Raw genomic sequence first — 461,373 nt, forward strand, 5'->3', positions numbered from 1 at the left:
ATAGTTGCTAATAGATTAGCCGATGAACTTTTGGATATAAAAGAGAAAGTTTATACAAGGGATATCTTTAATAAGGACTGATAATTTCAAATGAAGCTATAATCATTTTTGGATTAGCTTCATTTTTTTAACGGCATTTTAGATTAAGACACATATCCTAGGGTAAGTAATTATTAAAATAAAAGAAACGAAAGGAAGCCTATGACAGAGAAAAAAGAGAAATACATACCACAAGTTCATTCGAAATTAAGAAAATCATTCATTACTGTTCCTAAGGAAGTATACCAAGCCTCAGGAATCAAAATTTTTGAGAAAAGAATAAAATCCCTACTTTTTACAACAGATTTAGCTATCATCAGGAACACAAATGCAGATAGCATAATGGCTGTTTATCCCTATACTCCACAAAGCTCTATAGCAAATGCTATTTTAAGCGTTTCTAATGTTCCTTGCTTTATAGGTATAGGGGGAGGCGTTACCCAAGGTTTGAGATCAAAATATGTTGCAATAGATGCTGAACTTTCTGGTGCCTATGGAGTCGTAGTAAATGCACCGATGCCTAATGATGATATCAAGGAAATATCAGAATTTGTGGATATCCCACTTATAGCAACTATCACAACAGCAAAGGATGATTACATAGGTAAGATTCAAGCTGGAGCTGAGATACTTAATATCTCTGGGGGCAAATATACAGCTGACTTGGTAAGAGAAGTTAGAGAAAATATTGGAAATGCCTTTCCTATAATTGCGACAGGTGGTAAAGATGGTGAACAAATATTAGAAACCATTCAAGCTGGTGCCAATGCCATTAGCTATACTCCACCATCAAGTGCAGAAGTTTTTGGTCAAATGATGGATAAGTATAGAAATGAAGATATTGGAGAATAGCTAAAGGAAAAGATTATATGTACGAAGGATATATTACTGATATAAAAGGAATAAAGATAGGCCATGCTCAAAATTTAAAAGCTGGTACAGGTCTGACTGTTTTGATACCTCCAAAGGGCAATACTTGCTCTGTCGAAGTCAGAGGATCAGCACCAGGAAGTCGTGAAACTGATTTATTAGATCCAATAAATACTGTCGAATCTGTCAATGCCCTCATATTAAGTGGTGGATCAGCTTATGGCTTGGATGCTGCAAGTGGAGTGATGAAGGCCCTAGAAAAAGATGGACAAGGTTTGGATGTTGGAGTAGGCATAGTTCCTATAGTTAGCCAAGCTGTCCTATTTGACCTGGCCTACAAGGATTACAAGATTAGACCAGATGCGAAGATGGGAATCGAGGCTTATAATAATGCATCTTTTGATGAAAATAGGCAGGGGGTTATTGGGGCTGGAACTGGAGCTACAGTTGGCAAAATCCTAGGAATGGACCATATTATGAAATCTGGCCTAGGCTCTGCTACTATAAAAGAAGGTGAGTTAGTAGTATCTGCCATTGTTGCTGTTAATGCTTTTGGTGACATATATGATTATGATAAAAAGGTCCAAACAGCAGGTCCAATCGTAAATGGACAAATTCTAAAAACAACAGATGCCATGAGTAAGGTTATGGCTGATTTTTCAGATTTGGCCAATAGAAACACAACCATAGGTATAGTTGCAACAAATGCTAGTTTTGATAAGACTAAGCTTAAAAAGATTGCCCAAATGACTCACGATGGCTTTGCAAGAGCTATAAATCCTGTTCATACAGGCTTTGATGGTGATACAGTATTTTCTCTTTCTACTAATGAAATATCAGCTGATTTGAACATGGTTGGAGTAATGGCAGCAGATGCTATGAGCCGTGCAATTGCCAATGCAATTTATTTTTCAAAAGATTAATAAAATTTGCTCTGGTAATAAAGCTATGCTATACTAGGACAGTAAAATAGTATAATACTTGATATTCGGGGTGCGTTTTGCTGAGATTATACCCGCTAACCTGATCAACGTAATTGTTGCGAAGGGAAATAGTTTAATAGTGGATATCTCTTTTTCCGAATACAAGTAGGAAAAGGAGTTTTTTTATGTCAAAAATAGATTATGTAGATTATTCCAATACTAGTTGTGGTATACCCGGATCAAAGCTTGGAATATCAGGAGCGAGATTTAGCTTATCACCTATGTCTGATGATTTTATAGAAATTATCCTGGATTCTTTAGATAAAACTGATACCTCAAATATTTGGTCCCAAACGGATAACACTTCCACAGTCTATAGAGGAAATACAAAAGCTTTATTTGACGCTCTCAAAGCTTTTTATATCAATGCTTATAAAAAAGATGTTCATATGAGTATGACACTAACCTTATCCAAAGGATGTCCTGGGGATACTGATGCTGATTATTTATTAGAAGCAGAAGATAGAAAAATAAATGAAGAATTTATAAAAGATAAACACTTTGATCTTACAGGAAAATTTGCCCTATATATATTTGGTGATAACAATTATATGAGCGAGATAGAGACAGTTGTAAATAAGGGAATAGATATGGGTGTCATAGCAGGTACAGGTCATTATGTCACATTCCTTAAGGCTGATGTTCATGATATTTTCAATTACTTAGAAGAAATATATACTTACTTAGAAAATAGAGTTAGTCACTTTGTAATTGAATCCCAACTACTTTGCAATTTACCGGAAGAAAATTAGGAGGCTTATATGAATAAAAATAAATTTCAGACGCGTGATTACGTGTTAATGGGCCTTTTATCAGTTATCTATGGTCTTATATATCTTGGAGCAGTATACCTAGGTGCTTTTACAACAACAGCTCTGACTCCTTCTGGTTATGGAATATTAGGTTATGAGCCATATTATGGAATTTGGTTTATGGCTTCTGTAACAGCTACCTACATTATAAAGAAACCATTGGTAGGTGTTGTTACAGAAGTGATCGCAGCTCTAATAGAGGTTCTCCTAGGCAATATGTTTGGACCGATGGTAATTGTAAGTGGTATTATTCAAGGCCTTGGGGTAGAGCTTGCCTTTAAAATGGGTGGTTATAAGGATTATTCATATAAAACAACAATACTTGCAGCTATTTTTTGTACTATATTTACATTCTTATGGACAGGTTTTAGAAACCAATACTGGACACTTGACTTATCAATAGTTTTATTAATCTTTGTGATTAGATTAATATCTTCGCTACTATTCACAGGATTTTTATCAAAATTTATATGCGATAAGCTATATCAAACTGGAGTAATAAGTGAAAGAGCGAGCTAGTAGCCTGCTTACTATCGACAATCTTTCTCTTAAGATAAGTGATAAGAGTATACTAAAAAATATAAATCTTGATATTAAAAAAGGTGAGATTGTATTACTATGTGGCAAGAGTGGATCCGGAAAATCTACTCTTGCTTCAGTTTTAAGTGGATATTATAAAAATATGGCGGCATCGATTGAATATGATACGTTGTCTATATTGAATAATAACTTAGAATCATTTGAAACCTATGAACGTCATCCATATTTAGTGGTATCTTTTCAAAACGCAAGGCTCTCGTTATGTACACAAAACTTAAGAGAAGAATTAATATTCGTATTAGAAAATCTTGAAACTGATAGAAACTTTATTGATAAAGCTGTAATCAACCAGGCGGAGAAACATGGAATAGTAAATTTATTAGATCAAGATTTTGATACCTTATCAGGAGGGCAGTTACAAAGGGTAGCTTTTTGTGCCATAGATTTGATAGAAAGCAATCTTTATGTCCTTGATGAGCCATTTGCAAATATAGATGATAATTCCACCTACGATTTACAAAAAATTATTAGGGGAAGACTAGATGAAGGGTCATCGTATTTAATTATCGACCATAGACTCGAACTTTGGAATTTCGTAGATAGGATTGTTATTATAGACCATGACGGCAGAATAGTGGATGATAATATAAACCCTAAAAATATTAGTCAGAAGCAAAAAAAATTATTAATAGAAAATGGACTAATATTTGATGGTAAGATATCTCAGAAGAAAAATTTAAACACGGGAATTGAATTTTTAAAAACACATTGCTTAAGTTTATCCTATGATACAGATAAAGGACCAAAATCAATAATTGAAGATAGTAGTTTTTCTTTACCAGCAAATAAATTAATAGCTCTAACTGGAGATAGTGGAGCAGGAAAAAGCACTTTGTTTAAAGTTTTACTAAAACAACTTTCTTATAATGGGTCCCTAAAGATTTGGGATAAAGAACTTAAATCATATAAAAAAAAGGACTTGCTTAGTAGAATCGGCTTGGTTTTTCAAGACCCTACCCTACAGTTTGTAACAACAAATGTATTGGAAGAATTTACTGGTCAAAGAAATTATGAAGATGTTAGCCAAAAAAGCAAAGATTTACTAAAAACATATAGGCTTCACTCTTATACAGAGAAATCTCCATGGATGCTTTCCCAAGGTGAGCAAAGACGACTTGCGGTTATTACAATGCTTTCATTAGATAAGGATTTATTATTGGTTGATGAGCCTACCTACGGTCAGGATTTTAAAAATGCTAGTCTTATAATGGATGACTTAAAGAATCTATCAAAAGATATAACTATCATATTTACTAGCCATGATAAAAATTTGATAAAAGCATATAAAGATGTTGAGTACAGAATAATTGACAAGAAGGTGGTGCGGATTGATTGATAAAATGAACCCTAGCTATAAAACTATAAGTATATTTCTAAGCTCTCTTATAATAGGATTTTTTAATTCATATAAGCTAAACTTCATTGTTATAGGATTGGGATTATTATTCTTGATTACATCAAAGAGGGTCAAATTTAGAAGGCTTATCATAGCATTAATACCTGTCATTCTCCTATCATTAAGCTTCTTTATGGCTGGGTATAAATTTTCAGCATCAGGCCTTACTGCATCAGTAAATGATAATTTGGATGGCAATTTCTACAATGGTCTAGTACTAGGTTCAAGAATTGCAGCTTACGCACTATTAGGGATATCTTATTCGATGACAACAGACTCAAAAGAGCTGGTATATAGCTTTATTCAACAATTAAATTTATCTGATAACCTAGCTTTTGGTATTTTATCATCCATTAATATGATACCTAAACTTAAAGATGAATTAGAAATGATAAAGTTATCATATGATATTAGAGGGATTAGATATGGGTTTTTAAATATTAGACCAATTTTTACTCTTTTAGTTAGATCAGTTAGATTTTCTGATAACATCGCTTCATCTATGGAGGCAAAGGGATTTGGTGGTAAGAGGTCAAACTATGTAATTATGGAAGTTAGTACCAGTGATTATATCCAAGCTATAGCATTTCCACTTATAATATTAATATTAGGAATATTAGGAATATGATTATTAATAATCTTGACAATATTAATTGATGCTAGTAGAATATACCAGTAACACTCTACTCCGTAAGAAATTAACGGGGTCATAGACCATAGGGAGGTGAAAAAATGAATAAATACGAAGCAGTTATAATTTTTAAACCTGATATGACTGATCAAGGTAGAACTGACCTACTAGATAGATTTAAAACTATCATAGAAGAAAATGGTACAGTTACTAACGTTGATGACTGGGGAAAAAGAAGATTAGCTTACGAGATTAATGACATCAGAGATGGTTATTATTACATCGTAGAATTTGATTCTCTTCCAGACCATATCAGAGAATTTGAAAGAAGACTAAGACTTTCAGATTTTGTATTAAGATACATGGTTATCAGAAAAGAGGACTAATCAATGAATAGAGTTATACTTATTGGAAGACTTACTAGAGATCCAGAATTAAGATATACTCAAAATAACCAAGCAGTTGCTACATTTACCCTAGCAGTTGATAGAAGACTAAGCAGGGAAAAAAGACAAGAAGCAGAATCTCAAAATCGTCCAACAGCTGATTTTATCCGTATTACAGTATGGGGTCAGCAAGGTGAAAATGCATCAAGATACTTAAGAAAAGGAAGTCAATGTGCTGTAGAAGGTAGCATAAATACAGGTAGCTATCAAGACAAAGACACAGGCAAAACTATCTATACAACAGATATTTGGGCCAACAATGTCGAGTTTATCGGATCAAGATCTGATAACCAATCATCTGGCTACAATAATAGTAATTATGGTGATAACCAAGATTATGGCAACAATAATTACTCACAAACTGGCTACCAAAATAATAACAACAATAACAACAACTACAATAATCAAAACCAAAAAGGCTTTGATAGTAGCGATGATTTCTTCGATGATGACTTCACAGAAATTGAGGATGATGGTAGGATTCCATTCTAGAAATAATTTGAAAGGAATACCATGGCTCAAAATAGAAGATTTAGACCAAGAAAAAAGGTTGATCCATTTGTAAAAGATCCATCAAAAGTGATTGATTACAAGGATACAGAAACTTTAAAAAGATTTATCTCAGATAGAGGAAAGATCTTACCAAGAAGAGTTACAGGTCTTAATGCAAAACATCAAAGAGAAGTAACACGTGCTATTAAACGTGCTAGACAAGTTGCATTATTACCATACGAAGAAAACTAATTAAAATATAAAAAATACATTCAATAAGCATAAAAGCGCTAAAATATATGCAGTTGGCATTAATTTTAGCGTATTTTTATTTGATAATATAAATCTATATTGTAATATTGCATAAAGAATATTACAATATAACTAAATAATATTATATAAGGAGGGACTTATGTCTGTAGAGATTTTATCTCTTATCGTGGCTATTTTGGCGTTAGTATTTATGCTATTTACTATTAAAGCTAAAATAAACCCACTTGCAGCTGGAAATGACCGTATGGTTCAAATTTCTGGTTATATTAGAAATGGTGCAATGACATTTCTAAGCAGAGAGTACAAATTCATTGCAATTTTCGTAGCTATAGTATCAATACTTTTATTGATATTCTTTAATGTTAATATTATGATTTGCTATTTGATAGGATCAGCATTATCAATGCTTGCAGGTTTTATTGGTATGAGAGTATCAACTGCATCAAATGTTAGATGTGCTAACCAAGCCTATGAAAAAGGTCAAGATGATGCATTAAAAGTAGCATTCTCTGGTGGTTCTGTAATGGGCATGGCTGTTACTGGCCTTGGATTTCTCGGTATCATCATCACTTATATGATTTACAAAGATCCAACAATCTTAATGGGATACTCACTAGGAGCTTCATCTGTTGCTCTATTTGCAAGAGTTGGTGGTGGTATTTATACTAAAGCTGCTGACCTTGGTGCTGACCTTGTTGGTAAGGTAGAAGCAGGAATCCCAGAAGATGACCCAAGAAACCCTGCAGTAATTGCAGATAACGTTGGTGATAACGTAGGTGACGTTGCTGGTATGGGTGCTGACTTATTTGAATCATATGTTGGTGCTATCATTTCATCAATGACTTTAGGAATTGTGTATTTTGCAGAAGCTGGCCTTGGATTCACTCTATTTTTAGCTGCTCTAGGAATAGCTGCATCAATCGTGGCAAGTCTTGTATTTTTATCAAAATCACATCCAGATCCACAAAAATCACTAATGAATACTCTTTACATTTCAGGAGCCATTGTATTAATTGGTGCACTTATCTTATCAAATAAATACTTTGGTGATTTTAACGCAGCCTTTGCTGTAATAACAGGTCTTGTAGCAGGTATTATAATTGGACTTTTGACAGAAATTTATACATCTGATCATTACAGACACGTTAAATACATCTCAAAAGAATCATCAACTGGTGTTGCAACAAACATAATAGCTGGTCTTTCTACAGGAATGCTTTCAACAGTATTTCCAATAATAGTTATAGCAATTGCTATCATGGTATCATTTAAATTAATGGGAGTATATGGTATAGCTCTTGCAGCAGTAGGAATGCTTTCAATAACAGGCATCACAGTAACTGTAGATGCTTACGGACCAATTACAGATAATGCTGGTGGTATAGCAGAAATGAGCTACCTACCAGAAAACGTACGTGACATCACTGACGGACTTGATTCAATTGGTAACACAACAGCAGCGATTGGTAAAGGATTTGCTATAGGTTCAGCTGCTTTAACAGCACTTTCACTATTTATCACTTATGCAGAATCAATCAACCTCGATGCAATCTCAATACTTGATAGTAGAGTAGTAGCAGGCATGTTTATAGGAGCTATGCTACCTTTCCTATTTTCAGCTTTAACAATGAACTCAGTAGGAAAGGCAGCAAGCCAAATGATTGAGGAAGTAAGAAGACAATTTAAAGAAGATGATCAAATACTAGCTGGTAACAAAGAACCAGACTATGAAAATTGTATCCAAATTTCTACAACAGCATCACTAAGAGAAATGGTAATACCAGGAGTACTAGCAATCCTAGTACCAATTGTTGTAGGCTTCATCCTTGGACCTCATGCCCTAGGTGGACTATTAGCAGGTGCTCTTGTAACTGGCGTAATGATGGCAATCTTTATGTCAAATGCTGGTGGAGCTTGGGATAACGCTAAGAAATACATCGAAAGTGGTGTAGAAGGCGGCAAGGGATCTGATGCTCACAAGGCAGCAGTAGTTGGAGATACAGTAGGGGATCCATTCAAGGACACATCTGGACCATCTCTAAACATCCTAATCAAACTAATGACAATAGTATCTGTAGTATTTGCAGGTCTATTCATCTAAGAAAGATATTACCAGGATTTGTGAGGGGAACTCAATATATGGAGTTCTCTTCGAAAATCCTGGTTTTTTCTTGACAAAAATCATTTTTTCTAGTATATTTAATTAGTATTTACGCAGGATTGGCGGAATTGGCAGACGCGCAAGACTAAGGATCTTGTGGCCGCTTTTTAGGTCGTGGAAGTTCAAGTCTTCTATCCTGCACCAAATATTTAGTGGGTTTCCCACTTTTTTTTTGCCAATTTTTAACATATTTGTATAATTTATATTGAGGTTAAAAATGAAAAGAAAATGTTATGCAAAAATTAATCTTTCTTTAGATTCTTTATATCAAAGACCTGATGGCTATCATGAGATTGATACCATCATGGTTCGTATAAACTTATTTGATGAATTAATTATTAATAAAAATGATAGTGATAAGTTTTCATATTCTTCAAACGACAATAGCATAGGAGATATTGAGAACAATCTAATTTATAAGGTTTGGCATATGCTAAAGGATAGGACAGATAATCCTGGTCTTGATGTTAAACTTATTAAAAATATTCCAATAGCTGCTGGCCTTGCTGGTGGTTCTACTGATGCAGCAGAGATGATCAAGGGCCTAAATGAGCTTTGGAACCTATCTCTAACTAGGGAAGAAATGATGGATATTGGAGCAAGACTAGGAGCAGATATTCCATTTTTCTTTACCGATAATCCTGCTAGGGCTAGGGGTATTGGTGAGATTATTTCTCCATTTGAAAATAACTTGGATATGAAAATCTTGCTTATCAACGATGGCACACAAATTTCGTCGGCAGAAGTGTATAAAAATCTTAAAGACTATGGTCATATTGATAATGATCTGATAGTTAAAAAGCTAGAAGATGGAGATCATTCGGCTATTTTTTACTTTGAAAATGTCATGGAAGATGTGATCACAGATCTTTATCCACATTTGCTTGATATCAAGGGTGATTTTTTAGACAATGGGGCTGAAGTGACTCTTATTAGTGGTAGTGGTGCATCTATTTTTGGGATTTTTGAAGATGAAGAGACCTATAATCTCGCTTATGAGAATTTAAAAGATAAGTATGATTTTGTAAAAAAGGTGGAACTTATATGACAAATATTGGGGTATTTGACTCGGGCCTAGGTGGCCTAACCGTTTTACAAAAGTTAATAAAGACAAATAAGGCCAATTATTATTACTTTGGTGATAGCCTAAGAGCCCCTTATGGTAATAGGGATAAGGACGAGCTAATTAAATTTGCTGAAGAAATTGTAGATTTTTTACAAGACTTTGACATAGATTATTATATCATCGCTTGTAACACCCTATCAGTTCTTGCTAGTAAACATCTTAGTGAAAAGTATAAGAAGAAATTTTATCCCATTACAGATGCCGGGATAGAAGCTGGCAAATCATTTGATGGAGATTATTTGGTTCTTGGCACTAAGGCTACTATAAACAGCCATTATTATAAAAATAATATACGAAACAATAGTAAGGTCTATGAAGTAGCTGGAATAAAGCTTGTAGATTACATAGAAGATGGCATGATACATGGCTATGAATTGGATAAGGCCCTAGGCGAATATCTAGAAATTGCCAATAAGCAAAAGATTGAAAATATCATCTTAGCATGCACCCATTATCCGATAATTACAGATGCTATAAAGAAAAACCTTACATATAAGGCGAATATCATTGATCCGGCTGATTATCTCAAGTTAGATTTGCCAGAAAATGAAGATTCATCAGTAAATATTTTTATGAGTAAGATTGATCCTAGTACAGAAAAGATTATAAAAAATTTGATTGATTGCGATTATAATTTAGAAGAAAAGGAGTTGTAAATGATATATGCAGTCATAGATATTGGTTCAAATACTGTTAGACTTTCAGTATATAAGGTAGTAGGCCAAAAAGTAAGAAATTTATTTAATGAAAAAGAGCAAGCTTCATTAAGATCATTTGTTAAGGATGGAGTTGTTTCGGAAAAGGGAATCCAAAGGTTAATAGATGTTCTTCGAATGTTCAAGAGTGTTGTAGATAATTTTGAAGATATTGATGAACTTCACCCATTTGCAACTGCTACTATAAGGGAGGCTGCTAATAGGGTTGAAATATTAACCAGAGTGAAAGAAGAACTAGACCTAGATATTGAAATATTAAGTGGTGAAGATGAAGCAAAACTTGCCTTCATAGGAGCAAGCTCATCTATTGATGTATCTCGCGGTATCCTTACCGATATTGGTGGTGGATCTAGTGAGATTGTAATTATAGATCAAAATAAGGTTATAAAATCCACATCACTTTCTATTGGTTCCTTGTCAGCTTTTAATGACTATGTAGATCAACTATTTATGACTACAGCTGAGAAAAAAAGCATAGATGCTGATATGAAAAAGATGTTTGAAGAAAAGAAGTTTTATAGGGAAAAACACGATCTTCTTTGTGCAGTTGGTGGATCTGCTCGTGCTAGCCTTAAGTTTTACAATGAATACTATAAGCTAGATTCTTATAATACGACCATGCAAAAAGATAAGTTCAATTCTATGCTAAAAGAAATAATTGAAGAAGAACCTAGAGAAATACTTGATTCAATACTTGAAGTTAAACCCGACAGAATACACACTCTATTACCTGGAATGGCTATTTTAAATCGTGTAGCAAAATATTTTTATTGCAGTGAGATATCAGTTAGTCAAACTGGGGTAAGAGAAGGGTATGTATATAGTAAACTACTAGGAAGGAATTAATAAGTAATATGACTGATATATCTTTTACGCAAAACCGAGAGCTTTCTTGGCTGCAATTTGATCAAAGAGTACTTGAAGAAGCTAATGACAAAAGTGTACCCTTACTTGAAAGACTAAGATTTTTCTCTATATTTGACACCAACCTTGAAGAGTTTTTTATGGTTAGGGTTGGTAGTCTTACTGATTTTAAAAATCTAAAGAAAAAGCCTATTGACAACAAATCAGGTATGACCAGTGACGAACAAATAGATGCAATACTTAGAGAATGTATTGATTTATATCGCAAAAAAGACCAAGTTTATAACCAATTAGTTGATGACCTTAAGGTAAATGGTATCAATTTATTAAAAGTTTCAGAGTTAAGTGAAAAAGATAAAAAATACGTAGAGTATTACTTTAATACAAAAATTGAACCAATACTAAACTTTCAAATAGTAGATAGGGTTCACCCATTTCCAAGATTGCCAAATTTGGCCTTATCTGTCCTATTTTCTCTAAGAAAACAGAATGACGAGGTAAGCGACAGAGTTGGCTTAATCCAGGTTCCAGATAGGATAAAAAGATATCTTAAAATCAACGATACTACTATCGTATTCATAGAAGATATTATCAAAGAATATGGATACCAAGTTTTTGAGGGTTACAAGGTTGAGAATAAATATATCATTTCCCTAACAAGAAATGCTGATATTTCTTATGATGACGACGATTTTGATATAGACCAAGACTTTAGATCATATATGAAGACTCAACTTAAGAAAAGAAAAAGACTACATCCTGTTCGCCTTGAAGTTGACCGAGACTTAAGTGAGGAATCTATAGAATTTTTAAAGGCACAATTTGATCTAGATAAAAAGAATATTTTCTTGACCAAGTCTTTGATGCAACCAGGATTCCTCTTCTCTCTTGTCGAGGACTTGCCAGATAATATAATAAACAATCATACCTATGATAAATATTCTCCATTAGATTCTGCTATGGTTGATCCAAATGAAAAAATGATTGACCAGATTGAGAATAAAGACATAATACTATCTTTCCCATATGAATCTATGGATCCTGTCATAAGATTGCTAGAAGAAGCAGCAGAAGATGATAGCGTAGTGTCTATTAAAATCACCCTATATAGGATAGCAGAAGATAGCAAGATTGCCAAAGCCTTGATAAAGGCAAGTGAAAATGGCAAAGATGTCACTGTTTTGATGGAACTTAGGGCAAGGTTTGATGAAGATAACAACCTATTTTGGTCAACAAAACTTGAAGATGCAGGTTGTAAAATATTATTTGGTTTTGATAACTACAAGACTCACTCAAAAGTTTGCCTTATAACCAAGGTTGATGATAATGACAATGTAGAATATATTACCCAAGTTGCCACAGGCAATTACAATGAGAAGACTGCAAAGCTTTACACAGATTTTTCATTTATGACAGCAAGTGGACCAATAGGACAAGATACCAAGGAACTGTTTGATAATATCCAACTTGGCAATTTGGATGGAGAATATGATAATCTACTTGTTAGTCCAAAATCAATGCAAGAAGGTCTATCTAGACTTATAGACGAACAAATAGAAAGACAAAAGCAAAGTCACGATGGATACATAAGGATAAAGGTAAATTCTATTTCAGATAGAAAATTGATCGACAAATTATCCGAGGCATCAAATGCTGGTGTACACATTGACATGCTTGTTAGAGGTATTTGTTGCATACTGCCAAATATTCCAAATAGAACTGAGAATGTAAATATTTACCAGATAGTTGGAAGATTCTTGGAACACTCCAGGGTATATCAATTTGGTCGCGATTTGGATGCTAAGTTATATATATCATCAGCTGACTTTATGACTAGAAATATCCGAAATAGGATGGAAGTGGCTGTACCTATATATGATGATAAGGTCAAGAAGAGAATACTAGATTATCTGGACCTTATGTTTTCTGATGATGTAAAGATTAGGAAATTGTTGGCAAACAGTCAGTACACAAAGGTTCAAAATGTAAACAATATAGACGCACAAGATACATTGATAGAAAGGGCCAAGAAAAGAAATATTGATATAGAAGAAGAAAGGAATGCACAAAAAGTTGCAAGAAGAAATAAGGTAAAAAGAAATAGAGAGCCTATGAGTGAAGATAGGAAGAAATTGGTTTCTGAGAAAAATTATTTTAAGAGAATCCTAGATATCTTTAGAAGAAAATAAAAAAAATTAATAAATTTTCGAAAATTCGACCTAATTGGTCGTTTTTTTGTGAAAAATGTCTGATTTTAGCCGAATAACCCCTATGCATAATTACAAAGTCGTGTTATAATAATATTAACCAAGTATGTAAGGCAAACTATTTTAGAATTGGAATATATTTTATAAGTTTGTTAATATACTATCCCTTAGACTTACTGATATAAAACGATTGAAATAAATGAATAGGATTTTTATATGTCTAATAAAGGTATCAGAGAAAAAAAGAGAATTAAACAAAGAGAAAGAAAAGCAAGAACAAAAAAGATTTTAACAAGAACTACAGTCGCAGCCATAGCCCTTGCTGGTCTGCTACATTTTGGATTTAACAAGGAAGATGATTTCACTATAGCTAGACCTTCTGAATATAGGCAAGCATCAGGTGATATAAATAATTTATTAGAAGAAGTAGAAGAAGAAAATAATGGCAATATTCATGTAGCTACACAAATAGGATTTGCAGATACAAATATTGAAGAAAAATATCAAGTATCTGATGACAAATACCAAGATAGTCTACAAGAGTATTTGTATTGTGTAAAAACCCAATATGCCTACCAGTATCCAAATGACTTTTCAAAAACAGAGAAGTTTATCAAAGAGGGTACTTATGTGCCTAGCTATGGTACAGAAAATGGTTTCACTAAGGTTAAAATCGATGATGCCTATTATTATGTAAATAAATATGGTTTATCAAAACTTACAAGTGACAATCAGATTAAAGTTATAAATGGTCTAACTTATGTTAGTGATGATTATAAATTGCCTAGGGATTTTGATCCAGGTGTAGATAAGACAGCAAGACGTGCATTCGAAACCTTAAGACAAGATATGCAAAGAGAAGGCATGGATTTAAAGATAGCTTCTGACTATAGGGGCTATGACTTAGAGGAAAAAATGTACGCTGCAGGGGAGATTGATAGCTCTGCTGCTGGCACCAATGAGCACCAATTAGGATCAGCCTTTGACTTTTTTACAGAAGGAAACAAATATAACGAAAAGTTTGAAAAGACTTCTGAATACCAATGGCTTATTGAAAATGCCTACAAATATGGATTCATAGAAAGATATCCAAAGGGCAAAGAGGATAGGACAAATCACAAAGCTGAGCCTTGGCACTTTAGATTCGTTGGCGTTGAAAATGCCAAAGAGATTTATGAGAATAACTTGACATTAGAAGACTATTTAAAAATCAATTAAAGAGGAGAATTAATAATGAAAGCATATAATACAGACAAAGCACCAGCAGCAGTAGGTCCATATGTACAAGCAATTGGTACAGAAAACCTTGTATTTACATCTGGCCAACTTTCTATCAACCCAGAAAATGGCGAGTTAGTAACAGAAATAAAGGCAGCTGCAAGACAATCACTTGAAAATGTAAAAGCAATTCTTGAAGAAGCAGGTACAAGCATGGACAAAGTTATAAAATGTACAGTTTTCCTAGCTGATATCAATGATTTTGCTGCAGTAAATGAAGTTTACAAAGAATATTTTTCTGACCACAAACCAGCAAGATCTGCTATCCAAGTAGGGGCACTTCCACTTGGTGGGGTTATAGAAATAGAAGCAATAGCAACATTATAATAGATAATTTGGGCCAAGTTTAACTTGGTCTATTTTGTTGGTAATTTATGGGTATAAATATATAATAAATAGAGAAAAGGAGATTATAATGACAATAAAAGTTTCAGAAATGGCCCCAGAATTTACATTAAAAGATCAAGAAAAAAATGATATTAAGTTATCAGATCTAAAGGGTAAGAAAGTTATCTTATCATGGCACCCACTAGCTTTCACATCTGTATGTACAGATCAAATGAGAAGCTTGGAAAGAAATTATGATAGGATTCAAGAAAAAGGCGAGACTGTTGTAATTGGACTTTCTATTGACCCATATCCAGCTAAACAAAAATGGGCTGATATCTTATGCATTGACAATGTAAAAATTGTATCCGATTTCTTCCCATATGCAGAAGTCACCAAAGCTTATGGACTATTTAATGAAGAAAATGGTGCAAGCAAACGTGCCAATGTCATAATAGATGAAGATGGAAAAGTTAAGTGGGTAAAAGTATACGAAGCTAGCGAACTTCCTGACGTTGAAGAACTTATAGAAAACTTATAAAGTTACGATATAACTAAGCCTCAAAATCTTTATAATGGATTTTGAGGTTTTTAAATTGTACATTAAAGTAAAATTGTATCCTTGCTTGGGTATTAATATCCTAAGGACTTAATTACAAGACGAGGAGATAACAATGAATCTAGCAAATATAGTTAACTTACAAAGAGAATATTTTTATTCTGGTGAAACTAAGACATATGATTTTAGGATTTATAATCTTAAAAAATTGCGCGCCATAATAGAGATGTTTGAAGATAATATTTTGATGGCCCTTTCAAAAGATTTGGGCAAGTCAAATTTTGAATCATACACTACAGAAATACTCATGCTTTATGAAGAAATAGATATGGCCATAGAAAATCTAGAAGAGTGGATGAGTCCAATTAGTGAGAAGACTCCAATCACAGCTATGCCTGCCAAATCATACACCCTCTATGAGCCAATGGGACTAACACTAATTATATCCCCTTGGAATTATCCTTTCCAACTTGCTATGGATCCTTTGATAGGAGCAATAGCAGCTGGCAATACTGTAATAATAAAGACAAGCAGAAAGTCAAAAGAAACTTCGAAACTAATAAGATCAATATTAAATAAGAATTTTGATCCTGAATTTATTTATGTAGTGGATAATGACCAAGTAAGCCATGATGAGCTCTTAAGCTATAATTATGATCACATTTTCTACACTGGTGGAAGTGCTGTTGGAAAGACTATAATGGAAAAGGCAAGCAAAAATCTTTCAAGAGTTACTTTAGAACTTGGAGGTAAGTCTCCAACAATTGTAGAAAAAGATGCTGATATATCTCTTGCAGCAAGATCAATAGCCTGGGGCAACACTGTAAATGCAGGACAAACTTGTGTTTCTCCAGATTATATACTTGTTCATGGATCTATAAAAGAAAAGTTTATAGAAGAACTTCAGAAAGCGCTGTTTGAGTTTTATGGTCTAGATCCACTATTATCAAGTGACTATCCAAGGATTATAAATGATGATCATTTGTATAAATTGGTGGGACTGCTTGATGGGCAAGATATTATATATGGTGGTAGGTACAATTCTAAGACACTTAAACTAGAACCTACTATAGTAGATAATGTTGATTTCGATAATAAACTTATGGAAGAAGAAATATTTGGACCAATTTTCCCGATAATTACCTATACAAATCTAAATGAAATATTATATAAAGTTAAAACTTTAGCAAAACCATTAGCGCTTTATCTATTTACAAATGATGAGCGCATCAAAGAAAAGGTAATGTACAATATGGAATTTGGCAATGGCATGGTAAATGGAACACTTATGATGGTATCAAATCCAAACTTATCCTTTGGTGGGGTAGGTTTTAGTGGCCAAGGAGGCTACCATGGATACTATGGTTTCCAAAACTTCTCAAATAGAAAATCTATAATGCTATCAAACGGACACTTGGATATGAAAATGAAATATCCTCCATATGATAATGGTAAATTAAATTTGATCAAAAAATTGTAAAGTAAAAGGGGCTGTTGCAAATGTCCTAACATAGAAAAAAGACGAGGAAACTAAAAATCCTTGTCTTTTTCTGATAGAATGTATTTATGATAAACGTTAAAAACAATACATCATCACTAACTAATTTTACGTTAGTTGATGATACAATTCAATTAAAAATGAATTTTAACACAGAAATATACGTTTACGATGATGTTAAGTTAAGGCTTGTAAAAAATATAATTGAAAGGATAGACCTAACAGAATTAAAGAAAGTCTACTCATCATTTGGAAGAAAACCTACTGTTAACCCAGTAACAATGCTTCAAATAATAATATTCTGCTACTCTGAAGGAATATTTACATCAAGAGAAATAGAAAAATCATGCAAATATGATCTAAGAATAAAATATCTTCTTGATGGACAAACTCCACCAGATTACTCAACAATAAATAGATTTAGACAAAAAATAATAAATCTAACCCCCAATCTACTAAATGAAATGGTCCAAATATTAATAGAAGAAAATCAGATAGACCTATCAAGTATATACATAGATGGAACAAAAATAGAAGCCTACGCCAATAGATATAGCTTTGTATGGAGAGGAAGCATAGAAAAGTGGCAAGAAAAACTAAGGATGAGAATAATAAAACACTTCAATTTAAACAAAGACCTAACTGCAAGCCAAGTATTAGAAGTAGTAAAAATAGTATTTAATCAAGTTAGTAAAGAATGCATAGAAAAGAAAATCAACTTTGTATTTGGACAAGGCAAAAGAAAACATCAGCTTCAGCGTGAGTATGAAATGCTAAAAGATTGGAAAAGCAAACTAGAAACTTACCATAAACATCTAGAAATAATGGGCGATTACAGAAACTCCTACTCAAAAACAGACCATGATGCAACCTTTATGAGAATGAAAGAAGACCACATGAGAAATGGTCAACTAAAGCCAGCATATAACATTCAACTAGCAAGTGCCTCAGGTTTCATCATAGGAGAAAATGTATCCCATCACCCATCTGATATGTATACGCTAAAGCCATTCTTAACAAAACTACTAAAAAGTTACCCAAACAAACTAGACAAAGTAGTAGAAGATGCAGGATATGAAAGCGAAGAAAACTATGTATATCTTGCAGAAAATAACTTAACATCCTACATAAAGCCATCAAACTATGAACAATCAAAAACACGAAAATATAAAAAAGAACAAGAATTTAAACAAAGCCTAATATATGATGAAAATCAAGACAAATACATATCACTAGAAGGGAAATTCTTTGTAAGATGCAAAGATAGGTATGATACTAAGAAAAGTGGATATGTCAGTATGAGTAAAGTCTATAGGTGCTTCGACTGGAACAAAGACGGTCAAAAAACTAAAGGGATCTACATAGCAGAAACATTCCAAAAATATAGGAAAGAATCATTAGAAAACATAATATCCGACCAAGGAATAGAAGAAAGACTAAACAGGTCTATTCAAGCTGAGGGAGCATTTTCTAAAATAAAATCAGGGCTAGACTACAACAGATTCCATCATAGAGGAAAAGCAAATATAATAAGTGAAATATGTCTTCTATCAATAGCGCTCAACTTAAATAAACTGGCATCCAAAATAGAAAACAAAAACTTAGAAATCATAAAATACAAAGCTGCTTAAGAAAAAAACATTAATTTCATAAGCTCTATTAAGTGACCCTATTTTTAAGAAAAATGTGGAAAAGTTCACTCATATCTTAAAAAACTCTATAAAAATTAATGGCTTGATACAGATATACAAGAAAAAAAGTGATGAGCAGAATAGATTTATCTATTCTGCAACATCACCTTAAATTTTTAATATTCGCTATTGTCCAAGTCTTCTTTTATTGCTTTTGCTAAAGCTTTTAATTGTTCGACTTGTTCATCTTTTACACTAGAGTTTACTAGTACATCTTCACCTATATATTCGTGTTTACCTTTTTCTAGGATTTCTTTGGAAACTTTAAGGCTGGTACCACCCCAAGACCAGTTGTTTAAGAATGAGATGTGTCTGTTTTGGTAGCCTGTGCCAACTAATTCTGTCAAGAATGCTTCCATCTTGTAGTATAGGCCTGAGTTGTAGTTTATTGGTGCAAATACCGCATTAGAAAATCTGTGGCAAGCTGCAATCATATATGATGGGTCAGTATTAGATACGTCATAAATTTCTATATCTTCATTTACACCTAGGTCAGCAAGCTCAGCTGCAAGAATATCAGCAGCTTCTTCAGTATCTCCATACATTGAAGCAAAGCATATTACTACACCCTTTTCTTCTGGAGTATATGTTGCCCATTTAGTGTATTTGTCAAGGATAAAGTCGATTGATTCTTTATCGTCATATACAGGACCGTGTAGTGGAAGGATAGCATTTATTTCTAGTCCCTCTACTTTATTAAATAGGGCTTGAACTTGTTTGCCGAATTTACCTACTATATTGATATAGTATCTACGAGCTTGGTCTAACCAATCTCCTCTGTGGATAATATTTTTAGCCTTTAGGTGTCCCTCAATAGCATTAAATGATCCGAAAGCATCAGCTGAGAATAGGTAGCCATTGTTTGTTTCGTATGACATCATAACTTCTGGCCAGTGAACCATTGGAGCAAATACAAATTTAAGATTGTGTTTTCCAAGATTTAGTTCATCACCATCTTTTACTTCGTAGTATCTATCTTTGAAATCGTCGTTATAGAATTGTTCGTAAAATTGAAAAGTCTTAGCATTACCTACAAATTTTGCATTTGGGTATTTTTGTAATACAAAGTCTATATTTCTGCAGTGGTCTGGCTCCATGTGGTGGATTACAACATAATCTAAATCTTCGCCATCAAGAGCTTTCTCAATGTTTTGAAGATATTGTCTGGTAAAAGCAGATTCCACACTGTCAAGTAATACGTTTTTTTCATCTTTAATAATAAATGAACTGTATGCCACACCATTTTCTAATGGGAACATATTTTCAAATCTGGTAATACGTCTATCGTTTACCCCTACATAATATATATTGTCCAAAACTTCTCTAATGTTTTGCATAATACCTCCTATTTAAAACTTATAAATACTATACACTATTGGAGCAATATTTAAACAAAAATTTTCCCATTTAAACTTGGAATTTACAAAAATATTGGAAAATACTTTGCTAAACTAGTAAAGCAATATATTTTTAATTTTATTTGTAAATATATAGCTAATAGCTAAAGTGTCAAGTGGGTATAATAATAGAAAGCAAACAATTTCATATTTTGTTGTGCATATTTTTAATTATAAGGAGAGTATAATTATGGCTTTTAATTTACCAAAAGATTTAGAAGAATTTAGGACATATGTCAGAGACTTTGCCGAGAAAAAAGTTAAACCTATTGCATTTCAATTAGATCAACAAAAAGAGTTTCCAAAAGAAATAGTAAAAGAAATGGGAGAAATGGGATTATTAAGCATTCCATTTCCTGAAGAATACGGTGGAGCAGGACTTACAAACAAACACTATGCTATCGCTGTAGAAGAACTATCTCGCGTTGACGGTGGTGTTGGTGTTATTTGTTCGGCACATACTTCACTAGGAACATGGGGACTTAATGAATTTGGTACAGAAGAACAAAAACAAAAATACTTAAGACCACTTTGTGATGGAACACAAATTGGTGGATTTGGTCTTACTGAAGATAATGCTGGTTCAGACTCTGCAGGAACTGAAACAACAGCTGTAGATAAGGGAGACTACTACCTATTAAATGGCAAGAAAATTTATATAACAAATGCTCCAGAAGCACAAACATATCTAGTAACAGCAGTTACAGAACCTGGCAAGGGCAACCATGGTATATCAATGTTTATCGTGGATAAGGATTTCGAAGGTTTCACATTCTCAGAACCATACGACAAACTTGGTATTAGATCATCAGTTACAGCAGAACTTCACTTTAAAGATGTAAAAGTTCCAAAAGAAAACCTACTTGGAGAACTGGGCAAAGGATTCAAGTATGCAATGATGATTCTAGACGGCGGTAGAATTGGTATAGCTTCACAAGCCCTAGGTATAGCACAAGGTGCTTATGAATCAGCTCGTGAATATCAACTTCAAAGAGAACAATTTGGTAAAGCTATAGCTTACTTCCAAGCCAACCAATTCAAACTTGCTGATATGGCTACACAACTAAAAGCAGCTAGACTTCTAGTTTATGATGCAGCTGACAAGAAAGACAATCACGTTAAGGGTTATGGTAAAGATGCTGCTATGGCAAAACTATACGCATCTGATCTTGCAAACAAACTTTCAAGTGAAGCCCTACAAATGTACGGTGGATCTGGTTTCATCAAGGGTGTAGATGTAGAACGTCACTATAGAGACTCTAAGATTACTCAAATCTACGAAGGTACAAACGAAATCATGAGAGTGGTTATAGCAGGATATCTACTACCAAAACCAAATAAAGAAAAAACTGACCAGCCAAAACAAAAGAAATCAGTAGTTGGAGATAGAAAAAAACAAATCTTCAAGGGTGATGTAAAAGAATCTGTTAATAAGTTTGTTGAGGCTCTAAAAGCTGATGGATACACATTTGATAATCACAGAGCTGAAGCAGATACAGAATTTGAAGAATCTGACAGACTAGTAGTTGCTGGTATGGGTATTGGTGAAGAACAAAACTTAAATCTAGTAAAAGATTTGGCAAAAGCAGCTGATGCATCAGTTGGAGCAAGCCGTCCAGTATCCGAAGTTAAACACTACTTGCCACTTGATAGATATGTTGGACTTTCTGGTCAAAAATGGGCAGGAGACCTATATATCGGAGTAGGTGTAAGTGGAGCAGTTCAACACTTACTAGGAATCAAAGATGTTAAGACAATCTGTGTTATCAACAATGACGAAGCTGCACCATTCTTCGAAAATTGTGACTATGGTATAGTAGGAGACTTCCACGAAGTACTGCCACTACTAATCGAAGAAATCAACGGCTAATAAGAAATAATTGAGTCCGCAAATGCAGGCTCTTTTTTTGTGGTAAAATATGGATAAGAGGTGATATTATGCGAGAATTTATTAAAATAAGAACTACAAACTTTGATCTCGCCCTAGGCGATGTAAATAAAAACAAAGAAACTATAAAAGACTTGGTGAAAAAAGCAAATGAAGATGGTGTAAATATTTTATCCCTTCCAGAGTTATCTCTAACAGGAGCAAGTCTTTATGATGGATATTGGGATTTAGCAGAAATATGCGAAGATGCCATTATGGACTTGATAGAATTTTCTAAAAACTATAAGGTTCTATTTTCTGTTGGTTTTCCCTTTAAATACAATAGAAAAATTTATAATGCAATAGGACTTATTATAAATGGAAGTCTAACAGGCCTTACGACAAAGAAAAATTTAAGTACCATTGAAAAAAATGTTTTTTCAACTGATCTGCCAGATCATGATTTTTTAAACGCCTTTGATAGCTGGCCAAATATAAACATAGATTATAGTACAATAGATGGACTGGCAATTGATGTAACAATTGGAGAAGACGAAGAAATGATTATTCCTCGTAGTTTAGAGTATAAAGCAAAGCTAGGAGAAAGACATGAGATTATCCTACACCCTTGTGCCAATCCCAAATTTGCTCTTAATGAAGAAGATATAATAAATAGAGTTAAATTCTTATCCAAGGATGTGACCTATGTTCTTACATCTTCTGGCATGGGCGAATCTAGCACAGATTTTGTCTATGGCGGTCTAAATATTATAGCAAATGATGGAAAAGTATTTACTCATACATCAAATGCTCCTATTGATTATATTGGCAAATATTATATAAATGTTGACGAAGATAGTCTATTTCCGACAAAATTTACAAAAGAAGTAAATAAATGTGAGAAATTCCCTTATCTACCAGACTATGAAAAATCTGAAGCTTACGTCAATGATGTTTTAGACATCGGAGCAACAGGATTAATAACTCGAATGAAGCATATAGGCATAAAAGATGTATTTTTGGGAGTATCTGGTGGTCTTGACTCAACTATGGTCCTTTTAACATTGGTACATGCCTATAAGAAAGAAGGATGGGACTTATCAAATATTCACGCCTACACAATGCCAGCCTTTGGTACTAGCGATAGGACTAAGTCAAATGCCTACAAGCTTTGCCAAGCCTTGGGCTTGGAATTAGAAGAGATTAATATTTCCGAAGCTGTAAGTATTCACCTTAGAAATATAGGTCACGATGGAAAAACTAGCGATATAGCATACGAAAATGCCCAAGCAAGAGAACGCACCCAAGTCCTCTTTGACCTTGCTAATATGGGCAATGGCATAGTCATAGGTACTGGTGATTTGTCAGAAAATATGCAGGGATTTGCGACCTATAATGGCGATCATATGAGCAATTACTCACCAAATGCTACACTAATGAAAACTGAAATAAGATATATTGTAGGAGCAGTTGCAGAAAAAACTGACAATATCAAATTAAAAGATGTTTTGACAGATATATTAGACACTCCAATTTCGCCAGAATTAGTAAATGAAAATTCAGAAGAAATTAGCCAAAAAACTGAAGATATCATAGGACCATATGAACTTATTGATTTCCTTATCTACCACCATATGACTAAACATACAAGGCCAAGTGAAATCCTAGAAGATGCCTATAGCGCCTTTGAGGACACATATGACAAAGAAACCATTAGAAAATGGCTAATATCATATTACAAGAGATTCACATCTAGCCAATTTAAAAGGTCAGCTTCTGTGGATGGCCCAAATATAACAGGTAGATCCTTTAGCCCGAGAGCTGGATTTAAAATACCATCAGATATGGCATATGCTGCATACATTGAGGAATTAGATGAAAAAGAAAAATAAAATTATTACAGGCCTTGCACTAGCAGGGCTTTGCTTAGCCTTATATGTTGATAGACAATGTTTTGTTGCAAAAGAAGAAAAAGTTATACTAAAATCAGAAAAAATAAAAAATCACATAAAGATAACCCAGATAACAGATTTTCATTCAAATGCCATCAAAAACCTTGACGAAGTCATAGGGAATATAAAAAAGTTCAGTCCAGACCTTGTCATCTTGACAGGTGACATCATAGACTATGGAACTGATAAGAAAATTGAAAGATCTGTATATTTTTTAGAAAAACTAATGTCCTTAAACATAAAAACCTACTATATCACAGGTAACCACGAAGAAGCTGGACCAAATCTTGACAAATTCTTAAGTGAAATTGAAAGACTTGGCATCACATACCTTAAAAATGAGGGAGAGAGATTAAATATAAATGGCAACAAAGTTTATGTTTACGGTACAAGTATGTTTGATTTTTCATATGAAAATTACAGGAAAGATGATGAAAGCATAAACATCATACTTAGCCATTTTTCCAAAAATGTAAGAGATAACTACCAAGGTAGTGAAGACTTCATATTCTCAGGCCACACTCACGGAGGACAGGTCAGACTACCTATAGTAGGTGGACTAGTAGCACCAGGGGAAGGATTTTTCCCAGAATATGATAAGGGAGCCTTTAAATTCAATAATTCAATAATATATATAGATAGTGGCCTAGGAAACACCTTCCTACCCCTACGCTTCATGGACCAAATACAGTATAGTAATATAGTACTAGCACCAGTAGTTTAGTGGTAAAACAAAGGTGTCCGAAGCCTAAGATGGGAGTTCGATTCTCTCCTGGTGTGCCATAATGACCTATCACCATTTACGAAGTAAATGGATTGAAGGTCAGATGTCGCGGTGTTTCAAAGTTGATTTATCAACTTTGTCAACAAGCCGACCTAAAGCCTGCCCAGCTTCCTGTGAGGGTCCGCGCCCAAAAGGCACGGAATAACCACAGGAGTAAAGCGACGAGGACCAAAACATTAGTATTGTAAATAACTGGGCCTACTTAAACCAAGGAATAGGAGCTTTAAATAAAATACTAGTTGATAAAGCATTGGATGTGTAATAGAGAATGAAAAATAAATACAATAAGATGATTGTCATGATTTTGATAGGTATCGTGGTTGTTAGTGCTGGATATATGATTATGAAAATGAAATATGAAAAGACGAATGATATTTCTGAGATTCAATCAATCGTTAATGGATATGAATTAGAATATAGAAGCAAAAGAGCTTTTGGAAATGATAGATTTGACATTTATTCATTTTCTTTAAAAGAAAATGATATTGAGAAAGAATTCAAGCCTTATAATGAATATATAGAAAAAACATATACGACAAATTTTAAAAGTCTGATTATTACGATAGCTAATGATGATAGCTCGTTAAAAAAAATAGATTCCGCTATTGAGAAAATCATGCGAGAAAATGATAAAAGTTATAAGTATATAAGTGTAGATGGGACACAAAAATTGTATATATACAGTAAAGAGTTAAATAAGGGATATTGTTTAATTTTGACAATTTAATCAAGTATATTTAGGAGCGATTAAGAATTAATCTTAGTCGCTTCTTTAATTATGTATTATAACGTAAAATATAAAGAAATGAGTTATCCAAATTGTCAATAATTAATTCTGCCTTCATCACTTTTGCCAAGCATAATAATATACTAATTTGCTAATTTATTTCTTTTCCCCTAAAAGAGAGGTAAAATTATTTTAAATACAGTTTTTAGAAAAAGTTACAATAATATTAAGAATAAGGAGTTAATATGAGAATAGCAAGAGAAAAAATTTGGATAACTGGGTCTTCTGGAAGACTTGGTACATCCATGCTAAGACTGTTGGATCCTTTGGATTCAGAAATTATAGCTACCGACAAGCATGAAGTTGATATTACAAACCAAGATGAGGTTAGGAAGTTTGTAAGCCGTATTAGACCTAACGTTATTATCAATTGTTCTGGTATGTCAAATAGGGATAAGTGTGAAGCTGATCCAGATGGAGCATTTTTATTAAATTCTATTGGTGCCAGAAATGTTGCCATTGCTTCAAATACATTTATGGCAAAATTGGTGCAACTATCTACAGCTGATGTTTTTGATGGCACAAGCTTTAAATCATACAAAGAATTTGATAAGCCAAATCCAAAAAACATTTATGGCAAAAGCAAGTTTGAGGGAGAAAATTATGTTAGGGAATTTTCTAATTACCATTTTATCATTAGGGTAAGTAGGCTATATTCTCGTGAAAACCAATTTGTAGAAAATATCTTAAAACAGGCTGATAGCGGAAAAGTAGAGGTTGCAAAAGACTTGTATATGTCGCCTACTCCAGCTTTTGAGCTGGCTAATTTCTTAATTCCTTTGATAGAGACAAATTCTTTTGGCACTTATCATGCTTCTTCGGAAGGTTATACATCTATGTCTGAATTTGCCAAAGAAATCATAGATTATTGCGGGAAAGATGCTAAGATAATAGAAACAGATGACAATCCTAGTATGCTTGCAAGACCAGGATTTTATGCTTTAGAAGATTATATACTAAAAATCACTGATGGATACAAGATTCCACATTGGAAGGACACACTTCATCATTATATAGATAGGGAGGGATTGAATGAAAAAAAATAGAAGAGATATTTCCCAATCAAAAAAGATTTTTATCGCTCTTATAGCTGGTTTGATTTTTGGAATTGTAATGCATAGTTTTGTTCCAGATTCACACTTTAAAAATGAAATTTTGATAGAGGGTGTATTTTATACTATTGGCCAACTTTTCATAAGATTAATGCAAATGCTGGTTGTACCACTAGTATTTTTCTCCATAGCAGATGGATGTAGAAACCTAGGGGATACAGAAACTTTGGGTAAGGTTGGTGTGCGAATTGTAATTTTTTATATGTTCACAACAGCTCTAGCGATTATGATTGCTCTCGGTCTTTCAAGTATTATAGGACCAGGCAAGGGCATGAATATGCAAATCGGCCAGCAATCATATGAAGTTGCCAAAGCAGATATATCACTTAAAGATACCATTCTTGATTTCATTCCAACAAATCCAATAGGAGCTCTTGCAGAAGGTAATATGATCCAAATCATAATATTTGCAGTGCTCGTAGGACTATTGATTGCATCTATGGAAGATAGGTTAGTTTCTCTTGGTAATATAGTTACCGAGATGAATGATCTTATGATGGGTATGACTGCTTGGGTTATGAAGCTTGCACCAGTGGGTGTGTTTTTCCTAATATCTAGAACATTTTCTACTCTGGGATTTGATGCGATTTTATCAATGCTTAGCTACATGGGATCTGTACTAGGATCACTAGTAGTCCAATTATTTATTGTATACATGGTATTACTAGCAGGATTTGTAAGGGTAAATCCATTTAAGTTTATAAAAAAATATGCACCTGTTATGACATTTGGATTTTCAACAGCATCATCTTCAGCTACTGTTCCATTAAATATTCAAACCCTAGAAGATATGGGTGTTGATAGGAAGATATCATCATTTACAATTCCTCTTGGAGCAACAGTAAATATGGATGGTACAGCTATCATGCAAGGAGTTGCAGTAATATTTATAGCCAACGCTTATGGCATCACTCTTAGCTCGACAGATTTCCTAACAGTAATACTTACAGCAACTATCGCATCAGTTGGTACAGCTGGTATACCATCAGTTGGTCTAGTTACACTATCAATGGTTCTTGAATCTGTAGGACTTCCAGTAGAAGGTATTGCAATTATCATGGGTATTGATAGAATCCTTGACATGGCAAGAACGACAATAAACTTATCTGGTGATGCTACAGGAACAATCATTGTAGCTAACTCAGTTGGTGCCTTTGATAAGGAAAAATTTAATAGCTAAAAAAATACTGGTAAAAGATTTTATCTCTTACCAGCATTATTTTTTCTGACACTCTGGACATACTCCAGTAAATTCAAAATTGTGACCATTGATTACAAAGCCAGTTTCTTTTTCTATTTCTTCTTCTAGTTTGTAGACAGGGCAATTTTCTATGGTGAATTTTTTGTGGCATATGTTACAAGTTATGAAATGCTTGTGGTGGTTGTCGTTTATTTGATAGTAGCTTATACCATCAAGATTTGTAGTCTTTAGTAGGACGGACTTTTCTTCTAATATATTTAGATTTCTATAAATAGTCGATAGGTCCATATCATAATCTTTCTTTAGCTTATCAAAAAGTTCTTCTGCAGATATTGGATTATCGCAAAATTTCAAATTTTCTAAAATCAGTTTTCTGTATTTTGTTACCTTCAGGTTCTTGTCTTTTAAGAGTTCATTAATATTCATAATTACCTCCATTAATATTATTATACAATTATTTGACATATAAATAAATTGTTATATAATACTTGTTGCAAATGATTTGCATTATGAATGGAGGAGAATATGAAATACAAAAACCTAGCATTAGTATTAGCACTTGGATTAACTTTAGGTGCTTGTGGACAAAAAGAAGATGATAAGGCCAAGGCTCCATCAAATGAGCCAAAAACAGAAGAAAGTATCGATGAGCCAGCAAAAAAGGAAAATAAAGATGATAGTGCTTCTACTGACAATAAAGCAGAAGAAACAGTAGTATATACTTCATTTTATCCGATTTATAACCTAACAAAACAAATAGCAGGAGATAAGATGGAAGTTAAGTCTTTTACAAATCTAAAAGCTGAAAGTCACGGATGGGAACCTTCTGCAAAAGATATAAAAGAATTATCTAGTTCAAAATTAATGTTTATAAATGGTGCAGGTATGGAAGAATGGGAGTCTTCTTTAGAGGATTCTACTGATATAGAACTTGTTGATACAAGTGAAGGTTTAGATTTGATAAAAGCAAATCACGAAGACCACGACCACGACCACGAAGAAGCTGACGAAGATCACGAACACGAAGAAGCTCATGACCATGAAGAAGCTGACGAAGATCACGAACACGAAGAAGCTCATGACCATGAAGAAGCTGACGAAAATCATGAACACGAAGAAGCTCATGACCATGAAGAAGCTGATGAAGATCATGAACACGAAGACCATGACCATGAACACAACCATGGAGAATTTGACCCACACACATGGTTAAGTCCAAAAAATGGCCTTGCCCAAGCAAAGGTAATAGCTGAAAAACTTGGCCAAGTAGATCCAGCAAACAAAGATTACTATATGGACAATTACAAAAAAATAGAAGATGAATTAAATGCTATGATTGATGAATATAGCAAGAAATTCGAAGAAACTTCTAACAAAAACTTTCTTGTAAACCATAAGGCATTTTCATATATAGCTCGTGATTTTAACTTAAATCAAATAGCCCTTACAAGCCTTACATCAACAGATGATACAGATGCAAAGACTTTAAAAGAAGCAGCAGAAGAGGCAAAAGAGTTAAATATCAATACTATTTTCTATGAAATGGGTGGTTCTGATAAGAATGCAAAAACACTAGCAGATGAAATTGGGGCTGAGATAAAACCTCTAAATACCCTAGAACTTGCAACTGACGAAGATTTGGACAATAATAAGACTTATCAAGAGTTAATCAGATACAATCTAGAAGAAATTTACAAATCATTAGAAAAATAAAAAATGACCTTAATAAATATTAATAATCTAAGCTTTGCATATGATCAAAAAGAAATTTTAAAAAATATAAATCTAAAATTAGAAACAGGAGATTTCCTTGCTATAAGTGGTGAAAATGGATCTGGCAAGACCACCCTGGTTAAGATCCTAAGCAAAGAGCTTCCGGTTAAAAGAGGCTTTGTAGAAATCTTTGGTGAGGACATCAACGATTTTGACAACTTTCAAAAAATAGGCTATGTTCCCCAACTTAACGAGTCTTCGAATATTAGCTTTCCACTTACCTGTAGGGAGTATGTTATTTTAAATTTGTATAATAACTTTGGCAAATTTAAAAGACCTACAAGTGAAAATATGGAGGCTGTTGAAGATATATTTAGGATACTAAATATTGAAAATCTAATTGATAAACCCTTCAATAAATTATCTGGTGGACAGCAACAAAGAGTTATGATTGCTAGATGCTTGGTAAATAATCCTGAAGTTTTGATCCTTGATGAGCCAACTGTGGGTATTGACCAAGCCAATAAGGAAGATTTTCTAGACCTACTTTTGCATTTAAACAAAAAACACTCTTTGAGTATAATTATTATAAGTCATGAGATGGAATTTATAAAAGATTATGTCAATAAAGTTGTTGTATTAAAGGAAGGTATGATATTGGATGCTTGAATTTGCATTTATGAGAAGATCACTAATCATAGGAATAATGTTAGCTATAATCATTCCTATGATTGGGATTATAATGATAAATAGAAAAACTTCTATGATAGGAGATGCCCTAAGCCACTCATCCCTAGCAGGTATTGGTTTGGGACTTATATTTGGCATAAATCCCTTGTGGACTTCTCTTGTCATATGTATCATAGCAAGCTTTGCTATAGAAACACTAAGAAAGAAATTTCCCAAATATGGAGATATGGCAACAGCCATTGTCATGAGTACAGGTATTGCTATTGCTTCGATACTTTCTGACTTTACGCCAGGTGGGACAAGCTTTGAATCCTTTATGTTTGGTTCCATTACTACTGTATCTAGTGAAGATGTGTATATAGTATTATTTGTTTTTTTAATTGTTGCGATTAGCTCCCTATACCTTTATTACGGACTATTATACACATCTATAAACCCAGTATTGGCAAGGCTTGCTGGAGTCAACACCAGTGCTATCAATATATTTTTCACCCTACTAACTGCAGTTACTGTTGCTATTTCTGCAAAAACAGTAGGAGCATTGATGGTAACATCTCTTATGACAATTCCAGTTGCAGGAGCCATGGTTTTTGCAAAGTCGTACAAGAAAATGTATATTATTTCAATAATTTTGTCAGTTATATTTATGGTTTCTGGTATTTCTGCTTCCTATTATTTGGGGATCAAACCAGGAGGAGCCATAGTTATAATTGCGGTGATTTCATTTTTGATTATAAGCTTAGTAAATTACTTCAAAAATTAATATTTTATTTAGAAGAAGCAGGAATAGTCCTGCTTTTTTCTATGTTATAATATTTATAGACGGAGGATATTGATGAAAATAATTATTTCACCAACAAAAAGTTTTAAAGAAAATAAAGATATACCGACAGAAGACTTACTATTTAAGGATAAAACTCAATATTTAGTACATAAACTCAAAAAATATACTATGAATGAGATGGGCAATCTCCACGGAACAAACGATAAGCTTACAGAAAAAGCCTACTACGATTACCAAGAAATGGATTTGGATAAGCTTACAAACCCAGCTATTTTTGCCTATGACGGTTTGGTTTTTAAGCAGTTTAAAAGAGAAGATTTTGACGATCTAAATTATCTAAACGATCATCTTTACATAATCTCACCCTTATATGGAATATTAAAACCACTCACAGCAATCGCTGATTATAGGCTGTATTTTGACAATAAAGATATCAATCTTTACGAATTTTGGGGAGATTTGATCTACAAGGAAGCTTATAAAGACAATGATACAATAATAAACCTTGCTAGTGTAGAATACGCAAAGACAATTACTGATTACCTGAAAGATGGGGATAGATTTATTTCATTAGATTTTAAGGATGTGAGAGAAGGAAAGCTTAAATCAATTGTGGCTTGGATGAAACAAATGCGTGGGAAAATGTTAAAAGAAATTATTAGCCAAAAAATTGAAGATCCTGAAAAAATTAAAGCAATAGAAATAGATGGCTACAAATACGACCCATATAATTCTACTTCTGACAGATGGGTTTTTGTAAGGGATAAAAAATGAAATTACTTCACTTAGCAGACCTGCATCTGGGCAAAAATATAGGCAATTATTCTTTAATAGAAGATCAAAAATACGTCTTAGACCAAATATTAGACATAATTTCTAGGGAAAATGTCGACATTATTATGATAGCAGGGGATATATTTGATACTCAAGTTTCTAGTGTAGAGGCACTTTCTCTTTATTCTGATTTTATCGAAGACATTGTATTTAACAAGAAAAAAACAATTCTAGCTGTTAGTGGTAACCATGATTCTGGCAAAAGACTTGACGTCAATAGCAAATTTTATAAGGCTAAAAATTACCACCTTGCTGGTGAATATAAGAAAGAAATGCTTACATTTGAAGATGAGTACGGCAAGATTAATTTCCATCTTGTACCATTTATATCTCTAAATCAAGCCAGCATAATCTTTAACAAAGACATTACAAATTTCACTGATCTATACAAGGAAGTTCTAAAAGACTTAGCATACGAGGATAGAAACGTACTAATTAGCCATTGTTATGCTAATAATATTGCGATAGAAGATGATAATCTTTATACTGAGGGGCAAAAACCCCTTACTATTGGTGGGTCTGATGCAATGGATGCCCATCTTTTCGAAAGATTTGATTACGTTGCCCTTGGCCATCTCCACAACAGGCACTATGTTATAGATCCTAAGATTCGCTATTCTGGAACTTTTATGAAGTACTCCTTTGATGAGGAAAATAAAACTAAATCTGTAACTCTGGTAGATATTAAAGATAGGGTAGAAACTTACGACATAGACATCAAGGCCCTAAGAGATTTTAGGACTATTAGTGGGAAATTTGCTGATGTTATAAGGAAAAGTCCAAGTGATGATTACATAAAAGTAATACTAGAAGATGAATCGACTATAGAAAATGCTATGGCAAAATTAAAGGAAAAATTCCCTCATATTGTCCAAATATCCTACAAAAACAAGGGGATATTTGCTAGTGATAGCGAATTTGACATAGACCTTACTGGCAAAACTGCCATAGAATTGTTTGAGGAATTTTATAAATTCAAGATGGACGAAGAAATGACAGATGATAAGCTCAAAGCTTTAAAAAAGGTGATTGAATGAGACCGCTAAAACTAAAAGTTCGAGGATTTTTAACTTATAAAAATGAAATAGAAATTGATTTTACTAAGCTTTATGAAAAGAAAATTTTTCTTATAGCGGGAGATACTGGTTCGGGCAAAACCAGTATTTTTGATGCCATAACCTATGCTCTTTATGGACAAGTAGCAAGGGATATAGATCAGAACAGTTTGAGAAGTGATTTTCTAAACGAAGATGATCCCTACACTTATGTAGATCTTGTTTTTGAAGTTGATGGTAGGGATTACCAAGTAGAGAGGATACCAAATCAAACAGCCAAAAAAACAAAGCCTGGTCAAAATATCAAACCATCGGCAACTCTATATGATTTAACTGGTGAAAAGAAAATAATATCAGAAAAAAAGACTATAACTGATAAAAAGATAGTAGAAATAGTAGGACTTGATAAAAACCAATTTTCTAAGGTTATGCTCCTTGCCCAAGGGGAGTTCCAGGAATTTCTCCAAGCTAAATCAGATGATAGGACTAAACTTTTGGGCAATATTTTCAAAACTTATGAATACAAAAAAATTCAAGATAAAATCAAAGATCAGGCAAGACTAAAATCAAAGGATATGGAGATATTAGACGAAAGGCTTGAAACAATAATTTACCAATATCCATACATTGCAGAAAAAGTAGACAGGGACAATGTAATGGTCCACGATTTTGGTGAAATTTTACATTCTATAGATGACTTCAACAAAGCCTTGACTAAGGATTTTAATGATATTAATGATAGAGAAAATACCCTGGAAGCTAAGGAAAAACAACTAATTAGTGATAAAGAAAAGGCCAAGACTCTAAATACCAATATAGAAAAATATTTTGAGATAAATGATTATAGGATAAAGCTTTTATCAGAAGAAAAGGTCTATAAAGAAAAGAAAATTAGAATAGATAAATCTGATTTTGCAAAAAGTATTAAAATCTATGAGGATAGGTACAAGAAAGTACGCCTAGATGGGGAAAAGTCCAAAGAAGATTTGCAAATTTACTTCAAATCATTAGAAGAAATAGACAGCAAAATTAAAGGTCTAAAAAGCGCTTATGACAATATTTCTGAAAATCAAGAAAAAGTAAATTTTTTAATAATAGAATTAAATGATTTGACAAGCTTATCAGATCGCTACCAAAAATTTGTGACAAACAAAAAATCTTATGAAAAAATCAGAGAAAAGGAAAATATTTTAAAAGAAAAGAAGAAAAGCTTAGACCAGATATCTATCAAAATTGATAAATTAAATGATTTAATAAATACTAAAAGTGATGAGGAAGCTAAGTTAAGGGATGATATCTATGGGCTAAAAGAAAGACTGATGGACCTTAACAATTATAAGGCTATACTAGAAGATAAGATAGTTTTAAAAAACAAAAATATTGAAATCAACGAGAAAATTCTAGCAAATAAAAAATCTCTAGAAGATTTACATTTGGAAAAAATCGACCTAAAAAATAAGGTCAATGACTATTACCAAAACCAAAGACTAATAGATATGAATAAATTTATTGATGAGCTTAATGATACAAAAATTTGTCCAGTTTGTGGGGATAGGCATGAGGATAAATTTGAAAAACATCCTACAATAGAGATAGACATTGATCAAATTAATAATATTCTTTATGACATAAATTCTAAGATAGCAAGCTTAGAGTCACAAAACAAAATTTATTCTAAGTCACTAGTAGAAATAGAAGATGATGTTAATATCCTAGGCCTATTTGAAGAGCTTAAAGAAAATATCAAGCAAATAAATAATCAGATATATACAAATAACGAAAAGCTTGAAGAAATAAATAGTAAGAAGTCCATTGATAGAGAAGAATTATCTAAGGCAAGTGCAAGAGCAAATGAACTGAAAAGTCAAATAGAATCTCTTGATAAGATTATAAGCGATGGTGAATTAGTAAAGGCAGCCTATCTTTCTAATAAGGAGAAGCTTGAAGATCTAGACTTTGCTGACCTTGCTAATAAAATTCAAAAGATTAAAACTGAAATAAAAGATTTGGAAGAAGAAATTTCAACCATTAGTAGGTCATACAACGATTTGCTAACAAAAAAAGCTGAGATTAGTACAAATATTTCTAACACCCAAAATATGATTTCGCAATATAAAAAAGAGGAAGAAGAATTTTTTGACGAATTCGAATATAAATTGTTAGAACATTTTAAGGATAAAAGTGACTACAATAAGGCACTGGAAGATTACGAAGTAATTTATGATAGTAAAGAAGAGATTGAAAATTACTTCAAAGAATTAGAAAAAACTAATACCCTATATGAAAACTATAGGATATTTAAAGAAAAAGAACCTGTTGATATTAGCAAAGTAGAAGAAGAAATTCAAGATGTAAGTCAAAGATTAAAAAACTTAAGAGAAGAAAAATCTAACTTACAAATAAAAATGACAAATGTAAAGAGCTCTTACGATAATTTATCAGCTTTAAAAAAATCCTACGAAGAAATTAGTTCTGAGTCTCAAATACTTCAAGGACTTGCAAAAATAGCAGATGGTTCTTTTGCCAAAGTTGCTGGTAGGGAAAAAATCGACTTTGAGACCTTTGTCCTAACCTATTACTTTGATAGGGTCCTAGCTTATGCCAATAAGAGGCTTTATGCCATGAGTCATGGACAATTTTCACTAATAAGAAAGTCCTATGGAGATGATTTGAGGATGAAACAAGGTCTGGATATAGAAATCTTAGATGCAAATACTGGTAAGAAAAGACCGGCATCAACTCTATCCGGTGGAGAGTCTTTCTTGGCATCTCTTTCCTTGGCACTTGGGCTATCAGATGAGATTGCAGCTGAAAACGGAGGAATCAAGATTGATACTCTATTTATTGACGAAGGATTTGGAACTCTATCAGAAGATTATCTTAATAAGGTCATAGAACAAATTGAAAAACTATCCTATGAGAATAAGTTCATAGGGCTAATTTCCCATGTGGGCGAACTAAAGGATGCTATAGATGCAAAAATCATTGTCACTTACACCAGTGATGAAGGAAGTTTTATAGAGGTTAAACCATGATAAATTTAATCATATCGAAATCACCAAGTGCAAATTCCAAATATATTTACAAAAAAATAGAAGAAGATATAGCAAACAAACAAAAAAGTTTCCTAATTGTTCCGGAACAATACACCCTACAAACAGATATTAATTTGATGGAAAATATAAGCTATTCAACAGTTATGGATACCAAAGTCTTATCATTTTCCTCACTATCTAGATTTATACTAGATAGAATTGGGGGAATTGGTGGAGAAAATTTATCAAAATCAGGCAAAATTATGATCCTAAGTAATATTTTGAGGGACCTAAATGATGATCTAATTCTGTTTAAAAATAATTACCTCAATGCAGATTTCGTAGAAGACATAGAAAGTTTGATTACAACTATAAAGGACAATGATTTTGACCAGGAGTTTTTTGATAGTATTGACAGCGACCTTTCTGATGAAGTTTTAAAGCTAAAGTTTAGAGAACTAAAGCTGATTTATGATGCATATCAAAAAGAGATAGATGGAAAGTTTGTAGATAGTGAAGATAAGCTAAGTCAGGTTAGTGAGAAACTAAGCCAAGCAGAATTTTTAAAAGATACAAATTTTTATTTTGATAAATTCGACTATGTTTCCGATATAAAAATGGACTTTATAAATGCTCTTTTAGGATTAGGCTGTAAGATAACCATCAACCTAACCTTGGATATGACCTATATCAATAATCCTATGGCAAAAGATGTTGAAATTTATGATATGGCCATCAAGTTTTATCATAGGATAAATGAAATGAGTCCTACAAAAGAAATTATCTTAGATGCCCCAATCAATAAAAATGAAGATATCAACCATCTTTGCATTAATTATGAAAAATATAACAGAAAACCTTATGGGAAAATCCCAAGAAATATCCATGTTTTAGAGTCTACTTCAAGCCATAGTGAAGTGGAAAATATCGCACTAACTATCCGAAAACTAATCCATGAAGAGAATTTGAGATATAAGGACATATCACTTTATATAAGCGATCAGAATGAATACGAAAATGAGATTAAGAAGATATTTAATCGTTATGATATCCCTATATTTTTAAATAGGACCAACAAGCTTTCTGATAATCACATAGTAAAAACCTACCTATCAATCCTTCGCTTGCTTGTATTTGGCTTTAATGAGCACGATTTGAACTTTTTCTTAAGGTCAAATATATATGATTTTGGCGAGAATTCTGAAGAAAAAGTAATCGTATTTCAAAACTATATTAAAAATAGAAATATAAAAGGCTCTATGTTTTGGGATGATATATATTTTGAAATGGATAGAGATTTTTACGAAAATTATTATAAAAACGATCCTAAGAAAGATGCCAAACTTACATCCAAGGTCATAGAATTTGAAATGATAAATCAGATAAGAAATGATCTTATATCACTTATAGAGCCACTTTTTGCACTTTCTAAAAAAAAGATACAAACAAGTATCCTGGTAGATGAAATTTATAAAATGATGAGTCATCCAAATTTTATAGCAGACATTAATAATTACCAAACCATCCTAAAAGAAGAGAACGATTTGGATGATTATGAAGAAAATGCCCAGGTTTGGGATAAGCTAATGGCTATATTAGAGGAATTACATTCCTTGATGGGTCAAAGGGACAATGATATCAAAGGCATATATAATATCATAAAGTCTGTTGCAGAGGATATAGAAATTGGGATTATTCCACCAAGTAAGGACCATGTCACCATATCAAGCTTCAAATCGCCAAGGATTGCAGATACTAGGATAAATTTTGCCCTAGGCCTTAACGATACATTTTTCCCATCTAAATCTGCTGGTGATTTTATCATGGGCAAGGAGGAGAAAGAAAAACTTCAAGCTATTAATTTGGATTTGAAAATCTATGAAGAAGATCTAGAAGAAAAAGAAAAGCTAAATCTCTATAAGATGTTTGAAAAGTCCGATAAGATTTACTTATCATTTGCCCTAAGCGATAAAAGTGGAGCTGGGATAAACAAATCCCCAGTTTTAAATGGTATACTAAATGTTTTTCCTAAGTTAAAAATCAACGACCTTACTAGTCTAGAAGAAACTGACCTTATTTACTCCAAGGAACTTAGCCAAAAATATGCCATGGATAACTTGTGGAAGATTAGGCGAGGAGAAAACATTTCTGGCCTTGATTTTACAAAAACTTATAATGCCTATATAAAAAACTATGGTTCATATGATCTATTAATTAAGGGATTATTTCACACTAATGATAAGGCATCATTGCATTTAGACACTGCTCAAAAACTCTATAGCAAGAATCATTTCAATATCACAGAAATTGAAACTTATTCTAGGTGCCCATATAGATATTTTGTAAACTTTGGCCTAAGGCCTGATTATGATGAAAATTATGATGTCGATGCCAGGGAACTAGGAACCCTTGTCCATAATTCTTTGGAGGATATCTCAAAGACACTCATCAATACTGATCTTTATTCCATAGATTATGATGAATTTGAAGACCAACTTAGAAAAAATTTTGAGGACTCCATAAACAATATAATGGATAAAGCAAGAAAAGCCGACCCTAGAAATGTTTTTATAGTAAATAATATATTAAAAAATACCGAGGCCAATTCTAAGGAGATTATCAACCAATTAAAATCAGGCGAATTTAGGGTTTCAGATGTGGAAGTTGATTTTGGCTATGGCAAGGATGGAGACTTTCCTCCAATTTATGTTGATGAGGAGAATTATCTTAGAGGAAGGATTGATAGGATTGACCAGGCTGATGATTTTTTAAGAATTATAGATTACAAGACTGGTAATAAGGTATTTAAGTTGGTAAATGTCTTAAATGGCCTGGACCTACAGCTGTTAGTATATATGATGAGTGCTAATATCAAAAACGAAGATATTAAGCCTATAGGATCTTTTTATATGCCCTTATCGGATGAATTGGTCAAGCTTGACAAAGCCTATGACAAAGAAATTATATCAAAAATCTACCAAGATAAGTTTAAAATGAATGGTCTAATCATCAAATTGAACGAAGAAGTATTTAAGCTCATTGATAAAAACTATACTGATATAAAAAATATAGATGTAATAGACAGGAAAAACACCGATATTTTAGAAAATGATGAGAAAATCTTATTAGATAAATTTGTCAAAAATCTGGTCAGCAAATATATCAAAGAGATAAAAATTGGAAATATAAAGATTAATCCAATCAGATACTCTGAGACAACAAATGAATGTCAATATTGTGATTATAAGGGAATATGCAAGTTTGATGAGTCAATTGATAGTGACAAGTATAGGGATTTTGATAAGGATAAGAAACTAGAAGATTTGAGAAGTGAGGAGGAAGACTGATGGCTGATATTAAGTATACAGATAACCAGCTAATGGCTATAAAGGAGCGTGATAAGAATATAATAGTATCAGCTGCAGCAGGTTCTGGTAAAACTAGGGTCCTAGTTGATAGAGTCATAGATTTACTTATAAACGATTACATCGACATAGACAAAATGGTAATTGTAACCTTCACAAACAAGGCATCTATAGAGATGAAAGATAGGATAAGACTTGCTTTAGAGAAACTTCTTGAAAATGACCCATCAAATAAATTTATAAAAAATCAAGTCAAACTTATAAAACATGCTCACATCCAAACTATGCACTCTTTTGCATCAGATATGCTCAGAGAGTATTTTTATTTTTTTGACAATTTATCACCAAGTTTTAAGGTAGTAAGTGAATCTACCAATGTATTACTCAAAGAATCAGCCATAGACGAAGTTTTTGATGAGGAATATGAAAAAGGAAGAGAGGAGTTTCATAAGTTTATCCACAACTTCTCAACTTCTAGAAACGACCGAAATGCAAAAAGTGTTGTTCTTCAAACTTACGAAAAATCAACTTCACAAATTGACCCTATAGCTTGGTTGGGATCCAAGACTGAAAATTCCTTTGATTTTAATATTTTCATAGAAATTATAGAGAAAAAATTATCTGACATAGAAAAATCAATTCTAGATACCAATCAAATAGTAGAAAATGCCGGACTTAGAGAAGAGTATGCAAATCTATTTGCAAGTGACTTGGATATAGTTAGAAATCTTAGCGCACTTGCATTTAAGGACTGGGATCTTTTTATTGAGAAGATATCAAAGGTCAATTTTCCAACCATGGTCCGTGCAAGAAAAGACGAAAAGGACATCCAGACCATATTAAAGAAAAATAGAGATGCCTACAAGAAGGATATTAAGACCGTATCTTCTTTGGTCCTTAACACAAATTCTTCTATAATTGAAGATTTTTCAAAAAGAGAACTAGGTATTCTAAAAGAGTTAGCAAAGCTATGTAAATCTTTTATGGGAAAATACCAGGCAAAAAAGAATGAGAAGTCTTACCTTGACTTTAACGATATGGAAGCTTACTTCATAAAATTACTGGAAAATGAAGAGGCACTAGCTGTTATCAAAGATAGATTTACCTATATATTTTTTGATGAGTACCAGGATTCCAACGAAATCCAAAACTATATAATTGAAAAGTTAAAGACAGAGGACAATTTGTTTTTTGTAGGTGATGTCAAGCAGTCAATCTACGGATTTCGTAGGGCAAGGCCAGATTTATTTTTAGATAAACTTGACCAATATGAGAAATCTAGTAATAAATCCATGAGGATAAACCTAAATGAAAACTTTAGAACAGACTCAGATATACTAAAATTTGACAACTTTATCTTTGAAAGACTGATGACAAAAGATTCCTCGGGCATAGATTACAAAAACGGTGGTCATAGTTTAAACCCAACCCAAAGCTTTGACTATCCTAGTCCCAAAGCAGAGATTCACATCATAGATAAGGGGATAGATGAGGCAAATCATATAGCAGAAACCATCAAAGATTTATTAGATGAAGGCTACGAATACAAGGACATAGCAATACTTCTAAGGTCAGGAGCTAAGTCCTACATCTACGAAAATGCCTTTAAGGATGCGGAAATCCCATTTTTTAATGATATATCAAAAGTTTCCTTTGGAGCTGTTGAGGTAACATTTTTCAAAAATATCTTACATTTAATAGCTAATCCGAAGGACGAGCTTGCACTTCTATCGGTTCTTCAAAGTGAGATATATGAATTTAGCGAAGATGACTTAGCTCAAATTAGACTAAATACAGATGCAACAAGTTTTGCCAAAGCTTTTGACGATTATGCTATCAAGGGAGATATTTTAAATAAAATCATAGATTTCAAAACGGAAATGACGACCTATAATTATAGACTTTCTCTAATGAGCCTATACGAATTTGGAAATTTCATCTTTGAAAACTCTGGCTATTACAATTATCTAATGGCTAGAGATAGGGCAAATGACAGAATCGCCAATGTAGAGGCCTTCATAGATTTAATGGGTGAGTATGAAGAAAATAACGACGACGGTCTATTTGGCTTCCTAGACTATGCAGAAAATCTAAGTCTTTACCAAACTGATAATCTAAATGCAGTAAGAGATTTATCAGAAAATGAAAACCTAGTTAGGATAATGACCATTCACAAATCCAAGGGTTTGGAATTCCCAGTGGTAATCTTGGCTGATACGGCAAAAAGATTTAATATCAACCATCTTCGATCCAATATATCCTTTGACGATGATCTTGGTATAGGAATCAATGTGGCAGATTATGAAAATAAGGTCAAGCTTTCATCTATAAGAAGAGATATTATAAACGAGAAAACAACTATAGAAAATAGAAAAGAAGAGATCAGAGTTCTCTATGTTGCTCTTACCAGACCTATAAATAAATTAATTATAGTGGGGGAGAAAGATATAGATAAGCTTGGCAAATACATTGGCAGGAATGATTTTCTCAATATGACTTCATACATTGATTGGATAATTTCGATACTGTCTACTGACAAAATAGCAAGCGAAATAAATGATGGGAACTATGTATCAAATGAGCTGGCATCCATAGCAAGGCTTGATCTAGTAAAAGAAGAAAAAGAATATAAAAGTTTTCACATGGTTGATATAAAAGATATACTAGAAGATCAAAAAGTAAATGAGAAAATCTATCAGAAAATGTTAGAAATTTATGAAAATCCCTACAAAAACCTAGCAGATACACAGGAATCCATCAAAAAATCAGTAACAGAAATTACCAAAAACTTCAACCCAGAAGAAGATGGATACGAATTGCCAGCCTATGATCGCTTTAAGGAATATGGAGAATTTAGAAAGCCAAACTTTATCACAGAAATTAGAGACTTAAAGCCAACTGACATAGGAACTATCATTCACAAAGTTTTCCAAGCTTTGGAATATAAAGAATATGATATGGATAGTTTAGAAAAGAGTTTTGATAAGCTTATAAAAGAAAGGAAAATCAGATCTGAAGAATTAAAAGTAGTTGATAAGGAGAAAATACTTAGTTATTACGCACATCCAAATATAAAAAATCTCTATCAAAAGGCTAAAAATCTAAGAAAAGAAGAATCTTTTTTGATGAAATATGAAGACTATTATGTCAATGGGCAGATAGATTTGATATTTGAATTTGAGGATTATGCCATTCTTTTGGACTTTAAAACAGATGCTATCAAAAGAAGCGGATTTTATGATGATCAGCTTAGAGTTTACAAAAAGGCTATTGAAGAGGCTCTAAAAAAAGAGGTAAAGGAATCATTTATTTATTGGTATAATATGGGGGAATTGGAACAAATAAGATAAATATTAACTTGGAACATGGCTGTAGGCTTATGTTCATAAGAAAGGTATTGAAAGATTTTAATGTATAATAAGATAAATTTATATCAAATACAATCTATTGATAGGCTTTATAGTCTCTAGGGATAGAAATTAGGCCTTTAGAATCTCCTAAATCTCTATCCCCAATTCCCATAAGCCATATAGCTAATTTTCCTAATTCTTATGAGTGGTTTTTAATAAAAGCCACCATTAATATGAATAATATCTCCAGTTATATAGGAAGCCTCATCTGATATCAGATATTTCACCAATCCAGCTATTTCTTCGGGCCTAGCAAATCTGTTTGATGATACTTCCTTTTTTAACTCTTCAATCTCCTCATCTGTGAAGTCATTTCTCATCATATCTGTTTCTACCATACCTGGGGCTATGGCATTTACTCTGATGCCTGATGGCGCTAGTTCTTTTGCCAAAGCTTTTGTGAACGTATTGATTCCTCCCTTTGATGTTGAGTATAGGGCCTCCATGCTCGCCCCAAAATCACCCCATATAGAGCTCATATTAATAATTACTCCGTATTGGTTTTTTATCATATTTGGTATGGCTCTTTTGCTATTTAAGAAAACTGAGTTCAAGTTTGTATTTATTACATCCTTCCATGTCTCAAACTCTATGTCCTGAATCAGAGAAAAGTGGGAGATACCTGCATTATTGATCAGTATATCAACGTGACCAAAATTTTTTTCGCCTACATCAAACATCATATTGACATCATCTTCATTCGATACGTCAGCCTTTATGGCAATCACATTTGGATTTGTTTCCCTAAGTTCATACAAAAGCTCAAAAGCTTTATCCTTGCTGTTTTTATAGTTTATTATTATATTGTAATTATCGTTAAGTCTTCTAGCAATTGCAGCACCAATCCCCCTAGAAGACCCTGTTATTAATACTGTTTTCATAGTATGATTATACATAAATAAAGCGTTTTAATAAAGGAGGCAACAATGAAGTATTTTAAACTAAACGATGGGATAGAAGTTCCTGCTATTGGACTTGGAACATTTAAAATTACTGAAGAAAAAGACATGGACCATACAATAGAATCAGCACTTGAGGCCGGATATACTTATTTTGATACAGCAAAATACTACCATAACGAGGATATTCTAGGCAAATACCTTAAAGAGTCTGGCAAGAAAAGATCAGAATACCAAATAGCAACCAAGGTTTGGCCAAGTGCTTTTGGTTATGATGCGACCAAAAAGTCCTTGGACGACTCCCTAAAAGATTTAAAGGTTGACTATATTGATGTTGCACTCATTCACTGGTATGGAGAGGGCTATAAGGAAACTTGGGAAGTTTTCAATGATTATAAAGACCAAGGCCTTATCAAGTCAATAGGTGTATGTAACTTCTCTATTAATCAAATGACAGAACTTTTAAAAGAAGATCCGGCTCCTGTTCTTGATCAACTAGAAAGCCATCCTCATTTGCAAGATGTGGACACTCACAACTTCCTAAAAGAAAATAATATCCTCCACCAGGCTTGGAGTCCACTTACCCAAGGCAAGTCGAATATATTTGAAGAAGAAGTAATCAAAAATCTTGCAAAAAAATATGGTAAAAGTCCAGCTCAAATCATACTAAAATGGAATATCAGCCGTAAAGTCATGGTCCTTGCCAAATCATCTCATAAAGAAAGAATAATAGAAAATATTGATATCTTCGACTTTGAACTTACAGGTGAAGATATGAAAGCAATGGCAAGTCTCGACAAAAGGAAGAGATACTCTGCAGATCCAGAAGATAAAAAATGGCTAGAAGAAGCAGCACATATGTAAGGACTTTTAGATAAGCAAAGAATTAGACAAAATAATACACAAAATTCCTACATAATCATTGCAAAATGATTACAAAGGGAATATAATTATAGTAGTCAGATATACTATTATATTAATAGATTAAAGGAGAAAGTTATGAAAAATAGCAAAATCTTAGCAGTAGCACTATCTGCTGGATTAGTATTTGGTGGAGCATATACTGTTAAATCAGCAAATGTTTCTTATGCAGATGGGGATACTCCTGTAACAGAATATGTAGACCTAGTTGATATGGAAATAGAACCAAGCGAAATGGGAGAACAACCAGTAAAAGATATTCCTGGTTATGTTTACCTAAGAACGGAATCTGATGATGCTGGCAATGTTACTCATGTTTATCACAATGTAACAGGTACAGCAGAAGATGAAGAAACGGTGCCATCAGATGATAATAAAGATGATGTAAGTGACAAAGAAAAAGAAGCAAAAGACTTAACTGATAAATTAAACAAAATAACAAAAGATATTCAAGATACATTAATAGAAAATGAAAAGAATATCGATGACAAAAAACCATCTGATGATGAAAATCCAGATGACAAAAAACCAGAAGATGATAAGAAACCTGAAGACGACAAAAAGCCAGAAGAAGGTAAAAAACCTGAAGAAGATAAAAAGCCAGAAGAAGATAAAAAACCTGAAAACAAAAAACCAGCAGGTAATAAATCTGACAACCCAAAAACTGGCGTAGGTGAAATGACATCTGTTGTATCAACACTAGCAATCTCAATGGCTGGTATTGTAGCAACAAGAAAGAAAAAATAATTCAAAACTTATATTAGATAATATTGCGCAAATTATCTGACTAGAAAAACTCGAGTAAAAACTCGAGTTTTTTGTATCTTAATATTCATAAATAAATAGTAAGATTTAGTTTCAATCGGCGATAACAGATAATGTGCTTTAGCTAGTTCAAAAAAAAGATGCCCCTTTTTGATGTGTACCCATAAAACTGGACACAATATTTAATTAATTATTAGTGGATGCTAACCTATATTTTGTAGGTGGCATCCATTTTGTTTTTGATTGAATCCTTTCGTTGTTGTAATAGTAAATATATTCCTCTATTACTTTTGAAAATTCTTCAAAAGAGCTATAGCTCTTTTCATATCCATAATAAACTTCATTTTTTAGCCTTCCAAAGAATGTTTCCATTATGGAGTTATCATAGCAATTCCCTTTTCTTGACATGGATTGTCTTATACCATGTCTTTTAAGCTCATTTACATAATATTCATGTTGGTATTGCCAACCTTGATCTGAATGTAGAATTAAGTTATCTAGTTTTGGAAATTTATTAAATGCTTTTTCTAACATATTTGATATCTGATTTAAGTTGGGACTTAAGGATAGGTCGTAAGAAATAATCTCATTGGTATACATATCAAGTATTGGAGATATGTAGCACTTACCCCAAGAGAATTTAAATTCTGACACATCAGTAGTCCATTTTTGTAGAGGTCTATCTGCCTTGAAATCTCTATTTATTATATTATCAGCTACTTTACCTACCTTCCCCTTATATGAGTGATATTTTTCCTTAGATCTTTTTCCAAATAGTTTTAGCTCATGCATTATTCTTTGAACTCTTTTATGATTTATGACATAACCTTGATTTATCAGATCCATATATACTCTTCTTACTCCATATCTTCCTTTGTGTAAGTTAAATATTTGAGTTATTTTATCTGCAATATGACTATTCTTAATCTTTATATTATCAACTTTGTTTATTTCAAAATAGTATGTTGATCTTGGCATATCAATAGCTTTTAAAAGATATTTTAGTCTGTATCCTTCTTCTTTGAGTTCTTTGACAATCGCTGCTTTTTCGCCTTGAGTTGCGCAGCGTAACGTTCTTCTCTCAAGGCGATCTCTTTTTTTATTATTTCATTTTCTGCCTTTATATATTCATTCTCTGCTCTAAGCCTTACTAGTTCTTCTCTTTCAGATTCATTAAGTTCTTTTACTTTATGGTTATTTTTACTTTTCATACTTGTATTTTTAGATTTACGGCCTTTCTTTTTATTAACAAGACCATTATATCCATAATTTTTATACTTGTTAACCCATGAATAGAGTTGTCCATCATTAATTCCATTTTCAATTGCTACAGACTTTATTGAATTTCCAGCTAACACCTTAGATACCATTTCTAACTTCTCATCAGGTGTCCAATTGATATTATTTCCATGTTTTAAAATTTCTGGTCCATGAAGTTCTTCTAACTTAAACCATATTCTAATTGAATCATGAAAGTTTTTTTCGTTGGTCCCTTCAGGTGTATCAGGCCATTTACCTTCCCTATACAATTGTACGCATTCTTTTTTGAATTCATAACTATATTTCATAAAAATACCCTCCTTACTGGTTTGTCCAGTAAAGAGGGTACATATCATTTAGGGAGCATCTAATTTTCCTTATTTTTTTTATTTATTTTTCTTTGATGCAAAAACTCCTGCACTTGCAAGGGCTAGGGTTGCGTATACGCTTGCTAGGCTTGCTACTCCTGTTTTTGGGTTTGAAGATTTTTTAGCACTTTTCTTAGATTCTACTTTTTTACTTGTATTTTTAAGATTTTTGTTTGCTTTTGGAGCTTTAGGGGACTTTTGACCTTCTTCGCCTTTTTCAGTAAATTTGATGTCTGATAATCTTGTTTCTAGGACTTCTATAGCAGAGTCAATTTCTTCTTGGCTAGTATACTCGCTATTTAGAACTTCATTAGCTCTATCAAGAGCATCTTGATATAGTTTTACATTTTCTTCATCTTGAACTAATTTGAATGATTTAGCGTGATTGATGTAATTCTCAAGTTTTGTCTTGTCGACTTTTTTGTCATTCATTTTTGGATTTTCTATAAAATCATCTGTTTTGTTGATAGTGTAGGCGTCGACAATCTTTCCTTCTGGATCCATTGTTGTTAGGTTGAATTTGTTTTGAGCAAAGCTTAGGGTAGAGAAGAGTTGGCTACGGTCGTCCAAGCTTCTTACTACAAACCATTGGTCTTCTCCGATTGGATTGTAGAATTTTGCTCCTGCAGATGCAGACATAGTTAGGAAAAGTGTTCCACGTGGGTTAGTGACCTCTCTTTTGTCATAATCTAGTTTTATACCATCTACTATTACCTTGCCATTGTTATAAATTCTGTTGTTGTAGGTTTCTGAATAGCCTTCTTTGATGCCCGCATTTTCATTTTTTGAATCTGTACCATAGGCTTCTTCAAAGCTCATCACCTGTTCTCCAGCAAGCATTTGACCAGTTCTGGTGTAGATGTGATCGTGGCCGTTTAGGACTAGGTCTATACCATTTTCGTTAAAGATTTTTACAAGCTCGTGTCTTCTTTGAAGTATATCTTTGTCAGATGTATGGGTTGCTGTTGAGTATGGTGCGTGGTGGAATGATACTACCTTCCATGAGAAGTTTTTACCACGTTCTTTTGTTGCTTTTTCGATTGCATCTTTGATGAATGCTTCGTGTTCTTTGGAATCAAGTACATTTGAGTTAAGGTTTATAAACAATGTATCGCCATATGAGTAGTAGTAGTCTCCAGGAATATAGTAAGCAGTTCCATCCTCGTTAACTTTTGATATTGATCCTAATTTTGATTCGTTTGGTAGATAGAAGTGGTCAGCAAATACAGTGTTTCTTTGGCTATGGCCATCCTTATCATTGACATATGTTTCGTGGTTGCCTACTACTGATGAGAAGACCCTTTCTTTGTACAAATCATTATCCAAGAAATAGTCATATTCACCTTCTAAGTTTGCAATCTCTACATTATCTCCCATAGATAGATAGAAATGTGGGTCAATTTTACGAGCTTTTTCTATTGATTTGCCAAAGTCTACCTTGTCTTGGTCAACTTTTGCTTGGGTGTTTTTATTTAGGCCCTTTTTATCCCAAACACTATCTCCTGATCCCATTTGTGGGTCGCCAAAATATGCTATGGAGAATTCATTGTTTTTGCCAAGAGCTTTTGTTTGTAGCGTATAAATTTCTGACTTGTAAGAGCCTGTTTGAACATAGTATGTATAAGCTTTGCCAGGAGTGATATTTACTATAGCTGTGTAGGTGCTATATCCATTTTTGTCACCAGTTTTTCTTGATCTAATAGGTGTGTATTCTTTACCATCAAATACAAGCTTTGATTCTGTAACATCGCCTGTTGCAAACCATGTGATTGCAATTTCATTTTCATTTTTACCATTATTTACTACGATATTCTTAATTGGTGTTGTTATAGATTTCAAATTGTGGTTGGCGTATTCGCCATCTTTTTTACCGTATTCGCCATCTGTTTCTTCTAACTTTTTAGCTACTTCTGGGTCAAGGTTATTTACGTTTTGATCTTCGCCAAAAGTGTCTCGATCTGTTTCTGTAGCTCTATTAAATTTGTTTGTACCATCAGCTTCTCTTACATTTGCTTCATTTTTTGGAAAGGTAACTTCGTCGTCTTGGAAGTTAAAAACATTATCAGCTGAGTAATCAATGGCTTCATGACTAGTTTCGCTTGTTGCTTCTTCACTTGTTTCGATGATTGCTGCTTCTGGTTCTTTAATTTCTTCTGCTGCGTGGGCAGTAGGGAATATGGTTGTTGTAGCTGTTGCTAGAACTAGGGCTAATATTATCTTTTTGTTATTTTTCATAAATATCCTCCTATGTATAATCACTCTTATTGTAGGCCTCCTTTATTTAAATATTTATAAATTTTTGTTAAATCCATGTAAAAATAAAAAAGAACCCAAAAATGAGTTCTTTATTAGAAAGATAATATTATTTAGTAGTGTCGAAACTTATTATAAGCAATAATTATTCTTTAGATTTTTTTAGCTTTTATATATTTATCGATATTTTCTGCTGCCTTTTTTCCAGCTCCCATGGCAAGGATTACAGTTGCAGCTCCACTTACAGCATCGCCACCTGCAAATACTCCATCCTTGGTGGTCATAGTAGTATCTTCACTTATGATGATTCCACCCCAAGATTCAGTTTCTATGTCAGAGTTAGTTTGCTTGATAAGTGGATTTGGACTTTGACCAATGGAAATTATTACTGAGTCAAAATCAACTTCTTGATATTCTCCTGTTGGAATAGGACGACGACGACCGGACTTATCAGGCTCACCAAGTTCCATCTTTTCAACTTTGACAGACTTAACCCATCCATCTTCGCCGAGGATTTCTACAGGATTGTGGAGGTTTAAGAAATTTACTCCTTCTTCCATAGCATGGTGACTTTCTTCAACTCTAGCAGGCATTTCTTCAAAGCTTCTTCTATAAACGACAGTTACATCAGCACCAAGTCTTTTGGCAGATCTTGCTGCATCCATTGCTACGTTTCCACCACCAACAACGCAAACTTTTTTACCTACATTAACAGGGGTATCAAATTCTGGGAACTTATAAGCCTTCATTAGATTCATCCTGGTCAAAAATTCATTTGCAGAATATACGGCATTTAGGTTTTCTCCAGGGATACCTAAAAATGATGGTAGGCCTGCGCCAGTTGAAATATAAATAGCCTCAAAGCCTTGGTCAAAGAGATCATCTAGTGAAATGGTACGACCTACTATAGTATTTGTTTGAAGTTTTACTCCAAGTCCTATTACATTTTTTAGTTCTTTTTGTACAAGTGCCTTTGGCAATCTAAATTCTGGTATGCCATACATTAAAACTCCACCAGCTGTGTGGAAGGCTTCAAATATTACAACTTGATAACCCATTTTTGCAAGATCTGCTGCGGCCGATAGGCCAGATGGTCCAGAACCTATTACGGCTACTTTTGCATTTTGGCTTATTACTTCAACAGGTTTGTTGTAGGAGTTTTCCATATGCCAATCAGCGACAAATCTTTCAAGGCGTCCTATAGCAACTGGTTCGCTCTTAATTCCTCTTGTACATACGCCCTCGCATTGAACCTCTTGTGGACAAACCCTACCACAAATTGCTGGTAAGTTGTTAGTTTTTGCAATTGCATCATAGGCGCTTTCCAAATCACCTGCTACTAACTGGTTGATAAATTCCGGAATATGAACTGATACAGGGCAGCCAGCCATACATGGGGCGTTTTTGCATTGCAAGCATCTAGTTGCTTCTTCTTTTGCCATTTCCAAAGTGTATCCTAGTGTTACTTCGTCAAAGTTACTATTTCTTACGTTTGGGTCTTGTTCTGGCATTTTTACTTTTTCTTTTGCCATATTTATTTTGTAATCAGCCATTTCTTACCTCGCCAGTTAAGTTACACACATGCTCTCTTTCTTCTTTTATGTAGTTTCTAGATCTATTCATAGCCTCGGTGAAATCTACTTTGTATCCATCAAAATCTGGTCCATCTACACATGCAAATTTCATTTGTCCATCAACTGTAAGCCTGCAGCAACCACACATACCAGTGCCATCAACCATAGTTGAATTCATACTTACTGTAACTGGTATATCATAAGGTCTGGCTACTTCTACAACATTTTTCATCATTATTACTGGTCCTATGGCAAGAATATGATCATAATTTTTGCCAGAATCAATATTATTCTTTAAGATTTCTGTTACAAAACCAGCGTGACCATATGATCCATCATCAGTTGCTATGTACAAGTTTTCGCTAGATACTTTTAGTTCATTTTCAAGCAAAATCAAATCTTTGTTTCTAAAACCAATTATTACATCTACATGGGCACCAATATCGTGGAGATATTTTGCTTGTGGATAAGCAATAGCAGTTCCAAGGCCGCCACCTACAACACATACATGCTTTCCTTTTAGACTATCAAGTTCTGTTGGAACTCCTAGTGGTCCTACAAAGTCAAGGAAACCATCTCCAGCCTTAAGATTATCCATTCTCATAGTAGTTCCACCAACCACTTGAACAATGATTGTTACATTCTCATAATCTGTAGATGATATCGTAAAAGGTACTCTTTCTCCTTTTTCATCTAGTCTAAGTATTATAAATTGTCCTGGCAAAGCTCTTTTGGCAATGTTTGGAGCATTAACTACAAATTTAATTGTATTCTCATTTAAGTTTGTTTTTTCAATTATTCTAGCCATGTTGCCTCCTGTTATAATAATAACAAATCATACTTGTATTTTCAACTTTAGTAAATAGTAGATTAAAATGGTAAGGTATTAATATTGGAAAAATTTATTAAGGAGGCCAAATGAAGGAAAAATCATATTCTAATAAAAATTTGATAAAATGATTCTTACCTTATTATAGACCTTACAAAAAAATATTAGCAGCAGATCTATTTGCATCTGCTTTAACAACAGTCTCAGGACTGGTTTTACCACTTTTACTATCTTATCTAACAGATTGGGCTCAAGTGGGTCTACTTGATGCACATAGGGTAGTCAAAGTTGGAATTATTTTTGTGATAACAAAGATAGTTGAGGTTGCTGCGAGATACTTTATGCAATCATTGGGTCATATAATGGGAGCTAAGATTGAACGCGATATGAGAAAGGATGTATTTAACCATCTATTGACCATGGACACAGAGTTTTTTAATGAAGCTCGCATTGGTTCATTGATGAGTAGGCTTACAACAGACTTATTTGACATAACAGAGTTTTCTCACCACGTGCCGGAAGAAATATTAGTAGGTCTAATCAAATTAGTCCTATCTTTTATAGTCTTATTAACTATAAATTGGAAACTTGCTCTTATAATCTATGCAATTATTCCAATAATGTTCGTAGTTTCTGGTAGCAAACGCAGGGATTTTAGGAAAGCTACATTAAATGTAAAAAGGCAAATCGGGGAGATTAACTCAGGGGTAGAGGATACCTTACTTGGAATTTCTGTTGTTAAATCTTTTGCCAATGAAGAAATAGAAAAGAATAAGTTTAAAACTAACAATGATAAATTTGTCGATATAAAAAAGGATAGATATTTTGACATGGCAGGTTTCTTCATGATAAATGAAGCTTTTTCTGGTTTCATGTATGCCATATTAATATTTGTTGGCGGAATGTTTGTAGTAAATGATTATATAAGTCCGGGAGATCTTGTTGCATTTACTATGTATTTAAATATGTTAATAGCAACTATTGAAAGGCTTATAAACTTTACAGATGTTTACCAAGCTGGCTCTACAGGTATTGAAAGATTTGTAGAAGTCATGGATTTGAAAAACAATATATATGACCACGATAGTGCAGAAGAATTAGAAGATGTGCGTGGTGAGATAGAATTTAAAAATGTTTATTTCAAATATCCAGAGACAAGAGAAAACGAACCATATGTACTAGAAGATATAAACTTCTCAGTAGATGTAGGAGAAAATATTGCCCTAGTTGGTCCATCTGGTGCAGGAAAAACTACTATTTCTAAATTGATACCTAGATTTTATGATATAGAATCTGGATCTATTACCCTTGATGGCAAAGATATCAGAGACTTAACCCTAGAATCATTGAGAGATAATATAGGAATTGTTCAACAGGATGTCTATCTCTTTGGTGGCACGGTAAAAGAAAATATTAGATATGGTAAAGATGATGCTACAGATCAAGAGATAGAAAGAGCAGCAGAACTAGCTGGAGCAACAGAGTTTATCAAGGATTTACCATATGGATATGACACCCACATAGGTGAACGTGGAGTCAAACTTTCTGGTGGTCAGAAACAAAGAATCTCAATAGCTAGAGTCTTTCTCAAAAACCCACCAATCCTCATACTTGACGAAGCGACTAGTGCCCTTGATAACAAGAGCGAGGCCATAGTACAGAAATCCCTAGAACTACTATCAAAGGGCAGAACAACTATAACAATTGCCCATAGACTTTCTACTATAAAAAACGCTGATGAAATCTTAGTATTAACCTACGAGGGAATTGTCGAACGTGGTAGCCACAAAAATCTTCTTGATAAAAAAGGCATTTACTATAATCTATATAATAGTAACAATGAAGAATTATTTGGCTAAATATAAGTTATAATAGTTTACTAAAATATAAAATCTTTGATATAATCAAATTGAATGGAGATTTTGCTATGAAAATATTAGGAAAAATTATACATGGCTTAGCCACGGGACTAGGAACTATTTTTAATGTTTTAATCAATATAATGAATGTAATTGTAGTTACTTTTGAAGGGATTAGGCAATTATTATTTGGGATTTTTATTATTGGATGTTCCACTATATTCATATTTCCAATAATTCCTCTTATGCTTCCCAAAGATGTGACTTACTTCATATTAGCTGTAATATTTATACCTATTCTAGGACCAAAGTTTATATCCTTACTAAGATATATGAACTATACACTGACAGAATGGATGTATGATAGGGCAGATTCAATGATTACTGGTAAAAAAGTTGGTTATGAAAGTATCTCTGACTATTCTAACAAGTATAAGTACGAACAAGAACAAGCTAGAAGACGTGCCCAAGAAGAAGCGGCTCGTCGCCAACAAGAGGAGATGAACCGCAGATTCGAAGAGTTTGCCAGAAATTTTGGTGGTTATTCTAGAACTTATTATCAGAATACAAACCAAAACTATAATCAAGGTTATGGTGGATTTAATGGACCAAACGATATTGGATTTAAAGAAAAATATGAAAGAGCTTGTAATACCCTGGGACTTGCTTATGATACTGACATCTACCAAGTTAAGTTAAATTATAGGAAATTAGCCAAGAAATATCACCCAGATATCAATAAAAACCCAGATGCAACGGAGAAATTTACTAAAGTTAACGATGCTTACGAATTTTTAACAGAAGAAAATATTAAAAAATACAAGCAAAATTATATGTAAAGGAAGGCTTATGACATCAGAAAATATAACTTCAATTCACGATGCAGTCATCCTTTCGGAGCTGGCTGCAGAAGCAGGCGCTATTATGCTAGCAAATGGGGCAGAAATTTATAGGGTTGAAGATACAGTCGAGCGCATCATCAGATCGCAAGAGTCTATAAGGGATGTGGATGTTTTTTCTTCTTTTAATGTAATAATTATTTCTTTTTCATACAAAGGAGAAATTCATTCCAATATGAGAAGAGTAAAAACAAGGTCTAATAATTTGCATTATGTGGACAAAGTCAATACTTTTTCTAGAGAATTTTCTCAAGGGATGTACACTTTAGAAGAGGCTTTGCTAGAAATAAGAAATATTAAGAAGTCTGAAGGAACCAAAGTCTCACTAAAGGTACTCGGAGCAACTTTAGCAGCTGGAGCGTATTCAATCCTACTTGGAGCTGGAATGGCAGAGATTTTATCGTCATTTATTGTTGGATTTTTAGGATATGAGTTTTCACTAATATTAGAAAAAAACAAGCTAAATTATTTTGTTGTACATTTTTTCTATGGGATTTTTGTATCACTTTTAACTATAATTATAAACTCATTTTTACCTCTAAGTATAGATGTTGTTATAATCAGTTCTATGATGGCCTTTGTACCTGGAATTATGATTACAAATGCAGTTAGAGATCTTATGAGTGGAGATGCTACAAGTGGAATGACTGGCTCTGTAATGGCAATATTAATATCAACAGCACTTGCCCTAGGAGTAGCTGTTCCGATTGGAATATTAGGATTGGTGAAATAAATGAGATATATAATTGAATTTGTAGTTAGTATTTTCTCGTCAATAGGTTTTGGATTAGTATTTTCTATGCCCAAAAGAGCACTTTTAGTATCAGGAATAAATGGCGGAATTGGTTGGATAATCTACAAACTTGTACTAAACACAACATCAAGTATCTATGTAGCAAGCTTTCTTTCAGCCTTAGTCATAGCCAGCATATCAGAAATTCAAGCCAGAAAGTTCAAATTTCCAGCATCAATATTTATAATCCCTGGAGTAATAAACCTTTGTCCAGGAGAAGCAATATATAACACCATGAGATTTTTTATAAATAATCAAAACCAAAATGCTATTGCAAGCTTTTATAAATCAGTAGCAATAGCTGGAGCTTTAGCCTTTGGAGTGCTATTAGCAAGTTCCCTATCAACATCAATGAAAAAATTTAGGATAAGAGGAACAAAAAGAACAGATTACTTAAAGGAGACATGATGATTAAAGAAATATATCTAGCAGGAGGATGTTTCTGGGGGGTAGAAGCCTATTTTAAACAAGTAGATGGTGTAGTTGATACAGAAGTAGGCTATGCAAATGGCAGAACTGAAGACACAAACTATCAAAAGGTTGCCCTAACGGACCACGCGGAAACAGTTCATATTAAATATGATGATGAAATTACAAGCCTAGAAAAACTTTTGGAGTATCTATACTATATAATAGATCCATTTTCAGTAAACAAACAAGGAAATGATATAGGTCGCCAATATAGAACAGGGGTCTACTCAAAAGATATTACGGATTTAGAAAAGGCAAAAGACTTTATAAAAAATAAGCAAGAGAAGGCTGACAAAGAAATAAGAGTTGAAGTAGAAGAGCTAAAAAATTTTGTAATAGCAGAAGACTACCACCAAGATTACTTAGACAAAAACCCAAGAGGATATTGCCATATAAATCTAAATGATAGACCCAATTTCATCTAAAAATTATAAAGGTGCACATGTGTGCATCTTTTTTTATAAAAAATATTAAAAAAAGTGTTGACAAGATAAAAATACCATGGTATTATATATCTTGTCGTTAACAAGCGACGATGAACCAGATAGTTAAAATAAACTATCTACATTTAAATAGTAATTAAACTTTAAGCAATTAATTTGAGTAACCTTAACAATGAACGTTTATATAATAAACGGACAAATTTAAATCACGCATTGATTTTAGATCAGTGTAAATGAGAAGAGCTTGAATCAAAAGCTCTCATAAATATTTTTCATGAGAGTTTGATCCTGGCTCAGGATTAACGCTGGCGGCGTGCATAACACATGCAAGTCGAACGATGAAACTTAAATGAATTCTTCGGAATGATTTTAAATGGATTAGTGGCGAACGGGTGAGTAACGCGTGAGTAACCTGCCTTACACAAGGGGATAGCCTCTGGAAACGGAGAATAATACCCTATGACATTAATACTTCGCATGAAGTATTAATCAAAGTGTTAGCGGTGTAAGATGGACTTGCGTCTGATTAGCTAGTTGGTGAGATAACAGCCCACCAAGGCAACGATCAGTAGCCGGCTTGAGAGAGTGTACGGCCACATTGGGACTGAGACACGGCCCAGACTCCTACGGGAGGCAGCAGTGGGGAATTTTGCACAATGGGGGCAACCCTGATGCAGCGACGCCGCGTGATTTAGAAGGCCTTCGGGTTGTAAAAATCTTTTGTATAGGAAGAAAATGACAGTACTATACGAATAAGGTCCGGCTAATTACGTGCCAGCAGCCGNAGAGAAATCCAATGGGGGTACGCTCCCATTGGAAAGGAAACGATATGTTGTTTCCTAACTATATAGAAACAAATTAATTGGTACCTATTAATTGCTTGGACCTGTAGCTCAGGTGGTTAGAGCGCACGCCTGATAAGCGTGAGGTCGGTAGTTCGAGTCTACTCAGGTCCACCATAATGACCTATCCCAATTTTGCATAGCAAAATTGATGGAAGGTCAGACGTCAAAATTAGCCTGTGCGGCTGATGGAGCGCTTTCAAAGCTTCAAAGAAACTTTGTCAGCAAGCCGACGCATATCGTAGCTACTAGCAAGCCTAGTTAGCTACACAAATTACTATTTAAAAATATATGAACCACCTAACAGAGGAAAGGAAAGTACAAACAAAGTACTAGCGTATTTTTGCCTCTGATATCTAAAGATATCAGAAATCAAAAAGATTCGAAATCAAAGATTTTGAACTCTAAACTAGCCTGTCCGGCTGATGGAGGACTCTCCATGAAATGGTCGCAGGACGAAGTCCGAGAAAGTTAGGCACACAACTAAATAGCAAACAATATTTCCAGTCAAGAAAGAAAGGGCGCCAGGTGGATGCCTTGGCACATGAAGACGAAGAAGGACGTAAGTGAACGAAAACTAGGGTAAGCTCACAAAAAGCAATGACCCCTAGGACTCCGAATGGGGAAACCCGGCTGTGGAAGACACAGTCATCATTAAGTAAATACATAGCTTAATGAAGTAAGACCCTGCGAACTGAAACATCTAAGTAGCAGGAGGAAAAGAAAGAAAACTCGATTTTCCCAGTAGCGGCGAGCGAAAAGAAAACAGCCCAACCCAACAAGAAATATTTTAACCAGTCAAATCATTTGGGAAAATGAACCAAAGAAAGTGAAAGTCTTGTAGACAAAAGCTAAAATATTTTAGGGAGCAAGTAGCAGTGAACACGAGGAATTTGCTGTGAAGACAGGGGGCCCATCCCCTAAGGCTAAATACTAACATGTGACCGATAGCGAACAAGTACCGTGAGGGAAAGGTGAAAAGAACCCCGCAAGGGGAGTGAAAAAGAACCTGAAACCTAGTGCCTACAAGCAGAGAGAGCTCAAAAGAGTGATCTCGTACCTTTTGTAGAATGGGCCAGCGAGTTATCATACTAAGCAAGATTAAGCATCTAAGATGCGTAGTCCAAGCGAAAGCGAGTCTTAACAGGGCGGATAGTTTAATATGATAGACCCGAAACCGGGTGATCTATCCATGGTCAGAGTGAAGGTGAAGTAAAATTCACTGGAGGCTCGAACCGGGTACGGTTTAAAACGTATCGGATGAACTGTGGATAGGGGCGAAAAACCAAACGAACCCGGAGATAGCTGGTTCTCCTCGAAATAGCTTTAGGGCTAGCCTATGACCAAAGATTTAAGGAGGTAGAGCACTGAATGGCCTAGGGCGGCATACCGTACCAAAGCCTATCAAACTCCGAATGCCAAAAAATCAGGTCATGGAGTCAGACTTAGAGGGATAAGCTCCTAAGTCGAAAGGGAAAGAGCCCAGACCGACAGCTAAGGTCCCCAAATCTGGATTAAGTGGAAAAGGATGTGAACCTACCAAGACAACCAGGACGTTGGCTTAGAAGCAGCCATACATTCAAAGAATGCGTAATAGCTCACTGGTCAAGTGGGTTTGCGCCGAAAATAAACGGGGCTAAAATCCAGTACCGAAGCTTCGGATTGATAGAGAATTTAAATCTATTCACATAAAAGGAAACCATAAAAAAGGCAAAAGAAAAACTTAACTAGACTGAGAAATATAAAAGCAAAAAACAATCAAGATAAAACGAGTTATCAACTAATTAATTACGCAAAAATCACAAGTAAAAAGGTAAGTTGGTCTGCACTTTGACAAATCACTCCTCCCAAAGCCGGAGGGGCTAATTTTGAAACAGTGAGACATCTGACCTACCAACCAAAACAAGTTTTGGGGTTAGGTCATTAAAGAACTCAATTATCACCGAAACAGACATACGAAAGTATGGCTCTGGTTAAGCGTATTCAAAAACCAAAGTAATGGTTACTTATGTATAGATTTAAACTCTCTATCAGTGGTAGAGGAGCATTGTATTAGGGAAGAAGCCTAAGCGAAAGCAAGCGTGGACTTAATACAAGAGAGAATGCTGGCATGAGTAGCGAGAAGGAGAGTGAGAATCTCTCCCGTCGAAACCCTAAGGACTCCTGAGCAAGGCTCGTCCCCTCAGGGAAAGTCGGGACCTAAGGCGAGGCCGAAAGGCGTAGCCGATGGACAACAGGTTTAAATTCCTGTACCGCTTAAAGTCGTTAAAGAGAGATGTGATGACGCAAGAGGATAAGCTAGCTGCCCGATGGACGGCAGTCTAAGCACAAAGGCTTTTCAGTAGGCAAATCCGCTGATCAGCAGCCAATGTGTAATAGGCATCGAAAACATAAGTAGAGAAATAGCCGACTTCAAATTGCCAAGAAAAGTCACTATCAAGACCAAAGCGCCCGTACCAAAACCGACACAGGTAGGGAGGTAGAGAATACCAAGACGCGCGGAAGAACCTTTGTTAAGGAACTCGGCAAAATGTCCCCGTAACTTCGGGAGAAGGGGAGCCTGAGCGATCAGGCCACAGAAACCAGGCCCAAGCGACTGTTTACCAAAAACACAAGTTTCTGCAAAATCGAAAGATGACGTATAGGAGCTGACACCTGCCCGGTGCTGGAAGGTTAAGGGGAAGGCTTAGCTGTAAAGCGAAGGCTAGAACTTAAGCCCCAGTAAACGGCGGCCGTAACTATAACGGTCCTAAGGTAGCGAAATTCCTTGTCGGGTAAGTTCCGACCCGCACGAAAGGTGTAACGATTTGGGCACTGTCTCAACAAAGGATCCGGTGAAATTGTAGTAGTCGTGAAGATGCGACTTACCCACGCTAGGACGGAAAGACCCCGTGGAGCTTTACTGTAGGCTGATATTGGATTTTGAGATTAGACGTACAGGATAGTTGGGAGACTTAGAAACCTGCACGCCAGTGTAGGCAGAGTCACCCTTGGGATACCAACCCTCTAATATCAAAATTCTAACATTGACCCATGAATCTGGGCAATGGACATTGTCAGTTTGGCAGTTTGACTGGGGCGGTCGCCTCCCAAAAAGTAACGGAGGCGTTCAAAGGTTCGCTCAGAATGGACGGAAACCATTCGCAGAGTACAAAGGCACAAGCGAGCTTAACTGCGAGATATACAGATCAAGCAGAGTAGAAATACGGACTTAGTGATCCGGTGGCACCGCATGGAAGGGCCATCGCTCAACGGATAAAAGCTACCCCGGGGATAACAGGCTTATCTCCCCCAAGAGTCCACATCGACGGGGAGGTTTGGCACCTCGATGTCGGCTCGTCTCATCCTGGGGCTGAAGTAGGTCCCAAGGGTTGGGCTGTTCGCCCATTAAAGAGGCACGCGAGCTGGGTTCAGAACGTCGTGAGACAGTTCGGTCCCTATCCAGCGTGGGCGTAAGAAATTTGCGAGGAGCTGTCCCTAGTACGAGAGGACCGGGATGGACATACCACTGGTGTACCAGTTGTTTCGCCAGAAGCATAGCTGGGTAGCTAAGTATGGCATTGATAAGTACTGAAAGCATCTAAGTACGAAGCAACCCTCAAGATAAGATTTCTAAAAGAAGGTAAAGAAAATACCTTAGATAGGTCCAAGGTGTAAGTACAGTAATGTATTAAGCTAAAGGATACTAAACTTTAAATCTTGACTGGAAATATTGTTTCCTATTTGAGAGTCCTATCCCATTTTAGTAGAGCTAAAATGAAGGAAGGACCTCGTTCAGAATGTCCCAAGGTGCGAAGCAGCTTGGATGACATTTACGAACAGTTTAAGGTTCTATAATTAAATATATGGTGATGATGGCATGAGGGATACACCTGTTTCCATACCGAACACAGAAGTTAAGCCTCATTACGCCGATGGTACTCGGAGGGTGACCTCCCGGTAGAGTAGGAAATCGCCAAACATTTACTACTAGCTAGCCTAAAAGGCTAGGCTAGTGATAGATGAAATATAAATATGCTTAGGTAGCTCAATGGTGGAGCACCCGGCTGTTAACCGGTAGGTTGTGGGTTCGAGTCCCACCCTGAGCGCCAAGAAAAGCTATTTATTAGAGTATGAATTAATTAAATAAGTAGTATAGTTTTCTTAACATAAATGACGCGGGATAGAGCAGTCTGGTAGCTCGTCGGGCTCATAACCCGGAGGTCGTTGGTTCAAATCCAGCTCCCGCAACCAAAAAGCTTTTGCTTAATGATGGACATAGATATGATGCCATCAAAGATAATATATTTTTATATGGCGAAGTAGCTCAGTTGGCTAGAGCATTCGGTTCATACCCGGAGTGTCAAGAGTTCAAGTCTCTTCTTCGCTACCATTTTTTTATTAAATAATAATCGTGTCTTGTACACGATTTTGTTTAGCTCATAGTCAGCAGATTATTTCTTGCCAATCGGCTAACGCCTCTTGGGAAATAAGTTGCATGGAACCTACTAAAGCTCACTATTGTTCGCTAAGTTAGGTTCTTAAAGCGGTTTCTTGATCCTAACCCCAAAACTTGTTTTGGCTGGTAGGTCAAATGTCGCGCAGTCCAAATCTATGATTTGGTGAACGTAGCCGACTAAGACATCTCAAAGCGAAGCTTTGAAATAAAATTTAATAAAATATAGCAATATTCAAAAGAAATTTTGTTTGGCCCCATGGTCAAGCGGTTAAGACATCGCCCTCTCACGGCGGATTCTCGGGTTCGAATCCCGATGGGGTCACCATACTTTACTTATATATAATAAAGTAGTATAGACTTAATGCGAATGTGAGAAAGAGTCTTAATAGAGTATTGTTTAAATCGTATAGATAATAATTTTTCAGATCTAAATCGCTGATTTAGCAAACGAATCCGACCAAGAGAAATCATAATATATTAAAAGAAAAAAATAAGGCCCTATGGTCAAGCGGTTTCTTGATCCTAACCCCAAAACTTGTTTTGGCTGGTAGGTCAAATGTCGCGCAGTCCAAATCTATGATTTGGCAAACGAAGCCGACTAAGACACCTCAAAGCAAAGCTTTGACTATGTATAAGAAAATCATAATATATAAAAAAGAAAAAAATAAGGCCCTATGGTCAAGCGGTTTCTTGATCCTAACCCCAAAACTTGTTTTGGTTGGGAGGTCAAATGTCGCGAAATAGAAATCTAAGATTTCGTAATGAAGCCGACTAAGACACCTCAAAGCAAAGCTTTGACTATCTATAAGAAATCATAATATATAAAAAAGAAAAAAATAAGGCCCTATGGTCAAGCGGTTAAGACACCACCCTTTCACGGTGGTATCCCGAGTTCGAATCTCGGTAGGGTCACCAACAAGCCTGTCCGGCTCATAGAGGACTCGTGCCAAATAGTCACGAAATTACCGCAGAACGAAGTTCGAGGACTAATGTTTGAATTAAGTGTTTTGCGAATCTGGAAGTATAGCTCAGTTGGGAGAGCATCTGCCTTACAAGCAGGGGGTCACAGGTTCGAGCCCTGTTACTTCCACCAATAATCTAGCCCGTCCGGCTAGAAGAGGACCCTCCATGGAATGGTTGCACGAAGTGCAAAAGCCCGTGTGGCTCGTAGAGTACTATCTATGGTATAATCTTGCGAATTAAGAATACCAAGTGATAGAAGGGGATTCAAAAATAGATATAGTTAATAATTCATATATGGCCTGGTAGTTCAGCTGGTTAGAATGCCGCCCTGTCACGGCGGAGGTCGTGAGTTCGAATCTCATCCAGGTCGCCATAAAAAAATATATTTCTGGAGAAGTCGATTATAATCGCCGTAACGGCGGAGAGTTCTTTGGGTTCTTCAAAGCTTTTGCAATGATTCACCACAAAGATTTCAAATCTTTTTGATTTGAAACCCTACGAGGGACAAGCTCAAATCTCATCCAGGTCGCAATAAAAAATATATTTCTGGAGAAGTCGATTATAATCGCCGTAACGGCGGAGTGCTCTTTGGGCTCATCAAAGCTTTTGCAATGATTCACCTCAAAGATTTCAAATCTTTTTGATTTGAAACCCTACGAGGGACAAGTTCGAATCTCATCTAGGTCGTCGGTAAATTTTGCAAAGGAAATAAAGCGCTGATGTAGCTCAATTGGCAGAGCAATTGATTTGTAATCAATAGGTTGTAGGTTCAAGTCCTATCATCAGCTCCATTAAACTTTCAGTGAACATACTTATATGCTATAGTGTGCAAACTAATTATGCGGATGTGGCTCAGTGGTAGAGCATCGCCTTGCCAAGGCGAGGGTCGCGAGTTCGAATCTCGTCATCCGCTCCAATTATATATATGTTTAAATTTCTCTTGCATTAATTTTGCATTGGTGTTATAATAAAAGAAATCAAGTTATGCGCCTGTAGCTCAGCTGGATAGAGCAACGGACTTCTAATCCGTGTGTCGGGGGTTCGATTCCTCCCAGGCGCGCCATTTATTTTAAATAGAATATTTTGTATGTACCATTAGCTCAGCTGGATAGAGCGTCTGGCTACGGACCAGAAGGCCTGGGGTTCGAATCCTCAATGGTACGCCAATAATTTACAATCCTTGCAATTTCAATGTTTGCTTGGGTTGTTTTATTTTTTTGTTACGGAATTTGTTACGACTTTATGATGTTTGTAAGTATTCCTAATTATATTCCTCTAAGATTCATCATTTACTTTCACTTTTTATGCGTTATTATTCAGTAAATCCTTTAAGTATTATAGGTTGTTTATTGAAGTTGCTTGCTTTATCTTAAGAATACAATTCATATATGTAAAATTATTAGATTAATATAATATGTAAATGCTAAAATAAGAATGTACAAAAGTGGTCAAATAAAAATGTACAAATAAAAACTTAATTGGATAATACATTTAATAAAATAATCAGGAGAATATATGTATTACCAATTAGAACTAAAAGATTCAAAATATTTTGAAATAAAGAATCTAAATGACTTAAATAAATTAAAAGTTTTTGAGGAGGTGTTAAATATTAAAGTCAATTTTTCAGAAATAGCAAAAGATTTAGGTGTTGATAGAAGAACTGTAAAGAAATACTATGATGGATACAATAAAACTAATACTAAGGAGAAGGCGAGTAAGATCGATCCTTTTATCCCCTTAATTAGGGAGCTTTTATGTGATTCTAGTATACAGAAGTTTCACTACAAAACTAACTTGTATCAATACTTAGTTGATAATTATGGTTTAGATGTTGCATCATCCACATTTAGACATTTCATAAAAAATCATGAGGAGTTTAATCAATATTTCGTTAAGTCTAATAAAATTAGTTCTAGTGTCAGGTGTATGAGATATGAAACTGCCCCAGGAGAGCAAGCACAGGTAGACTGGAAAGAAGATTTTACCTTTTTAACTACAGATATAGGTTATGTTAGCTTAAATATCTTTGTCTTTATCCTAGGATACTCTAGATACTCTATCTACTATGCAAGCTTAGATAAAAGACAATCAACCATATTTTCCTTTCTAAGTAATGCTTTTGAAAAATTAGGAGGAGTGCCCAGTGTAATAGTTACAGACAATCTAAAGACTGTTATGGATAAAGCAAGAAGTGAATATCACAAAGGTGAAATTAATTCTAAGTTTTATGAATTTGCTAAAGATTATGGATTTAAGGTTCAACCTTGCATAGTTAAAAGACCACGAACAAAAGGTAAAGTTGAAAGCCAAATGAAAATATTAGATGAGTTAGATGCTTATCAAGGAAAGCTATCATACAAAGAACTGATAGATAAGGTTGGAAAGATAAATTTAAGAAAGAATATGAGTATCCACCAAGGAACATCTAAAACTCCGATATCCTTGTTAGAAAAAGATAAAGGCTCCTTAAAAGCTCTTCCATCTAAAGAGATTAGGAGCCGATATCAAAACCATCAAAGCATTGTCAAAGTTAACGAATCTTCGATGATATCATACAAATCTAACCAATATTCTCTACCAACTGAATACATCGGAAAGACCGTAACACTACAAGTAGAAGACAACTACTTGTACCTGTATGATACCACACAATTAATAGTTAAGCATAAAATTACCAATAAAAAGCTAAACTATCTTAAAGAACATTATCAAGAAATAACTAAAAAGACAATGCCCTACAAAGATGAAGTAGACATAAAAAAATTCTCAAAAGAAAACTTAAAAAAGATAGGAGCCTTGTTTGACAATTAAAGAAACCAGCAATTACCTAAGATTAAAAGAAAATTTAGAATACTTAAAATTAAAACAATTCATCTTACACATAGATGATCAAATAGCTGATAGAAATACATCTTTAGTAGAATCCTTGTTAAAATTAACGGATTATGAAGTAGATACAAAAAGAATAAACGCAGCCAATCAGATGGTAAAAACAGCAGCATTTCCTTCTTTAAAAGACATATCAACTTTTGATTTCTCCTTTCAACCTAGCATTAATGAAAGACAAATTAAAGATTTATGTCAATTAGGGTTTCTAGAAAACAATGAAAATATAGTATTTCTAGGATCGAGTGGAGTAGGCAAAACTCATTTATCAATATCAATAGGTATAGAAGCGGCAAGACAAAGATATTCAACATATTTTATCAAATGTGCAAATCTACTAGAAAATCTAAAGAAAGCTCAAGATGAAAATAGGTTAGAAGCAAGACTAAAGCATTACGCCTCTTACAAGCTTTTGATAATAGATGAATTAGGCTATCTGCCTATTAGTGAAGGAGATGAACGACTACTATTTCAACTAATAGACAGAAGATATGAGAAGAAATCAACAATAGTTTCAACTAATATTAATTTTTCAGATTGGGAAAGTATATTTTATGATACAAGAATAGCTAACGCTATACTTGATAGAATTCTTCATCATTGCACTGTTATTCAGATTGTAGGTGATTCCTATAGGCTAAAGGATATTGTTAACAAGGAGTAAATTGTACATTCATATTTAGCCAAAAATGTACATTTTTATATTGACATTTACAATATAATATGCAATTACTACAATTAATTGATCTATTTTTATAGTATTTTTATGACTAAATATGCAAAAAAGGGGCTGTTACAAATTGATAGATATCTAACGTGCCATCATTGGAGTGCACTCCCAGAAAGTTTGAGGATTAGCCCGCCGGCCCAGCGAGGTAATTAGTCCGTCGGCTGGCAGAGACCTTTCTGGGAGAGTGCTCGAATGATATAGGAACGATTTATCTATTTTGCAACAGCCCCTTTACTGTATAAGTATAAAGATGTTTTGAAATCATAATTTTAGATTATGATTTTACTTCTATTACATTATAGTTCCATCGTATTGTTGAAGGTTTATATTTTTTCTAAAATTTGATGGTGTTATTTGTAATATCTGATTAAATGCTCTCCTAAATGTCCTGCTGTTGTTATATCCCACTTTTATAGCTATATCTTCGATAGGATCATCGGTAGTTTTTAGTAAATTTGCCGCTTCAGTTACTCTAAGATAGTTTAAATATTCTGTAAAGTTTTTCTCAAATTGGAAGTTTAGGATTTTGTTTACAGATGAAGTTGTCATATTAAATTTCTTAGATACTAGTGAAATGGACAATTCTTCGTCATTAAAATTATTTTCTATATATCTGATGAGATCTTTTTTAGTGTCAGATTCAAAGAGCTTTAGTCTATTTTCTGTGTGTAGATAATCTTCTCTAAATTCACTTGGAGTAACTTTCTCTCTTTGTAGGAAAGAGTTTATGAAGTGAGAGTCGTCATTGTAACCAACTTCGCTTGCTATTTCACTAAGTGTTAGCGATGTATAGGCTAGCAAATCAACTGATTTTGAAAATTTCATATCATCTAATAATTCTTTGAATGTATAGTTGAGACTTTCTTTCAAATATTTGGCCATAGAAGATTTGCTCATAAAAAATACTGATGATACTTTTTCTAGTGTTAGTTTATCGGCCAAATGTGCGTACATATAACTTAATACTTCATTTATATTGACTGTTTTCTTTTTGCTATCAATTTCTTCAGTCACATTTATGGATCTAAGGAATTCAATCGTCAATTCTACTAATAATGTTAGCAAATAAATTCTAGAAAAATTATCCCTATTTGGTGTATGATATATAGAAATATCTCCAACTTCAGCTCTAAATTTTTTCATCGTTCTAAGAATGCTCTTAAATTCGATGTCATCTAAGTATTTTATTCTATTATCTTCTATTGCTGAATAAAAAGAGCTGCTTTTTTCTGTAAATATCTCTAAATCTGATAAATAATCGGTGAAAGCACTATAATTAAATACAATTTTGATAAATTCTAATTGTTCATCAACTTGTGTGATTTCTGTTATATCCCAAGGCACTATTAAAATGATAGATCTTTTTCTTACTTCGTACTCTTTTGAGTTTAGTGTTATTTTCCCAGAACCCTTTGTACAAAGTAGAAAACGTGCTTGTTGGTGAATCATTGGCTTTGTATTAGAGCTTTCAAATTCATATTCATATGTCAGAAGACTGGATAAATCTAAGTGGGATTCAAATTTTCCTTCTAAACGTGTATTACTCATTCTATCTCCTTACATTAAGTATACTACAATTTTACCACACATTTTAGTAAAAATTCTATATAATATACTTTTTTTTACAACTAATCAGTTCGAAAATGTCCTACAATTAATTTTGAAATGTCATATAATATATGTGTAAGGGAAAATGTTTCCCGAAAATTTTAGGAGGATTTTAATGACAGCTATACAAGTAACAAGCGAAATTAATAAACTTGAAAAAGTTTTAGTACACAGACCAGGAGATGAATTATTAAACTTAACTCCAAATACATTGGAAGAATTATTATTTGATGATATTCCAGATCTAAAACTTGCTCAAGAAGAACACGATAGATTCACAGATATTCTTAGAGATAATGGCGTTGAAGTACTTTATCTTGAAGATTTAGTTGCTGAAGCACTTGATCAAAATGATGGATTAAGAGAACAATTCTTAGATCAATACCTTGAAGAAACTGGTGTAACAGATGAAGAAATATTAAGAAAATCTAGAGAATTACTAGAAGGAATTTCTGATACTAAAGAATTTGTTGAAAAAACTATGGCTGGTATCACACTTCTAGAAATAGGCCACTTTAGTGAAGAAGAACTTAAAAACATGGGTGAAAAAGGTAACTACCTTGCAATCAACCCAATGCCAAACCTATACTTCACAAGGGACCCATTTGCTACAATTGGCAATGGTGCATCTATAAATACAATGTTCTCTGAAACACGTAATAGAGAAACAATTTATGGAGATTATATCTTTAGATACCACAATGATTATAAAGATCAAGTTCCAAATTATTATGGTAGAGGCAAAGATTACCACATAGAAGGTGGAGATGAATTAATCATTTCTGATAAAACATTACTAATTGGTATTTCTCAAAGAACAGAATTTGAAGCTATAAAAGATTTGGCTAAAAATATTTTCTTTGGCGAAGATGGAAATACAATAGAAACAATTTATGCACTAAACATTCCGGTAAATAGAGCATTTATGCACTTAGATACTGTATTTACAAGAATAGACCACGATGCGTTCACATACCACCCAGGTATTATGCAAACACTAAAAATCTACAAAATCACAAAAGGTGACAATGATATAAACATTGAAGAAAAATCTGGTGAATTTGAAGATATTTTAGCTGAAATCGCTGGTGTAGAAAAAGTTAGACTTATAGCTTGTGGTAATGGGGACCCAATTGCAGCTGAACGTGAACAATGGAATGATGGATCAAACACATTAGCAATTGCACCTGGTGAAGTAGTTGTTTATAAGAGAAATACAGTTACAAATGCTGCACTAAAAGAAGCAGGAATCAAAGTACACGAACTAGACGCATCAAACTTAACAGTAGGCCGTGGTGGTCCAAGATGTATGTCAATGCCATTTGTAAGAAGCCTAGACTAATTTTTTAATAATTAATATTGCAAAAACCTTAAAAATAAAATAAAATTATACGGTGACAAAAAAATAAAACTATAAGGAGAATTATATGCCAGTAAATTTACAAGGAAGATCTTTCCTAACATTAAGTGATTACACAGAAGCAGAAATAAACTATCTATTAGACCTATCTGCTCAATTCAAAAACCTAAAACTATCAAGAACACCACACAAATACCTAGAAGGTAAGAACATCGTTCTATTATTTGAAAAAACATCAACAAGAACACGTTGCTCATTTGAAGTTGCAGGTCGTGACCTTGGTATGGGAGTAACATACCTAGATCCAGGTTCAAGCCAAATGGGTAAAAAAGAATCAATCGAAGATACTGCTAAGGTACTTGGTAGATTCTATGATGGTATCGAATATAGAGGATTTGATCAATCACTAGTTCAAGCACTTGCTGATAACTCTGGTGTTCCAGTTTGGAATGGTCTAACAGATGACTTCCACCCAACACAAATGATTGCTGACATGATGACAATCAAAGAAAACTTTGGATACCTAAAGAAATTAAACTTTGTATTCATGGGTGACTGCAGAAACAACGTATCAAACTCACTATTAATCACATGTGCTAAACTTGGTGTTAACTACACAGGTTGTGGTCCAAAAGAATTATGGCCAACACAAGAGCTAATAGATGAAGCTAAGAAATATGCAGAAGTTCACGGTTCAACAATCAACTTTACAGAAGATGTTAAAGAAGGTGTAAGCGGAGCTCACGTTATCTATACAGATATCTGGGTATCAATGGGTGAACCAGACGAAGTATGGGAACAAAGAATTGAACAACTTCACCCATACCAAGTAAACCAAAAAGTAATGGACATGGCTGATGAAGATGCTATATTCATGCACTGCCTACCATCATTCCACGACCTTAAAACAGTAGTTGGTGAAGATGTTTACGAAAAATTCGGTGATAAATACGAATTAAACGGCATGGAAGTTACAGACGATGTATTCCTTTCAAACAAATCAAAAGTATTTGATGAAGCTGAAAACAGAATGCACTCAATCAAAGCTGTAATGTATGCAACACTTAAATAAGGATACTAAATGAGCAAAAAAAGATTAGTTATCGCTCTTGGGGGTAATGCTTTAGGCAAAACCCCTGAAGAGCAATTAGAATTAGTAACAAAGACAGCTGAATCAATTGTAGATTTATCAGAAGAATATGATCTTGCAATAGGTCATGGTAATGGTCCACAAGTTGGTATGATTAACAATGCTTTCGAATATGCAGCATTAAATGGAGCTGGCACACCGGCTATGCCTTTCCCAGAATGTGGAGCTATGAGCCAAGGATATATTGGATATCACCTTCAACAATCAGTAAGAAACGAGCTTAAAAAACGTGGCATTAACAAAAATGTTGCAACTGTATTAACTCAAGTTCTTGTTGATGAAAATGATGAAGCATTCAAAAATCCAACAAAACCAATTGGTTCATTCATGACTAAAGAAGAAGCTGACGAAATAGCTAAAGAAAAAGGATACACCTTTGTAGAAGATGCTGGCCGTGGCTATAGAAGAGTTGTAGCAAGCCCTATTCCAAAGGAAATTGTAGAACTTGATGTCGTAAATAGCCTAATCGAAAATGACAATATCGTTATAACTGTTGGTGGTGGTGGTATTCCAGTAATTGATAAAGAAGACAAATTAGAAGGAATCCCAGCAGTAATCGACAAAGATAGATCTTCTGCTCTACTTGCTGAAGAACTAGAAGCTGATATGCTTGTAATCCTTACAGCAGTTGACCAAGTTATGATTAACTTTGGTAAAGAAAATGAAGAAGCTATCAAAGAAATGACCCTAGAAGAAGCTGAAAAATATATTGGTGAAGAACAATTCGCAAAAGGCTCAATGCTACCAAAAGTAGAAGCTTGTATGGAATTTGTTGAAAACACTGAAAATGGTATTGCTCTTATTACTTCTTTAGAAAAAGCAGCAGAAGCTTTAAAAGGACAAACAGGAACAATCATAAAAAAATAATAACAAAATAAAATATAAGGAGGGGCAAAATGGCAGAAAATAAGGGGAAAAAGAAAAAACGTTCTCTTAGCGCTTTCTCAATACTGATGATAGTTCTTGCTGTTGTTTGTCTATTTTCATTGTTATTAAATGGATCCCCAATCAGTTCTAGCATTATAGAAACTCTAGATCCAGAAAAATACGGTGAAATGATAGATACAGTAAACAGTGGAGGAACTGTTGCAGTTCAAAGTGCAAGTCTATCAGATTTTGTTATGGCTATACCAAATGGTTTTATTAATGCAGCTGATCTTATTATCTTCATCTTTGGTATAGGTGGTTTCATCGGAACAATGATGTCAACAGGAGCTCTAGAAGCAGGAATTTATAACCTTGTTGGCAAAATGAAGGGTAAAGAAAATAAACTTATCGGCATTTTAATGTTTTTATTCTCACTCGGTGGAACAACTTATGGTATGGCAGAAGAAACAATTGGTTTCTATCCATTAATCACAGCAGCAATGGTAGCTGCAGGATTTGATACAGCAGTAGCTGCAGGTACTGTATTATTAGGTGCAGGAGCAGGTGTATTAGGTTCTACAATCAACCCATTTGCAACAGGTGCAGCTATGGGTGCACTTTCATCTGTAGGAATTGAACCAAATGCTACCACAATAATGATTGTTGGTGTTATACTTTGGTTAACAACACTAGCAGTAGTAGCAAAATTTGTAATTTCTTACGCTAAAAAGGTTCAGGAAAATAGAGCTAATACAGTTCTAAGCTCAGATGAAGTTGCTGAAATGGATGCAGTTTATGGTCAAGAAAAAGACCAAGGTCTTGTATTTACAAAACAACACAAACATGTACTTATAGTATTCGCAATTGCATTCGTAGTTATGATTCTATCACTTATTTCTTATGTTGATATCAACTTTGCCGGCGATGAAGATGCTTATATGAACGCATTTGGTTGGTCAAAATTCCTAACAGGACAACCTTTAGGTAAGTGGTACTTTGCTGAGCTAGGTTCTTGGTTTATACTTGCAAGTATCATAATTGCTATAGTAGCTCGTATGAGTGAAAAAGAATTTGTTGATCAATTCATAGCTGGTGCAGCAGACCTATTATCTGTAGCATTAATCATTGCAGTAGCACGTGGTATCACAGTTGTTATGAATCAAACTCACCTTGACTTCTATATCCTAGATAAAGCAAGCAATATGCTTAGAGGTGTACCAGCATTTGTATTCGTGCCACTTTCATACCTAGTGTATATGCTACTAAGCTTCTTAGTACCATCTACATCAGGACTAGCAGCACTATCTGTTCCAGTAATGGGATCACTTGCAAATGCACTTGGATTTAACCCAAGCATTATGATTATGATATTCTGTGGAGCTTGCGGTCTTATAAACTTTGTTACTCCAACATCAGGAGTAGTAATGGGTGGACTTGCAGCTGCAAGAGTAGAATACTCAACATACCTAAAATGGGTTAAAAAACCATTCTTTATAGTAATGGTTCTAAATATTATAATATTATCAATTTGTATGATGGTATTTTAAGCAATAATAAAAGCCGCCAATTCTTTAGTGAATTGGTGTTTTTTTTCTTTATGAGTAATAACTAAATGAGGAGATCAATGAAAGAAAAGAACAAGAAAAAGAAAAAAGAGTCTCTAACGGCCTTTTCTATAATAATGATAGTACTGGCCTTGGTATGCTTATCATCCCTATTTATAAAGGGAGCAAAAATCAATGATGCTATAATACTAGAGCTTAATAAGGATAAGTATGCTGAGCTTATAAATCAAGTTGAAAGTGGTAATCCTGTCAGGGTCAAATCTGCCCAAATATCTGACTTCATCATGGCAATACCTAGAGGATTTATAGATGCTGCTGACTTGATATTTTTTATAATAGCTGTTGGTGGATTTATAGAATTGATGATGAAAACAGGGGCCTTAGAAGCTGGGATAAACCGCCTTATAAGCAAGATGCAGGGATCAGAAAATAAATTAATAATAACCCTTATGAGCCTATTTTCCCTTGGTGGAACAACCTATGGTATGGGAGAAGAAGCCATAGGATTTTATCCCTTGCTAACAACTACCATGGTTGCCGCAGGTTTTGACTCGCTTGTGGGGATAGCGACTATCCTTTGGGGATGTACTGCAGGAACAATGGGATCAACCTTAAATCCTTTTTCAACAGGAGCTGCCATGAGTGCCCTATCATCAGTCGGAATAGAACCTGATACTAATCTGGTAATGCTAGTTGGGGCTATAATATGGCTAGTAACTATTATAGTGGCCATAGTTTTTGTAAATAGGTATGCAAAAAAATTATTAAAAGATAAATCAAAATCTGCTCTAACAGACCAAGAGCTAGAACTTATGCACAAAAGTTTTGATAGCAAAAATGACGATGACGTTGAATTTAACAAAAAACACAAAAGAGTCTTATTTGTATTTGCTATAGGCTTTGCAATAATGATATTATCCTTGATATCATATGAAGACTTATTTTTTGCAGGAAATAGGGCAGGATTTGAGAAGTTTTTTTCTTGGACTAGGTTTTTGACAGGTGAATACTTTGGTAAATGGTATTTTAAGGATTTGGGTGCCTGGTTTGTTGTAATGAGTGTAGGGGTTTCTCTAGTAGCTGGCCTATCTGAGAAAGAATTTATGGATACCTTTATCAAAGGAGCCCAGGGGATTATATCAGTTGGTATAATCTTGGCCATAGCCCGTGGAGTATCCATAGTTATGGCTGATACCCACATGGATTTTTATATCCTTGATAGGGCAAGCAAGCTTTTAAGTGGCATGCCTGGATTTGTCTTTGTACCCCTATCCTACATCATTTTTATGTTCGTAGGTATCTTGGTTCCATCATCATCTGGCCTTGCCGCCCTATCTATCCCGGTAATGGGTCCATTGGCTAGTGCTCTAGGCTTTAACCCAAATATAATGATAGGTATATTTACTGCAGGACTAGGTAGTACCCTTTTACTAGCACCGACATCACCAATGTTGATGGCAGGACTAGAACTTAGCAAAATAGAGTATGGGTCTTATCTAAAGTGGGCAATTAAGTATGTAATAACCATTGCAATAATCCATATCATAATCCTATCCATTGCCATATATATTTTATAGGCTAATATTGGATAAAAAAAGACAAGTCATAGGCTTGTCTTTTTCTAAGGCTATTTTAATGTTATTTCTGGTTCATTTTTTGTAAGAATCTTGATTTCTGTTTGGCAATTAAGATATTTTTCAAAACTTTTTGCCATAGTATTTAATGCTTCCTTATGGTCTTCGTCTCTATCTGGGTCAATGGATTCCATTATTAAAACAGCGTTTTTTGTATCTTCTGTAATCATTGTACGAACGCCATCTCTCCAGTTAAAACATCTGCAAATTGCACCGGTATCATCTACATATGCTAGTTCACCAGGATATGTTTCAGATTCGTTATCATCTCCCAATGCTTGGAATTTGTCTCCACCTTCAGTGATTTTTAATACCATATCACCATCAAACTTATCAAAATCTTCAGCGCCAGCCGGAATAGCGTAGGATAATGAAACGGCATTGTAAATGTCAACTAATGGGTTGATTGAACCAACAGGATTGCCTTTGTCTACTCTTTTTAGTAGGGCTTCTATAGCACATCTTGCACCTTTTTTGCTTTTAAATTTCTTGAATGCATCTCTCCATACCTTTATTACTTTATTTTCAGAAAAAACTGGTTCAGTTAAGTAATCATAAGCTTTTTCGTTTGCTTCATTAAGCATATCTTTTATTTCTCTACTAGAAGATTCATTGTTTTCAATTCCTTTTGCTATAACTACTCCAATTTTTGCATCTGGGAATAGTTCGAAAAAGGATGAATCTGCGATAAATTTGGTCATAAAACCCTCCTTAATCTTTTCATCCATTATATTAATAAGTTAAAATTAAGTCAAATAAAGATATGTATTTAATAAGATTCTTTATGTAAATTTAACAACAAAAGAAGTAATATATAAGCATAAATACAAAATGTAAACTACAAAAGAAAGGAAAAGTTATGGCAAATAGAGAAGATAAAAGAAAGAAGGGCCTTCCATCATTTGTTAGTGCCTTGCTTGGAGCAATAGTTGGTGGTTTACTAGTGTATGTATTAACCACGACAATATCAGTAAAAAGCAACAATCAAGAAAAGCAAGTAGCTAGTAATAAAGTGGAAGAAAATATCGATACAAAAACTAATAAACAAAAAATAGAAATATCTGACAATCCATCAATGGAATCAGTAGTAGTAAAAAAATCTATAGACAGTGTAGTAGGAATTACTACGGTATCTAAAGTTGTAGAACAAACTTTTTGGGGACCACAATCAGGCTATGCTGAAGGAATAGGATCTGGTTCAATTGTAAGTTCAGATGGTTATATAGTGACAAACTCTCACGTAGTAAGTGACGGGGACGCTAGTGAAATAAATGTACTCTTCAGCGATGGATCTACAGCAGAAGCTGACCTCGTATGGAATGATGCTACACTTGACCTGGCTATAGTAAAAGTTAAAAAGGATAATCTACCAGTAATGCAACTAGGTGATAGTGACAAGATGGGAGTAGGAGATAGGGTCGTTGCTATAGGTAATCCACTAGGATTGCAACTTCAATCAACAGTAACATCTGGTATAATATCAGGCCTAAATAGGAGCGTAAGCTTTAATACAGGTGCTCAGATGGATGGATTGATGCAAACAGATGCTGCTATAAATGCCGGAAACTCAGGAGGAGCTCTACTAAATTCAAAAGGTGAGCAAATAGGAATCAATACAGCAAAAGCTGGTAATAGCGACGGAATAGGATTTGCTATACCAATAAATCTAGTAAAGCCAATTATCGAGCAAATCAAAGAAAGTGGAGAATACCACTCAGTATACCTAGGCATCACTGGCCAATCATTAGACTACTTCTTACAATACCCTCAAGTAAATCTAGGAGAGTTAGAAGGCAAAGAAGGTGTATTTGTAACAAGCGTATTTGATGATAGCGAGGTTCTAGAAAAGGGTGATTTGATTACGGCCATAGATGGAAACAAAGTCACTGATATGCTTTCATTGAGAAAGAACTTACTAAGCTATAAGGTAGGTGACAAGGCAACTATTACAGTATTAAGGGATGGAAAATCAATCGATCTAGACTTTACATTCTCAATAGACTCATCAAATGTAGATGAGTATAAACAAGCTAAACCTGAAAATCAAATACAAAATGATAAGGATAATGATAGATCATTAAATCCATTCAAAAATCTACCATAAAAGTAAAAATAAAACTAGCAGTATGTAAAAATATTGCTAGTTTTTTAGTGAAAATAATCAAACAAATTATTGCAAAATCAAGGCTTAAATAAGTCAAGAAAAAACCTTGACATGATATTTATTGGAGTGTATAATATACAAGTCAAGAAATTATCTTGACAGGCTAATTATATTAAAATAACTTTTAATATAAAAAGTAAGGACCGATTATGGAAAAAATTGTTAAAGTGGCTGAATTATACGACATATATGGACCGCTACTAAATGAAAAGCAAAGAGATGTTATCAATTGCTATTATAACGAGGACTTGTCTTTACAAGAGATTGCAGAAAACAAAAATAAGAGTAAACAAGCAATTTCAGATATGATGACAAGGACAGTTGATAAGCTATTTGAGTTTGAAGATGAGCTTTCTTTACTAGAAAAAAAAGATGAGCTCAAAGATGCTCTTACGAGTATAAGAGAGCTGATGGAAAATTCAAAAAACAAAGAAGCAATTGAGAAGATAACTGAGACAATTGAAAGAATTTAGGGAGTGATAATATGGTGTTTGAAGGCCTAGCCGATAGGCTCCAAGAAAGTCTTGGAAAACTTACCGGAAAAGGAAAATTAACAGAAAAAGACATCGACAACGCTATGAGGGAGATTAGGCTTTCACTTCTAGAAGCTGACGTTAACTACAAGGTAGTAAAAGACTTTGTAAAGACTGTCAAAGAAAGATCCCTTGGCGAAGATGTAATGACATCCCTTACTCCTGGTCAAATGGTAGTTAAGATTGTAAATGAAGAACTTACCAATTTGATGGGTAAAGAAAATTCTAGATTAGATTTAAAAGGTTCTACCCCACACGTTGTAATGATGGTGGGACTCCAAGGTTCAGGTAAAACAACTCATTCAGGTAAGCTTGTTTATAAGCTAAAAAAAGAAAACAGGAATCCAATGCTAGCAGCCCTAGATATTTATAGGCCAGCTGCTATAGAACAACTTAAAGTTGTCGGCAAAAAGGCAGATACCTTTGTTTTCGAACAAGGTAAAGAAGATCCAGTAAAGATTGCCCTTGAAGCAAAAAATTATGCTAGGGCAAACAATTACGACACAGTAATCCTTGATACAGCTGGTCGTTTGCAAATTGACACTGATCTTATGGATGAGCTTAAAAAAATCAAGGAAGTAACCAAGCCTGATGAGATACTTCTAGTAGTAGATGCCATGACTGGCCAAGAGGCAGTCAATGTAGCAAAAACCTTTGACGACTACCTTGATATCACAGGTGTAATACTTACCAAGCTTGACGGTGATGCTAGAGGAGGGGCTGCCCTATCAATCAGACAAGTTGTAGGCAAGCCAATCAAATTTGTCGGAGTTGGAGAAAAACTAGAAGACCTAGAAGCCTTCTATCCAGATAGGATGGCAAATAGAATCCTAGGTATGGGTGATGTCTTATCTTTGATCGAAAAAGCTGAAGCACAAATCGATATGGAAAATGCCAAGGCTTTGGAAGAAAAGCTAAGAAATCAAGCATTTACCCTAGATGATTTTATGGATCAGATAAATCAGATCAGAAATATGGGGCCTCTGGAAGACTTACTTGCAATGATTCCTGGTGTAAACAATAAGATGCTCAAACAAGTAAATGTAGATGACACAGGTTTTGTGAAAATAGAAGCTTTGATCAATTCTATGACTAAAGAAGAGCGCGAAAAGCCAGAAATCATAGGCAAAAGACGAAAAGAGCGTATATCAAAAGGATCCGGTGTAGATGTCAGAGAGCTAAACAAGCTGTTAAAACAATTTAAAGAACTTAAGAAAATGATGAAACAGGTTTCTAATATCAATCAAAAAGGCAAAAAGGGTAGAGGCGGATTTAGGATGCCTAAATTACCTTTTTAGTAGAAACTAAGTAATCATAGGTCGAATTTTATAAAAGGAAAGGAAGAAAAATGGCAGTAAAAATTAGATTAAAAAGAATGGGACAAAAGAAAAAACCATTTTACAGAGTAGTAGTTGCAGATTCAAGAAGTCCACGTGATGGTAAATTTATCGAAGAAATTGGTTACTACAATCCTATAAGTGAACCAAAAGAATTCAAAGTAGACAATGAAAAAGCAAAACAATGGATTAAAAATGGTGCAAAACCAACATCAATCGTTGAAAAGCTATTCAATGACAACGATATATTAGCATAAGATTATGAAAGAATTAGTAGAAACAATTGTAAAAGAACTAGTAGAAGACAAAGAAGCTGTCGAAATCGAAGAAAATCGAAACGATGGAGAAGTAAATATAGTTATCCACGTTGCAGATAGCGATAAGGGTCGTGTTATAGGAGTTAGAGGAAATATCATCAATTCTATCAGAACCATAGCAAGATCAGCAGCTATAAAGGAAGATGTTAAGGTCAATATAAAAATATGAGGATAAGTGTAGCAGAGATTGTAACTACTCATGGGATTAGAGGAAATCTTAAAATAAAAAGCCTTAGTGATAATGAAAATAGGTTTAAAGCCGGGGCAAAAGTACTTATCGATGATAAAGAGCTAACAGTTGAATCATCCTTTGACCAAAAGGGACTTAAGGTTATAAAATTTGAAGAATATGACGACATTAATGATGTCATCAAATTTGTCGGCAAAGATATAACCATAGATGAAGCTGACCTAGGCGAGCTAGGAGAAGATGAGTACTACGTTTATAAACTAATAGGTCTTGATGTTTACGACAATGGGCAAAAAGTCGGCAATATCATAGACGTAATCACAGGTGTATATCCTAATGATGTTTATGTTATAAAGACAGACAAAGATGAAATTTATTTTCCAGCTTTAAATGCTACAACTAAAAATATTGATTTTGAAAAGAATATTATAGAAATAGAAAATTTTAGTGATTATGAATAAGATAACAATCCTTACCCTATTTCCAGAAAGTTTTGAATTTTTAAAAACTTATGGAGTAATAGGTAAAGCTATATCAAAGGGTTTATTAGAATTAGAACTTGTAAATATAAGAGATTTTTCAAACGATAAACACAACCACGTTGATGATACGGTTTATGGTGGAGCAGCGGGCATGCTAATGAAGCCAAAACCATTATATGATGCATTAATGTCTGTAAAAAAACCAAACTCCAAAGTAGCCTATATGTCAGCTGCAGGGAGAGTATTAAATCAGAAATTAGCAATCGACTTTGCAGAGATTAAAGATCTTATAATCATTTGTGGCCACTATGAAGGTATAGATGCAAGGATAACTAATCACTATGTCGACTACGAGATATCCATAGGAGACTATGTCCTAACAGGTGGTGAAATACCTGCAATGGTTCTAATAGACTCAATGGCAAGATTTATAGATGGAGTAGTTGGTAAGGAAGAATCACTAAAGACAGATTCTCACTACAATATATTATTGCAGCAAGATGAATACACAAAGCCACGAGAGTTTAATGGATACATAGTCCCAAATGAGCTTACAAGTGGTGACCATAAGAAAATCAAAGAATGGAACAGAAAATCTGCAATAGCAAAAACAAAAAAAGTTAGACCAGACTTATATGAAAAATTCCTAAGAGAGGAGAATGAAAATGGATTTAATTAAAAAAATTGAACAAGAAAACTTACGTGAAGATCAATATGACTTTAATGTAGGTGACACAGTTAGAATATCTTACAGAATCAAAGAAGGTGACAAAACTAGACTTCAAGATTTTGAAGGAACAGTTATTAAAATCAAAGAAGGCGGAATCAACAAATCATTCACACTAAGAAGAATTTCTTACGGTGTTGGCGTAGAAAGAACCTTCTTATACAACTCACCAAGAATTGAAAAACTAGTAGTAACAAGACACGGTAAAGTACGTCGTGCTAAACTAAACTACCTAAGAGGACGTCAAGGTAAGGCTACTAAAGTTAAAGAAAAAACAAATTATTAAAAATTTCTGGCTGTATGATTCATACAGCTTTTTTATTGAGGAAATTTTGATATAATAGACCTAGTATGTAGGGGGGTAAATTATGGCAATGAATATAAATTGGTATCCTGGTCATATGAAAAAGACCAAGGAGGATATTGAAAACAACCTAAAACTTGTAGATATTGTTCTTGAAATAATAGACGCAAGAATACCTTCTTCAAGCAGGAATCCAATGCTTGATGATATAATTGGTGATAAGCCTAGGATAATTATAATGAACAAAGCTGACCTTGCAGATAAGAGTATCACTAGTCAGTGGATTGATGAATTCAAAAACAGAGGAATATCTGCAATTAGAATGAACTCCAAAGAAAACATAAATGCTAAAAAAATCTATGATTTAGCAAGAGAATCATTGAGCGAGAAATTTGACAAGCACAAAGAAAAAAACATAGAGAACCAAACAATTCGCATGATGATTGTAGGGGTTCCCAATGCTGGCAAGTCAACTTTCATAAACAATATTTCAAAAAGGAAGGGCGCCAATGTAGGTAATAGACCAGGGGTTACAAAAACCAAGCAATGGATCAAAACAAATGCCAATATAGAATTATTGGATACACCGGGTGTTTTGTGGCCGAAATTTGACGAAGAAACTGGCCTAAATCTATCCTACACCCACGCCATAAAAGATGAGATACTAAATATAGAAGATTTGACCCTTAAATTTTTGGAAAAAATAAAAGAGGAATATCCAGCAAATTTACAAGAGCGTTATGGGGTGGATGTAGAAAAACCAGCCTTAGAAATCTACGAGGATATTGCTAGAAAAAGGGGAGCTGTTACAAAGGGTGGAGACTTTGACTACACTCGAACAGCTAATATAATTCTCACAGATTTTAGAAATGGAAAACTTGGGAAAATAAGCTTGGAAAGACCATGATATATTCAGAATATAACGAAAAGATTAAAAAAGAAATCTATGAAAAATATAATTTAATTGCAGGAATTGACGAAGTTGGAAGAGGTCCTCTAGCAGGACCTGTTGTAACTTGCGCTGTTATTATGAAAAAGGATTCTCATATTGAAGGCGTTACAGATTCCAAAAAACTTAGTAGAAAGAAGATGCTAAGGCTTAGAGAAGAAATCTTAAAAGATGCCATAGAAATCTCCTATGGTTATGCCAACAATAGAGTTATAGATGATATAAATATCAGACAAGCAACCCTTCTTGCAATGAAAAATGCAGTAGAATCATTGGAAAACAAACCCGACGTGCTTCTCATAGATGCAGAAAGGATAGATACAAAAATTCCTCAGCTAAATATTGTAAAGGGTGACCTCAATGAATACGCAATCTCCTGTGCATCAATACTAGCCAAAATTAGAAGAGATGATATTATGATTAATTTCTCAAAGATCTACCCATATTATTCTTTTCAAACTAATGTAGGTTATGGAACAAAAAAGCACTATGAGGGCCTTGAAATGTATGGTCCAACACCTATTCATAGAAAAAGCTTTTTGAGGAAATTCTACCAAAAACAGGAAAGTTTTCTATGAATGAGAAAAGAAAAATAGGTGATTTTGGCGAAGATTTGGCTGTTAGCTATATGAGCGAGAAAGGTTATGAAATTCTTTCCCGTAACTACTTAAAACCCTACGGAGAGATTGATATTGTAGCAATAAAAGATGATATAATATGTTTTGTAGAAGTTAAAACCCGTAAGTCATCGAACTTTGCTTATCCTAGAGAGGCTGTCAACTACCACAAACAGCAAAGGATTATCAAAGCAAGTCAAATGTATATGATGGAAAATAATATCAATAGTTACTTGATGAGATTTGATGTTGTGGAAGTTTTCACTGAAAGTAGAAAGATAAATTATATAGAAAATGCATTCTAAATATACCGATAGAGAAATTATTTTATATTTAAATTACATATACTTGGACAATAGACTTATTCATATGATCTATGAAAGAGTTGGCTTTAAGGATTTATTTGAAAGGTCGAGAATTGACCTAGACTTTATTCCTGACATTTCCTATGAGAAAATTGTATCTAATAAAAATTTGGAAAGTTTCAAATCATACTATGAAAAAGTTCAAAGGTATGGCTATACCTATGTGACTTTTCTTGACGATGAATATCCTATCAATTTAAGATACATAGATGATAGACCAACCTTGCTTTTTTATAAGGGGAGTTTAGATAGGGAAAAGGACAAGAACTCCATTGCATTTGTAGGAGCCAGAAAGTGCACAGACTATGGCAAGTGGGCATGCAAAAATCTTAGTCAAGACATAAGCAGGGCTGGAATTACAACAGTTTCTGGACTAGCCTATGGTATAGATGCCGCCTGTCACAAGTCGACTCTAGAAGTAGCAGGTAGGTCTATAGGAGTGATAGGCTGTGGTATTGACAAAATTTACCCTAAACAGAATAGGAAATTGTACCAAGCTTTAGAAGAAGATGGGCTGATTTTATCAGAATTCCCCCTAGAAACAGAACCTAGATCTTATAATTTCCCAAGGAGAAATAGGATAATCTCTGGCATATCTCTTGCTACCGTTGTCATAGAAGCTAAAGAAAAATCAGGTACTATGATTACGACAAGGTGTGCTCTGGATCAAGGCAAGGAAGTATTTGCAGTTCCTGGAAATATTAATTCTATATACTCTAGAGGTACGAATAAATTGATCCAAGAAGGGTCCAAGCTTATAACATGTGCAGATGATATCTTAGAAGAATTGGATTATCTATTGGAATATTCCAATATTAAAAATGAAATAGATTACTCTAGCCTTGAAAAGGATGAGCTAGATATAGTAAAGTATATCGAGGAAAATCCAAATTCCTCAGCAGATATATTATCAGCTGAACTTAAGATTAAGATTGATGAAATAAATTATCTTTTAACATCACTTGAGTTGAGAGATTTTATTGAGAATATAGGAAATAATGAATTCACAGTAAAGAGGTGAAATTTTGGCAAAAAATTTAGTAATAGTCGAATCCCCAACCAAAGCAAAGTCTATAGCAAAGATGCTTGGTAGCAATTATAAGGTAAAGGCTACTGTAGGGCACTTAAGAGATTTACCAAAGTCAAAATTCGGTGTTGATATAGAAAATAACTTTGAACCAGAATATATCAAGGTTAGGGGACGAGCAAAAACTATAAATGAACTTATAAAAGAAGCAGAGAAGGCAGACAAAGTTTATCTGGCAACTGACCCGGATAGGGAAGGTGAGGCTATAAGTTGGCATTTGGAATATATTTTAGGACTAGACCCAAGGGAGAAAAATCGTGTTGAGTTTCACGAGATTACCAAAGAAAATGTAAAAAATGCCATAAAAAATCCAAGGCAAATCGACCAAAACTTGGTTGATGCCCAACAAGCTAGACGTGTCATGGATAGGATAGTGGGCTATGAGATAAGTCCAATCCTATGGAAGAGGGTAAAATCAGGCCTTTCTGCAGGACGTGTCCAATCTGTTGCCCTTAAACTTATTGTAGATAAGCAAAGGGAAATTGACGCCTTTGTGCCAGAAGAATACTGGACAATAACAGCAAATCATAATGTAGACAAGATTGATTTTACTTCAGACTTTTATGGCAAGCCTAGCAAAAAGATGAAGATATCAAATGAATCTGGTGCCAATAAGGTTCTTGATAAAATTGATAAGGACTCTTTTAAGGTTATTGAGGTAAAAAAGACAAAGAAAACTAGAAAACCACCAAAACCATATACCACATCAACCCTCCAACAAGATGCATCTAATAAACTTGGTTATTCAACCAAATATACCATGCAACTAGCCCAACAACTCTTTGAAGGTATTGATGTAGGAGAGGGTTCTGTTGGTTTGATCTCATATATGAGAACTGATGCTACAAGAATTAGCAAAGAGATTGTAAATGAGTCTTTAAAATATATCAAGGGTAAATTTGGTGATGACTATGTATCTAAGGGAAATACTTACGGAGCCAAGAAAAAGGGCAGCCAAGATGCTCACGAAGCAATCCGTCCAACTTCTATATACAGGGATCCAATATCTGTAAGAGAGTATTTATCAGACCCACAATATAAGCTATATAAGCTAATATGGACAAGGGTTGTCCAATCACAAATGACAGATTACGAATATCTTTCAACTAGTGTATCCTTTGATAACAATGGATTGATTTTTAAATCCAATGGTAGGATAACAACTTTTGAAGGTTTCAACAAAATTAATCCAGGATTTGAAGACCAAAATATATTGCCTGAGCTAAAAGAAGGTGATGTAATTTCTGCCAAAAAAATCGTAAAAGCCCAACACTTTACAAATCCACCAGCCAGATACACTGAGGCTAGCCTTGTAAAAGTATTGGAAGAATTTGGTATAGGCCGTCCATCAACATATTCTGCAACTATAAATCAAATAGTAAATAGAAACTATGTGGAGTTTGAAGGAAGGTCAATATATCCAACAGAACTTGGATTTACAGTAAATGATTTCTTGCAAGAAAACTTTGACGATGTAATAAACGTCGAATTTACTGCAGAAATGGAAGACCAATTAGATAAGATTGCCGACCATGAGATTTATTGGAAAGATGTCTTATCAAATTTCTACAATGATTTTGAAAAAGATATGAAAAATGTCAAAAAAGATAGTACAGACTACAAGGTCAAAGATAAAGTCCTTGATGAGAAATGTCCAAAATGCGGCCATGCTCTTGCCATAAAACATGGTAGAAACGGCAAATTTATAGGATGTACAAACTTCCCAGCATGTGACTTTACAAAATCAATTGTAAAAACAACAGGTGTAGCTTGTCCAAAATGCAAAACGGGGGAAATTATAGAAAAAGTCAGCAAGAAAGGCAAAAGATTTTACGCTTGCAACAACTATCCTGACTGCGACTATGCCCTATGGGATCCACCAACAGGAGACAAATGCCCTGAGTGTGGAGATTTGTTAATCCATAAGAAGAATAGATCAGTTGATGAAATTAAATGTAATTCTTGCGATTATGTCAAAGAAAAGAGGAGATAAACTAGACTTTTATAAGTGCATCAATAATTCCAATAGCATGTGGATTATTGATGTTCTTTATTATTAAAAATAATATATAATATTATCGCTAACCTTACTTAGTCAAGTCCGTAATATTGTGTAAAATTTATTAGCATTATATTTAATATGTAACTCTAATGTATAATTTGGATTAATTTATCCAATCCTCATTGATATAAATGAGGATTGGTCTCTCAAAGCCAAGGGTGTAGTTATTCAACGCATATCTGAGACTTCATTAGGTAATATTCTAATTACTTTTTCTATTCCTCTAACTTCTTTATTCAATCTTCTATGAATTTCATTAGCTAGATATTCAAAAGCATATACAAAAACCTCAATCTAAGGCGCTTAAGCTGTTTTGAAAATTTTTTCATTTTCATATTTACTGAATATTTATCTTTGATTTTTCTTTCTAAATTGATATCTTGGATTTTAAATAGTGCCTTGATATTAGTTCTAAATTCTTCAGTGTTTTCTTTGGTCTTTTGATAGAATATTTTTTAGAAAATATATCTTATATCTCGGCTATATTACATTTATGAATATTTCTTTTATTGCTTATACTAGACCTTTATGGTTACCATTTTAAGTCCAAAAAAACTCTGGATTTTAAATATTCAAAGAAGTTTTATCACTTTCACTATCACTTATTGTCAAAGCCTATGATCTATATAATTTCCTCTTCATTTATCCCAATTGCAATATGGCAAGCTTTTGATATTAATTTATTGTTTTCTCTAAATTATATGTATATCCATCTACAATTAAATAAGCATATTTTATCGTACATATGTGGCTATTTTTACATAATTTTGATTTTTAATATAATAATTACGATACAAAGGACTTAGAGTATTTTTTACCACACATATTTACTATTACCTAGCATAATTTTCTATTTGATACTTCTTAAACATAAATTTCTAGAATTGATGTAAGTAGATCTTTATTATTTCTTGATTTCTTTCAAAGATTTATGTTGAGAATTAGCAATCTCTTGTTCTAGATACTATTAGGGTGCCTATTTTTATTGTTTAGTTACTTTCATAGTATCCATTACGTTAGGAGCTCTATTAAGATCTCTTTGTTAGGCTTCGTTTTCTAATTTTTCATCTCTTTCTTTTCTTATTTGTTCGTTAAATATTTTAGTTAGGGGTGTGCTATTAAAGGTTTCAAATGACATTTTCTTTTTAACAAATTATACATACTTGTAAATGTCAATATAAAAATGTACATTTTTGGCTAAATATGAATGTACAATTTACTCCTTGTTAACAATATCCTTTAGCCTATAGGAATCACCTACAATCTGAATAACAGTGCAATGATGAAGAATTCTATCAAGTATAGCGTTAGCTATTCTTGTATCATAAAATATACTTTCCCAATCTGAAAAATTAATATTAGTTGAAACTATTGTTGATTTCTTCTCATATCTTCTGTCTATTAGTTGAAATAGTAGTCGTTCATCTCCTTCACTAATAGGCAGATAGCCTAATTCATCTATTATCAAAAGCTTGTAAGAGGTGTAATGCTTTAGTCTTGCTTCTAACCTATTTTCATCTTGAGCTTTCTTTAGATTTTCTAGTAGATTTGCACATTTGATAAAATATGTTGAATATCTTTGTCTTGCCGCTTCTATACCTATTGATATTGATAAATGAGTTTTGCCTACTCCACTCGATCCTAGAAATACTATATNCATACTCTATCTATTAAATATCTTTTTAAGTCTTGCAAATACCTTTTATTAGGCAATTATCTAAAAAGTTCGGCCTATTTAAATTAATTAATTTAACTACCTCTAGATTTAGTTATGATTAATAAGGCATATATTTTATAAAAACTTATTAAATAAATATTAATAAAACTTTTTACGCTTTATTTACAAATGAATAATAAATTCTAAATATATATCAGCTAACATTATATATGCATTAGTTATATCTTATAGATAAGATAAAAATAAAATACATAATATTATATTAAAATATCAAAATATTTAAAACAATTCATACAATTAAATATGTAAATGAATTTTTTGACATATTTGGTTTTTAGTATATATGAGAGGTTGTTTATGAGTGAGTTAGTTAGAACAAAAAAATTAAATTTTGAAGACTTATTTTTCTTTGAAAGAGAAGTTACTCAGCCACAAATCATTAAAAAAGAGCTAGATAAAATTATGCCCAAACTTAGAAAAATTGGTGTAGAGCATAAAAATATTGTAATTAGCAAGGTTGTAGGTAAAAATCCAACTAAAAAAACTATGATGATTCAAATTCGCGTTCCAATTTCTGTAAATGATAAACTAAGTGATTTTTTAAAAGATTATCCACAGTATGAATTGGAAAAAAAATTTACAATAGATGAGGGGGTGAAATTAACTATCACAAATAATGAAAAAGAATTTCGTGAAGGCATAAAATTATTAATGAATCAAAGGCCTGGGCTGGATTTATCGAATAACTCTATAATAGAAGTATCTCAAATATCTTATTACGGAGATGTAATTGGTTTTGAATTATTTTTAGAAGATAAGTAGACATAAATAAGGGGATGTACATATATGATTAATTTATATAAGGATTTAGAATTCTTTCGTTGCACTAAAACAAATTACTTAATAAAAAAAGGTAGTATGTCAAATTACTCATTCAATATAATTGATGAAAATAATACTGATGTCTTGGAGTACATATTTGAAATTGAGAAATATCCTGTAGACGAGGAAAAATTTCTTAGTAATATTAATAAATATATTGGAGAAGAATCAAAAGAATTTATACAAAAGCTCTTAGAATTAGAAGTGATAAGGAAAGTTAACAATGATTCTGTTTCAAATAAAGTTATGGTTATCTCAACGAAAGAGGATAAAAAACTTATAGAAAATAAACTTAGAGAAATGGATTTTGTTATAGATTCTTTTTTTGAAATCGAAAATGTATCAGAAGAAAATGACGAATTAGAAAGATCTATAGTGAACTCAGAAATGATATTGGTATTTTCTAATAGTTTCCGACCAGATATTTTTTATACCATAAATTATTATATAGTTAATGAAAACAAATCAACTATCTTTTCATATATGGATGGAGATGAAGGAATAATATTACCATTATTAGAGCCTAAGTATAAAGGATGCTACAACGACTTTGAGCTTATAAGAGAATCATCTTTCCACAATTTACTAGAATATCAAGTTATGAAAGAAGAAATTATAAAAAATAAATTTATGAAAAAAAGTTCGTTTTATTCTTCGATGTTGTTAGATTGGTCAATAGTTATAATGAATTTTTTGAATAAACAAACACAAATTAATGATTTTGCTTACTCTATTGACTTTGAGAGAATGCATTTTTCTAAAACTAGACTTTTCCGCTTTCCTAAGTGTCCTAGTTGTCAAGCTGACTTAAATCTTACTCATCCATTTATATAGAAAGGTAGTTTAAGTATGGAGAATATTATACAAGAAAATAAACAATATGAGGATTTTACTGGAGAGCAGATAGCGACATTTAAGAGATATATAGAAGAAAATGATGTCTACAATGATAACGTATTTGAACTTTTTGAAAAAAATTTAGACTATTATGCTTCAAGATACACTAGAGATGAATTTGTATCATATGCAGAACTATTTCATGCAAATTCAGACTTTTGGAATTCAGATGAGATGCAAGAAAATATATCGTTATACGAAATATCTGTTGATTGGAGAAATAAAACAGTTCATCCACAAGATTCAGAATATGTTATTAAAGAAGAGAAATACGTTTTTATAGATTCTTTTACTAATAAAATTAAAACAATTCTTGAAAATTTCAATAAAGAGGACTTAGAACTTTTTTCTTCAGTGGATTTAATTTTTTATGTTGATGGTAGCCTCTATCAGTATTTGCCACAAAAGAATTTTGTATTTACGTGGGAAAAAAATGGTAAGAAACTTATAGATGATATTTCAAAAATTTTATCTGAAAACTTAACTGATAAGATAGTGATGATTCCCATATTTGTACCAATTAGGAAGATGCTATTTTTTGCTGAATATGGTTATAGAGAATCTCTTATAGACTATGGTAGAATACTTTCACTAATTGAACACAGTAGTGATGATGCCAAAATTATTCGAAGATTTGAGTCTAGATATATAAATGAAAAGTTCCGCATTGATTCAGTAGAAAAAAGTATTCTAAGTATCATTACATGTTAAGGAGATAAAGATGGAAGGCTTAAGAATAAATAAATACGCAGAGCAAATAAAAGAGATTTCTAATAAAATAGCCCATTTACCAGATATCGAACAAGTTGCTATAATCCATGAAGTAATTGACGATACTCCTTACAAAACAAAAGAATATAATAAATATTTTCATGATGAATACTATATTTCTCATAATAAGGAAAAAATAGTTAATAGCAATGCTAAGAGAATTAAATTAAAACCTTATGAGGATATGTCAGATTGTGATTTGAAAGAAATTATAACTCAAAGATATTCTATTCGTGACTATAAAAACGAAGAAGTATCTTTTGAACAATTTAGTACAATTCTACACTATAGCTTTGGTAAAAAGCGTACAGCAAGAGGAGCTTATAATCAAAGAGAATTCCCTTTTAAATTCATTAATAGCGCTGGTGGGCTAAACCATCTTGATTTGTATGTATTTGTAAATAATGTTACCGGAATAGAAAGCGGAATATATTATTATGATTTTATAAATGATGAACTCATACAAATTGAACATGGAAATATGAGATTAATAGTAAAATATGTAAATTATCAAAATGAATTTACAGTGTATTCGAATTTTGTTGTGACAATTGTATCTGATTTATCGAGGATAGTTCCTAAATATTATAAACGTGCATATAGAATGGTACATATGGATGCGGGAATTGCTACTGCATATATGCAATTAATTGGAGAATATCTAGGCATATCTTCATGTGTAGTTGCTGGTTTTTTAGAACATGAACTAGAAAAATTGCTTTCATTAACAGAAAATGATTATCCAATATCGACAATGTCCTTTGGAATAAAAAATTAATGTTTGAGTGTTTTCTATTAATTTTTCTATTATTTCCTTTAATCCAGAGGATAATTGATAAGTTAATTAATTCTCGCATGGTAGTACTTGTAGCTCATATTATTATGACAGCTACTATAGCAATATACATATTTCTATGTTATAGAATGCAATTTATAGTAGAAGCAACAAATACTAAATTTTTATTGTATTTAGCGTTTATCTTAATGGGTTTTGTGATTTATATGATGGACCTATTAATAAAAAATATTATATTAAATGATATCTTAATACTAGATTTTAAATTTTATACTAGTTTTAATAATATATCAATATTGAGATTGATTTTTTCTTTAATAATATCAATTGGTGAGGAGTTCATATTTAGATTTCCTATAGGTCAGTTTGAAATTGTGAGAGGAGGACTATTATTAATTGTAGGGTCAATTTCATTTGGTATAATTCACTTTTACTTTTCGAAGTATGATGGATTATCTAAGATAGTGATTGGGCTTATTTTTGGTACTATTATCCTTTTAACTAAGAATATTTATTATTCAATAATTACTCATATTACTTATAATATTGCTATTGAATTATTTGGTGGGATTAATAAAAATATGAATTAAGACTATATTTAGGAGTTTAGATATGAATTTACTAGTAGACAATGTAGTAAAAAAATATGATAAAGTCGTTTTAGATAATATAAATCTTGATATAAAAGATCCAGGTGTTTACCTGATAGCTGGCCCAAATGGTAGTGGTAAAACCACTTTATTGGAGATAATAGCAGGCCTTCGTAAAGCAGATAGTGGTGAAGTTTTAGTAAGTGGTCATAAGTCAGGAAGCTTGGAGGCAAAAAAAGAGCTTGGATTTTTATGTCAACAAAATGGTTTAAGAAAAACAGTTAAATTAAAAGAAGAGTTGGCTTTAGTAAAAGACATTTTTAGAATTGAAGTAGATGATATGGATTATTTAAAAAAATTTAATTTGGAAGAATATTATAATAATAAAACCAGCACTCTCTCTGGAGGAACAAAAAGACGTTTTTTAACTGCTATTTTATTTCTAGCAAATCAAAACATAATTATGCTTGATGAACCGGTTTCTGGCCTGGATACATATAGTAGAGATGAGATTTGGAATACAATTAGAGAATATGGGAAAGATCATATTGTAATTGTTTCTGATCATTATTTAAATCAAGCAAGACTTTATTCGGATATAATAATTTTGCTTAATAATGGGAAAATAGTTTCAAATGATACTTTTGAAAATATAAGAAAAGAGTGTCCTTTCGAGAAATTGATTAAAGTAAGAGATAAAAATATATCTTCTGTAAAGCAGATTATTGAAGAATTAGGTGGAATTTATGAACTTAAAGTATCAGGAACTGTAAATAATTTCTATATAAGAAATAATATTGATCAGATTTACGAGAAAGTAAAAGATTTAAAAGTTTCAGTCCATGATTTGGATTTGGAAGACATATATTTTTACCTAACTGGTAAAAAAAGTCATTCTGAGGAGACATTATAATGAATAAAATAAAACCATACTTAAAAATGGAAATGCTTGCATTATCACGTGAATATATTTCTCTTTTCTTTATGATTGTTTTGCCTATGGTATTAACAATAGTTTTTGGTGGTGCTTTCGGTAATGAAGTAACCAAATACGGACCAAATGTATTAGGGATAGATACAGTAATTCCTGTAAATATAGTATTTTTATTAGCTAATACAGGACTTATGGGAATTCCAATAACAACTCTAGAAGCAAAAGATCAAGGGGTATTAAAAAGATACATGACTTATCCTATTTCCTATGGCATGTATTTCTTATCACTTATGATGACTTTTATGATTGTTTGCATAATATCAACAATACTTTTTGTTTCAGTTTCATTTATTATATTTAATGCGAGATGGTTTATGGATATACAATCATTTCTAATATTCATAGTAGTATATTTTGATATAATGTTCGTATTTTTTATGTTAGGATATGCGCTAGCTTTGTTAATAAAGTCAACTAGAACAGCCAGTTTGGTAGCATCGGGTATATTTATGTTTTTAATATTTACATCAGGAGTTGCTTTGCCGGTAGACTCTCTACCTGAAGTAGTACAGAAAATTGCTCGTATTTTTCCGATGTATCATTCTATTGAGATTGTTCAACATGCTCGGATAAATGGATTCTCATTGGCTCAAAACGGAATAAATTGTCTCTATATGCTTGGATATACCATAATTGCAATACTAGTACTAAAGAATGTGAGGATAAAATGGGATTAAAGATAAAAGTACGAAATCATAAAAAAATTTCTGAACCATCAGAATTTCAAATTGAAGACTTCTTAAATTATAAGGAGATGATGAATTATCTGGGATATTTTAATTTAATAAAAAAATTGGATATTGTTATGGCTCCATACTCAGAACTGCCTTTATTTATAGGTAACTGTGAGTTTTCCAACATAGATTATATTTTCAATTATCTTCTAGGAAATACAGGCCAATCTTTATCACTTAGTGATTCTATATTTGCTGGAGGTAAGGGATTCACATATTATAAAGCAATATGTTCATCTCTTGGAGAGGCATTTGAAAGACTAATGGCATGTTTTGAATACTTTGAACAAGAAAAAAATTTAGTTGTATCTTCTTATAAAGATTTAATTAAAAAAAATATTAATGCAGCTAATCCTTCAGATTATTCATTATTTTCAAGAGAGCAACATGAAGAAAAAAACTTCTTGTTCGATGATTTTGATGAAGATAGTATAATTGGATGGGTTCCAATGAAAGAATACAGAACTGATGAAGAAATTTTATTTCCTGCATCATTAGTTTTAATGTATTATACTCAGCAAGCAAAAAATGAAGATAGAATAGGATACTCTACATCGGGAGGTCTTACCTCTCACTTTGAATATAATCGCGGTATTTTGCACGGGGTAGAAGAAATAATTGAACGCCATGAGATTAATTTATCTTGGTATTGTAAACATCCTCCAAAAGCTATTACATTAGATAAAGTAAAAAATCCTAAGCTTTTAAAATTCGAGGAATACATAAAAGATAAAAATATTAAATTTTATTTACATAACGTAGATCAACAAAATTTCCATGTTGTAACTGCTATGTCTTTTGATGAAGATATGACAAAATATTCTTTTAATGCTGGTGGTGGAGTTTCTAAAGACATAGAAAGTGCTATATTATCGTCCTTAGAAGAATATATGCAATCAATTAATAATACAAGAAAAATTGTCTACGCTCCTAATTGGATAACATCTCAATTCTCTAATCAGGTTCTAGATGTAAAAGAAGGTGATGATCCTAAAAATTTCAAAACATTTTATCAAGCTGTTTCTTACTATGGCTTATCTTGCTATAAGCATGAGTTGGACTGGTTTGTAAAAGGAAATAATAAAATAAAATTATCTGAAATTCGAAAAACACAACCAGGTCTTAGTGTTAAGGATTATGTTGAGAAAAATGATATAAAACCTGTTTATACTGCTCTTAAGATGCAAGATAGATTTAGGAGAATATATATAGCTAAAGTTTATATGAAAGAATTCTCTACGGCATTTATTGCAGGGGTTCCGGCTTTAGGTCATAAAAGTTACGCACAATACTTACCAAAAGATGAAACTATAAATAAAAGAATTTTACCTTTCCCATAAATATATAATGAATAAGTTTTTAGATAAAATTTATATTAATTTTCTCTAAAAGCTAAAAAACTTGGTAATACTTTTCTGCCGTAAATACATAAGAAAGGAGATATGCTCAATGAAAATTGTAAAAAAAATTGAAGATCAAAAAGATTTCAATGCTAGTGCACTTTCACCAGGTGGATGGTGCTGTAGCTGCTGCTGCTGGTGCTGGGCAAACATATTCGCTTAATCTATAGATATATACTGTTAACCATTTAATATTAAAATATGGCAGAAAAGATTACTTATTATGCTTGTCATAATAATATAATGTCTCCTTAAGCTTTAGTGCTAGAGGAGATATTTTTATTGTATACTTAAGATAATTGAACGAACGAATGTGAATGAAACAAAAAACCAAAAGCATAATTAAAACAAGGAGAATTCAATGGACAAGAATAGCTTATCACACACGAAATGGAGATGTAAATATGATGTAGGGTTTGTAAACAAATATAGAAGAGAAGTAATATAGGAAATTAAAAAAAGATATAGGACAAATGTTATGCGATCTATGTCACCGCAAGGGAATAAATATAATACAAGAAGGTCTCTGTGTGGATCTTGTTAATATGATGATAGAATCGCCTCCGAAATGAAAAAATGATAAAAAAATAAAAACCAAAGCAATTAAAAGAAGATTATTATGCGGACCACATTAGTATAAAAGAGTACTATGACCCCTTTAGGGGTTCATATGAGACTATGTAAAATTTTGTGTACAGAAACCTCCTGATTAGGGTAAAGAAAAACTAATCAAGTGGAATTTTTATGCCAAGAAAAAGACCGGAAACAAAAAGAAGCAAGATAGCGAAAATGTTAATTGAAGAATATCAGCCTCAAAGTGCGCAAGATATTCAAGAAGCACTAAAAGATCTTCTAGGTGATACCATGGAAGAACTTTTAAAAGCAGAACTAGATGAGCATTTAGACTATGAATATGGAGAAAAACCACTTTCTCTAAATACAAGAAATGGTTCAAGCAAGAAAACAGTTAGATCATCTTACGGAAATATAGATTTAAACATACCAAGAGATAGAGAAGCAACATTTGAACCACAAGCATTAAAAAATATGAAAAAGACATCTCAAACATAGAAAATCAGATAATATCAATGTATGGGAAAGGAACACCCTCGCCTAATAATATCATCAACTCATTTCATTCGTTGGATATTATTGGCTGGGGCAGGCTCTGACAACAAGAGACATATCAAGTCACATCAAAGATATCTATGACTTTGGAATATCAGAAACAATGGTAAGCAAAATAATCAACAAAATACTACCAACAATAGAAGAGTACCCTCGCCTCAATCTTTCTACAACTCATTACATTCGTTGGAAAGATTGGGCTGGGGCAGGCCCTGGCAAAATAGACCACTAGATAGAATCTATCCTATGGTATTCTTAGACGCTATACACTACCACGTAAGAGAAAACAACATAGTAGTCAAAAAAGCAGTCTACATAGCCCTAGGCTACAACCTAGAAGGCTTTAAAGAAATCCTAGGCATGTACCCAAGGGGCAGACCCTGGGTAGGAGAAAATGAATCAAGTAAATATTGACTTTTAGTACTAAACCAGTTAAAAGAAAGAGGACTAGAAGATGTATTAATATTCTCAACAGACAATCTACCAGGATTTAGTGAGGCTATAGAAGCAGTATATCCAAGATCAGAAATACAAAAATATATAATCCATCAAATAAGAAACTCCACAAAGTATGTACCATACAAAGACATCAAAGAATTAATGAAAGACCTAAAAGCAATATACAAAGCACCAACAGAAGACTTAGCCTTAACAAATCTAGGTATCTTTGAATAAAAATGGGATAAAAACATCCAATGTGTGTAAGCTCTTGGAAAAACAATTGGACAGAATTATCGACATATTTTAAATATCCAGAAGGAATAAGAAAACTAATATACACAACAAATGCCATGGAAAACTTCAATAGGCAACTAAGAAAAGTAACCAAAAACAAGACCATATTTCCAAATGACTATGCTCTACAAAAAAGCCTATATCTAGCCATGGTAGATGCTTCAAGTAAGTGGACCTATAGGATACGTGTAAATGATAAACTAAAAGTGGTCCAATAATCGATTAATTCTAATCGAAAAATGGTCCACTTGTTTTAGTTTGTACTCCGTATGTAAAGTATAGGTACGGAGGTATGTGAGGTGATTAAATTAATGGATAAGAATGCAATAATAAGACTTAAAAATCAAGGATATTCAAATAGAGAAGTATCTAGAATACTTAAGATTAATAGGAAGACTGTAGCTAAATATTGGAATAAGTACCAGGAAGATGTTAAGAATTTAGATAATCCTAATTTAGATAGAGCATTAGTTCAAGAAGAAATTGCCAAGGCGCCTTCCTACGATTCTTCTAATAGAAAGAAGATCAAATATACAAAAGAAGTAGATGAGTATCTTGATCAGATTTTAGAAAGTGAGAAAAGAAAGGATTCTATCTTGGGTAATCATAAGCAAGCTTTAAGCGTTGTTCAGATTCATAAGATGATTGTTGATAAGGGTTTTGATATATCTTATCCTTCAATAGCAGTTTATGTTAGAAAGAAAAGAGAAGCTTCTAAAGAATGCTTCATTAAGCAAGTATATGATTTTGCTGATAGGTTAGAATATGACTTTGGTGAACTTAAGCTTGTAATCGATGGCAAACTTGTTAGTTTAAATATGGCTGTTATGAGTTCCCCAGCATCTAATTTTAGATGGGCTTATCTATACACAAGTCAAAATCAAGATGTATTCTTTGATTCACAAGTAAGATTTTTTAATATGATTGGAGGAATGTATAGAGAAATAGTCTATGATAATATGAGAAATGTTGTTAGTAAGTTCATAGGTAGAAATGAAAAAGAACTTAACCCAAGATTAATAGAGTTTGCCAACTACTATGGCTTTTCAGTCAATGTAACCAATTGTTTTTCAGGAAATGAAAAAGGTCATGTTGAAGGAAGTGTTAGGATAATTAGAAAGAATGCTTTTTGTGAAAAATACGAGTTTGATTCAATTGATCAAGCACAAGAGTACTTAAATTCTAAACTTATCCAGTTAAATAAGGACTCTAAGATTAATGAGGAAAAGAAACACCTTCTAGTCCTAAGACCTACTTATGAACTATCAAAAGTATCTTTTGCTAAGGTAGATAAGTATTCTTTAATACAAGTTGATAAAAACAAGTATTCACTACCAGATTACATGGTAGGAAAAACTGTTCTTGTTAGAGCTTATGCTAGGGAAATTAAAATATATGTAAATGATAAACTTCTAGCCGTTCATAAAAGAAAAGATGGTGCTAATGAATATAGCATTGACATCACTCATTACCTAAAATCATTAGCACGCAAACCAGGTGCAATTCGTAATTCTCTCGCCTTAAAAAGTCATCCTGATTTAAAAAACATCTTCGATAAATACTTTACCTCTAACCCAAAGAAGTTCATAGAATTAGTAGAGCTTAACAAAGATAAGGATGTTGATAAAATAGTTGATATCTTAAATAACTATTCTAACACTAAGAAAGAACTTGATGTATTAGATATAGTGAAAACCGATAAAAAAGAAGCTGACATAGAAATAAAGGCAAGAAAAATAGTGTCCTCCTATGATAGCCTTGTAATTGGAGGCTAAGATGAATATTAAAGAAGCTTCTAACATACTTAAGCTCTCTTATCTAAGAGAGTCATATGAGGATTTAATAGAAGAATCATCAAATCTAAACTTATCTAACGAAGAATTCTTAAAACTTTTCTTAGAAAGAGAGGTAGAAAGAAGGAAAAACAACGGCATAGCAAGAAGAATAAGAAATGCCAAATTTATCAACAAGAAATTCTTAGAAGACTTTGATAAAACAAAATATTCTTTAGAACTAAACAAAAAATTTGGATATCTTGAAACACTAAAATTCATAGATAACAAAGAAAACATAATCATGATAGGGACACCTGGATGTGGTAAAACTCATTATGCAACTGCCTTAGGTATTAAGGCATGTATTGCTGGAAAGAATGTACTATTTACCTCTGTTCCTAACCTTGTGATAGAACTACAGGAGGCTATGAGTAAAAATCAAATTACTAACTACAAGAAGAAATTTGAAAAATATGACTTGGTGATCTTAGATGAGCTAGGTTATGTTTCCTTTGATAAGATAGGCTGTGAGATTCTTTTTAACCTATTATCATCAAGAAATGATAAGGGTTCAATAATATTAACAACGAATTTAAACTTTGAAAGATGGGAAGAAGTATTTAAAGATCCAATGCTAACTGGAGCTATAGTAGATAGACTTGCTCATAGGGCCCATATTATGGATATGTCTAGAGAAAAATCTTATATGATGGAAGATACAATGGAGTGGTCAAAGAATATATGAAATATATGTAAAAAGTCTTTCCCCTAGGGGAAAGGACAAGTGTGGTCAATATCTTTACTATATGTGGACCACTTTTCGATAATAACTGTGGACCATTTTTCGCTTGACATTTACAATACGAGGCTGGGATCAAATCTTATCCCAATTATCAATATATTTTGAAGGGAGGTTTTAATCAAGCTAAAAATTTAGCATGAAATCGGCTGTAAATTTTCATGAAAATTTGACAGTTTATTAAAGTTGTGTAAAATTAAGACAAACGCCATTCCTATAGGAATGGACAAACAATGATACATAAAAAATGTATCAACCCTTACCCTTTTATCAGGATTTAGGTTGATACACAAAATTATTTACAGACCCGTTCATAGCGTCGACGAAACCCACTTCATAAATACGATTTGTCGACGCTTTTTCTATATTTATTCTAAAATATATTATTTTTTCAAATAGTGATGCAATTCCTTCGGTAGATGGAGGAGTATCGCCTCTATTTTTATCTACTCTATCTAGTAATTTTGCTAGTTTTTTCATATTTAGGCATGCAAAAGTTAGTGGTGTTTCATACTCATTTTTGCTTTTCCTATCATGTTTGTATATCTGAAGCTATGGTATTCTTTTGCACTTCCGAATTGTCTTTCTATTGTTTCTTTTCTTTGCTTGTATTCTGATTTTCCCTCTTTGGTTAATCTATACCATTCGCAATAGTCTATGTATTCTTGCTAGATATGCCTGGTTATTATTTTTACCTTGCTTTTACTTTTTGTACATTTACTTAAAGATGGACAGTTTTCACATAAACTTTTCTTGCTTTGATATATTCTGTAGCCTTCACGGTTGGTTGTTGAGTAAAGGAGGATTTTTTTTCTGGGCATATGTAGCAGTCGTTTGTTTGGTCATATTTATATTGTTTTGGGTTTTGTATATGGTAAGACTGACATTATTCCTTTTTCTACTAGGTCTTTTGCTATTGATGGTATTTTGTATCCTGCGTCCATTACTATTTTTTCTGGCTTATATTTTTCTAGTTTTTCTTTGAAGAATGATGGGAAGCTTGTGGTGTCGTGTAGGTTTCCTGGGTAGGATTTGTATCCTAAGATCCATCCATTTTTGTCACATGATGTTTGAATTGATTAGGCGTATACTTCTTTATGGTTTCCTTTATGGAATAGTCCACTTTCTGGATCTGTTGTTGATTGGCTGATTTCTTTTTCTTCTAGTTTTTCACCAGCTGGGTAATCAAAGTCATCTTTGCCATTGTTGTTTCTGTCTTCGTTTACTTCTTTTTCTAATTTCCTTTGATATGATTTTACTTTTTTCTTTATTTTTAATTTTTGGTTTTTATGTCTGTTGGCGTGGGCTTTTACATGGGTTGAGTCTACAAATTGTATTTTGGTGTCTACGAATCCATAGCTCATTGCTTGTTCTAGTATGTTTTCAAATATTTGATTGAATATGTCTTTATTTTTAAATCTTCTTTCATAGTTTTTTCCGAAGGTTGAGAAGTGTGGGACTTTATCGTAGAAGTCAAGTCCTAAGTACCAACGATAAGCTATGTTTACTTCTACTTCTCTTATCGTTTGCCTCATGCTGTTTATGTTGAAGAAGTATTGTAGGATTACAAGTTTTATTAGTACTACTGGGTCTATACTTGGTCTGCCTGTTGTTTGTGAGTATTTATTTTCTACTAGGTCGTATATGAAGTTAAAGTCTATGTATTTATCTATTTTTCTTAATATGTGATCTTTTGGGACTAGCTGTTCTACTGACACCATTTGAACTTGCTCAGTATTATTTTTTTCATTTTTATTTAGTATATCTTCCTCCATCTTTAGTATGTTTATACCCTAAGATGGCTAGATTTAAGCGTTTGCCGCATAAAAAAAGTAGATGAATCTCTACTTTTCATCTACTTTGTCTACAGTCTGAGAGATGATTATTTTCATCTCTTTTAAATTGCCTAAAATCTAGCATCCAACTTATTAATAATATAAAATCTAAGAATTTGACCTACTAGGAAAAGAGCTATTACTAAGTACATATTACTTATAAAAGATATATTCATAATGTTTCCATTTAGAAATAGGGCAAAGGCAAAGATAATTCCAAAGGTAGAACCAATAATTGGCTCCACTTTAAATATGTAGGCAATAGATCCACTAATTAAAGATATAGAAGATATGCCAAGGACAAAGTTTATAATAAAGCTAGGACTCATAATCTTACCGAATGCTCCTAGGATTTTATCACTGACACTTGATAAGAGAAATTTAGGCACTAGATACATTAATATGCCTGATAGAATTAATATAAGTATATCTTTTAAAATAAGCCCTAAAGCTATATCAGATCTTTTGTTACCTAACTTACTTGCTAGAGGAAAAGTTTCACCAAGTGATTGGGCCTCTCCGATAGCCAAAATGACGCACACTACAAAAAGTATCATTACTACTATAATTATTTTAAGAAACTCTGGGAATGAAATACCTTCTTCTGCCATTACCGTTTTTGCTAAAAATATTGATAAGAAACCCACTCCTATCATAAGTCCTATTATGGCACCAGCAAGGTTTTCTGAGTTTTCTTTTATTTCTGCTTTTAATACCCTAATAATTCCGTTCATCTTATGCCTCCTTGTTAAATGCTCTAAATAGTTCTTGTAAGTTCATACGATCTACTCTTGCATTTAATCTTTCTAGTTCTTCACTTGTAAAGTCATCATAAACCATAACTACCAATTGCTTACCAACTTTTTTATAAGATAAAATATTTTTATTCTCTAAGTATTTTAAATGGTCTTCATCAATAGTAATCATATAAGCCTTTTCTTCTATGGATTCAACGGATTCGTTTAATGCTACTTTTGAATCTTTTAGAAAGATTATATCTGTAACAACCCTTTCTATGTCTGAGAGTATGTGTGATGAAACCATAATCAAAGATTTGTCTTGTTCTTGGTATTCTATAATTTTTTTGTAAAAGATATCTCTATTAATTTCATCTAGACCATTTGCTGGCTCATCTAAGAAAATTATTTTTGCGCCAGTAGAAAGACCAATAATACTCCTATAAAGTCCTTGATTACCATAGGATAATTTGTTATATCTGGTCTTTTCATTTAGCATAAAGATATCCATCAGCTCATCATATCTTTTTTGATTGAACTTAGGGGCGAGGATCTTAATAGTTGATGTTAGAGTTTTTAATTTGCTTGCCTGTTGCATATCAGATATAAAACCGTCGCTAATGATTACCAAATTTTCTTTAAAAGTCTTATCATTTTTTATATTTGATCCATCAACAAAAGCCTCCCCTTGGTAGTTTATTATTTGATCAGATAAGATCTTCATAAGTGTCGTCTTTCCAACACCATTTCTGCCTATAAGTCCATAAATTTTATTATCCTCTAGACTTAAGTTGATATTATCAAGAACAATATTATTGCCATAAGACTTACTTACTTTTTCTAATTTAATCATCATTTCCATCCTTTTTGTAAAGCTTCTCAATTTCTATTATCAATTCTTCTTTGGTAATTCCTAACATAGTCATATTTTTTATTAAATCTGGCAAAATATTACTTATGTATGCATCTTTCCTTTTTCTTATAATAATTTTTTTTGCATCTTGAGTTACAAACATTCCCATGCCTCGCCTTTTGTATAGTATTCCTTCATCAACCAGAATATTGAGTCCCTTTCTTGCTGTTGCTGGGTTTATAGAATAAACATTAGCAAACTCAGTTGTGGAAGGGGACTGGTCATCTGCTTTTAAGTAACCATCTAAGATTTGATTTTCTACAATTTCTGCTACTTGTTCAAATATTAGTTTGTTAGTATCCATCCATATGCACTCCTTATCACTTAGTTACTTGAGTAACTAAGTACTTATACTTAAATTATAACAGGTAAATGATTATTGTCAAGGAAAATTAGCAAAAAAAAGAACCACATTTGTGGCTCTAAATTAATAAATTAGTTTGTATGAACGTGAGCGTGTTCGTTGTGGTAACCTTCAAGTTCACTTGTACAATTTGGACATCTTGTTGCATCAATTGCAATTTCTGATTTACAGAATGGACATTCTTTTGTAGTTGGCTCGTCAGAAACTGGTTCTATCTTATTCATTGATTTAAGTATAGAAAATAGAACAAATGCTACAATTAAGAATGTTATAATGGCGTTGATTAAGTTACCGAATTTTAATGTAGCTCCACCAACATTAACAACTAAGTCCTCAAAATCAACTCCTGCAGTAAGGCCAGTAATAATTGGCATTAATAAATCTTCCACTAATGAGTTGACAATTGCAGTAAATGCAGTACCCATGATGATACCAACTGCCATGTCAAGGACGTTGCCTTTTTGAATAAATTGTTTAAATTCTTTCCACATATAAACTCCTTTAAAAATATTTATCATAATTTCTTTAGTATTATACCTCAAAATTTGACTATTAAACATTATTTTAATATTATTTAACTAAGAGGTAGATATGAAATCATTATTAGTCGATGACGAGTTTTATGAAAAAATAAAGAATTACGCTGTTTTTATACCTATTATTAAGATAGAAGGCAAAGACCACATACTCTTGGAAGTACGTAGTAAGCATATTTCCCAACCGGGAGAGGTTAGCTTTCCGGGAGGAAGAGTAGAAGCTGGTGATAGCTTTGAAGATGCTGCTATAAGAGAAACTATGGAAGAGTTGCTTCTTAATAGAGAGGATATAATCCTTGATGGATATTCTTCAATGATTTTAACTTCTTCATATAGGCATGTCAAAGCTTTTTATGGTAGGATTAATAAAAAAATGGAAGAAATAAAGTATAATGAAGAAGTAGAATCTGTTTTTGCAGTTGATGTTGACTTTCTAAAGAGTAATGAGCCTATAATGTATAGGGCTCCTTACAAAATGGAATTTCCTAGCGACTTTCCTTTTGATAAAATCCCAAATGGTAAAGATTATAACTTTACCTCCTTGTATCATGATATGTATTTTTATGACACAAGCCCAGTGATCTGGGGCCTTACTGCAAAACTTCTTAAAAACTTTATAGAAGGCTTAGATAAAGATGAATAAAGAGATAAGTAATAAAATCATTAACTATGCTAAAAATAATGAATCTATAGAAGCTATTTACTATATAGAAGATAATTCTTATGATTCATTCATACACATTTATACTATTGTAAATGAAGTTATAGTTGGAAAAATGGAAGATGAATTAGTCCAGATTTTTGACGATGTTATATTGCTTAATAGGCAAAAAAATGAGTTTACTTTTGATAAGGATAATTTTAATTATACTAGCTTAAATATTTACACATCAAATAATTTAAAGCTAACAGAATCAATAATTTCAGAAGATTTTGTAGATGCGTTTATAAAAAGCGTTCCTGGTCAGATAAAAGTTTTGTACAGTAAACCAGGCTTTTATAAGCTTGAAGTTAGTAATGACTTTAGCTATCAAAAGCCAAAGGAGTACGAGCTAATGTCAACTATAAAAAACTTCTTTGCTTCAGCCTATGAAACATCACTTTTTATAGATGAAAAAGATCCGATTGCATCTAGTTTGAAACTAGAAGAAGTTAGGAAATATCTAACAAGTATGGTTGATTTTTATGTCAAAAACAAATATGCCTATAAGCTTTCCATGGGAGATGATGGGCAAAACTTGATTAATACCTTGGAATATGACATAAAAGAAAATTATCTTTTGACATTTAGCCATGATGACTTGATGGATATATATTTTTCCTTGTTTAAAGCTTGTGTACTATTTAGAAAGATTGCTATGGAAATATGTAAGGACTTAGGATACGCGTATCCAAAAGAAATTGACGTAGAAACACTAAAAGTACTTAGAAAAAATTACAAAAAGCTAGAATCATTTATAAATTAGGAGAAAGCTATGAGAAAAAACAAAATATCATCAATAATTATAGTGCTATTAATCTTCTTATTTCCAATAAATGCTCTTGCAGCAAACCAAAGCCAAGTTGTTGGACTGGATGATAACGTCAGAGCCTACATTATCGGTAATGCGGAAAATGGAGATATATACTATGAAAAAAATTCATCTACTCCATATCCAATGGCATCATTAAGCAAACTAATGACTTACTTGATAGTTAAAGAAAAGATAGATGAAGGCAAGCTATCCCTAAATCAAGAAGTTACTGTTGACAAAGAGGCTGCAAAATTTCATAGCTGGGAATACTCTTACCTAGGCTTAGATGAAGGAGAAGTTTATACAATAGAAGAGCTTCTTCAAGGTCTAATGGTAGTAAGTGGTAATGACTGTGCATATCAGCTAGCAATTACCGTTTCTGATTCAGAAAGCGAATTTGCAAGATTGATGAATATGAAATCTGGAGAATTAGGTTTGGATAGCCAGGTTTATTACAATGCAAGTGGAGTCCAAACAGAATCTGGCAACCAAAACTCATCTTCAGCAAAAGATTTGTATGTATTAAGCAAGTATATAATAGACAAATATCCTGAAGTATTGGAATATAGCAAAGTTAGAAAAATTGAAGATAAGAGACGAGACATAGATGTAGATAGCACTATTCCATTGGTTGGCGAAATACCAGGAGTGGATGGCCTAAAGACAGGAAGTACAGAAGAAGCAGGATATTGCTTAGTGTCTACAGTTGATATGAAAGAGATTGACGGCAAAGATGACTTTAGGACAATTGCTGTTGTGCTTGGTGCAGATCAAAAAGATACTAGAGATAAGGCTATGAGTGATTTGATTTATTATGTATCAAGATATTACGATAAGGTCAAAGTTCTTGATACCAATGTTGCTTACGATTCACTTAAGGTAAACACAGCCAAACAAGGCTACGTTGACCTATATCCAAATCAAAATGTAGAAATGATTGTAAAGACTGGAGAAAGCCCAGCGGTAAAAACAAAACTACAAGAAAATATAAAAGCACCAATAAAATCTGGCCAAGTCTTAGGAAATGCTAATGTAAGTTATGAAGATAAGGAATATGATGTTTCCCTAATATCACCATCTAACCTAGAAGAAGCATCACTTTTTTCAAGAATAGTAAGGTCTCTTCAAGATTCAGCAGATTTCTTGCTCAAAGTTTTGATTGCAAGATAAAAATACTTGTGATATAATTTAAGTTAGTTTACACGAGGTCCTCGATAGCAAAGGACCTCCAATGAAGCTGATTAGATTTTAAATTAGTCTTAGGCTTTTATGATGGGCCTTCACTTCGTTGCGGTATTCCGTGATTGTATCACGGGTGCTCTAAGAGGCGCACGGCCTAGTAAAAATGAGTCTACGACGTTTTTGATAAGTCCTCACTTCGTTGCGGTATTCCGTGCTAGTGGCACGGGTCTTCTATTGGCCAGACAGGCCAGTTATCTGTTTCAGTAGCTCAGCTGGATAGAGCACCGCCCTCCTAAGGCGGGTGTCGGAGGTTCGAATCCTCTCTGGAACACCACTTTTTTGGATGATATTTTTATCATCCTTTTTTATTGCTTTTTTGGAGTTTTTATGGATAATATTTCTTTTTCTGATATTGATAAATTTTATATGAATGAGGCCTTATATGAGGCGCGCCTTGCTCGTTTTGTTGAGGAAGTGCCTGTAGGTTGTGTGATTGTTTATGAGGGAAAAATTATTGGCCGTGGACACAATTTCACCTACAAGGGTAAGTCTGCCCTATTCCATGCGGAGCTTATTGCTATAAAGGAGGCAAATGAGTATTTTGGTGATTTTAGGTTGGAAGATACTACTATGTATGTCACCATGGAGCCATGCTCAATGTGCGCTGGGGCAATTATCAATTCTAGGATAGGTAGGCTTGTAATAGGTATACCAGATTACAAAAGAGGTGCTTGTGGTTCTAATACCAATATCACAGGAGATAGGAGCCAACTACATTTCTTGGATGCTGAGTTTGGTTTGTTGGAAAAAGAATGCCTATTTGAACTCCAGACTTTCTTTAAAATGCTTAGAAAAAGATCTAAGGAAAAGAAAAAAATGGGTAAAGTCGATTAAACTTTATTTTTTGAATTTTATCTTAATTTATGTATGGATTTCGAGTATAGTTACATTAAGAAATTTAGGAGGACGAAATGAAAATTACATTGTTAAATCCCTTAGAAGTTAGCGAAGAAACTATTTTAAATAATAAGGAAAAACTTGAAGAAATAGGTCACGAATTTGTTTTTTATGATGATCTTGCAAAAGATGATGACGAAATCATAGAAAGATTAAAAGATTCTGACATTGCTATCATTACAAACAAACCACTTAGTGCAAAAGTAATAGATGCTTGTCCTAATTTGGAATTGGTAGATGTAGCATTTACAGGTGTTGATCACGTAGATTTGGATGCTATCAAGAAAAATGGAATCACTTTATTAAATGCTAGTGGATATTCTGATGATTCTGTAGCAGAGCTTGTAATAGGTCTTGCTATAGGAGTTTTGAGAAAATTTAACGAAAATCGTGAAAACATTTTTGATAATACCAGCCATAAATTACTTGGACAAACCCTAAAGGGCAAAAAATTTGGTGTTATTGGTACAGGCAATATAGGAATCAAATTAATAGAACTCTTACAAGTTTTTGGATGCGAAATTCTAGCATATTCTAGAACTGAAAAACAAGAAGTAAAGGATATGGGTGTCAAATATGTTGATCTGGATACACTTTTAGAAGAATCTGACATAGTATCACTTCACATTCCTAATAATAAAGATACTAAAAATTTCTTAGATAAAGATAAGCTTGACAAAATGAAAGAAAATGCGATTTTAATTAACTGTGCTAGGGGACCAGTAGTGGACAATGATTATTTGGCACAATTACTAAACGAAGAAAAACTTCGCGCTGGCATAGATGTATTTGATATGGAACCACCTCTTCCAGAAGACTATCCACTTAGAAATGCTAAAAATTGTATTTTAACAAACCATATAGCTTATTATACAGAAGAAGCTATGGAAAATAGAGCTGAAATTGTATTTAACAATATATATGAATATTTAGATGGAAATATTATAAACGAGATTAAATTATGACAGGTATCAAAATCATAGCAGTAGCTGGTGGATCTGCTTCGGGAAAATCCTCAATAGTTAAGCAAATTGGTGAGACTTTTGAGGATGACCTTATTGTTATAGGCCATGATAATTACTATAAGGCCCACGATGATATGTCTTTTGACCAGAGAAGTAAGCTAAACTACGATTATCCTGGTGCCTTTGATAATGAACTTTTTTATGAGGATTTATTAAAACTTCAAGATGGTAAGTCTATTGATATGCCAAGATATGACTACACTATCCACACTAGAAGCAAGGAAACTACAAGGATAAGCCCTAGTAAGATCATACTAATTGAGGGCATCTTAGTTTTGGAAGATAAGAAAATCAGGGATATCACAGATACTAAAGTTTTTATAGATGCCGATAGTGACGTAAGATTACAAAGAAGAATCCTACGCGATACAAAAGAACGTGGCAGAAGCCTAGAATCTGTTTTGGAACAGTATATAAAACAAGTAAAGCCAATGCATGAAAAATACGTAGAGCCTACAAAGAAATATGCCGATATTATAATTCCAAGAGGGGCAAAAAACTCCAAAGGAATAGAGATTTTAATTAAGCATATTTCCGATATGATCGAGAGCTAGATATGCAAGTAAGTTTAATTGATACAGAATTTGATGCTATAAAATCATATATAGCAGGCGATTCTCATAAGGGTCATGAAATATGGGGAGCCTTAGCTAGTGATGGCGGGTATATCTTTAGAGTCTATGCGCCTAATGCGGACGCAGTATATATTCAAGGTGATTTCACAAATTGGGAAAATGTCAATATGACAAAAAACGTCAATTTAGGATATTTTTTCATAAAACTTCCTGCAAAAGTAGGAGATTATTATAAATATGCAGTTGTAAAGGATGGAAACTGGGTCTATCATGCCGATCCTTTTGGTAAGGCCATGGATTATGAGGGTGACTTTGCAACACTTATCACTCAAGATTCATATGATTTTAATGATTCAGATTTTATAGAAAAAAGAGATAAGAATTTTGATAAGGCATTAAATATATATGAACTTCATATTGGTTCTTGGTTAAGATATGGTGGAAATGTAAACTTTCTTGATATAGTTGATAGGCTAATCGACCATGTCAAAAAGATGAATTATACTCATGTAGAGATAATGCCAGTAACTGAATATCCTTTTTATCCATCTTGGGGCTATCAATCGACAGGATTTTTTGCCACAAGTGCTAGGTATGGTAGGCCAGTAGATTTTAAGAAATTCGTCGACCTCCTTCATCAAAATGGAATAGGAGTTATATTAGACCTAGTGGCAGTTCATTTTGCCAATGATTACTATGGATTAAAGACCTTTGATGGGACCCACCTTTATGAATCACCTTATGATGGTCTAACTTACTCTGAGTGGGGATCAATCAATTTTGACTATTCCAAAGGACATGTAAAATCTTTTATGAAATCATCCTTTGCCTATTGGATTGAAAACTTTCACATTGATGGGATTAGAGTCGATGCAGTTTCCTATATGATTTATTATAATGGTAATGAAAATCGTGGCGTTCACTATGACAATATAAATTTCATCAAGGATGCAAATAAGGATTTACAAAATTCTTTTCCAGATGTTATGATTATTGCAGAGGACTCATCAGCATATCCAAAGGTTACAAGTCCTGTTGATGAAGATGGCCTTGGATTTGACTACAAATGGGACTTAGGTTGGATGAATGATACCACTAAGTATTTTAAGGTAGATTCCTACAATAGAAGCCAACACCATTCGAAAATAACATTTTCAATGTTTTATTTTTACAATGAGAAATTTATGTTGCCACTTAGCCATGACGAAGTAGTTCACCTTAAGGGTGCTATGGTAAACAAAATGAGTGGTTCGTATGAAGATAAATTCAAAGAGCTTAAAGTTTTATATACTTATCAAATGGCTCATCCTGGCAAGATTTTAAACTTTATGGGAAATGAAATTGCTACATTTGACGAATGGAACGAAAATGCAAGCATAAACTGGGACATTCTATTCTATCCAAAACATGATGATTTTAATAGATATTTGAGAGATCTAAATTACTTATATAAGGAAAATTATGCGTTTTTCAAATATGATTATGACCAAGCAGGATTTAGATGGATAATAGTAGATGATACAAATACATCAGTCTTTGCTTTTGAAAGGATAGCAGATGATAAGAGATTTTTAATTGTACTTAATATGGCTAATCTCTATCATGGTGGATATGAATTCCCATATGATGAGGACTTGATATTTATTGAGAGACTTAATTCTTTTGACCAGAAATATGGAGGAGCAAGAGGTAATTTAAGAAAGATAGAAGTTAAGAAAGGAAGTAATCTCAAATTAGAGCTTTGGGAATATGAAGCTGCCATATTTGAGATAAGAGCAAATGAACAAACCAATTAATTTATCTTGGTTAGTGGAAAAATGGACTATAATGGATGAGGACTCATACTTAAAAAGTATGTGGCTAAATACTGAAAGTCTTGATATTATCCGTATTAACCAAGGAGAAACTGAAGATGATATTATAAAAAATTATATAGATATAGATAGCGACATAGACCATTATGTTCTTATGCCTGGAGCTGATGCTTTTGATGAAGATAAAGCAAGATCTGTATTTATAGAAAAATTAGATAGACATGAAAGAGACCAAATTATAGATGAGTACGAGGGATTTGCACCAGCAGAAGAATTTCTAGATATAATCTATAATCTTGGACTTGAAGGCGAATACAATGATTTTAAGTCAAAAATAGCGGCCTATATTTTGTTGCTATGGGCAGACGATGAAAAAATCACCATAACAAAGGACATGGAGACAATTAATATAGACAAGTTATGAAGTTAAGAAGAATATTTTTATCCATATTTCTAATCGCAGGACTTAGCTCTTGCCAGAATAATGAATCAAATGATAATGTAAAAGAACCTGTAGTTGAAGTAGGCGATTCTACTAGCACAGAAGAAAACAAAGCAAAGTTAGAAAAGTTTGACAAGGTTTACTATAACTACTTTGATACTGTTACATCATTTACTGCCTATGCAGAAAGTGAAGAACAATTCAAAGAATATACTGACATCCTAGAAACAGAACTTGAAAAATACCATGAATTGTTCAACTCTTACTACGATTTCGAGGGAGTAAACAATATAAAGACCATCAATGACAATGCTGGCAAAGGACCTGTAGAAGTTGATCCTGCCATAATAGAGCTTATAGAATACTCATTGGATTTTGATGAAAAGACTGGTGGCAAGATCAATATAGGCCTTGGTAATGTTATAAAAATGTGGCATGATGCTAGGGAAGAGTCACTTGACAATCCTTCAAAAACTTGGGTACCTACGAAAGAACAACTAGAAGAGGCAGCAAGCCATAGTGACATAAGCCAGATAAAAATTGATGAGGAAAATTCAACTGTAGAAATCTTAGATCCGGAAATGTCTATAGATGTTGGTGCTATTGGTAAGGGATTTGCAACCAAAAAAGTTGAAGAAGCCCTAAGAAAAAATCGTGTATCAACAGCTATATTGTCTGTAGGTGGAGATGATGCAATAATAGGCGAAAATCCAAACAAAGAAAATGGTAAATGGAGGATAGCTATCCAAAACCCAGAACTTGAAGCAGAAGATCCATATTCAAGTGTAGTGGCTGTGAATAATACAGCAGTTGTGACAAGTGGTGACTATCAAAGATACTATGAAGTTGATGGTAAGAGATACCACCATATCATTGATTCTGATACACTTTTCCCATCTGATTATTTTAGATCAGTAACTGTAATTCAAAATGATATTGCTTTGGCAGATGCCCTAAGCACATATTTATTTACAGTTGACCTAGAGAAGGGAATGGAAGTTGCTAAGGAATTTGACGCTGAAGTCTTATGGATTGACAAAGATGGCAAGCAGTTTAAGACTCCTGGCTACGAGAAATTAGAAGATTAATCGGACCATGGTCCGGTTTTTTATTTTGATATAATTTTGGTATAATATAACAGGAAAGCTAGGAGGAAGAAATGAAAAAGATTGCCTTTGACAACGATAAATACATAAAACTTCAATCAGAAAAAATATTAGAACGAATAAGTCACTTTGATAAATTGTATCTAGAGTTTGGTGGAAAACTCTTTGACGATGGACATGCATCAAGAGTTTTGCCTGGATTTTTGCCAGATTCCAAGCTAAGAATGCTAGATAGCATCAAAGATAAAACTGAAATTATTATAACAATTAATGCCAATGACATAGAAAGTAACAAAATCAGAGGAGACAACGAAATCTCTTATGATACTGAAACCATTAGGCTAAAGCAAGCCTTTGAACAGAAGGGATTTTTAGTAAACTCCATTGTGATTACCCAGTTTAATAATGGAGAAAAAGTACTAAGATATGAAAAGTATTTGGATAATCTTTCAATAACCCACCACAGGACATATAATATCAAAGGTTACCCAAATGATATAGACCATATTTTATCTAAAGATGGCTTTGGCAAAAATGACTATGTCGAAACTAACAGACCCCTAGTCGTTATAACAGGCCCAGGACCTGGGTCAGGGAAGATGGCCACAGCACTTTCTCTAATGTATTTGGACTATGAGAGAGGCAAAAGATCATCTTATGCAAAGTTTGAAACTTTCCCAATATGGAATCTTGGACTTATGCATCCTGTAAATATTGCTTATGAGGCAGCAACTGCCAACCTAAACGATGTAAACATGATAGATCCTTATCACCTAGAAGCCTATGGGAAACTAGCAGTTTCTTACAATCGCGATGTAGAGGCCTTCCCAGTTTTAAAGAGGATGCTAGAAAAAATTATGGGGCAAACACCGTACAAATCTCCAACAGATATGGGTGTCAATATGGTAGGATTTTGTATAACTGACAATGAGGCCGCCATAAAAGCATCCAAGGAAGAGATAGTAAGGAGATACTATAATTCGCTAGTTGATGTTAGATATGCTAAAGAATCTTATTCTTGTGTAGAAAAAATACAAACCCTAATGTCAAACCTTGACATTAGTGCAGAAGATAGGAGGGTTGCACTAGCAGCTCGTGAAAAAGAGGAAATTACTGGCAAAGAATCCTTTGCTATTGAGTTAGCTGATGGAAGAATAATGAGGGGCAAAAAATCAAAACTATTTACAGCTCCTGCTGCTTGTATACTAAATGCCCTCAAAAAGCTAGGAAATCTTGATGATGAAATCCTACTTTTAAGCCCACATATTATTGAGCCTGTTTCTAACCTAAAGACCAAGTCCTTGGGAGAAACTGAACCGTCATTATCGATAAATGAGATGCTCATAGCCCTAGCTATTTCAGCTACAACCAATCCTTTGACTCATATGGCTATGGAAGAAATTAAAAATTTAAAAAGTTTAGATGCACACAGCACAGTCATTTTAAATGACAGTGAAAAAAGAATGCTTAGAAAATTAGGGATAAACTTTACCCAAGACCCAGTTTTTGGGGAAGACAGTGGATATTAAAAATACTTTAAAAGGGGCTGTTGCAAAAGTCCTAACATAGAAAAAAGACGAGGAAACTAAAAATCCTCGTCTTTTTCTGATAGAATGTATTTATGATAAACGTTAAAAACAATACATCATCACTAACCAATTTTACGTTAGTTGATGATACAATTCAATTAAAATTAAATTTTAACACCGAAGTATACATCCAAGATGACATAAAACTAAGGCTTGTAAAAAATATAATTGAAAGGATAGACCTAACAGAAATAAAGAAAGTCTACTCATCATTTGGAAGAAAACCTACTGTTAACCCAGTAACAATGCTTCAAATAATAATATTCTGCTACTCTGAAGGAATATTTACATCAAGAGAAATAGAAAAATCATGCAAATATGATCTAAGAATAAAATATCTTCTTGATGGACAAACTCCACCAGATTACTCAACAATAAATAGATTTAGACAAAAAATAATAAATCTAACCCCCAATCTACTAAATGAAATGGTCCAAATATTAATAGAAGAAAATCAGATAGACCTATCAAGTATATACATAGATGGAACAAAAATAGAAGCCTACGCCAATAGATATAGCTTTGTATGGAGAGGAAGCATAGAAAAGTGGCAAGAAAAACTAAGGATGAGAATAATAAAACACTTCAATTTAAACAAAGACCTAACTGCAAGCCAAGTATTAGAAGTAGTAAAAATAGTATTTAATCAAGTTAGTAAAGAATGCATAGAAAAGAAAATCAACTTTGTATTTGGACAAGGCAAAAGAAAACATCAGCTTCAGCGTGAGTATGAAATGCTAAAAGATTGGAAAAGCAAACTAGAAACTTACCATAAACATCTAGAAATAATGGGCGATTACAGAAACTCCTACTCAAAAACAGACCATGATGCAACCTTTATGAGAATGAAAGAAGACCACATGAGAAATGGTCAACTAAAGCCAGCATATAATGAACTAGCCCGTCCGGCTCGTGGAGGACCTAGCAAGTGCCTCAGGTTTCATCATAGGAGAAAATGTATCCCATCACCCATCTGATATGTATACGCTAAAGCCATTCTTAACAAAACTACTAAAAAGTTACCCAAACAAACTAGACAAAGTAGTAGAAGATGCAGGATATGAAAGCGAAGAAAACTATGTATATCTTGCAGAAAATAACTTAACATCCTACATAAAGCCATCAAACTATGAACAATCAAAAACACGAAAATATAAAAAAGAACAAGAATTCAGGAAAAGCCTAGTCTATGATGAAAATCAAGACAAATACATATCAGAAGAAGGTAAAGAATTCATAAGATGCAATGACAGATATAGAAAAAGAAAAAATGGATATGTAACAACCACAAAAGTCTATAGATGTTTTGACTGGAACAAAGATGGACAAAAAACTAAAGGCATCTACATATCAGAAACATTCCAAAAATATAGGAAAGAATCATTAGAAAACATAATATCCGACCAAGGAATAGAAGAAAGACTAAACAGGTCTATTCAAGCTGAGGGAGCATTTTCTAAAATAAAATCAGGGCTAGACTACAACAGATTCCATCATAGAGGAAAAGCAAATATAATAAGTGAAATATGTCTTCTATCAATAGCGCTCAACTTAAATAAACTGGCATCCAAAATAGAAAACAAAAACTTAGAAATCATAAAATACAAAGCTGCTTAAGAAAAAAACATTAATTTCATAAGCTCTATTAAGTGACCCTATTTTTAAGAAAAATGTGGAAAAGTTCACTCATATCTTAAAAAACTCTATAAAAATTAATGGCTTGATACAGATATACAAGAAAAAAAGTGATGAGCAGAATAGATTTATCTATTCTGCAACATCACCTTATTTTGTATCGTCATATACTACATAGTTAAAGTATTTTTCTAATTCATTTAATTCTTCATTTTGGTAGATTTCAACCATTTCATCACTCATTGAATTTACTAATCCTATAACAAATTGTCTTAGACTTGTTTGGCCAAACATTTGGTTAGACAAACTCTCCTTTGCTCTTCTTACAGCTGTAAGTTTAACAATTCTCTTGGCCAAATCTACACCTTTTATATCCTTCTTGCCAGTCAAAAACATTGAAAAGAAATCCAAGAGATCTCTTAGATTGTCTACTCGATATCTTAAATACTTGTAGGTAAGCTTTGATGCCCAGCCCTCTGTTTGGATCAAATTATCGAAGAATTTTTGCTTGCTTCCATCTTTTTCAAGTTTGATAGAGCTGGTAAAGCTATCAAAAACTTGATTAATTTCTACACTTGCATAATCCAAAACTATACCTATGATATCGTAGTCTGGATTATTGAGGTTATCAATCATTTTGTTAATATAAGCTGGTTTCTCGTCCTCACCGATTGGTTTGTATTGGTACATGTAGTTAACAAAGTCATAAAAAATATGTCCATCATCATCAATAGGCATAGACCAAACTTTATGAATAATCGTATCCAAGATTTGGACTATTTTGTAAGGTATGAGGATTTTATTTTCTATTTGGTCAAGGATTATATTTATTGATTCTTCCAAATTTGAGGCCTTAATATAAATATTATTGCCAGCTGCCCTTATAAGAAATTGAAACTCGCCATTAACTTTCTTAACAAAGACCCTAGCGCGTTTATTACCAAGAGGGAAATAGTCTTTGACCATTGGGAATATAATATCGTTGACATATCCTCTTTCAGGCACATCCATATTTAAGCGATTTGACAAAAGCCTTGAAGCCTCACTTTGTATATCTATGTGGCTATACCTAGGATTATTGGCCTGGATTCTAATGTAGTTGTGTACAACATCTTCTAGGCTCAGCTGCTTACCTAGAGTATAGTTTATGGCATCTTTGATAATTTCGTATTCGCCATGCAAATTCATATAGGTAAATTCTTTGATTAGTTCAGTTTTTATATAAACTTCATAGCCATTTTTTTCTGCAACCTGGTTTATGACTTTTATATGCCTGATTGGGAGAGGGTAGGTAACAGTAGAACCTGTTTGTATATCATATATAACATTTCCCATCTCTGAAATATATTTAGCTGTACCATTTTCGTGGAGGTGGCCAGTAAATACAAATTTGACACCATTGTCAGCAAGGACTTCTATAGGAGTCTTACCATTGATTCTAGGGTCATCACACTCATACTTACTTCTCCATTCTTTAATGATAAAAGGGGAGAATACCAGCTCTTGATTTCTAAAGTTTGGCATAAGGGCATGATGGGCCATGACGAAAATTAGATCATTTCTACTTTTTGCCTCATCAATTTTATCTACAATCCACTTCATTTGCTCAATAATAATAGATCCTGGTACATTTTCTCTATTATCCCTGTGATTTTGTTCTGTATCTGCAGAATATATTGAAGTATCTACACATATAAGGCTTAGGCCCGTGCTATCATTTCTACTGCTAGGAATCCTTGCTAGATAAGAAAAATATCCATGAGCGTAGTATGAATATTCTTCCTCTCTTTCGTATTCTTTGTTGATTTTATCCAAATAATTATGAAATATTGTAGAATCCTTGTACATTTCTAGGACATATTTGTTTTCGTAAACAAAGTTATATAGTTCATAAAATTCTCTTGGATTGGTATTTTTAGTTTTCTTATTATTTTTAAAATCGTAAGACCTATGGTTGTTCAAATCGTGATTGCCTGGAATTAGAAAGATTTCTCTATCTTTGTTTTTACTCTTCCAAGATAGCAAGTTTTCTCTTACAAACTCATGGGATTTGTATTCTCCTTCTTTTACCAAATCGCCTGGCAAAAATAAAAACTGGCTATTGGCCTTATCAACCATTGATAGGGCTTCTTTGAACAAGTCTTCACTTTCTACTGTTAGTTTTCTTTCTATTTTTATTTCTTTAATAAAATTTTCGCTATTGGATATCAAATCACTACTTAAAACATGTGGGTCAGAAATGATTGAAATATCATAATTTTGTAAATCCATGATTCACCTCTATAAATTTCACTTAATTATAGTATACCAGGTATTTTTTTAGAACTAAAGAGAAACATCACAACGGGAAAATATCAAATTATTTTAAAAATAAAATATATTTATAAAAATACTTGACTTTGTATTTTTGATGGTGTATATTTTTTAGTACATAAATAAAAACGTCGAAAAGAGAGAGTACATAGAATTTTTCTATTACAGAGAGATTTATTAGCTGAGAAAAATCATAGAAAGTCTGTGGAAGTGCATCTTTGAGTTTTATACCGAAATTATAGTAGGCTATAACGCTAGTGCCCGTTAAGCACATTGAGGTTTTAAGATTTTTTCTTAAAATAAATTAAGGTGGAACCACGATAAGCTCGTCCTTTTTTGGGGCGGGCTTTTTATTTGTTTATGTAAATTAATCTACAAAGGAAGGATGTGAAAAATATAAAGAAGTTTTATTTACTAGCTTTAATTTTTAGTTTTGTACTTAGTGGATGTAGCAACACTAATGCAAATAGCCCCACTGAAGTTAATTATATAGGCCATAATGGCCACATGGCAGATGACCTAGAAGTGGTTGATTTTATGGATGAGAACTTTGATATGAGTAAAATTGAACAACATAGCTGTTGTGATGAATAAATTAGGAGAGAATAATAGTGAAAAAAAATAAACTTTTAGCCTTCATTTTACTTGGAGGATTGACTCTTTCAGCTTGCGGAAATCAAAATGCAAGCAATGACCAAAAATCAGATACGAATGTTAGCGAAGATCAAAATGTTTCTAAGGCTGCTAGCCTAGAAGAAGAACCAAGATATGGTTCAAAAGTTAAAATTGGTTTTGATGGAGACCTATGTATAGCTGGTCAAAACCTTGCAGAAATTAATGGATACTTTGAAGAAAATGGTGTAGAAGTAGAATTTGTAAATACAAAAACTGGTAAAGATGCACTTTCAAGTGGTCAACTTGATGCTATGACTGGTGAGTTTGGTTCACTGATCGTTCCAGCTACAAAGGGACTACAATATGTATTCTCAACTGCTTCTCACTCAGGATGTAAATCACTATATGTCCTAGATGAAAGTAAATACCAATCAACAGAAGATATGGTTGGCCAATCAGTTGCTGTAACAAATGGTATTGGAAATAGTGGACACAATACACTTTTAAGATTTTTAATCCACGATGATATAAATCCAGATGATGTTACAGTAAAACCAGTTGATGCAGCTGCTGTAATCCAAGCGCTTGAAAGTGGAGAAATCCAAGGGGCAGTTCTAGATGACCAATTTGCTCAAGAATTCATACAAAGTGGAAAAATCAGACCAGTGAGATCTCTAACAACAGATGAAGACTTTGGTTCTGAAGTTTGCTGTGTAACTGCCTTTAACAAAGAATTTGTTGAACAAAACCCTATGCTTGCAGAACTTGTTGCAGAAGCTATTGAAAAAGGAAACCAATATGCAGCAGAAAACCCAGCAGAATCAGTAAAATTACTTCAAGATAAAAACCTAGCAGCTGGAGATCCAGAAGTAGCAACAGAATTATTAAAAGCATATGACTACACACTTACAAATGCTGACGGTGAAGAAACTATTCGTAGCTACTTTGATGATTACAAAGAATTAAATCTTATTGATAAAAATAGATCAACAGATGATTTAGTTAAAGAATTATGGAGACCACTTGGAAACGGGGAAGTTGAAGTAGTTAAAAAGAATTAAGGAAGGTATATGGATAAAGATAATCAATTAAATCCAAAAAAACCGAATAAAGAAGAAAAGGGAAGATTAACAAAAGATGAGTTAATTAAACTTGAATCAAAGCCAAGAAATAAAACTAATGAAAGATTTAGGTTAGCTCTACCAATAATTGCAGGTATCCTAGCCATTATTGAATATTACTTTTTACCAGAACAAAATTCTGGATTAGCAAAAACTAATATGTATCCAGGATTTCTGGCCATACTTACAAGTATTTATGTAATTGCTCTTCTAGTTTCCATAAAGAAGGAGAATTTAAGAGACCGACTACTTTATAAAGCACCTAGATATACATTTATATATGTTTTGCTAATGATTTATGATATTTTGACCTTAAAAACGTCAAAACTTGCCTTACCATATTTTCCATGGATAGATATGATATTTAATTCCATGAAGGCTGATGATGCATTTTTGGCTGAGTCTGTAATAAGTTCACTAAAACTTTTATTCACAGGCTATATCATAGGTGGCGTACTTGGAATAATTACTGGTATACTTGCAGGTTACTTTGATAAGGTAAACTACTGGGTAGATCCATTTTTAAAAATCCTTGGACCTATACCAACAACAACCTGGCTACCTGTTGTAATGGTAATTGCTATAAATCTGTTCCAAGGAGCAGTATTTATAATAGGGCTAGGTGTTTGGTTTTCAACAACACTTGCTACCATAACAGGTATGAGAAATGTCGAGCCTGCTTATTATGAGGCTGCCCAAACACTAGGAGCAACCAATACAGAGCTAGTAAAAAAGGTTGCAATCCCATCAGCCACACCAAATATTTTCCAAGGACTAATAGCTGGTATGTCTGCAGCTTGTAATGCTCTAATCGTTGCCGAAATGCTTGGTGTAGAAAGTGGACTTGGATGGTATATAACATGGAAAAGCTCTTGGGCTGATTATTCGTCCATGTATGGAGCTATAATTCTACTTGCACTTACCTTTATTTTGGTAAATATGATTATAAAACAAATTAGCAAAAGAGCTTTAAGATGGAGAGATGGAGGAGCTATTAGATGAGTAAATTAGAATTTAAAGATGTTTCAAAATCATTCGTAAGATCTGATAGTGAATTTATAACTACAGCTCTTGAGGACATCAATTTTTCCTTAAGGGAAAATGAGTTTGTAAGTATAGTTGGTCCATCAGGATGTGGAAAGTCTACAATACTTAGACTTATAGCTGGCCTTATAGTTCCAACTACAGGAAATATTTACCTAGATGGAGAAGAGATCACAGGTCCTTCAAGTAGAAGGGGAATGGTATTTCAAAAATCAACTTTATTTCCATGGCTTAGCGTAAAAGATAATGTGGGATTTTCTGCTAAGTTAAAAAGTGAAGAAAAAGTCGATGATAAGACAATCGATCAAATGTTAGAAAAAGTGGGTCTATTAGATTTCAAAAATTCTTACCCATCTAACTTATCAGGCGGCATGGCCCAAAGAATTTCATTAATCAGAACTATGGTAAACAAGCCAGAAGTCTTACTTCTTGATGAGCCTCTTGGTGCCTTGGATGCATTTACAAGGATGAACATGCAAGATGAGATACTAAAACTGTGGGATGAAGAAAAGAATATGACTATAATGGTAACTCATGATGTTGATGAGGCTGTTTATATGTCAACTAAAGTTATAGTCATGGAACCAAGGCCAGGAAGGATCAAAGAGATAGTTCCAATAGAAGTTGACTATCCTAGAAATAGAACAAGCAAAGAATTTACTGATTATAGAAATGAACTGTTAAATATTTTGGATATATAGATTAAAAGTGCTGAGATTTATTCTTGGCACTTTTTAAATTTATGTTTTATTTATTAATCAATTGAATGTGGGTAAAGAAATAGTAAGATATACAAAGCATAATTTTCTTGGATTGTTTATAATGGCTCTTTATGCTAGAATTAAGTGAAAGGAATTTTATGGAAATTAGTAAAAATATAAATAAAATTGTTGATTATCTTTCTATTGGAGCAATCATAACAGTTTTATTATTGGTGACTGGTGGCAATGTTTTGCTTTTTGCAACTTGTCCTATACTTTTAGCCCTAGTTTACCTTACAAAGGGTTTTAAAGAATTTGGCATATCTTTGCTAATGGCAATCTTAATTGCTTTTATGTTTATCAGTCCTGATGTTATAGCCTTTGATCTTGTTCCGATATTTTTGATAAGTCTACTTTTTATAGCAATGACTAGGTCTACTATAAGTGATAAGTATAAGATTTTGATTAGCTTTCTTATAATAAGCCTTATCCTTATAATAGTCTATAAGCTTGCCATGGTAAATGCTGGTTTGGATATAAAAACATTGGCAAATGACTTATATGAAGAGCTTAAGCTTAACACCACCTATGATTTAAAATTAGAGTACATAGAATCAGTTTTTGCCCTATATCCAGCTATGATTGCAAGCCTATCCTTAATATATAGTGCAATTAGTCTTAGGATTATAAGAAATTACCTAGCCTATAAGAAAATTGGCAAGGATATGGTAGCTTTAAGAGATATAAGACTGGATAAAAAGGATTTTTCTACTATAATAATTGCTTCTATTATTCTTTACTTCATTGCAAGATTTTTGGGCGTAAAGGATATATATATAAGAACAAATCTAATATGGATTTGCCTTAGTATTTTATTATTTAATGGTATGGGAGTATATGATTATATGCTAAGTATGAGAAAATCCTTATTGTCTAGAGGATTGCAGTGGTTCTTTGTAATAGTATTCTTCTATATATTTGCCGTATTTTTTGTAATAATAGGCTTTGCTGATATATTTATGGATATAAGAAACAAATCTAGGAGGTCTTATGGACAAATTTAGACCAAATGAAAAAGAAAAAATATTTTATGCCTTGGCTTTGCCAGTGGCCCTGTGTGTAGTCATATTTTTCTATAATAAGATTTTAGCTCTTATAGGACTTATACTGTGCTTGGCCTTGTATTTTTATCTAAGCAATTTAAGTGACTCTAATGAAAAGATGTTACAACGTTATGTTGACGAGGTTGAATCAAGTTTTGATAGCATAACAAAAAATTTGGTTTTTGAAATGCCTTTTCCAATTGTGGTTTTAGACGCTGAGGATAATATAAAATGGCACAACACAGATTTTAGGAATTTATTTCCAGAAGAAGAGCTCATTGGTAATCCTATAGATGATATTTTGCCTAGCTTAGCTGAAGTCGATTTTGAACAAAGAGATTTAACTGTACCATTTACAACTGAGATTGATGGCAGGGTTATACAATTTCATATTTCAAGTGTAAAAAATGATGAGCTTGATACTAGAGAGACTTTTTTATATGGAATCGATAATACTTATGATGAATCCATAAAACAGCTCTTTAAAGATAAGAGACTTGTATTTTTCACAGTGTTTTTGGACAATTATGAAGATTTGAGAAACTCCACTGATGCCATCAATAGACCACAGGTTTTGGGCACTATAGATAGAACTATTACCCAATATTTCAATTCCCATCATGGTGTAGTTAGAAAATATGAAAATGATAGATTTATGGTTGTCATGGAGTATCAAGACTACCAAGATATATATGATTCTAAATTCTCTATTCTAGATGATATTAGGGAAATATCCTTGGGCAATACTATTAATCCAACACTATCAATAGGAGCTGGCATTTCTGGATCATCACCAAATGAAATCTACGATGATTCCAGAGTTGCCATTGATATAGCCCTATCACGTGGTGGAGACCAGGCAGTAGTAAAAGTAAAAGACAATTACGAGTACTTTGGTGGTAAGAGTAAGGCTACAGAAAAAACCTCAAAGGTTAAGTCCAGAGTAATATCCGGTGCGTTAAAGAGAATGATCCTTGCATCATCAGAAGTATTTATTATGGGACACAATAACCCAGACATGGACTCTTTTGGAGCGGCTCTTGGTGTATACGAGGGAGTAAGGTTTTTAAAGAAAAAGCCATATATTATCCTAAACGAAGTTCCTAGACAAATTGAAAATATGTACTCATCTACAACTTCAAATCTAGAAGAACTTAGGGATAATATATTGACTGAAGAAGAAGCGCTTAATATATTAAGACCGTCATCGCTTGTAGTAGTTGTAGACAATCACAGGAAGAACTCTACAGAAGCACCAAGTATAATAGATAAGGCTGATCAAATTGTTATAATAGACCACCACAGACGTGGCAATGATTATATTAAGAAATCGACAATATCATATATAGAACCTTATGCATCAAGTGCATCTGAGCTTGTTACAGAAATCCTAAATTATTTGGATGAGAATTTTAAAGCAAGAACCCAAATAGCCGAGTCGCTTTTAGCAGGTATTACAGTTGATACCAAAAACTTTGTTTATCAAACAGGAGTTCGTACTTTTGAGGCGGCAAGTATACTGAAACGTTGGGGTGCCGATTCAGTTTATATCAAGCGAATGTTCAAAGATGATTTTGAAATTGTTAAATATAAGTCGGAAGTTATAGCTGATTCGAGTATAGTAAATGATATGATTGCTATTGGCCATTTCAATAGAGATATTGATGGATCAACACTTATAGCAAGTCAAGCAGCAGATGACCTTTTGACTATAAAGGGTGTAAAGGCAAGCTTTGTACTAACCAGATCTCACAATAAAATTCACATCTCTGGTAGAAGCTTGGGCGATATAAGTGTACAATTAATATTAGAGCGCATCGGAGGGGGAGGCCATCTAACAGCGGCTGCAACCCAGCTTGACATGAGCATGGAAAATGCTGAAGAATTGCTAAGAAAAGCAATAATTGAATATTTAAGAGAGGAAGAAGAAGATGAAAGTAATATTAACAGATAATATCGTAAGAGTAGGCGTTAAGGGAGACCTTGTAGATGTAAAACCAGGATATTTTAGAAACTACCTTAACCCACAAGGACTTGCGGTTGAAGCTAACAAAAAGAATATGGCTGAACTTGAAGAAATGCAAGCTAAATTAAAAGAAGAAGAAGCACAAAACAGAAAAGAAGCAGAAGAACTAAAAGAAAAAATCGAAGCACTAACACTTACACAAAAAGTAAACGTTGGTGAAGATGGCAAACTATTTGGTTCTATCACAAACAAAGATATAGCAGAAGCTCTAGCTGAAAATGGTATCGAAGTTGACAGAAAGAGAATCGAAGGCCTTGAAAAGATTGAAGGAACTGGCGAATTTAATCTAAATGTAAGACTATACCCAGAAGTAAATGCTGATCTTAAAGTAGAAGTAGTTGCTGAGGAAGCTTAATGACTGAGGCAAATAGGCCTCTTCCATATGACTTCTTAGCAGAGAAGGCTATTATCGGAAGTATACTTAAGAAAAATGAAACTTTCGATAGAGCAAATCAAATAATAAAACCTGTAGACTTTTATGATTCCAGGACCCAAAGGATATATAAGTCCATAGTCACCATGTTTGAAAAAGATATCAAGGTAGACGAAGTGAGCTTATTATCCCAGTTGAGGAATGAAAATATATTACAAGAAGTTGGAGGGGAGGAGTTTATCGCTGAGATTACCCTCTCCTCATTTTATACTCCAAATATTGATACATACGCAAAGACGGTCAAAGAAAAGGCGCTGCTAAGAAGTCTAATAGGGGCAAGTAACGATATAATGGAGCTAAGCTACAGGCAAAGTGACGATGTTTCTACAATATTGGAAGTAGCTGAAAGCAAAATATTTGACATATCTCAAGATAAGCTAAACGATGGTCTAACTAAAGTTGGAGATACCCTAGATGAGACAATACAGATAATCAACGAATTATCTCTAAACGACGGAGATATAACTGGAGTACCAACAGGACTATCTTCCATAGATATGAAACTATCAGGCCTTCAACCATCTCAACTTATCCTACTTGCAGCAAGACCAGCCATGGGTAAGACAGCCCTTGGACTTACTATGGCATGGAATGCAGCCAAAGAGGGCAAGTCAGTAGCCTTTTTTTCCCTAGAAATGTCTACACTTCAACTAAACTACAGGCTCATATCAATGGTATCTATGATTGACCTAGGGCAAGTTATGAATGGTAGGATAAAGGATGACGAATGGGAACTACTATTTAGGTCGGTTAGAGAGATTGTCGATAAGGACCTCTATGTAGATGAAACTCCAGCTATTTCCCTTTCTGAGATGAGATCAAAACTAAAAAGACTCAAAGCTGAAAGTGGTCTAGACCTTGTAGTTATAGACTATCTACAATTGATGAGTGCAGACTCCAACAAAGAAAATAGGCAAAACGAAATAGCATCCATATCTAGAGGGCTAAAATCTTTATCAAAAGAGTTAAATTGTCCTATCCTATCTCTAGCCCAACTTTCTCGTGAAGCTGATAAGAGGGCTGATCACAAGCCAATCCTATCAGATTTGAGAGAATCAGGAGCGATAGAGCAAGATGCCGATGTAGTAATGCTTCTATATAGGGAAGACTACTACGATGAGGAAGATAATCCAAATATAGCCAAGGTAATTGTTGCAAAACACAGGAATGGATCTACTGGAACTATAGACCTATTCTTTAACAAACCATGTACTACATTTAGAGATCTATCATACAGAGAAGAAAATGCCTACTAATAGTGAGAAAAAAAGAGTCTACCTTGAGAGAATGACAAGACCTACAGCCTACGAACTTAATAATTGGGCTGACTACGAAGATCCTAGGCTTTCTGGCTATAACTATGGCAATCTTTCAGATTTTGAAATAAACTTTTGGTACAATTCTATTTGTACACCAAGGAAAAAGTATTTTGCAGTAAAAAGATATGAAGATGATAGATTTATTGGCTTTGTCGGTCTAAAAAACTACAATCCCCTTACAAAAAAGGCACTTTTGGGCATAGTATTTGATGCGAATTACGTATCCCTTGGCTATGGTTATGATGCAATGCTTTGCTTACTTGACTATTATTTCAATGATTTGAAATTCAAAACAATGCTTCTTGAAGTTAATCTATTTAACCAAAGAGCCTTAAGTCTTTACCAGAAGCTTGGTTTTAAGGAAACAGGCTTTGATAGCGAGCTCTTTGAAAATCAAGACATAGAATTTGATGATAGATATTTTGAAATGCACGGAAATTTGATATATTCTAAGATACTAAAGATGAAACTTACAAAGGATGATTATTATGAACTTCACAGTTGAAAATTTGAAAGTTGATTTGGGAACCACACCTATTGAAAATATGTTTTTAAATACCTATCTAGGTATGGTGGATGGCGAGAATCTCAAGTTTTATCTCTTGGTATATAAGGACATGTATAACGAGGGCTCTGTAGATATTGATAAGATTAAAAAAATTCTAAAATATTCTGACGAAGATATCAAAAATGCTATAGATTATTGGATAAATATGGGAGCCTTCCGCAAGAAATTGGACATCAATGGCAGAGAGTACATAGAAATTGTTTCTTTTAGGCAAATGATCTATGGTGACAATAAAAAAACATATGATGAGGTCAATGAAGCTAGCTTTGACAAATCTAGCCGCAAGCAAATAATGTTTAACAATGTAGAAAACATCATTGGTAGAGCCCTAACTCCAGCAGATATAACAAGGATACATGAAACTATTGAAGAATATAATAGCGATCCAGAGCTTATCACAGAAGCTTTTCGCCAAGCCAAAGAGCTAAATAATGTCGATGTAAAGTATGTGATGGGTTTTATAAAAACATGGAGAGATCAAAATATATTATCGGTCAATGACCTTAAAATCCACCAAGAACGTCAAAAACTTGTAAGAAAAAAATCTCCAAGACAATATAAGAAAAATAATAGAAAAATTTCAAGTGGAGATGATTATAAATCATACGCCGAAGAAGCTAGAAAAAAACGCTTTGAAAAAATGATAGAACAGGGAAAATCTAATGAAAACATCCAATAAGGCTAGTGAAATACTGGCTAAACGTAGGCAAGAAAATGAAATAAATAGGCAAAATCGAATAGATGAAGTCTACAAAAATATTCCAACTATGGCTTCCCTTGAAAAAAACATCAAGGAATTGGGATTTACCATTATAAATCAGACCTTATCTGGTGGAGAAACTAGCAATTTAGAGGCAAAGTTAAAAAAACTTAGAGATTTAAAAGAAAAACTATTGCTAGAAAATGGATTTTCCAAAGATTATATGGACTTAAAATACCACCACGACCTTTGCAAAGACACGGGATTTGTAGGCAACGAAATGTGTTCTTGTAGAAAGCAGATTATAATAGATGAGAATTATAATCTATCAAATATTAAAAAACTTATAGAAAAAGAAAATTTCTCAAACTTTGATGATATGCTTTTTGATGACAATCCCTATGGAAACTACCCTCTAACCCCTAGAGAAAATATCAGGCTTGTAAAAAACAGTTTGATGAAATATATAAATAATTTCTCCAAGGAATCTACAAATATTTATATATTTGGCGATGTTGGTAGGGGAAAAACATTCTTGCTAAATTCTGTAGCCAAAGAACTTTTAGATAGAAATTACTCTGTCCTTTATATGACATCATCATCCCTTTTTAAGTTTTTAAATGACTATAACTGGGCTTTTGAGGAACAAAGATATAAGCACCAAGAGAAGTATGATTTTATCTTGGATTGTGACTTGCTAATTATAGACGATTTGGGTAGTGAATATCCGTCAAAAAATGATTCTGCCAATCTTTTTGATGTTGTTAATACTAGGATGATATCACAAAAACCAATACTGTTTTCTACAAACTTTGATGAGAGTATGTTATCTGAAACATACGGACCTAGAATATTTTCTAGAATTGTGGGTAATAGTCAAGTATACGAGATATTTGGAAAAGATTTAAGACTAAAAGATATGTAGGAGATTAATATGCTTGTAGTAGACAAAGAAACTATGCAGGCCATAGATACTTACGCAATCAATGAACTGAAAATACCTGCTTTGGCCTTGGTTGAGCGAGCAGGCCTTTCTATTATAAAAAACATCAATTTGAATCAAAGGCGAAGCTTTGCCGTAATTGTTGGCATAGGCAATAACGGTGCAGATGGCCTTGCCTGTGCAAGGAATCTCATGGCCAGAGATTATTATGTTGATATTTATATTATAGGAAGTTTGGATAAGTCAAGCTATGAGTTTAGGGCAAATTATGATGCTTGCTCTAAGCTTACAGATCGAATATTTTTTGTAGATACAATACAAGATTTGGAAAATATGGAAGAAAATATCAAGAATGTTTCTACTATCATAGAGGGAATATTTGGCACAGGCCTTGATCGAACTATTTCAGGAACCTATGCCTTCGTAATCGCTATGATAAATCGTTCTATGAAATATATTATTTCCATAGATATACCAAGTGGATTGGATTCAACTTCTGGAGATTCCTGGGGAGAGGTAGTAGATAGCGACCTAATAGTCTCTATGCAGCTTATGAAAAAAGGCATATATGACCGCAGCAGATATAGAGAAAAGTGCATAGTAGAAGATATAGGCATACCACAAAAGGCAATAGATCATATTTTAAAAGAGAGCTGAGGCTCTCTATTTTTTTGGGGTAAATACTATATAATAAAATGATAATCTAAGAGGGTGACTAATTATGGGATATGAAGAAGAAAAAATTTTAAAAGAGATTTTACAAAAAGATATTATAGAGGATAAAGAAGATTTGGACCTTATTTTAAAACAGCTCAGTAATAGGAAAATAAAGCAAAAAGATGATTATTCTTTTGGAGATAGGGCTGCAGATAAAATAGCAAAATTTGCAGGTTCTTGGACTTTTATAATCATATTTGTGTCTTTACTTGCTATATGGATGCTAATTAATAATAAAATGGGAGATAAAGCCTTTGACCCGTATCCATTTATACTGTTAAATCTTGTTTTGTCATGCATTGCAGCTATCCAAGCACCACTAATAATGATGAGCCAAAATAGGCAAGAGAAAAAGGATAGACAGAGGGCAGAAGATGATTTTATAGTTAATCTAAAAAATGAAATTATTATTAGGGATATTCACAAAAAACTAACTAATATCGAAAACAAACTTGGGGAAGAATCGTAGGAGGTAAGCTTATGAAAAAGCAAAAAAATATTTTAATTACTATCATTTTAACATTCGCTCTAGTAGCCTGTGGAGCAGGCAATTTTAATGAGGCTAGTGTAAAAAATGATAGTGCAAATTATAATCCTGGTGAAATTGCATCTGAAAGTATGAAAACTGAAGATATAGCAGAAGAAGAAACTATCGATGATGGCCAAAGTTTGGATTTGACAAATACTGACCGTAAGATAGAAAGGTTTTATGATTATACAGTTGAAACTACTGACTTTGACAAGGATTACCAAAGTATTGAAAATTTAGTTGGTAAGTATGGTGGATTTTTTGAATCATCTACCATTGACCGTGAATTTCCCAATGAATCTGATGATAGTATAAGAATTCTAAATTCTACAATAAAAATTCCAAATGACAAATCAGATGAATTTAGAGATGAACTTGAAGGCCATGGCAAAATTCTATCATCTAGCAATCACATCAACGATTTTACAAAATCTTATACTGATACTAGCATTAGGCTCAAATCCAAAGAGACCGAGCTTGATAAGCTTAATGAACTTCTAGAAAAGGCAGAAAATCTTGAAGATGTAATGGCTATTCAAGCAAGAATTCTAGATGTCCAAGCTGAAATTGATCAGATAAAAGCAGCTATTTCAGATATGGATAGTAGGGTATACTACGATACCTACAATCTTTACCTAAGAGAAGTATATAATTATAGCAATGTAGCCAATAGATCACCGGATTTTGCAGGAAGAATTTCTCAAGCCTTTGGCGATTCCATTCATATTTTTATAAATTTCTTCCAAGATCTAATGATAGCTCTAGTAACCCTATGGCCACTACTGTTAATAGTAATAGTGATTATTATGTTTGTGAAATATTGGAAAAAGAAAAAACTTGCAAAAATCAACAAAGCTAAGACCTTTAGCAAAGAATCAAAAGAGATTAGTGATGAAAAACTAGACTAGGTGTTGATAAAATATTGATTTCAATGTATACTATACTTAACTAAATATAGCTACGATAAGACATAGTAACTAGGGGAAGTTTGTAGAGAGAAGATGGTTGGTGCAAATCTTTAGCGGAAGCTAGTGAATCTACCTTTATGCTTTTTATTAATTAAGTTATAAATTGGGTGGCACCACGAGACCTTCGTCCCATGTAGGATGAGGTCTTTTTTATTTGCCAAAAAAGGAGTAAAAATGATAGATATTAAGCTATTAAGAGAAAACCCAGAAATGGTAAAAGAAAATATCAAAAAGAAGTTCCAAGATGAGAAGTTAGTTTTAGTAGATGAGGTCCTAGACCTAGACGAAAAGGCTAGAGCTGCAAAGACCGAGGGAGATAATCTTAGAGCAGAAAGAAATAAGGTTTCTAAACAAATTGGCGCACTAATGGGCCAAGGCAAAAAAGATGAAGCAGAAGAAGCTAAAGCTCATGTTGGAGAAATCAACGATAGACTAAGTCATATAGAAGAAGAAACTAGAAACTTGGCAGAAGAAGTCAAAGTTCGTATGCAAAAAATCCCACAAATCATCGATGAAACTGTTCCAATAGGCAAAGATGACAGCGAAAATGTGGAAAATGAGAGATACGGAGAACCTATAGTGCCAGACTATGAAGTTCCATACCACGTAGATATTATGGAATCATTTGATGGTATAGATTTAGATGCATCTCGCGAAACTTCTGGTGCAGGATTCTATTACCTAAAAGGTGACATAGCAAGACTTCACTCTGCAATAATTTCTTATGCTCGTGACTTCATGATTGACCGTGGATATACTTACTACATTCCACCATTTATGATTCGTTCAGAAGTTGTAACTGGTGTTATGAGCTTTGAAGAGATGGAAAACATGATGTACAAAATCGAGGGTGAGGACTTATACTTAATAGGAACAAGTGAACACTCTATGATTGGTAAATTTATCAATACTATCAACGAAGAAGATACTATGCCACTTAAGATGACATCCTATTCACCATGCTTTAGAAAAGAAGTTGGAGCACACGGTATAGAAGAACGTGGAGTTTACCGTATTCACCAATTCGAAAAGCAAGAGATGGTAATCATCTGTAAACCAGAAGATTCAAAAGAATTTTACAACGAACTATGGAATAATACAGTAGATTTCTTCAGAAGTCTAGAAATACCAGTAAGAACCCTAGAATGCTGCTCAGGAGACCTAGCTGATCTTAAGGTCAAATCTTGTGACGTAGAAGCATGGAGCCCACGCCAAGGAAAATACTTTGAAGTAGGATCCTGCTCTAACCTTGGAGATGCCCAAGCAAGACGTCTTGGTATTAGACTTCGTGGAGAAAATGGAACATACTTTGCCCACACACTAAACAATACCGTAGTAGCACCACCAAGAATGCTTATAGCCTTCCTTGAAAACCTACTACAAGAAGATGGTAGCGTGAAAATACCTGAACCACTTAGAATGTACATGGGTGGCAAAGAAAAAATCGAACCTAAGGCAAAATAGACCAACCTTTGCAAATAAATTGACCCCGCTAGCTTAAAAACTAACGGGGTCAGTTTGATTTTTTAATTATTGATTCCGAACTTATTAATCAACTTATCTATGTTATCTTTATCAAAATATTCTTCAGAATATCCACATTCGCTACACACATATCTATCAAATGATGCTGATGATAGAGCTGACTGGCCTATCATTATTGACCTTCCAGATTCAGCTGGGATTTTTTTACCAGGAACAATTATTATCTTATTTGATCCACACTTTGGACAAATTTTATTTCTTTTCACCTTTACCCTCCTATAGTGCATATACCCATCTATGGAGCTATCTTATTTACATTTAAAATCTTTCTCATAATAAGTTTGGCAAAGGCATCTGATCCAGGAATGTTTGGATGAGTCCTATCAGCTGCTAGATAATCAGGCTTATCTTTAATGTAGTTTCTCCAGTCAACCATATGAGCCTTATCGTGGCTATCGCAGTATTCCTTGATAGAATTATTTACATAGTCCATATATGATTGGGTGTGGGAAGTATTTACAAAATAAACATCACGGCCATCCGCAATTTCCATTATCTTATCCATATCATTATGGTTAGCAGAACCATTTGATCCAAGGGAAATCACAACTATATCGGCAAGTCCAACATTTTCCTTGATTGCTGATAGGATTTCTGGGCCACTAACCATATCACGACCAACCTCACCATCAAGGTAGAAGTTTGGTATATACTTTCTGATATAAGAATCAGCATTGATGATTACAGAATCACCGATAGAAGTAATAGAAATCTTGGACAAATAATCTAGTTCATTTTCTGTAAATTCGAAATCATCGTAAGCCTTTTCTTCAAAATCTTGATTATATTTTTTCTCTTGAGTATCTATTGTCTTTGTATCGACATTAGCTATAGATTTCGTGAGATTTTTCTCTTCTTTTTTATTGCTTGCTTTTTTCTGCTTATTTTTTCTGGCCTCTTCATTTCTTTTCTTGATCAATTCTTCATTGGCAGTTATCTCTTTTCTAAGCTCTGCTATTTCTTTTTCCTTGGCATTGCCAATTTTTGCTGAAGTAATTCTTAGGCCAATAAGAGCAAGTATTGATATCATAATCAAGCTAAGATTTATTTTCTTATTCTTAAATATAATATATGTTAGCTCAGATAATATAAATATGGCAAGAATTTCTATAATGACTACAAGAACATTATTCATTCCATGTAAGAAATACACAGAAAGTATCTGCACTACATATTGCCATAAGTATAGATAATATGATCTATCGCCAATATAAGAAACTATCTGGAACTTATTCTTCCTTGTCCTATAGTAGGTCCTTTCATAATTAAATAACACCAGGGTCAAAAGGCCAATAATTAGTGTATAAGCTATAAAGATAAACTTATATGAAGAAATCTCTTTACCATCTACAAAGAAGAATGGTATGACACTTAATAATCCTAGAACTAATGCAGAAACCTTTAGAAAAGATTCACTGTATTTAATCCTTGATAAGTAATTTTTGTTCAATAGATATAAGGATACGCCAAAAGCAAATGCCGATATCCTAGTATCAATTCCATTGTAGATTCTAGTAATATCACTATTATTTTTTCCTAAACTTATCATTAGGATAAAACTAACAATTGTGATTAGCAAATGAATTATAAGTTTTACATTATCATTAAGTTTTTTTGTAAATCCATCAATTACCATAAATATAGCAATAAATTGCATGTACATAGATACATACCATAAATGGTTAAAGATATTAAAATTACCAAGTTGATTGAAATAATCTTCATTTATAAGGATTTTTTGTATATTTTCAAAGTTTAGGGCAACAGGAATAACAGACTTGATGGAATCATCAAAAACTTCTCTAGCAAAGGCCAAAGAAAATCCCATAACTATTGCCATAATAAATAATACTGGGCCCAAAATCTTTATGTATTTATTAATAAAAATAGACAAAGATTTTTTAAAATCTATATTTTTTTTATTATCCGCTCCCATCATAGTTAAAAATCCTGATAGGAGTAGGAAAATTATTACAGCTAGATAGCCCCCAGGAAATATGTGAGAAAACCTATGAAATAGGCTGACTCCAACAAAACCTAGTGCACGTAGAGCTGTTAATAAATAATATTCTTTTTTTGTTTTTACTTTTCTTTCCATAATCCACCTCGTGAACTTAATCATTATATCAAATATACTATTAAATTAAAATTAAGGAATGGTTACAATTTACAAAATTTTATGATGTTTGGAAATTATTTGTAATATTGAACTGGTAGAAAAATTATAATATAATATTAAAAAACATTTTTTTTAGGAGGAAGTGTGCTTATAAAAATGAGGAAATTACTATTAATATTTTCGATACTACTTTTTACAGGATGTTCAAACATCCAAAACGCAGGAGAAGAGAAAGTTAGTGAAGTTGATAATTCTATGGAGCCAGCGACCTATAGTTTAAATATAGTAGATGATGTAAAGTTAGAAATTATATCATATGACATTGTGGATAAAGATAAACTCGATCAAAATGAAAGAAGCAATCTAAAAGAATATATTAAAGAAAATGACGATAAGGTTTTTAGAATTGAATATAGGATAGTGGATAGTAGAGATGAAAAAACTTCTATAAGCACACAAGCAAGTGATGGATCAGAAAATTATGTAAGAGTTAAATTAATTGATAATAATGACAATGAAGTTACTAATGTTAGTCAGTACTCCACTTGGGATGATGAAGAGGGGACAATCTACAATAAAGATTATTACATAATTAAAGATAAAAGTAACCTAAAGGGCATAGATATATCATATAATATCGATGGTCAAGAAGGCCATGATTTTGGAATAGAATTTTAAAATAACTAATTAAATTAGGCGTAAGAAAGCTTGCGCCTTTTACTTTGCATAAATCTATAATATAATATTTGCTAAAGACTCTTATAAAGGAGAAAAGAATGAAAAAATTTTTACCAATAATACTAGGATCAGACCTAAATACATATTCTATAGCAAGGGAAATCCACGAAGCTTATGGCATAAAGTCAGTTGTTGCAACATCTGCTATATTTTTACCTTGTATAGACTCTGAGATAATTACATTTTATAAAAAGAAAAATTTCTCAAAAGATAGGGAAGTATTCTCTAATCTTTTAAATAAAATTTACTATGATTACAAAGATTCATCTAATGATTTTATCATATTTTGTCCAGATGATTATATGAGAAATTTCTTAATTACTAATTTAGATTTACTAGATTTTAATCCAAAACTACCATATGCAAACATAGATGTTATAAATTCTATAAAGACCAAAGATGAATTTAACCAAAAAATAGCCCATCTTGACCTGGTCCCACAAACAATTTTGGCAAATGAGGGAAATTATAAAGACCTAGATTTTCCAGAAAATGTCTTCATAAAAGCAGATGATGATGTGTTTTATAAAAAACTTGATTTTGATGGCTGGCAAAAAGGCTACCATTCCAAATCAAAAGAGCAGACTATAAAAATCTTGGAAAATATTTTTTCTAATGGATATGATAAGAATATGCTGGTCCAAGAATTTGTAGCTGGAGGAGACGGAAGCGAATTTAGTATCGATGGCTATAGGTCAAAATCTACTTTCTCTATGTCAGCCTGTAAGAATGTCATGCTTGACAAAAGACCAGACTGGGTTGGCAACTTTGTAGCAAAAATTGATACTGACCAGGATATCTTATATGATTATGCAAGAAAAATAGTAGAAAGTCTTGGAGTTTATGGACTTTTTAATATTGATTTCAAAAGGGATATAAATACTGGAAAAATTTATGCATTTGAAATTAACCTTCGCCAAGGTCGTTGCCACTATTATGCGACCCAAAATGGGGTTAATCTATCAAAGATAGCAATAGAAGATTTGATTTTTGATAATCCTATGGAAGTTTTAGGTAATGTGCCATTTGCTTATTATAACCTAGACCTTGATCAGACTCTAGAAAATATGGCAGATGATTTGAAAGAAGAATTTACTAATCCAGTACGATTTGACAATTGTATCAATCCTCTAGTCTACGATAAAGATTGGAATAGGAAAAGACGTAAAAAAATAGAAAAATACTTGGATAAACTAGGCAAAGAAACTTTTGTATACAAGGAAATTTAAAAAACTCCCCGGCAGGGGAGTTAATTTTTTACAAACACTTTTTCATCTCTAAAAATAATAGGCTTTATTGGGTAATCATCATTGGAATAATCATAAAGATCCATAAGATAATCGTATAAATTATTTTCGTCATCAAAGATTACAACTTGGTAAGGAGCGGTAAAGGCTAGTTTTTCTACAAGCATCAATCTGCCATCATTAAGTTTAAACAATAGACCTGTGTGTCCGACAAAAAGTTCGTTCTTATTTTCATCTATATTTGAAAATTCAAATACTGATATGACTTCATAGATATCATTTTTATGAAATTTGATTCCGCTTTCCTTCCAAAAATTTACAATTTTATTTACCTGATAGTTAACATCGTTTTTGTTTTCAGTAGGAATGGCAGAGTAGAACTTATTAAACTTTTCAATTTCATCCTTATCTAGAGTATCGACAGGAGGATTGTTAAAGCTTGTATTATCGATTTCTACTACAGACATGTTTGGATTTGCTTTATTTTTAACTTCAATTTTGTCAGAAACTAAGCCAAAAGTTGTAATCCTACAATTGATACCTGTAAAATTAGGATCCAACTTATACAATTGATCTTGTATTGCATATACGTCATAATCTTTTACCTTGTCAGCTCTTACATAATCTTCTTTTACTAATAAATCACTTTTAACTCTTGAATTAAAGAATTCTACTTGCTTAAAAAATCTGTCAGTTTTCTTATGATCCAGGTCAGACATTTTAATAATACTTTTTAGATCATCTCTAGATTTTTTTGTAAGGAGATTATTGTACACAAGCTTGGAGCCATCGTTTTTAGGCATCTCTTTATTTTCACTACAAGAAGATAAACAAAGTATTGAAAGAATTAATATTAATATTTTTTTCATAATTAGTCATACTTTTAAAAGATTTCTTTTTCTGTAATGATATAATCAAGCTTGTGGTCAAATTCATCTGTTGGAATTTCTTCTACCTCAAATTCGCTTGCAAATAATCCTACTGATCTTGTTTCTGCCTTGTTTAGATACCTGTCGTAGTAACCACCACCATAGCCCATACGGTTTTTGCTTTTGTCAAAACCTAGGCCAGGAACAATAGTTAGGTCAGGATTTGCTATAGTTTCCATAGTATATGATGTCGGTATATCAAACTCCCCTGGGATTAGATTGTCCAAATCATAGATTCTTATAGGAATCATAAGACCCTCATCTCTATCGGTGATATATGGCACATATAAAGCTTTGCCCATTTCTAGTGAGTGTTTTATAATCTCAAAGGTATCTACTTCATCAGCCACAGAAACATAAATAAATATACTTTTTGCTTCATTAAACAAATCTGAATTTAGAAATTTTGTAAAAATTGCATAGTCTACCATACTTTTCTTAGCTGGGTCCATATGGTATCTTAACTCTCTAAATTGCTTTCTCAATGTTCTCTTATCTATTATTTCGTTGTTTTCTTCTTTTTTAATCATAGATTCCTCGATAGTTGTTTGTAGGCTTTCTTTGAAAGACTTGTTATTATTTTTAAATTCTCTAATCTCCTTATCAGAAGCTATTGCGAAATTTTCCTTAGTAGAGTCAATTAATTCAGCACCAAGGATAAGTATGGTGGATACTAAGTTAAGCCAAATAAATAGGGCCAATATACCAGCCAAGGCACCATATACTACAGATTGCTTGGAAAAATTGTTCAAGAAGAAAGAGTACAAGAAAGTTGCAATATAAATAGTTATGATTGCAAACAATCCTCCATAAAATGCATTTTTAAATGGAACTCTATCATTCTTATTATTTGGTGCAAACCTATAAAATACTCCAAAGGCTAGAGCAATTATTAGTATGGGTACTAATGTCAAAGTCAACCTAAATAGAGGAGATGAGAGGGCCTGTAATATACTATCAAACAAGCCCCCAAAGGCTTTGTCAGATATACGTGTTAGTATGTTGTTATTTATAAAAGTCAAAATACTAGGTCCATAAATCTGTGAAACCAAAATAAACAGTATAAAAACTATAAACATTATTGTATAAAGGAGTGAAAAAAGTCTCTGTTTGATATACTTATTTTCACCCTCAAGACCATAGGCTTTATTTATAGATGTGATTAGGTTATTCATGCCCTTGGTGGCAGACCAAAGGGCAAAAAGCACGGTAATAACAGTAACCGATGTTGAACTAGTATTGACAAACATAGTGTCAATGACCCATTTTACCATATCTTTTGAAGTTGATGGCAAAAATTCTAAGAGTGAATAAATAGCATCAACATTATTTTCCAAAATCCTAGAAACTACTGATACAAGCACCATTGATAGTGGTATAGATGCTTGTAAGAAGTAAAAGGATAAAGCAGCTGAGTTATTGGTTACCTCATGGTGCTTGAACCTATAAATCATATTGCTTATGGTCTTTTTAAATTTTACCTTTGTCTCTATCTTCATTATTTCAAATATCCATCAAACCATTTTTTAATTTCTTTAAGTCTCTTTAGCCTTGGCTTTGGTTTACCAGACCTTGATAGTTCATGATTTTCACCATGGAATATATACATTTTTGTATCTACACCATTTAGTTTAATCTTTGTATACATTTGTAGACCTTGCTCTAGTGGGCAGCGATAGTCCTCATCAGAGTGGATGAATAGGGTAGGAGTTTTTACCTTATCAGCATATTTTAGTGGAGATTGGTCCCACATCTTATCTAGATCTTCCCATGGATCCTTTGCTCCTGTTTGGTCGTTGGCAAAGTAGTAGCCTATGTCAGATACACCGTAGAAACTAATCCAGTTTGATATAGATCTTTGAGCACATGCTGCAGCAAATCTATCAGTGTGACCTATAATCCAATTTGTCATAAATCCACCATAAGAACCACCATAAACTCCCATACGTTTCTCATCTATTTGTGGGTACTTTTCTATAGCTAGATCAGTAAATCTCATCAAATCCTCATAGTCCTTAGCCCCATATAGGCCCCTAATATCGCTATAAGCCACGCCATTTCCAGATGAACCATGTGGATTTGTATATATTACAATGTATCCATCATTGGCAAAAACTTGGTGTTCGTGGTGGAAGATATCAGAAAACTCTGTCTTTGGCCCACCGTGGATAGAAAGTATTGTAGGATATTTCTTGTCCTTATCAAACTTTGTAGGAAGGAGCACATAGCCTGTTAGCGTATCTCCATTTGACTTAAATTCAAATGTTTCTATATTTCCTAGCTTTGTAGTGATTTTATTTTCAATTAATACCTTGTCAGAATCTTTTTTGTAAAGTTCGTATAGGCTATCCTTATCCATAGCAAAGTAGTATAAAGCATCGTCCTTTATAGCAAAGTCTTCCACTCTTGAGCCAATTTCTAGCTTAACATCACCGGTTTTATCTATAGAATAAAGTTTGCTGTCTTCTTTTTCTGTTACAACAAAATATAGTCGGTTATTGGCTATTGCAAAGGTCTTAGCTCCATCATATCTTGCATCAGTACCTATGCTATTGCCAAAGGCCATATCAAATTTATCGTCGGTTATTTTTTCATATGAACCGTCAAATTCACAGATATAGATAAAGGCATCTTCGTTTATTCCGCCTTTTTTCATATCAGTTGCTACAAAGATAATCTTATCTTCTATAAAGTTGGCATAGTAGAAAGAGAAGTTTGCATCTATTAGAAGTTTTGATTCTTTCTTTTCTATATCGTAAAGATACAAGGATTCACGCAAATCCATCACCCTTGCCTTATCATAATTGCCCTTAGCATAGACGATTTTTGTGTTATCTTCATTAATGTTTAAAAAACTAATATCGTGGTCAAAATCAGAATCTATGATTTTTGATAGCTTCTTATCTATGGCATCGTAGAAATAATAGGAACTTTTCTCATGTTTAAGATATCCAGCACCATTTAGCCAGAATGGCAAATCAATTACTTCTTTGTAATAATTATCTTCCTTATCTTTATCTTTTTCTTCTTTAGATTTTTTATCACTAGCCTTGATTAGGTAAAGGTCATCTTTTAGCCATTCTATATGAGAAACATTTTTTTCTATTGCAAAATATTCCTCTCCAACTCCATGATCGCTAACTTTATTGAAAATATCTTTATCATCGAGACTTTTAGCCTTGTAGATTAGGTTTGAGTCTTGGTCAAAAGTAAAAATAGAACTTTCTTTTGTATTTGTCACAGGGTAAGTTATATTTTCTTTTGCATCATATACCCAGATGTCATTCTCATATTTGTTTTGATCATAATTTGCCTTTGTCTTTGTGTAAGCAAGCTTACTTTTGTCACTTGATATTTCTAGTCCACGCAAAAAATCGTATCCTAGTATATCTTTAATCTTAGTTTTACTCATAATACCTCCATCATATTATTTTAATTATACAGTATTTTCCAAATCTTTGGAATGATATAGTTTTGTTTTTAACATTTTTGGGTAATAATATAAAAAGCATAAGGAGAGAGAATATGAAAATAAACTTAGTGGGAAAAAACATAAACATCACCCAAGACATCAAAGATGAAGTAGAAAAGAAATTCGATCGACTTAACAAATATTTTGACGACCAACAAACTATGGATGTCAAGATTTCCGAAGAAGGCAATGACTATAAGGTAGAATCTACCATAATTCTTGATGGAGGTACTATACTCAGAGCAGAAAATATGGAAGAGTCCTATCAAAATGCTATCGATAGAACCATGGATGCTCTCGTTCGCCAGATTAGGAAACACAAGACTAGATTATTAAAGCACAGGAACTCAGGCTCAATCAAGTTTGAAAGCTTCAACGAATCTTTTGACAGCGAATACAATATCGATGATTCTTATGACGATGATGAAATCAAGATTGTTCGTGAAAAGGAAGTAAAGATGAAGCCAATGAGTGACCAAGAAGCAGCAATGCAAATGGAATTACTTAACCACGATTTTTATGTTTACCAAGATGATCAAGATATGAATCTATGTATAGTATATCGTAGAAAAAATGGTGGTTATGGAGTGATAATTCCAACCCAAAGATAAATTCACAAGGGGGCGGTATATCCGCTCTTTTTTAATTGAAAAAAACTTATTTATAGGTATGATAGTAAACAGTAATTACTTATATAATTATAGATTACGCAGTCTCTTAAGTGGCTTAAGTTCTACTGCGTTTTTTATATGAATAAGAAGATAAGCTAGTCTATTATCTCGTAACTTTACAAAATAAAAGTTTTCATTTAATATATTAGTGAAATAATTTGATTATTTTTACCCTCATGGTTAATAGCTAAAGCCATGAGCCTAAGATGATTAGAAAATTGGAGAGTGAATAATTTGGCAATATTTAACCTATTTAAGTCATTTAGTCAAAAAGAAATAGACAACAATATGAAAATTGTTGACAAAATTCTTGCCCTAGATGAAAAAATGCAAAGTCTTAGTGACGAAGAATTAAGAAACAAAACAGAAGAATTTAGACAAAGATTAAAAGATGGAGAAACTCTAGATGATTTGCTTCCAGAAGCTTTTGCAGTTGTACGTGAAGCAAGTGACAGAGTTCTTAATATGAAACATTACCCAGTTCAATTACTTGGTGGTATTGTTTTGCACAATGGTCAGATAGCAGAGATGAAGACAGGTGAAGGTAAGACCCTTGTTGAAACTTGTCCTGCATACTTAAATGCCCTTTCAGGTAAGGGTGTACACATAGTAACTGTTAACGACTACCTAGCAAAGCGTGACCAAGAGTGGATGGGAAAAATCTATACTTTCCTTGGTATGACTGTTGGATGCATAATCTATGGTCTAACCAACTCTGAAAGACAAGAAAACTACGCAGCTGACATTACCTATGGTACCAACAACCAATTTGGTTTCGACTACCTAAGAGATAACATGGTTATCTACAAGGAAGATATGGTACAACGTGGCCTAAACTATGCTATAGTCGATGAGGTTGACTCAATCCTTATTGATGAGGCTCGTACACCACTTATTATTTCAGGCCAAGGTGATGAATCAACTGATACTTACAAAAAAGCTAACGAATTTATATTAACCCTAGAAGGCAGAATCCTAGATCCAAATGAAGATGCAGAAATCGATCCATTTGATAGGGAGTTTAAGGTTGAAGACGTTGACTTTATAGTTGATGAAAAGAGAAAATCTTCTAACCTTACAGAAAAAGGTACAGCTAAAGCTGAGCAATATTTTGGTATAGAAAACTTATCTGACAGTGAAAACCTAGAACTATCTCACTACATCAACAACGCCCTTAAGGCTAATACTACTATGCATAGAGATATCGACTATGTTGTAAACCATGGCGAAGTTGAAATTGTAGATGAATTTACAGGTCGTATAATGCAAGGCCGTCGTTTCTCAGATGGTCTTCACCAAGCTATAGAAGCTAAAGAAGGTGTAGAAGTAAAAGCAGAAAGTAAGACTCTTGCTACAATCACTTTCCAAAACTACTTTAGAATGTACGATAAGTTATCAGGTATGACTGGTACTGCAAAGACTGAAGAAGAAGAGTTTGACGAAATCTATAACCTTGACGTTGTAGAAATCCCAACTAATAAACCAATAGCAAGACAAGATGACGTTGACCATGTTTATATCAACGAAAATGGAAAATACAGAGCAATCATCGAAGAAATCAACAGAGTCCACCCAACAGGACAACCTATCCTTATAGGTACTATATCAATTGAAGCAAGTGAGAGGTTATCAGAAGCTCTAAAGAGAGCAGGTATCAAACACACAGTACTTAATGCTAAAAATCACGAAAGAGAAGCAGCTATCGTAGCTGAAGCTGGTCGTTTTGGTGCAGTAACAATAGCAACCAACATGGCAGGTCGTGGTACAGATATTATGCTTGGTGGTAATGTCGATGATATGGCTAAGCAAAAACTAAAAAGAGATGGTATGAGCGAAGAACTACTAGAACAAGTAGATAGCTTTGCAGAAACCAACGACCAAGAAGTCTTAGAAGCTCGCAAGAAATACAGACACGAAAAAGACATCATAAGACCTAAAGTAAAAGAAGAAGCCGAAAAAGTAAAAGAAGTTGGTGGCCTATACATCATAGGTTCAGAACGTCACGAATCACGCCGTATAGATAACCAGCTACGTGGTCGTTCTGGTCGTCAAGGAGACCCAGGACAATCAAGATTCTTTATATCTCTTGAAGATGACCTAATCAGGCTAAATGGTGGCGAACAAGTTGCCAAATTCATTGAAAGTGCAAACTTTGACGAAGATGAGCCAATAGTTTCAAAAATGGTTACAAGGTCTATTGAAAAGGCTCAAACCAGAGTAGAAGCAAATAACTTTGCTACTCGTAAAAGAGTATTGCAATACGACGATGTTATGAACAAGCAAAGAACCATCATCTACAACGAACGTAAAGATGTACTTTATGGTCATGACATGAAAGAAACCATCATCGCTATGATCAAAAATGTTATAGCAGATGCAGTTTATACATTTACAAACCAAGAAGTAAAACCAGAAAACTGGGAAATGGTAGCTCTACTTAACTATCTAAACAGCCTTGGTATACCAGTAACCCAACTACATTTTGAAAACATCAACAACTACAGCCAACAAGATTTGATTGACTATATTACAGAAGCAACTCTTGCAAAATACGAAGACAAAGAATCACAATTTGGATCTTCAAACATGAGAGAAGTAGAAAGAGTAATCATGCTTCGTGTAATCGATCAAAAATGGATGGATCACATCGATGCCATGGATCAAATGAGAAAAGAAATCGGTGTTCGTGCAATGGGTAACGAAGATCCAGTACGTGCATATACAAACGAAGGTTTCGATATGTATGAAGAGATGACAAGATCTATCCAAGAAGAAACTGTAAGATATATGATGAATGTTGAAATCAGACAAAATATCCAAAGAAAACAAGTTCTAGTTCCAGACAAGGAAGAGCAACCATCAGATGATGGCTCAAGTGATGTTGAAGTTCTATCAGCTAATGAACTTTCAGATGAAGATGACCAACTTTCTAACCTAAACAGGGCAGAACGTAGAAAACTAGAACGTATAGCTAAAAAATCTAAGGTTAAGAAATAATAATGGCAGAAATATACCAACTTAGAGAAACAATTGAAGAATTATCGGCTACAATGAAATTAATCGGAGACTCTCTTTGACCCAGAAAGTCTGAAAAAAGAAGTAGATTCTTTAGAAAAACAAACATATCAAGCCGATTTTTGGGACGATAGTGAAAAGGCTCAAAAAATAATGGCAGACTTGTCAAACAAAAAAGATGAGCTTTCAAACTACAATTCTATAATGGAAGGATTGTCAGATAATACCGACCTCATTGACCTAGTAGAAATGAGCGAAGAGTCTGAGACAAATACCTTAGATCAAATAGAATCTGACCTTAAAAAACTTTCTAAAAAAGTATCATCTATGAAGCTAACTACCCAGCTAGATGGAGAATATGACAAAAACAACGCATATATGTCTATCAACGCTGGTGCAGGTGGGCTTGAGGCAACTGACTGGGCGTCAATGTTGCTTCGTATGTACACCAGATATTTTGACCAAAATGGCTTCAAATACGAAATAACAGACCTAAACAACGAAGAAGCTGGCGGCATCAAATCAGCTACCATAGCTATCAAAGGAGCCTATGCATATGGTTATCTCAAAGGAGAAAAAGGGGTCCATAGACTTGTCCGTATATCTCCATTTGACTCCGGTGCAAGACGACACACTTCATTTTCATCAGTGGACATATTCCCAGAACTTGATGATACTACCGAAGTGGAAATCGACCCAAATGATTTAAGGATTGATACCTACAGGGCAAGTGGGGCTGGTGGTCAACACGTCAACAAAACTGACTCAGCAGTAAGGATTACCCACATACCAACAGGTGTCGTAGCTAGTTCTCAAGCCGAACGTTCTCAAACGCAAAACAAAGAAACAGCTATGAAGCAACTTTATGCAAAGCTAGTTCAAATTGCTGAAGAAGAACAAAGGGAAAAAATAGAGGACATCCAAGGCAAATACACACAAATTGCCTGGGGTAGCCAAATCAGATCATATGTATTCCAACCATACACCCTTGTAAAAGACCACAGAACAAACTACGAAGTAGGCAATGTGGAAAGCGTTATGGATGGCGATATCCAAGGATTTATAGACGCATATTTAGCAGAAAGCCATAAGGATAATAAATAGAGGGGATTTATCCTCTCTTTTTTAAAAGGAGAATATTTTGGACGAAAAAAATATAATTTTGACAGGAGATAGGCCGACAGGTCGTCTTCACCTAGGACACTATGTAGGTAGCTTAAAAAACAGGGTTAAAATGCAAAACGAAGGCAATTTTGACAAGATGTATGTTATGATTGCCGATAGCCAAGCTCTTACAGACAATTTTGACAACCCAGCAAAAATCAGAGAAAACCTCATCGAAGTTGCTCTTGACTATCTTTCTGTAGGCATAGACCCAGAAAAAGTCACCATATTTGTCCAATCACAAGTAGAAGAGCTAACAGAACTTACATTTTATTTCCTAAATCTAGTCACCCTATCAAGACTAGAACGCAATCCTACAGTAAAAAGCGAAATCAAACTAAGAAATTTTGAGACAAGCCTACCAGCTGGATTCTTGATTTATCCAGTAAGCCAAGCTGCAGATATCTTGCTTTTTGATGCAAATATAGTACCAGTTGGTGTGGACCAAGAGCCAATGCTTGAGCAAGCCCGTGAGATTTCTAGGTCATTTAACAACATATATGGCAATCTTTTTGTAGAGCCAGAAGCTGTTTTGCCGGAAAATGAAAATGCTCGCCGCATGCCAGGCATAGATGGTAATGCAAAGATGAGCAAGTCCTTGGGCAATGCTATCTACCTAGCTGATGATAAGAAGACCATCAAGAAAAAGGTCATGGCTATGTACACAGACCCTAACCACATCAATATAGATGATCCAGGCAAGGTCGAGGGAAATATTGTCTTTACCTACTTAGATGTATTTTCAAATGAAAGCCACTTTGAAAAATATATGCCAGATTATAAGAACCTAGACGAGCTCAAGCACCACTACAGAAGGGGAGGCCTTGGAGATGTCAAGGTCAAAAAGTTCTTGATCAAAGTATTGGAAGAAGAGCTAGAACCAATCAGGGAAAAAAGAGCCTACTATGAAAACCACATAGATGATGTCATAGCTATACTTGAAAAAGGTACAGCAGATGCTAGAAAAGTAGGAAGAGCAAAGATTGATTCTGTCAAGGCTCTTATGGGTATAGACTACTTTGCTGATGGTGGCTATATCGAAGAAATGAAGCAAAAATACAATAAATAGATTCCAAAAAGCCAATAATAAAATGTTATTGGTTTTTTATTTGACTTGTTTTATTAAGATAAAAAAATGATAGTGATAATTGTTATCTAATATCAGATATGGTTAAATATATATGGTAGAACATTTTAGAAAAGATAAGGAGTTAATATGAAAGATAGCAAAATTATCCTAATAGGAACTGGTGCTGTAGGCTCTTCCTTTGCCTATGCTTCTACACTACTTGGAGTAGGCAGAGAACTTGGCATCATTGACATAAACGAGAATAAAGTAGAAGGCGAAGTAATGGATTTAACAGATGCCATAAGCTTCACCAAACCTAAAAATATATACAAGGCTGATTATAGCGACTGCAAGGATGCAGAAGTAGTTGTAATCACTGCAGGAGCAGCCCAGAAGGAAGGCGAAACAAGACTTGATCTAGTAGAGAAAAATCTTGCCATTTTCAAAGATATGATAGGAAAGGTAGTTGCTAGTGGCTTTGATGGCATATTTTTGGTAGCTAGTAATCCTGTTGATATACTAACTTACGCAACTTGGAAATATTCTGGATTTCCAGCCTCTAAGGTCATAGGGACTGGTACAACCCTAGACTCATCAAGGTTTAAGAAAGAAATCGCCGGTCTAATAGGAATCGATCCAAGAAGTGTGGATGCATTCATCTTGGGAGAGCATGGGGATACAGAATTTCCAGTATGGTCACATACAAATATAGGTGGTCTTCCTATATATGAATGGGTCAAAAACCAAAGCGAACTTGATGAAAAAGCCCTGCTTGGTACCTTTGAGAAGTCAAAAAATGCAGCCTATGAAATAATAAAGAAAAAGGGTGCAACTTTCTACGGTATAGGTATGGCACTTACAGCTCTAGTAAGGGCTATCATAGACGATGAAAATTCAGTTTACTCAACATCATCATACCTAAATGGGGAATATGGACTCAATGATATTTATATTGGTGTTCCAACAATAATTGGCAAAGATGGTGCAAAATGGGTCATAGAAGTACCATTGATCGACATAGAAAAAGAAAATATGGACAAATCTGCCAAAACATTAAAAGATATCATAGAAGAAAGTAAATTATAGAATTTTGGGTCTGTTGCAGAATGAATAAATCGTCCCAAATCACTAGAGGAACCTTATGGGAAAATTTTGCCTCCATGAGCCGGCGGGCTATGCTAAAAATTTCCATAAGAACCCTTTAGCAATGGGACGAAAGTTATTCATAGTTTTGCAACAGGCCATTTTTTATATCTTTTATTTCGCTTTAAAGTGTGATATACTTTTATTAAAAATTTTAACTATGAGGTAAAAAATGGAAAAGAAATTTTCTTCAAAAATAGGATTTATATTAACAGCAGTAGGCTCAGCCGTAGGCATGGCAAATATATGGGGATTTCCTTATAAGTTCCAAGAGGGAGGACTAGTCTTCTTAATATTTTACCTAGCCTTTGTCATACTTTTTTCTTACGTGGGCCTAAGCAGCGAATTTGCCGCAGGAAGGATGAGCCGAAAAGGCTCGCTTGGTTCTTATGAGATTGCCTTTGAATCAAGCAACAAGAACAAAAGATTAGCGAGAATCTTAGGATATATCCCACTACTTGCACTTTTCTTGATAGCCATAGGATATTCTGTCATAGTTGCCTATGTATCAAAAGCTTTCATAGATTCTCTAAATGGACATCTTTTCATCATTCCAGCAGAAGAATGGTTTAACGGCTTTGCCAATAAAAATTATGGGGTAGTAATCTACCATATTGTCATAATAGTTATAACTATCCTAACTTGTATAGGTGGGGCAAATACTATAGAAAAATCCAACAAAATTATGATGCCAACTTTTTTTGTATTATTTTTCTTATTAGTAATCAGGATAATATTTTTAGATGGATCCATAGAAGGATACAAGTATATGTTTAGATTTGATCCTAGTAAAATAAATCTAAATACAATCATATCTGCCATGGGCCAGGCGTTTTTCTCCCTATCCTTAACAGGTGCAGCTATGGTAACTGTCGGATCATATACAGATGATAGTGTAGACCTTATGAATTCATCCAAACAAACAGGCCTTTATGACACAATTGCAGCTTTATTAGCTTCTTGTGTTATGATACCAGCCCTATCCGTATTTAATATGCAACAAGTGGGAGGACCTGGACTATTGTTCATATCCCTACCAACAATACTCCAAAATATAGCCTTTGGACGTGTATTTTCCATCATATTATATCTGGCTGTCATATTTGCAGGCATATCTTCCCTACAAAATATGTTCGAACCAGTTGTATCTTCTATAACCGGCAGATTTGACAAACTTAGCCGTAATCTTGCTTTATTAATTATAGGGCTTGTCACAATAGCCATAAGTCTAAATATGGAAACTATAGATAAGGTAGGTCATTACATGGATATAGTATCCATATATATAATGTCTATAGGAGCTTCTATTGGTTCTATAACATGGTTTTATATACTAAAAAAGGACAAGCTATTAGCAGAGATAAACAAATCATCCAAAAAAACATATGGAGATAAATGGTACAAAATTGGCAAGTATGTATACGTGCCAATAGCAGTAGTTTTGACATTGCTTGCTTTGATATTTAAAATATCTTTCTAATTGAATAAATTAAAATTTGTGATATAATTCCTTTATAAACACTATTGCTTTAAAGGGATAAATTATGAACAAAAAATTTTCATCAAGACTAGGTCTCATCCTATCAGCAGTAGGTTCTGCTATAGGAATAGCAAATATCTGGGGTTTCCCGTATAAATTCCAAGAAGGAGGCCTAGTATTTTTATTATTTTATATATTATTCGCTGGAATATTTTCCTATGTAGGCCTATCATCTTAGTTCGCAGTCGGTAGGATGGCAAAGACAGGTACCTTAGGTGCCTATGAGTATTCTTTTAAGTCAGCCAATAAAAACAAGACTTTGGGTAGATTTATAGGCTATGTACCACTTGTTGGAACTTTTCTTATAGCCATAGGATATTCTGTCATAGTTGCCTACATACTAAAAGGCTTTGTAGATTCGCTTACGGGTGAGATATTTAGGACGTCATCAGATATCTGGTTTGCTGGATTTGCAAATAGAAAGTATTCTGTGATGACCTACCATATAATCATCATTATAGTAACAATGTTAACCTGTCTAGAAGGGGCAAGTTCTATAGAAAAGACCAACAAAATTATGATGCCTACATTTTTTGTACTTTTCTTAATCCTTGCTCTAAAAGTATTAAGCCTACCAAACTCTTTGGAAGCTTATAAAGATATGTTTACTTATAGGCCAGAACATATGAATATGCAAACTATAGTAAATGCCATGGGCCAGGCTTTCTTTTCTCTATCTATAACAGGATCGGGCATGATAGTCGTAGGAGCATACATTGACAAAAAAGAAGACCTTATTCATTCATCAGTACAAACTGGAATATTGGACACACTCGCAGGCTTGATATCTTCTTTTGTGATAATTCCTGCTATCAGCGTCTTTAATATGGATAAAGCTGGAGGTCCTTCTTTACTATTTGTAAGCCTACCTACAATACTTAACAATATTCGTTTTGGGAGAATATTTGCAATCATACTCTACCTAGCTGTAGTATTTGCAGGCATATCCTCTCTACAAAATATGTTTGAAGTCATAGCAGAATCAATTACCCACAGATTTGGCAAACTGACTAGGAAGGAAGTATTTATATCTCTTGGACTATTAGTATTTTTGCTGGGAGTAAACCTTGAAACCATAGGATCTTTTGGACCTTATATGGATATTATATCTATCTACATCATACCAATAGGTGCATCAATAGGAGCTATTAGTTGGTTTTATATCTTGCAAAAGGATAAGCTACTTGCTGAGATAAATCAATCTGCCAAGAGAAATTACGGGCAAAAATGGTATAAAATAGGTAAGTATATCTACGTGCCTATAGCAGTAATCATAACTATATTGGCACTAGTATTGAAAATTTCATTCTAGAAAGGATAAACAATTGATAAAATATTTACTTTGGGATATTGACAATACACTTCTAAGCTTCGACTTGGCTGAAAGGGCATCCATGACAAAAGGCTTTCAATTATTTGACATAGACATAAGAGATAAAAATGCCCTAGACGTCTACAAAGATATAAATGATAAACATTGGAAGATGCTAGAAAAAGGAGAGAAAACTCGTGAGGAGATCTTGACGGGGAGGTTTGAGGAATTCTTTGACCTCTATGACATAGACTATGATGATAGCTTGGTAAATGATTTTAACCTCTTTTACCAAGAAGAACTTGGCAAGCAAGTATTTTTCAATGACTATGCCAAAGAAGTTCTCCAAAAATTAGGCAAAAACTACAAGCAATACGCTGTGACCAATGGATCAAAAGTTGCCCAAACTGGCAAACTCAGAAACTCAGGCCTAGATAAAATCTTTGATGGAGTCTTCATATCAGAAGACTTGGGCTATGACAAACCTAGCAAGGAATTTTTTGACATAGTTTTTGAAAGTATTGGTTCAAAAAATAAGGATGAATACATCCTAATAGGAGATTCTCTCACATCAGATATGCTTGGAGCAAACAATGCCGGTATCAAAAATATTTGGTACAATCCAAAAGATTTTGACAATAAGGCAAGTGTAAAAGTCGACTACAAAATAAATAATCTAAAAGAGGTCATCGAAATATTAGAAAATATTGAATAAATCAATGCTTTCGGTATTAATTAGTAAAATTATGTTTTCATGATTAAATATAAATATTTTGGGTACCTTATTATTGAGTGGTAAATCAATTAGCAAGTTAGTAAGATAAAACATTAAAATTATTTTTGATTAGTATTATAATTGTGAATAATTTCTAAATGTGAATCACCATAGTTATGTTATTTACTAAAAAATAGATTATATACTAATGATAATACGAAAATTGACCATATAATTATATATTAACTAGGAGAATAATAATGAAAATAAAAACAATAATATTTTCTTTACTAGCGATTTTAGCATTTTCAAGCATATCCTACGCAGGCAATAATGCTGATGTTGATTTTAAAGATGCCACGATTAAGACTTGGTACGACAATTTAAGCCAAGATGAGAAAACTTCAAAGAAAATAGTTATAGAAGAATTAATGGACTTAGATAATAAGAGAAGTGAATGGTTAGGATGGTATAATTCTTTATCTAATAAAGAAAAGCAAGCAGTTGATTTTGATGGTTATAGGTCAGCAATTGATTCTATTATAAAAAATAACAATATAGCTTATATTCATAGACTAAAAGAGGCCATAGATAAAAACAAAGAGCAAATTAAAATAGTAAAAGATTTGATGACAAATTATCCAAAAACTGTAAATAAGGTTAAAGATAAGCTTGAAAAATTAATTGACCAATCTTCAAAATTAATAAAAGAATCCGAAGAACTTTTATTAGAACTTGAAAAATAAAAATTTAAAAATTAGAGAAAATATTTTCTAATTTAAAACCTCATACCTTAATGGTTGTACAATAAATCGTGTTGGCAGAAGTAATGATCCTTCTTCTAATACGATTTTTTTCTTAAAGAGAGGAATACATCCTAATAGGAGATTCTCTAACATCAGATATGCTTGGATCAAACAATGCAGGTATTAGAAACATTTGGTACAATCCAGAGGGCCTAGCTAATGACCTAGGCATAAGAATTGATTATACCATCCACCAATTAAATAAGGTTGTCGATATATTAGACGACTTAAGATAAAAGTCCCAAATTTGGGGCTTTTTTGATATTTAAAATGTTGGCCTAAGAAATGGAATGTTGAAGTAAAAGTAAAAATGATTTTTTTATTAAAGCCATTATATTTCATTGTCAAATATAAGCAAAATGGTATAATATGTAACGAATATGTAGACTTATTTTATACTAGAGATTAGGAGTTTTAAAGTGATTAATAATAAAAAATCCATAATTCCTTTGTCCAATGAAACCATCAAAAAGGCACTATTGGGTGCTACTATTATTGCTGGTGGATTTGGCCTTATGGGGAATACTAATGAAGTATATGCTGATAGTGTTCCGTCTTATATTGCAGACGAACTAGACGGTGTATACGATGAAACTATCGTTATAAGCGATGATAGTGCAAGCACTACAAGTGCACAAAGCACACAGATAGAAAGAAAAGAACAAGCAGTAAGTGCTCAAACTTACAGCTCAAATGCGACCGAAGAAATAAGTACAGCTCTTGAAATGTCTGAGGCTAATGTTCCAGCTGCCCAAAAAGCATCAGATGAGCCGAACCATGCCGAAGATGATAAAAAAGTAGGAAAAGACTCAGACCCTAGCCAAATTGATCAAACAAAGGCTGAGACAGATCTAGCCCAAGGAGCAGAATTAGCTGGTGGGTCTGCAAGTACACGAATCAGATCAACCTATGCTGTCGCAGAGTCAAATGCGCCTAACTACAAGAAAGATGAAGAAAAGGTAGGAGAATACGCTGGTAACGACCTTGGCGATACAGGGCAATACCTCGGTAGCACACAGGAAGATGAAAAAGAAAGCATAAAGTACGTTATCTTTGAACCTTCTAAAAATCCTGGAGTTGACAAGAAAAAATTTGGCTTTGTTGTCCGTGTGGGTAAAGATCGTGATCGTACCTTTGCAGATTTATTAATTCAGGGGACAAACGCTTCTACTACATCCATTAGCACAGGGACTAAAGAACTTCTTGACATCGGAAAAGAGCCACTTGAAGGATACAAAGTAAACTACAAGCCAGGTGAAACAGTTTCGATTGGTCGAGAAGGTAGAGGGCCACTCACTCTTACCTTTGCTGGAACAGAAGAGCTCTTAAATTACATTAATACCCACAAGGATATCACCTTTGGTTTTGTTGACCACTATACTGAAGAAAATACAGATAAAACTAAGCAAATTTTTAGAGATGCAGATGTCAGCTTTATTATGAACCCATACCCTAACGAGAATGATGAGTTTAAGGTAATCAAGCTTAACGGAGCAGAAGCCACTGATCCTATTGCAGCCAAGGGTCAACTGGTTAAAACAGGTGCTCACATTGATAACTTAGATGAGAACGCCCTTGAAAGACTTGTAAACCAAACCTATGACTCCAATGGAAATGTTATTAGTGAAAAATATCTAAAGGCAGAAGTAGTAACTGCTTCTAATATAGGTGATCTAAAGGCAGAGCTAGGAAAAGAGGGTTCTGATATTAAAGTCGGAGATGTCCTATATCGTATGCCAAAAAGTTACTATGAGGATGGGTCCATGTTTAAGGAAGCCATCTATAAGGGACTAAAGGCTTTAGATGTAAGATTTTACGTAAGACCTAGAAAAGCAGAAGAGTTTAATAATGTTTCAACAGCTTATAACGAGTACGCAACTTATAAAGAGCCAACTTCTGATGCACAAGAAGATGATGGCAAATATGGCGAAGAGTCTATTAAGCAAGGCGATAAAGACGTAACAATCTCCAAACAAGGGATTGCCAGATACGACCACTATAACAGTGTGGGAAATATCTTAATCAACCTAGACGATACCCAATACTACGACCAAGTCTTTAAGGATGAAAAGGGAAAGATCCTATCCAACACCGAAGAATTCTACCCTATTAAGCCTAGCCAACCAGTGGAAGTAGCTATAAGAGATAAAAAGGGTGAATATGGCAAGGACGCGGCTGATATGAAAGAGGCTGAGGATAATGGTCTAGTAAAGGGAACAATCAATACAAAGGATGCAGAGAAAAATGGCTGGAAGATTGACATAACTCCTGGTGATAGTTCTAAATTTACGGTTACTCCACCTGCTACAGCTCAACCTGGCGATAAGATTGCCGTACCTGTAACCTACAGATATACTAATGGATCTATTGATGTTCACTGGTTCCACTTTGAGATACCAGAAACTGACAATAACCTACCATCCTATGATGTAAAGGTAGACTATCCAAGTAAATCTATTACTTCACCTATTAAGGTACAAAATCATCCTGAAAAGAATAATCCAAAAAGCTATACTATAGAAGATAAAATATATAAAGATGACAGAGGCAATGAGTGGACAGTATCTATAGATGATAATGGTAATGTAACAGCTACACCATCACCAGATGGAACTTATAATGGTGGAGAAAAACTAACAGTACCAGTAACAGTAGAATACGAAAATACAACACAAACTGAAACTACAAACGCAGAATTTGTCCTAAAAGAAAAGACAAACCTACCACCAGACTTTAATGCAAAAGCTGGTAAGACAGGTGATACATTAAAATCTGCACCAAAAGTAAATACAGAAGACACCTACAACAGAAAACCAGCTTCATATAGTTTCGAAAATGGAGAAACTACTAAAGATATTACAGATGATAAGGGTAATACTTGGACAGTAGAAATTAATCCAAAAACTGGTGAAGTAACTGCAACTGTACCAGAAGCTGCAGAAGGCAAGACTCTTGAAGGAGCAGTCCTAGATGTACCAGTAGTTGCAAACTACAAAAATGCTGACGGAACAGATGCCGGAACTGAAAATGCCAAGGTACAATTTTTCGCAGTAGAAGCAGGAAAATCTGAACCAGCACCACAATTAGCAGCTCCAAGATATGACGCAAAAGTGGTAGATGCAGGAGAAAGCCAATCAGCACCTGTAGATACTGGTGATGACGAAAATGCAACAAAACCAACAAGATACTCAATCCCAGAAGGAACTACCTACACAGATAGTAAGGGTAACACTTGGGATGTATCTATAGATGAAAAGACAGGTGAAGTAACAGCAACAGCACCAAATGCAGCTGAAGGCGAAACACTTGACCTAAACGGAGCCATCCTAGATGTACCAGTAACAGCACATTATGAAGATGCTGAAGGTAATGAAATTGCAACCAAAAAAGCATCAGTTCAATTTATAGGAACTGGAACAGAAGGTAAGCACACTTATACAGAAGAAATTCCATTTGTAACAACTGTAGAATACGACCCAGACTTCTATACAAACTACCCTGATGAAGAAAATAACTACAAGCTAGTGACTGAAGGGGTAAATGGATCTAAGAAAACTGAGTTAACTATTGTAGATTCTAAGGTTACAGATACTAAAGTAGTAGAAGAAACTAAGCCAACTAATGCAGTAATCAAAGTTGGTGAAAAAGACTACACAGGAACATTCGAAACAAAGAAAACAAGTCCAGTAGAATTCGAAACAGAATATGTAGTAGATAACTCCCTAGAACCAGGAACAACAGTAGTTGAACAAGAAGGATCTCTAGGAGAAGAAGAAACTACAGTAACTCATAAAATTGAAAATGGTAAAGTAGTTGAGTCAACAGAAGGAGAAAAAACTCAAACAAAGGCTCCAACTAAGAGAATAGTAAAAGTAGGACCAGCAAAAACAGATGGAACCCACACCTATACAAACAAAAAACCATTTGATGTAGAAGTAAGAGTAAATCCAGAACTTCCAAAAGGTGAATACAATGTAATTCAAGAAGGTGTAGAAGGAGAAGAAGAAGTAACAGTTACAATAGAAAACTCAAAAGTAACAGAAACTTCAGAACCAAAAGAAACCAAAGCACCAGTAAATGAAATTATTGAAATAGGAAGCGAAGACTACACAGGAACTCTAGAATATACTGACAAAGATCCAGTACCATTTGAAACAGAAGTAACCATAGATCCAAGCCTAGCACCAAATGAGATTGTAGAAGATCAAGCAGGAGTTCTTGGAGAAAAAGAAACTAAGATTACAAGAACAATCACAAATGGACAAGCAGGAGAAGAAGTTAGAGGAGAAGAAACTCAAACAAAAGATCCTGTAACAAGAAAGATTAGAGTCGGAGCAAAAACAGATGGAACTCACACTTATACAAACAAAAAACCATTTGATGTAGAGGTAAGAGTAAATCCAAACCTACCAAAAGGTGAATACAATGTAATCCAAGAAGGTGTAGAAGGGGAAGAAGAAATAACAGTTACAATAGAAAACTCTAAAGTAACAAAAACTTCAGAACCAAAAGAAACCAAAGCACCAGTCAATGAAATCATTGAAATAGGAAGCGAAGACTACACAGGTGTGGTAACACACACTGAACATTTTGAAATTCCATTTGAAGTAGAAGTTAGATACAATGACGAGCTTCCAGCTGGAACTAGCAAGGAAATTCAAAAGGGTGAAAAAGGCTCTTATGATGTGGAATACAAGCAAGCTATTAAAAATGGTCAAGCTGATGGAGAACTATCTAAGACTGAAACTAATAGAACAGAAGCTAAGAAACACATCATCGAAGTAGGAACTAAGGTTGAAACTCCAGAAAATAACTACTCAAAAGATGTCGAAGTAGAAATCGAATATGTATACGATGATACAAAAGACAAGGGTGTAGTAGAAACTGGTGAGTTAACACCAGGTAAGGTGGAAACTAAGGTAGTTGATAAGTATAACCCAGAAACTGGTAAGATCGAACAAACTACAGAAGAAGTTGTAACCAAGGCAAAACAAAAAGTTATCGTAGGTACTAAGGACTTTACAGGCACATACGAATACGAAGATACTTGCCCAGTACCATTCGAGGTAGAAATCAAAGAAGATCCAACTCTTGCAAAGGGTGAAAGAGTGGTAGACCAAGAAGGCGCACCAGGTTCTAAAACTACTAAGTATGAACAAGATATAGAAAATGGTAAGGCTGTTGGTGAACGTAGAGTAGTAGAAGAAAAAATTACAACAGAGCCTAAAAAACACATTGTTCGTGTGGGAACAAAACCTGCAGAAGGCTCTACAGAAAAGGTAGTGGAAAGAGAAATCCCTTATGAAACTAAGGTAATCTATGACGAAACTCTTGAAGCGGGAAGCCAAAAAATCGAAAACGAAGGAAAACCAGGCAAGGAAGAAGTAACTATTACTCAAAAGGTTAAGGATTCTAAGCCAGTAGGAGATCCAACAGAAACTACAAAAACTATCACTGAAAAAGAAGATAGGGTAGTAAGAATTGGTGTGAAACCTGTTGAAAAGATTGTTGAACTTGGTCACTATACTGAATACAGACACAACCCAGAACTTAAAGAAGGCGAAACAAAAGTTATCGAAGAAGGTTCTAATGGTTCTGTAAAATATACAACTACTTTCAACAAGGAAACTGGTAAACTTGAAGTTAAGGAAGAAAGAGTTGAACCAAAGAACAAGGTCGTAGAATATGGTTCTAAGACCGAAGGTGAGTTCAAATTCGAAAGCGAACAAGCTTTTGATATCATCATTAAAGAAAATCCAAACCTTGAAGCTGGAGAGACTAATGTTATCCAAGAAGGTATTGTAGGAAAAACTGAAACTACTGTTAAGATAGAAAACAGTAAGGAAGTAGATAGAACTACTAAGACAATAACTGAAAAACAAGATAAGATTATAGAAATTGGAACTAAGAATGTTTGTGAAATTCCACCAGTAGATCCAGAAAATCCAGACAAGCCAGCCGACAAGAATCCAGAAAATCCAGACAAACCAGGAGACAAGGATCCAGAAAATCCAGACAAGCCAGCCGACAAGGATCCAGAAAACCCAGACAAACCAGGAGACAAGGATCCAGAAAACCCAGACAAACCAGGAGATAAGGATCCAGAAAATCCAGACAAACCAGGAGACAAGGATCCAGAAAACCCAGACAAACCAGGAGACAAGGATCCAGAAAACCCAGATAAACCAGGAGACAAGGATCCAGAAAACCCAGACAAACCAGGAGACAAGGATCCAGAAAACCCAGACAAACCAGGAGATAAGGATCCAGAAGAACCAGGTAAACCAGGTGACAAAGATCCTGAAAAGCCAGGAAAACCAGGCGATAATGATTCTGAAAAGCCTGGAAAACCAGGCGAAGAAAAACCAGAAGAACCAGGCAAGCCAGGTGAAGAGAAACCAACCGAACCAGGCAAACCAGGTGAAGACAAGCCAACAGAGCCAGGCAAGCCAGGTGAAGACAAACCAGAAGAACCAGGTAAGCCAGGTGAAGACAAGCCAACTGAACCAAGTAAGCCAGGTGAAGAGAAACCAACCGAACCAGGCAAACCAGGTGAAGACAAACCAGAAGAACCAGGCAAACCAGGTGAAGACAAACCAGAAGAACCAGGTAAGCCAGGTGAAGAAAAACCAAATGAACTAGGCAAGCCAAATACACCAGAAACAGAGAATCCAAAATATCCAGAGAAACCAAACTATAATGGCAACAACAATATAGTTACTAATCCGGGTAATAAATCTGAAAATAATAAAACAGTAGAAACAGAAACTTTGAATAATCAAAAAACTCAAAAGGATTCAAGTTCAAAAGACGGCAACAAAACTGCTAACACGAACGTTAAAACAGGTGTAAGTGGTACAATTAGCGTAGCATCAATATTAGCAGCAGCAAGTGCTGGATTATTAGCTAGCAAAAAGAAAAAAGAAGATGAATAATGGTTCAGTATAAAAAGTGGAGTTTATCTCCACTTTTTATTTGCCCATTTATATATTGATTATGAACTGATCTTAATACTTTATTATTTGTTCATTAGTTCGGACATAAAAATACCCCCATAATATAGCAAAGTATGTACTGACCCCCAAAAGTTGGACTTAAAAACCAACTTAAGGAGGTCAGTTTTTTAATGACAAAATACAGCACAGAATTTAAGATGAAATTAGTAAAAGAATATCTTGAAGGAAAAATAGGATACAGAGAATTAGCAAAAAAATACAATATCCCAGACAAGCATACTATTAGAACGTGGGTTAATGCTTACCAATCCCAAGGTTATGATGGACTAAAAGTATCAAGAAAGAATAATAGTTACACTTTAGAATTTAAACTAAATGTAGTAAACTTGTATTTAACAGGAGAAATGTCCTATCAAAGCCTATCAAACAATCTTAAAATCAATAATCCATCAATAATCGCTCGATGGGTTAATGAATATAGAAAAGAAGGAATTGAAGGACTTAGACCCAAGAAGAGAGGAAGACCTTCAAAAATGGCAAAAACACCAGAGAAATCAAAAGATATAAAATTAGAATCAACATCACAATTAACCAACGAAGAAGATAATTCATTAAATGAAGCACAACTAAAAGAAAAAATAAAGAAGTTAGAAGAAAAAAACTATTGGCTTCAACTAGAAAATGATGCAATAAAAAAAAAGATAGAATTGTCTCAAATGACAGATGCAGAAATAAGACAATTGCTAAAACAATCGAAGTCTTAAGAAGTAAATACAAACTTAAAGATTTGCTAATCTACTTTAACCTTCCAAAATCGACCTACATGTATTGGCAAAAAAGGCTAGAGCTGCCAAGCAAAGACAAAGAAATTGAATCAAAAATATTAAAAATCAGAAAAGACAATCCAAACTATGGCTACAGAAGGATAACAGCAATATTAAAAAGATTAGGACTAACAATAAACAAAAAGAAAGTACAAAGGTTAGTTCAAAAATTAAAAATACAAGTAAAGAACTTTTCAAGGAAAACAAGAAAATACTCATCATACAAGGGAACTGTTGGTAAAGTAGCAGACAATAAGATAAAAAGAAACTTCAAAGTAGAAAAACCATATACCCAAATAACGACAGATACAACAGAATTTAAGTATTTAGAAAAAGATAAATCAGGAAACTATCAAATAAAGAAACTCTATCTAAATCCATACCTAGATATGTACAACAGTGAAATACTAAGCTATGAAATATCAAAGAAACCAACACTAGAACCAATTCTAAAAGCCTTAGATAGAGCAATAAAAATAACTAACAAAAGCAAGGAAGAAAGAATATTTCACTCAGATCAAGGCTGGGCATATCAAGTAAAGCAGTACACATCAAAACTAGAATCCAATGGCATAATCCAATCTATGTCCAGAAAAGGAAACTGCTTGGACAACTCACCAATGGAAAACTTCTTTGGAATACTAAAACAAGAAATATATTATGGAAGAAAATTCTACTCATATGAACACTTAAAACAAACAATTGAAGATTTTATAAAATATTACAACGAAGAAAGAATAAAAGAAAAATTAGGATATTTAAGTCCGGTGGAATATAGAGAAAAGAATGTAGCATAAAAAACTTCCACCCCTAGGGGTGGAAAGTAATAAGCTAATACCAGAACTAGTAAACTACAAGTTCTGGTATTAGGTCCAACTTTATGGGGTCACCTTAGTATTCAATAGAAAAATTATGGGGTTATAATATTAAATTTTATTAAGGTTTATATAGCAAGACTTATTTTCCAATGAATCAATGGCCAGAGCGATCTCGTTTAGCATGGCTATAAGCAGAGATTTATCATTTACTGACAATTGACTATCGATACTTTTATCTGACATATCTATGCCGACAACTCCATAGACTGCACTATTTTTTCTAATGGCAAAATATAAGCCATTAGCATTAGCTAGAGTATTTGTGCCTGCACCAGCACTATCATTATTTAAAAATACCCATTTTGCTACAGTTTTCTCGGAGTTTTGCAAATATATTTCTTTCATATTTGCGACGTTTTTTGGGTTATAAATTATTGGCGACAAAAGCGAGCTTTTGAAAACAGGATAAAATATTATTACCTTGTTTAGGAGCTTATATAGTTGGTAGCAGGTTTCATACATTACTTCATCATAGTTTTTGCTTAGCTGCAATCTCTGGCTTGTCTTAAGCAGAACCTCTAAGCTGTGTGACTGCTGAGTTGTTAGTATATTTTCCTTTTTTAGTCTATTTTGCATTAGGCTAATGAAAAAAGAAACTATGCTCATTATTATAAATATCATTAGATATTCTTTTGAGTAAATCCTCAAAGAATAATATGGTGGTATAAATATAAAATCTATAATAAATATATTTAGCAAGAGAGCAAGCATATTGTATATAGGGTGTTTTGTTGTGTATCCAACTATGCAGGATGATAGCGTATAAAGCAAAACTATGTTAGTTGTATTGAAATCAAAAATAAATAAGCCATAAGATAGTATAGTTGTAGCCAACATTATGAGCAAAGTTACTATCAGATCTTCGCTATCAAAATGCACAAATTCATCTAGACTTATATTTTTTTTCTTATACTCACTGTTAGCATCAGGGATTATGAATATATCAAGATTTGGAGCAGCCTTAGTAATTTCATCAATTATAGTTGTTTTATTCAGAAATGATATTTTCTGTGAGGATCTTCCCAAGACAAGCTTTGATACTCCACTAAGTTTTGCATATTGGCTAATTTGAAATGATATATCATCACCATAAGAAGAAACGATATTAGCTTTTAGATGTTTAGCCAAGTCTATATTTTTTTGTAAGTTATTTTTTTCTGTATTAGAAAAATCTTTGCTTTCAGATGTTTCTACATATAGGGCACTAAACTCTGCATGGAAAGAGTTAGCCATCCTATAAGCAGTTCGGATTACTTTTTGGTTAGTAGGTGATGGGCTAAGACACACTAGTATATGTTCTTTTAAGAATGGTTTATTTTTTTCGTCAGTATATAAATTTATCTTATCGGCACATCTTCTTAAAGCTATTTCCCTAAGCGAGATAAGATTATCTATAGTAAAAAAATTATCTAGGGCTTTTTTAGACTGGGAATAATTATATATTTTTCCTTCCTTTAATCTTTCAATTAATTGTTCTACTTCAATATCTATTATTTTTATATGGTCAGCATTATCAAAAACATAATCAGGTATACGTTCATTGACTTTTATATTAGTAATTGATTCTACTATATCATGAAGGCTCTCTAGGTGTTGGACATTTAATGTTGTGTATACATCAATGCCCGCCCTAAGTAATTCCTCTACATCTTGGTATCTTTTTTTATGTCTACTGCCTGGTGCATTGGTATGGGCAAGCTCATCTACTAATATGATGTCAGGTTTTCTATCTAGGGCCTTATCTATATCCAGTTCATTAAAAATATGATCTTTATAGTTTATTTTTTTATAGTCTATTATATCTAGACCATTCATTAATGCTAGAGTATCTTTTCTATCATGAAGTTCTACATAACCAACAACCACATCTATGCCTTCTAGGTACTTTTCGTGGGCAACTTCTAGCATATTGTATGTCTTTCCGACACCTGCACAGTATCCGAAGAAGATTGTCAATTCACCTTTTTTTTCCATAAAATTATCCTTCTTTATTTATTTCTGATTTTATTTTACTATATATATTTGAAAAAAAGGCAAAATCAGTGAATTTTAATACAATTTTAATGTCTATGGTGTATATTTTAAAACTATTTTAAGGTAAAAGTTGGTATATTACACATATAGTTAGAGAATAGGAGGAGTGATTAATGTTAGACCTTATTATGATAGCTATAGTAGTCATTTCATTTTTAATATTAAAAATATTTGTCCATTGGATAGATAAAAAAATTACAAGTAATTAATTATTGTGGAGGTTTATATGTTACTATTATCAATTGTTATTTTAGGGGTTTTATGCTATTTGTTTTATGCACTGGTTAACCCTGAGAAATTTTAAATATAGTTTTGGGAGATAAATATGGAGGAAGTTATGAATTTAAATAAATGTGATTTTAATAATTGTTTGAATGATTTCTGTTCCTTAATAAAATTAAAAATTGATGTGGGAAGCCTTGATGAATGTATAGAATTGGTAAAAGATAAAATGAAAGAATATCCACATAGTCCAGTTCCTCACAATTTGTTAGGTATTTTGATGGAAAAAAGAGGAAACCATGTGTTGGCTATGAAACACTTCAGGGCTGCTTGGGCATTAGACCCATGCTATATGCCTGCTTGTAAGAATTTAGAGAATTTAGCAATATATGGTAAAAATAAAAAATATGTATTTTCGTAATATTATTGTATGAGTAGGAGAGATTATGTTTCAAATATTATTAACAATGCTAATATTCTTTATAGTTATATTTCCATGTGGAAATTATTTATATAAAGTGACAAATGACAAAGAAACTTTTGCTGATCCTTTATTTAATAAAGTTGATTCAGGAATTTTTAAGCTTTTAAAAATAGATAAAACCGATATGGAATGGAAGGAGTATGCATTATCACTTATTCTGGTAAATGCTTGCTTAGTTTTATTTTCTTATGTGGTATTAAGGATACAATCTATAGGATTATTTAATCCAAATAAAATATCTTCTATGGAGGAAGGCTTAAGTTTTAATACTATAATATCATTTATGACAAACACAAATTTGCAACACTATGCAGGTGAGTCTGGCTTATCATATTTTTCTCAAATGTTTGTGATAACTATGATGATGTTTACTTCTGCAGCAAGTGGATATGCAGCTTGTGTCGCTATGATTAGGGGAATACTTGGTGAGAAGATGGGAAACTTCTACGTGGATTTTATAAAAATTATCACAAGATTTCTCTTGCCTGCTGCTATCATAGTAGGATTGCTATTAGTATCTCAAGGAGTTATACAAAACTTCAATGCAAATTTCGTTATAAAAACTATTGAAGGTAAAAATCAAGAAATAGGTGCAGGGCCAGTCGCAGCATTGGAATCGATTAAACATTTAGGAACAAATGGTGGAGGATTCTTTGGATCGAATTCATCAAACCCTTTTGAAAACCCTAATATTATTTCGAATATTATTGAGTTAATATCTATGATGTTGTTGCCAGCTTCTTGTGTTATCATTTTTGGTAAGATGGCATATGATAAAACATTCAATAAATTAGCAAGTGAAAGAGATCAATCACCTAGACAAATAGACAAGGCAGCAAACAAAAAAGTTTGGATGGGTAAGGAAGGTCAATCAATCTTTATTGCTATGTCAATCTTATTTGTTATAGGCTTAGGTATTTGCTACCACAATGAACTTACTGGTACAAATGGGGCAAATCTAGCTGGTATTTCTCATAGTATGGGAAATATGGAAGGTAAAGAAATGCGTTTTGGTCTTGCCCAGTCATCATTATTTACTACGGTAACTACATCATTTACAACAGGTACTGTCAATAATATGCATGATAGCTTAACTCCTCTTGGAGGTTTAGTACCAATGCTTCATATGATGTTAAATGTTGTCTTTGGTGGTGCAGGAGTTGGATTAATGAATATGCTAATTTATGCTATATTAGCAGTATTTATTTGTGGGCTAATGATTGGAAAGACTCCAGAGTATTTGGGCAAAAAAATCGAAGGTAAGGAGATGAAGCTAGCTGCTTTATCCATCATTATTCATCCACTTTTGATTTTGGGATTTTCTGCAATAGCTGTAAGTTGCACTTCAGGTCTTGCTGGAATTACAAACCCTGGCTTTCACGGATTAAGCCAAATATTATACGAATACTCTTCATCAGCAGCGAATAATGGATCTGGCTTTGAAGGCTTGAGTGACAACACAATGTTTTGGAATATTACCTGTGGCTTGGTTATGTTTTTTGGAAGATACTTAGCTATTATTATCCAGCTGGCTATAGCAGGAAGCCTTTCTAAAAAAATAGACATTAACGAAACAGCTGGAACATTAAAAACTAATAATTTAACTTTTTCAATTATTCTAGTGATAATTGTATATATATTTGCAGCACTAACATTTTTGCCTGTACTAGCTTTAGGACCAATAGCAGAATGGTTGGTACTATAGGAGGAAATATGGTTAATAAGAAAACAAAATTTGTAAGTAAAGATATAATGAAGACTTCTATTAAAGGGGCATTTTTAAAATTAAATCCCAAGTATATGGTAAAAAACCCTGTAATGTTTGTAGTAGAAATTGGATTTATAATTTGTCTATTACTTGCTTTTTTCCCAAATTTGATAAATGATGGAAGCGACAATGCAAGTAAATACAATATGCTTGTTTCCATTATTTTGTTTATAACTTTACTATTTGCAAATTTCGCCGAATCTGTAGCCGAAGGTAGGGGAAAGGCACAAGCAGAGACATTGAAAAAAACAAAAAAGGATACTAAGGCTAGAAAAATTTTAGATGATGGAAAAGAAATTGAAATCTCTAGTAATGACCTAAAAAAAGGAGACGTAGTTTTAGTAAAAGTAGGCGAAATAATCCCTAATGACGGTGAAATAATTGAAGGTATAGCAAGTATTGATGAATCTGCAATTACTGGTGAATCCGCACCAGTAACTAAAGAAAGTGGTGGAGATTTTTCTTCAGTTACAGGTGGTACACTTGTTGTATCAGACTGGATTAAAGTTCGTATAAGTTCAGATCCTGGTGAATCATTTTTGGATAAGATGATATCTCTTGTAGAAGGAGCCTCTAGACAAAAAACACCAAATGAGATTGCTCTAAATACTTTGTTGGTTTCCTTAACTATTATATTTTTGATAGTTATCATAACCCTATATCCAATAGCTAACTATTCTAATGTAAAAATTTCAGTTTCTACATTGATAGCTTTAATGGTTTGCCTAATCCCTACTACAATTGGTGCATTACTTAGTGCAATCGGTATAGCTGGTATGGATAGGGTTACTAGATTCAATGTCATAGCAATGTCAGGCAAGGCTGTAGAAGCTTGTGGTGATGTTGATACAATGATTCTAGACAAAACAGGAACAATAACCTTTGGAAATAGGCTAGCTAGTGATTTTATAAATGTCGATGGAATCGACAAATCAGATTTAATAGACTATGCCATGATATCATCACTAAAAGATGACACCCCTGAAGGTAAATCTATAGTCGAACTTGCAAAAAAATTGGGTTCGAAAGTTAATCCAGCAGATTACGAAGATGCGTCTTTTGTAGAATTTACCGCAGCAAGCAAGATGAGTGGGATCGATTTAAAAAACGGTCCAATGATTCGCAAGGGATCTGGGGAAGCGATAATAAAGTTTATTACTGAAAGAGGTGGAGATGTACCAAGCGACCTACAAGCAAAAGTAGAAAGTATTTCCAAATTAGGAGGTACTCCACTAGTCGTTTGTGTAGATAATGTAATTTATGGAATTATCTATTTGAAAGATACGGTTAAGCCAGGACTTAGACAAAGGTTTGAAAGACTTAGAAAAATAGGCATAAAGACCATAATGTGTACTGGTGATAACCCACTTACTGCAGCAACAATTGCAGCAGAAGCAGGTGTTGATGGATATATAGCAGAATGTAAACCTGAAGATAAGATAGAAGCCATAAAAAAAGAGCAAGCTCTTGGAAAAATTGTAGCAATGACAGGTGATGGAACCAACGACGCTCCAGCCCTAGCTCAAGCTGATGTCGGTATTGCAATGAATTCTGGTACAAGTTCAGCTAAAGAAGCAGCCAACATGGTTGACCTAGATTCTGATCCAACCAAAATATTGGAAGTTATAGAAATAGGCAAGCAATTACTTATAACAAGAGGTTCATTGACTACATTTTCTATTGCCAATGATATAGCTAAGTACTTCGCAATAATTCCAGCTATCTTCACATTGGCTATTCCTCAAATGAAGGTTTTAAATATAATGTCATTGCACAGCCCATCTAGTGCTATTATTTCAGCACTGATATTTAATGCAATCATCATCCCTTGTTTAATACCTTTAGCAATGAAGGGTGTAAAATATGAACCAATGTCAGCATCAAAGATGCTAGGCAAGAATATGTTGATTTATGGATTTGGTGGAGTGATTTGTCCATTTATTGGTATAAAACTAATAGATATAATAGTATTTCCATTACTTGGCGTATTAGGAATATGAAGGAGATTAAATGAAATTGATAAAAAAATATAAAAGTGCATTTTATTTAACAATATTTGCATTTATAGTATGTGGAATAATTTATCCACTTCTTATGACGGGAATAGCTCAATTAATCTTCCCAAAACAAGCAAATGGTAGTTTAATAAAAGTAGATAATGAAGTAGTTGGATCTGAATTAATAGGCCAAGATTTTACCGATCCTAAATTATTTCATGGCAGACCATCAGCTGTCAACTACAATGTATATGAAGGAAAAGCTGGGTCGCTAGCCTCTGGTAGTGAAAACTTCGCGGTAAGTAATCCTGATTTAAAAAAGAGAATTGATAAGGACGTTGATAAGTTTTTGAAAGAAAACCCAACTGTATCAAAAGAGGATATTCCAGAAGATATCATCAGTCAATCTGCTTCAGGGCTTGATCCTCATATTTCCTTAAAAGCAGCCGAGTTACAAGTTGATAGGATAGCAAAAAATACTGGACTTTCTAAGGAAAGTATAGAACAATTAATCAAGAAAAACACAAAAGAAAAAACATTGGGAATCTTTGGTGAACAAAGAGTAAATGTATTGGAACTAAATATAGATTTAATCAGTGAAACGAAAAAATAAATAGTACAAAATTGATAAAGGCCTCATGAGATTATATCTTGGGGCCTAAATTCATTTTTTCACAAAGTATACTTTAAGAAGGTAAGTAAATATGAATGAAAATATAAAGATATTAGTTGTAGAAGATGACAGAGCTGTGAGAAACTTGATATCGACAGCATTACAAATAAATGATTATGAATATGACCTAGCGATTGATGGTAAAAATGCTCTACAGCTAATGACTTCAAATAAATATGACATAGTTTTTATTGACTTGGGCTTGCCTGACATTGATGGAATAGAAATAATAAAAAAATTCAGAGATTTTTCGACTACTCCAATTATAGTAATTAGCGCTAGGACCAATGATGAAGATAAAATAGAAGCCTTGGATGCAGGGGCAGATGATTTTTTAACCAAACCATTTAATGTTGACGAACTTCTTGCAAGAGTTAGGTCAACCTTAAGAAGAATAAATTATGCTGAGAATAATAGTGTTGAAGACAAAATTTCATTTGAAAATGGAGATATAAGAATAGATTATCCTTCGAGAAGCGTATTTATTAAAGGTGAAGAAATACATTTAATGCCAATAGAATATAGCTTATTATGTTTATTAGCAGAAAATGTTGGCAAGGTTCTCACACATCAATATATCCTAAAAAATATTTGGGTCAATTACCTTGAATCTGATCTTTCTTCTTTGAGAGTATATATGACATCTCTTAGAAAAAAGATAGAAAAATTAACCGACGATAAGTATATCCAAACTCATGTTGGAGTTGGCTACAAGATGATTAGAATCAATAAATCAGGGGAAGATGAAATAAATGGATCTAATTGATAGAGATTTGGTATTAGTTTGTATCTCTGAATCCCAATCTAATAGTCAGGTAATAAAAGAAGCCAATGAGATAGCCAAAAATGAAAAAGCTAAACTAATTGCTCTATATGTATCTGATAGAGATAAGTTTCAGGAAAAAAAGGACAATGACTACCTACAAGACAATTTAAGTCTAGCGGAAAACATGGGGGCCATGGTTGAGATTATATATGATGACGATATAGCAAGCCAAATAGTAAACTTTGCAAAACTATATAAAGTAAAAAAAATTGTAATAGGAAAAAACCGAAATGATTTTAATCTATTAGCTTTAAATACCAGCATATATGATCAAGTGGTAAAAAAATCTGACAGAATTGATATTTACGCTGTTCCAATAAATGATAAGGTCAAAACTTATGGGTTTAAAGAAAACAAAAATATATCGAAAGATTTGTTAATTGCTTTTATAATACTAGCAATCAGCACTCTAATAGGTTATATATTTTATAATTTTGGCTACAGTGATGCAAATATAATAATGATCTATATACTAGGTGTTTTTTTTATTGCCCTTGTAACTTATGATGAATTAGTGAGTTTTATTTCATCTGTAATATGCGTATTAGCCTTCAATTATTGTTTTACTCAGCCAACTTTAAGTTTATCAGTATATAATCCTGAATATATTATTACTTTTTTAGTCTTATTAATAGTATCATCTTTGACAAGTAAGCTAGCAAGCCAGATAAGAAAAAATGCAAAGAATTCATCAAATATGATATATATAACAAAGCTTTTGTTAGAAACGAATCAACTTTTACAGACTAAAATATCCAAATACGAAATCATAGAAACAGGCTGTAATCAATTATCAAACCTACTAAATAGAAATATAGTTTATTACGATATAGTAGATGGGAAAATTCAGGATCCACTAATATTCAATGATGACCTTAGGGATGTTCATAAAGAATTTCTCAAAGAATTAGAAATAGTAAAGTGGGTATTTGCCAAAAACAAAAGTGCAGGTGCTGGCACAGAATATTTGCCAGATGCCAAGTACTTATATTATGCAATCAGATTTAATACAAGCGTGTATGGGGTTATAGGTATACATTTGGGTAAAGATAGGCTGGATTCCGTAGAAAATAAAATTTTACTAGCTATCCTTGGAGATATGTCTTTGGCTTTAGAGAAAGAAAAAATTTTAAAAGATAAAAACGAAGCTAATTTGAGAATAAAAGATGAGCAATTGAAAACAAATCTTTTAAGATCAATCTCCCATGACTTAAGAACACCCCTAACTACTATTTATGGTAATTCTGATATACTACTTAATAATTCGGAAAACTTGACAGAAACAATGAAATTAGGGCTATATAGAGATATTTATGATGATTCCCAGTGGCTACTGAATCTTATAGAAAATTTACTTTCAGTAACTAGAGTTGAAGAAGGTAAAAGCAAACTAAAAATAGAGCCACAAATGGTTGAAGAAGTCATAGAAGAGGCCCTAAAGCATGTAAGCAGAGATAAAAAAAATCACAATATAACTGTTGATATAGATGATGACTACCTAATGGCTGATATGGATGTGAGGTTAATAATACAAGTCATCATAAACCTTGTAGACAATGCTATAAAATATACTTTTGAAGGGTCAAGTATCAATATAAGAGCCTACCAACATGCAAACAAAGTCATAATCCAAGTGGCAGATGATGGAAAAGGAATTGAGGATACCGATAAGAAAAAAATATTCCAAAAATTCTATTCGGCTAATAACAAAATCATCGATAGCAAGAGGAGTATAGGTCTAGGCTTATATCTTTGTAGGATTATAGTTAAGGCCCATGGTGGCGAAATAAGTGTAACGGATAATATACCAAGTGGATCTATATTTACTATGGTTTTGAAAGCTAGCCAATAAATGATAAACTATGTTTTATACTTTGTACAAACATAAAAGAATTATAATATGATACAAATAAAAAGGGGGCTGTTGCAAAATAGATAAATCGTTCCTATATCATTCGAGCACCCTCCCAGAAAGTTTGGCCTCCCTGAGCCGGCGGGCTAAACCTCAAACTTTCTGGGAGTGCACTCCAATGATGGAACGTTAGATATCTATCAATTTGCAACAGCCCCTCTTTACTTATTTACTATATGATTTTGCTAGATGGTAAAGAGTTTTGACGTGGACTCCTGTACCACCAACTTCGTTTAATCCTTGAGATTTTGATAGGTAGGCTGTTCCTGCTATGTCTAGGTGAACCCATGGATAGTCTTCAACAAAGGCTCCTACGAATTGGCCAGCTGTGATTGAACCACCGTATCTGCCACCAGAGTTTTTGATGTCAGCGACTTTTGAATCGTTGTAGGTTCTTAGGAAGTCATCATTTGGAAGTTGCCAAATCTTTTCGTCAGATTCTTTTGAAGCTTCCATAACTTTTTCAAAAGCTTCTTGGTTGTTGGTAACAGCACCGGTGTAGGTTTCTCCAAGGGCTACTAGAACTGCTCCAGTGAGGGTTGCAAGGTCTACGATAAGTGCTGGTTTGTATTCTGTAACACCATAATTTACTGCATCTGCGAGGGTGATACGACCTTCAGCATCGGTATTGTCTACTTCAATTGTCATGCCATTTCTTGCCTTTATAACATCACCAGGTTTGTAAGCTCCTCCAGATATGCTATTTTCACAGGCTGCTACTATAGCAACTACATTTACCTTTAGCTTGTTTTTCGCTATAGCTTTCATAGCACCGATAACAGTGGCAGATCCACCCATATCAGAGTTCATAGTTTTCATTCCCTCGCTTGTTTTGATAGAGTATCCACCTGAGTCATAGGTAAGACCTTTGCCTACATATACTAGTGGTTTATTATCTCCGTGTAAGTATTCCATTACTATAAAGCGAGGCTTGTTAGACGATCCCTTGGCAACTTCAAGATAGGCTGTAAGTCCCATCTGACGGATTTGTTCTTCTTCATAAATTTTTACATCAACACCAAGGTCGCTAAGTTCATCATTGGCGTATTTTGCTAGTGTTTCTGGATAGATGTCATTTGAACGTAGGTTAATGAGATCACGGGCTAAGAATTGACCGAATAATGTGTCCAAAAGTTCTTTGACATCATTTTCGTATGATTTTAAACTAGCTGGTAGATTTATGCTTTCAAGATTATTCGCGCATTTTTGGCTCTTATAATGGTCAAAATTATATGTTGAAACTTGTAAAGCTTCTACAAGTCCAAGGACATAATCTTTTTCCTCTAGATTTAGGTCAGATTTCTCAAAAGAAACCTCATTGATATCCTTATCTGCCAAAAATCTTCCTAGTTTATAAACAGCTTCTTTGAAATTTTCCTTAGAAAACTTATCCTTATCACCAAGACCTAGAAGAATTGTTTCTTCCCCGATAAGTGGCAAAACTGAACCATTTGATCCACCAAAAAATGGATTAGTAGATTCATTCTTAAAGACAAATATTACTAAGTTGTTCTTACTATCATTAAAAATAAATTTCATATACACTCCTTTATATTATTATAGTACATGGGAGGAAGTTTTGCATTTATGATCAATAGAATAAAACATAGATAGGGTATCTTATATTATAAGATGGAGGTAAAATTATGAAATTAATTTGTTATAAGAGATGTACAACATGCAAGGGTGTTGAAAAAATGTTAGAAGAAAAAAATGTTTCCTATGAATATAGGGATATCAAGGAAGATAATCCAACAGCGGCCGAACTAAAACAATGGCACGAAAAGACTGGACTTCCAATCAAGAGATTTTTCAATACTTCTGGCAAAATCTACAGGGAAGAAAATATAAAAGATAAATTGCCAAATCTTACAAATGATCAGGCTTACGAACTTCTTGCAAAAGATGGCATGCTTGTCAAAAGACCTATATTATTTACAGATGATGGGGAAATTTATGTTGGCCCTGATGTAAAAAAATACATCGAAAGATTGTAGGAGATGAGATGACTTTTACCTTAAAAGGCATGGACAAGATGGATGATAAAGCTCGCATGTCCGAGTTTTTAAATTTTGTCAAAATACAAGTAGACGATGAGAAGGATCCACTGGCACTTATGAGCAATATTTCTGCCTTTATTATGTCTTGTACTAGAAAGCTCAATTGGGCAGGCTTTTATTTGCTCAAAGATGGACAGTTGGTCTTAGGACCTTTTCAAGGATTGCCTGCTTGCACTAGGCTAAGCTTAGATAAGGGAGTGTGTGCCAAGGCCTTTAATGACAAGAAAATCACAAAAGTTGATGATGTCCACGAATTTGCTGACCACATAGCTTGTGATAGTGCATCAGAAAGCGAACTTGTTATACCCTTATTTAGAGATGGCAAAGTATATGGAGTCCTAGACTTAGATAGTCCAGAAAAGAATCGATTCACTGACTTGGAAGTTAAAACTTTTGATCAGCTAGCTAGGTTAATAGAAAAATTTTTATAGTCCATATATGGTATTATCATTCATTTTATGATATAATTATTCATTATGAAAGAAGGATACTATGAAAAAAACTTTAAATTTTAAACAAACCCTACTTATAGGATCGCTTTTATTTGGCTTATTCTTTGGGGCAGGGAACTTGATATTCCCACTAAAAATGGGCCAAGATGCTGGTTATAATATAGGACCTGTCACTTTGGGATTCTTACTATCTGGTGTTGGACTTCCAATACTTGGAGTTGTGGCTGCAGCTATGTCTGATAGTCAGTCACTATTTGATATAGCAAGACCAGGTGGAAAGAAATTTGCATATTTTTTCACAATATTGCTATATTTAACCATAGGGCCAGGATTTGCAATACCACGTACATCTACAGTTTCCTATGAAGTATCATTTGCATCATTTCCCATAAATCAAAGATTGGGATTATTTATATTTTCATTGATATTTTTTGCCCTAGCCTTGCACTTTGCCCTAAATAAAGGGAAATTAATTGATACTATTGGCAAATATCTGACACCTATGTTTTTAGTATTGTTGGGAATACTAGTTTTACTGGGGATATTTAAGCCGATGGGGCCAATTGGTGCAATCAAACCAACTGATAATTATGTTAGTGCACCTTTTTTGAAGGGCGTGATTGATGGCTATAACACTTTAGACGCTCCGGCTTCCCTTGCCTTTGCTGTTATAATAATAGGAGTTATCAAATCTTTTGGCCTAAAAGATCCACAAAATATAGCTAAGCAAACACTAAAGGCAGGAACCATATGTTTATTGGCTATGGGACTTGTTTATGTGTCCTTGGCCTTGCTTGGAGCTGCTTCAACTAATATCATGGAACCTGTTGCCAATGGAGCGATAATTCTTGCGAATATAAGTAAGTACTATCTAGGAGCTGTGGGCCATATCCTACTTTCTCTAATTGTTATAGTTGCTTGCCTAAAGACATCAATAGGACTTATATCAGCCTGCTCTGAAATGTTTAGTGAAATGTTAAGCTTTGATATATCCTATGAAAAATACTGCTACATATTTGCAATAATCTCTTTTGCTATTGCAAATCTTGGCCTTGAAACGATAATAAGCTTATCACTTCCAGTCTTGCTATTTTTGTATCCTTTGTCTATAGTTTTGATAATTCTATCAATGCTATCAGTAAAAATAGGCAAAAACGAAATAGTTTATAAATGGACAATAATTTTTACGGGCTTTGCTGCTTTTTTTGACTTGCTAAAGGCAAGCCCATTTTCAAAAACAGATTTAGTAGTAAATATACTAAAGTTTCCAGAAAATTTTCTGCCTGGATTTGACCTAGGATTTGCCTGGATAATACCAGCAGCTATAGGCTTTGCTATAGGAACAATTATTGATAAAACAAATAAAAATAGTAAGATAAGTAAGACCACTGGCGAGTAAAATTGCCAGTTTTTTTAAGGAGTATTTTATGAGATTGAGATTTAAACCAAATGCAATTCCTGAGATGAAGGAAAATGATAATATATATTTTTACCCCAAAGATATGAGGGGAAAATGGGCTAGTGTTTTTGCCAACGACAATCCTATATACCTTGAAATAGGAGCTGGTAAGGGAGATTTTATCATTGAAATGGCAAAAAGAAACCCAGATATCAATTTCATAGCTTTGGAAATGAACACCAATGCTTTTGTAATTGCTAGTAGGAAAATCGAGGAAGAAGGGCTAACAAATGTGATTGGCCTTGTTGACTATGCAGAAGACTTGGAAGAAGCTTTTGCTTGTGGTGAGATTGATCGAATCTACATAAACTTTTCTACCCCATGGCCAAAGAATAGGCATCACAAGAGAAGATTAAGCCATCCTAGATTTTTAGAGATATATAAGAAGATTATGATTCCTTGTGGTGTTGTCGAACAAAAAACAGATGATAGGCCATTTTTTGACGATTCGTTAAAATATTTTGAAGATTTTGATATGGAGATTTTGGAATACGAGTATGATTTAGCTGAAGAAGACTCTATTGTAACAGAGTATGAAAGAAAATGGAGAGATAGGGGCATTCCAATAAATTACGCGAAAGCTAGATTTAAGAAATAATAAATTTAAATTTGATTTCTTGAAAAATATAGTATATTATATTTGAAATATGAGAAAAGGAATGATAATAAATGAATAAAAAAGAAAAAAGAGGACTCAAACAAGGTCTTATAGGTGGCCTTATAATAGCTATAATCTTAATTGGTGGTAGCATCTATGTCAAAAACAACTTTGTTCCAAAGGAAGAAACTCTTATTAGTTCTGAAACTGTTGAATCTTCGCTCAAAGAAGCCAAGGAGCTCACTACACTCAAATACCACTACAAAAATATTGCGTCTTTTGAAAATAGCCAAGAATTTCAAGGTTTCAAATTACCATTTACAACAAAAAGTTTTTTGTATACTTACGAAGGAGTAATTCACGCTGGTGTAGACCTGGATAAGGCAAAGATAGATGTCAACAACGAATATAAAACAATAAGTGTTAGTCTACCAAAATCCAAGATTTTAAGTCACGATATTGATGAGAATTCTGTAATGTTCTATGATGAGAAGAATTCAATCTTTAATCCCTTGGAGATAGAAGATTATTCTAATTTTAGAAAAGAAGAAGAAGCAAAGGTAGAAAAGGAAGCTATTGACAAGGGCTTGTTGGATGAAGCTTATAAACAAAGCAAAAAATCAATCGAAGATATTTTAAATATCAACCCAGAAATAGCAGAACATTATACAATAAATGTAAAATAAGGCGAAAGCATTTGCTTAAGCCTTATTTTTGTGCCAAATTATAGATAAGCGTCACAAGAGGATAAAGAATTATCTGATGGGCCAGGTAAATTTCCATAGAATGGCGGCCGATTTTTGCTAATAATGAGTCATTAGCTTTTGAAGATTTATCTTTAATTCTAATAAATTTTCCAAGCAAATATCCTCCTATAAATATAAAAAGCCAAGGAATTATAGGGAAATAATCACTAGAAGTAAAAATTTCTCCTGGAAAACCTAGGATAAATAGGTTCTTATCATATAAATTCTTGATAAAATCAATATCATACAAGGATCCTCTTGGCACATTGTATGTTATGATAAATAATAAGAAAAATACAAAAAATAACTTAGGATTGATCTTAATATATTTTTGCAAAAGCCCTGTTATTATCATACAAGCCCCAAGTCCATTTAGGACTCCCCAGATTATTAACTGTTCTCGCGCAAAGAGGTAGGTTACTAGGCTTATAGCAAATCCTATAATTGAAGTGACCATGCCTCTTTTGATATTTTTGCTTGGACTTAAAAAATTGGATGTAAGGCCAGAAATAGTAAAAAAAGATGTGGCGATAGACATTTGCCATATCTTATTTATAAGGGTCCCGTCATACCAAGAAACTTGCCAGTAGTAGTTGATGTTATACATAAGGTGGAATAATACCATAGATACAATGGTAAATCCACGCAATTTGTCTATAAAATAATTTCTTTTCATAGTAATATTATAGCACGAAGTTAATTCGATATGTTATAATATATAATATATTATTATATTTGGAGGCCATATGTACTCCTATGAATTTGTCGATGTTAAAATTTCAAATGGACTAAAGGAAACTAAGGATAATAATATCAAAGAATGTGAAAAAATCATAAAGGAGAAAGCATCTGAGGGCTACAGACTAGTTCAAATAATTCCTGTTCCTAATGAAAAGTGGCAATTATATAGTGCACAATATTATAAAATAATTTTGGAAAAAGAAATATGAAGAGATAAAAAAGGACCTGGTGAAGCAGGTCCAAAATTTTATTTGTTAAGTTCTTCTACAAAAGATTTGATTTGAACTGGCAAGTCTTTTGGTGTTCTTGCTGTTATAATATTTTGGTCGACTACAGTTTCTTCATCAACCCAGTTTGCACCAGCATTTTTCACATCTGTACTAATAGTTTTAACTGATGTTGCTTTTACTCCTTTTAGGATATCTGCCTCTACTAGAACCCATGGACCGTGGCAAACTGCACCAACAAGTTTTCCAGCTTCGTGCATTTCTTTTACAAATTTTACTGTGGCTTCACATTTTCTCATGGAATCTGGAGAATAACCACCTGGGATGTAGACAGCATCGTAGTCACTAGCTTTTACATCTTTACTTGCTAAATCTGATTTTACTTTTAATCCACCAGACTTGCCTACATATTCGCTATCTGCTTCTGTTCCTACTAGGTCGACTTCAAAATCTTCTCTAAATCTATGGTATGGATAAAGCAATTCACTTTCTTCAAAATTATTTTCAATTAGTACTGCTATTTTTTTCATATTTATCTCCTTTGTTTCTTAAATCGGCTCCTTATATACTTACCCAAGTTATTGATTTTTAATATATAGGTAGAAAGGAGAAGGCTCAACCTTGATTCCAAAGCGATTTTTGATGCTTACTAAGTGAAGATTTTCTCTGGCCCTAGTCATAGCTACATAAAAGATTCTACGTTCTTCTTCAAGCTCATTTTCCTTATCATCTTGGTAAACTATCATGGGGAACTCATTCTTGACTAGATCTACTATAAAAACATTGTCGTATTCTAGACCCTTGGACTTGTGGATGGTTGATAGGATTATATTGGCATTTTTGTTTGTATTTACATAATTCTTGTAAGCTATAACCTTATCATAAAATTCATCAATAGTTTTTAGTCCCTTAGTAAAATTGATTATACTTTCGAGATATAAGTCCTTGTTAAAAATAACTTCCTTGTACTTACTAGAGAACATTTTGATGTAATCCTTATAGCCCATATAGGAATAAATATATGAGATTTTGCGATCTATAGTTAGCCTTCTAATGTGTTTTATTTGCTTTTCTTTAGCCATGAGATTGTAGGCTTTTTCATCATCGACTATTTCATATAGATGATCAAATATACTAGAATTAATAGGTTTATATTCTAATTTCCTCACTTCTTCTTTTGTTAAGTAAGTTTTGATTTTGTAATAAATATCATAAAAAACTTCGACGTCGTCCGGATGTTCTGAAAAATAAATTATTTTTTCCATATCTTTGATGATTATAGAGTCAAAAAAATCATAAGATCCACTATTTATAGCAAATTTGATCTTATCTTCCATGAGAAAACTCACAAGATTTAGAGAAGAAATGTTGTTCCTATATAAAATAGCATTTGTTTTGCCATCTTCTATGTGATTTATTATGTATTTGTAGGCATCATATGAATCTTTTCTGTATACTAGATTTACCTTATTTTTTTGAGGGTTTTTAGTAAATATATTTTTTTCATACCTATTTTTATTAAGCTTTATGAAGCTATCGCTAACATTTACTATTTGAGTAGAAGACCTGTGATTTTCATTCATGGTAATAATCTTTGCATCTTTAAAGACATTTGTGAAATTTAATAGATACTCAGGATTTGCAGCCCTGAAGCCGTATATAGACTGGTCATCATCAGCTACTACCATGAGATTGTTTTCTGGAAAAACTATTTTTTCAAGAATTTTAAATTGCAAGATAGAAGTATCTTGTCCCTCGTCTAGTTGTATGTACTTATATTTGTTTTTAACAGATCTCAATAAACGACGATCTTCGGATAAGAGTCTATAAGCTAAGGTCTGCATATCATCAAAATCTATATAAAAATTTTCTTTTTTGAAATTTTCATATATCCTATAAATTTTTTCTATATTTTTGATATCAGATTTTGTAAGATAGGATATGTCAGATAAGGAATTTCTCATGTGACCCACATAGGAAAAAAAGCTTTTTAGATCTTCATTGCTCATAGTGCGATTATTTATGTCAAAATATATTTTTTGTATGAGATTGTACTTGTTGTAGCTATCATCACTTTCCAAAATTTTTAGCCTGCGATTTTGACTTTTGTAATAATTTCTAATTACCAGGTAGCAAAAAGCATGGATAGTCATAAAGTTTGTTTTGTAGTCTATGTCTTCTTTTCTTTCAAATCTTTTTTTCATATCCATAGCCTGGGTTCTGGAAAAAGTTAGAGATAGGATTTTTTCTGGATTAATTTCTTTGGAAAGTTCATCAATTCTCTCCAAAAGCATGGTTGTCTTTCCTGCTCCAGGTACTGCTAGGACCATACAAGGGCCATTTTTGTGATTTTTTGCTAAAATTTGTTTGTCTGTAAGTATCATATCTTTATCATACCATATAAAAATTCATAAAAATATGGTATGATGATTATAGAATACATACACGGGGGGATAAGAATGGAAACCAAAAATTTTTTGAAATATAGGATTTCTACTAGAGATTATAAGAATGAAAAATTGGCCGAAGATATTAGCAAAAAAATCTATGAGATCGTAGATGCTCAAGCAGAAAAATTAGGCAAAGAAAACCTAGCTTTCCTACTAAATACAGATGGAGAATCTGTATACAAGGCTCTTGATGGAGTTGCAGGCTATAGGGGTGTTATGATAAAGGCACCAGCTTATATTGCTATTGATGCACGTAACAACGATCCAGCGACCATAGTCAAGGGAGCTTATGGAGCAGAGGCTATCATTACAGAACTTTCTAAGCTTGGTTTGGGAACTTGCTGGATTACAGTAAGTGAAGTGGATGAACTAGTAAAACAAACTGCATTTAGCTATTCAGAAGGAGATATAAATATATTGCTTGCTGTTGGCTATCCTTTAGATGATGAGGCTCATGAACATAGTTATTTTGACAGAGGCGCTACAGAAGACTTGGTATTTTTAGGTGATTTTGATACACCTGCTACAGATGAGGATCTCAAATATAGGGGATTAGGTCATATATTTGACTACGCAAAATTTGCACCATCAACCAATAACCGTCAACCATGGAGATTTTTGATAGTAGATGATGAAATGCGTCTATATATAGAAGATTACAATGGATATGAAAATTTAATAGATGCAGGTATAATGATGTATTATATAGATGAATTAAGCAAAGCATATGCTATGCCATTAGGATTTGAAGTTGATCCGAAAATAGGAAATGATAAATACACATATATCGGAATGACAAAAATGTAAGATATGGCGCTTAGGCGCCTTTTTTTATTGAGAGGTTAGAATGATAAGATTATATACAGAAAAAGATTTTGAAAAGATGAGAAAGGCAGCAGAGATTTTATGCCAAACTCATCTAGCGCTTAGAGAAGTTATAAGGCCAGGAATGACTACAAAGTCCCTAGATGACTTTGCCAACAAATTTATAGTTGACCACAAAAAAGCAATACCAGCTCAACTTGGTTATAGTGGCTTTCCATATACCCTTTGCATATCAGTAAATGATGAGATCTGTCACGGTTTTCCAAGCGATTATGTCTTAAAAGAAGGGGATATAGTGTCAATTGACAATGTAGTTGACCTTGACGGAGGACTTGCTGATTCTTGCTGGTCATACAAAGTTGGAGATTTGGCAGACAGAGATCAAAAACTAATGGATGTGACACTAGAAGCCTTAAATCGTGGGGTAAAAGCTGCTGTAGTTGGCAATAGGATAGGTGATATTGGCCATGCTATCCAAGAATACTGCGAAGTAGAAAATGATTTTTCAGTAATACGTGATTTTATAGGCCACGGTATAGGCAAAGAAATGCACGAAGATCCACAAGTTCCTCACTATGGCAAGGCTCACAGAGGTCCACGTATTCAAGCTGGCATGGTCTTTACTATAGAACCTATGATAGCTAGTGGAAATTGGCCAATGGAACTAGAGGACAATGGTTGGGTTGCCAAGACTCGCGATGGCTCAAATGTTTGTCAATTTGAACACCAACTAATAATTCACGAAGATGGTCCTGAAGTAATCACTGACCAGAGCAAATATGCCTTGACTGAGGAAGATATAAACTTTATTAAATCATATAAATTTTAATGGGTGGCATCATGGACTTAATAAATACTCCCAGTCAAAAGAATAAAGAATTTTTTGAAAATTTATATTTTTCTGCATTTCCAGAAGATGAACGCATAGACACTTCTGATCTCTATGAACTGTATAATCAGGGTTTTATAGAAATAGACCTTATTAATCATAATAATAAAAATGTTGGATTTGCAGTAATTTACTTAAATGAAAATATTCACTTGCTTTCATACTTTGCCATTGACCCAGGATTAAGAGGTATGGGCTATGGTAGCAAGTCCTTAAAGTTATTAAAGGAAAAATATGATGATTTGATGATTGAAATTGAGTCTACTAAGTTTAAGGACGCAGATGACTATAGTTTGAGAAATAGACGAAAGGCCTTTTATATCAAAAATGGCTTCAAAATTCTAGATACTCAAGTCGATTATTTTGGCATAGAGATGGAACTTATGGCAACCACAAAAGATGCCGGTATAGACGAGTATATGGAGACCTATTTAAATATCTTTGATGATGATTTTGTAAATGATAATATAAAACTGTTGAATATGTAAAAGCCCTAAAGCTAAAAACTTTAAGGCTTTTTTCTTGGCTTTATAATCATTGGTCTATATTAATGATTAATTATCCTATATTAAATACTTTTGACAAAAAAAGAAGAATAGAGTTAATTGTCTAATTCTTCTAGTGAAATTTGGTTTTTGGTTTTTTCTCTTTCGCTCATTTTTTGATTGTAACATTCTCTGCATAGGGGCTCGTACTTATCTTTGGATCCTATTTGAATCCTAGATTCATCAGCAGACTTCCTATAAGATGCCCAAGCATCTTCACCACATGATGCACAGATGGCATGGTGTTTGGTTAGCTCATCAGCTATAGGCATGATTTCTTTTATAATCTCAAATGGTCTAGTCTTAAAGTCCATATCTAGTCCTGATACTACTATGGTTATATTTTTATCCATTAGCTTGTTAAAAATATCTATAACTTCTGTAGGATCATTTGGGAAAAATTGAACTTCATCGATGCCAATTGCATCAAGTTCGTGGTTTGTTGCATAGTCGAAAATATCATTTAAATCTTCCACCTTTATTGCATCTAGTTCTAGATTGTCATGACTAACTATTTTTCTTTCATCATCTCTGTCATCAACTGCTGGTTTAAAGGCTGCTATTTTGTAATTTGCTATCTTCATCCTATAAAGCTCACGCCATAGAGAAGTAGTTTTGCCTGAGAACATCGAACCGGTATGAACTATTAATTTTCCTTGTTTCTTCATTTTACATCCTAAACATTAAAGCGGAAGTTTACTACATCGCCGTCTTTCATGATGTAATCCTTGCCTTCCATCCTCAATAGACCTTTTTCCTTGGCATTTAGTAGGGAACCAGAGTCTACTAATTCATCATATGATACGATTTCTGCTTTAATAAATCCTCTAGAAATATCTGAATGGATTTTGCCAGCGGCATCTACTGCTTTTGTACCATTTTTTATAGTCCAAGCCCTAGTTTCCATTTCACCTGTTGTTAAGAATGAGATCAGGTTTAGAGTTCTATAAGAATCACGTATTACCTTATCAAGTCCAGATTCTTCAAGACCAAGCATTTCTAGGAAGTCTTTTTTCTCCTCTTCCTTTTCTAGTTCAGAAATTTCATACTCGATTTTGGCAGATACTATAGTTACTTCTGCGTTTTCTCCCTTGGCAAAGTTGCGAACTTTTTCTACATAAGGGTTGGACTTACCGTCATCTGCAGCGTCTTCTTCGTTGACATTGCATACATATATTATTGGCTTATTTGATAAGAGTTGGTAGGCCCTAAGAAGTTTTTTCTCATCATCAGTTAAGCTTAAGGTTCTAGCAGACTTTCCTTCTTCCAGTACGCTATGAACTTTTTCTAAGACCTCAACTTCTCTAGCAACTTCTTTATCATTTCTGGCTACTTTTCTACGTTTTTCTAGGACCTTATCAACCATTTCAAAGTCAGCATAGATAAGTTCTAGATTTATAGTTTCTATATCGCGGATTGGATCAACAGATCCATCAACGTGGGTCACATTTGGGTCATCAAAACATCTTAATACTTCTACGATAGCATCTGTTTCTCTGATATTTGACAAAAATTGATTACCAAGTCCCTCGCCCTTGCTTGCTCCTCTTACAAGTCCTGCTATATCATAAAATTCTATAACAGCTGGTACGATTTTTTTTGAATTGTTCATATCGGACAAAACTTCAAGTCTTGGGTCAGGAACATTTACAAGGCCAACATTTGGATCTATAGTAGCAAAAGGGTAATTTGCAACCAAAGCCCCTGCCTTAGTAATAGCATTAAATAAAGTTGATTTCCCAACGTTTGGCAAACCTACGATTCCAAGTTTCATATACTAAATCACCTCAATTTTCTTATTTACACGATGTTAATATTATAATTGATTTGTAGCAAAAATCAATCAAGTAATATGCTAGGAAAAGGAGGTCATATTAAGTATAGTTATCCTATAAATAAGTTTATATGATAGAAATATAAACTTTAAGATAAGGAGTTTAAAGGAGTATTTATGGATATCAATCAACGTATAGAATCTTTAAGAAAATTGATGAATGATAGAAAAATTGAAGCTTACATTATCCCAACTTCTGATCCTCACCAATCAGAATACTTGGGTGATTCATATAAGGATAGGGAATTCATATCTGGATTTACTGGATCTGCTGGAACTGCTGTAGTTACAACAGATGGGGCAAAACTTTGGACTGATTCAAGGTATTTTTTGCAAGCTGATAAAGAATTAGCTAATAGTGAATTTGAACTTATGAAAATTGCTGATGACAATTACCCAACTTTAGAAGAATACTTAGACGAAGTAGTTAGTGAATTTGGCAAGATAGCCTTTAATGGCAATGTATTTTCTGTCAAAGAATACAAAAAACTAAGCGAATCAATGGGATCTAGGACCTTGGTTTCTGATGTGGACTACATATCAAAACTTTGGAATGATAGGCCAGCTTTGCCAGAGGATAAAGTTTGGCTATTAGATGAAAAGTACGCTGGTGATAGCGCAGAGACAAAAATATCTAGAGTTCGTGATGTCATGGATGCAAATGGTTATGATTACTATTTTATTGGTGCAGTTGAAGATATTTGTTGGCTGCTAAATATTAGGGGAAATGATATAGACTACAATCCTGTTGTTTTATCATATTGTTTGATTAGCAAAGACAGAGTTTACCTATGCATAGATGAAAACAAGCTTGATGATGAAGTTAAGGCTTATCTTGATGAAAATAATATAAAAATCCACTCATACGATTATATTTTCACATTACTTAAAAATATCCCAGGGAAAAATAGGATTTTCCTAGATCCAGAAAGATGTAATGTTGCTATTTACGACTCAATTAATTCCAATGTAAAGATCTCCACTGGCACAAATATTACAGAAAATATGAAAGCTATTAAATCTGAAACAGAGATAAAAAATACAAAGGAAGCTTACATTATCGATGGAGTTACTCTGGTTAAATTCTTTAACTGGTTAGAGGTTGGAGCAAGCACAGGAACACTAAACGAATATGTGGCTAGCAAGAAACTTCATGAACTTAGAAGTGAAAATGAAACTTTCATTGAAGATTCTTTTGAATCTATTGTTGGATATAAGGATAATGCAGCAATTGTTCACTATGCACCATCAGACATTGGCTCAAAAACAATTAGCAAAGAAGGAATGATTTTGATAGACTCTGGAGCTCATTACCTAGAAGGAACTACAGATATTACAAGAACTATAGCCCTAGGTAATCTCAAAGAAGACGAAAAAATTGACTATACACTAGTTTTAAAATCACATATTGCATTATTTTTGAGCAAATTCAAAAACAAGACTACAGGACAAAGACTTGATGCTATCGCAAAAAATCCACTATGGAAAGCAGGGAAGGATTTCTTCCACGGAACGGGACACGGGGTAGGATACCTACTAACAGTACATGAGGGACCACAAAGAATTGCCCAAGGCTCTGACATTGAGTTTAAAGAAAATATGTTTACTTCTGTAGAACCAGGCCTATACATTGCAAACAGCCATGGAATTAGAATCGAAAACCAAGCTGTAGTTAAGAAAGCATTTGAAAATGAATTTGGCAAATTCTTAGAATTTGAAAACCTAACCTATGTACCTATAGATACCAGACCAATCAAAACAGAAATGTTAACAAATGAAGAAATTGATTGGATCAATGACTACAACAAGAAATGCCAAGAAGTTTTAAGTCCACACCTAGAAGGATCTGACCTAGAATACTTGAAAGAAAGTTGCAAAGAAATTTGACAAACAAACAAGTTAAGGACAAGTTAAAAGAACTTCCAGACCTACCTGGCGTCTATATAATGAGGGATAAGGATGATGAAATCATCTATGTCGGTAAAGCCATATCGCTTAAAAAAAGAGTTCGCCAATACTTTGATAATAATAAAAACAAGGGGGCCAAGGTCCTTGCCATGGTCTCCCATATTGACCATTTTGAATATATCATAGTAGAAAATGAAGTGGAGGCTCTGGTTTTAGAGTCAAACTTAATAAAGAAAAATAGGCCAAAATATAACATTGTCCTTAGGGATGATAAGCAATATCCATATATCAAAATTACCAATGAGAAATTTCCGAGGATACAAAAGGTAAGGCAGATATACAATGACAAGGCCCTATACTTTGGCCCATATCCAGACGCCTATGCAGTAAATGATGCCATAGACTTATTCTATTTGTATTACCCCTTTAGGACATGTAATCTAGACTTTGATAAGGGTCAGACCTTGCCAAGACCATGCTTAAATTACTTTATCAAAAAGTGTAATGCCCCTTGTATCAAAAATGAAGATGAAACTAGATACATGGATGCAATTACAGATGTTAGATTGTTTTTGGAAAATAAATCATCTAAGATTGCTGACTGGGTTTTAGCTAGGATGAATGAAGAAAGTTCTAAGCTAAATTTTGAAATGGCAAGTATGTACAGGGACTATTACAGGGCCTTATCTGTAATATCTGAAAGGCAAAATGTAACGGACCAGTCAGCTGAAGATATGGATATTATTGCCATGAGCAAGGGTTCTGCTGCCATAGTAATGCAGGTGTTCTTGATGAGAAATGGAAAAATTGTCGATAGGCAACACTTTATAATCAAAAATGATTACAAGGAAAATGATGATGAAATTTATTCATCATTTTTGAAACAGTTTTACCTTGATATAATGTATGTACCAAAAGAAATCTTGATAGAAGTAGAACCAAATGATTTGCCAACTATCAATGAGTTTTTGAACCAAAAAAAGGGAAGAAAAGTATATATACACAAGCCAAAACTTGGTAAGAAAAAAGATTTGCTAAATATGGCTATGAACAATGCCAATGATATGCGCATCAAATATGAAAAGCGCATAGAAAAAAAAGAAAGAAAGAAGTCTGCAGGTTTAAGTCAGCTTAAAGAAATCCTTGCTATAGATGATATCTATAGGATAGAAGCTTATGATATATCAAATACTTCTGGTGTCCAATCTGTAGGATCTATGGTTGTTTTTGAAGATGGCCTTGCCAATCCGAAAGAATACAGGAAGTTTAAGATAAAAACTATAGAAGGTCCAGATGACTATGGTTCACTAAAGGAAGTTATAGATAGACGCCTCAAAAACGGCCTAAAAGAAATTGAAAATGACAACACTAAAACAGGTTTTGGAAAGATGCCAGATCTGATTTTGATGGATGGGGGCAAGGGTCAAGTTTCTGCTGCAAAGGAAATATTAAAAAAGTATGGACTTAATATTAACATTGCAGGTCTTGTCAAAGACGACAAGCATACAACTCGTGCTATAATCTATGAGGGTAAGGAGATTTATATAAATAGGCGTGATCCTGTTTATAAGTTGATTTATGAAATCCAAGAAGAAGCTCACCGTTTTGCTATAAACTACCATAGGAAACTTATGCAAAACACCATGAAAAAAAGTGAGCTTGATAATATAAAAGGCGTTGGTGAGAAGACTCGTGCTAATTTATATAAGCACTTCAAATCCATATCCAATATCAAAAAAGCTAGTGTAGAAGAACTTATGGAAGTTCCCTTAGTTGGCAGAACTCAAGCCTTGGAAATATACAAGTATTTTAGGCTAAAAGGTTAGTAATAGGAGATGTTTTGACAGAAAATAATATAAATGAATATACCAACAGTAGTTTTGATAAAGTAGCTGAAGAGGTCGATGAGAGCAAAGTCATAGTCAAAGAACTTATAAATGCCAACGAAGAGCGAAGTGTCAAACTTCACAGCATTGTAGAAAGCTTAGGTCTTGAGATTGTACACCAGTCTTCTGATTACTATGATATATCCCTATCAAGTGCTGATGTAAATAGACCTGGTCTGCAATTAACAGGATATCTTGTAGAGTTTCCATATAAGAGGCTTCAAATAATTGGTTCTGTAGAATACACCTACCTTACCAGTCTTGATAGCAAGCTCCAGTATGAGAGATTTAGGGGCATATTATCTTATAAAATACCAGCTTGCATATTCTCATATGATGCTGATATAAATCAAGATATCCTGGATTTGGCTGATTATTATGATAAGACAGTCCTAAGATCTCCTGCTAAAACTACAAAATTGATTTCTGATTTGTCAGATGAGCTAGAATACCAATTATCTCCAAGAAGCAATGTCCATGGAGAGCTTCTTGAAGTATTTGGTATTGGCGTACTTATAATGGGTAAATCCTCAGTGGGTAAGTCAGAAACTGCCCTTGATTTGATAAATAGAGGCCACAGGCTGGTTGCTGATGATATGGTAGATATAGTTGCAACTGATAATAAACTTATGGGCTCAGCACCTGATAATATTCGACATTACATGGAGATTCGTGGACTTGGAATTGTAAATGTTAGACGATTGTATGGTACAGGCTCTGTTAAAAAAGTTACTCAAATTGAACTAGTCATCGAACTAGAACAATGGAAAGAAGACTATGAGTACGATAGGTTGGGCCTTGACGAAAATTATATAAAAATGTTGGATGTCAAAATTCCACACTTAGTTGTGCCTGTTAGGGCAGGTAGGAACCTTGCTATGATAGTAGAGGTTGCTTGTATGAACCAAAGAGAGAAAAATTTTGGCTACAATGCAGCAAGGGCTATGACAAACAATATATTTCACAAAGAATTAGTAGATGAAAGCGACGATTTGGTTTAAATTGTCGCTTTTTTGGAGATTATTTAAAAAAATATAAAACCTTGTTTTTGATAAACTGTTGACATTTGATATAAATATCATTATACTTAAAGTAGTGTTAACGATAATAGCTTATATTATTTTTAGGAGGTCTTAATGACAATTAATAGAGCGATGAAGACTATGGATGGTAACACCGCTGCAGCTCACGTATCATATGCATTTACTGATGTTGCAACAATTTACCCAATCACTCCATCTTCACCAATGCCAGAAGCAGTAGACGTATGGTCTGCTAATGGACGTAAGAATGTTTTCGATAGAGAAGTAATGGTAAAAGAGATGCAATCTGAAGCAGGCGCTGCTGCAGCAGTTCACGGTTCACTTGCAGCTGGAGCACTAACTACTACATATACAGCCAGCCAAGGATTATTACTAATGATCCCAAATATGTACAAAATAGCTGGAGAAAGATTACCAGGTGTATTCCACGTTGCAGCTAGAACTGTAGCAACACAAGCTCTTTCTATATATGGCGACCATTCTGACGTTATGGCAGCTAGACAAACAGGTTGTGCAATGCTTTGCTCAAACTCTGTACAAGAAGTTATGGACTTATCTCCAGTAGCTCACGCCGCTGCTATCAAAGGTAGATTACCATTTGTTAACTTCTTCGATGGATTTAGAACAAGCCACGAAGTATCAAAAATTGAAGTTTGGGACTACGATACATTAAAAGAATTTGTAGACTTTGATGCTGTTGATGCATTCAAAAATAATTCACTTAACCCAGAAAGACCAAAACACATGGGTACAGCAGAAAAGAACACATTCTTCCAAAGAACAGTTGCTTCAAACCACGCATATGAAGAAATTATTGGCATTGTAGAAGGTTACATGAATCAAGTAAACGACTTACTTGGAACAAACTATGGACTATTTAACTACTATGGTGCTGATGATGCTGAAGAAGTTATCATTGCAATGGGTTCAATCAACCAAGCAGCTAGAGAAACAATCGATGTATTACTAGAAGACGGATATAAAGTAGGTTTAGTAGAAGTTCACCTATACAGACCATTCTCTAAAGAACATTTACTAAAAGCTATTCCAAATACAGTTAAAAAAATCGCTGTTCTTGACAGAACAAAAGAAAAAGGCGCTGAAGGCCAACCACTATACCTAGACGTTAAATCAGTATTCTACGGTATAGAAGATGCTCCAGAAATTTATGGTGGAGTTTATGGTCTTGCTGGTAAAGATACAATTCCTGCTGATATTAAAGCAGTATTTGATAACCTAAGAAGTGAAAATACAAAAGATCAATTCACAATGGCTATCACAGATGATGTTACAAACACATCTCTAGAAAGAGATGATTTCAAAGTACGTCAAGAAGGAACAACAAGATGTAAATTCTGGGGATTCGGTTCAGACGGTACTGTTGGTGCTAACAAACAAGCTATCAAAATCATCGGTGATAACACATCTATGTATGCACAAGGATACTTTGACTACGACTCTAAAAAATCAGGTGGTCTAACAGTATCTCACTTAAGATTTGGTAAAGATCCAATCAGATCAACATACTTACTTGATGAAGCAGACTTCATTTCTTGTTCAAAACAAGCATATGTTCACCAATATGATCTTTTAGCAGGACTTAAAGATGGTGGTACATTCCTACTTAACTGCGTATGGAGCGAAGAGGAACTTGACCAACACTTGCCAGCATCAATCAAAAGATATATAGTAGAACACAACATTGATTTCTACATCATTGACGCAAGCCACATTGCTCAGGAAATTGGACTTGGTTCAAGAACAAACATGATTATGCAATCAGCATTCTTCAACCTATCAAAAGTACTTCCAATTGAAGAAGCAGTTGGATACTTAAAAGACTCTATAGTTAAATCTTATGGTCATAAGGGTGATGACATAGTTAACATGAACTATGCAGCAGTTGATGCAGGACTAGAAGCAGCTCACAAAGTAGAAGTTCCAGAAATCTGGGCAAATGCAGAAGATCCTGAAAAAGAAGAAGTAGAAATGTCTGAATTTGTTAAAAACATCTTAAGACCAATGATCGAACAAAAAGAAGATCAAATACCAGTTTCTGCATTTACAAACTTAGACCTTGAAAATGGTGAATTCCCATCAGGTACAACAGCATACGAAAAACGTGGTATAGCTCTAAACGTACCAGAATGGCAAATAGACAATTGTATCCAATGTAACCAATGTTCATTTGTTTGTCCACACGCTGTAATCAGACCATTCTTAGTAACAGCTGACGAAAAAGCAAATGCACCAGAAGGCTTTGAAACAAAGAAAGCTATTGGTAAGGGTATGGATGAATATGAATTTAGAATTCAAGTATCTCCACTAGATTGTACAGGTTGTGGTAACTGTGCTGATATCTGTCCAGCTCCACAAAAAGCTCTTCTAATGAAACCATTCGAAGAACAAGTAGAAAACCAAAAAGACAACTGGACATACGCTCACGAAGAAGTTGGATATAAAGAAGATGTAATGGATGATATGACACTTAAAGGTAGTCAATTCAAACAACCATTACTACAATTCTCTGGCGCTTGTGCAGGTTGTGGTGAAACACCATATGCTAAACTAGTTACTCAACTATTTGGTGACAGAATGTACATTGCAAATGCTACAGGATGTTCATCAATCTGGGGAGCAAGTGCACCAGCTATGTCTTACACCAAAAACCTTGAAACAGGTAAGGGTCCAGCTTGGGGTAACTCACTATTTGAAGATGCAGCTGAATACGGTTATGGTATGAAATTAGCAGCAGAATCAAATGCTCACCTACTAGAAAGCTACATGAACAAATTCCTAGACCTAGGTATTGAATCTCCATTTAACGAAGCATTCAAAATGTGGGTTGAAGGAAAAGATGATGTTGCAAAATCTAAAGAAGCAACAGCTAAAATATTAACACTTCAAGATGAAAAAGTTGAAGGTGAAGAAGCATCTGACCTAGTTAAGAAAATTCTAAACCTAAAAGACTACATGATCAAAAAATCTATGTGGATCTTTGGTGGTGACGGATGGAGCTACGACATCGGATTTGGTGGAGTAGACCACGTATTAGCAAGTGGTGAAAACATCAATATCCTAGTATTTGATACAGAAGTATACTCAAATACAGGTGGACAATCATCTAAAGCAACACCACTATCAGCAGTAGCACAATTTGCCGCTTCTGGTAAGAAAGTACGTAAAAAAGACCTTGGTCTAATGATGACAACTTATGGTTATATCTATGTAGCTCAAGTTGCTATGGGTGCTAACCAAAACCAAACAATCAAAGCTATCAAAGAAGCTGAAAGCTATGATGGACCATCTCTAATCATTTGCTATGCTCCATGTATCAACCACGGTATCAGAATGGGTATGGGCAAATCACAATACAGAGAAAAACAAGCTGTTGAAGCTGGTTACTGGCACTTATGGAGATTTGACCCACGTCTAGCTGACGAAGGAAAGAATCCATTCCAACTAGATTCTAGAGAACCATCTGAGTCCTTCCAAGAATTTATCCAAGGTGAAGTAAGATACTCATCACTTAAGAGATCATTCCCAGAAAGTGCTGATGAATTGTATGCTGAAGCAGAAAAAGCTGCTAAAGAAAGATACGAGACATACAAAAGACTTGCTGGAAAATAAGAATAAATATTAAGAAAAAGTCGCCATTCATTTGGCGATTTTTTTTGGTATGACGGGCATGTTCTAATGCTGAGGTGAAAATCCCTACAGAGCGTAGTTACCGACGAATCTAATAGCGACTTGCAAGTTTTAGGTGGTGACATCTAGGAGAGAGGAAGCAATAGCGAAATCGTGGCTTGACGAACAGGAACAGAATACAAGGCGTAACAGGTGGGCAAGCTAGCCAAAGATAGCGAAGACCCAAAAGGTAACCGTAAACCCAAAGCGTAAATTCTGCAAGTAAACGATGAAAGTATTAGGACTTATCCCGTGAGATCTCATAGACGACACAGTAGTAACAACGAACTATGAGAAGTTAGCAGAATCCATAGTAGCGAAGAAGTTTCTGTAATGGAAATGGAGCGAAGGGAGGAACAATATTTATTGTAATATTTGAAAAGGATGAACTATGACTTGATGGAACACAAGAAATGACGTATTCATTTCTCAAGGTTTGGATAGAAAAAGAATAAAGTTAAATAGTTGCATCAGAAATAAATAATATAATACAAGAAAATATTGAACCGCCGTATGCCGAACGGCACGTACGGGTGGTGTGAAAGGGGCTAGATCTTAGCCCCTATTCGATTTCATATTAGCTTTAAAATTTATAAATAAAATTATGGTATAATATTAAATAAATGTATAAGTTCAAATAAGGAGGTAGCATGGCTATCAAATATGTCAATAATTATGGTAAGGTTACAATAGATGATTCTGTGCTTGCAAATATTGTTGCAGCAACAGTTATGGAATCTTATGGAGTAGTTGGCCTTGCACGCCGTTCAGCTAAAGATGATATCTATGAACTTTTGAGATTAGATAATATGAGCAAGGGTGTTCAAATACAAAAAAATGATGATGGAACTATAAATATTTATGTATCCATATTTATCTTATATGGAGTAAGAATAGCAGTAGTTAGCCAAAACATAATTGACAATGTAAAATACAAGGTAGAAAAATCACTTAATGTTAGAGTTAAGGAAGTGAATATATTAGTTCAAGGAATTGGTGAGTAGTAAATATGAGAGAAATTGATGCAAGTAAACTCCAACAGATGATAATTGGAGCTTATGAACTGTTAGATGAGAATAAACAATTAGTAAATGAACTGAATGTATTCCCAGTGCCAGATGGGGATACAGGAACAAATATGACTATGACGATGAGATCTGGTGTTGATAGGGTAAACGGCCTATCAAATGCAAGTGTAGGAGATATTACAAAGGCTCTATCTCAAGGAACTCTTATGGGAGCTCGTGGTAACTCAGGAGTTATTTTATCCCAATTAGTTCGTGGTCTTTCAAAGGCATGTAAGGGTAAGGATAAAATTTCCACAGCAGATATCAAGGAAATTTTTGATACCGCTAACCAAACTGCATACAAGGCAGTAATGAAGCCTACTGAAGGTACTATATTGACAGTTAGCCAAAAAATGACAGATAAGGCAGCTGAAATTTATAGCGATGATATAACCTTTGACCAATACCTATATGAGATTATAGCAGAAGGTCAAAAGGCCCTTGATAATACACCAAATCAACTACCAGTACTAAAAGAAGCTGGAGTAGTGGACTCTGGTGGTCAAGGTCTTATAATACTACTTAAAGGTGCTTTTTCTGCCTTAAATAGTGATATTGATATTAATGATATTAAGGATAAAGAAGCTAGCAAAGAAGATTTACAATACCAATTAAATATAGAAGTAGCAATAGACGAAGATTCTTATAAACATGCCATGGAATCTGTAGAATCTTTGGCAAATGTTAGTGATTCTTCTTATGAAGATGATATATTAAAAATAAATCTTACAACTGATAATTTTTTTGGCTTACTTCAAATGCTTACCGTTGATGGTGTAGTGATAAAAGCAGAGCTTTATAACCTTAAAGCTGACCAAGAAAGAAAAGAAAAATTAAAATCAGCTCCTCAAAAGAAATATGGTTTCATAGCAGTAAGCCGTGGTGAGGGATACGATGCTATTTTAGAGAGTATGGGCGTAGATGAAATCATTTCTGGTGGTCAAACTATGAACCCTTCTACAGAGGATATATATAATTCTTTGGATAGGATTAATGCTGAAAATATTATTATATTTCCAAATAACAAGAACATAATCATGAGCGCTAAGCAAGCTTGCGACATCACAGATAAAAACGCAAGAGTTATAGAAACTAGATCAATACCTGAGACTTTTACTGCTATGCTTGAATTTGACGAAGGTAGTAGCATAGAAGAAAATGCTCTAAGTATGCAAGAAGCTATTGAAGATGTTCATGTTGCAGAATTTTCTATATCAATTAGAGACACTTCTGTTTCAGGAGTTGAGATCAAAAAGGATGACTATCTAGGGATATTAGATGGCAAAATTTTGGTAAGTGAAAAAGATTTGGAAAAATCAGTAGAAAATACCCTAAAGATAGCCTTAGAAGATTATCAAGACTCATCACTTGTAACAATATATTATGGTGAAGAAATAGAAAAAAGAAAAGCAAAAGATTTGTGCAAGAAACTAGGCAAAAAGTTTAAAGATATAGATATAGAATTAGTTTACGGTGGACAACCAGTTTATTATTACACAATTACTATTGAATAATGGAACTTACTGATCTAAAGGGAATTGGTCCAAAGAAAAAAGATTTATTAGCCAAAATTGATATCCATAGTGTCAGTGATTTATATAACTATTATCCAACTTCTTTTGAAGATAGGAGAAAAAGAGGCGTTATTCCCAATGTGAAGGAAGACGTTAAGTATTATTTCATCTGGCAAATAGCTAGCAGATTATACCAAAACAGGACAAAAAATGGATTCATATCATATATTTATGCCATTGAACCAGATTCAGGCCAAAAGATAAAAATCATATATTTTAATGATAGATTTACACCTACTAAATTTAAAAATGGAGAGACTTATAAATTTTTCACCAAAGTAAAATTTGAAAATGGAACTTTTGAAGCTATCAATCCTATGACTTGTGGTCTCTACGATGATAATATTGGATCAATTATACCAATTTATCCTCTTACAAAAGGTTTAAGTCAAAAAAATATATCTAATTTTATAGGCGAAGCCTTAAAAAATTATGACGAAGATGAAGAAATTTTCGGAAAAACAATACTGAATAATTTTAAATTCTCATATAAATATGATAATTTATTAGAAATCCATAATCCTAGTGGCATTGATAAGCTTATGAAAGCGAAATCAGAGTTAAAGGTCTTGGATTTTGCTAAAGACCTAGTCTATATAGACTATATTGGCAAAAGATATGAGGAAAATCAAGATTTAGGACTAAAATATAATTTGGATGATATCTTAGGTCATATAGGATTTGACTTAACTAGGTCCCAATTTATAGCTCTAAAAGAAATTCTATCCGATTGTTCAAGCAATTTGGTTATGAATAGGCTTTTGATTGGCGATGTTGGATCAGGCAAAACTATAATTGCCATTATTGCCATGATAGTATTTGGTCTAAATGGCTACCAATCAGCAATGATGGTTCCAACAGAAGTCTTAGCCAACCAACAATTTGAAAAAAACTTAGACTTGATTGAAAGTTTCGGACTAAAAGCCCAAGTTTTGACTGGTTCTAGCAAAGATAAAAATAAGATAAAAAATGATTTGGCAGAAGGAAGGATTGATATAATTATTGGCACCCATGCCCTTATCCAAGATGATGTTATTTTTAAGAATCTAAAGCTTGTTATAAATGATGAACAGCACAGATTTGGAGTTAATCAAAGACAAGAGCTGGGCCTAAAAGCAGATGGTGTCAATTACCTTTCCATGACAGCGACACCGATACCAAGGACTATAAGCCTAAGACTTGCTAAAATCTTAGATTTATCAATGATTACTGAACTTCCCAAGGGAAGAAAACCAATAACAACCAAAGTTATAGCAGAGTCTTTGGAAAAGATATTGTTTGAAGAGATAGAGGCTAACCTATCCCAAGGTAAACAAATCTATGTAGTATCAAACAATATTGATTCTGATGATAAAAATAGTGTCGAAAACCTATTTAAGAGATACAAAAAATTTTTTAGAACTAAAATTATCAAGAAACTTCATGGGGATATGAAGGCAAGTGATAAGGATAAGACCTTAAAAGACTTTGCAGATGGAAAAATTGATATACTAATATCTACAACTGTTATAGAAGTAGGGATAGATGTAGCAAATGCCAACACTATGGTAATTTATAATGCAAATAATTTTGGTCTATCATCCCTCCACCAGCTTAGGGGTAGGGTAGGGCGTGGACCATATGATTCCTATTGTTATCTAATAAATAAGAATGTAGACAATAATTCTAAGCTCAATATCCTAGTAGGCAATGAAAATGGTTTTGATATAGCAAAAAAAGACTATGATTTACGTGGCGGTGGCAAAATTTTATCTGCAATCCAACACGGTAGAAATCTCAACCAGATCGAATATCTATCTATGAGCCAAGATGAAGTTGATAAGAGTTTTGAAATTCTAGATTATATAAAAGCTAATGACTATAAAGATGTAAATTTTTCTTACATAGAAAAGTTTTTTAAAGAAGATAAAAGGATAATATTAAATTAATGAGAGTTGTTTCAGGTATATATAAGGGTTTTAACCTAAAGGCACCAAAATCAAATACTACAAGACCAACGGACAATAAGGTCAAAGAAGCTATTTTTGATATGCTTTTTCCTATCAAGACATTTGGTATTGCCCTAGATTTGTTTGCGGGCAGTGGACAAATGGGTATAGAATTCATATCAAGGGGCCTAAGCAAGGTTTATTTTAATGATAAAGATCGAAATTCTTATAAAATAATAGAAGATAACCTTGAGAAACTTAAGACAGATAAATTTGAACTTACAAAACTAGATTTTAAGAAAGCCTTAGAATCATACAAAAACAAAGGCTTATCCTTTGACTATATATACTTGGACCCTCCTTATTGTACTGAATTTTATGATGAGGCCATAAATCTTATCATAAGTTATGAATTGTTAAGCGAGGATGGTATAATAATAACAGAATCAGATAAAGAATTAAAGTTAGATGACAAATATGATATTAACCTTTTAAAAGAAAAAAAATACGGAAGGAAGATAGTAAACTTTTACACAAAATGAAAGTAATATACCCAGGAAGCTTCGATCCACTTACACTTGGACACATAGATGTCATAAAAAGGCTAGACAATATGTTTGATGAAGTGATTGTAGCTATTCTAATAAATGAAGATAAAAAATCACTTTTTACTCTTAGCGAAAGAGAAGAAATGATTAAAGAAGAATTACAAGCCTATAATATTACAAATGTGACTATCAAATCCTTTGAGGGACTTTTGGTTAACTTTGCAAAGGAAGAAAATTGCAAAATTATTGCTAGGGGTCTAAGACTTGTTGCTGACTATGAATATGAGAAAAATATAGCTAGAATAAACTCATCCTTATATGAGGGGTTAGAAACTATATTTTTACTTGCTAATACCAATTATTCATTCATTAGCTCAAGCGGAGTCAAGGAAGTGGCAAGTTTTAAGGGAAATATATCACCATTTGTAACAAAAAATGTAGAAAAAAGATTAAAAGAAAAATATAATTATTAAGAGGGGGGCAAAATGGCTAGTACTTTAACACAATTGATTAACGAGATGGAAGATGTAATGGATGAGGCATCTGCTGTACCTTTTTCTAGGAAAGTATCAGTAGATCCAGATGAAATTTACGAAATCCTTGCTGAGATGAAAGATTCCTTGCCACAAGAAATCAAGCAAGCTGAGTGGACCTATCAAGAAAAAGATAGAATAATCGGTGAAGCCGAAGCAGAAGCAAAAAGAAGACTTGAACAAACTGACAAAGAGATTTCTCAATTCAAAGATCAAGCTAAAAACCAATATCAAAAGATGATTTCTGATCATGAGATTACTCAACAAGCAAGAGCCGAAGCTGATAGAATCTTACAGGAAGCGGCAACCGAAGCAAACAAACTTCGCCAACAATCATATGAGTATATCGATAAACTATTCTCTTCATCAGCTGAAAACTTCAGCACTCTAGCTCAACAACTAGAGAAAAACAGAAGAAGTATATTAGAATCTAGATAAAAATAAAGGGACGCATTATAGCGTCCCTATTTTTAGAATAACTTCCTCTAAAATATTAAATTTTGGCAAAAATTCTAATCTTACTACTTATATTCGATACTGAATATATCATAATTTAGGAATAATGCATATATTATTATAAAGGCTAATATTGCTATTAATTTTATAGCTAGATTAAAGCTTAAAAAATATCTTTCTATAGTGAGGTCAAGGGATATAGCAAGTACAAGTAATAGTAAAAATGCTATTATTTTTTTCTTATTTGTACTCATCTTCCTTATATCTAATAATAAAATAGCAATTCCTAAACATATATTAAATATTAGAAGTAAAAGTTCAATCCATTTTAGATTAATATCATTTACAAATATAAACATAATATAATATGCTAAGATAAGTATTGCAAATAGAACAATCCTTATATTTCTATATGTCTTCTTCATTGTATAATTCACCAGCCTTATAAATTATTAAATGCTACTCTGAATAGGGTTTGATGATCTTTATAAGTTACAGCTCCGCTTTCTCTAGTTTTAATAAATGGACTTCATTTAAAAAGCTTTTTTATGATTGGAATTTTATTAATATTTAGAAATCTTTTTACTAAAGTCTTGAACAATTTTAGCTTTTGTTGATAGCTTATATAAGTTTGATGCATCAATCATTTGTGATAAGATCAATTGGTCTGTAAAGGAAAGATTGTCAAAATCTTTTTTTCTTATTACAGGTTTACTTCTTGTATTTTTAAAGATAAGTTCAGACTTATTGTTAAAGGCTAGGACCTTGTAAAAGTTGATATCATATCCATTAAACGAAGATCTGTTCTCCAATACATAATTTATCATCAATCTTTTAATCCTAGATGAGGTGTATCTTTAATTTGTAGCTTCATCGATAAAGCTAGAAAAATTATGGTTATTCTGACAAACTTTAGTCAAATAGTTTTCTAATCCCTCTTCATATGCCAAGATCCCCGCCATAGGGCGTCTTTCTAATAATAACAAAAACCTAAATATGTCGTAAATAATATCCATATTAGGAATACCAAATTTATTTTTACTTTCTTCTATTAATTCATAGGAATAGGCTGGTACATGGTCTTTGTAATTAGCAAGTATGTTATTACGAATAGCTGTTGATGAAGAAATTTTGCTATCAAGTAAACTTGTATCAGCATTAGTTGATGAGATTCGCTTGATAGGAGTAGGGGTCATGGTAGAACCAATCTTTCTTATAGCTCTTATATATTCCAAGGCAAGAATATTATTAGACGTTATAAATCCATCGTTTCCTAGAACTTCAACTGTTGCATCATATCTTGCCTTTGTGAAGGAAGAATTTTCTAAATGTTTCCTTGTAAGCTCTTCTAAAAGATCTTCTTTTTCTAATAATATATGAGATTTTTCTAGGAAATCTTCAGACTCCATATTTTCTATTCCAAAGCATAGATAGTCTACATTTAATTTATCGAGGATATTAACAGATCCAAGAGCAAAATATTCTGCCGACTGTAAAGATATGTGGGTGGGCATTTCAACTATCATATCAAAGCCAGCCTTCATAGCCATATCAGCCCTAGAGAATTTATCGACAATAGCAGGCTCTCCTCTTTGGACGAAATCTCCACTCATCAGGCTAATCGCTAAGTCTGCTTTTGTTAGCTCTTTTGATTTTTTTAATAGATATTCGTGTCCATTATGAAATGGATTAAATTCTGAAATAATTGCTAGTGTTTTCATACTTGATATATACCCTAATAATGTATATATTTTCAATGTTTTATATAAAATTGGGTAAATTAAGTCAACAAAGTTTTCAAAGCTATAGGTCATATGGTATAATAATGTAAGAAAATATTAGGAGGATTTATGATTTCTGCAAATGATTTAAGAAAAGGTGTAACCTTTGTTTATGATAATGATGTTTACCAAGTGGTTGATTTCCAACACGTAAAACCAGGCAAGGGAGCAGCTTTTGTTCGTGCAAAGATTAGATCAGTAATGAACGGCGGCGCTAAGGATGTAACATTTAACCCAAATGAAAAATTTGAAAATGCCGTTATTACAACAAAAGAAATGCAATATTTATACAATGATGGCCAATTATATTATTTCATGGACCCAGAAAGCTTTGAACAAATTGGATTAGACTACGAAACAGTTGAAGAAGCTATTAAATACGTTCGTGAAAATGATACAGTTACTATGAGAATTTACCAAGGCAAACCATTTGATGTTGTTGCACCAAACTTTGTTGAACTAGAAGTAATTGAAACTGAACCAGGTATCAAAGGAGATACTGCAACAAACGTAACAAAACCAGCAACAGTTGAAACAGGAGCAGTTGTTAACGTGCCAGTATTTGTAAATGAAGGCGATACAATCAAAATCGACACAAGAACTGGGGATTATTTATCCAGAGTTTAAGGAGAAAATAATGGCTAATACATTTAGACATGGACAAGTAAAAATTGCCAATGAAATTTTAGACCAATTGGCTATTAGAGCTTGTAAAGAAATCAACGGAGTACATAACAGCGATGACTCTAACAATAAGATTAACCTTCAAAACCAAGATCCTAAGGCAAGCATAGGATTTATTGAAGATAAGCTTAACATTGACCTTACAGTTTTTCTTGATAAGAATGTAAATGTGAGAAAAACAGTAAAAGATATCCAAGAAAATGTGATTAGAATTATTGAAACTATGACTGGACTATCTGTTGGTCGTGTCAATGTTAATATTGCGAAACTAGAAATCTAATGAATAGGACAGAGCAAAGAGATTGGGTTTTTAAGCTGATTTTTGAAGATAGCATTAACAAAATAGAAGATGTTGAAAGGTCCCTAGTCAACCACGACTTGGATGGGGAGGAATTCATCATCAATTCTTTAAAATCTTATAATAAAAATTATGAAAAAATTGAAGAAATTGTAAGAAATGCTAGTAAGAAAAGATACAATCGTTTATCCAAGGTGGAAAAAGCTATATTATTTTTATCCATAAATGAAATTTATTTTATGGATATTCCCCATCAAGTTTCTATAAATGAGGCTGTAGAGTTAGCAAAGACTTATAGCAACCAGATGGATTATCAAATGATTAATTCTATTTTAGGAAAGATTGTAAGAACTGATGCTTAAAGCCCTTACAGTTAAACAATTTAATGAGTATTTTAAAACAAGTATAAAGCACGATCCGATTTTCACCAAAGTCTATATCACAGGGACCCTATCAAATATAAAAAATAACGGTAATCACATATATTTCTCCTTAAAGGAAGGTTATGATGTTATTGATTGCGTCATATTTTATTATGAAGATAAGGACATAGATTTTACTTTCACTGATGGTATAGACGTTTTGGTTAAGGGTAATCTTAACTTAAATAACTATTCATCTAGGATTAATATTGCTGTTAGTTCAATTACAGAAAAAGGCCTTTCTGAAGAGTATCTAAAATTTTTAAAAATGAAAGAGGACTTCAAGAAAAGGGGTTTTTTTGATTTGGATAAAAAGAAAGAGATAGCAAAGTATCCCAAAAATGTTGGTTTAATTACTTCGGCTGATGGGGCTGCAGTTGTGGATTTCCTATCGGTAATAAACCAAAAGCCAAATGATATTAATATCAAACTTAATCCTGTAAAAGTCCAAGGACAAAGCTCATTTCAAGCCATAGTAAATGCTATTGAAAGACTTGATAAGATGAATTTGGACGTGATTGTAATCACTCGTGGTGGTGGATCTTCTTTGGATTTATCAGTTTTTAACGACAAGGATATAATAGAAGAAGTTTTCAGAGCCAAGACTCCAATTATATCGGCCATAGGACATAAGATTGATAGCACAATTTTGGATTTGGTCGCAGACCTATCATTGCAAACACCGACAGAAGCAGGTTCATATATTATTGCAAACTATGCCAATATAGGCAAGGATAGTAAAAGTATTTTGACTCAGATGAAAGACATGGTAGGTAGGATAGTAGAGATAAATTCTCTAAAGTTGATGACTTTAGAAAGTAAACTTAAATCTTTCAATCCACAAAATGATATTAGGCTTAAGGAAAAAGATATTAATAATATTAAAAAATCTCTAGATAGAGCTATTATAAATAAGATAAATTACCAAGAGCAAAGGCTTGACATAATTGAAAATAGGCTAAAATCAGCTGATAAAATCATACAGCTTAGGAAGAAAAATATCAGCATTTTAGATGATGAAAATGTACCTATTTATTCAAAATATTCATTAAATGAAGGTGATAAGATTGATATAAGATTTTCTGATGGATCTATAAAGGCGGTAGTGATAGATGGATAAATCTTTAGATAAAAATTTCAAAAAATTGGAAGAATACCTAACTAGTCTTGAAGAAAACAAGGATAATCTGGACGAGTCTATCAAAATTTATGAAAAGGCCAACAGCTTGTACAAGGAAATGCAAGAACAACTTAAGGACTACAAGGCAAAAATAGAGGTTATAGCTAGTGATGAATAAGAAAGATTTTGAAAGTATACTTTTATCCAACAAAAAAATCATAGATGAAAGGTTTAATGACTTTTTTGATATTTCATATAATCTATACGAACCTTTAACCTACGCCGTTAGATCTGGAAAGAGGATTAGACCAAACCTTTTCTTTGAAACACTTAAGATGCTAGGCAAAGATATTAACGATAATGACATAAGATTTGCCCTAAGTCTAGAGATGATCCATGCATATTCCCTAGTTCACGATGATTTACCAGCTATGGATAATGATGATTATAGAAGGGGAGAATACTCTTGCCATAAAAAGTTTGGTGAAGACATAGCTATATTAACTGGAGATGCCCTTATTACAGAAGCTAGCCACACTCTATTTGAAATTTGCAAGGAAGATTTTACATACATATATCCTGCATCCTTATTGATGCAAATGGCTGGCTACAAAGATATGATTTATGGGCAAGTGTTGGATATAAGAAATAATGATAATATCGATTTAGATTATATTCTAACTGTTTATGAGAAGAAAACAGCTGATTTATTCAGGGCAGCAATAGTAGGTGCAGCTTTGCTAGTTGATAATAAGTTTGATAAAAATAGGGAAAAAGACTTCTATAATCTAGATCAATACGCAAGCAATTTAGGTTTAGCCTTTCAAATTCAAGATGATTTACTAGAAGAAAATTACCAAGATGAATTAAATATTTTAAATCTTATTAGTAGAAATGAAGCTTTTGATTTGCTTTATGATATTAATAAAAAGGCCAAGGAGAATATTAGTCACTTTAATGATAATGAATTTCTCTTATACCTTGTTGATTACCTTACAAATCGTAACAATTAAGGATTACATATGAAAAAATACACTAGACAAAGACTTATTCTTGATATTATACAAAATAATGAGGTCAAAACACAATCACAATTATCAGATATGCTAAAAGACCATGGAGTTGATGCTACACAGGCGACAATTTCAAGAGATATAAAGGAACTTAGGATATCCAAAGTTCAAACTGACGATTATGAGTACAAATATACAGTTGTAGACACTGTATACGATACCTTAAATGAGAGAATGGAAAAAATTTTCAAGGAATCAGTACTTTCTGTTGAAAAATCAGCTCAATTATGTGTCATAAAAACTATATCATATTGTGCTACAGTATGTGGCCAGTATATTACAAATTCTAAGCTTGAAAATGTAGCTGGTATGGTAACAGGGATTGATACTATATTTATAACGCCAAAAGATTTTGATCGCTTGGATGAATTAATAGAAGATGTGAGGGACATGGTTAGATAATGTTAGCTGAGCTTTTTATAGATAATTTTGTAATTATAAAAAGAAATCACATATTTTTTGAAGATGGCTTTAATGTACTAACTGGAGAGACCGGTTCTGGTAAATCCCTTATACTTGAAGCCATCAATTTGTTATTGGGAAAAAAGGCTAACAAGGATATTGTTGGTCGTTTTGCCGACTCAACAACTATTGAAGGTATATTTATAGTTGATTACGAAACTAAGAAAATACTCGAAAATAATACTGTTTTATTTGATGAAAATGACAACAAACTAATCGTAAACAGAACCATTACTCAAAAATCATCTACCCTTAGGATTAATGGTAGAGTAGCAAATTTGACCATTCTAAGAGAAATTTCACCAATATTAATCGATATATATAACCAGGGTGATTCAAATGCTTTTATGAACAAGGCAAATTATGTATATCTTATAGATAACTACTCTAATGACAAAAAAACTGTCGATTTAAGAAATATGATAAAGGCTTTAAATAATCAAAAACATGATTACTTAGTAAAATTTGCAAATCTATATCTAACTGATGAAGAAATCCAAAGAGAGCGAGATTTGATTAAGTATCAAATTGAAGAAATTGAAGCCATTAACCTTTCTTCTATAAATGAAGAGGAAATCGATGAAGAATATAAGAAACTAAATAACATAAATGACTTAAGAAATGCCGTTGGATTAGCGAAATCTATACTTGATTCCACTGACTATGATCAACAATCGCTTACGAGTATGCTAGGAGCTTCTCTTTCCGAGCTATCAAATTTCACCCAAATTGATAAGAAAATTAGTGACTTTTATGATAGACTTTCTGCTATAAATGATGAAATCAACGAATTATATTCTGATATGGACCTATATGAGGAAAGTCTAATAGGTGATCCAGAAAGAGAAGAAGAACTTGAAGAATTGATGCAAATATTGTTTAATCTAAAACGTAAATACGGACAGAGTATAGAAGATATATTAAACTATTATGAAGAGATTTCAAATAGACTAAAAGAACTTGATGAGATAGAAAATCTACGTTTGAGCAAAGATCAAAAAATAAAAGAAATAGACCAAAAGCTTGACACACATGCAACAATACTACATGAAATTAGACTTGAAAAAAGCAAGACCTTAGAAAAAGCAATTAATACTTCTATTAGAGAGCTAAATATCAAAAATGGAATTTTTAAGATAGATTTTTCAAAAAAAGACCATATTGATATGACAGGTTATGATGATATAGATTTCCTAATCAGAACAAACAAGGGAGAAAAGCTAAAATCACTTTCTGCCACAGCTTCTGGTGGGGAAATATCCAGGATTATGCTTGCTTTTAAGGAAATATTTGCAGACTTCGATAATGTTGATACAATGATATTTGATGAGATAGATACCGGGATTTCTGGTAGGACAGCCCAAGTGGTAGGAGAGAAAATCCTAGATCTATCAAAGAAAAGACAGGTGATATCTATCAGCCACCTGCCTCAAATAGCTGCTTTGGCACAAAATCATATACTTATTACAAAAAGTGATGAGGGAGATTTTACAATATCAAAGACAGAAAAAATTGAAGACGAAAAGAGAGTAGAAGAAATCTCAAGGCTAATAGGTGGAGTAAATATCACAGATATTACCTTACATTCGGCAAGAGAAATGCTAACAATGGCAGAGGAGTTAAGAAATGACCGAAGATAAATTTTATGAAAAATCAATCAAATCAGATACCATATATGATGGTAAAATATTAAAGCTTAGAGTTGATACTGTAGAACTTCAAAACAAAAAATATTCCAAAAGAGAAATAGTTGACCACCAAAAAGGTGTTGGAATCATAGCTTATGATGGAGATGATAGACTTTGGATGGTTAGTCAATATAGGATAGCTGTGGATAAGGTAATGCTTGAAATACCTGCAGGTCTTGTAGAAAGCAACGAAGCGCCGATAGAGACAGCAAAAAGGGAACTTCAAGAAGAGATAGGTTATTACCCAGAAAAGATTGACTTCTTATTTACCATGTATGCATCTCCGGGATTTACTAATGACAAACTATCATTTTTTGAAGCTCATGAACTCGTAGAGTCAAAATTGGACTTGGATGAGGATGAATTTTTGCATGCTGAATCTTTCCCAATAGATGAGTTATATGAGATGGTTTTAAATGGTGAAATCACCGATGCAAAGACGATTATTGCAATACTTCATGCAGTAAATAACAGAAACAAATGAATTTAAATGTTGAATTTGAGGGCTTTGAAGGCCCTTTTGATTTGCTATTAAAATTAATAGAAAAAGAAAAGATAGATATATATGATATCAACTTAGGTGATATCACTAATAAATACCTTATCGAAATCGAAAAACTTGATAGGGAAATTGATGACATAAGTTCATTTATTTACATTGCTTCAGTACTTCTTAGTATAAAGTCAAACAAACTCTTGCCAAAAGATGACGAAGAAGATCTGGAAGAAGATTTTATATCTTATTTAATAGAATACAAAAAGATAAAATCTGTTCAGAACGACTTAAAATACTTGGAAGAAGAAGCTTCCAAAATTCACTCCAAATACCAGGAAGACTTATCTCAGTTTGAAACTTCTGATCAAATAATAGCAAAGGATGTAAGGATACTTGCCAAACAATTTGAAAAGTTGTTAAATAAGCTAAATGAAGAGCCTAAGACCAATAAGAAAGTTGAAATAGTTAGCTTGCCAGATATCAATGATTATATAGGCAACTATAGGAAGGCTTTGGAAATACGAGGAGACTTAAGACTTGATTTGATAATAAATAATATTCACTCTAAGGCAGAGTGCATAGCAAGTTTTTTGGCTCTATTAGAACTTTTTAAGTTAAAAGAAATATTTTTATTTCAAAAAGATGGAAACAAATTTCACATTAAAAAGAGAATGTAGGACATATGGAAAATGATTATCTAAAAGGCTTAATAGAAGAAATTTTATATGTGTGGGGCCAGCCCATTGATATTGATGATTTAAGCAAGATTATTAAAGATAGTGATAAAAATCAAATAAAAATAGCCTTAGAAGAAATGATTGATCAGAGGAATTCTAAGGATAGTGGACTTATAATCAAAGAATTTGACACCTCTTACCAATTTGTAACAAGGGCCAAGCATGACAAGTATTTTGAATCTTTAGTAAAGCAAAGCCCCAAGAAACTCACTTCATCAGCCCTAGAAACCCTATCAATTGTTGCCTACAAACAGCCAATCACAAGGACAGAGGTAGATAAGATTAGGGGGGTAAGTTCACAAACAACCATAGACAATCTTCTTGATAGGGGACTGATTAGAGAAAATGGTAGGCTTGATAAAATTGGCAAACCAATAATATATGTAACTACCAATTTATTTTTACAATATTTTGATATAAAAGATTTGTCAGAGCTTCCAGAAATTAAAGAAATCGAAGAGGATAAGTATGAGGATTAATAAGTTTATAGCCCAAGCTGGATACTCATCTAGGAGAAAAGCTGATGACTTGATAAAATCTGGCAAGGTTAAAGTAAATGGAAGAGTTCTAGAGCAAATGGGCTATGATGTAAGTGAAGATGACATAGTTTCTATTGGCGGAGATATATTAAAATTGGAAGAATATTTCTATTATAAGCTAAATAAACCAGTAGGATACATTACCAGCAACTTCGATCCCCACAATGACAAGGATTTAAATGACCTTATTGAAATTGACGAGAGATTTTTTGCAGCAGGTAGGCTTGATAAAGATAGTCATGGACTATTAATAATTACAAACGATGGTGATTTTACAAACTCTCTGGTCCATCCATCATCTGGTATAAGCAAGGAATATATAGTAAAAGTTGATAGATTATTGAATGATGATCAAATCAATAGCTTTAAGACAGGTCTTGATATTGGAAATAATCAGATCACATCTAAGGCTGTTATTAAATTTTTGGGAGAAAATACCTATAGGGTTGTCATTAGACAAGGATACAACCGCCAAATAAGACGAATGTTTGATGTCCTAGGTTCAAATGTATTGGATCTTAAAAGAGAAAGAATAGGGGCAATTTACCTTGATGATTTAAAAGAAGGTAAATACAGAAAGTTTAATAAAAAAGAAATGGAATTTGTATCATTAATAAAGGAATAGTTATCTATTTCTTTTTTTTATGGTAAAATTTTTATAGTATATGAAAAAAATCGGAATTATAGGAGCTGGAGCAAGTGGACTCTACGCTGCCGTAAACTTAAAAAATGAGAATAATCACGTTACCATATTAGAGAAAAATTCTGAAATAGGCAAGAAGATTCTTATGACAGGCAATGGTAGGTGCAATATTACTAATGGCAAATACTATGATGGCTTTTTAGACAATATTGTTACTAACAAAAAGTTTATATACTCTGCCTTTAATCTTTGCGATAATTATGCTAGTATTGAATTTTTTGAAAATAATGGCCTAGAACTAGTGAAAGAAGATGATGATAGGATTTTCCCTAAGTCACAAAGAGCAGAAGATGTACTTAGTTTCTTTGAAAAATTAATAATAGAAAAAAATATTAAACTTGTGACAGATGCTGAAGTCTTAGATGTCAAAAAAACTGATAAATTTCTTGTAAAAACCTTAAAAAAAGAGTATCAATTTGACTATCTTATAATAGCAACTGGAGGACTATCCTATCCAAACACTGGTTCTAGTGGAGATGGATATAATTTTGCTAGAGACTTTGGTCATAGCATCACAAAGTTAAGACCATCTTTAGTACCTATATTTTTTAAGGATAATGATTTGTTAGCCATAAAGGCATTATCTTTCGAGAAAATAGGTATGAAACTTATATGCGATAATGGATCTATATCAGAGCTTGGACCGGCACTAATAACAAAAAATTTTATAACAGGTCCTAGTGTTTTGAAAATATCATCTGTGGCTATCAATGAAAATATCAAAGAGATATTACTTGACTTTGTATGCAAGAATTTTGATCAGCTTGATAGTGAAATTATAGAATTATTAAATGAAAATCCAAAGAAAGATGTGGTAAATATTCTTAAAGAATATATAGCTGAAGCACTTTGTCCTATTATTTTACGTAGATCAAGGGTAGATTTGTCTAAGAAAGCATCCCAGCTTACAAGAAAAGAACGCCATAGTATAATAGAAAATATTACAAACTTTAAATTGATCTTTGATAGATTTGGTGGATTTAATACTGCTGTTATCACAAAGGGTGGAGTAGATGTAGATGAGATTAATCCAAAAACTATGGAATCAAAAAAGGTTTCTGGTCTTTATTTTATAGGTGAAATTCTTGATATAGATGGATTAACAGGTGGATACAACCTACAGCTAGCCTTTACCAGTGCATATGCAGCGGCAAGGGCTATAAAGGAGAAATTATGACATATATTATTGCAATAGATGGACCAAGTGGTTCCGGCAAATCAACAATATCAAATGAATTAGCTGAGATTTTAAAAATACAATATTTAAATACAGGGGCAATGTATAGAGCCGTTACTCATTTTTTCTTAGAAAATCATATAAATGAAGATGCAAGTGATGAGCAAATACTTTCAATGCTTGATAAAATAAGTATAAATTTTATAGACAACGATATTTATTTAAATGCTAAAAATATTGAAAAAGAAATAAGAACTGATCAAGTTACCAAAAATGTATCTTGGGTTTCAGCAAATGCCCTTGTAAGAGAAAAGCTAGTATCAATGCAAAGAAACATAGCCAAAGAAAAATCTTTTGTACTTGACGGTAGGGACATAGGCACAGTTGTATTTCCTGATGCAAAATATAAATTTTATCTGACAGCCTCAAGCAAAGAAAGAGCTAGGAGAAGATTCTTACAAAATGAGTCAGATTTAACAATCGAAGAAATTGAGAAATCAATAATAGATAGGGATTTATATGATTCATCTAGGGACATTTCGCCTCTTAGAAAGGCAGACGATGCAATAGAAATTGATAGTTCTATGCAGAGTATAGATCAAACTATAGATACTATCTTAAGTCATATGGATAAAGAAGATGTTATATAAAGTTTTAAGGGCTATCTTGATAATTTTTATCAAGCCTATTATGAGAGTTCATGTAAATGGTCTTGAAAATTTGCCGGAAAATAATGACTATATCTTATGCGCCAACCACAAGTCCAATTGGGATCCAATATTTTTGGCCATATCTATTCCAAATCAAATATATTTTGTGGCCAAAAAAGAAATCACTACTTGGCCAATTGTAGGTTGGATTACAAAAAAACTTGGTGTAATCCCAGTTGAAAGAGATGGTAGAGACTTGGCAAGCCTCAAACATAGTATCAAGTTGCTTAAAGAAGATAAAACTGTAGGGATAATGCCAGAAGGAACGAGGACTAAGAATATTGATAGGGCAAATATGAAAGATGGTGTCAGTTTTATGGCTTTAAAAGCAAAAGCTGATATCATTCCTGTTGAAATTATTTCAACATTTAAGCCCTTTAGAAAAACTTTAGTAAATATCCATCAGCCAGTAAAAGTTGATAAGTATTTGGATATGAAAACAAAGTTTGCTATGAAAGAGATGACCGATGAAGTGTTTACAAAAATTTATACTAGTAAACTTGAGGAAATAGAAGGTAAAAATGCAGATAATTATAGCTGAAAATTCAGGATTTTGCTTTGGCGTAAAAAGATCAGTAGATTTGGCAAGCCAGGCACTTGATAGCAAAAAAGACAAGTATACAGTAGGACCCTTAATTCATAATCCACAGCTTGTAGGAAAATTAGAAGAAGAGGGGCTAAAGGTAATTACAAAAGAACAAGCTCTAGAAATAAAGGATTCCTTGATCCTCATTAGGGCTCATGGAGAAAGCGCAGATTTCAAAAAAGCTTTAGTGGAAAATGGCAATGAAATCTTGGATGCTACTTGCCCTGTTCTTAGAAATATATATAAAAAAATAATGGAAAAAGAAGATGAAGGATACCAGGTAATTATCATCGGAGATAGGAATCATCCAGAGATAAAAGCTATGGACTCTTATTTAAAAGATGGTATAATAATTATGAATGAGACTGAAGCAAAAAATATTAGATGTAAGAAGCCCATCTATGTAGTAAGTCAAACTACAAATAGAAGGGATTTTTACTACAATGTTGCGAACATCTTAAAAGATAATAATGATAGTGTAGTAATAGATAACACAATATGTAATGCTACAAAACTAAGGCAAGATTCGGCAAAAGACCTTGCCAAGGATGTAGATTGTATGATTGTAGTTGGTGGTTTTAATAGTTCTAATACAAATAAGCTTTTTGACGTGGCAAGTTTGTATAATAATAATGTTTTTAGGATTGAAACTGTTAAAGATCTACCTTTGCAAAAGCTCTCAGAATTTAAAAAAATTGGAATAATCGCAGGTGCGTCCACACCTGATGAGATTATTGAGGAGGTAGTAAGTAAAATGGATGAATTTACAAAAGAAGATTTTATGAATAGTCTTGAAGATAGTATGAAAAAAATCTATCCAAAAGATATTGTAACAGGAACAGTTATCGATGTTAAAGAAGATGAGGTTTTTGTTGACATTCAATACCGTGCAGATGGTATCATAAAACTTGATGAAATGACAGAAGAAGAAAGAAAAAATCCTAAAGAACATTTTGAAGTAGGATCAGAACTTGATGTTTATGTTATTAAACTTGATGATGGTGAAGGAAACGTATCACTATCAACTAGAAGAGTTCTAGGAATGAAGAGCTGGAAAGAACTATTAGAAAAATATGAAAACGACGAAATAGTTGAAGGTCATATAACAGGATTTAACAAAGGTGGTCTAACTGCTGAAGTTAACGGAATCCAAGGATTCATTCCTGCAAGCCAAGTTGCAACATATTTTGTTAAAAACTTCAAAAAATTCGTTGGTGAAACATGGGATTTAAAGATTGTTTCTATTGACGAAAGAAAAAATAGATTAGTTTTATCTCGTAAAGACGTTCTTGAAGGAGAACTAGAAGAAAGATGGGGAGAACTTGAAGAAGGTCAAGTAATAGAAGGTGAAGTAGCTAGACTTACAGACTTCGGTGCATTTGTTGAAGTAAATGGACTTGACGGATTACTTCACGTTTCTGACATTGCTTGGAGCAGAGTTGAAGTTCCATCTGATGTACTTAATGTAGGAGATAAAATCGAAGTTAAAATATTAAAATTAAACCAAGAAAAGAACAGAATTTCTCTTGGACGTAAACAATTACTTGACAAACCATTCGATTCATTTGTAAACAGCCACGAAGTTGGAGATGTAGTAAAAGGTAAAGTAGTTAATCTACTAGACTTTGGTGCATTTGTTGAAGTAGCTGACGGAGTTGAAGGTTTAGTTCACGTTTCTGAAATTTCTTGGGATCACGTTGAAAAACCATCTGATGAACTTAATGTTGGTGATGAAATCGAAGTTAAGATTATATCAATTGACAAAGAAGAAGAAAAAGTTGGTTTATCAATTAAACAACTAGAAGAAGCTCCAGAAAGACCAGAAAGAAAACCTAGAAGAGAAAATAGATCTAACAATAACCAAAATAGACCAAGAAGAAAAGCAGAAAGAAGTCAAAACCAAAACTTCTCTTCAGATGCGGACCTAAATAACAACCTAGGTAATCTTCTAGAACAAGCTCTACTTGGTGCTGGTGAAACAAATCTTATCGGCGAAGAAAATGAAGTTGATGGAGTTATAGATGATATTGAAGTTAACGAAAATGTTGAAGAACAAGAAGAAGTTAGCGAAACAGAAATCAACACAGAAGAAGCTGCTGAATCTTTAGTTGAAGAAGAAGCAAGCGAAGCTGACGAAGAATTAGAATAAGAAAATCTATAAAAATAACAATAAAAGAAGATGATAAAAGTCATCTTCTTTTTTCAATGAGGAGTAAATGGAAATTAAAGAAAAATATAAAGATTATTTTAAAGGTAAAAAATACAATATAACAACGTTTGGTTGCCAAATGAACGAACATGATTCTGAAAGGATTTCCTATATCCTAGAAGATTTGGGCTATACTTATACAGAAATTAGAGAAGAAGCTGATTTTATCTTATTTAATACATGCTTAGTACGTGAAAATGCAGAATTAAAATTATATGGTCAGGTATCTTCACTAAAGAAACTCAAGAAAGCCCATCCAGAAAAGATCATAGCAGTATCTGGTTGTATGATGCAAACATCTACAGCAAGAGAGGTCATAGTATCAAAACATAGAGAAGTTGATATAGTATTTGGTACAAAAAATATCAATTCACTTGCTGATTTAATATATAGGTATCTTGAAACAGGGGAAAGAGTTGTTGACGTATCGACAGATGATGTCAAAGATGACTTTGAAAAATACAACTCTACCAATAACTTCCAAGCCTATGTAAATATAATGCGTGGTTGTGATAATTTCTGTTCATATTGCATAGTTCCAGAATCAAGAGGTAGAGAAGAATCCAGAAGGCCCTATTCAATTATAGAAGAAGTTGAATATTTAGCTAGTCAAGGTTTTAAGGAATTCACATTATTAGGACAGAATGTAAACTCATACGGCAATAAGTCTAACGATGGATTTACTTTCCCAGAACTATTAAATAGGGTTGCAAAAATTCCTGGTGTAGAAAGACTAAGGTTTACATCAAGTCATCCAAAAGATTTGTCTGATGAGTTAATATATGTCATGCGCGATAATGACAACATATGCAATTATTTCCATCTTCCTATGCAATCAGGATCAAATGAAGTACTAAAAAAAATGAACCGTCACTACACAATAGAAAAATATATTGAAAGAGCAAATAAATTAAAGTCAGAAATACCAGGTATAGCACTTTCTACTGATATTATAGTAGGTTTTCCTACAGAAACAGAAGAAGATTTCCAGGCAACAATAAATGCTTGCAAAGAAATTGAATTTGATTCAGCCTTTACTTTTAAATATAGCCCTAGACCAAAGACAGTGGCAGCTAAAATGCCTACAATAGATGAAGCGATAGTCCAAGATAGGTTCCAAAGGCTCTTAGATGAGCTATATCCAATATTTAATCAAAAGAACAAGGAATATATTGGACGAACTGTAGAAGTTCTCATAGAAGGAGAGTCAAAAAATAACACTGATATCCTAACAGGTAGAACTGATACTTTTAAGCTAGTTCATGTTAAGGCTCCAAAAGACTTAATAGGACAAATTGTAAAGGTCAAAATTACAGATAATACTTCATTTACCATAAGTGGTGAATTGGTTAACTAATAATCAATTAAATTATAAATGATATAAAATATTTATTATGCTTTTATAACTATTATAAAAGTGATATCATTTATATGTTAAAGGAGATGACTTAAATGAGAGATGTAGTTGTTAAAGCAAAAGCTAAAATGGGAAAAATTCCCGATAATGATCTTTACTTAAATCTTGCAAGCTATGGTGACTTTGATAAAAAAGTTGATATACTTTCAAAAGCTTATCCCGACATTGATTACAGTAGGGAGAAAGTAAATCTTGAATCTAATAACTTTAAGAGGATTTTTGCAGAGATTAAAAGTATAGATTATTTTCTAACAGGTCTTGAAAGTGACTTCTTTAACCTATATTTTTCTAAATATGAGATTTTGTTTTTACAAGAGATTATTGAGTCTCTTGTGAATGACAATTTTGCTGGGAACTATCTGACTTTCAAATCAAATCCTCTATCTGATAATTTTGTTATAGATAGCAAGATGGATTTGGAATCTTTTATAAAGTCTAATCAAAATAGCAGATATTATAGGACCCTGCTACCATTTTTAAATAAAAATATGCAGGCTGAAAACTTGATATTTCTAACAAGTAATGCTCTTATGAAATTTTATTACAGATCTTTGTTAAAATTATCTAAGAAATTAAAAGAGCATAAACTTGTTAGGAATTTTTTGGGTGAAGAGATAAATCTACTAAATTTTGAAATGCTTTATAGGCTCAAGAACTACTATGACCTTAACGATGGTGATATTTTCAATTATCTAATCGAAGGTGGCAATAGTTTTAATGGAGAGAGATTAAAAGAACTTTCTCTTTTATCAAAAGATGAGTTTTTAGAAAAGATGAGATCGGGCAAATATAGGAAAGTCTTTGCAAGTACTGATAATATTCATAAAGAAATTAGAAAATATGAGCTGAAACTTTACAAAAGTGAAATAACTAAAGAAGAATCAGACATATTATATGTAATTTCTGCGATGAATATTATTTTTATTAGTGAAGAAAATATAGAAGCCCTCATGGAATTAGATGATAGTTTCAATAAAGATGAACGTTTAGAATATTTAATAGTGAGGTAACAATGGCAGTTGAAAAAATGTATCTGGTAAATATGATATCTAACTTGGATAATTTGGATAACTTCCTAGAAGATGTTATTAAAATTGGTGAAATAGAACCAGTTGATGCCTTTAACCAAGTAACAAATAGGACATTTAACATACGTGCAAGCGCTGAGAATGTAGATATTACAGAAGATATCAATAAGCTATCAGGCTTTCAAAAAGACGATGATGGCTACAATGAGAAATTAGTTGAACTTAAAAATTCACTAAATCTAGCCGATAAAAAGGATGGTAATCTTGTAGATCCTCAAAGAGTTAACGAATTCTATGATAGGTTAAAGTCATTAATAAAAGAAAAAGAAGAGTTAGAAGAAAAATCTAGGCAACTAAACATTTACAAAGAAAATGTAGACAAATTAAGAGAATATAATATTGATATAGAGAAAATCCAAAATCTAAAATTTTTTGATTATAGATATGGTTCTGTATCTGAAGATGGCCGTTTCATATTAAAAAACAACTATGAAAATATTCCATCACTGATTATCCACTTAGATAATGATGTTGATAGGGCTAGTTTAAATGCTATAGAAGAAATCTATGCCCTAGATGAGACTACTAATAATCTAAATGATCAGACAGAAAAAGTTCTTGCAAATGAGAGATTAAATACAAGAAATGTATCTCTTTCTCTTGACCAAGAATACAACAAGAAGACAAAAGAAGAGTCAGAAAAAATCTATAATAAAATAATGGAAGATGCTAATAATAAAATCAATAGTATAAACGCTGACTACCAATCCAAAATAAACTTTATGGACAACATCTATAAAGAACACAAGGGTGAGGTTATTGATAAAATTGTCGATTCTCTAATTGAAGATAAAGATTTTGAGATGTAAAGTTTATGGCAAATAGATTTAATAAGCCTAGAATTAATGGTCAGGTATATGATGAGGAGAGTTATCTATTAGTCTATCCAAAGAAAGTTCAAGAGGATATATCAAGAACAATTAATTCATTGGGTTTTGTAGATAAGGAAATTTCATCAAAACAAGATGACTATGATATAGAAAATGAATTATGTGTTACGAAAAGGGACCTAGAAAATATAGATCACAAAATTGATGATTTAATAAACGCTTATAAAGATATAGTTAATAACATATCTTATAACATCAATTATCAAAACAAGGCCAAGAATTTTGAAGAGTCTATGGCCTATGGTGAAAAATATTTCTACTTCTCAGCCCAGGTTCCTGAAAAAAAGTTAAAGGAATTAGAAGATATGGCAGACAAATATCCTGATACTAGGATAAGTAATGATGATAATTCTGATTTTAAAGTAAATTCTGACAAAGATAATAAAAAACTTTCAGATGAAGAAGATTACTTATTAATTTATCCTAAAAAGGTAAGAAAGGATGTATCAAGGTCTGTAAATACTTTGGGTTTTGTTAATAAAGACCTGCCTAAAGATTTGCTGATCAAAGATATTGATGAAAAACAAAGTCAAACTAATAAAAGACTTGATGAAATAAATAGTCAGATAGAAGAAGTCAATAGAGATTATCAAGATATTTTGGGTAATATTTCCTATTCTATTGAGTATGAGAAAAAATCTGACGAATTGAAAAACAATATGGCTCATGGTGATTCGTATTTCTACTTATCCGGATGGGTACCAGAAAGCGAACTAAATAAGCTTGAAAGCTTAGAAGATAAGTATGATGATACCATTATCACAACAAAGGATGTGGATAGTGTAGACGAACAACCGCCTACTAAACTTAAAAACAATAAGTTTGTAAGACCTTTTGAATATATGGTCAATATGTACGGCGCTCCAAACTATGATGAGATTGACCCGACTCCATTTTTTGCAATAACATATATGTTATTATATGGGCTAATGTTTGGTGACCTTGGTCAAGGTTTAGTTTTCCTAGCACTTGGCTTTTGGTTATCAAAGAAAAATGAGACATTTGGAGCAATACTCAAAAGAATTGGTATATCAGCATCCATTTTTGGACTTATGTATGGATCGTTTTTTGGTAGAGAGGATTTGATTCCTGCCCTGCTTATAAAACCCTTTGATAACATCATGACAGTTCTAATAGCATCAGTTGTCTTTGGTGTAACTTTAATGGTGATTTCATATATAATTGGTATTTATAACAAAGTACATCTTCAAAATAATATTGAAGAAGGAATCTTTGGTAAAGAAGGTCTTGCAGGACTTATGATGATGTCATCATTTATCATAATAGTTCTTGCGATTGTAAATGTAGGTCCAGTTCCAAAAAATCTTGGTATAGTCTTACTTATACTTTCAATAGTTATGATGATATTTAAGCAACCTATAGCAAGAAAGATAGAAGGAAACAAGAGGCTATATGACCAAGCAAAGGGAGATTACTATCTTGAAGGTTCATTTTCTGTGATAGAAGCTTTGCTTTCAGTATTTTCAAATCTTGTATCATTTACAAGAGTTGGAGCCTTTGCAATAAATCACGTAGGTTTATATATGGCTTTTGAAGTTATGGCAAAACTTGCTGGTGGTGGCATCAAGGGATTTATAATATTAGTCGTAGGAAATATATTTATAATCGGCCTAGAAGGCATGATCGTTGGTATCCAAGGATTAAGACTAGAATTTTACGAAATGTTTAGCAAGTATTATGAAGGAAATGGTCATTTATTTAGGCCAATCAGTCAAAGAAAAATTAACTAGTAGAAAAGGAAAGATAAGGAAAAATTATGATAAAAAATATTGGATTTTTAGCACTAGCTGTAGTAGTAATTACAATTTACTCAGGTTTATATTTATTAAAAAATAATGAAGATGCCTCAAAAGATAAAATTAGAAAAGCACTTAAAATTAATTTGTTCACTTTTGTTCCAGTAATGGCAATGATAGTAGTATTACTATTGCCAGCAAACTCATCAGCGGCAGCTGACGCAGCAGGTACTGCAGCAAGTAGTGCTGATGGACTAAAATACATTGGTGCTGCACTATCAACAGGTCTAGCTACTATTGGTACAGGATTTGCAGTAGGTAATGTAGGTTCTGCAGCACTTGGAGCAATTTCTGAAGACCAATCTATCCTAGGTCGTACAATTATCTTCGTAGGTCTAGCAGAAGGTATCGCTATTTTTGGTGTTATCATCTCAATCATGATTCTTAACGCTTAAAATGAAAGCAAGAATATTATCTAACGACCCAAGTCTTATTGTAATGTTTAGGCTTGGGTCTATTGAAGGGATACAAACTTCTACTTATGAACAAGCCAAAGAAAAGTTTTATGATTCAATAAAAGAAGATGACCTTGCAGTCTTGATTCTTACAAAAACTGTTGAAAGCTGGCTTATAAAAGAAGTAAAAGAGCACAAAGAAAGTGAAAGTATTCCTTTGATTGTTGTAATAGATGGTTAATTGGAGGTAATATGCTCGATTTAAATGCCAAACTCTCAACCTTTAGAAAAATGGTTTGGGATGAGGAAAAAGCAAAAAGTGAAAAAGAATTATATAATTCTACTCATATAAATAGTTCACAAATTGATGAAAAGAAAGATAATCTAGAAAAAGATTTGAAAAAGACCTTAGAATCTAGAAAATCTTTTGCACAAATTCGTGGCAATGAAAAAATTTCAAAATTAGAAGAAGAGCAAAAAACTAATTTTTATTCTCATAAGGAGTATCTATTAAATGATATGGTTAGTGAGATTAAGAATAAGCTTAAAGAATATACAAAAACAGAAGATTACAAAAAAATCCTAAAAGAAAATATTGAAAAAGCACTAAAAGACCTAGATGAAGATTCTAGTGACTTTACAATACTTGTAAAGGAAGCTGACAAAGATATATTGTCTTATCCTAATCTTGGAACAATGGATGATAAATATATCGGAGGCTTTATCCTCAAGGCTAATGATGGTTCTTACCAATATAATAGGACATATTTGGCAAGAATAGAAGATAATAAGTATGGAATAGGAAGAACTTTGTACAAGCTGTTTGAAAGAGAGAGTTTTAATGAATCCAAAAATTAAAACAATAAATGGACCAGTAGTAGTAGCTAAAGATGCCAGCAGCCTTAAAATTCGTGAGATGGTATCTGTAGGAAGTTTAAAACTTATTGGTGAAGTAATTTCAGTTGAAGGTGATTTTGCAACAATAGAAGTATACGAAGATACTTCTGGTCTTAAAGCAGGAGAAGAAGTAATTTCAACAGGTAGACCCCTATCTGTAAGACTTGGTCCTGGTCTTTTGAAAAATATGTTTGATGGTATAGAAAGACCTCTTGAAAAAATTCAAGATAAAAATGGAGCTTTTATACCTTCAGGTATTGGTTTTGAAAACCTAGACGAAGATAAAGATTGGGAAGTTGAAATTAAAGTAGCTGTGGGTGATAAGCTTCATGTTGGAGATATCTATGCTACTATAATGGAAACAAAAACAATAGAACATAGGCTTATGAGTACTTTCGATGGTACAGTCAAAGAAGTAAAACCATCAGGAACATATAAGATTGAAGATACTGTAGTAATATTGGATACAAATGATGGCGAGAAGGAATTAAAACTATACCAGTACTGGCCAGTAAGAAATCCTAGACCAGTTAAAAAAGTTCGTCCATTAGAATTACTTTTAAATACTGGACAAAGAGTACTTGATGTATTCTTCCCAGTTGCCAAGGGTGGTACTGTAGCTATTCCTGGAGGATTTGGTACAGGAAAAACCATGCTCCAACACCAATTTGCCCAATATGCAGATGCTGATATTATTATCTACATTGGCTGCGGTGAACGTGGAAATGAGATGACCCAGGTACTTGAAGAATTCCCTGAGCTAATAGACCCAAATACAGGCTATGGTCTAATGGAACGTACAATTCTTATTGCAAACACTTCAAATATGCCAGTAGCAGCCCGTGAAGCTTCTATATATACAGGTATCACTATTGCAGAATACTTTAGGGATATGGGCTACCACGTTGCCCTTATGGCCGATTCCACATCTAGGTGGGCTGAGGCCCTTCGTGAAATATCTGGACGTCTAGAAGAAATTCCAGCAGAAGAAGGCTATCCGGCATATCTAGGAAGTCGTCTTTCACAATTTTATGAAAGAGCGGGTTACTTTACAAATCTAAATGGATCCGAAGGTTCAGTTACTTTAATAGGTGCAGTTTCTCCATCTGGTGGTGACTTCTCAGAACCAGTAACAGAAAATACTCGTAGGTCAGTAAACGTGTTTTTAGGTCTTGATAGAAAACTTGCCTATTCACGTCACTACCCAGCTATCAACTGGATGACATCTTACTCAAACTACCTAGATACAATGAGAGCCTACTATCAAGAGAACACAGGAATAGATATTATCTCTATAAGAAATGAGCTAATGAATGTTCTTTTGCAAGAAGATGAAGTAAGATCAATTCTTATGCTTGTAGGTCAAGATGCCCTATCTGATAGTCAAAAAAATACCCTTGATGTGGCAGAACTTATTAGAGTAGGATTCTTGCAACAAAATGCCTACAATGATACAGATAAGTACGTACCATTAGAAAAACAAATAAAAATGCTTGAAGTGATCAAGAATTATTACAATTACTCAAAAGATGCCATCAAAAAAGGTATCCAATACAAGAACTTGTACAATCCAGATTTGATCAATGATATCACACAGATGAAATATACAATCAAAAATGATGATTTAGACAAATTTGTAGACTTAAATAACAAAATTGAATCTCATTTTGTGAATTTAAAAGGAGGAATTAATGCGTAAGGAATATACCAAAGTAAAAAGAATTGAATCCTCCATCATAGAAATAGAAAAAGTTGCTGATATTGCCTATAACGCTGTTGTGTCAGTTCATGCTTTAGGTATGGACTTTGTAGGTCAAGTTGTAAAAATAGATGATGATACTATTTCAATAGAAGTTTTTGGCAATACCCAAGATTTCTCCCTAGATGATATAGTAATCAAGTTTGAAGAGAAACCATTAGCAATACCACTTAATGAAAATATCTTGGGAAGAACCTTCAATGGACTAGCACGTCCTATAGACAATGGTGGGGAAGTATACGCAGAAAAAACCTGCCCAGTAGAAGGTGAACCACTAAACCCAGTTGCTCGTGAGTATCCAAGAGATTTTATCCAAACAGGTATATCAGCAATCGATACCCTAACAACTCTAATCCGTGGACAAAAACTACCGATATTTTCAGGCTATGGTCTTTCACATAACCAAATAGCAGCGCAAATTGTAAGACAAGCAAAGCTAAAAACTGACGAAGACTTTGCCTTTGTATTTGCAGCAATGGGAATCAAAAAAGACGAAGCTATGTTTTTTGAAGATGCATTTAACAAGGCTGGTGTCCGTGATAAGGTGGTAATGTATCAAAACCTTGCAGATAGCCCAATAATGGAACGTCTTATAGCTCCAAAATGCGCCCTAACTGCCGCAGAATATTTAGCCTACGAAAAGGGCTACCATGTTTTGGTAATAATTACAGATATGACTTCATATTCTGAAGCATTGCGTGAGGTTTCATCAATTAGACAAGAAGTTCCTTCTCGTAAGGGTTACCCAGGCTACCTTTATTCAGACCTTGCAACCCTATACGAAAGAGCTGGTATGATTCGTGGAACAAAGGGATCTGTTACCCTTATTCCAATATTAACTATGCCAAATGACGATATAACTCACCCAGTACCTGACCTTACAGGATATATAACAGAGGGACAAATAGTAATTGATAGAGGACTATTTAATAAGGGGATCTATCCACCAATCAATGTTCTTCCATCCTTATCCCGTCTTATGAAAGATGGTATTGGAGAAGGATATACCAGGGCGGACCACGAAGACTTAATGAACCAAATTTATGAGTCATATTCTCACGTTGGAGAAGTAAGAAATATAGCTCAAATAGTTGGCGAAGATGACCTATCAGATATTGATAAGAAGTATTTGGAATTCGGGGATGAGTTTGAAAGAAGATTCCTATCCCAAGATCCGACCGAGAATAGAGAGCTTGATCAAAGCTTAGATTTAGGTTGGGAAATCCTAAATATATTGCCAAGAACTGAACTACACAGGGTGAGTCCTGAAAATTTGGATAAGTTTATAGGTAAGTAGTATGGAAATAAAATCAACAGCCCCTACCAAGGCCAATTTGATTGCAGCCAAAGACCAATTAAACTTATTAAACACAGGACTTGATATCCTAGATAAGTCTAGAAAAGCTCTAATAGGAGCCCATGACTCTAAGATTAAGCAAAGAGATGAGCTAAACACAGAAGTAAATGAAACAATAGAAAGAGTTAGCAAAAACTTTAAAAAAGCTATGGTTACTATGGGAGAGGCAAAGCTAAATGATATAGCAAGCCTACTTCCAGTTGATAATAGCATCAAGCTTAAGGAAAGTGAGTTTATGCAGACAAAGGTCTATGACATAGATTTTACGCCTCAAAAGCTAAGCTTATCATATTCATTTTATGAAACAAACGAGACATTTGACCAAGCTGTACTATCGTTTAATGAGCTTAAAAGCAAAATTTTAAAATTAGCAGAACTTGATACGACTATAAATAACCTTGATAGGCAAATCAAAAAAACAAGTAAAAAAGTAAATTCCCTAGAAAAAGTTCAAATACCAAAACTAGAGGATAGAATAAAAGAAATATCTTCTTTAATCGAAGAAAAAGAAAGAGAAGAGTTCTCAAAAACGAAGATGGTTAAAGATAGGAAATTAAAAGAAAACACCGAAGTTTAAAAACTTACGGTGTTTTAATTTGTCTTTTTTTAGAAATTGCAATTTTTGCTGGGTCAATTATCGAAATAACTTCTTCATCTAGGGCATCTGGGTCTCTCATAGTTTTTTGCATTGATGCTGATAAGGCAAGGCCGATTTCTGCCAAACATATCAATTGGAAGGTACCACCTGATGATAAGAAAGGTAGTGGAATACCAGTTACAGGCATAAGTCCAATAGTCATTCCAATATTTTCAAAAATGTGAATAAATAGCATGGCAGCTATTCCTGTTACTAGAATACTTATAAAAGTATTTTGAGAATTCTTTGCTATAGCCACTAATCTTAAGATAACAATAGCAAATAGAACAATAAGTATGATTGCACCTAGGAAGCCCATTTCTTCAGCAAGAACTGAAAAGATAAAGTCTGTTTCTTTTTCTGGTATATAACCGTATTGGGATTGGGTTCCTTTCATATATCCTCTTCCATTAAACATTCCAGATCCTATAGCTATCATTCCTTGCTGTTGTTGCCAGTTTGATCCTGATGTATCTCTAGTAGGGTTTAGGAAGTTTTCAATCCTATCAGCCCTATATCCAGAAAGATTTGTCAAGACTATAAAACCTGTTGTAAGACCAATAGCTGCAAAAATCAATATCCATTTCCAAGAAATACCAGCTACAAAAAGCATAGCAGCTATGAAAAAAATATATACCATTGCTGTACCAAAGTCAGGTTGTAGGAGTATCAAAGCAATAGGTAATCCTACAAAAGCTAAGGTTATCACTAATCTTTTTACTTCGTTGATAGATAGTTTATATTTATCAAGATAGGCTGCAAAGGAAAATATTAATAGTATTTTAACTATTTCAGATGGTTGGATAGAAAATGATCCAATATACACCCATGATTTAGCACCCCATTCATCAAGTCCTCTACCAAAAATCAAGGTAATAATTAGTAAAAAGATTGAAAGCCCATAGACTATCCATATAGATTTTTTAATAACATCTAAATCCATGGTACATATTAAGGCTATGGTCAAAAAACCAATTATAGTCGATACTAGTTGTGTCCTTATTGGTGCAAAATCTCCACCATAAGCAGAATACAATACAACCAAGCCATAGACACAAAGACCAATGGTTGCCAATAGTAATAGTATATCCAAATCTTTTAAATTCTTCTTTTTTAAATTAAACATTAAATCACTCCATATCTAAGTAAACATTATACCACGCTTATAAGTTTTTAGAAATATGCCATAAGATTAAAGAAAAGTATAATTATTATAAAGGTTAAGGTGATATTATTTTAGAGCAGCAAGAAATTAAAGAAGTTTTAGATATCCTAGATGAGCTTTATCCAGATACTTCTAATCAATTTTTAAATTTTACAACACCTTTTGAAGCTCTTATTGCTACAATGCTTTCAGCGCAAACTACCGATATTAGAGTTAATGCTGTAACAAGTGAGCTTTTTAAAGTTGCAAATAAGCCAGAAGATTTTTGTAAAATGGACATTAGAGAAATTGAAAATTGGATAAAAACAGTTGGGATATATAAAAATAAAGCAAAAAATATAAAGAAAACATGTGAAATACTAGTCAAAGAATACAATAGCAAAGTTCCAAATAAAAAAAGTGAACTTATAAAATTACCAGGTGTAGGAAACAAGACTGCCAATGTAGTTTTGGCCAATGCCTTTGATATACCAGCTTTTCCTGTAGATACTCATGTTTTTAGACTTTCAAATAGGATAGGAATGGCTGATGCCAACAATGTAGAGAAAACAGAGAAAGATCTAGAAAAAAATGTTCCAAGAGAAAAATGGAATATAACACACAAAAAGCTAATATTACATGGAAGAAAAGTATGCAAGGCTAGAAAACCTCTTTGTGAATCTTGTGATCTTAACAAACTTTGCTTGTATTATAGGAGTTTAAATGATTAAGTTATTTGCGATAGATATGGATGGCACCCTCTTAAATAGCCAGGGTAAACTTAGCCCAGATACAAAAGATGCCCTACAAAAGCTAAATGAGAGCGGAGTAAAGTCAGTGCTTTGTTCAGGAAGGGTGGCAACATCAATTGAGTATTTTAATGGGCTACTTCAGCTTGATAACCCAGTTATAGCCAACAATGGAGCTATAGTAAAGATAAATAAAGAAAAAGTATTATTTGCACATCCGCTAGAAGACCAACATTTAAAGGAGCTGATTGATTTTTGTACTGAGCATAAGTGCATATATCATTTCTACGATGAGGATACATTTTATTCAAACAGCTTAAACCAAAAAGGCATTAATCATCTTTTGATAGAAAATGATTATGGCATAAATGTCCAGTGCTATTTAAATATTTCTGATGATCCCTACCAAAGATTAAAAGAAAGAAACAAAGAAGCCTATAAAATCCTTGTAGGAAATCTCAAAGATCATCCTTATGGAGAAGAAAAAATTGTAGAGATTTTCAATGATAGATTTGGCAGAGATCTTTATATTACATCATCGGGTATGAGTAGTATCGAGATTATGGAAATTGGTGTAAATAAATGGACTGGAATCTTAGAGCTGGCAGACTTTTTGGGTATAAGTAAGGAAGAAATTGCTGCAATAGGCGATTCTCATAATGATATCCCAATGATAGAAGGAGCAGAACTTTCATTTGCTATGGGAAATGCTAACCAAGAATTGAAAGATTTTGCAAAATATACTGTATCTGACAACAATAATGCTGGGATTGCTGATGCAGTAGATAAGATACTTAAATATAATAAGGAAAACCCAAGTGTTTAATATAGTACTTTTAGCCCCGGAATATCCTGGCAATGTCGGAAATATTGGTAGAACTTGTGTCCTTACTAAATCGAAATTACACTTGGTAAGACCATTCAAATTTGACCTGTCTGATAAGTCCCTTAAAAAAGCAGGAATTGACTATTGGGATAGACTAGATTTGACCATACATGATTCTATAGAAGAATTTTTGGAATTTATTAAGGATAATAACTTCTACCTAGTGGAAACAGGAACAGATAAAGTTTATTCTGATGTAGACTTTAAAGACGGAAATTATCTAATATTTGGCAGAGAAAGAGAAGGTATTGATAAAGATTTATTAGACAAATATTATGAGAGAATAATTACTATACCTATGACAAAAGAGATTGATAGGTCTCTTAATCTAGCAAATTCGGTATCAATTGTCCTATATGAGGCACTTAGACAAAATAAATTTAATTTTTAGGAGATGATAGTATGTACGATGTAATAATATTGGGAGCAGGTCCAGCAGGACTTACAGCAGGACTATACGCTGGTAGATCAAAGCTTAAAACTTTAATAATAGAAAGGGCGATTCCAGGTGGTCAAATTGCAACAACTGCCTTTGTAGAAAATTACCCAGGTTCCATAGAAGAAGCTTCCGGAATGGGTCTTTCTGATAGGATGTATGAACAAGCAAAGGAATTTTGTGAATTTAAAACGGCAAATGTCACAAAGGTAGAACTTGAAGGTAAGGTTAAGAAAGTTTACACAGAAGATGGTGAGTCAATAGAAGCAAAGGTTATTATAATTTCTACAGGTGCAAGCCATAGGAAACTTGAAGTCAAGGGAGAAGACGAATTTGCTAATAGGGGAGTATCCTATTGTGCAACTTGTGATGGACCATTTTTTACAGGACTTGATATATTTGTAGTAGGTGGAGGAGATAGCGCCCTCGAAGAAGCCCTATACTTAACAAAATTTGCCAAATCTGTAAGTATTATCCATAGACGTGACGAATTTAGGGCAAGCCAAGTGGTTGTAGATAAAGTTAAAGAAAACGAAAAAATAAAACTTGTACTAGATTCTGTTGTAAGGGAAATCAAGGGTGAAAAGGATGCCACATCGATAATTGTTGAAAATGTAAAAACTAATGAAATTTCTGAACTAAAAAGTGAGGATAATGGTCCAATTGGGGTATTTATATTTGTAGGGTATATTCCACAAACAGATATATTCCAGGGTATTATCGACATGGATCATGGCTATATAAAAACCGATGACGATATGAAAACAGAAATCGAAGGTGTTTTTGCAGTCGGTGATACTAGAGTTAAGAGTGTAAGGCAGATGGTTACAGCAGCTGGTGATGGATGTATAGCAGCAGTAGTAGCAAATAGGTATTTGGAAGGTCAAGCTTGGTAATAGTTTATTTAGGAAAACTATTACCTAGTTATATGACCTTGACAAAATCATAACACATAGTTAAGTATTATTATAGATACAGAAAACTTATAGGAGGAATAATGACAACTAAAGTAGCAATTAATGGATTTGGTAGAATCGGACGTTTAACACTAAGAAGAATAGCAAAAGTAGAAGATGATATCGAAGTAGTAGCTATCAACGACCTTATTGACAAACACGGCCTTGCTTATGCTTTTAAATATGATACAGCACAAGGAAGATTTGACGGTGATTTTGAAGAAACAGAAGATGGTTTCAAAGTAAATGGTAAAGACATCAAAATCTTTGCTGAAAGAAACCCAGAAGACCTACCATGGGAAGAACTAGGAGTAGATGTTGTACTTGAATGTACAGGATTCTTCACAGAAAAGGAAAAAGCAGAAGCACACATTAAAGCAGGTGCTAAAAAAGTTCTAATTTCTGCTCCTGGTAAAGGTGACATGAAAACTATCGTTTACGGTGTAAACCATGAAATCCTTGATGGTTCAGAAACAGTAGTATCAGCAGCAAGCTGTACAACAAACTGCCTTGCACCAATGGTAAATGTACTAGCAAAAGAATTTGGATTTGTTACAGGACAAATGTCAACAATCCACGCATACACAGCAACACAAGCTATCCAAGATACACCAGCAACTAAAAAAGACCTTAGAGGTGGACGTGCAGCTGCACAAAACACAATCCCAGCTTCAACAGGTGCTGCTAAAGCAGTAGGTAAAGTACTACCAGAAGTTGAAGGTAAAATTGATGGTACAGCTCTAAGAGTTCCTACAATTACAGGATCTGTTACAGAACTTTACTCAATTCTTGAGAAAAAAGTTACTGTAGAAGAAGTTAATGAAGCAATGAAAAAATACTCATCTGATGCATTTGCTTATGAAACTGAAGATGTTGTATCTAGCGATATAATCGGCTACCCAGCAGGATCTGTTTTTGATTCACAACTTACAAAAGTTGTTGAAAATGGCGACACACAAATCGTTAAAACAGTAGCTTGGTATGATAACGAAGCAGGTTACGTATCTAACCTAGTAAGAACACTTGATTATTTAGCTAAACTTTAAGAGATAGTCTAGGGGCGGAGATATTTATCTCTTGCCCCTTTAATTTTGAGGTGAATTATGAACAAAAAAACTGTAAAAGATTTAGATGTTAAGGGAAAGAAGGTTCTAGTCAGAGTTGATTTCAATGTCCCTCTTTCAAAAGAGAACAGGGGCGAAATTGCTGATGATACAAGAATTAAGGCAGCTCTTCCTACAATCGATTACTTATTAGAAAATGATGCTAAAGTTATCTTGATGAGTCACTTGGGTAGACCAAAGGGAGAAGCAAATCCAGATTTTGCCCTAAAACCAGTTGCAGAGTGGTTAGAAAATCACTATGGTGCCAAATTCCACTTTTTACCAAGTCCTGAAGTAGTAGATGATAAGGTAAAAGAAGAAGTAGAAAACCTTAAAGAAGGTGAACTTGCTTTACTAGAAAATACAAGATATGTTGGTGGCGAAACTAAAAATGATGAAGAATTTTCAAAGAAATTAGCTTCACTTGCTGACCTTTATGTAAATGATGCCTTTGGTACAAGCCACAGAGCACACTCTTCAAACGTTGGTGTTGCAAGTATTCTTCCTTCAGCAGTAGGTTTCTTGATTGAAAAAGAAATAGATGTAATGGGCAAGGCTTTAGAAGACCCAGAAAAACCATTTGTATCAATCCTTGGTGGTGCAAAGGTATCTGATAAGATTGGTGTTATTGAAAATCTACTTACAAAAGTTGATACTATCCTAATCGGTGGTGGTATGGCTTATACTTTCCTAAAAGCACAAGGCAAGGAAATCGGCAAATCTCTTCTAGAAGAAGACAAAATGGATCTTTCTCTTAATCTACTAGAAAGAGCTAAAGAAAACGGAGTAGAAATCTTACTTCCAGTTGACGTAGTAATTGCAGATGAGATTGCTCCTGGAGTAGAAACTCAAATAGTTGACATAGATAGGATTCCTGCTGACAAAGAAGCTCTAGACATCGGACCAAAAACTGCAGAATTATTTGCTGAAAAAATCAAAGCAGCAAAAACAGTTGTTTGGAATGGACCAATGGGAGTATTTGAAATCAAAGAATTCTCAAATGGAACCAATGAAGTTGCAAAAGCTTTATCTGAAGCTGATGCTACAACAATAGTTGGTGGTGGAGACTCTGCTCTTGCTATTGAAATGGCTGGACTAAAAGATAAGATCACCCATGTTTCTACAGGTGGTGGAGCAAGCTTAGAGTTCCTAGAAGGAAAAGACCTTCCAGGTATTTCTGCAATCGAAGATAAGTAAGGAGATATTATGCGTAAACCAGTAATCGTTGGAAATTGGAAGATGAACAAAACTGTAACAGAAGCAAAAGAGCTACTAGAGGCAATAAAAAATGCTGACCTTGATAGCGAAGTAGAAGCAGGAGTTTGTGTACCAGCAATAGACTTATGTGCTGCATCTAAAATTCTAGATGGAACTGATATAAAATTTGGTGGCCAAAATATGTACTTTGAAGAATCAGGTGCATTTACAGGAGAAATATCTCCACTGATGCTAAAAGATATCAATGCTGATTACGTAATTTTAGGTCACTCTGAGCGCCGCGATATATTTGGAGAATGCGATGACCTTATAAATGAGAAAGTTCTATCTGCTTTTGACCACCAGCTAACACCAATTCTTTGCTGTGGCGAATCTCTAGAAGAAAGAGAAGCTAACAAACAAGAAGAAAAGGTAAAATCACAAATTGGAGCAAATCTTAAAGATGTAAGCGAAGATGATGTTAAGAAATTAATCATCGCTTATGAACCAATTTGGGCAATAGGTACAGGAAAAACAGCATCAGCTGATGATGCAGAAGCAATGTGTGCATTTATTAGAAATCTAATTGCAGAACTTTATTCTAAAGAAACAGCAGAGGCAGTTCGCATTCAATATGGTGGATCTGTAAAACCAGCAAATGTTAAAGAACTAATGGCAAAAGAAAATATTGACGGTGCCCTAGTAGGTGGAGCAAGCCTAAAAGCAGAAGATTTTGCTGCCCTAGTAAATCACAGAAAATAATTAATTAATAAAAGGAGAATATTTTAAATGAGCTTAATTACAAGTGTATATGCAAGACAAATCTTAGACTCAAGAGGAAACCCAACAGTAGAAGTTGAAGTAGAAACAGAACTTGGAGCTTTTGGTCGTGCTTCTGTACCAAGTGGTGCATCAACAGGTGAATGGGAAGCTGTTGAACTTCGTGATGGAGATGATAGCTACTATTTAGGCAAATCTGTTCAACAAGCAGTAGAAAATGTTAACGAAAAAATTGCTGATGAATTAGTATTTGTTTACGATGTAACAGATCAAGTTGGTATTGACCAAGCTATGATCGAACTTGATGGAACAAAGAATAAGGGTAATCTTGGAGCAAATGCTATCCTTGGTGTATCTCTTGCCGTAGCAAAAGCTGCAGCAGATGAATCTGGTCTCCCACTATATGCATATCTAGGTGGACCAAATGCAAAACTTCTTCCAACACCAATGATGAACATATTAAACGGTGGAGAACACGCAGATAACTCTGTAGATATTCAAGAGTTTATGATATTCCCACTAGGCGCTGATACATTCTCACATGCCCTACAAATGGGTACAGAAGTATTCCACAACCTCAAAAAAGTACTAAAAGATAAAGGTTACAATACAGCTGTAGGTGATGAAGGTGGATTCGCACCAAACCTAAAATCAAACGAAGAAGCTCTACAAATAATCGTTGAAGCTATAGAAAAAGCAGGATATGTTCCAGGAAAAGATGTATTTATAGCTATGGACTGCGCTTCAAGTGAGTTCTACAACAAAGAAGATGGAAAATACCACCTAGAAGGTGAAGGAACAGTTTACTCAGAAGATGAAATGATCGACTGGCTAGAAAGTCTAGTAGAAAAATATCCAATCGTATCTATCGAAGACGGGCTAGACGAAAACGACTGGGAAGGTTGGGCAAAACTTACAGAAAGACTTGGCAACAAAGTACAACTTGTAGGTGACGACCTATTTGTAACAAATACAGAAAAACTTGAAAAAGGTATCAAAGAAAATGTAGCAAACTCAATTCTAATCAAAGTAAACCAAATCGGTTCCCTTACAGAAACACTAAATGCAATTGAAATGGCAAAACAAGCTGGATACACTGCAGTAGTTTCTCACAGATCTGGTGAAACTGAAGACGTTACAATTGCTGATCTTGTAGTAGCTGTAAATGCTGGACAAATCAAAACAGGTGCACCTTCAAGAACAGATCGTGTTGCAAAATACAATCAACTATTAAGAATTGAAGATGAACTTTGGACAAATGCAGAATTTAAAGGTCTAAAAGCATTCTATAACCTAAAAGATAGATTCAATGACTAATAAAAATTAGAGAAGCGGGGGTGACCCCGTTTTTTCTTTATAAGAAAATATTTCGGGTATTATATTAATAACTTAGTCCATATAAATTGCGTAAGATGCCTAATAGTGGTATACTATGAAAAGATGAAATCGGAGGTGTCTTAATGGAAAACTTTTTAGCAGTTGTTTTGATGATTGCATCGCTAATAGTTATAGTAGCTGTAACAATGCAAGATCCAAAAACTGATGGTTTGGGAACACTAGCTGGCCAAGAAACTAACGTATTTGGTAGAAGTGCTCACAAAACAAAAAACGAAATGTTAGATAAAGTAGTTGTTGCTGGTGGAGTTTTACTTTTCCTAGCAAGTATAATATTTCTAATAGTAATGTAGGGGCTAAGGATAGGAAAGCTATCTAGCCTCTTTTTTTATAGTTATAAAAAGAAACGAGTTAATAATGAATTTAAGAGACCTTATTTTAAATATAGTTTATGATGAAGATTACAATCCAATTACAATACAAGAATTGGCCGCCTATATGAAGGCAGACAAGTACACCAAAGGTGTTGTTTATGATGAAGTAAAAAAACTTGAAAAAGATAATAAAATTCATATCAGCCATAAAAAGAGAATTCTGCCTATAAGTGATGAAGAACTATCATTAATAGGAACAATTTCTCTTGCTCAAGGAGGCTATGGATTTTTCATATCCGAAAATAAAGATATGAATGATGTGTTTATATCAAAAGACAATCTAGGGGATGCCTTTGATGGTGATAAAGTCAAAATTGAAATAACAAAAGAAGCCTCCAAGGGCAAAAATGCCGAAGGCCGAGTTATTGATATAATCGAACGAGGAAAAACTAAGATTGTAGGTACATTTCAGGAATCCAAAGGCTTTGGCTTTGTAGTAGCTGATAACAAGTCTATAGGCAAAGATATCTATATAGAAAAGAAATATACTAAAAATGCTAAAAATAAAGATAAGGTTATAGCTGAAATTATAAATTTCCCTAAAAAAGGTAATCCCGAGGGTAGAATAGTTGAAATCATAGGTCATAAAAATGACAAAAATGTCGACATTTATTCTATAGTAGCTCAACATGGGATCCCATATCAATTTTCAAAAGATGCAAAGAAAGAAGTTTTATACGTAGATACTGAAGTTAAAGAAGAAGATACTAGAGCTAGAGAAGACTTTAGAGATCTTTTTACAGTTACCATTGACGGCAGAGATTCCAAAGACTTTGATGATGCGATTTCCATAGAAAAAAACGGTGATAAGTACGACCTATATGTTCATATAGCTGATGTTGCTCACTATGTAAAAAGAGGAACTGCTATAGATAGAGATGCCTATGATAGGGGAAACTCTACTTACCTATATAATGTCGTAATACCAATGCTTCCAGTTGAACTATCAAATGGTATATGTTCTCTAAATCCAAATGTAGATAGGCTAAGCATAAGTCTTAAGATGACCATAGATGGTAAAGGCAATGTAATTGCAAATGACTTTTACGAATCTGTAATAAATTCTGATTATAGATTAGTTTATGATGACGTCAATGCATTTTTGGATGATGGCGATGATGAAATATACGATGATGATTATCTTAAGGAGAAGTTATCACTATTTGATGAACTTCACAAAATTTTAAGACAAAAAAGAGAAGATAGGGGAGCAATAGATTTTAACTTTAGAGAAAGTCAGATTGATACAACGGATGATGGTAAAGTTTTAAATATCTCTGTCCATGAGCGTGGCACAGGTAACAAAATGATAGAAGAGTTTATGCTAGTTGCCAATGAAACAGTTGCAACTCTATTTGGCTACATGGATTTTCCATTTATTTATAGAGTTCACGAAAAACCTTCAGAGGAAAAATTGGACAATTTCAAGCGTGCTCTAAATACAATGGGCTACAATATCAGAGGAAGTGAACTTCACCCAAAAGATTTTCAAAAAATACTAGAAGATGTTAAGGGTGAAGATGAAGAGAGTATCATAAATCTTTTAATGCTTAGGACTATGCAAAAGGCTAAATATAGCAAGAAAAGAGATATACACTTTGGCCTTTCCACTGAGTTTTATACACACTTCACAAGCCCAATCCGTAGATATCCAGATTTGATTGTCCATAGACTATTAAAAAATTATATAAAAAACAAATTAAACAAATTTAACCAAGCAAGCTTAGAAAATAGCCTAGATAATTCCAGCGAGCACTTATCAATGACCGAACGTAGAAGCGAAGATGCTGAACGCGAGGTAGAAGATTTGATGAAGTGCAAGTATATGAGAAGATTTATAGGCGATGAATTTGAAGGAAACATCAGTTCTATCACAGATTTTGGGATTTTCGTAGAGCTTGATAATACGGTAGAGGGCTTGTTTATGTATAAGTTCTCGGATGACCACTTTGAATACATTGAAGATAGTTTAAAAGCATTTAATACAGGAAATAAGAAATTCTATTCCATAGGGGATAGGGTCAAGATAGAAGTAAGAAATGTAGATATTTATCAAAAAAATATCGACTTTGATTTATTGGAGGAAGATGAAACAGTTAGCAAATAATAAAAAGGCCTTTCATGATTATTTTATAGAAAAAAAATATGAAGCAGGTATTGAACTTAAGGGTGATGAAGTAAAAAGCATTAAACAAGGCAAGGTGAGTATCAAGGAAAGCTTTATTGGAGATAAAAATGGAGAGATTTATATATACGGCATGCATGTAACACCATTTAGCGAAGCCTATGATAAAAAAATCGATCCTACTAGGACTAGGAAGCTATTGCTCCACAAAAAAGAAATAAGTACTCTAATTGGCAAGAAAAGTCAGGCTGGTTTTACAATAGTGCCTCTTTCTATTTATGAGAAAAATGGCCTAGTAAAAATAGAAATTGCCCTAGCTAAGGGTAAAAAACTATACGATAAACGTGAAAGTTTAAAGAAAAAAGACGACAAAAGAAGGATAGAGAGAGCCTTAAAAAACTATTAAAGACTAATTTATTTTATATAATAATTTTGTTTACATTATCTAACATTTAGTTGTAAAATATATTAGATACGGAAATATTACATTTATGAAAGGAAGGTTGAATGAATAATACGTATAACAATTTATTTAAATTTGAAGCTGATGTTCCTAATAAAGAATCCTTGCCCCTAGCCTTACAGCACGTTATAGCAATGATTGCAGGCTGTATAGCACCACCAATAATATTTGCTGGTGTTATAGGTTTATCTCCAGAGGATTCAACTATTTTAGTTCAAATGTCACTAATAGGATCAGCTCTTACTACACTATTGATGTTATATCCAATTGGGAAAATTGGATCAAGGTTGCCTATGATATATGGTGTTAGTTTCTCATACATACCTACAATGCTTGCTCTGGGAAGCCAATATCAAGATTTGGGTCCCCGAAATATAGTAGCTATTATCTTGGGTGCTCAACTAATAGCTGCCCTAGTCTCAATTTTATTTGGTTATGGACTAAAATACATACTTCCATATTTTCCACCTTTAGTATCAGGAACTGTAGTTTTGTGTATAGGTTTATCCTTGTATCCTGTAGCTATCCAAAACATGGGCGGAGGTGGAGACCTAACCATGGCCGGATGGGGTGCTTGGCAATATTGGTTAGTTGCTATAATAACACTAGTAGCAAATATAGGATTTACACATTTTGGTAAAGGATTTTCAAAACTAGCCTCAGTATTACTTGCAATGATAGTAGGTTACATAGTGTCATTTTTCTTTAATATGGTTGACTTATCTTCTGTGGGTACTGCACCAATGTTTTCACTTACCAAACCATTTCATTTTGGTATCAGATTTAACGGATCTGCTATTGTTTCTTTTGTAATTATTTTTATAGTAACAGCTATAGAAGGTATTGGTGATATGAGTTCAACAACAATTGGTGGCATGGATAGGGTTCCTACAGATCAAGAGCTTCGTGGTGGAATAATTGGTTTTGGAGTTGCCAATGTAATTGGTACGATTATTGGAACATTACCTACTGCAACTTTCTCACAAAATGCAGGGATTGTTTCAATCAACAAAGTAATAAACAAAAAAGTTTTTACCCAAGCTGCAATAATAATTCTTGTAGCAGGACTTTTTCCAAAACTTTCAGCATTTTTAACATCTATTCCAGCCCCTGTAATAGGAGGAGCAACTCTATCAATATTTGCTGCGATTACTATGAATGGTATACGTATGATTGCAAATCAACCCCTAACACTTAGAAACACTTCTATAGTTGGTGTATCTGTAGCCATAGGTTTTGGATTTACAACAGTAGTTACAGCGGCAAATGCGGCTGGTGTTTCATTTATGCCAAATAGCCTAGAAGTTGCTATAGGTGCATCTCCAGTAGTATTATCCGCTATTTCTGCAGTATTAATGAATATCATAATTCCAGAAAAAGAAGAGGATAAAAAAACAAGTGATAGTTTAATTGGATAAGATATACCATAATTCTATATTAGTATCTTATAAATAATATTAGAACAACTAAATAAAATAATTTTAAGATAAATCAAATGGAGCTTTATATACTAGATATATACCTATACTAGTATTAAGCTCTATTTTTTTAATTTATAATATAAATATTTTAATACTTTGATATAATAAATAGAAAGAATAAAGGAGTGAGAAATGAAAAAATATATAAATAAATTTTTGTTAATTATAATGCTATTCATACTTTCAGCCTGTTTAATAGAAGATAAAAATGAAGACTCATATTATCAAAAGGGCGAAGTAGAATGGATAGTTGATGGGGACACAGCTCATATTATAATCGATGGAGAAAAACAAAAGGTACGTTTTACAGGAATAAACACTCCTGAATATAACCCCAAAAAGGGAATCAGTGAACACTATGGAAAAGAAGCCTTTCACTATACAAAAGATATGATTAAAAACAAAACTGTTTACCTAGAAAAAGACATATCAAACACCGATAAGTACGGCAGACTTCTAAGATATATATGGTTAGAAAAACCAGAAGATCCAACAAATCCAACAAAAGAAGAACTTGGAAATATAAATCTAAATGGGAAATTAGTAAAAGAAGGCTACGCCTTTGCTGGAAACTACAAACCAGATGTTAAATATAAAGATGTATTTGATGAGTTTGAAACTTATGCCAAGGAAAATAATAAGGGAATGTGGAAATGACAATAAACAAGAACTTTTGGGCTAAAAAACAGGATAATAATGGCTCATTTGAGTGGTTGCCCCTATATATTCATCTAATAGATACAAAAAATGTAGTTGCCTTCTTATATGATCATTGGCTAAGCGAATCGCAAAGAAGACTTATAAATAAATCTATAAGCAATGATGATGAAGATATGGGGAAAAAACTAGCTATGTTTGTTGCAGCCTGCCATGATTTAGGAAAAGCGACCCCTGCTTTTCAACTAAAAAAGGGCTATGCAAACTCAAGTGATTTGGATAGTGTGCTTATAGAAAAATTAGCAAATGATGGATTTGATGGCATATTTGACAGCAAACTAGCTTCGGCTAATAAAAGCCATCATAGCCTTGCTAGTCAGTATCTATTAGAAAAATATGGGGTAAATAGAGATATCGCAACAATTGTTGGTGCTCATCATGGAAGCCCCGTGGAAGTATCTAGTCAAGTTGATAATCAATTTGCCTATCCATCAAATTATTATCAAAATGAAAATAAGAATAATCAAACACATAAGTTGTGGGAGGATAATCAGAGAGAAATATTGCTATGGGCTTTAGAAACTACTGGCTTGAAAGATATAAAATCCCTCCCTTATATAAACCAAGTGGGCCAAGTAATCTTAACCGGATTGTTAATAATGGCAGACTGGATTGCTAGTAATACAAAGTATTTTCCCTTAGTGTCTGTATACGAAGATAAAGAATTTGATACAACTAATAGAGCTTATAATGGATTAAATGCTTGGATAAAAACAGAAACATGGCAAAGTTCATATAAAATAGATTACATAGAAGAATTTAAAGAAAGATTTATGACTGGCAATGATTCATTTTACCCAAATCACTACCAAGATAAATTCATTCAAACCATTATAAATACAGACGATCCGGGGATTTTGGTATTTGAAGCACCTATGGGTATAGGAAAAACTGAAGCGGCGCTTTTTGGCCTTGAAGTCTTAGCTCAAAAAAAGGCTGCGAGTGGTATGTATTTTGCCCTACCAACCCAGGCTACATCAAATGGTATTTTTCCAAGAGTCGAAAAATGGCTTGAATCTGTAGCTAATGAATTTGACGATAAATTGTCAATAAGGTTGATCCACGGCAAAGCATATTTAAACGAAACATTCAACGACCTTGCTAAAAATATTAACCAAGATGACCCTACAGAAAATTCTAATGTAATAGTCAATGAATGGTTTTCAGGTAGGAAATCCTCAATATTAGATGATTTTATAGTAGGAACTATAGATCAGTTTTTACTTATGGCATTAAAACAAAAACATCTATTTCTTAGACATTTGGGCTTTAGTAAGAAGGTTGTAGTTATAGATGAAGTTCATGCCTATGATGCATATGTGAACCAATATCTCTACCAAGCATTGAAGTGGCTAGGAGCTTATGATGTGCCAGTAATAATATTATCTGCAACTCTTCCTGCCGGTAAAAGAGAAGAATTAGTCAAGCAATACTTATTAGGTAAGGGAATAGCAAAGAAAAAGCAAATTCACGAAAGAAATGTAGCTAGAGATAGTTACCCACTTATAACTTATAACGATGGTTCCACAATAAAATACGAAGATAAATTTACAAAGTCAAAAGCAAAAGAGATAAAAGTTATAAAAGAAGATGAAGAAAATTTATTAAATCTTCTAGAAAATCTCTATAATCAAGGTGGTAATATTGGAGTCATAGTAAATACTGTAAAAAAAGCTCAAAACTTAGCTAAAGAAGTAGAAGAAGTCCTAGGAATAGATTCATTTGAGCTTATACATTCTAGATTTATTGACAGTCAAAGGATAGAAAAAGAAAATCAACTATTAAAGATGATTGGCAAAAAAGCTAATAGACCTCAGCAAAAGATATATATAGGTACTCAGGTTATAGAGCAGTCTTTAGACATAGATTTTGATGTGATGATAACAGAACTCGCACCAATAGATTTGATTTTACAAAGAGTTGGTAGATTACAAAGACATGATATTAAAAGACCAAAATATTACAAAGAACCAATTCTTTATATTGTTGGGACATCAGATAGTTTTGACTTTGATAAAGGTTCTGCAAGTGTTTATAGCCCATATTTATTAGCACGAAGCCAATACTTTTTGCAAGATCCAATCATTATTCCTGATGACTTATCAACGCTTGTTCAGAAAGTTTATTCAGAGGATGAGATTCATTTATCAGATGATCTAAAAGAAAAGTACCATAACTTCAAAAAAGAGCACGAGATTATAATTGATGAGAAAGAAAATAGAGCCAAGGTATTTAGGATAGCTAACCCAGACCGTGACTTCCTGGATGATGAAGGAGAGACTATAATGGGTTGGCTTAATAATAGCAATGAAGTCATAACAGAAGAAGAAACCTTTGCCCAGGTGAGAGATAGTAAGGAAACAATTGAAGTAATAGCCTTACAAAAAAATGAAAAAGGAATAGGGTTGTTTGGGACAGATTATGATATAATGGATAAAATTGAAGATTACAATTTTTCAAAAAAAGTTGTCTCTAACACTCTTAAATTACCACAAGTTTTAAGTGAAAAATATAATATAAGTCAAACAATAGAGTTTTTAGAAAAATACAATATAAATTACTTATTTGGATTTCAAAACAACGTGTGGCTTAGAAGTTCTATGGGTATAATTTTTAATGAAAACGATATTTTTGAAATTGGAGACTATATTTTGAAATATTCTAATAAATATGGCCTATCTTATGAAAGGAAGTGAGGTATTGGGAAAATTTAATTTAATTGATGAAAACTGGATTTTAGTTTTAGATAAAACTGGGGATACAAAAGAAATCTCTCTATCAGAAGTATTTGCCAATGCACAAAACTATAAGTGCCTTGCGGGAGAGATGAAGACACAAGATTTTGCCATCCTTCGTATATTGCTTGCTGTTTTACAAACAGTATTTTCAAGATTTGATGCCGATGGAAACCCTTATGATTATGTAAAGCTAGATGAGATATTCAAACAAATAGAAGATGTAGACGAGGATGAGCTTTCTGCCTATAAAAAAGATCTTAAGAGAACTTGGAAAAACTTATGGAAAGCTGGCGAATTTCCTGAAATCGTAAATGAGTATTTAGAAAAATGGCATGATAGGTTTTATTTACTTGATGATAAGTATCCTTTTATGCAAGTTGGTGATGAGATAATTAGAAAAAATACCAAGAACAAAAAAGGTACAGCCATTAGTATAAAAAATATCAATAGAACTATTACAGAAAGTAACAATAAAACTTCTTTATTTGCTAGCAAAGATAATGCAAACAAAAATTTAACTACTGAAGAAGAAATTGCAAGATGGCTAATTACTTACCATGGTTATACTGGAACAGGAGATAAGACAAAATTTACTAATATTGGAGATAAGTTTTCTCCGTCAAAGGGCTGGCTATATGATCTTGGAGGTATATATTTTACAGGAAATAACTTGTTTGAAACATTGATGCTAAATTTAGTATTAGTTCATCCACGAGAATTTAATGAATTTAGACAAAGACCAGCTTGGGAATTTTCAGTATCGGAAAATGTAGACCAAGCATTAACTGTTTCCTTGATAAATAATTTGGCTGAGCTTTACACTAGATATTCTAGAGCCATATATATAGACCCTGATGTAGATTTAAGCAAAGACTTTTCCTTTGAAGTTGTTAAGTTATTAGATGTAGAACATCAAAATCAAAACTTAGAATTAATGACCACCTGGAGAAAAAATGAAAGTGGAGCCAATAAGGGAACATTTACACCAAAAAAGCATAGACGAGATATTAGTTTATGGAGATCATTTGGCTTACTTGCCCTAAATCCTAATACAAATGATACATGGAAAGTAGGACTTATGGATCATTTGGAATCTATAAAAAATACACTCGGTGATTACAACTTTACCATAAACTCTGTAAGCATGGAAGATGACGGTAATGCAACAAGTTGGGTTCCAGTTAATGAAATATACGATTATTTAAACATTAACGACTTTGTAGCCAGTGACATATCTGAAAATGGTTGGGTTATAAGAATTGATGACACTATCAATGAAACTAAGGATATTGTAGATGTAACTTATAAAAGATTTTTAAGAGAAATAAAATTGATTAGAAACCAGCAATCAGATAATTTTATAGAGCAAAAGGTAGAAAATGTATATTTTCTCTTAAATGACCCATTCAAAAATTGGCTTATTTCAATAACTGTTGATGATGATAAAGACCAAAAAATAGAAGAATGGAGAAAGACTCTAGAAAAAATTGTAAGGTCTGAGGCTGATAAGCTCCTAGAAAATGCCAATCCAAGAGATTATACAGGGATAACAATAGATGATAAGAACCATAATATAGTAACCGCTTATAATTCATTTGATTACTTTTTAAATAAAAAACTTAGAAAGGAGGACTAGATGATTGATAACAAAGATGTAAAAAAAGTTTCGGTTTATGGTGTAAGTGCCAATATTTTGGAACAAATTGCTAGAGATTTGGACTCATCAGCTACTAAGGCAACATTATCAAATCTAAGAAATTCAATATCAAAACCATATTCTCAGACTATTGATGTTTTTGCAACTCTTTATAGATATCTGCCAGATTCGTTTATTAGTGAATATGGAGATTTGTCATATGAGGAAAAAGCAATTATTACAGCCCTACAAATATTTGCCATCCATCAGCAAGGAAATAGCAAAAGTGTTCTATTAGAAAATATTGATGAAGAAAAATATAAAAATATGGGATATGCACTAAAAGTACTTAGAATAGATGATAATGTTAAGTCAACTGATAGAAGGTTTAATACAATGATAACAGCTGATACTTTTGAAGAATTTGTATTTCACTTAAGACAGTTGGTCAATTTACTTAAGTCTAGATCAGATCAAAAAGTAAACTACGCTAAACTTGCCCAAGATTTATACTATTTTCAAATCTCTAGTACTCGTGAAAGTATAAAACTAAGCTGGGCCAAAGAATACTACAGATATACAAATAAAGAAGAAAAAGGAGAAGAAAATGAGCAATAATAGACTGTTTCTTGATATTCACGCAATTCAAACCTTGCCACCATCAAATATTAATAGAGATGACACAGGTAGTCCAAAGACTTGCCAATACGGTGGAGTAAAAAGATCAAGAGTAAGCTCTCAATCTTGGAAAAGAGCTATGAGAACCTATTTTTATGAGCAGAGCGAACAAGAAAATGTAGGCGTTAGAACAAAAGATATTGTTCAATTTGTTGCAGACAAAATTATTGAGATTGACTATTCAAAAACTGATGAAGCATTCGACCTCGCAGAAAAGATCATAAATGCTGCTGGTGTTAAGACAAAAGATGGTAAAGCCAAGGCCTTATTTTTCTTAGGAGATAGTCAGGCTAGAAAATTAGCTAGAGCTGCTATTGACAAAAATAATGACAAAAAATATTTAAAAGAAATATTAAAAGATAATCCTGCAATTGATATAGCTTTGTTTGGCAGAATGGTAGCTGATGATCCATCATTAAACGAGGATGCCTCAAGCCAAGTAGCACACGCCATTTCTACTCACTCAGTTGACACAGAATTTGATTTCTTTACTGCAGTAGATGACCTTGCACCAGAAGAAAATGCGGGTGCTGGTATGCTTGGAACTGTTGAATTTAATTCATCTACTTTATATAGGTATGCTAATGTTGCTATTCATGAACTATATAAGCAATTAGAAAATGAAGAAGCTGTACTAAATACAGCTAAGCTATTTGTAAAATCATTTGCTAATAGTTTACCTACTGGAAAAGCAAATACCTTTGCCAATCAAACTCTTCCACAATTTTTAATGGTATCTATTAGAGATGATAGGCCTGTAAACCTTGTATCTGCTTTTGAAGATCCAATAAAATCTAAAGATGGTTATGTGGAAAAATCTACTAGAGCTTTGGTTAATGAATATGAAAAAGTTCAAAAAATAGTAAATAAACCTCTAAAAACTTTTGTTTTAGATATAAATGAACTAAACATAAAGACAAATGATATTGAAAATGAAAATTCTTTAAATGCTTTGATAGAAAATCTAGCTAGCTTCTTGGATACTGAGATTACAAAATGGTAGGGTGATTTTTTGAAAACTATATTACTTAAATTTGCAGGACCTCTCCAATCACGGGGAACAAGCTCTCATTTTGAAACTAGGCAAACTGATCTGTATCCATCAAAAAGTGCAGTAATCGGATTTATAGCTGCAAGCTTTGGATATAGAAGATGTGAAGATGAAAAAATCAAAAAATTAAATGAACTAAAATTCGCAGTAAGAATTGATCAACAGGGAAATTTGCTAAGAGACTATCATACAGCACAAAAATATAATAATAACGGAACATTTGAAAGAACCTATGTAACTAATCGTTATTATCTAGAAGATGCAATTTTTCTAGTAGCTTTAAGTCATACAGACAATCAATTTGTAGAAGATATATACGACAATCTACAAACTCCATATTTTCAAACATTTATGGGCAGAAGATCATGTCCACCAAGTGCAGATTTTTTAGTTGGAATATATGAACAAGATATTTTACAAAGTTTAAAATCCTACCCATGGCAAGCAAAAGCTTGGTATAGAAAAACACATACAAAACAGCTTTCTTGTTTTATAGATTCAGACCTAGATTTAAATTTAAACACTTATCCTAGAAGAGATGACATTTTATCTTTTTCTCAAAAAGATAGAAAACATAAGTATAGAAATGAGTCTCATTTTTTAATAGATGTACGTGATTGCGATAGTATCAAAAATGATAATATTATCAATAACGACCACGATGCTTTTTTAAATATTTAGGAGCCTTATATGTACATGTCAAGAGTGGAAATTGATTTTAATAATAGATTAAACCTTAAGAAATTATCAAGTTTGAAAGCTTATCATAGTTGGGTGGAAGAAAGTTTTCCTCAAGAAATCGAATCTAATAGTCGAAGTAGAAAACTCTGGAGAATAGATCATCTGTATGGTAAAAACTATTTATTACTAGTAAGCGAAGAAAAGCCTGACCTAAATTTGCTTGAAAGATATGGGGTAAAGGGAAGTGGAGAAAGCAAAAATTATGATCATTTTTTGGGGAAATTAGAAAATGGAATGCACGCAAAATTTAAAGTCTGTCTTAACCCGACTATTGCCACAAAAAAAGATCCTGATAAAAATAATAGAGGCAAAATAGTTCCCTTAAAATCAGAAGACTTTGAAAAGTTTCTTTTAGATAGGTCAGAGAAAAATGGATTTACGCTTAAGGAAGATGACTTTATCATTAGTGATAGAAAATATGTTGACTTCCAACATAATAAGAATGCCAAAAGAATAAAGCTTGATATAGTGACTTATGAAGGCAGGTTAACAATTAATGATAAGGAAAAAATGATAAAAACCCTTACAAAAGGCATAGGTAAGAAAAAAGCTTATGGCTTTGGTCTTATGACAATTATATTGGAAAATTGATATGAGAGAATCTTTTGGTGCCAAAAAAGCTGAAATTAGCGAATTACCAAGGATTTCTGATAGAGTAAGCTTTATTTATGTAGAACATGCCAAAATCAACAGAGAAGATAGTGCCATAGTATTTTTGGATAAACGAGGCATAGTTAAAATTCCTTGCGCAATGATTGGGGTATTACTACTTGGACCTGGTACAGACATAAGCCACAGGGCAGTAGAACTCATTGGGGATATGGGATGTGCTATGGTCTGGGTAGGTGAAAATGGGGTCAGACAGTATGCCCACGGCAGGAGCCTTAGCCACTCATCAAGATATCTAGAAAAGCAAGCCAAACTTGTATCCAATACAAGATCTAGAGCTGCTGTTGCAAGGAAAATGTATCAGATGAGATTTCCTGGTGAAGACGTAAGCTCACTGACTCTCCAACAATTGCGAGGTAGAGAAGGAACAAGAGTACGTAGAAGCTACAAAGAAAACTCCAAAAAATACAATGTAGAATGGACTGGAAGAAATTATGATATAGATGATTTTGATAAATCAAATCAGGTAAACAAAGCTCTATCAGTAGCAAATGTTGCCTTATATGGTTTGGTTCACAGTATAGTGGTAGCCTTGGGCCTATCTCCAGGACTCGGTTTTGTCCATACTGGCCACGATCTTTCATTTGTATACGATATAGCAGACCTATACAAGGCGCAAATTACGATACCCATATCATTTGAGATTGTTTCATTGAATCCAGAAAGTGAAGATATTGAATCTCTAACTAGAAAAGCTATACGAGATGTGATTCGTAAAGAAAAATTAATGGTACAAATAGTAAAAGATATCCAATACTTGTTAGATATTCCTACTGAGGAAGAAATAGACATTGACCAAATCCACCTACGGGATGATAAAGAAGATTCTGTGAGATATGGTGTCAATTATAGCGAGTTCTAATGCCATTAACTGTAATAACACTTAAAAAAACACCAGCTTTTCTTAGGGGTGATCTAACTAAGTGGATGCAAGAAATATCTACTGGAGTTTACGTAGGAAACTTCAACAGCAAAGTTAGAGAAGAGCTTTGGAAAAGGGTAATAGAAAATGTCAAAGAAGGAGAAGCCACAATTTGCTACGCCTATCGCAACGAAATTGGATATGAATTTAGGACAAATAGTAAAGAAATATCCATAGCTGACTTTGACGGCATACCCCTAGTAATGGTAGAGCATAAAGAAAACATAAGAGAATCTAATAAAGGGAAACTTGGATATAGCAAAGCATCAAAACTTAGAAAAGCCCATCAATATCAAAAATACTCTGCAAAAAAACCTTCATATGTAGTAATAGACATAGAAACAGATGGCCTAGATTTTCTAAAAAATTCAATCATAGAAATAGCTTGTATAAAAGCAATAGATGGAAAATTAGAAGAGTTTGAAAAAGCTATAAAACTGGACTCAAAACTACCAGAAAACATAAAAAAATTAACAGGACTAAATGATGAATATCTAGAAAAAAATGGAGTAGACGAAAAACAAGCTTTGACAGAATTTTTAGAATTCATAGGAGAATTGCCAGTAATAAGCTACGGTAATAACTTTGATATCAATTTTATAAACCATGCACTTAATAAAAATGGATTACAAACAATAAAAAATCAAACAATAGATTTAATGAGATGTGTAAAAAAAGAAAAAAGGTTTATAGAAAATTACAAACTACAAACTATATTAAAAGCTTACGGTATAGATAAAAACATACCACATAGAGCATTAGAAGATGCGAAATTAACCTATGAGCTTTCTACAAAAGTGAATATTTTAAAAGAAAAATTAAAATAGAATGGCTAAAAATACGGATCAAATAACTGTCTATCCCGCACACGCGGGGGTGATCCTTTGGGCTGGCTGTATGATTGCATATAAGGTTGGTCTATCCCGCACACGCGGGGGTGATCCTTTGGGCTGGCTGTATGATTGCATATAAGGTTGGTCTATCCCGCACACGCGGGGGTGATCCTAACCTTTGCTAATTTCTTATTAGTATCATTAAGTCTATCCCGCACACGCGGGGGTGATCCCCAACTTTAATGAAAAAACCAATAGGTATAAAAGTCTATCCCGCACACGCGGGGGTGATCCTAAATATATAACTTTTGCTGGAAATATTACTAAGTCTATCCCGCACACGCGGGGGTGATCCTATCTGTAATTGGTGTAAAATCCAATGAAACAGGTCTATCCCGCACACGCGGGGGTGATCCTATCCAGTCTATGTCTTCAAAAATTTCTTCACTGTCTATCCCGCACACGCGGGGGTGATCCTAAATGCTTTTGCTATATCCATACTAGAACGTAGTCTATCCCGCACACGCGGGGGTGATCCTAGCAGCTAACACATCGACTACGATTGCATTACGTCTATCCCGCACACGCGGGGGTGATCCTCCTACGTGGCGGTAGAGTTGAGTGGGATTTGCGTCTATCCCGCACACGCGGGGGTGATCCTATATCATCTGTGGTAATGCGACTCAGGCTGCGGTCTATCCCGCACACGCGGGGGTGATCCTGCTCAGACTGTTAAGCAATTGCTTGATGCTGGGTCTATCCCGCACACGCGGGGGTGATCCTAGTCTATAAATCTTGGTAGATAGGTGAGGATTGTCTATCCCGCACACGCGGGGGTGATCCTTACCGACACTACCGGGAAAGTAGGAGGAGAAAGTCTATCCCGCACACGCGGGGGTGATCCCTTATTAATTTGGAGTTGGAGAGAAGATATAAAGTCTATCCCGCACACGCGGGGGTGATCCTATACAAGGGTGATGGTTATAAAGAAACAAAAAGTCTATCCCGCACACGCGGGGGTGATCCTAGTTACTCTTACATCATAATCAAGGTAATTAAGTCTATCCCGCACACGCGGGGGTGATCCTATCCAAGAATCCAATAAAAAAATATTTGGTCGGTCTATCCCGCACACGCGGGGGTGATCCTATTTTTCTAACACAACCCAACAATATATTTGAGTCTATCCCGCACACGCGGGGGTGATCCCTTAATGATGAAACGGGTCATTATTTCGCTGGCGTCTATCCCGCACACGCGGGGGTGATCCTCTTAAAGATGAAACCTACAAGGCTAGAGAAGCGTCTATCCTGTAAATGTCAATATAAAAATGTACATTTTTGGCTAAATATGAATGTACAATTTACTCCTTGTTAACAATATCCTTTAGCCTATAGGAATCACCTACAATCTGAATAACAGTGCAATGATGAAGAATTCTATCAAGTATAGCGTTAGCTATTCTTGTATCATAAAATATACTTTCCCAATCTGAAANTGATGGAAGATACAATGGAGTGGTCAAAGAATATATGAAATATATGTAAAAAGTCTTTCCCCTAGGGGAAAAGACAAGTGTGGTCAATATCTTTACTATATGTGGACCACTTTTCGATAATAACTGTGGACCAATTTTCGGTTGACATTTACATATGTTGAATATCTTTGTCTTGCCGCTTCTATACCTATTGATATTGATAAATGAGTTTTGCCTACTCCACTCGATCCTAGAAATACTATATTTTCATTGTTTTCTAGAAACCCTAATTGACATAAATCTTTAATTTGTCTTTCATTAATGCTAGGTTGAAAGGAGAAATCAAAAGTTGATATGTCTTTTAAAGAAGGAAATGCTGCTGTTTTTACCATCTGATTGGCTGCGTTTATTCTTTTTGTATCTACTTCATAATCCGTTAATTTTAACAAGGATTCTACTAAAGATGTATTTCTATCAGCTATTTGATCATCTATGTGTAAGATGAATTGTTTTAATTTTAAGTATTCTAAATTTTCTTTTAATCTTAGGTAATTGCTGGTTTCTTTAATTGTCAAACAAGGCTCCTATCTTTTTTAAGTTTTCTTTTGAGAATTTTTTTATGTCTACTTCATCTTTGTAGGGCATTGTCTTTTTAGTTATTTCTTGATAATGTTCTTTAAGATAGTTTAGCTTTTTATTGGTAATTTTATGCTTAACTATTAATTGTGTGGTATCATACAGGTACAAGTAGTTGTCTTCTACTTGTAGTGTTACGGTCTTTCCGATGTATTCAGTTGGTAGAGAATATTGGTTAGATTTGTATGATATCATCGAAGATTCGTTAACTTTGACAATGCTTTGATGGTTTTGATATCGGCTCCTAATCTCTTTAGATGGAAGAGCTTTTAAGGAGCCTTTATCTTTTTCTAACAAGGATATCGGAGTTTTAGATGTTCCTTGGTGGATACTCATATTCTTTCTTAAATTTATCTTTCCAACCTTATCTATCAGTTCTTTGTATGATAGCTTTCCTTGATAAGCATCTAACTCATCTAATATTTTCATTTGGCTTTCAACTTTACCTTTTGTTCGTGGTCTTTTAACTATGCAAGGTTGAACCTTAAATCCATAATCTTTAGCAAATTCATAAAACTTAGAATTAATTTCACCTTTGTGATATTCACTTCTTGCTTTATCCATAACAGTCTTTAGATTGTCTGTAACTATTACACTGGGCACTCCTCCTAATTTTTCAAAAGCATTACTTAGAAAGGAAAATATGGTTGATTGTCTTTTATCTAAGCTTGCATAGTAGATAGAGTATCTAGAGTATCCTAGGATAAAGACAAAGATATTTAAGCTAACATAACCTATATCTGTAGTTAAAAAGGTAAAATCTTCTTTCCAGTCTACCTGTGCTTGCTCTCCTGGGGCAGTTTCATATCTCATACACCTGACACTAGAACTAATTTTATTAGACTTAACGAAATATTGATTAAACTCCTCATGATTTTTTATGAAATGTCTAAATGTGGATGATGCAACATCTAAACCATAATTATCAACTAAGTATTGATACAAGTTAGTTTTGTAGTGAAACTTCTGTATACTAGAATCACATAAAAGCTCCCTAATTAAGGGGATAAAAGGATCGATCTTACTCGCCTTCTCCTTAGTATTAGTTTTATTGTATCCATCATAGTATTTCTTTACAGTTCTTCTATCAACACCTAAATCTTTTGCTATTTCTGAAAAATTGACTTTAATATTTAACACCTCCTCAAAAACTTTTAATTTATTTAAGTCATTTAGATTCTTTATTTCAAAATATTTTGAATCTTTTAGTTCTAATTGGTAATACATATATTCTCCTGATTATTTTATTAAATGTATTATCCAATTAAGTTTTTATTTGTACATTTTTATTTGACCACTTTTGTACATTCTTATTTTAGCATTTACATCTATCCCGCACACGCGGGGGTGATCCCGGGGACTTATATGATTTTTTGGAGTTCTTCGAGTCTATCCCGCACACGCGGGGGTGATCCTGTCATCCGTATCCCTTGATTGGTTGTTTGTTAGTCTATCCCGCACACGCGGGGGTGATCCTAGCTTCAAAGTCTTCAGCTGTTTCAAATGCTTGTCTATCCCGCACACGCGGGGGTGATCCCAAAGTAAAAATTTATATAATGAAACTTTTACTGTGTATCCCGCACACGCGGGGAATTTCTAATATCAAAAAGGGGGCTGTTGCAAATTGATAGATATCTAACGTTCCATCATTGGAGTGCACTCCCAGAAAGTTTGAGGTTTAGCCCGCCGGCTCAGGGAGGCCAAACTTTCTGGGAGGGTGCTCGAATGATATAGGAACGATTTATCTATTTTGCAACAGCCCCTTTTATTTTATCTTATTCTATTTTTTGTTGATTATTGGATATTGTCAAAAAACACCATAGAGTGCTCTATATCGTGATACTTATATCCTAGGTCGAAGGCTTCTTTTCTTTGAGCTGATGAACCATGAGTGAATGTATCTACATTAACACTTCTTCCTGACATCTCCTGTATTCTGTCATCTCCTATAGATGCAGCTGCATCCATTGCTTCTCCTATATCTCCTGGGTCGAGGTATCCACGTTCTTCTACATAGTATGCGAATAGTCCTCCAAAATAATCTGCCTGTAACTCTTGGGCTACAGAGTATTTATTGTATTCTTTTTTAGATAAAGTTTTTCTCAGTTTGTTAGTCTGATCTAATATGCCCAGTTGTTTTTGCACGTGGTGGCCAACTTCATGGGCCAATACATATGCTAAGGCAAAATCTCCACCTGCTCCAAACTGACTTTGAAGTTGGTTGTAGAAGTCTACATCAATGTATATGCTTTCATCTATGGGACAATAAAATGGCCCCATATTTGATTGTGCTACCCCACATGCTGATCTTGTTGATCCTTCATAAGGAACCATAGTTGGTTCAACATAGTTAGCATCCATTTCGTTAAATTTTTGATGCCATACGTCTTCAGTATCTTTTAAAACAACTGCAAGAAAATCTTCTAGTCTTGCTCGTCCCGTACTCTGATTGTTGATTTCTGTTTGATATTGTCCTTTTTGTTGGGGTAGATTTTGATTAGTATTAGTCCCTGTACCAATTCCACTTATACCTCTGAATATAAACATCAATATAAGGAAAAAAATGATTCCACCAAGGCCACCTTTACCAACACGTGGTATAAAAATCGGTCCTCTATAGCCTTGGTTACCTCCAAAACCACCGCCTCTATTAGCGCTTGGGCCTCTCCTAACATTGGAGCTTCGCTCTCTATTTTCCCATTTCATAATTTCCTCCATAATTCTTAATATTAAATTATTACCCAAAATCACCTAAAAATAATGAACAATTTATTAATGATTCATAATATATAAATACAAATGTTTGATAGAGTCCGTATAATTGTGTAAAAAGAAAAGGTCATTTGAAACCTAAACTAGTACAATGTTTTCAACGACAAAAACCAACTAGGAGGAACAAATGACCCAATTACACTTTACAATTAATCAAGAAGAAATACAAAATTTAATTAATGAATCTGTAGATAATAAAATTGCTAAATCTATCTTAACAAAAGTTTTTAATGAACTTATGGAAAAAGAAAGAGACGAATATTTAGAAAATACAGCCTATCAAAGAGATCCTAGCAGAACTACTTATCGCAATGGATACTACGAACGTGACTATACAACAAAAATAGGAACATTAACTTTAAAAGTACCTAGAACAAGAGATGGTAAATTCTCGACAGAACTATTCGAAAGATATCAAAGAAATGAAAAAGCCCTACTTGCAACCATGCTAGAAATGTATATTCAAGGAGTATCAACAAGGAAAGTATCCAAGGTAATAGAAAACATGTGTGGTAAAACATATTCTAAATCCTTTGTATCATCCCTAACTAAAGAGTTAGACGAAGAAGTAAAACTATGGAGAAATAGTGACCTAAGTTCGATTAAATATCCTTATGTAATTGTAGATGTAGTATACATAAAAGTAAGAGAAAACAATCGAGTAGTATCAAAGGCCTGTCATATTGCAATAGGAATAAATGAAAAAGGAAATAGAGAAATAATAGGCTTAGACTTAAGCTCTAGCGAAAGTGAATACTCTTGGTCAAACTTCTTTGAATATTTAAAATCTAGAGGGCTATGCGGCCTTAAAATGGTCATATCAGACGCCCATAAAGGCCTAGTAAAAGCAATAAAAGAAACATTCGTAAATGTAATATGGCAAAGATGTCAGGTACATTTCTTAAGAAATATCCTATCAAAAGCACCAAAGAAAAACACTGAAGACTTTAGAACTGATATAAAAACACTATTTAAAATCCAGGATATAAACATAGCAAGAAAAATGAAGGATGAGATCTTCTTAAAATACGAAAACGAAAAGAAATTTGAAAACTCATTAAACGCCTTAGATGAAGGATTTGAAGATACCTTTGCATACCTAGCTAATGATGTAATTCATAGTAGACTTAGATCAACAAATTGCTTAGAAAGATTAAACGAAGAAGTTAGAAGACGAGAAAAAGTAGTTAGAATATTCCCAAATGAAGAATCAGCTATACGATTAATAGGCGCAATCCTCATTGATATCAATGAGGATTGGATAACATCTTCTAAATTGTATATTAAAATGAAATAGTAATTATTGTGCTAGTAAATTTTACACAATATTATGGACTTGACTAAATGTTTTCTTGATTTATTTTTACATATATTTTATATTAATAATATCAATATAAAGGAGGTAAATATATGAGTAAGGATTATAAGTTTGGAATCTCGCTTTTGTTAGCTTTATCAATTAGCTTTGTACCTTTTGGTGTTTCAAAAGCAGAAACTATGGAAGAAAACGAACTTGTAACTTATGAGTCAGCAAATTTAGATCAACTTTTGTTAAATGATGATAGTTATGAAGAATATAATCTAAATGTTAGTGATAGTGTAATCGAAAATGATGACTATGCTGCTGAAGGTGATAAAGCAAGCTATGAATTAGAACAGATTTCTAACGATGAAAGTACAAATGACGATAGTAAAAAAGAGAACTTTAATAAAGAGGATCTAGAAGATAACATAGAATACAAGGCTAATGAAGAAAGTTCTAATGAGCCTAAAAATAAAAAAATAGAAGAAAAAATCTCCCACATGACCTTAGATGAAAAAATAGGTCAAATGTTAATGCTTGAATTTAGAAATTGGGAAGATGAAAATGGTGAGCTAAAGGAAGTAACAGAATTAAATGATGATATCAAAAATGCTATTAAGAAATATAGGATTGGTGGAATCATACTTTTTGCAGAAAATGTTAGAGATACTGAACAAACTACTAAACTTACACACAATATTCAAAAAACGGCTATAGAAAATGGACTTGATCCACTTTTAATTTCTATAGATCAAGAGGGTGGCATAGTTGTAAGACTTGGCGCTGGTACTTCCTTGCCAGGCAACATGGCTTTGGGTGCTACTAAAGATAAGAAATTAGCTTATGAATACGGAAAAATTATTGCAGAAGAAATAAAAGCTTTAGGAATAAATGTTAACCTCGCGCCAGTTATGGATACAAATAACAATCCGAATAACCCTGTTATTGGCTTAAGATCTATTTCCTCAGACCCAAAATTGGTAGGAGAATTAGGAAGCGAAATTGTAAAAGGATTACAAGAAAATGGAGTATCTGCTGCAATAAAACACTTCCCAGGTCATGGGGATACAGCAGTTGATAGTCACCTTGGATTGCCAGTGGTTGATAAGTCATATAAAGAAGTAGAAAACTTAGAACTAATTCCATTTAATAAAGCTGCAAACGAAGGTGTTGATATGATAATGACAGCGCACATATCTTATCCACAGCTAGAAAAGGATACTGTAATTTCCAAAAAAGACGGCTCAATTATAGGAATACCAGCAACTCTTTCAGATGATATTATTACAGGAATAATAAGAAAGAAAATGAACTACAAGGGCATAGTTATCACAGATGCTATGAAGATGCAAGCAATAGCTGACAACTTTGGGGAAGAAGATGCTGTTATAATGGCTATCAGAGCAGGGGTGGATATACCATTAATGCCAGCATTATTGCAAAATAATAAAGATTTACTCAAATTAGATAGTATAATAAATAGAATAAAAAATGAAATTAAGCTAGGAAATATTAGTGAGAATCAACTCAACAACTCCGTATACAGGATTCTAGATCTAAAATACAGGAGAGGAATCTTAGATTTAGATCAATATGATATTCCAATTGAAGAAAAAATTGAAAATGCTTTTAGTATAGTAGGAAACAAGGAACATTTTGAAAAACAAAGAGAGATAACCGATAAGGCAATAACAGTAACTAAAAATATTAACAATGCTTTGCCGATTTATCCCCAAAAAGGCGAGAAAGTACTAATTTACACACCTTATGAAAATGAAATTCCAGGTTTTACCTATGGCTTTGAAAAATTACAAGCAGAAGGAGTTATAGAAAAAGATGTAAAACTAGATGTTTTCACCTTTCAAAATTATAAGGATAAGGTAAAAGAAGCAAGAGAAGTATTGGAAAATTACGCCAAGGAATATGATTATATAATAGCTGTAAGTGAAATAGGCAGAGCTAGTCAATTGAGCAAAAATGATTGGTTAGCAGAAATTCCAGATATGTTGACTACTTTTGCTAAAGAAAATAATAAAAAATCTGCTGTTATAAGTATTGGAAAACCATATGATTTGGATAGGTATAAAAATTCTGATGCTCATGTACTAGCATATGGCTCAAAGGGGATGGATCCAACAGAAAAAGGCAAAGATCCAGTAAAGACATTTGGTCCAAATATACCATATTCTCTAGATATTGTATTTGGTAAAGTATCTTCGACAGGGCAATTACCAGTAGACGTACCAGCACTAGGTGATAATTACGAATATACAGATAAGATCGCTTATAAAATTGGTTATGGCTTGGCAACAAAACTCGAATCTGATAATGCTAAAGATTCAAGTCCAGTTTCTGATGAAAATAGTCCAATAGAAAAGCCTATTATAAAAGAAAAACAAGGTGAAAAAATTAAACTTTCACATAAGTCAAGTAAAGTAGAAAATCCAAAAACAGGTATTAATGGGTTAAATGAAGTTATATTAACTTTATTTTCATCAGCTTCAACCCTAGTTTTAGTAAAGAAAAATAATAAATAACAAAGATAAATCAAAATTACCATTTACTTGGTAATTTTGATTTTTTTGCATTAAAAGAGAAATATGATCAAACTAAATCTTTAAATATTACATAAGTTATAATAAAACAAAAAAACAATAAAAGACCATGATAATTATAAAGAATAAGATTGGAATTATAAGATTTAGTCAAAAAAATGGAGCCACTTCCCGGGATCGAACCGAGGACCTCATCCTTACCATGGATGCGCTCTACCTACTGAGCTAAAGTGGCATTACTTATTTAGTGTACCATATATTTTATCTTTAGGCAAGGATATCTATCATAAATAATATCTAGTATTTTTTGTCAATGTATGGTAGAATACTGGTATATGATTCATTAGGAGGATAAAATGTCTAAACAACAATTTGAAAGAAGCAAACCACATATTAATATCGGAACAATCGGTCACGTAGACCACGGTAAAACAACAACAACAGCAGCAATCACTCAAGCCCTAAACAAAAAATACGGCACAGGTGAATACGTAGACTACGAACACATCGACAAAGCTCCAGAAGAAAGAGAGCGTGGAATCACAATCAACACATCAGTAGTAGAATACGAAACACCAAATAGACACTACGCACACATCGATGCCCCAGGCCACGCTGACTACGTTAAAAACATGATTACAGGAGCAGCCCAAATGGACGGCGCAATCATCGTAGTATCAGCAGCAGATGGTCCAATGCCACAAACAAGAGAACACATCCTACTAGCAAGACAAGTAGGCGTACCAAAAATAGCAGTATTCCTAAACAAAGAAGACCAAGTAGACGATGCCGAACTAATCGAATTAGTAGAAATGGAAGTAAGAGACCTACTAAACGAATACGAATTCGACGGAGACAACTGCCCAGTAGTAGTAGGCTCAGCCCTAAAATCCCTACAAGAAGGTGGCGAAGGCCCATGGACAGACAAAATCCTACAACTAATGGAAGAAGTAGACAACTACTTTGACATCCCAGAAAGAGACAACGACCAACCATTCCTAATGCCAGTAGAAGACGTAATGACAATCTCAGGCCGTGGAACAGTAGCAACAGGAAGAGTAGAAAGAGGAACCCTAAAAGTAGGCGACACAGTAGAAATCGTAGGCCTAACAGAAAAAACAACAAGCGCAGTAGTAACAGGCGTAGAAATGTTCCACAAATCACTAGAACAAGCAGAATCAGGCGACAACGTAGGAATCCTACTAAGAGGAGTACAAAGAGACGAAATCTCAAGAGGACAAGTACTAGCAAAACCAGACAGCGTACACCCACACACAGAATTCGAAGGCCAAGTATACGTACTAACCAAAGAAGAAGGAGGCCGTCACACACCATTCTTCAGTGGCTACAGACCACAATTCTTCTTCAGAACAACAGACGTAACAGGCGACATCCAACTAGAAGAAGGCGTAGAAATGGTAATGCCAGGCGACAACGCAACATTCAAAATCAGCCTACAAAAACCAATAGCCCTAGAAGAAGGCCTAAGATTCGCAGTACGTGAAGGTGGAAGAACAGTAGCATCAGGCGTAGTAACAAAAGTAATAAAATAGTCCCACCATCTTGGGTGACAAATGCAAGCATTTGTCATCTGCGAGATAAGCGAAGCTAAGAATTAGCAAGCGAATCCGCAGAACTAAGCGAGATGTCCACGAAGTGGTCATCGAGAGGACTAATCATCTTGGGTGGAAAATCCAAAGGATTTTACATCACTGAGGCGAACGAAAATGCGAAGGTCCTCCTCTAACCGGACCGGCCTGTTTCAAGCCCAGAGAACTAAGCACATAAATGAGCATTGAGTTTGGTCATTTATGCCGAAAAGTAGTGTGAAAGCACGGAAAGCAACAATAGTTGCGATTTTCGTGGAACCACGAAGTGGTCATCGAGAGGATTCATCATCTTGGGTGGAAAATCCAAAGGATTTTACATCACTGAGGCGAACGAAAATGCGAAGGTCCTCCTCTAACCGGACCGGCTTGTTTCAAGCCCAGAGAACTAAGCACATAAATGAGCATTGAGTTTGGTCATTTATGCCGAAAAGTAGTGTGAAAGCACGGAAAGCAACAATAGTTGCGATTTTCGTGGAACCACGAAATGGTCATCGAGAGGACCCCACCATCTTGGGTGACAAATGCAAGCATTTGTCATCTCTGAGGCGAACGAATAAGTGCAGGTCCTCCTCTAGCCGGACGGGCTTGTTTCAAATCCAGAGAACTAAGCACATAAATGACCATTGAATTTGGTCATTTATGGCGAAAAGTAGTGCGAAAGCACGGAGAGCAACAATAGTTGCGATTTTCGTGGATTACCAAAAAGTATCTCGAGGAGATGATTTCCTCATTTAAAAAAATAGCAAAGAGTGGGCATTTTGCTCGCTCTTTATTTATTAAGGAGTGCTTATGAAAAAAAATAAGTGGATTTTATCCCTTGTTTTTGCCATTATCCTAGGTCTATCTTCTTGCACTAATAGTAATACCAAAGAAAATATTACTGAAAATAAAGAGATTAGTGATAGTCTAGAAAAGACTGGCGAAAGTAAGACAGATCAAGCTAAAAGTGAAGAAGATACTACTAACTCTAGTGGTCTAATCAATGAGGCCGTCGAAAGAGAAGTAGGTAAACCTTATGAAGTGGGTGTCACACCTGATGATTACAATATGGACTATGACACTTCACGTATGCACGATCTGAAAGCAAAAAAATCAAAATATTATCCAGAAGATGGAGTTAAGGGTTTATACTTAAACTCTTACAGTGTAAATAATCCAGAAGTATACAATAAGATTATAGAGAAACTTGAAAGTACAAAATTAAATTCAGTTGTTATTGACATCAAAGATGATTGGGGCAATGTCACCATGAATTTTGATACAGATGATGAGGATATAAAGTACTCAAAAATTGATATAATTGATCCTAAGGCTTTCTTAGAAGAAATGCATTCTAGAGATATATATGTAATAGGAAGGGTTACTACTTTTAAAGATAGTATCATAACAGAAAAATATCCAGACTGGGGATTCACCTTAGATGATGGAAGTCTTTGGAAAAATGGTCATGGAGAAGCTTTTATGAATCCTTTCTTAAAGGAAGTTCAAGATTATGATATCAAAATTGCAAAGCTTGCTGCAGAAGCTGGATTTGATGAAATTCAGTTTGACTACGTCAGATTTGCCGAAGGATTTGAAACCTTTGGAGACACTCTTTCTTATTCTAGGGGTGAATATGAAGATGAGACTGACATGGACGATGGACAGAAGAGAGTTGCAGCTATAACAGGCTTTGTACAAAGAGCTCGTGAAGAGTTACAAAACTATGGCACACCGATATCAATAGATGTGTTTGGATATGCCCTCCAAGTAAGAAGAGCTGAAGGTATAGGCCAGGATTTTGACGAGATGGCTAATCAAACTGATGCTATATCATCAATGATTTATCCATCCCACTGGGGCAAATGGTCATTTGACATAGAAAAACCTGACCTAGAACCATATAATCTAGTTTATAAGTATCTAGAAGCGGAGCAAGAGGTATTGGGAGCGCTTGAGCACCCACCTGTATCTCGTCCATGGATTCAAGACTTCACAGCTAGTTGGATTGGAGAAGGAAACTGGATGGAATATGATGGAGAAGCAGTACAAGCCCAAATAGATGCTATTTATGACAAAGGACAAAATGAATATCTAATTTGGAATGCTTCTAGTGAATATTCCGATGGCGTAGATTACTAATATAAACTGTAGTGAAACTTATGTTTTGCTACAGTTATTTCTATTTGTAACATATGTTACTGATAGTGATAATCATTTATGATACACTTTTTGAGGAAGGTGATAATATGAAATTAGATATTAATGAAAATTTAGAAAGTTTAATAAGTAAGAATCCTAAGTTGAAAGATGAATTATTAAAGCTTGGCTTTGTTGGTCTTGATAATCCTATAATGATCAAAAAAATGGCATCTAAAATGTCAATAAAAAGAGGAGCTAAGATATTAGGAATAAAGGATATAGAATCAAAATTGCAATCACTTGGTTATGAAATTGAAGATTCATCTTTTGACAAAGAAATAATAGATAGAAAAGCAAATATTAAATCCTATATAAAAAGATTGTCAGATGGTGAAGATCTTGAGTCAGTAAGAAAAGATTTTAAAGAGAATTTTGAAGGTGTCTCTTCCTCAGAAATTATGGATGCAGAAGAATCACTATTAGATGACGGTATGGATAAGCAAGAGGTAAGAAGATTATGTGATGTACACTCTGCCTTATTTCATGGTATGACTATTGAAGAAGATAAAAAAATAGTATATGACAATCCAGTACTTAATCTATTCCAAGATGAGAATAATGAGATTAAGAATCTAATTGCAAAAACAAAAGCATATTTTGATGGAGAAATTTGTGAAAATTCATTGGAAGAATTACAAAGGCTTTTAAATAGTCACTATAGAAAAAAGGGTGATCTATTATATCCGCTACTAGAGTCAAAATATAATAAATCTGGTCCATCAGAAGTTATGTGGGGTGTTGACTATGAAATTTTAAGAAATATAAAAAAAGCCCTCAAAAAGAATGACAAAGACATGTTAGAGGAAACTATAGTAAGAGCAGAAGAAATGACTTATAAAGAGGAAAATATACTATATCCTTTGATAGCAGATAATTTATCTGATGAAGATTACTCAAATATATATAGTGATTTGAAAGAATATGATCAAGATAATGAATACGGCGATAATAAATTGTCAAAAGAAATTGATGGTACAGATGATAAGTATATATATTTTTCAAAAGGGAAAATGAGACTTGATCAACTTGAAGCAATGCTTGATACTTTAGAAATTGAAATTACTTATGTAGATGAAGAAGATATCAATTCTTATTATAATAATCCTAAGGAAAACAAAATCTTTAAAAGACCAAAGTCTTCCCTAGGAAGGAAGGTATATTCATGTCATCCACCTCAAGCATTACCAAAAGTAAAAAAGATTATTGGAGACTTAAAATCTGGTGTTCGTGATAAGGTCGTTGTAATTAGAGACATAGGTGGAAGTGATTACACAGTAACATATTATGGAGTTTGGGACAAAGAAGGTAATTACAAGGGGATTTTAGAAACTGTTCAGAATATGGATTTTTATAAGAATTACCTCAAAAAATGGAATAAGTTGTAAAAAAAATCGTTTCATTTAAACTTTAGTTAAGTAAATGAAACGATTTTTGCCTATAGTCTATGTTTTTTTCTAAATTGCGATGGTGTTTGCATGGTTTTTTTCTTGAAAACTTGGTTAAAATACGATTGAGAATTGAAACCAACTATGGTTGATATTTCTTCCATGGAATGATTTGTTGAAATCAGTAAGTTTTTAGATATCTCTATTCTTTTTAATATTAAGTATTCGATAGGAGTGACCCTATAAGCTTGTTTAAACTCAGATATTAAATGAAACTTGTTCATGTAAGCCATGGTAGATAATTGTTCTAACTTAATATCTTCAGCATAGTTGTTATCAATGTATGACTTAACATAATCAATTTGATGGTTGATTTTCCTATCGTGTTGAATCACAACTTTATCTTCGTTGGCCCTTAAGAGATTGATAATAAAAATAGATGCCAAAGAATTTGCCATAGATTTAGAAAATAGATTTTTGCTTTTATATTCATCTAATATATTTTCAAAAGTTGACAAAGCTTTATATTCATTAGCTAAATTTATATGAAAAAAGTTAGTTGGATTGACACTATTTGTTTTCTTATTTACTATAGAAATAGAAATAGACTCTACACCAAAACCAATAACTTCACAATTATCAAAATTCCCATCAATATACATAGTATGGCCAATATTTGAATTAATGATAATAAGGTCATTTTGCCTAATATCTATTGCTTCGTTTTCAATAGAAAGTTTGCCCGCGCCATTTATTAGAAAATAAAAATAAGTAAATGGATGGAATTGAATTCTTGAAGAATAATTCTTATTAAAAATAAATTTCTGGCTATCTAATACTTTTATTCCAAGATCTGATATGTCATTTTCTCTATCGATATCATTTGTATTGAATGTATCCATAATTTTTCTCCTGAACTTCTATCCTTTATTACAATAATATATAATATATATTATTATATTACATTTTAGAATTAATTTAAAGTAATAATTATAATATAATTTTAACATCGTGTTCTTCCTATTATAACAATTATATCATTATAACTATAATATTTCTGCATAATTTATAAAAAGATGAAAAATTGAAAAGTTTTCTTGCCTTAGTATAGTTTGATTAATAGGGGTGATATTATGGCTATGATTTCAGATACGACAATAGAACTAATAAGGTCAAGGGCTAATATAGTTGATATTATCAGTGAGTATACTGACTTAAAGAGGTCGGGTTCTTCTTTTAAAGGCCTATGTCCATTTCATAATGAGAAAACGCCATCATTTACTGTTGATGATAGGAAACAATTATTTCACTGCTTCGGTTGTGGTGCAGGTGGAGATGTTGTTTCTTTTATTATGCAAAAAGAGGGCCTATCATACAAGGAAAGCCTAGAATATTTGGCAAATAAAACAGGAGTTACAATTACCTACAATGATAGTTCATCACAAAATCCCAAAAATAAAGAACTTTATGAAATAAACAAAGATGTGATGATGTTTTATTATAAAAATTTGCTAACAAACAAGGATGCCATAAATTATCTTAAAAAAAGAGGATTATCATCTTCTATTGTTAATAAATTTATGCTAGGATTTGCCAAAAATTCTTGGGATGACTTGTTAAGTTACGGTGAATATAAGGGCTATGACAAAAATGATTTGGAGGATATTGGACTTATTAAAAAGTCAGCTAAGGGCAAATATTATGATAAATATAGAAATAGGATAATTTTCCCAATTATAAATCATTATGGTAATGTTATTGGTTTTGGTGGAAGAAGTATCGATGATCAAATGCCCAAATATCTTAATTCCCCAGAATCTAGTATTTTTAAGAAAAGGTACAATCTTTATGGCCTAAATGTCTATAAGAGGCAAAAAAAGAAAGATATAATCCTTGTGGAAGGTTATATGGATGTCATTGCTTTAAATAACCATGGTATAGACTACGCTGTAGCTAGTCTTGGTACTGCTCTAACAGATGACCAAGCAAAGCTTATAAAAAGATATGCGGATAATGTCTATATTTGCTATGACAGAGATGGGGCAGGAATGAAAGCTACTGACAAAGCTTGCGATATTTTCCTAAATAATAAAGTAGTAGCTAAGGTTATTATTCTAGAAGAAGGCCTTGACCCAGATGATTTTATTAAAAAATACGGCCAAGAAAAGTTTTTAGAAAAAAAGAGCCAATCTTTAGATGTTTATAATTATAAATATAACAAAATATTGGATTTATATAGTGAGGCAAACGAAAATGAGAAGTTTGAGAAGTTGGATTTATTTATAGAATTTCTTGCAAGTATAGACAAAGACCTAACTAGAGAAATATTCATAAACAACGTATCAACTCTATTTAACATTGATAAAACTACTTTAAATGAGGCCATAAACAAGTATAGTACTGATACTGGCAATAGAGCGAATTATTCAAATAAAAAGAATAAAATAATTATTCCAGAGAAGAAAAAATCCTTTAATACTATCGAATTAGAAATACTTAGATTAATTTTTAATCAAAAAGATGATTATTTATTTAAGAAAGATTTTTTTGATCAACATCTAAAAAATGAAAAAGTATTAAACGTTAAAGATTTTATTATAAATAAAGATGTTAGTAAGTTTGACCAAAATGATGATGATTATAATTACATTTTTGACTATATAAGTGATGATACCAATCCAATACAAATAATTGAATTGATTGATAAAATAAGGCTTTTTGAAAAAAGACAAAAGTTATTTGAGCTAAAAGCCCATAGAAAAAAAGCCAAGAGGAGTACGAATGAGTAGCCAGAGCGATAAGTTGCTTGATGAAGATGTTTTAAAAGAGATAATAGAAGAATTTCAGTCCATTAGTGAAAATCAAGATGGACTTATAACTTATACTCAAATATATACTTTTGATTCATTTAAAGAAGTAGAAGAAGATAGCAAAAAATACGTCATATCTCAAATTTTAAGTAGTGGAATCGAAATTGTAGAAAAATCCGAAGCACAGTTAGACGAAGATTTGGATGATGGTGATTTGGATGATGATATAGATGACGAAAAGCCACTAGATGAAGAAGATATTAACGAAGAAGATATAGATGAAGAAATAGATGATGACGTCGAAAATATTTCTGGTATTAAGCTTGATGACCCAGTTAAGATGTACCTTAAGGAAATAGGAAAAGTTTCATTATTGACTGCTAAGGAAGAAATTGACCTATCTAGAAAGATGGAGTTGGGTGAGATAGCATACAAAAAATTAGAAGGTATAAATTTAAATAAGCAAAATAAAATTGAATTATCCAATACTATATTTTTTGGAAATCTTGCAAAAGCCTTACTTATTGCAAATGATGAATACCAGAATGATGGAAAACTAAGCGAAGAATCAGGATACAATCTAAATGGGATCATTGCAATGGGCAAACTTTTCGAAGAGATTACGGTTGAAGAACCTGATTTAGAAAAGATAGAGGCGCTAAAAAACAAGGTATTAATTTGCAATATAGCCCAAAAATCTGTAAATGACAAAGAACTTAGCGAAAATGATGCAAATTCACTTTGTGATTTATTTGATTCCTTTGATCACATACTTAATGTAAACGTAGATGAAAATGTGCTTACCTTTGTATATGAATCATTTACTAATCTATTATCTAAGGCTTTAAATGAAGAATATCTAAAAACTTTTGATAAGATGACCATTGATTCATTAATTGAAGCTGCAAATAGATCTAAACAATTATCTATAGACAATTGTTTAAGTATAGATGAGGTTAAAGAATTAAATGAACTGGTAGAAATGAGCAATGTTGCTCATATAATTTTTGAAAATGATCAGCTTAGCCAAGACGATATATTAAAACTAAAAAAAGCTGTTCTACTTTCAAAAAGAGCTAAACAAAAATTGGCTGAGACAAACCTAAGGTTGGTAGTTTCTATTGCTAAGAAGTATGTAGGTCGTGGTATGAGCTTCTTGGATCTAATTCAAGAAGGAAATATGGGGCTTATGAAGGCTGTAGACAAGTATGACTACAATCGTGGATTTAAGTTCTCAACCTATGCAACATGGTGGATACGCCAAGCTATAACACGTGCTATAGCTGACCAAGCAAGAACTATTAGAATCCCGGTTCATATGGTTGAAACTATAAATAAGTTAGTGAGAACTCAAAGACAATTAGTTCAAGAACTGGGTCGAGATCCATCTAATGAGGAAATAGCTGAGCAAATGGGCATAGAGGTTTCAAAGGTTCAAGAAATCAGAAAAATTGCCCAAGAACCAGTATCTCTTGAAACTCCAATTGGTGAAGAGGAAGATTCACACTTAGGAGATTTCATAGAGGATGAATCTGCAGTAAATCCTGATGAAGCAGCGAACTACACTATGCTTAGAGAGAACTTAAACGAAGTCCTATCTTGTCTAGGGGCTCGTGAAAAACGAGTATTGCAGCTCAGATTTGGGCTTATAGATGGAACTCCAAGAACACTAGAAGAAGTTGGCAAGGAATTTGATGTAACTCGTGAAAGGATACGTCAAATCGAAGCAAAGGCTCTTAGAAAGCTAAAAAGTCCGAATAAGAGCGAATCATTGAAAGACTTTTTATAATGAATGATAAAAAAAGATTAATGGATATCATAAATTTGATAGATTATGGCAAAAATGTCATAGATGTAGGAACCGATCATGGATTGGTTCCTTTATATTTAGCGAAAAATAATATCAGCTCAAATATTTGGGCTACGGATATATCAGCACCATCTTTAAAAAAGCTTGAAGACCAATTGGATAGTAAGCTGTCAAAGATAATAAAAACTAAGGTGACAGATGGATTTAAGGGTATAGAAAAAGAAGATAATCAAATCGCCATCATTGCAGGCATGGGAGGAAATACTATTGTTGAGATTATACAATCGAGTATGCAATTTGCCCAAAATCTTGACTATATGATTTTAGAATCAAATATTGCAAGTGAAAAACTAAGATTATTTTTATACGAGAATAACTTTGATCTTATGAGAGACTTTTTATCCTTTGAAAATGAAAAATATTATGATATTTTGCAAGTAAAATATGGGAATAGGAAAGAAATGAAAATTTCTGATATGTATTATGGCTTTGAAAATATTGAAAATAGGAATCACTTATTAGAAGAAAAGTTAGTTATTGATCGTAAGAAAAATTTAATCTTTAGAGAAAATATCATTAAAAATTCTAAAAATAATGATGGTTTAGAAAAAATAAACGAAAGATTAAAAGCTATAGATGAGGTTTATGAAAGATGGAAATTAGAGAACTAATAGATAAATTATGTGAAAAATATCCACTGGATTTGCAAGAAGACTGGGATAATTCAGGGCTTCAGATTGGGAATCTGGACAAAGAGTTAAAAAATGTATTGATTAGTTTAGATTTGGAAGAAGAGGGTGTGGATATGGCTATAGAAAATGATTGCAACCTAATTATCACCCATCATCCATATTTATTTAATGGCACAAAATCAATAGATTTTACTGATTCTTTTTACAATCGCCTCGAAAAAGTAATAAAAAATGACATCAGTGTCTTTGCTATGCATACAAATCTAGACATTGCAGCAGATGGCCTTAATGATAATCTTTGTCAAATACTAGATATCCAAAAAGCACAAGTCTTAGAACTAGATAAGGATCTAGGATTAGGTAGATATGGAGAGATAGAAAAGACAAAGGCAAAAGATTTTGCTAGGAAAGTAAAAGAAATCCTTAAAGCTAATGAACTAGTATGCTACGGCGATATGGAAAAAGAAATTTCAAAAGTAGCAGTTTGTGGGGGAGCTGGCTCATCGCTCTTTGATGATGCTATTATCCAAGGATGTGATCTAATGATTACAGGTGATGTTTCTTATCATATGGGTATGGACTATGCTAATAGGGGTCTAGTAATAATTGATCCAGGTCATTTTGCTAGCGAAAATCATATAATTTACAAACTAGAAAATATCATAAATGAAAAGACTAAAAATAAAGTTTACACATATTCTAAAGGGGATTATTTTAGAACCTTTATTTAATATATATTTTACAAATATATTATAAAGAGTAAAATATAGTTTGGAGTAGATCAGACAATCGCGGCATAGTACGAGGAAAGTCCGTGCACCACAGAGCAGGATGCTTGATAACGTCAAGTAGGAGTGATCTTCAGGCAAGTGCAACAGAAAGTATACCGCCAAATTTTTGGTAAGGTTGGAATGGCGAGGTAAGAGCTCACCAGCTATATGGTGACATATAGGCTATGTAAACCCCATCCGGTGCAAGAACGAAGGGATGACAAACAAAGCTTGCTCGGCTTTGATCCAGAATGGTTGTTCGCTTGAGCTTATTGGCAACAATAAGCCTAGATAGATGATTGTCTAATACAGAACACGGCTTATAGATTTGCTCCCTACATAATAGTTACAAATTGTAACCAAAAAAAATCGAAATATTTTTTATTTACACTTTTGGCAAATAATTTACAATTTAAACTTAGGTATAAAGCTTAAAATTGTAAGTTTTTACCCTAAGTGTAATTTTTTTGTAACTAATTGTTGACTATTTTGTTAATTTGGTATAGAATATAGTAAGATTTTAATTCATAAAGGAATACCAAACTATTTAAGGAGAGGATTTTACACTAATGAATAAAAAAAATATAGGAGCTGCTTTATCTGTTATAGCAGCTGTAACTGCAGGAGCAACAGCATATGCTTCTACAGTAAATAATTTAGATTCTGATAAAAATACTAATTCTATGATTAGTCCATCTTATACAGAAAATAACGATTATCTTAACTTTATACAAGCTGACTATACAAAAGATCTTAAAAATACAGCAATAGCAAAAGAAAAAAGAATTCACAAGAATACAAAAGACGATGAAGAAAAAATTGCTAAAATAGAAGAAGCTGCCAATAAAATCGTTGCTGAAAAACTTATTTCAATTGAAGAAACTACATATGAAGATGAAGAAAATGCAGATGTAGAAAAAGAAGACATAGTATCTACAGAAGAAGTTTCTGAACAAGAAGTCGCTGTAAATGAAGAAGTTGACGATAATCAACTAGTAGTTTATAAAGACGTAAATCTTGATAGCGCAATCGAAAATATCAATGAAGAAGAATTGGTTGAAAATGGACAAAGTGATATTGAATCACAAGTGGAATATCTAGATAGCAATGAAGCTGTAAGCACTGAAGCTGAGAACAATGAAGTTTTAATTAACGAAAGTGAAAATCAAGTAGATGACAGCAATACAGAAGTTATCGAAGAAACTCCAGCTGAAGTTATAAATGAACTTGTAAAATACATCAACACTCAAGCATTAAATGTAAGAAGTAGCAAATCTTTTGAAGATTCTTCAAACATAGTAAAAACATTAGCAGCTGGTGAACAAATCAGTGGAACAGTTGATGGTGAGTGGTTTAAGACCAATGACGGTTATGTTAAACTAGCTTATTTAAGTGATTCATACCCACAAGAACTTATTGATTCATTAAATAATAACGATAAGCAAGAAGAAGTTTCTGAAGTTGAAGAAACAAATGAAGCTAATGAAGAAACTCAAACTGAAGAAGTAGTAGAAGAAAATTCAACTAATACAGAAACCCAAGTAGAAGAAGTAGTTGAAAATAACAAGGCTAGTGAACAAGTGCAAGAAGAAGTTATTCCTGAAGTAAAAGGCCAAGCATTTACTGGCTGGGTTTACAATACAAATGTACTTAACGTACGTGACAAAGCTGTTAGCGGAAATATTGTTGGTACACTAAGTAAGGGTACAAAAGTTTCTGGTGAAATAGCTGACGGTTGGGTTAAATTTGATTTTAATGGAAAAACTTCATACGTTTCTTCAAGCTATCTAACAACTGAAGAAATTAAGGAAGAAGCAAAAGCACTTGCAGAAGAAGTAAAAGATGAACAAGAAGTAGCTGTAGAACAAGTACAAAAACCTGCAGTAAATAACAATGGCCTTTCAGCTGCAAATATTGCTGGCCAATTTGTTGGCTATCCATATGTTTGGGGATCATCTAATCCATCTGTTGGTTTTGACTGCTCAGGCCTAGTAGTTAATACTTATAGGCAGCTTGGGGTAAGCTTACCTCACTCTTCAGCTGCACAGTTTAATACTGGATATGCTGTAGACTACAATAGCTTACAACCAGGAGACTTAATATTCTTTGCCATCAAGGGCGGTGGAATTGACCACGTTGGTATTATAACAAGCTCAGATGGTACATTTATTCATGCTTCAACACCAAGATCTGGTGTAAGATATGATAATGTTTATAATAATTATTATCAAAATACATTCAGAGGTGCTAGAAGAATTTTCTAAGAAAACAACATTTAAAACGTCCATATGGGCGTTTTTTTAATGGAGATATGATGGAATTATTAAATACTGAAAAATTAAAAAAGCAGATAATTGATAAATTAGAAAAGACCCAAATAAATAATAAGATACTTATATTGTCAATGAATCCAAGTAGTGAGGAGATGTCATATAAGAATTTTATTATAAAAAAATGCCAACAATTCGGTATTGATTATGTGGACAAAGAATTCGACTCGGATGTCAATCCTAGTGAGATTATCGATTTTGCTAATGGTTTTGACAAAGAAGATGGATTTATATTATTGTTACCATTCGATAATTATAAGTTCTTAGATGAAGTACGTACAGGAATTAAAATAAAAGACTTAGATGGATTTACCTACACTTCTCAAGGTAAAGCATTGAATGGATATCTTGAATATCTGCCAGCCACCCCCAAGGCTATAGCCAAGTTTTTACAATCTATTACTGATGTAAAAGGGAAAAACATCACTATAGCAAATAGAAATACTCTAATAGGTTTGCCATTAGCAACCTATTTATCAAGATCTAGAGCTACGGTTAGCATCATAAATAGTATAAGCAAAAATCAAAAAGATTTAATATATAATTCTGATATTTTCATATCAGCAATTGGTAGAGCTAATCACTATGATAAATCTTATTTTAGAGATGGACAAATCCTCATAGATGTTGGAACATCCTATGTTAATGGTATGATAGTAGGTGATATTGATTACCAAGATTTAAGTGATTTAGATATAGAAGTACTAACAAGCAAAAAGGGGATAGGGGCTTTAACTACCCTAACCCTCATTGAAGGCTTAATAAATTAGGAGAAATAATGCCACTAGTTGAAACAGATAAACAAATGGAAAGATACAAAGACTTTGTCAGAAATTCTCAATATGGCAAAGCAATGCAAGATCCAAATTGGTCTAAGATTAAGGCTAATTGGACAAATGACTATGTATATGTTGAAAAAAATGGTCATATTGCAGGAGCAATGAGTATTATAGGCATAAAAAATGACAATGGCAAGCATTTCTTATATGCACCTAGGGGACCAGTTTGTGATTTCAAAGATTACGACCTTGTAGTAGAATTAATTAAGGAAGCGGAAGTATTAGTTGATAAATACGATGCCTTTCTTTTGAGAATGGATCCAGAAGTAGATTTTAATGAGAAGATAATCTATGAATATGAGAAAAGAGGGTATGATTTTAGGACCTATGGCCTAGATAATCACGCCTTTACCCAACCTAGATATAATATGATTCTTGAAATTGCAAGTAATGATGAGGATACTTTATTTGAAAACTTTTCATCTGCTACAAGAAGAAACATAAGGAAATCATACAGAAATGAGATAAAAACAGTCAGAGAAACTAACGAAAAGACAATTGATACCTTCTATGAGCTTACAACAATTATGGCTGATAGGCAAGGGATAGGCCATAGACCGAAAGATTATTTCCAAAGATTATGTGACCATATGGGTGGCGAAATTTTCACTTCGTATTATAAGGGCGAGCCACTATCATCTTCGCTCTTAGTTGCTTATAACGACAAAGTATATTACCTTTATGCTGCTAGTTCTAACGACCATAGAAATAAGATGCCAAATTTCAATATGATATGGGAAGAAATAAAATGGTCAAAGGAAAATGGATATAAATACTTTGACTTTGGTGGAGTATTTTCTGTTGATAGCAAAGATGGTCTCTACAGATTCAAAGAAGGCTTCTGCTATCCAGATAAGTACACTGCCTTTATAGGTGAACTAGATGTTGTTTATGATAGAGATAAGTACAATGAATTTATAACAAAATAACCCTAAGGATTAAGAGAGCATATTTCCTAAGGTTGGATTATTATATCCAGCTTTAGGATGCAATCTAGTCCTTAGGATTTTTTTATAGACTTTTTGCAACTTCTAATGCCTTTGTTATATCAGGCAAGTTTGTATTTTGATTTAGGTATTCAAGATGGCGAATTATTTTATTTTCATCAATGACAAATATAGCTCGATTTAACAAATTATATTCTTCTATCAAAACTCCATATGATTTTGCAAAGTCATTATATAAATAGTCAGACAAAAATACTATATTTTCAGATCCCTTTTCTCTAACAAATCTTTGCTCAGCAAAGGGTAAATCATTAGAAATTGATATTATATAAAGCTTATCTTCCTTGCTAGCTTTATTTAACATGTAAGTTTGTAATTCACAAATAGATGTATCAAGAGATGGAATAACTGATATAATAGTTACTCCGTGCATTTCTTTATAAAAATCATAATCTTCTAAGTCTTTAGTTAAAGCTTTGAAATTGGGCGCTTTATCTCCTAATTTTAATTCTTCGCCAGCTAAGCTAATATCAAAGCTTCCAAACTTAGCTTTTCTTTTAGTCATAATATTCTCCTTTTTGATATTAAATACTACTACCACATATCTTATAATAAAAATTTATCATTGTAAAGATGTGAGAATTAGGGTATAATTAGTCAGTATGAAAATATTATTAAGGAGGGAATATGGCAGACTTAGTTTTAAACGCAAATAATCGCCAAGCTATTGGAAAAAATAAAGTTAACAAATTAAGAGCTGAAGAATTAATTCCAGGCGTTATCTATGCCAAAGGTGAAGATAATCTTAATGTACAATTCACAACAAGAGATTTCGATAAAATATTAAGGCAAGCTGGTACATCAACAATTATCACATTGGATATTGAAGGTGATAAAAGAGATGTACTTATAAAAGATTACCAAACACACCCATACAAAAATCAATATCTACACGTAGATTTCCAAGCAATCAACCAAAACGAAACAATCAGAGTATCTGTACCAGTTATTCTACTTGGTAGAGATGATATCAAGATTGATCAATCAGTATTGGTTCAAAATGTAGATACAATCGAAGTTGAATGTTTACCAAAATACATTCCACAAACAGCAGAAACAGATGTTACTGATATTCAAATTGGTGATATAAGAACTGTAGCTGACCTTGATATCTTTGGAAATGAAGACATCACAATACTAGCTGAAGACGACGATGTTATCTGCTCATTACAAGAAGTTCAAGAAGTTGAAATTCCTGAAGATGAAGATAGCGAAGATGTAGATGCAGCTGATGTTCCAACTGTTGATGAAACAGAAGAAGGCGAAGAATCAAGTGAAGATGCTGAATAATTAATTTAAAGACCTCAGGGTCTTTTTTTATTTCCAAAAATTGCAAGCATTTGTTATAATAATAATATGAATGGAAAATTAATTGTTTTTGAAGGACCAGATGGTTCAGGCAAAACTACAATCTTAAATAAAGTAAACGAAATATTAATATCAAAAGGATACAAGACAAATTTACTAAGAGAGCCTGGTGGAACATTCATATCAGAAAAGATAAGAGATATAATCATTGATAATGAAAATATAAATATGGATGCGAAAACTGAGGCCTTGTTATTTGCAGCAAGTCGAGCTCAGCTAGTAAGTGAGAAAATAAAACCACTTATAGACGCTGGTGAAATTATTTTATGTGATAGATTTGTCCTAAGTTCCCTCACTTATCAAGGAGTAGGAAGGGGTCTAGGTATTGAAGAAATAAAAACCATTAATGATTTTGCAACTGGTGGCTTAAAAGCTGATTTAACCGTATTTTTTAACATTGATTACAAAGAAGCCCTTATCAGAAAAAGAGCAAATTTCACTGCTGACAGATTAGAGAATGAAGAATTTGACTTTCACAAAAAAATCTTTGATGCTTATCTTGATATGGCAAAACTTTACCAAGACGAAATATGTGAAATAGATGCGAGCAAATCAATTGATGAAGTAAGTAAATCCGCTTTGGATTTAATATTAAATATACTGGAGGATTAAATGAAATTATTATTAGCCATTGTACAAGATGCAGATGTAAATTTTTTGATGGACGCTCTAACAGAAAGTGGATATAGGGTAACCAGACTTTCTACAACGGGTGGTTTCTTAAAAAAAGGCAATACAACACTTTTAATAGGTGTAGAAGAAGAAAAACTTGATGAAGTATTAGCTGTTATAGAGAAAAATTGCAAGAGGAGAAACACTACAACAACAATTATCAACCCTTCTGCAGAAAGCTCACTTTTGACAAATACCGTACCTGTTGATATAACAGTTGGAGGAGCAACTATATTTATCCTAGATGTAGATCAATACATTAGATTATGAGTATCCTAGAAAGTCAGCTTAATAATAATCAATTATTTCATGCTTATATATTTGAAGGAGATAATGATAGTGATAATCTAAGCTTTGCAAAAGAATTTGCAAACCAAGTATTTAAAACAAAAGGATTGGACATAGTTGGTGATTCTAATCCCGATTTATTTATAATTGACAACGATGATAATATCATAGACATAAATACCATTAGATTATTAAGTAAAGACATATCCCTAAGCCCAACAAATAAAAAGATAAAAATATATATAATACACAATGCTCAAAACTTAAGAGATGAGGGCTCAAATGCCCTATTAAAAACATTAGAAGAGCTCAAAGATTATAATATGATTATCTTTACCACGACTAATAGTAATCTGATGTTAAAAACTATTAGGTCAAGGTGTCAGATTATTAGCTTAGCCAATAACAAAAAAATATTTAATGTGGATATGGTAAAACTGTCATCAATCATAAAAGATATCTACCAAGGAAAACTTATTAGCTTTTATAAAAATAAAGATTTTTTCTCAAGCTTCAAAGAAAATAAGCTAGATATTTTTGATGGATTCCTAGATTTATTTCAACTAATATTATTATATAAGTACAAAAAAGATTTAAAAATAGGAGAAGATGTCAAATTTAATGTAAGATACTTAGAACAAATGACTTTTGATCAAATTGAAAATCATATTGAATTAGTAAATAAAGTAAAAAAGGGACTAAAAACAAATATTAATTATGATCTATCAATAGAAGAGATTATATTTAATATTTATAGGGGAGGAATGCTGCAAAGTGAACGTAGTTGGCGTTAGGTTTAGAAAAGCCGGTAAAATATATTATTTTGATGCGGGAAGCGAGAACTATAAATATAAGCAAAATCTGGTCGTAGAAACAGAAAATGGCTTGGAAATAGGAGAAGTAGCCCTCATTAATCTTGAGATAGACGAAGAAAAATTTAATAAAAAATTAAAAAAAGTTGTAAGAATTGCTAATGACCAGGATTTGAAAAGAAAAATTCTAAACAATATTGAAGCTAAAGAAGCTTTAAAAGTTTGTCAAAGCCTAGCTGATTCATATAAACTCAATATGAAATTAGTTGATTCTTATTATACCTTGGATAAGAACAAGTTAGTTTTCTTCTTCACATCTGATAAAAGAGTAGATTTTAGAGAGTTAGTAAAAGATTTGGCCCAAAGATTCAGATCTAGAATAGAATTAAGGCAAATAGGGGTGAGAGATCACGCAAAACTCATCCAACACTTTGGAACTTGTGGCCAGCAATGTTGTTGTTCGAGGCACCTAACTGATTTTGTACCACTATCTATAAAATATGCTAAAGATCAAAACATAAGCCTTGATCCTGCAAAAATTTCTGGTGTATGTGGAAGACTAATGTGTTGTTTATCTTTTGAAGAAGATAATTACACGTACATGAAAAAAATAATGCCAAAATGTGGCCAAAAAGTAAATACTGAAGAGGGCTGTGGAGTTGTCCTAAGAAATGACTACGTAAAAGAAGAGTGTAGAGTTAGGATAAAATCTGACGATGAAGAAAATATAGAAAAGATTTTTAAGTTATCAGAAATAAACCTAGATATGTAATTGATAACAATTATCATTTTGTATAATTTATCGAAATTTAGCCGTTTTAAGTATAAATATTAGCTTTTAGTTGACATTTTTGAATTAATAATGTATACTCATATTAGTAAAACATTAGGAGGTAAAATAATGGCTTACGTAATAGACGCAGATACATGCATTTCATGTGGAACATGTGCAGGTGAATGTCCAGTAGACGCAATCTCAGCTGGAGATGATGCTTATGTAATCGAAGCAGATACATGTATTGATTGTGGAACTTGTGCTTCTGTTTGTCCAGTAGACGCAATTGATCCAGAATAAAAAGTACATAAAAATTTGACATATTAAAAACTACCAAGCTTGTCTTGGTAGTTTTTTGTAAATATAATAATATTTTTGATAACAAACAAAAAAGACTTAGATAAGCTATTTATATGAAGCATCTAGGTCTTTTAAAATTCTTTGGAGCTTCAAACAGGAATTGAACCTGCAACTTACGGTTTACGATACCGTTGCTCTGCCAATTGAGCTATTGAAGCTTATAATAGGATATTATACTGATATATTGAAATAATCAAAGTTGGTTTTTAAAAAAATATTTGTATGTAATTTCTAATTTGATATAATTATAAAAGGAGTTACTATGGATTTATCATTTATTCTTAGACAATTACAGACTTTATCAACAGATTATAAAATAGCACTAGTCCCACTTGCAATAATTATTTTAAACTTGCTTATTTTTTTAGTGTCCAAAACATTTAGAAAAGCAGGACTCTTTGTGCTTGTTTTGGCTTTTGCTATCGATTATGCAATTAAGATGCTTCCTTTTGACCTTTATGGTCAGATAGCTTGGTTATATAATGCTGTAACTGGTCTTTATATTCTTGGTTTTATAATATTTTTCTTAAAAGTGTTAAAGATGTCAATAAGAATTAATAATAACGCGAGAAAATCTGAGACGAATGAAAATTCTAAGTTTAAAGATTTTCTTAAATTCACTGGGGTTATGCCCTTTGTTTTGATGCTTGTAATTAACTTGTTTAACTATAATGATATAATTCCAAAAAATATATTAACTATTCTAACTTCTATTAGTTTTATTTATATGACCATAAAAACTGTCTATTCTACATCAAAATACTTATCTAGCAAAGATAATTTTATCTTAAAAGATAGGATGGATTTTAAAGAAATTCAAGAGTTTTTGGATGAGGACGAGAAGCTAGAAAATAAAACCAATTCAAAGAATCAAGGTAGAAGAACGAGGAAATTTTCTGATATAGATGATGATGGTGATGAAACTATCAAGATATATGAAAAGCCAAAAAAATCTAACAGTTCTCACTTAAACGCAAATGATTATAAATTTGTAAAAGTTCCTAGCTCAAAAAATGAATTTCATGGAAGTCCAGCTACTAACAAACTTTCAAATACTGATATAATCAAACTTGTATCTGGAGATTTTGAAGATAGTAAAAATATAACGGTTATGTCTATTACTGACCTTAGAAGTGGGGAAGTAACTAGCTATGAAAGTAAGAGGCCGATTTTGAAAATTCACGAAGAAAACGAATATAAAATCGATTTAGAATTTGAGACTGTGAATGAATATGACTATGGTAGATTTATTGATATACTTTTACTTTACTCTAAGGATAAGGATAGATATAAATTTGAACTTGAAGTAGCGCCATCGAAAGCCCCTAACAATAAGATAATATTTTTTGATCCGTCAAATGTATATGACATAGATGAGAGTGACTATGCTAATGTTGGGGGAAAGATTATTAGTATGAATTTTCCAAAATATAAGATAAATTTCATAACTGGTAACTAGGAGTTTTATGGATATACTAAAGGTAAATTCTTTAGAAGAATATAATAGAATTTGGAATAGAGATAGGTCGTATTTAAGTGCAGCCCATCTAAAATGGATAGCTATTTTTACTATGCTCTTATCTCATCTTGCCCAAACGAATTTAATGTATAACATGGGCGAAGAATATTGGTTTATGGCTGATATTTTTGTTTTTATCGGCAGAATAGCCATGCCAATATTTTGCTTTTTTACTGTCCAAGCTATAATTTACACAAAAAACTATAAGAAATATTTTTTTAGACTTTTAGCTTTTGCATTGGTCGCTGAAGTTCCTTATGATTTAGCATTTTACGAAAAGCCTTTTTACTTATATGGACAGAATGTTATATTTACAATCTTAATTGCAGCTTTTGCTATTTTTTTGATTGACAAGCTTTTAAAGCGAGATGAAAACATTATAATAAATATTGTCGGTATTATTTTAATAACTATAGCTGCAATGTACTTGGCCGCATTATTAAGGACAGATTATTCATCCATGGGTGTAGTAGCTATAGTTTTAATATATTTGGCAAGAAATAATAAAATATTAAGTGCTTTAGCCTTGATGATAGGATTTTTGTTTGAATTTGAAGTATGGGGATCTGTTATACCAATTAGTTATGGATTTGTATATTTAGCTATCCCCTTAATTATGTTATATAACGGAAAAAGAGGGAAACAAAATAAATGGGCTTTTTATATTTTTTATCCAGCTCATTTATTAGTAATTTATTTGTTGAAACTATTAATTTTATAAAAGGAAATTATGGATATAATACATATTTTATCAGAGCAATTAAATCTAGAAGAAGAAAAAATTAAAAGTGTTAGAGACTTACTAGATGAAGGTTCTACAGTAGCCTTTATTGCAAGATATAGAAAAGAAAAAACTGGAAATTTAACTGACGTTGAAATTAGAGAAATTGAAAAGAACCTTAATAAACTCAGAAATGTTGAGAAAAGACAAGAGGAAATAATAAATTCTATAGAATCTCAAGACAAGCTTACAGAAGAGCTTAAGGAGCAAATCCTATCTACTAATTCTCTAACTTTGCTAGAAGATATCTATAGCCCTTATAAGAAAAAAAGAAAGACAAGGGCTGATGTTGCAAGGGAGATTGGTCTTGAAGACTTATATAAGTATTTATTTTCCGAAGCTAAAGATCAAGAAGATGCATTAAACGCTGCCAAAGATTTTATAAATGATGATGTGGAAAATTCTGAGCTAGCTATTGAAAAAGCTCTTGACATTATGGCTGAAGATATTTCTAACAATATAGATGCTAGAAATATTACAAGACGTGATGGAATGATAAGAGCAAGAATAATTGCAAGTGAAAAAGAAGATCCCGAAAATCTTTACCAAACTTATTATGATTTTTCTAAAAAACTAAAAGATATGAAGTCTTATCAAATCTTAGCCTTAAATCGTGCTGAAAAGGAAGGCGCTCTTGTTATAAAAGTTGAGTTTTCAGATGATTATAACAAGAAATTAATCAGCAACTTATATGAAGTAAATAATGACTACCAAAAATCACTGCTTGATAAGTCTATTGATGATGCATATAAGAGATTGATATTGCCATCTATAACAACAGAGCTTAGAAATTTCCTTACAGAGAATGCAGAAGATGAATCTATAAAGGTATTTTCGAATAACTTAAAACCTTATTTATTACAAAGACCTATAAAAGGGAAAAATGTAATGGGACTTGATCCTGGCTATAGGACAGGTTGTAAGGTAGCAGTAGTTGACCAAAATGGTAAATACTTAGACCAAGCTGTTATTTACCCAGTCACACCCCACAAGAAAGAAAAAGAATCTATTGCTATATTGAAAAGCTTAATAGAAAAGTATGATGTTACTCTAATAGCTTTGGGAAATGCAACTGCTAGTAGGGAAACAGAAGTTTTTGTAAATAAGTTATTAGAAGAAATAGATAAAGATATAGCGTATGCTGTAGTAAACGAGGCGGGGGCTTCTGTATATTCTGCATCAAGTCTTGGTGAAGAAGAATTTCCAGACCTTGATGTAACTATCCGTGGAGCTATATCCATGGCCAGACGACTCCAAGATCCTATGGCAGAACTTGTAAAAATTGAGCCGAAACATATTGGTGTAGGCCAATACCAACACGATATTAACGAGAAAAAGCTTGATGAAGAGCTCTCAAAAGTTGTAGAAGATGCAGTAAATGAAGTTGGAGTTACTATTAATAATGCCTCATACAAGCTATTGTCATATGTATCTGGTCTTAACTTAACAATTGCAAAACGTATAGAGGACGAGTTTAAAGAAGGAAATCTAGTCTATAGAAAAGATTTGAAAAAAGTTAAGGGTCTTGGAGATAAAACATTTAAACTTGCAGCAGGATTTTTGAGATTTCCTGATTCACCAGAACTTCTAGATAATACAGGTGTCCATCCTGAAAGTTACAAGATAGCAAAAAAGGTTAAAGACTTAGATTTAAACGAAATTGATATAGAAAAGCTTGCTGAAAAATTGGAAGTTGGAAGGCCGACTTTAGAAGATATAGTAAGTGAGCTTAAAAAGCCTGGAAGAGACCCTAGGGAAGATAATCCAGAAATCCTCACTAAATCAGAAATAATGACCATTGACGATTTGAAAATAGGGGATGAACTTACAGGTAAGGTTAGAAATATAACAGATTTTGGGGCTTTTGTAGATATAGGAGTTGGAATTGATGGACTAGTCCATATTTCAAATATCAGCAATAAATTCATCAAAGACCCAAATGAAGTTTTAACTAATTCAGAAATTGTAAGAGTAAGAATAATAGAGATAGATAAAAAAAGAGAAAGAATTGGTTTATCCATGAAGGATATTAATTAAGGAGAATTATGAGATTATCAAAGTATTATATGCCAACACTAAGGGAAGACCCAGTTGATGCAGAGACAGCAAGCCATAAGCTCTTAGTAAGAGGAGCGTTTATTAGAAAACAAGCTAGTGGTATCTATTCATTCCTACCATTAGGACAAAAAGTTAAAAATAAGATCATAGACATAGTAAAGGAAGCTATGGATGGACATGATTCTATAGAAATTTCTACATCTATATTACAAGATAAAGAAATTTGGGAGAAAAGTGGACGTTGGGATACTTTTGGTCCAGAAATGTTCAAGATAAAAGATAGGAACGAAAGAGAGTACGCCCTAGGACCTACAGCAGAAGAAGCTCTAACAGATTTAGTTAAAAACGAACTAAATTCTTACAAGCAACTTCCATTAAATTTATATCAAATAGTAGATAAATTTAGGGATGAAAAAAGACCTAGATTTGGTATCAACAGAAGCCGTGACTTCTTGATGAAAGATGCTTATTCTTTTGACAAAGATCAAAAAGGCTTGGAAGAATCCTACCAATTGATGTGGGATGCCTATGTAGAGGCTTTTGATAAGATGGGTCTTGATTACAAGATTGTAGAAGGTGACACTGGTTCAATGGGTGGAAGAATGTCCCATGAATTCATAGCACTAGCAGAAACAGGTGAAGGAGTGATTTTCTTTACTGAAAATTCTGACTATGCCGCTACTGATGAGAAGGCTCGCTTTAAATTTGAACCTATAGTAGAAGATTTAAAAGAGCTTGAACTTGTAGAAACACCAAATGTAACTACTATAGAAGAAGTTAGTGAATTCTTAGCAATTCCATCTAATAAATTTGCGAAAGTAGTCGACTTGATGGTAAAAAATGAGCCGATCTTTGTAGTGATTCCTGGTGATCGCGAATTAAATGAAGCAAAACTTTTGTCATATTTAAAGGTTGCTGAACACGATATTGAGATGATGGATGATGAAACCATAGAGAAGATCACAGGAGCAAAAGCAGGATTTACAGGACCTATTGGCTTAGAAGATGTGAGAGTACTTGTTGATGAATCTATAACAAAAATAAACAATGTTGTAATAGGTGCAAATAAAACTGATCACCACTATATAAATGCAAATTTTGCTAGAGATTTTGAAGGTGAAGTTGTAGAAGACCTACTTACAGCCAAGGAAGGTGATATGGCCTATGATGAAACGGGTATATTAAAATCTGCTCGTGGTATAGAAGTGGGCAATATTTTCCAATTAGGTACTAAGTATTCTGAGAGTCTAGAAGCATATTTCCTAGATGAAAATGGCAAACAACAACCATTTATTATGGGTAGCTATGGTATAGGTATATCAAGATCAATTTCAGCTATTGTTGAACAAAATTATGATGAAAAAGGAATAATATGGCCAACATCTGTAGCACCATTTGAAGCTATGATTACTATCATAAATATTAATGATGAAAATCAAATGAGGCTTGGAGAAGAAATTTACCAAGAATTAAGGAAAAAAGGTATAGATGTTCTCCTTGATGATAGAAAAGAAAGAGCTGGAGTTAAATTCAACGACCGAGATCTCATAGGTATTCCATATAGGATAACTGTAGGAAAAGATGCAAAAGATAATGTAGTTGAATATTCTACAAGAAAAGAAATGCAAATTGAAAAGATTGATAAATCAAAAGCTATAGAAGAAGTTATTTCATCTGTAAGAGAAGACTTGGCAAGATAAAAAGGGTATCATCTTAGTAGTAAAGAAACTTATTTAAATTATAAGGAGAAAATAATGATAGTTAATGCAAAAGAATTCTTAGACAAAGCTTATGAAAATGGATATGCTATAGGACATTTCAACACAAATAACCTAGAATGGACTAGAGCAATCCTTGAAGCAGCAGAAGAAAAACAAACTGCTGTTATCATAGCATCATCTGAAGGTGCTGCAAAATACATGGGTGGATTTAGAGTAGTAGCTGACCTAGTTCGTGCTATGCACGATGAGTTAAACATAACTGTTCCAGTTGCCATACACCTAGACCATGGAACATATGAAGGCGCAAAATCTTGTATAGAAGCAGGATTTACTTCAGTAATGTTTGATGGATCAAGCCTTCCACTTGATGAAAACCTTGAAAAAACTCGTGAAATAGTAGAACTTGCTCATGCTAAAAACATTTCTGTAGAAGCAGAGGTTGGTGGCATCGGTGGAGAAGAAGATGGCGTAGCAAGCGAAGGAGAACTTGCAGATGTAGAAGAATGTAAGAAGATAGCTTCTTGTGGTATTGACTTCTTAGCTGCAGGTATAGGTAATATTCACGGAGTTTATCCAGAAAATTGGAAAGGATTAAACTTTGATAGATTAAAAGAAATTTCTGATGCAGTAAATATGCCAATCGTACTTCACGGTGGTACAGGTATACCTGAAGATCAAGTTAAAAAGGCCATAGAACTTGGTGTTTCAAAGATCAATGTAAATACAGAATGTCAAATAGCTTTTGCTAAAGAAACTCGAAAATACATCGAAGAAGGCAAAGACCAACAAGGTAAAGGCTTTGATCCAAGAAAACTACTAGCACCAGGAACAAAGGCTATCAAAGAAGTTGTTTATGAAAAAATAGCTATGATGGGTTCAGAAGGCTCTGCTAATAAATAGTAAAAAAAGATTTAAAGTAAAGGGCCTTTGGGTCCTTTATTTCTATTAAGGAATATATGACAAATTACCAAGAAAATACAGTAGCTGAACTGAGAGAAATTGCCAAAGAATTAGAAATCTCTTCAGTTACTAAATATAAAAAAGATGAATTAATAAAACTAATCGAGCAAGCTCAAAAAGAAAATGAAGAAGATAAAAAAGAAAAACAAGACAATGATCTGGGAGCTAAGTTTGATTGTGAGGGTGTGCTAGAAATCTTACCAGATGGTTATGGATTCCTAAGATCTGACCTTTATGAGCAAGGTGACGATGATATATATGTACCTCCTAAGCAAATAAAGATGTTTAGACTAAAAACAGGAGATTACATAAGAGGAATCGCCCGTGAAAAACATGACAAAGATAAATTTGCTCCATTAATATTTGTAACAGATGTAAATGGTATAAAACCTGGCGAAGCCTTTAATAGAATAAGTTTTGAAGACTTAACACCTATATATCCAGATGAAAGATTACAATTAGAAAGATCTAAAGATAGTTTATCAGGCAGAATTATTGACATCATATCTCCTATAGGCAAGGGACAAAGAGGTCTGATAGTTTCTCAACCTAAGGCAGGAAAGACAACCTTAATTAAAGAAATAGAAAGATCAATTGAGAAAAACTATGATGATGTAAAAATTTTTGTACTCTTAATTGACGAAAGACCAGAGGAAGTTACAGACTTTATTAGATTTGTAAATGAATACAGGGATCCTTCAAACGATTATATGAGAACAGAAGTTGCCTCATCAACATTTGATATGCATCCACAAAATCACGTAGATATTGCAGATATGATTTTGGAAAGAGCTAAGAGGTTTGTAGAAGATAAAAAGGACGTTGTAATTCTACTTGACTCTATAACAAGGCTTACAAGAGCTTATAACATAGTAACTCCTCAGTCAGGCAAAACTTTATCTGGTGGACTTGACCCAATGGCTCTTGTTGGGCCAAAACAATTTTTTGGTGCGGCAAGAAATATTGAAGGTGGTGGATCTCTTACAATACTTGCGACAGCCCTAATTGATACTGGCTCTAGAATGGATGACCTCATTTTTGAGGAATTTAAAGGAACTGGTAATATGGAAGTCCACCTTGATAGAAGATTATCTGATAGGAGAATCTTCCCGGCTATAAATATAGAAAAATCATCTACTAGAAGGGAAGACTTACTACTAAATAAGGAAGAATTAGAGGCAGTATATAAGCTTAGAAAATCAGAATTAGATAAGACAGGATCAATTATTGAGCTCATTGACTTTATGAAAAAAACCGATTCTAATGATAAATTTGTAGATTTTATAAATAGAACACTTTAACTTGATTATAAGCTTTATACATGGTATAATCTTAAATGCTTATTGAATGAAGAAGATAGAGGTGTTTATATGAAAAAAGAATTACATCCAGAATACCACGAAGCTAAAGTAACATGTATTTCTTGCGGTAATGAGTTTACTGTTGGATCTACAGAAGAAGAAATAAAAGTAGAAGTTTGCAACAATTGCCATCCATTCTACTCAGGTAAACAAAGAACAGCTGAACGTGGTGGTAACGTAGAGAAATTTAACAGAAGATACGGTAGAAAATAATAAGGTTAGGAAACTAACCTTATTTTTGTATGCATAATGAAAGTAAAAGATGTTATAAACAAGGCAAATGATGATTTAATAATAGGATTATCATATCTAATGGATAAGTCAAAATCATACTTATATTTAAACCCAGAATCTCAATTAACAAGTGATTTAGAAGATAAGATTTTATCCATAGAAGGAGATCTCAATAATGGAATCCCCTTGCAATATGCCTTAGGGTATTGGGAGTTTTTAAATATAAGTTTAATAGTCGACAAGAGAGCTTTAATACCTAGGTTTGAAACTGAGATTATAGTCGACTATATAATAAAATCTGATTTTAAAAAAGATAAAATCTTGGACATAGGATCAGGATCTGGTGCCATAAGCCTAAGCTTAGGGAAGAATCTGCCTGATTCGCTAGTACTTGGAGTAGATATTAGTGAAGATGCACTAAGTCTTTGTAATGAAAATAAAGATAATTTGAACCTTACTAATGTTAATTTTATAAAGAGTGATTTGTTTGATAATATAAGCGATACATTTGATATTATAGTTTCAAATCCTCCCTATATTAACGAAAAGGATTATCTTGCCTTGGATAAAAAGTTATACCATGAGCCAAAGTTAGCCTTGTATGGTGGAAAAGATGGTCTGTATTTCTATAAAAAAATTATTCACCAAGCTAGTGATTATTTGAATAATAATGCACACTTAATTTTTGAAATTGGATATGATCAAAAGGCTCCAATAAATGAACTATTGGTCAAATCTGATTTTAAAAATATAATAAATTTGAAAGATTTTAATGGGTTTGATAGGTTTATCATTGCCCAGAAAGGATAATTATGTTCGAAAATTTAGATCATATTAGAGAAAATTTTAAAGACCTCGAGTTAAAACTTGCAGATCCAGAAATTATTTCTGACATTGAAAAATACACAAAGATATCTAGAGAATACAATTCACTTAAACCAGTAGTTGAAAAATACGAGGATATCTTAAATTCTGAAGCAACCATTGAGGAAAACCAAGAATTGCTAGAAGAAACTAATGATGAAGAAATGCTTGAAATGTTAAAAGAGCAAATCAACGAAGAAAAGAAAAACCTGGAAGTTTATAATGAAGAGATGAAGATTCTACTAATTCCTAAAGATCCTAACGATACAAAAGACGTTATCGTAGAGATTAGACCAGGAGCGGGTGGAGATGAAGCAGGTCTTTTTGCAGGGGATTTGTACAGAATGTACAATATGTATGCTGATAAAGCAGGCTTTAAAACCGAAGAGATTGATGTGACTACCCAGGGAGTAGGGGGCATAAAGGAAGCAACCTTTGTTGTAAAAGGTGAAGGTGCCTACTCAAAACTAAAATATGAATCAGGTGTTCACAGGGTCCAACGTGTACCAGAAACAGAATCTGGTGGTCGAATCCACACATCTACAGCAACAGTAGCAGTAATGCCAGAAGTTGATGAAGTTGATATAAAACTTGATCCAAATGATATAAGGGTAGACGTTTATAGGTCTTCTGGTAATGGTGGTCAATCTGTAAATACAACAGACTCTGCAGTAAGACTAACTCACGAGCCAACAGGTCTCGTTGTAACCTGTCAAGATGAGAAAAGTCAGATTAAAAACAAAGAAAAAGCAATGAGGGTATTGAGAGCTCGCCTTTATGAGATAGAAGAAGAAAAAAGAAACAAAGAAATTGCTGATAACAGAAAATCTCAAGTCGGAACAGGTGACAGGTCTGAAAGAATTAGGACCTATAACTTCCCTCAAGGTAGGATTACAGATCATAGAATCAATAAAACCATCTACCAACTAGAAGACTTTTTGAATGGCAATATTGAAGAAATGATTGATGCATTAACAACTGAAGATCAAACTAGAAAACTAGAACACATAGGTGAATAAATTGTTTAATCTATTAGCTAGTAAATTTGTAGATGATTATAAGAATGAGGATAATCCACACACTAGATTGGCCCTGATTTCTCTCTCATCTATAATATCGATAGTAATTAATGTCTTGCTTAGTGCAGGTAAATTAATAGTAGGGGTAATAGTAAACTCTGCTGCAATTATTAACGATGGTTTCAACAATTTATCAGATACAATTGTAGCTATAATGGCTTTTGTGGGGGCAAAAATAAGTAGAAAGCCAGCTGATAAAGAACATCCTCACGGCTATGGTAGGGGAGAAGCCCTCATCACCCTTCTAGTAAGTATACTAATAATGTATGTTGGATTTTCTTTGCTTATAAATTCATTGGGAAAATTTAAGGAAGATAACATAGTTTCAATTAACTTGCTAACTATGGGAGTACTTATCATAAGTATATTGGCGAAAATCTATATATATTTTTTAAATAGAAGACTATATAGAAATCTTGATTCTGAACTGAACTTGGGAGTAATGATAGATTCAAGGAATGACATATTATCAACTCTTGCAATAATTGTATCTTTGTACCTACAAAAATATATAAACTTTAACCTAGATGCCTTAGCAGGTGTTATCCTATCCGGAGCAGTATTTATGCCAGGATTTAATATGTTTAGGGATACAATGAACTATCTACTAGGCCAAAGACTTAGCCCAGAAGTTGAGAAAAAGCTTGGGAATATGCTTATGGATAATCATTTTATAGTTGGTTATCATGGGTTAGAAATACACGATTATGGCAAAGGTCATTTGGATGGAACTGTTGATGTTGAAATAGCACAAAATATTTCACTTTTAGCAGCCCATCAATTAATAACTGACATACAAAAAGAAGTAGAAAAAGAAACAGGAATTAGACTGAATGTACATTTAGATCCAACCTATTCACTAACTTTTAATGACAACTTAAGAAAAGAAATTGAACAATTAGAAAAACAGGCAATAAATGAATACGACGATTTCTAAAATAGATCGAAAAAATATTGACAATAAAATTATAAATAATGCAGGCAAAATCATCAATGAAGGCTCTTTAGTAGCTTTTCCTACTGAAACTGTTTATGGTCTTGGTGCCGATGGCTTAAACGATGAAGCGTGCAAGCACATCTTTGAAGCTAAGGGTAGACCAAATGACAATCCACTGATTTTACATATTTCTAATATATCTATGTTATATAATTTAACTGATGAGATAAATGAAGAAAGCAAAAAATTAATGGAAAGTTGCTGGCCGGGACCTCTTACTATTATCTTTAAAAAATCTGATAAGGTTCCTAGTGCAGTTACAGCAGGGCTTGATACAGTTGCAATCAGATATCCCAAAGATGAAATAGCGCTAGCTCTAATAAGTGCGGCAAATACTCCAATTGCTGCTCCTAGTGCTAATTTGTCAGGCAAGCCTTCACCTACTAGAGCTATTGATGTATACCAAGACCTTAATGGCAAGATACCACTTATAATTGATGGTGGAGCTTGTGATATAGGCATAGAATCAACGGTAATAGATCTTAGCGAAGAAGTACCAACTATACTTAGACCAGGCTTTTATACTTACGAGTATATCAAAGATATTTTACCAAATGTAAGACTTGATGATTCAATAGTAGATAGCAAAAAAATACCAAAATCTCCAGGTCAAAAATATACCCACTACGCTCCAAAAGCAAAGATGGAAATTTTTGTAGGAGAAAAAGCTTCTGATGAAATTCTAAAGAAGGCTTTAGATGAGAAGAGTAAGGGTAAAAAGGTAGGTGTACTCGTATTTGAAGACCAATTAAGTAAGTTTAAAGATTTTAAGCTTATTAGTCTTGGTAATAGATACGATTTGACATATATGTCCCATGTTTTATTTACATCGCTTAGATTGATGGATGATGAAAATGTTGATTTAATTCTAGCTGAGGGTGTAAGTGAAGAAGGCTTGGGTAAGAGTATAATGAATAGAATGAAGAAGTCAGCATCTTTTAATGTAAACTATGTATAGGAGAAATTAATGCAAGAACATGTAAAAATTTTGGACCATCCGGTAATTAAACACAAGATATCTATTCTTAGAGATATAAATACAGGATCAAATGAATTTAGATCTATTATAAAAGAGATAGCTATGATTCTAGCATATGAAGCTACAAAAGATTTAGAACTTGAAGAGTACGAAGTTGAAACTCCAATTACAAAAACAACTGGATATAAGCTTTCTGGCAAGAAACTTGGTATAGTGCCAATATTAAGAGCTGGTCTTGGCATGGTTGATGGTGTCTTGGAAGTATTTCCTGCAGCTAAAATTGGACATATAGGCATGTACAGGGATGAAGAGACTCTAAACCCAGTTGAATATTATTCAAAATTACCATTAGATGTTGAGAAAAGAGATATTATTGTCATTGATCCAATGCTTGCAACAGGTGGATCAGCTTGTGATGCAATAGACAATTTAAAAGCTAAGGGCTGCAATAGTATAAGATTACTTAGTATAATAGCAGCTCCAGAAGGAATAGAAAAATTAAGAGAAGCGCATCCTGATGTTGAAATCACTGTTGCACAACTTGATGAAGGATTAAATGAAAATAGTTACATTGTACCTGGCCTTGGAGATGCAGGAGATAGACTATTTGGTACAAAATAAAGGAAAAATAATGGATAAAAAAGAGATTTTGCTTATAAACGGTGGTGGACCATTAAGAGGGGAAGTTCTTATATCAGGAGCTAAAAATTCTGCCTTGCCAATACTTGCCGCTTGTGTCTTGGGTACTGAAGAGATAATTCTAGATGGTGTTCCTAAGCTAAAAGATGTTGAGATAATGATAGAGGTATTAAGACATCTGGGTAGTAAGGTTGAATATATAGGAGATGAATCCTTAAGAATTGATTCATCAGGCATAAACACTTGCGAAACTCCTTTTGAACTTATGGATAAGATGAGAGCCTCATTTGTCGTAATGGGACCATTGTTATCAAGGTTTAAAGAAGCCCACACCAAAGCTCCTGGAGGCTGTAATATTGGCGCTAGACCTATAGACCTTCATCTAAAGGGATTTGAAGCTTTAGGAGCTCATGCTTTAGTAAATGATGAAGCTATATCAATAACAACCAATGGAGAACTTATTGGTAATGAAATTTATCTGGACTTCCCATCTGTAGGTGCCACACAAAACATAATGATGGCAGCCTGCCTTGCTAAGGGCGAAACCATCATAGAAAATGCTGCTAAAGAACCAGAAATTGTAGATCTTGCATCTTTCCTTTCAAAAATGGGAGCAAAGATTAAGGGAGCTGGAACATCAACTATAGTAATAGAGGGTGTAGAAAAACTTACTGGTACAAGTCATACTATCATTCCAGATAGGATTGAAGCTGCAAGCTATATGCTAGCAGCTGTGATGACTAAAGGTGATGTTACAATCAAAAACGTGATTGGATCACATATCAGGCCGGTAATAGCAAAGCTTATTGAAATGGGTGCTAGCGTAGAAGAAATTGAAGAAGAAGATATTATTAAGGTTTCAGCAAATCAAAAGCTAAAGCCAACTAATATTCAAACTCTACCATATCCTGGTTTTCCTACAGATGCCCAAGCTCAATTTATGGCATTGATGACTGTCTGCGATGGAGAAAGCAAGATTCAAGAAACAGTTTTTGAAAACAGATTTATGCATGTAGAGCAATTAAATAAAATGGGAGCTGCTATAGCAACAAGTGGTAATAGAGCTACTATTGTTGGAGTAGACAAACTTCATGGTGCTGATGTAAAAGCAACAGATTTAAGAGCAGGAGCTGCCCTTGTTATGGCAGGACTTACAGCTAGTGGCCAAACAAGAATATCTGATATCTATCACATAGATAGGGGTTATAGCAACCTAGTTGAGAAATTTACTAAGCTTGGTGCTGATATTAAGAGAGAAACAATAGATTAAATGAAAATAGAAGGCATAGTTACAAATATAATTTATAGAAATGAAGAAAATGGCTACAATATTATTGTTGTGGAAACTTCTGATTCTGATATAACTTGTGTGGGTACTATGCCCTTTTTTGAGCCTGGAGATAATTTAGAGATTGAAGGCGACTTTACCTATCATGATAAATATGGTGAACAAATCCTTGTAGATTCAGTAAATTTGAAAAAACCTACTGGTAAAACTAGCATTATAAATTATTTGGCCAATGCAAATATTAAAGGCATAGGCAAAAAAACTGCATCAGATATCTACGATAGATTTAAAGATGAGTCTATAGACATTGTCTACAATAATCCAGATAAGCTAATAGAAATAACTGGTATTGGCAAAAAGAAAATAGCTGATATTAAGATGACCTCAGAAGAATCTAGAGATTCTAGAAATACCATGCTATTTTTGCAAGGCCTAAATATATCATATAATTTGTCTATGAAGATTTTTAAACATTATGGTAATGATGCTATAGATATTATAAAGACAAATCCCTACCAACTTATGGAAGATATATCAGGTATTGGATTCAAAATGGCTGATAATATTGGCCAAAATATGCAGATGAAGTCAAACTCTAAGTTTAGGATATCTGCTGGAATATCTTACATATTAAATTACGAATCTGAATTTAATGGACATACAGCCCTAAAATATGATTATCTAGTAGATAATGTAAGTAAACTTTTGAGAGTAAAAAAAGAAGAAGTGGTAAAAGAAATAAATGACGATGCTATTGAGGGAAAATTATACAATGTAATCATAAATGAGCATAAATTTATTTATAAAAACTCATTATTTAAAGCAGAAAAATCTGTTGGTTTGGAACTTTCTTACAAGAAGAAGACGCCATATGCCTTTGATGTGACTATTGATGAGGATTTATCAGTATTTTCAGATGAACAGAAACTTGCCATAAAAGAAGCTTTCAAAAATATGCTCTTAGTGATAACTGGTGGTCCAGGCACGGGAAAAACTACAATAATAAAAGCCATAACATCAATATTAAGGTCTAATAATCTTACCTACGCTCTATTAGCTCCGACAGGGCGTGCAGCAAAAAGAATGCAAGAATCGACTAATGATGAGGCTTACACAATCCATAGGATGATAGGAATAAGACCTGATGAACTTATATCTGAATATAACGAAGAAAATCCTATAGAAAAAGATTATATCATTGTAGATGAGATGAGTATGGTAGATATATACCTTATGAAGACCTTACTTGCTGCTATATCAGCCAATACGGCCCTTATTTTGGTAGGGGATAGCGACCAATTGCCATCGGTTGGACCAGGGAATGTATTAAAAGATATTATCGAAACTGATATAAAAACCATAAGGCTAAAAAAAATATTTAGACAAGCAGGAGAATCTAATATAGTTATAAATGCCCACAGGATTAATAATGGAGAATATCCAATACTAAATGAAGCAGGCAAGGACTTCTTTTTTGTAGAAGCAAATAGAAATAATTTTAATGATACACTATTAGATTTAGTAAACAATAGATTGCCAAAATTTTATGGTATAGACAAGGTTAAAGATATACAAATACTTTGTCCAAGTAAGAAAACTCCGTGGGGATCAGCATATATAAATGAAAATATGCAAAAAGCTATAAACCTATCTAAAGATAAGCTAGAAATAAATAAACAAATTTTTAAAATGAATGATAAGGTTATGCAAATTAGGAATAATTATAATCTTATACCAGAAAATTCTATTTATGAAACAGAAGGTGTCTATAATGGTGATATTGGATTTGTTAGTGAAATTGATCAAGAGTATGAGAATCTAGAAGTTGTATTTTACGATGGATCTTTTGTAAAATACAAAAAAGAAGATATAAAGGATCTTGATTTATCTTATGCTATAACAATTCATAAGTCTCAGGGATCAGAATTTGATTGTGTCATTATACCCATGATGCAGGTGGCTCCAATGCTTTTGACTAGAAACTTATTTTATACAGGTGTAACACGTGCCAAAAAACTTGTGATTTTAGTTGGGGAGAAGAATATTATCAAAAAAATGGTTGATAATAATTCTTCCAATAAGAGATACACAAATTTATCATACTGGATAAATGAGATGGGGGATGTTATTGATGATTGATTGGTTATTTCTCGACGAGAATACCTGTTTTAATTGCAAATCTAAGAAAGCTGTTGCACATTTTTTATGCGAGGATTGCCTAAAAAAGCTAGACTATGTTGCAAATGAATTTAAGATAGATAAATACCAAGCTCATGCTGTTTATTTTTATAATGATACAATGAAAAAATTAATTGCTGATTATAAATTCAATAGGAATACATCCCTTAGTAAGGTATTTTCTAGTATTTTGTATGATTATGCTAGGGTCCACAATCTATTTGAAGTTGATTATATCCTGCCTTCACCAAGTTCCATACAGACTATCAATTATAGGGGATTTGATCACATAAAGATAATTTGTGATTATTTTATTGATGATATTAAACCTGGCTATTTGAATACTTTTAAAAAAGAGCGTGACACGAAGGCTCAACATACACTCTCTAAAGATGAGAGGTCTTATAATCTAAAGGGGGCCTTTAAATTTGATGGTGATTTGACAGGTAAGTCAGTTTTAATAATAGATGATCTTATAACTACTGGCAATACCGTAAAGGAAATAACAAAAGTTTTGGAAGATTCCAATGTAAAAGAGGTGACAGCCTTGGCCATCACCTCAGAACAGCGCTTAAATTAAACATATAAAAGAGTTTCTAAGAACGCTGTTGTTGTAGTATCTTTGTTAAAGCCATATTTCCATAATAGGAATAATAGAATTACTATAAGCACCCAGAACCACCATGTTGAATAAAATGGTTTTTCCGCTTTAACAGCTTTCTTTTCTCTAGAATTCATACGATTAGGACTTTGACTTGCGCTAGTCCTGTTTGCATTATCATGATTTTCATCTTTATTGTAGTCAAAAGATTCTTTGTTTTTCTTATTTTTTATGTTTTCAAAATCTTCCGCAACATCATTTTTAATATTATCAAAGTTTTTTTCTACTTCTTTTTTGGCATTGTTGAAATCTTCTTTTGCGTCAACTTTTGCCTCATCAAAATTAGTTTTTATTTTTTTAGAAGTATCTTCAAAACTTTCTTTGATGTCATCGCTTGCCTCATCAATTGATTCTTTTATACTTTCACCGGTTTCCTTTACTTGGTTTTTAACATTGTTACTGTCTCCGGCTTCAAAGGTTCTTTTTTTATCGTCAGTCATAATTATCCTCCGTACTAATAAAATACCCAATAATTAGACTTTTACTCAGTCTATTATTGGGTAGTGAATTTATTATAATTATGCTAAGGATTTTTCTTTTTCCGTTTCGTTCATATACTCATATATTTTAATTGCTATGGCCATTTCAATTCTTTTTCTAAACAATTTACAAGAATACTCGTGAATTTGGTTGATGTCTCCATTTGCGTTGTAGTTGTTTGCAGCACATCCACCAGAACAGTACATATTTGCCCAGCAAGATTTGCACTCTTCTTTTGAGTAGCAGTTGCAGGTCTTAAACTGATTTACTAAATCATCTCTTAATATACCACCTTTAAGATTACCTATTATAAAGTCCTCATTGCCTACGAATTGGTGGCAAGGATATAATTTACCGCTAGGGGTCACTGCCATATATTCTGTACCAGATCCGCAACCTGATAACCTTTTGTGTGCACATGGTCCATTTTCTAAGTCAATCATATAGTGGTAGAAGATGAATTCATCGTTCTTATCAATAGCTTCGATCATCATATCAGCTAATTTTTCGTATTCTTCATATAAGATTGGTAAGTCTTCTTCTTTTAGTGCGTATTCTGACTCTGAGTTACCTACAACAGGTTCTAGAGAAGTTCTCTTAAAACCAAGATCTAAATAAGTTTTGACATCCTCAGTAAAATCAAGATTATTAGCAGTAAAAGTACCACGCATATAGTATTCTTTGTCGCCACGTTTTTCTACAAAATTTTGGAATTTTGGAACTACGGTATCAAATGATCCCTTTCCACCAATAGTTTTTCTGAATTCATCATGAACTTCACGTCTTCCATCTAGGGATAGGACTACATTTTTCATATTTTCATTTAAATAGTCGATTTTATCATCATCTAAAAGCATACCGTTGGTAGTGAGAGTGAAGTTAAAGTGTTTGTTATAAACATCTTCTAGACTCCTGGCATAGTCTACAGTTTGTTTGACTACATCCCAGTTCATGAGTGGCTCGCCACCAAAAAAATCGACATCTAAATTGTAATGGTTGCCAGAATTTTCAATTAGAAAGTCAATAGCATCTTTTGCTGTCTCTACTGTCATAATAGCATCAGGTCCGTGATATTTTCCACCTTTAGCAAAGCAATATTCACAAGACAGGTTACAAGTGTGAGCTACATTTAAACAAATAGCTTTGACATTTGTAGGTCTTTTTGTGACATCGATAGATAGGTCAGCAAAGTTATCTGTAGTAAATAACATTCCTTCTTCTTCTAATGCCTTAACTTCATCATAGGCTTCTTCAAACTGATCATCAGAAAGATTGTATGTAGATAATTTATTTTTAATCTCTTCTTTTGTGAATTCCTCATACATTGAGATAATTTGATAGGTCACATCATCTACTGCATGAACTGAACCACTATATGTATCTAAAACTATATTAAAGCCCTTGGCCTTATATTGGTGTATCATAAATTCTCCTTAATTTTAATATATAGTATTATACTAAAACACTAGGTTTTTAAAAGAAAAAAATAAGGGATAATCCCTTATTTATTCTTTTTGCTAACACATTCTTGGTTAGCTACTCCACAGCTTGTTTTGCAAGCAGATTGGCAAGATGTTTGGCATTCGCCACATCCACCAGTTTTCTTGCTATTGTGAAGATTTCTGGTATTTAAAGTTACAATTCTTTTCATATGTATACTCCTTTGTATAATTCCTATACAAATTAATATTAACAGTTATGAGATAATTTGTCAATCTAGGATAAGAATTGTATCATATATATTCAGTTTAGTTTGATGATTTGCCATGTAATTCATAGTTGATATTATATCTTCATCAATTATTTCACCTGGACTTAGGATGGGTATTCCTGGTGGATAGGCATAGACGAACTGTCCACAGATTTTACCATCCAAATCACCTACACTAACTTTAGATTTTTGCCTTAGTATAGCATCAGATATTTCCAATGCTTTATCTGGTATCTTATAAGTAAAAGAATAGCTAGTACTGTCCTTTTTGATATTTTTATCAATATCTAAGAGGGCAGCTTTTAAGCGCTCAAATCCAATTTTACTATCAAAAATACTTGCAATAAGAAGGGCATAAGTAGGATATGACATTTCAATTTCAATTTTTCTATCCCTTAGCATTCCTTCCAAAATAAAACCATCTATATTTGTATTAGCAGTAGAAATTAAAATTTTGCTCTTATCTTTTCTATCATCGTCTATAATTTCTAAATGATTTAAATTGAGCTGATAAATTGTATCCAAGTTTTTTTCTAAGTCACTATACATATGATAAAACTCTGTAAATTTATCAATCATTTCATCAATAGATTGTAATATTACATATGAAGGTGATGACGTTTGGAATATAGCCATATTTCTGCGTATTTCCTTAGAATAATTCATATTATTTATAAGAACTGCAGAAGATGGAGTTAGGGCAGATAAGTTTTTGTGAAAGGAAGTTATAGCGACATCAAAATAATTATTATAATTACCAGATAAAATACTGTGAGATCCATGGGCCATATCTACAACCAGATGGGTAGAATTTTTTCTGGCAAGTTCATATATTTTTTCTAAATTTATATAGTAACCTTCATATGATGGTGAAGTAACGATTATAACACCGTAATTTTTCTTTTTCAATTTCTCTTCTAAGTCCTCATAATCAATGTCAATTATTGCTCCCACATTATTTAAAATAACATTAATATAATCAGCTTTTAAATTATTTAATTCAATAGCATTGTAGACTGATTTATGGGAAGACCTTTGAATTAGTATATTTTTATTTTTATAAGTCAAAGCTCTAATAGTTGACAAAATCCCAGCAGTAGAACCATTTGTAGAAATAATTGCATCATCTACTTGATAAATATCAGATATTTTTTCTTCCATTTGAGAAAAAATCTCTTTAGGGTCATTTAGGTTATCAAAACCATATATTTCTGTCAGATCTCTCTTATAAGGAATATCATCTCTTAATATATTAGTTCTTTTTGATCCTGGCATATGAAAGGGATAGTAATCTTCTCTTAAATATTGGTCTAATTTTTCATTAAGCATTAAGTTCACCTCTAATATTATTTTACACTAAATCTAATTAATTATTAAAGGTATAATAAGGGTATAAAGATATTTGGAGGATGGAATGGATATTAAATCAAAAATCAGAGTAATTGAAGACTACCCAATAGAAGGTATTTCATTTAAGGATATTACTACACTGTTAAAAGACAAAGATGCATTTGAAGAATCATTAAATATGCTGGAAAAAGAGCTTGAAGGCATTGATTTTGACTATATTGTAGGTATCGAATCAAGAGGATTCATATTTGGAGCACCACTTGCTGATAGGCTAGGAGTAGGGTTTGTTCTTGTAAGGAAACCAGGTAAACTTCCAGGAGAAATCGAAAAAGTTTCCTATGAGCTAGAATATGGTAGCAATGAACTTGAAATGCACAAGGATGCTCTTAATGAAGGCGACAAGGTAGTAATAATAGATGACCTTATAGCAACAGGTGGATCTGCAAAAGCATGTGCTAAGCTAATTGAAACCCTTGGTGCCGAAGTAGCTGCATTTGAATTTTTAATAGAACTAGAAGAACTAAATGCTAGAGAAGTCTTAAAAGATTATAAAGTAATATCACTCGTAAAATATGATCATTAAACAAAGGCCATCTTACGATGGCTTTTATAAGTTTGTATGTATTTTTAACTTATTTAAAAGAAATCTTTAGATAGTAAAAAATTATATTAGAAAACTTGAATAAGAAATATGCCATAGTATAATAAGACTAAGGTCAGAGATGGTCAAATAACGATAAAGGTGGAGGCATACATGAAATATAGAGATTATTACGAATTACTAGGAGTGGATAAAAAAGCAAGTGATGCTGATATCAAAAAAGCATACAGGAAGCTTGCTAAAAAGTACCACCCAGACCTTCATCCAGATGATAAAGATGCACACGAAAAATTTAGTGAAATAAATGAAGCATATGAAGTGCTTTCAGATCCTGAAAAGAGAAAAAAATACGATATGTTTGGTAAGAACGCTAATTTCTCTGGTGGACAAAACTTCAATCCAAGTGATTTTGGTTTCGATTTTGGAAATTTTGGTAGAGGTGCAAGCTATAGCTATTCTACAGGTGGAGATAGTGGATTCTCAGATTTTTTTGATACACTTTTTGGTGGCATTGGAAGGACAGCTTCACAAGCTAAATCTAAAAGATTTACCAATAGCCAAGGCTTCAATGCGAAGAAAAAGAATACTTTAGATGCAAAAATAGAAATATCAATAGATGAAGCAATCAATGGTACTAGTAAAACAATAGCTATCAAAGATGGTAATACTACAAAAAATGTAGAAATTTCTATACCAAAAGGAATAAAAAACAATAATAAGATTAAGGTAAATGGTTCAAAATATGGTATTAATTCTTATATTTTGGCCAAAGTAATAATTAAGGAAGAAGATAACCGTAGGGTCGAAGGCAATGACATCTTACAAAAAGAAAAAATAATGCCATGGGATGCCTATTTTGGAACAAAGAAAAAGATATCAACCTTAGATGGAAGTCTTATGGTGACCATACCTGAAAAAATTCACTCTGGACAAAAGATGAGACTAAAAGGTTTTGGTTACAAGGATAGAAAAGGTAAGAAAGGCGATTTAATCTTAGAACTGATGGTTGATAACCCAGAAAATATGAGTGAAGAAGCAAAAGAACTATATGAAAAATTAAGTGAAATAGAGGGATAAGTTATGGATTATAAAAAATTTACACAAAAGTCATTAGAAGCAATAAATGATGCAAATAGCATAGCAATTAAAAACTCCAATCCAGAAGTTAATGAAATTCACTTAAACTATGCTAGTATTGAAAACTCAGATTCTATAGTAGCTCAAGTGATTAAAACTATGGATGTCGATTTCAATGCTTATAGAAACGAAATAAAGGATTTAGTAGAAAGACTTCCACAAGCAAGTGGAGGCTCTGATATATATCCAACACAAACATTTACTAGGATACTCCTTAAGAGTGAAGATGAAGCCAAGGATATGGGAGATAGTTTTGTTTCCCTTGAGCATATATTTTTGGCTTTATTGAATGAAAAAACTAAAGTTAGCGATATTAATAAGAGATATGGTTTGACCTACAAGTCTTTTAAGAATTCTATTGAAAAGGTCAGAAAAGGTCAAAAAGTTACTAGCGACAATCCAGAAGAAACTAATAATCCATTGGAAAAATTTGGTCGTGATCTTACTCAGGAGGCTAGAGAGGGTAAAATAGATCCAGTTATAGGTCGTGATAGTGAGATAAGAAATGCTCTTAGAATTTTATCAAGACGTAAGAAAAACAATCCAGTATTGATTGGTAATCCAGGTGTTGGTAAAACGGCCATAGTAGAGGGATTAGCACAAAGGATTGTAAATAACGACGTTCCAGAGCCACTTCAAGGTAGAACTATATTTTCTCTTGACATGGGTTCTCTTGTAGCAGGTGCAAAATATCGTGGTCAATTTGAAGAAAGACTAAAGGCAGTAATTGAAGAAGTACAAAATTCTGATGGTCAAATAATAATGTTTATAGATGAAATCCACACTCTAGTTGGTGCTGGAAAATCAGAAGGCGCTATGGATGCATCAAATATTATGAAACCAATGTTAGCACGTGGTGAGATAAAGGTGATCGGTGCAACTACCTTAAACGAATACCGTGAATATATTGAAAAAGATGGTGCGCTTGAAAGACGTTTCCAAAAAGTAATGGTCAATGAACCGAGCGTTGAAGATACTATTAGTATCCTAAGAGGTATCAAGGATAAGTACGAAATATTTCACGGCATTAGAATACAAGATAGTGCTGTAATAGCTGCAGCTCAATTATCTGATAGGTACATTAGCGATAGATTTCTTCCAGATAAGGCCATAGACCTTATGGATGAGGCTTGTGCTACCGTTCGTACAGAAATAGATACAATGCCAACTTATCTTGATGAGGCAAAGAGAAAATTATTACAATTGCAAATAGAAATCACTGCTCTTAAAAAAGAAGAAGATGAATCGTCAAAAGAAAGATTAAATATTTTAGAAAGAGAATTAGCTGACCTATCAGAAAAATATGATGCGGACTTTTTAAGATGGAAAGAACAAAAATCTTCAATCGATGATGTAAAAAATATCAAAGAAGAGATAGACAAGGTAAAGGTAGAAATAGATAAGGCAGAACGTAATTATGACTTTGAAAAACTTTCTGAACTTAGATATGGAACTCTTCCAGGCCTTGAAGAAAAATTAAAGAAAGCTAGTGACTTATCACAAAATGATAATGAGGATTCTATAAAAGAAGTGGTAACTGATGAAGATGTTGCAGATGTAGTAAGCAACTGGACAGGAATACCAGTATCAAAACTTGTAGAGAGCGAAAGAGAAAAGATATTATCTTTGCCAGAGAAACTTCATCAAAGAGTAATAGGACAAGATCAAGCAGTGGAAGCTGTTTCAGATGCTATAATTCGTGCTAGAAGTGGCCTAAAGGATGCATCTAAACCAATTGGGTCTTTTATATTCTTAGGTCCAACTGGTGTTGGTAAGACAGAACTTGCAAAGGCATTATCTGAGGCTATGTTTGATGACGAGAACCATATGTTAAGAATTGATATGAGTGAATATATGGAAAAATATTCAGTGTCAAGACTTATTGGTGCAGCTCCTGGTTATGTGGGATACGAAGAAGGTGGCCAACTAACAGAGGCCGTAAGGCGTATGCCATATGCAGTTATCTTATTTGATGAGATTGAAAAAGCCCATCCAGATGTATTTAATATATTATTACAAGTCTTAGATGATGGTAGACTAACAGATAGTATGGGCAGAACAGTAGATTTTAAAAACACAATTATAATAATGACTTCAAATATAGGAAGCCAATATTTATTAGATGGTCTAAAAGATGATGGTAGTATTGATGATATGAATCAAAAATTAGTAGAAGAAGCTCTAAGAACTTCTTTTAAACCAGAATTCTTAAACCGTATTGATGATATAGTTATGTTTAGTCCACTAACTAGCGATCAAGTTTATAAGATTATAGACTTACAAGTGGCTGATATTAGTAAACGATTAAAAGACTTAAATATAGACTTGGATATCACTCCAGCAGCCAAAGAATATATTCTTGCTAATTCTTACGATGTAGACTATGGTGCTAGACCGGTAAAAAGATACTTACAAAAAAATGTTGAAACAAAACTAGGTAAGCTCATTATTGAAGGAAAAGTAAAAGCAAAAGACAAGGCAATTCTAGACCTTGGTGAAAATAATGAATTAACATTCAAAGTTTGATAAGGACGGGCTTGACAGCCCGTTTTTTATACCCTAGCAAAACACTATATATAGTATGCCATTTACAAAAGATACTACATATGGTATACTTTTATAGAAATTGGAGGGGTAAATATGACTGAAGTAATAAAAAGAGACGGTAGAAAAACTGAATTTAAAACGGAAAAAATAATAATAGCTATAGAAAAAGCAATGAAAAGCCCAAGTGGTATATACATAGAAAATCAAGCAAATGAAATTGCAAATGAGATTAAAAATGAAGTTAAAAATAAAGAAGTATCCATATATGATATAGAAGAATTAGTTTACTATAAATTAATTGATAGGAATAACCCAGCTACAGCCAGAGCATATGAATCTTATAAGTCCATACAAACATATAAAAGGGAACAAAACACTTCAGATAAAGACATATTATCTCTGTTAAATATGACAAATATTGACGTGATGGAGGAAAACTCTAATAAGAACGCTGTGATAGCATCCACTCAAAGAGATTTAATAGCCGGTGAAGTTGCAAAAGATATAGCAAAAAGAAAGCTTATACCTGCTGATCTGGTAGAAGCTCACGAATCAGGGGCAATCCATATACACGATCTTGACTATCTTATCCAACCAATATTTAATTGTTGCTTGGTCGATATGAAAGATATGCTTGACAATGGCACTGTAATTAATGGAAAAATGATAGAAAGTCCAAAGTCTTTTCAAGTAGCCTGCAATGTGATGACTCAAATTATAGCCCAGATTGCATCAAATCAATATGGTGGACAATCAATAAATATTTCATGTCTAAGTCAATATCTAAAAAAGTCCTACAAAAAGAATATTAAATTAGCTAATGAGACTCTAGAAGATAGACAAAAAGCTGAGTCGATGGCAACTGCTATGACCCAAAAAGACTTGGAATCAGGTATACAAACTATCCAATATCAGATTAATACCCTTATGACTAGCAATGGACAAGCTCCATTTGTAACATTATTTATGCACACAGATGAAAGCGATCCATACATAGAACAGACAGTAAAAATAATAGAAGAAATTCTAAAACAAAGGATTCAAGGGATAAAAAACGAAGCAGGTGTATACGTTACGCCAGCCTTTCCAAAACTAATATATGTCTTAGATGAGAATAATATCCATGAAGATAGCAAGTATTATTACCTAACGGAACTTGCAAGCAAATGCACTGCAAAAAGAATGTATCCGGATTATATTTCAGCTAAGAAGATGAGAGAGAATTACGAGGGCAATGTATTTTCTCCAATGGGATGCCGAGCATTTTTGCCTCCATATAAAGATGAAAATGGTAAATATAAATTTGATGGTAGATTTAATATGGGGGTTTGCACCATAAATCTCCCACAAATAGGAATCCTTGCTAGAAATGATCAAGATAAATTCTTTGAAATTCTTGAAAAAAGATTAGATCTTGTCAAAGAAGTTGGACTATTAAGATATGATCATCTATCAAAGGTAACAAGTGATAGTTCCCCAATCCACTTTAGCCATGGAGCTATAGCAAGACTTCCAAAACACACACCTATAAAGCCACTTCTTGAAAATGGATATGCTACAGTTACCATTGGCTATATTGGAATATATGAAGCAAGTATTCTTGTTACTGGAAAGTCTCATACAAGTGAAGTAGGCAAAGAATTTGCAAAAAAAATAATGAAATTATTAAATGATAAGAAAGAAGAGTGGACTAAGGAATACGGTATAGCTTTTGCTGTATACGGCACTCCAGCCGAAAGTTTGACCCATAGATTTTGCTCAATAGACAAAAAAAGATTTGGTGATATAAAAGATGTAACAGACAAGGGATACTATACAAATTCTTTCCATGTTGATGTAAGAGAAGAAATTTCTGTATTTGATAAGTTTGATTTTGAAAGTGAATTTCAAGCTCTTTCAACAGGTGGATGCATCTCTTATGCCGAAATACCAAATATGACAAAAAACCACCAGGCACTATTAACTATGATTAAATATATTTATGATCATATCCAATATGCTGAGTTTAATACAAAATCTGATTATTGTGCTAATTGTGGTTTTGATGGGGAGATCCTACTTAATGATGAAAACGAGTGGTACTGCCCAAATTGTGGTAATAAAGATCGCAGTACACTTACAGTTGTGCGTAGGACCTGTGGATACCTTGGAGAGAACTTTTGGAATGAAGGAAGAACTAAGGAAATAAAAGCTAGGGTGCTTCATATATGAATTATGGACAAATAAGACAATATGACATAGCAAATGGACCAGGAATAAGGACAAGCATATTTGTAACAGGATGCAGTCTAAATTGCAAAAATTGTTTTAATAAAGATTATCAAAATTCTAATTATGGTAGTCCTTGGACAGAAAAAGAAGATGAATTAATAATTTCCTACCTAAGTGATCCAAATGTGGCAGGCCTAACCATACTTGGTGGCGAACCTTTCGAAAATACCCATGGTCTAATTTCTTTATTAAAAAGAATAAATACAAATAAATCAATTTGGATATATTCTGGATATACTTATGAATATTTAATAAAAAATTATAAAACTTTAGAACTATTAAAGCTTGTAGATGTTTTAGTCGATGGACCATTTATAGAAGGTCTTAAGGATCTAAACCTCTATTACAGAGGTTCTAGAAATCAAAGAATAATTGATGTTAAAGAAAGTTTGCTAAATGATGAACTTATCCTCCACGATGGGTATATATAATATATAGACAATAGGAGGAAATATGAGAATTAAGAACAATAAAAAATCAGGTTTTGGAGCTGTAGGAATAATTATTGCCATAGTTGTGATTCTATTAGTCCTAACAGTTCCAACCTACAATAGACTTGCAGGGGCTCGTGAGGATGTAAATGAAGCCTACGCACAAGTACAAAATGTTGTACAAAGAAGAGCTGACTTGATACCAAACCTTGTAAATACTGTTAAGGGATATTCTGATTATGAAGGAGAAACTCTAACAAAAGTTACTGAAGCAAGAGCTGGGGTTAAAAATGCATCTTCGCCACAAGAATTGGCAGATGCTAATGAAAAAGTTAGCCAAGCTATAAGAGATATTAATGTTGTTGCAGAAGCATATCCAGACCTAAAAGCAAATACTCAGTACACACAACTAATGGATGAGCTTGCAGGGTCTGAAAATAGAATTTCTGTCGAAAGAGGAAATTATAACAGCGCTGTGAAGAAATATAATTCTGATATTAAAAAATTTCCAACTAATATCATAGCTGGAATTACTGGTTATGACCAAGCAGAATATTTCCAAGCAAGTGAAGGAAGCGAAAACGTACCAACTGTCGATTTTAGCAAAGATAATTAGAGGTGAATTATGAAAAAGGGAAAATTTGTAGGAATAAATCTATTAATATCTTTACTCATCTTACTTTTTCCCCTAAAATCTATGGCGTCACTACCAGCTATACCGAGTGACTTTTACTATGATGAACTTGGCATGTTAGATTATAGCACTAAGGAAAATATTACCAAGACTAACAGAGAATTAGTAAGCAAAACTGGATCTCAGGTAATGGTCGCAACTATAAAAAATACAAATGGACTTCCAGCAAGTGATTTGGGACCACAAATTTTTAATAAGTGGAAAATAGGTGATCAAGATAAGAAGAATGGTGTTTTAATATTAATAAGCGAAGATGACTTATCAGGCAAGAGAGAAGTTTTCATAACTACAGGTTATGGCATCGAAGGTAGACTCAACGATGGAAAAGTTGGTAGAATCATTGATAATTTTATGCTAGAAGATCTAAAAGATGGTAGCTATTCAAAGGCAATCAATGAAGGATTCAATGCTATAGTAGCTGAAGTAGCTGATGAGTACAATGTTAAGCTTGATGGAAATTACGATTATTATCTAAATGAAAATGCTGGATCTGGCAATGAGATAAGCTTTGGAACTTTGTTTATGATGCTTGTAGTATTTATTGTGATTTCTAATATGCTCAATAGATCTAGATTCTACGGTAGAAATAGGGGTAGATACTATAGAGGCTATCCACGCTATAGAAGGTACCACAATGACCCATTTGATTCCTATACTTGGACAAATTCTTCCAATTCATTTGGAGGATCCTCATCAAATTCTAGCTTTTCTGGAGGATTCACAAGTGGTGGTGGTAGCTCTGGTGGCGGAGGAGCTGGCAGGAGTTTTTAAGGAGAAAGGATGTATGGATATTTAGCAAGCCATTTTTTTAACGATGCCATGTTTAGATGGACTGAAAATTTGGCTAAAATTATCGAAGATAGAACTGAGTTAGAATTATATGTGCCACAAAGAAATGCAGATATAAATGATAAGAAAAATAATGATGACATCATTACAGATATAAAAATTGCTCAGGCTGACACAGCAGAACTAAAAAAATCCAATGTACTTATAGCTTGCCTTGATGGGCTAACTATAGACGATGGAGTTGCCGGAGAAATAATGGCCCATGGGGTCATGGCAGAGATGGAAGAGGAAAATGGTGTAGATTTCCCAAGACTTATCATAGGTATAATAACCGATATGAGGTATCTTGGTACAGGTGAAAACAAACTCTATAGAAATCTAATGATAGTAGGCAAGGTAAAGGAGCATGGTCATCTAGTTGTTGGTTATGCTGGAGATGATTCATATGTTGACGAAGTCATAGATCATATAAATAAATTTATAGAAGAAAATAAATGAGGGGCTAAAACTTAGCCCCAATTTTTATGCATAATTTTTGATTCTTGGAATTAATATACTTAAAACCAAGACATTTATAATTGTATCAATTATCTGTTTTGGAATTCTTCTAAGTACATATATCCAATATGGGTTTTTAGAATATTGTTGTAGCCAAACAGAATCTAAAAATAACTTTACTCCCAAAAATACAACAATAGCACTTATAACAATTATCCATATTAGCTTTTTGTCGTAGTCTCTCCTAAAAACATAGTATGATATGACTCCTGGCAAAAATCCTGTCAAAAAAGCAGTAAAGGTAAATCCTGGGTGGAACACCCCATCTGGACTTAAGAGCATCCCAACAATATCTGCCAAAGCTCCAGTTATTCCTCCAAGGATAGGACCATAGATAATTCCTGAGATCATAATAGGTGCATCTCCTATTCCTATTTTTTTGTTTACAGGAATTGTAATAGTAAAATACCTTCTTAGTACAACTGCTAGAGCTGCTAAAATTGCAATTTTGGTTAGCATATTAACCGTTAGTTTTTTATTCAATTTTATCCCCTTTCTATCAGAGGCAGCGGTTGCGATAGAAAATCATAGCTTAAGCTTCGTCTAAGAACAACAACCCATTTCTTAGCACTTGATGCTTCCTATCTACTCTGATGATTATATGATAACATATAAGAGAAATAATTAATATATGGAAGGATAAAATGTTAGACAAAAACTTTTTTAATAGAGATACATTAACCGTTGCGAAAGATTTATTAGGCAAAATAATAGTAAGAAAAACTCAAATTCATACATATAAAGCTATGATTGTAGAGACTGAAGCATATTTAGGTATCAAAGATAGGGCTTGTCATACATTTGAAGGCAGAAAGACTGAAAGAAACAAAACTATGTATGAAGATGCTGGAACTATATATGTATACCAAACTTATGGCATACATTACTTGATGAATTTTGTAACTTTGGATAAAGTAAATCCAGAAGCTGTGCTTATTAGAGCTCTTGAACCAATTGAAGGTGCTAACCAAATGAGTATTAATAGATTTGGAAAGAACTATATAGATTTGAACAAATATCAAAAAAACAACCTGACTAATGGACCTGGTAAACTCACCAAAGCATTAGAAATAGATAAAAATTTAAATGGCAAGAATTTATTTGACCAGCAAATTTATCTAATAGATGGTAAAAATGATTTTACGATAGAGACAGATGTAAGGATAGGAATAGATTATGCAAAAGAAGCTAGGAATTATCCATACAGATTTTACATCAAAGACAATCCATATGTATCCAAAATAAAAAGATGAGCTTAGCTTAGCTCATCTTTAAAGTTTATATTAAAACCTTGATTTAATAATGTTTCAAACATTTTTCCTCTGTTTTTTATGACAATTCCTTGTTTTTTAGGGATTTGCTTGCTGAAGGAATCTGACCTACGATTAGAATCTCTCAAATCATAATATGTTATCATTTCTTTGTCATAATCTTTAATCATTTCATTGTAGCTGTCATAAATTTTATAGGAATTTTCAAAAGTTTTTAGTTTTATATCAAGTCTTGGCTTTAGTTGTGGTTCTTGATTTGGTATACCAAAAGAAAGTCCTACAGCAGGATAAGTAAGCTTTGGCAGGTCTAATAGTTCTATAACTTTTTGGGTGTCATTGTGGATATTTCCAAAATAATTTGTTCCAAGTCCTAAACTTTCGGCAGCGATTGTGACGTTTTGAGCAGCAATAATTGAATCAGTCATAGCTTGGATAAATTTATCAAAACCTATCATTTCATCGTTTTCTTGGCCATTTTCTTTGGCAATATTGTAATTTCTATATAAGTCTGCAACAAAAATCCATAGGTGTGGTGCACGTGCCATATATTCTTGGCTACCATTTTCTGCCAATTGATCTTTAATAGCTTGGTCAGTTATATTGATTATAGAAAAAAATTGCATACCATTGCTTGATGCAGATCTATTGGCAACTTCTAATAGTTTATTAATCAGACTTTCATCTAATTTTTCGTTCTTAAATTCTCTAATTGTCCTGTGATTTAATTGATTTTCAATACTTGTATTCATAATATCTCCTTATACTTATTTTTACCTATATACCCAGCTTATGGTATATTAAATTAAAGGTGATAAAATGCTTGTAAAAATTTCAGTTAGAAATTTAATAGAATTTGTAATGAGATCTGGAGATATAGACAATAGATTCCGTGATAATGCTAGGTTGATCGAAGGAATTAAAGCCCATCAAAAAATACAGTCTTCCTATGGCAAAAATTACAAAAAGGAATTTTCTTTAAAAAATACTACAATTATAGATGATGTAGAGTTTAAAGTCGAAGGTAGGGCGGATGGCCTTATTAAGGATGGAAGTATTTATACTATCGACGAGATAAAATCAACCAGTAGAAATCTAGATGAAATTGATGATTCCAACAAATTACATTGGGCGCAAGCTATGTGCTACGCTTATTTCTATTGTTTAGATACTAATTTAGATAGTATATTTATTACTTTAACATATGTAAATATCGAAGATTACACTAGCAAAATTTTCAAAAAAGAATTTGATTTTGAGACATTAAAATCTTTTTACTATGATTTACTAGATTCATATTTGAATTTTTCAAAAATTTTGGCTAATAACAAAGTTAAAAGAGATGATACTATAAGAAATTTAGACTTTCCTTATAAAGATTATAGGAAGGGTCAAAGAAAGTTAGCTGTTGCAGTATATACTTCTATTATGAAAGAAGACAATCTGATTGTAGATGCCCCCACAGGAATTGGTAAGACTATATCAACAGTTTTTCCTTCTATAAAATCAATGGGAGAGGATTTTTCTGATAGAATATTTTACCTTACAAGTAAAAATACTCAGGCAAAAGAAGCAATGAAATCGATTAAGCTACTCAAAAATAGGGGAATGTTTATCAAAGCTTTGACTATTACTTCTAAAGAAAAAATATGCCTAAATGATGAAGTAAAATGTAATCCTGTTGATTGCCCTTTTGCTAAGGGACATTTCGATAGAGTAAACGATGCTCTTTTAGATATAATTTCAAAAGAAGAAATTATTGATTTTAATACTGTCACTTCTTATTCAGAAAAATATCGAGTTTGTCCGTTTGAATTCCAACTAGATATCTCAAACTATGCTGATTTTATAATATGTGATTATAACTACGTATTTAATCCAACTGTATACCTTAGGAGGTTTTTTGACGAAATTGTTGATAGATACATATTTTTAATAGACGAATCTCATAACCTTCTAGAAAGAGCTAGAGACATGTATTCATTTAGATTTACTGAGACTCGCTTTAAAATTCTTTGGGACAAATTGGATAAGAAAAAATATAAAAGTCTAAGAAAATACTTAAAACAAATTGTGGAAGAATTTAATAATCTTTATTCTAAGCATGGTAAAAAATTGTTCTATTACCAGGAAAAACAAATAGATGATTTTGATGATGTATTTGCAAAACTTATAAAACCCCTACAAAAGTATTTAGTCGAAGATAGGGAAGATGAAAACTACGACGACTTATTAAATTTGTATTTTGATATAAATAGGTATTTTAAAATAACTGATAACTACACAGAGGGATTCTATTCAATAATTGCCTATGATGAGATAAATGATGAAATTTACTTTGAAATAAAATGTATCGATCCATCACAAGTCTTAAAAAACATATATAGTTTTGCAAAAACAACAGTGTTTTTCTCAGCTACACTTTCACCAATGGATTATTTTATGAGGATGCTTGGTGCCAATGATGCCTTAAGACTTAAACTTGATATGCCATTTTCTAATGACAATTATGCTATTTTTGCAAAGGAAATATCCACAAGGTATAAAGATAGGAATTATAATCTACCTATTATTAGTGAGTCTATAAAAGAATTTATAAAATCTAGAAAAGGCAATTACTTTATATTTTTTCCATCATATTCATATATGGTAGATGTCTATGAAGAGTATTCGTCAAGATATGATGATGAGATTTTATTACAAGATAGGTTTATGAATGAAACAGATGCTCATAAGTTTTTGAGCAAATTTGACAAAGCTTCAAGTAAGACAGCTTTTGTAGTACTAGGTGGTATCTTTTCCGAGGGAGTAGATTTAGTTGGAGATAGACTTATAGGTGCAATGGTAATTTCTGTAGGTATGCCAGGGGTCGGTTATGAGAGAAATTTAATCAAAGAACATTTTGACAAATTGGGTCTAAATGGATTTGACTACTCATATACTTATCCAGGTATAAACAAAGTTTTTCAAGCTGCAGGTAGAGTTATAAGAAGTGAAGATGATAGGGGAATAATTTATTTATTAGATGATAGATTTACTAGCTACAAATATAGGATGCTTTATCCTAAGCATTGGAGAAAAAAAGACATAAAAATTGTAAATGAATCTAGAGATTTTAGAAAAGAAATAAGTAATTTTTGGGAGAATGATAGTGAGAAAAAAGAAAACAGTTGATGTAGATATATATGATATGAAATACCCTAATATTTCCATAGGGAAAACTATTGATGATCAGATAGTGGAATTTAAGGGTGGATTACTAGGACAAAAAGCAAAAATTAAAATTACCAGAAATAGAAATGGATATAAAAAGGGCAAATTTTTAGAATTAGTGGAAAATTCATATCTGGAAAATAATAAAAATTATTGCCCTAAGGCAGATATATGTGGTGGCTGTGCGTATCAAAAATTGGCCTATGAAACAGAGCTAATGTTAAAGCTTGACATGATTAAAAAGCTATTTGCTGATAATGATATCGACTATGATGGAGATATTTCAATCAACAGGGCAGATCCTATAAGCGGCTACAGAAATAAGATGGAGTATACCTTCGGTGATAGTAAAAAAGGTGGTGATTTAGTCTTAGGCCTTCATAGGCAAAATAGGTTCTACGAGATAGTAGATACTATTGACTGTAATATTGTTGATGATGATTTCAATAAAATAAGAAAAGAAGTACAAAAATATTTTAGAGACAGGAAAACTAGCTTTTATCACAAATCTACAAGAGAGGGACTTTTACGTCATTTAATAATTAGAAAGGCTCTAAGAACTGGTCAAATTATGCTAGTGCTTGTTACAACAAGTGACGATAGCTTTGATGAGATAAGAAAAAAGTTATTTGTAAACTTCGTAAAAGATCTTGAATTACAAGGGGAGATAGTTTCTATATTTCATGTTATCAATGATTCTCCAGCAGATGCAGTCGTTGCTGAGACAATCAATCTAATCTTTGGAAAAGACCATATAACAGAAGAGATGATGGGACTTAAATTTAATATATCGCCATTTTCATTTTTCCAACCCAATGTATTTACCGCAGAAAAAATTTACAAAAAAGCATTTGAACTTGGAGAAATAGATCAAGATACAAATGTGTTAGACTTATATTCAGGAACAGGAACAATAACTCAAGTAATGGCAAAGGCTGCCAAAAAGTCTACAGGAATAGAAATAGTAGAAGAAGCAGTGGACAAGGCATATGAAAATGCAAAAATCAACGAAATAGAGAATATAGAATTTCTATGTGGAGATGTTCTAGAAGAAATTGATCATATTAAAGGAGATTTTGACCTAGTAATCCTAGATCCACCTAGAGTAGGAATAGCTGCTAATGCACTAGAAAAAATTTTAAAATTAAATCCAGAAAAATTTATATACATTTCTTGCAATCCAAAAACTCAAGTAGAAAACTTGAAAGAATTTATAGCTAATGGATACAAAATAAATAAATACGAAGTGATAGACCAATTTCCAAGATCTAGGCATGTGGAGACGGTAGCTCTATTGTCCAAACTAAACACAGAGAATCATTTAGATATAGAAATAGGTGAAGATGAATTATCTGAAATTGACTTTTCAAAAGATGCAACCTATGGAGAAATTAAAAAGTATGTGTTAGATAAATATGGACTAAAAGTTTCAAGCCTATATATTGCACAAATAAAAAGGAAACATGGTCTAATAGAGAGAGAAAATTATAATTTTAGTAAGAAAGAAAATCAAAGAGTGCCAAATTGCCCAGAAGAAAAAGAAAAAGCAATCGAAGATGCTTTAGAGCATTTTGGAATGATTTAAATAATATCTAAGATTGAAAATTTTAAAATTAAGACTTAAAAACTTTAAGATTAAAAAGATATGTACTTCTTATATAACCTAAGAAGATTAATTGAAAATCAGGGGAACGATGATGGTAAAATAAAAAATTTTAACAACTAAAGAAGAATTAGGCATTATTGCCAAAGAGGTTTTTATGAAGTTAAAAATACTGAAAAAGACTTGTTAGAATTGAAAATTTTAGATCATTGTGCAGGGTTTCGTGTCATAATAGTGATAGAGGCAAATAGTTATGTAAATATAAAGAGTTCAAGACTTCTACCAAAGTTTAAAACTCAAAAAATAAATAGTTGGTGTGCTGCTTAGAGTAACCATTTTGATAATGTGGATGCGAAACAAAAAGAGATAATCAGACTTCGTAAAAAATTGAAACAGGTTGAAATGGAGAATGATATTTTAAAGCAAGCTGAACTACTGTTAGGCAAAAAATAGACCTCATTATCTCGAACCGAGATAAATATAGCATTAGTGCAATGTGTAGACTACTTGGGGTCACAAGAAGTTTAGTCTATTATCATTTGAACAAAGAAAAAGATGTGAAATTAGATGAAGATGAAAAACTAATAGAAGAAATAAAAGAAATATTCAGAAGAAGTAGAAACAACTATGGAACACGCAAAATAAAAAAAGAACTAGGGAAAATTGGATATAAAATATCGAGAAGAAAAATAGGCCGAATAATGAAGAAAAATGGCCTAGTCTCAAACTATACAGTAGCACAATATAAAGTAATAAGATCCAAATGCAACGAAGAAGACATCCCTAACCTTTTAAATAGATAATTTGACAATAGAGACTATTTAGAAGCAATAGTAAGAGACCTAACATATGTAAGAGTAGGAAAAAAATGGAATTATATATGTTTAATAATAGACTTAAACAGCCGTGAAATAATAGGATACTCATCAGGTAAAAACAAAGATGCAAATCTAGTAGCAGAAGCATTTTACTCAATAAGGCAGCCACTAAATCGTATAAAAATATTTCACACAGACAGAGAAAGAGAATTTAAAAATATAAAAATAGAAGAAATATTAAAGGTATTTGGGATAAAAAGATCGCTAAGTAAAAAAGGAAGCCCATATGATAACGCAGTAAGCGAAGCAGTCAATAAAGTAATGAAGACAGAATTCATATATCAGGAGAACTTTACTAATTTCCAAGAACTTAATCTAAAATTAGCAGAATACGTATATTGGTATAATAACCTAAGAATTCATGGATCTTTAGGATATAAAACACCAGTAGAATATAGAAAAGCAGAATAAAAAGCTCTGGAAGTTTCATAAATTAAATAAAATATATGAACAGACTGTCAAGGGCAAATTTCAATGAAATTTGGGCGAAGCCTTTACCCTTGATTGTCTGAGAATATATTTTATAATCTAAAGAAACTTTCAAGCTTGATAATGTTCGGTTATAAATTGTCTAAAAAAGGGTTGCCATTCCATGTATTTGGGTTCATTAGAAGAATGCCGAGCAATGGGTAACATGACGCTGATGTGTTTATACACAAAAAAGCTACACGTGCGTTGGCTGACAACAGGGAGCTAAGTAAATTAACACCAGCTAAAATGTTTGACGCTATTAATAAATGACAAGTATATGAAATTGGTTTTACCTAGTTTAAAAAAGAAATTATAATGAAAATATGGAGGCTAAGAATATGAAGATTAATAATGAATGTTGTTGTGGATGCAAAACAGAAAAGCCGGATCAAATTAAAGACAATTGTCCTGTATGTAATAATGAAGGGATTTCCGTTAGTAAAGTAACTGTTGAACATCTAGTGGTAGATGATTATCGTAATGCTGTTAACGGAGATCAATATAAGATTTGCATGAACGAGGACTGCGACGTTGTTTACTATAACTTAGATAATGAAATAAAATTCTTGAAAGACCAAGTTAGAGTTCCTATCTGGTTTAAGAAAGATGCAGATCCTAAGTATGCTTGTTATTGTAGCGAAGTCACAGAAAATCAGGTAATTGAAGCAGTTGTAAAGCATGGCGCGAAATCCGTAAAAGAAGTAAATGCCATCACTGGGGCAATGAAAAATTCTAATTGTAAAGAAAACAATCCGTTGGGAGTTTGTTGTCATAAGATTATTCAGGAAGCTATCGATAAAGGCTTGAAAATGAAATAATTACAGTCGATATGTTCCTACAAACGAGAGCCAATCTTTGATATGTTTCCATCTACGAGCGTGGATATGTTCCCCATAACCTTAGGGGTTGAGAATGCAGTTTTGATAGCTATCAAGGCAACTCGACACACGTTGAAGCAGCAATTCTGATGACGTATTGTGGTTTGGACAAGGAATAATAGGAGTCAACCACAACATGTAGTGGTTTGAGTACGAAAATCGGGTCAAAAACAGGCTAAAAAATACCGTTTTTTGACCCTTTTAAATAGGGCATTTGACAGATGACATTTGATGTTTCGGGATTAAAAATCCATAGGGTGAGGTAGATTAGCACAGAACTTTATTGAATAGAGAAATTAAAAGTGATATAATCAGTTGCATAAGGAGGAGTTAAATATGTGTACATGTATTGCAGTAGTAGATATTACTTTATCTCATTTATAATGAAAAAAATTAAAGGAGGTAAAGGTATGGGTATGTTTTCTATATTTGTTATTGAGAGATTTCATTATCAACTAAACCAAAAATAATTGGTTATAATGAGCTCTTAAGATTAGTTCATTATAACCGGCAAGGAGAAGGTTATAATGAAACAGAAAAACCCGAAAAATACGCAAAATTTCATTACATCTAAAAAGCATGTAAAGGAAATATTAAAATATACGAATATCAATAAACAAGATAAAATAATAGAAATTGGGTCAGGAAAAGGACATTTTACCAAGGAACTTGTGGAAATGAGTCAACGGGTGAATGCTATAGAGATTGATGAAGGTTTATGTCATGCCACGAAAAAAGCAGTTGAACCTTTTCAGAATATAAAAGTTATTCATGAGGATATTTTGAAGTTTAGCTTTCCTAAAAATACAGACTATAAAATATTTGGTAATATTCCCTACAATATTAGTACTGATATTGTAAAAAAGATTGCTTTTGATAGTCAAGCGAAATATAGCTACCTTATTGTAGAGAGGGGATTTGCTAAAAGGTTGCAAAATACCCAACGAGCTTTAGGTTTGCTGTTAATGGTGGAAATGGATATAAAAATTCTTAAAAAAGTGCCACGAGCATATTTTCACCCTAAGCCTAATGTAGATTCTGTATTGATTGTACTTGAAAGGCATAAACCATTTATTTTAAAGAAGGACTACAAAAAGTATAGATTTTTCGTTTATAAATGGGTAAACAGGGAATATCATGTTCTTTTTACTAAAAATCAATTAAGACAGGTGCTGAAGCATGCGAATGTTACTGATCTTGATAAATTATCCAATGAACAATTTTTGTCTGTTTTCAATAGTTACAAATTATTTCAATAAATTAAAAATAATTAAGCGTTCTCTAACTTTAAGAGAACGCTTAATCTTATTACATTGAAAAATGCATTCTATTATTTTCAATTATTATGATATAACATAACTATCATTTTACTTATTTGCATATTTGCACGAAAATATAGTTATCGACGACTATTCTGATAATAGCAACTAATATAGTCAATGATAACTCAAAATTTATTGATATAGTAGGTATATGTGCAACTAATTAATGAAGAAATAATATTTAAAGGAATTTGAAATGTAGCAAATAGATGTATTAGAATATCTGATATTCTAATACATCTATTTGTATATAAATCAAGATTAAATATCGAGAATATGGTGGCGAAGTTTAGGTCAACTAAAGACCAATAAACTTCGTCATTTTTTTATGCTTAAAAATAGAAAGAAAGGATTGGGAACAATGTCAAAATTATTTATGTATGGTACATCCTTGGAAGGAATAGAGCAATTGATGGTTATGGTTCCAAATTTCCAGCCAAGAGGAAATGGAATAATCATCAATAATTATTTTAATTGCCAAGGGGGTGATGGAGATTGCAAGATTGGTGTGATTAATGTTGATGATGATTGTAAGGAGTGTGGACACATTGGTTCAAACTTCAAAATCAATGTGGATAGATGTAGATATAAGGATCTAGTCAGAGAGTGCTTTGGAAAGATAAATAATTATTATTTAAAGGAAAGATTAGAAAGTCTAGCAAATAATTTCAAGGGGGAAATCTTTTTAAATCATAACCACAAAGAAAGATTCTATAATTTTCTTCGAAACCAAGATCTAGATATTCATGATATATCCCCAAGATTTATTGCTATCCTATTTTTACTTACTGCCGATGAAAATCTATGGAAGGTTTCTGAAAATCATATTTTAAATGTTAAGTTTGGCTTAAAACAAATATGTCTTCGGGATATAGATACCAATGGCTATGCCTTATACCAAACTGCAAAGACCCTATCAACTGGAAAGGAGTGTATAAGAATCAATGAGCTAGCAGATAGGGAATTAATAGATGACTATATATTTAAATCAATAATTAACTCTGCCTTAATCAATAGATACGGGACAGAGTTATTTTTAATTAATAAATAGAATGGAGGAAAAAGATTGAATATAACTATTAAAAAATCAAGGGATGATGATAAAAGAAAAACCATATGGATTCCAATGGAGGAAGATAAACTACAAGAGGTATGCAATGAATTAGGAATAGAAATGAGTACAAGGTCAAACTGTTATATAGAAGGCAGTAGGGATGAAAGATTTTCAAATATACTGGCTGATAAAAATGTAAATATAGATGAACTAAACTATTTAATGAAAAGATTTGATGGGTTCAGTCCAAGGGAAATAGAAAAGTTTTGTGCTGCGACCTTTACAGAAGAACCTAATACAATGGCAGATTTAGTAAGCCTAAGTTTCAACTTGCATTGCTATAGCCTTATAAATAACTTCAGCGATTTTGATAAGCTAGGCAAGGATCTATATTAAACTGAGAAAATGGCAGTAGCAACTAAAGAATTAGATGAACTAGATGGAGAAGAATATGCAATGGAAGTAATAAAAAACAATAAAAGTGCTAGAGTAACTCCTTATTTCGTCTTTTGACTCATCAAGTATTTTTAATATTCTTGGTGCCTATTTTTGTATTAAATGTAATAAATGAAAAGTTTATATGTATACAGAAAGACTATATGGTAATATATTCAATTAACGAGAAAAAGAATATTAGAAAGATATTTTATATTATTTTGGGGACTGAATTAATATTTTATATTTTGGGACAAATTTTTTTTCAAGGAATTAATTATTTTATAACAGGTGAAGTGTATTTAATTAGTATTAAGTTTAATGTATTAACAATTTTAGAAATTCTATCTGCAAGTTATATAGTTCTATCTATTTTATTACTATTAAAAAAGGATTTGTTTACTTATATAAACTATTACATTTTATTAATGGTACTTTTAGTAGTTAATAGTGGATATATTACATTTCCGATGACTATAAAAGTTTTAAGTTTACTACAACATGATTATATAAAACTACTACTATCAAGAACATTTTTGTTTTTGTTAACCTTCTTTATTTTTAAAATGTCTCTTAAAAGATATAGTAGTAAATTTTATGGTGGATAATAATGGATAAATTGGCATATATTGGAGTTATAAATCATGATGAAAATGTTGAATATCCATTAAATTTTTCCAGTGATGGTATTTATGAAGTTGTTTGTAAATTTAATGGTGGATGTGAAATAAAAATCAAATCAAGTAATTATATAGATGCTCATGAAATTCATAAAGATTATTATAAATTTCACATTAATGTTTTTCTGCCAATTATTGGACTAATAGGTTTAGTATATGGGGTAAAGGAAAAGGATAAGTTGTTTATGGCATTAAATATCCTTTTGATTTTATTACTTCCTATAACAATGTTCGTAGGTCATCTAGTAGGATCTCCTTAAGTAATATAATAAGCTTAGAGTAAAATTTTGTAAATAATCTTAAAAAGATATAAGTTTATCTGCTTATAGCATTTTATCTCTCCACTTCCTTCCCATAAGTGATTTTCATAGTTTTTCCTATACTGAAAAAGGTCAGAAAATTCTTCTTTATTCAAAGAATGCTCTTGCATAAGGGTATTCTTTTTTATTGCAACTTATCGAGTCTGATTAATATTTCTTTTATGTTTGGTAATATTTTATAGATTTCTAAAATTTCATTAGTAGCTATTTTATAAATAGAAAGTTCGATATAATACTTCTCTGTAAATTGGTTTTATTCAGTTTTTTTACATTTTTATACTTCATGATGTAAGATCTTTATTTCAGTTTCAATTTTTTAAAATTTATTCAGTGGATGTTGTATATCATAAGAAAATAACTAGCTTTAAATCAATTTCTCCAAACCTAGATTTTATATCTACATCTATTTATTTTAGTACAGATAAGATTGAGCGATTACATCAATACGATTATGTCCTAAGTATTTGCTGGTTATTAACATAGCTTTTCGATCTAATATTTCTCCAGCTCTATCATTTCTCATGATGTATCTTTCTCCTCCTTCTGAAATTAAACCACCAGGTATTTCATCTATTGGTCTTGCATAATGATTATAAATTCTCTTGGCGTATACTGCTCTGTAGTGGTGGTTGTCATAATGAGAAGGTAATTTTGGTGCTATTTTAAGCTCTCCAGCTTCTTTAAAAATATTTATTATTTCATCTGTTTCTTCTTTATCTTTGCCCATGATTAAAGCTAAGCGTTTTTTTCCACCTTTTCCTTGTCTAACTTTTACATAATATTTTCCGTTGATTTCTTTTAAATCAACCCCTCTTACAGCTTCCATTTCTTTTTTTCTTAATCCTGTAGAGCTTGTTATTTTAGAAAATTTTCTTTCTAGCTCTTCTGATATGTGTTTATCTCTTTTAGTTTCATATCGACTTCTTTTAATTGATTTTCTTGTCCTTGGAGGTGTCGCTATAAAGTTTGTAGATGATGTTCTTAAAACCTTTGCTATAGCTGATTTAGATGTGCTAATTGAGTAAGCAGATAAGCCTTGATTTGTTAAGTTTTTAAGATATTCATTTACGTGTTCTGTTTTAACTTGTTGTATTTTCTTTATTTCAGGATTATTTTCTTTCAAATATTCTGCAAATTTATAACATTGTTTTTTATATGTCTTATAGGTTGTAACGCTATAAATTTTATTTTTTGTTGTAGTTGATAAATCATTTTTATCGTCATTTCTTGATGTACTCATACCATCATTTAACATTCTTGTTAATCTATCATAAATCTGATTTTTTAAAATGTTTTTTTGCTTTCTTTTATCCCATTTTTTAGTTTTTTTCTTTTCTTCATCTATTATTCCAAATTCTTTGTTAAAAGCTTTGTTTGTGATATTAAAAGACATAGAATGCTCCTTTCAAATATATAACTATCTTTTTAAAATTAAAGCTCTTAAAAACGATTCTAGAGCCTTATTTGTTACTCTAATTGTTAAGACTAAGCTTTTTATACTACCGAGTCCGTAGAAGCTTCTAAGTTGTCCAATCTAAGACAAAACACATTTTTTAAAGAGCTTGGCTTGCTCTAAAGTACACATTTTTAGATTGATAGCTTGGCTTGCTATTTAATGCTTTTGTAAGTGAATTCCTACACTATACATTTTTTTACATACTTAAAATTTTTGCTCTATAAATCTTTTTTATTTTTTTCTTACTTCATATTTTGCGACTTCCTCTCTTTGTTTCCTCATTTTTGATCACTTATCTTTTTTATTTTCTCCATACCATCAATCTTCTATTTATAATTTGTCAGAAAAGGTTCTTAATAACAAAAGAGTTTAAAAACTTATCCTTGGTAAATACCCTAAATCTGTTTATACGTCCATAAATGGACCGTATAAACAGATTTTATTTATTGAAAATCCTGTGTGTAGAAAATAAAAACATCAACTTTTCTTACATATAAGAGACAGAATAAAAACTTTCTTTTATATGGGGGAATTATGAAAATGGGAAAAAACATCGTAGTAAGATATGAAAATTTTAATAGATTTGGTTTTGATAGAGTAAAGTTCAAAAATATAAGAGTTATAAAATATGATATTGATATGTTAAAGGATTGCCATCACAAATCATATGGAGTAGCGAAAATCAAGTATAATTCAAAAAATCTAAAATCTCTTCGCATCGAAAGAAGAGGCATTGGGAGATTAGTGATAAGTAGAGAGAATAGTTACAACATAGATTGGGGCTTATATGCAAGAATAGATTTTTCTCCAACGGACATTCTAGGACAAAATATAGAAAATTTTTCTTTAGAAGAATTAAAAGATGTGGTTGTGGAAATTAAAAATATATTATACGAAGATTATAAAATTGAGATAGACATATCAAATGTCATTTTTAGCTATTGTGAAATTAACTACAATTATTTGACGACGGGTAATACTAAAGATTTTGAAGACCCATTACGTACTCTGCTTAGATTTATCCCGTATATGAAAATTTGCATAGATATTGAAAACCATAAAGAGAAAGACGGCTATGAATCCAAAACAATAACAGCACAAAATCAACGACATAAAATTACATTTTATGATAAATCAAAAGAAACAAAAAAGAAGCATAAAAATAAAGAAATCGTCATCGTTGATGAAAATGGAGAGATATTAAATGGGAGTATTTATAGATATGAGCATACAATAAAAAAAACAGATAAGTTTAAAAATGTTTTTGAAGGAACAAATCTTTTTAATTTAAATGAAGGAGTGTTTCGTCAAAAATTATTCTTATATTTAGAAAAAAATCTTTTTAAGCCATATGAAAAGCAAAAATTAATGTGTAGAGACCTTCTTGTGAAAGCCGTTAAAAAATATAGGGAAAAGGATCGAAGGGGAAAAGAGTGGGGAAGCTTGATGATTAGCGATATTCTAATTCAAGAAAGACAATTAGGTTATCAAATACTTTTTGATTCAGAAGATTTGTTAGAAATTGTTAGTGAAGTTTTTTTAAAAGATAAAAACAAAGGGCGCATTTTAGGATATATAAAAAGACTGTTTTGCAAGGTGATGTGTACCCATAAAACTGGACACAATATTTAATTAATTATTAGTGGATGCTAACCTATATTTTGTAGGTGGCATCCATTTTGTTTTTGATTGAATCCTTTCGTTGTTGTAATAGTAAATATATTCCTCTATTACTTTTGAAAATTCTTCAAAAGAGCTATAGCTCTTTTCATATCCGTAATAAACTTCATTTTTTAGCCTTCCAAAGAATGTTTCCATAATGGAGTTATCATAGCAATTCCCTTTTCTTGACATGGATTGTCTTATACCATGTCTTTTAAGCTCATTTACATAATATTCATGTTGGTATTGCCAACCTTGATCTGAATGTAGAATTAAGTTATCTAGTTTTGGAAATTTATTAAATGCTTTTTCTAACATATTTGATATCTGATTTAAGTTAGGACTTAAGGATAGGTCGTAAGAAATAATCTCATTGGTATACATATCAAGTATTGGAGATATGTAGCACTTACCCCAAGAGAATTTAAATTCTGACACATCAGTAGTCCATTTTTGTAGAGGTCTATCTGCCTTGAAATCTCTATTTATTATATTATCTGCTACTTTACCTACCTTCCCCTTATATGAGTGATATTTTTCCTTAGATCTTTTTCCAAATAGTTTTAGCTCATGCATTATTCTTTGAACTCTTTTATGATTTATGACATAACCTTGATTTATCAGATCCATATATACTCTTCTTACTCCATATCTTCCTTTGTGTAAGTTAAATATTTGAGTTATTTTATCTGCAATATGACTATTCTTAATCTTTATATTATCAACTTTGTTTATTTCAAAATAGTATGTTGATCTTGGCATATCAATAGCTTTTAAAAGATATTTTAGTCTGTATCCTTCTTCTTTGAGTTCTTTGACAATCGCTGCTTTTTCGCCTTGAGTTGCGCAGCGTAACGTTCTTCTCTCAAGGCGATCTCTTTTTTTATTATTTCGTTTTCTGCTTTTATATATTCATTTTCTGCTCTAAGTTTTATTAGTTCTTCTCTTTCAGATTCATTAAGTTCTTTTGCTTTATGGTTATTATTATTTTTCATACTTGTATTTTTAGATTTACGGCCTTTCTTTTTATTCACAAGACCATTATATCCATAATTTTTATACTTGTTAACCCATGAATAAAGTTGTCCATCATTGATTCCATTTTCGATTGCTATAGATTTTATGGAATTTCCAGCTAACACTTTAGATATCATTTCTAATTTCTCATCAGCAGTCCAATTAATATTATTTCCGTGTTTTAAAATTTCTGGTCCATGAAGTTCTTCTAACTTAAACCATGTTCTAATTGAATCATGAAAGTTTTTTTCTTTAGCTCCTTCAGGTGTATCAGGCCATTTACCTTCTCTATACAATTGTACGCATTCTTTTTTGAATTCATAACTATATTTCATAAAAATACCCTCCTTACTGGTTTGTCCAGTAAAGAGGGTACATATCAAGGAGCCGTATCTTTATTATTCTAAAAATAAAAAAGAGAAAGTTGAAAATTTAGTTTATAGTATAAAAAGTCAATTTCAGGGTCTCATTAAATGAGGATAGAAGTGATATGTATTGTGAAAAAGGATAGATATTTGATTGGTGTAAGTAGCAGAATTTAAAGAAAGTATTACTTTCTTTAGTTAGTGTAAAAGATAAGTAGCAATCTCTTATAATAATAGGAAGAATTTTCAATGACGACAAGTTTGTTATTGGATATTAATTCTTACATATAACGACTGTAAGACGTATCTAAATTTATTAGGAAAGGAAATTATTATGATGCTAGAAAAAGAAGAATTTTTGGATAAGGTTTTTAAAAGTATAGTCATGGATATCATGACTATAGAAAGATCTCTTATAAATGGAGAAGGATGGTTAGATATTGGAGGACACTTTTATTGTGTAGATGGCGTTAGAGATATTTTACTAGAAAGAGAAGGTGAGTCATTTCAGTACTTTTTAAGCGATATGATAGTAACCATAAGATGCTATGCAGAAGTTTATGGAAGTTTTGATATAGAGCTTGATTTAGAGAGTATAGGCTTTAAAAACTTCATAAAGTTGTCCCATTTGTTTAATGAAAAATTCTTTAATAACTGGAATAGCTTTGTGCATGAAATCCAAAGAGATGGGCTAAAAAATTATAAGTAAATTTAGTAAGAATAAAAGCTTGAGATTATACCTCAAGCTTTTATTTTTTAATTCACAGCTAAATCATCCACGATTAAATCCTCATAGTCAACTGTAATCCCATCATAATTTTTCCTTGAAGAGACCACTATTGCCGATACGAAAACAAAGTCATTTATTTCGAGCGAAACATCATTTACACGCATGTTTTTAGAGTATTGAAGTGTAATGACTTGCTCCCTATAGTCTCGCACTTGAATCGTAATCCAATTATTGAACTCTTTGATGCTTAAGACAGAACCGCTAAGAAAAACTCGTGAAAATGGGTTTTTAAAAGAAAAACCTATATTTTCTATTTCAAAGGCTTCCGATAACAAAGTGTTCTCTAAGACTATTTTTTCACCAAGAAAATACTGTTCTTTCCTACCTTCATATAAATAAGGAATGACAGGGCTTTTCACAAAACCTGTAATAAAAACAGTTTGATTCATTTTAAAATCATGAATATCTACAGATTCAAAGTATACTTTCATATAATTGGGCTCTTTTTTTCCTTTAATAAAGATTGTTAAATATGGATTTCTTTCTTTAAAACCTCCTTTTCCTACAATTCTTCCTCGACAATAAAATTCATTTAACAATGGGATTTTCCTATCTTTTTTCATTTTTTCTCCTTTCTTCAATTAATCGTTTATTATGTGCATTAAAAGTTTTTCAATAAAAAAACCTGTGTGTAGGAAAAGGCTAAGCAGTATTTTCTGACATATACAAGTTGAAATTAAAATATCGGAGGATTTTAACTTGGATAATATATCAAATAAAAATAATCAATTAGATTCATTGGCTGTGCTTCTTCAAGAATTAATAGAAAAGTATGCAGATCAAATAGACTTTGAAAAATTGGAAGTACCGCCAAGATGTTCAGAAAAAAAATGATGATAATATTAATTCATCGGATTAGGGTACTGCATTGACTTTTATATTATGATTTATGTAAAATATAAGTATAATAGACGTGAAAATATGTCCAAACTTTAGGTGGTAAAAATGAAGAAGAAAAAGGCGTATGTATATACTAGGGTGTCAACATCTATCCAAATTGATGGTTACTCACTTGATGCTCAGGAAGAAAGAATAAAACAGTATGCAAAAGCTTATGGTATAGAAATAATAAAAACCTATAAAGATGCTGGAAAATCAGGAACATCTATTTCAGGTAGAAATGAATTCATAGCTATGCTTAATGATATAGAAGCTGAAAAAGATAAAGTTGATTATGTAATGGTTTTTAAATTATCTAGATTTGGAAGAAATGCAGCGGATGTATTGCAGTCATTGCAAGTCATGGAAAATCATAATGTAAATCTGATTTGTGTTGATGATAGTTTAGATAGTTCTAAAGATTCTGGAAAGCTTGTTATAACAATTCTTTCAGCAGTAGCAGAAATGGAACGTGAAAATATACTTTCTCAAACTATGGAAGGTCGAAAACAAAAGGCTAGAGAAGGTAAATGGAATGGTGGTTTTGCTCCAATTGGCTATTCCTTAGATAATGGAGAATTAGTTGTTAATGAAGAAGAAGCTAAAGCAGTAAGGATGATTTTTGATTTATATGCTAATTCAGATATGGGAGCCAATGGAGTATCTAAGTATTTAGTTTCTTTAGGTATTAATAAACCTATAAGACAAAATGGCAAGAATCCATATTTTTCAGCTAGTTTAGTAAGACAAATATTGGACAATCCTGTATATAATGGGAAAATTGCATATGGAAGAAGAAAAACGATTAAAGATAAAACTACTGGTAAAATTAAATTAGAAAAATCTGATCATTATATTATAGCTCAAGGAAATCATGAACCTTTAATTGACGATGAGTTGTGGAATGAAGTACAGGAAAAAAGAAAATCTCAAGCTAAAAAGTATGAAAAGGTAAATAGAGGAAAAGATGAAAGAGTTCATATCTTATCAAATCTAATAAAATGCCCATATTGTGGTGCTGGTTTATATGGAAATAAAAGCCGAAAACGTAATAAAAACAAAGAAGGAGAGCATTATAAAGATTATTACTATTACGGTTGCAAACATCGACAAATGATGAATGGACATACATGTACTTTTAATAAACAAATTAGGGCTGAATTAATTGAAAAAGAAGTTGAAACAATAATTACTCAAATAGTTAGCAATCCTACTTTTGCCAAAAAAATTGAAGAAAAAATCAATATTAAAATAGATACTAAAGAGATTGACGAAGTTATTAATAAGCACTTAGCGAAGATTAGGCAATTAACAGGTACAAAAGCATCACTAATTAATCAAATAGACTCTTTAAATTTTGAAGAAAAACATTATGATAGAAAATATACTGATTTAAATCTCAGACTTGATGCAATATATGATCAGTTAGAATATGCAGAAATGCAGTTAAATGATAGCAGAAAAAGGAAAGAGGCGATCCTTGAAGAAAAAATAACATCAGATAATATTTATAAAATCCTTGTTAATTTTAATAGCCTTTATACAGTCCTTTCAGATATCGACAAGAAGAGATTACTTAATGAATTGATAGAAGAAATTCAAATCTATGACGAAAAACCTAAAAATGGAACTTGGATAAAATCGGTTGTTTTCAAGCTTCCGCTTATAGATCATGACCTTGATTATAGTTTGGACAAAATAGATAATGTCGAGACTATAGCGTTGATACAAAAGATGTAAACTTAGAAATCCTGCATTTTAAGCAGTTTTATAAGCATTTTGTCTTCGATAAAGATGAAGAAGGATACGTCAAAAAGACTCAAAAAAACTACATGGACGTAAGAGTAGTTTTGCAACTGGTATGAGGAGACACAAAGAATATAATTAACTCATTTTGTACTTTCTATAAGAGTAGCTTAAAAGGCTGCTCTTTTTGCAATTAGAATATCCAAGGTTGTATCAGGACTTTATGTTTATATTTAATTATGAAAAAAGACCTACATTTTAAAATAAACTTGCGTATTAATCAGAAAAAATAATAAGAGATTTATATGAATAAAATCATATAAAGAAAAAATACTTGATAAATAAGTACTGTCAGAATTGTATTAATATAATTTAATAAAAAGTCTAATAAAATTATCTAAGCATTATAGGTTTAAATTATATAATTTTCTTGATTATGTAACTATATAGAAATTAAGAAACAAGAGAATGAAGAGAAAATTAGGAACTATAGTATTTTAAATTTGATTGCTTATGTAAGAATATGTTACTTATTGTATGTTGACTAATTGTATTCAACAGTGATAAAATTTTAAAAAAATAGAGGTAGTGTATAATGGATATCATAGAAGTTTTTTCTAAAAACGTAAAAAATATCGAAATGAAATGGGTTTATCGCAAGAAGCTTTTGCTGAAAAATCCGGATTGCATAGAACATATATAAGTGCATTAGAGTGTACAAAAAGAAGCATTGCGTTGGATAATGTACAAAAAATAGCAGATGCTTTAGAGATAGAACCATATTTATTATTTAAGGAATAAATAGTAAGAAATAGGATGGTATTAAGTGAATAGGACAAATTATTTTAATTACATAGAAGAAAAATTAAATACGCTAGCATATAGAATAGAAGTGAGAAGTAAACTAAACCTTTTGGAACTTAATATCCATTCTGAAAATTTTTTCGCCAATTTGTGTAATATTATTTTTGGTTTAGAATTAGAAAATTTAAATTTTTCATACCAAAATATAGATGGTATAGATTTAATAGATCATAAAAATAAAGTTGTTGTGCAAGTTTCTTCAACCTGTACAAAAACAAAAATTGAAAATTCTCTAAGCAAAAATGTATATACTAAGTACAAAGATTATAAATACAAGTTTATGTCTATTTCTAAGGATGCACCTTCTTCTCTAAAAAATAAAACTTTTCAAAATCCATATAGTATGCAATTTAATCCAAAACAAGATATATGGGATATTGGGTTACTTCTTAAAAAAACTTTAAATCAAACAGTTTCTAAGCAAAGGTGTTTATATGATTTTATAAAAGCTGAGTTAGGGCAGGATGTTGATTGCGTTAAAATTGAGTCAAATTTAGCCAAAGTTATTAACATTTTAGCAGAGGAGACACTTGATATTAATGCTGGTTCTCCAGAAATCAACTCTTTTGCTATAGAGGATAAAATTTTATTTAATGATTTAGAAGATGCTAAAGACATAATTGATGAGTATAAAATTTTTTATCACAGACTTGATGAAATATACAGTGAGTTTGATAGAGAGGGTAAAAATAAAAGTTTTTCTGTATTACAGGAGATTAGAAGGCAGTATATAGAATTAAATAGATTAAATTATACTCCTACAGACATTTTTTATGAAATAATTAATTGTGTTATGAAAGTTATAATTGGAAGTAGTAATTATATAGAAATACCGATGGAAGAACTACAATTGTGTACGGATATACTGGTTGTAGATGCTTTTATTAGATGTAAAATATTTAATAATCCGGAGGGATATAATCATGTTATTACCAGATAATATTCATCCTGAACTTAGTATTTATTATAATGGTTATGTTATTTTAACAGAGCTTGAGAAGAAAACAGAACAAATGATTTTAGAATTATACTATAATGTAAAAAAGTCAAGTAACATGTCATTTTCCGTGTTCGTATTGAGTCTTGACTGGTTATATTTAATACAATTAGCTCAAATAAGTGAGAAGGGGGTAGTAAGAAAATGTTTATAGAAAAACTGAAAATTTCTACTAAATATGAAACAATTCGAGAGATGAAATTTCATACAGGTATGAATTTAATAATTGATGACACCCCTTTAACAGATGACTTAAAATCAACAGGGAATAATGTAGGTAAAACGACAGTTTTAAAATTAATTTATTTTTGCCTGGGAGGAGAAGGTAAGGATATTTACACAGATGAAGAAAATAAAAATAAAGTATATGAAGAGGTCAAAAGTTTTTTAATAAATCAGGAAGTGTTAATAACATTAACCCTTGTAAATGGATTTAACATGCAAGAAAAAAAACGATTAGTTATTGAGCGTAATTTTCTATCAGGGAAAAATGCTATAAGGAAAATAAATGGTAAATCGATATTGAAAAAAGATTTTGAAAATGAACTATTAGCAAAAATATTTCCAGAACATAAAAATGAAAAACCTTCTTTTAAGCAAATAATATCTCATAATATTAGATATAAGGACAATAGTATTAATAAGACATTAAAAACATTAAATTCTTTTACTACTGATGTTGAATATGAAACTCTATACCTATATCTTTTAGGATGTGGATTTGATAGTGGAGCCAAAAAACAAGCGCTTACTAATAAGATAAAGCAGGAAAATGCATATAAAGAGAGGCTTGAAAAAAAACAAAAGAAAAATTCATATGAGGTTGCATTAGCTATAATTGAAGATGAAATAGTTGAGTTAAATAACAAAAAATCTTTATTAAATATAAATGAAAATTTTGAAGAGGATTTAAATAAATTAAATGAAACAAAATATAAAATAAATAGGTTAAGTTCACTTATTACTAAACTAGAAATAAGAAGGGACATGATCATTGAAGCCAAAAACGAGATGGAAAAAGATGTGTCTACAATTGATTTAGATCAATTAAGATTGCTGTATAGTGAATCAAAAGAATATATCCCTAATTTGCATAAAACATTTGAAGATTTAGTTGTATATCACAATAAAATGATAGTAGAGAAGATTTCATTTATAACAAAAGAATTACCTGTTTTAAATGATAGAATTAAAAATGAGAAGAGAACTTTAAAAGAATTGTTAAGTGATGAAAAAAAATTATCTATAAAAATTTCCAAGAGTGATTCATTTAATGATTTAGAAAATATTATTTCTGAAATAAATGAAAAATATAGATTAAAAGGCGAGTATGAAAATACAATTTCACAAATAAACGAGGTAGATTCAATTCTCGAAACAACAGAGAATGAACTTAAAAACATTGATCAATATTTATATTCTTCTGATTTTCAAGAAAAACTTAAGAAGCAAATAACGAAATTTAATAGATATTTTTCTTCGGTATCATATGAGTTATATGGAGAAAAATATGCGCTGACATATGAGATTATTAATAATAAAAAGACAAATAAGCCAGTATATAAATTTAGTACATTTAACTCAAATATGAGTTCAGGCAAAAAACAAGGAGAAATTCTATGTTTTGATTTGGCATATATAATGTTTGCAGATGAAGAAGGAATATCCTCTTTGCATTTTTTATTAAATGATAAAAAAGAATTGATGCATGATAATCAATTGTTGAAAGTTTCGGATTTTGTTATTAAAAAAGACATTCAATTGGTAATTTCAATATTGAAAGATAAGTTGCCTGAAGATCTATTGAGTAAAGCGAATATTATTGTGGAATTATCACAAACTGATAAATTATTTAAAATTGAACAATAGTATAGAAGAGTAAGAATTTCTTACTCTTTTATATTGTAGAAAATATGTATGTAAAACTTGATACAATGTAGGAATTGTATATTCTATATAGAACTTAAACCAAAATACAAGACAGAATATTTTATGTGAACAATAGATTAGAGTATTAAGCAAACAGTATAGTTGTAAATAAATAAGTAGAATAGAAGTTAAAGTATGTAAAACCTTAAACACATATTACTAGAGATATATACTAAATTAGAATATTGAGTTAAGAAAGAATAATTTTAGAAAGGGTGTAAGGATTCGTTACATCCTTTTCAAAATACAAAACAATCACGAGCCAACTTTACATATACGCTTTTATAACACATAATAAAAGCGTAAACGAGAGGAGGCAGACTATGAATACACTTAAAGAGTATATACAAGAAAATTTAATAATAACTAACAAAGAAGCAGAAGAACTTGGATATACTAGGCATAATTTATCAGAATTAACAAAAATCGGACAATTAGAAAGATTAAGACCAGGACTATATCAATTAAAAGGAAAAATAATAGACGATTTTGTTTTAATATCATCCAATAGTAATCGAATAATATTTTCCAATCAAACAGCCCTATATCTCCACGACCTATCAGATAGAACTCCAAATGTATTTCATATATCTGTACCCCAAGGCTATAATGCAAGTCATATCAAGAAAAGATACGAAGATCTACAAGTTCACTATGTAAAAAAAGATTTATACGAACTAGGAAAGATAGAAATAAAATCACCACAAGGCAACCTTATTCCAGTTTATGATATTGAAAGAACAATATGCGATATCATAATCGACAGAGAAAAAATAGATAAGCATATTTTTACAGAAGCCATAAAAAGATACTTTAAATCACCAAATAAAAATCTAAGACGACTCATAAAATACAGCAGACTATTTAAAATAGAAGATGAAATTAGAAAATATATGGAGGTATTATCAAAGATTTAATTTTCAAAGGTTGTATTGAAGGAGATGAACAAAATCTTATTGAGACACATAAAAGAATTAACATTATAACGTTTGTAGTAGATGCATTAAATTAGCAGAAAAAACCAAAGAGTTTGAGAATTGAGCTATCATATATTGCGCAAGGAAAGTCCGCAAAGAAAAAATTTTATTAGTGATTGAAAACTATATAAAAGAAGTGGTTTAAACCTATATAAAGTAAGATGATTCTAATATCAAGGACGAAGAAGCAATAAAAATTCAACATTATAAGAATATACAAATTTTTAAGGAGACGAGTAAATATGGAATGGGATGAATTTATTGATAAAGTAAAGTTTATATTAAGAAGATTTAATAAAGAATTTAATATAGATTATAGCGAAGATAGTATTAGCTATACTGTGGGTGAAAAAAGTTATGAATTTAGTAAACCTGACTATAATAATATTACCAATGATGCAATAAAATCGGATTTGTCGCAATTTACAGTTTCAACTAATAATAGCTATGAAGTTATTATTTATCAAACAAATAAAATGGTTCGAAGACTATTGCCATATAAACTTGAGGAACGAGTAATATCTACTAATATTAAAGACTCCATGAATAATATTGAATATAAATTTCAAGAAATATCAGATGTAATGGTATGGAATATTATTAAAGAAATAGACTTGGAAAGTTTAAAAAGAACTTTTATGATTTTTCCTCCTAGATTGCGAGGAGATGAAGGCGAGAATTTATTTAATTTATTAAGAGTTTGTTTTAGAAATCCTTATTCACTAATTGTTTCATATAAAAAAGATATTGATAAAAATAAACTTAATGATTATATTAATTCATTTTTATTTAACTTTTGCTATAACTATGGATATTCCTTCAGGATTATGAATAGCTTAGATGAATTATTAAATATTAGGTATAGGAATAAAAATAGCTCTTACAAGAGCGAAGAGTTAGATGCACCAAGATTATTATATAAACAAGATTTAACAGAACAGTACCATATGGCGGTCTCTTCAGAAGATCCGTTTGTACAATTCATAGGATTTTATCACATTATGGAATATTTTTATGAAGAAATATATAAAGAAGGTGTTGTTAATAATGTTAAGGAAATATTGTTAGATCCGGGATTTTCTACAAAAAGAGAAAAAGATATAATGAAACTTGTAGATTTAATTAATAAAAAGAGAACTGAAAGTACAGTAGGAAGTGAATTGGAAGCACTGGAATTAACATTAAGAAAGTATATAGATATTGAAAAGACAATAGAAAAATTGGATGAAATTGATGAAGATGTTATAGAATACTATAAAAACAATAAGGTTAATTTTTCAAATGGAGATGCAATAGATTTAATAGGAGACAAAAAACATATATTTAAGAAATTGGCTAATAGAGTATATAAAACTAGAAATTCACTTGTTCACAGCAAGTCAAATGAAGTTAGATTGAATGAAAGAGGAATTTATAAGCCTTTTAAAGATTCTAAAGCCTTATTAAAGGAAATACCATTACTTAAAGTGATATCAGAAGAGATTATTATAAAATCAGCGAGTGAATTATAGTATAATAAAATTAAAAGAAGATACATAAGACTAAAATGTCTTGTATCTTCTTTTATAGAAGGTCAAATTGGTAGTGGGTCTGTGAAAAGTTTTGTGTATCAGCCCTCCTAATATGATGTATCTTTGTAATTGCCATACTGATCACCAGAACTTTCTTTTGATTTATTAAGAAGTAGGGAATGGATCTGCCATATTTCTTTTGATAATTTTTCTATCTGTTTATTCATTGATTCAATTTCATTTTTGTAAATAACACCAGTTGTATTAGTAGTTTTTGCAATCTGGTTTATATTATTTGTTGCATTCGAAAGTAGCCATTGTAGGTTTCTAAATGGTTCTAAATCTACAACGTAGATCTCTTTTTCTAATACACATTTTCTAAGAAAGTGGGACATAGTTTTGCAATTAGCAAGTTTCATTTTCTTTTCAAAAACTTCTTTTTCTTCATCTGTTAAATATATTTTTAGTTGATTATTTCTTTTTCTATTATCCATAGTATATCTCCTTATCATAAAATATTGGGGTCTTAGGGTTCTCCCTAACAAGGTAAAATTGATAAAAAAAGAAGCAGTCCATAAAGGTTCTGCTTCATCAATTTTTCGTAAGTGGGTACTCACTTACTGTGCTTGCTATTAAAGTTATAAGCGCTAAGCGTGTTATTTATAGTAAATAAAATTATACCATACTCAGAATATAATTTCAGGGCACTATTGACAAAAGTATAAGAAAATGATAATCTTTATTAAAGAACGAGTGTCGGTCAATAGGTGGTGAGGTTTTGGCAAAGAGAAATGTAAAAGATCCAGAAGAAAGAAAACAGGAACTTATAAACATAGCATCCAGACTTTTTGAAAAGTATGGGTATGAGAAAGTTTCTGTTAGAGATATTCTCGCAGAAGTTAATGGAGCGCCGGGAATGTTTTATTATTATTTCAAATCAAAAGAAGATATTTTCTTGGCGTGTATGGAAACTTACTTTGATGAAAAATTAAAAAATAAGTTAGGTATCCTTCAAAACAAGGAAATAGATTACGAGGAAAGAATAAAAATTCTAAGAGAACTTATAGTAAAAGATATCGGTCAGTTCACGACTAGATATAATTTTTCAAAAGAGAATTCAATTACAGATAACTCGTACAGGCTATGGGAATTGATTCATTACATTGGGAAATTTATAGATGTCTATTCAGAGTTTATAATGGAAGGAATTGAAAATAAAAAAATAGAAAATAATATGGGAATAAACAGAGAAAATGTGAGAAGTTTCGCAGCTTTTATTTTATACGGAGCTGTTGGAACAATATATAATGACTATATTATTAAGGGAGAAAACAAAACAAATTCAAGTGAAGCCTTTGGAATAATAAGCGAACTATTTCAAAGACCTCATTAGAAAAAAATAAAATATAAGTATTTTACAAGGGAAACATCAATGGTGTTTTCCTTGTATTAGTTTTAAGGTAAATGAACGAACTCGTTCGGTAAGGAGGCATGTTTTAGATGAAAAAGAAGAAATCAATCAAAGATATTATTTCCTACAGTGAAATAAAAAAAGGACAACTTGTAGGAGGAATATTATTTGTTAGTCTTGGGATGCTATTAAGTATTTGTCCAATTTTGGTGATATACAAAGTCATAAAATCTCTATTTTTATATGGAAAATTAGAACAAAGTACAATACAGTTCTGCATCTATGGACTTGCAGCAGTGGTACTGTCATATTGCTTAACTTACATTGGCGGTATTTTATGCCATAAGTTTTCATATGTTTTAATAGCTAACTTAAAAAAGAAGATATTATTTCATATTGGAAATCTTCCTTTAGGGTTTTTTACCGGAGACAACAAGTCAAAAATAAGGCAAGTATTAGGATCGGACATGAATCAAATTGAGGGATATTTTTCTCATCAATTACCAAATTTAATTTCAACTTTAGCACTAATTTTAGCAATGATAATTGTTATGTTGAAGATAAATTTAATATTAGGTCTTACGACTTTGTTAATTATATTTGTTGGTTTAGGAATTCAGATTGCAATCATGGCAAAGATTATAAAGTCGGGTGGACTTGAGAAGAACTTTGCGATTTTGGATCAAATTAATTCAGCAACTACTGAATACGTTAAAGGTATGCCGGAAGTGAAAATATTTGGAACAGGAGCAAAATCATTTAAAACTTTTTCAAAGTCAGTAGGAGAATATAGAGACTTTACAAGTTCGATTACATCAATGATAAGACCGGGATTTGTTTCATTTAGAATGTTTATTTTATCTGTTGCTACATTCATAGTTCCAGTAGGAATACTTTTAATGTCACGAAATAATAACTTGGATTTTGCTACAGTTTTTATTTTCTATTTGATTCTTGCACCTGCCATTAGCGTACCTGCATTAAAACTTAGAGATTTTGCAGAAGGAATGAATTTACTAAATGAAGTTGTTTTGAGAATCTACGAAATTATAGATCAAAAAGAATTGGCAATTGAAAATAGCGAGGAAGAGATAAAAGGTCATAATCTTGTATTCGAGAATGTAAGCTTTTCTTATGGAGATGAAGAGGTTTTAAAGAATATAAGCTTCTGTGCTAAACAAGGAGAAGTTACAGCATTAGTTGGCTATTCAGGAGCAGGTAAATCTACCATTGGAACGCTAATACCGAGATTTTACGATCCTTCAGAAGGCTCTATTAAAATTGGTGGGGTTAATATAAAAAATATTCCTATAAACGTCTTAATGGACAAGATAGCATTCGTTTTTCAAGACAGCGATCTTATTACAGATACAGTATTCAATAATGTTGCTATGGCAAAGACAGGTTCTACAAAAGAAGATGTTATAAAAGCCTGCAAAAAAGCAAGATGTCATGATTTTATTGTAAAACTTCCTGATGGGTATGACACTGTTTTGGGTAAAGGGACTTATTTATCTGGAGGAGAGAAACAACGTATTGCTGTAGCAAGAGCGATTTTAAAGAATGCACCAATATTAGTATTAGACGAGGCAACAAGTTTTGCAGACTCTGAAAATGAATATCTTATGCAGGAAGCTTTATCTGAATTGGTTAAGGATAAGACGGTTATCATGATTGCTCATAGGTTAAATACCATAGAGCATGCAAATCAAATTTTAGTAATATCTGATGGAAAAATTGCAGAAAGAGGTAAGCATGAAGATTTAATCGTTGCAGATGGAATATATAAGCGACTCTTTGATATTTATAAGAAGACAAATATTTGGCAAATGGACATAGAAGGGAGTGAGAATGAATGATAAGAAATATTACATTAGGAAAGATGAATAATATAAGAAAATCAATTATTTTAAATGTTTTGGCATCTATTTCCAACCTTATACCATTTATTGCTTTGGCGAAAATTGTAGAAACACTATTTTTAAATAGAGGTTCAGATAGTATAGATACGAGCCTTTTATGGAAGTATTTTGGGATAATGGCAGTATTTTTCTTAATAACATTCTTATTGGAAAATTTAGCCACAAAATATACCTATGAACTTGGATACAAGACAAGTGCAGATGGAAGAATAGAGCTTGCAGACCACATAAGAAAACTGCCAATAGGTTATATTTCAGGGAAAAGTTCAGCAGAGATCTTAGATACATTAATGAATGATTTTTTCAAAGTTGAAACGGCAGTAACTCATCAATTACCTCAATTTTTCAGTGGTATATGTGTAGCGGTTCTTTGCTCAATATTATTTTTGATAATTAATGTAAAAATGGGAATAGCAACTCTTATTGGACTACCTATTTCTGTTCTACTTCTTACACTCATGCAAAACTTTCAGAAAAAAATTTATTTGAAAACAAAGAAAATGAGGATAAAAGAGGAAGAAGATATAAACGAATATTTGGATGCCATTAAGACTCTAAAAGCTTATAACAGCTTAGATGATACATTAATAAAACTTGAAGAAGATATAGATAACTCAAGAAATGCAAATATTAAGAGTGAGAAAGGGGTTGGTTCATTAACTACTATAGCAAGTATGATTTTAAGAATAGGACTTCCTTTGATGAGTTTAGTTGGTTCCTATTTATTTATAAATGGATCTTTGGAAATTGATACATTTTTAATGTTCTTATTTGTAGGCACAAGGATTTTTGATCCCTTGGAGCTTGCACTTGTAAATTATACAGGTCTACAAATGGCATCAGTTTCAGGAGAGAGAATCATTAACTTACTTAACGCTAAACCTATGTCAGGAAATTCCGATGTAAACGAAAGCAACAAAATTGAAATCTGCGATGTTTCATTTTCTTACAAGGAATCTAAGGTTATCGATAATGTTTCATTAGACATTAATGAAAATGAATTAACTGCTTTTGTTGGTTACTCTGGCTCTGGAAAATCTACACTAATTAAATTAATTTCCAGATTTTATGATCCTAATGAAGGGACAATTAAAATTGGTGGAGTAGATTTGCTAACAGCCGACCCTGATAAATTAATGGATAAATTTTCTGTTGTTTTTCAAGATGTGTATCTTTTTAAAGACACAATTTATAACAACATAAAATTTGGAAATGAAGATGCAAGTAAAGATGAAATCATGAATGCTGCAAAAATGGCAGGAGCTTATGACTTTATAGTCAAAAAAGATGATGGATTTGACACTATGATTGGACAAGGAGGAGCGACTCTGTCTGGAGGTGAGAAACAAAGAATATCAATAGCGAGAGCAATATTAAAAAATGCACCAATAATACTACTTGATGAAGCAACATCTTCACTTGATCCTGAAAATGAACTTATTATACAGGAAGCAATATCAAATTTAATTAAAAATAAAACAGTTGTGGTTGTAGCTCATAAATTAAGGAGCGTAATGGGAGCTGATAAAATTGTTGTTTTAAACAAAGGAAAGGTAGAGGAAGTTGGGAAGCATGAAGAACTTATAAAAAATGAAGGACTATATAAAGACTTATGGAATTATCAAGAAAAGTCTAAAGAATGGAAGATTGTACAGTAACAATCAATTTTAAAGGAGGAAACTTATGAAAACACAAAAGAAATCATCAAAAAATGCAGTTACAGCTGGTGTTTTAATTGCACTTTACTTTGTAACATATGCAGTTATTGGGGTAATATCTATGCCTGTCCCTGTTTTGTTTTTACTAATGCCTATGCTTGTAGCACTACTTGCTGCACCAACCTATCATATGCTTCTTGCAAAAACAAAGTCAGCCACTGCTATTGTAATCGCAGCTATATTACCAAGTATTTTATTAGTTGCAACTGGACATATTCCAATTGCACCATTAGTGGCAGTGCCTGCCGGAATAATTGCTATGTTCATAGCAAAAGGTGGGAATTATACAGACTTTAAGAAAAATACAATTAGTCATATGTTTTTTTCTCTAAACTTATTTGGAGGATTTTTACCAATTTGGGTTATGAGAGAAGCATTTTTTGAAAGTGTAATAAAAGGTGGCTTAGATCAAAGCTTTTGTAACACAGTAAGGGCATGGACACCGATATGGATGTTACCAGTTATGATTATAGGAACATTTATATTCTCTTTGATTGGTTCTTATTTTACAAAAAAAATATTAAATAAAAAGTTGGAATCCGCAGGAGTTTTATAATGGAAAATTCAAAGTTTGTTCTGGGGTCAAAATATGACCTCCGAACAAAACTTATCTTGCTTATAGGTGCGAATATTTTAATTTTTTTAGGGTTTGATTGGATTTATCAAAGCCTTATTACATTATTTTTCCTTGTCATCATTATTAGCGATGGTTATAAAAAATCCGCTATAAGGTATATTTTATTTTTTGTAATAAGTGTAGTATTGGAAAAATCTTTAGACTATTTTAGTATGAATTTTCTTTTGAATTTAATTTTATTTATCTTGGCAATTGGAAGAAAATTTCTGCCATGTATTATCGTGGGTAAATGGATTTTAAATTCAACATCTGTTTCCAGTGCAGTGGCAACTTTACAAAAAATAAAACTTTCAAAAGACTCCCTCATAATGATTTCTGTAATATTTAGATGTTTGCCTACTATTAAAGACGAATGGAGCCATATAAATATGGCGATGAAAACTCGAGGTATTAATTTTAACTTAATAAATTTAACAAGAAAACCAACATTAATTATGGAATATTTTTTTGTACCATTATTCGTAAGTGTAATAGAAATTGGGGATGAGCTCTCTCAATCAGCCATTATAAGGGGACTCGATGCTCCTGTTAACAAAACAAGTAGACACCTAATTAAGTTTAGAAAAAATGATATTGGTGTTCTAATTCTTATGATTTTAATTTTATCAATAGTAATATTTATGAAAGTATCAGGGTGGGAATTATGATTGAAATTAGAGAATTAAGTTTTAAGTATAAGGGAGGATCTGATTACTCATTAAAAGATATAAATTTGGAAATCAAAAAAGGGGAATGCATTCTTCTGTGTGGTAGGAGTGGTTGTGGAAAGTCCACTCTATTAAAGCTTATGAATGGCATAATACCTGAGTTTTATGATGGGGACATTTCTGGCAGCGTTATGGTCAATGGTATGAATACATTTACCACACCAATTTATAAATTATCTAATAATGTAGGCTCGGTTTTTCAAAATCCTAAAACACAGTTTTATACAACCAATACAACCGATGAAATTGCTTTTGGTTTAGAAAATTACGGAATAGAAAGAGAAGTAATTAACAAAAGGATTGAAGAAGTTGAAAAAGAGCTTCATCTTGAAAACTTGATGAATAAAAATATATTCAATCTTTCTGGAGGAGAGAAGCAGAAGATTGCTATAGCAAGCATTTACGCATTAAACCCTGAGATATTTATTCTTGATGAACCATCTTCAAGCTTAGACATAAAGTCAATGAAAGAATTATCGCTTACAATAAAAAAGCTTAAATCTTTAGGAAAAACTATTATTATTGCAGAACATAGGTTGTGGTATTTAAAAGACATTGTTGATAGAGCAATATACTTAGAGGATGGAAAAATCATCAGAGAATATAGTATGGACGAAATTGAAAATCTAAGTGAAGATGAACGAATGAGAACAGGACTTAGGCATTCTGATTATAAAGCTATTGAAAGATTTGATGATTTTGAAACTTCAAATAAAGGGACTGTATTAGAGTTAAAAAATCTGATATTCAAAAGAAATACCAAAATAATTTTGTCCATTGAGGATCTTAAATTTTGCTATGGGAATATTATTGGGATTGTTGGAGAAAATGGAATTGGGAAGTCTACATTAGCAAAAATCATATGTGGCTTATACAAAGAAAATAAAGGTAAAATTTTAAAATATGATGAGAATTTAAATATAAAAGGTAGGCTAAATGAGAGCCTGCTTATTATGCAGGAAGTGAACTGTCAGTTATTCACAGATAGCGTTAAAGATGAAATAGTATTAACATCAAATATTAAAGATGATTATGTTTTAGATAGTTGGCTAAAAGATATGGAATTGAAAAATATCAGTGATAGGAATCCTCACACCTTGTCAGGAGGACAAAAACAGAGAGTAATTATCTTATCCGCTTTACTATCCGACAAGAAAATTCTATTTTTCGATGAACCAACCAGTGGATTAGACTATAGAAATATGAAAATAGTAGCTAAAAACATAAAGAAAGTAAAAGAAGAAGATAAGTTGATTTTAATAATATCACATGATGTTGAGTTTTTAGAGTCAGTTTGTGATAAAGTGATTGATTTTACTTACTTATGAAAATGCATACATTAGTAAATTACAAGAGGGACACATGATAAATAAGCAAGAAAAACGAGAAGTCGTAAATAGTATTTTTCATGATACTCCATAATATAAACTTTATAATATTTTTTTATTTTTGAGGATTTATGCCTAATAGCATAAGTCCTCATTTTTTATATTCAAATTAATTATTAAAACTCAAAAATACTATAAAAAAATAAAAATTCTGGTTACCAAAGAGGGCAAATTTCACTTTATAAAGTGAGGGGTGTTTTATCATCTTTCTATAAAAATCAAAATACTTTGAAGTGTGAATATTCTTGAAATTGATTATGTGAGATTAGCATATTTCAAATTTAATCCACTTATCAAGGTAAAAAAATAATTTACATAGGAGGTAAAATGCAAGCAATAAAGATTTATAGTATGAGAGTTGCTATGTTATGTAGACTTTATGATCTTAAATTAATTAATGATAAGGAATATACAAAAATAAAAAATAGAATAGAAAATGATTATAAGAAGAGAGATAGAAAGTAGTTAAATTTGTGATATAATAACACTGTAGAAAGATACAAAATGGGAAGGAGGTAAAATGAATACTAAAGTAAAATTAATAAAAGCTTCAAATACAGGAGCAAGAAATAGAAATGCACTACATTTAGATTTAAAACGAGTTGCAGCATATTGTCGAGTTAGCACTGATAGTAAAGACCAACTTGAATCATACAAATCGCAAGTTGATTATTATACAAATCTAATAAAAAACAATAAGAACTGGACTTTAGCTGGTATATACGCAGATGAAGCAACAACAGGAACAACTGCTACTAAAAGAGCTGATTTCATGAGACTGATTAGCGATTGTCAAAATGGAGATATAGATATGATAATAACAAAATCTATATCAAGATTTGCTAGAAACACATTAGATACTTTGAAATATGTAAGATTATTAAAGGAAAATAATGTTGGTGTAGTATTTGAAGAAGAAAATATAGATACTTTGACAATGGATGGAGAGCTACTATTAACAATATTAAGTTCAGTAGCTCAACAAGAAGTAGAAAATACCTCAGCCCATGTGAAAAAAGGACTAAAAATGAAAATGGAAAAAGGGGAGCTTATTGGTTTTCAAGGTTGCCTTGGATACGACTATGACCCTATAACAAAAAGTGTCTCTATAAATGAAGAAGAAGCTAAGATTGTTAGATATATCTTTAAAAGATATTTAGAAGGCAATGGTGGTTCGGTCATTGGTAGGGAACTAGAAGAACAAGGATATCTCACTCCTAGAGGTAAAACAAAATGGTCTGACACTACAGTGTTAGGAGTAATTAAAAATGAAAAGTATATTGGCGATATACTAATGGGAAAGACCTTCACAGTTGATCCCATAACAAAAAGAAGACTAGCAAACTTTGGTGAATCTGATAAATATCATATTGAAAATCATCACGAGCCAATTATATCAAGAGAAGATTTTGAAAAAGCACAGGAGATTAGACTAAGAAGAGCACAAAACAGAAACACAATTGCTAATAAGGATAGGAAGAGAGAAAAACTATCAAGGCAATACGCTTTTTCAAGTATGTTAGAATGTGGATTTTGTGGAGAGATACTTTCAAGAAGAACATGGCATACAAGTTCAATTTATAAAAAAATTAACTGGCAATGTGTAAAGTCAACAAAAAAAGGTAAAAAATATTGCCCTCATTCAAAAGGAATACAAGAAGCAGCGATAGAAAAAGCTTTTGTTGAAAGCTACAGACAATTATGCCATGCAGATTCAACAGTAATAGATGACTTTTTAAAAATTGTAGAAGAAGAAATAAATGATAATACTTTAGTCAAAGATTTGAAAAAGTTAGAAAACCAATTAAACAGAATCATTAGTCAAGAAAGAAAGTTAGTTGATCTGCATTTAGAAGATAGTATAGACGAAGAAGTTTATGCTAAAAAGTATAAAAAACTAACAAAACAAAAAGAAGAATTACTTGATGAAAAGAAAACATTGGAACTAACGATAAAAGATGAAAACTCTATTAAAGAAAGATTAAAGCAATTTAAAAAGGTCTTAGAAAATAAAGAAATTATAGAGGAATTTAACAGAACAGTATTTGAAAGCATAGTTGATAAAGTTGTGGTTGGAAGAATTGACAAAGACGGAACAATTCATCCTTATGACTTAACATTCTATTTCAAAACAGGAGTTAAAGATAGTCAAGATTCTAGTGATTTCAAAGATAAAAGAAAAAATGCCAAAGACAATGATATTGATAAATTGTGCTCCTGCAAGAATGACGAGGATAAAAAATTATGTTCCCAAGCAAAAGACAACGCATGTGGAGGCAATCTGTTTGTTAACTAGAAACTAAGACATGTATTATAGAACTAAGTAAAAATTGTTAGAAAATATTTAAAAATATAAAATAACTGAAATAGTATAATTAGTGAAGATACAAGCTGAGGTATGTTAGAGTCCAAATCAGGGTCTGATTTATTTTATGAGATTGATAGTAAATTCTTGTGGTTTTATTATTGATAAAGACAAAGATAGGGTAAATATTAATAGAGATTAATTTACAAAGGAGATATTGTGTACGATTTTATTTTTAACATACCAACAAAGGTTCTATTTGGAAAAAAACAACTTAAAAATTTGCCGGAGGAGATTAAAAAATATGGTAGTAAAGTTATTTTGGTTTATGGACGAAATAGCATAAAAAAGATTGGTCTTTATGATGATATAATTAAGTTATTTGATGAAAATTCAATTGAAGTTTTTGAGCTGTCAGGAATAGTTCCAAATCCAAGAATAGATAAAGTTCGTGAAGGTGTTAAGATTGCCAAAGATAATGACATTGACTTTATCCTTGCTGTTGGTGGTGGATCTACTATTGATTCTGCCAAGCTTATTGCAGTAGGTGCAAAATCATCTGCTGATCCTTGGGATATAGTTATAGGCAAAGAAAAACCTAATGATGGTATTGCTTTAGGAAGTATTTTGACCCTTGCTGCTACAGGATCAGAAATGAATGCAGGATCTGTAATTACTAACGAAGAAACTGGACAAAAATTAGGTTGGGGCTCAGAATATGCAAGACCAAAATTTGCTCTAATAAATCCAGAGTATACCTACAGTGTAAACAAATATCATTCAGCAGCAGGAACTTGTGACATAATAAGCCATACTTTGGAAAATTATTTCACTTTAAACGATGGGGCATATTTAGATGATAGATTTGCAGAAGCTATTTTAAAAACTTGTATAAAATACGGACCTATAGCGCTTAAAGAACCAGAAAATTATGAAGCTCGTGCCAACTTAATCTGGGCAAATACCTGGGCAATCAACGGCCTTCTAAATGCTGGTAAATCTACAGCTTGGTCAGTTCACCCAATTGAACACGAACTTTCTGCCCTAAGAGATATAACTCATGGCGTAGGACTTGCAATACTTACTCCTTATTGGCTAGAATATTGCTTGGATGATGAGACAAGCGAAAAAATTGCCACATTTGGATATAATGTATTTGATATAGAAAAGACAGGCTCTCCAATGGATGATGCTAAAAAGGCTATAGATGCTCTAAGAGAATTCTTTATTTCAATTGGTATACCAGAAAACTTAAGAGCTGAAGGATTTAGCGAAGAAGATCTTCCTATAATGGCGAAAAATTGTGTAAATAATAGAGAAAAACCTCAAATAGATGGATTTAAACTTCTAAAAGAAGAAGATATACTAAAGATATATAAGATGGCCCTATAAATATATGGTAGATATTGAAAAATTAGCCAAAGATATTGTAAATAAAGGTGATTCTTCTGAAAGTATAATTATTTTTGACAATAAAAACAATAAGACCATAGAATTTGCAAAAGATAAAGTTTTTGATGTTAGATCAATATCAAAAACAGTCTTATCCTTAACATGTGGGATTTTAATTAACCAAAGTAAGGAAAAATTTAACCTAGATACTTATATATATCCAATTATTAAAGATAAGATAAAGCTAGAAAACAAAGAGAATTTATCTTATCTTAAGGAAATTAAAGTAAAACATCTACTCACTCATACTACAGGATACAGAGACTTGTTCCTATATAGCAAAGATATAATAGAAAGTGATTATGATGACTTATTTGCCTATGTAGTAAATTATCCACTTTATTATAAACCTGGAAGTCACTTTCTCTACTCAAACGCAGGTTACTATCTCTTAGCTATAGTTATGCAGGAGTATATAAAATATGATCTATTTGATTTTGTAGATGAAGAATTATTAAAACCTTTGGGTATAAATGATAGGTCACGGGGAAAACTTGGTGACTATATTGCAGGTGCTACAAAAATAAATTTAAATGCTTACGATATGTTAAAAATAGGACAAGTTATAATAAACAAGGGCCTATATAACAACTTGCAGATAGTGGATAGCGCGTATATAGATTTGATGCAAAAACCCTACCAAAAATCCATAAATGAGGTTAAAAGAGAATATATTTCTGAAGACTACTATGGTTATGGTATGTGGATATCTGAAAAGGGGGTAGTATTTGCATCAGGAACTGGAGGACAACTTATTGTTCTTTTAAAGGACTTGGACCTACTAATAGTGTCTACAAATTCTTGTTCTGACAGTAGAAGCTACCAAATAAAAACTGATATTGATAATTTGATAAATATTATTTATGAAGATAGGAGATAAAATGGACTACAAACACATTGACCAATACACAAAAATTTATGAAGACCACAAAGAATTAATTGAAAATCTAGCTAAATCTTTAGAGGAATTTAAAGATCATCAAAAAGAATTAAATAAACTAGAAAAATATTATTACTCTGAAGAATTTATGAAAGATTATGATGCATCTAATAAAGGGGAGATACCAGACGATATTATACAAGGTATACTTACAGAAGATGCAATATACGATCTATTAGGCGACAATTATTTTATGGCAAAAGATTTATTAGATCTTGCAAATGATATAATCCAAGATAAATAATAAAAAAATAAGACCTTAGCACTAGTGCTAAGGTCTTATTTATATTTGGTGCACCATCAGAGGCTCGAACTCTGGACACCCTGATTAAGAGTCAGGTGCTCTACCAACTGAGCTAATGGTACTAAAGAATACTTTTCTATTATATAGCACCATTATATTTTTGTCAAGTTAATATATGGACCAAATTTTTACAATTTGATTACTTATTTGATCAAATGTCCATTCTATCTTAGAATTTCTTATACTATTTGGGTCATTTATAAGAAACTTGCCATCTTTGTATGAGTCTATTACAAAAATATGCCCAAATAGAGTGAAGTATCCTCTATTTACAGAAACTAATAGGGGACCCTTGTCCAAAGCTTTTTTCATAGCTTCCTCATTTAAGGAAACATCTTCTATTTTATAATTATATTTTTTTGCTCCATCATAAAAAAAGTTCCAAGAAATTCCTTCATTGCCCATATAATTTTTAGCATCTACTGTTATTTTATCAGGCGTGATAGAACTATCTTTCTTTAACCTAGATAAAATCATAGCCATAGATGTAGGACCACAGCCACTAATTCCAATATTTCTATCACCTAAATCATTGTATGCCCATCTATTATCCCATTGGATGTAGTATGGGGTTTTTCGTCCTAAGTCGACTGATTGGCCAGGTGTGTTTGGGAAGTTAGTAAGTCCGTTGTTCATATTATAAACGAATTCAATTGTGTCCTCATCGTTACCTGCCAAATATGCATCTATATTATTCAAATCATCAAAGTTTTCATAAATCCACTTTGCTTTTGGATTTTCACCAATCCATGATCCTATATTTTTTTTAAGTTCCTCTTTGTTATCAGACTTAAGTTTTGGATTGATATTTTGGTAATTGTCTAGATCATTATTAAGAGTAAGCTCCTTTTTTGGAATAAATGTATCAATAGCAAGCTCATTTATGCTTGTAAGAATATTTAAATTTTCTTCATTAACTATGCCTTCATTCTCTCTAATGTCATCTCTAGAACAAGATGTTAATAGGGGAATGAGAAGAGCTATTATTAGATATTTTTTCATAAGATTACTTTACTACTATAAAGATTTGCTTCAATATCTGTGATAAATATAAAATTTATGATATAATGAGTCGGTAATGTTTCTTGGCACCCATTATAAAAAATATCAAGGAGAGAAAAATGAATAAGAATTTTACAAAAGATACTAATTTTTTGGTTAGATCTGCAGTAGTTGCTGCACTTTACGCAGTACTAACTTTAGTTGTGCCTATGCCACAATACGGACCTATACAATTTAGGTTTTCAGAAATTTTAGTACTATTAGTTTTCTATAATAGAAAATACATACCAGGACTAGTATTAGGATGTGCTATAGCAAATCTATTTAGCCCAATGGCATGGTTTGATGTTATATTTGGTACTTTATCTTCATACATTGCATTTAGATTGATGGAGAAGACAGATAAGTTATTTGTAGCATCTTTATTTCCAGTACTTATGGTTTCTGTACCAGCAATTGGAACTTACCTATTGCTAGATAACTCAGGAGCATTTATAACTATGCTATTCTCATTTATGGCAAGTGAATTTGTAATGGTTTCTATCATTGCTGTTATTATTTTTAAAATCCTAGAACAAAATACTGGTTTTATGAAAATTATTACAGAATTTTAAAAAAGCTCCCGACTGGGAGCTTTCTTATATTTTATTTAGTTTATCAATTATAGCTTCAATTTCTTCTATTTTCTTTAGGCCATCTTCCTTATCTTCATTACTAATAGCATCATATACACAATGCTCTAGGTGTCCTCTAAGAACATCTTTATTTACATTTTTTAATATGGAAATTGATGCCATCAATTGATTACTTATATCTATACAATATCTATCATCTTCAACCATTTTTATTAATCCATCGATTTGTCCACCGACAGTTTTTAATTTTCTTATGGTTTTTGCTTTATCAGCATGCATTATTTATATTCGATACCCTTATATTCATAACCTGCTTCACTTATAGCATTTCTAATTGCTTCTTCATCTGCTGATCCAAAATATTTAACTTCTGCGTTTTTAGCATCTAGGTTTACTTCAGCATCTTCTACAAAGGATAGGCCTTTTAGAGCTTTTTCTACGTTTGCCTTACAGTGGTTACAGGTCATTCCATTTACATTTACTAATAATTTGTTTGTTTCTGCCATTTTTTCTTCTCCTTTATTTACATTTTCTCTTAGTTTATTTTCTTCTTTATTTTGAAGTTTTTCGATTTCTCTTATTTTATTTTCGTTTTTAAATTGAGGCTTAAAACCTCTTAGCCTTAGTGAGTTAAGACATACAAATACTGATGATATACTCATAGCAAAGGCTGCAAACATTGGATTTAAGGTAATTCCAAAACTTGGATATAGTAAACCAGCTGCAAGTGGGATTAGTATTACGTTATAGAAGAATGCCCAAAATAGATTTTGCTTTATGGTCTTAATGGTTGCCTTAGATAGTTCAATTGAACTAACTATATCAAGCAATGAATTTCTCATTAAAACTACATCGGCTGAATCTATAGCAACATCAGTACCATTACCAATAGCCATACCTATATCACTTCTGGCAAGCGCTGGTGCATCATTTATACCATCACCTACCATGGTTACTTTATTACCCATATCTTGGAGTTCTTTCACAACTTTATCTTTATCTTGAGGAAGAACTTCAGCAAATTTTTTATCTATATTAAGCTCAGATCTAATTGCTTCAGCAGTTGTTTTATTATCTCCAGTTACCATAGTTACTTCATAACCTAAATTCTTAAGCTCATCAATTGCAATTTTAGATGTGTTTTTAGCAACATCTTTTACAGCTATAATACCAATTACTTGACTTTGATCAGCAAAGTACATAGAAGTTTTGCCTTGGCTTGCATATTTTTCAGCAATATTTTTATAATTAGCGAGGTCAATATTTTCTTCCGTCATCAACCTAAGGTTACCAGCAAAATAAGTATTATTATCTATTATAGCTTTGATACCCTTACCGGATATAGCATTAAATTCACCAACCTTAACTGGGTGTATATTATTTTCACCTGCATAAGAAGTAATAGCTGTACTTAATGGGTGTTCTGATGAACTTTCTATACTTGTAGCAAGCTCTAAGAAGTCTTTTTCACCCATACTTGTTTCTATATCGGTAACAACAGGCTTTCCTTCAGTAATAGTTCCAGTTTTATCTAAAAGTATTGTATCTACCTTGTGTAAATTTTCTAAGGATTCTGCGTTTTTAAATAATAGTCCAAGCTCAGCGGATTTACCAGTAGATACCATTATTGCCATTGGTGTAGCAAGACCCAGTGCACAAGGACATGATATAACTAGTACCGCGATCATAAGATTTAAGGCAAACTCGAAGTCATAACCTAAAAGCATCCATATAGCAAAAGTAAGTATGGAGATAATAATCACAACTGGTACAAATACAGCTGAAATCTTATCTGCCATTTTTGCAATAGGAGCCTTTGTTTCGTTAGCTTCATTAACTAGGTTAATGATTTGGGATAAAGTAGTATCTTCACCTACAGCAGTTGCCTTAAACTTAAACGATCCATCTTTATTTATGGTAGCTGTCACTACTTGGTCATCAATACTTTTAGTTACTGGTATAGATTCACCTGTAATAGCAGATTCATCAACAACTGAAGAACCTTCTACAATGACACCATCAACTGGTATAGAATCACCAGGCTTGATTAAGATGATATCCCCTTTATTAATTTGATCTACATCAACAATCTCGTGTTTACCATCAACAATCCTGGTAGCTTTCTTTGGAGCAAGGTTCATAAGGTTTTCTAAACTCGCCTTAGTTTTACCTTTAGATCTTGCCTCAAAATATTTTCCTAGGGTTATTAGGGTCAGAATCGTTGCCGCCGACTCGAAGTATAAACTGTGCATATAGGTATGAACTAAATCAAAATCCCCAATGCCTAAACCATAGGCCATACGCATTATTGAGAATATCCCATAAACTGTTGCTGCACTAGAGCCTAAGGCTACTAGGGTATCCATGTTAGGAGCCTTATTTACTAAACCCTTGAATCCTGATATAAAGAACTTTCTATTTACGAATATAACAGGAATACTTAGCAAGAACTGTAAAAATGCATTATTTAAAGCACCCTCAGGGCCTGTAATAAAGTCAAAAACTGGTAATCCTACCATTGGTCCCATAGCTAGATACATAAGTGGAATCAGAAAAGCAAATGATACTTTTAATCTATGTTTAGTTTCATCTTCTAATGTATCTTCATTTTTTTTCTCACTTGTTTTTGGTGTATCTGATGATTTTAAACTAGCTCCATAGCCGATATTTTCTACAGCATTTATTATATCATCATCTGAAATCATGCTTTCGTCATAATCAACACTCATAGATTCGTTGATAAGATTAACATTGACATCATTTACACCGAGCTTTTTTACAGCTCTTGTAACATTAGCCTGGCAAGCGGAGCATGTCATGCCTGTTACATCATAACGTTGTTTCATCTAACCTCCTTCTAACACCCATAGGGGGTGTTAGTATTACTAAACAATTTTTAGTTATTTTTGTCAAGCTAGGGTATCTAAAAATAAATAGACCAGCTATCAAATGTCAAGAGAAAATAAAAAATAATTTATCTTGAAATTTAATGCACGTCAAACAAGCCTAAAAATTTAGGCTTAGAAAAATTAAATAACAACTAAATATTCGGTACGTAAGTTTTGTTATCTCTTAAAACTGCAAAAATTATGTTAGTAAGTTTTCTAGCAACAGCACCAATAGCTGTACCATGAGCCTTACCCCTTTGTCTAAGTTTTTGATAGTAAACAGACAAAGCAGGGTCCTTAAAGGCAGCTACACTAGCAGCAAGCCAAATAGCACGTCTAAGATAAGGAGAGCCACGCTTAGAAATCTTCGTATCGGTTGCATTAAAATTACCAGATTGCTTAACAGCAACATCTAAACCAGCATAAGCAACTAACTGGTTAGCTCTCTCAAAACGAGAAATATCACCAATTTCTGAGAAAATAGCACCACCTAAGATATCGCCAATACCAGTGATAGAAGTAATAACAGGGCATAAAGAATTAATCATAGAAGAAATTTCATCTTCAATATCAGCTATCTGATCTTCAAGAAAAGAAATTTGAGCAATAATCTGTTTAATTTGAAAAGAAAAAGACTTCAAAGCAAACTTAACACCAAAAGAATTAGAAGCCTTCTCTTGAATTTCTTTAGCCTTATCAAGGCCAAAGTGCCCCTTACTACACTTAGACAACATCTTAGCAAGCTCATCAGCAGGAATAGAAATCATATCTTCAGGTAAAGGGAACTTACTCAAAAGCTCTTTAGAAGCAACACCATAAATATTAGAAAAAAGCGAAGAATACTCAGGGAAAACCTGATCTAAAATAGCAACAAGCTTTCTTTTCCAATCAGAAGCTTCATCAACAAGAGCAAACCTAAACCTAGAAAGATTTCTTAAAGCAAAAGTATCCTCATCAGAAAAATGAGAAACAGAAAACTCACCAAACCTAAGAATTTGAGCAATAACAAAAGAATCAACAGAATCATTCTTAGTCTGTCTAATATACATCTTTCTAAAAGCATCAGACTGAATGGGATTAATAACAACACAAGAAAAACCTAAATCAATCAAGAAAGAATAAAGAGAAAGCCAATAATGCCCAGTAGCTTCCATACCAATAATACAATTGTTAGAATCAATCGAAAAAGAGGAAATAAATTTCTGAAACTTCTCTAAACCCCTAATAGAATTAGAGAAAGAAAAAGACTCAGAAACAAGTTTCCCATTAGAATCAATTATTGAGGCTTCGTGGTTGTTCTTTGCAATATCAACACCAATGTAAAACATAAAATCACCTAGCTTAAATATAAATTTAGATAGAGAAAGAACCCTCAATAACTTTACGACAATCAAACCTCGTTAGACATACAGCAACGAAATGTGCTATCCAGCTCATACTGATAAAGACGTAAAGAAGAGGCGTAACCCTTTTTAAGGAAGACTAGCTTCAAGGAGGAAATCTACGACCTCTATCTATACAATTATTATCCCACAAGAAAGTGGGATAGAGAACAAAAAGTAGTATTAAATACTACAACTATAATATACGAGGAGGAACTTATGAAAAGATATAGGATTTTGTTTAAAGGAAGAGTTCAGGGAGTTGGTTTTAGATTTACTGCAAAGATGATTGCAGATAGATTAAATCTAACAGGAAGTGTCAAAAACTTATATAACTATGATGTAGAATCTTATGTACAAGGAAAAGTAGAGAGTATAGAAAGATTCATATATGAACTAGAAAACCAAAGATTTATTAGGATTGAATCTATCGATAAAACTGAAGTTGATATAATTGAAGACGAAAATTCTTTTGATATAATTGGCTAACTATTGATTAACTGTTATTATAAGATATATTAAAACTATGAGTTTTAAAAATAAATTTTCAAAAGTAATAGCAAAAATAGTTAGGGCAGGTCTTAGGCTTACAAAACATAATGCCACTAGTCTGCCAGGATATGTAGCTTATAAATTAGATAAAGATATACTAGATGAGTTATCAAAAAACACCAAATTTATTTTCGTGACAGGAACAAACGGAAAGACTATGACAACTCATTTTTTAGTAAGCATACTTAAACAAAGATATGACAAGGTCTATACAAATGAATCTGGATCAAATATGATTCAGGGTATTATCACAACATTATTAGATAATCCTGCTAAGGAAGATACAATAGCAGTACTAGAAGTTGATGAGGCTAATCTAGTTAAAATTGGTAAAAATATAAAGGCTGATTATGTCGTATTTACAAATATATTTAGAGACCAAATGGATAGGTTTGGCGAAATCTATAATATTTACGCTAAGCTAATTGATGGAATGAAAGTTATGCCAGATGCAAAAATAATTGCCAATGGAGATCTGCCTATATTTAATTATAAAGAAATGAAAGATTTTAACAAGTCTTACTTTGCAATAAGAGATTATTCAAAGGCTAGTGATTACTATGAGCTTGACGCAGAACTTAATTCAGATGGGATATTGTGTCCAAACTGCCATAGCGTACTTAAATACAGATTAAATAATTATGCTTCTTTGGGTGATTATGCTTGCCCAAATTGCGATTTCCATACACCTGAGATCACATATAGCATAGATGAGCTTATAAAGCTAGATGCTAATTATTCTGAATTTCTAGTAGATGGTAGCAAATACGAAGTTAATGTTGGTGGCTTATATAATGTATACAATGCCTTGGCTGCTCTTAGTGTTGCAAAAGAACTAGGACTAAGTGATAAAGAAATTTATGATGGCTTAAAAAGTCAAAAAAATGTATTTGGTAGGCAGGAAAATGTAGTTATTGATGGTAAAAATTTAACTATAAATCTAGTGAAAAATCCTACTGGTCTAAATCAAATAATAGATCTTATGATGTTAGAAAAAGAGGAAATATCTCTAATTTGCCTATTGAATGACAAATATGCCGATGGAACTGATATTAGTTGGATTTATGATTCATATTATGAAAAATTAAAAGACCTAGATATCAAAGATATTTACGTTTCAGGTATTAGAAAAAAAGACATGAAAAGGCGTTTAGAAATAGCAGAAATATTTGATGGTGAAATTTCTGAATTTGATTACGAAAAAGAAATTAATGCTGTAATTAAAAATTCTAAGACACGAAACATCTATGTATTATCAACCTACACAGCTATGTTAAAACTAAGGGAGGTATTAGGTTTATGAAAAGAATAAATATATGCCACCTCTATGGTAATTTACTAAATACCTATGGAGATATTGGAAATGTTATGGCTATTAGCCACGAAGCCCACAAAAATGGCTATGAAGTAAATACCAAGATAGTTACTGTAGGTGATGATTTTAATCCTAATGATTATGACTTTGTATTTTTTGGCGGGGGTCAAGACTACGAACAATCAATAGTTCAAAAAGATCTAGGAGATAAGGCTAACAAACTTAAAGAATTTATTGAAAATGATGGAGTATTACTTGCTATCTGCGGTGGCTATCAGTTGTTAGGAAAGTATTATTATGATGCTTACAACAACAAGATAAAAGGGTTATCAATATTCCCTCACTATACTAAGAATCAAGAAAATAGTAAAAGATTCACAGGACCCATAAAAATAAAGGACAGTTTATCAGGAGATATCTACGAAGGTTTTGAAAATCACGGTGGTGTTACATTTTTATCAGAAGATCAAAACCCCTTTGCCATTGTATTGGATGGAAATGGAAACAACGGATCAGACAAGACAGAAGGATTTAGATACAAAAATACTATTGGTACCTATCTTCACGGACCTTTACTTGCCAGAAATGAAGTATTATGCAAGAATTTGTTTAACTTGATAGAAAAAAATGCCAATTCAAGCAGATAAATACTTTAGTATAAAATAAGCATAAATTTATTAGTTAAATACTTTTTAAAATTTATACCAATTTAAAAATAATGTAGTATACTAATAAAGAAAAGAAAATACCTTTTTAGGGGGGAATATGACAGATTCAAAATTAAGAAATGAACAAACTGATGAGCTTTTTGAAGCAATCTTGATGCTAAAAGATGTTGATGAATGTTATAGTTTTTTTACAGATATATGTACAGCTAGAGAAATTCAATCAATAGCTCAAAGGTTACACGTAGCTAAGCTTCTAAAAATAAGAAAAACATATAATGTAATTGAAGAAGAAACTGGGGCATCTACTGCAACTATCTCTAGAGTTAATAGATCATTAAATTATGGTCTAAGTGGTTATGACCTTGTTTTGGATAAGCTTATAGAAAAAGATTTAAAGAAACAAAGAGAAAATAATAAATAGAAAATAATAGATTTCTAAGATACAATATAAGAGTTGGCTTATGCCACTCTTTTTTTGTAGTATAATTAATAGGTAGGAAGGATTTAATTATGGAATTTGAAGGATTAAATGATAAGCAAAAACAAGCCGTATTACATAAAAATGGCCCCTTGCTGGTATTGGCAGGAGCAGGAAGTGGTAAGACTCGCGTATTGACTACTAGCATAGCAAATTTAATCGAAAATGAAAATGTGGATCCAAGAAATATTTTAGCAATAACTTTCACAAATAAAGCAGCAAATGAAATGAAGTATAGGATTTCAAATCTATTAAATATGGACGTAAGTCATTTATGGATAGGAACTTTCCATTCAATTTGCGCAAGAATTTTGAGGATGAACATTGAAAAAATAGGATATACATCAAATTTTACTATATATGATACTAATGATCAGAAAACCTTAATTAAAGATATAATAAATGAATTAGGTTATAAAGACACAATTAGTCCTAGAAGTGCCCAAAATTTAATTTCTTCTCTAAAAAATAAATCTATTAGCCCAAAAGAATTTCTAATTATAGATGGTTACTATCAGAATAAGAATGAGTATTACGAAATATATAAGCTATATGAAAAAAGAAAGTTTGAATACAATGCTCTAGATTTTGACGATTTGATTGAAAAAGTACTGGATTTATTTGCTAAAGATAAAGAAATGTTAAAGTATTACCAATACAAATTTTCTTATGTATATGTGGATGAATACCAAGATACAAATAAGTCCCAATATGAACTAATAAAGTACTTTGCTGGCTACCATAATAATGTTGTAGTCGTAGGAGATGCTGACCAATCAATATATTCTTTTAGGGGAGCGAATATTAATAATATCCTTAACTTTGAAAAAGACTTTGAAGATGCTAAGCTAATTAAGCTTGAGCAAAATTATAGGTCAACTTCAAATATACTAAATACTGCAAATTCTTTGATTGTAAATAATATAAATCGTAAGGATAAAAAATTGTGGACAGATAATGATAACGGTGATGAAGTTATATATAAGAGCAACTCTGTTGAAAGCGAAGAAAGTAAATTTGTAGTTGATGAGATTAAAAGTCTACAAAATCAAGGTTATGGCTTAGAGGATATTGCGATTTTATATAGAACTAATGCCCAGTCTAGGTCATTTGAAGAAGCTCTTATGAAAAATCTGATTGACTACAAGGTAGTTGGTGGACTTAAATTCTATGATAGGAAAGAAATCAAGGATTTGATTTCTTATCTAAAAATTATTGTCAATCCTAAAGATGATTTGGCTTTAAAAAGAATAATAAATGAACCAAAAAGAGGTATTGGAAATAAGAGTATTGAACAAATGGAGAAGATCGCTACTAATAACGAAATATCCATCCTAGATCTTATAAGAAATCCTCTTTATGACTATCTACTATCAGATAGGCTAAAAAATTTAGCAAAAAAGTTTTACACTCCACTAAGCGACATATTTGATAATGTGGATAAGTATAAAATCACAGATTTAATAAATGAAACTTTAGAAAAATCTGGCTATCTAAAGGCCCTTGAATCTAGCTATTCTGTTGAAGATAGGTCTAGAATTGATAATATAAATGAGTTTATATCAGCTGCTAGCGAATACGAAGAAAATAATCCAGAAGATACAATATATGATTATCTAGAAAATTTAAGCTTGATATCTGACTTGGAAAAAACTGAAGACAGTGACCAATCAGTTTACCTAATGACCATGCATGCGGCAAAGGGACTAGAATTCCCGGTTGTTTTTGTGGTTGGCATGGATGAAGGATTGTTTCCAGGCAAAAGGTCCATTGATGAAGGAAATATTGAGGAAGAACGTAGATTGTTTTATGTAGGAATTACAAGAGCTAGGGAAAAGTTATACTTAACTAGTAGTCAAGTTCGTAGAGCCTATGGGAAGCCAATATACTACAAGCCATCTCGTTTTATTGACGAAATCAGAGAAAATATAAATGAATTAGAAAATTCATCAATTGGACAATTCACCTCTAAATCTTTTGAAAGAGCATCAAATGAAGATTATATGAGGGAAAAGACAAGACAATCAGTACTTGATACAAAGTTAAAAGCACATAAAAAAAATGATGAAAACTACAAAATTGGAGACAAGGTAATGCATTCAAAGTGGGGCCAGGGCATGATTGTTCAGATAAAAGAAAATGAAGATGGTAATGAGTTGGTTGTTGCTTTTGAAAAAAAGGGATTAAAAAAACTTAACCAGGACTATGCTCCAATAATAAAGGTGTGATTATGGGAAAAATAGAAGAAATTAATGAATTAATAGAAAAAATAGAAGAATTAAACTATCATTATTACACCCTCGATGCACCCTTGGTTTCAGATGGTGAATATGACAAACTATACGATAGGTTAAAAGAACTTGAAGAAGAAACCGGATTTTCTCCAGACAATTCGCCTACCAAAAAAGTTGGTGGACAAGTACTAGAAAAGTTTGAGAAACACTTTCATATTTCAAGGCTATATTCTCAGGATAAGGCCCAGTCATTTGAAGATTTAGAAAACTGGATAGGAAGAATAAATAGACTTCGTGATACTTATAATGAAAGCCACGAAGATAAGCTTGATGATATAGAATACATCTTAGAATATAAATTTGATGGTCTAACAATTAACCTAACTTATGAAGATGGTAAATTAATAAATGCAGCTACTAGGGGTAATGGCAGTGTTGGAGAAGAGATATCTGCCCAGGTACATACTATAAAATCAGTGCCCAGAACTATCAAGGAGAAATCACTTTTAGAAATTCAAGGTGAAGCTTTGATGCCATTATCTGAGCTAGAAAGATATAATAAGGAAAATGAATTTCAGCTAAAAAATGCTAGAAATGCAGCGGCTGGAGCTCTCAGGAATCTAGATACAAATGAAACAAAAAAAAGAAATTTAACAGCCTATATATACAATATTTCAACTACAAATCTAGAATTTGATACTGAAGAAGAAATGTTAGATTTTTTAAAGGATCAAGGTTTTATCGTTCATCCCTACCATAAAAAAGTTAAAACTTATGATGAAATAATCAAAGAATTAGATAAAATAGAAGAAGAACGCAAAACTTTGGACATCTTAACAGATGGCGTTGTAATTAAGATTAATGATAAGAAAACTCAACAAGCTTTGGGTTATACAAACAAATTTCCAAGATGGTCACTGGCTTATAAGTTTGAAGCTGAAGAATACACAACAACGCTTTTAGATGTGGTTTGGAATGTTGGAAGGACTGGAAAAGTTACACCATCTGCTATTCTTGAACCAGTTGATTTTTCAGGAGTCACAGTATCTCGTGCAACATTAAATAATTATGATGATATATTAAGAAAAAAAGTTAAACTTGGGTCAAGAGTATTTATAAGAAGGTCAAATGACGTTATTCCAGAAATACTGGGAGTTGTTGATGAAAATCAAGAGGGTACAAAAGTAATAGAAAAGCCAAGTCATTGTCCGTATTGTGGCAGTGAGTTAATAGAGGGAAATGTTCATATTATTTGCCCAAACTCTTTATCTTGTACTCCACAACTACTAGCCAGGATTGAACATTTTGCATCTAGAAATGCCATGGATATTGAGGGACTTTCTGAAAAAACCATTGGTCAATTAATGGATGAACTTGGTATAAAAGAAGTTTATGATCTCTACGATCTTACCTATGATGATCTTATTGATTTAGAACGTTTTGGTCCTAAGAAAACAAAGAATCTATTAGATGCAATTGAAGCTAGTAAAGATGTTGATTTAAATAGATTTATATATGCAATTGGTATACCAAATGTAGGGGAGAGAACAGCTAGAGATTTAGCAAGTAAGTTTAAAAATTTTGCTAGTCTAAGAAAAGCAGAAGCTGGTGAATTAACACAAATCCCAGACATTGGAGAAATAACGGCAGAAAACATTGTGGAATTTTTTGCTGATACAAATATCAATGAAGCAATTGACTTGCTCTTATCAAAAGGAATAAAGATAAATGAAGATATCAATAAGGATTCAACAAATAAGCTAGAATCTTTAACCTATGTAATTACTGGAACTATTGATAACTACAAAAGAGATGATGTTAAAGAATTAATTGAGAAAAATGGGGGCAAAGTCACAGGCTCTGTTTCAAAAAAAACTGACGCTTTAATTTGTGGGGAAAACGCAGGTTCCAAGCTTGATAAGGCAAAAAGTTTAGATATTAAGATAATTGAAGGCAATGAACTAAAGGAATTTATGAACGAACTAGAAGGGAAGTAATATGGATACTAAAGAAGTTGAAAAGATTTATAATCTTTCCAATCTGAGCCTAGAAGGTAAGGATTTGGAGTCTATAACTGGAAAATTCAATCAAGTATTAGATTTTATTGAGGGGATTTTTGATGTAGATACTGAAGGTGTTCCTATGACAGAAAGTATTTATAATCACAAAGCAGTATTTAGAGAGGATGAGATTTTTGAAGAAATTTCAAGAGATGAAGCTCTTAAAAATGCTGGTGATAAAGAATTTGGATATTTTAGATTGGATTGGAAGTTATAGTGGAAATGATGAATATAGAAAATTTAGTAAATAAGTTTAAATCTGGTGAAATCTCAGTAAGCCAATATACAAAAGAAACTTTAGAAAAAATAAAAGAAAACAAATATAACGCATATATTTCTTATGACGAAGAAGATAGCTTGAAAAGAGCTGAGTACCTAGAAGAAAAACTTAAAAGTGGCGAAGAACTTGGCAAGTTATTTGGTCTGCCAATCACTATTAAAGATAATATTTCATATAAAAATATGAAAATGACCTGTGGATCAAAAATGCTTGAAGATTTCACACCAATATATAATGCCACAGTCATAGAAAATCTTTTGAAAGAAGATGCTATTATAATAGCAAAAACTAATATGGATGAATTTGCTATGGGAGCAAGTTCAAAAACATCATATTTTGGTATAGTAAAAAATAATTTGGACACTGAAAGAATCCCAGGTGGATCTTCATCAGGATCAGCCGTATCCGTATCAAGTGATGATGTTCTAGTATCAGTTGGAACAGATACAGGTGGATCAGTTAGGGGTCCAGCATCATATACAAATATAATTGGTTACAAACCAACTTACTCTCTAATGAGTAGGTATGGTGTAGTATCTATGTCAAATACCCTAGATCAAGTTTCATTGTTTGCAAAAAATATCGATGATTTAAGGACTTTGGCTAGTGTATCTTCATCTGCTGATAAACATGATATGACCTCTATACTAGAGCCATATGTTTACCAAAAAGAAAGCTATGATTTTAAAGGCAAAAAAATTGGATATATCTCCACAGAGAGTCACTTATACAATGGTATTGATGATACAGTAAAAAATGACTACCATAATGCCCTAGATAGACTCAAAAAACTTGGAGCAGAATTAATTGAAATAGAATTAAAATATGCTAAATTTGCCAATCCTGTTTACAATGTTGTAATGAGTTGTGAAGTTTCTTCCAATATGAGCAGATTTGATGGTGTGAGATTTGGCCATCAAACTAAAGATTATAAGGATGTAAATGAACTTTTCGTAAAATCAAGATCGGAAGGTTTGGGAGAAGAGGTCCAAAGAAGAATTGCCCTAGGTACTATGTATCTATCTGCCAACGATGGTCAAAAAATCTATAAAAAAGGTCTACAACTTAGAACATTGATAAAAGAAGAACTTGAAGAGTATTTCAAAGAATTAGATTTGATTGTTACTCCAACAACAACTAATCTACCACCAAAAATCAGCGAGAATAACGATGATCCACTAAGCGATTTCAGAGCTGATGGTTTTAACGTAATTGTAAATTTGGCTGGAATGTGTGGTATTTCCGTTCCAGTAAGAGATGGAATTTCAGGATCTATCCAATTCATAGGAGATAGATTTGATGATAATAGCATTATCAATGCTGCACAAGGATTTTTAGAGGAGGAATAATGACTACAAAAACAATAATAGGACTTGAAATCCACGTAGAATTATCTACAAAAACAAAAATGTTTTGCTCCTGTAAAAATGAATTTGGAGCAGTACCAAATACTCATGTATGCCCAGTATGTTTAGGTCATCCTGGTGCGCTTCCTGTAGTAAATAAAAAGGCAGTTGAACTTGCTATTACCGCAGGTCTTGCATTTAATTGCGATATAGCTAAAGATCAAAAAATGGATAGAAAAAAATATTTCTACCCAGACTTAACTAAAGGCTATCAAATAACACAATTTGACAAACCATTTGCTACTAATGGATATATAGAGCTTAAAAATGGTAAAAAAATTGGTCTTATAGAAATTCATATGGAAGAAGATACTGGTAAGTCTAACCATGATGAGGAAAATAGAGCTCTTATGGACTATAACAGAGCAGGAGTTCCATTGATTGAAATAGTAACAAAACCTGACATAAATTCACCAGATGAGGCTCGTGAATTTGTAGAAACATTAGCATCAACTTTAAAATTTTTAGGGATTTCTGATTGTATAATGGCTCAAGGTTCTATGCGTGTGGATGTCAATATAAATATGGTTGACGAAGAAACTGGTAATAAGACTGCTATCTCTGAAATCAAGAACATGAACTCTATAAAGGCTATAGAAAATGCTCTAGCATTTGAAGAAGAACGTCATAGGGGACTTTTAGCAATTGGAGAAAGTGGAATAAAAGAAACTAGACGTTGGGATGATGAAAAGCTTCAAACAATCCACATGCGTGATAAACTTCTTGAAAATGATTATAGATTTTCAGTAGATGGAGATATACCTGAAATAAAAATTGAAGACAGCTTCATTGAAAATTTAAAAAATAATCTACCAGAACTCCCAAACAAAAAAGAAAGAAGATACATTAAAGAATACTCTTTAAGTGAATACGACGCTAACCTTTTAGCAAATGATAGAAACCTTGCTAATTTATTTGAAGAAACTAATAAAATAATAAAAGATCCAAAAATAGTAGCAAATTGGATACTTACAGAATTATCTAGAAGACTTAATGAAAATGAAATATCAGCAGATCAAATGAACCTATCAATTGAAAACTTCGCTAAGCTAATTAACCTTGCCAAGGATAATAAAGTCAACAATAATGTTGCTAAAAAACTTCTAAGAGAAATTTTCGAATCAAACGAGGATCCTGAAAAATTAGCTGAAGACAGAAATCTACTACAAATTTCTGATAGTAATTTCTTAGAAGAAATTGTAGATGAAGTTTTAGCTGAAAATCCAGAATCTATTGAAGATATAAAAAATGGAAAAGATAGAGCCTTTGGTTTCTTAGTAGGCCAAGCTATGAAGAAAACTAAGGGTAAGGGAAATCCTGTCGAAATAAATGAATTGCTTAAAGAAAAAATAGGAGAATAGGAGTGGGTTACACTCCTTTTTTGGAATATGAAAACACTTATCAAAAATACATCAATCCTTGATATGCTTAGTCCCGATATTATAAAGGGAGATATTTATATTGAAGATGACAAAATAATAGAAGTGGGATCTTTAGAAAAATTTAAAGCTGATAAAGTCATTGATGGTACGAATTTTCTAACCATGCCAGGCTTTATCAACTGCCATACCCATGTTGCTATGAGTTACTTTAGAAATTATGGCAATGATACTGATTTGATGACATGGATAAATGATTATATATTTCCTGCCGAAGAGAATCTAAATACAGATATTGTATACAATGCATCGCTTTTATCTTTCGCTGAGATGATAAAATCTGGAACAACAAGTTTTGCTGATATGTATTTTTTTGAAGAATCTACTATAATGGCTTTGGAAAAAGGGAAATTAAGAGCTCAAATTTCAAGAGGCCTATCTTCACCCGATTCTAGTGACTTTAGGATTAATGAAAATATCAATTTGTATAAAAATTTTAACGGCAAAGAAGGTAGAATTGAGGTCGCTTTAGGTCCACATGCTGTCTATACAACTGACAAGAAATATCTTAAAAAGATTGCAGAATATGCAAAAAGATATAAAATGCCTATACATATTCACCTATCAGAAACTAAATTTGAAAATGACCAGTGCATGAAAAAATATGGTCAAAGTCCAACAGAAGTATTTGATGAATGTGGGATATTCGAAAATAGGACTATAGCAGCCCATGGTGTATATCTAAGCGATAAAGATATAAAAATTTTAAGTGAAAAAAATATTTCTATAGTGCATAACCCATCAAGTAATCTAAAGCTATCATCAGGTATATTAGATGTAAAGAGACTGATGAGTGCTGGAATAAATGTATGTTTAGGAACAGACTCAGCAGCAAGCAACAATAAGCAATCAATGCTAAAAGAAATTGAATTGGCTGCACTTCTCGCAAAGTACCATTCTCCAGATGCTTTAAAGGCATTTGATATTTTGAAGATGGCTACTATTAATGGTGCGAAAGCTTTGGGTCTTTCAGATGAAATTGCTAGCATAGAAAAAGGCAAAAAAGCAGATCTTATAATGTTGGATTTAGATAACATAAATCATTTACCATCCAATGATATACTAAGCTCTATTTGTTATTCAACTTATGAAGAAGATATAAAATATGTGTTTATAGATGGGGATTTAGTCTTAGATAATAGAAAACTAATATACTTAAATGAGGATCAGATAAAAGAAAAAGCAAAAAGTCTATCAAGGGAATTAATATGATAGGCATAGATTTAGTTAATATAGAAAAATTTTCAAAAAAAACCAACATTTTAAATACTTTTACCGAAAATGAAATTTCTCATGCAGCAAGTAAAGTAAATACAAATGAATCTTTGGCCGGTATTTATGCCGCAAAAGAGGCTATAATAAAGGCATGTGGATTGAATCTATACTATATATTAAGAAAAAAAATCGAAATTAAGTATGAAAACGACAAGCCAGTTGCCTATATCAACGGTCAAGAAAGTAAGGTAGATATTTCCATAAGCCATGACGGATCTTATGCTATTAGTGTTTGCTCTACTACGTATAATGGTTTACACTTAGTAGATGATGAAGTTAAAAATATTTTACCAAAAAGAAATTCGGATACTCACAAGGGAACATATGGTAAAATTGGATTTTTAGGCGGAAGCCCTGGTATGGCAGGATCAATATATATGGCAAGCCTTGCAGCCCTAAGATCTGGTGCAGGCCTTACTTATATTCTTGCCCCAGAATCTATAGCAGATATTCTTGCTATTAAATCAAATGAACAAATAATAAAAGAAATATCTTGCAATAGTTTTTGCTACAAAGAAAACATAAAAGCTCAGATAATATCTGCTAGCAAAAATTTAGATGTTCTAGCTATTGGTCCAGGTATGGGTCAAGCTAAGGATTTACATATATTAATTGATGAAATTATCAAAAATACCAAAATGAAACTTGTCATTGATGCTGATGGTATCAATGCTATTAGTAATGATTTAACTATACTAAATGTAAATAGAGAAATTATATTAACACCACATTTAGGTGAATTTTCTAGATTAATCGGACTTTCTATTGATGATATCAAGAAAGATAAAATAAATTTAGCGAAAAAGTTTGCAAAAACTTATAATGTCATTTTGGTATTAAAAAGCAATGAAACAATTATAACTGATGGTGATAGATTGTACATAAATAAAATAGGAAATCCTGGGATGGCAACAGCTGGAAGTGGAGATGTTTTAACTGGTATAATCTCTTCGCTGTTAAAAAGACTACAAGCCTATGATGCTGCCCTTTTGGGGGTATATATCCATTCATTAGCTGGAGATTTAGCAGCTGAAGATCTAGGCGAAGAATCTATCATTGCAAGCGATGTAATTAATCACCTAGCAGATGCATTTAAATTATTAAGGAATTCATATGGAGTCATATCTTAATGTTAATTTAGATTACATAGATAAAAATATAGATAATATAAGAGCATTAAAACCCAATAAATTATTTTGTGCAGTACTTAAAGCCAATGCATATGGTCTAGGTCTTGTTCCTATAGCTCAATCAATTGAGGGTAAAGTTGACTACTTTGCAGTAGCAAGGTTGGAAGAGGCAATTTGCCTTAGAAAGAGTGGTATAAAAAAACCAATCATGCTATTAGGTTATGTAGCCTACAATGAGGTTGATGAATGCATTAAATATGATGTTGATATACCAATCTACGACCTTTCATATGCTAAAAAGATCAATGATAATATAAATAATCAAGTTAATGTACATATAGCTATTGATAGTGGACACGGGCGATTGGGTTTTAGAGAAAATCAGACTGACGATATTTTAGTTTTGAAAAATCTACATAACTTAAATATTATAGGTATTTTTAGCCATTATTCAACAGCTGATGAACCGGACTCTACATTTACAAATTTACAAAATGAAAGATTTCAAGAAATCTTAAGAAATACTAGTAGTGAATTTAATTTTAAGTACATACATATAGAAAACAGTGCTGGATCCATAAATGTAAAAAGCCAAAGCAATATGATTAGAGTAGGCTTGGCTTTATATGGATTATATCCATCTGTCGACATGAAAAATAAGGTAAAATTATATCAGTCTTTTGAATTGAAAACACATATTTCTTTTGTAAAGAATGTAGAAAAAGGAATCCCAATTTCATATGGTCGTACTTATGTAACAGAAAAAAATATGAAAATCGCCACCATTCCTATAGGATATGCTGATGGTTTTTTAAGAGCGTTTTCTAATCTAGGAGAAGTTCTAATCAAGGGTAAGCTTTGTAAGATCCTAGGTAGGGTATGCATGGATCAAATCATGGTTGATGTTACAGGTCTTGATGTAAATATTGATGATGAGGTTATCATATATTCTGATATATATAAAGAAGCTAATAAAGTCAATACCATTACATATGAACTATTGACAGATATAGGTATGAGGATACCACGCGTCTATATAAAAAATGGTAAAATAATAGATATAATTAATTATTTAGGAGAAATCTATGAAAATTAAAAGAGGAGATTTATTCTATGCAGATTTATCTCCCGTGGTTGGCAGCGAGCAGGGGGGAGTAAGGCCTGTAATTGTCGTACAAAACGATGTAGGCAATAAATATTCGCCAACTATTATAGTGGCTCCAATAACTAGTCAACTAAATAAAGCAAAACTTCCTACTCATGTGAAGATTAAGGGCAATGAATTTGGTCTTCCAAAAAATAGTGTAGCTCTTCTTGAACAATTAAGAACAATAGATAAGAGAAGGTTACGCGAAAAAATAGGTGCATTTGATAACAATGTCATGGTAAAGATTAATGAAGCCATAGCTATATCCTTAGATATAATAAGTGATTATTAAAAAAGGTGCCGTTGCAAATATATAAACTGCAACAACACCTTTATTTTTATGCACCGATTTTTACTTGATCATCTACAATCATATGAGCTAGGACATCGGGGTTACCACAACCTGTAGTAAGCACTACGTCCATATCGCCAGCTATATCGTATATATAATCTCTTGCTTTTTCAAAAGTTCCAATATATTTAGCATTTATTCCTTTTTTTACTAAGGCATCAACCACATCTTTAGAATGGATTGTCGGGTCAAACTTTTCTCTAGCCGCATATATATCTGTAATGATGACTTCATCACAAGCATCAAAACAATTTAAAAAATCGTTAAACAATGTTTTGGTCCTACTATAAGTATGTGGCTGCCACACACAAACTAACTTACCTTCTGTATGTTCTCTTAAAGCTTCTAAGGTTACTTCTATCTCTGATGGGTGGTGGCCGTAATCAGTCATAATAGTTGCAGTATTAACGTGTCCTATTATTTCCATTCTTCTTTTCAAACCAGAATATTCTTTGATATTTTCTTTTATAGTTTCTAGATCTATGCCGTTTTCATATGTTGAAATAATAGCGGCCATGGCATTGTTAATATTATGTCTACCAATAACTCCAAGTTCAAAATGTTCAACTAAGCCATTTTTCATCTTTAAATCAAAGTTAGGCCTACCAATTTCATCAAATTTAATATTATGTGCCACATAGTCTGCATCATAATTTTCTTGAGCATAGGTTATTAGCTCACCCTTAACAGAATCAATTATTAATCTATTGTTAGCTTCATTTAAATTTAGAATTGTTTTGGAATTTTCATCTTGATTTTGCAAGTAATATTTAAAAGTGTCAACTATATCATCTAAGTTTTTATAATAATCTAGGTGGTCTTCGTCTATATTTAAGACAATTACAGTCTGAGGATAATAATATCTAATATTGCCTTTGTATTCACAAGCCTCTGTAACAAGATATTTTTGATCGCCTACATGTACATTACCTTTCATTTCATCTAGTTCTCCACCGAGAAGAATAGTAGCATCCTCTTTGGAGTTTAGCAAGATTTTTGAAATCATACTAGTTGTTGTAGACTTGCCGTGAGAACCAGAAACGGCAATTGAATTTTCGTAGTTTCTCATTAATGCACCTAGAAAAACTCCTCTACTAACAACAGGTATATCTAATTTTCTAGCTGCTATAATTTCCTCATTATCATCTAAAATAGCATCAGTGTAAATCACTAAATCAGGATTATCTATATTATCCTTGCTCTGGCCTATATAAATTTCTGCACCCTCATCTTTTAGATGCTTAGTAATTTCTGTAAGTGACCTGTCAGAGCCAGACACTTCATATCCTTTATTTAACAACAAAGAAGCGATACCGCTCATCGAAATACCGCCTATTCCTATAAAATGAACCTTTTTAAAATCATGTTCATTTAAATTAAATTCAAACATTATATCTCCTAATTAGTTTATCTTATGGGTTTATATCATATATCATATGCTTTTTTAATTTACTTGTAAAGTACTTTGACCTGTGTTAACATAAAATTAGAAAATTATGACGGAGGCTTAAATGAAATATGTAATTGGAAATGATCATGGTGGTCTAGATTTAGTTGAAATAGTAAAGGAAACATTAGAGTCGCTCGGACATGAAGTTATTCACGTTGGCACTACCGGTAAAGAAAGTGTTGATTATCCGGATTATGCAAACCTTGCTTGTCAAAAAGTTTTAGATAATGAAGCTGATTTTGCAATACTTATTTGTGGTACTGGCATAGGAATGAGCATATCAGCAAACAAAATATCTGGTATTAGAGCTGCTGCAGTCTCCGAAACTTATTCTGCAAGAATGAGTAGAGCACATAACAACGCAAACTGTCTTTGCATAGGAGCTAGAGTTATAGGCAGTGAAACAGCAAAAATGATAATAGAAGAATTTGCTAAGACAGATTTTGAAGGTGGACGCCACCAGAAAAGAGTTGACAAAATTACTAATTTAGAATCTAATAATTAAGTTGTATTTAAAAAATTAGTTAAAAATGATATCATATAATTAATGAAGTTTTAAAAAGGAGACTTAAATGAATATACCTACACCACATATTTCGGCAAAAAGTCCAGATGAGATAGCGAGCACTGTATTAATGCCCGGAGATCCTCTTAGGGCAAAATATATTGCAGAAAACTTCTTGGAAAATGTAACTCAATTTAATAATACTCGTGGAATGCTTGGTTTTACTGGATATTATGGAGGAAAGAGAGTTTCTGTAATGGGTTCTGGAATGGGAATTCCATCATCAATGATTTATTATAATGAATTATTTGGTGGATATGATGTTGATACAATTATTAGAATTGGCACAGCTGGTTCAATGCAAGAAAATATAAAACTACATGATATAGTAATTGCTACAAGCGCTTGTTCAGAAAGCTCAATAAATGATAATCTATTTGCAAATATAAACTTTTCACCAACCCCAGATTTTGACTTAATGCTAGAAGCTTATAATAAGTCAGTAGATTTAAATTACACAACACACTGTGGACAGGTTCATAGTTCGGATCAATTCTATAGTGAATTACCTGAAGGTGTTTTTGAAAATCTAAAAAAATACGGGGTTTTATGCGTTGAAATGGAGTCATATGGTCTATATATGACTGCAAGAAAATATGGTAAGAAGGCACTAGGTATATTTACTATTAGTGATTCACTAGTTGAAAATGTAGCTGATAGTGCAGAAAACAGAGAGAAATCATATACAGATATGATGAAGTTAGCATTAGAAATCGCTTAGGAAAATTTATGATAAAAACAATAATATTAGCAGCAGGTGAAGGGACTAGGATGAAGTCCCACAAATCTAAAGTATTACACAAATTACTCAATAGAGAAATGATAAAATATGTAGTAGAATCTTCAAAATTAGACGAATCTCAAACTATTATCATTGCTGGCAAAAATAAAAACGACTTAGAAGAAATTTTTACAGATGAAATTATTATTGAACAAAAAATAGGGGAATCTTATCCTTATGGAACTGGCTATGCTGCCTCTCTTGCAATAAATAATATTGAAGATGAGGATACGGTTTTAGTTTTAAATGGGGATATACCACTAATTACAAAAGCTTCCATCAAAGAATTTGTAGACAATCACATTTCATCAAATTCTTGCGCTTCTGTATTATCTACTAGAGTTATTAATCCTATAGGATATGGGCGCATAATAAGAGATGAAAAAGGAGAATTTATTGGCATAGTTGAGCATAAAGATCTTGATTTATCCCAGAATTCTATTGATGAGATAAATACAGGAATATATGCTTTTAATGGTAAATGCTTTAAAAAATCAGTAACATGCTTGGAAACAAACAATGAGCAGAATGAACTTTATTTGACCGATTGCATAGATATTTTATACAATCAAGGTGAAAAAGTTATGGCCTTTACAGCCCATGATCCTAGCGAATTTTATGGAATAAACAATAAAAAAGAGCTAGCAGAGGCAAGTAAAATTTTACAAAAACGAGTAAATGACAACCATATGCTAAATGGAGTTATAATAGAAAATCCAGATATGGTTATCATAGATCCGTTAGTAAAAATTGGCCAGGATACCGTAATCTCTGGTCCAGTAAAATTATTGGGTCAAACAGTTATTGGAGAAAACTGTATAATAGAAGGATCAACAAGGATTGAAGATTCCAAAATCAGTAGTGATGTAAAAATTGACAATTCAGTGATAGAATCTTCAAGTGTTGCCGAAGGAACAGATATAGGACCTTACTCTCACTTAAGACCAAAAGCTAATCTGGGCAAGAATGTTCACATTGGTAACTTTGTAGAGGTTAAAAACTCAAATGTTGGAGACAATACAAAAGCTGGTCACTTAGCTTACATTGGAGATAGCGACTTAGGTAGTGGCATCAATATAGGATGTGGGGTTATTTTCGTAAATTATGATGGGAAATTTAAACATAGATCAATAGTTGAAGATGATGCCTTCATAGGATCAAATTCAAACATAGTAGCTCCCGTTAATATAAAGAAAGATGCCTATATAGCAGCTGGTTCAACAATTACAAAAGATGTTAATGAGGGTATGTTATCAATAGAGAGGGCTGAGCAAAAAAATATTGCTGGTTACACTTATAAAAAACGTAAAAGAGATATAGAAAAATCAAAGGAGAAATAATGTCATCTAAAAATTCACAATCATTTATCCAAAGAGGAGAACTAAAACTACTAAGCGGAAATGCCAATCATAAGCTTTCTGCATCTATAGCTAAAGCTTTAGGAGTTGAGCTTGGAGAATCCGAGATTGAAAAGTTTAGTGATGGTGAAATAAAAATCAAAATCAACGAATCTATTAGGGGAAAAGATGTATATATTGTTCAACCTACATCTTATCCAACTAATGATAATCTTATGGAACTACTAATTATGGTAGATGCTTGTAGAAGAGCTTCAGCAGGCTATATCAATGCAATAATTCCATATTATGGATATGCTAGACAAGACAGAAAAACTAGAGGTCGTGAACCAATAACTGCAAAACTTGTTGCTAATCTATTGACAATAGCTGGAGTTGATAGAATTATCACAATGGACTTGCATGCTGGACAAATTCAAGGTTATTTTGATATACCAGTAGACCACTTTTCAGCTATAAGACTTCTATCAAGCTACTTTACAGACATGGCTTTTGATAAACCAGATGACTTTGTTGTAGTAAGCCCTGACTTGGGTGGAGTAAGAAGGGCTCGTGAATTTTCAGATTATTTAAAACTTCCAATAGCTATTATTGAAAAAAGACGTCCAATGCCAAATGTATCTGAGGTAATGAGTGTTATAGGCGATTTCAAAGGCAAACATGCAATTCTAGTAGATGACATGGTTGATACAGCAGGAACCATTACAAATGCAGCAAACTATTTGATTGAAAATGGAGCAAAAGACGTATATATAGCTGCAACTCATGGTGTATTGTCAGGAAAAGCAATTGAAAGACTTTCTGATTCTAGTGTAAAAGAAGTTATTATAACAAATACAATCGAACTTCCAAAAGAAAAACAACTTGATAAGATAAAGCAATTGGAAGTTGGACCATTACTTGCCGAAGCAATTCATAGAATCAATACCTATGAATCAATAAGTGGTCTTTTTGATGATGGAGAATAAATGTATTTTATAGTAGGACTTGGCAATCCAGGTAGGCAATACGAAAATACCAGGCATAATGTTGGATTTTTAACTATTGATTACCTTGCCAATAAACACAACATTGACGTTAAAAAATCAAAATTTAAAGCCTTATATGGCCAGGGAGAAATTTCTGGCCAAAAAGTCATGCTCATAAAGCCACAAACTTATATGAACAATTCAGGTGAAGCAGTAAGGGATTTTAGAAATTTTTATAAATTTGAGGAAGATAAGCTAATTGTTATTGTAGATGATATAGATATTGATTTTGGAAAAATAAGGATTAAACAAAAGGGTTCAGCTGGAACTCACAATGGAATGAAGTCAATCATTTATCAACTGCAATATGATACTTTTCCAAGGATAAAAGTTGCAGTAGGCAAAAAACCAGATTATATGGACCTTGCTAACTTTGTATTAAGTGGTTTTAGCGAAAAGGAAGTCGAGATAATAAGAGAAGAAATAAAGCTAGCTTCTCAATCTATTGAAACATTGCTTGAAAGTGGAATTGATAAAGCAATGAACAAGTTTAATTCTATAAACTTGTTGGAAGAGTAGTAATGAATCCATTAATAAATAGATTAATTAATTTAGATCAAATTAAAAATGTAAATGAAAATATTGTTAATAGCTCTCCAATATATATTCATGGACTTACAGAAGGGATAAAAGCACATTTGGTTTTATCTCTTTTTAAAAGTTTAGGTAAGAATATTATTTTAATAGCCGAAAATGAAAAAAGAGCAAAAGAATATTTAGATGACATCAATAGCATGGAAGATATAGGTCTTTATTATCCATCTTATGATATTAACTTTTATAATATAAAGTCGATTGATGATGAAATTACCTCAGATCGCATGCAAATTTTGATAAAACAGGCAAAAAAACAAAAATTCATTACAGTTACCACTATTGATGCTATAAAAAATAAATTGACGCCTTTACACAAATTTAATGAGAGCTTTGTTAATATAACAAGCGAGGATGTGATTGATGATTTTAAGCTAATAAAGACTTTATCTGATTTAAACTTTACAATTACATCTTTAGTTGAAAACAAGGGTGAATTTTCTAGACGTGGATCTATAATAGATTTTTGGCCAGTTGATTATGACCATCCAATACGTCTGGAATTGTTTGACGACGAGATTGATTCAATAAGAATTTTTGATGAAAAAAATCAAAGAACTATTGAAAATATTGATAAAGTTACGATTTCACCCTTAAATGAGCTTATTTATGATGAAGATGATTTTGATAGCGCAATAGTTGAGATCAAAAAAGAAATTAGCAAAATAGGCAAAGTTGATAGTAATGATCAGAAGTTAGTTGATAAATACAATCAAATAATAGATTATCTTACAAATAGTCGATATGTTTCAAATTGGGACTTGATAAATCCTTATAGAAAAAAGAACTATGAAGTATTTACAGATTACTTAGCAGAAGATACAGTTTTTGTATTTGATGATATTTCAAGGATAGCTTTGGCAGAAGAAAGCAATGTAGATAGTTTTATAGAAGATATTACCTACCAAAGGGATAGGGGTGAGGTATTTAATAGTTTTAAAGATTTGCTGATAGCAAGTGATGATATATACAAAAAAATAGAAGATTTTTCTATAGTTAACCTCACATCTTTATTAAAAAGATCCAAGCTTTTTAATCCAAGACTTTTAGTGGATTTAAAGACTATGGAAGCAGAAAATTTTAATAAAAACTTAGATGTTTTTGTTGAATTTGCACAAAATCTAGAAAGTAAAGCTAAAGTGTATGTTCTTACTTCAAATGAGGATAATAAAGAAAAGCTTTATGATGTATTTAGCTATAATAACTATAGTAATGCTAGCTACAAAGACACTAGCCAAGTTACTATATCAGATGTTTTTGCCAAAGAAGGTTATTATATACCAAGTGAAAATCTCTATGTTTTTACTCAAAAAGAGTTATATGGTCATGGCAAGAATAAATCTCATAAGAAAATTAAAAATAAATTATCTTCATCAGATATCATAAACTATTCTGATTTAGATATTGGAGATTATGTTGTACACGAGAATAATGGTATTGGTATATATAGTGGCCTTGAAAAAATTGAAGTTAACAATATTCAAAAGGATTTTATTGTCATAAATTATAAGGGCAATGATAAGGTATATGTCCCAATTGATCAGATGAATCTTGTTTCAAAATATATTGGTAATAAGGGAGAAAAACCTAGACTATCCACACTCGGCTCGCCTACTTGGACTAAGGCTAAGCAAAGAGCCAAAAAGGCTGTAGATGAAATTGCTGACGACTTGGTAAAACTCTATGCGAAAAGATCAAAAATTAGTGGACATGCCTTTGGTTCAGATACACCATGGCAAAATGAGTTTGAGCAATCTTTTCCTTACGAAGAAACTTATAGTCAAATACGAAGTATCCGTGAGATAAAAGATGATATGGAAACTGATAAGCCTATGGATAGGCTTTTGACAGGAGATGTTGGATATGGTAAAACAGAAGTTGCCTTAAGAGCAGCATTTAAATCTATTGTAGACGGTTATCAAGTAGCTTTTCTAGTACCAACCACAATTCTTGCCAGTCAACATTATGAAACAGCTAAGGATAGATTCAAAGATTTTCCCATGGATATAAGATTATTGTCTAGATTTAATAGCAAGAAAGAACAAGATCAGACGGTTAAGGACTTAAAAAATGGTAAAGTAGACTTTGTAATAGGTACTCATAGAATTTTATCAAAAGATGTTTCATTCAAAAAATTAGGTTTATTAATAATTGATGAGGAGCAAAGGTTTGGTGTTAAAGATAAGGAGAAATTAAAGGGACTAAAGACTAACTTAGATGTTCTTACTCTATCAGCAACACCAATACCTAGAACCTTACAAATGTCATTAGCTGGTATAAGAGACCTATCAACACTTGATGAACCACCTGAGGAAAGACTTCCTGTTAATACCTATGTCATTGAATACGATGAAAATATTATAAAATCTGCCATAGAAAAAGAATTAAACAGAAATGGTCAAGTCTACTTTGTATATAACAGAGTCCATAATATAACTTTATTGTACAATCACCTAGCTGAGCTAGTTCCAAATGCAAGGATAGAGATAATTCATGGCAAATTAACTCCTAAACAAATCGAAAATATAATGAGTGATTTTGTAATTGGTGATATTGATATTTTGCTTTCCACAACCATAATAGAAACTGGTATGGACATATCAAATGTAAATACACTCATAGTATATGATTCGGATATGATGGGTCTTTCCCAACTTTACCAGCTAAAGGGTAGGATAGGTAGAGGTAATAGGTCTTCCTATGCTTATTTTACATATAGGAGAGGCAAAGTCTTATCTGAAATAAGTGAAAAGAGGCTCAAATCAATTAGAGACTTTTCTGATTTTGGTAGTGGTTACAAAATTGCAATGAAAGACTTAGAACTAAGAGGAGCTGGAAATCTACTAGGTGAAAGCCAAAGCGGCCATGTTGAAGCAGTTGGTTATGATCTCTATGTCAAGTTCTTACAAGAAGCAGTAGAAAAAGCTTCGGGTAAAGAAATAGATATCAAAAAGAAATCTGATGTGTATATAGATATTAAGGTCGATGCTTATATTCCAAACTCATATATAAGTGATGGAGCTCAAAAAATTGAAATGTATACAAGGATTGCAAGAATTAGTGATAGTGATGACTATAATATTTTGGTCGAAGATTTGATAGATATTTATGGCGATATCCCAATAATGGTGGATAATATAATGTATGTATCTCTTATTAAATCTCTAGCTGAAAAAATAGGCTTTAAGGAAATAAGAGAATTGAAAGGTTTTGTTAATTTATATTTTGAAAATAGAGAAGATTTTTCTTTTGAAGAACTAAAGGAAATTAGCGCATCTTTTAAAGGTGATATGCAGATGGATTTATCAAATAGACCATCTTTTAAGATTCCAATTTCAAAAACAAAATTAATTGATACCTATAATCTTTTAGAAGTTATTGATAACATAAGGAGTAATGATGAAAAAAACAAGTAAATTAGTAGCACTTTTATTAACAAGTTCAATGTTTTTAGCAGCTTGCAATAACAATCAAGATGCAAATACAAAAGAAGAAGCAAAAGTAGAATCAACAGAAAAAGCAACAAAAGAGTCTAACTCACAATTAGATGATAAAACAGTTGCCATGGTAAATGGAGAAAAGTTGAGTAAGGATGACTATAAAAAAGAAATTTCCTTCTATGGAGCAACTCTTGCAAGCCAACAACAACTTAAAAATTCAGTTATCCAAATGATGGTACAGGATAAACTTATTGCTGATGATTCTGCAAAAAATGATTTAAAAGTAGATGATAAAGAAGTTTCAGATGCATTTTTACAACAAGTTGATAGACTTGGTGGCAAAGAAACATTCGATAAGATGTTGGATGATTACAACATGGATGTAGAAATGTTCAAGGAAACCATCAAGAAAGATTTGATGTATAAAAAACACAAAGAATGGTTTGACAAAAATCATGAGGTAACTGAAGATGAAATCAATAAATACTATGAAGAAAATAAAGATCAATTTAAGAAAGTTGATGCATCTCACATCTTAGTAGAAGATGAAGAAACTGCTAAAGAAGTAAAACAAAAATTAGACGCTGGAGAAGATTTTGCAAAATTAGCTAGCGAATACTCTAAAGATACTGCCAACAAGGACAAGGGTGGAGATTTAGGAGAATTTGCAAAAGGACAAATGGTAAAAGAATTTGAAGAAAAAGCTTTTGCAATGAAAAAGGACGAAATAAGTGATCCAGTTCAAACTCAATTTGGTTGGCATATCATAAAAGTTAATGATATTAAAGAATCTGCAGAAGATTCAAAAGAGGAAATCAAGACTTTATTAGCTAACGAAAAATACAAAAATTACCTACAAGAATTAAGAGATGGAGCAGATGTAGTTACTGAAGATTCTAACAGCACGGAAGAAGAGAATGCTGACAGTGAAGAAAAAGAATCAACAACAGAAGTTGAAACAGAAGAAAATGCTGATTCTAAAGAAAAAGCAGAAACTGAAGAATCTGATGAAGCAGACAAAGATAAAGAAGACAAAAACAACTAAGCTATTATTAGCTTTACTTGTAATAATAAGCCTAAGCTCTTGTAATAATAAAAAGGAATATAAAAATAGTATAGCCGTGGTTGGTGATGTTCCTATTAGTCAGGAATTATTTACTAAAGAACTTGAATATTATCAAAAGTTTTATAGCAAAAAATACGGTGAAGATTATTTGGATATTGAAATAACTAAGGGTAAGACCAATAATGATATTTTACAAGAAGAATTGACTGATTCTTTGATTAAAGATCAACTTATGCTAAATGACCTAAAGGCAAACAATATTAAAGTAGATGATTCAAAGGCAGCAGAATTAAGAAATGACTTGGAAGATCAGCTAGGTGGGAAAGATTCCTTAAAAGCTAATATTACTGCCATTGACTTAAGTGAAAATGACTTTAGTGATGTTTTGTATAGAGATGCAATCAGAAAGCAACACTATGATTATTTCATAAACCATAACAAAATAAAAGATAGTGAAATTTTGGATTACTACAAAAAAAACGAAAAATACCACAGGATGTACAAGTATGATGTCCTAGTTTTTGACAATGAGAATGAAGCAAAAAGGTTTAGAGAAAATATTAAATCATCTGATGATTTTTACCAATATGTCAAAAATCCTATAAAAAATTATGATGTTATAAGATCGGATTTTGTATATATAGATGATCCAAAAATAGAAAAAGCAAATGTTAGCAAAAAAGATGAGCTAAGTGATGTCTTTGAATTTGATGATAAGTTTATGATTTTGATGATTAATTCTTACAATGAAAACGAGAATGAATTATTAATCAAGCTTAAGGAAATATATTTGAAAGAAAGTTACGAAAAATATCTAAATAATTTGACGAAAAAGACTAAAATTAGGCTTTTTGTCTAATATAAGTCTTGAAAAAAGACAAATTGTTTTGTATAATCAAGTATAGAGTTAAACAGAATCATATATTTGATTTATAGGAGGAAATATGAATAAATCAGAATTATTAGTAAGCATTTCAGAAAAAAGTGGACTTAAAAAAAGTGAATCTGAAAAAGCTTTAAACGCATTGATAGAAACAATTACTGAAACATTAGCAAGTGGTGAAAAAGTACAGTTAGTTGGATTTGGAACATTCGAAACAAGAGATAGAAAAGCTCGTGAAGGTAGAAACCCAAGAAAACCTGACGAAGTTATTAAAATTCCAGCTTCTAAAGCACCAGTTTTCAAAGCAGGTAAAACATTAAAAGAAGCTGTAAACTAAAAATATAAAAAAACAAACCGGAACTTGAAATAAAGGTCCGGTTTTTTATATTTCTTTATATCTATCTTCTATATTAAGATTTGAATCGACAGTAATGGTTTTAAAATCTTCATAATATACCATGCCAGGAGCAGCTCCTTTGGCTTTGTTGACATTTTTCTTTTCAGTATAATCTATATCTATTTTATTATCATTTGAGATTGATGAGTTTATAGCGGCAAGATATGAAGCAATTTCTATATCTTCTTGATTTATATTATCTGATCTTAATATTACATGGCTACCAGGAACATCTTTTACGTGGAACCAAAGATCATTTTTATTTGCTAGTTTCAGTGTAATGTAATCATTTTGTTTAGAATTTTTTCCTACATAGATATCTGATCCATTGTTAGTCTTATAATGGTATGGTTTGGATTTTGTATTTTTGATTTTTTTCTTATTAGACTTTTTTATCAAAGCATTTTCTATCATTTCTTCTTTAAGATCATTTATATCTTCAATACTCTTAGTTCTTGATATAAAGTATTTTAGCTGTCGTAGATACTCTAAATGACTTATTTGCTTAGGTAAATCCTTTTTGGCATATTCAACTGAATTTTTAATCTTTTTAGCTCTGTTATAGAAGCTTTCAGCATTTTCCCAAGGAGTTTTGAGCGGATCTATTTTGATTGCGACTTCTTTATTAGCATCGTAGAAATCTGATACGACTATTTCCTTATCACCTTTTTTAATTCTATGAACATTTGCAGATAATAGATCTCCATTTTTTCTTAAATCAGCGAGTTTTCCTTCATTTAATATATTAGTATTTAGTATGTCGATTTTCTTTTCAGTTTGTTTTATATGAGAATCGACTTTTCTAATATAGTCTGTTTTGAGTTGATTTAACCTATCGTTGGTTTTGTTATATTCATAAAAATGCTCTATGGCTTCACTCATCAGATCATATTGGATTTCTTGGTAGGCAAGATGGCTTAATTTTATTGTATGAAATTCTTTGACTTTTCCGTCTTCTTCGTAAGAGTAGGATTCTAGATTATCATTTATAATTCTATCTTTTAAGTCATATAATAAGTCGTTTAGTCTATCTTTCTCATCCTCACTTACTAAAGCCCATTTAATTTTTGGGTCTATACCAGTCCTATAGATTAATTCTTCTCCTATAATAGGGGAGAATCCCTGATAATTTTGATAGAAGATCTTATAGGGAACTGCAGTATCTGCTAGTCTTTGATCTAAAGTTTTAATATCATAATCTTCTAAACTAATATCGTGTTTGCTATCTTCTATGAATTCATATTTCAAACCTGGCAATAATTGTCTGACCTGGCTCATAGAAAGATTAACTCTTTTTATTGAATCAATTATCCTATAGTCATCGTCCGTTAGAATAATATTTGAGTGTTTGCCCATAATTTCAACAATTAATTTTTTGGATGTATCAAAACCCATTTCATCAATTGAACTAATAGAGAAGATAACTACTCTGTCCAAGCCTTTTTGTTTGATATCAACAATCTTACCTTGGTTTATATGTTTTCTAAGTACCATTGTAAAATTCGGTGGTACGTCTGGGTTTTCATATTTCTTATTTGTTAAATGGATTCTAGCTTCATTGTTATTTGCACTAAGCAACAATTTATAAGCCTTACCCATTGAATAAACATTAAATACTATGTCATTTTTAGAAGGTTGGGTTATTTTCTGAATCTTACCTCCTAAAAGTTTTTCTTTTAGTTCATTTACTATTTTTCTAGTAACTATTCCGTCATAACTCATTTCTTCACCTCCTTGTTATTATACTTTATTTTCTAACTTGTAATAAGAAAGGCTAAAAGTAAAATAATTATAATAAGGAGGCGTAATGAAGAAAGGTTTTTTACTAGTAGTATCTGGTCCTTCAGGAGTTGGAAAAGGTACTGTCCTTCACGATCTTATGAATACACAAAAGAATCTTGTTTATTCAGTTTCAGCAACGACAAGAAATAAGAGAGATGGAGAGATTGAAGGAGTAAGTTATTTTTATAAGACTCATGAAGAATTTAAGCAAATGATTGATGAAGATGAATTTCTTGAATATGCCGAGGTACATAATAATTATTACGGAACTCCAAAAGAATTCGTAGATAGAAAAATCAATGAAGGCAAAATCGTAGTTCTTGAAATAGATGTCCAAGGGGCAGTAAATGTCAAGAAAAACACTGATAATGCTGTTTTCATTTTTTTAGCTCCGCCGAGCCTATCAGAACTGAAAAATAGAATAGTAGGTCGAGGTACAGAAACGGAACAAGATATCAATGTTAGAATGAAAAATGCTAGAAAAGAGTTAGAGTATATCAAGTACTATGATTACCTTGTAATAAATGACCACATTAATTCAGCAATTAACTCAGTAAATGAGATAATTAATGCTGAAAAGCATAAAGTATTTAGAGAAGAAGATTTTGATATAAAGGAGATTTTAGATGAATAATCCGTCTTTTAAGAAGCTATCAGAAATAAGCCCAAGTAGATACGACATCTGTATGATGGTATCAAAAAGGGCAAGAAGAATTGTTAGTGGTTCTGCTCCACTAACTAAAAAACTTGAGGCAAAACCTGTAACACAAGCCCTAAACGAAGTAGTTGAAGGTAAAGTTTGTAAGAAATGATTAAAGGGAAAAATATTTTACTTGGAGTTACTGGAGGCATAGCTTGCTATAAAGATCTTGAGCTGTGTTCAAGACTAATAAAAAAAGGTGCCAACATAAAGGTGATTATGACTCCTAGTGCGACAGAATTTGTAAGACCCTTAGCTTTTGAAACCATGGCTAGGTCAGAAGTTTACTCAGATATGTGGGAAGGTCACCATGATATAGTTCATCATATTGACCTACCAAAATGGGCTGATCTTATGCTTATAGCACCAGCTTCAGCTTCAACTATTGGTAAAATGGCAAATGGAATTTCAGATAATTTCCTAACAGCCGCTTATTTGGCTTGTGCTAAGGATGTTATAATAGCTCCATCTATGAACACCCAAATGTTACACAATCCTGCTACTCAAAAAAATATTGATACTTTAAAATCATATGGCGTTAAGATCATAGCTCCAGAATCAGGAATCCTTGCTTGTGATACAATCGGTGATGGTAGAATGGAAGAACCTGAACAAATTGTAGAATACTTGGAAGACTACTTTACAAAGAAAGATTTACTTGGCAAAAATATTATAGTTACTGCAGGACCAACCATAGAGCCTATAGATTTTGTAAGATATATTACCAATCATTCGTCAGGAAAAATGGGCTACAATATAGCAAACGAGGCTAAAAAAAGAGGAGCTAATGTAACACTTATATCTGGACCTGTTAAACCTTTTGATATAAGTGGCGTTAATCGTATCGAAATAAAAACTAATGATCAGTTAAAAGAAGCTATAGAAAAAAAATTCGATGATGCAGATGCGCTAATAATGGCTGCAGCGCCTGTAGATTATAGGGCAAGTGAAGTTAGTGATAAAAAGATCAAAAAATCAGGATCCAATTTAGATATAGAATTTATCGAAAATACTGATATTCTTAAACATTTTGGATTAGTGAAAACAAATCAAACAATTATTGGATTTGCCGCTGAAACTGATGATTTGATCGATAATGCAAATAAAAAACTAATTTCCAAAAATGCTGATTATATTATCGCTAATGATTTGAAAAAAGAAGGTGCAGGTTTTAACACCGATACCAATATCGCAAGTATTATTTCAAAAGAAAATGTCATAAATCTTGATATAATGACAAAGGTTGAATTAGCAAATAAAATATTAGATTTAGTAAGGTGAGATTATTTACGCTAAAGTTATAATCGATAGTAAGAGTAGATTTTTAAATAGACCCTTTACCTATCGTATTCCAGAAAAATTTAATAAAAAAATTGACATAGCAATGAGAGTTTTAGTTCCCTTTGGTAAGGGAAATAAAACTAGCGTTGCTTTTGTTTATGAAATTTTAGAAGATGTAAATCTAGATTTTGAGACTAAAGATATATTAGAAATTATTGACCAAAAACCTCTTATATCAAAAGAGCTTATTGATTTGGCTTTCTTTATGTCCCAAAAATATATGTCACCCATACAAGCTTCTTTAAGTCAGGTGATGCCACCAACTGAAATAAAGAATATTATGACCTTTTATCAATCAAATGGTGAGGATATTGGTGAATTTACAGAATTTTTAAAAAAACCAAGAACTATGGAAGATATAATAGAGGAATTTGGAGATGCAAAAGATGATATTATATCTTTACTTGATGATGAGAAGATTCTAGTTTCTTATGATATTAAAAAAACTCAAAAGATATCATATGATCAGTATGCTAAGCTAGTAGACAATTCAAATGCAAAAGTCAGTGGTAATGCAATTAAGCAAAAAGAAATAGTAAAATATTTGAAAGAAAATGGACCATCCAGCGTTAAAGAAATATTAATGCAAACTAAGTCTAGTAAATCTAGTATAAATTCATTAGTAGAAAAAAATATTGTCGAATATTATTATATAGAGTCAAAAAAAGAACTTACTAAAAATTATAAAAAATATGATAAATTCAATCTAAATGAAGAACAAGAAAGAGCTTATAACGATATAATTGCTAACCCATCGTCTGACTTTTTGTTGTATGGGGTTACAGGATCTGGTAAGACAGAAATTTTTCTACAAGTTGTAGAGAAAGTGATAAAAGATGGAAAGGAAGCTATTATTTTGGTTCCAGAAATATCGCTTACTCCCCAAACTATTGAAAGATTTAAAGGTAGATTTGATGAAAAAATTGCGATTATACACTCTAGATTAACCCCTAAGGAAAGATTTAACCAATGGAGAATGATTAATAATGGAGAGGTTAAAATAGCAATTGGGGCAAGATCTGCAATATTTGCGCCTTTTAAAAATCTAGGTGTAATAATAATCGATGAAGAACATGATCAATCCTACATATCATCTAAAGACCCCAAATATCACACAGATGAGATAGCAAGGTTTAGGTCTTCATACAATAACTGTAATCTTATATTAGCAACGGCAACACCGTCCATAAAAACAATGAATAAGGTGAGCGAAGGCACATACAAGCTTATACACCTAAAAAACAGAGTTAACAAGAAGCCACCGACAATAGAAATAGTAGATTTAAAAGAAGAATTAAAAAAGTCAAATTACTCAATTATTAGCATGAGGCTTAGAGAAGAGATTGAGAAAAACTTAAAAAACAGAGAACAAACCATCTTATTCTTAAATAAAATAGGACACGATTCTTTTACGTTTTGTAGATCATGTGGTTATGTTGTAAAATGTGAAGCCTGTGATGTGGCTATGACTTATCATAAAAGGGTTGATAAGTTAGTTTGTCACTATTGCGGACGAACTGCAAATCAACCTAAGGTTTGTCCTGTGTGTCATTCCAAAAAGATTAAAGAATTTGGTGCAGGAACAGAAAAGCTAGAGGAGGAAGTAAGAGAGTTATTTCCACAAGCAAGAGTTCTTAGGATGGATAGTATGGTTGCAAATCAGAAGAATTCTTATGATAAGATGTATACAGCTATGAAAAATAATCAGATTGATATACTGCTTGGAACTCAGATGATAGCAAAAGGGTTGGACTTTAAAAATGTTACGTTAGTTGGCATAATATCTGCAGACTTGTCTTTAAATGTTGGGGATTTTAAGGCTCAAGAAAATACCTTTCAACTATTAACTCAGGTTGCTGGAAGGGCAGGTAGAGACAAAAAGGACGGAAGAGTCATAATTCAAACATACAGGCCAGATAACTTTGTAATACAAGCAGTAAGAAATAATGATTATGAAAGTTTTTATAAAAATGAGATTATTGAAAGAGAAGCTTTTTCATATCCACCTTTCAAAAATATAATTACCGTAAAAATAATAAACATTTCTAGAACTATGTGTGCTAATATTTCTAAAGAATTTGTTGAATGCTTAAAAAAGAAATTATTTTCTAAGGAATCTATTGAAGTAATAGGACCTAACCCTTGTAAAATTTCAAGAATTAATAATAAACATAGGTATAATATCATTATAAAAGCTTTTGATGGTGATCTTAAAATTACTATTGATACAATTAATCAGTTAAGAAATACATTTATAAAAAAATATAAGGATACTAGTTTTATCCCAGCCCTAAACCCTAGCATTATTAATTAAGGAGTGTATATGTTTGATTTTTTTAGAAGAAAAAAGGATAAAGAGAAGACTGAGGAGATAAAAAAAGAAAGTGAAAATTTAGCTTTTGAAGATGAAATTGAAGAAAATGTTCTAGATGATGATTCCAAAATTGAGGATAAGCAAAATAATATTGGAGACAAAGATAGATTAGTCTTTGAATCGGGCTCTATATCAAATGAAGTAGAAAAAACTATAGATAATGAAGATACTAGTAAGTCAATTGATGAAGATAGTATTCGCGAATACGACAGTAAAAATCATATAGAGAATAAATTTGTAAAAATGGACGAAGAAGATTTATCAAATGATGAAGGAACTTATGCATCATCAGAAGATGAATTTAATGAAACAGATCAAAATTTAGAAAATAGTGATGACGAAGTTAAAAAAGTAGGATTTTTTGACCGTATTAGAAATGGATTAGTTAAAACTCGCGACCAATTTTCATCTCAAGTTAAAAATCTATTTACTGCAAATGTAAAGATTGACGATGAATTGTTTGAAGAATTAGAAGAAATACTTATCTCTGCTGATATAGGTATGGATACAACTCTTGCTATAGTTGATAGTCTTCGCTATGAGATAAAAGAAAGAAAGATCAAAGATTCAGACCAAATATATCCACTTCTTGAAGAAATAATGGTAAGACATTTGGATAGAGATAATCTAAACAATGATTTAAACATAAATGATAATGACCTTGCTATAATTTTAGTTATAGGAGTAAATGGTGTTGGTAAGACAACAACAATTGGTAAACTTGCTTACAATCTTAAAAACGAAGGCAAGACTGTTATGTTAGCTGCTGCCGATACTTTTAGAGCAGCTGCTATCGAACAACTTGGAGAGTGGGCAGATAGGGCGGATGTAGAAATGATAGCCCACAAGGAAGGGTCAGATCCATCAGCAGTTATATTTGACGCTATTCAATCAGCAAAAAATAAAAATGTTGATGTATTGATTTGTGACACCGCTGGTAGACTTCACAACAAGAAAAACTTGATGAAAGAGCTGGAGAAAATCAATAAAACAATTGATAGCCACGCCGGAAAAGCAACTAGGGATAACATCCTTGTTTTAGATGCCACAACTGGACAAAATGCTGTTAGCCAACTTAGAGAATTTAAAAATGTTACAGATATCACTGGACTAATATTGACTAAGCTAGATGGAACTGCAAAAGGTGGAATAATATTCCCATTACAGTATGAACTCAATGTACCAGTTAAATATATAGGTCTTGGTGAGGGTATTGATAATTTAGAGAAATTTGATTCAAAAACTTTTGTTGATGCTCTATTTTAACTATTGAAATTTTAACAAGTCTATAGTAGAATATAACAGTACTACAAAAATATACACATTCCTGGATAGGTGCTTCGTTGCCAGATAATGGTTAAGTATCTATAAGAAGGGAATGGAAGAAGAAAACGGAGGAAAATATATGGCAGTAGTTTCAATGAAAAAATTACTAGAAGCTGGTGTACACTTTGGACACCAAACTAGAAGATGGAATCCAAAAATGTCTAGATTCATCTTCACAGAAAGAAATGGAATCTATATAGTAGATTTACAAAAGACATCTACTCAACTTGACGAAGCATATGCAATGATTAGAGATATTGTTGCTGATGGTGGAAATGTCTTATTTGTAGGAACAAAAAAACAAGCACAAGATTCTATCGAACAAGAAGCAAAAAGATCTGGTCAATTTTACGTATCTAACAGATGGTTAGGTGGTATGTTAACCAACTTTAAAACTATTAGAAAAAGCATTGACAAACTAAAAAGATATGAACAAATGGAAGAAGATGGAACATTTGATCTTCTACCAAAAAAAGAAGTACTACAATACCAAAAAGAAATGGATAAACTAGAAAAGAACCTTGGTGGTATCAAAGAAATGACAAAACTACCAGATGTTCTATTTGTAGTTGACCCAGGTGAAGAATCAATAGCTGTTCATGAAGCAAGAATTCTTGGTATCCCAGTTGTAGCAATTGTTGATACAAACTGTGACCCAGATGAAGTTGATCTAGCTATCCCTGGTAACGATGATGCAATCCGTGCTGTAAAACTTATCACATCAGTAATGGCAGATGCAGTTATCGAAGCAAACCAAGGAAGTGAATTTGCTCCAAAAGAAGAAGATTTTGAAGACCAAGAAGATGATGATTTAACAGAAGAAAATTCTGATGAAGATTTAGAAGTTGTTGACGAAGACGAAGAAGAAAACGAAGAAAATTAAGGAGTATAAGATGGCTATAAGTGCAAGCTTAGTAAAAGAATTAAGAGAAATGACTGGCGCTGGAATGATGGACTGCAAAAAAGCTCTACAAGAGACAGATGGTGATATCGACGCAGCAGTTAAACTATTAAAGGAAAAAGGACAAGCTACACTTGATAAAAAAGCTGGACGTATTGCAGCTGAAGGTGTTATTGGTTCATACATTCACAACAATAAAATTGGTGTTATTGTAGAAATTAACACAGAAACTGATTTCTCTGCTAATACTGATACTGTAAAGGACTTTGCTCGTGACATAGCAATGCACATTGCAGCATCAAATCCACTTTATATTTCTGAGGAAGATGCTGATGAAAAAGATATAGCTGAACAAAGAGAAATCCTTACAAACCAAGCAATCAACGAAGCAAATGAAAATATGCCAGAAGATAAAAAGAAAATGATTGCTGAGAAAAAGGTTGAAGGAAGACTTAAAAAATACTTCTCAGAAGTTTGCCTATTAGACCAAGCTTATATTAAAAATCCTGACCAAACAGTTGAACAATATCTAAGGGATACAGCTAGCAAGGTTGGTGAAAACATTAAAATTAGAAGATTCGCTAGATTTGAAGTAGGCGAAGGTCTTGAAAAGAAAGAAGAAGATTTTGCAGCTGAAGTAGCTTCACAAATGAACGCATAATAATTTAAAATTACTAAAGTGTCACCTATATTTATTATAGGTGACACTTTTTAAATAAAAGCTAAAGTTATATAAATACGGAGTATATATGTTTAAAAATTTTAAATGGTTTCTAAAGTACTCGAAGAAAAATTATATTATAGGATCTATATCTCTCATTGTTACAGATATAATATCTCTATTTTTACCTTATTTGACAGGTAAGCTAATAGATATGGTTTATCTTGGAACTCTTACAATGGACACATTCACTAAGATGGTGGTAATAGCTTTTATAATGATTATTTTAAAATATATAACAGCTATGGCTTGGTCTTACAATATCTTTAAATCATCATCATTAATGGAATATGTTACAAGAGATAAACTAATGAGTAAGTTTTTGAAACAATCTCAAAGATTTTTTGAGTTAAATTCAACTGGATCTCTAATGAGTAAATCTACCCAAGATGTAGGCCAAGTTGCAATGTTTGCTGGTTTTGGAATATTAGCTTTTTTTGATGCTTTAGTTTTCCCTATATTTATTTTGATTATGATGGTAACAACGATTGATTTTAAATTGACTATTTTTTCAATTTTACCTATGCTTATATTTTTGATTACTTATTCTAAGCTCGTAGGAAAATGGTATATAAGATCAAAAGCAGTTAATGAAAGCTTTGATGACTTAACAAATAGGGTGCTAGAGGATGTCGAGGGCATAAGAATTATTAGGGTTTTTAATATTGGCGAAACTAGATACAATAATTTTAAAAAGTCTGCAAGAAAACTAGCTGATAAGAGTATTGACTTAGCTAAGCTTCAATCATGGATGGAGCCATCAGAAAGGCTTACAGTATCTTTAGCTTATATGATTTCTATTGGCTATGGAGCGGTTTTGATTTCTAGAGGTGATATAAGCGTAGGCCAAGTAGTATCTTTTACTTATTACCTAAACATGCTTATCTGGCCAATGTTTGCCTTTGGTGAGTTTATGAATCTAAATCAACAAGCAAATGCTGCAATGGATAGGATAATGGCCGTATTAAATTACAAGGAAGAAATATATAATTCTGATAGTTTGGAAAAGGTAGATAATAATCCATCTATTAGTTTTGTAGATTATAACTTTACTTATCCATCAAATAATGAGAAAGCCCTAGAAGATATAAATTTAATGATTAAACAGGGAAGTTCTTTAGGGATTATAGGTAAAACTGGATCTGGAAAAACAACTTTGATTAGGCAACTACTTGATACATATAAGGTTGATAAAGAATCTATTATTATTTCAGATGACAGATTTAGTGAGATCTCATCAAAATCTTTCAAGGATAAAATAGGATATGTTCCACAAGAACATATGATATTTTCTGATACGTTGAAAAATAATATAAGATTTTCTAAGCTAAATGCTAGTGACAAAGAAATAGATGAAGCAATATCTATTGCAGACTTTACAAAAGATATAAAAGAGTTTTCTGATGGTCTTGATACATTAACTGGCGAAAAAGGCGTTTCCTTATCTGGTGGACAAAAACAAAGACTTGCTATAGCAAGAGCTGTTTTGAAAGATCCAGATATCTTGATACTAGATGATGCTATGAGCGCTGTAGATGCAAATACTGAACAGAATATTATTAAAAATCTGTCCACTAGTAGGAAAGGTAAAACTACAATAATCATTGCCCACAGAATAAGTCAGGTACAAAACTGTGATAATATAATTATTATAGAAGATGGTAAAATAGTCGATTCTGGAAATCACGATGATTTGATGAATAGAGAGACTTGGTACAAAGAACAATATATAAAACAGATAAGTGGAGGTAATAATGGCTAATGCAGATAAACAAGTAAGAAATTTACTTAAAAATTATGCCTTAAATGAAAAAGCGTCCTTTATCAAAGGATTTGTTCTTTCACTTTTAAATACTATATTGCAATTACTCTCGCCACTAATTATAGGATACATTATAAATAATCTTTTGAAAGAAGGTATTACTAGCGCTGATTTTGCAAATATAATAAAATATTTGATGCTTTATTTATTAGTTAATATGCTTGCTAGTTTCTTTTTAAATAGAGCTTTCATTACTTTTCAAATTGCATCAAATGATATAGCTTATAAAATGCAAAATGATGTGTACAATAAGGTAAATTCTTTTCCTATTGCTTATTTTGATAACCTGCCAGCGGGGAAAATATCATCAAGGATCACAAATGATACTAATAAAGTAAAGATGCTTTTTAAGTTAATAATAACAGATATTACAACCTCTATGATCCTTGCTGTTGGATTAGGCATTACTATATTTATCACTAACCCTATTGCAGGCTTAATGCTAATACCATTAGCTCCTATCATATATATAATCTATAAGTCTTACACTTCTTACACGAGAAAATATACAGGAGAAATTAGGAAAAATACTTCTGAGATTAACGCTCAAATTAATGAGTATATTCAAAATATGGAAGTTATCCAAGTTTTTAATAAAGAAAATTATATAAAAGAAAAATTTGATAAGACTAATAATCGTATATTTTCTTTATCTAAGGAGCTTGCAAAAATAAGGTCCTACTCAGGTTACAGGGCCATGGATATTGTTTCCTACTTGGCATCATTAATAATATTGATATATTTTGGTTTAGGTCAAATCACTGATTATTATTCAGTAAGCATTGGTAGTTTATATGTGATTTTTGAATACACTTCAAGATTGTTTAATGAAATAAGATTCATAATAATGAGAGTTGGTGAAGTCAACGAATCAATGGCAAGTGCAAGCCATATTTTTGAAATATTAAAGCTAGAAAGTCAGGAAGAATTATTTGACACAATTGATGATATAAATCAAGAAATTATTTTTTATGATGTAAGATTTTCTTATACTGAAGGCGAAGAAGTGATAAAAGGTATATCATTTCATGTTAATCCAGGAGAATCGGTAGCTTTTGTTGGACAAACTGGTTCTGGAAAATCTACTTTAATAAATCTATTATTAAATTTCTACTCTCCCCAATCTGGCAAAATCACTATAGGGGATAAGGATATATCAAAAGTTAATAGAGATGATTTAAGGCGTGAAATGGCTGTAGTCCTACAAGATGCCTTCCTATTTAAAGGGGATATTGGCGAAAATATATCTTTAGGATATGACTATAGTGATAAAGAAATTAAAGAAGCTCTCAGAGCCGTAGGTGGGGATAGGTTGATTATAAAAGGCATACACACAGAAGTTATGGAAGGTGGATCAAACTTATCTCAAGGGGAGAAACAACTGATAAGTTTTGCCAGAGCATATATCAGAAATCCTAAGATATTAATTCTAGATGAAGCTACTAGTAATATAGATACTGAAACAGAATCTATAATTCAGCAGGGTATTAATAAACTAAAAGAGAATAGAACAACTTTTATAATAGCTCATAGACTTTCTACAATTAAAGAAGTAGATAATATTATAGTACTATCTCACGGGAAGATCGTAGAAATGGGAGATCATAACAAACTTATGAGATCTACTGGTTATTATAAAGAAATGTATAACAAACAAATGAAAGAAGATTATAGTCTCTAATTTTGTTATAGGATATTTCTTTTGCTAATAAAAATCATTTTATGGTATAATTATAAAGGAATGTAAATTCCGAGTAAAATTTTACAGGAGGTGATAATAAATGGATAATCCAGTTGTTATAATCATTACTGTCGCCTTCGTATTGTTAGCTTTTATTTTAGGCTTCATATATCATAAAGTAACTAGTGAAAAAAAGATAGGTGCAGCTGACGCATTAAGTCGCCAGATCATCGAAGATGCTAATAAACAAGCGGAAACTTTAAGACGCGAAACTCTTAAAGAAGCAAAAGATGAAATATCTAAAATCAAATTAGAAAATGATAGGAAGTTAAACAAGCGTTCTGATGAACTAGATAAAAAAGAATCACGTTTGTTTAAAAAAGAAGAAAGTCTTGACAATAGAGCTTTATTGATTGACAAAAAGGCTGATCAGATCTCTAGCGATCAGAAGAGGTTAAAACAAAAAGAAGACAGCATTGATAAACTGATTGAACAACAACAGTTAGAATTGCAAAATATCGCAGGTCTCACAAACAACGAAGCTAAAGAAATTATACTAGAAAATGTCAAAAACGAAACTATTCACGAAACTGCCAAACTAATCAAAGAAAGTGAAGAACGCATAAAATCTGAAAGCAAAAAAATTGCAACAGAAATACTTGCTACTACTATACAAAGATACGCAGCCGAACAAGTTGCTGAAAATACAGTATCTGTAGTTTCTCTTCCAAATGATGAGATGAAAGGTAGAATTATAGGACGTGAAGGTAGAAATATCAGAGCCTTTGAACAATTATCGGGAGTTGATCTAATTATAGATGATACACCTGAAGCGGTTGTTATTTCATCCTTTGAACCTGTTAGACGTGAAATTGCAAAGGTAGCACTAGAAAGATTGATCCAAGATGGCCGTATAAATCCATCTAGAATTGAAGAAACTCTTCAAAAAGCGGAAGAAGAAGTTGAGCAAAGAATCATAGAAGATGGTGAAGAAGCTGCTGATGCTGCTGGAGTTCATAACCTACATCCACAACTCATTAGAATGGTTGGAAAGATGAAGTTTAGAACCAGCTATGGTCAAAATGTTATGAAGCACTCGGTTGAAGTGGCAAATCTTGCAGGAATGCTTGCTGAAGAAATTGGTGCAGATGCACAAACAGCAAGACGTGGCGGACTTCTACATGACATAGGTAAATCTATAGATCAAGAAGTAGCAGGAACCCATATAGAACTAGGTGTAGATGCAGCAACTAGATACGGTGAAAACAAGTATGTTGTAAATGCTATCCAATCACACCATGGTGAAGTTGAGCCAAATTGTGTAGAATCTATATTAGTCCAAACCGCAGATACAATATCTGCCGCAAGGCCAGGTGCTAGGCGAGAAAGCTTAGAAAATTACATTAGAAGATTAGAGTCTCTTGAAGAGATAGCTAATTCATATCAAGGAATAGAAAAATCATTTGCTTTGCAAGCTGGTAGAGAACTTAGAATTATGGTTAAACCAGAAAAAATAACAGATGATGAAATGATTGTAGTTGCTAGAGAGATTGCAAAAAGAATTGAAGATGAATTAGAATATCCAGGAGAAATAAAAGTAAATGTTCTTAGAGAATCAAATGCGATAGAATATGCAAGATAATTATTAAGAGTAATTATGACAAACTGCCATTAATATAAATAGTGGCAGTTTTTTAGTTTTTGAAAGAGAGAGATTTTAGAATATAAATTATTGCACAAAATAATAATTTTGTGCAATAATTGTAAATATATAAAGTATCAGTACAATAATATTATGAAAACTATAATTTATGCTATTTGGAGCAATTTATGAATCAACCAATACTACTTATAGACTATTTAAATTTCTTAAAATCAATTCGAGGTCTATCTCCCAATACAATTAAAGAATACGGATATGATTTAGAAGTTTTTTTCAAATATCAAATTCTAAGAAAAGTTTATTATGGAGATCAAAGCTCATTTGTGAAAGAATTTAAAGATACAGATATGAAAAAAATAATTGATGCTAAATTCTTAGCTAATCTTACGATTGCTGATTTTTATGCTTATCTCTCATATTTAGATAATGAAAAAAATGATAATCCTACTACTAGGTCGAGAAAGATTTCAGCTATAAAATCTTTTTATAAGTACCTCTATCAGGAAATTGAAGTTATTGACGAGAATATTACAGAGAAACTGAGAAATCCAAAAATCAGCCAAAGGCAGCCCGTCTACCTCACTTTGGATGAAACTGAAAGATTATTAACGGTAGTCAATGCTGAAAAGAACGAATTTCTGAGAGCTCGTGACTTAGCTATTATATTCACATTCCTTACAACTGGAATGCGCTTATCTGAGCTGGTATCTATAAATGTATCAGATATAGAAAATGATCACTTTAAGATAATTGGAAAAGGAAATAAAGAAAGAACTGTTTACTTAACTGAAAATGCCCTTAAACTAATTCATAATTATTTAAATATAAGAAATAAATATTTGGATGGTATGTATATAGATGCTTTATTCGTATCTACTAGAAAAAATCGAATTTCAAATAGAGCTGTACAATCAACTATAGAAAAATACCTTAACAAGGCTGGATTTGACACTTCTTTGTACTCTACCCACAAACTTAGACATACTGCTGCAACTTTGATGTATAAGTATGGCAATGTTGATATAAGAGCCTTAAAAGATATTCTAGGGCACACAAATATTTCTACAACACAAATTTACACTCACTTAGATGATGAAGATTTAAAAGATGCTGTCAATAAGAATCCACTTTCAAAATTAGACATATAGATAAAAAATCAAGGGTACCTATATGTATCCTTGATTTTTAAAACGGCTTAAAACGAGTTTTAGAGCGAGCTTTCCATGGTAGTAATTTAATCCACCCTGTAAGTATGCTATATATGGACTTCTTAGTGGACCATCAGCAGATAACTCTGAAGTTGATCCTTCTACAAATCCACCTGCAGCCATTATTACAGGATCTTCATATCCTGGCATAGGAAAAGGTTCTGGGATTAAATTTGAATCAACTGTAGATGCTTCTTGTATAGCTTTACAAAATGTAATGACCTTGTCCGGATCTTCAAATTTTATAGCTTGAACTACGTCACTTTGATGGTCTCCGATTTTTGGAATTACTTCATAACCAAGTTCATTAAATACTTTCCCAAACAACATCCCTACTTTTATAGCCTCTTTAACAATTTGTGGCGCAAAATATAGGCCTTGCAATACTTGTCTAGTTGTACCAAAGCTTAATCCTTCGTCCTTACCGATTCCTGGGGCTGTTAAAGTATTTGAACAATACTCTATCAAATCCTTTTTTCCTACAATATATCCACCAGTTATTGCAATACCACCACCAAGATTTTTAATTAATGAACCAGCTAGAATATCAGCTCCAACTTCTATAGGTTCTTTATCTTCGGTAAATTCTCCATAACAATTATCAACAAAAATAATTGTTTCAGGATTCGCTTTTCTAATTTCATTAACAGCTTTTTCAATTTCTTCTATTGTAAAGGCGCGTCTTTGAGTATAGCCAGTAGATCTTTGAATTAGTGCTAATTTAGTCTTTTTATCAACAACTTTGTGAATATTTTGATAATCAATTTGATTATTTTCATCTAGGCTCAGTTTGTCATAAGAAATTCCCTTTGAAATCAAATTACCTTTTTTATTGCCTACAATTCCTATTACTTGTTGCATGGTATCGTAAGGATCATCAGTTATGGCAACCATTTTATCTCCATAATTTAATAGAGCAAATAAGACCAATGATAAAGCATGTGTTCCTGCAACTATACTTGGTCTTACTAAGGCATCTTCAGCCTTAAAGATATCAGCATATATTTCTTCTAACTTTGCCCTACCTGTATCTGCATAACCATATCCGGTTGCACTAATAAAATCTTGAGTATTAAGATTATTTTTATTGAATGCTTTTAATACTTTTACTTGATTGATTTCAGCAATTTCTTCTAATTTATTAAAATCATTAATTAGACTAGCTTGAGCCTTATTTATAATATTATCAAATGAGCTATCTATATTATAATGATTATATATTTCGTTAAAATTCATAAATATCCTTAATTGTACTAATAATTATATCACTAGCATCATTTTTGCTTAGATTATCCATAATAATCTCATGGGCAAAGTCATAATTTAGGTATCTTTTCATCCATGTTACTTGCCTTTTTGCGTAGTGCCTTGTATTTTTTTGTATCAAATCTATAAGTTCATCAATATCTATTTCATCTTTTATAAAAGGAAAGATTTCCTTATATCCAATAGCTGACATAGATTGTGATTCTCTATCTAGCCTATAGGCCTTAACTACGTTTACAAATTCTTCTATTAGACCGTTAGAGATCATTTCGATAACTCTATTATTAATCTTTTCGTAAAGACCAGATCTGTCTTTGAAATTTAAGAAGAATAAAATCGGATCGACTTTTTTGTTTAATGCTTTTTCACCACTTCTTACATCAGAAGGCTTTTTACCTGTAAGTTCATATATCTCAAGGGATCTTATTATCCTATTTCTTTCGTTTTCATGGTATTTATCAGCTGTAAGGGGATCAATATACTTAAGTCTATCATATAAATATGAGTTTCCCTTATTATCAGCTATTGCTTCTAGTTCATTTCTTAGATCAGAATCTCTGGGAGTTGCTCCATAATTCATATCAAATAAAATAGAATCTATATAGAATCCAGTACCACCGGTAAGTATTGGAATATCCCCATATTCATTAATTTGATGAATCAATAATCTTGCTTTTGAAGAGAAATCTTCCACTGTAAAGTTTTCATTTGGATTAATTAGATCAATTAAATGATGATTTATGCCGTAAGTTTGATCTATTTTATTTGTTCCTATGTTCATATCTTTATAAATTTGCTGGCTATCGGCAGATATTATTTGTCCACTAAAAGCCTTGGCAACATTTATTGATATATCACTCTTGCCACTAGCTGTAGGCCCTGTTATTATAATTACTTTATCTTTCAAAATATCTCTCCAAATCTTTGTCAGTTAATTCTATAATAATAGATTTACCATCATAAGTTTTGTATGGATTGTCGAGCTTTAATAGGTCATTTAGGTATTTCGTGGCTTCTATTTCTCTTAGCTTATAGCCCTTTCTAAATGACTTAGATTTAATATACTTTCGTATATTTTTATAAAATAAATCACCTTTATTCGCTAAATCTAGATCTAGTAAGTCATAAAAGAAATTATTGTAATTGTCATTATCAAATATTTTAGGAATTGATCTTATTATAACTTCATCCTCAGTAATCAGGTCAATATCAAATCCCATATACATTAAGTAATCTTTTTTATCCACAAATTTTAACTTATCATTAGCTTTTAACTTAATGACTATAGGATCTAATAATAATTGCTGACTGACATTACCATTTTCTAACTCTTCCAAAAACTTGTTATAAAGTATTGCTTCATTAGCTCTTCTTGCATCCATCAAAATAATTTTACCATTAGAAGATTCAAACAATGAATATCTAGAAAAAACACTAGTTAGGTAAGCATATGATTTTTCTTCGGTAAAAGAAATGATATCAATATCCTCAGAAACAATGTCATTATTATTGGAAGTATTAACCTTTTTATCAGATAATTGATTCATATTTTCAAAAAAATTATTATCCTCATAGGAAGGCTTATTTTCCTTTACAATAGAAGAATTTTGATATTTCTCTAAGACACTTGTATAATCACTAAAATCTAACAAAGACTTAGTCTTATTTTCATTAATTGGCATTTTATTTGGGTAAATATTTTCTGCCAGAGATTTATATACACAATCACTAAGCAAGGATAATAAATTATCTTCATAAATAAACTTTATGGTTCTCTTGTTAGGATGCACATTTATATCTAGATTCTTTGGATTAGTGCAAATAAATAAAAATAAAGCTGGAAATCTTCCATTAGGTATATAAGTCTTATATTCATTTTCAATTGTATTAATGATTAAAGGACTATCAACTAATCTATTATTAACATATAGATACTGAAGGGATCTGGATGCTCTGTAGTAGTTTGAATTTGAAATATATCCTTTCACAGTATAAATCTCATTGCTTTCATCTATCTCAATCAGCTCATCCTTTAGATTATCATCTAGCAAGTTATAAATCCTAAGATCAAGCGGTTCGTTAGCTGAAGTTTTAAATTCTAATCTATCATCTTTTACATATTTAAATCCTATGTTATTATAGCCTAAAGCTAAAGAATACATCAATTTAGTAATCGCATTTGACTCAGCTAGGTCTGATTTTAAAAATTTATATCTAGCAGGAATATTAGCAAAAATATTTAAGACTTCTATACTTGTTCCTATATTTGTAGCAATCGATGATTCTTTGACTTTGTTGTTTGCAAACTCAATTTTACTACCAATATTAGTATCAGAAGTTTTAGTAATAGCTTTGACATTTGCAACACTAACTATAGTGGATAAAGCTTCGCCCCTAAAACCTAGAGAATAAATATCATATAAATCTTCAAAATGTACTATTTTTGATGTAGTGTGCTTTTCAAATGCAAGTTTGAGGTCATCTTTAGCTATACCACTTCCATCATCAGTAACTCTTATATAAGTTTTTCCACCGTTTTTAATTTCAACTGTAATACATTTTGCCTTAGCATCTATCGAATTTTCTACCAGTTCTTTTACAACAGAAACAGGTGATTCAATTACCTCTCCTGCTGCTATCTGTTCTATTGTATATTGGTCTAATTTTCTAATAGTCATTATGCTAAACCATTAATCCTTTCTACTAAGGAATTAAGCTTATTAATTGCTTCTAGAGGAGTTAGGGCGTTAACATTAATATCCTTTGTTAGAGATATAATTTCTTCCATATTTTTTAAATTTATATCATCTATAGTATCTACAATATTCTTAGTCTTATTTGTTTGAAAATAATCATCATCCGAAATTTTATCCATAAAGACTTTGGCATCCTCTATTATTTCAACAGGAAGACCACTTAGTTTGGCTACTTCAATTCCATACGACCTGTCAGATTTTCCAGAAGATATCTTCCTAAGGAATATTAGATTGTCATTTTCATTTAATATTTCAATTTTAAGATTTTTAACATTATCTAGCTCGTTTTCAAGAATTGTTAGCTCATGAAAATGAGTTGCAAAAACAGTCTTAAATTTCTTAACTTTCGATATATATTTTACTAAAGCCATAGCAATACTTAATCCATCATCTGATGAAGTTCCTCTTCCAACTTCATCTAAAATAACAAAAGACTTAGGGCTTGCATTTTTTAAAATATTGCTTACCTCATTCATTTCTAGCATAAATGTAGATTCGCCCTTGGAAATATTATCGCTTGCTCCAATCCTAGAAAATACCTTATCACATATAGCTATATCGGCATAGCTTGCTGGTACAAAAGATCCCATTTGAGCCAGTATTATTATAATGGCCATTTGTCTCATATAAGTCGACTTGCCAGCCATATTAGGGCCGGTAATTATTTGAATCAAATTATCGTCTTCACCTATATCAGTATCATTAGCAATAAATTCATTTTCTTTAAGTTTACTTTCTATTACAGGATGCCTACCATCTTTTATTATGATTTGGTTGCCATCATTAAGCTTTGGTCTAACATAATTATTGAAATTAGCAACTCTAGATAAGGTGTTTAGGCAATCAATATTAGCAATCATTTTTGCCAAGGCTTGGAGCATTAAAGTTTTTTCTAATAAAATATCCCTTATTTCATTAAATAATTGGTATTCAATCTCATTAACTTGATCCTTGCCATTTAAAATTAAGCTGCTTAGTTCTTCAAGTTTTTCAGTGGTATATCGTTCCTGATTCTTTAAGGTTTGTTTTCTTATGTAAGATTCGGGAACTTTGTCTAAGTTGCTTTTTGTTATTTCTATAGAATAACCGTTATTTTTATTAAAAATTATTTTGTAATTTTTAATACCGGTTTTTTCTCTTTCTTCACTTTCATAAATTGTAAGTTTTGTTAGAGCTTCTTCTGAGGATATTTTTAAATCATCAAGTTCATTAGAATATCCTTCTTTTATTATTCCACCTTCTGTTATAGATATAGGTGGGTCGTCCACTATAGATTTTTCAAATAATTTATATATATCTGATATATCAGGTAGGTTAATGCCAAGATTTCTGATTATTTCATCATCTGAATCTTCTAGATAAGATTTTAATCTAGGAATATCTTCTAGAGAGTTTTTAAGTGATATAAAATCTCTAGCATTGGCTCTTTTATAAGATATTTTTCCTATTAATCGTTCTAAATCCATAACATTTTTTAAAAAGTTAGAAATATTTTGTGAATCTATTGGATTATTATAAAAATATTGAACTATATCAAGTCTTCTGTCTATCTTTTCTTTGTCGATGAGAGGCCTTTCTAGCCATTGATTTATCAGTCTAGAACCCATTACTGTATCGCATTTATCAATAATGTTTAGTACAGTATCTTCTTTGCTATTATTATTATTAAGATTTCTGTGTAATTCTAAGTTTTTTCTAGTATTTGCTTCTAGCTGTAGATAGTTATTTATTTCTAAAATTTCAATATTGTTGATATGGATGAGTTTATCGTCATAAAATTTATAAATATAGTCGAGTAAGTTTGCCGTAGAAACAAGGCAAAGTCGTTTGTTCTCTATTTTTTTAAAGTTATCTATTGATAGGTATTTTGTAATTTTTTTATTAATCTTACAGTAATTATTATCATCATCTATATAGTTTAAAAATACATCTGATTCTTGCTTTAAATATATTAAAACATCTTTTAAACTAAAATTACTATTTATTATTATTTCTGAAGGATTGATTTTTTCTATTTGGTCTATAGTTCTTTTCGCTATTAAATCTTTTGATCCTTTAATTTCAAAACTTGTTAATTGACCTGTAGATATGTCACAATATGTAAGTCCAAGGCCAAAATCATTTTGAAAAATTGATAGCAAGTAATTGTTTTCTCTATTATCAAGTGTATCTATATCTGTAATGGTTCCTGGCGTTACAACTCTAGTTATGGCTCTTTTAACAAGTCCTTTAGCTTCTTTAGGATCTTCTACTTGATCACATAAAGCAACCTTGTATCCCTTTTTTACAAGTTTGCCTACATAGTTATCAATTACATGGTGTGGTACTCCACACATTGGAGCTTTCTTATCATGTCCACATTCTTTGCCTGTTAGGGTAAGTCCCAATGTTTTGCTAATAATAATGGCATCGTCAAAAAAAGACTCAAAAAAATCCCCCACCCTATATAAGAGCAGTGCATCTTTAAAAGAATCTTTTACATCTATGTAATGCTTCAACATTGGTGTTAGTTTTTCATACTTAAAATTGTCCTTCATAGCCATCCCCTATCTTTAATAATATTATACCATAACAAAAAGACTCACTATAAAGCTATATCTTCTTACTTTATATCTAGAGTCTTAACATTCGTTATCCATTTTGCTGATGAATTTGTTGATGTATCTATGATTATCATTTTACCATAGCCTGGATTTGCATCATAAATTGGTTTACCATCAATTCTGTATACCAGATATATTTTTCCTGGCTCTAATACATCTGACATAGCTACCCTTTTTGAGTTTCCTTCATCATCCTCAATTACCATTACGCCACTATCTTTTAGGTTGTAGTCAAGCTTTCCAATAATCTGCTCTATAGATATTCCTTCAACCGGTATTGTCTCAAGACCATTATTAATGCTAACATCAAGTTTTTGGCTACCTATACTTCTTAATTCTTTTAAGGTTAGAGAGTCAAGCTGGTCACCATTACCTTTTACTATCAATATCTCATTATCATATTTTGCAATTTCGTTCTCGCTACTTACTTTTTTAAAGACTGTAAAAGCTAAACTAAGGATTAGTATGGTGGCTAATATTAAAAATATACGATATTTATTCTTTTTAAAAACTTTTGAAAAATTATTATTCATTAATTTCCAGTGGAACCAAAGCCACCATCACCTCTATCCGTTTCTTCTAAGTTATCAACTTTGATTAGTTCACATTTTTCATAAGGTTGAATTACTAATTGAGCTATCCTATCACCTTTTTTAATAGCTTGGGGGCTTTTACCATAGTTATACATAAATATCATAATCTCCCCTCTATAGTCTGAGTCTATAACTCCCACAGTATTTGCTAGCATCAGATGTTTTTTAACTCCAGTTGAAGATCTAGGATATACTGCACCAAAAAAACCTTCAGGAATTTCTAGCCTGAGGTCTGTATTTATTTTTTTCATTTCTCCAGGTTCAATTATTACGTCTTCATCATTTGAACAATATAAGTCTATGCCACATGAACCCGATGTCTGATAAGATGGCATTGGGCCATCTGTCATAATTTTAAATTTTTTATTCATTTTATCACCTTCACTACACAATAATATACCAATTTTCACCTATAATTACAAAGAGATTAAAATAAAATTTGGAATTATTTTAGTTAATAATGTGATAATAGCTCAAAATCTTAATAACTATTACAGAATTTGTTAAAGATATTGCAATAAAAATCTAAGTGTATTATAATTATATTAAAGATAAAATGTACATATAGAAAAAGGGAGTAAATTATGACAGAAAAGAAAAAAGATAAAGTAATTGATCCAAAAACAGGTAAAGAATGCTGCTCTAGCCAATATGACGGTAATGATGAACTTGATAAAAAATCTCGTGCATCAGAAACATCAAAGGGTGGAGATGATATAGATAATAAATATTCTCCTGACCAAGAAGAACTAAAAACAGAAGTTGATGAAGCAGATCAAATCTCTAACGTTGGAGTTGAAAGCAGAAGAACTCGTGAGGATGATTTATCTGAAAATCCTTCTAAAGATAAATAGTTTATAATACTTACATAGGCCTCCATTTCACTTATGAATTGGAGGTTTTTTATAACAAAAAACCAAGCTATTGCAACTTTTGCAATGCTTGGTCAATTTTCAAATCAATATTGGTTTATTAATTATCACTTTCTGATGGATTTTCTGAAAGTTCGTCAACTCTTGTTCTTCTTCCTTCAGCACTTGGCGCAGATACTTGTCCTGCCTCATCAATTGTAGTGTTTCTATACTCTGTGTCAGTAGTATATTTGTCATCAGGATCTTCGAAATTTAAGTTTTGATCAGTAGATTTTACTTTTTCTTCTAAAGATTCATCACCTTCAAATTGACTAGTTTCTTCTTCTTTTCCAGTTTCAGGATTGATAATTTTTTCGTTTTCTTTTTTATCTGTCATTTTTAACTCCTTTTCTCTTGCAATATAATTTATACCCAAATAAAGATAATTTAAAATTTATTATGTTTATTTTCTAAAAAATCAGTCATTATCTTCGATAATGGCTCTTCTTAGTAGGTCTCCTTTCTCAAGTGGATGATCAATTGTCATATATATTTTTTCTTTGGCTTTGTTAGCAACTTCAATATCTTGACCTTTAGAGTCCCTCATATTATCGATTTTAAATTCAACAAAATCTTTGCTATTACCAAATATTTCAATCTCTTCGCCTAGTAAAAATCTATTTCTTTGTTCAATTATAGCTTCTTTAGTATCTTTATTGTAATCTAATACCTTGCCTATGAAGTCATATTTTCTAATATATGATGAAGTCTCATAGATTTGACCATCTCCATCAGGTTTGTTATTAAAGAATCCCTTTGTATAGTGCCTGTGACTTGCTTTCTCAACTTCATTAAAATACTTTTGAATAGTCTCTTTATTATAATTGCCTTCATAAAAAGCATCTATAGCTTGTCTATAGCTTCTTATAACGGTTGCAACATAAAACTCTGTCTTCATTCGTCCTTCGATTTTAAAACTATCAATACCTGCTTCTATTAGCTTATCAAGTTCATCTATCAAACATAGGTCCTTAGAGTTCATTATATAAGTTCCTGATCCATCTTCTTCTATAGGGTAATATTCTCCTGGCCTATTTTCTTCTTGTATGCTATATTTCCACCTACAAGCTTGAGCACAATCCCCTCTGTTGGCATCTCGTCCTGTCATATAGTTAGAAAGTAGACATCTACCTGAATAAGATATACACATTGCTCCATGGACAAATACTTCTATTTCCAAATCTTTTGGAGTATTGTCTCTAATCTCAATTATTTCATCTAAAGATAGTTCACGAGCTAGTATGACTCTTTTTGCGCCCATCTTATACCAGAAATTAACAGTTGCTGTGTTGGTTACAGAAGCTTGTGTTGATATATGAAGATCTATATTGGTTAGTTCCTTAGCCAATGAAAAAATACCAGGATCTGAAATTATAAGAGCATCAACGCCTATTTCATCAAGGAACTTTAAGTAATCTTCAATACCGTTCATATCTTCATCGTGAGGTACTATATTCATTGTTATATGAACTCTAACATCATTATCATGGGCAAATTTCACAGCTTCAATCATAGCTTGTCTATCAAAATTTTTCGCATTTGCTCTAAGTCCAAAGCTATCTCCAGCCATAAATACAGCATCTGCACCAAATTTTACAGCAGCTTTTAATCTTTCCATATCACCAGCGGGGGCAAGCAATTCTACTTTTTCTTTATCCATTATTTCTCCTTAACGCTTATAGTTAAACCATCACCTATTGGAATGATAGAAGTTGTGAAGTCTTTTCTATCGGATACATAGGATAGGTAATTTCTTAATCTTTTTACTATAGTGATCATTCTTTTATTTATCAAATCATCATTTAGGACCATACCTTTGAATAGAACATTATCAGATATTATTATCCCTCCATCATTTAATAAATCAGCACAAATTTTAAAATAGTCCTCATAGTGAGCTTTATTGGCATCAATAAAAACAAAATCAAAGCCTTGATTTATATTATTCAAGGCTTTCATTGCATCATCGTTTATTAAATTTATTGGAGCATGGAATTTATCAAAATTATTTTGGGCTATTTTTGATGTAGATTCGTCCAATTCTATAGTAGTAATATCAGCTTTAGTATATTTATAAAAAACTAAGGACGAATATCCTATAGCCGTTCCTAGTTCTAGGATAGATTTTGGTCTTTGAATAGCCAATATACTTTTAATAAATTCTTTGCTCTCGATATTCATTATAGGAACATCATTTTTTAAAGCATATTCTCTTAGGTCTAAAAAGTCCCTATCTTCAATAATGTTTTCTAAATAATCACTAGTGTGTTGGTAATTAATATATCTCATTATTTTCTACTTCTGATATTACTGGTAATATCATAGGATCACGGCCTAGCTCATTGTACAAATAAGATTTTAAGTCTTCTCTAATTTGATATTTTATTTGACTTAAAGCTCTAATTTCTTCTTTTTGACATTTTTCAACAGATCTCAGTACTACTTCTTTTGAGTTTTCTATAATATCTTGGTTTTCTTTCACGTAAACAAAACCACGAGATACTATTTCTGGACCTGCCAGTAACGCTTGGGTATTTCTATCAAAAGTAATGGATACTACCATAAGACCATCTTCTGATAGGTGTTTTCTATCTTTTAGTACTATATTGCCTACATCACCTATACCAGAACCATCTACTAAGATTTTTCCAGCTGTTACTTTTCCTGTAACTTTTGCCGTCTTTTTAGTAAACTCTAGTACATCACCATTTTCTAGAATAAATATTTTATCTTTATCCATTCCCATGTCTTCGGCTATCTGTTGGTGAGTTTTCAATTGACGAGCTTCTCCATGGGCAGGTAGTAAGTATTTTGGTGTAGTTAGTTGGTACATTAATTTTATTTCTTCTTGGCAAGCGTGACCAGATGCATGGACTTTTGCCAAAGATGCATAGATTATATTTACACCAATCTTTGTTAGTTTATTAATGGTATTATTGATAGCTATCTCATTGCCTGGAATAGCTGATGAAGAAAGTATAACAGTATCTGTTTCATTTAGGTGAATTTGTTTGTGTTCTCCATTTGCCATTCTAGTTAGAGCAGATAGTGGCTCACCTTGAGTACCTGTCGATAGGACAACTATCTCATCATCAGCATAGGATTTGATATTTTTCATATCAATTAGTGTATTGCTCTTAACCTTCAAATATCCTAAATCGCTAGCAATTTTAACGTTATTTAGCATTGATCGACCAGAAAGAGCAACTTTTCTGTTGTATTTTTCAGCCGCATATATTACCTGTTGAACTCTGTGAAGGTTACTTGCAAAGGTTGCAACAATTATCCTACCACTTACTTGTCCAAAAATCCTTATAAAGGTATCTCCAACTTCTTTTTCACTTAGTGAATGGCCTGGTCTTTCAACGTTAGTACTATCAGCATAAACTGCTAGTAGTCCTTTTTTTCCTAGTTCTGCCAGTCTTTGTATATCTGTTGGGTCTCCATCAATTGGAGTAAAGTCCATTTTAAAGTCGCCTGTAAATAGTATTGTACCTACAGGTGATTTAACTGCTATAGAACATGAATCTGGTATAGAGTGGCTAACCCTAATAAATTCTACACTTAAATCCCCAACATTAACTTTATTGTTGACGTTTACCATTTTGATTCTATTTGGATTTAATCCATGTTCTTTGAATTTATTTTCTAAGAGTCCTTTTGTCAATTTTGAACAATATACATTTGTATCAACACTCTTTAAAAAGTAAGGTATAGCTCCAATATGGTCTTCGTGACCGTGGGTTACAAATATACCTCTTAGTTTATCTTTGTTTTCTTCTACATAGGTAAAATCTGGTATTACTATGTCTACTCCAAGCATATCTTGGTCAGGAAATGTTAGACCACAGTCTATCATAACCATGTCATTTCCGTATTCAACTATAGTACAGTTCTTACCAATTTCTTGTAATCCCCCAATAGGAATTAGCTTTAATTTTTTCTCATGTCTCATTTATACTCCTTAAGTTTTTGACATTCGGAGCATGTGCCATAAATTCTAAGAGAATAATATTTCATATCAAAATCATACATATCTTTTAATGACTTTGTCAATTCATTTTTATTTATACATTCATCTTCTATTATTTTCCCACAACTAGTACAAATAATATGGTCGTGGTGGTCATTTAGTGAATCTATAAGCTCATAAGTGTAGGCATTGTCAGTAAACTCTTGTTTGTTAACAATACCTAATTCTTCAAAAATATTTAAAGTTCTATATATTGTTGCAATTCCTACTTGCTTATTATCCTCATGAACAATGGAAAATAGCTCTTCTGGTGTAACATGCTTTGGAGAGCTATCTTTTAGAACATTAAAAATAATCTCTCTTTGCTTTGTGAACTTTTGATTATGATCTTCAAAAATTTTTCTAACTTCTTTAGTTTCCATTGGTTTCTTCCTTCATTTCTTCATACAATTTGATGATTTCATCTAATTCTTCTTGATCTTCAATTGCTTTAAAAATGACTTCATCGTCATTATTTATTACTTCAGCTATAAGTATTAAATCATCATCGTATTGTTGAAGGGCACAGTAATTTTTGTCATCTACTCCGAAAGTATCTATTATATTAAATTTGACTTCATTATTATCTTCATCATATAAAACAATACTATCCATTGTTTCTCCTGTCTAAATAGCTTTGCAAGATAAATGTAGCTGCAATTTTATCTATATACTTCTTCCTATTTTCTCGTCTAACATCCATATCAATAAGTACTCTTTCTGATTGAAGAGTAGTCATTCTTTCATCCTCATAAACAATCGTTTTGTCAGTTTGCTTTCTTAGCAAATCTACAAAACTCATTACTTTCATAGATTGAGGGCCTATGGAATTATTCATATTTTTAGGAAGACCTACTACAATTGTTTCTACATCCTGTGTTTCTATAATTTCAACTAGCCTTTGAATGTCTAGACTTGCTTTTCTTCTTTTTATTGTTTCTATAGGATGAGCCATCAAAAACATAGGGTCGCTAAGAGCAACCCCAATAGTTTTATCACCTACATCCAGACCCATTATCCTAGTCATTGATATAGCTATTTAATAATTCTTCAAGTATTTCATCTCTATCTACAACTCTTATTAGTTTACGTGCACCATTATGAGCTGTAATATAGGTAGGATCGCCAGATAACAAATATCCAACAATTTGCCCTGTTGGCTTATAACCTTTTTCTTCTAGGGCATTATAAACAGTTGTTAGAATCTCTCTAATATCCTTTTGGTCATCTCTTTCAGGTTTAAAAGCAATAGTTTCGTTAAAATTATTATTTTCAGTCATTTTAAAACTCCTCTATATAATCTGATGAGCTCTTTCTAAAGCAAGATCTACCTTAGAAATATCTTTTCCTCCAGCTTGTGCGAAGTTCTTTCTTCCCCCGCCGTTTCCACCAGTTAACTGACTTATCTCTCTTACTATTTTTCCTGCATCATATCTATTAGTTAAGCTATCATCTACAGATACTGTAAATATCAACTTATTATTACTTAGACTTGCAAAAACTATGACTAAATTATCAAATGTTTGCTTTAATCTATTTTCGTAATCACGCATCTGATCTGTAGTCGCATCTTCAAACTTATAAATAAGTAGATTTATATCATCTTTCTTTTCAACTGCTTGCTTTAATTGTTCAAAAGTATCTTTATTTGAAGATGATTTTAATCTTTTTATTTCTTCTTTTTGATTTGAGATTTCTTCTTTAATAGCTCTGATTCTGTTTTCAATTAAATCTTCTCTAGTTCCTAAATCATTAGCTATTTGTTCTAGGTCACATTTTTGTTTTTGTATAAGCTCGTAAACTTTTTTTCCGCTTATGGCTTCTATTCTACGAACGCCTGCAGATACTGAAGACTCGCTTATTATTTTAAACATTAAGATTTCAGATGAATTGTTAACATGACATCCGCCACACAATTCTTTAGAATAATCTCCTATGGAAACAACTCTAACTTCGTCTTTGTACTTATCTTCAAATAGTCCTATAGCTCCCATTTCTTGAGATTTTTTAAATGGAAGAATTTCTTTTCTTACATCTAACTGTTCTCTTATTTTTTCATTAACTACATCTTCTATTTCCCTTTTTTGGCTAGCTGTAAGTGATCCATTATAGGTAAAATCAAATCTTAGCTTCTCATCATCTACTAAAGAACCTGCTTGGCTTATACCATCTCCTAATACATCTCTGAGAGCTTGATCTAATAAGTGAGTTGCTGAGTGATTTCTTGTTATATCTAAGCGGCGAGTTTTATTTACCTCAAAAGTGTATTCTTCATTTACATGAATTTCTCCATCTATGATTTCTACATAATGAAAATAAATATCATTTTTCTTTTGAACATCTGTAACTTTAGCTTTAGCATTTTTATTATATATATAACCTATATCAGCAACTTCACCGCCGCCTTCAGCATAAAATGAAGTCTTATCAGTTACTATTATACCTTCTTCGCCCTCTTTTAGCGATGTTACTTGGCCATTTTCGTCAAATATATTAATAATATTAGCATTTACTGATAAATTATCATAACCAACAAATTCTGTAAGATTTATTCCATCAGTAACTATATTATCAAGTGACCAACCAGCATCTTTTTTCCTTGCATTTCGGGCTTTTTCTCTTTGATCTGCCATCTCTTTGTTAAATTTATCTTCATCTACATCGTAGTCTTGTTCATTTAATATCTCTTTTGTTAAATCAAGAGGAAATCCATAGGTATCGTACAATTTAAAAGCTTCAGATCCATCTAAGATCTTCTCACCATCTTTTTCCATTTCAGATATTAAACTATTTAATCTATCCAAGCCTTGGTCTATAGTTTTTTGGAACCTGTCTTCTTCTTCAATGATAACTTCAAGTATATGATCTTTATTATGAGCTAATTCTTGATATTCGTCTTTATAGGAATCGATAACTTTACTTACAATTTTAGTTAAAAATTCACCTTCTATACCAAGAAGCTTTCCGTGTCTGTAAGCACGCCTAATAAGTCTTCTAAGCACATATCCACGTTTTTCATTTGATGGAACTACGCCATCAGAAACAAGGAATGTCATAGCTTTGACATGGTCAGTTATAACTCTGATTGAAACATCATCTTTTGGATTTTTCTTATATGATTTACCTGATACTTTTTCTATTTCACTTATAATATCTTGGGCTATATCAATCTCAAATATATTATCTTTTTGTTGAAGAACCATGGCAATTCTTTCAAGTCCCATTCCAGTATCTATATTAGGATGAGCTAAAGGTGTATAATTTCCTTCACTGTCCTTATTAAATTGAGTAAATACTAGGTTCCATATCTCTAAAAACCTATCAGAGTCATCATTTCCAGGAGCGTTGTCATTTTCATCTACTGCTTTGCTAGGCCCCCTGTCTACGAATATTTCAGAACATGGTCCGCATGGACCAACTTCTAGTTCCCAGAAGTTCTCATCCTTATCTTGACGTAGTATACGTTCTTTTGGCATTCCTACTTCATCTTTCCAAATATTATAAGCTTGCTCGTCATCTTTGTAGACAGTAACCCATAATAAATCCTTAGAAATATCTAGATGTTTGGTCAAGTATTCATATGCCCATGTTATAGCTTCTTTTTTAAAATAATCCCCAAAAGAAAAGTTGCCCAACATTTCAAAATATGTTCCATGGCGTTCAGTCTTTCCGACTCTTTCAATATCTCCTGTACGAACACATCTTTGTGAAGAGGTTGCTCTATTATTTTTCATGCTTTCTTCACCAGTAAAATATTTCTTAAGTGGTGCCATTCCTGCATTGATTAAAAGCAAAGATTCATCATCTTTTGGTATTAGGGAAAAAGATTTTAAAATTGTATGATTTTTTTCATTGCCAAAAAAATCTATATAAGATTTTCTAAGCTCGTTAACTCCTAAGTTTTTCATCGACTCTCCTATTATTTTGATTTACCATAGTATCTAAGGTTATGGAATCAATAGTATCATTTATAGCTTCATCTAATTTATTGAAGGCAAAATATGCCCTACATTCATTGTCACAATGACTTCCATCTTCAAGGCATCCTGTAACATTAAAAGTACCTTCTAGAACTCTTAAAACTTCACCAACCGTTATTTGATCAAGTTTTTTTACTAGCTTATAGCCACCTTTTGGCCCTCTAGTGGACTCAACTATATTAGCGTTTTTAAGTAGCCTTATAAGTTGTTCAAGGTAGTTATCTGATAAGTCAAGATTTTCTGATATTTCAGAAACAGATATATATCCTCTATCTTCATTTTCTGCCAAGTAGCATATAGCTCTTAGACCATATTTACTTCTAGTTGATAATTTCATTATATCTCCTATACAGTTATCAAATCTTTAAGAGATTGATAAAATTTCTCTCCAATTCCATTTACATTTTTCAAATCTTCTATAGATTCAAATTTGTTAGATTCTCTATATTCTAAGATCGAATCAGCTCTCTTGTCTCCAATATTTGGCAAGGTCATCAATTCTTCCTTGCTGGCTTTATTAATATCTACCTTATTCTTGCTAGAATCGTTACTATCAGATGTTATAATTGGTATTGTATCATTAGCATCATCGCTACTTACTTCATAGATACTAGGTATGTATATCTTCATCTCATCTTCAAGTTTCATAGCAAGGTTTAAATCTTTTGCATTAGCATTTTCTGTCAAACCACCAGCTTTTTTAATCAGATCATCTAGCCTGTCACCATCTTCAAATTCGTAGACACCTTCTTTACCAATCTCACCAGAAATGTAGACTTTCATTTCATCTATTTCAACGTTTTCGTCTTCATCTGCAGGTGATATTGCATCTGAGGATGTATCAAGTAAAGAAATTTCTGATTTTAATAAATCATCTTCGTTATTCTTAACATAGTTATTAGCAATTAAAGCTACAATAACTATGATTAGACCCATTATAATTTTATCTTTTCTCTTATCATCCATATTGAAAACCTAGCAATTTATGAGAAGGCTATTCTTCCCATAAATCGTCTATTCCATAAAATTCTCTTTGTCTTTGTGTGAATATGTGGACAATAATATCATCTGCATCCATTAGTATCCATTCCCCTTCACGCAAACCTTCTTTAGATAGCAATTCATATCCGTTTTTGCCAAGCTCTTCTTCAATATAGTCTGCTAGAGCTTTAGTTTGGATGACTGAAGTACCTGTTGCAATTACAAAGGTATCAGCTATAGAAGAATCGCTAAGTTCTAAGACTTTTACATCTTCAGCTTTTCTGTCATCTAAAACTTTTAAAATAATATCTAATTTATTCATTTTTCTCCTTAATCAAGTAGTTATAAGCACTTATAGTTAAAGGATGAATCAAGCTTAGTTTGTTTGTTAAAAAGATTATATTGTGACTTAAGCTATATAGAATTGCTTGGTCTATATCTTTTTTTGCCAAATCTCTTAATTCATCTACGCCAGGATAAGATCTTTCAGGTTCAATAGCATCAGCCAAGTAAATTATTTTTTCTAATTCACTCATATTTTCTTTACCTGTAGTATGGTATCTTATAGCATCAAGTACTTGGTAATTATCTACATTATACACTTTTTTAGCTACTTCCGCTCCTAAAAAAGAGTGCAAAACAGATTTATAATTAATAGTCTCAGCGCTTATATTATCAGCAAATAATTCCAGATACTTATCCTCATTGTATTTTGCACAGTCGTGAAGTATCGCTGCAGTTTTAACCAAATCATCATCTACGCTTGTGTTAAGTTTTAGAGCGGTTTCCATGACTCTTTTTGAGTGTTTGAACCTTTTTAACCCAATATCTTCTATCAAGTTATTTTTCCAATTTTTCAAATCATACATATAGATTATGTTCTCCTATAAAATCTATAACTTCATCGGTAACTAGGTATTTTATACTCTTACCCTCTTTTACTAAATTTCTTATTAGGGTAGATGATATATTTATATTTAGGTTATTTATAAGATATATTTCTTTATTATCTTTTTTTATTTGATCAACTTTTTTCACAAGATCACTGTCACTATCAGTGTTTGATCTTGTAAATACAATTAACCTATCATTTAAAATATTTTCGTAATTTTTCCAAGTGTCTATTGTCATAAAAGAGTCTTCTCCCATGATATAATAGAATTCATCTTCAGGATATGATTTTTTGAAGTAATCGAGCGCTTCATGGGTATAAACAACATCATCATTTCTTGCTTCATAGGTGGAAAGTTCTACTCTTGGGTTATCTGTAATCGCTCTTTTCACCATCTCAACCCTGAGTTCAGTTTTTGTTTTTTGTTTATTTACCTTGTGAGGAGGATTGGAACTTGGAAGAATTATTATTTTATCTATGTCTAGAAAATTAAATACATTTTCCATGACTATTAAATGTCCAACATGTATTGGATCAAATGTTCCTCCATATAAACCAATTTTCATAATTAATCCTAACTATATTTGATATTTATTATCGTCATTTTTTCTATAGATAGTAATAATACTGCCTAGGTGATTGACAAACTCAGCATTCAATTCTTCTAATAGAGTTTTTACTATCTCATCTTGGTCATCAAGATTATTATTTAAAACTTTAATTTTTATAAGTTCACGAGCCTCTAAAACTTCGTCTATGGCTCCTAAAGTTTCTTCTGTAAGTGAGTTTTTACCTATATTAATAACTGGCTTAAAATCATGGCTAAGTGCCTTTAGCTTTGCTCTTTGTTTACTACTAATCATTATTTCTCCTATTCATAATACTCAAAGACAATATCGCCAACTGCAACACTATCTCCTTGTTCAATTCCCATTTCTTTTAATTTATCAAAAACTTCCATTTCTCTAAGTGTTTTTTCAAAGAACATACGGGAATCATAATCTTCAAGATTTATTTTTTCTAAAAGGTTGTCAACTCTTTTGCCAAATACAACGAAGATTTCATTATCTTTTGCAAATTGCAAGTCGTAATCTATTTCTTTGTTATAATATTCTTCCAAGAAGTTCTCATCAACATCTTCCATAAGATCAAACTTCTTATCTTCACTTTTTAATAATAAATCATAAGTCGCATCTAAAAGTTTCTTGATTCCATCAGTTGTTGCTGCAGAGATTTGATATATATCATAAGTATCTCCAAAAGTTTTGATAAAGTTTTCTGCATTATTATTAGTATCTAGGTCAGTCTTATTTAAGGCAACAATCATTGGTTTGTTGGCTAGATTCTCATTATATAATTTTAGCTCTTCGTTTATAAGTCTAAAATCTTCTATTGGATCTCTAGCTTCTATTCCAGAAATATCAATAAGATGAATGAGCACCCTACATCTTTCTATATGTCTTAAAAAGTCATGTCCAAGACCTTGACCTTCGTTGGCTCCTTCTATGAGTCCTGGGATATCGGCTACTATAAAAGATCTTTCATTATCGATATTTACTACACCTAGGTTTGGATCTATGGTTGTAAAATGATAGTTTGCAATCTTTGGTTTAGCAGAGGATATTACAGATATCAAAGTTGACTTTCCAACATTTGGTAGGCCGACAAGTCCAACATCTGCCAAGACTTTTAGTTCAAGAAGCAAGTCTATCTCTTGTCCCTTTTTGCCATTTTCTGCAAAACGAGGTGCTTGACGAATGGAATTTTTGAAATGAACATTTCCTCTACCACCTTTGCCCCCTTTTGCTATTAAAAACTCTTCACCATCTAGCTTGAAGTCTTTAATAATTGTATTAGAATTTGCTTCTCTTAATATTGTTCCAACAGGAACCTTGATGATTAAATCGTCACCTTTTTTGCCAAACTTCTTTTTTTTGCCACCAGGCTGGCCATTTTGTGCTTTATATTTACTTTTGTATCTGAATTCATCAAGGGTAGATAGGTTTCTTGTTGCTTTAATAATGATGCTACCACCATTGCCTCCATCTCCACCAGCTGGTCCACCTGTAGGTTCGTATTTTTCCCTACGCCAAGCGACAGCTCCATTGCCTCCATCTCCAGCTTTTAGACTAATTTTAGCAAAATCTATCATAAAAATTTCCTTTCATATGAAAAAAACCTGCCGAAAAGGCAGGCTAAGTGTTTCTTAGGCAATATCTTGTTTTGGATAAACAGAAACTTGTTTTCTGTCGCGTCCTTTTCTTTCAAATTTTACAATTCCTTCGCATGATGCGTATAGAGTATCATCTCCACCTTTTTTTACATTGTTGCCTGGGTGGATTTTTGTTCCTCTTTGTCTAACGATGATTGTTCCAGCGTTTACAAATTGACCATCAGCTCTTTTTGTGCCTAGTCTTTTACTTTCTGAATCTCTACCGTTCTTTGAAGAAGATACCCCTTTTTTACTTGAAAATCTTTGTAAGTTAATATTTAAAATCATATTATATCTCCTTATAATTTAATTTTACAAAGTTATTATAACTTTGCTCTAAGGTCCATATTCCTGTCTTAAAACTAGTAAATACCACTTCTGCCTTTTCATTTGTTTGATAGGCCATTAATTTCATAATTTCATCGTCATCCGTAAATGAAAATTCATCAATATATAACTCTAGAGTATTAACACAGGTGTAAGCAAGTATACTTACTGCTGAACAAACTATGTCTTTGCCATACTCATCATAATCGGCATGGCCACTTATTTCAAATCCTACAATGTTTTCTTTTTTTAATAAAAGATTAACATTAATCATTTATTATAAAGAAATACTGTTAATTTTAACTAAAGTATATGGTTGTCTGTGACCTTGTTTTTTTCTATACATTTTCTTAGGTTTGTATTTGAATACTACGATTTTCTTATCTTTTGCTTGGTCTTCGATTGTAGCAGAAACTTTAGCATTTTCTACTGTTGGAGCTCCAACTTTTACATCACTATCTCCACCAACTAAAAGTACTTCGTCAAATTCAACAGTTTCGCCTACTTCGTATGGTAGTTTTTCAACTCTAACTAGGTCGCCTTCTGATACTTTATATTGTTTTCCACCTGTTTTTATAATTGCGTACATAGGTGTCCTCCTAACTTCTAAAATTCTCGCCAGCGTAGGTGATCAGTACCCAAACTGAGCGGTTTACCTTATAATAATACTAATATAATAGTATTTTGTCAACTATTTTATCTTATATTCTTATAATTTCTATTGTTTCTAGAGCTTCATCTACTAATTTGTCTATATCAAGCTTTTCTTCGCTCATTTTTATATAGTGAAGTTTAGGCTTAGTTAATGGATTGTCAGGTGCGAATATTGAACAACAATCATCAAATGGTTCAATTGATTTTTCGTATGAACCAATTTTTTTTGATAAATCAACTATATCTTTTTTATCCATTGCTATTAATGGTCTTAGTAATGGTAAGTTTGTTGCTTCTTCTACTACAGATAGGGATTCAAGGGTTTGACTAGCTACTTGACCTAAACTATCTCCAGTTATTAATGCCTTATATTCGTATTTTTCTGAAAGCTCTTCTGCAATTCTTACCATAAATCGTCTAGATAAAATGGTTGTTTCACGTCTGTCGCAATTAGTAGCTATAGATTTATAGATTTCAGATAAATTTATCATAAATAAGTTCATTGGTCCGGTGTATTCACTCATTATTTCTGCCAATTCTACTGCTTTTTGTTTAGCTTTAAGAGATGTATATGGATAGGAATGGAAGTGCAATGCATTGACTTTCATACCACGTTTTGCCATCAAGTATCCAGCAACAGGTGAATCTATCCCTCCTGATAGCATTAATAGTCCATTTCCACTAGATCCTATAGGAAGTCCTCCAAGACCAGCATATCTTTTTGAATATATATAAGCATTGTTCTTAATATCTATAAATACCTTGAAGTCTGGATTATGGATATCAACCTTTAAATTAGGAAATTCATCCAAAATCTTATCACCCATCAACATATTAAATTCAGGTGATTGGTATTTAAAGGACTTATCAACTCTCTTTGTTTGTACTTTGAAAGTTAATTCTTTTTTTCCATAAGCATCTATAATAGATTTTTTGATGGCCTCAAATATATCTTCTTCATTTTTTTCTGTCCTATATACTATATCTATATATGCTATACCAAAAACTTTTTGTAATTGTTCAATAATAGCTTCAAAATTCTCTTCATCAGCTTCTATATATAACTTTGCACTTTCTGTATAGTACTTATCGTAGCCAATAGATTTTATATTTTTAAATATATGGGATAGGGCGTTGTTATAAAATTGCTTCCTATTTGCTCCTTTGAGAAATAACTCTCCAAAACTAACTGATATCAAAGCTTTCATATCATAACCTTTCTAATTTCACTAATACTGTTTTTTAAAACCTTAATAGTTTTATCAATATCTTCCTTTGTAGTTGTATCTGTAAAAGAAAATCTAATTACACCATCTTTGTAATCATCATCAACACCAAGTGCTTGCAAAATCCTATTATTGTTTCCCTTAGAACAAGCTGACCCACTTGAGACATATATCTCTTCTTGCTCTAACATATGGAGCAAAACTTCAGATTTAATGTTTTTAAAAGCTACAGATAGTATGTGAGGAGCAAAAGTATCTTCTGGTGAATTAATTTCTATATCTTCAATATTATTTATTATCTCATTTCTCATATATAGATTTAAGTTTTTGACAGATTCTCTATCAAAATTTTCCATATGCTCATTTAGGGCGATACCCATGGCGTATATAGCAGGGTGATTATCTGTCCCACTAGATATTATTTGTTGACGACCACCAAATAAAACTGGTTTTAATTTTGATAAAATATTTTTCTTAACATAGAGGCCACCTACTCCCTTTGGACCGTGAAACTTGTGAGCAGAAAAACTCATTAAGTCAATTCCAAGTTTTTTTACATCGCAATCTACCTTCCCTAAGGCCTGGGTTGCATCTATGTGTAGGATGATATTCTTATCCTTAACAATTTTACTAATTGAGGAAATATCTTGGATTGTTCCAATTTCATTGTTTACATAAATTATTGAAACTAGTTTGACATCATCATCTATTTTTTCTTTTAATTCTTCCAAATCTACGAATCCATGCCTATCCGTTTTTAAATAAATTACTTCTTTGTAAGGATATGAATTAAAGCTATCGAAAACAGATGAATGTTCAATAGAAGTTGTAATTGCCTTTGAATTTTCACCACAAAAGGAACTTATAACTATATTATTAGCTTCAGTGGCTCCCTTAGTGAAATATATTTCGTTAGGATTGGCATTAATAACTTTTCCGATTATTTTCTTTGATTCGTCAATCAATTCTTCAGATTTCATACCAAAAGAATGCAAAGATGAAGAATTTGAAAAATATGTATTTTCAGCAAAATCTCTTGCTTCTTGGCTTTTTTTTGAAATTTGTGTAGTAGCTGCATTGTCTAAATATATCATAGCATCTCCTTTAAGTATATAATTATATTACTAACTTTAATATATACAAATCAAGTATAATATAAATATGATAACGTATAAAAAATTATATAGAGCAGATAACTTAAGAAAAAATGAAATAGTATTAGATATAGAAACGACAGGATTGGATTCTTCTAGTGATCGACTAGTACTTCTAGGCACTATTGTCTATGAAAATGAAAAGCCTTATATTAAACAATATTTTGCTGAAAACGACCAAGAGGAAAAGAGACTATTAAAAATCTATCTTAGTCTGATTAATGATAAGACGGTTATTAATTTTAATGGAGATATCTTTGACATTCCCTTTTTAAATAATAGACTCTTAGCAAATGAACTTTTCCCGGTATTTCCTAATTCATATGATTTACTAAAAGAAATTTATTCAAGACGTAAGTTTTTTGTATTTGAATCCATGAAATTAGTAGATCTAGAAAAAAAGATAGGCATCTATAGAGATGATCCAAGCAGGTATAAAGTCATAAGTAAACTAACAGATGATATAGTTAAAAGAGATAAGCCCAAACCTATAATGGTCCACAATGAAAATGATTTAATTGCAACTGAAAAACTTGCCAACATAAGCGATTATTTTAACGAAGAACTCTCTATCAACCTATTAAATAATAAAATCACCTTAAATTCTTCATTTATTAATAATGACATTGGCAAATTTATTCTAACTTCAGAAAAACCTTTTGTAAATTCTTATTTTAACGGCCCAAATTATGAGCTAAAAATTGAAGAAGATAAAATCGATATAAACTTACAAGTTTTATATGGCAAATTTGATGAGAATACCAAAGGTTTCGTTGCTCTAAACACTTTTAACCTAAATAATAAAAGCAATCTAAATGTAGATCCTAAACTATTTGTTATTAAGGAAAATTACACTTATAATTACAAAAATATACTAATTTTAAGTAAAAAAATAATAGAGACCCATTTATAGGTTCTCTATTTGCCAATCTATAGGTTCTTGACCTGTAGATTTTAAGAATTTATTTGCTTGTGAAAAAGGTTTTGAACCGAAAAATCCCCTATATGCCGAAAAAGGTGATGGGTGAGATGATTTTATTATTAAATGCTTGGGATTAGTAATAAAGGCTTCTTTGCTTTGGGCATTTCGTCCCCAGAGAATAAAGACAATTGGTTTTTGTCTATCATTTAATAATTTGATTATCTTATCTGTAAGTATCTCCCAACCTAGTTTTTCGTGAGAATTAGGCTCACCTGCTCTAACTGTCAAGGATGTATTTAGTAGTAGAACGCCTTGATCTGCCCATTTTTTAAGGTAACCATTATCAGGGATATAAGTTCCTATGTCCTCGTGCATTTCTTTATAAATATTTATAAGAGATGGTGGCGTCTTTACTCCTTTCTTGACGGAAAAAGCATAGCCATGGGCCTGTCCTTTGCCATGATAGGGATCTTGCCCTAGTATTACAACCTTACAATCTTCATAAGATACAGATTTTAATGCATTAAATATGTCATACATATCTGGGTATACCTTATAATTTTTGTACTCTTTTATAAGTTCTTTTCTCAAATTTTGATAGTAAGTTTTTTCCCATTCACTAGCTAATAGTTGGTCCCAATCATTGCCAATAAATACACTCATTTTAGTTCTTACTTTCTTCAAAAAACAATAAGTAGATAATAATTAAAAAACTTCCCACAGTAACCAATATATCCGCCACATTAAATACAGGGAATTTAATAAAGGCAAATTCTAAGAAATCAACAACATATCCTTGGATAAGTCTGTCATAAAAATTACCTATAGCTCCTGATATTACAAAGGCAAGTGCTATATTTAATATTTGTGGATTTGTTTTATAATTTTTTATAAAATAATAAACTAATCCAGCTACAATAACAGTGGTTAATAGAATAAAAAATATTCTATTATCCTGCAATATACCAAAAGCTGCTCCCCTATTTTCCAAGTACGTAAAATTTAATAACTTTCCTTGGTGGGGATTTTCTATAAAATTATTTATAGCATAATTTTTGCTTACTCTATCTAGTACAATTCCAATAATTATAATTAAAATATATATCATTTCAACTTCCTATAGTTAATATGTAAGTTACCTTTTTTGCTTGATCCAGTAATCTCATCAAATATGAACCTACCTTCTTTTCTGATAGAAATCATAGATCCCTCATCAATATTTTTACCAGGATCATCTATAAGCTCATAATTAACTTTTACATTTTTATTTTTTATTATATCTTTAGCCTTTGACCTTGACCTGTTTAAAAACAATGAAATAAGATTATCTAGTCTGAGAGAAGATACAAAACCACTAAATTGATCAAACTCATCTTCTTTAATATCAAGATGTGCTTGATTTTTTATTTCTATATCTATTCCCTCTCTTTTTATTTTCGTTAAATTATATTTTGCAAAATTTGCCTCATCTTTTAAGATAGCAAACTCACAAAAGTCATCAGCAATTACTATATCTCCTACCTTAGTCCTGTCTATATTAAGACTCATCAAGGCACCTAGAACATCTGGATGGCTTAGGGAGCTTTGCCTAAATCTTAATATAGATATATAGTTTTCTTCTGTTAATGGTAGGTAATAATAATTGGATACAAATATTTTTCTTTCAGCAAGGTCATTACCCCCGATAAAACGTATATCTATTCCATTTTTTAAGGCTATTGATCCTATAACGTCTTGCTCATAGGGGTCTAAGAAAAAGCTTGATTCTTCTATGTTTTTATAATAGGATCTTTCAAGGACTGCTATGGCTTTTTTTATGTTACTTTTCTTTGATTTGTCTGTTATAAAGTCTAAATTAAATTCTAAGCTCATAAAAAATAAAAGGGCTGTTTTTTAAATCAAACAGCTCCTTATCCTTCACCTATAATTGGTTGTAGTTTCCTTCAGAGATTTGTTCTGTGACTGTGTTGTCAATCTCAACACCATTTGGTGTTATTACAAATATTCCTTTAGTTACTTTTTCTACAGTTCCATCTAGGGCATATACAGCACCTGAAACAAAGTCAAATATTCTTCTTCTCATATCTGTATCTACCATTTCTAGATTTAAAACAACTACTTTTTTATTAATAATATCATTTATTACACTTGGAGCATCTTGTTCATAATCAAGTGGTTCTTGGATACTGATTCTTAAAGATGATCTGCTGGTAAAATTATTTTCTGTCATATTTCCTACTCTGTCTCCTCTTTTTGATGGTCTTTGGTAACGGTTACTTGTTGGCTCGTAATCATTTGATGAGTAGCTATTATCAAGGTAATCTGAAGAATAATTATATGAATCACTTGAAGATGATCCCCTATATTCACTTTCATAGGTCTTAGTGTTACTATCAAAAGATGATTTATCACCATCTAATAAGCTTGCATAGCTTTCCCTATTTGTTAGATCTTCTTCTTCCTCTTCTTCGTAATAAGCTTGATCCTCATCGTAATCATCATAGTTATCGTCTATACCAATAAATTCTTTAAACTTGTCAAACATATAAATTCCTTTACTTTTTTACTTCTATATATTATTATAACTCAAATTATTCAAAATGAAACATAATTATATGAATTCACTTTTTAAATTTCTACCCATTAATTCACTAATTGATTCATCAGCCGATTTATTTTTGTAAAGAATTTCATAAATTTCTCTTGTTATTGGTAGTTCAATATTTTTTTCGCTTGCTAATTCATATATTGCCCTGGTAGTAGGTATACCTTCAACTACCATATTAATCTCATTATTAACTTCTTCTATGCTTAGGCCCTTACCTAATAGAATACCTGCCCTATTGTTTCTCGAATGCATACTTGTTGCTGTAACAATAAGATCTCCAATACCTGCAAGACCGTTTATAGTTTGTTGATGTGCACCAAAAGATTCAGTAAATCTACTCATCTCATGGATTCCCCTAGTCATTATTGCAGCCTTTGTATTATCACCATAGCCAAGTCCAGAAACTATACCTATACCTAAGGCAAGAGTGTTTTTAATAGCTCCACCGAGTTCAACTCCTATTACATCTGTTGAGCTATATACTCTAAAGAAATCCGTATTGAAAATTTCTTGGATTTCTTTGGCTACTTTATCATCCTCACAAGCACAAACTATGGCTGTAGGCATTTCTAATATGACTTCTTCAGCATGAGTTGGGCCACTTAGGATAGCATAGGTAATATTATTTCCCAGGATATCATAAAATATCTCAGATAGGCGGAAATGCGTCTTAAGCTCAAGTCCTTTGGATAAATTAATAAATATATGGTCTTCACTTACAAATTGCTTTAGCTTTTTAAGAACACTTCTACTACTTTGGGTAGGTATTGCATTAACAATATATTTATTGGCAAATATATCTTCTAAATTATTTGTAGCTCTAATATTTTCTGTTAGTTTAAATTCACTTAAGTATTTTCTGTTTACATGATTTTGATTGATGCTTTCAACATCGTCCATATTTCTAGCATATAGAAGGACATCATGTTTTTTTGATAGTACATGAGCTATAGCAGTAGCCCATGATCCTGCACCCAAGATTGAAATTGCCATAATCTACCTTATTTTTGATTCCTCTCTATTAATTATTCTCTTAATATTTGACTTGTGTTTATAAATAATTAATAAACATACAACAATTAAAGTCCAAAAAAGCTTACTTGGATAATAGTTGATGTAGGCTAGTACCATAACGCTAATTGCTCCAAGTATTGATCCAAGTGAAACCATCTTACTTATTAAAACAGTTAATATAAATACTATTAAGCCAATTAGCAGAATAATTGGATTTACAAATAACATGGCTCCTGCAGATGTTGCGACACCTTTACCAGCTTTAAATTTAAGAAATACACTATACATATGTCCTATTACTACTAGAAGAAATCCAACACACATACCATCATAACCGGCTAATTTTTCACCAATCAAGACAGCTAAATAACCCTTTAGCATATCAAGTATTAATGTTATTATTGCTGGTTTCTTGCCGTAGTTTCTTAAAACATTTGTAGATCCTACATTACCTGAACCTAGAGTTCTAATGTCGGATTTGTGGAAATACTTACCTATTATATATCCGTTTGGTATAGAACCTAAAAGATATGCTATTAAGCCAACTAGGAAAATCATTTGTCAGATCCTCTCTCTTTTAATATGAAGCTAAATGGTACTCCTGTCAGATTATAATTACTTCTTATTTGATTTTCTAAATATCTCATGTAAGAAAAATGCATCAAGTCTCTATCGTTTATAGATAACATAAATTTAGGCGGTGCCACATCTACTTGAGATATATAAAAAATTTTCAATCTCTTACCCTTATCTTGAGGTGGTTGGTTTAGCATTATTGCATCTTGCAAAATTGTATTTAAGACGCCGGTGCTAATTCTAGTATTGTAGTTGTTGTCAACCACTTCAATCATATCTAAGAGATTATCTATTCTTTGGTTCTTTAAAACGGATACAAAAAGTACTGGTGCATATAAGGCAAATGATAATGACTTTCTAATGTCTGCTTCCATCTGCCTCATGGTATTAGTATCTTTATCTACTAAATCCCATTTATTAACTACTATTATCATAGCTTTTCTATTGTTGTGAGCGTATCCTGCAATCTTTGTATCTTGTTCGGTAACACCTACGGTTGCGTCTATGAGAAATATGCATATATCAGCACTGTCTACAGCGTCAAAAGTTCTTTGATTGGCATAAAACTCTACGTTTTCTCTAACTTTGCTTTTTTTCCTAAGACCTGCTGTATCGATTAAGACATAGTTGTGGTCATTGTAAGTCCAATAGGAATCAACTGCATCTCTTGTAGTACCAGCTACATTAGTTACTATCATCCTATCTTCATCAAGCAAAAGATTGACCAAAGAAGATTTACCAGCATTTGGTTTACCAATAATAGCTATCCTTGTTTCATCTTCTATTGATTCAAAAGATGAGAAGTCAATATGATCAACTATAAGATCTAGCAAATCACCAAGACCCTTTGATTGTTCCGCAGAAATGATAGCCAAATCGTCAAAACCAAATGTATAGAAATCATAAATATCATCAGGAACTTTTTGACCATCTATTTTGTTTGCAACAATTATAATTGGTTTATTATATCTTCTAATAACATTAGCTATTTCTTTATCATATGGACTTAGACCAGATCTACCATCAACTACGAACAATATTAAATCAGTTTCTAAGAGGGCTTTTTCAACTTGTGATTTAATCTCTTGATTCATCATTTCTTTATTTGAAATATCAAGACCACCAGTATCCACTAGAGTAAATTCATTTCCTTGCCATTCGACCCTATCTACAATGCGATCTCTAGTTACACCACTAATATCTTCAGTGATGGACTTTCTTTTGCCGACAAGTCTATTAAAAAGTGTACTTTTTCCTACATTAGTTCTTCCAACTAATGTTACTATTGGCATAGCCATAATTAACTCCTATAAACAGGAAATTGTGCTGTTAGATCGAGTACTTCTTTCCTTATATTTTCGATACTATCTTTTCTTTCAAGTGTTCTAGCGATTAAATCTACAATCTTCCTTGCTTGATCTTCTTTCATACCCCTAGTTGTAATGGCAGCTGTACCTACCCTTAGTCCGCTTGTTACCATAGGTGAAAGCTTCTCATTTGGGATAGTATTTTTGTTTGTAGTTATACATACTTGATCAAGAAGATTTTGCGCATCTTTTCCTGTAATATCTTTGTTTGTCAAATCTAAAAGCAATAAATGGTTGTCAGTACCGTCAGAAATCATTTTGAAATCATGGTCTCTAAAAGCTTCTTCCATAGCTTTTGCATTTCTCTTGATTTGCTTAGCATAATCTTTCCATGATGGATCTAAATTTTGCTTAAATCCTAGAGCTTTTGCTAAGATTATGTGTTCAAGAGGTCCACCTTGAAGGCCTGGGAAAACCGCCTTATCAATTGCCTTGGCATATTCTTTTTTGCATAAGATAATTCCAGATCTTGGCCCCCTAAGTGTTTTGTGAGTAGTAGAAGTAACAACATCACAATATGGAATCGGATCCATATGTTCTCCAGCTACTATAAGACCAGCTATATGAGATACATCAGCCATTAATAAGGAACCTACTTCATCTGCTATCTCCCTAAACTTCTTAAAGTCAATTTCGCGAGGATATGCACTAGCTCCACATACTATAAGTTTTGGCTTAACTTCTTTTGCTTTTTCTAAAACTTTATCGTAATCAATTCTTCCTGTTTGATGATCTACTCCATAGTGATGAAAGTCATATAGTTTACCAGAGAAATTGACAGAAGAACCATGGGTTAAATGTCCACCTTCTGTCAAATCCATAGCCAAAACCTTATCTCCAGGATTTATCAGTGCAAAATAGGCTGCTATATTAGCATTTGCACCAGAGTGAGCTTGAACATTGGCATGATCTGCCCCAAATAATTCTTTAGCACGATCTATAGCTAGTTGTTCGATAACATCAATGTTTTCACAACCACCATAGTATCTTTTATCTGGTAAACCTTCTGCATATTTGTTTGTAAGTAATGAGCCACAAGCTTCAAGAATTTCCTTGCTAACATAGTTTTCTGAGGCAATTAATTCTATATTTTCTTCTTGCCTTTGAACTTCACTTGTCAGTGCCTGATAGGCCTTAGGATCGAATTCTTTTATAAGTTCGTAGTCCATCATATTTTCCTCACTTTCATAACATTATTGTCTTTTATTTTCCTATCAATTCCCTTGACTATGAAAAATGATAATGCCATAAATATGACAATTGATAAAAGTGTCAATAAGCTTAAATCCAATCCTTTATCTTTTAATAATAGATTAGGTAATAGTGCGCCTAAGATCATTAAGACAACTGGCAAAATATAAACATACATAGAATATTTTGTGATATCAGATGACTTACTTTCGAGGAGAATCCTATCTCCTTTTTTGATATCATCAGCAGAAAATATCTCTATTATAGTTTCAGACTTTTGCCCACATGATCCTTTTGCAGCACATGCTCCGCAGGCTTCATTTCTAGGGATACTTACAGTAAGGTTGCCATTTTTATTTTCAAGAACTGTTCCTTCTTTAATCATTGTCGCCATTAGATTCACCTCCTATAGAAATTTGTAATACATCGAGGACGGACTCATCTACTTTTGTTGGAGCCTCACTTAATGGACAAGATGCTGATTGAGTTTTTGGAAATGCAATAACATCCTTTATATTATCTGTTTTCGCAAACAACATCAATAATCTATCAAGTCCATATGCAAGTCCAGCATGAGGTGGAGTTCCGTATTTTAGAGCTTCGATAAAGAATCCAAATTTCTTATTGATATCTTCATCATTTAGTTTTAGAGCTTCAAATACTTCTTTTTGTAAGTCAGAATTGTTAATTCTTACTGATCCTCCACCCATCTCGTCACCGTTAATAACAATATCATAAGCTTGAGTTCTTACCTTTTCCGGATGAGTTTTTAGTAGTGGTATATCTTCTTCATTTGGCATAGTAAATGGATGGTGTTGAGCTACATACCTGTCTTCTTCTTCACTATATTCAAACATTGGGAAGTTTACTACCCAAGTTAAGGCATAATCTTTTTCATATAGACTATTGTCCTTTGCCACCTTATTTCTTAAGGCACCAAGACCTTCAAGAACTGTTTTATCTTTATCAGCTGCAATCAAAACTAAATCATTATCTTCTATTTCTAGTTTTTCTACCATTTTATTTAAGATATCGTCAGTTAAAAATTTAGAAATTGAAGAGTTTATTTTTTCTTCGTATTTGATATAAGACAAACCACCTAGACCATAATCTTTTACAAAATCAGTAAGTTTATCAAGTTGTTTTCTAGAATATTTATCTGCAATGTTCTTAAAGTTTATTGCCCTAACAGATTTTCCATCACTTGTATTATTAGCAAAGACTTTAAAGTCGCTGTCTTTCCAAATTTCAGATATATCGTTAATCTTATAGCCAAATCTTAAATCTGGTTTGTCTGAACCATATGAATTCATAGCTTCGCTATAGTCCATTCTAGGGATAGGAAGTTTTAGATCATAATCAGTATATTTATCAAACAATTCCTTTAAGAGGCCTTCATTTACTGCTATTACATCATCTTGGTTTGCAAATGATAGTTCCATATCTACTTGGGTAAATTCTGGTTGTCTGTTTGCCCTTAGATCTTCGTCCCTGAAGCATTTTACAACTTGAAAATATCTGTCAAGAGATCCAATCATCAAAATTTGTTTAAATAATTGTGGTGATTGTGGTAGTGCATAAAACTCACCTGGTTCTAGACGAGATGGAACTATGTAGTCCCTTGCTCCTTCTGGAGTTGGTTTAGTTAAAAATGGGGTCTCAACTTCTGTAAATTCGTTATCATACATGTATTCTCTGATAGTTCTAATGATATCTGATCTTAATTTAAGATTTTTTTGAACAGAAGGTTTTCTCATATCCAAGTATCTATATTTTAATCTAAGATTTTCTGCTACATCATCGTAATCTTTTATATATATTGGTGGTGTATTTGCTTTATCTAAGATATTAATTTTACTTGCAACAATTTCTATATTACCTGTTGGTATATCAGGGTTTTTGCTCTCGCGTTCACGAACATTTCCCTTTACTTCTACAACATATTCACTACCTAAGTGGCTGGCAATATCATGGTTAATTTCATCATCTTCTCTTACTACTACTTGGCTGATGCCTGTTTTATCTCTTAGGTCGAAAAATACAAGAGATCCTAGATTTCTCTTTTTTGCGACCCATCCCATTAGAACAACTTCTTGACCAATATTTTCTTCTCTTAATTGTCCACACATGTGGCTTCTTTTAAATTCCATCATTACTCCTTATATTAAAAACGGATTATTTTTAAATTCAAATTCTAGTGTAGTTTCGTTTCCGTGTCCTGAATATACAATTGTTTTTTTGTCTATATTACTATATTTGTTTCTTATAGATTCTATTATTGTTTGATAATTTCCTCCTGGAAAATCAGTCCTGCCTATGGACATATTAAATAAGGTATCTCCAGAAAAAAGAACATTACCTAATTTATAGCTAGTTGAGTCTAATGAGTGGCCTGGTGTTTTTAAAACTTTTATTTCAAAGTCTTTTATTATCTCGCTATCTTCCAAATAACAATCTATTGGTACATGAAGATTTGGATAATCAAATCCTAGATTATACATCTTATCATTTGCAATCTCTTTGGCCTCACTGGCCGCATAGACTTTTGCACTATACTTATTCTTATAAAATTCTAAGCCCAAGACATGGTCAAAGTGGGTATGAGTTTGTAATATAAAATCTATTTTTATGTTATTTTCTGATATATAATCACATACATCCTTGCTTTGATCAACAGCATCTACAATAAATCCGTGACCATTTTCACTAACAACATATAAGTTGGTCATGACAGGTCCTAAGATAAATCTTCTAATCTCCATTTAAAATGTCCTCTCACTATCAAGTAAGATTGTCACAGGTCCATCGTTAATTAGAGAAACTTCCATATGTGCTTGGAACTTTCCTGTATCTACCTTAAAACCATCAGCTATTAACTCATCTCTTAGAATCTCATAGTATTGATTTGCCTTCTCAAGACCTGCAGATTGAGTAAAGCTAGGTCTATTGCCCTTCCTCACATCTCCGTAAAGTGTAAATTGGGAAACTAGTAAAATTTCTCCACCAACATCTTTGATAGAATGATTCATCTTACCTTCTTCATCTTCAAATACTCTTAAGTTTTCAATTTTTCTCTTTATATAGGCTAAATCATCTTTAGTATCAGTATCTTTTACTGCTAGAAGAATTAAATATCCTTCTTTAATATCTCCTATTATTTCATTATCAACTGTCACATTTGAATTTTTAACTTTTTGAATTACTGCTCTCATTAATTATTCACCCTGTATACACTATATAAAGCCGTAATCGACTTTAGTTTACTCATTACTTCATCAAGTTGGTCAATGCTATTTACTTCTACAGACAAGTCAATAACTCCCTCGTTATTGTCATTTACTCTAGCATTCATTCCAACAATATTGACATTTATTGCTGATAAAATCTTACTTACATCAAAAATCACCGAAGGAGAATTATTTGATATAAGCTGGATTTTTACTGGGAACTTATCTGTTTCATCATTTTGCCAGTACACATCAATCAATCTTTCTGGATGACGGTTGTTTATAATGTTTGGACAAGATTTTGTATGGACAGATATACCATTTCCCATAGTTATAAAACCAATGATTGGATCGCCAGGAACCGGAGTACAACATTTTGCAAACTTGACTTCAATATCATCTTCCAAGTCAGAAACCTTTACTTCACCCTTAAAAGTTTTGTTAGTATTAGATCCTTTGTTAATATTTAAAGATTCCTTTAAATCAGTTTCTTTCTTTTCATTTTCTTTTTCTTTTTTAATAAGTTTTTGAACTACCTGTTCACTAGTAATTCTACCGTAACCAACTGCTGCATACATTTCATCTTCACCAGGAAAACCTAACTCATTTGAGATTTCATCTATCCACTCATCTTTTAATAATGACTTATATCCAGTTCTATTTTTTTTGATATCTCTAATAATCTGGTTTTTTCCAGTTTCGATGTTTTCTTCTTTATTATTTCTTTTAAAAAATTGTTTGATTTTGCTTTTGGCTTGGGAACTTTTCACAATGTTTAGCCAATCTCTACTAGGACCAACTGAGTTTTTGGATGTTAAAATTTCAACAACATCTCCAGTTTTAAGTTTATGAGCTACGGGCACTATGGAACCATTTACCTTCGCTCCTATACATTTATTCCCAACTTCTGTATGAATTTTATAGGCAAAATCTATGGTACAAGATCCTAATGGTAGGGAATATATTTCTCCAGCAGGTGAATAAACATAAATTTCTCTAGAGAAAAAGTCTGTTTTTAGTGTTTCCATAAATTGCTGGCTATCAATATCTGCTGCCCCATCTCTTTGCCATTCCATGATTCTTCTTAGAAATTCCATGGCAGAATCAAATTCTGTTTCTTTCTTGTTATTTTCCTTATATCTCCAGTGAGCAGCAACCCCGTATTCACATTCTTTGTGCATTTGACGAGTTCTTATTTGTACTTCAAAAGGTTTAGAATCTTCTCCAAAAACTGTCGTATGCAAGGACCTATATCCATTCGGCTTTGGTTGGCCAATATAATCCTTTATCCTATTTGGAATAGGTCTCCATAAAGAATGAACCTTACCCAAGACTTCATAACATTCAGCAATTGTATCAACTAAAACTCTTACAGCTGTTAAATCGTATATCTCCTCAAAAACAATGTTATTGCGCTTCATTTTTTTATAAATTGAGTAAAGAGATTTAGGTCTACCAGATATTTCATAATTAATTTTACTGCCTTTGAGACTATCAGTAAGAGTTTCTATTATTTCATTTATGTAGGCTTCCCTCTCTCTTCTCTTACTGGCTACCATCTCTGCAAGTTCATAGTATTTCTCTGGTTCTTGGTATCTGAAGCATAAATCTTCTAATTCCCATTTGATAGAATAAATACCAAGCCTATGAGCAAGTGGAACATATATTTCAATGGTCTCAGTAGCAGTTTGGATTTGTTTTTCACGAGTCTTATATTCCAAAGTTCTCATATTGTGAAGTCTATCTGCTAGTTTTATAAGTACAACCCTAACATCATTACTCATGGCCATTACCATTTTCCTAATGTTTTCAGCTTGTTTTTCTTCTCTTGATGAATAATTTAGATTTTTAAGTTTGGTAACACCTTCTACTAAGAAAGTAATCTCTTCACCAAATTCTTCTTTCATCTGATCATAGGTTATAGGAGTATCTTCTAAGACATCATGCATTAGTCCTGCACAGATAGTTTGATCATCAAGTTTCATATTAGAAATAGTCTTAGCTACGGCAATTGGATGTATAAAATAATCTTCACCAGAGTTTCTCTTTTGTCCTCTATGGTTTACTTCACCAAAATAATAAGCTTTTTTTATCAAAGCTATATCAGAGTTAGGATTATTTTCTAGTATTAATTTTTCAAAAATTTCATATTCTTTATTAAAATCAGTTGTCATATCAACTCACCTAATATCAACTAGTCTAAGTTGAAGAGTTCTATTGCCCCTAAATTCATTAATATCAGGGTAGTAAACTATATCAATCTTATTGCCAGTAATATTCTTTCCAAATTTATCAACTAAGTAATTTGCTGTATCTATAGCATTAAACTTAATAGCATTTATTATAATATCATTTTTTCTTAAAGATAATTTCAAGGTATTTTTATTTTTACCAATCATGGCTATGCTTTCAATAATAACATCCTTGTCGGCAAATATAGGTTTCTCAAAATCTTTGCCGAAGGGTTTCAAATTATTTAAAGATTCTGCAAATTCCAAAGATAGCTTGTCGATAGAAATGGCAGTATCAATATTAATAACTTTTTCCTTATCTTTTTGGGTCATTTTAGAATTTTTATTTAGAAATTTTCTAAAATCATCAATTCTAGAGACTTCAATCGACAGTCCACAAGCCATCTTGTGACCTCCAAAAGACTCTAAATTATCCTTATATTTATAGCAAGCTTCGTGGATATCAAAACTTTCTATTGATCTGCCTGAACCTTTAGCTATGTTATCATTTAGAGAATTAGTCAAAACTATGGTAGGTCTATAGTATTTTTCCTTAATCCTACCTGCAACTATCCCACATATGGATTCATTAATGGATGGCTCGTATACGACTATGACGTCATCATTCTCATAGTTATTCTCTTCTATGATTTCTATACATTTATCAAGGCCTTCTTCAGTAAGCTTTTTTCTTTCGACATTTAATGAAACTAATTCTTTTGCTATTTCATATATCCTGTCTATATCTTCTTCCATCAATAATTCTATTGCAAGTTTAGCTGAAGCAAGTCTTCCTGCTGCATTCATAGTTGGGCCTATGATAAAGCCAAGTGTGTATTCATCAATTGGTTTATGCCAATTCATTTCATCCAAAATAGCCTTTATACCAATTTTTTCTGTATAATTTAATCTCTTTAGGCCTTCTATGACAAAAATACGATTTTCATCAGTCAGGGAAACAATATCACAGACAGTTCCCATTGCAACATATTCTAATAGGCTTGCCAAATATTCAAAGTCACCACCTATATTTTGATATAGAGCCTGGATTAATTTAAAGCAAACACCAGCGCCACACAAATCTTTAAAGAGGTATGAGCTATCAATTCTTTTTGGATTAATAACAGCATCAGCCTCTGGAAGTTTCTGAGCTTGCCACTCTCCATCTGTAGATGTTTCTATCTCATGGTGATCAGTTACTATAACTTTTATTCCGGCTTTTTTAAGGCCATCAACCTGATCAAAACCTGTTATGCCATTATCACAAGTAATTATTAATGAAACACCATCTGCTATTGCTTTTTCGACCATTCCATCGCTCATACCATAGCCATCTTCAACCCTGTGTGGAATATCGTAGGACAAATTATCATAAAAATATAAAAATCCATCAAGCAATGTCATTACAGATGCAATTCCATCTTGATCGTAATCTCCAAATATACGAATTTCTCCACCATTTTGCATAGTTTCTATAATAAGACTTACAGCCTTATCCATATCAGCAAGTAAAAACGGGTCGTGCAATTTTCCTAAATCAGGATTTACAAACATTTCCACTGTTTCTTTGTCTGTAATATCTCGATTTGCCAAAATTAGGGCTTGTAATTTTGTAATGTCTTTATTTTTTAAATTTTCTATATAATTTGATTTTTTATTATAAATGAACCAATTTGCCATTGCATCACCCTTCCATACTATAAAAACTATACCTTTTTGCTTAGATATATAAAGAAATAAGGCCATTATGGCCTTAGCTTATAATATTTGATATTTCTTTTTTAAGAAGCCTTATATATGAATGATTGTCAGCTGATCCTGTAATCAAAATGACAACTTCGTCATCTATTTTTACAACTTCTCCAACTATACCTTTATCTGTGATTATTTTTGAACCTATTTCTAGATTATTTTCTACAAATTCTCTGTTTTTCTTTTCTTTAATTTCAGATTTTATACTTGTTTCATAAAATCCCAATGCAAGGATGACAAGTATTAAATATTCTAATCTCATAGGTATCCATATTTTTTGTAAAACTCTTCTTTGTATTCCAAGAACCTATCTTCCATTATAGCTTGTCTAATATTTTCGCAAAGTTTTAATAAGAAATACAGGTTGTGATAGCTTAGTAGCCTTGCACCAAGAATTTCATTAACGTTTACCAAATGTCTTAGATAAGCTCTACTGTAGTTTTTGCAAGTATAGCAATCACACTCATGGTCAAGTGGTGTAAAATCATCCTTGAAAGATGCGTTTTTTACAACTAATCTACCTTCTGATGTTAGAGCCGTACCATGTCTTGCCATTCTTGTAGGAAGTACACAATCGGCCATATCAATACCTGCTTGGTAGGATTCAAACAAATAGTCAGGAGTCCCTACTCCCATGTTGTATCTAGGCTTGTTCTCTGGTAAAAGAGGTGTTGTAAAGTTTAGGATGTCTATCATTTCTTCCTTTGTCTCACCTACTGATAGACCACCTATTGAAAATCCATCAAAATCCATAGCTGTGGTTTCAATTACAGATTTTTCCCTTAGATCCTTAAACAAACCACCTTGGACTATGCCAAAAAGTGATTGGTCTTTGTGAGAATGTTCTTTGTGATAATCTAAGCCTCTCTTAGCCCATCTTATTGTTCGCTCCATAGATTGCTTAACATAGTCATAGTCAGCTCTTGCATCTACACATTCATCAAAACTCATCATAATATCAGAATGAATGTCATTTTGGATTTCTATTGATTTTTCAGGGGTAAAAAAGTGTTTAGAGCCATCAATATGACTTCTAAATTCCACTCCATTTTCATTTATTTTTCTCATATCAGATAATGAAAAAACTTGAAATCCACCAGAGTCTGTGAGTATTGGGCCATCCCAGTTCATAAACTGGTGAAGGCCACCAGCTTTTTTCATAATATCCATGCCTGGCTTTAGATATAGATGATAAGTATTGCCAAGGATAATCTTGGCATCCATTTCTTTTAAATCTTCTACAGTCATAGTCTTAACTGTTCCAAGCGTTCCTACCGGCATAAAGATTGGAGTAGGTATATCTCCGTGTTCAGTGTGGATCACACCTACTCTAGCATTGGAATATTTGTCCTTTTTTATTAATTCATATGTTAAAGCCATATTACTCCTTAGTGAATAAACATTGCATCGCCAAAGCTAAAAAACCTATATTTATTATCTACGGCGTATTTATAGGTGTCTAAAATCATTTCTCTTGATGTAAATGCAGCTACTAGCATAACTAGGGTTGATTTTGGCAAGTGGAAATTTGTTATGAAAGCATCTACCACCTTATATTCAAAACCTGGATAGATAAATATATCTGTCCAGCCTGAATCTTCAGTAATTTTCCCACACTTTTTATAAACTGACTCTAAAGTTCTAATACTTGTTGTACCAGTTGCTATAACCCTATGACCAGATTCACGTGCCTCATTTATAATATCAGCAGTTTCTCGAGACAAAGTGTAAAACTCGCTGTGCATTTTGTGCTCGTTCACATCTTCTACACTTACTGGTCTAAAAGTCCCAAGCCCTACATCTAATGTTAAATATGCAAGCTTGATGCCCTTTTCTTCAATCTCATCTAATAAATCTTTTGTAAAGTGAAGACCAGCAGTTGGTGCTGCAACAGATCCTGGATTTTTTGAATATACTGTTTGATACTCCTCAGCTTCTTTTAGCTCTTCTTTAATATATGGAGGTAAAGGAACATTTCCAAGCTTATCAAGGATCTCATTAAATATTCCTTCATAAGAGAATTCTATAATTCTGTTTCCGTCTTCTTTTATATCCTTTACAATACCTGAAAGCTCATCTGAAAAAATAACTTTTGTTCCAATTTTCATCTTTTTTCCAGGACGAACTAAACATTCCCAGGTTTTTCCTTCAGTATTATGAAGCAAAAATACCTCTATGGATTCTTCTTTGTCCTCTCTATGGCCAAAAAGCCTGGCGGGTATAACCCTAGTATCATTCATTACTAGAACGTCTCCTGGATTTAAATAATCTATAATATCATAGAAGTACTTATCACTAACATCTCCAGTTTCTTTATCTAAGACGAGAAGCCTAGCGTGGTCTCTTTTTTCTGCTGGGTGTTGAGCTATAAGCTCTTCAGGTAAATAATAATCAAAATCGTCTGTTTTCATCTATTCCTCGTATCTTAATCCATAATGTTCATAAGCTTTTCTAGTTAAGACTCTTCCTCTAGGGGTCCTAGTTAAAAATCCAATTTGAAGCAAATATGGTTCGTAAACATCTTCTATAGTAACATTTTCTATTCCTGTTGATGCTGCTATTGTGTCTATACCAACAGGGCCTCCATTAAAACTACTATACATGGTAAGTACTATCTTCTTATCCATAGGATCTAATCCCATTTCATCTATTTCTAGGAGTTTGAGACCTTCCATACTAGTTTCATGGTCAATTATGTGATCTTTTTTTACAATAGCATAATCTCTTACTCTTTTTAATAATCTATTAGCAATTCTTGGTGTACCTCTAGATCTTTTTGCAATCTCATAGGCCCCTTTGTCGTCGATTTCTATATCCAAAATATTTGCCGATCTTTTAATAATTGTCGTAAGATCTTCAGCTGTGTAAAGATTTAATGAAAGCATTACCCCAAATCTGTCTCTTAATGGAGCAGAGAGCATACCAGATCTAGTAGTAGCACCTATTAGGGTAAACTTTTCTAGGTCGATTCTTATAGATTGTGCATTTGGTCCCTTTCCTACAATAATATCTAGTACAAAATCTTCCATAGCAGAATATAAAATTTCTTCAACAGACCTATTGATTCTATGAATTTCGTCTATGAATAATACATCACCATAGGATAGGTTGGTAAGTATACTTGCAAGATCTGATGGTCTTTCTATAGCCGGTCCACTTGTCACCCTTATATTTACACCTAATTCATTAGCTATGATGGTGGAAAGTGTAGTTTTTCCCAGACCTGGTGGTCCTTGCAAAAGAACGTGGTCAAGTGGTTCCTTCCTTGATAAGGATGATTCTATGAAAATTTCTAGTTTTTCCTTAACTTTATCTTGACCTATGTATTCACTTAGCCATTTCGGTCTGATAGAGTTTTCGTTAGTTAAATCTTCCTTTAACTCGTTTGATCCAACTATTCTTTCGTTTTCATCGTACATTTGCTTCCCCTATATAAGTCTTTTTAGACTTTCTTTTACAAGTTCTTCCAATGATAAATCCATATCTTTAAGTTCTAACAAGACATTATTGATGTCATTTTGTGCGTAACCTAGGTTCATTAGTGCTTCTTTTGCTACATCAAAGTCCTCATTAGTGTAAGTTATAACTTTTGATGGGCTTGTATTATCCTCAATAGGCATCTTTTTAACCTTGTCCATAAGTTCTAAGATTATCCTACTGGCTGTTTTCTTGCCAATACCTTTGGCTATAGTGAGCTTATCTATATCACTATTTACTATGGCTAGTTTTATATCGTTTACACCCATAGATGAGAGAATGCCAATAGCATTTTTTGGTCCGATTGAAGAAACTGATGTTAATAGTAAAAACATTTCTAGTTCTTCCTTGGAATAAAAACCATACAAACTCATATCATCTTCTCTTACTTGTAAAGATGTGTATATCTTATACTCATTATTTAATTCTAGAAGTGCAAGTGTTGATAAGGAAGATTTGATAAGATAACCCATCTGATTATTTTCTAATACAAAATCTTCTTCGCTTATACTTCTCACATATCCAATTATATATGCTATCATCAGTTCATCCTAAAGTTTTCTTTAAATCTCTGGCTTAAAGCATGACAAAGAGCAACAGATAGAGCATCTGCTGCATCGTCTGGCTTTGGTATTTCTTTTAAATTTAAGAGAGTAGTTACTGTCTTTTGCATTTGCATTTTGCTAGCTCTTCCATAGCCTGTAATGGCTTGTTTGATTTGCAGTGGTGTGTACTCAAAAATAGGAAGATTATTTTCCTGGGCGCACAGTATTTGTATACCTCTAGCATGACCAACTGTTATGGCTGTCTTTACATTCTGGTTAAAGAATAATTCTTCAATAGCAAACTCATCTGGCTTATGCTCTCTTATAATTTCATTTAAATTGTTATACAAAATACTAAGCCTTTCAGGAGTTTTTGTTTTGCTAGACGTTGTAACTACACCATTTTCTATTACTTTAACCTTATTTCCATCAAATTCAACCACGCCATAACCCATGATTGCAATTCCTGGATCTATTCCTAATATTTTCATAATTCTAATAAGTAAAAAAGAGCTTATATAAGCTCTATTGATACCTTTCTAATACTTCTCTTATAAGTCCCCTAAAATAATATTCTGCATAAACGTCTACTATTGACTTATACAAATATGATAAGGACTTATCGTAAATCTTTCTTGTTTGATTTAATGTAATATCTTCAGTATATATAAAATTACTTGTATCAAACCTAAGCTGCTTGTGAGTGCTTTGGTCAATATTTAATATACTGGATCTTATTTTTAAATCGCAAAACTTTCCCATATTAGCCTTTAGGTTTGAAACCAAGCTTTTGTCAGCGTAAATATTGTCCATAAACTTTTCACCTATTTCTCTAACTTTTGGATCAGTTTTGCTAGAATAGTAGGAGAAATTACGCATCATATATGATACACCAAAACATTCGATAAGCTCATATTCCAAATTATCCACCATCTTTTTATCTCTAAATGCCCTGTATTGAGCCTTGATAGATATAAGATATTCATATCTATTAATATCACTCGTGATAGAAGCTTCAAGATAATCTATGATTTGATCGATGTTGGATAAATCCCAAAAATATTTTTTAAGATTCTTCATAAAGTAATCTTTAACATAGTAGTCATTTTTGGAAAATTTTACGAAATTTTTATCATATAATAAAGACATAAGAGTGTTCAATGAATATACATCTTCATTTATCAAAAAATTGTATTCAAGTTTTTCAATTATAGGATATTGTTCACTAAACTGTGCCTTCATCATTTTATTACCTCGTTATACTATTCTATCATAGATTAGCTTATATTTATTTAGATATATTTTCGACCAAAATAAATAAAGCTAAATTATTAGTAATAATATACGTTTAAATCTAATTTTTGCATATAATACTAATGATTTAGCCTATAAGATTTTTAAAATAAAATTTTATTCATTATAAAATTTAAAACTTTTTGAATATTACATTCAAATCATAAAGATTAAAACTATAGTTAACATCTTTTCTTTCTATATCTATGACTGTCTTGGATCTTAATTCGTCGTCCATATATAATTTGTCAATAAGTTCATAAGAAGGATTTATAGCGTGTGGATTTCCAACTAACTGAAACATAGTTATATCGCCATTAGTATCACCATAGGCATAAGAACTTTCCAAGTCCAAATTATATCTTTTGGTTAGGTCCATCACAGCACCAAGCTTGCTTCTGCCATCCCACATTGGACTAACCTTTCCTGTAAATTTTTTTTCTGAATCAAATTCGTATTTGGTTGCTATAGATTCATCAGCACCGTAAATTTGAGCAAATTGGTTTACAAGAAATTCTGGCGATCCGGATATAAAAAAGATCTTATAGCCATTATTTTTGTGAAAGTCTACTGCCTTTTTTGTTGTCATATACACTTTGTTTTTATTTTTTTCTATAACTATGTCAGAATATTTGTTGATGGTATCTTTGTCTATGCCAATTAATTTTTGTTGGTATACTAAGCTTGCCTTATCTAGGTAATCTTCATAGGCTCCTAGTCTATTTTGATATTTTTCAAAAAGCGGGCCTATCTCTTGGCTCCAAGCAGATTCAGGAATAATACCATCAGCTGTTAATAACAAAAAATGTTCTATCAACAGACTATTTCTGAACAAAGTACCATCAATATCAAAAAATGCAGCCTTATCTCTTTTCACAATAGCTCCTCTTATTTATCTTTAGCCTCAAAAGTTTGTTTTTTACTTTTTGAGGAATTATCTATTCTTTTAGCTTTTACATTATTTTTTGTATTTATCTTTTTTGTCAAATATTTACTTTCTTGTTCTTTGCCTTTTACTTTTGGTCTTTTTTTCTTAGCTACTCTAGTTTTGTTAGTTTTATTGGTTATAACTGGCTTATCTTCTTTGGATGATTTTTTATCTTTTTGATTTGATATTTCCATTTCAGATGTTTGTTTTCTTATGGATATTACCAAATCTATTATCAAGCAAGTGAAAAGTCCTACTAGGGCTGCTGTTCCCAAAAATACAGCTATCCATGATAAATCTAAGCCTCTAGCAGATGTAAATTGTCTTAAACCAATAAAAAGTATTATCAAAGAAGCGACTCCCAAGCACAATGATGGTATATATTTGATAATTTTTTTCTTATTTAGAAAATGTATAAGGATTGTAATTATTATATTCATCACTACTATTATTGGTAAAATATTTAGTTTTGATGAGTGTTGACTTATTAAATTGATTATACCTGACATTGATTCTCCTTTATACATTTATTCTTTTTATATCTATATTGTCATCTTCTATATTCATTATCAAGAAACCTGGATTATTATCTCTCGGCAGAAAGATTGTACCTGGATTTATTATTAGCATATTACCTATATACTTATTTACATATACATGGGTATGGCCATGGATTATAATGTTACACTTATTTTCTTTTGCTTTTTCTATAAGCTTATCATAAGTATAATCTACACCATACTTATGGCCATGGCTTAAAAAAATCCTCTGATTTTCTATATCAATTATTTTATCATAAGATTCATTTGAGAAAAAATCATTATTTCCTTTTACTACAAAATAGGATATGTCGGTTTCATAGTGGATATTTTCGACATCTTCTACGCCATCTCCGGCATGTATTAAAAGATCAATATCTTCATTTTCTAAAATATAATCGCTAATTGGACCATAATTTCCGTGTGTGTCTGATGTTACTAATACTTTCATATGTGCTCTTTATAAAACTTAACAAAGCTTTCAATAGCTTTTGACCTATGAGATATTTGGTTAATCTCTTTTTTTGTCATCTGACCTAAAGTTAAATCTGATTCCTTTGGTAAAAATATCTGATCGTAGCCAAATTCATATTGGCCAATTTCTTCTTTAGTTATTGTTCCTTCAAGTATTCCCTCAAAGTAATAATCTTTGCCATCTGCACCAATATAGCATACGATTGTCTTAAAATATGCATTTCTATTATCTTTATCTTTAAGTTCTGAAAGCAGTTTATCCCTATTATCCTTATAGGTTGCATTTTCTCCTGCATACCTATGAGCATATATGCCAGGCCTATTCTCCAAGGCTTCTACAAATAGTCCTGTATCATCAGATATAGTTGGCACCTTTGTTAGATCAAAGTAGGTTTTTGCTTTTTTATAAGCGTTTTCTTTTAAATTTTTTCCATCTTCCACTACATCTATATCTTCTAAATCAAAGTCTCTTGGTGACTTCAAATTATCAATCATAAGTTCTACTTGTTTTAATTTATCTATGTTTCCCGTTGCGAATAATAGGGTCATATTTGCTCCTTTCATAATAACATTTTAGCTTATCTCTTTCAATGATTCTAATTACTTTCTATAATTTTGTTGTTGTTTACAAATGCCTGGTCTAGAGTATCGGCATTTTGGCCACTTTGCTGATCTATTGAGATAAATGCTGTTGAATTTGGTGTTGGTATAGAGAAAAGCGGTTCTTTTTCTATATTTCCATTATCAATCTTATGAATTAATATCTCATCTGCACTTTGAATTACTATGTAATTATCATTGTTTAATATATGATAATCGATAAATTGATTATTTATATTTCTTACTTGGTCTCTGGTAATATTAGAATGTGTATCTTCTTCCACATAATTTCTCATTGGAATCTGAGTAGCTGCTTTTAGCAAGCTATTTTCAGTATATATAGATGTTTGGCTAACCCAAGATCCCGAATCTCTTACCAAGCCAAAGTTTGTGCTATCAATTTTAATATCAGATTGATCTATCTTAGAGTCCAGGTTAGTGGCTTCGTTTACTACCATATATTCGAACTGTTCATAGGCATCCTTATCACCGGTAAACTCATCTATAGTTATAAGCCTATTATCTTCCAATTCATTTGTAGCAACAAAACCATATTTGTTGATGGTGTTGTCAAACAACTGCCTTTGGTATGAGAATGATATATAGTTTTTGTCGACAAAGTTTAGCCTTATATTCATATCAAAATCTTTAAAGGAATATCTATCAAGATTAGTCTGATCATCCATTTTTTCTTCTAATCTTACAGGAAAGGCCTCTATATTATCATATAGACCACTTAATGTACTTTTCTTGCTTCTGACTTTCCAAAACTCATCTTGACCACGCAAAAAGATATCATTAGCTTTAAGATATTTGATGTCCTTATCTTTTGGTATTTTAATAAGATAAGTATAGTAGTTGTACTCTACTTGCTTGTTTGATAAGTCTGTTCTTTCCCTTACTCCAAGGAGTAAAGAAGTATCTTCCTTGATAGCTGAATCATAACTTTCTTTATCTCTATCATCTTTGGCAATTTCTTCGTAAGAATTTATTATATCTGAGTTGACATCATCAGAAACCTTAGATAGGTAAACTAAATTATTATCAGCTATATAAAATATTTCTTCATCACTTCTTTTAACAAAATCTCTTGAAAAGAACTGACCCTCTGATGCATTGACCACTACGACATTTTCATTTATGTCAATATTATCAAACGAATACCCTTTATTTTCTAGGTACTTATTGAGGTTTACATATTTTGAACTAAAGGATGGTGGATAGGCATATTCATTTTTTATGGCTACAAGGTCTTTGTTAATATAAAGCCTATCTCCAATTTCTGGGGGCTTAGTATTACTTACACCAGTAATTTCTTCGACTTTTGTAACTTGCCATGTTCCTTCAAGAATAGGAGAAGTAAGTTCAGGCGTTACTATCAAATCATTTAGCTCTTCTGGCGAATTCTTATTGCAGGCTGATATAATTATTCCAATAACAAATAAACAAAAAATCTTAATTGTCTTTTTCATCATTTAACCTCGGAATTTCTACAATAACTGAAGTGCCAGATCCATACTTACTTTTTATAATCATATTACCATCATGAGCCTTAATAATCTCTTCACAAATAGAAAGACCAAGACCCGTTTGAGATTTGGAAGAAGAACCTTTATAGAACTTACTAGCAACATATGCTATTTCGTCTTCTTTTATTCCTTCGCCATCATCAGTAATACTTATAGATATTTTGTCTTGATTAACTTCAATTAATATATCAATATTGCCATCCTTGTCGGTAAATTTGATGGCATTGTCGATAATATTTATAAAGACTTCTTTCATTCTATTTTTATCTGCATATACCATAAGTGTTTTATAAACAGTGGTGAAGGTAAAATTAATATCCTCATTATTGGCCCTAGGACTTAGCTGCGTGTGTACTTCTTTTACAAGTTCTACTATATCTATATTTTTCTTATCATACTTAAATTTGCTTGATTGAAGTCTTGAAAAGTCCAGCAAATCTTCCACCATCATGGAAAGCCTATCGCCTTCACTTTCGATTATGCTTAGTCCTTGGTTAAGCATATCGCTATCGTTTTGAATTTCTTTTGATTGGAGAGTAATAGCCCATCCCTTAATAGATGTAAGTGGCGTTCTAAGTTCATGAGATACTGAAGATATAAATTCATTTTTCATATCTTCTCTTCTAATTATATTTTCACTCATAAAATTAAGGGTTCGGCCTAGTTTCGAAAGCTCATCTTTGCCAGTAACTTCTGCCTTGGCATCAAAATCACCTTGTGCTAATTTTTCTGATACATCAATTAGCTTTAATATCGGTTCAACTAACTTTTTAGATGCAACAAGGGATAGAAAATAAGCTCCTATAAGTACAAATATTCCAAATAAAAAATAAAAAAACATATCAGCTTTAACTTTTTTCTTTACCTTGTTTAATGATGAAGTTAGTCTTAGAATACAAGCCTGTTGGTCATTTACCATTAATGGATAGCTAATAGATAGTAGTTCTTCTTTAGTTTTCTCATTGTAGGACTTGTATATGCCTTGTTTTCCTTCTTTTGATGATAGTACATCAGCTTTCATTAACTGAGAGCCTACTTCATTAGAAGCTTGCGAATCAAACAAAACTATGCCAGAATTGTCTAGTATTTGAACTTGGCTTACATTGCCCCTATAAAAGGCGTTTTTGTCACCTATTATGATATCCGACAAATCATATTTATTTGTGTAATTGTCAAATATAAGCTGATTAATCTTTGCTTGGTTGAGCATAGAACCTACTAGGTTTTGCTTGTAATAATTTTGGATACTATTGTAGGCAAATATTTCAAAACCAATGACAACAGTCAGTACAAAAAACATTATAAATCTAATAATTGTTGACCTGTATGAATTATTAATATTTATATTATAATTATTTTTTATTTCCATCTATAACCTGTTCCCCATACAGTTTCAATATATTGAGGTTTTGCTGGGTCTTCTTCTATTTTTGATCTTATTCTTCTTATGTTTACATCAACTATTTTTGTATCATTGCTATAATTTTCACCCCAAGTTTGAGCCATAATTTCATCACGAGTCATAGCCTTGCCTTTTGATTCTATAAAATTCTTTAAAATCGTAAATTCCGTTGGAGTCACGTCAATTTCCTTGTCATTTTTATAAAAAGTTTTTGCATATATATCTAGGGTAAATGGTCCATCTGAAAGTGCATTCTTATCTTTTTTATCTTCTACTGATTCTGTTAAGTTAACCCTTCTCATCAAGGACCTAACCCTTAATATTAACTCTTGTGGATTGAAGGGCTTGATTATATAATCATCTGCTCCTCTTTCTAGTCCCAATATTTTATCTATGTCTTGGCTTTTTGCAGAAACCATAATTATGCCAACTTTTGGAGATTTTTCTCTTATAGCTTGGCAAACTTCATATCCTGATATACCTGGAAGCATAACATCTAGTATAGCTACAGCTGGTTTTTCCTCTTCAAAAACCTTAATAGCTTCTTCACCTGTAGCCGCCTCACAAGTTTGATATCCTTGATACTCTAAATTTATTTTCATAAATTGTCTTATTGAACTTTCATCATCAAGGATTAAAACCTTATTATTTTCCATTGCTCATCCTTTCAAAGGCAATTTTCCCTGCACCTATTACTCCTGAATCATTCAAGAACCTAGCTGGTATAACACTTATATTTAGGGTGTTGTTACAATAATCATTGAATTTTTCAATCATTCCATCCCACCAAACTTCTTTGGAGTTTATTACTCCACCGCCTATTACGATTACTTCTGGATCAAAGATATTTCTTAGACTTGTCAAATAATAAGCTAAGTTAGTTTGATAAGTTTCAAGAACTTCCATTGCCTTTGGATCTTCATTAACTCTAGATAATATTTCTTCACCAGATAAATCTTCCCCAGTAAGTTTTTTGTAAGTTTTTCCTAGGGCTGTTCCAGCGCAGTATGCTTCTGCACATCCATGTTGGCCACATGTACAATAATCTCCACCTGGGTATAATATCATGTGTCCAAGCTCAGCACCTTGGAAATGAGATCCTGCCAATAATCCACCCTTTTCGTTATATACTGCTCCACCTAAGCCTGTACCAAGAGTAATAATTACTATATCTTTGGCATTTTGTGCTGATCCAATCCATTTTTCAGCAACTAGGGCAATGTTTGCATCATTTTCTACGAATACTGGCACATCGACAAATTCTTCAACCGCTTCTTTCAAATTTAGGCCTGTCCAGCCGTCGATGTTTCCAGCGAAAGTTACAACCCCATTTTCTGAATCTATAAAGCCAGGGGTTCCTATACCAATTGCTTTTGCTTCTTTGAAATCAAGACCGTAGATTGCCTTTCTAATATTTGATAAAACAACATCTCTACCTTTTTTAGCTTCTGTTTCTATGCTATTTCTCTCAACTATATTGCCGTCTTGGTCAATAAGACATGCATTTATCTTAGTACCACCTAAGTCTATTCCTATTACTTTGTCCATTAAATTCTCCTACATTTTAAATAGTTCATTTTTCAAATTTTCGATATCATCTATTCTTTTTGACTTGAAAGTTTTACCTCTAAGATAATCTAGCTGGTCGACATGGTCAAAACTAACTTTGTAAGCTAGTAAAACTTGATTGTTTAGATCAAATCTTTTCTTTACAATTTCGTTAGTTTGTCTATCCCCATATTTTCTATCACCTATGATTGGAGTTCCATTTTTCTTTAAAGAATATCTGATTTGATGAGTTTTGCCTGTTATTAGCTCACACTCTAACAAAGTGTACTTCTTATTTGTTTCTAAGGGTCTAAACTTTGTTACAATTCTAGAACCATCTTTAGATGATTTGATCTTATTCTTGTTTTCATTTTTTGATATTCTAGTATCAATGGTAAAGGCTTCTTTGATTTCACCCTTTACTAAGGTTAGGTAATATTTTGATATTTTATTTTCCCTTATGGCTTTATTTAAGCTCCTTAAAGCGTTAGCATTTTTTGCGCCAATAACCAGACCTGCTGTATTTCTATCTAGCCTATTTACTACGGCCGGATTAAAGGTCCTATCAGACTTGTCTACTTGATTGGTTTTATACAAATATGAAAGCATATAGTCAACTAAATTATGGCCGTAATCTTGCTTTTTTGAGGAGTGAGTCAAAAGACCAGACTCCTTATCCATAATTATAATGTTTTTATCTTCATATACTATATCTAAATTAAAATCACTATCCTTAAAATCAGTTTTTGTAAGCCATTTATTATAATTTTCATCAGATATATACATCTTTATCTTATCATTTTCGTAAACATAGTCATCTGCTTTGGCTCTCTTATCGTTAATTTTAAAATTCTTTTTTCTGATATTTTTCTGTATAACAGATAAGGGTGCATTTTCAAAATATTTTCTTAGAAAACGATCAAATCTTTGGTTTCCTTGGTTTTTGTTTAATGTTATTTCAATCATACTAATAAGATTTATTGACGTAAGAATCAATAAGTGATGGTCTCAAACTTTCATCAAATACATTATTATCTCTAAGTTTTTTGAGTAAAACTTTGGATTTGGAATGTAGTATTACCTTGTCTATAGACTTAATATTTATCTCAAAAATTACACCTTTTAATCTTCTAGATTTTAGGTCAATAAAATAGCTGTCAACATCCTCATAATTAATCATTTCTAATAGTCTCATGCTAGCTATATCTTTCAAATAATAATAATTTTCTCTTTGATTTATTAACCTAATATAATTCTTTTTCTTTTTCTCATTGTGACTAATCTTATTAGCCTCTATATTTACTTTCTTTGCCAAAAGATTGTAGTATTGGTAATTGTATAAGGACTGGCTTATATTATCGATTGTGGAAAAAGGTTTTAAATCTAGTTTATTTATATAATTTAAGTTTGCATTTAAGAAAGATTGTTTATCAAGTTTTGATTCTTCCAATAAATCTATGCTTTCCTTTCTAAATGTCTCAAATGACTTTAGCTTTTCCTTTTCATTCATCATAATAAAAAACCGCCTCAATAGAGACGGTCATTTGTCAATATTATTGATTAAGTTCAATTATTGTTGCTTTATCTGACTCAGGAATATCTTCTTTTGACCAGTCTAGACTAAGGTAAATATCTGCTTTTGCATATTCTGATAGTTCACTTAAACTGTCTGTAAGTTTTTCAAGTTTTTCTTTATCAAAATCTATAATATCGTAAATTCCATCTACATATACTTTTCCAATATCATAGTCACGAGCCAAGATTCCTGCAATGAATCCTTTTAGTGCACAGTGGCAGTTAATATTGTAACTTTTTGCATTGATGAGTCTAACTTTGTGATCAGATATTCTAGTTCTATCCTTATCAGTTGTGATGAAAACTATATTGTTGACATTGTTTTCTTTTTCTTTGTTAGCCTCATCAACTAGATATTGTGTCTTACCTGTTCCTTCTTCTCCAATTACGTAATAAAGCATTTACATATCCCCCTTAATTTTATTAAACACTACTTTTTGAGACTTATCCCCTTGAACAAATCCATTTCTATTCATTTTTTCTATTATTTCATCTCTAATTAACCACCATGATGTATCCCAATTACAAAAGGCTGTTTCTTCCTTTGGTGCTCTCCCTACAAGCCTTTGAACGGCAACATCTTTTTTTATGATTCTTAGAAACTCGATAACATTTTCTATATACTCTTCCTTGCTCGGCATTGTAAATTCGTTATTTTGGTACATTTGGTATAATTTTGTGCCTTTAATAACAAATAGTGAATGTATTTTAATTTCTTTAACATTGAGAGCGTTGATTATCAAAGCTGTTTGTCTGACATCTCTTATATCATCCCAGGGTAGGGATAAGATAACATGGGTGCAAATACGAAAATCGTACTTATTAATCAAATTGCAAGCTTCGATAAATTCTGCTAAAGTTTCGCCCCTATTTAATATATCTAGGGTCTTATAATTCGCAGTCTGTAAGCCTAGCTCAAAAGTTATATCCTTACCATACTCATCACTCCATTTTTTAAGAAACATAAGCTTATCTTCAGTCACACAATCAGACCTAGTTGATATTGATACACCAACTATATAGTCTTTTTCGCAAGCTCTGATGATTTCCTTAAATTCTTCTAAAGTCATATAAGTATTGGTAAAGTTTTGAAAGTAAGCAATAAATTTATTTGCTTTGTATCTTTTGCCAATATAATCTTTATTTTGGCTAAGCTGGGCATCGACACTTAAATATGATGGCAAATTTTCAAAAGAGCCACCACTATCACCGCAAAATATACATCCACCATAGCATTTGGCCCCATCTCTATTTGGACAGGTCAATGATAGCTTTACAGGAAGTTTATAGACTTTTTCACCATAGGTATCTTTGTAGTACTGACTGATAGAATAATACGGATTATTCATCAAAATCTTCTACATCTTCCTCTTCTGATTCATCTTCAATTTCTAAGTCTGAATTGTAATCTTCTACAACTTGATCTATAGCTTCATCATCCCAATAGTGGGTGAATAAATGGAAAACTTCTTCTAATTCTTCCTCATCATCTATTAATCTTAGGTCAATTTCTTCTTCTTCGAATGAATCCTCATAGTAGAATAAATAAATTTCATAGCTTTCACTAGAAATCAAAGCCACATAATCTGTGCCATCAACTGAAAATATATCCAGTAAATAACACTCATCGCTAGCATCACCTAAATCGATTTCAATTATAGCCTTTCCTTCATTTTTTAAAAACTCTACTTCATGATCATGCAATTCTAATTTTTCTGTCATAAGCTACTCCTTATAGTTTTGCTAAATGGGTTAGGGCAGTATCCACTAATTTTATTACATCTGCGATATCTTCTAGTGGAGAAAAATAATTGCCACTCTCCCCTTGTTTATATTCTACCCCTAATGAAATCAAGTTAACATCTAAATTGTTAAAAATTATACTTGAATCTAGTGAATATTGTGTTTTTGCCACATCAAGTTCTTCTCCTGTTAAATCATTGAAAGCTTGTTTGAAGACTTCAGTTAAGTTATCTTTACTGTTTTTCCACCTTGGTATTATTAAACCACTTTCTATATTAGCCGAACTAATTTTTGCAGCCATTTTTGTTGTTTTGAGCATTTCTTTCATTGATTCACTAGTCAAAGACCTATAAACTATGATGAAATTGAAAAATTCTTCACTGGTTCTAGATATAGATAAATTGATAGATGATATAAGTTCGTTATTCAAATTATCAACAGCATATGCGCCAGATGGAACAAGCTCTATAAAGGAAGACAAGTGTTCAAATGATACTTGAGTAATTGGGTTAAATTCACTTAGATTGATTTCTTCCATAGTAAAATCCATATTAGGCTCATGCTTTAAATTCTTTTCCATATATTCATTTTTAATTAAATCAAAAATATCTTCTAGGTCACTAACAAAGTCAGATTTGATTACAAAATCTATATGGCCAAAACTTGGTATCCTATCGTACCTATCTCCTGCTTGAAGATTTATAATATTAAGGTCTACTTTAGCTTTCATTTTTCTAATAAAAGTGACTAGGGATTTTATAGAATTTATCCTAACCTTATCAAGGTCAGATCCACTATGTCCACCTATCAGATTAGATAGACTAATTCTAAAAATCTTATAGTCATAGTCTGGATAAAACCTTTCTACTGGAATATTTATTTTCGACAAAATCAAAGAACTAAATTCATTTGCTAAGCACCTTGATTGTCTAAGGTTAAGATTGATAATATTCTTACTCCTCAAAAGAAAATACAAAGCCTTGTAGTCTCTATTCTCTTTTTGAATATTATTTTTAGTAATCAAAACATCAAAATCATTAGAAGATTTTTGTAAAAGCTCATTAATCGCTAACAAGGAATTAACATAGTTTAAATCATTGCTAGAATACAGATAAAGACCATCTTCGCTCAATGATATTTGAGAATCTTTTATATTTGAATCAATATTTAGATGCAATACAGCTTTGGGATTGTCACCTTTTTTGATATAAATGGAGTCATCAAAGTAAGAAACATCATATTTAGATGAATGAATTATAAATTGATCGACATATGACTTTTCACTTGTCAAAACTCCTAAAGATTCAAATTGTCTTAAATTTTCTTGAAGATTACTTATCGTATTTGCATAATCCATAACTTTTGCCTAATAGTATTTTTTGACCTCAGATTCTTTATAAAGATCATTTACTAGTTCTAAATATTTTTCCTGTCTTTTGATCATTTCGTAGGTTGATCTAACATTATCTTTAATGTCTTCAAAGTTTTGTTCATTTATATTTTTGTCATCAAGTTTTATCAAATGATAGCCAAATTGAGATTTGACTGGTTTTGATACTTCTCCTATAGATAGCTTATCTAGTCCTTCTTGAAATTCAGCAACCATAACTCCTTTTGGAAATGTTCCTAGAGAGCCACCATTATCCTTTGATGGGTCAATGGAGTATTTTTTAGCAGCTTCAGCAAAATCCAGACCATTTGCTATCTCTTCTAGTATTTTATTAGCTTCCTTTTCATCTTCTACCAAGATATGGGAAGCTTTATATGTGGTCGGACTGAATAATGTATCCTTGTTCTTATTGTAATAATCAAGGACTTCATCATCGTTTATAGTTACTTCATTGAAAATCTTATGCATAGCATAGTTTTTTAGCATATCATTTTTGACTTCTTCGAGTCTGTCGATAAACTCTTCTTCTTGGTCAAAATTATTTTCTTTGGCGTTTTGAAGTATAAGTTCCTGGTTAACAAGTTCATCAGACAATATATTAAAACCTTCTTTGGAATTAAATCTTTGCTTATCTTCTATGCCAGCCAAAAGATGAAATACATCATCTTCGTATATTTTTTTGCCATTTACCTCTGCCAATAATTTATTTTCGCTCATTGGTTCCTCTTTACTAGTTCAATTTTGTTGTTATATATCTTGATATCGTTATTTTTATAAAGTCTGCCTATGGCTCTTTTAAAGGATGATTTGCTTATGCCAAATATGGCATTAATTTTATCTGGACTAGACTTATCAGATAGATTAAGTAATCCATCGTGGTCTATTAGATAATCCAAAATCATGTCACTGTCATTATCAATTTCTAGGTAAGCCCTTTGTCTTAAAGATAGTTCAATCTTTCCATCATCTTTGACTTCTTTAACCCTAGCTTCAATTAGTTCACCTTCAACGTGAACTCCCCTTAATTCGTCCATCCTTAGTAGGGAATCGTACTTATTATCTATTGCAACAAAAGCACCAATTGACTTATTTATAGAATAAATTCTGCCAGTAACTTCATCATTTTCATTAAATTCGTGATCAGTTGTAAGTAAATCACGGATTTTGCTAGTTAGATAAATAAAGCTGTTACTATCTAACTTGAAAGCAACAGGATAGGTCATATGCATGATAAGTCTATAAGTTCTTTCTGTAAAAGGCATAAAAACATGGTTTCCTCCTTCTATTTCAAAGTAGACACCCTTCTTATCAACTTTTACAGCTTCTAGATCATAAATTTTATCAACTTCATAGGGAAAATCTCTACTAGCTCTTATTAAATTATCGTAGTCTCTATATAAATAAGCTTCTACTTTTTCCCCTTGATGAAAATCTTTGACTTCTTTCTTATCTATTGCGGCATCTCCAAACTTAGTCTGTAAATATGCCTTATTTTTTGTAAATCTTTTTATCTTATATTCTTTGATAACAAACTCCTAATTTAATTGTTTTAATGTGAATCCTTCTCCAAATACTTCAGATATAGTATTTGTGAATATAAATGCCCTGTCATCAACCTTTAATATATCATCTTTGATAAGTGGATATCTCCTAAAGGTAGAAACAGTTAGAATAAGCTTTTTTTCTCTTCCTGTATAACCACCTTCGGCATGGAGGAGTGTTACCCCCCTATGGTATTTTTTAATAAGTATATTATTGATTTCTTCATATTTATCGCTAATAACATATACAGCAATCTTCCTTCCAAGACCTTGCATAACATAATCTAGGGCAATGGATTGGATAATTATTGCAAGTGAAGCATACATAGATTTTTCTATACCTATTACAAAAGCTGATAATATTACTACTGTAAAATCGGCAAAAAATAGAGAAATGTGTATAGGAACACTTGTATATTTATTAATAATAGTTGCTATAACATCTGTTCCGCCTGAAGAACCACCATTGTAGAATATTAGGCCAAGACCAGCCGCAATAACTATAGGTCCACACAAGGTATTTAATAGCGCATTACTAGAAAGGCTAAAATCAGGTAGAAATCTTTCAAATAAAATTATTTCTATTGATACAGTTACAGCAGATAGAAGAGATTTTTTTGCAAAATCTATGCTTACAAATATGCCACCCAAAACCAATACCAAGGCATTTAAGATAAAGTTGATTATTCCTAGGTCAATATTGAACAGGTTTGAAAATACAAGCGATAGACCAGATACTCCACCAGCTGAAATATCATGGATTAACAAGAAAAAATAAAGGCCTGCACCTAAGATCAAAGATCCTACAAAAATCGATATATTCTTTTTCATCCTCTACCTCCACTATCTTATAGTAAAAGCTTATCATAAAAATTTAATTTCGTAAATGAAAATAAAAAAGAGAGCCAAAGACTCTCTCATATCCACTGAGGAATTTCTTGATTATAATTATCATACATCAAAAGTAATAATTTTTCCTCTTCCTTGCTAAATAAGCAAGGCTTTGATGATCTAGCATTTACAATATTTTCTAGTATCAAATAAGCCTGGTAGAGGGCGAGGAGTCTGAAAAATTTAATGGGGGCTTTTTTCCCGTCAAAATAACCATTAATAACTCCTCTAGAAAACTCTGGTTTTTTTATAGCAATTCTGTTTATACTTGTAAAATCAAATATAGGATCACCGACATCTTTAAAGTCTGTGGCTAGGATATTAAATTTGTCGTCAATAATAATATCATCAAGGCTAATGCCGCTTAGCAAATAGCTTGTTTTAACAGACCTGGTTATGTGCTGATTGTGGCTAATGTAGTCTGCCAGTATATAATCATTATCTCCGATAATATCACAAAGACCATGCCTATAAAAAAGATAGTTGGATTTTGTCTTGCACAGTTTATACCAGTTGATATCAACACTTGTTGGTAGGCTATGAAATTCTTTTAAAAATTCACCAAACTTATGACCCATGTCATATTGATCTTTTTCATTAGATTTATCTAAGTATTCTCTTAAAGATATAAAATTGTCAAAATCATAGATATAATAGTATTGATTTAATTCTTCCAAAAAATCTTCATCAATAGGCTTTGAAAATTTATCAAATTTATTTATAGATTCACTATAATTTTTATGTGAATTATCATATAACTTCAGCAAATAAGACCTATTATCAGCCTTTATTTCATAATTATTCTTAGAAATATAGGTGATATCTTGATTGGATAATTCATAATCGAAAAATTCAATTTTTTTAAGTGTATCTATTATTTTTTTATCCATTTTATTTATTTTTATTAATTTCTTCTTCCACTTCTTCTGGGCCTTCTAAATCTAAGAGCCTATTAGAAAAGTCTTCGCATTCTTTAAAAGATGAGTTTATTATGATATCCTTAATTTCTGCTACTTTTGCTGATGCTGATGAGAACTCATCTAAACCTAGGCCTAGTAATAGTTCTGTTGCAAATGTATCAGATGCGAACTGTCCACACATACCTGTCCATTTGCCAGCCTTGTGAGAAGTATCTATAACGTGTTTAATAGCTCTTAATACGGCAGGGTTATAGTTAGAATATAGCTCAGAAATAAATTCATTGCCTCTATCTACAGCTAGTGTGTATTGTGATAGGTCATTTGTTCCTATTGAAAAGAAATCGACATATTTTATTAGCTTGTCTGCCATAAATACTGAAGCAGGTGTTTCAACCATTATTCCAACATCAAGGTCTTTGTTATAAGCGATGCCCTCTTTGTCGAATTCTTCTTTGATTTGTTCAATTAATTCCAAACTCCTCTTAATCTCAGATACACTAATTACCATAGGTATCATTATTTTTAGATTTCCAAAGGCAGACGCACGAACTAGAGCTTTTAATTGGGTTATAAATATATCTTCCCTATCTAAGCAAAGTCTTATTGCCCTATAACCTAAAAATGGGTTATCTTCTACAGGGAATTCAAAGTAATCTAATCCTTTATCTCCACCAATATCTAGAGTTCTGATTATAAGAGGCTTTTCACCTAGCATCTCTGTAGCTTCTTTGTATACGTCAAATTGCTCTTCTTCTGTTGGGAAGTGGTCATTTTCCATATATAAGAATTCTGTTCTAAATAGTCCTACTCCATCGCAGCCATTTTCAATAGCAATTTTTAGGTCTTCAATATTTCCAATATTTGCAGAAACTTCTACATGGCGATTATCTTTTGTTACTGCTTCTTTATCTTTTATCGAAGAAAGTCTTTCTTTCTTTTCTTTTTGTTCTTTGATTTTAGATTCATATTCGGATATTAATTCATCAGATGGGTCTATAATTATAAAACCTTCATTTCCATCTATTATGGCTTTTTCTCCACCCTCAATCTTTGTTGAAATATCTTTCATACCAACTAAAGCCGGCATATCTAATGTTTGGGCAATGATTGAAGTATGACTTGTTTTACCACCTAGATCTGTAGCAAATCCAACTACATTATCTTTGTTCATATTTGAAGTATCAGATGGAGTTAATTCTTTAGAAATCACTATAGAATTTGGCTCAATTAAAGATAAATCTTTTGGCTTGATGCCCTTTAATTTAAACATCAATTGATATCCTATATCTTTGTAATCGCTTGCTCTCTCTTTTAGATATTCATCATCTATTTGACTCATTATTTCTACCATTTCATTGATGGTTTCATTTAGAGCAAGTTCAGAGTTCTTGAATTCATTGGAAATTTTACTTTCAATTGTGTCTGAGAAATATGGGTCTTGTAATAACTCTTTGTGAGCATTAGCAATATTAATTTGAGCTTCATTTGCTCCATTTGTATCACTAAGTTCATCTAGATAAGAGTCTAGTGCATTATGAATTCTAGTTTTTTCTTCTTCGACCATATTCTCACTTATTTTATTTTGGTCTACAGCCACTTCTTGCCTATTAAAAAGGTAGATTGTACCTATAGCAAGTCCACTAGAAGCCTTGATTCCTTCATATTTGGTATTCATATTCTTCCCTTCTAAACAAAGTATAAAAAAAGGATACTTAATCAGTACCCTCTTACTAGTTAAATTATTCTGATAAGTTTTCTATAAAATCTACTAATTCGTCAACAAATTTTTCTTCGTCTTCACCTTCTGCAATTAGAGTAATTTCTGTACCTTTTGCAATTCCAAGGCTCATAACGTTGAAGATTGATTTTGCATTAGCTTCTTTACCGTCTTTTATAATTTTAACTTCACCAGGATAGTTTTTAACAAATTGAACTAAACTTGCTGCTGGTCTAGCGTGTAAACCTGTTTCATTGCTTACAACAACTTTTCTTTCTGCCATAATAATAGCCTCCTATATTCTTTTTCTATGTTTATATTATAATTGAAATTGTTTATATTTTCAACTTAAAGACTTGCTTGATTCTCTTAATTTAAGGTTTGCATCTATTATCCAATCGTCAGTTAAGATGTCATCTTCTTGACGAATTCTCTTTATCAATGCTCTTATAGCTATTGCACCAATATCATAGTATGGAATAGCCATAGTTGTAAGATTTGGCCTATAGATACTTGCTATTGATCCATCTCCAAATCCTGCTACAGATAGGTCATTTGGTACATTGATTGCATTGTCAGTACAATAATCTATAAAACCTATAGCTAGCTCATCAGAACAACAAGCTACCGCACTGATATCATTTTCTTTGCAAAGAGCAATGGCCTCTTTTCCAATCTCGTATCCATCATTACTTGTCTTGCCATTACATTCTAAATAGTAGGAATTTTTGCCAAGCTCATTACAAGCTTTTTCATATCCAGATTTTTTGGCTTGTTTTAGGATATTGTCGGCACTATCGTTTAAAAACAATACATTTTCATGACCTGACTCAAAGAGATGCTTTACTAGCCTATATTGTTCTGTTTCATAGTCGATTCTTACTGTATGTAGTGTTTTAAATGAATGATACTTATCTAATAGAATAAATGGAATTCTTGTTTCTCTAAGTTTTAGAAGTGTCTCATCGCTAACATCTTCTGCTATGATTACCAAGCCTTCTACTTGCTTAGTAGCAAGAAAATCAATAGAATTATTAATTTGCTCTTCTTGTCCATAAGAAGAAGTTAATAGCATATCATACTTATAGAGCCTACCTATTTCTTCTATACCTCTTATAAGCTGTGCCATATATTCTATACCAATATCTTGAACTATAACACCAACTAAGTTTGACTTTCTCATTACAAGTGATCTTGCAAGTTCATTTGGCTTAAAATCAAGCTTATTAATGGCATCAAGTACTTTTTGTTTAGCTTCAGGGCTTACTGGTTTTGAATTATTCATTACCCTAGATACTGTAGATATAGATACTCCAGCCAATTTTGCTACATCTTTTATTGTTGGTTGACCCATATTTTCACCTTCCTAAGAAAAAGAGTCATCGTTTTGATGACTCTTGATTCATTATCTACCAGATATTACATTTCTTACTATATCTATTACATCCATAATCAATGATGAATAATCACCAACAGATGCGATTCCAGCTCCTACAGTATCAATACTATCAACAGCTGTTTCACCGACATAGTTTACAGTGTCTCTGATGTCATCAGTTATACTATTGACATTTGTCATAGTATCGTTAGCCTTTGCTATAGCCATTCTTAGATTTGGGTCTTGAACAACTGTGTTAACATTTGCTACTAACGAGTTTGCTTGATCAACTACTCCAGGAAGTTTTTCAATAACATCATCTAAATTGTCTGCATTCTTATCTAAAACTTCTTGGACTGAGCCAACTAACTTGTTTACACTTGCTAAAGTTTTAATCAAAAACACTAGTGCAACTATACCTACTATAGTCAGTATTATATTTCCAAGAAGATTAAAATTAATAGTAACCATTTAAAACTCCCTAGTTCTTTTTATTTTTCTTATCAATCTCAATTTTTACTTTTTTATCAGCGCTTTTAGTTTCCTCAGCTTTATCTTTTGCAAGTTCTGCTGTTTTATCAGCGCTATCTTTTACTTCTTCCTTTGCATTGTTAGCTTCTTTTACGTTTTCTTCGTGTTTTTCACTAGTTACTTCAGCAGCTTCTTTAGCGCCTTCTTTGACATCACTTGCTACATCTGTTGCAGTATTAGAAATAATCTTTCCTAATTCTTCTGCACCTTCTGAAACGTTGTCTTTAACATTTCCAGCTGTTTCAGCTAATTGTTTACCAGTTTGTCTAGCAATTTCTTTGCCATGGTCAAATCCTTCTCTAACTGGTTCAAGGTCTGTATATGCTCTATATTTCATATCTTCATAAGAATCTTTAGCATTGTCAACCATATCAGCTGCACTATCTACTAAATCATTTGTAGTATCTTTTACAGTTTTAACTGTTTCATCAAATGCATCACTGATATCTTCTCTAGTTTCTTTACCAGATTTTGGAGCTAATAGTATACCAGCGGTAACACCAACTAATGCTCCAAGTAGAGCACCTTGGGTTCTCATTCTACTGTCGTGATTTTTAGCTTTCCAAATCTCGTATTTGATTTCTCTTTGTTTAGCGCGTGCTTTGTCTTCAATATAATCTGTTATTGACATATATTTAATCTCTCCTTTTAAGTTTTGATATCTATTATATACCCACAAACCATAGGTATATAACAATAATTATAAAAAAATCCTAAGGTGGCCCTACATTATAACCTTCGCTTTTGTGAAGGTGGGCAAGCCGTCTAGAATTTCTGAAGTCCACTCTCTGGAGGCATTCCATCCAAACTAGAACAAAGCAATCCCTTATAATTGTTGTAGGTTTAAATTCGGACCTGTCTTCCTTAGGATGTCTTAATTATAATATATAGGGAAAAGTTTTTCAAATTAAATATTGACTAAAAGATGGCTTAGACTTTATATCTATAAACTTTCGGTCAATAAATCTTTTAAATTTTATCTCATAACAATGTAGCAAAAACCTATCCATTTCTATATTTGAACCATATAGCATATCGCCTATTATAGGATGACGCAAATATGATAGTTGTGACCTGATTTGGTGGGTTTTGCCAGTCTTTATGTCTACTTTTATATAGCTAATATTATTTTTCTGATCGTATTCGATAGTTTTAAACTGACTTACTGCAAGTTTTCCATCTTCGCCCACTTCATATCTTTTCCTATCTTCATTGTAAGTAAGTTTAGTTTTAAGAGTCCTATTAATATTTACATTGCCATTTACTACTGCCATATAATATTTATAAAAATCATTGTTCTCTATTTGCTTTTGATAGTAGGCAAAGGCGTAGGGATTCTTGGCAACCATCAATAAACCCGAGGTGTTCATATCAAGTCTATTTATAAACCTTACCTTGGACTTAATATCATTTTCTTTAAAATAATAGGCTATATGATTTGCCAGGGATTCTTGACCTTTGGAGTTTACAGTGAGATTTGCTGGCTTGTCTACTACTAATATATGAAAGTCTTCATAGACTATATCTAACTTAGCTTTAATAGGTTCGTAGTCCAAGTTTTCATCTTCTATGGGAATCTTTAATATATCACCACTTTTTAAATCCTGGTTATTACTAGTATTAATATCATCAATAATGTATCCTGCTTTTACTATGTCAGTAATTGCTCTTTTTGAGAAAGCATTTTTTTCTAAAAATTTTTTAACTTTTATGTCTTTGTTTATTTTAAAACTAATGTAATTCATTTTCACCTCTATGTTATAATACTATAAGAGAGGATTTTTGATATGACAAATTTTATTAATATTTTTAGAAATAAATCAAAATTTAGCAAAAGTATATTTTTTAAAACCAAGGATATCTTAGAAGATTATGGATTTGAAGTTTCTAGTAGCTTTAATAGTGATGCTATTTTAAATCTTGTTATTGGTGGTGATGGCACTTTCTTAAAGGCAGTTCATGATACAAACTTTACCAATATTCCATTTATAGGGATAAATACTGGGCACTTGGGATTTTACCAGGAAGTTGAAGTTGGTGAGATTGAAAACTTTGTGAAAGCTTTTAAAGATGGCAATTACAATGTAGAAGAGCTTACTATTCTAGAATCTCAGGTTAATAAGAAACACATGGATTCTCTTAATGAAGTAGTAGTTAAGAGTAATAAAAATCAAATAGTTAGGCTTAAGGTTTTTATAGATGGCAATTTTGTAGAAAATTTCCAAGGAGATGGCCTGATTATTGCTACCCCACATGGTTCTACTGCCTACAACTTATCTTGTGGTGGATCTATCTTGCACCAATCTTTGAAGGGCTATTCACTAACTCCTATTGCGCCTATTTTTTCAAATTTGAATAATGCAATTATTTCGCCAGTTGTCTTGCCTGAAGATGCTACTATCGACATCTTAGTTTCAAAAAGAGACAATTACCACACTGTCTTTATCTTTGATGGCAAGGAATACAATACTAAGGACTACAAAATCAGTATAAAAGTTTCAAATAAGACAATAAAAAAACTTATTCTCGATAAAAATCACTATTGGACTAATATCAAGAATAAGCTTCTATAATTAATCTAGATTAACTTGGTTAAATATATCTCTAATAAGATTTCCTGCAATAGGGGCAACTGTCACACCACCTGTGTCAGCTGAATTTTCTACAACTATTGCTACTGCTATCTTTGGATCATAAGCTGGAGCAAAACCAACAAACCATGCATCTATAAATCCGTTGGCCTTATCTGCTGTTCCAGTTTTACCTGCAACTTGTATGCCATCAACATATGCACCTTTTGCAGTTCCCTCATTTACTACATCCACCATCAAGTCACGAATGGTATTTGCATTAGTCATATTCGTAACCTTTGATAAGATTTCCTTTTTGTTTTCATAAATTACATTCTCGTCTTTATCTGTGATAGTTGAGACCAAGCGAGGCTTCATCATAACACCACCATTTGCTATAGTTGATGTAATCATCGCCATATGGAGAGGTGTCACTTGAGTTTTACCATAGCCAAAACCTGTCATAGCTAGGTCTGCTTGATTTAGTTCCTTGTATGGAATAACAGAATCATATTTTTCCAAATCAAATTCATAAGGTTTGTTAAACATATACTTATCAGTCATATTCATCAAACTTTCTTTGCCCATATCGTTAGTTTTTTTTGCAAAGTAAGTATTAACAGAATATATGAAGGCATGTCTTAAGTCTAGTGCTCCAAAGACTTGATTGTCAAAGTTTGTAATCTCAAAGTTTTGTATCACTTCTGATCCTGTATCTTCGTATGACTGGTCAATATTTGAATCTAGTATAGCATTGGTTGTTACAATCTTAAATGTCGATCCCGGCCTATAAAGTCCAGCAGACGCCCTATTAACTAAGGGTCCGTTGTTATTTGCTATAAGATTCTCCCAATCTGCATCTACAGAATTTGGATTAAATGTCGGTAGAGAAACCATAGCAAGTATTTCTCCTGTCTTTGGATTCATAACAACTGCCGCTCCAGTGTATTGGCTCATATAATTATAGGTTAAATTTTGTATATTTTGATTTAAGGTAAGGTGCAAATCGTTGCCCTTATCATTATTTACAATCATCTTCCTAAACTGACTTAAATTATCATCGTGAAGATTTAATAACCACTTGTTGTAGGTCTTTTCAAGACCAGTCTTGCCATAAGTCTTGGAATTATAACCTGTTATAGTAGAACTTATAGCTCCATAATTATAAATACGAGTTTTTGAACCGTCGGAATTTTCCTCATCATAGGCCAAAAGATTGCCTAAGCTATCATAAATATCTCCCCTGTCTATGGCATCTTCATTTATCCAAAGTCTTCTATTATTCTCATTTTTTGCTATTTCGCTTGATTTAAAAAGCTGGAAATATACCAAATAGATGGCAAGACCCATAAATAGGACGACAAAAAATATCATAACAAAAAGAAGCCTTTTATTTAGGGTAGATTTTGATAGGACTTTTAGCTCTTTGCTATCTTTGATCCTATACTCTTCTTCTTTTTTTATTATCTTTTTTAGAAAAGTTTCATCTGTCTTTCTTTTTTTACTAGCTCGGTATTTTTTATCTTCACTCATCTATTTCATCTCCATATTTAATGTCAGATGCACAATATTGCAGACATCCAAGTAGGATAAAACCAGATAACATGGATGATCCACCTTGGGATATAAATGGCAAAGTTACACCTGTAAGTGGGATAAGTTTTAAAACTCCACCAAGTATTATAAATGTCTGTATGGCAAATAATACTCCTATACAAAAGGCAAGAGTAGAAAAGAACTTGTCCTGTTGTATCAGGGAAATTTTAAAGGCCCTATATACCAAAATCATAAATAAAAGTATTACAGCAATTCCCATAAAGACTCCCATTTCTTCAGATATGGCTGAGAAAATAAAGTCAGATTCTGCAACTGGTATATAGTCTGGATGGCCAAGACCAATGCCTGTGCCAAAAAGTCCACCACTTGCCAAAGCAAATAGAGCTTGGGTAATCTGGTAGCCTGTCCTATTTATATCAGACCATGGGTCAAGCCAGGTTGCAACTCTTATTCTAACGTGACCAAACATAAAATAAGCCAAAATAGAACCTAAGATCATGGCTATTATATTAAAGGTAATTAAAAATCTATCCTTTTCGAAGACAAATTGGCTTAGAATCATTAGGCCAAAAAATATCAGGGCCGTTCCCAAGTCTTTTTGCAAGAATAGGAATCCAATGTATACAAGGATTACAAATTCCATGTAAAATCTTCCAAAAGGTTTGCTAACGATTTGGTTGTAATTGCTATAGAAACTTGCAATAAAAAATGCTAGTGGCACTTTTATAAACTCAGAGGGTTGGATAGTAATTATATTTTTAATGACAATCCAGTTTTTTGCCCCACCAATGTAAGTACCAAATACAAGGGTCGCCATAAATAGTCCTATTGAAACTACTACATAGAATATAGAAATCTTGGACCAAAACTTAAAGGCTTTCAAAATAAAAAATGTAAGGAAAAATAGGACCATACCTACTAGGTAAAATTGCAATTGTCTTTTGCCATAGGCAGGATCAAGCCTATAAATCATAGATACACCTATTGAAAAGAGCATATTTACAATCATTAGCAAAATATTGTCAGCCTTGGTAATCTTGCTTACCAAACTAGTCGATAAGATAACGACAAATAAGATAGCAAGATAAGTATATAAATCAGTCTCCCCTATGTTTTGAATGTTATATATCAAAGATAGGGACAAAGACAAAAATGTAAATATAAGCAACAACACCGCTGATTTTCTGGTGTATTTTTTTTCATTTTCTACTAATGCTATGTCCTTATTCATTTTCCTCTCCTTGGATAAATAAGAACTGCAACTGGCCAATATGAATTATGTCATTTGATTTTAGCTCAATTGCGTCATAAATTCTCTCATCGTTAAGATAGGTTCCATTGGCTGATTTTAAATCCTCCAAGAAATATATATCCTCATCTTGGATAATCCTAGCGTGGAATTTCGATAGATATTTGTCCTTAATGCAAATAGTATTTCTCTCATCTCTACCAATTGTATCTTCTTCTCCTATGAAATAATACTCTTGGACTATAAATCTAAAGCCATCTTCTCTATTTAATAATTTAAGATATGTATCGGATTCCTTTTCTTTTTTAAGAGTTGTCCTCACATCATAATATATTATTCTAATGATTGAATATATGAAGTAAAATACAACTACGACAAATACGTATTTAAGTATTGTTGAAATCAATTGATATAAAGTTAAGTTTCCAAATACATTTATTGAAAAAAATTTATCTATAAAATTAAAAAAACTTTCCATAATATCTTCCTTTTCTTTAGTACCTATATTTTACCACATAAAAATCTTTTTAAAACAAAAAAACTAGGGCAAAAGCCCTAGAAATTTTATTCTACACTATCAATTACTTCTTTCATAGCCTTGATCATTTCATCTTTCTTTGTATCAGAACCATCTTTGCTATCACTTATTGCATTGACATAAATCTTGATTTTTGGTTCTGTTCCAGATGGTCTAAGTGCAAGCCATGAGTCATCTTCAAAGTAATATTTCAAAACATTTGATTTTGGAAGGCCAGTATCATCAAATTTGTAGTCAATAATCTTAGCTGTTTTTAGGCCAGCAAGTTCATCTATAGGATTGTTTCTAACTTCTTCCATAATTCTTCCGATTCTTGCTTGTCCATCAAGGCCGGTTAGGGTGATTGATACAACTTCGTTGGCATAGAATCCGTGTTCTTGATAGATATCTTCAAGTACATCTAGCAAGGATTTGCCTTGTTTTTTGTAGTATCCTGCCATCTCAGATATCATCATTGCAGAGTTTACAGCATCCTTGTCCCTTACAAAATCCTTGTAGTTATAACCTATAGATTCTTCAAAACCAAATACGAACTTACCTTCACCAGTTCTTTCTAGTTCATTTGCTACTGCATAAATGTTTTTAAATCCTGTTAGAACGTCATATTTTTGAACTCCGTATTTTTCACAAATAGGACTAATCAAATCTGTTGATACAAGAGATTTTACTACAGCTGGATTTTCAGGAAGTTCTCCATTTTCCTTTAAGGCTGATAGGATATAGTTGGTTAAAAGTGATCCAATCTTATTGCCTGTTAAGAATACATACTCTCCATTCTCATCTTTTATTTCTACAGCACATCTATCTGAATCAGGGTCTGTTGCTAGTAATAAATCTGCATCTAGTTCTTTGCCAAGTTTTTCTGAATACTTGAAAGCAGCTGGGTCTTCTGGGTTTGGATATCCTACTGTTGTAAAGTTTGGATCTGGATTTTCTTGTTCTGCGACAACGTATATATTTTTAAATCCACGTTCGTCTAATATTCTTCTAACTAGTTTGTTACCAGCTCCATTTAGTGGAGTATAAACAATTTTGATATCTTTATCTATATCTTCATTAATTGTACAATCAAGTACTTCTTTTACATAGTCTTCTATCAAGTCATCACTAACCCATTCGATTATGCCATCTTCAATCCCCTTTTCAAAGTCTATACGTGGAATTTCGAAAAAGTCAGGGTGCTCAGCAATGTGGCCTAAAATTTTGTCTGCAGTTTCATCTAGGATTTGGCTGCCTTCGCTGTTGTATGCCTTGTATCCATTGTATTCCATTGGGTTGTGGCTTGCTGTAATCATTACTCCGGCAGCTGTTTTAAGGTGTCTAACTGTGTATGATAAAACTGGAGTTGGTTGAATTTCCTTGTGAATGTAAACCTTGATGCCATTAGCAGCAAAAACTTCTGCTGTTACGCGAGCGAATTCTTCTGATTTGTGACGTACGTCATATGAGATTGCAACTCCTGCTTTTTTAGCATCCTCGCCCATTTCAGCAACTGTATCGGCAAATCCCTGGCTTGCTTGAGCAACCATGTATTCGTTCATACGGTTGGTTCCTGCACCTAGTTTGCCACGAAGACCTGCTGTACCAAATTCTAAGGAAGAATAAAACCTATCCTTGATTTCTTCGTCATTGTCTTTGATCTCTTCTAGTTCTTTTTTTGTCTGATCGTCAAATTTGTCATTGTTGTACCACAAATTAAAAGATTCTTTATAGTCCATTTTTTCCTCCTAAATGGTAAACATTTATTGATAGACCATCTACATATAGGTCTGCTTCTATCTTCTTACTTGTATTTTTACCCTCTTTGTTAAAGATATTGTCAATTCTAAGTTTTTTATCTCCTATAAAACTTTCTATTGATCTTCTTGGGATTATTTCTCCATCTTGGCCGACATTTATTACAACGAGATTCTTTAAACCTTCATATTCCAAACTATAAATTATCATAGAATCCTTTAATCCATCCATAAACTTTAGATTGCTGCGAATAAATGTTGGATCAGTTTTTGTAAAGGCCTTCAATGATTTTCTTAGTTCTATCAAATCTTTGGTGTAGTTGAAGATATTCAGGTGGTCTTCTTTTTCCTTCCAATTAATAGCATTTACAAAAAGTGGTGAATTGTAAGAATTCCTGTCATTTTTCTTAGTATGGTTAAATTCATTTCCCTCATATAAAAACACCTTGCCAAATGATAGGAAAATCATTCCTATTGCAAGCTTCACATAATCATCTATTTGATCCAAGTTTTTAAGAGAAATCTGCAATTTGTCATATAAAATCAAATTGTCGTGGCAATTAAAATAATTTATTGACTCGCTTGCATCATCTGCAAAACCACTCCTTAGGTCATCATAGGCGATAGAGCCAGCTATGGATTGTTCTATAATAGGCTTTAAATAATAGTCCCCCTGGATGTAGCCTGTCCCATAGGAATCAGTATCGCCCTTTATTGCATCTCGAAAAATGTCATTAAAGACTCCAAAACCATTAGATCTTTGTGAACCTTTAATAGTGTGAAGATCATATGGAAGGGTTGTTTCAAGAGCCATCCATGGTTCTCCATAGATAATTATGTTGGGATTAATCTTTCTAAGTTCTTTAACAGCAAGTTTTATGGTATCAAGGTCTATTACGGCCATAAGGTCAAACCTAAAGCCATCAATCTTATACTCCTTAACCCAATATTTCAAAGAGTCAATTATTAGTTTCCTTACAA

The 461,373-nt window shown here is 32.4% G+C and carries 425 protein-coding genes, 18 tRNA genes, 2 rRNA genes, 1 other RNA gene, 6 pseudogenes, 1 CRISPR repeat array, 2 riboswitches and 2 other annotated features (2 of these 457 cut by a window edge); of the genes and pseudogenes, 314 read left to right on the forward strand and 138 right to left on the reverse strand.

Annotated features, from left to right (window positions below; translation table 11 throughout):
* From BQ7474_RS02380 to BQ7474_RS02480, 21 genes are all read left to right on the forward strand, one after another.
* On the forward strand, positions 1–81 hold the 3' end of the coding sequence (locus BQ7474_RS02380; protein ID WP_073997448.1) for a nucleotide sugar dehydrogenase. Its footprint begins 1,077 nt before the window's first position; only the last 81 of its 1,158 coding nucleotides appear in the window; its start codon lies off the left edge, out of view; it ends in the stop codon at positions 79–81.
* Between the two features lie 120 nt (positions 82–201).
* Complete coding sequence (locus BQ7474_RS02385) at positions 202–891, forward strand: hydrolase (protein WP_073997449.1); 690 nt, start codon at positions 202–204, stop codon at positions 889–891.
* A 17-nt stretch (positions 892–908) separates the two neighbouring features.
* Positions 909–1,832, forward strand: coding sequence for a P1 family peptidase (locus tag BQ7474_RS02390; protein ID WP_073997450.1), 924 nt, complete (start codon positions 909–911; stop codon positions 1,830–1,832).
* 56 nt (positions 1,833–1,888) lie between these two features.
* A riboswitch (TPP riboswitch) is annotated at positions 1,889–1,976 on the forward strand.
* A 41-nt stretch (positions 1,977–2,017) separates the two neighbouring features.
* Positions 2,018–2,644 (forward strand): YkoF family thiamine/hydroxymethylpyrimidine-binding protein, encoded by a 627-nt coding sequence (locus BQ7474_RS02395; protein WP_073997451.1) that lies wholly within the window; start codon positions 2,018–2,020, stop codon positions 2,642–2,644.
* Positions 2,645–2,653: 9 nt separating this feature from the next.
* Positions 2,654–3,223, forward strand: a complete 570-nt coding sequence (locus tag BQ7474_RS02400; protein ID WP_073997452.1) for an ECF transporter S component — start codon at positions 2,654–2,656, stop codon at positions 3,221–3,223.
* Complete coding sequence (locus BQ7474_RS02405) at positions 3,207–4,640, forward strand: ATP-binding cassette domain-containing protein (protein ID WP_073997453.1); 1,434 nt, start codon at positions 3,207–3,209, stop codon at positions 4,638–4,640. Before BQ7474_RS02400 ends, BQ7474_RS02405 begins: the two co-directional genes overlap by 17 nt.
* Entirely contained in the window at positions 4,633–5,328 is a 696-nt protein-coding gene (locus BQ7474_RS02410) for an energy-coupling factor transporter transmembrane component T (protein WP_073997454.1), read from the forward strand. Before BQ7474_RS02405 ends, BQ7474_RS02410 begins: the two co-directional genes overlap by 8 nt.
* A gap of 104 nt (positions 5,329–5,432) precedes the next feature.
* Positions 5,433–5,717, forward strand: coding sequence for a 30S ribosomal protein S6 (rpsF, locus tag BQ7474_RS02415; RefSeq protein ID WP_073997455.1), 285 nt, complete (start codon positions 5,433–5,435; stop codon positions 5,715–5,717).
* Positions 5,718–5,720: 3 nt separating this feature from the next.
* On the forward strand, positions 5,721–6,269 hold the full coding sequence (locus BQ7474_RS02420; RefSeq protein ID WP_073997456.1) for a single-stranded DNA-binding protein: 549 nt from the start codon (positions 5,721–5,723) through the stop codon (positions 6,267–6,269).
* Between the two features lie 21 nt (positions 6,270–6,290).
* Entirely contained in the window at positions 6,291–6,521 is a 231-nt protein-coding gene (gene rpsR, locus BQ7474_RS02425) for a 30S ribosomal protein S18 (protein WP_044567459.1), read from the forward strand.
* Positions 6,522–6,681: 160 nt separating this feature from the next.
* Complete coding sequence (locus BQ7474_RS02430) at positions 6,682–8,643, forward strand: sodium-translocating pyrophosphatase (protein WP_073997457.1); 1,962 nt, start codon at positions 6,682–6,684, stop codon at positions 8,641–8,643.
* Positions 8,644–8,756: 113 nt separating this feature from the next.
* Positions 8,757–8,847 (forward strand) — tRNA-Leu (locus BQ7474_RS02435).
* A 73-nt stretch (positions 8,848–8,920) separates the two neighbouring features.
* On the forward strand, positions 8,921–9,751 hold the full coding sequence (ispE, locus tag BQ7474_RS02440; RefSeq protein ID WP_073997458.1) for a 4-(cytidine 5'-diphospho)-2-C-methyl-D-erythritol kinase: 831 nt from the start codon (positions 8,921–8,923) through the stop codon (positions 9,749–9,751).
* Positions 9,748–10,485, forward strand: a complete 738-nt coding sequence (murI, locus tag BQ7474_RS02445) for a glutamate racemase (protein WP_073997459.1) — start codon at positions 9,748–9,750, stop codon at positions 10,483–10,485. Before ispE ends, murI begins: the two co-directional genes overlap by 4 nt.
* On the forward strand, positions 10,486–11,391 hold the full coding sequence (locus BQ7474_RS02450) for a Ppx/GppA phosphatase family protein (protein ID WP_073997460.1): 906 nt from the start codon (positions 10,486–10,488) through the stop codon (positions 11,389–11,391).
* Positions 11,392–11,399: 8 nt separating this feature from the next.
* A complete protein-coding gene (locus BQ7474_RS02455; RefSeq protein ID WP_073997461.1) occupies positions 11,400–13,598 on the forward strand; it encodes an RNA degradosome polyphosphate kinase in 2,199 nt (732 codons plus the stop codon).
* A 234-nt stretch (positions 13,599–13,832) separates the two neighbouring features.
* Complete coding sequence (locus tag BQ7474_RS02460) at positions 13,833–14,834, forward strand: M15 family metallopeptidase (RefSeq protein WP_073997462.1); 1,002 nt, start codon at positions 13,833–13,835, stop codon at positions 14,832–14,834.
* A gap of 15 nt (positions 14,835–14,849) precedes the next feature.
* Positions 14,850–15,221, forward strand: coding sequence for a RidA family protein (locus BQ7474_RS02465; protein ID WP_044567477.1), 372 nt, complete (start codon positions 14,850–14,852; stop codon positions 15,219–15,221).
* An 88-nt stretch (positions 15,222–15,309) separates the two neighbouring features.
* Positions 15,310–15,762 (forward strand): redoxin domain-containing protein, encoded by a 453-nt coding sequence (locus BQ7474_RS02470; RefSeq protein ID WP_073997463.1) that lies wholly within the window; start codon positions 15,310–15,312, stop codon positions 15,760–15,762.
* A gap of 133 nt (positions 15,763–15,895) precedes the next feature.
* On the forward strand, positions 15,896–17,260 hold the full coding sequence (locus BQ7474_RS02475) for an aldehyde dehydrogenase family protein (RefSeq protein WP_073997464.1): 1,365 nt from the start codon (positions 15,896–15,898) through the stop codon (positions 17,258–17,260).
* A gap of 86 nt (positions 17,261–17,346) precedes the next feature.
* A complete protein-coding gene (locus BQ7474_RS02480; protein ID WP_073997465.1) occupies positions 17,347–18,909 on the forward strand; it encodes an IS1182 family transposase in 1,563 nt (520 codons plus the stop codon).
* 176 nt (positions 18,910–19,085) lie between these two features.
* Here BQ7474_RS02480 and BQ7474_RS02485 read toward each other — a convergent pair whose 3' ends face one another.
* Positions 19,086–20,306: an FprA family A-type flavoprotein gene (locus BQ7474_RS02485; protein ID WP_073997466.1), complete on the reverse strand. Its 1,221-nt coding sequence runs from the start codon at positions 20,304–20,306 to the stop codon at positions 19,086–19,088.
* A 250-nt stretch (positions 20,307–20,556) separates the two neighbouring features.
* Between BQ7474_RS02485 and BQ7474_RS02490 the strand changes: the two genes are divergently transcribed.
* From BQ7474_RS02490 to BQ7474_RS02520, 7 genes are all read left to right on the forward strand, one after another.
* A complete protein-coding gene (locus BQ7474_RS02490) occupies positions 20,557–22,236 on the forward strand; it encodes an acyl-CoA dehydrogenase family protein (RefSeq protein ID WP_073997467.1) in 1,680 nt (559 codons plus the stop codon).
* 68 nt (positions 22,237–22,304) lie between these two features.
* Positions 22,305–24,125, forward strand: coding sequence for an NAD(+) synthase (gene nadE / locus BQ7474_RS02495; RefSeq protein WP_073997468.1), 1,821 nt, complete (start codon positions 22,305–22,307; stop codon positions 24,123–24,125).
* Positions 24,109–24,909 (forward strand): metallophosphoesterase, encoded by an 801-nt coding sequence (locus BQ7474_RS02500; RefSeq protein ID WP_073997469.1) that lies wholly within the window; start codon positions 24,109–24,111, stop codon positions 24,907–24,909. The genes nadE and BQ7474_RS02500 overlap by 17 nt, the downstream gene beginning before the upstream one ends.
* Positions 24,895–24,968 (forward strand) — tRNA-Arg (locus tag BQ7474_RS02505). Before BQ7474_RS02500 ends, BQ7474_RS02505 begins: the two co-directional genes overlap by 15 nt.
* Positions 24,969–25,237: 269 nt before the next feature.
* A complete protein-coding gene (locus BQ7474_RS02510; RefSeq protein ID WP_073997470.1) occupies positions 25,238–25,696 on the forward strand; it encodes a hypothetical protein in 459 nt (152 codons plus the stop codon).
* Positions 25,697–25,941: 245 nt separating this feature from the next.
* Positions 25,942–26,802 (forward strand): SDR family oxidoreductase, encoded by an 861-nt coding sequence (locus BQ7474_RS02515; protein WP_073997471.1) that lies wholly within the window; start codon positions 25,942–25,944, stop codon positions 26,800–26,802.
* A complete protein-coding gene (locus BQ7474_RS02520; protein WP_073997472.1) occupies positions 26,789–28,048 on the forward strand; it encodes a dicarboxylate/amino acid:cation symporter in 1,260 nt (419 codons plus the stop codon). Before BQ7474_RS02515 ends, BQ7474_RS02520 begins: the two co-directional genes overlap by 14 nt.
* A gap of 36 nt (positions 28,049–28,084) precedes the next feature.
* On the opposite strand, the gene BQ7474_RS02525 is transcribed toward BQ7474_RS02520, so the two are convergent.
* The gene (locus tag BQ7474_RS02525; protein WP_073997473.1) at positions 28,085–28,495 is read right to left on the reverse strand and encodes a Fur family transcriptional regulator; all 411 of its coding nucleotides are present in this window, start codon (positions 28,493–28,495) and stop codon (positions 28,085–28,087) included.
* Positions 28,496–28,594: 99 nt separating this feature from the next.
* Here BQ7474_RS02525 and BQ7474_RS02530 point away from each other — a divergent pair, with 99 nt between their 5' ends.
* From BQ7474_RS02530 to BQ7474_RS02565, 8 genes are all read left to right on the forward strand, one after another.
* On the forward strand, positions 28,595–29,782 hold the full coding sequence (locus BQ7474_RS02530) for a metal ABC transporter solute-binding protein, Zn/Mn family (RefSeq protein ID WP_073997474.1): 1,188 nt from the start codon (positions 28,595–28,597) through the stop codon (positions 29,780–29,782).
* Positions 29,783–29,785: 3 nt separating this feature from the next.
* Positions 29,786–30,451, forward strand: a complete 666-nt coding sequence (locus BQ7474_RS02535; RefSeq protein WP_073997475.1) for a metal ABC transporter ATP-binding protein — start codon at positions 29,786–29,788, stop codon at positions 30,449–30,451.
* On the forward strand, positions 30,444–31,235 hold the full coding sequence (locus tag BQ7474_RS02540) for a metal ABC transporter permease (RefSeq protein WP_073997476.1): 792 nt from the start codon (positions 30,444–30,446) through the stop codon (positions 31,233–31,235). The genes BQ7474_RS02535 and BQ7474_RS02540 overlap by 8 nt, the downstream gene beginning before the upstream one ends.
* 72 nt (positions 31,236–31,307) lie before the next feature.
* Complete coding sequence (locus BQ7474_RS02545) at positions 31,308–32,030, forward strand: YaaA family protein (protein WP_073997477.1); 723 nt, start codon at positions 31,308–31,310, stop codon at positions 32,028–32,030.
* Positions 32,027–33,127: an exonuclease SbcCD subunit D gene (locus tag BQ7474_RS02550; RefSeq protein ID WP_073997478.1), complete on the forward strand. Its 1,101-nt coding sequence runs from the start codon at positions 32,027–32,029 to the stop codon at positions 33,125–33,127. The genes BQ7474_RS02545 and BQ7474_RS02550 overlap by 4 nt, the downstream gene beginning before the upstream one ends.
* The gene (locus BQ7474_RS02555; protein ID WP_073997479.1) at positions 33,124–36,180 is read left to right on the forward strand and encodes an AAA family ATPase; all 3,057 of its coding nucleotides are present in this window, start codon (positions 33,124–33,126) and stop codon (positions 36,178–36,180) included. The genes BQ7474_RS02550 and BQ7474_RS02555 overlap by 4 nt, the downstream gene beginning before the upstream one ends.
* Positions 36,177–39,527: a PD-(D/E)XK nuclease family protein gene (locus BQ7474_RS02560; RefSeq protein ID WP_073997480.1), complete on the forward strand. Its 3,351-nt coding sequence runs from the start codon at positions 36,177–36,179 to the stop codon at positions 39,525–39,527. Before BQ7474_RS02555 ends, BQ7474_RS02560 begins: the two co-directional genes overlap by 4 nt.
* Positions 39,527–42,895: a UvrD-helicase domain-containing protein gene (locus BQ7474_RS02565; RefSeq protein ID WP_073997481.1), complete on the forward strand. Its 3,369-nt coding sequence runs from the start codon at positions 39,527–39,529 to the stop codon at positions 42,893–42,895. Before BQ7474_RS02560 ends, BQ7474_RS02565 begins: the two co-directional genes overlap by 1 nt.
* A 212-nt stretch (positions 42,896–43,107) precedes the next feature.
* Here the strand turns inward: BQ7474_RS02565 and ymfI are convergent, their stop codons facing one another.
* Complete coding sequence (ymfI, locus tag BQ7474_RS02570; RefSeq protein WP_073997482.1) at positions 43,108–43,836, reverse strand: elongation factor P 5-aminopentanone reductase; 729 nt, start codon at positions 43,834–43,836, stop codon at positions 43,108–43,110.
* A 45-nt stretch (positions 43,837–43,881) separates the two neighbouring features.
* Between ymfI and BQ7474_RS02575 the strand changes: the two genes are divergently transcribed.
* Together BQ7474_RS02575 and BQ7474_RS02580 are read left to right on the forward strand one after the other, a co-directional pair.
* The gene (locus BQ7474_RS02575; protein ID WP_073997483.1) at positions 43,882–44,718 is read left to right on the forward strand and encodes an aldo/keto reductase; all 837 of its coding nucleotides are present in this window, start codon (positions 43,882–43,884) and stop codon (positions 44,716–44,718) included.
* Positions 44,719–44,853: 135 nt separating this feature from the next.
* Complete coding sequence (locus BQ7474_RS02580) at positions 44,854–45,522, forward strand: hypothetical protein (RefSeq protein WP_073997484.1); 669 nt, start codon at positions 44,854–44,856, stop codon at positions 45,520–45,522.
* 204 nt (positions 45,523–45,726) lie between these two features.
* On the opposite strand, the gene BQ7474_RS02585 is transcribed toward BQ7474_RS02580, so the two are convergent.
* The 5 genes from BQ7474_RS02585 to BQ7474_RS02605 form a co-directional block, all read right to left on the reverse strand.
* Positions 45,727–46,578: an IS3 family transposase gene (locus tag BQ7474_RS02585; protein ID WP_073997485.1), complete on the reverse strand. Its 852-nt coding sequence runs from the start codon at positions 46,576–46,578 to the stop codon at positions 45,727–45,729.
* Positions 46,542–47,108, reverse strand: coding sequence for a helix-turn-helix domain-containing protein (locus BQ7474_RS02590; protein WP_073997486.1), 567 nt, complete (start codon positions 47,106–47,108; stop codon positions 46,542–46,544). The genes BQ7474_RS02585 and BQ7474_RS02590 overlap by 37 nt, the downstream gene beginning before the upstream one ends.
* Before the next feature lie 78 nt (positions 47,109–47,186).
* The gene (locus BQ7474_RS02595; protein ID WP_073997487.1) at positions 47,187–49,403 is read right to left on the reverse strand and encodes a metallophosphoesterase family protein; all 2,217 of its coding nucleotides are present in this window, start codon (positions 49,401–49,403) and stop codon (positions 47,187–47,189) included.
* Positions 49,404–49,573: 170 nt separating this feature from the next.
* Complete coding sequence (gene gltA, locus BQ7474_RS02600) at positions 49,574–50,974, reverse strand: NADPH-dependent glutamate synthase (protein ID WP_073997488.1); 1,401 nt, start codon at positions 50,972–50,974, stop codon at positions 49,574–49,576.
* Entirely contained in the window at positions 50,967–51,803 is an 837-nt protein-coding gene (locus tag BQ7474_RS02605; RefSeq protein ID WP_073997489.1) for a sulfide/dihydroorotate dehydrogenase-like FAD/NAD-binding protein, read from the reverse strand. The genes gltA and BQ7474_RS02605 overlap by 8 nt, the downstream gene beginning before the upstream one ends.
* A 182-nt stretch (positions 51,804–51,985) precedes the next feature.
* On the opposite strand from BQ7474_RS02605, the gene BQ7474_RS02610 reads away from it, so the two are divergent.
* The 21 genes from BQ7474_RS02610 to istB (BQ7474_RS02715) all read left to right on the forward strand — a co-directional run bounded on the left by BQ7474_RS02610 (position 51,986) and on the right by istB (BQ7474_RS02715) (position 66,085).
* Complete coding sequence (locus tag BQ7474_RS02610; RefSeq protein ID WP_235821525.1) at positions 51,986–53,683, forward strand: ABC transporter ATP-binding protein; 1,698 nt, start codon at positions 51,986–51,988, stop codon at positions 53,681–53,683.
* A gap of 68 nt (positions 53,684–53,751) precedes the next feature.
* Positions 53,752–54,522, forward strand: a complete 771-nt coding sequence (locus BQ7474_RS02615; RefSeq protein ID WP_073997490.1) for a DnaJ domain-containing protein — start codon at positions 53,752–53,754, stop codon at positions 54,520–54,522.
* Between the two features lie 10 nt (positions 54,523–54,532).
* The gene (locus BQ7474_RS02620) at positions 54,533–55,315 is read left to right on the forward strand and encodes a threonine/serine exporter family protein (RefSeq protein WP_073997491.1); all 783 of its coding nucleotides are present in this window, start codon (positions 54,533–54,535) and stop codon (positions 55,313–55,315) included.
* A complete protein-coding gene (locus tag BQ7474_RS02625) occupies positions 55,316–55,783 on the forward strand; it encodes a threonine/serine exporter family protein (protein WP_073997492.1) in 468 nt (155 codons plus the stop codon). It begins immediately after the preceding gene.
* Positions 55,783–56,271 carry a peptide-methionine (S)-S-oxide reductase MsrA gene (gene msrA / locus BQ7474_RS02630; RefSeq protein ID WP_073997493.1) on the forward strand — a complete coding sequence of 163 codons (489 nt, stop codon included), beginning with the start codon at positions 55,783–55,785 and terminating at the stop codon, positions 56,269–56,271. The genes BQ7474_RS02625 and msrA overlap by 1 nt, the downstream gene beginning before the upstream one ends.
* Positions 56,272–56,567: 296 nt before the next feature.
* Positions 56,568–57,100, forward strand: a sequence feature (16S ribosomal RNA rRNA prediction is too short).
* 71 nt (positions 57,101–57,171) lie between these two features.
* Positions 57,172–57,248 (forward strand) — tRNA-Ile (locus BQ7474_RS02635).
* Between the two features lie 388 nt (positions 57,249–57,636).
* A 23S ribosomal RNA gene (locus BQ7474_RS02640) occupies positions 57,637–60,838 on the forward strand.
* 137 nt (positions 60,839–60,975) lie between these two features.
* Positions 60,976–61,092: ribosomal RNA gene (rrf, locus tag BQ7474_RS02645) — 5S ribosomal RNA — on the forward strand.
* A 55-nt stretch (positions 61,093–61,147) separates the two neighbouring features.
* A tRNA-Asn gene (locus BQ7474_RS02650) sits at positions 61,148–61,222 on the forward strand.
* 65 nt (positions 61,223–61,287) lie between these two features.
* Positions 61,288–61,364, forward strand: a tRNA-Met gene (locus tag BQ7474_RS02655).
* Between the two features lie 62 nt (positions 61,365–61,426).
* Positions 61,427–61,503, forward strand: a tRNA-Met gene (locus tag BQ7474_RS02660).
* A 316-nt stretch (positions 61,504–61,819) separates the two neighbouring features.
* Positions 61,820–61,894: transfer RNA gene (locus BQ7474_RS02665), tRNA-Glu, on the forward strand.
* Between the two features lie 515 nt (positions 61,895–62,409).
* Positions 62,410–62,484, forward strand: a tRNA-Glu gene (locus BQ7474_RS02675).
* 102 nt (positions 62,485–62,586) lie between these two features.
* Positions 62,587–62,662, forward strand: a tRNA-Val gene (locus BQ7474_RS02680).
* Positions 62,663–62,828: 166 nt separating this feature from the next.
* Positions 62,829–62,905 (forward strand) — tRNA-Asp (locus BQ7474_RS02685).
* A gap of 342 nt (positions 62,906–63,247) precedes the next feature.
* Positions 63,248–63,323, forward strand: a tRNA-Thr gene (locus BQ7474_RS02690).
* 50 nt (positions 63,324–63,373) lie between these two features.
* Positions 63,374–63,448 (forward strand) — tRNA-Gly (locus BQ7474_RS02695).
* A gap of 70 nt (positions 63,449–63,518) precedes the next feature.
* A tRNA-Arg gene (locus BQ7474_RS02700) sits at positions 63,519–63,595 on the forward strand.
* 26 nt (positions 63,596–63,621) lie between these two features.
* Positions 63,622–63,698: transfer RNA gene (locus BQ7474_RS02705), tRNA-Arg, on the forward strand.
* A 349-nt stretch (positions 63,699–64,047) separates the two neighbouring features.
* Positions 64,048–65,346, forward strand: a complete 1,299-nt coding sequence (gene istA, locus BQ7474_RS02710; protein WP_073997495.1) for an IS21 family transposase — start codon at positions 64,048–64,050, stop codon at positions 65,344–65,346.
* Positions 65,336–66,085 carry an IS21-like element helper ATPase IstB gene (gene istB / locus BQ7474_RS02715; RefSeq protein WP_073997496.1) on the forward strand — a complete coding sequence of 250 codons (750 nt, stop codon included), beginning with the start codon at positions 65,336–65,338 and terminating at the stop codon, positions 66,083–66,085. The genes istA (BQ7474_RS02710) and istB (BQ7474_RS02715) overlap by 11 nt, the downstream gene beginning before the upstream one ends.
* Positions 66,086–66,442: 357 nt before the next feature.
* Here the strand turns inward: istB (BQ7474_RS02715) and BQ7474_RS02720 are convergent, their stop codons facing one another.
* A complete protein-coding gene (locus BQ7474_RS02720; protein ID WP_073997497.1) occupies positions 66,443–67,699 on the reverse strand; it encodes an AraC family transcriptional regulator in 1,257 nt (418 codons plus the stop codon).
* Between the two features lie 175 nt (positions 67,700–67,874).
* Here BQ7474_RS02720 and arcA point away from each other — a divergent pair, with 175 nt between their 5' ends.
* From arcA to BQ7474_RS02745, 5 genes are all read left to right on the forward strand, one after another.
* Complete coding sequence (gene arcA / locus BQ7474_RS02725; RefSeq protein ID WP_073997498.1) at positions 67,875–69,101, forward strand: arginine deiminase; 1,227 nt, start codon at positions 67,875–67,877, stop codon at positions 69,099–69,101.
* A gap of 85 nt (positions 69,102–69,186) precedes the next feature.
* A complete protein-coding gene (gene argF / locus BQ7474_RS02730; protein ID WP_073997499.1) occupies positions 69,187–70,191 on the forward strand; it encodes an ornithine carbamoyltransferase in 1,005 nt (334 codons plus the stop codon).
* Positions 70,192–70,200: 9 nt separating this feature from the next.
* Positions 70,201–71,136: a carbamate kinase gene (gene arcC, locus BQ7474_RS02735; protein ID WP_073997500.1), complete on the forward strand. Its 936-nt coding sequence runs from the start codon at positions 70,201–70,203 to the stop codon at positions 71,134–71,136.
* A 29-nt stretch (positions 71,137–71,165) separates the two neighbouring features.
* Positions 71,166–72,683 (forward strand): YfcC family protein, encoded by a 1,518-nt coding sequence (locus tag BQ7474_RS02740; protein WP_073997501.1) that lies wholly within the window; start codon positions 71,166–71,168, stop codon positions 72,681–72,683.
* A 77-nt stretch (positions 72,684–72,760) separates the two neighbouring features.
* Entirely contained in the window at positions 72,761–74,278 is a 1,518-nt protein-coding gene (locus BQ7474_RS02745) for a YfcC family protein (protein WP_073997502.1), read from the forward strand.
* 50 nt (positions 74,279–74,328) lie between these two features.
* On the opposite strand, the gene BQ7474_RS02750 is transcribed toward BQ7474_RS02745, so the two are convergent.
* Positions 74,329–75,036 (reverse strand): B3/B4 domain-containing protein, encoded by a 708-nt coding sequence (locus BQ7474_RS02750; RefSeq protein WP_073997503.1) that lies wholly within the window; start codon positions 75,034–75,036, stop codon positions 74,329–74,331.
* Between the two features lie 158 nt (positions 75,037–75,194).
* Between BQ7474_RS02750 and BQ7474_RS02755 the strand changes: the two genes are divergently transcribed.
* The 13 genes from BQ7474_RS02755 (at position 75,195) to topA (ending at position 85,400) form a co-directional block, all read left to right on the forward strand.
* On the forward strand, positions 75,195–76,439 hold the full coding sequence (locus tag BQ7474_RS02755) for a S1C family serine protease (protein ID WP_073997504.1): 1,245 nt from the start codon (positions 75,195–75,197) through the stop codon (positions 76,437–76,439).
* Between the two features lie 209 nt (positions 76,440–76,648).
* Entirely contained in the window at positions 76,649–76,972 is a 324-nt protein-coding gene (gene ylxM, locus BQ7474_RS02760) for a YlxM family DNA-binding protein (protein WP_073997505.1), read from the forward strand.
* A gap of 11 nt (positions 76,973–76,983) precedes the next feature.
* The gene (ffh, locus tag BQ7474_RS02765; protein WP_073997506.1) at positions 76,984–78,330 is read left to right on the forward strand and encodes a signal recognition particle protein; all 1,347 of its coding nucleotides are present in this window, start codon (positions 76,984–76,986) and stop codon (positions 78,328–78,330) included.
* Positions 78,331–78,380: 50 nt separating this feature from the next.
* Entirely contained in the window at positions 78,381–78,626 is a 246-nt protein-coding gene (gene rpsP / locus BQ7474_RS02770; protein WP_073997507.1) for a 30S ribosomal protein S16, read from the forward strand.
* A 4-nt stretch (positions 78,627–78,630) separates the two neighbouring features.
* Positions 78,631–78,855 (forward strand): KH domain-containing protein, encoded by a 225-nt coding sequence (locus BQ7474_RS02775; protein ID WP_073997508.1) that lies wholly within the window; start codon positions 78,631–78,633, stop codon positions 78,853–78,855.
* Complete coding sequence (gene rimM / locus BQ7474_RS02780; RefSeq protein WP_073997509.1) at positions 78,852–79,337, forward strand: ribosome maturation factor RimM; 486 nt, start codon at positions 78,852–78,854, stop codon at positions 79,335–79,337. Before BQ7474_RS02775 ends, rimM begins: the two co-directional genes overlap by 4 nt.
* Complete coding sequence (gene trmD / locus BQ7474_RS02785) at positions 79,330–80,037, forward strand: tRNA (guanosine(37)-N1)-methyltransferase TrmD (RefSeq protein WP_044565937.1); 708 nt, start codon at positions 79,330–79,332, stop codon at positions 80,035–80,037. The genes rimM and trmD overlap by 8 nt, the downstream gene beginning before the upstream one ends.
* Positions 80,024–80,371, forward strand: coding sequence for a 50S ribosomal protein L19 (gene rplS / locus BQ7474_RS02790; protein WP_073997510.1), 348 nt, complete (start codon positions 80,024–80,026; stop codon positions 80,369–80,371). Before trmD ends, rplS begins: the two co-directional genes overlap by 14 nt.
* An 88-nt stretch (positions 80,372–80,459) precedes the next feature.
* Positions 80,460–81,296, forward strand: a complete 837-nt coding sequence (gene ylqF / locus BQ7474_RS02795; protein WP_073998779.1) for a ribosome biogenesis GTPase YlqF — start codon at positions 80,460–80,462, stop codon at positions 81,294–81,296.
* Entirely contained in the window at positions 81,293–81,916 is a 624-nt protein-coding gene (locus tag BQ7474_RS02800) for a ribonuclease HII (protein WP_073997511.1), read from the forward strand. Before ylqF ends, BQ7474_RS02800 begins: the two co-directional genes overlap by 4 nt.
* Complete coding sequence (locus BQ7474_RS02805; RefSeq protein WP_073997512.1) at positions 81,913–82,260, forward strand: YraN family protein; 348 nt, start codon at positions 81,913–81,915, stop codon at positions 82,258–82,260. The genes BQ7474_RS02800 and BQ7474_RS02805 overlap by 4 nt, the downstream gene beginning before the upstream one ends.
* 64 nt (positions 82,261–82,324) lie before the next feature.
* Entirely contained in the window at positions 82,325–83,341 is a 1,017-nt protein-coding gene (gene dprA / locus BQ7474_RS02810; RefSeq protein WP_328585397.1) for a DNA-processing protein DprA, read from the forward strand.
* 4 nt (positions 83,342–83,345) lie between these two features.
* Positions 83,346–85,400 (forward strand): type I DNA topoisomerase, encoded by a 2,055-nt coding sequence (gene topA / locus BQ7474_RS02815; protein ID WP_073997514.1) that lies wholly within the window; start codon positions 83,346–83,348, stop codon positions 85,398–85,400.
* 1,285 nt (positions 85,401–86,685) lie between these two features.
* Here topA and BQ7474_RS02820 read toward each other — a convergent pair.
* Positions 86,686–87,129 carry an ATP-binding protein gene (locus tag BQ7474_RS02820; protein WP_328585398.1) on the reverse strand — a complete coding sequence of 148 codons (444 nt, stop codon included), beginning with the start codon at positions 87,127–87,129 and terminating at the stop codon, positions 86,686–86,688.
* 375 nt (positions 87,130–87,504) lie between these two features.
* Between BQ7474_RS02820 and BQ7474_RS02825 the strand changes: the two genes are divergently transcribed.
* The 11 genes and pseudogenes from BQ7474_RS02825 to istB (BQ7474_RS02885) all read left to right on the forward strand — a co-directional run bounded on the left by BQ7474_RS02825 (position 87,505) and on the right by istB (BQ7474_RS02885) (position 98,594).
* Positions 87,505–87,969 carry a hypothetical protein gene (locus tag BQ7474_RS02825; RefSeq protein WP_073997515.1) on the forward strand — a complete coding sequence of 155 codons (465 nt, stop codon included), beginning with the start codon at positions 87,505–87,507 and terminating at the stop codon, positions 87,967–87,969.
* 96 nt (positions 87,970–88,065) lie between these two features.
* Entirely contained in the window at positions 88,066–88,863 is a 798-nt protein-coding gene (locus BQ7474_RS02830) for a hypothetical protein (RefSeq protein WP_143179979.1), read from the forward strand.
* Positions 88,864–88,878: 15 nt separating this feature from the next.
* Positions 88,879–89,637 (forward strand): hypothetical protein, encoded by a 759-nt coding sequence (locus BQ7474_RS02835; RefSeq protein WP_073997517.1) that lies wholly within the window; start codon positions 88,879–88,881, stop codon positions 89,635–89,637.
* Between the two features lie 10 nt (positions 89,638–89,647).
* Positions 89,648–90,475: a SagB family peptide dehydrogenase gene (locus tag BQ7474_RS02840; protein ID WP_073997518.1), complete on the forward strand. Its 828-nt coding sequence runs from the start codon at positions 89,648–89,650 to the stop codon at positions 90,473–90,475.
* 227 nt (positions 90,476–90,702) lie between these two features.
* Positions 90,703–91,083, forward strand: a complete 381-nt coding sequence (locus BQ7474_RS11080) for a CPBP family intramembrane glutamic endopeptidase (protein ID WP_407922707.1) — start codon at positions 90,703–90,705, stop codon at positions 91,081–91,083.
* Between the two features lie 22 nt (positions 91,084–91,105).
* Positions 91,106–91,996, forward strand: a complete 891-nt coding sequence (locus BQ7474_RS02850; RefSeq protein ID WP_073997520.1) for an ATP-binding cassette domain-containing protein — start codon at positions 91,106–91,108, stop codon at positions 91,994–91,996.
* Positions 91,996–92,754 (forward strand): ABC transporter permease, encoded by a 759-nt coding sequence (locus tag BQ7474_RS02855; protein ID WP_073997521.1) that lies wholly within the window; start codon positions 91,996–91,998, stop codon positions 92,752–92,754. The genes BQ7474_RS02850 and BQ7474_RS02855 overlap by 1 nt, the downstream gene beginning before the upstream one ends.
* Positions 92,745–94,151: a YcaO-like family protein gene (locus BQ7474_RS02860; protein ID WP_073997522.1), complete on the forward strand. Its 1,407-nt coding sequence runs from the start codon at positions 92,745–92,747 to the stop codon at positions 94,149–94,151. Before BQ7474_RS02855 ends, BQ7474_RS02860 begins: the two co-directional genes overlap by 10 nt.
* A gap of 804 nt (positions 94,152–94,955) precedes the next feature.
* Positions 94,956–96,292, forward strand: a pseudogene (locus tag BQ7474_RS11085) (IS256 family transposase).
* A gap of 93 nt (positions 96,293–96,385) precedes the next feature.
* Complete coding sequence (gene istA, locus BQ7474_RS02880; RefSeq protein ID WP_073997523.1) at positions 96,386–97,849, forward strand: IS21 family transposase; 1,464 nt, start codon at positions 96,386–96,388, stop codon at positions 97,847–97,849.
* A gap of 1 nt (position 97,850) precedes the next feature.
* On the forward strand, positions 97,851–98,594 hold the full coding sequence (istB, locus tag BQ7474_RS02885; protein WP_073997524.1) for an IS21-like element helper ATPase IstB: 744 nt from the start codon (positions 97,851–97,853) through the stop codon (positions 98,592–98,594).
* Between the two features lie 324 nt (positions 98,595–98,918).
* Here the strand turns inward: istB (BQ7474_RS02885) and BQ7474_RS02890 are convergent.
* The 5 genes and pseudogenes from BQ7474_RS02890 to mscL all read right to left on the reverse strand — a co-directional run bounded on the left by BQ7474_RS02890 (position 98,919) and on the right by mscL (position 102,988).
* Positions 98,919–100,411 (reverse strand): annotated as a pseudogene (locus BQ7474_RS02890) (IS1182 family transposase).
* A gap of 143 nt (positions 100,412–100,554) precedes the next feature.
* Positions 100,555–101,217 carry a hypothetical protein gene (locus tag BQ7474_RS02895; RefSeq protein ID WP_073997525.1) on the reverse strand — a complete coding sequence of 221 codons (663 nt, stop codon included), beginning with the start codon at positions 101,215–101,217 and terminating at the stop codon, positions 100,555–100,557.
* A 1-nt stretch (position 101,218) separates the two neighbouring features.
* The gene (locus BQ7474_RS02900; RefSeq protein ID WP_073997526.1) at positions 101,219–102,073 is read right to left on the reverse strand and encodes an ATP-binding cassette domain-containing protein; all 855 of its coding nucleotides are present in this window, start codon (positions 102,071–102,073) and stop codon (positions 101,219–101,221) included.
* Complete coding sequence (locus BQ7474_RS02905) at positions 102,066–102,437, reverse strand: GntR family transcriptional regulator (protein ID WP_073997527.1); 372 nt, start codon at positions 102,435–102,437, stop codon at positions 102,066–102,068. Before BQ7474_RS02905 ends, BQ7474_RS02900 begins: the two co-directional genes overlap by 8 nt.
* 131 nt (positions 102,438–102,568) lie before the next feature.
* Positions 102,569–102,988 (reverse strand): large conductance mechanosensitive channel protein MscL, encoded by a 420-nt coding sequence (gene mscL, locus BQ7474_RS02910; protein WP_073997528.1) that lies wholly within the window; start codon positions 102,986–102,988, stop codon positions 102,569–102,571.
* Positions 102,989–103,088: 100 nt separating this feature from the next.
* Here mscL and BQ7474_RS02915 point away from each other — a divergent pair, with 100 nt between their 5' ends.
* From BQ7474_RS02915 to BQ7474_RS10735, 13 genes are all read left to right on the forward strand, one after another.
* Positions 103,089–103,676: an NUDIX hydrolase gene (locus tag BQ7474_RS02915; protein WP_073997529.1), complete on the forward strand. Its 588-nt coding sequence runs from the start codon at positions 103,089–103,091 to the stop codon at positions 103,674–103,676.
* Positions 103,669–104,499: an aminoglycoside 6-adenylyltransferase gene (locus BQ7474_RS02920; RefSeq protein WP_073997530.1), complete on the forward strand. Its 831-nt coding sequence runs from the start codon at positions 103,669–103,671 to the stop codon at positions 104,497–104,499. Before BQ7474_RS02915 ends, BQ7474_RS02920 begins: the two co-directional genes overlap by 8 nt.
* A 9-nt stretch (positions 104,500–104,508) precedes the next feature.
* Positions 104,509–105,717, forward strand: coding sequence for a D-alanyl-D-alanine carboxypeptidase family protein (locus BQ7474_RS02925; protein ID WP_073997531.1), 1,209 nt, complete (start codon positions 104,509–104,511; stop codon positions 105,715–105,717).
* A 269-nt stretch (positions 105,718–105,986) separates the two neighbouring features.
* Positions 105,987–106,063, forward strand: a tRNA-Arg gene (locus tag BQ7474_RS02930).
* 53 nt (positions 106,064–106,116) lie between these two features.
* Positions 106,117–106,623, forward strand: coding sequence for a nucleoside deaminase (locus tag BQ7474_RS02935; protein WP_073997532.1), 507 nt, complete (start codon positions 106,117–106,119; stop codon positions 106,621–106,623).
* 77 nt (positions 106,624–106,700) lie between these two features.
* Positions 106,701–107,651, forward strand: a complete 951-nt coding sequence (locus BQ7474_RS02940; protein WP_073997533.1) for an NAD(P)-dependent oxidoreductase — start codon at positions 106,701–106,703, stop codon at positions 107,649–107,651.
* A complete protein-coding gene (gene udk / locus BQ7474_RS02945; RefSeq protein ID WP_073997534.1) occupies positions 107,648–108,265 on the forward strand; it encodes a uridine kinase in 618 nt (205 codons plus the stop codon). Before BQ7474_RS02940 ends, udk begins: the two co-directional genes overlap by 4 nt.
* A gap of 2 nt (positions 108,266–108,267) precedes the next feature.
* Positions 108,268–110,082: a 1,4-alpha-glucan branching protein GlgB gene (glgB, locus tag BQ7474_RS02950; RefSeq protein ID WP_073997535.1), complete on the forward strand. Its 1,815-nt coding sequence runs from the start codon at positions 108,268–108,270 to the stop codon at positions 110,080–110,082.
* Complete coding sequence (locus BQ7474_RS02955) at positions 110,066–110,524, forward strand: acyl carrier protein (RefSeq protein ID WP_073997536.1); 459 nt, start codon at positions 110,066–110,068, stop codon at positions 110,522–110,524. Before glgB ends, BQ7474_RS02955 begins: the two co-directional genes overlap by 17 nt.
* Positions 110,521–111,630, forward strand: a complete 1,110-nt coding sequence (locus BQ7474_RS02960; protein ID WP_082187869.1) for an FAD:protein FMN transferase — start codon at positions 110,521–110,523, stop codon at positions 111,628–111,630. Before BQ7474_RS02955 ends, BQ7474_RS02960 begins: the two co-directional genes overlap by 4 nt.
* 71 nt (positions 111,631–111,701) lie before the next feature.
* Complete coding sequence (locus BQ7474_RS02965; RefSeq protein ID WP_073997537.1) at positions 111,702–113,177, forward strand: DUF1846 domain-containing protein; 1,476 nt, start codon at positions 111,702–111,704, stop codon at positions 113,175–113,177.
* 92 nt (positions 113,178–113,269) lie between these two features.
* Positions 113,270–114,214, forward strand: coding sequence for a transposase (locus tag BQ7474_RS10730; protein ID WP_218188972.1), 945 nt, complete (start codon positions 113,270–113,272; stop codon positions 114,212–114,214).
* A gap of 1 nt (position 114,215) precedes the next feature.
* The gene (locus tag BQ7474_RS10735) at positions 114,216–114,854 is read left to right on the forward strand and encodes a transposase (RefSeq protein WP_218188973.1); all 639 of its coding nucleotides are present in this window, start codon (positions 114,216–114,218) and stop codon (positions 114,852–114,854) included.
* Positions 114,855–115,022: 168 nt separating this feature from the next.
* Here the strand turns inward: BQ7474_RS10735 and BQ7474_RS02975 are convergent, their stop codons facing one another.
* Complete coding sequence (locus tag BQ7474_RS02975; RefSeq protein WP_073997538.1) at positions 115,023–117,143, reverse strand: metallophosphoesterase family protein; 2,121 nt, start codon at positions 117,141–117,143, stop codon at positions 115,023–115,025.
* Between the two features lie 164 nt (positions 117,144–117,307).
* Positions 117,308–117,522 (forward strand) — a binding site (T-box leader).
* 50 nt (positions 117,523–117,572) lie between these two features.
* On the opposite strand from BQ7474_RS02975, the gene BQ7474_RS02980 reads away from it, so the two are divergent.
* From BQ7474_RS02980 to serS, 15 genes are all read left to right on the forward strand, one after another.
* A complete protein-coding gene (locus BQ7474_RS02980) occupies positions 117,573–117,779 on the forward strand; it encodes a hypothetical protein (protein ID WP_073997539.1) in 207 nt (68 codons plus the stop codon).
* A 17-nt stretch (positions 117,780–117,796) separates the two neighbouring features.
* Entirely contained in the window at positions 117,797–118,861 is a 1,065-nt protein-coding gene (locus BQ7474_RS02985; RefSeq protein WP_073997540.1) for an ABC transporter substrate-binding protein, read from the forward strand.
* A 9-nt stretch (positions 118,862–118,870) separates the two neighbouring features.
* Entirely contained in the window at positions 118,871–119,923 is a 1,053-nt protein-coding gene (locus BQ7474_RS02990) for an ABC transporter permease (protein WP_082187870.1), read from the forward strand.
* Positions 119,920–120,666 carry an ABC transporter ATP-binding protein gene (locus BQ7474_RS02995; RefSeq protein WP_073997541.1) on the forward strand — a complete coding sequence of 249 codons (747 nt, stop codon included), beginning with the start codon at positions 119,920–119,922 and terminating at the stop codon, positions 120,664–120,666. The genes BQ7474_RS02990 and BQ7474_RS02995 overlap by 4 nt, the downstream gene beginning before the upstream one ends.
* Before the next feature lie 158 nt (positions 120,667–120,824).
* Entirely contained in the window at positions 120,825–121,730 is a 906-nt protein-coding gene (locus BQ7474_RS03000) for a DUF2232 domain-containing protein (RefSeq protein WP_073997542.1), read from the forward strand.
* Positions 121,717–123,723, forward strand: coding sequence for a DHH family phosphoesterase (locus BQ7474_RS03005; protein WP_073997543.1), 2,007 nt, complete (start codon positions 121,717–121,719; stop codon positions 123,721–123,723). Before BQ7474_RS03000 ends, BQ7474_RS03005 begins: the two co-directional genes overlap by 14 nt.
* Complete coding sequence (gene rplI / locus BQ7474_RS03010; protein WP_073997544.1) at positions 123,701–124,150, forward strand: 50S ribosomal protein L9; 450 nt, start codon at positions 123,701–123,703, stop codon at positions 124,148–124,150. Before BQ7474_RS03005 ends, rplI begins: the two co-directional genes overlap by 23 nt.
* Positions 124,150–125,484 carry a replicative DNA helicase gene (gene dnaB / locus BQ7474_RS03015; RefSeq protein ID WP_073997545.1) on the forward strand — a complete coding sequence of 445 codons (1,335 nt, stop codon included), beginning with the start codon at positions 124,150–124,152 and terminating at the stop codon, positions 125,482–125,484. Before rplI ends, dnaB begins: the two co-directional genes overlap by 1 nt.
* Entirely contained in the window at positions 125,474–126,052 is a 579-nt protein-coding gene (locus BQ7474_RS03020) for a GNAT family N-acetyltransferase (protein WP_073997546.1), read from the forward strand. The genes dnaB and BQ7474_RS03020 overlap by 11 nt, the downstream gene beginning before the upstream one ends.
* Positions 126,036–126,794, forward strand: coding sequence for a DnaD domain-containing protein (locus BQ7474_RS03025; RefSeq protein WP_235821465.1), 759 nt, complete (start codon positions 126,036–126,038; stop codon positions 126,792–126,794). Before BQ7474_RS03020 ends, BQ7474_RS03025 begins: the two co-directional genes overlap by 17 nt.
* Positions 126,778–127,740 carry an ATP-binding protein gene (locus BQ7474_RS03030; RefSeq protein ID WP_073997548.1) on the forward strand — a complete coding sequence of 321 codons (963 nt, stop codon included), beginning with the start codon at positions 126,778–126,780 and terminating at the stop codon, positions 127,738–127,740. Before BQ7474_RS03025 ends, BQ7474_RS03030 begins: the two co-directional genes overlap by 17 nt.
* Before the next feature lie 9 nt (positions 127,741–127,749).
* Positions 127,750–128,415 carry an NAD(P)H-hydrate epimerase gene (locus BQ7474_RS03035; protein WP_073997549.1) on the forward strand — a complete coding sequence of 222 codons (666 nt, stop codon included), beginning with the start codon at positions 127,750–127,752 and terminating at the stop codon, positions 128,413–128,415.
* A gap of 64 nt (positions 128,416–128,479) precedes the next feature.
* A complete protein-coding gene (locus tag BQ7474_RS03040; protein ID WP_073997550.1) occupies positions 128,480–128,944 on the forward strand; it encodes a DUF1003 domain-containing protein in 465 nt (154 codons plus the stop codon).
* 11 nt (positions 128,945–128,955) lie between these two features.
* Positions 128,956–129,912 (forward strand): DUF4349 domain-containing protein, encoded by a 957-nt coding sequence (locus tag BQ7474_RS03045; RefSeq protein WP_073997551.1) that lies wholly within the window; start codon positions 128,956–128,958, stop codon positions 129,910–129,912.
* Between the two features lie 234 nt (positions 129,913–130,146).
* On the forward strand, positions 130,147–131,436 hold the full coding sequence (gene serS, locus BQ7474_RS03050) for a serine--tRNA ligase (protein ID WP_073997552.1): 1,290 nt from the start codon (positions 130,147–130,149) through the stop codon (positions 131,434–131,436).
* Between the two features lie 62 nt (positions 131,437–131,498).
* Here the strand turns inward: serS and BQ7474_RS03055 are convergent, their stop codons facing one another.
* Both BQ7474_RS03055 and BQ7474_RS03060 read right to left on the reverse strand, forming a co-directional pair.
* Positions 131,499–131,723, reverse strand: a complete 225-nt coding sequence (locus BQ7474_RS03055; RefSeq protein ID WP_073997553.1) for a hypothetical protein — start codon at positions 131,721–131,723, stop codon at positions 131,499–131,501.
* A gap of 29 nt (positions 131,724–131,752) precedes the next feature.
* Entirely contained in the window at positions 131,753–133,615 is a 1,863-nt protein-coding gene (locus BQ7474_RS03060) for an acyltransferase family protein (protein ID WP_073997554.1), read from the reverse strand.
* A 165-nt stretch (positions 133,616–133,780) separates the two neighbouring features.
* On the opposite strand from BQ7474_RS03060, the gene BQ7474_RS03065 reads away from it, so the two are divergent.
* Both BQ7474_RS03065 and BQ7474_RS03070 read left to right on the forward strand, forming a co-directional pair.
* A complete protein-coding gene (locus tag BQ7474_RS03065; protein ID WP_073997555.1) occupies positions 133,781–134,314 on the forward strand; it encodes a hypothetical protein in 534 nt (177 codons plus the stop codon).
* 98 nt (positions 134,315–134,412) lie between these two features.
* Complete coding sequence (locus tag BQ7474_RS03070; RefSeq protein ID WP_073997556.1) at positions 134,413–135,603, forward strand: ATP-grasp domain-containing protein; 1,191 nt, start codon at positions 134,413–134,415, stop codon at positions 135,601–135,603.
* Positions 135,604–135,623: 20 nt separating this feature from the next.
* On the opposite strand, the gene BQ7474_RS03075 is transcribed toward BQ7474_RS03070, so the two are convergent.
* The 3 genes from BQ7474_RS03075 to BQ7474_RS03085 are packed head-to-tail and all read right to left on the reverse strand — an operon-like array spanning position 135,624 to position 139,962.
* The gene (locus BQ7474_RS03075) at positions 135,624–136,490 is read right to left on the reverse strand and encodes a DUF4300 family protein (RefSeq protein ID WP_073997557.1); all 867 of its coding nucleotides are present in this window, start codon (positions 136,488–136,490) and stop codon (positions 135,624–135,626) included.
* A gap of 14 nt (positions 136,491–136,504) precedes the next feature.
* The gene (locus BQ7474_RS03080) at positions 136,505–138,049 is read right to left on the reverse strand and encodes a 5-formyltetrahydrofolate cyclo-ligase (RefSeq protein WP_073997558.1); all 1,545 of its coding nucleotides are present in this window, start codon (positions 138,047–138,049) and stop codon (positions 136,505–136,507) included.
* Entirely contained in the window at positions 138,049–139,962 is a 1,914-nt protein-coding gene (locus BQ7474_RS03085) for an alpha/beta hydrolase family protein (RefSeq protein WP_073997559.1), read from the reverse strand. Before BQ7474_RS03085 ends, BQ7474_RS03080 begins: the two co-directional genes overlap by 1 nt.
* A gap of 113 nt (positions 139,963–140,075) precedes the next feature.
* On the opposite strand from BQ7474_RS03085, the gene hpf reads away from it, so the two are divergent.
* From hpf to BQ7474_RS03145, 13 genes and pseudogenes are all read left to right on the forward strand, one after another.
* Complete coding sequence (gene hpf / locus BQ7474_RS03090) at positions 140,076–140,633, forward strand: ribosome hibernation-promoting factor, HPF/YfiA family (protein WP_073997560.1); 558 nt, start codon at positions 140,076–140,078, stop codon at positions 140,631–140,633.
* 294 nt (positions 140,634–140,927) lie between these two features.
* Positions 140,928–143,690, forward strand: coding sequence for a preprotein translocase subunit SecA (gene secA, locus BQ7474_RS03095; protein ID WP_073997561.1), 2,763 nt, complete (start codon positions 140,928–140,930; stop codon positions 143,688–143,690).
* A gap of 2 nt (positions 143,691–143,692) precedes the next feature.
* Positions 143,693–144,812 (forward strand): peptide chain release factor 2 gene (prfB, locus tag BQ7474_RS03100; RefSeq protein ID WP_143179980.1). Its coding sequence is split into 2 segments (ribosomal slippage): positions 143,693–143,767 and positions 143,769–144,812, totalling 1,119 coding nucleotides; the frame shifts between segments, so codons are not numbered across the junction.
* 37 nt (positions 144,813–144,849) lie between these two features.
* On the forward strand, positions 144,850–145,941 hold the full coding sequence (trpS, locus tag BQ7474_RS03105) for a tryptophan--tRNA ligase (protein ID WP_073997562.1): 1,092 nt from the start codon (positions 144,850–144,852) through the stop codon (positions 145,939–145,941).
* Between the two features lie 147 nt (positions 145,942–146,088).
* On the forward strand, positions 146,089–147,027 hold the full coding sequence (locus tag BQ7474_RS03110) for an L-lactate dehydrogenase (protein ID WP_073997563.1): 939 nt from the start codon (positions 146,089–146,091) through the stop codon (positions 147,025–147,027).
* 229 nt (positions 147,028–147,256) lie between these two features.
* The gene (locus tag BQ7474_RS03115) at positions 147,257–148,564 is read left to right on the forward strand and encodes a sodium-dependent transporter (protein WP_073997564.1); all 1,308 of its coding nucleotides are present in this window, start codon (positions 147,257–147,259) and stop codon (positions 148,562–148,564) included.
* Positions 148,565–148,628: 64 nt separating this feature from the next.
* Positions 148,629–149,936 (forward strand): annotated as a pseudogene (locus BQ7474_RS03120) (sodium-dependent transporter).
* A gap of 13 nt (positions 149,937–149,949) precedes the next feature.
* Positions 149,950–150,651 carry a YjjG family noncanonical pyrimidine nucleotidase gene (locus BQ7474_RS03125; protein WP_073997565.1) on the forward strand — a complete coding sequence of 234 codons (702 nt, stop codon included), beginning with the start codon at positions 149,950–149,952 and terminating at the stop codon, positions 150,649–150,651.
* Positions 150,652–150,911: 260 nt separating this feature from the next.
* Positions 150,912–151,397 (forward strand): hypothetical protein, encoded by a 486-nt coding sequence (locus BQ7474_RS03130; protein ID WP_073997566.1) that lies wholly within the window; start codon positions 150,912–150,914, stop codon positions 151,395–151,397.
* A gap of 128 nt (positions 151,398–151,525) precedes the next feature.
* Entirely contained in the window at positions 151,526–151,693 is a 168-nt protein-coding gene (locus BQ7474_RS10595) for an HAD family hydrolase (RefSeq protein WP_328585406.1), read from the forward strand.
* A gap of 183 nt (positions 151,694–151,876) precedes the next feature.
* On the forward strand, positions 151,877–158,392 hold the full coding sequence (locus BQ7474_RS10485) for a G5 domain-containing protein (RefSeq protein WP_073997567.1): 6,516 nt from the start codon (positions 151,877–151,879) through the stop codon (positions 158,390–158,392).
* Between the two features lie 191 nt (positions 158,393–158,583).
* The gene (locus tag BQ7474_RS03140; RefSeq protein ID WP_073997383.1) at positions 158,584–159,177 is read left to right on the forward strand and encodes a helix-turn-helix domain-containing protein; all 594 of its coding nucleotides are present in this window, start codon (positions 158,584–158,586) and stop codon (positions 159,175–159,177) included.
* Entirely contained in the window at positions 159,165–160,034 is an 870-nt protein-coding gene (locus BQ7474_RS03145; protein WP_235821527.1) for an IS3 family transposase, read from the forward strand. Before BQ7474_RS03140 ends, BQ7474_RS03145 begins: the two co-directional genes overlap by 13 nt.
* Positions 160,035–160,163: 129 nt before the next feature.
* Here BQ7474_RS03145 and BQ7474_RS03150 read toward each other — a convergent pair whose 3' ends face one another.
* Entirely contained in the window at positions 160,164–162,089 is a 1,926-nt protein-coding gene (locus BQ7474_RS03150) for a sensor histidine kinase (protein WP_073997568.1), read from the reverse strand.
* Positions 162,090–162,375: 286 nt separating this feature from the next.
* Between BQ7474_RS03150 and BQ7474_RS11090 the strand changes: the two genes are divergently transcribed.
* From BQ7474_RS11090 to BQ7474_RS03185, 7 genes are all read left to right on the forward strand, one after another.
* Complete coding sequence (locus BQ7474_RS11090; protein WP_073998783.1) at positions 162,376–162,453, forward strand: potassium-transporting ATPase subunit F; 78 nt, start codon at positions 162,376–162,378, stop codon at positions 162,451–162,453.
* Positions 162,454–162,474: 21 nt separating this feature from the next.
* On the forward strand, positions 162,475–162,792 hold the full coding sequence (locus BQ7474_RS03160; protein ID WP_073997569.1) for a hypothetical protein: 318 nt from the start codon (positions 162,475–162,477) through the stop codon (positions 162,790–162,792).
* A gap of 25 nt (positions 162,793–162,817) precedes the next feature.
* Entirely contained in the window at positions 162,818–164,560 is a 1,743-nt protein-coding gene (locus BQ7474_RS03165; RefSeq protein ID WP_073997570.1) for a potassium-transporting ATPase subunit KdpA, read from the forward strand.
* Positions 164,561–164,568: 8 nt separating this feature from the next.
* Entirely contained in the window at positions 164,569–166,623 is a 2,055-nt protein-coding gene (gene kdpB, locus BQ7474_RS03170) for a potassium-transporting ATPase subunit KdpB (protein WP_073997571.1), read from the forward strand.
* A gap of 10 nt (positions 166,624–166,633) precedes the next feature.
* Entirely contained in the window at positions 166,634–167,233 is a 600-nt protein-coding gene (gene kdpC / locus BQ7474_RS03175; RefSeq protein ID WP_073997572.1) for a potassium-transporting ATPase subunit KdpC, read from the forward strand.
* A gap of 91 nt (positions 167,234–167,324) precedes the next feature.
* Positions 167,325–168,059, forward strand: a complete 735-nt coding sequence (locus BQ7474_RS03180; RefSeq protein WP_073997573.1) for a response regulator transcription factor — start codon at positions 167,325–167,327, stop codon at positions 168,057–168,059.
* A complete protein-coding gene (locus tag BQ7474_RS03185; RefSeq protein ID WP_073997574.1) occupies positions 168,046–169,971 on the forward strand; it encodes an ATP-binding protein in 1,926 nt (641 codons plus the stop codon). The genes BQ7474_RS03180 and BQ7474_RS03185 overlap by 14 nt, the downstream gene beginning before the upstream one ends.
* A 225-nt stretch (positions 169,972–170,196) precedes the next feature.
* Here BQ7474_RS03185 and BQ7474_RS03190 read toward each other — a convergent pair whose 3' ends face one another.
* Positions 170,197–171,570, reverse strand: a complete 1,374-nt coding sequence (locus BQ7474_RS03190) for a leucyl aminopeptidase (RefSeq protein WP_073997575.1) — start codon at positions 171,568–171,570, stop codon at positions 170,197–170,199.
* 107 nt (positions 171,571–171,677) lie between these two features.
* Between BQ7474_RS03190 and BQ7474_RS03195 the strand changes: the two genes are divergently transcribed.
* The 5 genes from BQ7474_RS03195 to BQ7474_RS03215 all read left to right on the forward strand — a co-directional run bounded on the left by BQ7474_RS03195 (position 171,678) and on the right by BQ7474_RS03215 (position 175,286).
* Positions 171,678–172,028: a Spx/MgsR family RNA polymerase-binding regulatory protein gene (locus BQ7474_RS03195; RefSeq protein WP_073997576.1), complete on the forward strand. Its 351-nt coding sequence runs from the start codon at positions 171,678–171,680 to the stop codon at positions 172,026–172,028.
* 8 nt (positions 172,029–172,036) lie between these two features.
* Positions 172,037–172,522 (forward strand): GAF domain-containing protein, encoded by a 486-nt coding sequence (locus BQ7474_RS03200; protein ID WP_073997577.1) that lies wholly within the window; start codon positions 172,037–172,039, stop codon positions 172,520–172,522.
* Positions 172,523–172,583: 61 nt separating this feature from the next.
* A complete protein-coding gene (gene brnQ, locus BQ7474_RS03205) occupies positions 172,584–173,942 on the forward strand; it encodes a branched-chain amino acid transport system II carrier protein (protein WP_073997578.1) in 1,359 nt (452 codons plus the stop codon).
* 28 nt (positions 173,943–173,970) lie between these two features.
* Entirely contained in the window at positions 173,971–174,600 is a 630-nt protein-coding gene (gene trmB, locus BQ7474_RS03210; protein ID WP_073997579.1) for a tRNA (guanosine(46)-N7)-methyltransferase TrmB, read from the forward strand.
* Between the two features lie 71 nt (positions 174,601–174,671).
* Complete coding sequence (locus BQ7474_RS03215) at positions 174,672–175,286, forward strand: DUF4230 domain-containing protein (RefSeq protein ID WP_073997580.1); 615 nt, start codon at positions 174,672–174,674, stop codon at positions 175,284–175,286.
* A gap of 22 nt (positions 175,287–175,308) precedes the next feature.
* Here BQ7474_RS03215 and BQ7474_RS03220 read toward each other — a convergent pair whose 3' ends face one another.
* Complete coding sequence (locus BQ7474_RS03220; protein ID WP_073997581.1) at positions 175,309–176,022, reverse strand: heparan-alpha-glucosaminide N-acetyltransferase domain-containing protein; 714 nt, start codon at positions 176,020–176,022, stop codon at positions 175,309–175,311.
* Between the two features lie 70 nt (positions 176,023–176,092).
* Here BQ7474_RS03220 and BQ7474_RS03225 point away from each other — a divergent pair, with 70 nt between their 5' ends.
* Positions 176,093–176,296 carry a DUF4177 domain-containing protein gene (locus tag BQ7474_RS03225; protein ID WP_073997582.1) on the forward strand — a complete coding sequence of 68 codons (204 nt, stop codon included), beginning with the start codon at positions 176,093–176,095 and terminating at the stop codon, positions 176,294–176,296.
* A 38-nt stretch (positions 176,297–176,334) separates the two neighbouring features.
* On the opposite strand, the gene BQ7474_RS03230 is transcribed toward BQ7474_RS03225, so the two are convergent.
* Together BQ7474_RS03230 and BQ7474_RS03235 are read right to left on the reverse strand one after the other, a co-directional pair.
* Positions 176,335–176,844 (reverse strand): type 1 glutamine amidotransferase domain-containing protein, encoded by a 510-nt coding sequence (locus BQ7474_RS03230; RefSeq protein ID WP_073997583.1) that lies wholly within the window; start codon positions 176,842–176,844, stop codon positions 176,335–176,337.
* A 48-nt stretch (positions 176,845–176,892) separates the two neighbouring features.
* On the reverse strand, positions 176,893–178,698 hold the full coding sequence (locus BQ7474_RS03235) for an ATP-dependent helicase (RefSeq protein WP_073997584.1): 1,806 nt from the start codon (positions 178,696–178,698) through the stop codon (positions 176,893–176,895).
* A gap of 75 nt (positions 178,699–178,773) precedes the next feature.
* Between BQ7474_RS03235 and BQ7474_RS03240 the strand changes: the two genes are divergently transcribed.
* Genes BQ7474_RS03240 through BQ7474_RS03250 form a run of 3 tightly spaced genes read left to right on the forward strand, consistent with a single transcriptional unit; the run spans position 178,774 to position 180,966 of the window.
* Positions 178,774–179,571, forward strand: a complete 798-nt coding sequence (locus tag BQ7474_RS03240; protein ID WP_073997585.1) for a nitroreductase family protein — start codon at positions 178,774–178,776, stop codon at positions 179,569–179,571.
* Between the two features lie 40 nt (positions 179,572–179,611).
* Positions 179,612–180,418 (forward strand): type I methionyl aminopeptidase, encoded by an 807-nt coding sequence (map, locus tag BQ7474_RS03245; RefSeq protein WP_073997586.1) that lies wholly within the window; start codon positions 179,612–179,614, stop codon positions 180,416–180,418.
* An 11-nt stretch (positions 180,419–180,429) separates the two neighbouring features.
* The gene (locus BQ7474_RS03250; RefSeq protein WP_159429546.1) at positions 180,430–180,966 is read left to right on the forward strand and encodes a GNAT family N-acetyltransferase; all 537 of its coding nucleotides are present in this window, start codon (positions 180,430–180,432) and stop codon (positions 180,964–180,966) included.
* 113 nt (positions 180,967–181,079) lie between these two features.
* On the opposite strand, the gene BQ7474_RS03255 is transcribed toward BQ7474_RS03250, so the two are convergent.
* Together BQ7474_RS03255 and ychF are read right to left on the reverse strand one after the other, a co-directional pair.
* On the reverse strand, positions 181,080–181,691 hold the full coding sequence (locus tag BQ7474_RS03255; RefSeq protein ID WP_073997588.1) for a thymidine kinase: 612 nt from the start codon (positions 181,689–181,691) through the stop codon (positions 181,080–181,082).
* Between the two features lie 8 nt (positions 181,692–181,699).
* Complete coding sequence (gene ychF / locus BQ7474_RS03260; protein ID WP_073997589.1) at positions 181,700–182,797, reverse strand: redox-regulated ATPase YchF; 1,098 nt, start codon at positions 182,795–182,797, stop codon at positions 181,700–181,702.
* A 177-nt stretch (positions 182,798–182,974) separates the two neighbouring features.
* Between ychF and BQ7474_RS03265 the strand changes: the two genes are divergently transcribed.
* From BQ7474_RS03265 to BQ7474_RS03310, 10 genes are all read left to right on the forward strand, one after another.
* A complete protein-coding gene (locus BQ7474_RS03265) occupies positions 182,975–184,744 on the forward strand; it encodes an aminopeptidase P family protein (RefSeq protein ID WP_073997590.1) in 1,770 nt (589 codons plus the stop codon).
* Positions 184,741–186,591: an excinuclease ABC subunit UvrC gene (gene uvrC, locus BQ7474_RS03270; RefSeq protein ID WP_073998784.1), complete on the forward strand. Its 1,851-nt coding sequence runs from the start codon at positions 184,741–184,743 to the stop codon at positions 186,589–186,591. Before BQ7474_RS03265 ends, uvrC begins: the two co-directional genes overlap by 4 nt.
* 107 nt (positions 186,592–186,698) lie before the next feature.
* Complete coding sequence (gene hprK / locus BQ7474_RS03275; RefSeq protein WP_073998785.1) at positions 186,699–187,652, forward strand: HPr(Ser) kinase/phosphatase; 954 nt, start codon at positions 186,699–186,701, stop codon at positions 187,650–187,652.
* Between the two features lie 135 nt (positions 187,653–187,787).
* On the forward strand, positions 187,788–191,324 hold the full coding sequence (nifJ, locus tag BQ7474_RS03280) for a pyruvate:ferredoxin (flavodoxin) oxidoreductase (protein ID WP_073997591.1): 3,537 nt from the start codon (positions 187,788–187,790) through the stop codon (positions 191,322–191,324).
* 707 nt (positions 191,325–192,031) lie between these two features.
* Positions 192,032–192,385 carry an Asp23/Gls24 family envelope stress response protein gene (locus BQ7474_RS03285; protein WP_073997592.1) on the forward strand — a complete coding sequence of 118 codons (354 nt, stop codon included), beginning with the start codon at positions 192,032–192,034 and terminating at the stop codon, positions 192,383–192,385.
* A 5-nt stretch (positions 192,386–192,390) separates the two neighbouring features.
* Positions 192,391–193,962: a DAK2 domain-containing protein gene (locus BQ7474_RS03290; RefSeq protein ID WP_073997593.1), complete on the forward strand. Its 1,572-nt coding sequence runs from the start codon at positions 192,391–192,393 to the stop codon at positions 193,960–193,962.
* The gene (locus BQ7474_RS03295) at positions 193,962–195,950 is read left to right on the forward strand and encodes an ATP-dependent DNA helicase RecG (RefSeq protein WP_073997594.1); all 1,989 of its coding nucleotides are present in this window, start codon (positions 193,962–193,964) and stop codon (positions 195,948–195,950) included. Before BQ7474_RS03290 ends, BQ7474_RS03295 begins: the two co-directional genes overlap by 1 nt.
* The gene (rsmD, locus tag BQ7474_RS03300; protein WP_073997595.1) at positions 195,950–196,492 is read left to right on the forward strand and encodes a 16S rRNA (guanine(966)-N(2))-methyltransferase RsmD; all 543 of its coding nucleotides are present in this window, start codon (positions 195,950–195,952) and stop codon (positions 196,490–196,492) included. The genes BQ7474_RS03295 and rsmD overlap by 1 nt, the downstream gene beginning before the upstream one ends.
* On the forward strand, positions 196,489–196,971 hold the full coding sequence (gene coaD, locus BQ7474_RS03305; protein ID WP_073997596.1) for a pantetheine-phosphate adenylyltransferase: 483 nt from the start codon (positions 196,489–196,491) through the stop codon (positions 196,969–196,971). The genes rsmD and coaD overlap by 4 nt, the downstream gene beginning before the upstream one ends.
* 12 nt (positions 196,972–196,983) lie before the next feature.
* The gene (locus BQ7474_RS03310) at positions 196,984–197,469 is read left to right on the forward strand and encodes an ATP synthase subunit B family protein (protein WP_044566024.1); all 486 of its coding nucleotides are present in this window, start codon (positions 196,984–196,986) and stop codon (positions 197,467–197,469) included.
* Between the two features lie 83 nt (positions 197,470–197,552).
* On the opposite strand, the gene BQ7474_RS03315 is transcribed toward BQ7474_RS03310, so the two are convergent.
* From BQ7474_RS03315 to BQ7474_RS03320, 3 genes are all read right to left on the reverse strand, one after another.
* On the reverse strand, positions 197,553–197,912 hold the full coding sequence (locus tag BQ7474_RS03315) for a hypothetical protein (protein ID WP_073997597.1): 360 nt from the start codon (positions 197,910–197,912) through the stop codon (positions 197,553–197,555).
* 138 nt (positions 197,913–198,050) lie between these two features.
* Positions 198,051–198,314: a hypothetical protein gene (locus tag BQ7474_RS11045; protein ID WP_082187875.1), complete on the reverse strand. Its 264-nt coding sequence runs from the start codon at positions 198,312–198,314 to the stop codon at positions 198,051–198,053.
* A gap of 30 nt (positions 198,315–198,344) precedes the next feature.
* On the reverse strand, positions 198,345–199,208 hold the full coding sequence (locus BQ7474_RS03320) for a nucleotidyltransferase family protein (RefSeq protein WP_159429547.1): 864 nt from the start codon (positions 199,206–199,208) through the stop codon (positions 198,345–198,347).
* A 129-nt stretch (positions 199,209–199,337) separates the two neighbouring features.
* Here BQ7474_RS03320 and efp point away from each other — a divergent pair, with 129 nt between their 5' ends.
* From efp to BQ7474_RS03450, 26 genes are all read left to right on the forward strand, one after another.
* A complete protein-coding gene (gene efp, locus BQ7474_RS03325) occupies positions 199,338–199,895 on the forward strand; it encodes an elongation factor P (RefSeq protein WP_073997598.1) in 558 nt (185 codons plus the stop codon).
* A 10-nt stretch (positions 199,896–199,905) separates the two neighbouring features.
* Entirely contained in the window at positions 199,906–200,232 is a 327-nt protein-coding gene (locus BQ7474_RS03330) for an Asp23/Gls24 family envelope stress response protein (RefSeq protein ID WP_073997599.1), read from the forward strand.
* Positions 200,232–200,612 (forward strand): transcription antitermination factor NusB, encoded by a 381-nt coding sequence (locus tag BQ7474_RS03335; RefSeq protein WP_073997600.1) that lies wholly within the window; start codon positions 200,232–200,234, stop codon positions 200,610–200,612. The genes BQ7474_RS03330 and BQ7474_RS03335 overlap by 1 nt, the downstream gene beginning before the upstream one ends.
* Entirely contained in the window at positions 200,605–201,792 is a 1,188-nt protein-coding gene (xseA, locus tag BQ7474_RS03340; protein ID WP_073997601.1) for an exodeoxyribonuclease VII large subunit, read from the forward strand. The genes BQ7474_RS03335 and xseA overlap by 8 nt, the downstream gene beginning before the upstream one ends.
* Positions 201,785–201,970 carry an exodeoxyribonuclease VII small subunit gene (gene xseB / locus BQ7474_RS03345; protein ID WP_073997602.1) on the forward strand — a complete coding sequence of 62 codons (186 nt, stop codon included), beginning with the start codon at positions 201,785–201,787 and terminating at the stop codon, positions 201,968–201,970. Before xseA ends, xseB begins: the two co-directional genes overlap by 8 nt.
* A complete protein-coding gene (locus BQ7474_RS03350) occupies positions 201,963–202,805 on the forward strand; it encodes a polyprenyl synthetase family protein (RefSeq protein ID WP_073997603.1) in 843 nt (280 codons plus the stop codon). Before xseB ends, BQ7474_RS03350 begins: the two co-directional genes overlap by 8 nt.
* 9 nt (positions 202,806–202,814) lie before the next feature.
* Positions 202,815–203,267, forward strand: a complete 453-nt coding sequence (locus BQ7474_RS03355; RefSeq protein WP_073997604.1) for an arginine repressor — start codon at positions 202,815–202,817, stop codon at positions 203,265–203,267.
* Positions 203,267–204,967: a DNA repair protein RecN gene (gene recN / locus BQ7474_RS03360; RefSeq protein WP_073997605.1), complete on the forward strand. Its 1,701-nt coding sequence runs from the start codon at positions 203,267–203,269 to the stop codon at positions 204,965–204,967. The genes BQ7474_RS03355 and recN overlap by 1 nt, the downstream gene beginning before the upstream one ends.
* Entirely contained in the window at positions 204,954–205,499 is a 546-nt protein-coding gene (locus BQ7474_RS03365) for an NUDIX hydrolase (protein ID WP_073997606.1), read from the forward strand. The genes recN and BQ7474_RS03365 overlap by 14 nt, the downstream gene beginning before the upstream one ends.
* Positions 205,496–206,188 (forward strand): segregation and condensation protein A, encoded by a 693-nt coding sequence (locus BQ7474_RS03370; protein ID WP_044566035.1) that lies wholly within the window; start codon positions 205,496–205,498, stop codon positions 206,186–206,188. The genes BQ7474_RS03365 and BQ7474_RS03370 overlap by 4 nt, the downstream gene beginning before the upstream one ends.
* A gap of 5 nt (positions 206,189–206,193) precedes the next feature.
* Positions 206,194–206,727, forward strand: coding sequence for an SMC-Scp complex subunit ScpB (scpB, locus tag BQ7474_RS03375; protein WP_073997607.1), 534 nt, complete (start codon positions 206,194–206,196; stop codon positions 206,725–206,727).
* The gene (locus tag BQ7474_RS03380; RefSeq protein WP_073997608.1) at positions 206,717–207,412 is read left to right on the forward strand and encodes a pseudouridine synthase; all 696 of its coding nucleotides are present in this window, start codon (positions 206,717–206,719) and stop codon (positions 207,410–207,412) included. Before scpB ends, BQ7474_RS03380 begins: the two co-directional genes overlap by 11 nt.
* Positions 207,413–207,452: 40 nt before the next feature.
* The gene (locus BQ7474_RS03385) at positions 207,453–208,667 is read left to right on the forward strand and encodes a BaiN/RdsA family NAD(P)/FAD-dependent oxidoreductase (RefSeq protein ID WP_073997609.1); all 1,215 of its coding nucleotides are present in this window, start codon (positions 207,453–207,455) and stop codon (positions 208,665–208,667) included.
* Positions 208,664–209,317 (forward strand): (d)CMP kinase, encoded by a 654-nt coding sequence (cmk, locus tag BQ7474_RS03390; protein ID WP_073997610.1) that lies wholly within the window; start codon positions 208,664–208,666, stop codon positions 209,315–209,317. The genes BQ7474_RS03385 and cmk overlap by 4 nt, the downstream gene beginning before the upstream one ends.
* Entirely contained in the window at positions 209,307–209,918 is a 612-nt protein-coding gene (locus BQ7474_RS03395) for a lysophospholipid acyltransferase family protein (RefSeq protein WP_073997611.1), read from the forward strand. The genes cmk and BQ7474_RS03395 overlap by 11 nt, the downstream gene beginning before the upstream one ends.
* Positions 209,899–212,112 carry a bifunctional 4-hydroxy-3-methylbut-2-enyl diphosphate reductase/30S ribosomal protein S1 gene (locus BQ7474_RS03400; RefSeq protein ID WP_082187877.1) on the forward strand — a complete coding sequence of 738 codons (2,214 nt, stop codon included), beginning with the start codon at positions 209,899–209,901 and terminating at the stop codon, positions 212,110–212,112. The genes BQ7474_RS03395 and BQ7474_RS03400 overlap by 20 nt, the downstream gene beginning before the upstream one ends.
* Before the next feature lie 67 nt (positions 212,113–212,179).
* Complete coding sequence (gene miaB, locus BQ7474_RS03405; protein ID WP_073997612.1) at positions 212,180–213,529, forward strand: tRNA (N6-isopentenyl adenosine(37)-C2)-methylthiotransferase MiaB; 1,350 nt, start codon at positions 212,180–212,182, stop codon at positions 213,527–213,529.
* A gap of 95 nt (positions 213,530–213,624) precedes the next feature.
* Positions 213,625–214,599: a V0D/AC39 family V-type ATPase subunit gene (locus tag BQ7474_RS03410; protein WP_073997613.1), complete on the forward strand. Its 975-nt coding sequence runs from the start codon at positions 213,625–213,627 to the stop codon at positions 214,597–214,599.
* Positions 214,600–214,601: 2 nt separating this feature from the next.
* Positions 214,602–215,486 carry a V-type ATP synthase subunit I domain-containing protein gene (locus BQ7474_RS03415; protein WP_073997614.1) on the forward strand — a complete coding sequence of 295 codons (885 nt, stop codon included), beginning with the start codon at positions 214,602–214,604 and terminating at the stop codon, positions 215,484–215,486.
* Positions 215,487–215,491: 5 nt separating this feature from the next.
* Entirely contained in the window at positions 215,492–217,318 is a 1,827-nt protein-coding gene (locus BQ7474_RS03420) for a V-type ATP synthase subunit I (RefSeq protein ID WP_235821467.1), read from the forward strand.
* Between the two features lie 26 nt (positions 217,319–217,344).
* Positions 217,345–217,779 (forward strand): ATP synthase subunit C, encoded by a 435-nt coding sequence (locus BQ7474_RS03425; RefSeq protein WP_073997615.1) that lies wholly within the window; start codon positions 217,345–217,347, stop codon positions 217,777–217,779.
* A gap of 1 nt (position 217,780) precedes the next feature.
* Positions 217,781–218,020, forward strand: a complete 240-nt coding sequence (locus BQ7474_RS03430; RefSeq protein ID WP_073997616.1) for a V-type ATP synthase subunit F — start codon at positions 217,781–217,783, stop codon at positions 218,018–218,020.
* A gap of 11 nt (positions 218,021–218,031) precedes the next feature.
* Positions 218,032–218,637, forward strand: a complete 606-nt coding sequence (locus BQ7474_RS03435; RefSeq protein WP_073997617.1) for a V-type ATP synthase subunit E — start codon at positions 218,032–218,034, stop codon at positions 218,635–218,637.
* Positions 218,621–220,375 carry a V-type ATP synthase subunit A gene (locus tag BQ7474_RS03440; RefSeq protein ID WP_073997618.1) on the forward strand — a complete coding sequence of 585 codons (1,755 nt, stop codon included), beginning with the start codon at positions 218,621–218,623 and terminating at the stop codon, positions 220,373–220,375. The genes BQ7474_RS03435 and BQ7474_RS03440 overlap by 17 nt, the downstream gene beginning before the upstream one ends.
* Complete coding sequence (locus tag BQ7474_RS03445; RefSeq protein WP_073997619.1) at positions 220,368–221,732, forward strand: V-type ATP synthase subunit B; 1,365 nt, start codon at positions 220,368–220,370, stop codon at positions 221,730–221,732. Before BQ7474_RS03440 ends, BQ7474_RS03445 begins: the two co-directional genes overlap by 8 nt.
* 1 nt (position 221,733) lies before the next feature.
* Positions 221,734–222,369 (forward strand): V-type ATP synthase subunit D, encoded by a 636-nt coding sequence (locus BQ7474_RS03450; RefSeq protein WP_073997620.1) that lies wholly within the window; start codon positions 221,734–221,736, stop codon positions 222,367–222,369.
* A 4-nt stretch (positions 222,370–222,373) separates the two neighbouring features.
* On the opposite strand, the gene rodA is transcribed toward BQ7474_RS03450, so the two are convergent.
* Entirely contained in the window at positions 222,374–223,555 is a 1,182-nt protein-coding gene (gene rodA, locus BQ7474_RS03455) for a rod shape-determining protein RodA (RefSeq protein ID WP_073997621.1), read from the reverse strand.
* A gap of 104 nt (positions 223,556–223,659) precedes the next feature.
* Between rodA and nth the strand changes: the two genes are divergently transcribed.
* From nth to cas2e, 21 genes are all read left to right on the forward strand, one after another.
* The gene (nth, locus tag BQ7474_RS03460; RefSeq protein ID WP_073997622.1) at positions 223,660–224,304 is read left to right on the forward strand and encodes an endonuclease III; all 645 of its coding nucleotides are present in this window, start codon (positions 223,660–223,662) and stop codon (positions 224,302–224,304) included.
* Entirely contained in the window at positions 224,297–225,148 is an 852-nt protein-coding gene (locus tag BQ7474_RS03465; RefSeq protein WP_073997623.1) for a Cof-type HAD-IIB family hydrolase, read from the forward strand. The genes nth and BQ7474_RS03465 overlap by 8 nt, the downstream gene beginning before the upstream one ends.
* Entirely contained in the window at positions 225,141–225,599 is a 459-nt protein-coding gene (locus tag BQ7474_RS03470; RefSeq protein WP_073997624.1) for a tRNA (cytidine(34)-2'-O)-methyltransferase, read from the forward strand. The genes BQ7474_RS03465 and BQ7474_RS03470 overlap by 8 nt, the downstream gene beginning before the upstream one ends.
* 11 nt (positions 225,600–225,610) lie before the next feature.
* Entirely contained in the window at positions 225,611–226,540 is a 930-nt protein-coding gene (gene trxB / locus BQ7474_RS03475; protein WP_073997625.1) for a thioredoxin-disulfide reductase, read from the forward strand.
* A gap of 101 nt (positions 226,541–226,641) precedes the next feature.
* The gene (gap, locus tag BQ7474_RS03480) at positions 226,642–227,646 is read left to right on the forward strand and encodes a type I glyceraldehyde-3-phosphate dehydrogenase (RefSeq protein WP_073997626.1); all 1,005 of its coding nucleotides are present in this window, start codon (positions 226,642–226,644) and stop codon (positions 227,644–227,646) included.
* A 57-nt stretch (positions 227,647–227,703) separates the two neighbouring features.
* Positions 227,704–228,900, forward strand: coding sequence for a phosphoglycerate kinase (locus BQ7474_RS03485; protein ID WP_073997627.1), 1,197 nt, complete (start codon positions 227,704–227,706; stop codon positions 228,898–228,900).
* A gap of 9 nt (positions 228,901–228,909) precedes the next feature.
* Positions 228,910–229,662 carry a triose-phosphate isomerase gene (tpiA, locus tag BQ7474_RS03490; protein WP_073997628.1) on the forward strand — a complete coding sequence of 251 codons (753 nt, stop codon included), beginning with the start codon at positions 228,910–228,912 and terminating at the stop codon, positions 229,660–229,662.
* Positions 229,663–229,689: 27 nt separating this feature from the next.
* Entirely contained in the window at positions 229,690–230,997 is a 1,308-nt protein-coding gene (eno, locus tag BQ7474_RS03495) for a phosphopyruvate hydratase (RefSeq protein ID WP_073997629.1), read from the forward strand.
* Positions 230,998–231,140: 143 nt separating this feature from the next.
* Positions 231,141–231,368: a preprotein translocase subunit SecG gene (gene secG / locus BQ7474_RS03500; protein ID WP_044566061.1), complete on the forward strand. Its 228-nt coding sequence runs from the start codon at positions 231,141–231,143 to the stop codon at positions 231,366–231,368.
* A 64-nt stretch (positions 231,369–231,432) separates the two neighbouring features.
* Entirely contained in the window at positions 231,433–233,556 is a 2,124-nt protein-coding gene (gene rnr / locus BQ7474_RS03505; protein WP_073997630.1) for a ribonuclease R, read from the forward strand.
* Positions 233,537–233,980 carry an SsrA-binding protein SmpB gene (smpB, locus tag BQ7474_RS03510; RefSeq protein WP_073997631.1) on the forward strand — a complete coding sequence of 148 codons (444 nt, stop codon included), beginning with the start codon at positions 233,537–233,539 and terminating at the stop codon, positions 233,978–233,980. Before rnr ends, smpB begins: the two co-directional genes overlap by 20 nt.
* A gap of 101 nt (positions 233,981–234,081) precedes the next feature.
* On the forward strand, positions 234,082–235,455 hold the full coding sequence (locus BQ7474_RS03515; protein WP_073997632.1) for a uracil-xanthine permease family protein: 1,374 nt from the start codon (positions 234,082–234,084) through the stop codon (positions 235,453–235,455).
* Positions 235,456–235,650: 195 nt separating this feature from the next.
* Positions 235,651–236,175: a thermonuclease family protein gene (locus tag BQ7474_RS03520; RefSeq protein WP_073997633.1), complete on the forward strand. Its 525-nt coding sequence runs from the start codon at positions 235,651–235,653 to the stop codon at positions 236,173–236,175.
* Positions 236,172–238,931: a CRISPR-associated helicase/endonuclease Cas3 gene (locus BQ7474_RS03525; RefSeq protein WP_073997634.1), complete on the forward strand. Its 2,760-nt coding sequence runs from the start codon at positions 236,172–236,174 to the stop codon at positions 238,929–238,931. Before BQ7474_RS03520 ends, BQ7474_RS03525 begins: the two co-directional genes overlap by 4 nt.
* Positions 238,932–238,935: 4 nt before the next feature.
* Positions 238,936–240,609: a type I-E CRISPR-associated protein Cse1/CasA gene (locus BQ7474_RS03530; RefSeq protein WP_073998787.1), complete on the forward strand. Its 1,674-nt coding sequence runs from the start codon at positions 238,936–238,938 to the stop codon at positions 240,607–240,609.
* A complete protein-coding gene (gene casB / locus BQ7474_RS03535) occupies positions 240,610–241,227 on the forward strand; it encodes a type I-E CRISPR-associated protein Cse2/CasB (RefSeq protein ID WP_073997635.1) in 618 nt (205 codons plus the stop codon).
* The gene (cas7e, locus tag BQ7474_RS03540; protein ID WP_073997636.1) at positions 241,217–242,290 is read left to right on the forward strand and encodes a type I-E CRISPR-associated protein Cas7/Cse4/CasC; all 1,074 of its coding nucleotides are present in this window, start codon (positions 241,217–241,219) and stop codon (positions 242,288–242,290) included. Before casB ends, cas7e begins: the two co-directional genes overlap by 11 nt.
* A 9-nt stretch (positions 242,291–242,299) precedes the next feature.
* Positions 242,300–243,019, forward strand: coding sequence for a type I-E CRISPR-associated protein Cas5/CasD (gene cas5e / locus BQ7474_RS03545; protein ID WP_073997637.1), 720 nt, complete (start codon positions 242,300–242,302; stop codon positions 243,017–243,019).
* A 9-nt stretch (positions 243,020–243,028) separates the two neighbouring features.
* Positions 243,029–243,670 (forward strand): type I-E CRISPR-associated protein Cas6/Cse3/CasE, encoded by a 642-nt coding sequence (cas6e, locus tag BQ7474_RS03550; RefSeq protein ID WP_073997638.1) that lies wholly within the window; start codon positions 243,029–243,031, stop codon positions 243,668–243,670.
* Position 243,671: 1 nt separating this feature from the next.
* Complete coding sequence (gene cas1e / locus BQ7474_RS03555) at positions 243,672–244,610, forward strand: type I-E CRISPR-associated endonuclease Cas1e (protein ID WP_073997639.1); 939 nt, start codon at positions 243,672–243,674, stop codon at positions 244,608–244,610.
* Positions 244,610–245,497, forward strand: coding sequence for a type I-E CRISPR-associated endoribonuclease Cas2e (gene cas2e / locus BQ7474_RS03560; RefSeq protein WP_073997640.1), 888 nt, complete (start codon positions 244,610–244,612; stop codon positions 245,495–245,497). Before cas1e ends, cas2e begins: the two co-directional genes overlap by 1 nt.
* A gap of 28 nt (positions 245,498–245,525) precedes the next feature.
* Positions 245,526–246,773: direct repeats of the CRISPR family, unit length 28 nt; unit sequence GTCTATCCCGCACACGCGGGGGTGATCC.
* A 93-nt stretch (positions 246,774–246,866) separates the two neighbouring features.
* Here the strand turns inward: cas2e and BQ7474_RS11050 are convergent.
* The 4 genes from BQ7474_RS11050 to ypfJ form a co-directional block, all read right to left on the reverse strand.
* A complete protein-coding gene (locus tag BQ7474_RS11050; RefSeq protein WP_328585399.1) occupies positions 246,867–247,088 on the reverse strand; it encodes an ATP-binding protein in 222 nt (73 codons plus the stop codon).
* 8 nt (positions 247,089–247,096) lie between these two features.
* Complete coding sequence (locus tag BQ7474_RS03570) at positions 247,097–247,555, reverse strand: ATP-binding protein (protein WP_235821469.1); 459 nt, start codon at positions 247,553–247,555, stop codon at positions 247,097–247,099.
* Positions 247,545–248,843 (reverse strand): IS21 family transposase, encoded by a 1,299-nt coding sequence (istA, locus tag BQ7474_RS03575; RefSeq protein WP_073997495.1) that lies wholly within the window; start codon positions 248,841–248,843, stop codon positions 247,545–247,547. The genes BQ7474_RS03570 and istA (BQ7474_RS03575) overlap by 11 nt, the downstream gene beginning before the upstream one ends.
* A 567-nt stretch (positions 248,844–249,410) precedes the next feature.
* Positions 249,411–250,322 carry a KPN_02809 family neutral zinc metallopeptidase gene (gene ypfJ, locus BQ7474_RS03580; RefSeq protein ID WP_073997641.1) on the reverse strand — a complete coding sequence of 304 codons (912 nt, stop codon included), beginning with the start codon at positions 250,320–250,322 and terminating at the stop codon, positions 249,411–249,413.
* Between the two features lie 193 nt (positions 250,323–250,515).
* Here ypfJ and BQ7474_RS03585 point away from each other — a divergent pair, with 193 nt between their 5' ends.
* Both BQ7474_RS03585 and BQ7474_RS03590 read left to right on the forward strand, forming a co-directional pair.
* A complete protein-coding gene (locus BQ7474_RS03585; protein ID WP_073997053.1) occupies positions 250,516–251,685 on the forward strand; it encodes an IS256 family transposase in 1,170 nt (389 codons plus the stop codon).
* Between the two features lie 113 nt (positions 251,686–251,798).
* Positions 251,799–254,228: a glycoside hydrolase family 3 protein gene (locus tag BQ7474_RS03590; RefSeq protein WP_073997642.1), complete on the forward strand. Its 2,430-nt coding sequence runs from the start codon at positions 251,799–251,801 to the stop codon at positions 254,226–254,228.
* A 177-nt stretch (positions 254,229–254,405) separates the two neighbouring features.
* On the opposite strand, the gene BQ7474_RS03595 is transcribed toward BQ7474_RS03590, so the two are convergent.
* A tRNA-Thr gene (locus BQ7474_RS03595) sits at positions 254,406–254,481 on the reverse strand.
* 121 nt (positions 254,482–254,602) lie between these two features.
* Between BQ7474_RS03595 and tuf the strand changes: the two genes are divergently transcribed.
* From tuf to BQ7474_RS03610, 3 genes are all read left to right on the forward strand, one after another.
* Positions 254,603–255,799, forward strand: coding sequence for an elongation factor Tu (gene tuf, locus BQ7474_RS03600; protein ID WP_073997643.1), 1,197 nt, complete (start codon positions 254,603–254,605; stop codon positions 255,797–255,799).
* Positions 255,800–256,645: 846 nt separating this feature from the next.
* Positions 256,646–257,977, forward strand: a complete 1,332-nt coding sequence (locus tag BQ7474_RS03605) for a putative glycoside hydrolase (RefSeq protein ID WP_073997644.1) — start codon at positions 256,646–256,648, stop codon at positions 257,975–257,977.
* A gap of 107 nt (positions 257,978–258,084) precedes the next feature.
* Positions 258,085–259,422 carry a DUF438 domain-containing protein gene (locus BQ7474_RS03610; protein ID WP_073997645.1) on the forward strand — a complete coding sequence of 446 codons (1,338 nt, stop codon included), beginning with the start codon at positions 258,085–258,087 and terminating at the stop codon, positions 259,420–259,422.
* Positions 259,423–259,472: 50 nt separating this feature from the next.
* Here the strand turns inward: BQ7474_RS03610 and BQ7474_RS03615 are convergent, their stop codons facing one another.
* Positions 259,473–260,324 carry an AraC family transcriptional regulator gene (locus tag BQ7474_RS03615; RefSeq protein WP_073997646.1) on the reverse strand — a complete coding sequence of 284 codons (852 nt, stop codon included), beginning with the start codon at positions 260,322–260,324 and terminating at the stop codon, positions 259,473–259,475.
* Positions 260,325–260,555: 231 nt separating this feature from the next.
* Between BQ7474_RS03615 and dnaG the strand changes: the two genes are divergently transcribed.
* The 8 genes from dnaG (at position 260,556) to BQ7474_RS03655 (ending at position 269,602) form a co-directional block, all read left to right on the forward strand.
* Positions 260,556–262,211, forward strand: a complete 1,656-nt coding sequence (dnaG, locus tag BQ7474_RS03620; RefSeq protein WP_073997647.1) for a DNA primase — start codon at positions 260,556–260,558, stop codon at positions 262,209–262,211.
* Complete coding sequence (gene rpoD / locus BQ7474_RS03625) at positions 262,204–264,021, forward strand: RNA polymerase sigma factor RpoD (RefSeq protein ID WP_073997648.1); 1,818 nt, start codon at positions 262,204–262,206, stop codon at positions 264,019–264,021. The genes dnaG and rpoD overlap by 8 nt, the downstream gene beginning before the upstream one ends.
* On the forward strand, positions 264,021–264,713 hold the full coding sequence (locus BQ7474_RS03630; protein WP_073997649.1) for a tRNA (adenine(22)-N(1))-methyltransferase: 693 nt from the start codon (positions 264,021–264,023) through the stop codon (positions 264,711–264,713). The genes rpoD and BQ7474_RS03630 overlap by 1 nt, the downstream gene beginning before the upstream one ends.
* A complete protein-coding gene (locus tag BQ7474_RS03635; protein ID WP_073997650.1) occupies positions 264,695–265,465 on the forward strand; it encodes a Nif3-like dinuclear metal center hexameric protein in 771 nt (256 codons plus the stop codon). Before BQ7474_RS03630 ends, BQ7474_RS03635 begins: the two co-directional genes overlap by 19 nt.
* Positions 265,466–265,507: 42 nt before the next feature.
* Positions 265,508–265,843, forward strand: an RNA gene (gene rnpB, locus BQ7474_RS03640) — RNase P RNA component class A.
* A 230-nt stretch (positions 265,844–266,073) separates the two neighbouring features.
* A complete protein-coding gene (locus tag BQ7474_RS03645; protein WP_073997651.1) occupies positions 266,074–267,768 on the forward strand; it encodes a C40 family peptidase in 1,695 nt (564 codons plus the stop codon).
* Between the two features lie 50 nt (positions 267,769–267,818).
* A complete protein-coding gene (locus BQ7474_RS03650) occupies positions 267,819–268,604 on the forward strand; it encodes a methenyltetrahydrofolate cyclohydrolase (protein ID WP_073997652.1) in 786 nt (261 codons plus the stop codon).
* A gap of 8 nt (positions 268,605–268,612) precedes the next feature.
* Positions 268,613–269,602, forward strand: coding sequence for a lipid II:glycine glycyltransferase FemX (locus tag BQ7474_RS03655; RefSeq protein WP_073997653.1), 990 nt, complete (start codon positions 268,613–268,615; stop codon positions 269,600–269,602).
* An 82-nt stretch (positions 269,603–269,684) separates the two neighbouring features.
* On the opposite strand, the gene tpx is transcribed toward BQ7474_RS03655, so the two are convergent.
* A complete protein-coding gene (tpx, locus tag BQ7474_RS03660; RefSeq protein ID WP_073997654.1) occupies positions 269,685–270,185 on the reverse strand; it encodes a thiol peroxidase in 501 nt (166 codons plus the stop codon).
* Between the two features lie 122 nt (positions 270,186–270,307).
* Between tpx and BQ7474_RS03665 the strand changes: the two genes are divergently transcribed.
* The 6 genes from BQ7474_RS03665 (at position 270,308) to BQ7474_RS03690 (ending at position 273,895) form a co-directional block, all read left to right on the forward strand.
* The gene (locus BQ7474_RS03665) at positions 270,308–270,970 is read left to right on the forward strand and encodes a 50S ribosomal protein L25 (protein ID WP_073997655.1); all 663 of its coding nucleotides are present in this window, start codon (positions 270,308–270,310) and stop codon (positions 270,968–270,970) included.
* A 66-nt stretch (positions 270,971–271,036) separates the two neighbouring features.
* A complete protein-coding gene (gene tmk / locus BQ7474_RS03670) occupies positions 271,037–271,660 on the forward strand; it encodes a dTMP kinase (RefSeq protein WP_073997656.1) in 624 nt (207 codons plus the stop codon).
* Positions 271,661–271,990, forward strand: a complete 330-nt coding sequence (locus BQ7474_RS03675; protein ID WP_044566113.1) for a cyclic-di-AMP receptor — start codon at positions 271,661–271,663, stop codon at positions 271,988–271,990.
* Positions 271,987–272,802 carry a hypothetical protein gene (locus BQ7474_RS03680; RefSeq protein ID WP_082187879.1) on the forward strand — a complete coding sequence of 272 codons (816 nt, stop codon included), beginning with the start codon at positions 271,987–271,989 and terminating at the stop codon, positions 272,800–272,802. Before BQ7474_RS03675 ends, BQ7474_RS03680 begins: the two co-directional genes overlap by 4 nt.
* The gene (locus tag BQ7474_RS03685; RefSeq protein WP_073997658.1) at positions 272,783–273,592 is read left to right on the forward strand and encodes a PSP1 domain-containing protein; all 810 of its coding nucleotides are present in this window, start codon (positions 272,783–272,785) and stop codon (positions 273,590–273,592) included. The genes BQ7474_RS03680 and BQ7474_RS03685 overlap by 20 nt, the downstream gene beginning before the upstream one ends.
* A gap of 129 nt (positions 273,593–273,721) precedes the next feature.
* Positions 273,722–273,895 carry a ferredoxin family protein gene (locus tag BQ7474_RS03690; RefSeq protein WP_073997659.1) on the forward strand — a complete coding sequence of 58 codons (174 nt, stop codon included), beginning with the start codon at positions 273,722–273,724 and terminating at the stop codon, positions 273,893–273,895.
* A 142-nt stretch (positions 273,896–274,037) separates the two neighbouring features.
* Here the strand turns inward: BQ7474_RS03690 and BQ7474_RS03695 are convergent.
* Positions 274,038–274,113: transfer RNA gene (locus tag BQ7474_RS03695), tRNA-Thr, on the reverse strand.
* Between the two features lie 104 nt (positions 274,114–274,217).
* Between BQ7474_RS03695 and BQ7474_RS03700 the strand changes: the two genes are divergently transcribed.
* From BQ7474_RS03700 to BQ7474_RS03770, 15 genes are all read left to right on the forward strand, one after another.
* The gene (locus BQ7474_RS03700; RefSeq protein ID WP_073997660.1) at positions 274,218–275,414 is read left to right on the forward strand and encodes a hypothetical protein; all 1,197 of its coding nucleotides are present in this window, start codon (positions 274,218–274,220) and stop codon (positions 275,412–275,414) included.
* A gap of 7 nt (positions 275,415–275,421) precedes the next feature.
* A complete protein-coding gene (locus BQ7474_RS03705; protein ID WP_073997661.1) occupies positions 275,422–276,195 on the forward strand; it encodes a TraX family protein in 774 nt (257 codons plus the stop codon).
* Between the two features lie 9 nt (positions 276,196–276,204).
* A complete protein-coding gene (locus tag BQ7474_RS03710; protein WP_073997662.1) occupies positions 276,205–278,292 on the forward strand; it encodes a Tex-like N-terminal domain-containing protein in 2,088 nt (695 codons plus the stop codon).
* Between the two features lie 8 nt (positions 278,293–278,300).
* Positions 278,301–280,013, forward strand: a complete 1,713-nt coding sequence (locus BQ7474_RS03715; protein WP_073997663.1) for a proline--tRNA ligase — start codon at positions 278,301–278,303, stop codon at positions 280,011–280,013.
* 54 nt (positions 280,014–280,067) lie between these two features.
* Complete coding sequence (gene fba, locus BQ7474_RS03720; RefSeq protein WP_073997664.1) at positions 280,068–280,934, forward strand: class II fructose-1,6-bisphosphate aldolase; 867 nt, start codon at positions 280,068–280,070, stop codon at positions 280,932–280,934.
* A gap of 56 nt (positions 280,935–280,990) precedes the next feature.
* Positions 280,991–282,295: a transcription termination factor Rho gene (gene rho, locus BQ7474_RS03725; protein WP_073997665.1), complete on the forward strand. Its 1,305-nt coding sequence runs from the start codon at positions 280,991–280,993 to the stop codon at positions 282,293–282,295.
* A 69-nt stretch (positions 282,296–282,364) separates the two neighbouring features.
* Positions 282,365–282,568, forward strand: a complete 204-nt coding sequence (gene rpmE / locus BQ7474_RS03730) for a 50S ribosomal protein L31 (protein ID WP_073997666.1) — start codon at positions 282,365–282,367, stop codon at positions 282,566–282,568.
* 36 nt (positions 282,569–282,604) lie between these two features.
* Positions 282,605–283,399, forward strand: a complete 795-nt coding sequence (gene prmC, locus BQ7474_RS03735; RefSeq protein WP_073997667.1) for a peptide chain release factor N(5)-glutamine methyltransferase — start codon at positions 282,605–282,607, stop codon at positions 283,397–283,399.
* Between the two features lie 2 nt (positions 283,400–283,401).
* Entirely contained in the window at positions 283,402–284,472 is a 1,071-nt protein-coding gene (prfA, locus tag BQ7474_RS03740; protein ID WP_073997668.1) for a peptide chain release factor 1, read from the forward strand.
* Position 284,473: 1 nt separating this feature from the next.
* A complete protein-coding gene (locus BQ7474_RS03745) occupies positions 284,474–285,469 on the forward strand; it encodes a cation diffusion facilitator family transporter (RefSeq protein ID WP_073997669.1) in 996 nt (331 codons plus the stop codon).
* Positions 285,450–286,487, forward strand: coding sequence for an L-threonylcarbamoyladenylate synthase (locus BQ7474_RS03750; protein ID WP_073997670.1), 1,038 nt, complete (start codon positions 285,450–285,452; stop codon positions 286,485–286,487). Before BQ7474_RS03745 ends, BQ7474_RS03750 begins: the two co-directional genes overlap by 20 nt.
* Positions 286,488–286,496: 9 nt before the next feature.
* The gene (upp, locus tag BQ7474_RS03755; RefSeq protein ID WP_073997671.1) at positions 286,497–287,129 is read left to right on the forward strand and encodes a uracil phosphoribosyltransferase; all 633 of its coding nucleotides are present in this window, start codon (positions 286,497–286,499) and stop codon (positions 287,127–287,129) included.
* Positions 287,130–287,139: 10 nt separating this feature from the next.
* Entirely contained in the window at positions 287,140–288,417 is a 1,278-nt protein-coding gene (murA, locus tag BQ7474_RS03760) for a UDP-N-acetylglucosamine 1-carboxyvinyltransferase (protein WP_073998788.1), read from the forward strand.
* Positions 288,418–290,574, forward strand: coding sequence for an SF1B family DNA helicase RecD2 (gene recD2 / locus BQ7474_RS03765; protein ID WP_073997672.1), 2,157 nt, complete (start codon positions 288,418–288,420; stop codon positions 290,572–290,574).
* Positions 290,567–291,193, forward strand: a complete 627-nt coding sequence (locus BQ7474_RS03770; RefSeq protein WP_073998789.1) for a ComF family protein — start codon at positions 290,567–290,569, stop codon at positions 291,191–291,193. Before recD2 ends, BQ7474_RS03770 begins: the two co-directional genes overlap by 8 nt.
* Here BQ7474_RS03770 and BQ7474_RS03775 read toward each other — a convergent pair.
* The 4 genes from BQ7474_RS03775 to BQ7474_RS03790 all read right to left on the reverse strand — a co-directional run bounded on the left by BQ7474_RS03775 (position 291,190) and on the right by BQ7474_RS03790 (position 294,794).
* The gene (locus BQ7474_RS03775; RefSeq protein WP_073997673.1) at positions 291,190–291,714 is read right to left on the reverse strand and encodes a YtxH domain-containing protein; all 525 of its coding nucleotides are present in this window, start codon (positions 291,712–291,714) and stop codon (positions 291,190–291,192) included. The two genes, BQ7474_RS03770 and BQ7474_RS03775, sit on opposite strands and share 4 nt — an antisense overlap.
* Positions 291,715–291,792: 78 nt before the next feature.
* The gene (gene scfB / locus BQ7474_RS03780; protein WP_073997674.1) at positions 291,793–293,178 is read right to left on the reverse strand and encodes a thioether cross-link-forming SCIFF peptide maturase; all 1,386 of its coding nucleotides are present in this window, start codon (positions 293,176–293,178) and stop codon (positions 291,793–291,795) included.
* Positions 293,179–293,255: 77 nt separating this feature from the next.
* Entirely contained in the window at positions 293,256–293,405 is a 150-nt protein-coding gene (scfA, locus tag BQ7474_RS03785; protein WP_073997675.1) for a six-cysteine ranthipeptide SCIFF, read from the reverse strand.
* A gap of 60 nt (positions 293,406–293,465) precedes the next feature.
* Positions 293,466–294,794 carry an aminotransferase class I/II-fold pyridoxal phosphate-dependent enzyme gene (locus tag BQ7474_RS03790; RefSeq protein WP_073997676.1) on the reverse strand — a complete coding sequence of 443 codons (1,329 nt, stop codon included), beginning with the start codon at positions 294,792–294,794 and terminating at the stop codon, positions 293,466–293,468.
* Positions 294,795–294,879: 85 nt separating this feature from the next.
* On the opposite strand from BQ7474_RS03790, the gene BQ7474_RS03795 reads away from it, so the two are divergent.
* The 8 genes from BQ7474_RS03795 (at position 294,880) to BQ7474_RS03830 (ending at position 303,783) form a co-directional block, all read left to right on the forward strand.
* On the forward strand, positions 294,880–295,398 hold the full coding sequence (locus BQ7474_RS03795) for an adenine phosphoribosyltransferase (protein WP_073997677.1): 519 nt from the start codon (positions 294,880–294,882) through the stop codon (positions 295,396–295,398).
* Between the two features lie 171 nt (positions 295,399–295,569).
* Complete coding sequence (locus tag BQ7474_RS03800) at positions 295,570–296,493, forward strand: DnaJ domain-containing protein (protein ID WP_073997678.1); 924 nt, start codon at positions 295,570–295,572, stop codon at positions 296,491–296,493.
* Positions 296,494–296,496: 3 nt separating this feature from the next.
* Positions 296,497–299,079 (forward strand): ATP-dependent chaperone ClpB, encoded by a 2,583-nt coding sequence (gene clpB, locus BQ7474_RS03805; RefSeq protein WP_073997679.1) that lies wholly within the window; start codon positions 296,497–296,499, stop codon positions 299,077–299,079.
* 114 nt (positions 299,080–299,193) lie between these two features.
* Positions 299,194–301,311: an anaerobic ribonucleoside-triphosphate reductase gene (nrdD, locus tag BQ7474_RS03810; protein ID WP_073997680.1), complete on the forward strand. Its 2,118-nt coding sequence runs from the start codon at positions 299,194–299,196 to the stop codon at positions 301,309–301,311.
* Positions 301,308–301,802: an anaerobic ribonucleoside-triphosphate reductase activating protein gene (gene nrdG / locus BQ7474_RS03815; protein WP_073997681.1), complete on the forward strand. Its 495-nt coding sequence runs from the start codon at positions 301,308–301,310 to the stop codon at positions 301,800–301,802. The genes nrdD and nrdG overlap by 4 nt, the downstream gene beginning before the upstream one ends.
* A gap of 22 nt (positions 301,803–301,824) precedes the next feature.
* A complete protein-coding gene (locus tag BQ7474_RS03820) occupies positions 301,825–302,418 on the forward strand; it encodes a LemA family protein (RefSeq protein WP_073997682.1) in 594 nt (197 codons plus the stop codon).
* 9 nt (positions 302,419–302,427) lie between these two features.
* Positions 302,428–303,267 carry a TPM domain-containing protein gene (locus BQ7474_RS03825; RefSeq protein WP_073997683.1) on the forward strand — a complete coding sequence of 280 codons (840 nt, stop codon included), beginning with the start codon at positions 302,428–302,430 and terminating at the stop codon, positions 303,265–303,267.
* Positions 303,268–303,276: 9 nt separating this feature from the next.
* Positions 303,277–303,783: a nucleoside 2-deoxyribosyltransferase gene (locus BQ7474_RS03830; protein WP_073997684.1), complete on the forward strand. Its 507-nt coding sequence runs from the start codon at positions 303,277–303,279 to the stop codon at positions 303,781–303,783.
* A gap of 24 nt (positions 303,784–303,807) precedes the next feature.
* Here the strand turns inward: BQ7474_RS03830 and BQ7474_RS03835 are convergent, their stop codons facing one another.
* Entirely contained in the window at positions 303,808–304,326 is a 519-nt protein-coding gene (locus tag BQ7474_RS03835) for a folate family ECF transporter S component (RefSeq protein WP_073997685.1), read from the reverse strand.
* A gap of 21 nt (positions 304,327–304,347) precedes the next feature.
* Positions 304,348–304,438, reverse strand: a riboswitch (THF riboswitch).
* 49 nt (positions 304,439–304,487) lie between these two features.
* Between BQ7474_RS03835 and BQ7474_RS03840 the strand changes: the two genes are divergently transcribed.
* On the forward strand, positions 304,488–305,096 hold the full coding sequence (locus BQ7474_RS03840; protein ID WP_073997686.1) for a DNA-3-methyladenine glycosylase: 609 nt from the start codon (positions 304,488–304,490) through the stop codon (positions 305,094–305,096).
* 2 nt (positions 305,097–305,098) lie between these two features.
* On the opposite strand, the gene BQ7474_RS03845 is transcribed toward BQ7474_RS03840, so the two are convergent.
* Positions 305,099–305,863 (reverse strand): NADPH-dependent oxidoreductase, encoded by a 765-nt coding sequence (locus BQ7474_RS03845; RefSeq protein WP_073997687.1) that lies wholly within the window; start codon positions 305,861–305,863, stop codon positions 305,099–305,101.
* Between the two features lie 67 nt (positions 305,864–305,930).
* On the opposite strand from BQ7474_RS03845, the gene BQ7474_RS03850 reads away from it, so the two are divergent.
* The 9 genes and pseudogenes from BQ7474_RS03850 (at position 305,931) to BQ7474_RS03895 (ending at position 315,905) form a co-directional block, all read left to right on the forward strand.
* Positions 305,931–308,285 carry an ATP-dependent DNA helicase gene (locus BQ7474_RS03850; protein WP_073997688.1) on the forward strand — a complete coding sequence of 785 codons (2,355 nt, stop codon included), beginning with the start codon at positions 305,931–305,933 and terminating at the stop codon, positions 308,283–308,285.
* Positions 308,257–309,909 carry a 23S rRNA (uracil(1939)-C(5))-methyltransferase RlmD gene (rlmD, locus tag BQ7474_RS03855; RefSeq protein WP_073997689.1) on the forward strand — a complete coding sequence of 551 codons (1,653 nt, stop codon included), beginning with the start codon at positions 308,257–308,259 and terminating at the stop codon, positions 309,907–309,909. The genes BQ7474_RS03850 and rlmD overlap by 29 nt, the downstream gene beginning before the upstream one ends.
* A gap of 357 nt (positions 309,910–310,266) precedes the next feature.
* Positions 310,267–311,216 (forward strand): annotated as a pseudogene (locus BQ7474_RS10875) (IS3 family transposase); the annotation flags it as partial.
* 398 nt (positions 311,217–311,614) lie between these two features.
* Positions 311,615–312,094 (forward strand): Csac_0668 family 2Fe-2S cluster-binding (seleno)protein, encoded by a 480-nt coding sequence (locus BQ7474_RS03870; RefSeq protein WP_000700631.1) that lies wholly within the window; start codon positions 311,615–311,617, stop codon positions 312,092–312,094.
* Positions 312,095–312,564: 470 nt separating this feature from the next.
* Positions 312,565–312,624 carry an erythromycin resistance leader peptide gene (locus BQ7474_RS11095; protein ID WP_180754023.1) on the forward strand — a complete coding sequence of 20 codons (60 nt, stop codon included), beginning with the start codon at positions 312,565–312,567 and terminating at the stop codon, positions 312,622–312,624.
* Between the two features lie 57 nt (positions 312,625–312,681).
* A complete protein-coding gene (gene erm(A), locus BQ7474_RS03875) occupies positions 312,682–313,413 on the forward strand; it encodes a 23S rRNA (adenine(2058)-N(6))-methyltransferase Erm(A) (protein ID WP_000810833.1) in 732 nt (243 codons plus the stop codon).
* Positions 313,414–313,837: 424 nt separating this feature from the next.
* Complete coding sequence (locus tag BQ7474_RS03880; protein WP_000039974.1) at positions 313,838–314,527, forward strand: hypothetical protein; 690 nt, start codon at positions 313,838–313,840, stop codon at positions 314,525–314,527.
* Between the two features lie 15 nt (positions 314,528–314,542).
* Positions 314,543–314,926: a hypothetical protein gene (locus BQ7474_RS03885; protein ID WP_001027813.1), complete on the forward strand. Its 384-nt coding sequence runs from the start codon at positions 314,543–314,545 to the stop codon at positions 314,924–314,926.
* 649 nt (positions 314,927–315,575) lie between these two features.
* The gene (locus BQ7474_RS03895; RefSeq protein WP_000359188.1) at positions 315,576–315,905 is read left to right on the forward strand and encodes a hypothetical protein; all 330 of its coding nucleotides are present in this window, start codon (positions 315,576–315,578) and stop codon (positions 315,903–315,905) included.
* 73 nt (positions 315,906–315,978) lie between these two features.
* On the opposite strand, the pseudogene BQ7474_RS10880 reads toward BQ7474_RS03895, so the two are convergent.
* Positions 315,979–316,215, reverse strand: a pseudogene (locus BQ7474_RS10880) (hypothetical protein); the annotation flags it as partial.
* A gap of 162 nt (positions 316,216–316,377) precedes the next feature.
* Entirely contained in the window at positions 316,378–317,358 is a 981-nt protein-coding gene (locus BQ7474_RS03905; protein WP_073997690.1) for a site-specific integrase, read from the reverse strand.
* A 597-nt stretch (positions 317,359–317,955) separates the two neighbouring features.
* On the opposite strand from BQ7474_RS03905, the gene BQ7474_RS03910 reads away from it, so the two are divergent.
* Positions 317,956–319,053: a hypothetical protein gene (locus BQ7474_RS03910; RefSeq protein WP_073997691.1), complete on the forward strand. Its 1,098-nt coding sequence runs from the start codon at positions 317,956–317,958 to the stop codon at positions 319,051–319,053.
* Here BQ7474_RS03910 and BQ7474_RS03915 read toward each other — a convergent pair whose 3' ends face one another.
* Positions 319,054–319,905, reverse strand: a complete 852-nt coding sequence (locus BQ7474_RS03915) for an IS3 family transposase (RefSeq protein WP_073997485.1) — start codon at positions 319,903–319,905, stop codon at positions 319,054–319,056. It lies immediately after the preceding gene.
* On the reverse strand, positions 319,869–320,435 hold the full coding sequence (locus BQ7474_RS03920; protein ID WP_073997051.1) for a helix-turn-helix domain-containing protein: 567 nt from the start codon (positions 320,433–320,435) through the stop codon (positions 319,869–319,871). The genes BQ7474_RS03915 and BQ7474_RS03920 overlap by 37 nt, the downstream gene beginning before the upstream one ends.
* Positions 320,436–320,799: 364 nt before the next feature.
* Between BQ7474_RS03920 and BQ7474_RS03925 the strand changes: the two genes are divergently transcribed.
* Entirely contained in the window at positions 320,800–321,174 is a 375-nt protein-coding gene (locus BQ7474_RS03925) for a hypothetical protein (protein ID WP_073997692.1), read from the forward strand.
* A gap of 47 nt (positions 321,175–321,221) precedes the next feature.
* Here BQ7474_RS03925 and BQ7474_RS03930 read toward each other — a convergent pair whose 3' ends face one another.
* Positions 321,222–321,818 carry a hypothetical protein gene (locus BQ7474_RS03930; RefSeq protein WP_073997693.1) on the reverse strand — a complete coding sequence of 199 codons (597 nt, stop codon included), beginning with the start codon at positions 321,816–321,818 and terminating at the stop codon, positions 321,222–321,224.
* 136 nt (positions 321,819–321,954) lie between these two features.
* On the opposite strand from BQ7474_RS03930, the gene BQ7474_RS03935 reads away from it, so the two are divergent.
* The 8 genes from BQ7474_RS03935 to BQ7474_RS03970 all read left to right on the forward strand — a co-directional run bounded on the left by BQ7474_RS03935 (position 321,955) and on the right by BQ7474_RS03970 (position 330,158).
* Complete coding sequence (locus BQ7474_RS03935; protein WP_235821471.1) at positions 321,955–322,089, forward strand: cobalt ABC transporter; 135 nt, start codon at positions 321,955–321,957, stop codon at positions 322,087–322,089.
* A 111-nt stretch (positions 322,090–322,200) separates the two neighbouring features.
* On the forward strand, positions 322,201–323,874 hold the full coding sequence (locus BQ7474_RS03940; protein WP_073997694.1) for a recombinase family protein: 1,674 nt from the start codon (positions 322,201–322,203) through the stop codon (positions 323,872–323,874).
* Between the two features lie 651 nt (positions 323,875–324,525).
* Positions 324,526–324,681: a helix-turn-helix domain-containing protein gene (locus tag BQ7474_RS11055; RefSeq protein ID WP_218188974.1), complete on the forward strand. Its 156-nt coding sequence runs from the start codon at positions 324,526–324,528 to the stop codon at positions 324,679–324,681.
* Positions 324,682–324,706: 25 nt separating this feature from the next.
* On the forward strand, positions 324,707–325,684 hold the full coding sequence (locus tag BQ7474_RS03950) for an ABC-three component system protein (RefSeq protein ID WP_073997695.1): 978 nt from the start codon (positions 324,707–324,709) through the stop codon (positions 325,682–325,684).
* On the forward strand, positions 325,668–325,895 hold the full coding sequence (locus BQ7474_RS11060) for an ABC-three component system middle component 6 (protein WP_073997696.1): 228 nt from the start codon (positions 325,668–325,670) through the stop codon (positions 325,893–325,895). Before BQ7474_RS03950 ends, BQ7474_RS11060 begins: the two co-directional genes overlap by 17 nt.
* Complete coding sequence (locus BQ7474_RS03960) at positions 325,886–327,610, forward strand: DUF2326 domain-containing protein (RefSeq protein WP_073997697.1); 1,725 nt, start codon at positions 325,886–325,888, stop codon at positions 327,608–327,610. Before BQ7474_RS11060 ends, BQ7474_RS03960 begins: the two co-directional genes overlap by 10 nt.
* A gap of 383 nt (positions 327,611–327,993) precedes the next feature.
* The gene (locus BQ7474_RS03965) at positions 327,994–328,587 is read left to right on the forward strand and encodes a type IV toxin-antitoxin system AbiEi family antitoxin domain-containing protein (RefSeq protein ID WP_073997698.1); all 594 of its coding nucleotides are present in this window, start codon (positions 327,994–327,996) and stop codon (positions 328,585–328,587) included.
* Positions 328,588–328,889: 302 nt separating this feature from the next.
* Entirely contained in the window at positions 328,890–330,158 is a 1,269-nt protein-coding gene (locus BQ7474_RS03970; RefSeq protein ID WP_073997699.1) for a hypothetical protein, read from the forward strand.
* 107 nt (positions 330,159–330,265) lie between these two features.
* Here BQ7474_RS03970 and BQ7474_RS03975 read toward each other — a convergent pair whose 3' ends face one another.
* A complete protein-coding gene (locus BQ7474_RS03975) occupies positions 330,266–330,652 on the reverse strand; it encodes a plasmid mobilization protein (RefSeq protein ID WP_073997700.1) in 387 nt (128 codons plus the stop codon).
* A gap of 284 nt (positions 330,653–330,936) precedes the next feature.
* Here BQ7474_RS03975 and BQ7474_RS03980 point away from each other — a divergent pair, with 284 nt between their 5' ends.
* From BQ7474_RS03980 to BQ7474_RS04025, 11 genes are all read left to right on the forward strand, one after another.
* A complete protein-coding gene (locus BQ7474_RS03980; protein WP_073997701.1) occupies positions 330,937–331,551 on the forward strand; it encodes a TetR/AcrR family transcriptional regulator in 615 nt (204 codons plus the stop codon).
* Positions 331,552–331,658: 107 nt separating this feature from the next.
* On the forward strand, positions 331,659–333,428 hold the full coding sequence (locus tag BQ7474_RS03985; protein ID WP_073997702.1) for an ABC transporter ATP-binding protein: 1,770 nt from the start codon (positions 331,659–331,661) through the stop codon (positions 333,426–333,428).
* Positions 333,425–335,149, forward strand: a complete 1,725-nt coding sequence (locus BQ7474_RS03990) for an ABC transporter ATP-binding protein (RefSeq protein ID WP_073997703.1) — start codon at positions 333,425–333,427, stop codon at positions 335,147–335,149. Before BQ7474_RS03985 ends, BQ7474_RS03990 begins: the two co-directional genes overlap by 4 nt.
* Before the next feature lie 25 nt (positions 335,150–335,174).
* Positions 335,175–335,765: an MptD family putative ECF transporter S component gene (locus BQ7474_RS03995; protein WP_002840863.1), complete on the forward strand. Its 591-nt coding sequence runs from the start codon at positions 335,175–335,177 to the stop codon at positions 335,763–335,765.
* Positions 335,765–336,493: an energy-coupling factor transporter transmembrane component T gene (locus tag BQ7474_RS04000; protein WP_073997704.1), complete on the forward strand. Its 729-nt coding sequence runs from the start codon at positions 335,765–335,767 to the stop codon at positions 336,491–336,493. The genes BQ7474_RS03995 and BQ7474_RS04000 overlap by 1 nt, the downstream gene beginning before the upstream one ends.
* Entirely contained in the window at positions 336,490–337,881 is a 1,392-nt protein-coding gene (locus BQ7474_RS04005; protein ID WP_073997705.1) for an ABC transporter ATP-binding protein, read from the forward strand. The genes BQ7474_RS04000 and BQ7474_RS04005 overlap by 4 nt, the downstream gene beginning before the upstream one ends.
* Before the next feature lie 387 nt (positions 337,882–338,268).
* On the forward strand, positions 338,269–338,406 hold the full coding sequence (locus tag BQ7474_RS10680; RefSeq protein WP_004838640.1) for a hypothetical protein: 138 nt from the start codon (positions 338,269–338,271) through the stop codon (positions 338,404–338,406).
* Between the two features lie 55 nt (positions 338,407–338,461).
* Positions 338,462–340,237: a recombinase family protein gene (locus tag BQ7474_RS04010; RefSeq protein ID WP_073997706.1), complete on the forward strand. Its 1,776-nt coding sequence runs from the start codon at positions 338,462–338,464 to the stop codon at positions 340,235–340,237.
* A 228-nt stretch (positions 340,238–340,465) separates the two neighbouring features.
* Positions 340,466–341,638, forward strand: coding sequence for an iron-containing alcohol dehydrogenase (locus BQ7474_RS04015; RefSeq protein WP_073997707.1), 1,173 nt, complete (start codon positions 340,466–340,468; stop codon positions 341,636–341,638).
* A 4-nt stretch (positions 341,639–341,642) separates the two neighbouring features.
* A complete protein-coding gene (locus BQ7474_RS04020) occupies positions 341,643–342,578 on the forward strand; it encodes a serine hydrolase domain-containing protein (RefSeq protein WP_073997708.1) in 936 nt (311 codons plus the stop codon).
* Between the two features lies 1 nt (position 342,579).
* A complete protein-coding gene (locus BQ7474_RS04025; protein ID WP_073997709.1) occupies positions 342,580–342,882 on the forward strand; it encodes a DUF4298 domain-containing protein in 303 nt (100 codons plus the stop codon).
* Between the two features lie 46 nt (positions 342,883–342,928).
* On the opposite strand, the gene BQ7474_RS04030 is transcribed toward BQ7474_RS04025, so the two are convergent.
* Together BQ7474_RS04030 and BQ7474_RS04035 are read right to left on the reverse strand one after the other, a co-directional pair.
* Positions 342,929–343,004, reverse strand: a tRNA-Lys gene (locus BQ7474_RS04030).
* 46 nt (positions 343,005–343,050) lie between these two features.
* Entirely contained in the window at positions 343,051–343,944 is an 894-nt protein-coding gene (locus tag BQ7474_RS04035; protein WP_073997710.1) for a C39 family peptidase, read from the reverse strand.
* A 119-nt stretch (positions 343,945–344,063) separates the two neighbouring features.
* Between BQ7474_RS04035 and BQ7474_RS04040 the strand changes: the two genes are divergently transcribed.
* Positions 344,064–344,558, forward strand: a complete 495-nt coding sequence (locus BQ7474_RS04040) for a QueT transporter family protein (RefSeq protein WP_073997711.1) — start codon at positions 344,064–344,066, stop codon at positions 344,556–344,558.
* A gap of 24 nt (positions 344,559–344,582) precedes the next feature.
* On the opposite strand, the gene BQ7474_RS04045 is transcribed toward BQ7474_RS04040, so the two are convergent.
* The 3 genes from BQ7474_RS04045 to BQ7474_RS04055 form a co-directional block, all read right to left on the reverse strand.
* Positions 344,583–344,858, reverse strand: coding sequence for a metal-sensing transcriptional repressor (locus BQ7474_RS04045; RefSeq protein WP_044566171.1), 276 nt, complete (start codon positions 344,856–344,858; stop codon positions 344,583–344,585).
* Positions 344,858–347,425: a heavy metal translocating P-type ATPase gene (locus BQ7474_RS04050; protein WP_073997712.1), complete on the reverse strand. Its 2,568-nt coding sequence runs from the start codon at positions 347,423–347,425 to the stop codon at positions 344,858–344,860. The genes BQ7474_RS04045 and BQ7474_RS04050 overlap by 1 nt, the downstream gene beginning before the upstream one ends.
* 194 nt (positions 347,426–347,619) lie before the next feature.
* Positions 347,620–348,795: an IS110 family RNA-guided transposase gene (locus BQ7474_RS04055; RefSeq protein ID WP_073997050.1), complete on the reverse strand. Its 1,176-nt coding sequence runs from the start codon at positions 348,793–348,795 to the stop codon at positions 347,620–347,622.
* 273 nt (positions 348,796–349,068) lie between these two features.
* Between BQ7474_RS04055 and BQ7474_RS04060 the strand changes: the two genes are divergently transcribed.
* The 13 genes from BQ7474_RS04060 (at position 349,069) to BQ7474_RS04120 (ending at position 363,125) form a co-directional block, all read left to right on the forward strand.
* Positions 349,069–349,338 carry an acylphosphatase gene (locus tag BQ7474_RS04060; protein WP_073997713.1) on the forward strand — a complete coding sequence of 90 codons (270 nt, stop codon included), beginning with the start codon at positions 349,069–349,071 and terminating at the stop codon, positions 349,336–349,338.
* A 37-nt stretch (positions 349,339–349,375) separates the two neighbouring features.
* On the forward strand, positions 349,376–350,704 hold the full coding sequence (locus BQ7474_RS04065) for a MurT ligase domain-containing protein (RefSeq protein WP_073997714.1): 1,329 nt from the start codon (positions 349,376–349,378) through the stop codon (positions 350,702–350,704).
* Positions 350,701–351,363 (forward strand): type 1 glutamine amidotransferase, encoded by a 663-nt coding sequence (locus BQ7474_RS04070; RefSeq protein ID WP_073997715.1) that lies wholly within the window; start codon positions 350,701–350,703, stop codon positions 351,361–351,363. The genes BQ7474_RS04065 and BQ7474_RS04070 overlap by 4 nt, the downstream gene beginning before the upstream one ends.
* Positions 351,364–351,481: 118 nt before the next feature.
* Positions 351,482–351,805: a YerC/YecD family TrpR-related protein gene (locus BQ7474_RS04075; RefSeq protein WP_044566176.1), complete on the forward strand. Its 324-nt coding sequence runs from the start codon at positions 351,482–351,484 to the stop codon at positions 351,803–351,805.
* 89 nt (positions 351,806–351,894) lie between these two features.
* Positions 351,895–354,090 carry an ATP-dependent helicase gene (locus tag BQ7474_RS04080; RefSeq protein ID WP_073997716.1) on the forward strand — a complete coding sequence of 732 codons (2,196 nt, stop codon included), beginning with the start codon at positions 351,895–351,897 and terminating at the stop codon, positions 354,088–354,090.
* A gap of 2 nt (positions 354,091–354,092) precedes the next feature.
* Positions 354,093–356,093, forward strand: coding sequence for an NAD-dependent DNA ligase LigA (gene ligA / locus BQ7474_RS04085; protein ID WP_073997717.1), 2,001 nt, complete (start codon positions 354,093–354,095; stop codon positions 356,091–356,093).
* A gap of 1 nt (position 356,094) precedes the next feature.
* Complete coding sequence (gatC, locus tag BQ7474_RS04090) at positions 356,095–356,373, forward strand: Asp-tRNA(Asn)/Glu-tRNA(Gln) amidotransferase subunit GatC (protein WP_073997718.1); 279 nt, start codon at positions 356,095–356,097, stop codon at positions 356,371–356,373.
* Between the two features lie 8 nt (positions 356,374–356,381).
* The gene (locus BQ7474_RS04095; protein ID WP_073998790.1) at positions 356,382–357,785 is read left to right on the forward strand and encodes an amidase family protein; all 1,404 of its coding nucleotides are present in this window, start codon (positions 356,382–356,384) and stop codon (positions 357,783–357,785) included.
* Positions 357,785–359,203 carry an Asp-tRNA(Asn)/Glu-tRNA(Gln) amidotransferase subunit GatB gene (gene gatB, locus BQ7474_RS04100; RefSeq protein ID WP_073997719.1) on the forward strand — a complete coding sequence of 473 codons (1,419 nt, stop codon included), beginning with the start codon at positions 357,785–357,787 and terminating at the stop codon, positions 359,201–359,203. The genes BQ7474_RS04095 and gatB overlap by 1 nt, the downstream gene beginning before the upstream one ends.
* 27 nt (positions 359,204–359,230) lie before the next feature.
* Positions 359,231–360,493 (forward strand): amidohydrolase, encoded by a 1,263-nt coding sequence (locus BQ7474_RS04105; RefSeq protein WP_073997720.1) that lies wholly within the window; start codon positions 359,231–359,233, stop codon positions 360,491–360,493.
* The gene (locus tag BQ7474_RS04110; RefSeq protein WP_073997721.1) at positions 360,490–361,686 is read left to right on the forward strand and encodes an NAD(P)H-hydrate dehydratase; all 1,197 of its coding nucleotides are present in this window, start codon (positions 360,490–360,492) and stop codon (positions 361,684–361,686) included. The genes BQ7474_RS04105 and BQ7474_RS04110 overlap by 4 nt, the downstream gene beginning before the upstream one ends.
* Positions 361,670–362,782 carry an alanine racemase gene (alr, locus tag BQ7474_RS04115; protein WP_073997722.1) on the forward strand — a complete coding sequence of 371 codons (1,113 nt, stop codon included), beginning with the start codon at positions 361,670–361,672 and terminating at the stop codon, positions 362,780–362,782. Before BQ7474_RS04110 ends, alr begins: the two co-directional genes overlap by 17 nt.
* Positions 362,772–363,125 carry a type II toxin-antitoxin system PemK/MazF family toxin gene (locus tag BQ7474_RS04120; RefSeq protein WP_073997723.1) on the forward strand — a complete coding sequence of 118 codons (354 nt, stop codon included), beginning with the start codon at positions 362,772–362,774 and terminating at the stop codon, positions 363,123–363,125. The genes alr and BQ7474_RS04120 overlap by 11 nt, the downstream gene beginning before the upstream one ends.
* 46 nt (positions 363,126–363,171) lie before the next feature.
* Here the strand turns inward: BQ7474_RS04120 and murC are convergent, their stop codons facing one another.
* On the reverse strand, positions 363,172–364,575 hold the full coding sequence (murC, locus tag BQ7474_RS04125) for a UDP-N-acetylmuramate--L-alanine ligase (protein ID WP_073997724.1): 1,404 nt from the start codon (positions 364,573–364,575) through the stop codon (positions 363,172–363,174).
* 121 nt (positions 364,576–364,696) lie between these two features.
* Between murC and rpiB the strand changes: the two genes are divergently transcribed.
* The 9 genes from rpiB (at position 364,697) to BQ7474_RS04170 (ending at position 374,687) form a co-directional block, all read left to right on the forward strand.
* Positions 364,697–365,140 carry a ribose 5-phosphate isomerase B gene (gene rpiB / locus BQ7474_RS04130; RefSeq protein WP_073997725.1) on the forward strand — a complete coding sequence of 148 codons (444 nt, stop codon included), beginning with the start codon at positions 364,697–364,699 and terminating at the stop codon, positions 365,138–365,140.
* Between the two features lie 67 nt (positions 365,141–365,207).
* A complete protein-coding gene (gene deoD / locus BQ7474_RS04135) occupies positions 365,208–365,921 on the forward strand; it encodes a purine-nucleoside phosphorylase (RefSeq protein WP_073997726.1) in 714 nt (237 codons plus the stop codon).
* Between the two features lie 8 nt (positions 365,922–365,929).
* Positions 365,930–367,321 (forward strand): bifunctional UDP-N-acetylglucosamine diphosphorylase/glucosamine-1-phosphate N-acetyltransferase GlmU, encoded by a 1,392-nt coding sequence (glmU, locus tag BQ7474_RS04140; protein WP_073997727.1) that lies wholly within the window; start codon positions 365,930–365,932, stop codon positions 367,319–367,321.
* Positions 367,321–368,307 carry a ribose-phosphate diphosphokinase gene (locus BQ7474_RS04145; protein ID WP_044566189.1) on the forward strand — a complete coding sequence of 329 codons (987 nt, stop codon included), beginning with the start codon at positions 367,321–367,323 and terminating at the stop codon, positions 368,305–368,307. The genes glmU and BQ7474_RS04145 overlap by 1 nt, the downstream gene beginning before the upstream one ends.
* Positions 368,308–368,886: an aminoacyl-tRNA hydrolase gene (pth, locus tag BQ7474_RS04150; RefSeq protein WP_073997728.1), complete on the forward strand. Its 579-nt coding sequence runs from the start codon at positions 368,308–368,310 to the stop codon at positions 368,884–368,886.
* A 2-nt stretch (positions 368,887–368,888) separates the two neighbouring features.
* Positions 368,889–372,377, forward strand: coding sequence for a transcription-repair coupling factor (gene mfd, locus BQ7474_RS04155; RefSeq protein WP_073997729.1), 3,489 nt, complete (start codon positions 368,889–368,891; stop codon positions 372,375–372,377).
* On the forward strand, positions 372,361–373,446 hold the full coding sequence (locus BQ7474_RS04160) for a peptidylprolyl isomerase (protein WP_073997730.1): 1,086 nt from the start codon (positions 372,361–372,363) through the stop codon (positions 373,444–373,446). Before mfd ends, BQ7474_RS04160 begins: the two co-directional genes overlap by 17 nt.
* A complete protein-coding gene (locus BQ7474_RS04165) occupies positions 373,409–374,326 on the forward strand; it encodes a SurA N-terminal domain-containing protein (protein ID WP_073997731.1) in 918 nt (305 codons plus the stop codon). Before BQ7474_RS04160 ends, BQ7474_RS04165 begins: the two co-directional genes overlap by 38 nt.
* Before the next feature lie 85 nt (positions 374,327–374,411).
* Positions 374,412–374,687 carry an HU family DNA-binding protein gene (locus BQ7474_RS04170; protein ID WP_044566195.1) on the forward strand — a complete coding sequence of 92 codons (276 nt, stop codon included), beginning with the start codon at positions 374,412–374,414 and terminating at the stop codon, positions 374,685–374,687.
* A 45-nt stretch (positions 374,688–374,732) separates the two neighbouring features.
* Here BQ7474_RS04170 and BQ7474_RS04175 read toward each other — a convergent pair whose 3' ends face one another.
* Entirely contained in the window at positions 374,733–376,469 is a 1,737-nt protein-coding gene (locus tag BQ7474_RS04175; protein ID WP_073997732.1) for an Rqc2 family fibronectin-binding protein, read from the reverse strand.
* Between the two features lie 85 nt (positions 376,470–376,554).
* Between BQ7474_RS04175 and gmk the strand changes: the two genes are divergently transcribed.
* From gmk to BQ7474_RS04230, 11 genes are all read left to right on the forward strand, one after another.
* On the forward strand, positions 376,555–377,163 hold the full coding sequence (gene gmk, locus BQ7474_RS04180) for a guanylate kinase (RefSeq protein ID WP_073997733.1): 609 nt from the start codon (positions 376,555–376,557) through the stop codon (positions 377,161–377,163).
* Positions 377,156–377,341 (forward strand): DNA-directed RNA polymerase subunit omega, encoded by a 186-nt coding sequence (gene rpoZ, locus BQ7474_RS04185; RefSeq protein WP_073997734.1) that lies wholly within the window; start codon positions 377,156–377,158, stop codon positions 377,339–377,341. The genes gmk and rpoZ overlap by 8 nt, the downstream gene beginning before the upstream one ends.
* Positions 377,338–378,510, forward strand: a complete 1,173-nt coding sequence (gene coaBC, locus BQ7474_RS04190) for a bifunctional phosphopantothenoylcysteine decarboxylase/phosphopantothenate--cysteine ligase CoaBC (RefSeq protein ID WP_073997735.1) — start codon at positions 377,338–377,340, stop codon at positions 378,508–378,510. The genes rpoZ and coaBC overlap by 4 nt, the downstream gene beginning before the upstream one ends.
* A gap of 19 nt (positions 378,511–378,529) precedes the next feature.
* Complete coding sequence (gene priA / locus BQ7474_RS04195) at positions 378,530–380,884, forward strand: primosomal protein N' (protein WP_328585407.1); 2,355 nt, start codon at positions 378,530–378,532, stop codon at positions 380,882–380,884.
* 9 nt (positions 380,885–380,893) lie between these two features.
* Positions 380,894–382,210, forward strand: a complete 1,317-nt coding sequence (ftsY, locus tag BQ7474_RS04200) for a signal recognition particle-docking protein FtsY (protein ID WP_073997737.1) — start codon at positions 380,894–380,896, stop codon at positions 382,208–382,210.
* A gap of 139 nt (positions 382,211–382,349) precedes the next feature.
* Complete coding sequence (gene rpsB / locus BQ7474_RS04205; protein ID WP_073998791.1) at positions 382,350–383,153, forward strand: 30S ribosomal protein S2; 804 nt, start codon at positions 382,350–382,352, stop codon at positions 383,151–383,153.
* Between the two features lie 10 nt (positions 383,154–383,163).
* Positions 383,164–383,832: a translation elongation factor Ts gene (gene tsf, locus BQ7474_RS04210; RefSeq protein ID WP_073997738.1), complete on the forward strand. Its 669-nt coding sequence runs from the start codon at positions 383,164–383,166 to the stop codon at positions 383,830–383,832.
* Positions 383,833–383,920: 88 nt separating this feature from the next.
* A complete protein-coding gene (locus BQ7474_RS04215) occupies positions 383,921–385,654 on the forward strand; it encodes an ABC transporter ATP-binding protein (protein ID WP_073997739.1) in 1,734 nt (577 codons plus the stop codon).
* Positions 385,647–387,395, forward strand: a complete 1,749-nt coding sequence (locus tag BQ7474_RS04220; RefSeq protein ID WP_073997740.1) for an ABC transporter ATP-binding protein — start codon at positions 385,647–385,649, stop codon at positions 387,393–387,395. Before BQ7474_RS04215 ends, BQ7474_RS04220 begins: the two co-directional genes overlap by 8 nt.
* Positions 387,396–387,495: 100 nt before the next feature.
* Entirely contained in the window at positions 387,496–389,037 is a 1,542-nt protein-coding gene (rny, locus tag BQ7474_RS04225) for a ribonuclease Y (RefSeq protein ID WP_073997741.1), read from the forward strand.
* A gap of 188 nt (positions 389,038–389,225) precedes the next feature.
* Positions 389,226–390,206 (forward strand): tyrosine recombinase XerC, encoded by a 981-nt coding sequence (locus BQ7474_RS04230; RefSeq protein WP_073997742.1) that lies wholly within the window; start codon positions 389,226–389,228, stop codon positions 390,204–390,206.
* A gap of 18 nt (positions 390,207–390,224) precedes the next feature.
* Here BQ7474_RS04230 and BQ7474_RS04235 read toward each other — a convergent pair whose 3' ends face one another.
* From BQ7474_RS04235 to dut, 6 genes are all read right to left on the reverse strand, one after another.
* Positions 390,225–391,502, reverse strand: coding sequence for a methionine gamma-lyase family protein (locus BQ7474_RS04235; protein ID WP_073997743.1), 1,278 nt, complete (start codon positions 391,500–391,502; stop codon positions 390,225–390,227).
* Positions 391,492–392,439, reverse strand: coding sequence for a tRNA (adenosine(37)-N6)-dimethylallyltransferase MiaA (gene miaA / locus BQ7474_RS04240; protein WP_073997744.1), 948 nt, complete (start codon positions 392,437–392,439; stop codon positions 391,492–391,494). The genes BQ7474_RS04235 and miaA overlap by 11 nt, the downstream gene beginning before the upstream one ends.
* Entirely contained in the window at positions 392,429–394,210 is a 1,782-nt protein-coding gene (mutL, locus tag BQ7474_RS04245) for a DNA mismatch repair endonuclease MutL (RefSeq protein ID WP_177343661.1), read from the reverse strand. Before mutL ends, miaA begins: the two co-directional genes overlap by 11 nt.
* The gene (gene mutS, locus BQ7474_RS04250) at positions 394,210–396,825 is read right to left on the reverse strand and encodes a DNA mismatch repair protein MutS (protein WP_073997746.1); all 2,616 of its coding nucleotides are present in this window, start codon (positions 396,823–396,825) and stop codon (positions 394,210–394,212) included. Before mutS ends, mutL begins: the two co-directional genes overlap by 1 nt.
* Before the next feature lie 65 nt (positions 396,826–396,890).
* Positions 396,891–397,424 (reverse strand): hypothetical protein, encoded by a 534-nt coding sequence (locus BQ7474_RS04255; RefSeq protein ID WP_073997747.1) that lies wholly within the window; start codon positions 397,422–397,424, stop codon positions 396,891–396,893.
* Positions 397,424–397,855, reverse strand: coding sequence for a dUTP diphosphatase (dut, locus tag BQ7474_RS04260; RefSeq protein WP_073997748.1), 432 nt, complete (start codon positions 397,853–397,855; stop codon positions 397,424–397,426). Before dut ends, BQ7474_RS04255 begins: the two co-directional genes overlap by 1 nt.
* 213 nt (positions 397,856–398,068) lie before the next feature.
* Here dut and BQ7474_RS04265 point away from each other — a divergent pair, with 213 nt between their 5' ends.
* Positions 398,069–398,338 (forward strand): hypothetical protein, encoded by a 270-nt coding sequence (locus tag BQ7474_RS04265; protein WP_073997749.1) that lies wholly within the window; start codon positions 398,069–398,071, stop codon positions 398,336–398,338.
* Positions 398,339–398,456: 118 nt separating this feature from the next.
* On the opposite strand, the gene BQ7474_RS04270 is transcribed toward BQ7474_RS04265, so the two are convergent.
* From BQ7474_RS04270 to BQ7474_RS04370, 21 genes are all read right to left on the reverse strand, one after another.
* Complete coding sequence (locus BQ7474_RS04270) at positions 398,457–398,732, reverse strand: hypothetical protein (RefSeq protein ID WP_082187881.1); 276 nt, start codon at positions 398,730–398,732, stop codon at positions 398,457–398,459.
* Between the two features lie 81 nt (positions 398,733–398,813).
* On the reverse strand, positions 398,814–400,055 hold the full coding sequence (locus BQ7474_RS04275) for a peptidase U32 family protein (protein WP_073997750.1): 1,242 nt from the start codon (positions 400,053–400,055) through the stop codon (positions 398,814–398,816).
* Positions 400,055–400,684 (reverse strand): O-methyltransferase, encoded by a 630-nt coding sequence (locus tag BQ7474_RS04280; protein ID WP_073997751.1) that lies wholly within the window; start codon positions 400,682–400,684, stop codon positions 400,055–400,057. Before BQ7474_RS04280 ends, BQ7474_RS04275 begins: the two co-directional genes overlap by 1 nt.
* On the reverse strand, positions 400,671–402,350 hold the full coding sequence (locus BQ7474_RS04285; RefSeq protein ID WP_073997752.1) for a ribonuclease J: 1,680 nt from the start codon (positions 402,348–402,350) through the stop codon (positions 400,671–400,673). The genes BQ7474_RS04280 and BQ7474_RS04285 overlap by 14 nt, the downstream gene beginning before the upstream one ends.
* Positions 402,347–402,790, reverse strand: coding sequence for a Fur family transcriptional regulator (locus tag BQ7474_RS04290; RefSeq protein ID WP_073997753.1), 444 nt, complete (start codon positions 402,788–402,790; stop codon positions 402,347–402,349). Before BQ7474_RS04290 ends, BQ7474_RS04285 begins: the two co-directional genes overlap by 4 nt.
* On the reverse strand, positions 402,780–403,022 hold the full coding sequence (locus BQ7474_RS04295) for a DUF1292 domain-containing protein (protein ID WP_073997754.1): 243 nt from the start codon (positions 403,020–403,022) through the stop codon (positions 402,780–402,782). Before BQ7474_RS04295 ends, BQ7474_RS04290 begins: the two co-directional genes overlap by 11 nt.
* Complete coding sequence (ruvX, locus tag BQ7474_RS04300; protein WP_073997755.1) at positions 403,015–403,434, reverse strand: Holliday junction resolvase RuvX; 420 nt, start codon at positions 403,432–403,434, stop codon at positions 403,015–403,017. Before ruvX ends, BQ7474_RS04295 begins: the two co-directional genes overlap by 8 nt.
* Positions 403,427–403,687: an IreB family regulatory phosphoprotein gene (locus BQ7474_RS04305; RefSeq protein WP_044566221.1), complete on the reverse strand. Its 261-nt coding sequence runs from the start codon at positions 403,685–403,687 to the stop codon at positions 403,427–403,429. Before BQ7474_RS04305 ends, ruvX begins: the two co-directional genes overlap by 8 nt.
* A 12-nt stretch (positions 403,688–403,699) precedes the next feature.
* On the reverse strand, positions 403,700–406,315 hold the full coding sequence (gene alaS / locus BQ7474_RS04310; RefSeq protein WP_073997756.1) for an alanine--tRNA ligase: 2,616 nt from the start codon (positions 406,313–406,315) through the stop codon (positions 403,700–403,702).
* Positions 406,296–406,724, reverse strand: a complete 429-nt coding sequence (locus BQ7474_RS04315) for an RrF2 family transcriptional regulator (protein WP_073997757.1) — start codon at positions 406,722–406,724, stop codon at positions 406,296–406,298. The genes alaS and BQ7474_RS04315 overlap by 20 nt, the downstream gene beginning before the upstream one ends.
* An 8-nt stretch (positions 406,725–406,732) precedes the next feature.
* Complete coding sequence (locus BQ7474_RS04320) at positions 406,733–407,353, reverse strand: ComEA family DNA-binding protein (RefSeq protein ID WP_073997758.1); 621 nt, start codon at positions 407,351–407,353, stop codon at positions 406,733–406,735.
* A 28-nt stretch (positions 407,354–407,381) separates the two neighbouring features.
* Positions 407,382–407,690 carry a ribosome silencing factor gene (gene rsfS, locus BQ7474_RS04325; protein ID WP_073997759.1) on the reverse strand — a complete coding sequence of 103 codons (309 nt, stop codon included), beginning with the start codon at positions 407,688–407,690 and terminating at the stop codon, positions 407,382–407,384.
* On the reverse strand, positions 407,683–408,237 hold the full coding sequence (yqeK, locus tag BQ7474_RS04330; protein WP_073997760.1) for a bis(5'-nucleosyl)-tetraphosphatase (symmetrical) YqeK: 555 nt from the start codon (positions 408,235–408,237) through the stop codon (positions 407,683–407,685). Before yqeK ends, rsfS begins: the two co-directional genes overlap by 8 nt.
* Positions 408,230–408,826, reverse strand: coding sequence for a nicotinate (nicotinamide) nucleotide adenylyltransferase (gene nadD / locus BQ7474_RS04335; protein WP_073997761.1), 597 nt, complete (start codon positions 408,824–408,826; stop codon positions 408,230–408,232). Before nadD ends, yqeK begins: the two co-directional genes overlap by 8 nt.
* Positions 408,827–408,838: 12 nt before the next feature.
* Positions 408,839–409,123 carry a ribosome assembly RNA-binding protein YhbY gene (yhbY, locus tag BQ7474_RS04340; protein WP_073997762.1) on the reverse strand — a complete coding sequence of 95 codons (285 nt, stop codon included), beginning with the start codon at positions 409,121–409,123 and terminating at the stop codon, positions 408,839–408,841.
* Between the two features lie 8 nt (positions 409,124–409,131).
* The gene (obgE, locus tag BQ7474_RS04345; RefSeq protein WP_073997763.1) at positions 409,132–410,412 is read right to left on the reverse strand and encodes a GTPase ObgE; all 1,281 of its coding nucleotides are present in this window, start codon (positions 410,410–410,412) and stop codon (positions 409,132–409,134) included.
* Between the two features lie 54 nt (positions 410,413–410,466).
* Positions 410,467–410,760: a 50S ribosomal protein L27 gene (gene rpmA / locus BQ7474_RS04350; protein WP_044566230.1), complete on the reverse strand. Its 294-nt coding sequence runs from the start codon at positions 410,758–410,760 to the stop codon at positions 410,467–410,469.
* 1 nt (position 410,761) lies between these two features.
* Positions 410,762–411,073, reverse strand: coding sequence for a ribosomal-processing cysteine protease Prp (locus BQ7474_RS04355; protein WP_073997764.1), 312 nt, complete (start codon positions 411,071–411,073; stop codon positions 410,762–410,764).
* Positions 411,074–411,076: 3 nt separating this feature from the next.
* The gene (rplU, locus tag BQ7474_RS04360) at positions 411,077–411,388 is read right to left on the reverse strand and encodes a 50S ribosomal protein L21 (protein ID WP_044566232.1); all 312 of its coding nucleotides are present in this window, start codon (positions 411,386–411,388) and stop codon (positions 411,077–411,079) included.
* Between the two features lie 112 nt (positions 411,389–411,500).
* Positions 411,501–412,661 (reverse strand): tRNA uracil 4-sulfurtransferase ThiI, encoded by a 1,161-nt coding sequence (thiI, locus tag BQ7474_RS04365; protein ID WP_073997765.1) that lies wholly within the window; start codon positions 412,659–412,661, stop codon positions 411,501–411,503.
* On the reverse strand, positions 412,658–413,773 hold the full coding sequence (locus tag BQ7474_RS04370; protein WP_073997766.1) for a cysteine desulfurase family protein: 1,116 nt from the start codon (positions 413,771–413,773) through the stop codon (positions 412,658–412,660). The genes thiI and BQ7474_RS04370 overlap by 4 nt, the downstream gene beginning before the upstream one ends.
* 67 nt (positions 413,774–413,840) lie before the next feature.
* Here BQ7474_RS04370 and BQ7474_RS04375 point away from each other — a divergent pair, with 67 nt between their 5' ends.
* Complete coding sequence (locus BQ7474_RS04375; RefSeq protein ID WP_073997767.1) at positions 413,841–414,746, forward strand: ribonuclease H-like domain-containing protein; 906 nt, start codon at positions 413,841–413,843, stop codon at positions 414,744–414,746.
* Here BQ7474_RS04375 and BQ7474_RS04380 read toward each other — a convergent pair.
* From BQ7474_RS04380 to BQ7474_RS04600, 46 genes and pseudogenes are all read right to left on the reverse strand, one after another.
* On the reverse strand, positions 414,741–415,418 hold the full coding sequence (locus BQ7474_RS04380; RefSeq protein WP_073997768.1) for a uracil-DNA glycosylase: 678 nt from the start codon (positions 415,416–415,418) through the stop codon (positions 414,741–414,743). The genes BQ7474_RS04375 and BQ7474_RS04380 overlap by 6 nt on opposite strands.
* A 1-nt stretch (position 415,419) precedes the next feature.
* On the reverse strand, positions 415,420–415,863 hold the full coding sequence (lspA, locus tag BQ7474_RS04385; protein ID WP_073997769.1) for a signal peptidase II: 444 nt from the start codon (positions 415,861–415,863) through the stop codon (positions 415,420–415,422).
* Positions 415,860–416,627: a YlmH/Sll1252 family protein gene (locus BQ7474_RS04390; RefSeq protein ID WP_073997770.1), complete on the reverse strand. Its 768-nt coding sequence runs from the start codon at positions 416,625–416,627 to the stop codon at positions 415,860–415,862. Before BQ7474_RS04390 ends, lspA begins: the two co-directional genes overlap by 4 nt.
* A 49-nt stretch (positions 416,628–416,676) precedes the next feature.
* A complete protein-coding gene (locus BQ7474_RS04395) occupies positions 416,677–417,300 on the reverse strand; it encodes a cell division protein SepF (protein ID WP_073997771.1) in 624 nt (207 codons plus the stop codon).
* Between the two features lie 66 nt (positions 417,301–417,366).
* Positions 417,367–418,356, reverse strand: a complete 990-nt coding sequence (locus BQ7474_RS04400) for an NAD(P)H-dependent glycerol-3-phosphate dehydrogenase (protein WP_073997772.1) — start codon at positions 418,354–418,356, stop codon at positions 417,367–417,369.
* A gap of 3 nt (positions 418,357–418,359) precedes the next feature.
* The gene (plsY, locus tag BQ7474_RS04405) at positions 418,360–418,935 is read right to left on the reverse strand and encodes a glycerol-3-phosphate 1-O-acyltransferase PlsY (protein ID WP_073997773.1); all 576 of its coding nucleotides are present in this window, start codon (positions 418,933–418,935) and stop codon (positions 418,360–418,362) included.
* Positions 418,932–420,251 carry a ribosome biogenesis GTPase Der gene (gene der / locus BQ7474_RS04410; protein ID WP_073997774.1) on the reverse strand — a complete coding sequence of 440 codons (1,320 nt, stop codon included), beginning with the start codon at positions 420,249–420,251 and terminating at the stop codon, positions 418,932–418,934. The genes plsY and der overlap by 4 nt, the downstream gene beginning before the upstream one ends.
* Before the next feature lie 2 nt (positions 420,252–420,253).
* The gene (locus BQ7474_RS04415; protein ID WP_456236384.1) at positions 420,254–421,492 is read right to left on the reverse strand and encodes a serine hydroxymethyltransferase; all 1,239 of its coding nucleotides are present in this window, start codon (positions 421,490–421,492) and stop codon (positions 420,254–420,256) included.
* On the reverse strand, positions 421,489–421,905 hold the full coding sequence (locus BQ7474_RS04420) for a SoxR reducing system RseC family protein (protein ID WP_073997776.1): 417 nt from the start codon (positions 421,903–421,905) through the stop codon (positions 421,489–421,491). Before BQ7474_RS04420 ends, BQ7474_RS04415 begins: the two co-directional genes overlap by 4 nt.
* Positions 421,889–423,661: an aspartate--tRNA ligase gene (gene aspS / locus BQ7474_RS04425; protein ID WP_073997777.1), complete on the reverse strand. Its 1,773-nt coding sequence runs from the start codon at positions 423,659–423,661 to the stop codon at positions 421,889–421,891. Before aspS ends, BQ7474_RS04420 begins: the two co-directional genes overlap by 17 nt.
* 9 nt (positions 423,662–423,670) lie before the next feature.
* The gene (locus BQ7474_RS04430) at positions 423,671–424,273 is read right to left on the reverse strand and encodes an MBL fold metallo-hydrolase (RefSeq protein WP_073997778.1); all 603 of its coding nucleotides are present in this window, start codon (positions 424,271–424,273) and stop codon (positions 423,671–423,673) included.
* The gene (gene dtd / locus BQ7474_RS04435; RefSeq protein ID WP_073997779.1) at positions 424,274–424,723 is read right to left on the reverse strand and encodes a D-aminoacyl-tRNA deacylase; all 450 of its coding nucleotides are present in this window, start codon (positions 424,721–424,723) and stop codon (positions 424,274–424,276) included.
* On the reverse strand, positions 424,723–426,912 hold the full coding sequence (locus BQ7474_RS04440; RefSeq protein WP_073997780.1) for a RelA/SpoT family protein: 2,190 nt from the start codon (positions 426,910–426,912) through the stop codon (positions 424,723–424,725). The genes dtd and BQ7474_RS04440 overlap by 1 nt, the downstream gene beginning before the upstream one ends.
* Positions 426,913–426,918: 6 nt before the next feature.
* On the reverse strand, positions 426,919–428,649 hold the full coding sequence (gene recJ, locus BQ7474_RS04445; RefSeq protein ID WP_073998794.1) for a single-stranded-DNA-specific exonuclease RecJ: 1,731 nt from the start codon (positions 428,647–428,649) through the stop codon (positions 426,919–426,921).
* Between the two features lie 73 nt (positions 428,650–428,722).
* Positions 428,723–428,983 (reverse strand): preprotein translocase subunit YajC, encoded by a 261-nt coding sequence (locus tag BQ7474_RS04450; protein ID WP_082187882.1) that lies wholly within the window; start codon positions 428,981–428,983, stop codon positions 428,723–428,725.
* Positions 428,980–430,101 carry a tRNA guanosine(34) transglycosylase Tgt gene (gene tgt / locus BQ7474_RS04455; protein WP_073997782.1) on the reverse strand — a complete coding sequence of 374 codons (1,122 nt, stop codon included), beginning with the start codon at positions 430,099–430,101 and terminating at the stop codon, positions 428,980–428,982. The genes BQ7474_RS04450 and tgt overlap by 4 nt, the downstream gene beginning before the upstream one ends.
* 8 nt (positions 430,102–430,109) lie before the next feature.
* Positions 430,110–431,132 carry a tRNA preQ1(34) S-adenosylmethionine ribosyltransferase-isomerase QueA gene (queA, locus tag BQ7474_RS04460; protein ID WP_073997783.1) on the reverse strand — a complete coding sequence of 341 codons (1,023 nt, stop codon included), beginning with the start codon at positions 431,130–431,132 and terminating at the stop codon, positions 430,110–430,112.
* A complete protein-coding gene (ruvB, locus tag BQ7474_RS04465) occupies positions 431,133–432,140 on the reverse strand; it encodes a Holliday junction branch migration DNA helicase RuvB (RefSeq protein WP_073997784.1) in 1,008 nt (335 codons plus the stop codon).
* A 9-nt stretch (positions 432,141–432,149) separates the two neighbouring features.
* The gene (ruvA, locus tag BQ7474_RS04470) at positions 432,150–432,740 is read right to left on the reverse strand and encodes a Holliday junction branch migration protein RuvA (RefSeq protein ID WP_073997785.1); all 591 of its coding nucleotides are present in this window, start codon (positions 432,738–432,740) and stop codon (positions 432,150–432,152) included.
* Positions 432,740–433,234, reverse strand: coding sequence for a crossover junction endodeoxyribonuclease RuvC (gene ruvC / locus BQ7474_RS04475; RefSeq protein WP_073997786.1), 495 nt, complete (start codon positions 433,232–433,234; stop codon positions 432,740–432,742). The genes ruvA and ruvC overlap by 1 nt, the downstream gene beginning before the upstream one ends.
* Before the next feature lie 34 nt (positions 433,235–433,268).
* Positions 433,269–433,985 (reverse strand): hypothetical protein, encoded by a 717-nt coding sequence (locus tag BQ7474_RS04480; protein WP_073998795.1) that lies wholly within the window; start codon positions 433,983–433,985, stop codon positions 433,269–433,271.
* 184 nt (positions 433,986–434,169) lie between these two features.
* On the reverse strand, positions 434,170–434,913 hold the full coding sequence (locus BQ7474_RS04485; RefSeq protein WP_073997787.1) for an HAD family hydrolase: 744 nt from the start codon (positions 434,911–434,913) through the stop codon (positions 434,170–434,172).
* Between the two features lie 11 nt (positions 434,914–434,924).
* Positions 434,925–435,473, reverse strand: a complete 549-nt coding sequence (locus BQ7474_RS04490; protein ID WP_073997788.1) for a hypothetical protein — start codon at positions 435,471–435,473, stop codon at positions 434,925–434,927.
* Between the two features lie 10 nt (positions 435,474–435,483).
* Positions 435,484–435,954, reverse strand: a complete 471-nt coding sequence (locus BQ7474_RS04495) for a YfcE family phosphodiesterase (RefSeq protein WP_073997789.1) — start codon at positions 435,952–435,954, stop codon at positions 435,484–435,486.
* The gene (rdgB, locus tag BQ7474_RS04500; RefSeq protein ID WP_073997790.1) at positions 435,951–436,526 is read right to left on the reverse strand and encodes an RdgB/HAM1 family non-canonical purine NTP pyrophosphatase; all 576 of its coding nucleotides are present in this window, start codon (positions 436,524–436,526) and stop codon (positions 435,951–435,953) included. Before rdgB ends, BQ7474_RS04495 begins: the two co-directional genes overlap by 4 nt.
* Before the next feature lie 47 nt (positions 436,527–436,573).
* Positions 436,574–438,049: a hypothetical protein gene (locus tag BQ7474_RS04505; RefSeq protein ID WP_073998797.1), complete on the reverse strand. Its 1,476-nt coding sequence runs from the start codon at positions 438,047–438,049 to the stop codon at positions 436,574–436,576.
* The gene (locus BQ7474_RS04510; protein WP_073997791.1) at positions 438,033–439,475 is read right to left on the reverse strand and encodes a sensor histidine kinase; all 1,443 of its coding nucleotides are present in this window, start codon (positions 439,473–439,475) and stop codon (positions 438,033–438,035) included. Before BQ7474_RS04510 ends, BQ7474_RS04505 begins: the two co-directional genes overlap by 17 nt.
* Positions 439,466–440,164, reverse strand: coding sequence for a response regulator (locus BQ7474_RS04515; RefSeq protein WP_073997792.1), 699 nt, complete (start codon positions 440,162–440,164; stop codon positions 439,466–439,468). Before BQ7474_RS04515 ends, BQ7474_RS04510 begins: the two co-directional genes overlap by 10 nt.
* Positions 440,154–441,056: an ROK family protein gene (locus BQ7474_RS04520; protein WP_073997793.1), complete on the reverse strand. Its 903-nt coding sequence runs from the start codon at positions 441,054–441,056 to the stop codon at positions 440,154–440,156. The genes BQ7474_RS04515 and BQ7474_RS04520 overlap by 11 nt, the downstream gene beginning before the upstream one ends.
* A 9-nt stretch (positions 441,057–441,065) precedes the next feature.
* Positions 441,066–442,022, reverse strand: coding sequence for an RluA family pseudouridine synthase (locus tag BQ7474_RS04525; protein WP_073998796.1), 957 nt, complete (start codon positions 442,020–442,022; stop codon positions 441,066–441,068).
* Position 442,023: 1 nt separating this feature from the next.
* Positions 442,024–442,569, reverse strand: a complete 546-nt coding sequence (locus BQ7474_RS04530) for a DUF6648 family protein (protein ID WP_073997794.1) — start codon at positions 442,567–442,569, stop codon at positions 442,024–442,026.
* Between the two features lie 40 nt (positions 442,570–442,609).
* The gene (locus tag BQ7474_RS04535) at positions 442,610–443,032 is read right to left on the reverse strand and encodes a hypothetical protein (protein WP_073997795.1); all 423 of its coding nucleotides are present in this window, start codon (positions 443,030–443,032) and stop codon (positions 442,610–442,612) included.
* On the reverse strand, positions 443,033–443,980 hold the full coding sequence (locus tag BQ7474_RS04540; RefSeq protein WP_073997796.1) for a tRNA modification radical SAM protein MnmL/YtqA: 948 nt from the start codon (positions 443,978–443,980) through the stop codon (positions 443,033–443,035).
* Positions 443,973–444,353 carry a DUF1292 domain-containing protein gene (locus BQ7474_RS04545; protein WP_073997797.1) on the reverse strand — a complete coding sequence of 127 codons (381 nt, stop codon included), beginning with the start codon at positions 444,351–444,353 and terminating at the stop codon, positions 443,973–443,975. Before BQ7474_RS04545 ends, BQ7474_RS04540 begins: the two co-directional genes overlap by 8 nt.
* A gap of 10 nt (positions 444,354–444,363) precedes the next feature.
* Positions 444,364–445,731: a zinc-binding metallopeptidase family protein gene (locus tag BQ7474_RS04550; RefSeq protein WP_073997798.1), complete on the reverse strand. Its 1,368-nt coding sequence runs from the start codon at positions 445,729–445,731 to the stop codon at positions 444,364–444,366.
* A 9-nt stretch (positions 445,732–445,740) separates the two neighbouring features.
* Positions 445,741–446,481 (reverse strand): peptidylprolyl isomerase, encoded by a 741-nt coding sequence (locus BQ7474_RS04555; RefSeq protein ID WP_073997799.1) that lies wholly within the window; start codon positions 446,479–446,481, stop codon positions 445,741–445,743.
* Positions 446,478–447,026, reverse strand: a complete 549-nt coding sequence (locus BQ7474_RS04560) for a S1 RNA-binding domain-containing protein (protein WP_235821474.1) — start codon at positions 447,024–447,026, stop codon at positions 446,478–446,480. Before BQ7474_RS04560 ends, BQ7474_RS04555 begins: the two co-directional genes overlap by 4 nt.
* Before the next feature lie 162 nt (positions 447,027–447,188).
* Positions 447,189–447,290 (reverse strand): annotated as a pseudogene (locus tag BQ7474_RS10995) (RNA-binding protein); the annotation flags it as partial.
* 9 nt (positions 447,291–447,299) lie between these two features.
* Positions 447,300–448,136 carry a YitT family protein gene (locus tag BQ7474_RS04565; RefSeq protein ID WP_073997801.1) on the reverse strand — a complete coding sequence of 279 codons (837 nt, stop codon included), beginning with the start codon at positions 448,134–448,136 and terminating at the stop codon, positions 447,300–447,302.
* Between the two features lie 86 nt (positions 448,137–448,222).
* Positions 448,223–449,086, reverse strand: coding sequence for a hypothetical protein (locus BQ7474_RS04570; protein ID WP_082187884.1), 864 nt, complete (start codon positions 449,084–449,086; stop codon positions 448,223–448,225).
* A gap of 1 nt (position 449,087) precedes the next feature.
* A complete protein-coding gene (gene ptsP, locus BQ7474_RS04575; protein ID WP_073997802.1) occupies positions 449,088–450,791 on the reverse strand; it encodes a phosphoenolpyruvate--protein phosphotransferase in 1,704 nt (567 codons plus the stop codon).
* Between the two features lie 64 nt (positions 450,792–450,855).
* Positions 450,856–451,116, reverse strand: coding sequence for an HPr family phosphocarrier protein (locus BQ7474_RS04580; RefSeq protein ID WP_073997803.1), 261 nt, complete (start codon positions 451,114–451,116; stop codon positions 450,856–450,858).
* A 60-nt stretch (positions 451,117–451,176) separates the two neighbouring features.
* On the reverse strand, positions 451,177–452,187 hold the full coding sequence (locus BQ7474_RS04585) for a LacI family DNA-binding transcriptional regulator (RefSeq protein ID WP_073997804.1): 1,011 nt from the start codon (positions 452,185–452,187) through the stop codon (positions 451,177–451,179).
* Between the two features lie 51 nt (positions 452,188–452,238).
* A complete protein-coding gene (locus BQ7474_RS04590) occupies positions 452,239–452,682 on the reverse strand; it encodes a hypothetical protein (RefSeq protein WP_044566271.1) in 444 nt (147 codons plus the stop codon).
* Positions 452,683–452,692: 10 nt separating this feature from the next.
* The gene (locus BQ7474_RS04595; protein ID WP_073997805.1) at positions 452,693–453,373 is read right to left on the reverse strand and encodes a YtxH domain-containing protein; all 681 of its coding nucleotides are present in this window, start codon (positions 453,371–453,373) and stop codon (positions 452,693–452,695) included.
* A gap of 271 nt (positions 453,374–453,644) precedes the next feature.
* The gene (locus tag BQ7474_RS04600; RefSeq protein WP_073997806.1) at positions 453,645–454,487 is read right to left on the reverse strand and encodes an RluA family pseudouridine synthase; all 843 of its coding nucleotides are present in this window, start codon (positions 454,485–454,487) and stop codon (positions 453,645–453,647) included.
* Positions 454,488–454,529: 42 nt separating this feature from the next.
* Between BQ7474_RS04600 and BQ7474_RS04605 the strand changes: the two genes are divergently transcribed.
* The gene (locus BQ7474_RS04605; RefSeq protein WP_073997807.1) at positions 454,530–455,315 is read left to right on the forward strand and encodes an NAD(+)/NADH kinase; all 786 of its coding nucleotides are present in this window, start codon (positions 454,530–454,532) and stop codon (positions 455,313–455,315) included.
* Here BQ7474_RS04605 and BQ7474_RS04610 read toward each other — a convergent pair whose 3' ends face one another.
* From BQ7474_RS04610 to pulA, 5 genes are all read right to left on the reverse strand, one after another.
* Positions 455,316–456,845: a peptidoglycan D,D-transpeptidase FtsI family protein gene (locus BQ7474_RS04610; protein WP_073997808.1), complete on the reverse strand. Its 1,530-nt coding sequence runs from the start codon at positions 456,843–456,845 to the stop codon at positions 455,316–455,318. It lies immediately after the preceding gene.
* Positions 456,838–458,100, reverse strand: coding sequence for an FtsW/RodA/SpoVE family cell cycle protein (locus BQ7474_RS04615; protein ID WP_073997809.1), 1,263 nt, complete (start codon positions 458,098–458,100; stop codon positions 456,838–456,840). Before BQ7474_RS04615 ends, BQ7474_RS04610 begins: the two co-directional genes overlap by 8 nt.
* Positions 458,093–458,596: an FHA domain-containing protein gene (locus BQ7474_RS04620; RefSeq protein ID WP_073997810.1), complete on the reverse strand. Its 504-nt coding sequence runs from the start codon at positions 458,594–458,596 to the stop codon at positions 458,093–458,095. Before BQ7474_RS04620 ends, BQ7474_RS04615 begins: the two co-directional genes overlap by 8 nt.
* A gap of 86 nt (positions 458,597–458,682) precedes the next feature.
* Entirely contained in the window at positions 458,683–460,374 is a 1,692-nt protein-coding gene (locus tag BQ7474_RS04625) for a phospho-sugar mutase (protein ID WP_073997811.1), read from the reverse strand.
* On the reverse strand, positions 460,364–461,373 hold the 3' portion of the coding sequence (gene pulA / locus BQ7474_RS04630; RefSeq protein WP_143179983.1) for a type I pullulanase. It continues 886 nt past the right edge of the window; only the last 1,010 of its 1,896 coding nucleotides appear in the window; its start codon lies beyond the right edge, outside the window; it ends in the stop codon at positions 460,364–460,366. Before pulA ends, BQ7474_RS04625 begins: the two co-directional genes overlap by 11 nt.

It is taken from the genome of Anaerococcus urinomassiliensis (assembly GCF_900128425.1).
GTDB lineage: Bacteria > Bacillota > Clostridia > Tissierellales > Peptoniphilaceae > Anaerococcus > Anaerococcus urinomassiliensis.

Bases quoted from the DNA above. Each gene is read 5' to 3' on its own strand.
- gap (WP_073997626.1), top strand. From the start codon at position 226,642: ATGACAACTAAAGTAGCAATTAATGGATTTGGTAGAATCGGACGTTTA.
- BQ7474_RS02975 (WP_073997538.1), bottom strand. From the start codon at position 117,143: ATGGATTTACAAAATTATGATATTTCAATCATTTCTGACCCACATGTT.
- BQ7474_RS04540 (WP_073997796.1), bottom strand. From the start codon at position 443,980: ATGAATAATCCGTATTATTCTATCAGTCAGTACTACAAAGATACCTAT.
- BQ7474_RS02475 (WP_073997464.1), top strand. From the start codon at position 15,896: ATGAATCTAGCAAATATAGTTAACTTACAAAGAGAATATTTTTATTCT.
- BQ7474_RS03000 (WP_073997542.1), top strand. From the start codon at position 120,825: ATGGAAATTAGTAAAAATATAAATAAAATTGTTGATTATCTTTCTATT.
- istA (WP_073997495.1), bottom strand. From the start codon at position 248,843: ATGTATTACCAATTAGAACTAAAAGATTCAAAATATTTTGAAATAAAG.
- BQ7474_RS02920 (WP_073997530.1), top strand. From the start codon at position 103,669: ATGAATAAAGAGATAAGTAATAAAATCATTAACTATGCTAAAAATAAT.
- tmk (WP_073997656.1), top strand. From the start codon at position 271,037: ATGAATGGAAAATTAATTGTTTTTGAAGGACCAGATGGTTCAGGCAAA.
- BQ7474_RS04430 (WP_073997778.1), bottom strand. From the start codon at position 424,273: ATGGAGATTAGAAGATTTATCTTAGGACCTGTCATGACCAACTTATAT.
- BQ7474_RS04625 (WP_073997811.1), bottom strand. From the start codon at position 460,374: ATGGACTATAAAGAATCTTTTAATTTGTGGTACAACAATGACAAATTT.
- BQ7474_RS02535 (WP_073997475.1), top strand. From the start codon at position 29,786: ATGACCTTAATAAATATTAATAATCTAAGCTTTGCATATGATCAAAAA.
- BQ7474_RS04495 (WP_073997789.1), bottom strand. From the start codon at position 435,954: ATGAAAGTATTAGTAACATCAGACACACACGGAAATTATGGTCCAATT.
- BQ7474_RS02720 (WP_073997497.1), bottom strand. From the start codon at position 67,699: ATGAGTAATACACGTTTAGAAGGAAAATTTGAATCCCACTTAGATTTA.
- dprA (WP_328585397.1), top strand. From the start codon at position 82,325: ATGATCTATGAAAGAGTTGGCTTTAAGGATTTATTTGAAAGGTCGAGA.
- BQ7474_RS03350 (WP_073997603.1), top strand. From the start codon at position 201,963: ATGAATAAGAAAGATTTTGAAAGTATACTTTTATCCAACAAAAAAATC.
- dtd (WP_073997779.1), bottom strand. From the start codon at position 424,723: ATGAGAGCAGTAATTCAAAAAGTTAAAAATTCAAATGTGACAGTTGAT.
- BQ7474_RS04315 (WP_073997757.1), bottom strand. From the start codon at position 406,724: ATGAAATTATCAACTAGAAGTAAATATGGTCTAAGAGCTATATGCTAC.
- BQ7474_RS03195 (WP_073997576.1), top strand. From the start codon at position 171,678: ATGAAATTAATTTGTTATAAGAGATGTACAACATGCAAGGGTGTTGAA.
- BQ7474_RS03465 (WP_073997623.1), top strand. From the start codon at position 224,297: ATGATTAAGTTATTTGCGATAGATATGGATGGCACCCTCTTAAATAGC.
- BQ7474_RS03020 (WP_073997546.1), top strand. From the start codon at position 125,474: ATGCCTACTAATAGTGAGAAAAAAAGAGTCTACCTTGAGAGAATGACA.
- BQ7474_RS03035 (WP_073997549.1), top strand. From the start codon at position 127,750: ATGCTTGTAGTAGACAAAGAAACTATGCAGGCCATAGATACTTACGCA.
- BQ7474_RS03310 (WP_044566024.1), top strand. From the start codon at position 196,984: ATGGCTAGTACTTTAACACAATTGATTAACGAGATGGAAGATGTAATG.
- rsmD (WP_073997595.1), top strand. From the start codon at position 195,950: ATGAGAGTTGTTTCAGGTATATATAAGGGTTTTAACCTAAAGGCACCA.
- murC (WP_073997724.1), bottom strand. From the start codon at position 364,575: ATGTTTGAATTTAATTTAAATGAACATGATTTTAAAAAGGTTCATTTT.
- BQ7474_RS03130 (WP_073997566.1), top strand. From the start codon at position 150,912: ATGAAAATAAAAACAATAATATTTTCTTTACTAGCGATTTTAGCATTT.
- cas6e (WP_073997638.1), top strand. From the start codon at position 243,029: ATGTACATGTCAAGAGTGGAAATTGATTTTAATAATAGATTAAACCTT.
- BQ7474_RS03895 (WP_000359188.1), top strand. From the start codon at position 315,576: ATGGATAAATTGGCATATATTGGAGTTATAAATCATGATGAAAATGTT.
- BQ7474_RS03215 (WP_073997580.1), top strand. From the start codon at position 174,672: ATGAATAAAAAAGAAAAAAGAGGACTCAAACAAGGTCTTATAGGTGGC.
- BQ7474_RS03690 (WP_073997659.1), top strand. From the start codon at position 273,722: ATGGCTTACGTAATAGACGCAGATACATGCATTTCATGTGGAACATGT.
- BQ7474_RS04545 (WP_073997797.1), bottom strand. From the start codon at position 444,353: ATGACAGAAAAATTAGAATTGCATGATCATGAAGTAGAGTTTTTAAAA.
- BQ7474_RS03705 (WP_073997661.1), top strand. From the start codon at position 275,422: ATGGATATACTAAAGGTAAATTCTTTAGAAGAATATAATAGAATTTGG.
- rpsB (WP_073998791.1), top strand. From the start codon at position 382,350: ATGGCAGTAGTTTCAATGAAAAAATTACTAGAAGCTGGTGTACACTTT.
- secG (WP_044566061.1), top strand. From the start codon at position 231,141: ATGGAAAACTTTTTAGCAGTTGTTTTGATGATTGCATCGCTAATAGTT.
- BQ7474_RS03615 (WP_073997646.1), bottom strand. From the start codon at position 260,324: ATGGATACATTCAATACAAATGATATCGATAGAGAAAATGACATATCA.
- glmU (WP_073997727.1), top strand. From the start codon at position 365,930: ATGATAAAAACAATAATATTAGCAGCAGGTGAAGGGACTAGGATGAAG.
- BQ7474_RS02805 (WP_073997512.1), top strand. From the start codon at position 81,913: ATGAATGAGAAAAGAAAAATAGGTGATTTTGGCGAAGATTTGGCTGTT.
- BQ7474_RS03850 (WP_073997688.1), top strand. From the start codon at position 305,931: ATGCTTGTAAAAATTTCAGTTAGAAATTTAATAGAATTTGTAATGAGA.
- istB (WP_073997524.1), top strand. From the start codon at position 97,851: ATGAATATTAAAGAAGCTTCTAACATACTTAAGCTCTCTTATCTAAGA.
- BQ7474_RS02395 (WP_073997451.1), top strand. From the start codon at position 2,018: ATGTCAAAAATAGATTATGTAGATTATTCCAATACTAGTTGTGGTATA.
- BQ7474_RS03430 (WP_073997616.1), top strand. From the start codon at position 217,781: ATGAAAGCAAGAATATTATCTAACGACCCAAGTCTTATTGTAATGTTT.
- BQ7474_RS03180 (WP_073997573.1), top strand. From the start codon at position 167,325: ATGAATGAAAATATAAAGATATTAGTTGTAGAAGATGACAGAGCTGTG.
- BQ7474_RS03235 (WP_073997584.1), bottom strand. From the start codon at position 178,698: ATGATACTTACAGACAAACAAATTTTAGCAAAAAATCACAAAAATGGC.
- BQ7474_RS03820 (WP_073997682.1), top strand. From the start codon at position 301,825: ATGAGAATTAAGAACAATAAAAAATCAGGTTTTGGAGCTGTAGGAATA.
- BQ7474_RS03400 (WP_082187877.1), top strand. From the start codon at position 209,899: ATGCAGATAATTATAGCTGAAAATTCAGGATTTTGCTTTGGCGTAAAA.
- glgB (WP_073997535.1), top strand. From the start codon at position 108,268: ATGCAAGTAAGTTTAATTGATACAGAATTTGATGCTATAAAATCATAT.
- BQ7474_RS03840 (WP_073997686.1), top strand. From the start codon at position 304,488: ATGTTAGACAAAAACTTTTTTAATAGAGATACATTAACCGTTGCGAAA.
- plsY (WP_073997773.1), bottom strand. From the start codon at position 418,935: ATGATTTTCCTAGTTGGCTTAATAGCATATCTTTTAGGTTCTATACCA.
- BQ7474_RS02565 (WP_073997481.1), top strand. From the start codon at position 39,527: ATGGCTGATATTAAGTATACAGATAACCAGCTAATGGCTATAAAGGAG.
- BQ7474_RS04120 (WP_073997723.1), top strand. From the start codon at position 362,772: ATGAAAATTAAAAGAGGAGATTTATTCTATGCAGATTTATCTCCCGTG.
- BQ7474_RS04290 (WP_073997753.1), bottom strand. From the start codon at position 402,790: ATGGAAACTAAAGAAGTTAGAAAAATTTTTGAAGATCATAATCAAAAG.
- BQ7474_RS04440 (WP_073997780.1), bottom strand. From the start codon at position 426,912: ATGACAACTGATTTTAATAAAGAATATGAAATTTTTGAAAAATTAATA.
- rpmE (WP_073997666.1), top strand. From the start codon at position 282,365: ATGAAAAAAGAATTACATCCAGAATACCACGAAGCTAAAGTAACATGT.
- BQ7474_RS03425 (WP_073997615.1), top strand. From the start codon at position 217,345: ATGATAAAAAATATTGGATTTTTAGCACTAGCTGTAGTAGTAATTACA.
- smpB (WP_073997631.1), top strand. From the start codon at position 233,537: ATGAAACAGTTAGCAAATAATAAAAAGGCCTTTCATGATTATTTTATA.
- fba (WP_073997664.1), top strand. From the start codon at position 280,068: ATGATAGTTAATGCAAAAGAATTCTTAGACAAAGCTTATGAAAATGGA.
- BQ7474_RS02990 (WP_082187870.1), top strand. From the start codon at position 118,871: ATGGATAAAGATAATCAATTAAATCCAAAAAAACCGAATAAAGAAGAA.
- nrdD (WP_073997680.1), top strand. From the start codon at position 299,194: ATGACTGAAGTAATAAAAAGAGACGGTAGAAAAACTGAATTTAAAACG.
- BQ7474_RS03655 (WP_073997653.1), top strand. From the start codon at position 268,613: ATGCCACTAGTTGAAACAGATAAACAAATGGAAAGATACAAAGACTTT.
- BQ7474_RS03930 (WP_073997693.1), bottom strand. From the start codon at position 321,818: ATGAAAAAAGATAGGAAAATCCCATTGTTAAATGAATTTTATTGTCGA.
- BQ7474_RS04215 (WP_073997739.1), top strand. From the start codon at position 383,921: ATGTTTAAAAATTTTAAATGGTTTCTAAAGTACTCGAAGAAAAATTAT.
- BQ7474_RS03710 (WP_073997662.1), top strand. From the start codon at position 276,205: ATGGATATAATACATATTTTATCAGAGCAATTAAATCTAGAAGAAGAA.
- mfd (WP_073997729.1), top strand. From the start codon at position 368,889: ATGAATCCATTAATAAATAGATTAATTAATTTAGATCAAATTAAAAAT.
- rpoZ (WP_073997734.1), top strand. From the start codon at position 377,156: ATGAATAATCCGTCTTTTAAGAAGCTATCAGAAATAAGCCCAAGTAGA.
- BQ7474_RS03005 (WP_073997543.1), top strand. From the start codon at position 121,717: ATGGACAAATTTAGACCAAATGAAAAAGAAAAAATATTTTATGCCTTG.
- BQ7474_RS02915 (WP_073997529.1), top strand. From the start codon at position 103,089: ATGAAATCATTATTAGTCGATGACGAGTTTTATGAAAAAATAAAGAAT.
- BQ7474_RS04110 (WP_073997721.1), top strand. From the start codon at position 360,490: ATGATAGGCATAGATTTAGTTAATATAGAAAAATTTTCAAAAAAAACC.
- ylxM (WP_073997505.1), top strand. From the start codon at position 76,649: ATGGAAAAAATTGTTAAAGTGGCTGAATTATACGACATATATGGACCG.
- BQ7474_RS02745 (WP_073997502.1), top strand. From the start codon at position 72,761: ATGAAAGAAAAGAACAAGAAAAAGAAAAAAGAGTCTCTAACGGCCTTT.
- BQ7474_RS02465 (WP_044567477.1), top strand. From the start codon at position 14,850: ATGAAAGCATATAATACAGACAAAGCACCAGCAGCAGTAGGTCCATAT.
- BQ7474_RS04235 (WP_073997743.1), bottom strand. From the start codon at position 391,502: ATGAATTTTAACGAAATATATAATCATTATAATATAGATAGCTCATTT.
- BQ7474_RS04320 (WP_073997758.1), bottom strand. From the start codon at position 407,353: ATGGATGATAAGAGAAAAGATAAAATTATAATGGGTCTAATCATAGTT.
- BQ7474_RS04280 (WP_073997751.1), bottom strand. From the start codon at position 400,684: ATGAGATATATTAATTACCAACACACTAGTGATTATTTAGAAAACATT.
- BQ7474_RS03230 (WP_073997583.1), bottom strand. From the start codon at position 176,844: ATGAAAAAAATAGCAGTACTAATTGAAAATAATTTTGAAGAAAGTGAA.
- BQ7474_RS03645 (WP_073997651.1), top strand. From the start codon at position 266,074: ATGAATAAAAAAAATATAGGAGCTGCTTTATCTGTTATAGCAGCTGTA.
- xseB (WP_073997602.1), top strand. From the start codon at position 201,785: ATGGATAAATCTTTAGATAAAAATTTCAAAAAATTGGAAGAATACCTA.
- BQ7474_RS02750 (WP_073997503.1), bottom strand. From the start codon at position 75,036: ATGACCAAATTTATCGCAGATTCATCCTTTTTCGAACTATTCCCAGAT.
- recJ (WP_073998794.1), bottom strand. From the start codon at position 428,649: ATGGCAAATTGGTTCATTTATAATAAAAAATCAAATTATATAGAAAAT.
- BQ7474_RS04050 (WP_073997712.1), bottom strand. From the start codon at position 347,425: ATGAAACAACGTTATGATGTAACAGGCATGACATGCTCCGCTTGCCAG.
- lspA (WP_073997769.1), bottom strand. From the start codon at position 415,863: ATGATATATATTTTAATTATAATTATTGGAATTGTACTAGATAGAGTA.
- BQ7474_RS02995 (WP_073997541.1), top strand. From the start codon at position 119,920: ATGAGTAAATTAGAATTTAAAGATGTTTCAAAATCATTCGTAAGATCT.
- ypfJ (WP_073997641.1), bottom strand. From the start codon at position 250,322: ATGAAATGGGAAAATAGAGAGCGAAGCTCCAATGTTAGGAGAGGCCCA.
- BQ7474_RS04565 (WP_073997801.1), bottom strand. From the start codon at position 448,136: ATGAAAAAGAATATATCGATTTTTGTAGGATCTTTGATCTTAGGTGCA.
- BQ7474_RS02860 (WP_073997522.1), top strand. From the start codon at position 92,745: ATGGGATTAAAGATAAAAGTACGAAATCATAAAAAAATTTCTGAACCA.
- BQ7474_RS03395 (WP_073997611.1), top strand. From the start codon at position 209,307: ATGTTATATAAAGTTTTAAGGGCTATCTTGATAATTTTTATCAAGCCT.
- nadE (WP_073997468.1), top strand. From the start codon at position 22,305: ATGCGAGAATTTATTAAAATAAGAACTACAAACTTTGATCTCGCCCTA.
- BQ7474_RS04525 (WP_073998796.1), bottom strand. From the start codon at position 442,022: ATGATTGAAATAACATTAAACAAAAACCAAGGAAACCAAAGATTTGAT.
- brnQ (WP_073997578.1), top strand. From the start codon at position 172,584: ATGAAAAAAACTTTAAATTTTAAACAAACCCTACTTATAGGATCGCTT.
- gatC (WP_073997718.1), top strand. From the start codon at position 356,095: ATGGATACTAAAGAAGTTGAAAAGATTTATAATCTTTCCAATCTGAGC.
- BQ7474_RS02525 (WP_073997473.1), bottom strand. From the start codon at position 28,495: ATGAATATTAATGAACTCTTAAAAGACAAGAACCTGAAGGTAACAAAA.
- BQ7474_RS10680 (WP_004838640.1), top strand. From the start codon at position 338,269: ATGCAAGCAATAAAGATTTATAGTATGAGAGTTGCTATGTTATGTAGA.
- BQ7474_RS02575 (WP_073997483.1), top strand. From the start codon at position 43,882: ATGAAGTATTTTAAACTAAACGATGGGATAGAAGTTCCTGCTATTGGA.
- nifJ (WP_073997591.1), top strand. From the start codon at position 187,788: ATGACAATTAATAGAGCGATGAAGACTATGGATGGTAACACCGCTGCA.
- BQ7474_RS04000 (WP_073997704.1), top strand. From the start codon at position 335,765: ATGGAAAATTCAAAGTTTGTTCTGGGGTCAAAATATGACCTCCGAACA.
- aspS (WP_073997777.1), bottom strand. From the start codon at position 423,661: ATGGAATTTAAAAGAAGCCACATGTGTGGACAATTAAGAGAAGAAAAT.
- BQ7474_RS02420 (WP_073997456.1), top strand. From the start codon at position 5,721: ATGAATAGAGTTATACTTATTGGAAGACTTACTAGAGATCCAGAATTA.
- BQ7474_RS02835 (WP_073997517.1), top strand. From the start codon at position 88,879: ATGGAGAATATTATACAAGAAAATAAACAATATGAGGATTTTACTGGA.
- BQ7474_RS02800 (WP_073997511.1), top strand. From the start codon at position 81,293: ATGATATATTCAGAATATAACGAAAAGATTAAAAAAGAAATCTATGAA.
- tsf (WP_073997738.1), top strand. From the start codon at position 383,164: ATGGCTATAAGTGCAAGCTTAGTAAAAGAATTAAGAGAAATGACTGGC.
- miaB (WP_073997612.1), top strand. From the start codon at position 212,180: ATGGAAATTAAAGAAAAATATAAAGATTATTTTAAAGGTAAAAAATAC.
- upp (WP_073997671.1), top strand. From the start codon at position 286,497: ATGCAAGAACATGTAAAAATTTTGGACCATCCGGTAATTAAACACAAG.
- BQ7474_RS03515 (WP_073997632.1), top strand. From the start codon at position 234,082: ATGAATAATACGTATAACAATTTATTTAAATTTGAAGCTGATGTTCCT.
- BQ7474_RS04270 (WP_082187881.1), bottom strand. From the start codon at position 398,732: ATGACAGATAAAAAAGAAAACGAAAAAATTATCAATCCTGAAACTGGA.
- BQ7474_RS04570 (WP_082187884.1), bottom strand. From the start codon at position 449,086: ATGGATAAAAAAATAATAGATACACTTAAAAAAATTGAATTTTTCGAT.
- BQ7474_RS02850 (WP_073997520.1), top strand. From the start codon at position 91,106: ATGAATTTACTAGTAGACAATGTAGTAAAAAAATATGATAAAGTCGTT.
- BQ7474_RS04420 (WP_073997776.1), bottom strand. From the start codon at position 421,905: ATGGCGACAATGATTAAAGAAGGAACAGTTCTTGAAAATAAAAATGGC.
- BQ7474_RS03445 (WP_073997619.1), top strand. From the start codon at position 220,368: ATGCGTAAGGAATATACCAAAGTAAAAAGAATTGAATCCTCCATCATA.
- scpB (WP_073997607.1), top strand. From the start codon at position 206,194: ATGGAAAATGATTATCTAAAAGGCTTAATAGAAGAAATTTTATATGTG.
- BQ7474_RS04380 (WP_073997768.1), bottom strand. From the start codon at position 415,418: ATGAGTGTATTTATTGGCAATGATTGGGACCAACTATTAGCTAGTGAA.
- BQ7474_RS02500 (WP_073997469.1), top strand. From the start codon at position 24,109: ATGAAAAAGAAAAATAAAATTATTACAGGCCTTGCACTAGCAGGGCTT.
- BQ7474_RS04550 (WP_073997798.1), bottom strand. From the start codon at position 445,731: ATGGATTATGCAAATACGATAAGTAATCTTCAAGAAAATTTAAGACAA.
- ptsP (WP_073997802.1), bottom strand. From the start codon at position 450,791: ATGAATACCAAATATGAAGGAATCAAGGCTTCTAGTGGACTTGCTATA.
- BQ7474_RS03845 (WP_073997687.1), bottom strand. From the start codon at position 305,863: ATGAATACAAGTATTGAAAATCAATTAAATCACAGGACAATTAGAGAA.
- BQ7474_RS04045 (WP_044566171.1), bottom strand. From the start codon at position 344,858: ATGCATGCTGATAAAGCAAAAACCATAAGAAAATTAAAAACTGTCGGT.
- msrA (WP_073997493.1), top strand. From the start codon at position 55,783: ATGATTAAAGAAATATATCTAGCAGGAGGATGTTTCTGGGGGGTAGAA.
- BQ7474_RS03965 (WP_073997698.1), top strand. From the start codon at position 327,994: ATGAATACACTTAAAGAGTATATACAAGAAAATTTAATAATAACTAAC.
- argF (WP_073997499.1), top strand. From the start codon at position 69,187: ATGCCAGTAAATTTACAAGGAAGATCTTTCCTAACATTAAGTGATTAC.
- BQ7474_RS02755 (WP_073997504.1), top strand. From the start codon at position 75,195: ATGGCAAATAGAGAAGATAAAAGAAAGAAGGGCCTTCCATCATTTGTT.
- BQ7474_RS03975 (WP_073997700.1), bottom strand. From the start codon at position 330,652: ATGGATAATAGAAAAAGAAATAATCAACTAAAAATATATTTAACAGAT.
- BQ7474_RS02400 (WP_073997452.1), top strand. From the start codon at position 2,654: ATGAATAAAAATAAATTTCAGACGCGTGATTACGTGTTAATGGGCCTT.
- BQ7474_RS04510 (WP_073997791.1), bottom strand. From the start codon at position 439,475: ATGGAAATAAAAAATAATTATAATATAAATATTAATAATTCATACAGG.
- BQ7474_RS04555 (WP_073997799.1), bottom strand. From the start codon at position 446,481: ATGAGCGAAAATAAATTATTGGCAGAGGTAAATGGCAAAAAAATATAC.
- BQ7474_RS02830 (WP_143179979.1), top strand. From the start codon at position 88,066: ATGTCAAATTACTCATTCAATATAATTGATGAAAATAATACTGATGTC.
- rpoD (WP_073997648.1), top strand. From the start codon at position 262,204: ATGAGTAGCCAGAGCGATAAGTTGCTTGATGAAGATGTTTTAAAAGAG.
- rimM (WP_073997509.1), top strand. From the start codon at position 78,852: ATGAGGATAAGTGTAGCAGAGATTGTAACTACTCATGGGATTAGAGGA.
- rnr (WP_073997630.1), top strand. From the start codon at position 231,433: ATGAATTTAAGAGACCTTATTTTAAATATAGTTTATGATGAAGATTAC.
- BQ7474_RS02470 (WP_073997463.1), top strand. From the start codon at position 15,310: ATGACAATAAAAGTTTCAGAAATGGCCCCAGAATTTACATTAAAAGAT.
- ruvX (WP_073997755.1), bottom strand. From the start codon at position 403,434: ATGACTAGGATAATGGGTCTGGATGTAGGTGATAAAACTATTGGGGTT.
- BQ7474_RS03080 (WP_073997558.1), bottom strand. From the start codon at position 138,049: ATGAAGATAGAGACAAAGGTAAAATTTAAAAAGACCATAAGCAATATG.
- gatB (WP_073997719.1), top strand. From the start codon at position 357,785: ATGACTACAAAAACAATAATAGGACTTGAAATCCACGTAGAATTATCT.
- BQ7474_RS03770 (WP_073998789.1), top strand. From the start codon at position 290,567: ATGATTGATTGGTTATTTCTCGACGAGAATACCTGTTTTAATTGCAAA.
- BQ7474_RS02905 (WP_073997527.1), bottom strand. From the start codon at position 102,437: ATGGATACTAACAAACTAATATTTGAACAAGTAGCAGAAATTGTAGAA.
- ruvB (WP_073997784.1), bottom strand. From the start codon at position 432,140: ATGTACGATGAAAACGAAAGAATAGTTGGATCAAACGAGTTAAAGGAA.
- BQ7474_RS04165 (WP_073997731.1), top strand. From the start codon at position 373,409: ATGAAGCAGACAAAGATAAAGAAGACAAAAACAACTAAGCTATTATTA.
- xseA (WP_073997601.1), top strand. From the start codon at position 200,605: ATGCTTAAAGCCCTTACAGTTAAACAATTTAATGAGTATTTTAAAACA.
- BQ7474_RS04590 (WP_044566271.1), bottom strand. From the start codon at position 452,682: ATGGTTACTATTAATTTTAATCTTCTTGGAAATATAATACTGACTATA.
- tgt (WP_073997782.1), bottom strand. From the start codon at position 430,101: ATGGCTTTAACATATGAATTAATAAAAAAGGACAAATATTCCAATGCT.
- BQ7474_RS04040 (WP_073997711.1), top strand. From the start codon at position 344,064: ATGAATAAGAATTTTACAAAAGATACTAATTTTTTGGTTAGATCTGCA.
- BQ7474_RS04020 (WP_073997708.1), top strand. From the start codon at position 341,643: ATGGTAGATATTGAAAAATTAGCCAAAGATATTGTAAATAAAGGTGAT.
- BQ7474_RS03045 (WP_073997551.1), top strand. From the start codon at position 128,956: ATGAAAAAGCAAAAAAATATTTTAATTACTATCATTTTAACATTCGCT.
- arcA (WP_073997498.1), top strand. From the start codon at position 67,875: ATGACAGCTATACAAGTAACAAGCGAAATTAATAAACTTGAAAAAGTT.
- BQ7474_RS11060 (WP_073997696.1), top strand. From the start codon at position 325,668: ATGTTATTACCAGATAATATTCATCCTGAACTTAGTATTTATTATAAT.
- BQ7474_RS03110 (WP_073997563.1), top strand. From the start codon at position 146,089: ATGAAAGATAGCAAAATTATCCTAATAGGAACTGGTGCTGTAGGCTCT.
- BQ7474_RS03160 (WP_073997569.1), top strand. From the start codon at position 162,475: ATGGAGGAAGTTATGAATTTAAATAAATGTGATTTTAATAATTGTTTG.
- BQ7474_RS02460 (WP_073997462.1), top strand. From the start codon at position 13,833: ATGTCTAATAAAGGTATCAGAGAAAAAAAGAGAATTAAACAAAGAGAA.
- cas1e (WP_073997639.1), top strand. From the start codon at position 243,672: ATGAGAGAATCTTTTGGTGCCAAAAAAGCTGAAATTAGCGAATTACCA.
- map (WP_073997586.1), top strand. From the start codon at position 179,612: ATGATAAGATTATATACAGAAAAAGATTTTGAAAAGATGAGAAAGGCA.
- BQ7474_RS03795 (WP_073997677.1), top strand. From the start codon at position 294,880: ATGGATATTAAATCAAAAATCAGAGTAATTGAAGACTACCCAATAGAA.
- BQ7474_RS04285 (WP_073997752.1), bottom strand. From the start codon at position 402,350: ATGAGACATGAGAAAAAATTAAAGCTAATTCCTATTGGGGGATTACAA.
- BQ7474_RS03985 (WP_073997702.1), top strand. From the start codon at position 331,659: ATGAAAAAGAAGAAATCAATCAAAGATATTATTTCCTACAGTGAAATA.
- BQ7474_RS04075 (WP_044566176.1), top strand. From the start codon at position 351,482: ATGACAGATTCAAAATTAAGAAATGAACAAACTGATGAGCTTTTTGAA.
- rpiB (WP_073997725.1), top strand. From the start codon at position 364,697: ATGAAATATGTAATTGGAAATGATCATGGTGGTCTAGATTTAGTTGAA.
- trxB (WP_073997625.1), top strand. From the start codon at position 225,611: ATGTACGATGTAATAATATTGGGAGCAGGTCCAGCAGGACTTACAGCA.
- BQ7474_RS03220 (WP_073997581.1), bottom strand. From the start codon at position 176,022: ATGAAAAGAAATTATTTTATAGACAAATTGCGTGGATTTACCATTGTA.
- BQ7474_RS04160 (WP_073997730.1), top strand. From the start codon at position 372,361: ATGAAAAAAACAAGTAAATTAGTAGCACTTTTATTAACAAGTTCAATG.
- BQ7474_RS02520 (WP_073997472.1), top strand. From the start codon at position 26,789: ATGAAAAAAAATAGAAGAGATATTTCCCAATCAAAAAAGATTTTTATC.
- alr (WP_073997722.1), top strand. From the start codon at position 361,670: ATGGAGTCATATCTTAATGTTAATTTAGATTACATAGATAAAAATATA.
- BQ7474_RS03830 (WP_073997684.1), top strand. From the start codon at position 303,277: ATGTATGGATATTTAGCAAGCCATTTTTTTAACGATGCCATGTTTAGA.
- queA (WP_073997783.1), bottom strand. From the start codon at position 431,132: ATGAAAACAGACGATTTTGATTATTATTTACCTGAAGAGCTTATAGCT.
- BQ7474_RS02455 (WP_073997461.1), top strand. From the start codon at position 11,400: ATGACTGATATATCTTTTACGCAAAACCGAGAGCTTTCTTGGCTGCAA.
- BQ7474_RS04370 (WP_073997766.1), bottom strand. From the start codon at position 413,773: ATGATATATTTAGACAATGCAGCTACTACACAAATTTCAAAAAAAAGC.
- ispE (WP_073997458.1), top strand. From the start codon at position 8,921: ATGAAAAGAAAATGTTATGCAAAAATTAATCTTTCTTTAGATTCTTTA.
- BQ7474_RS03415 (WP_073997614.1), top strand. From the start codon at position 214,602: ATGGCAGTTGAAAAAATGTATCTGGTAAATATGATATCTAACTTGGAT.
- rodA (WP_073997621.1), bottom strand. From the start codon at position 223,555: ATGTTTAATTTAAAAAAGAAGAATTTAAAAGATTTGGATATACTATTA.
- BQ7474_RS03355 (WP_073997604.1), top strand. From the start codon at position 202,815: ATGAAAAAATACACTAGACAAAGACTTATTCTTGATATTATACAAAAT.
- BQ7474_RS03255 (WP_073997588.1), bottom strand. From the start codon at position 181,691: ATGAAGAAACAAGGAAAATTAATAGTTCATACCGGTTCGATGTTCTCA.
- BQ7474_RS04530 (WP_073997794.1), bottom strand. From the start codon at position 442,569: ATGATGAATGAAAAGGAAAAGCTAAAGTCATTTGAGACATTTAGAAAG.
- BQ7474_RS03320 (WP_159429547.1), bottom strand. From the start codon at position 199,208: ATGAAAACACTAGCAATTATTTCAGAATTTAATCCATTTCATAATGGA.
- BQ7474_RS02385 (WP_073997449.1), top strand. From the start codon at position 202: ATGACAGAGAAAAAAGAGAAATACATACCACAAGTTCATTCGAAATTA.
- BQ7474_RS03960 (WP_073997697.1), top strand. From the start codon at position 325,886: ATGTTTATAGAAAAACTGAAAATTTCTACTAAATATGAAACAATTCGA.
- BQ7474_RS04390 (WP_073997770.1), bottom strand. From the start codon at position 416,627: ATGAGCTTAGAATTTAATTTAGACTTTATAACAGACAAATCAAAGAAA.
- BQ7474_RS02935 (WP_073997532.1), top strand. From the start codon at position 106,117: ATGGATAATATTTCTTTTTCTGATATTGATAAATTTTATATGAATGAG.
- BQ7474_RS04170 (WP_044566195.1), top strand. From the start codon at position 374,412: ATGAATAAATCAGAATTATTAGTAAGCATTTCAGAAAAAAGTGGACTT.
- BQ7474_RS02550 (WP_073997478.1), top strand. From the start codon at position 32,027: ATGAAATTACTTCACTTAGCAGACCTGCATCTGGGCAAAAATATAGGC.
- rplU (WP_044566232.1), bottom strand. From the start codon at position 411,388: ATGTACGCAATTATAAAAACAGGTGGAAAACAATATAAAGTATCAGAA.
- BQ7474_RS03200 (WP_073997577.1), top strand. From the start codon at position 172,037: ATGACTTTTACCTTAAAAGGCATGGACAAGATGGATGATAAAGCTCGC.
- BQ7474_RS03185 (WP_073997574.1), top strand. From the start codon at position 168,046: ATGGATCTAATTGATAGAGATTTGGTATTAGTTTGTATCTCTGAATCC.
- cas7e (WP_073997636.1), top strand. From the start codon at position 241,217: ATGAGCAATAATAGACTGTTTCTTGATATTCACGCAATTCAAACCTTG.
- BQ7474_RS04035 (WP_073997710.1), bottom strand. From the start codon at position 343,944: ATGAAAAAATATCTAATAATAGCTCTTCTCATTCCCCTATTAACATCT.
- BQ7474_RS02625 (WP_073997492.1), top strand. From the start codon at position 55,316: ATGAGATATATAATTGAATTTGTAGTTAGTATTTTCTCGTCAATAGGT.
- efp (WP_073997598.1), top strand. From the start codon at position 199,338: ATGATTTCTGCAAATGATTTAAGAAAAGGTGTAACCTTTGTTTATGAT.
- BQ7474_RS02740 (WP_073997501.1), top strand. From the start codon at position 71,166: ATGGCAGAAAATAAGGGGAAAAAGAAAAAACGTTCTCTTAGCGCTTTC.
- dnaB (WP_073997545.1), top strand. From the start codon at position 124,150: ATGACTGAGGCAAATAGGCCTCTTCCATATGACTTCTTAGCAGAGAAG.
- BQ7474_RS02555 (WP_073997479.1), top strand. From the start codon at position 33,124: ATGAGACCGCTAAAACTAAAAGTTCGAGGATTTTTAACTTATAAAAAT.
- BQ7474_RS04145 (WP_044566189.1), top strand. From the start codon at position 367,321: ATGTCATCTAAAAATTCACAATCATTTATCCAAAGAGGAGAACTAAAA.
- BQ7474_RS03610 (WP_073997645.1), top strand. From the start codon at position 258,085: ATGAAATTAGATATTAATGAAAATTTAGAAAGTTTAATAAGTAAGAAT.
- BQ7474_RS04080 (WP_073997716.1), top strand. From the start codon at position 351,895: ATGGAATTTGAAGGATTAAATGATAAGCAAAAACAAGCCGTATTACAT.
- BQ7474_RS02825 (WP_073997515.1), top strand. From the start codon at position 87,505: ATGAGTGAGTTAGTTAGAACAAAAAAATTAAATTTTGAAGACTTATTT.
- mutS (WP_073997746.1), bottom strand. From the start codon at position 396,825: ATGAAGGACAATTTTAAGTATGAAAAACTAACACCAATGTTGAAGCAT.
- BQ7474_RS03290 (WP_073997593.1), top strand. From the start codon at position 192,391: ATGAGAGAAATTGATGCAAGTAAACTCCAACAGATGATAATTGGAGCT.
- BQ7474_RS02595 (WP_073997487.1), bottom strand. From the start codon at position 49,403: ATGAAAAATAACAAAAAGATAATATTAGCCCTAGTTCTAGCAACAGCT.
- BQ7474_RS02590 (WP_073997486.1), bottom strand. From the start codon at position 47,108: ATGAAATATAGTTATGAATTCAAAAAAGAATGCGTACAATTGTATAGG.
- BQ7474_RS11045 (WP_082187875.1), bottom strand. From the start codon at position 198,314: ATGATAAATTATGTATTGGAGAACAGATCTTCGTTTAATGGATATGAT.
- rpsF (WP_073997455.1), top strand. From the start codon at position 5,433: ATGAATAAATACGAAGCAGTTATAATTTTTAAACCTGATATGACTGAT.
- BQ7474_RS04615 (WP_073997809.1), bottom strand. From the start codon at position 458,100: ATGAATAAGGACATAGCATTAGTAGAAAATGAAAAAAAATACACCAGA.
- coaBC (WP_073997735.1), top strand. From the start codon at position 377,338: ATGATTAAAGGGAAAAATATTTTACTTGGAGTTACTGGAGGCATAGCT.
- BQ7474_RS03075 (WP_073997557.1), bottom strand. From the start codon at position 136,490: ATGAAAAAAATATTAATATTAATTCTTTCAATACTTTGTTTATCTTCT.
- nrdG (WP_073997681.1), top strand. From the start codon at position 301,308: ATGAATTATGGACAAATAAGACAATATGACATAGCAAATGGACCAGGA.
- mutL (WP_177343661.1), bottom strand. From the start codon at position 394,210: ATGACTATTAGAAAATTAGACCAATATACAATAGAACAGATAGCAGCA.
- BQ7474_RS02965 (WP_073997537.1), top strand. From the start codon at position 111,702: ATGAAAAAGATTGCCTTTGACAACGATAAATACATAAAACTTCAATCA.
- BQ7474_RS04055 (WP_073997050.1), bottom strand. From the start codon at position 348,795: ATGTTTTACATTGGTGTTGATATTGCAAAGAACAACCACGAAGCCTCA.
- rplS (WP_073997510.1), top strand. From the start codon at position 80,024: ATGGATTTAATTAAAAAAATTGAACAAGAAAACTTACGTGAAGATCAA.
- BQ7474_RS03385 (WP_073997609.1), top strand. From the start codon at position 207,453: ATGAAAAAAATCGGAATTATAGGAGCTGGAGCAAGTGGACTCTACGCT.
- BQ7474_RS02605 (WP_073997489.1), bottom strand. From the start codon at position 51,803: ATGGCTAGAATAATTGAAAAAACAAACTTAAATGAGAATACAATTAAA.
- BQ7474_RS03590 (WP_073997642.1), top strand. From the start codon at position 251,799: ATGAGTAAGGATTATAAGTTTGGAATCTCGCTTTTGTTAGCTTTATCA.
- BQ7474_RS03150 (WP_073997568.1), bottom strand. From the start codon at position 162,089: ATGGAAAAAAAAGGTGAATTGACAATCTTCTTCGGATACTGTGCAGGT.
- BQ7474_RS04010 (WP_073997706.1), top strand. From the start codon at position 338,462: ATGAATACTAAAGTAAAATTAATAAAAGCTTCAAATACAGGAGCAAGA.
- BQ7474_RS04595 (WP_073997805.1), bottom strand. From the start codon at position 453,373: ATGTCAATAACAGATTATATTGAAGACAAAGCACGCGCTAAACAAAGA.
- clpB (WP_073997679.1), top strand. From the start codon at position 296,497: ATGGATTATAAAAAATTTACACAAAAGTCATTAGAAGCAATAAATGAT.
- BQ7474_RS04375 (WP_073997767.1), top strand. From the start codon at position 413,841: ATGATAACGTATAAAAAATTATATAGAGCAGATAACTTAAGAAAAAAT.
- nadD (WP_073997761.1), bottom strand. From the start codon at position 408,826: ATGAAAATTGGTTTATATGGAGGAACATTTGATCCAATACATGTTGGA.
- BQ7474_RS03630 (WP_073997649.1), top strand. From the start codon at position 264,021: ATGAATGATAAAAAAAGATTAATGGATATCATAAATTTGATAGATTAT.
- istA (WP_073997523.1), top strand. From the start codon at position 96,386: ATGGATAAGAATGCAATAATAAGACTTAAAAATCAAGGATATTCAAAT.
- ruvA (WP_073997785.1), bottom strand. From the start codon at position 432,740: ATGATAGCATATATAATTGGATATGTGAGAAGTATAAGCGAAGAAGAT.
- BQ7474_RS03635 (WP_073997650.1), top strand. From the start codon at position 264,695: ATGGAAATTAGAGAACTAATAGATAAATTATGTGAAAAATATCCACTG.
- BQ7474_RS03115 (WP_073997564.1), top strand. From the start codon at position 147,257: ATGGAAAAGAAATTTTCTTCAAAAATAGGATTTATATTAACAGCAGTA.
- BQ7474_RS03450 (WP_073997620.1), top strand. From the start codon at position 221,734: ATGGAAATAAAATCAACAGCCCCTACCAAGGCCAATTTGATTGCAGCC.
- BQ7474_RS03070 (WP_073997556.1), top strand. From the start codon at position 134,413: ATGAAAAAATTTTTACCAATAATACTAGGATCAGACCTAAATACATAT.
- thiI (WP_073997765.1), bottom strand. From the start codon at position 412,661: ATGAAAGCTTTGATATCAGTTAGTTTTGGAGAGTTATTTCTCAAAGGA.
- BQ7474_RS02580 (WP_073997484.1), top strand. From the start codon at position 44,854: ATGAAAAATAGCAAAATCTTAGCAGTAGCACTATCTGCTGGATTAGTA.
- hpf (WP_073997560.1), top strand. From the start codon at position 140,076: ATGAAAATAAACTTAGTGGGAAAAAACATAAACATCACCCAAGACATC.
- rny (WP_073997741.1), top strand. From the start codon at position 387,496: ATGGATAATCCAGTTGTTATAATCATTACTGTCGCCTTCGTATTGTTA.
- BQ7474_RS04600 (WP_073997806.1), bottom strand. From the start codon at position 454,487: ATGAATTACATTAGTTTTAAAATAAACAAAGACATAAAAGTTAAAAAA.
- scfA (WP_073997675.1), bottom strand. From the start codon at position 293,405: ATGAAAAGAATTGTAACTTTAAATACCAGAAATCTTCACAATAGCAAG.
- BQ7474_RS04355 (WP_073997764.1), bottom strand. From the start codon at position 411,073: ATGATTAATGTTAATCTTTTATTAAAAAAAGAAAACATTGTAGGATTT.
- deoD (WP_073997726.1), top strand. From the start codon at position 365,208: ATGAATATACCTACACCACATATTTCGGCAAAAAGTCCAGATGAGATA.
- pth (WP_073997728.1), top strand. From the start codon at position 368,308: ATGTATTTTATAGTAGGACTTGGCAATCCAGGTAGGCAATACGAAAAT.
- BQ7474_RS04095 (WP_073998790.1), top strand. From the start codon at position 356,382: ATGAATATAGAAAATTTAGTAAATAAGTTTAAATCTGGTGAAATCTCA.
- der (WP_073997774.1), bottom strand. From the start codon at position 420,251: ATGGCTATGCCAATAGTAACATTAGTTGGAAGAACTAATGTAGGAAAA.
- gltA (WP_073997488.1), bottom strand. From the start codon at position 50,974: ATGGCTGATTACAAAATAAATATGGCAAAAGAAAAAGTAAAAATGCCA.
- BQ7474_RS04520 (WP_073997793.1), bottom strand. From the start codon at position 441,056: ATGGACAAAGTAATAGGAATAGACTTAGGTGGTACTAAGATAAATGCA.
- rpmA (WP_044566230.1), bottom strand. From the start codon at position 410,760: ATGATTTTAAATATTAACTTACAAAGATTTTCAAGTAAAAAAGGGGTA.
- rplI (WP_073997544.1), top strand. From the start codon at position 123,701: ATGAAAGTAATATTAACAGATAATATCGTAAGAGTAGGCGTTAAGGGA.
- dut (WP_073997748.1), bottom strand. From the start codon at position 397,855: ATGAATAAAAAATTTAAAATTATGACAGATGGCCCAATGCCATCTTAT.
- tuf (WP_073997643.1), top strand. From the start codon at position 254,603: ATGTCTAAACAACAATTTGAAAGAAGCAAACCACATATTAATATCGGA.
- BQ7474_RS02960 (WP_082187869.1), top strand. From the start codon at position 110,521: ATGAAGTTAAGAAGAATATTTTTATCCATATTTCTAATCGCAGGACTT.
- BQ7474_RS11090 (WP_073998783.1), top strand. From the start codon at position 162,376: ATGTTACTATTATCAATTGTTATTTTAGGGGTTTTATGCTATTTGTTT.
- BQ7474_RS03520 (WP_073997633.1), top strand. From the start codon at position 235,651: ATGAAAAAATATATAAATAAATTTTTGTTAATTATAATGCTATTCATA.
- BQ7474_RS03940 (WP_073997694.1), top strand. From the start codon at position 322,201: ATGAAGAAGAAAAAGGCGTATGTATATACTAGGGTGTCAACATCTATC.
- rho (WP_073997665.1), top strand. From the start codon at position 280,991: ATGACAAATTACCAAGAAAATACAGTAGCTGAACTGAGAGAAATTGCC.
- BQ7474_RS03140 (WP_073997383.1), top strand. From the start codon at position 158,584: ATGACAAAATACAGCACAGAATTTAAGATGAAATTAGTAAAAGAATAT.
- BQ7474_RS03435 (WP_073997617.1), top strand. From the start codon at position 218,032: ATGCTCGATTTAAATGCCAAACTCTCAACCTTTAGAAAAATGGTTTGG.
- BQ7474_RS04275 (WP_073997750.1), bottom strand. From the start codon at position 400,055: ATGGATAAAGAAAAAGTAGAATTGCTTGCCCCCGCTGGTGATATGGAA.
- BQ7474_RS03525 (WP_073997634.1), top strand. From the start codon at position 236,172: ATGACAATAAACAAGAACTTTTGGGCTAAAAAACAGGATAATAATGGC.
- BQ7474_RS03265 (WP_073997590.1), top strand. From the start codon at position 182,975: ATGGATATCAATCAACGTATAGAATCTTTAAGAAAATTGATGAATGAT.
- BQ7474_RS03700 (WP_073997660.1), top strand. From the start codon at position 274,218: ATGGATTTATCATTTATTCTTAGACAATTACAGACTTTATCAACAGAT.
- cmk (WP_073997610.1), top strand. From the start codon at position 208,664: ATGACATATATTATTGCAATAGATGGACCAAGTGGTTCCGGCAAATCA.
- BQ7474_RS04400 (WP_073997772.1), bottom strand. From the start codon at position 418,356: ATGGCAATTTCAATCTTGGGTGCAGGATCATGGGCTACTGCTATAGCT.
- BQ7474_RS03605 (WP_073997644.1), top strand. From the start codon at position 256,646: ATGAAAAAAAATAAGTGGATTTTATCCCTTGTTTTTGCCATTATCCTA.
- BQ7474_RS03905 (WP_073997690.1), bottom strand. From the start codon at position 317,358: ATGTCTTTTAATATCACAAACAAAGCTTTTAACAAAGAATTTGGAATA.
- BQ7474_RS02490 (WP_073997467.1), top strand. From the start codon at position 20,557: ATGGCTTTTAATTTACCAAAAGATTTAGAAGAATTTAGGACATATGTC.
- BQ7474_RS03665 (WP_073997655.1), top strand. From the start codon at position 270,308: ATGGCAGACTTAGTTTTAAACGCAAATAATCGCCAAGCTATTGGAAAA.
- tpiA (WP_073997628.1), top strand. From the start codon at position 228,910: ATGCGTAAACCAGTAATCGTTGGAAATTGGAAGATGAACAAAACTGTA.
- BQ7474_RS02390 (WP_073997450.1), top strand. From the start codon at position 909: ATGTACGAAGGATATATTACTGATATAAAAGGAATAAAGATAGGCCAT.
- ruvC (WP_073997786.1), bottom strand. From the start codon at position 433,234: ATGAAAATATTAGGAATAGATCCAGGAATTGCAATCATGGGTTATGGC.
- BQ7474_RS02620 (WP_073997491.1), top strand. From the start codon at position 54,533: ATGACATCAGAAAATATAACTTCAATTCACGATGCAGTCATCCTTTCG.
- BQ7474_RS03285 (WP_073997592.1), top strand. From the start codon at position 192,032: ATGGCTATCAAATATGTCAATAATTATGGTAAGGTTACAATAGATGAT.
- BQ7474_RS04395 (WP_073997771.1), bottom strand. From the start codon at position 417,300: ATGTTTGACAAGTTTAAAGAATTTATTGGTATAGACGATAACTATGAT.
- BQ7474_RS03410 (WP_073997613.1), top strand. From the start codon at position 213,625: ATGAGAGATGTAGTTGTTAAAGCAAAAGCTAAAATGGGAAAAATTCCC.
- BQ7474_RS03675 (WP_044566113.1), top strand. From the start codon at position 271,661: ATGAAATTATTATTAGCCATTGTACAAGATGCAGATGTAAATTTTTTG.
- BQ7474_RS04255 (WP_073997747.1), bottom strand. From the start codon at position 397,424: ATGAATAATAATTTTTCAAAAGTTTTTAAAAAGAATAAATATCGTATA.
- BQ7474_RS04065 (WP_073997714.1), top strand. From the start codon at position 349,376: ATGAGTTTTAAAAATAAATTTTCAAAAGTAATAGCAAAAATAGTTAGG.
- BQ7474_RS02925 (WP_073997531.1), top strand. From the start codon at position 104,509: ATGAGAAAAAACAAAATATCATCAATAATTATAGTGCTATTAATCTTC.
- BQ7474_RS02840 (WP_073997518.1), top strand. From the start codon at position 89,648: ATGGAAGGCTTAAGAATAAATAAATACGCAGAGCAAATAAAAGAGATT.
- BQ7474_RS03775 (WP_073997673.1), bottom strand. From the start codon at position 291,714: ATGACTGACGATAAAAAAAGAACCTTTGAAGCCGGAGACAGTAACAAT.
- prfA (WP_073997668.1), top strand. From the start codon at position 283,402: ATGTTCGAAAATTTAGATCATATTAGAGAAAATTTTAAAGACCTCGAG.
- BQ7474_RS02485 (WP_073997466.1), bottom strand. From the start codon at position 20,306: ATGCAAAACATTAGAGAAGTTTTGGACAATATATATTATGTAGGGGTA.
- BQ7474_RS03190 (WP_073997575.1), bottom strand. From the start codon at position 171,570: ATGAAATTTATTTTTAATGATAGTAAGAACAACTTAGTAATATTTGTC.
- BQ7474_RS02895 (WP_073997525.1), bottom strand. From the start codon at position 101,217: ATGAACGGAATTATTAGGGTATTAAAAGCAGAAATAAAAGAAAACTCA.
- rlmD (WP_073997689.1), top strand. From the start codon at position 308,257: ATGATAGTGAGAAAAAAGAAAACAGTTGATGTAGATATATATGATATG.
- istA (WP_073997495.1), top strand. From the start codon at position 64,048: ATGTATTACCAATTAGAACTAAAAGATTCAAAATATTTTGAAATAAAG.
- rpsP (WP_073997507.1), top strand. From the start codon at position 78,381: ATGGCAGTAAAAATTAGATTAAAAAGAATGGGACAAAAGAAAAAACCA.
- BQ7474_RS03925 (WP_073997692.1), top strand. From the start codon at position 320,800: ATGATGCTAGAAAAAGAAGAATTTTTGGATAAGGTTTTTAAAAGTATA.
- BQ7474_RS03790 (WP_073997676.1), bottom strand. From the start codon at position 294,794: ATGCTTAATGAAAAATTAGACCAATATTTAAGAGAAGATTACTATCCC.
- BQ7474_RS03060 (WP_073997554.1), bottom strand. From the start codon at position 133,615: ATGGAAAGAAAAGTAAAAACAAAAAAAGAATATTATTTATTAACAGCT.
- BQ7474_RS03225 (WP_073997582.1), top strand. From the start codon at position 176,093: ATGTACTCCTATGAATTTGTCGATGTTAAAATTTCAAATGGACTAAAG.
- BQ7474_RS03920 (WP_073997051.1), bottom strand. From the start codon at position 320,435: ATGAAATATAGTTATGAATTCAAAAAAGAATGCGTACAATTGTATAGA.
- BQ7474_RS02775 (WP_073997508.1), top strand. From the start codon at position 78,631: ATGAAAGAATTAGTAGAAACAATTGTAAAAGAACTAGTAGAAGACAAA.
- tpx (WP_073997654.1), bottom strand. From the start codon at position 270,185: ATGACTAAAAGAAAAGCTAAGTTTGGAAGCTTTGATATTAGCTTAGCT.
- BQ7474_RS03995 (WP_002840863.1), top strand. From the start codon at position 335,175: ATGAAAACACAAAAGAAATCATCAAAAAATGCAGTTACAGCTGGTGTT.
- BQ7474_RS04490 (WP_073997788.1), bottom strand. From the start codon at position 435,473: ATGTCAGGTATAATCAATTTAATAAGTCAACACTCATCAAAACTAAAT.
- BQ7474_RS04480 (WP_073998795.1), bottom strand. From the start codon at position 433,985: ATGAAGGCACAGTTTAGTGAACAATATCCTATAATTGAAAAACTTGAA.
- BQ7474_RS03240 (WP_073997585.1), top strand. From the start codon at position 178,774: ATGGAAACCAAAAATTTTTTGAAATATAGGATTTCTACTAGAGATTAT.
- BQ7474_RS04295 (WP_073997754.1), bottom strand. From the start codon at position 403,022: ATGGATAGTATTGTTTTATATGATGAAGATAATAATGAAGTCAAATTT.
- BQ7474_RS04005 (WP_073997705.1), top strand. From the start codon at position 336,490: ATGATTGAAATTAGAGAATTAAGTTTTAAGTATAAGGGAGGATCTGAT.
- BQ7474_RS03910 (WP_073997691.1), top strand. From the start codon at position 317,956: ATGAAAATGGGAAAAAACATCGTAGTAAGATATGAAAATTTTAATAGA.
- BQ7474_RS02510 (WP_073997470.1), top strand. From the start codon at position 25,238: ATGAAAAATAAATACAATAAGATGATTGTCATGATTTTGATAGGTATC.
- BQ7474_RS03880 (WP_000039974.1), top strand. From the start codon at position 313,838: ATGTCAAAATTATTTATGTATGGTACATCCTTGGAAGGAATAGAGCAA.
- BQ7474_RS03715 (WP_073997663.1), top strand. From the start codon at position 278,301: ATGAGATTATCAAAGTATTATATGCCAACACTAAGGGAAGACCCAGTT.
- udk (WP_073997534.1), top strand. From the start codon at position 107,648: ATGACAGGTATCAAAATCATAGCAGTAGCTGGTGGATCTGCTTCGGGA.
- BQ7474_RS02480 (WP_073997465.1), top strand. From the start codon at position 17,347: ATGATAAACGTTAAAAACAATACATCATCACTAACTAATTTTACGTTA.
- ftsY (WP_073997737.1), top strand. From the start codon at position 380,894: ATGTTTGATTTTTTTAGAAGAAAAAAGGATAAAGAGAAGACTGAGGAG.
- BQ7474_RS02545 (WP_073997477.1), top strand. From the start codon at position 31,308: ATGAAAATAATTATTTCACCAACAAAAAGTTTTAAAGAAAATAAAGAT.
- BQ7474_RS04230 (WP_073997742.1), top strand. From the start codon at position 389,226: ATGAATCAACCAATACTACTTATAGACTATTTAAATTTCTTAAAATCA.
- BQ7474_RS03420 (WP_235821467.1), top strand. From the start codon at position 215,492: ATGGCAAATAGATTTAATAAGCCTAGAATTAATGGTCAGGTATATGAT.
- BQ7474_RS04220 (WP_073997740.1), top strand. From the start codon at position 385,647: ATGGCTAATGCAGATAAACAAGTAAGAAATTTACTTAAAAATTATGCC.
- BQ7474_RS02955 (WP_073997536.1), top strand. From the start codon at position 110,066: ATGAACAAACCAATTAATTTATCTTGGTTAGTGGAAAAATGGACTATA.
- BQ7474_RS04585 (WP_073997804.1), bottom strand. From the start codon at position 452,187: ATGGGTCAACCAACAATAAAAGATGTAGCAAAATTGGCTGGAGTATCT.
- gmk (WP_073997733.1), top strand. From the start codon at position 376,555: ATGAAGAAAGGTTTTTTACTAGTAGTATCTGGTCCTTCAGGAGTTGGA.
- BQ7474_RS02855 (WP_073997521.1), top strand. From the start codon at position 91,996: ATGAATAAAATAAAACCATACTTAAAAATGGAAATGCTTGCATTATCA.
- eno (WP_073997629.1), top strand. From the start codon at position 229,690: ATGAGCTTAATTACAAGTGTATATGCAAGACAAATCTTAGACTCAAGA.
- BQ7474_RS11080 (WP_407922707.1), top strand. From the start codon at position 90,703: ATGGACCTATTAATAAAAAATATTATATTAAATGATATCTTAATACTA.
- rsfS (WP_073997759.1), bottom strand. From the start codon at position 407,690: ATGAATAAATTAGATATTATTTTAAAAGTTTTAGATGACAGAAAAGCT.
- BQ7474_RS02515 (WP_073997471.1), top strand. From the start codon at position 25,942: ATGAGAATAGCAAGAGAAAAAATTTGGATAACTGGGTCTTCTGGAAGA.
- BQ7474_RS03650 (WP_073997652.1), top strand. From the start codon at position 267,819: ATGGAATTATTAAATACTGAAAAATTAAAAAAGCAGATAATTGATAAA.
- BQ7474_RS04070 (WP_073997715.1), top strand. From the start codon at position 350,701: ATGAAAAGAATAAATATATGCCACCTCTATGGTAATTTACTAAATACC.
- alaS (WP_073997756.1), bottom strand. From the start codon at position 406,315: ATGAAAAACTTAGGAGTTAACGAGCTTAGAAAATCTTATATAGATTTT.
- BQ7474_RS04610 (WP_073997808.1), bottom strand. From the start codon at position 456,845: ATGAGTGAAGATAAAAAATACCGAGCTAGTAAAAAAAGAAAGACAGAT.
- BQ7474_RS03750 (WP_073997670.1), top strand. From the start codon at position 285,450: ATGAATACGACGATTTCTAAAATAGATCGAAAAAATATTGACAATAAA.
- BQ7474_RS03370 (WP_044566035.1), top strand. From the start codon at position 205,496: ATGAATTTAAATGTTGAATTTGAGGGCTTTGAAGGCCCTTTTGATTTG.
- kdpB (WP_073997571.1), top strand. From the start codon at position 164,569: ATGGTTAATAAGAAAACAAAATTTGTAAGTAAAGATATAATGAAGACT.
- recN (WP_073997605.1), top strand. From the start codon at position 203,267: ATGTTAGCTGAGCTTTTTATAGATAATTTTGTAATTATAAAAAGAAAT.
- BQ7474_RS02530 (WP_073997474.1), top strand. From the start codon at position 28,595: ATGAAATACAAAAACCTAGCATTAGTATTAGCACTTGGATTAACTTTA.
- coaD (WP_073997596.1), top strand. From the start codon at position 196,489: ATGAAAGTAATATACCCAGGAAGCTTCGATCCACTTACACTTGGACAC.
- yhbY (WP_073997762.1), bottom strand. From the start codon at position 409,123: ATGATTAGTAGTAAACAAAGAGCAAAGCTAAAGGCACTTAGCCATGAT.
- BQ7474_RS03990 (WP_073997703.1), top strand. From the start codon at position 333,425: ATGATAAGAAATATTACATTAGGAAAGATGAATAATATAAGAAAATCA.
- murA (WP_073998788.1), top strand. From the start codon at position 287,140: ATGGATAAAAAAGAGATTTTGCTTATAAACGGTGGTGGACCATTAAGA.
- ffh (WP_073997506.1), top strand. From the start codon at position 76,984: ATGGTGTTTGAAGGCCTAGCCGATAGGCTCCAAGAAAGTCTTGGAAAA.
- BQ7474_RS03295 (WP_073997594.1), top strand. From the start codon at position 193,962: ATGGAACTTACTGATCTAAAGGGAATTGGTCCAAAGAAAAAAGATTTA.
- BQ7474_RS03315 (WP_073997597.1), bottom strand. From the start codon at position 197,912: ATGAAGAAGACATATAGAAATATAAGGATTGTTCTATTTGCAATACTT.
- BQ7474_RS04415 (WP_456236384.1), bottom strand. From the start codon at position 421,492: ATGATGGACTACGAACTTATAAAAGAATTCGATCCTAAGGCCTATCAG.
- BQ7474_RS02940 (WP_073997533.1), top strand. From the start codon at position 106,701: ATGAAAATTACATTGTTAAATCCCTTAGAAGTTAGCGAAGAAACTATT.
- BQ7474_RS11055 (WP_218188974.1), top strand. From the start codon at position 324,526: ATGGGTTTATCGCAAGAAGCTTTTGCTGAAAAATCCGGATTGCATAGA.
- BQ7474_RS02430 (WP_073997457.1), top strand. From the start codon at position 6,682: ATGTCTGTAGAGATTTTATCTCTTATCGTGGCTATTTTGGCGTTAGTA.
- BQ7474_RS04535 (WP_073997795.1), bottom strand. From the start codon at position 443,032: ATGCTTTATTACGTAATTGGAGAAGAAGGAACAGGTAAGACACAATAT.
- BQ7474_RS04620 (WP_073997810.1), bottom strand. From the start codon at position 458,596: ATGGAAAGTTTTTTTAATTTTATAGATAAATTTTTTTCAATAAATGTA.
- BQ7474_RS10735 (WP_218188973.1), top strand. From the start codon at position 114,216: ATGTATACGCTAAAGCCATTCTTAACAAAACTACTAAAAAGTTACCCA.
- BQ7474_RS03165 (WP_073997570.1), top strand. From the start codon at position 162,818: ATGTTTCAAATATTATTAACAATGCTAATATTCTTTATAGTTATATTT.
- BQ7474_RS04450 (WP_082187882.1), bottom strand. From the start codon at position 428,983: ATGAGATTAGAATATTTAATACTTGTCATCCTTGCATTGGGATTTTAT.
- BQ7474_RS03335 (WP_073997600.1), top strand. From the start codon at position 200,232: ATGAATAGGACAGAGCAAAGAGATTGGGTTTTTAAGCTGATTTTTGAA.
- serS (WP_073997552.1), top strand. From the start codon at position 130,147: ATGATAGATATTAAGCTATTAAGAGAAAACCCAGAAATGGTAAAAGAA.
- cas2e (WP_073997640.1), top strand. From the start codon at position 244,610: ATGCCATTAACTGTAATAACACTTAAAAAAACACCAGCTTTTCTTAGG.
- BQ7474_RS03585 (WP_073997053.1), top strand. From the start codon at position 250,516: ATGACCCAATTACACTTTACAATTAATCAAGAAGAAATACAAAATTTA.
- mscL (WP_073997528.1), bottom strand. From the start codon at position 102,988: ATGTGGAAAGAATTTAAACAATTTATTCAAAAAGGCAACGTCCTTGAC.
- BQ7474_RS03485 (WP_073997627.1), top strand. From the start codon at position 227,704: ATGAACAAAAAAACTGTAAAAGATTTAGATGTTAAGGGAAAGAAGGTT.
- arcC (WP_073997500.1), top strand. From the start codon at position 70,201: ATGAGCAAAAAAAGATTAGTTATCGCTCTTGGGGGTAATGCTTTAGGC.
- BQ7474_RS03680 (WP_082187879.1), top strand. From the start codon at position 271,987: ATGAGTATCCTAGAAAGTCAGCTTAATAATAATCAATTATTTCATGCT.
- dnaG (WP_073997647.1), top strand. From the start codon at position 260,556: ATGGCTATGATTTCAGATACGACAATAGAACTAATAAGGTCAAGGGCT.
- kdpC (WP_073997572.1), top strand. From the start codon at position 166,634: ATGAAATTGATAAAAAAATATAAAAGTGCATTTTATTTAACAATATTT.
- BQ7474_RS02450 (WP_073997460.1), top strand. From the start codon at position 10,486: ATGATATATGCAGTCATAGATATTGGTTCAAATACTGTTAGACTTTCA.
- BQ7474_RS04305 (WP_044566221.1), bottom strand. From the start codon at position 403,687: ATGACTGAAAATAATAATTTTAACGAAACTATTGCTTTTAAACCTGAA.
- BQ7474_RS04265 (WP_073997749.1), top strand. From the start codon at position 398,069: ATGACAGAAAAGAAAAAAGATAAAGTAATTGATCCAAAAACAGGTAAA.
- BQ7474_RS04605 (WP_073997807.1), top strand. From the start codon at position 454,530: ATGACAAATTTTATTAATATTTTTAGAAATAAATCAAAATTTAGCAAA.
- BQ7474_RS03800 (WP_073997678.1), top strand. From the start codon at position 295,570: ATGAAATATAGAGATTATTACGAATTACTAGGAGTGGATAAAAAAGCA.
- BQ7474_RS03970 (WP_073997699.1), top strand. From the start codon at position 328,890: ATGGAATGGGATGAATTTATTGATAAAGTAAAGTTTATATTAAGAAGA.
- BQ7474_RS04060 (WP_073997713.1), top strand. From the start codon at position 349,069: ATGAAAAGATATAGGATTTTGTTTAAAGGAAGAGTTCAGGGAGTTGGT.
- BQ7474_RS02900 (WP_073997526.1), bottom strand. From the start codon at position 102,073: ATGATTAAATTAGAAAAAGTAAGTAAGTCTTATGGCAATAATATTGTT.
- BQ7474_RS04515 (WP_073997792.1), bottom strand. From the start codon at position 440,164: ATGGAAAATAATAAGGTTTTAATCCTTGATGATGAAAGTTCAATAAGA.
- BQ7474_RS03380 (WP_073997608.1), top strand. From the start codon at position 206,717: ATGAGGATTAATAAGTTTATAGCCCAAGCTGGATACTCATCTAGGAGA.
- BQ7474_RS03440 (WP_073997618.1), top strand. From the start codon at position 218,621: ATGAATCCAAAAATTAAAACAATAAATGGACCAGTAGTAGTAGCTAAA.
- murI (WP_073997459.1), top strand. From the start codon at position 9,748: ATGACAAATATTGGGGTATTTGACTCGGGCCTAGGTGGCCTAACCGTT.
- BQ7474_RS03040 (WP_073997550.1), top strand. From the start codon at position 128,480: ATGGGATATGAAGAAGAAAAAATTTTAAAAGAGATTTTACAAAAAGAT.
- BQ7474_RS02615 (WP_073997490.1), top strand. From the start codon at position 53,752: ATGAAAATATTAGGAAAAATTATACATGGCTTAGCCACGGGACTAGGA.
- BQ7474_RS04025 (WP_073997709.1), top strand. From the start codon at position 342,580: ATGGACTACAAACACATTGACCAATACACAAAAATTTATGAAGACCAC.
- ylqF (WP_073998779.1), top strand. From the start codon at position 80,460: ATGAATATAAATTGGTATCCTGGTCATATGAAAAAGACCAAGGAGGAT.
- trmD (WP_044565937.1), top strand. From the start codon at position 79,330: ATGAATAAGATAACAATCCTTACCCTATTTCCAGAAAGTTTTGAATTT.
- BQ7474_RS03330 (WP_073997599.1), top strand. From the start codon at position 199,906: ATGGCTAATACATTTAGACATGGACAAGTAAAAATTGCCAATGAAATT.
- BQ7474_RS10730 (WP_218188972.1), top strand. From the start codon at position 113,270: ATGATAAACGTTAAAAACAATACATCATCACTAACCAATTTTACGTTA.
- rpsR (WP_044567459.1), top strand. From the start codon at position 6,291: ATGGCTCAAAATAGAAGATTTAGACCAAGAAAAAAGGTTGATCCATTT.
- rdgB (WP_073997790.1), bottom strand. From the start codon at position 436,526: ATGACCCTATTATTCGCAACGGGAAACATAGATAAATTAAAACAAGTA.
- BQ7474_RS03825 (WP_073997683.1), top strand. From the start codon at position 302,428: ATGAAAAAGGGAAAATTTGTAGGAATAAATCTATTAATATCTTTACTC.
- ligA (WP_073997717.1), top strand. From the start codon at position 354,093: ATGGGAAAAATAGAAGAAATTAATGAATTAATAGAAAAAATAGAAGAA.
- yqeK (WP_073997760.1), bottom strand. From the start codon at position 408,237: ATGTATGATTTGAAAAATTGGAAAAATAACTTGATAGAAGATATTGGG.
- BQ7474_RS03365 (WP_073997606.1), top strand. From the start codon at position 204,954: ATGACCGAAGATAAATTTTATGAAAAATCAATCAAATCAGATACCATA.
- BQ7474_RS02560 (WP_073997480.1), top strand. From the start codon at position 36,177: ATGATAAATTTAATCATATCGAAATCACCAAGTGCAAATTCCAAATAT.
- BQ7474_RS04105 (WP_073997720.1), top strand. From the start codon at position 359,231: ATGAAAACACTTATCAAAAATACATCAATCCTTGATATGCTTAGTCCC.
- trmB (WP_073997579.1), top strand. From the start codon at position 173,971: ATGAGATTGAGATTTAAACCAAATGCAATTCCTGAGATGAAGGAAAAT.
- BQ7474_RS04580 (WP_073997803.1), bottom strand. From the start codon at position 451,116: ATGGCAGAAAGAAAAGTTGTTGTAAGCAATGAAACAGGTTTACACGCT.
- ychF (WP_073997589.1), bottom strand. From the start codon at position 182,797: ATGAAACTTGGAATCGTAGGTTTGCCAAACGTTGGGAAATCAACTTTA.
- BQ7474_RS02540 (WP_073997476.1), top strand. From the start codon at position 30,444: ATGCTTGAATTTGCATTTATGAGAAGATCACTAATCATAGGAATAATG.
- BQ7474_RS03870 (WP_000700631.1), top strand. From the start codon at position 311,615: ATGAAGATTAATAATGAATGTTGTTGTGGATGCAAAACAGAAAAGCCG.
- obgE (WP_073997763.1), bottom strand. From the start codon at position 410,412: ATGATAGATTTTGCTAAAATTAGTCTAAAAGCTGGAGATGGAGGCAAT.
- casB (WP_073997635.1), top strand. From the start codon at position 240,610: ATGATTGATAACAAAGATGTAAAAAAAGTTTCGGTTTATGGTGTAAGT.
- BQ7474_RS03025 (WP_235821465.1), top strand. From the start codon at position 126,036: ATGAACTTCACAGTTGAAAATTTGAAAGTTGATTTGGGAACCACACCT.
- BQ7474_RS03085 (WP_073997559.1), bottom strand. From the start codon at position 139,962: ATGAGTAAAACTAAGATTAAAGATATACTAGGATACGATTTTTTGCGT.
- BQ7474_RS04175 (WP_073997732.1), bottom strand. From the start codon at position 376,469: ATGAGTTATGACGGAATAGTTACTAGAAAAATAGTAAATGAACTAAAA.
- BQ7474_RS04505 (WP_073998797.1), bottom strand. From the start codon at position 438,049: ATGAAAAAGACAATTAAGATTTTTTGTTTATTTGTTATTGGAATAATT.
- BQ7474_RS04560 (WP_235821474.1), bottom strand. From the start codon at position 447,026: ATGCCTTTTACAGAAAGAACTTATAGACTTATCATGCATATGACCTAT.
- BQ7474_RS03030 (WP_073997548.1), top strand. From the start codon at position 126,778: ATGAAAACATCCAATAAGGCTAGTGAAATACTGGCTAAACGTAGGCAA.
- prmC (WP_073997667.1), top strand. From the start codon at position 282,605: ATGAAAGTAAAAGATGTTATAAACAAGGCAAATGATGATTTAATAATA.
- ymfI (WP_073997482.1), bottom strand. From the start codon at position 43,836: ATGAAAACAGTATTAATAACAGGGTCTTCTAGGGGGATTGGTGCTGCA.
- BQ7474_RS03250 (WP_159429546.1), top strand. From the start codon at position 180,430: ATGGACTTAATAAATACTCCCAGTCAAAAGAATAAAGAATTTTTTGAA.
- scfB (WP_073997674.1), bottom strand. From the start codon at position 293,178: ATGATACACCAATATAAGGCCAAGGGCTTTAATATAGTTTTAGATACA.
- recD2 (WP_073997672.1), top strand. From the start codon at position 288,418: ATGAAAATAGAAGGCATAGTTACAAATATAATTTATAGAAATGAAGAA.